The 461,373-nt window shown below is 46.6% G+C and carries 445 protein-coding genes, 22 tRNA genes, 3 rRNA genes, 19 pseudogenes, 4 riboswitches and 2 other annotated features (1 of these 495 only partly in view); of the genes and pseudogenes, 153 read left to right on the plus strand and 336 right to left on the minus strand.

From position 1 onward, the window contains the following. Positions 1-41: 41 nt before the first annotated feature. The 7 genes from pnpS to NYE50_RS15430 all read right to left on the minus strand — a co-directional run bounded on the left by pnpS (position 42) and on the right by NYE50_RS15430 (position 7,952). The gene (gene pnpS, locus NYE50_RS15400) at positions 42-1,781 is read right to left on the minus strand and encodes a two-component system histidine kinase PnpS (RefSeq protein WP_159354458.1); all 1,740 of its coding nucleotides are present in this window, start codon (positions 1,779-1,781) and stop codon (positions 42-44) included. Then, positions 1,774-2,493 carry a response regulator transcription factor gene (locus tag NYE50_RS15405; RefSeq protein WP_003152457.1) on the minus strand — a complete coding sequence of 240 codons (720 nt, stop codon included), beginning with the start codon at positions 2,491-2,493 and terminating at the stop codon, positions 1,774-1,776. The genes pnpS and NYE50_RS15405 overlap by 8 nt, the downstream gene beginning before the upstream one ends. Positions 2,494-2,708: 215 nt before the next feature. Further along, on the minus strand, positions 2,709-3,647 hold the full coding sequence (mdh, locus tag NYE50_RS15410) for a malate dehydrogenase (protein ID WP_003152455.1): 939 nt from the start codon (positions 3,645-3,647) through the stop codon (positions 2,709-2,711). A 45-nt stretch (positions 3,648-3,692) separates the two neighbouring features. Then, complete coding sequence (gene icd, locus NYE50_RS15415) at positions 3,693-4,964, minus strand: NADP-dependent isocitrate dehydrogenase (protein ID WP_007408075.1); 1,272 nt, start codon at positions 4,962-4,964, stop codon at positions 3,693-3,695. Between the two features lie 160 nt (positions 4,965-5,124). Further along, positions 5,125-6,243, minus strand: a complete 1,119-nt coding sequence (citZ, locus tag NYE50_RS15420) for a citrate synthase (protein ID WP_017418343.1) — start codon at positions 6,241-6,243, stop codon at positions 5,125-5,127. A gap of 446 nt (positions 6,244-6,689) precedes the next feature. Next, entirely contained in the window at positions 6,690-6,839 is a 150-nt protein-coding gene (locus tag NYE50_RS15425; RefSeq protein ID WP_162988637.1) for a PhrK family phosphatase-inhibitory pheromone, read from the minus strand. Then, on the minus strand, positions 6,840-7,952 hold the full coding sequence (locus NYE50_RS15430; protein ID WP_159354459.1) for a response regulator aspartate phosphatase: 1,113 nt from the start codon (positions 7,950-7,952) through the stop codon (positions 6,840-6,842). It abuts the gene before it with no gap. 300 nt (positions 7,953-8,252) lie between these two features. Here NYE50_RS15430 and NYE50_RS15435 point away from each other — a divergent pair, with 300 nt between their 5' ends. After that, complete coding sequence (locus tag NYE50_RS15435) at positions 8,253-9,833, plus strand: T7SS effector LXG polymorphic toxin (RefSeq protein WP_129091456.1); 1,581 nt, start codon at positions 8,253-8,255, stop codon at positions 9,831-9,833. A gap of 14 nt (positions 9,834-9,847) precedes the next feature. Continuing rightward, positions 9,848-10,237: an Imm50 family immunity protein gene (locus NYE50_RS15440; protein WP_129091455.1), complete on the plus strand. Its 390-nt coding sequence runs from the start codon at positions 9,848-9,850 to the stop codon at positions 10,235-10,237. Between the two features lie 53 nt (positions 10,238-10,290). On the opposite strand, the pseudogene NYE50_RS15445 reads toward NYE50_RS15440, so the two are convergent. From NYE50_RS15445 to NYE50_RS15460, 4 genes and pseudogenes are all read right to left on the minus strand, one after another. Further along, positions 10,291-10,404, minus strand: a pseudogene (locus NYE50_RS15445) (peptidoglycan-binding domain-containing protein); the annotation flags it as partial. 190 nt (positions 10,405-10,594) lie between these two features. Continuing rightward, complete coding sequence (locus NYE50_RS15450) at positions 10,595-11,005, minus strand: YjdF family protein (protein WP_017418345.1); 411 nt, start codon at positions 11,003-11,005, stop codon at positions 10,595-10,597. A 162-nt stretch (positions 11,006-11,167) separates the two neighbouring features. Then, positions 11,168-11,300: pseudogene (locus tag NYE50_RS15455) on the minus strand (peptidoglycan-binding domain-containing protein); the annotation flags it as partial. A gap of 126 nt (positions 11,301-11,426) precedes the next feature. Then, positions 11,427-11,891 carry a DUF441 domain-containing protein gene (locus NYE50_RS15460; RefSeq protein WP_003152447.1) on the minus strand — a complete coding sequence of 155 codons (465 nt, stop codon included), beginning with the start codon at positions 11,889-11,891 and terminating at the stop codon, positions 11,427-11,429. 97 nt (positions 11,892-11,988) lie between these two features. Between NYE50_RS15460 and ytvI the strand changes: the two genes are divergently transcribed. After that, positions 11,989-13,104 (plus strand): sporulation integral membrane protein YtvI, encoded by a 1,116-nt coding sequence (gene ytvI / locus NYE50_RS15465; RefSeq protein WP_012118167.1) that lies wholly within the window; start codon positions 11,989-11,991, stop codon positions 13,102-13,104. 32 nt (positions 13,105-13,136) lie between these two features. Here the strand turns inward: ytvI and NYE50_RS15470 are convergent, their stop codons facing one another. From NYE50_RS15470 to dnaE, 7 genes are all read right to left on the minus strand, one after another. Further along, entirely contained in the window at positions 13,137-13,520 is a 384-nt protein-coding gene (locus tag NYE50_RS15470) for an FxsA family protein (protein ID WP_100261944.1), read from the minus strand. Positions 13,521-13,630: 110 nt separating this feature from the next. Then, positions 13,631-15,388, minus strand: a complete 1,758-nt coding sequence (gene pyk, locus NYE50_RS15475; protein WP_224988351.1) for a pyruvate kinase — start codon at positions 15,386-15,388, stop codon at positions 13,631-13,633. A gap of 39 nt (positions 15,389-15,427) precedes the next feature. Continuing rightward, positions 15,428-16,387, minus strand: a complete 960-nt coding sequence (gene pfkA, locus NYE50_RS15480) for a 6-phosphofructokinase (RefSeq protein ID WP_007408068.1) — start codon at positions 16,385-16,387, stop codon at positions 15,428-15,430. A 191-nt stretch (positions 16,388-16,578) separates the two neighbouring features. Then, a complete protein-coding gene (gene accA / locus NYE50_RS15485; RefSeq protein ID WP_224988349.1) occupies positions 16,579-17,556 on the minus strand; it encodes an acetyl-CoA carboxylase carboxyl transferase subunit alpha in 978 nt (325 codons plus the stop codon). Further along, the gene (accD, locus tag NYE50_RS15490) at positions 17,541-18,413 is read right to left on the minus strand and encodes an acetyl-CoA carboxylase, carboxyltransferase subunit beta (RefSeq protein WP_224988347.1); all 873 of its coding nucleotides are present in this window, start codon (positions 18,411-18,413) and stop codon (positions 17,541-17,543) included. Before accD ends, accA begins: the two co-directional genes overlap by 16 nt. A 328-nt stretch (positions 18,414-18,741) precedes the next feature. Further along, a complete protein-coding gene (locus NYE50_RS15495) occupies positions 18,742-19,974 on the minus strand; it encodes an NAD(P)-dependent malic enzyme (RefSeq protein WP_044801570.1) in 1,233 nt (410 codons plus the stop codon). 139 nt (positions 19,975-20,113) lie between these two features. Then, complete coding sequence (gene dnaE / locus NYE50_RS15500) at positions 20,114-23,452, minus strand: DNA polymerase III subunit alpha (protein ID WP_224988345.1); 3,339 nt, start codon at positions 23,450-23,452, stop codon at positions 20,114-20,116. A gap of 142 nt (positions 23,453-23,594) precedes the next feature. Here dnaE and NYE50_RS15505 point away from each other — a divergent pair, with 142 nt between their 5' ends. From NYE50_RS15505 to NYE50_RS15515, 3 genes are all read left to right on the plus strand, one after another. Further along, a complete protein-coding gene (locus NYE50_RS15505) occupies positions 23,595-23,936 on the plus strand; it encodes a YtrH family sporulation protein (RefSeq protein WP_017418353.1) in 342 nt (113 codons plus the stop codon). Beyond that, the gene (gene ytrI, locus NYE50_RS15510) at positions 23,933-24,436 is read left to right on the plus strand and encodes a sporulation membrane protein YtrI (RefSeq protein ID WP_007408062.1); all 504 of its coding nucleotides are present in this window, start codon (positions 23,933-23,935) and stop codon (positions 24,434-24,436) included. The genes NYE50_RS15505 and ytrI overlap by 4 nt, the downstream gene beginning before the upstream one ends. 105 nt (positions 24,437-24,541) lie before the next feature. Next, complete coding sequence (locus tag NYE50_RS15515; RefSeq protein ID WP_017418354.1) at positions 24,542-24,733, plus strand: hypothetical protein; 192 nt, start codon at positions 24,542-24,544, stop codon at positions 24,731-24,733. A gap of 17 nt (positions 24,734-24,750) precedes the next feature. On the opposite strand, the gene NYE50_RS15520 is transcribed toward NYE50_RS15515, so the two are convergent. After that, positions 24,751-25,692: a DHH family phosphoesterase gene (locus tag NYE50_RS15520; protein ID WP_014418624.1), complete on the minus strand. Its 942-nt coding sequence runs from the start codon at positions 25,690-25,692 to the stop codon at positions 24,751-24,753. A 116-nt stretch (positions 25,693-25,808) separates the two neighbouring features. Here NYE50_RS15520 and NYE50_RS15525 point away from each other — a divergent pair, with 116 nt between their 5' ends. After that, positions 25,809-26,111, plus strand: coding sequence for a YtpI family protein (locus NYE50_RS15525; RefSeq protein WP_014418625.1), 303 nt, complete (start codon positions 25,809-25,811; stop codon positions 26,109-26,111). A gap of 28 nt (positions 26,112-26,139) precedes the next feature. Here the strand turns inward: NYE50_RS15525 and NYE50_RS15530 are convergent, their stop codons facing one another. The 14 genes from NYE50_RS15530 to sppA all read right to left on the minus strand — a co-directional run bounded on the left by NYE50_RS15530 (position 26,140) and on the right by sppA (position 38,694). Then, the gene (locus NYE50_RS15530) at positions 26,140-27,456 is read right to left on the minus strand and encodes a CBS domain-containing protein (protein WP_007408058.1); all 1,317 of its coding nucleotides are present in this window, start codon (positions 27,454-27,456) and stop codon (positions 26,140-26,142) included. 138 nt (positions 27,457-27,594) lie between these two features. Then, a complete protein-coding gene (locus NYE50_RS15535; protein ID WP_151296228.1) occupies positions 27,595-28,281 on the minus strand; it encodes a metal-dependent hydrolase in 687 nt (228 codons plus the stop codon). Between the two features lie 60 nt (positions 28,282-28,341). Then, complete coding sequence (locus tag NYE50_RS15540) at positions 28,342-29,109, minus strand: SDR family oxidoreductase (RefSeq protein WP_095272590.1); 768 nt, start codon at positions 29,107-29,109, stop codon at positions 28,342-28,344. 136 nt (positions 29,110-29,245) lie between these two features. Beyond that, positions 29,246-29,374, minus strand: a complete 129-nt coding sequence (locus NYE50_RS15545; RefSeq protein WP_007408056.1) for a hypothetical protein — start codon at positions 29,372-29,374, stop codon at positions 29,246-29,248. Between the two features lie 73 nt (positions 29,375-29,447). Further along, positions 29,448-30,824 (minus strand): argininosuccinate lyase, encoded by a 1,377-nt coding sequence (gene argH / locus NYE50_RS15550; protein ID WP_159354465.1) that lies wholly within the window; start codon positions 30,822-30,824, stop codon positions 29,448-29,450. Continuing rightward, positions 30,821-32,032 (minus strand): argininosuccinate synthase, encoded by a 1,212-nt coding sequence (locus tag NYE50_RS15555; protein WP_003152428.1) that lies wholly within the window; start codon positions 32,030-32,032, stop codon positions 30,821-30,823. The genes argH and NYE50_RS15555 overlap by 4 nt, the downstream gene beginning before the upstream one ends. A 151-nt stretch (positions 32,033-32,183) precedes the next feature. Then, a complete protein-coding gene (locus NYE50_RS15560) occupies positions 32,184-32,696 on the minus strand; it encodes a MogA/MoaB family molybdenum cofactor biosynthesis protein (protein WP_007408054.1) in 513 nt (170 codons plus the stop codon). Positions 32,697-32,796: 100 nt separating this feature from the next. Beyond that, on the minus strand, positions 32,797-33,984 hold the full coding sequence (locus NYE50_RS15565; protein WP_224988343.1) for an acetate kinase: 1,188 nt from the start codon (positions 33,982-33,984) through the stop codon (positions 32,797-32,799). Positions 33,985-34,294: 310 nt separating this feature from the next. Then, positions 34,295-35,281, minus strand: a complete 987-nt coding sequence (locus tag NYE50_RS15570; protein WP_159354466.1) for a class I SAM-dependent methyltransferase — start codon at positions 35,279-35,281, stop codon at positions 34,295-34,297. A gap of 61 nt (positions 35,282-35,342) precedes the next feature. Then, positions 35,343-35,846, minus strand: coding sequence for a thiol peroxidase (gene tpx, locus NYE50_RS15575; protein WP_007613091.1), 504 nt, complete (start codon positions 35,844-35,846; stop codon positions 35,343-35,345). A gap of 115 nt (positions 35,847-35,961) precedes the next feature. Next, a complete protein-coding gene (ytfJ, locus tag NYE50_RS15580) occupies positions 35,962-36,402 on the minus strand; it encodes a GerW family sporulation protein (RefSeq protein WP_159354467.1) in 441 nt (146 codons plus the stop codon). 12 nt (positions 36,403-36,414) lie between these two features. Beyond that, positions 36,415-37,104 carry a DUF2953 domain-containing protein gene (locus tag NYE50_RS15585; protein WP_015417997.1) on the minus strand — a complete coding sequence of 230 codons (690 nt, stop codon included), beginning with the start codon at positions 37,102-37,104 and terminating at the stop codon, positions 36,415-36,417. Positions 37,105-37,181: 77 nt separating this feature from the next. Further along, positions 37,182-37,673: an RDD family protein gene (locus NYE50_RS15590; protein ID WP_007408048.1), complete on the minus strand. Its 492-nt coding sequence runs from the start codon at positions 37,671-37,673 to the stop codon at positions 37,182-37,184. Positions 37,674-37,686: 13 nt separating this feature from the next. Beyond that, positions 37,687-38,694, minus strand: coding sequence for a signal peptide peptidase SppA (sppA, locus tag NYE50_RS15595; RefSeq protein ID WP_003152419.1), 1,008 nt, complete (start codon positions 38,692-38,694; stop codon positions 37,687-37,689). A gap of 181 nt (positions 38,695-38,875) precedes the next feature. On the opposite strand from sppA, the gene NYE50_RS15600 reads away from it, so the two are divergent. Beyond that, positions 38,876-39,682, plus strand: coding sequence for an NAD kinase (locus tag NYE50_RS15600; RefSeq protein WP_017418362.1), 807 nt, complete (start codon positions 38,876-38,878; stop codon positions 39,680-39,682). Positions 39,683-39,698: 16 nt separating this feature from the next. Here the strand turns inward: NYE50_RS15600 and NYE50_RS15605 are convergent, their stop codons facing one another. The 5 genes from NYE50_RS15605 to NYE50_RS15625 all read right to left on the minus strand — a co-directional run bounded on the left by NYE50_RS15605 (position 39,699) and on the right by NYE50_RS15625 (position 45,709). Beyond that, positions 39,699-41,294 carry an amidohydrolase gene (locus NYE50_RS15605; RefSeq protein WP_159354468.1) on the minus strand — a complete coding sequence of 532 codons (1,596 nt, stop codon included), beginning with the start codon at positions 41,292-41,294 and terminating at the stop codon, positions 39,699-39,701. 23 nt (positions 41,295-41,317) lie between these two features. Then, positions 41,318-42,904 (minus strand): acyl-CoA synthetase MbcS, encoded by a 1,587-nt coding sequence (gene mbcS, locus NYE50_RS15610; RefSeq protein ID WP_014418632.1) that lies wholly within the window; start codon positions 42,902-42,904, stop codon positions 41,318-41,320. A 148-nt stretch (positions 42,905-43,052) separates the two neighbouring features. After that, complete coding sequence (locus NYE50_RS15615; protein ID WP_007408043.1) at positions 43,053-43,274, minus strand: alpha/beta-type small acid-soluble spore protein; 222 nt, start codon at positions 43,272-43,274, stop codon at positions 43,053-43,055. 80 nt (positions 43,275-43,354) lie between these two features. After that, positions 43,355-44,560 (minus strand): tRNA uracil 4-sulfurtransferase ThiI, encoded by a 1,206-nt coding sequence (gene thiI / locus NYE50_RS15620; protein ID WP_224988341.1) that lies wholly within the window; start codon positions 44,558-44,560, stop codon positions 43,355-43,357. Between the two features lie 3 nt (positions 44,561-44,563). Next, complete coding sequence (locus NYE50_RS15625; protein ID WP_224988339.1) at positions 44,564-45,709, minus strand: cysteine desulfurase family protein; 1,146 nt, start codon at positions 45,707-45,709, stop codon at positions 44,564-44,566. Positions 45,710-45,902: 193 nt separating this feature from the next. Between NYE50_RS15625 and brnQ the strand changes: the two genes are divergently transcribed. Then, positions 45,903-47,243 (plus strand): branched-chain amino acid transport system II carrier protein, encoded by a 1,341-nt coding sequence (gene brnQ, locus NYE50_RS15630; RefSeq protein WP_094296078.1) that lies wholly within the window; start codon positions 45,903-45,905, stop codon positions 47,241-47,243. 113 nt (positions 47,244-47,356) lie between these two features. Here the strand turns inward: brnQ and ezrA are convergent, their stop codons facing one another. Beyond that, complete coding sequence (gene ezrA / locus NYE50_RS15635) at positions 47,357-49,048, minus strand: septation ring formation regulator EzrA (protein ID WP_022552829.1); 1,692 nt, start codon at positions 49,046-49,048, stop codon at positions 47,357-47,359. Between the two features lie 195 nt (positions 49,049-49,243). Between ezrA and hisJ the strand changes: the two genes are divergently transcribed. Next, on the plus strand, positions 49,244-50,056 hold the full coding sequence (gene hisJ / locus NYE50_RS15640) for a histidinol-phosphatase HisJ (protein ID WP_014418635.1): 813 nt from the start codon (positions 49,244-49,246) through the stop codon (positions 50,054-50,056). Here hisJ and refZ read toward each other — a convergent pair. Then, on the minus strand, positions 50,046-50,669 hold the full coding sequence (gene refZ, locus NYE50_RS15645) for a forespore capture DNA-binding protein RefZ (RefSeq protein ID WP_007408038.1): 624 nt from the start codon (positions 50,667-50,669) through the stop codon (positions 50,046-50,048). The two genes, hisJ and refZ, sit on opposite strands and share 11 nt — an antisense overlap. A gap of 125 nt (positions 50,670-50,794) precedes the next feature. On the opposite strand from refZ, the gene NYE50_RS15650 reads away from it, so the two are divergent. After that, entirely contained in the window at positions 50,795-51,277 is a 483-nt protein-coding gene (locus NYE50_RS15650) for a GAF domain-containing protein (protein WP_007408037.1), read from the plus strand. A 34-nt stretch (positions 51,278-51,311) separates the two neighbouring features. Here NYE50_RS15650 and NYE50_RS15655 read toward each other — a convergent pair whose 3' ends face one another. Next, entirely contained in the window at positions 51,312-53,060 is a 1,749-nt protein-coding gene (locus NYE50_RS15655) for a sensor domain-containing diguanylate cyclase (protein ID WP_159354471.1), read from the minus strand. A gap of 290 nt (positions 53,061-53,350) precedes the next feature. Here NYE50_RS15655 and rpsD point away from each other — a divergent pair, with 290 nt between their 5' ends. Both rpsD and NYE50_RS15665 read left to right on the plus strand, forming a co-directional pair. Then, positions 53,351-53,953 carry a 30S ribosomal protein S4 gene (gene rpsD, locus NYE50_RS15660; RefSeq protein WP_003152406.1) on the plus strand — a complete coding sequence of 201 codons (603 nt, stop codon included), beginning with the start codon at positions 53,351-53,353 and terminating at the stop codon, positions 53,951-53,953. 255 nt (positions 53,954-54,208) lie between these two features. Next, a complete protein-coding gene (locus NYE50_RS15665; RefSeq protein WP_159354472.1) occupies positions 54,209-55,579 on the plus strand; it encodes an aldehyde dehydrogenase in 1,371 nt (456 codons plus the stop codon). A 137-nt stretch (positions 55,580-55,716) separates the two neighbouring features. Here the strand turns inward: NYE50_RS15665 and NYE50_RS15670 are convergent, their stop codons facing one another. From NYE50_RS15670 to hmpA (NYE50_RS15700), 7 genes and pseudogenes are all read right to left on the minus strand, one after another. After that, complete coding sequence (locus NYE50_RS15670) at positions 55,717-56,160, minus strand: SMI1/KNR4 family protein (RefSeq protein WP_224988337.1); 444 nt, start codon at positions 56,158-56,160, stop codon at positions 55,717-55,719. A 53-nt stretch (positions 56,161-56,213) separates the two neighbouring features. After that, positions 56,214-56,525 (minus strand): hypothetical protein, encoded by a 312-nt coding sequence (locus NYE50_RS15675; protein WP_109567126.1) that lies wholly within the window; start codon positions 56,523-56,525, stop codon positions 56,214-56,216. A gap of 1 nt (position 56,526) precedes the next feature. Further along, on the minus strand, positions 56,527-58,389 hold the full coding sequence (locus tag NYE50_RS15680; protein WP_109567127.1) for a DEAD/DEAH box helicase: 1,863 nt from the start codon (positions 58,387-58,389) through the stop codon (positions 56,527-56,529). A 217-nt stretch (positions 58,390-58,606) separates the two neighbouring features. Then, positions 58,607-59,047, minus strand: a pseudogene (locus NYE50_RS15685) (ArpU family phage packaging/lysis transcriptional regulator). A 93-nt stretch (positions 59,048-59,140) separates the two neighbouring features. Beyond that, a complete protein-coding gene (locus NYE50_RS15690) occupies positions 59,141-59,344 on the minus strand; it encodes an XtrA/YqaO family protein (protein ID WP_109567128.1) in 204 nt (67 codons plus the stop codon). Positions 59,345-59,364: 20 nt separating this feature from the next. Further along, positions 59,365-59,568 carry a hypothetical protein gene (locus tag NYE50_RS15695; protein WP_223204385.1) on the minus strand — a complete coding sequence of 68 codons (204 nt, stop codon included), beginning with the start codon at positions 59,566-59,568 and terminating at the stop codon, positions 59,365-59,367. A gap of 199 nt (positions 59,569-59,767) precedes the next feature. Next, positions 59,768-60,958: an NO-inducible flavohemoprotein gene (hmpA, locus tag NYE50_RS15700; protein ID WP_094296085.1), complete on the minus strand. Its 1,191-nt coding sequence runs from the start codon at positions 60,956-60,958 to the stop codon at positions 59,768-59,770. A gap of 159 nt (positions 60,959-61,117) precedes the next feature. Here hmpA (NYE50_RS15700) and NYE50_RS22005 point away from each other — a divergent pair, with 159 nt between their 5' ends. The 4 genes from NYE50_RS22005 (at position 61,118) to NYE50_RS15715 (ending at position 62,371) form a co-directional block, all read left to right on the plus strand. Next, on the plus strand, positions 61,118-61,189 hold the full coding sequence (locus tag NYE50_RS22005; protein ID WP_223204447.1) for an SWIM zinc finger family protein: 72 nt from the start codon (positions 61,118-61,120) through the stop codon (positions 61,187-61,189). 5 nt (positions 61,190-61,194) lie between these two features. Then, on the plus strand, positions 61,195-61,422 hold the full coding sequence (locus NYE50_RS15705) for a hypothetical protein (RefSeq protein WP_021494455.1): 228 nt from the start codon (positions 61,195-61,197) through the stop codon (positions 61,420-61,422). A 169-nt stretch (positions 61,423-61,591) separates the two neighbouring features. Next, the gene (locus NYE50_RS15710) at positions 61,592-62,101 is read left to right on the plus strand and encodes a type 1 glutamine amidotransferase domain-containing protein (RefSeq protein WP_109567628.1); all 510 of its coding nucleotides are present in this window, start codon (positions 61,592-61,594) and stop codon (positions 62,099-62,101) included. Positions 62,102-62,242: 141 nt separating this feature from the next. Then, positions 62,243-62,371, plus strand: coding sequence for a hypothetical protein (locus NYE50_RS15715; protein ID WP_007408761.1), 129 nt, complete (start codon positions 62,243-62,245; stop codon positions 62,369-62,371). A 15-nt stretch (positions 62,372-62,386) separates the two neighbouring features. Here NYE50_RS15715 and NYE50_RS15720 read toward each other — a convergent pair whose 3' ends face one another. From NYE50_RS15720 to NYE50_RS15730, 4 genes and pseudogenes are all read right to left on the minus strand, one after another. Continuing rightward, positions 62,387-63,139, minus strand: a complete 753-nt coding sequence (locus tag NYE50_RS15720) for an SGNH/GDSL hydrolase family protein (protein WP_014418647.1) — start codon at positions 63,137-63,139, stop codon at positions 62,387-62,389. Between the two features lie 176 nt (positions 63,140-63,315). Continuing rightward, positions 63,316-63,600, minus strand: coding sequence for a hypothetical protein (locus NYE50_RS15725; protein ID WP_159354473.1), 285 nt, complete (start codon positions 63,598-63,600; stop codon positions 63,316-63,318). A gap of 47 nt (positions 63,601-63,647) precedes the next feature. Further along, positions 63,648-63,698, minus strand: a pseudogene (locus NYE50_RS22010) (hypothetical protein); the annotation flags it as partial. A gap of 160 nt (positions 63,699-63,858) precedes the next feature. After that, on the minus strand, positions 63,859-64,728 hold the full coding sequence (locus NYE50_RS15730; protein WP_065180599.1) for a cation diffusion facilitator family transporter: 870 nt from the start codon (positions 64,726-64,728) through the stop codon (positions 63,859-63,861). A gap of 222 nt (positions 64,729-64,950) precedes the next feature. On the opposite strand from NYE50_RS15730, the gene NYE50_RS15735 reads away from it, so the two are divergent. The 3 genes from NYE50_RS15735 to NYE50_RS15745 all read left to right on the plus strand — a co-directional run bounded on the left by NYE50_RS15735 (position 64,951) and on the right by NYE50_RS15745 (position 66,881). Then, positions 64,951-65,757: a TrmB family transcriptional regulator gene (locus NYE50_RS15735; protein ID WP_007408765.1), complete on the plus strand. Its 807-nt coding sequence runs from the start codon at positions 64,951-64,953 to the stop codon at positions 65,755-65,757. A 72-nt stretch (positions 65,758-65,829) separates the two neighbouring features. Next, positions 65,830-66,561: an AzlC family ABC transporter permease gene (locus tag NYE50_RS15740; RefSeq protein ID WP_014418649.1), complete on the plus strand. Its 732-nt coding sequence runs from the start codon at positions 65,830-65,832 to the stop codon at positions 66,559-66,561. Further along, positions 66,558-66,881: an AzlD domain-containing protein gene (locus tag NYE50_RS15745; RefSeq protein ID WP_007408767.1), complete on the plus strand. Its 324-nt coding sequence runs from the start codon at positions 66,558-66,560 to the stop codon at positions 66,879-66,881. The genes NYE50_RS15740 and NYE50_RS15745 overlap by 4 nt, the downstream gene beginning before the upstream one ends. 40 nt (positions 66,882-66,921) lie before the next feature. Here NYE50_RS15745 and sr7p read toward each other — a convergent pair whose 3' ends face one another. The 3 genes from sr7p to acsA form a co-directional block, all read right to left on the minus strand. Then, positions 66,922-67,047 carry a small protein SR7P gene (sr7p, locus tag NYE50_RS15750; protein ID WP_007408768.1) on the minus strand — a complete coding sequence of 42 codons (126 nt, stop codon included), beginning with the start codon at positions 67,045-67,047 and terminating at the stop codon, positions 66,922-66,924. A gap of 119 nt (positions 67,048-67,166) precedes the next feature. Further along, the gene (gene tyrS / locus NYE50_RS15755; protein WP_007613147.1) at positions 67,167-68,432 is read right to left on the minus strand and encodes a tyrosine--tRNA ligase; all 1,266 of its coding nucleotides are present in this window, start codon (positions 68,430-68,432) and stop codon (positions 67,167-67,169) included. Positions 68,433-68,482: 50 nt separating this feature from the next. Continuing rightward, positions 68,483-68,715 (minus strand) — a binding site (T-box leader). A 53-nt stretch (positions 68,716-68,768) separates the two neighbouring features. After that, positions 68,769-70,487: an acetate--CoA ligase gene (acsA, locus tag NYE50_RS15760; protein WP_159354474.1), complete on the minus strand. Its 1,719-nt coding sequence runs from the start codon at positions 70,485-70,487 to the stop codon at positions 68,769-68,771. Between the two features lie 158 nt (positions 70,488-70,645). On the opposite strand from acsA, the gene NYE50_RS15765 reads away from it, so the two are divergent. The 3 genes from NYE50_RS15765 to NYE50_RS15775 are packed head-to-tail and all read left to right on the plus strand — an operon-like array spanning position 70,646 to position 73,110. Further along, positions 70,646-71,278, plus strand: coding sequence for a GNAT family N-acetyltransferase (locus NYE50_RS15765; protein ID WP_159354475.1), 633 nt, complete (start codon positions 70,646-70,648; stop codon positions 71,276-71,278). Positions 71,279-71,302: 24 nt separating this feature from the next. Beyond that, positions 71,303-71,947 (plus strand): acetoin utilization AcuB family protein, encoded by a 645-nt coding sequence (locus NYE50_RS15770; RefSeq protein WP_014418652.1) that lies wholly within the window; start codon positions 71,303-71,305, stop codon positions 71,945-71,947. Further along, entirely contained in the window at positions 71,944-73,110 is a 1,167-nt protein-coding gene (locus NYE50_RS15775) for an acetoin utilization protein AcuC (RefSeq protein ID WP_014418653.1), read from the plus strand. Before NYE50_RS15770 ends, NYE50_RS15775 begins: the two co-directional genes overlap by 4 nt. Positions 73,111-73,119: 9 nt before the next feature. Here NYE50_RS15775 and motS read toward each other — a convergent pair whose 3' ends face one another. The 12 genes from motS to NYE50_RS15835 all read right to left on the minus strand — a co-directional run bounded on the left by motS (position 73,120) and on the right by NYE50_RS15835 (position 84,735). Continuing rightward, positions 73,120-73,809, minus strand: a complete 690-nt coding sequence (motS, locus tag NYE50_RS15780) for a flagellar motor protein MotS (RefSeq protein WP_003152387.1) — start codon at positions 73,807-73,809, stop codon at positions 73,120-73,122. Beyond that, positions 73,799-74,614: a flagellar motor protein MotP gene (motP, locus tag NYE50_RS15785; protein ID WP_007408775.1), complete on the minus strand. Its 816-nt coding sequence runs from the start codon at positions 74,612-74,614 to the stop codon at positions 73,799-73,801. Before motP ends, motS begins: the two co-directional genes overlap by 11 nt. Before the next feature lie 68 nt (positions 74,615-74,682). Continuing rightward, positions 74,683-75,687, minus strand: a complete 1,005-nt coding sequence (gene ccpA / locus NYE50_RS15790) for a catabolite control protein A (RefSeq protein ID WP_003152385.1) — start codon at positions 75,685-75,687, stop codon at positions 74,683-74,685. Positions 75,688-75,966: 279 nt separating this feature from the next. After that, positions 75,967-77,043: a bifunctional 3-deoxy-7-phosphoheptulonate synthase/chorismate mutase gene (locus NYE50_RS15795; RefSeq protein ID WP_003152383.1), complete on the minus strand. Its 1,077-nt coding sequence runs from the start codon at positions 77,041-77,043 to the stop codon at positions 75,967-75,969. A gap of 234 nt (positions 77,044-77,277) precedes the next feature. Next, positions 77,278-77,604, minus strand: coding sequence for a bacillithiol system redox-active protein YtxJ (ytxJ, locus tag NYE50_RS15800; protein ID WP_014418654.1), 327 nt, complete (start codon positions 77,602-77,604; stop codon positions 77,278-77,280). A 25-nt stretch (positions 77,605-77,629) separates the two neighbouring features. After that, complete coding sequence (locus tag NYE50_RS15805) at positions 77,630-78,043, minus strand: YtxH domain-containing protein (protein WP_003152380.1); 414 nt, start codon at positions 78,041-78,043, stop codon at positions 77,630-77,632. A 32-nt stretch (positions 78,044-78,075) separates the two neighbouring features. Then, entirely contained in the window at positions 78,076-78,498 is a 423-nt protein-coding gene (locus tag NYE50_RS15810; RefSeq protein ID WP_003152378.1) for a DUF948 domain-containing protein, read from the minus strand. Between the two features lie 158 nt (positions 78,499-78,656). Beyond that, positions 78,657-79,955, minus strand: a complete 1,299-nt coding sequence (gene murC / locus NYE50_RS15815) for a UDP-N-acetylmuramate--L-alanine ligase (protein WP_032873626.1) — start codon at positions 79,953-79,955, stop codon at positions 78,657-78,659. Positions 79,956-80,195: 240 nt separating this feature from the next. Beyond that, entirely contained in the window at positions 80,196-82,799 is a 2,604-nt protein-coding gene (locus NYE50_RS15820) for a DNA translocase FtsK (RefSeq protein ID WP_159354476.1), read from the minus strand. A 167-nt stretch (positions 82,800-82,966) separates the two neighbouring features. Beyond that, a complete protein-coding gene (gene ytpR, locus NYE50_RS15825; RefSeq protein WP_022552814.1) occupies positions 82,967-83,572 on the minus strand; it encodes a YtpR family tRNA-binding protein in 606 nt (201 codons plus the stop codon). Positions 83,573-83,586: 14 nt separating this feature from the next. After that, positions 83,587-84,396: a DUF1444 domain-containing protein gene (locus tag NYE50_RS15830; protein WP_012118213.1), complete on the minus strand. Its 810-nt coding sequence runs from the start codon at positions 84,394-84,396 to the stop codon at positions 83,587-83,589. 15 nt (positions 84,397-84,411) lie between these two features. After that, positions 84,412-84,735, minus strand: a complete 324-nt coding sequence (locus NYE50_RS15835) for a thioredoxin family protein (protein WP_003152373.1) — start codon at positions 84,733-84,735, stop codon at positions 84,412-84,414. A 197-nt stretch (positions 84,736-84,932) separates the two neighbouring features. Here NYE50_RS15835 and NYE50_RS15840 point away from each other — a divergent pair, with 197 nt between their 5' ends. Then, positions 84,933-85,379, plus strand: coding sequence for a YtoQ family protein (locus NYE50_RS15840; RefSeq protein ID WP_063094532.1), 447 nt, complete (start codon positions 84,933-84,935; stop codon positions 85,377-85,379). A gap of 253 nt (positions 85,380-85,632) precedes the next feature. Here NYE50_RS15840 and NYE50_RS15845 read toward each other — a convergent pair whose 3' ends face one another. From NYE50_RS15845 to NYE50_RS15860, 4 genes and pseudogenes are all read right to left on the minus strand, one after another. Then, on the minus strand, positions 85,633-86,121 hold the full coding sequence (locus NYE50_RS15845; protein WP_167388683.1) for an HPP family protein: 489 nt from the start codon (positions 86,119-86,121) through the stop codon (positions 85,633-85,635). Between the two features lie 469 nt (positions 86,122-86,590). Further along, a complete protein-coding gene (locus NYE50_RS15850; protein ID WP_060964530.1) occupies positions 86,591-87,172 on the minus strand; it encodes a CGNR zinc finger domain-containing protein in 582 nt (193 codons plus the stop codon). A gap of 907 nt (positions 87,173-88,079) precedes the next feature. Continuing rightward, complete coding sequence (locus NYE50_RS15855; RefSeq protein ID WP_159354477.1) at positions 88,080-88,844, minus strand: iron-containing redox enzyme family protein; 765 nt, start codon at positions 88,842-88,844, stop codon at positions 88,080-88,082. A gap of 386 nt (positions 88,845-89,230) precedes the next feature. Continuing rightward, positions 89,231-92,189, minus strand: a pseudogene (locus NYE50_RS15860) (Tn3 family transposase). Between the two features lie 147 nt (positions 92,190-92,336). On the opposite strand from NYE50_RS15860, the gene NYE50_RS15865 reads away from it, so the two are divergent. Then, the gene (locus NYE50_RS15865) at positions 92,337-92,912 is read left to right on the plus strand and encodes a recombinase family protein (RefSeq protein WP_001169292.1); all 576 of its coding nucleotides are present in this window, start codon (positions 92,337-92,339) and stop codon (positions 92,910-92,912) included. Positions 92,913-93,161: 249 nt separating this feature from the next. On the opposite strand, the gene NYE50_RS15870 is transcribed toward NYE50_RS15865, so the two are convergent. Continuing rightward, the gene (locus NYE50_RS15870) at positions 93,162-93,614 is read right to left on the minus strand and encodes a hypothetical protein (protein WP_159354478.1); all 453 of its coding nucleotides are present in this window, start codon (positions 93,612-93,614) and stop codon (positions 93,162-93,164) included. 425 nt (positions 93,615-94,039) lie between these two features. On the opposite strand from NYE50_RS15870, the gene NYE50_RS15875 reads away from it, so the two are divergent. Next, positions 94,040-94,279 (plus strand): N-acetylmuramoyl-L-alanine amidase, encoded by a 240-nt coding sequence (locus tag NYE50_RS15875; RefSeq protein WP_236563904.1) that lies wholly within the window; start codon positions 94,040-94,042, stop codon positions 94,277-94,279. Further along, on the plus strand, positions 94,212-94,463 hold the full coding sequence (locus tag NYE50_RS15880; RefSeq protein WP_224989054.1) for a spore germination protein: 252 nt from the start codon (positions 94,212-94,214) through the stop codon (positions 94,461-94,463). The genes NYE50_RS15875 and NYE50_RS15880 overlap by 68 nt, the downstream gene beginning before the upstream one ends. 46 nt (positions 94,464-94,509) lie before the next feature. On the opposite strand, the gene NYE50_RS15885 is transcribed toward NYE50_RS15880, so the two are convergent. Beyond that, positions 94,510-94,962, minus strand: coding sequence for a Ger(x)C family spore germination protein (locus NYE50_RS15885; protein ID WP_060965122.1), 453 nt, complete (start codon positions 94,960-94,962; stop codon positions 94,510-94,512). A gap of 14 nt (positions 94,963-94,976) precedes the next feature. Further along, positions 94,977-95,765: a spore germination protein gene (locus NYE50_RS15890; protein WP_256076137.1), complete on the minus strand. Its 789-nt coding sequence runs from the start codon at positions 95,763-95,765 to the stop codon at positions 94,977-94,979. 262 nt (positions 95,766-96,027) lie between these two features. Here NYE50_RS15890 and NYE50_RS15895 point away from each other — a divergent pair, with 262 nt between their 5' ends. The 11 genes and pseudogenes from NYE50_RS15895 to NYE50_RS15945 all read left to right on the plus strand — a co-directional run bounded on the left by NYE50_RS15895 (position 96,028) and on the right by NYE50_RS15945 (position 103,025). Then, positions 96,028-96,234: a DUF1657 domain-containing protein gene (locus NYE50_RS15895; RefSeq protein WP_013352384.1), complete on the plus strand. Its 207-nt coding sequence runs from the start codon at positions 96,028-96,030 to the stop codon at positions 96,232-96,234. Between the two features lie 82 nt (positions 96,235-96,316). Further along, entirely contained in the window at positions 96,317-96,790 is a 474-nt protein-coding gene (locus NYE50_RS15900; protein WP_009336487.1) for a YhcN/YlaJ family sporulation lipoprotein, read from the plus strand. 17 nt (positions 96,791-96,807) lie between these two features. Beyond that, on the plus strand, positions 96,808-97,287 hold the full coding sequence (gene spoVAC, locus NYE50_RS15905) for a stage V sporulation protein AC (protein ID WP_159354479.1): 480 nt from the start codon (positions 96,808-96,810) through the stop codon (positions 97,285-97,287). After that, on the plus strand, positions 97,287-98,306 hold the full coding sequence (spoVAD, locus tag NYE50_RS15910) for a stage V sporulation protein AD (protein ID WP_159354243.1): 1,020 nt from the start codon (positions 97,287-97,289) through the stop codon (positions 98,304-98,306). The genes spoVAC and spoVAD overlap by 1 nt, the downstream gene beginning before the upstream one ends. Then, the gene (gene spoVAE, locus NYE50_RS15915; protein WP_041345364.1) at positions 98,303-98,653 is read left to right on the plus strand and encodes a stage V sporulation protein AE; all 351 of its coding nucleotides are present in this window, start codon (positions 98,303-98,305) and stop codon (positions 98,651-98,653) included. Before spoVAD ends, spoVAE begins: the two co-directional genes overlap by 4 nt. Before the next feature lie 11 nt (positions 98,654-98,664). Further along, the gene (locus NYE50_RS15920; protein ID WP_009336483.1) at positions 98,665-98,871 is read left to right on the plus strand and encodes a DUF1657 domain-containing protein; all 207 of its coding nucleotides are present in this window, start codon (positions 98,665-98,667) and stop codon (positions 98,869-98,871) included. 29 nt (positions 98,872-98,900) lie between these two features. Beyond that, positions 98,901-99,761, plus strand: coding sequence for a DUF421 domain-containing protein (locus tag NYE50_RS15925; RefSeq protein WP_159354242.1), 861 nt, complete (start codon positions 98,901-98,903; stop codon positions 99,759-99,761). A 115-nt stretch (positions 99,762-99,876) separates the two neighbouring features. Further along, positions 99,877-100,384: pseudogene (locus tag NYE50_RS15930) on the plus strand (DUF421 domain-containing protein). Positions 100,385-100,737: 353 nt separating this feature from the next. Beyond that, positions 100,738-102,231 (plus strand): phospholipase D-like domain-containing protein, encoded by a 1,494-nt coding sequence (locus tag NYE50_RS15935; protein WP_017695658.1) that lies wholly within the window; start codon positions 100,738-100,740, stop codon positions 102,229-102,231. A 245-nt stretch (positions 102,232-102,476) separates the two neighbouring features. Further along, a pseudogene (locus tag NYE50_RS15940) lies at positions 102,477-102,530 on the plus strand (hypothetical protein); the annotation flags it as partial. A 60-nt stretch (positions 102,531-102,590) separates the two neighbouring features. Beyond that, positions 102,591-103,025, plus strand: coding sequence for a DUF421 domain-containing protein (locus NYE50_RS15945; protein WP_072557218.1), 435 nt, complete (start codon positions 102,591-102,593; stop codon positions 103,023-103,025). 588 nt (positions 103,026-103,613) lie between these two features. On the opposite strand, the gene NYE50_RS15950 is transcribed toward NYE50_RS15945, so the two are convergent. Further along, positions 103,614-104,687, minus strand: a complete 1,074-nt coding sequence (locus tag NYE50_RS15950) for a M42 family metallopeptidase (protein WP_060964525.1) — start codon at positions 104,685-104,687, stop codon at positions 103,614-103,616. Between the two features lie 158 nt (positions 104,688-104,845). Here NYE50_RS15950 and NYE50_RS15955 point away from each other — a divergent pair, with 158 nt between their 5' ends. Further along, on the plus strand, positions 104,846-105,163 hold the full coding sequence (locus NYE50_RS15955) for a PepSY domain-containing protein (protein ID WP_159354480.1): 318 nt from the start codon (positions 104,846-104,848) through the stop codon (positions 105,161-105,163). Positions 105,164-105,218: 55 nt separating this feature from the next. Here NYE50_RS15955 and NYE50_RS15960 read toward each other — a convergent pair whose 3' ends face one another. Beyond that, positions 105,219-106,916 carry an NAD-dependent malic enzyme gene (locus NYE50_RS15960; protein ID WP_007408782.1) on the minus strand — a complete coding sequence of 566 codons (1,698 nt, stop codon included), beginning with the start codon at positions 106,914-106,916 and terminating at the stop codon, positions 105,219-105,221. A 78-nt stretch (positions 106,917-106,994) separates the two neighbouring features. Beyond that, entirely contained in the window at positions 106,995-107,840 is an 846-nt protein-coding gene (locus NYE50_RS15965; RefSeq protein WP_012118216.1) for a YtnP family quorum-quenching lactonase, read from the minus strand. A gap of 155 nt (positions 107,841-107,995) precedes the next feature. Between NYE50_RS15965 and NYE50_RS15970 the strand changes: the two genes are divergently transcribed. Next, positions 107,996-109,146, plus strand: a protein-coding gene (locus tag NYE50_RS15970; RefSeq protein ID WP_099721935.1) for an IS3 family transposase whose coding sequence is annotated in 2 segments (ribosomal slippage) — positions 107,996-108,269 and positions 108,269-109,146 — 1,152 coding nt in all. Because the reading frame shifts where the segments join, the coding sequence is not laid out codon by codon here. A 42-nt stretch (positions 109,147-109,188) separates the two neighbouring features. On the opposite strand, the gene trmB is transcribed toward NYE50_RS15970, so the two are convergent. Beyond that, on the minus strand, positions 109,189-109,842 hold the full coding sequence (trmB, locus tag NYE50_RS15975; protein WP_003152359.1) for a tRNA (guanosine(46)-N7)-methyltransferase TrmB: 654 nt from the start codon (positions 109,840-109,842) through the stop codon (positions 109,189-109,191). Positions 109,843-110,027: 185 nt separating this feature from the next. Here trmB and NYE50_RS15980 point away from each other — a divergent pair, with 185 nt between their 5' ends. After that, positions 110,028-110,306 (plus strand): YtzH-like family protein, encoded by a 279-nt coding sequence (locus tag NYE50_RS15980; protein ID WP_003152357.1) that lies wholly within the window; start codon positions 110,028-110,030, stop codon positions 110,304-110,306. Here NYE50_RS15980 and NYE50_RS15985 read toward each other — a convergent pair whose 3' ends face one another. From NYE50_RS15985 to thpR, 4 genes are all read right to left on the minus strand, one after another. Continuing rightward, positions 110,307-111,104 carry a phosphotransferase family protein gene (locus NYE50_RS15985; protein ID WP_003152355.1) on the minus strand — a complete coding sequence of 266 codons (798 nt, stop codon included), beginning with the start codon at positions 111,102-111,104 and terminating at the stop codon, positions 110,307-110,309. Positions 111,105-111,374: 270 nt separating this feature from the next. After that, the gene (locus NYE50_RS15990; RefSeq protein ID WP_159354481.1) at positions 111,375-112,304 is read right to left on the minus strand and encodes a YegS/Rv2252/BmrU family lipid kinase; all 930 of its coding nucleotides are present in this window, start codon (positions 112,302-112,304) and stop codon (positions 111,375-111,377) included. 52 nt (positions 112,305-112,356) lie between these two features. After that, positions 112,357-113,289 carry a hypothetical protein gene (locus tag NYE50_RS15995; protein ID WP_014418665.1) on the minus strand — a complete coding sequence of 311 codons (933 nt, stop codon included), beginning with the start codon at positions 113,287-113,289 and terminating at the stop codon, positions 112,357-112,359. A gap of 26 nt (positions 113,290-113,315) precedes the next feature. Further along, a complete protein-coding gene (gene thpR, locus NYE50_RS16000; protein WP_159354482.1) occupies positions 113,316-113,867 on the minus strand; it encodes an RNA 2',3'-cyclic phosphodiesterase in 552 nt (183 codons plus the stop codon). Positions 113,868-113,954: 87 nt separating this feature from the next. Between thpR and cysK the strand changes: the two genes are divergently transcribed. Further along, positions 113,955-114,926: a cysteine synthase A gene (gene cysK / locus NYE50_RS16005; protein WP_020954278.1), complete on the plus strand. Its 972-nt coding sequence runs from the start codon at positions 113,955-113,957 to the stop codon at positions 114,924-114,926. A 37-nt stretch (positions 114,927-114,963) separates the two neighbouring features. Here cysK and pepV read toward each other — a convergent pair whose 3' ends face one another. Then, entirely contained in the window at positions 114,964-116,355 is a 1,392-nt protein-coding gene (pepV, locus tag NYE50_RS16010) for a dipeptidase PepV (RefSeq protein ID WP_022553630.1), read from the minus strand. Positions 116,356-116,450: 95 nt separating this feature from the next. Here pepV and NYE50_RS16015 point away from each other — a divergent pair, with 95 nt between their 5' ends. Further along, entirely contained in the window at positions 116,451-117,755 is a 1,305-nt protein-coding gene (locus NYE50_RS16015; RefSeq protein ID WP_014418668.1) for an NCS2 family permease, read from the plus strand. Between the two features lie 33 nt (positions 117,756-117,788). Here the strand turns inward: NYE50_RS16015 and NYE50_RS16020 are convergent. Next, positions 117,789-118,981 (minus strand): annotated as a pseudogene (locus tag NYE50_RS16020) (ABC transporter permease). Beyond that, positions 118,978-119,682 carry an ABC transporter ATP-binding protein gene (locus NYE50_RS16025; RefSeq protein WP_021494477.1) on the minus strand — a complete coding sequence of 235 codons (705 nt, stop codon included), beginning with the start codon at positions 119,680-119,682 and terminating at the stop codon, positions 118,978-118,980. The pseudogene NYE50_RS16020 and the gene NYE50_RS16025 overlap by 4 nt, the downstream one beginning before the upstream one ends. 280 nt (positions 119,683-119,962) lie before the next feature. Here NYE50_RS16025 and NYE50_RS16030 point away from each other — a divergent pair, with 280 nt between their 5' ends. After that, positions 119,963-120,184, plus strand: coding sequence for a DeoR family transcriptional regulator (locus tag NYE50_RS16030; RefSeq protein WP_003152337.1), 222 nt, complete (start codon positions 119,963-119,965; stop codon positions 120,182-120,184). A 131-nt stretch (positions 120,185-120,315) separates the two neighbouring features. Here the strand turns inward: NYE50_RS16030 and NYE50_RS16035 are convergent, their stop codons facing one another. Next, positions 120,316-121,035, minus strand: a complete 720-nt coding sequence (locus tag NYE50_RS16035) for a pseudouridine synthase (RefSeq protein WP_159354483.1) — start codon at positions 121,033-121,035, stop codon at positions 120,316-120,318. Between the two features lie 56 nt (positions 121,036-121,091). Next, the gene (locus tag NYE50_RS16040) at positions 121,092-122,729 is read right to left on the minus strand and encodes a putative polysaccharide biosynthesis protein (protein ID WP_159354484.1); all 1,638 of its coding nucleotides are present in this window, start codon (positions 122,727-122,729) and stop codon (positions 121,092-121,094) included. Between the two features lie 205 nt (positions 122,730-122,934). Here NYE50_RS16040 and NYE50_RS16045 point away from each other — a divergent pair, with 205 nt between their 5' ends. Beyond that, the gene (locus NYE50_RS16045) at positions 122,935-124,200 is read left to right on the plus strand and encodes a BaiN/RdsA family NAD(P)/FAD-dependent oxidoreductase (protein WP_159354485.1); all 1,266 of its coding nucleotides are present in this window, start codon (positions 122,935-122,937) and stop codon (positions 124,198-124,200) included. 179 nt (positions 124,201-124,379) lie between these two features. Continuing rightward, entirely contained in the window at positions 124,380-125,915 is a 1,536-nt protein-coding gene (gene opuD, locus NYE50_RS16050; protein WP_159354486.1) for a glycine betaine transporter OpuD, read from the plus strand. 35 nt (positions 125,916-125,950) lie between these two features. Here opuD and NYE50_RS16055 read toward each other — a convergent pair whose 3' ends face one another. Then, positions 125,951-126,133, minus strand: coding sequence for a sporulation protein Cse60 (locus NYE50_RS16055; protein WP_003152309.1), 183 nt, complete (start codon positions 126,131-126,133; stop codon positions 125,951-125,953). Positions 126,134-126,334: 201 nt separating this feature from the next. On the opposite strand from NYE50_RS16055, the gene NYE50_RS16060 reads away from it, so the two are divergent. From NYE50_RS16060 to melA, 5 genes are read left to right on the plus strand one after another with little or no spacing between them, the layout of a single operon-like run. Then, positions 126,335-127,360, plus strand: a complete 1,026-nt coding sequence (locus NYE50_RS16060) for a LacI family DNA-binding transcriptional regulator (RefSeq protein WP_159354487.1) — start codon at positions 126,335-126,337, stop codon at positions 127,358-127,360. Between the two features lie 41 nt (positions 127,361-127,401). Then, complete coding sequence (locus tag NYE50_RS16065) at positions 127,402-128,679, plus strand: ABC transporter substrate-binding protein (RefSeq protein ID WP_224988728.1); 1,278 nt, start codon at positions 127,402-127,404, stop codon at positions 128,677-128,679. Beyond that, on the plus strand, positions 128,676-129,587 hold the full coding sequence (locus tag NYE50_RS16070) for a carbohydrate ABC transporter permease (protein WP_159354489.1): 912 nt from the start codon (positions 128,676-128,678) through the stop codon (positions 129,585-129,587). The genes NYE50_RS16065 and NYE50_RS16070 overlap by 4 nt, the downstream gene beginning before the upstream one ends. Beyond that, complete coding sequence (locus NYE50_RS16075; protein WP_007408803.1) at positions 129,584-130,405, plus strand: carbohydrate ABC transporter permease; 822 nt, start codon at positions 129,584-129,586, stop codon at positions 130,403-130,405. The genes NYE50_RS16070 and NYE50_RS16075 overlap by 4 nt, the downstream gene beginning before the upstream one ends. A gap of 22 nt (positions 130,406-130,427) precedes the next feature. After that, the gene (gene melA / locus NYE50_RS16080) at positions 130,428-131,726 is read left to right on the plus strand and encodes an alpha-galactosidase MelA (protein ID WP_159354491.1); all 1,299 of its coding nucleotides are present in this window, start codon (positions 130,428-130,430) and stop codon (positions 131,724-131,726) included. Positions 131,727-131,762: 36 nt separating this feature from the next. Here the strand turns inward: melA and NYE50_RS16085 are convergent, their stop codons facing one another. The 4 genes from NYE50_RS16085 to NYE50_RS16100 all read right to left on the minus strand — a co-directional run bounded on the left by NYE50_RS16085 (position 131,763) and on the right by NYE50_RS16100 (position 135,926). Further along, positions 131,763-132,239, minus strand: a complete 477-nt coding sequence (locus NYE50_RS16085; protein WP_014418678.1) for a GNAT family N-acetyltransferase — start codon at positions 132,237-132,239, stop codon at positions 131,763-131,765. An 83-nt stretch (positions 132,240-132,322) separates the two neighbouring features. Beyond that, complete coding sequence (locus NYE50_RS16090) at positions 132,323-132,634, minus strand: rhodanese-like domain-containing protein (protein WP_021494484.1); 312 nt, start codon at positions 132,632-132,634, stop codon at positions 132,323-132,325. Positions 132,635-132,750: 116 nt separating this feature from the next. Next, on the minus strand, positions 132,751-135,165 hold the full coding sequence (gene leuS, locus NYE50_RS16095; protein ID WP_123117397.1) for a leucine--tRNA ligase: 2,415 nt from the start codon (positions 135,163-135,165) through the stop codon (positions 132,751-132,753). Between the two features lie 109 nt (positions 135,166-135,274). Beyond that, positions 135,275-135,488: a binding site (T-box leader), on the minus strand. Between the two features lie 102 nt (positions 135,489-135,590). Continuing rightward, positions 135,591-135,926 carry a DUF4257 domain-containing protein gene (locus tag NYE50_RS16100; RefSeq protein ID WP_015418038.1) on the minus strand — a complete coding sequence of 112 codons (336 nt, stop codon included), beginning with the start codon at positions 135,924-135,926 and terminating at the stop codon, positions 135,591-135,593. Between the two features lie 388 nt (positions 135,927-136,314). Here NYE50_RS16100 and NYE50_RS16105 point away from each other — a divergent pair, with 388 nt between their 5' ends. Further along, positions 136,315-137,100 (plus strand): PAS domain-containing protein, encoded by a 786-nt coding sequence (locus NYE50_RS16105; RefSeq protein WP_022553638.1) that lies wholly within the window; start codon positions 136,315-136,317, stop codon positions 137,098-137,100. A 40-nt stretch (positions 137,101-137,140) separates the two neighbouring features. Here the strand turns inward: NYE50_RS16105 and NYE50_RS16110 are convergent, their stop codons facing one another. The 15 genes from NYE50_RS16110 to NYE50_RS16185 all read right to left on the minus strand — a co-directional run bounded on the left by NYE50_RS16110 (position 137,141) and on the right by NYE50_RS16185 (position 152,304). Further along, on the minus strand, positions 137,141-138,325 hold the full coding sequence (locus tag NYE50_RS16110; RefSeq protein ID WP_017418406.1) for an MDR family MFS transporter: 1,185 nt from the start codon (positions 138,323-138,325) through the stop codon (positions 137,141-137,143). A 195-nt stretch (positions 138,326-138,520) separates the two neighbouring features. Then, entirely contained in the window at positions 138,521-139,240 is a 720-nt protein-coding gene (locus tag NYE50_RS16115; RefSeq protein WP_159354493.1) for a YwaF family protein, read from the minus strand. Between the two features lie 107 nt (positions 139,241-139,347). Next, complete coding sequence (locus NYE50_RS16120) at positions 139,348-141,288, minus strand: FtsX-like permease family protein (RefSeq protein WP_159354494.1); 1,941 nt, start codon at positions 141,286-141,288, stop codon at positions 139,348-139,350. After that, positions 141,285-142,040, minus strand: a complete 756-nt coding sequence (locus NYE50_RS16125) for an ABC transporter ATP-binding protein (protein ID WP_007408812.1) — start codon at positions 142,038-142,040, stop codon at positions 141,285-141,287. Before NYE50_RS16125 ends, NYE50_RS16120 begins: the two co-directional genes overlap by 4 nt. A gap of 102 nt (positions 142,041-142,142) precedes the next feature. Next, a complete protein-coding gene (locus NYE50_RS16130; protein WP_159354495.1) occupies positions 142,143-143,147 on the minus strand; it encodes a sensor histidine kinase in 1,005 nt (334 codons plus the stop codon). Continuing rightward, positions 143,140-143,835: a response regulator transcription factor gene (locus tag NYE50_RS16135; RefSeq protein ID WP_159354496.1), complete on the minus strand. Its 696-nt coding sequence runs from the start codon at positions 143,833-143,835 to the stop codon at positions 143,140-143,142. Before NYE50_RS16135 ends, NYE50_RS16130 begins: the two co-directional genes overlap by 8 nt. Positions 143,836-143,898: 63 nt before the next feature. After that, positions 143,899-145,209 carry an ABC transporter permease gene (locus tag NYE50_RS16140; protein ID WP_159354497.1) on the minus strand — a complete coding sequence of 437 codons (1,311 nt, stop codon included), beginning with the start codon at positions 145,207-145,209 and terminating at the stop codon, positions 143,899-143,901. Further along, entirely contained in the window at positions 145,199-145,894 is a 696-nt protein-coding gene (locus NYE50_RS16145) for an ABC transporter ATP-binding protein (RefSeq protein WP_007408816.1), read from the minus strand. Before NYE50_RS16145 ends, NYE50_RS16140 begins: the two co-directional genes overlap by 11 nt. Before the next feature lie 15 nt (positions 145,895-145,909). Continuing rightward, the gene (locus tag NYE50_RS16150; RefSeq protein WP_159354498.1) at positions 145,910-146,893 is read right to left on the minus strand and encodes an ABC transporter permease; all 984 of its coding nucleotides are present in this window, start codon (positions 146,891-146,893) and stop codon (positions 145,910-145,912) included. A gap of 36 nt (positions 146,894-146,929) precedes the next feature. Beyond that, positions 146,930-147,916, minus strand: a complete 987-nt coding sequence (locus tag NYE50_RS16155; RefSeq protein WP_159354499.1) for an ABC transporter permease — start codon at positions 147,914-147,916, stop codon at positions 146,930-146,932. Between the two features lie 15 nt (positions 147,917-147,931). Beyond that, on the minus strand, positions 147,932-148,918 hold the full coding sequence (locus NYE50_RS16160) for an ABC transporter permease subunit (RefSeq protein WP_159354500.1): 987 nt from the start codon (positions 148,916-148,918) through the stop codon (positions 147,932-147,934). After that, entirely contained in the window at positions 148,912-149,790 is an 879-nt protein-coding gene (locus NYE50_RS16165) for an ABC transporter ATP-binding protein (RefSeq protein ID WP_015418048.1), read from the minus strand. Before NYE50_RS16165 ends, NYE50_RS16160 begins: the two co-directional genes overlap by 7 nt. Next, on the minus strand, positions 149,783-150,175 hold the full coding sequence (gene ytrA, locus NYE50_RS16170; RefSeq protein ID WP_003152275.1) for a GntR family transcriptional regulator YtrA: 393 nt from the start codon (positions 150,173-150,175) through the stop codon (positions 149,783-149,785). The genes NYE50_RS16165 and ytrA overlap by 8 nt, the downstream gene beginning before the upstream one ends. A 346-nt stretch (positions 150,176-150,521) precedes the next feature. Beyond that, on the minus strand, positions 150,522-150,794 hold the full coding sequence (locus NYE50_RS16180) for a YtzC family protein (RefSeq protein WP_003152272.1): 273 nt from the start codon (positions 150,792-150,794) through the stop codon (positions 150,522-150,524). Positions 150,795-151,191: 397 nt separating this feature from the next. Beyond that, positions 151,192-152,304, minus strand: a complete 1,113-nt coding sequence (locus tag NYE50_RS16185) for an ArsR/SmtB family transcription factor (RefSeq protein ID WP_094296097.1) — start codon at positions 152,302-152,304, stop codon at positions 151,192-151,194. 441 nt (positions 152,305-152,745) lie between these two features. Between NYE50_RS16185 and NYE50_RS16190 the strand changes: the two genes are divergently transcribed. The 4 genes from NYE50_RS16190 to NYE50_RS16205 all read left to right on the plus strand — a co-directional run bounded on the left by NYE50_RS16190 (position 152,746) and on the right by NYE50_RS16205 (position 156,363). Then, on the plus strand, positions 152,746-154,413 hold the full coding sequence (locus NYE50_RS16190; protein WP_159354502.1) for an MFS transporter: 1,668 nt from the start codon (positions 152,746-152,748) through the stop codon (positions 154,411-154,413). A gap of 86 nt (positions 154,414-154,499) precedes the next feature. Then, a complete protein-coding gene (locus NYE50_RS16195; RefSeq protein ID WP_061862501.1) occupies positions 154,500-155,468 on the plus strand; it encodes a TIGR01212 family radical SAM protein in 969 nt (322 codons plus the stop codon). Beyond that, positions 155,465-156,046 (plus strand): tRNA (mnm(5)s(2)U34)-methyltransferase, encoded by a 582-nt coding sequence (locus NYE50_RS16200; protein ID WP_159354503.1) that lies wholly within the window; start codon positions 155,465-155,467, stop codon positions 156,044-156,046. The genes NYE50_RS16195 and NYE50_RS16200 overlap by 4 nt, the downstream gene beginning before the upstream one ends. Positions 156,047-156,168: 122 nt before the next feature. Further along, positions 156,169-156,363, plus strand: coding sequence for a hypothetical protein (locus NYE50_RS16205; protein WP_003152265.1), 195 nt, complete (start codon positions 156,169-156,171; stop codon positions 156,361-156,363). Positions 156,364-156,380: 17 nt separating this feature from the next. Here the strand turns inward: NYE50_RS16205 and NYE50_RS16210 are convergent, their stop codons facing one another. The 3 genes from NYE50_RS16210 to NYE50_RS16220 all read right to left on the minus strand — a co-directional run bounded on the left by NYE50_RS16210 (position 156,381) and on the right by NYE50_RS16220 (position 159,180). Continuing rightward, positions 156,381-157,190, minus strand: coding sequence for a glycerophosphodiester phosphodiesterase family protein (locus NYE50_RS16210; RefSeq protein ID WP_014418692.1), 810 nt, complete (start codon positions 157,188-157,190; stop codon positions 156,381-156,383). A 110-nt stretch (positions 157,191-157,300) separates the two neighbouring features. Then, positions 157,301-158,380 (minus strand): tetraprenyl-beta-curcumene synthase family protein, encoded by a 1,080-nt coding sequence (locus NYE50_RS16215; protein WP_159354715.1) that lies wholly within the window; start codon positions 158,378-158,380, stop codon positions 157,301-157,303. A 20-nt stretch (positions 158,381-158,400) separates the two neighbouring features. Then, positions 158,401-159,180: an alpha/beta hydrolase gene (locus NYE50_RS16220; protein WP_003152261.1), complete on the minus strand. Its 780-nt coding sequence runs from the start codon at positions 159,178-159,180 to the stop codon at positions 158,401-158,403. A gap of 46 nt (positions 159,181-159,226) precedes the next feature. On the opposite strand from NYE50_RS16220, the gene NYE50_RS16225 reads away from it, so the two are divergent. Next, positions 159,227-159,742, plus strand: a complete 516-nt coding sequence (locus NYE50_RS16225) for a gamma carbonic anhydrase (protein WP_026092272.1) — start codon at positions 159,227-159,229, stop codon at positions 159,740-159,742. A gap of 177 nt (positions 159,743-159,919) precedes the next feature. Here the strand turns inward: NYE50_RS16225 and alaP are convergent, their stop codons facing one another. From alaP to metK, 3 genes are all read right to left on the minus strand, one after another. Continuing rightward, complete coding sequence (gene alaP, locus NYE50_RS16230) at positions 159,920-161,323, minus strand: alanine permease AlaP (RefSeq protein WP_017418420.1); 1,404 nt, start codon at positions 161,321-161,323, stop codon at positions 159,920-159,922. Positions 161,324-161,527: 204 nt separating this feature from the next. After that, positions 161,528-163,426 carry an asparagine synthase (glutamine-hydrolyzing) gene (gene asnB / locus NYE50_RS16235; RefSeq protein WP_003152255.1) on the minus strand — a complete coding sequence of 633 codons (1,899 nt, stop codon included), beginning with the start codon at positions 163,424-163,426 and terminating at the stop codon, positions 161,528-161,530. Positions 163,427-163,568: 142 nt separating this feature from the next. Beyond that, positions 163,569-164,771 carry a methionine adenosyltransferase gene (gene metK, locus NYE50_RS16240; RefSeq protein WP_003152253.1) on the minus strand — a complete coding sequence of 401 codons (1,203 nt, stop codon included), beginning with the start codon at positions 164,769-164,771 and terminating at the stop codon, positions 163,569-163,571. A 169-nt stretch (positions 164,772-164,940) separates the two neighbouring features. Next, positions 164,941-165,080, minus strand: a riboswitch (SAM riboswitch). A 197-nt stretch (positions 165,081-165,277) separates the two neighbouring features. Here metK and pckA point away from each other — a divergent pair. Then, a complete protein-coding gene (gene pckA, locus NYE50_RS16245; RefSeq protein WP_015418055.1) occupies positions 165,278-166,861 on the plus strand; it encodes a phosphoenolpyruvate carboxykinase (ATP) in 1,584 nt (527 codons plus the stop codon). Between the two features lie 42 nt (positions 166,862-166,903). Here the strand turns inward: pckA and NYE50_RS16250 are convergent, their stop codons facing one another. Together NYE50_RS16250 and NYE50_RS16255 are read right to left on the minus strand one after the other, a co-directional pair. Beyond that, positions 166,904-167,146 carry a DUF2584 domain-containing protein gene (locus NYE50_RS16250; protein ID WP_003152249.1) on the minus strand — a complete coding sequence of 81 codons (243 nt, stop codon included), beginning with the start codon at positions 167,144-167,146 and terminating at the stop codon, positions 166,904-166,906. A gap of 57 nt (positions 167,147-167,203) precedes the next feature. Next, a complete protein-coding gene (locus NYE50_RS16255) occupies positions 167,204-167,977 on the minus strand; it encodes an alpha/beta hydrolase family protein (RefSeq protein ID WP_159354504.1) in 774 nt (257 codons plus the stop codon). 139 nt (positions 167,978-168,116) lie between these two features. Between NYE50_RS16255 and NYE50_RS16260 the strand changes: the two genes are divergently transcribed. Genes NYE50_RS16260 through NYE50_RS16270 form a run of 3 tightly spaced genes read left to right on the plus strand, consistent with a single transcriptional unit; the run spans position 168,117 to position 170,702 of the window. Beyond that, positions 168,117-169,121: an ABC transporter substrate-binding protein gene (locus NYE50_RS16260; RefSeq protein ID WP_025649756.1), complete on the plus strand. Its 1,005-nt coding sequence runs from the start codon at positions 168,117-168,119 to the stop codon at positions 169,119-169,121. Positions 169,122-169,132: 11 nt separating this feature from the next. Beyond that, positions 169,133-169,915 carry an ABC transporter ATP-binding protein gene (locus tag NYE50_RS16265; RefSeq protein WP_159354506.1) on the plus strand — a complete coding sequence of 261 codons (783 nt, stop codon included), beginning with the start codon at positions 169,133-169,135 and terminating at the stop codon, positions 169,913-169,915. Next, positions 169,890-170,702: an ABC transporter permease gene (locus NYE50_RS16270; RefSeq protein WP_159354507.1), complete on the plus strand. Its 813-nt coding sequence runs from the start codon at positions 169,890-169,892 to the stop codon at positions 170,700-170,702. The genes NYE50_RS16265 and NYE50_RS16270 overlap by 26 nt, the downstream gene beginning before the upstream one ends. A 35-nt stretch (positions 170,703-170,737) precedes the next feature. Here NYE50_RS16270 and ytkD read toward each other — a convergent pair whose 3' ends face one another. From ytkD to NYE50_RS16285, 3 genes are all read right to left on the minus strand, one after another. Then, entirely contained in the window at positions 170,738-171,217 is a 480-nt protein-coding gene (ytkD, locus tag NYE50_RS16275; protein WP_159354508.1) for an RNA deprotection pyrophosphohydrolase, read from the minus strand. A gap of 132 nt (positions 171,218-171,349) precedes the next feature. Beyond that, positions 171,350-171,754, minus strand: a complete 405-nt coding sequence (locus NYE50_RS16280; RefSeq protein ID WP_007408834.1) for a phage holin family protein — start codon at positions 171,752-171,754, stop codon at positions 171,350-171,352. Between the two features lie 152 nt (positions 171,755-171,906). Then, the gene (locus tag NYE50_RS16285; RefSeq protein ID WP_007408835.1) at positions 171,907-172,344 is read right to left on the minus strand and encodes a Dps family protein; all 438 of its coding nucleotides are present in this window, start codon (positions 172,342-172,344) and stop codon (positions 171,907-171,909) included. Between the two features lie 124 nt (positions 172,345-172,468). Between NYE50_RS16285 and ytzI the strand changes: the two genes are divergently transcribed. Further along, on the plus strand, positions 172,469-172,618 hold the full coding sequence (ytzI, locus tag NYE50_RS16290) for a YtzI protein (protein WP_014418700.1): 150 nt from the start codon (positions 172,469-172,471) through the stop codon (positions 172,616-172,618). Here the strand turns inward: ytzI and NYE50_RS16295 are convergent. Both NYE50_RS16295 and NYE50_RS16300 read right to left on the minus strand, forming a co-directional pair. Further along, on the minus strand, positions 172,615-173,058 hold the full coding sequence (locus tag NYE50_RS16295; protein WP_014418701.1) for a FixH family protein: 444 nt from the start codon (positions 173,056-173,058) through the stop codon (positions 172,615-172,617). The two genes, ytzI and NYE50_RS16295, sit on opposite strands and share 4 nt — an antisense overlap. 114 nt (positions 173,059-173,172) lie before the next feature. Continuing rightward, positions 173,173-173,646, minus strand: coding sequence for an S-ribosylhomocysteine lyase (locus NYE50_RS16300; RefSeq protein ID WP_003152237.1), 474 nt, complete (start codon positions 173,644-173,646; stop codon positions 173,173-173,175). Positions 173,647-173,770: 124 nt separating this feature from the next. On the opposite strand from NYE50_RS16300, the gene yidD reads away from it, so the two are divergent. Then, positions 173,771-173,998 carry a membrane protein insertion efficiency factor YidD gene (yidD, locus tag NYE50_RS16305; protein ID WP_007408838.1) on the plus strand — a complete coding sequence of 76 codons (228 nt, stop codon included), beginning with the start codon at positions 173,771-173,773 and terminating at the stop codon, positions 173,996-173,998. Here yidD and NYE50_RS16310 read toward each other — a convergent pair. Further along, complete coding sequence (locus tag NYE50_RS16310; protein WP_003152233.1) at positions 173,995-174,564, minus strand: beta-class carbonic anhydrase; 570 nt, start codon at positions 174,562-174,564, stop codon at positions 173,995-173,997. The two genes, yidD and NYE50_RS16310, sit on opposite strands and share 4 nt — an antisense overlap. A 118-nt stretch (positions 174,565-174,682) precedes the next feature. Beyond that, positions 174,683-174,931 (minus strand): type B 50S ribosomal protein L31, encoded by a 249-nt coding sequence (locus tag NYE50_RS16315; protein ID WP_003152229.1) that lies wholly within the window; start codon positions 174,929-174,931, stop codon positions 174,683-174,685. Positions 174,932-175,128: 197 nt separating this feature from the next. Here NYE50_RS16315 and NYE50_RS16320 point away from each other — a divergent pair, with 197 nt between their 5' ends. Genes NYE50_RS16320 through NYE50_RS16330 form a run of 3 tightly spaced genes read left to right on the plus strand, consistent with a single transcriptional unit; the run spans position 175,129 to position 177,739 of the window. Next, entirely contained in the window at positions 175,129-176,460 is a 1,332-nt protein-coding gene (locus NYE50_RS16320) for a cytochrome ubiquinol oxidase subunit I (protein ID WP_015418060.1), read from the plus strand. Between the two features lie 22 nt (positions 176,461-176,482). After that, positions 176,483-177,523, plus strand: a complete 1,041-nt coding sequence (locus NYE50_RS16325) for a cytochrome d ubiquinol oxidase subunit II (protein ID WP_014418703.1) — start codon at positions 176,483-176,485, stop codon at positions 177,521-177,523. A 57-nt stretch (positions 177,524-177,580) separates the two neighbouring features. Next, positions 177,581-177,739 (plus strand): DUF1540 domain-containing protein, encoded by a 159-nt coding sequence (locus tag NYE50_RS16330; RefSeq protein WP_007408842.1) that lies wholly within the window; start codon positions 177,581-177,583, stop codon positions 177,737-177,739. Between the two features lie 15 nt (positions 177,740-177,754). Here the strand turns inward: NYE50_RS16330 and NYE50_RS16335 are convergent, their stop codons facing one another. The 10 genes from NYE50_RS16335 to NYE50_RS16380 form a co-directional block, all read right to left on the minus strand. After that, positions 177,755-178,636, minus strand: a complete 882-nt coding sequence (locus tag NYE50_RS16335) for a metal ABC transporter permease (protein WP_017418424.1) — start codon at positions 178,634-178,636, stop codon at positions 177,755-177,757. Continuing rightward, complete coding sequence (locus tag NYE50_RS16340; RefSeq protein ID WP_159354510.1) at positions 178,626-179,912, minus strand: metal ABC transporter permease; 1,287 nt, start codon at positions 179,910-179,912, stop codon at positions 178,626-178,628. The genes NYE50_RS16335 and NYE50_RS16340 overlap by 11 nt, the downstream gene beginning before the upstream one ends. Then, positions 179,912-180,664, minus strand: coding sequence for a metal ABC transporter ATP-binding protein (locus NYE50_RS16345; protein ID WP_014418707.1), 753 nt, complete (start codon positions 180,662-180,664; stop codon positions 179,912-179,914). The genes NYE50_RS16340 and NYE50_RS16345 overlap by 1 nt, the downstream gene beginning before the upstream one ends. A gap of 20 nt (positions 180,665-180,684) precedes the next feature. Next, a complete protein-coding gene (locus NYE50_RS16350) occupies positions 180,685-181,602 on the minus strand; it encodes a metal ABC transporter solute-binding protein, Zn/Mn family (RefSeq protein WP_029974111.1) in 918 nt (305 codons plus the stop codon). 269 nt (positions 181,603-181,871) lie between these two features. Then, entirely contained in the window at positions 181,872-182,987 is a 1,116-nt protein-coding gene (gene menC, locus NYE50_RS16355; protein WP_014418709.1) for an o-succinylbenzoate synthase, read from the minus strand. Next, positions 182,984-184,447 carry an o-succinylbenzoate--CoA ligase gene (locus NYE50_RS16360; protein ID WP_191389144.1) on the minus strand — a complete coding sequence of 488 codons (1,464 nt, stop codon included), beginning with the start codon at positions 184,445-184,447 and terminating at the stop codon, positions 182,984-182,986. Before NYE50_RS16360 ends, menC begins: the two co-directional genes overlap by 4 nt. An 87-nt stretch (positions 184,448-184,534) precedes the next feature. Then, entirely contained in the window at positions 184,535-185,353 is an 819-nt protein-coding gene (menB, locus tag NYE50_RS16365) for a 1,4-dihydroxy-2-naphthoyl-CoA synthase (protein WP_003152221.1), read from the minus strand. A 58-nt stretch (positions 185,354-185,411) separates the two neighbouring features. Further along, positions 185,412-186,242 carry a 2-succinyl-6-hydroxy-2,4-cyclohexadiene-1-carboxylate synthase gene (gene menH / locus NYE50_RS16370; RefSeq protein WP_224988727.1) on the minus strand — a complete coding sequence of 277 codons (831 nt, stop codon included), beginning with the start codon at positions 186,240-186,242 and terminating at the stop codon, positions 185,412-185,414. Continuing rightward, positions 186,230-187,966 carry a 2-succinyl-5-enolpyruvyl-6-hydroxy-3-cyclohexene-1-carboxylic-acid synthase gene (gene menD, locus NYE50_RS16375; protein WP_094296107.1) on the minus strand — a complete coding sequence of 579 codons (1,737 nt, stop codon included), beginning with the start codon at positions 187,964-187,966 and terminating at the stop codon, positions 186,230-186,232. Before menD ends, menH begins: the two co-directional genes overlap by 13 nt. Then, a complete protein-coding gene (locus NYE50_RS16380; protein ID WP_021494501.1) occupies positions 187,963-189,378 on the minus strand; it encodes an isochorismate synthase in 1,416 nt (471 codons plus the stop codon). Before NYE50_RS16380 ends, menD begins: the two co-directional genes overlap by 4 nt. 282 nt (positions 189,379-189,660) lie before the next feature. Between NYE50_RS16380 and NYE50_RS16385 the strand changes: the two genes are divergently transcribed. Together NYE50_RS16385 and NYE50_RS16390 are read left to right on the plus strand one after the other, a co-directional pair. Next, on the plus strand, positions 189,661-190,380 hold the full coding sequence (locus NYE50_RS16385; protein ID WP_007613312.1) for a TraR/DksA C4-type zinc finger protein: 720 nt from the start codon (positions 189,661-189,663) through the stop codon (positions 190,378-190,380). Between the two features lie 156 nt (positions 190,381-190,536). After that, positions 190,537-191,007: a TspO/MBR family protein gene (locus NYE50_RS16390; RefSeq protein ID WP_159354514.1), complete on the plus strand. Its 471-nt coding sequence runs from the start codon at positions 190,537-190,539 to the stop codon at positions 191,005-191,007. Positions 191,008-191,041: 34 nt separating this feature from the next. On the opposite strand, the gene NYE50_RS16395 is transcribed toward NYE50_RS16390, so the two are convergent. The 24 genes from NYE50_RS16395 to NYE50_RS16510 form a co-directional block, all read right to left on the minus strand. Beyond that, a tRNA-Glu gene (locus tag NYE50_RS16395) sits at positions 191,042-191,113 on the minus strand. A 3-nt stretch (positions 191,114-191,116) separates the two neighbouring features. Next, positions 191,117-191,207, minus strand: a tRNA-Ser gene (locus tag NYE50_RS16400). Positions 191,208-191,210: 3 nt separating this feature from the next. Further along, positions 191,211-191,285 (minus strand) — tRNA-Asn (locus NYE50_RS16405). A 10-nt stretch (positions 191,286-191,295) separates the two neighbouring features. Then, positions 191,296-191,372, minus strand: a tRNA-Ile gene (locus tag NYE50_RS16410). 15 nt (positions 191,373-191,387) lie between these two features. Next, a tRNA-Gly gene (locus NYE50_RS16415) sits at positions 191,388-191,461 on the minus strand. Between the two features lie 8 nt (positions 191,462-191,469). Further along, positions 191,470-191,545: transfer RNA gene (locus tag NYE50_RS16420), tRNA-His, on the minus strand. 20 nt (positions 191,546-191,565) lie between these two features. Further along, a tRNA-Phe gene (locus NYE50_RS16425) sits at positions 191,566-191,641 on the minus strand. Positions 191,642-191,651: 10 nt separating this feature from the next. Beyond that, positions 191,652-191,728, minus strand: a tRNA-Asp gene (locus NYE50_RS16430). A gap of 6 nt (positions 191,729-191,734) precedes the next feature. After that, a tRNA-Met gene (locus tag NYE50_RS16435) sits at positions 191,735-191,811 on the minus strand. A 19-nt stretch (positions 191,812-191,830) separates the two neighbouring features. After that, positions 191,831-191,923: transfer RNA gene (locus tag NYE50_RS16440), tRNA-Ser, on the minus strand. 7 nt (positions 191,924-191,930) lie between these two features. Further along, a tRNA-Ile gene (locus NYE50_RS16445) sits at positions 191,931-192,007 on the minus strand. Between the two features lie 2 nt (positions 192,008-192,009). Next, positions 192,010-192,086, minus strand: a tRNA-Met gene (locus tag NYE50_RS16450). Positions 192,087-192,106: 20 nt separating this feature from the next. Beyond that, positions 192,107-192,179, minus strand: a tRNA-Ala gene (locus NYE50_RS16455). Between the two features lie 4 nt (positions 192,180-192,183). Then, positions 192,184-192,260 (minus strand) — tRNA-Pro (locus tag NYE50_RS16460). A 16-nt stretch (positions 192,261-192,276) separates the two neighbouring features. Beyond that, positions 192,277-192,353 (minus strand) — tRNA-Arg (locus tag NYE50_RS16465). A gap of 9 nt (positions 192,354-192,362) precedes the next feature. Beyond that, a tRNA-Leu gene (locus NYE50_RS16470) sits at positions 192,363-192,448 on the minus strand. A gap of 19 nt (positions 192,449-192,467) precedes the next feature. Further along, a tRNA-Gly gene (locus NYE50_RS16475) sits at positions 192,468-192,542 on the minus strand. 9 nt (positions 192,543-192,551) lie between these two features. Further along, positions 192,552-192,635: transfer RNA gene (locus NYE50_RS16480), tRNA-Leu, on the minus strand. Between the two features lie 10 nt (positions 192,636-192,645). After that, a tRNA-Lys gene (locus NYE50_RS16485) sits at positions 192,646-192,721 on the minus strand. 37 nt (positions 192,722-192,758) lie between these two features. Continuing rightward, positions 192,759-192,834, minus strand: a tRNA-Thr gene (locus tag NYE50_RS16490). A 29-nt stretch (positions 192,835-192,863) separates the two neighbouring features. Continuing rightward, positions 192,864-192,939, minus strand: a tRNA-Val gene (locus tag NYE50_RS16495). Between the two features lie 23 nt (positions 192,940-192,962). Then, positions 192,963-193,078 (minus strand): 5S ribosomal RNA (gene rrf, locus NYE50_RS16500). A gap of 50 nt (positions 193,079-193,128) precedes the next feature. Continuing rightward, positions 193,129-196,058: ribosomal RNA gene (locus tag NYE50_RS16505) — 23S ribosomal RNA — on the minus strand. Positions 196,059-196,291: 233 nt separating this feature from the next. Beyond that, positions 196,292-197,841 (minus strand): 16S ribosomal RNA (locus NYE50_RS16510). Together the 16S, 23S and 5S rRNA genes with 21 tRNA genes alongside form the textbook arrangement of a ribosomal RNA operon. Before the next feature lie 366 nt (positions 197,842-198,207). Next, positions 198,208-198,308, plus strand: a riboswitch (TPP riboswitch). A gap of 100 nt (positions 198,309-198,408) precedes the next feature. On the opposite strand from NYE50_RS16510, the gene thiT reads away from it, so the two are divergent. Continuing rightward, a complete protein-coding gene (gene thiT / locus NYE50_RS16515; protein ID WP_159354515.1) occupies positions 198,409-198,990 on the plus strand; it encodes an energy-coupled thiamine transporter ThiT in 582 nt (193 codons plus the stop codon). 30 nt (positions 198,991-199,020) lie between these two features. On the opposite strand, the gene NYE50_RS16520 is transcribed toward thiT, so the two are convergent. Together NYE50_RS16520 and NYE50_RS16525 are read right to left on the minus strand one after the other, a co-directional pair. Further along, positions 199,021-200,550, minus strand: coding sequence for a flotillin family protein (locus tag NYE50_RS16520; RefSeq protein WP_224988881.1), 1,530 nt, complete (start codon positions 200,548-200,550; stop codon positions 199,021-199,023). A 19-nt stretch (positions 200,551-200,569) separates the two neighbouring features. Further along, positions 200,570-201,100 (minus strand): NfeD family protein, encoded by a 531-nt coding sequence (locus NYE50_RS16525; RefSeq protein WP_017419514.1) that lies wholly within the window; start codon positions 201,098-201,100, stop codon positions 200,570-200,572. Between the two features lie 146 nt (positions 201,101-201,246). Between NYE50_RS16525 and NYE50_RS16530 the strand changes: the two genes are divergently transcribed. Beyond that, on the plus strand, positions 201,247-201,735 hold the full coding sequence (locus tag NYE50_RS16530; RefSeq protein ID WP_136803766.1) for a DinB family protein: 489 nt from the start codon (positions 201,247-201,249) through the stop codon (positions 201,733-201,735). Position 201,736: 1 nt separating this feature from the next. Here NYE50_RS16530 and NYE50_RS16535 read toward each other — a convergent pair whose 3' ends face one another. The 3 genes from NYE50_RS16535 to betB form a co-directional block, all read right to left on the minus strand. Continuing rightward, positions 201,737-202,318, minus strand: a complete 582-nt coding sequence (locus NYE50_RS16535; protein WP_159354516.1) for an MOSC domain-containing protein — start codon at positions 202,316-202,318, stop codon at positions 201,737-201,739. Positions 202,319-202,389: 71 nt separating this feature from the next. Further along, positions 202,390-203,598: a choline dehydrogenase gene (gene gbsB / locus NYE50_RS16540; protein ID WP_003152181.1), complete on the minus strand. Its 1,209-nt coding sequence runs from the start codon at positions 203,596-203,598 to the stop codon at positions 202,390-202,392. A gap of 17 nt (positions 203,599-203,615) precedes the next feature. Continuing rightward, the gene (gene betB / locus NYE50_RS16545) at positions 203,616-205,088 is read right to left on the minus strand and encodes a betaine-aldehyde dehydrogenase (RefSeq protein ID WP_224988884.1); all 1,473 of its coding nucleotides are present in this window, start codon (positions 205,086-205,088) and stop codon (positions 203,616-203,618) included. A 200-nt stretch (positions 205,089-205,288) separates the two neighbouring features. Here betB and cudC point away from each other — a divergent pair, with 200 nt between their 5' ends. The 3 genes from cudC (at position 205,289) to NYE50_RS16560 (ending at position 207,374) form a co-directional block, all read left to right on the plus strand. Further along, a complete protein-coding gene (cudC, locus tag NYE50_RS16550) occupies positions 205,289-205,843 on the plus strand; it encodes a choline uptake/conversion transcriptional regulator CudC (protein WP_007410170.1) in 555 nt (184 codons plus the stop codon). A gap of 159 nt (positions 205,844-206,002) precedes the next feature. Beyond that, positions 206,003-206,542 carry a biofilm surface layer hydrophobin BslA gene (gene bslA, locus NYE50_RS16555; RefSeq protein WP_015240450.1) on the plus strand — a complete coding sequence of 180 codons (540 nt, stop codon included), beginning with the start codon at positions 206,003-206,005 and terminating at the stop codon, positions 206,540-206,542. A 163-nt stretch (positions 206,543-206,705) separates the two neighbouring features. Beyond that, entirely contained in the window at positions 206,706-207,374 is a 669-nt protein-coding gene (locus tag NYE50_RS16560; RefSeq protein ID WP_014418723.1) for a potassium channel family protein, read from the plus strand. A gap of 33 nt (positions 207,375-207,407) precedes the next feature. On the opposite strand, the gene NYE50_RS16565 is transcribed toward NYE50_RS16560, so the two are convergent. Both NYE50_RS16565 and hmpA (NYE50_RS16570) read right to left on the minus strand, forming a co-directional pair. Next, positions 207,408-208,253 (minus strand): glucosaminidase domain-containing protein, encoded by an 846-nt coding sequence (locus tag NYE50_RS16565; RefSeq protein ID WP_025285168.1) that lies wholly within the window; start codon positions 208,251-208,253, stop codon positions 207,408-207,410. Between the two features lie 141 nt (positions 208,254-208,394). Next, positions 208,395-209,570 carry an NO-inducible flavohemoprotein gene (gene hmpA / locus NYE50_RS16570; protein ID WP_025285169.1) on the minus strand — a complete coding sequence of 392 codons (1,176 nt, stop codon included), beginning with the start codon at positions 209,568-209,570 and terminating at the stop codon, positions 208,395-208,397. Between the two features lie 217 nt (positions 209,571-209,787). On the opposite strand from hmpA (NYE50_RS16570), the gene NYE50_RS16575 reads away from it, so the two are divergent. Then, complete coding sequence (locus NYE50_RS16575; RefSeq protein WP_159354520.1) at positions 209,788-210,429, plus strand: cupin domain-containing protein; 642 nt, start codon at positions 209,788-209,790, stop codon at positions 210,427-210,429. A gap of 60 nt (positions 210,430-210,489) precedes the next feature. Here NYE50_RS16575 and NYE50_RS16580 read toward each other — a convergent pair whose 3' ends face one another. From NYE50_RS16580 to NYE50_RS16595, 4 genes are all read right to left on the minus strand, one after another. Then, the gene (locus tag NYE50_RS16580; protein WP_039254122.1) at positions 210,490-210,810 is read right to left on the minus strand and encodes a hypothetical protein; all 321 of its coding nucleotides are present in this window, start codon (positions 210,808-210,810) and stop codon (positions 210,490-210,492) included. A gap of 113 nt (positions 210,811-210,923) precedes the next feature. Continuing rightward, positions 210,924-210,996 (minus strand) — tRNA-Ala (locus NYE50_RS16585). Between the two features lie 127 nt (positions 210,997-211,123). Beyond that, a complete protein-coding gene (locus tag NYE50_RS16590; protein ID WP_007613337.1) occupies positions 211,124-211,954 on the minus strand; it encodes an undecaprenyl-diphosphate phosphatase in 831 nt (276 codons plus the stop codon). A gap of 91 nt (positions 211,955-212,045) precedes the next feature. Then, entirely contained in the window at positions 212,046-213,206 is a 1,161-nt protein-coding gene (locus NYE50_RS16595; protein ID WP_014418728.1) for an AI-2E family transporter, read from the minus strand. A 179-nt stretch (positions 213,207-213,385) separates the two neighbouring features. On the opposite strand from NYE50_RS16595, the gene NYE50_RS16600 reads away from it, so the two are divergent. Next, positions 213,386-214,372, plus strand: a complete 987-nt coding sequence (locus NYE50_RS16600; protein ID WP_015240454.1) for a Gfo/Idh/MocA family protein — start codon at positions 213,386-213,388, stop codon at positions 214,370-214,372. Positions 214,373-214,403: 31 nt separating this feature from the next. Here NYE50_RS16600 and NYE50_RS16605 read toward each other — a convergent pair whose 3' ends face one another. From NYE50_RS16605 to tlpB (NYE50_RS16625), 5 genes are all read right to left on the minus strand, one after another. Further along, positions 214,404-214,928 (minus strand): type 1 glutamine amidotransferase domain-containing protein, encoded by a 525-nt coding sequence (locus NYE50_RS16605; protein ID WP_025650346.1) that lies wholly within the window; start codon positions 214,926-214,928, stop codon positions 214,404-214,406. Positions 214,929-214,993: 65 nt separating this feature from the next. Next, positions 214,994-217,096, minus strand: a complete 2,103-nt coding sequence (tlpB, locus tag NYE50_RS16610; RefSeq protein WP_438502738.1) for a methyl-accepting chemotaxis protein TlpB — start codon at positions 217,094-217,096, stop codon at positions 214,994-214,996. A 19-nt stretch (positions 217,097-217,115) separates the two neighbouring features. Then, positions 217,116-219,101, minus strand: a complete 1,986-nt coding sequence (gene tlpB, locus NYE50_RS16615) for a methyl-accepting chemotaxis protein TlpB (protein ID WP_109567153.1) — start codon at positions 219,099-219,101, stop codon at positions 217,116-217,118. Between the two features lie 126 nt (positions 219,102-219,227). Next, positions 219,228-221,216 carry a methyl-accepting chemotaxis protein TlpB gene (gene tlpB, locus NYE50_RS16620; RefSeq protein ID WP_224988886.1) on the minus strand — a complete coding sequence of 663 codons (1,989 nt, stop codon included), beginning with the start codon at positions 221,214-221,216 and terminating at the stop codon, positions 219,228-219,230. Between the two features lie 184 nt (positions 221,217-221,400). Continuing rightward, positions 221,401-223,386 (minus strand): methyl-accepting chemotaxis protein TlpB, encoded by a 1,986-nt coding sequence (gene tlpB, locus NYE50_RS16625; RefSeq protein ID WP_022553693.1) that lies wholly within the window; start codon positions 223,384-223,386, stop codon positions 221,401-221,403. A gap of 142 nt (positions 223,387-223,528) precedes the next feature. On the opposite strand from tlpB (NYE50_RS16625), the gene NYE50_RS16630 reads away from it, so the two are divergent. Then, complete coding sequence (locus tag NYE50_RS16630; RefSeq protein ID WP_007408635.1) at positions 223,529-224,266, plus strand: protein-glutamine gamma-glutamyltransferase; 738 nt, start codon at positions 223,529-223,531, stop codon at positions 224,264-224,266. 17 nt (positions 224,267-224,283) lie between these two features. Here the strand turns inward: NYE50_RS16630 and NYE50_RS16635 are convergent. The 7 genes and pseudogenes from NYE50_RS16635 to NYE50_RS16665 form a co-directional block, all read right to left on the minus strand. Then, positions 224,284-224,535 (minus strand): annotated as a pseudogene (locus tag NYE50_RS16635) (hypothetical protein). Positions 224,536-224,560: 25 nt separating this feature from the next. Next, positions 224,561-225,592 carry an NAD(P)H-dependent flavin oxidoreductase gene (locus NYE50_RS16640; RefSeq protein WP_159354524.1) on the minus strand — a complete coding sequence of 344 codons (1,032 nt, stop codon included), beginning with the start codon at positions 225,590-225,592 and terminating at the stop codon, positions 224,561-224,563. Next, the gene (locus NYE50_RS16645) at positions 225,585-226,007 is read right to left on the minus strand and encodes a secondary thiamine-phosphate synthase enzyme YjbQ (protein WP_014418738.1); all 423 of its coding nucleotides are present in this window, start codon (positions 226,005-226,007) and stop codon (positions 225,585-225,587) included. Before NYE50_RS16645 ends, NYE50_RS16640 begins: the two co-directional genes overlap by 8 nt. 121 nt (positions 226,008-226,128) lie before the next feature. Beyond that, positions 226,129-227,787, minus strand: coding sequence for a glycoside hydrolase family 13 protein (locus NYE50_RS16650; RefSeq protein WP_224988888.1), 1,659 nt, complete (start codon positions 227,785-227,787; stop codon positions 226,129-226,131). Between the two features lie 90 nt (positions 227,788-227,877). Continuing rightward, the gene (locus tag NYE50_RS16655; protein ID WP_007408640.1) at positions 227,878-229,167 is read right to left on the minus strand and encodes a hemolysin family protein; all 1,290 of its coding nucleotides are present in this window, start codon (positions 229,165-229,167) and stop codon (positions 227,878-227,880) included. Positions 229,168-229,209: 42 nt separating this feature from the next. Then, positions 229,210-229,887, minus strand: a complete 678-nt coding sequence (locus NYE50_RS16660; RefSeq protein WP_003152125.1) for a zinc metallopeptidase — start codon at positions 229,885-229,887, stop codon at positions 229,210-229,212. Positions 229,888-229,933: 46 nt separating this feature from the next. Then, complete coding sequence (locus tag NYE50_RS16665) at positions 229,934-230,197, minus strand: hypothetical protein (RefSeq protein WP_014418740.1); 264 nt, start codon at positions 230,195-230,197, stop codon at positions 229,934-229,936. Positions 230,198-230,330: 133 nt separating this feature from the next. Here NYE50_RS16665 and NYE50_RS16670 point away from each other — a divergent pair, with 133 nt between their 5' ends. Beyond that, complete coding sequence (locus NYE50_RS16670) at positions 230,331-230,585, plus strand: protein mistic (RefSeq protein WP_138092840.1); 255 nt, start codon at positions 230,331-230,333, stop codon at positions 230,583-230,585. Next, complete coding sequence (locus tag NYE50_RS16675; protein WP_007408644.1) at positions 230,582-231,568, plus strand: potassium channel family protein; 987 nt, start codon at positions 230,582-230,584, stop codon at positions 231,566-231,568. The genes NYE50_RS16670 and NYE50_RS16675 overlap by 4 nt, the downstream gene beginning before the upstream one ends. Here the strand turns inward: NYE50_RS16675 and NYE50_RS16680 are convergent. From NYE50_RS16680 to NYE50_RS16690, 3 genes are all read right to left on the minus strand, one after another. Continuing rightward, positions 231,565-231,969, minus strand: coding sequence for a YugN-like family protein (locus tag NYE50_RS16680; protein ID WP_138092842.1), 405 nt, complete (start codon positions 231,967-231,969; stop codon positions 231,565-231,567). The two genes, NYE50_RS16675 and NYE50_RS16680, sit on opposite strands and share 4 nt — an antisense overlap. 22 nt (positions 231,970-231,991) lie before the next feature. Next, on the minus strand, positions 231,992-232,345 hold the full coding sequence (locus tag NYE50_RS16685) for a hypothetical protein (protein WP_060561870.1): 354 nt from the start codon (positions 232,343-232,345) through the stop codon (positions 231,992-231,994). 65 nt (positions 232,346-232,410) lie between these two features. Continuing rightward, on the minus strand, positions 232,411-233,763 hold the full coding sequence (locus NYE50_RS16690) for a glucose-6-phosphate isomerase (protein ID WP_007408647.1): 1,353 nt from the start codon (positions 233,761-233,763) through the stop codon (positions 232,411-232,413). Positions 233,764-234,160: 397 nt separating this feature from the next. Here NYE50_RS16690 and NYE50_RS16695 point away from each other — a divergent pair, with 397 nt between their 5' ends. Continuing rightward, positions 234,161-234,727 (plus strand): NADPH-dependent FMN reductase, encoded by a 567-nt coding sequence (locus NYE50_RS16695; RefSeq protein WP_159354526.1) that lies wholly within the window; start codon positions 234,161-234,163, stop codon positions 234,725-234,727. 124 nt (positions 234,728-234,851) lie between these two features. Beyond that, positions 234,852-235,496 carry an isochorismate family cysteine hydrolase YcaC gene (ycaC, locus tag NYE50_RS16700; RefSeq protein ID WP_224988890.1) on the plus strand — a complete coding sequence of 215 codons (645 nt, stop codon included), beginning with the start codon at positions 234,852-234,854 and terminating at the stop codon, positions 235,494-235,496. A 215-nt stretch (positions 235,497-235,711) separates the two neighbouring features. Here the strand turns inward: ycaC and NYE50_RS16705 are convergent, their stop codons facing one another. Both NYE50_RS16705 and NYE50_RS16710 read right to left on the minus strand, forming a co-directional pair. Further along, positions 235,712-236,884, minus strand: coding sequence for an iron-containing alcohol dehydrogenase (locus NYE50_RS16705; RefSeq protein ID WP_003152109.1), 1,173 nt, complete (start codon positions 236,882-236,884; stop codon positions 235,712-235,714). Between the two features lie 86 nt (positions 236,885-236,970). Continuing rightward, positions 236,971-238,134 (minus strand): iron-containing alcohol dehydrogenase, encoded by a 1,164-nt coding sequence (locus NYE50_RS16710; RefSeq protein ID WP_088461331.1) that lies wholly within the window; start codon positions 238,132-238,134, stop codon positions 236,971-236,973. A gap of 230 nt (positions 238,135-238,364) precedes the next feature. Between NYE50_RS16710 and NYE50_RS16715 the strand changes: the two genes are divergently transcribed. Beyond that, a complete protein-coding gene (locus tag NYE50_RS16715) occupies positions 238,365-238,601 on the plus strand; it encodes a DUF378 domain-containing protein (protein ID WP_003152104.1) in 237 nt (78 codons plus the stop codon). A 62-nt stretch (positions 238,602-238,663) separates the two neighbouring features. Here the strand turns inward: NYE50_RS16715 and NYE50_RS16720 are convergent. The 4 genes from NYE50_RS16720 to NYE50_RS16735 all read right to left on the minus strand — a co-directional run bounded on the left by NYE50_RS16720 (position 238,664) and on the right by NYE50_RS16735 (position 242,198). Next, positions 238,664-239,814, minus strand: a protein-coding gene (locus tag NYE50_RS16720; RefSeq protein WP_099721935.1) for an IS3 family transposase whose coding sequence is annotated in 2 segments (ribosomal slippage) — positions 238,664-239,541 and positions 239,541-239,814 — 1,152 coding nt in all. Because the reading frame shifts where the segments join, the coding sequence is not laid out codon by codon here. Between the two features lie 123 nt (positions 239,815-239,937). After that, the gene (gene yugI / locus NYE50_RS16725; protein WP_007408653.1) at positions 239,938-240,330 is read right to left on the minus strand and encodes a S1 domain-containing post-transcriptional regulator GSP13; all 393 of its coding nucleotides are present in this window, start codon (positions 240,328-240,330) and stop codon (positions 239,938-239,940) included. Positions 240,331-240,527: 197 nt separating this feature from the next. Next, positions 240,528-241,697: an aminotransferase gene (locus NYE50_RS16730; protein ID WP_025285179.1), complete on the minus strand. Its 1,170-nt coding sequence runs from the start codon at positions 241,695-241,697 to the stop codon at positions 240,528-240,530. Next, positions 241,698-242,198: an Lrp/AsnC family transcriptional regulator gene (locus NYE50_RS16735; protein WP_003152098.1), complete on the minus strand. Its 501-nt coding sequence runs from the start codon at positions 242,196-242,198 to the stop codon at positions 241,698-241,700. It lies immediately after the preceding gene. 152 nt (positions 242,199-242,350) lie between these two features. On the opposite strand from NYE50_RS16735, the gene NYE50_RS16740 reads away from it, so the two are divergent. Next, complete coding sequence (locus tag NYE50_RS16740; RefSeq protein WP_021495356.1) at positions 242,351-243,172, plus strand: alpha/beta fold hydrolase; 822 nt, start codon at positions 242,351-242,353, stop codon at positions 243,170-243,172. A 24-nt stretch (positions 243,173-243,196) separates the two neighbouring features. Here NYE50_RS16740 and NYE50_RS16745 read toward each other — a convergent pair whose 3' ends face one another. After that, positions 243,197-243,457, minus strand: coding sequence for a DUF1871 family protein (locus NYE50_RS16745; protein WP_014418748.1), 261 nt, complete (start codon positions 243,455-243,457; stop codon positions 243,197-243,199). An 86-nt stretch (positions 243,458-243,543) separates the two neighbouring features. Between NYE50_RS16745 and NYE50_RS16750 the strand changes: the two genes are divergently transcribed. The 3 genes from NYE50_RS16750 (at position 243,544) to NYE50_RS16760 (ending at position 246,547) form a co-directional block, all read left to right on the plus strand. Continuing rightward, positions 243,544-244,707, plus strand: coding sequence for a MalY/PatB family protein (locus tag NYE50_RS16750; protein ID WP_121984665.1), 1,164 nt, complete (start codon positions 243,544-243,546; stop codon positions 244,705-244,707). Positions 244,708-244,829: 122 nt separating this feature from the next. Next, a complete protein-coding gene (locus NYE50_RS16755) occupies positions 244,830-246,113 on the plus strand; it encodes a sensor histidine kinase (protein ID WP_022553702.1) in 1,284 nt (427 codons plus the stop codon). A gap of 47 nt (positions 246,114-246,160) precedes the next feature. Next, complete coding sequence (locus NYE50_RS16760; protein WP_021495358.1) at positions 246,161-246,547, plus strand: kinase-associated lipoprotein B; 387 nt, start codon at positions 246,161-246,163, stop codon at positions 246,545-246,547. A gap of 24 nt (positions 246,548-246,571) precedes the next feature. On the opposite strand, the gene kapD is transcribed toward NYE50_RS16760, so the two are convergent. After that, entirely contained in the window at positions 246,572-247,189 is a 618-nt protein-coding gene (kapD, locus tag NYE50_RS16765; RefSeq protein ID WP_003152084.1) for a 3'-5' exonuclease KapD, read from the minus strand. 150 nt (positions 247,190-247,339) lie between these two features. Between kapD and NYE50_RS16770 the strand changes: the two genes are divergently transcribed. The 3 genes from NYE50_RS16770 to NYE50_RS16780 all read left to right on the plus strand — a co-directional run bounded on the left by NYE50_RS16770 (position 247,340) and on the right by NYE50_RS16780 (position 250,983). Beyond that, positions 247,340-248,584, plus strand: coding sequence for a multidrug efflux MFS transporter (locus NYE50_RS16770; RefSeq protein ID WP_224987995.1), 1,245 nt, complete (start codon positions 247,340-247,342; stop codon positions 248,582-248,584). An 89-nt stretch (positions 248,585-248,673) separates the two neighbouring features. Continuing rightward, the gene (locus NYE50_RS16775; protein ID WP_014418753.1) at positions 248,674-250,548 is read left to right on the plus strand and encodes a transglycosylase domain-containing protein; all 1,875 of its coding nucleotides are present in this window, start codon (positions 248,674-248,676) and stop codon (positions 250,546-250,548) included. 21 nt (positions 250,549-250,569) lie between these two features. Further along, positions 250,570-250,983: a thiol-disulfide oxidoreductase DCC family protein gene (locus NYE50_RS16780; protein WP_014305710.1), complete on the plus strand. Its 414-nt coding sequence runs from the start codon at positions 250,570-250,572 to the stop codon at positions 250,981-250,983. A 14-nt stretch (positions 250,984-250,997) separates the two neighbouring features. On the opposite strand, the gene NYE50_RS16785 is transcribed toward NYE50_RS16780, so the two are convergent. Beyond that, on the minus strand, positions 250,998-251,555 hold the full coding sequence (locus NYE50_RS16785; RefSeq protein WP_007408662.1) for a YufK family protein: 558 nt from the start codon (positions 251,553-251,555) through the stop codon (positions 250,998-251,000). Positions 251,556-251,729: 174 nt separating this feature from the next. Here NYE50_RS16785 and malK point away from each other — a divergent pair, with 174 nt between their 5' ends. The 6 genes from malK to nupQ all read left to right on the plus strand — a co-directional run bounded on the left by malK (position 251,730) and on the right by nupQ (position 259,179). After that, positions 251,730-253,331 (plus strand): malate sensor histidine kinase MalK, encoded by a 1,602-nt coding sequence (gene malK / locus NYE50_RS16790; RefSeq protein WP_094296256.1) that lies wholly within the window; start codon positions 251,730-251,732, stop codon positions 253,329-253,331. After that, positions 253,324-254,031, plus strand: a complete 708-nt coding sequence (locus NYE50_RS16795) for a response regulator (protein ID WP_003152077.1) — start codon at positions 253,324-253,326, stop codon at positions 254,029-254,031. The genes malK and NYE50_RS16795 overlap by 8 nt, the downstream gene beginning before the upstream one ends. 401 nt (positions 254,032-254,432) lie before the next feature. Beyond that, positions 254,433-255,506, plus strand: a complete 1,074-nt coding sequence (locus NYE50_RS16800; protein WP_159354528.1) for a BMP family lipoprotein — start codon at positions 254,433-254,435, stop codon at positions 255,504-255,506. A gap of 141 nt (positions 255,507-255,647) precedes the next feature. Next, complete coding sequence (locus tag NYE50_RS16805; protein ID WP_017419415.1) at positions 255,648-257,180, plus strand: ABC transporter ATP-binding protein; 1,533 nt, start codon at positions 255,648-255,650, stop codon at positions 257,178-257,180. Continuing rightward, positions 257,173-258,219 (plus strand): ABC transporter permease, encoded by a 1,047-nt coding sequence (locus NYE50_RS16810; RefSeq protein ID WP_159354529.1) that lies wholly within the window; start codon positions 257,173-257,175, stop codon positions 258,217-258,219. Before NYE50_RS16805 ends, NYE50_RS16810 begins: the two co-directional genes overlap by 8 nt. Beyond that, positions 258,220-259,179, plus strand: a complete 960-nt coding sequence (gene nupQ / locus NYE50_RS16815; RefSeq protein ID WP_003152071.1) for a guanosine ABC transporter permease NupQ — start codon at positions 258,220-258,222, stop codon at positions 259,177-259,179. A 44-nt stretch (positions 259,180-259,223) separates the two neighbouring features. On the opposite strand, the gene NYE50_RS16820 is transcribed toward nupQ, so the two are convergent. Continuing rightward, a complete protein-coding gene (locus tag NYE50_RS16820) occupies positions 259,224-259,442 on the minus strand; it encodes a hypothetical protein (protein WP_014721737.1) in 219 nt (72 codons plus the stop codon). Between the two features lie 242 nt (positions 259,443-259,684). On the opposite strand from NYE50_RS16820, the gene NYE50_RS16825 reads away from it, so the two are divergent. The 7 genes from NYE50_RS16825 to mnhG are packed head-to-tail and all read left to right on the plus strand — an operon-like array spanning position 259,685 to position 265,454. After that, positions 259,685-262,087: a Na+/H+ antiporter subunit A gene (locus NYE50_RS16825; protein ID WP_224987996.1), complete on the plus strand. Its 2,403-nt coding sequence runs from the start codon at positions 259,685-259,687 to the stop codon at positions 262,085-262,087. Further along, positions 262,084-262,515 carry a Na(+)/H(+) antiporter subunit B gene (locus NYE50_RS16830; RefSeq protein WP_007613424.1) on the plus strand — a complete coding sequence of 144 codons (432 nt, stop codon included), beginning with the start codon at positions 262,084-262,086 and terminating at the stop codon, positions 262,513-262,515. The genes NYE50_RS16825 and NYE50_RS16830 overlap by 4 nt, the downstream gene beginning before the upstream one ends. Beyond that, on the plus strand, positions 262,515-262,856 hold the full coding sequence (locus NYE50_RS16835) for a Na(+)/H(+) antiporter subunit C (RefSeq protein WP_003152063.1): 342 nt from the start codon (positions 262,515-262,517) through the stop codon (positions 262,854-262,856). The genes NYE50_RS16830 and NYE50_RS16835 overlap by 1 nt, the downstream gene beginning before the upstream one ends. Next, positions 262,849-264,330, plus strand: a complete 1,482-nt coding sequence (locus NYE50_RS16840) for a Na+/H+ antiporter subunit D (protein WP_095273326.1) — start codon at positions 262,849-262,851, stop codon at positions 264,328-264,330. Before NYE50_RS16835 ends, NYE50_RS16840 begins: the two co-directional genes overlap by 8 nt. A gap of 5 nt (positions 264,331-264,335) precedes the next feature. Continuing rightward, positions 264,336-264,812, plus strand: coding sequence for a Na+/H+ antiporter subunit E (locus tag NYE50_RS16845; protein WP_077722767.1), 477 nt, complete (start codon positions 264,336-264,338; stop codon positions 264,810-264,812). Continuing rightward, positions 264,812-265,096, plus strand: a complete 285-nt coding sequence (locus NYE50_RS16850) for a Na(+)/H(+) antiporter subunit F1 (protein ID WP_017419420.1) — start codon at positions 264,812-264,814, stop codon at positions 265,094-265,096. The genes NYE50_RS16845 and NYE50_RS16850 overlap by 1 nt, the downstream gene beginning before the upstream one ends. Beyond that, positions 265,080-265,454 (plus strand): monovalent cation/H(+) antiporter subunit G, encoded by a 375-nt coding sequence (gene mnhG, locus NYE50_RS16855; protein WP_003152056.1) that lies wholly within the window; start codon positions 265,080-265,082, stop codon positions 265,452-265,454. Before NYE50_RS16850 ends, mnhG begins: the two co-directional genes overlap by 17 nt. 39 nt (positions 265,455-265,493) lie before the next feature. On the opposite strand, the gene NYE50_RS16860 is transcribed toward mnhG, so the two are convergent. From NYE50_RS16860 to degQ, 6 genes are all read right to left on the minus strand, one after another. Further along, positions 265,494-265,877 (minus strand): hotdog fold thioesterase, encoded by a 384-nt coding sequence (locus tag NYE50_RS16860; protein ID WP_014418761.1) that lies wholly within the window; start codon positions 265,875-265,877, stop codon positions 265,494-265,496. Positions 265,878-265,898: 21 nt separating this feature from the next. Next, a complete protein-coding gene (locus NYE50_RS16865; RefSeq protein ID WP_172870114.1) occupies positions 265,899-266,543 on the minus strand; it encodes a response regulator transcription factor in 645 nt (214 codons plus the stop codon). Between the two features lie 80 nt (positions 266,544-266,623). Further along, positions 266,624-268,975: a sensor histidine kinase gene (locus NYE50_RS16870; RefSeq protein ID WP_318248539.1), complete on the minus strand. Its 2,352-nt coding sequence runs from the start codon at positions 268,973-268,975 to the stop codon at positions 266,624-266,626. Further along, the gene (comX, locus tag NYE50_RS16875; protein ID WP_032863917.1) at positions 268,953-269,123 is read right to left on the minus strand and encodes a competence pheromone ComX; all 171 of its coding nucleotides are present in this window, start codon (positions 269,121-269,123) and stop codon (positions 268,953-268,955) included. Before comX ends, NYE50_RS16870 begins: the two co-directional genes overlap by 23 nt. Then, entirely contained in the window at positions 269,123-270,028 is a 906-nt protein-coding gene (locus NYE50_RS16880; RefSeq protein WP_014418764.1) for a polyprenyl synthetase family protein, read from the minus strand. The genes comX and NYE50_RS16880 overlap by 1 nt, the downstream gene beginning before the upstream one ends. 151 nt (positions 270,029-270,179) lie before the next feature. Further along, positions 270,180-270,320 carry a degradation enzyme regulation protein DegQ gene (gene degQ, locus NYE50_RS16885; protein ID WP_003152043.1) on the minus strand — a complete coding sequence of 47 codons (141 nt, stop codon included), beginning with the start codon at positions 270,318-270,320 and terminating at the stop codon, positions 270,180-270,182. A 464-nt stretch (positions 270,321-270,784) separates the two neighbouring features. On the opposite strand from degQ, the gene NYE50_RS16890 reads away from it, so the two are divergent. Then, positions 270,785-271,126 carry a hypothetical protein gene (locus NYE50_RS16890; protein ID WP_021495366.1) on the plus strand — a complete coding sequence of 114 codons (342 nt, stop codon included), beginning with the start codon at positions 270,785-270,787 and terminating at the stop codon, positions 271,124-271,126. Between the two features lie 6 nt (positions 271,127-271,132). Here NYE50_RS16890 and NYE50_RS16895 read toward each other — a convergent pair whose 3' ends face one another. The 16 genes and pseudogenes from NYE50_RS16895 to NYE50_RS16970 all read right to left on the minus strand — a co-directional run bounded on the left by NYE50_RS16895 (position 271,133) and on the right by NYE50_RS16970 (position 288,816). Further along, positions 271,133-272,356: an EAL and HDOD domain-containing protein gene (locus NYE50_RS16895; protein WP_007613436.1), complete on the minus strand. Its 1,224-nt coding sequence runs from the start codon at positions 272,354-272,356 to the stop codon at positions 271,133-271,135. 129 nt (positions 272,357-272,485) lie between these two features. Beyond that, complete coding sequence (locus tag NYE50_RS16900) at positions 272,486-273,952, minus strand: nicotinate phosphoribosyltransferase (protein WP_020954301.1); 1,467 nt, start codon at positions 273,950-273,952, stop codon at positions 272,486-272,488. A 17-nt stretch (positions 273,953-273,969) separates the two neighbouring features. Then, the gene (locus NYE50_RS16905; protein ID WP_003152033.1) at positions 273,970-274,521 is read right to left on the minus strand and encodes a cysteine hydrolase family protein; all 552 of its coding nucleotides are present in this window, start codon (positions 274,519-274,521) and stop codon (positions 273,970-273,972) included. Between the two features lie 96 nt (positions 274,522-274,617). Continuing rightward, positions 274,618-275,016 carry a YueI family protein gene (locus NYE50_RS16910; protein ID WP_003152031.1) on the minus strand — a complete coding sequence of 133 codons (399 nt, stop codon included), beginning with the start codon at positions 275,014-275,016 and terminating at the stop codon, positions 274,618-274,620. 65 nt (positions 275,017-275,081) lie between these two features. Then, positions 275,082-275,330 carry a YueH family protein gene (locus tag NYE50_RS16915; RefSeq protein WP_003152028.1) on the minus strand — a complete coding sequence of 83 codons (249 nt, stop codon included), beginning with the start codon at positions 275,328-275,330 and terminating at the stop codon, positions 275,082-275,084. A 71-nt stretch (positions 275,331-275,401) separates the two neighbouring features. Continuing rightward, on the minus strand, positions 275,402-275,623 hold the full coding sequence (locus NYE50_RS16920; RefSeq protein ID WP_014418768.1) for a spore germination protein: 222 nt from the start codon (positions 275,621-275,623) through the stop codon (positions 275,402-275,404). 61 nt (positions 275,624-275,684) lie between these two features. Further along, positions 275,685-276,791 carry an AI-2E family transporter gene (locus NYE50_RS16925; protein ID WP_014418769.1) on the minus strand — a complete coding sequence of 369 codons (1,107 nt, stop codon included), beginning with the start codon at positions 276,789-276,791 and terminating at the stop codon, positions 275,685-275,687. Between the two features lie 135 nt (positions 276,792-276,926). Then, the gene (locus NYE50_RS16930) at positions 276,927-277,163 is read right to left on the minus strand and encodes a DUF2642 domain-containing protein (protein WP_159354533.1); all 237 of its coding nucleotides are present in this window, start codon (positions 277,161-277,163) and stop codon (positions 276,927-276,929) included. A gap of 137 nt (positions 277,164-277,300) precedes the next feature. After that, a complete protein-coding gene (locus NYE50_RS16935) occupies positions 277,301-277,831 on the minus strand; it encodes an HD domain-containing protein (protein ID WP_007613450.1) in 531 nt (176 codons plus the stop codon). A gap of 164 nt (positions 277,832-277,995) precedes the next feature. Next, a complete protein-coding gene (locus NYE50_RS16940; protein WP_021495370.1) occupies positions 277,996-278,727 on the minus strand; it encodes a (S)-benzoin forming benzil reductase in 732 nt (243 codons plus the stop codon). Between the two features lie 60 nt (positions 278,728-278,787). Continuing rightward, a complete protein-coding gene (gene essA / locus NYE50_RS16945; protein ID WP_021495371.1) occupies positions 278,788-279,261 on the minus strand; it encodes a type VII secretion protein EssA in 474 nt (157 codons plus the stop codon). A gap of 7 nt (positions 279,262-279,268) precedes the next feature. Beyond that, positions 279,269-282,380, minus strand: a pseudogene (gene esaA / locus NYE50_RS16950) (type VII secretion protein EsaA). Next, positions 282,377-286,852: pseudogene (gene essC, locus NYE50_RS16955) on the minus strand (type VII secretion protein EssC). Before essC ends, esaA begins: the two co-directional pseudogenes overlap by 4 nt. 54 nt (positions 286,853-286,906) lie before the next feature. After that, positions 286,907-288,193, minus strand: a complete 1,287-nt coding sequence (gene essB / locus NYE50_RS16960) for a type VII secretion protein EssB (RefSeq protein ID WP_159354534.1) — start codon at positions 288,191-288,193, stop codon at positions 286,907-286,909. A 14-nt stretch (positions 288,194-288,207) separates the two neighbouring features. Then, positions 288,208-288,447: an EsaB/YukD family protein gene (locus NYE50_RS16965; RefSeq protein ID WP_003152015.1), complete on the minus strand. Its 240-nt coding sequence runs from the start codon at positions 288,445-288,447 to the stop codon at positions 288,208-288,210. Positions 288,448-288,522: 75 nt separating this feature from the next. Next, on the minus strand, positions 288,523-288,816 hold the full coding sequence (locus tag NYE50_RS16970) for a WXG100 family type VII secretion target (protein WP_003152013.1): 294 nt from the start codon (positions 288,814-288,816) through the stop codon (positions 288,523-288,525). A 315-nt stretch (positions 288,817-289,131) separates the two neighbouring features. On the opposite strand from NYE50_RS16970, the gene NYE50_RS16975 reads away from it, so the two are divergent. The 3 genes from NYE50_RS16975 to NYE50_RS16985 all read left to right on the plus strand — a co-directional run bounded on the left by NYE50_RS16975 (position 289,132) and on the right by NYE50_RS16985 (position 292,391). Further along, positions 289,132-290,361, plus strand: a complete 1,230-nt coding sequence (locus tag NYE50_RS16975) for a PucR family transcriptional regulator (protein ID WP_014418775.1) — start codon at positions 289,132-289,134, stop codon at positions 290,359-290,361. Between the two features lie 103 nt (positions 290,362-290,464). Beyond that, positions 290,465-291,595 (plus strand): alanine dehydrogenase, encoded by a 1,131-nt coding sequence (gene ald / locus NYE50_RS16980; RefSeq protein WP_003152011.1) that lies wholly within the window; start codon positions 290,465-290,467, stop codon positions 291,593-291,595. A 118-nt stretch (positions 291,596-291,713) separates the two neighbouring features. Next, positions 291,714-292,391: a YukJ family protein gene (locus tag NYE50_RS16985; RefSeq protein ID WP_095060619.1), complete on the plus strand. Its 678-nt coding sequence runs from the start codon at positions 291,714-291,716 to the stop codon at positions 292,389-292,391. A gap of 44 nt (positions 292,392-292,435) precedes the next feature. Here the strand turns inward: NYE50_RS16985 and NYE50_RS16990 are convergent, their stop codons facing one another. From NYE50_RS16990 to NYE50_RS17025, 8 genes are all read right to left on the minus strand, one after another. Continuing rightward, positions 292,436-292,651, minus strand: coding sequence for an MbtH family protein (locus tag NYE50_RS16990; RefSeq protein ID WP_224987998.1), 216 nt, complete (start codon positions 292,649-292,651; stop codon positions 292,436-292,438). Positions 292,652-292,669: 18 nt separating this feature from the next. Then, positions 292,670-299,797: an amino acid adenylation domain-containing protein gene (locus NYE50_RS16995; RefSeq protein WP_224987999.1), complete on the minus strand. Its 7,128-nt coding sequence runs from the start codon at positions 299,795-299,797 to the stop codon at positions 292,670-292,672. Between the two features lie 14 nt (positions 299,798-299,811). Continuing rightward, positions 299,812-300,738, minus strand: a complete 927-nt coding sequence (locus NYE50_RS17000; RefSeq protein WP_033574909.1) for an isochorismatase — start codon at positions 300,736-300,738, stop codon at positions 299,812-299,814. An 18-nt stretch (positions 300,739-300,756) separates the two neighbouring features. Continuing rightward, positions 300,757-302,382 carry a (2,3-dihydroxybenzoyl)adenylate synthase gene (locus NYE50_RS17005; RefSeq protein ID WP_224988000.1) on the minus strand — a complete coding sequence of 542 codons (1,626 nt, stop codon included), beginning with the start codon at positions 302,380-302,382 and terminating at the stop codon, positions 300,757-300,759. 18 nt (positions 302,383-302,400) lie between these two features. Next, positions 302,401-303,597 (minus strand): isochorismate synthase DhbC, encoded by a 1,197-nt coding sequence (gene dhbC, locus NYE50_RS17010; protein ID WP_033574907.1) that lies wholly within the window; start codon positions 303,595-303,597, stop codon positions 302,401-302,403. Positions 303,598-303,620: 23 nt separating this feature from the next. Further along, complete coding sequence (locus NYE50_RS17015; RefSeq protein WP_032867155.1) at positions 303,621-304,406, minus strand: 2,3-dihydro-2,3-dihydroxybenzoate dehydrogenase; 786 nt, start codon at positions 304,404-304,406, stop codon at positions 303,621-303,623. Between the two features lie 135 nt (positions 304,407-304,541). Beyond that, on the minus strand, positions 304,542-305,411 hold the full coding sequence (locus NYE50_RS17020; protein ID WP_159354536.1) for an alpha/beta hydrolase: 870 nt from the start codon (positions 305,409-305,411) through the stop codon (positions 304,542-304,544). A 176-nt stretch (positions 305,412-305,587) separates the two neighbouring features. Further along, the gene (locus NYE50_RS17025) at positions 305,588-306,184 is read right to left on the minus strand and encodes a sulfite oxidase-like oxidoreductase (RefSeq protein WP_029973805.1); all 597 of its coding nucleotides are present in this window, start codon (positions 306,182-306,184) and stop codon (positions 305,588-305,590) included. A gap of 99 nt (positions 306,185-306,283) precedes the next feature. Here NYE50_RS17025 and NYE50_RS17030 point away from each other — a divergent pair, with 99 nt between their 5' ends. Further along, entirely contained in the window at positions 306,284-306,877 is a 594-nt protein-coding gene (locus tag NYE50_RS17030; protein WP_007408702.1) for a biotin transporter BioY, read from the plus strand. A 46-nt stretch (positions 306,878-306,923) separates the two neighbouring features. On the opposite strand, the gene NYE50_RS17035 is transcribed toward NYE50_RS17030, so the two are convergent. Then, positions 306,924-308,252, minus strand: coding sequence for a Na+/H+ antiporter NhaC family protein (locus tag NYE50_RS17035; protein ID WP_007613482.1), 1,329 nt, complete (start codon positions 308,250-308,252; stop codon positions 306,924-306,926). 132 nt (positions 308,253-308,384) lie between these two features. Continuing rightward, complete coding sequence (locus tag NYE50_RS17040) at positions 308,385-309,875, minus strand: leucyl aminopeptidase (protein WP_172869833.1); 1,491 nt, start codon at positions 309,873-309,875, stop codon at positions 308,385-308,387. 147 nt (positions 309,876-310,022) lie between these two features. Between NYE50_RS17040 and NYE50_RS17045 the strand changes: the two genes are divergently transcribed. Further along, a complete protein-coding gene (locus tag NYE50_RS17045) occupies positions 310,023-310,499 on the plus strand; it encodes a divergent PAP2 family protein (protein WP_012118335.1) in 477 nt (158 codons plus the stop codon). A 29-nt stretch (positions 310,500-310,528) separates the two neighbouring features. Here NYE50_RS17045 and NYE50_RS17050 read toward each other — a convergent pair whose 3' ends face one another. The 4 genes from NYE50_RS17050 to NYE50_RS17065 form a co-directional block, all read right to left on the minus strand. Next, the gene (locus NYE50_RS17050; RefSeq protein WP_302051907.1) at positions 310,529-311,170 is read right to left on the minus strand and encodes a 3D domain-containing protein; all 642 of its coding nucleotides are present in this window, start codon (positions 311,168-311,170) and stop codon (positions 310,529-310,531) included. Between the two features lie 100 nt (positions 311,171-311,270). Then, positions 311,271-311,591: a YuiB family protein gene (locus NYE50_RS17055; RefSeq protein WP_003151989.1), complete on the minus strand. Its 321-nt coding sequence runs from the start codon at positions 311,589-311,591 to the stop codon at positions 311,271-311,273. A 68-nt stretch (positions 311,592-311,659) separates the two neighbouring features. Continuing rightward, positions 311,660-311,785 (minus strand): YuiA family protein, encoded by a 126-nt coding sequence (locus NYE50_RS17060; protein WP_007408708.1) that lies wholly within the window; start codon positions 311,783-311,785, stop codon positions 311,660-311,662. Between the two features lie 173 nt (positions 311,786-311,958). Beyond that, positions 311,959-313,179, minus strand: coding sequence for an NAD(P)/FAD-dependent oxidoreductase (locus NYE50_RS17065; RefSeq protein WP_172869831.1), 1,221 nt, complete (start codon positions 313,177-313,179; stop codon positions 311,959-311,961). Positions 313,180-313,490: 311 nt separating this feature from the next. On the opposite strand from NYE50_RS17065, the gene yumC reads away from it, so the two are divergent. After that, positions 313,491-314,486 (plus strand): ferredoxin--NADP reductase 2, encoded by a 996-nt coding sequence (gene yumC, locus NYE50_RS17070; protein ID WP_007613496.1) that lies wholly within the window; start codon positions 313,491-313,493, stop codon positions 314,484-314,486. Positions 314,487-314,526: 40 nt separating this feature from the next. Here the strand turns inward: yumC and NYE50_RS17075 are convergent, their stop codons facing one another. Then, complete coding sequence (locus tag NYE50_RS17075) at positions 314,527-314,670, minus strand: hypothetical protein (protein ID WP_003151982.1); 144 nt, start codon at positions 314,668-314,670, stop codon at positions 314,527-314,529. Positions 314,671-314,886: 216 nt separating this feature from the next. Between NYE50_RS17075 and guaC the strand changes: the two genes are divergently transcribed. Then, complete coding sequence (gene guaC, locus NYE50_RS17080; protein WP_151296125.1) at positions 314,887-315,867, plus strand: GMP reductase; 981 nt, start codon at positions 314,887-314,889, stop codon at positions 315,865-315,867. A gap of 61 nt (positions 315,868-315,928) precedes the next feature. On the opposite strand, the gene NYE50_RS17085 is transcribed toward guaC, so the two are convergent. The 7 genes and pseudogenes from NYE50_RS17085 to NYE50_RS17115 all read right to left on the minus strand — a co-directional run bounded on the left by NYE50_RS17085 (position 315,929) and on the right by NYE50_RS17115 (position 320,900). Further along, positions 315,929-316,150: a DUF5970 family protein gene (locus NYE50_RS17085; protein ID WP_003151978.1), complete on the minus strand. Its 222-nt coding sequence runs from the start codon at positions 316,148-316,150 to the stop codon at positions 315,929-315,931. A 16-nt stretch (positions 316,151-316,166) separates the two neighbouring features. Beyond that, the gene (locus NYE50_RS17090; protein ID WP_159354538.1) at positions 316,167-316,694 is read right to left on the minus strand and encodes a stage II sporulation protein M; all 528 of its coding nucleotides are present in this window, start codon (positions 316,692-316,694) and stop codon (positions 316,167-316,169) included. Continuing rightward, positions 316,691-317,395, minus strand: coding sequence for an ABC transporter ATP-binding protein (locus tag NYE50_RS17095; RefSeq protein ID WP_017419446.1), 705 nt, complete (start codon positions 317,393-317,395; stop codon positions 316,691-316,693). The genes NYE50_RS17090 and NYE50_RS17095 overlap by 4 nt, the downstream gene beginning before the upstream one ends. Further along, positions 317,388-319,043: a hypothetical protein gene (locus NYE50_RS17100; RefSeq protein WP_159354539.1), complete on the minus strand. Its 1,656-nt coding sequence runs from the start codon at positions 319,041-319,043 to the stop codon at positions 317,388-317,390. The genes NYE50_RS17095 and NYE50_RS17100 overlap by 8 nt, the downstream gene beginning before the upstream one ends. A gap of 82 nt (positions 319,044-319,125) precedes the next feature. Then, complete coding sequence (locus NYE50_RS17105; protein ID WP_003151973.1) at positions 319,126-319,461, minus strand: uberolysin/carnocyclin family circular bacteriocin; 336 nt, start codon at positions 319,459-319,461, stop codon at positions 319,126-319,128. A gap of 67 nt (positions 319,462-319,528) precedes the next feature. Then, complete coding sequence (locus NYE50_RS17110) at positions 319,529-320,101, minus strand: hypothetical protein (protein ID WP_115941011.1); 573 nt, start codon at positions 320,099-320,101, stop codon at positions 319,529-319,531. Positions 320,102-320,359: 258 nt separating this feature from the next. Next, positions 320,360-320,900, minus strand: a pseudogene (locus NYE50_RS17115) (GNAT family N-acetyltransferase). A 376-nt stretch (positions 320,901-321,276) separates the two neighbouring features. Here NYE50_RS17115 and NYE50_RS17120 point away from each other — a divergent pair. Then, on the plus strand, positions 321,277-322,038 hold the full coding sequence (locus NYE50_RS17120) for an SDR family oxidoreductase (RefSeq protein ID WP_017419451.1): 762 nt from the start codon (positions 321,277-321,279) through the stop codon (positions 322,036-322,038). 142 nt (positions 322,039-322,180) lie between these two features. On the opposite strand, the gene NYE50_RS17125 is transcribed toward NYE50_RS17120, so the two are convergent. From NYE50_RS17125 to NYE50_RS17140, 4 genes are all read right to left on the minus strand, one after another. Then, the gene (locus tag NYE50_RS17125; protein ID WP_003151967.1) at positions 322,181-322,543 is read right to left on the minus strand and encodes a HesB/IscA family protein; all 363 of its coding nucleotides are present in this window, start codon (positions 322,541-322,543) and stop codon (positions 322,181-322,183) included. Between the two features lie 76 nt (positions 322,544-322,619). Beyond that, on the minus strand, positions 322,620-323,474 hold the full coding sequence (gene dapF / locus NYE50_RS17130) for a diaminopimelate epimerase (protein ID WP_014418790.1): 855 nt from the start codon (positions 323,472-323,474) through the stop codon (positions 322,620-322,622). A 123-nt stretch (positions 323,475-323,597) separates the two neighbouring features. After that, entirely contained in the window at positions 323,598-324,815 is a 1,218-nt protein-coding gene (locus NYE50_RS17135) for a NupC/NupG family nucleoside CNT transporter (protein WP_159354541.1), read from the minus strand. Between the two features lie 134 nt (positions 324,816-324,949). Beyond that, positions 324,950-325,186, minus strand: a complete 237-nt coding sequence (locus tag NYE50_RS17140) for a YuzB family protein (RefSeq protein ID WP_007408721.1) — start codon at positions 325,184-325,186, stop codon at positions 324,950-324,952. 266 nt (positions 325,187-325,452) lie between these two features. Here NYE50_RS17140 and NYE50_RS17145 point away from each other — a divergent pair, with 266 nt between their 5' ends. After that, positions 325,453-326,520, plus strand: coding sequence for an NAD(P)/FAD-dependent oxidoreductase (locus NYE50_RS17145; RefSeq protein WP_101287756.1), 1,068 nt, complete (start codon positions 325,453-325,455; stop codon positions 326,518-326,520). 37 nt (positions 326,521-326,557) lie between these two features. On the opposite strand, the gene NYE50_RS17150 is transcribed toward NYE50_RS17145, so the two are convergent. Next, positions 326,558-326,884: a YuzD family protein gene (locus NYE50_RS17150; protein ID WP_017419453.1), complete on the minus strand. Its 327-nt coding sequence runs from the start codon at positions 326,882-326,884 to the stop codon at positions 326,558-326,560. A gap of 79 nt (positions 326,885-326,963) precedes the next feature. Here NYE50_RS17150 and NYE50_RS17155 point away from each other — a divergent pair, with 79 nt between their 5' ends. Then, complete coding sequence (locus NYE50_RS17155) at positions 326,964-327,299, plus strand: NifU family protein (RefSeq protein WP_169510385.1); 336 nt, start codon at positions 326,964-326,966, stop codon at positions 327,297-327,299. Between the two features lie 41 nt (positions 327,300-327,340). Here the strand turns inward: NYE50_RS17155 and NYE50_RS17160 are convergent, their stop codons facing one another. The 5 genes from NYE50_RS17160 to yutH all read right to left on the minus strand — a co-directional run bounded on the left by NYE50_RS17160 (position 327,341) and on the right by yutH (position 333,924). Then, on the minus strand, positions 327,341-329,317 hold the full coding sequence (locus NYE50_RS17160) for a S9 family peptidase (protein ID WP_172869823.1): 1,977 nt from the start codon (positions 329,315-329,317) through the stop codon (positions 327,341-327,343). Positions 329,318-329,420: 103 nt separating this feature from the next. Next, entirely contained in the window at positions 329,421-330,350 is a 930-nt protein-coding gene (gene thrB / locus NYE50_RS17165) for a homoserine kinase (RefSeq protein WP_014418794.1), read from the minus strand. Then, entirely contained in the window at positions 330,347-331,405 is a 1,059-nt protein-coding gene (gene thrC / locus NYE50_RS17170; protein ID WP_014721762.1) for a threonine synthase, read from the minus strand. The genes thrB and thrC overlap by 4 nt, the downstream gene beginning before the upstream one ends. After that, positions 331,405-332,706 (minus strand): homoserine dehydrogenase, encoded by a 1,302-nt coding sequence (locus NYE50_RS17175; protein WP_021493978.1) that lies wholly within the window; start codon positions 332,704-332,706, stop codon positions 331,405-331,407. Before NYE50_RS17175 ends, thrC begins: the two co-directional genes overlap by 1 nt. Positions 332,707-332,907: 201 nt before the next feature. Continuing rightward, positions 332,908-333,924, minus strand: coding sequence for a spore coat putative kinase YutH (yutH, locus tag NYE50_RS17180; RefSeq protein ID WP_029973819.1), 1,017 nt, complete (start codon positions 333,922-333,924; stop codon positions 332,908-332,910). 154 nt (positions 333,925-334,078) lie between these two features. Between yutH and NYE50_RS17185 the strand changes: the two genes are divergently transcribed. Continuing rightward, positions 334,079-334,579 (plus strand): phosphatidylglycerophosphatase A family protein, encoded by a 501-nt coding sequence (locus tag NYE50_RS17185; RefSeq protein WP_003151934.1) that lies wholly within the window; start codon positions 334,079-334,081, stop codon positions 334,577-334,579. Positions 334,580-334,606: 27 nt separating this feature from the next. Here the strand turns inward: NYE50_RS17185 and NYE50_RS17190 are convergent, their stop codons facing one another. From NYE50_RS17190 to lipA, 4 genes are all read right to left on the minus strand, one after another. Next, on the minus strand, positions 334,607-335,377 hold the full coding sequence (locus tag NYE50_RS17190; protein ID WP_007408728.1) for a TIGR01457 family HAD-type hydrolase: 771 nt from the start codon (positions 335,375-335,377) through the stop codon (positions 334,607-334,609). Positions 335,378-335,410: 33 nt separating this feature from the next. Next, the gene (locus NYE50_RS17195) at positions 335,411-335,845 is read right to left on the minus strand and encodes a DUF86 domain-containing protein (RefSeq protein WP_007408729.1); all 435 of its coding nucleotides are present in this window, start codon (positions 335,843-335,845) and stop codon (positions 335,411-335,413) included. Between the two features lie 25 nt (positions 335,846-335,870). Further along, positions 335,871-336,146, minus strand: coding sequence for a YutD family protein (locus tag NYE50_RS17200; protein WP_003151928.1), 276 nt, complete (start codon positions 336,144-336,146; stop codon positions 335,871-335,873). 217 nt (positions 336,147-336,363) lie between these two features. Next, on the minus strand, positions 336,364-337,260 hold the full coding sequence (gene lipA / locus NYE50_RS17205; protein WP_003151923.1) for a lipoyl synthase: 897 nt from the start codon (positions 337,258-337,260) through the stop codon (positions 336,364-336,366). 202 nt (positions 337,261-337,462) lie between these two features. On the opposite strand from lipA, the gene lytH reads away from it, so the two are divergent. Beyond that, a complete protein-coding gene (gene lytH / locus NYE50_RS17210) occupies positions 337,463-338,440 on the plus strand; it encodes an L-Ala--D-Glu endopeptidase (protein ID WP_032876720.1) in 978 nt (325 codons plus the stop codon). Between the two features lie 37 nt (positions 338,441-338,477). Here the strand turns inward: lytH and yunB are convergent, their stop codons facing one another. The 6 genes and pseudogenes from yunB to NYE50_RS17240 all read right to left on the minus strand — a co-directional run bounded on the left by yunB (position 338,478) and on the right by NYE50_RS17240 (position 344,284). Then, positions 338,478-339,236 (minus strand): sporulation protein YunB, encoded by a 759-nt coding sequence (gene yunB, locus NYE50_RS17215; RefSeq protein WP_017419459.1) that lies wholly within the window; start codon positions 339,234-339,236, stop codon positions 338,478-338,480. A gap of 126 nt (positions 339,237-339,362) precedes the next feature. Beyond that, positions 339,363-340,757: pseudogene (locus NYE50_RS17220) on the minus strand (bifunctional metallophosphatase/5'-nucleotidase). A gap of 17 nt (positions 340,758-340,774) precedes the next feature. After that, positions 340,775-341,596 (minus strand): sulfite exporter TauE/SafE family protein, encoded by an 822-nt coding sequence (locus tag NYE50_RS17225; protein WP_007613562.1) that lies wholly within the window; start codon positions 341,594-341,596, stop codon positions 340,775-340,777. Positions 341,597-341,615: 19 nt separating this feature from the next. Next, positions 341,616-342,467, minus strand: a complete 852-nt coding sequence (locus NYE50_RS17230) for a DUF72 domain-containing protein (RefSeq protein WP_071181958.1) — start codon at positions 342,465-342,467, stop codon at positions 341,616-341,618. 26 nt (positions 342,468-342,493) lie between these two features. Next, entirely contained in the window at positions 342,494-342,847 is a 354-nt protein-coding gene (locus tag NYE50_RS17235) for a YunG family protein (RefSeq protein WP_007408736.1), read from the minus strand. Positions 342,848-342,919: 72 nt separating this feature from the next. Beyond that, positions 342,920-344,284, minus strand: coding sequence for an allantoinase (locus NYE50_RS17240; protein WP_224988001.1), 1,365 nt, complete (start codon positions 344,282-344,284; stop codon positions 342,920-342,922). 179 nt (positions 344,285-344,463) lie between these two features. Here NYE50_RS17240 and NYE50_RS17245 point away from each other — a divergent pair, with 179 nt between their 5' ends. Further along, positions 344,464-346,059, plus strand: coding sequence for a PucR family transcriptional regulator (locus NYE50_RS17245; protein WP_104842786.1), 1,596 nt, complete (start codon positions 344,464-344,466; stop codon positions 346,057-346,059). Positions 346,060-346,366: 307 nt separating this feature from the next. On the opposite strand, the gene NYE50_RS17250 is transcribed toward NYE50_RS17245, so the two are convergent. From NYE50_RS17250 to allC, 5 genes are all read right to left on the minus strand, one after another. After that, positions 346,367-347,494 carry a Rap family tetratricopeptide repeat protein gene (locus NYE50_RS17250; protein ID WP_159354545.1) on the minus strand — a complete coding sequence of 376 codons (1,128 nt, stop codon included), beginning with the start codon at positions 347,492-347,494 and terminating at the stop codon, positions 346,367-346,369. A gap of 439 nt (positions 347,495-347,933) precedes the next feature. Further along, positions 347,934-349,067: a hypothetical protein gene (locus NYE50_RS17260; protein WP_159354546.1), complete on the minus strand. Its 1,134-nt coding sequence runs from the start codon at positions 349,065-349,067 to the stop codon at positions 347,934-347,936. A 56-nt stretch (positions 349,068-349,123) separates the two neighbouring features. After that, on the minus strand, positions 349,124-350,320 hold the full coding sequence (locus NYE50_RS17265) for an MFS transporter (RefSeq protein ID WP_159354547.1): 1,197 nt from the start codon (positions 350,318-350,320) through the stop codon (positions 349,124-349,126). Positions 350,321-350,441: 121 nt separating this feature from the next. Further along, positions 350,442-351,653 carry a pyridoxal-phosphate-dependent aminotransferase family protein gene (locus NYE50_RS17270; protein ID WP_217274304.1) on the minus strand — a complete coding sequence of 404 codons (1,212 nt, stop codon included), beginning with the start codon at positions 351,651-351,653 and terminating at the stop codon, positions 350,442-350,444. Positions 351,654-351,713: 60 nt separating this feature from the next. After that, a complete protein-coding gene (gene allC / locus NYE50_RS17275) occupies positions 351,714-352,955 on the minus strand; it encodes an allantoate deiminase (protein WP_159354549.1) in 1,242 nt (413 codons plus the stop codon). 199 nt (positions 352,956-353,154) lie between these two features. Here allC and NYE50_RS17280 point away from each other — a divergent pair, with 199 nt between their 5' ends. Further along, entirely contained in the window at positions 353,155-354,024 is an 870-nt protein-coding gene (locus NYE50_RS17280) for an endonuclease I family protein (RefSeq protein ID WP_159354550.1), read from the plus strand. Between the two features lie 49 nt (positions 354,025-354,073). On the opposite strand, the gene NYE50_RS17285 is transcribed toward NYE50_RS17280, so the two are convergent. Continuing rightward, complete coding sequence (locus tag NYE50_RS17285) at positions 354,074-355,180, minus strand: ABC transporter ATP-binding protein (RefSeq protein ID WP_094296269.1); 1,107 nt, start codon at positions 355,178-355,180, stop codon at positions 354,074-354,076. Between the two features lie 155 nt (positions 355,181-355,335). Between NYE50_RS17285 and NYE50_RS17290 the strand changes: the two genes are divergently transcribed. Further along, positions 355,336-356,064, plus strand: coding sequence for a GntR family transcriptional regulator (locus tag NYE50_RS17290; RefSeq protein WP_159354551.1), 729 nt, complete (start codon positions 355,336-355,338; stop codon positions 356,062-356,064). Between the two features lie 24 nt (positions 356,065-356,088). Here the strand turns inward: NYE50_RS17290 and NYE50_RS17295 are convergent, their stop codons facing one another. The 5 genes and pseudogenes from NYE50_RS17295 to NYE50_RS17315 all read right to left on the minus strand — a co-directional run bounded on the left by NYE50_RS17295 (position 356,089) and on the right by NYE50_RS17315 (position 361,085). Next, positions 356,089-356,943 carry a PfkB family carbohydrate kinase gene (locus NYE50_RS17295; protein ID WP_007613586.1) on the minus strand — a complete coding sequence of 285 codons (855 nt, stop codon included), beginning with the start codon at positions 356,941-356,943 and terminating at the stop codon, positions 356,089-356,091. A 13-nt stretch (positions 356,944-356,956) separates the two neighbouring features. Beyond that, positions 356,957-357,841, minus strand: a complete 885-nt coding sequence (locus NYE50_RS17300) for a carbohydrate ABC transporter permease (protein ID WP_172869817.1) — start codon at positions 357,839-357,841, stop codon at positions 356,957-356,959. 3 nt (positions 357,842-357,844) lie between these two features. Further along, positions 357,845-358,735 (minus strand): annotated as a pseudogene (locus NYE50_RS17305) (carbohydrate ABC transporter permease). 24 nt (positions 358,736-358,759) lie between these two features. Further along, positions 358,760-360,025, minus strand: coding sequence for an ABC transporter substrate-binding protein (locus NYE50_RS17310; protein ID WP_025650319.1), 1,266 nt, complete (start codon positions 360,023-360,025; stop codon positions 358,760-358,762). A 73-nt stretch (positions 360,026-360,098) separates the two neighbouring features. Continuing rightward, the gene (locus NYE50_RS17315; RefSeq protein ID WP_021493996.1) at positions 360,099-361,085 is read right to left on the minus strand and encodes an SIS domain-containing protein; all 987 of its coding nucleotides are present in this window, start codon (positions 361,083-361,085) and stop codon (positions 360,099-360,101) included. 196 nt (positions 361,086-361,281) lie between these two features. On the opposite strand from NYE50_RS17315, the gene NYE50_RS17320 reads away from it, so the two are divergent. Continuing rightward, positions 361,282-362,208 carry a MerR family transcriptional regulator gene (locus NYE50_RS17320; protein ID WP_159354554.1) on the plus strand — a complete coding sequence of 309 codons (927 nt, stop codon included), beginning with the start codon at positions 361,282-361,284 and terminating at the stop codon, positions 362,206-362,208. Between the two features lie 33 nt (positions 362,209-362,241). Here the strand turns inward: NYE50_RS17320 and NYE50_RS17325 are convergent, their stop codons facing one another. The 3 genes and pseudogenes from NYE50_RS17325 to NYE50_RS17335 all read right to left on the minus strand — a co-directional run bounded on the left by NYE50_RS17325 (position 362,242) and on the right by NYE50_RS17335 (position 364,296). Continuing rightward, on the minus strand, positions 362,242-362,832 hold the full coding sequence (locus tag NYE50_RS17325; protein WP_159354555.1) for a sporulation delaying protein family toxin: 591 nt from the start codon (positions 362,830-362,832) through the stop codon (positions 362,242-362,244). An 84-nt stretch (positions 362,833-362,916) separates the two neighbouring features. After that, positions 362,917-363,733, minus strand: a pseudogene (locus tag NYE50_RS17330) (sporulation-delaying protein SdpB family protein); the annotation flags it as partial. A gap of 32 nt (positions 363,734-363,765) precedes the next feature. Then, positions 363,766-364,296 carry an SdpA family antimicrobial peptide system protein gene (locus NYE50_RS17335; protein WP_017418969.1) on the minus strand — a complete coding sequence of 177 codons (531 nt, stop codon included), beginning with the start codon at positions 364,294-364,296 and terminating at the stop codon, positions 363,766-363,768. A 126-nt stretch (positions 364,297-364,422) separates the two neighbouring features. Here NYE50_RS17335 and NYE50_RS17340 point away from each other — a divergent pair, with 126 nt between their 5' ends. After that, on the plus strand, positions 364,423-364,695 hold the full coding sequence (locus NYE50_RS17340; protein ID WP_007410095.1) for a DUF1648 domain-containing protein: 273 nt from the start codon (positions 364,423-364,425) through the stop codon (positions 364,693-364,695). A 38-nt stretch (positions 364,696-364,733) separates the two neighbouring features. On the opposite strand, the gene NYE50_RS17345 is transcribed toward NYE50_RS17340, so the two are convergent. From NYE50_RS17345 to NYE50_RS17355, 3 genes are all read right to left on the minus strand, one after another. After that, complete coding sequence (locus tag NYE50_RS17345) at positions 364,734-365,108, minus strand: nucleotide excision repair endonuclease (RefSeq protein WP_007410094.1); 375 nt, start codon at positions 365,106-365,108, stop codon at positions 364,734-364,736. Between the two features lie 65 nt (positions 365,109-365,173). Then, entirely contained in the window at positions 365,174-366,289 is a 1,116-nt protein-coding gene (locus tag NYE50_RS17350) for an NAD(P)/FAD-dependent oxidoreductase (protein ID WP_022553741.1), read from the minus strand. A 37-nt stretch (positions 366,290-366,326) separates the two neighbouring features. Next, positions 366,327-367,028, minus strand: a complete 702-nt coding sequence (locus NYE50_RS17355; RefSeq protein ID WP_025650321.1) for a class I SAM-dependent methyltransferase — start codon at positions 367,026-367,028, stop codon at positions 366,327-366,329. A gap of 73 nt (positions 367,029-367,101) precedes the next feature. Here NYE50_RS17355 and NYE50_RS17360 point away from each other — a divergent pair. Both NYE50_RS17360 and csn read left to right on the plus strand, forming a co-directional pair. Beyond that, positions 367,102-367,561, plus strand: a pseudogene (locus NYE50_RS17360) (DUF2691 family protein). A 136-nt stretch (positions 367,562-367,697) separates the two neighbouring features. Then, positions 367,698-368,534, plus strand: a complete 837-nt coding sequence (gene csn / locus NYE50_RS17365) for a chitosanase (RefSeq protein WP_003151879.1) — start codon at positions 367,698-367,700, stop codon at positions 368,532-368,534. Positions 368,535-368,569: 35 nt separating this feature from the next. Here csn and sufB read toward each other — a convergent pair whose 3' ends face one another. The 19 genes from sufB to NYE50_RS17460 all read right to left on the minus strand — a co-directional run bounded on the left by sufB (position 368,570) and on the right by NYE50_RS17460 (position 385,342). Continuing rightward, a complete protein-coding gene (gene sufB, locus NYE50_RS17370) occupies positions 368,570-369,967 on the minus strand; it encodes a Fe-S cluster assembly protein SufB (RefSeq protein ID WP_007410090.1) in 1,398 nt (465 codons plus the stop codon). 19 nt (positions 369,968-369,986) lie between these two features. Further along, the gene (gene sufU / locus NYE50_RS17375; RefSeq protein ID WP_003151877.1) at positions 369,987-370,430 is read right to left on the minus strand and encodes a Fe-S cluster assembly sulfur transfer protein SufU; all 444 of its coding nucleotides are present in this window, start codon (positions 370,428-370,430) and stop codon (positions 369,987-369,989) included. Further along, positions 370,420-371,640, minus strand: a complete 1,221-nt coding sequence (gene sufS, locus NYE50_RS17380) for a cysteine desulfurase SufS (protein WP_014418823.1) — start codon at positions 371,638-371,640, stop codon at positions 370,420-370,422. The genes sufU and sufS overlap by 11 nt, the downstream gene beginning before the upstream one ends. Continuing rightward, positions 371,640-372,953 carry a Fe-S cluster assembly protein SufD gene (gene sufD, locus NYE50_RS17385; protein ID WP_003151874.1) on the minus strand — a complete coding sequence of 438 codons (1,314 nt, stop codon included), beginning with the start codon at positions 372,951-372,953 and terminating at the stop codon, positions 371,640-371,642. The genes sufS and sufD overlap by 1 nt, the downstream gene beginning before the upstream one ends. 17 nt (positions 372,954-372,970) lie before the next feature. Then, complete coding sequence (sufC, locus tag NYE50_RS17390) at positions 372,971-373,744, minus strand: Fe-S cluster assembly ATPase SufC (protein WP_159354557.1); 774 nt, start codon at positions 373,742-373,744, stop codon at positions 372,971-372,973. Between the two features lie 176 nt (positions 373,745-373,920). Next, complete coding sequence (locus NYE50_RS17395; protein WP_003151857.1) at positions 373,921-374,073, minus strand: hypothetical protein; 153 nt, start codon at positions 374,071-374,073, stop codon at positions 373,921-373,923. A gap of 192 nt (positions 374,074-374,265) precedes the next feature. Beyond that, complete coding sequence (locus tag NYE50_RS17400; protein WP_029973602.1) at positions 374,266-374,643, minus strand: carboxymuconolactone decarboxylase family protein; 378 nt, start codon at positions 374,641-374,643, stop codon at positions 374,266-374,268. Between the two features lie 92 nt (positions 374,644-374,735). Beyond that, entirely contained in the window at positions 374,736-375,551 is an 816-nt protein-coding gene (metQ, locus tag NYE50_RS17405; RefSeq protein WP_014418825.1) for a methionine ABC transporter substrate-binding lipoprotein MetQ, read from the minus strand. Positions 375,552-375,564: 13 nt separating this feature from the next. Then, positions 375,565-376,233 carry a methionine ABC transporter permease gene (locus NYE50_RS17410; protein ID WP_012118383.1) on the minus strand — a complete coding sequence of 223 codons (669 nt, stop codon included), beginning with the start codon at positions 376,231-376,233 and terminating at the stop codon, positions 375,565-375,567. Then, a complete protein-coding gene (metN, locus tag NYE50_RS17415) occupies positions 376,226-377,251 on the minus strand; it encodes a methionine ABC transporter ATP-binding protein MetN (protein ID WP_003151850.1) in 1,026 nt (341 codons plus the stop codon). Before metN ends, NYE50_RS17410 begins: the two co-directional genes overlap by 8 nt. A 105-nt stretch (positions 377,252-377,356) precedes the next feature. Continuing rightward, positions 377,357-377,463: riboswitch (SAM riboswitch) on the minus strand. 110 nt (positions 377,464-377,573) lie between these two features. Next, the gene (locus NYE50_RS17420; RefSeq protein WP_007410085.1) at positions 377,574-377,924 is read right to left on the minus strand and encodes an SCP2 sterol-binding domain-containing protein; all 351 of its coding nucleotides are present in this window, start codon (positions 377,922-377,924) and stop codon (positions 377,574-377,576) included. A 96-nt stretch (positions 377,925-378,020) separates the two neighbouring features. Further along, positions 378,021-378,341, minus strand: coding sequence for a thioredoxin family protein (locus tag NYE50_RS17425; RefSeq protein ID WP_003151847.1), 321 nt, complete (start codon positions 378,339-378,341; stop codon positions 378,021-378,023). 2 nt (positions 378,342-378,343) lie between these two features. After that, entirely contained in the window at positions 378,344-378,709 is a 366-nt protein-coding gene (locus NYE50_RS17430; protein WP_115941025.1) for a toprim domain-containing protein, read from the minus strand. Positions 378,710-378,778: 69 nt separating this feature from the next. Then, positions 378,779-379,015 carry a YusG family protein gene (locus tag NYE50_RS17435; protein ID WP_003151845.1) on the minus strand — a complete coding sequence of 79 codons (237 nt, stop codon included), beginning with the start codon at positions 379,013-379,015 and terminating at the stop codon, positions 378,779-378,781. 54 nt (positions 379,016-379,069) lie between these two features. Then, complete coding sequence (gene gcvH, locus NYE50_RS17440) at positions 379,070-379,453, minus strand: glycine cleavage system protein GcvH (RefSeq protein ID WP_003151844.1); 384 nt, start codon at positions 379,451-379,453, stop codon at positions 379,070-379,072. A 59-nt stretch (positions 379,454-379,512) separates the two neighbouring features. Beyond that, positions 379,513-379,869: an arsenate reductase family protein gene (locus tag NYE50_RS17445; protein WP_003151843.1), complete on the minus strand. Its 357-nt coding sequence runs from the start codon at positions 379,867-379,869 to the stop codon at positions 379,513-379,515. Between the two features lie 113 nt (positions 379,870-379,982). Next, complete coding sequence (locus NYE50_RS17450) at positions 379,983-381,767, minus strand: acyl-CoA dehydrogenase family protein (RefSeq protein WP_159354558.1); 1,785 nt, start codon at positions 381,765-381,767, stop codon at positions 379,983-379,985. A 19-nt stretch (positions 381,768-381,786) separates the two neighbouring features. Continuing rightward, a complete protein-coding gene (locus NYE50_RS17455) occupies positions 381,787-382,962 on the minus strand; it encodes an acetyl-CoA C-acetyltransferase (protein ID WP_003151841.1) in 1,176 nt (391 codons plus the stop codon). Between the two features lie 10 nt (positions 382,963-382,972). Continuing rightward, the gene (locus tag NYE50_RS17460; RefSeq protein WP_159354559.1) at positions 382,973-385,342 is read right to left on the minus strand and encodes a 3-hydroxyacyl-CoA dehydrogenase/enoyl-CoA hydratase family protein; all 2,370 of its coding nucleotides are present in this window, start codon (positions 385,340-385,342) and stop codon (positions 382,973-382,975) included. A gap of 190 nt (positions 385,343-385,532) precedes the next feature. On the opposite strand from NYE50_RS17460, the gene NYE50_RS17465 reads away from it, so the two are divergent. Continuing rightward, a complete protein-coding gene (locus tag NYE50_RS17465) occupies positions 385,533-385,673 on the plus strand; it encodes a YuzL family protein (protein WP_003151836.1) in 141 nt (46 codons plus the stop codon). A gap of 29 nt (positions 385,674-385,702) precedes the next feature. On the opposite strand, the gene NYE50_RS17470 is transcribed toward NYE50_RS17465, so the two are convergent. Next, a complete protein-coding gene (locus NYE50_RS17470; RefSeq protein WP_224988024.1) occupies positions 385,703-386,572 on the minus strand; it encodes a proline dehydrogenase family protein in 870 nt (289 codons plus the stop codon). Between the two features lie 129 nt (positions 386,573-386,701). Here NYE50_RS17470 and NYE50_RS17475 point away from each other — a divergent pair, with 129 nt between their 5' ends. The 4 genes from NYE50_RS17475 (at position 386,702) to NYE50_RS17490 (ending at position 389,519) form a co-directional block, all read left to right on the plus strand. Further along, the gene (locus tag NYE50_RS17475) at positions 386,702-386,959 is read left to right on the plus strand and encodes a hypothetical protein (protein WP_061862549.1); all 258 of its coding nucleotides are present in this window, start codon (positions 386,702-386,704) and stop codon (positions 386,957-386,959) included. Positions 386,960-386,970: 11 nt separating this feature from the next. Continuing rightward, the gene (locus tag NYE50_RS17480; RefSeq protein ID WP_003151830.1) at positions 386,971-387,303 is read left to right on the plus strand and encodes a spore coat protein; all 333 of its coding nucleotides are present in this window, start codon (positions 386,971-386,973) and stop codon (positions 387,301-387,303) included. Between the two features lie 138 nt (positions 387,304-387,441). Next, the gene (locus NYE50_RS17485) at positions 387,442-387,903 is read left to right on the plus strand and encodes a MarR family winged helix-turn-helix transcriptional regulator (RefSeq protein WP_003151828.1); all 462 of its coding nucleotides are present in this window, start codon (positions 387,442-387,444) and stop codon (positions 387,901-387,903) included. 20 nt (positions 387,904-387,923) lie between these two features. Then, positions 387,924-389,519, plus strand: coding sequence for an MDR family MFS transporter (locus NYE50_RS17490; RefSeq protein WP_007410079.1), 1,596 nt, complete (start codon positions 387,924-387,926; stop codon positions 389,517-389,519). A gap of 114 nt (positions 389,520-389,633) precedes the next feature. On the opposite strand, the gene NYE50_RS17495 is transcribed toward NYE50_RS17490, so the two are convergent. After that, positions 389,634-390,521, minus strand: coding sequence for a LysR family transcriptional regulator (locus tag NYE50_RS17495; protein ID WP_014418832.1), 888 nt, complete (start codon positions 390,519-390,521; stop codon positions 389,634-389,636). Positions 390,522-390,643: 122 nt separating this feature from the next. On the opposite strand from NYE50_RS17495, the gene NYE50_RS17500 reads away from it, so the two are divergent. Next, positions 390,644-391,390, plus strand: a complete 747-nt coding sequence (locus NYE50_RS17500; RefSeq protein WP_159354560.1) for an acetoacetate decarboxylase — start codon at positions 390,644-390,646, stop codon at positions 391,388-391,390. A 13-nt stretch (positions 391,391-391,403) separates the two neighbouring features. Then, entirely contained in the window at positions 391,404-392,444 is a 1,041-nt protein-coding gene (locus NYE50_RS17505) for a ketopantoate reductase family protein (protein WP_021494008.1), read from the plus strand. A 184-nt stretch (positions 392,445-392,628) separates the two neighbouring features. On the opposite strand, the pseudogene NYE50_RS17510 reads toward NYE50_RS17505, so the two are convergent. The 4 genes and pseudogenes from NYE50_RS17510 to NYE50_RS17525 all read right to left on the minus strand — a co-directional run bounded on the left by NYE50_RS17510 (position 392,629) and on the right by NYE50_RS17525 (position 396,208). Next, a pseudogene (locus tag NYE50_RS17510) lies at positions 392,629-392,896 on the minus strand (YusU family protein). Positions 392,897-392,898: 2 nt separating this feature from the next. After that, positions 392,899-393,723, minus strand: a complete 825-nt coding sequence (locus NYE50_RS17515; RefSeq protein ID WP_014418835.1) for an ABC transporter ATP-binding protein — start codon at positions 393,721-393,723, stop codon at positions 392,899-392,901. 155 nt (positions 393,724-393,878) lie between these two features. Next, positions 393,879-394,316 (minus strand): YusW family protein, encoded by a 438-nt coding sequence (locus NYE50_RS17520; protein ID WP_159354561.1) that lies wholly within the window; start codon positions 394,314-394,316, stop codon positions 393,879-393,881. 118 nt (positions 394,317-394,434) lie between these two features. After that, positions 394,435-396,208 (minus strand): annotated as a pseudogene (locus NYE50_RS17525) (M3 family oligoendopeptidase). 132 nt (positions 396,209-396,340) lie between these two features. On the opposite strand from NYE50_RS17525, the gene NYE50_RS17530 reads away from it, so the two are divergent. Continuing rightward, positions 396,341-397,183: an oxidoreductase gene (locus NYE50_RS17530; protein ID WP_029973594.1), complete on the plus strand. Its 843-nt coding sequence runs from the start codon at positions 396,341-396,343 to the stop codon at positions 397,181-397,183. 89 nt (positions 397,184-397,272) lie between these two features. Next, the gene (locus NYE50_RS17535; protein WP_224988004.1) at positions 397,273-397,737 is read left to right on the plus strand and encodes a Dps family protein; all 465 of its coding nucleotides are present in this window, start codon (positions 397,273-397,275) and stop codon (positions 397,735-397,737) included. Positions 397,738-397,784: 47 nt separating this feature from the next. On the opposite strand, the gene NYE50_RS17540 is transcribed toward NYE50_RS17535, so the two are convergent. Then, on the minus strand, positions 397,785-399,146 hold the full coding sequence (locus NYE50_RS17540) for a S1C family serine protease (protein ID WP_100261999.1): 1,362 nt from the start codon (positions 399,144-399,146) through the stop codon (positions 397,785-397,787). A 277-nt stretch (positions 399,147-399,423) separates the two neighbouring features. Between NYE50_RS17540 and NYE50_RS17545 the strand changes: the two genes are divergently transcribed. After that, positions 399,424-400,101 (plus strand): response regulator transcription factor, encoded by a 678-nt coding sequence (locus tag NYE50_RS17545; RefSeq protein WP_007410069.1) that lies wholly within the window; start codon positions 399,424-399,426, stop codon positions 400,099-400,101. Next, positions 400,098-401,453, plus strand: a complete 1,356-nt coding sequence (locus tag NYE50_RS17550; protein WP_049627338.1) for a sensor histidine kinase — start codon at positions 400,098-400,100, stop codon at positions 401,451-401,453. Before NYE50_RS17545 ends, NYE50_RS17550 begins: the two co-directional genes overlap by 4 nt. Positions 401,454-401,480: 27 nt before the next feature. On the opposite strand, the gene spxO is transcribed toward NYE50_RS17550, so the two are convergent. Further along, positions 401,481-401,645: an anti-adapter protein SpxO gene (spxO, locus tag NYE50_RS17555; protein WP_007410067.1), complete on the minus strand. Its 165-nt coding sequence runs from the start codon at positions 401,643-401,645 to the stop codon at positions 401,481-401,483. A 178-nt stretch (positions 401,646-401,823) separates the two neighbouring features. Here spxO and NYE50_RS17560 point away from each other — a divergent pair, with 178 nt between their 5' ends. Further along, entirely contained in the window at positions 401,824-402,699 is an 876-nt protein-coding gene (locus NYE50_RS17560; protein ID WP_159354562.1) for a TetR/AcrR family transcriptional regulator, read from the plus strand. A gap of 36 nt (positions 402,700-402,735) precedes the next feature. Here the strand turns inward: NYE50_RS17560 and fumC are convergent, their stop codons facing one another. Both fumC and NYE50_RS17570 read right to left on the minus strand, forming a co-directional pair. After that, complete coding sequence (fumC, locus tag NYE50_RS17565) at positions 402,736-404,124, minus strand: class II fumarate hydratase (protein WP_045925990.1); 1,389 nt, start codon at positions 404,122-404,124, stop codon at positions 402,736-402,738. 67 nt (positions 404,125-404,191) lie between these two features. After that, positions 404,192-404,377, minus strand: coding sequence for a YvzF family protein (locus NYE50_RS17570; RefSeq protein WP_003151806.1), 186 nt, complete (start codon positions 404,375-404,377; stop codon positions 404,192-404,194). 116 nt (positions 404,378-404,493) lie between these two features. Between NYE50_RS17570 and NYE50_RS17575 the strand changes: the two genes are divergently transcribed. Genes NYE50_RS17575 through NYE50_RS17585 form a run of 3 tightly spaced genes read left to right on the plus strand, consistent with a single transcriptional unit; the run spans position 404,494 to position 408,120 of the window. Continuing rightward, on the plus strand, positions 404,494-405,936 hold the full coding sequence (locus tag NYE50_RS17575; RefSeq protein ID WP_159354720.1) for a spore germination protein: 1,443 nt from the start codon (positions 404,494-404,496) through the stop codon (positions 405,934-405,936). Then, a complete protein-coding gene (locus NYE50_RS17580) occupies positions 405,911-407,011 on the plus strand; it encodes a spore germination protein (RefSeq protein WP_060964310.1) in 1,101 nt (366 codons plus the stop codon). Before NYE50_RS17575 ends, NYE50_RS17580 begins: the two co-directional genes overlap by 26 nt. Beyond that, complete coding sequence (locus tag NYE50_RS17585; RefSeq protein ID WP_224988006.1) at positions 407,008-408,120, plus strand: Ger(x)C family spore germination protein; 1,113 nt, start codon at positions 407,008-407,010, stop codon at positions 408,118-408,120. The genes NYE50_RS17580 and NYE50_RS17585 overlap by 4 nt, the downstream gene beginning before the upstream one ends. Before the next feature lie 40 nt (positions 408,121-408,160). Here the strand turns inward: NYE50_RS17585 and NYE50_RS17590 are convergent, their stop codons facing one another. The 11 genes from NYE50_RS17590 to NYE50_RS17640 all read right to left on the minus strand — a co-directional run bounded on the left by NYE50_RS17590 (position 408,161) and on the right by NYE50_RS17640 (position 417,999). After that, positions 408,161-408,793 (minus strand): response regulator transcription factor, encoded by a 633-nt coding sequence (locus tag NYE50_RS17590; protein WP_003151798.1) that lies wholly within the window; start codon positions 408,791-408,793, stop codon positions 408,161-408,163. Continuing rightward, on the minus strand, positions 408,771-409,853 hold the full coding sequence (gene liaS / locus NYE50_RS17595) for a two-component system sensor histidine kinase LiaS (RefSeq protein ID WP_022553751.1): 1,083 nt from the start codon (positions 409,851-409,853) through the stop codon (positions 408,771-408,773). Before liaS ends, NYE50_RS17590 begins: the two co-directional genes overlap by 23 nt. After that, complete coding sequence (liaF, locus tag NYE50_RS17600; protein WP_224988008.1) at positions 409,850-410,581, minus strand: cell wall-active antibiotics response protein LiaF; 732 nt, start codon at positions 410,579-410,581, stop codon at positions 409,850-409,852. Before liaF ends, liaS begins: the two co-directional genes overlap by 4 nt. A 28-nt stretch (positions 410,582-410,609) precedes the next feature. Then, positions 410,610-411,479 carry a LiaG family protein gene (gene liaG / locus NYE50_RS17605; protein ID WP_060964305.1) on the minus strand — a complete coding sequence of 290 codons (870 nt, stop codon included), beginning with the start codon at positions 411,477-411,479 and terminating at the stop codon, positions 410,610-410,612. A 105-nt stretch (positions 411,480-411,584) separates the two neighbouring features. Continuing rightward, positions 411,585-412,262, minus strand: coding sequence for a stress responsive protein LiaH (gene liaH, locus NYE50_RS17610; protein ID WP_047477575.1), 678 nt, complete (start codon positions 412,260-412,262; stop codon positions 411,585-411,587). A 13-nt stretch (positions 412,263-412,275) separates the two neighbouring features. After that, positions 412,276-412,656 carry a hypothetical protein gene (locus NYE50_RS17615; protein WP_060964304.1) on the minus strand — a complete coding sequence of 127 codons (381 nt, stop codon included), beginning with the start codon at positions 412,654-412,656 and terminating at the stop codon, positions 412,276-412,278. Positions 412,657-412,823: 167 nt separating this feature from the next. Then, a complete protein-coding gene (locus NYE50_RS17620) occupies positions 412,824-414,092 on the minus strand; it encodes an MFS transporter (protein ID WP_060964303.1) in 1,269 nt (422 codons plus the stop codon). A gap of 164 nt (positions 414,093-414,256) precedes the next feature. After that, a complete protein-coding gene (locus NYE50_RS17625) occupies positions 414,257-414,826 on the minus strand; it encodes a cob(I)yrinic acid a,c-diamide adenosyltransferase (protein ID WP_159354565.1) in 570 nt (189 codons plus the stop codon). Continuing rightward, positions 414,823-416,049: an ABC transporter ATP-binding protein gene (locus tag NYE50_RS17630; protein WP_224988010.1), complete on the minus strand. Its 1,227-nt coding sequence runs from the start codon at positions 416,047-416,049 to the stop codon at positions 414,823-414,825. The genes NYE50_RS17625 and NYE50_RS17630 overlap by 4 nt, the downstream gene beginning before the upstream one ends. Further along, positions 416,046-417,092 (minus strand): FecCD family ABC transporter permease, encoded by a 1,047-nt coding sequence (locus tag NYE50_RS17635; protein WP_014721787.1) that lies wholly within the window; start codon positions 417,090-417,092, stop codon positions 416,046-416,048. Before NYE50_RS17635 ends, NYE50_RS17630 begins: the two co-directional genes overlap by 4 nt. Then, positions 417,055-417,999 carry an ABC transporter substrate-binding protein gene (locus tag NYE50_RS17640; RefSeq protein WP_012118415.1) on the minus strand — a complete coding sequence of 315 codons (945 nt, stop codon included), beginning with the start codon at positions 417,997-417,999 and terminating at the stop codon, positions 417,055-417,057. The genes NYE50_RS17635 and NYE50_RS17640 overlap by 38 nt, the downstream gene beginning before the upstream one ends. Positions 418,000-418,186: 187 nt before the next feature. Here NYE50_RS17640 and NYE50_RS17645 point away from each other — a divergent pair, with 187 nt between their 5' ends. Continuing rightward, positions 418,187-418,978, plus strand: a complete 792-nt coding sequence (locus NYE50_RS17645) for an SDR family NAD(P)-dependent oxidoreductase (RefSeq protein WP_063094428.1) — start codon at positions 418,187-418,189, stop codon at positions 418,976-418,978. Between the two features lie 50 nt (positions 418,979-419,028). Here the strand turns inward: NYE50_RS17645 and NYE50_RS17650 are convergent, their stop codons facing one another. The 5 genes from NYE50_RS17650 to NYE50_RS17670 form a co-directional block, all read right to left on the minus strand. Beyond that, positions 419,029-419,907, minus strand: coding sequence for an SMP-30/gluconolactonase/LRE family protein (locus NYE50_RS17650; RefSeq protein WP_063637066.1), 879 nt, complete (start codon positions 419,905-419,907; stop codon positions 419,029-419,031). Positions 419,908-419,970: 63 nt separating this feature from the next. Beyond that, positions 419,971-421,713, minus strand: a complete 1,743-nt coding sequence (locus NYE50_RS17655) for a HAMP domain-containing sensor histidine kinase (RefSeq protein ID WP_224988012.1) — start codon at positions 421,711-421,713, stop codon at positions 419,971-419,973. Then, entirely contained in the window at positions 421,710-422,429 is a 720-nt protein-coding gene (locus NYE50_RS17660; RefSeq protein ID WP_003151779.1) for a response regulator transcription factor, read from the minus strand. Before NYE50_RS17660 ends, NYE50_RS17655 begins: the two co-directional genes overlap by 4 nt. A gap of 172 nt (positions 422,430-422,601) precedes the next feature. Then, a complete protein-coding gene (gene rsoA, locus NYE50_RS17665; protein ID WP_159354571.1) occupies positions 422,602-422,838 on the minus strand; it encodes a sigma-O factor regulator RsoA in 237 nt (78 codons plus the stop codon). A gap of 3 nt (positions 422,839-422,841) precedes the next feature. Next, positions 422,842-423,372, minus strand: a complete 531-nt coding sequence (locus tag NYE50_RS17670; protein WP_095241447.1) for a sigma-70 family RNA polymerase sigma factor — start codon at positions 423,370-423,372, stop codon at positions 422,842-422,844. Positions 423,373-423,614: 242 nt separating this feature from the next. Here NYE50_RS17670 and NYE50_RS17675 point away from each other — a divergent pair, with 242 nt between their 5' ends. The 3 genes from NYE50_RS17675 (at position 423,615) to NYE50_RS17685 (ending at position 425,539) form a co-directional block, all read left to right on the plus strand. Then, complete coding sequence (locus tag NYE50_RS17675; protein ID WP_016937956.1) at positions 423,615-423,770, plus strand: YvrJ family protein; 156 nt, start codon at positions 423,615-423,617, stop codon at positions 423,768-423,770. A 116-nt stretch (positions 423,771-423,886) separates the two neighbouring features. Further along, entirely contained in the window at positions 423,887-425,047 is a 1,161-nt protein-coding gene (locus NYE50_RS17680; RefSeq protein ID WP_007410043.1) for an oxalate decarboxylase family bicupin, read from the plus strand. Between the two features lie 69 nt (positions 425,048-425,116). Then, positions 425,117-425,539, plus strand: coding sequence for a regulatory YrvL family protein (locus NYE50_RS17685; protein WP_014418861.1), 423 nt, complete (start codon positions 425,117-425,119; stop codon positions 425,537-425,539). A gap of 38 nt (positions 425,540-425,577) precedes the next feature. Here the strand turns inward: NYE50_RS17685 and NYE50_RS17690 are convergent, their stop codons facing one another. The 3 genes from NYE50_RS17690 to NYE50_RS17700 are packed head-to-tail and all read right to left on the minus strand — an operon-like array spanning position 425,578 to position 428,447. Beyond that, positions 425,578-426,381 (minus strand): ABC transporter ATP-binding protein, encoded by an 804-nt coding sequence (locus NYE50_RS17690; RefSeq protein WP_007613715.1) that lies wholly within the window; start codon positions 426,379-426,381, stop codon positions 425,578-425,580. 18 nt (positions 426,382-426,399) lie between these two features. Further along, positions 426,400-427,410 carry a FecCD family ABC transporter permease gene (locus NYE50_RS17695; RefSeq protein WP_159354572.1) on the minus strand — a complete coding sequence of 337 codons (1,011 nt, stop codon included), beginning with the start codon at positions 427,408-427,410 and terminating at the stop codon, positions 426,400-426,402. Beyond that, positions 427,410-428,447, minus strand: coding sequence for a FecCD family ABC transporter permease (locus NYE50_RS17700; protein ID WP_201448516.1), 1,038 nt, complete (start codon positions 428,445-428,447; stop codon positions 427,410-427,412). The genes NYE50_RS17695 and NYE50_RS17700 overlap by 1 nt, the downstream gene beginning before the upstream one ends. Positions 428,448-428,695: 248 nt before the next feature. Here NYE50_RS17700 and NYE50_RS17705 point away from each other — a divergent pair, with 248 nt between their 5' ends. Beyond that, entirely contained in the window at positions 428,696-429,634 is a 939-nt protein-coding gene (locus tag NYE50_RS17705; RefSeq protein ID WP_095241353.1) for an iron-hydroxamate ABC transporter substrate-binding protein, read from the plus strand. Positions 429,635-429,781: 147 nt separating this feature from the next. Further along, the gene (locus NYE50_RS17710) at positions 429,782-430,696 is read left to right on the plus strand and encodes a class I SAM-dependent methyltransferase (protein WP_159354574.1); all 915 of its coding nucleotides are present in this window, start codon (positions 429,782-429,784) and stop codon (positions 430,694-430,696) included. 47 nt (positions 430,697-430,743) lie between these two features. Here the strand turns inward: NYE50_RS17710 and NYE50_RS17715 are convergent, their stop codons facing one another. Both NYE50_RS17715 and sspJ read right to left on the minus strand, forming a co-directional pair. Next, positions 430,744-432,156 (minus strand): amino acid permease, encoded by a 1,413-nt coding sequence (locus NYE50_RS17715; RefSeq protein WP_159354575.1) that lies wholly within the window; start codon positions 432,154-432,156, stop codon positions 430,744-430,746. 108 nt (positions 432,157-432,264) lie between these two features. Beyond that, positions 432,265-432,446, minus strand: a riboswitch (Lysine riboswitch). Positions 432,447-432,568: 122 nt separating this feature from the next. Then, positions 432,569-432,709 carry a small acid-soluble spore protein SspJ gene (sspJ, locus tag NYE50_RS17720; protein ID WP_003151760.1) on the minus strand — a complete coding sequence of 47 codons (141 nt, stop codon included), beginning with the start codon at positions 432,707-432,709 and terminating at the stop codon, positions 432,569-432,571. A 182-nt stretch (positions 432,710-432,891) separates the two neighbouring features. Here sspJ and NYE50_RS17725 point away from each other — a divergent pair, with 182 nt between their 5' ends. Then, positions 432,892-433,374 carry a metal-dependent hydrolase gene (locus tag NYE50_RS17725; RefSeq protein WP_003151759.1) on the plus strand — a complete coding sequence of 161 codons (483 nt, stop codon included), beginning with the start codon at positions 432,892-432,894 and terminating at the stop codon, positions 433,372-433,374. Positions 433,375-433,415: 41 nt separating this feature from the next. Beyond that, complete coding sequence (locus NYE50_RS17730; protein WP_159354576.1) at positions 433,416-435,272, plus strand: LTA synthase family protein; 1,857 nt, start codon at positions 433,416-433,418, stop codon at positions 435,270-435,272. Between the two features lie 30 nt (positions 435,273-435,302). Here NYE50_RS17730 and NYE50_RS17735 read toward each other — a convergent pair whose 3' ends face one another. Further along, positions 435,303-436,229, minus strand: a complete 927-nt coding sequence (locus NYE50_RS17735) for a substrate-binding domain-containing protein (protein ID WP_017418932.1) — start codon at positions 436,227-436,229, stop codon at positions 435,303-435,305. Positions 436,230-436,346: 117 nt separating this feature from the next. Here NYE50_RS17735 and modA point away from each other — a divergent pair, with 117 nt between their 5' ends. The 7 genes and pseudogenes from modA to NYE50_RS17770 all read left to right on the plus strand — a co-directional run bounded on the left by modA (position 436,347) and on the right by NYE50_RS17770 (position 442,978). After that, positions 436,347-437,144 (plus strand): molybdate ABC transporter substrate-binding protein, encoded by a 798-nt coding sequence (gene modA / locus NYE50_RS17740; RefSeq protein ID WP_040238895.1) that lies wholly within the window; start codon positions 436,347-436,349, stop codon positions 437,142-437,144. Continuing rightward, a complete protein-coding gene (gene modB / locus NYE50_RS17745; RefSeq protein ID WP_014305804.1) occupies positions 437,125-437,808 on the plus strand; it encodes a molybdate ABC transporter permease subunit in 684 nt (227 codons plus the stop codon). Before modA ends, modB begins: the two co-directional genes overlap by 20 nt. A gap of 94 nt (positions 437,809-437,902) precedes the next feature. Continuing rightward, positions 437,903-438,550 carry a response regulator transcription factor gene (locus tag NYE50_RS17750; protein WP_007410028.1) on the plus strand — a complete coding sequence of 216 codons (648 nt, stop codon included), beginning with the start codon at positions 437,903-437,905 and terminating at the stop codon, positions 438,548-438,550. A 5-nt stretch (positions 438,551-438,555) separates the two neighbouring features. Next, positions 438,556-439,658: pseudogene (locus tag NYE50_RS17755) on the plus strand (sensor histidine kinase). A 119-nt stretch (positions 439,659-439,777) separates the two neighbouring features. Next, a complete protein-coding gene (locus tag NYE50_RS17760) occupies positions 439,778-440,713 on the plus strand; it encodes an ABC transporter ATP-binding protein (RefSeq protein WP_060964282.1) in 936 nt (311 codons plus the stop codon). A gap of 23 nt (positions 440,714-440,736) precedes the next feature. Beyond that, positions 440,737-441,831, plus strand: coding sequence for an ABC transporter permease (locus NYE50_RS17765; protein WP_159354577.1), 1,095 nt, complete (start codon positions 440,737-440,739; stop codon positions 441,829-441,831). Position 441,832: 1 nt separating this feature from the next. Then, the gene (locus tag NYE50_RS17770) at positions 441,833-442,978 is read left to right on the plus strand and encodes an ABC transporter permease (RefSeq protein WP_016937939.1); all 1,146 of its coding nucleotides are present in this window, start codon (positions 441,833-441,835) and stop codon (positions 442,976-442,978) included. 33 nt (positions 442,979-443,011) lie between these two features. On the opposite strand, the gene NYE50_RS17775 is transcribed toward NYE50_RS17770, so the two are convergent. Beyond that, positions 443,012-443,842, minus strand: coding sequence for an aldo/keto reductase (locus tag NYE50_RS17775; protein ID WP_007410023.1), 831 nt, complete (start codon positions 443,840-443,842; stop codon positions 443,012-443,014). Positions 443,843-444,063: 221 nt separating this feature from the next. On the opposite strand from NYE50_RS17775, the gene NYE50_RS17780 reads away from it, so the two are divergent. After that, on the plus strand, positions 444,064-444,549 hold the full coding sequence (locus NYE50_RS17780) for a hypothetical protein (RefSeq protein ID WP_025649280.1): 486 nt from the start codon (positions 444,064-444,066) through the stop codon (positions 444,547-444,549). A 35-nt stretch (positions 444,550-444,584) separates the two neighbouring features. On the opposite strand, the gene NYE50_RS17785 is transcribed toward NYE50_RS17780, so the two are convergent. The 5 genes from NYE50_RS17785 to NYE50_RS17805 all read right to left on the minus strand — a co-directional run bounded on the left by NYE50_RS17785 (position 444,585) and on the right by NYE50_RS17805 (position 453,760). Continuing rightward, positions 444,585-446,600, minus strand: a complete 2,016-nt coding sequence (locus NYE50_RS17785; protein WP_007613743.1) for a Na+/H+ antiporter — start codon at positions 446,598-446,600, stop codon at positions 444,585-444,587. A 348-nt stretch (positions 446,601-446,948) separates the two neighbouring features. After that, on the minus strand, positions 446,949-448,664 hold the full coding sequence (cysI, locus tag NYE50_RS17790; RefSeq protein WP_025649282.1) for an assimilatory sulfite reductase (NADPH) hemoprotein subunit: 1,716 nt from the start codon (positions 448,662-448,664) through the stop codon (positions 446,949-446,951). A gap of 27 nt (positions 448,665-448,691) precedes the next feature. Continuing rightward, positions 448,692-450,500, minus strand: a complete 1,809-nt coding sequence (locus NYE50_RS17795) for an assimilatory sulfite reductase (NADPH) flavoprotein subunit (protein WP_159354578.1) — start codon at positions 450,498-450,500, stop codon at positions 448,692-448,694. A 174-nt stretch (positions 450,501-450,674) separates the two neighbouring features. Next, positions 450,675-452,990, minus strand: coding sequence for an RNA polymerase recycling motor HelD (gene helD / locus NYE50_RS17800; RefSeq protein WP_159354579.1), 2,316 nt, complete (start codon positions 452,988-452,990; stop codon positions 450,675-450,677). A gap of 161 nt (positions 452,991-453,151) precedes the next feature. Beyond that, complete coding sequence (locus NYE50_RS17805; protein ID WP_007410017.1) at positions 453,152-453,760, minus strand: trimeric intracellular cation channel family protein; 609 nt, start codon at positions 453,758-453,760, stop codon at positions 453,152-453,154. A gap of 222 nt (positions 453,761-453,982) precedes the next feature. On the opposite strand from NYE50_RS17805, the gene NYE50_RS17810 reads away from it, so the two are divergent. Beyond that, entirely contained in the window at positions 453,983-454,783 is an 801-nt protein-coding gene (locus tag NYE50_RS17810; RefSeq protein ID WP_159354580.1) for a zinc-dependent metalloprotease, read from the plus strand. Positions 454,784-454,816: 33 nt separating this feature from the next. On the opposite strand, the gene NYE50_RS17815 is transcribed toward NYE50_RS17810, so the two are convergent. The 6 genes from NYE50_RS17815 to csoR all read right to left on the minus strand — a co-directional run. Further along, the gene (locus NYE50_RS17815) at positions 454,817-455,236 is read right to left on the minus strand and encodes a disulfide oxidoreductase (RefSeq protein ID WP_021494127.1); all 420 of its coding nucleotides are present in this window, start codon (positions 455,234-455,236) and stop codon (positions 454,817-454,819) included. Continuing rightward, on the minus strand, positions 455,226-455,897 hold the full coding sequence (locus tag NYE50_RS17820) for a DsbA family protein (RefSeq protein ID WP_012118444.1): 672 nt from the start codon (positions 455,895-455,897) through the stop codon (positions 455,226-455,228). The genes NYE50_RS17815 and NYE50_RS17820 overlap by 11 nt, the downstream gene beginning before the upstream one ends. A gap of 116 nt (positions 455,898-456,013) precedes the next feature. Continuing rightward, on the minus strand, positions 456,014-458,125 hold the full coding sequence (locus tag NYE50_RS17825; RefSeq protein WP_159354581.1) for a heavy metal translocating P-type ATPase: 2,112 nt from the start codon (positions 458,123-458,125) through the stop codon (positions 456,014-456,016). A gap of 149 nt (positions 458,126-458,274) precedes the next feature. Continuing rightward, entirely contained in the window at positions 458,275-460,704 is a 2,430-nt protein-coding gene (locus NYE50_RS17830; RefSeq protein WP_159354582.1) for a heavy metal translocating P-type ATPase, read from the minus strand. Positions 460,705-460,742: 38 nt separating this feature from the next. Then, positions 460,743-460,994 (minus strand): copper chaperone CopZ, encoded by a 252-nt coding sequence (copZ, locus tag NYE50_RS17835; protein ID WP_159354721.1) that lies wholly within the window; start codon positions 460,992-460,994, stop codon positions 460,743-460,745. A 75-nt stretch (positions 460,995-461,069) separates the two neighbouring features. Beyond that, positions 461,070-461,373, minus strand: partial view of a copper-sensing transcriptional repressor CsoR gene (gene csoR / locus NYE50_RS17840; protein ID WP_003151723.1) — the 3' portion only. 2 nt of this gene lie beyond the right edge of the window; only the last 304 of its 306 coding nucleotides appear in the window; the start codon is cut by the window's right edge — 1 of its three bases falls inside, at position 461,373; the stop codon is at positions 461,070-461,072.

The raw sequence follows: 461,373 nt of genomic DNA on the forward strand, positions 1-461,373 counted from the left end.
TAACAGGTCATGAAGAAATTGTTAATCCTTTGTAAAGCTGATCACGCTTCCGGCTGCCGCTTCAGCGTCACGGTAAATACAGTCCCCTGTCCCGGCTCGCTTGTGACCTCGATTTTACCTTCATGGGCTTCTATTAAGTGCTTCACGATGGCGAGGCCGAGCCCGGTTCCTCCCGAGTTGCGGCTTCTGTCTTTATCCACGCGGTAGAATCTCTCAAATATCCGCGGGATCTCTTCCTTCTGAATGCCGATTCCCGTATCGGACACTTTGATATCGACAACGGTTTCTTTCACATGTACCGAAATCCCCACCGTCCCTTTTTCAGGCGTGTAGGTCAGGGCATTGTTCGCCAGATTCAAAAATACCTGCTTCAGCCTGTGCGCATCACCCGCCACAAAAATCGGCTCTTCCGGGAGATCGAGCTGAAAGCTGATGCCTTTTTCCGCAGCCTTATGCCGCAAAAGCGCCTCAATTTCATGCAGAATTTTTGCGGCGTCAAAGGACTCTACGCGCATCGTAAAGTTTTGCTGCTCCATCTTGGATAAATCCAGTAAATCCTGCACGAGAGATTGGAGCCGCTCACTTTCTTTCAGAATGATAGACAGAAAGTCTGAAAGCGCCTTTTCATCTTTCATCGCTCCGTCTAACAGTGTTTCCGTAAATCCTTTAATCGAGGTGATCGGTGTTTTCAGTTCATGGGAGACATTGGCGACGAAGTCCTTTCTCATCTGCTCCAATTTTTTAATTTCCGTCATATCGTGAAAGACGAGGACGATGCCCTTCCATTCATCGTCAGGGCCCATGATCGGAACGCCGTCAACTTCAAAGTAGCGCCGCTCAATATTGATGGGAAGTCTGAGCAGCTGGCATTTTTTCGTCTCCGTCATAAAAATGTCTTCGACAAGCCGAATGATCTCCTCATGTTCAAACGCATCATGGTAAAGGCGCCGAAGCAGACGTTCAGGCTTTGTATGAAACTGCTTCGTGTATGACCGGTTCACGAGATTGATAAAACCTCGCCCGTCTATTAAAATCAAACCGGATCCGATATTTTCAATGACGGTTAACAGACGATCGCGCTGCATATCCTGCGTTCTCGTCATTTCCATTAAATCGACCGCCAGGCTGTTCATCGCACGCCCGAGACGGTCCGACCGCCTTGCGTAACCGCTGTAGGAGCGGGCGTCATAATTCCCTTTGGACAGCTCCGTCGCCACCTTTGTCGCGGCGTCGATGGATTTTTTGTAACGGGACGTCATGTTTGTATAAAAGAAAACGATAATGATAAAAGCGGTACAAAGACTTGCTGCCAGCATGCCCCACATTTCTCCGGTAACGCTTGAACCGCCGTTGATCTCAGAGGAAACAAGTACATACCCCGCAATTTTCCCGGCGTCATTTTTTACGGCAGTGCCGCGGATGACTTTGCTTTTCGACTGTACGGCTTCCTCACTTTTATTGTGAGAAATGAACTCCTTTACGGCTGAATCATCAGCATGGCTGCCGGAATGATATACGGCGTCACCCTTCTCGTTGAGCACGGCGACGTTTATACCGAGGGTGCGGCCGGCATCACGGATTACCGTTTCATTGCTTTTATTGCCGATTCGGCCGGTGTCAAGAAGGCCCGCTATGTATACCGATTCCTTTTTCAGCTGATCCGCCGTTCTTTCTTCAGCGGATGAAGAAATAAGCTGCTGTAAAAAAAGGCCGAGAACACTGAAAACCAATATAATACATACAACGAGTAAAGCGAACAGACGCACACGGACTTTATTCATTCATTTTTGGCTCCTCCAGTTTATACCCCAAACCTCTGATTGTTTTAATATAGATGGGTTTTTTGGTATTTGATTCGATTTTGTCGCGCAGATGGCTGATATGAACGTCAACAATCCGGGTATCCCCGGCAAAATCATAGTTCCAGACCGCGCTCAGCAGAAGATCTCTCGTCAGCACTCTTCCCTTATGTTTTCCCAAATACAGAAGCAGTTCAAATTCTTTAGGCGTCAGTTCCAGCTGTTCTGACTTGAAGTACGCTTCGTAATGCTCCGGAAGAATTTTCAGCTCGCCGATGAGGATCTGCCCGTCCTTTTCCTCTTCTCTGCCTTGTGACAGCGAAGAAATGTCAGCCCTTCTTAAAATGGCTTTCACCCGCGCAGTGACTTCCCGCGGACTGAACGGCTTTGTCATGTAATCATCCGCTCCGAGCTCCAGTCCCAGCACTTTATCAAACTCTTCATCTTTTGCTGTCAGCATCAAGATCGGAACCATCATTTTCTGCTGTCTGAGCTGTTTACAGACGTCGATTCCGTCCACTTTCGGCAGCATGACATCCAGTACGATTAAATCCGGATTTTCATTCTCTGCCAGCTCCAGAGCCTCTTCACCGTCTGATGCGGTAATGACATCATAGCCGGACCGTTCCAGATTATACTGTAAAAGAGTAACGATAGATTGTTCATCATCTACAACTAAAATTTTTTTGTTCATGCTGCGCCCTCCGCTGTCTATTTTCCCCGACATCCAATTTTCTCTATTTTATGTGCTGCATATCACTTTATGATTTCATTTTATCCAATACTGCCCGTTCAGACAATTCGCCTTTTTGATCATTTTCAGAGAAAGGATCGCTCAGGGAAAAAGAAAACGCTTTCATTAATTGTAAAAAGAGGAAGGCTTCTGATTCGGAAGCCTTCCCTTTTTTCTTATGACAATACTTTCATCACGTTTTTGACAGATTCAACTGATTTACTCAGCTGCGCTTTTTCATAGTCTGTCAGTTCAAGCTCGATGATTTGCTCTAGGCCGTTTCCTCCGATAATCGTCGGTACGCCTAAGTAAATGCCTTCATGACCGTATTCGCCTTCTAAGTAAGCGATAGTCGGAAGCACGCGGCGCTGATCTTTCAAAATGGCTTCTACCATTTCAGTCAGTGATGCAGCAGGCGCGTAGTAGGCGCTTCCGTTGCCGAGAAGGTTGACGATTTCCCCGCCGCCTTTTCTTGTGCGTTCTACAATCGCATCAAGACGGTCTTTCGGGATAAGCGTTTCAAGCGGAATGCCGCCCGCATAGGAATAACGGACGAGTGGAACCATGTCGTCACCGTGTCCGCCAAGAACAAAACCGGTCACATCTTTTACAGACAGGTTTAATTCTTCAGCGACGAATGTTCTGAATCGCGCAGTGTCAAGCACTCCGGATTGTCCGATGACGCGTTCTTTCGGGAAGCCTGATTCTTTGTACACCGCATATGTCATCGCATCAACAGGGTTTGTCAATACAACGATAATGCAGTCAGGAGAATATTTCACGATCTCACGTGTGACGCTTCTCATGATTTTTTCGTTTGTAGATACGAGATCATCACGGCTCATGCCTGGTTTTCTCGCAATTCCGGCTGTGATGACGACGATATCAGAACCGGCTGTGTCCTCGTAGTTGGACGTGCCTGTGATTTTCGCGTCAAATCCTTGAACCGGACTTGCTTCAAGCATGTCTAGCGCTTTTCCTTTTGTCGGGTTTTCTAATTGCGGAATATCAACGAGCACAACGTCTGCAAGCTCTTTTTGAGCTGTAAGAAAGGCTGTTGTCGCTCCCGTAAATCCTGCTCCGATAACAGAAACTTTACTGCGTGTTTTTCCCATGATTCTCTTCTCCTTTTTTGGCTTCATTAGAAGTCTGCTTTAGGTTCAGTCCATGTTTTTGATTAGCTCTTCACCAAACTCTGAACATTTCACTTCAGTTGCACCGTCCATTAATCTAGCAAAATCGTACGTTACTACTTTTGAAGCAATCGTTTTTTCCATAGATTTAATGATCAAGTCAGCAGCCTCATTCCAGTTCAGGTGTTCAAGAAGAAGCACTCCTGAAAGGATGACGGATGACGGGTTGACTTTGTCAAGGCCGGCATATTTAGGAGCCGTTCCGTGAGTCGCTTCGAAAATCGCATGCCCTGTTTCATAGTTGATGTTCGCTCCCGGCGCGATTCCGATTCCGCCTACCTGAGCGGCAAGCGCATCAGAGATATAGTCTCCGTTTAAGTTCATTGTCGCCACGACGTCGAATTCGCTCGGACGGGTTAAGATCTGCTGAAGGAAAATATCAGCGATGCTGTCTTTGACGATGATTTTCCCTGCCGCTTCCGCGTCGCTCTGCGCTTTATCAGCCGCTTCTTTTCCGTCTTTTTCGACAATGCGGTCATATTCAGCCCAAGTGAATACTTTATCTCCGTATTCTCTTTCGGCAAGCTCGTAGCCCCAGTTTTTAAATGCCCCTTCAGTGAACTTCATGATGTTTCCTTTGTGGACAAGCGTGACAGACTTACGGCCGTTTTCGATCGCATACTCAATGGCAGCTCTGACTAAGCGGCTTGTGCCTTCTTCAGAAACAGGTTTGATGCCGATTCCTGACGTTTCAGGGAAACGGATTTTGTTAACACCCATTTCATTTTGCAGGAAGCTGATCAGCTTTTCAACCTCTTCAGAACCTTTCGCATACTCAATTCCGGCATAAATATCTTCCGTATTCTCGCGGAAAATGACCATATCCGTATCTTCAGGACGTTTGACCGGAGAAGGCACTCCCGTGAAATATCTGACAGGGCGCAGGCACGTAAACAAATCAAGCTCCTGTCTCAGCGCCACGTTCAGAGAACGGATACCGCCGCCGACCGGTGTCGTCAGAGGACCTTTGATGGCGATGAAGTACTCTCTGATGTCTTCCAGCGTTTCGGCAGGAAGCCACTCACCTGTTTTATTATAAGCCTTTTCACCGGCATAAACTTCTTTCCACGTGATTTTTTTCTCGCCTTTATATGCTTTTTCAACAGCGGCTTCCAATACTTTAGAAGCGGCGTTCCAAATATCAGGGCCTGTGCCGTCGCCTTCAATAAACGGGATAATCGGATTATTTGGTACGTTTAATACTCCATTAGAGACTGTAATTTTTTCACCTTGTGACACAATATTACCTCCCAGTATGTAATTCATATTTAGAAAACATTTTATTTTTCTTGTATAGAAAATAAAATGACTTTTCTCAAGATTCTATCAAAATTGTAAACCAATCCGGGCTTGATTAACAAGAGGCTAACGACATGAAAATCACCAGCCTCCCGTTTGATCAGGCTCTTTCATCAATCGGAACAAAAGTCTGCTTATCCGGACCCGTGTAATCAGCGCGCGGGCGGATGAGGCGGTTGTTATCGTACTGTTCAAGAATATGGGCGATCCATCCTGACATTCTGCTGATCGCAAAGATCGGCGTGAACAGATCGTGATCAATGCCGAGACTGTGGTATACAGATGCGGAATAGAAATCAACGTTAGGCGGGAGTTTTTTCTCCGACGTTACGATTTCTTCGACACGGATTGACATCTCGTACCATTTGCTTTCACCCGTCAGATTCGTCAGGCGTTTGCTCATTTCTTTTAAGTGTTTGGCGCGCGGGTCTCCATGCTTATACACACGGTGTCCGAAGCCCATTACTTTTTCCTTTTTCTCCATTTTGCTGCGGATATAAGGCTCGGCGTTTTCCACTTCGCCGATTTCTGTCAGCATTTTCATGACGGCTTCATTGGCTCCGCCGTGAAGCGGTCCTTTTAAAGCGCCGATGGCGGCAGTGATGCCTGAGTAAATATCAGATAAGGTGGCGACACATACTCTCGCCGTAAATGTTGATGCATTCAGCTCGTGATCCGCATGAAGAATGAGCGCTTTGTTAAACGCTTCCACTTCGATCGGAGAAGGCTCTTCACCGTTTAAGGTGTAAAGGAAGTTCTCCGCGATTCCATACTCTTCCTTCGGTTCAACAGGATCAAGTCCTTTGCGGATTCTTGAGAAAGCAGCGACAATGCCCGGCACTTTCGCCTGCAGACGGATGGCTTTTCTGTAGTTCGCTTCCGGATTCATGACATCGGCTTCACTGTCAGTCAGACCGAGTAATGAAATCGCCGTCCGGAGCGCAGCCATTGGATGTACGTTATTGAGGGGATAGGATTTGAAGTGCTCAATGATTTCTTGTGGAACGGCAGCTTCTTTCGCAAGCTGTTTTTTCAGTTCAGCAAGTTCCGTTTTATTCGGCAGGCGCAGATGCCACAGCAAATAAATGATTTCTTCAAAACTTGCATTCTCTGTCAAGTCGTCAATATCGTACCCTACATATGTAAGGGTATCGTCGATAATAGAGCTTACAGATGATGTTGTTGCTACAACCCCTTCAAGACCGCGTGTTGCTGTCATATTCAACCTCTCCTTTTCAATCAAAATTCCCCTTTAAAGAGTATATAAAACATACGGCTTACTTAAAATGAGTCATGCAAACAATCCCTTTCCCCTTTAAGAAAATGCTTACATTTCAATGATTGCGATTACATAACCAGTATGCTTATAGAGGAACATAACAAATTCTTATAAGCTTATTTAAGTTTAAGCCTATTCTTATTATAAACAATAATCTGATTAATTTGTAGACTTTTAACTAAAAATGTTTTAAAAGCCTTATATATCAAGGCTTTTCGTTGATAAATTTAATCGTTTGCTTTCAGGCGCTTTGTAAAACCATGTATTCTCATGTTTTCATTTGGGGGAGTTTTGGAGGAGTATAAAAGGACAACGCACCACTACCCGGGTTATTCACAAATGAACGCCAGAAAGAGCGCAAAAAAAAGCCCTGTCCGGGGCTTTTTTTATGTGCCTACTGGCCGCTCTGCTAATTTTAGAGTACCCACCGGGCGCTCTGTTATTTTAACATCTGATGATTCTTGATTAATCTTGACTGCAGCTAAACCACTTAACGCAACGAAGGTGAGAGCTGCACAAAGAATAATTTTTTTCAATTACAATCCCTCCAGGTGCCTCATTTTCTTCTCGGCTAAAATAGCATGTCTAGAAAATTCAAGCGCCTCTTTATAGAGTCCATGCTTCTCACAGTGTTCTGAAATAACCAAAGAAAGATCAAAGACGCTATCAAGGTCATTTACTTCATATAAGTAAGAAATACCACCTCGACAAGTTTCAATGCTTTTCCTCTGATCCTGCTGCAGAAGTCCGTAAATAATATTTATTTTAGCCTCATACACCTTATTCTCTTTTCGTTCAAAATATTCCTTTGTCTTTTTATAATAATATGGCATTTTATTTACATCCCCTATTTTATAAAGCTCTTTCAGAAACATATACAGGGAATTTATATAATAAACCGAGTCCCTCCACTCTTTATTTCTGATGGCTTTTTTCAAGGCATTTATACAGTCTTGGGAACGGTTTGCTGCAGAATATGTAATACTTAAATTATGGTGTATTAAAGCGGTGAAAAGTGAATCGTAAAGAACTCTCGAAATTCTGATTGCTTCTAAATAACTTTCCTCTGCTTTTTCGTAAATCCCTAAATCAGTGTAGTTTTGCCCGACAATCATAAGAGACGTGGCAAGCTTTCGTTTATAGCCTTCGTTCTCTCTATAAATTTGTACAGAGTCATTGATATAATTCAAAGAAATTAGACTCTGCCGCAGCATCATATACATAGACGCCACTTTCGAATAAAATTCAGCCCGCTCTATACAATCGGGTATATCTTTCAATTTTTTCTCTGCTATTTTGAACAAAGTAATTGCTTTCTCAAAATTCCTTTTGTGCGACTCATATAACGCTTCAAATAGAAAGAAATAATATTCAATCATATGATCTGTTTTTTTTATTTCATCAGCGTGGTTTTCATTAAAATATGAATGGGACGGCAGCTCTTTACCTCTCACCTGATACAAAAGCATTCTATGACGCTCTTCCAACAAAGAATAGTACATTAAAACCTCTTGATCTTCTTCCATTTCATCTAAAAGCGGTTTGATCTCTTCAAAATATTTCTCAGCAGACTCAGCGTCTTGTTGTTTTATCGCGATATACCAATCATTTAATATATTTGCAACTCTTTCAGAAGCCAGTTTACTCATACGATAAACCCCTCTTTCTACAAATATTCTAAATTTTCTCAAACAATATTCTAGCATACGTTTAGCATAATATGTAATATATAGGAATCATTTTCGACATACCGCAATTCTTATTTCGTTTTTACGCAATCAGAGGAAAGGGTAATTCAACCTATTTTTTAAAGTTCTAATCGAAGTCTAATAGTAAAAATAAACCAACCCAAAAGAACTGTTTTGCATTTAGACGTTTTGTTATGTATTTACTCTTGTTTTCATCATGGTAAAATTTTGAATAACATTTTATCGCGAAAGGATATGATCATGAAAATCTTTGAAGCAACCACCCTGCTTTCTGCCGCCAAACAACGCGCAACTGAATACAAAGAATTGCGCAGCCAAATGACGAACCTGAAAAATGCGTTCCAAGGCATGGCAGACCTGGGCGACAGCGATTTTTCGGGCAAAGGCGCCGACAACATCAAAGCTTTATTTCAAGATCATGCAGGCGTCACAGATGAATGGCTTGAATTAATTGATATGAAAATTGCGTTTCTCACAAGCATAGAAGCTATGATTGAAGATGCCGGCCTTTCAGACTCTTATGTGGAAGAATCTTTCCTTGAACATGAATTGACAAACGCACTTGATAAATCAAAAGCGATTATGCAAGAGCAGCGCAATGAAATGAAAGGTATCCTTGATGAAATCGCAGATATACTGCCGCTCGATCTCTTTTCAACAGATAACGCGGATCAAAAATTAGATGATTCTGATACAACAAAAAGAGATACAATACATAAAATTGGTGAGCTGGATAACAACCTTTCAAATGAATATGGGCTGTCAGAAGCTAATGAGGCGTTCATTATGGCAGATTTTCAGGCATTACAAGATGCGACAGGGAAAGGCAAAAACGCCACCCCGCTCAACTATAATGCCAAGGCGTACCGGGAAAGTGAAATCCATCAGATGCAAGCAGGATTACATAAACAATCATCGGAATATCTTTCGTTCAAAAAACAGCAGTCAGAAGAAAGAAGAATTGCGAAGGAACAGGAAGAGCTCGCGAACAGGCCTTGGTACGAAAAAACATGGGATGTTGTTTGTAATTTTACAGGAGAAGTTACTGGGTATTATGATTATAAAAGAGCGGCTGATGGAGTTGACCCAGTCACAGGTGAAAAACTCACTGCTGGTCAGCGAGTCGCAGCCGGGGGAATGGCAGCCGCTGGTTACATTCCAATTGTCGGGTGGGCCGGCCGCATCTTTAAAGGCGGAAAAGCAGTCTATTCAACTGGAAAAGCGATATACAAGGCTGATAAAGCGCTCGAAATATATAAAACTCCCAAAACCTTTCATGCATTGGAAAGTTCTCAAAAAGGGCTTTATGGCTTAGTCTCAGCAAATGGTTTAAGTGAAGGGATAACAGGCCGTGATATGTTTGGGAATAAGATTTCCAAAGAACAGCAGCATAACAGTATTAATGCAGCGCTTGCTGTTTTTATGCCTTTCGGGGCAAAGGGTTTTTCCGGTAAAACAGGCCTTAAAACTTCAACTTCAGTTAAAAACACAACTATTATTGTTAGCAGAAAAGGGGCTTTGAAAGAAGCTAAAAGAGACGCCGGTATACCACGTGCTCAGCATCCAGAGTCAATTAATCGAGTAGAAATGCGCACTGCTCCCCACGAAGGTAGCCGTGTAATTAAAGATAAAAATGGTAAGATCATATGGACGAGGGAGTACACTTTCACTAATAATAAAGGGGAAAAGATTATCATACAAGATCATAGTGCTGGCCATGAAAAAGGTGGTCAGGGTCCACACTTTAATGTTAGGCCGATTGATAACACTCGAACAGGAAAAGTTCCTGGCACAAAAGAACATTATCCTTTTAACAAATAATTTGAGGTGATTTTATGTGGTACACAAAGATTGAAGAGAGTCGTTTTTTAAATAGTTTATATAATGAGGTGCCAAATTTAGAAAATGTACGCATCGAAGGAATTTACATAAAGGAGGAAGGCAGAAAAGTAACATTACATTTTGACATGCCATTTTATGCAGAAAACCCTCCTAAGAAATGGGCTAATTTAGGATACAACTCAATTGCTCTTCAAATTGACTTTTTTGATATTCATTCTTTAGAAATGAAAACAACATCAGATACATACAGAGGAAACATCGAGATAAATAATGATGAAGAGGGATTATTAGAGGTTAATGTGACTGGGGAGATTACGGCAAAAATTAAAGCTGATGCAGGATTTATTCAATCAATAAATGGTTATATTAACGGAGCTATATAATTATGCTATATATACAAAAAAAGCCCCCTCTCAATGAGAGATGGGGCTTTTTATTATTCCAAAAGAGTTCTTAGTTTCATCTTTGTCTTTGGCCCATGAATGCCGTCAGCAGTCACGCCGTACATGGACTGGAATCGTTTGACTGCATTTGCTGATTTCGGGCCGTAAATATCTCAAACCGTTCATCAATTGAAACTGACTCATTTACTGATGTAAGTGAATTTAAATAAATTGCAGAAAAACCCTCCTCATCTCGAGAAGGGCTCTGACTTATACTTCTTTTTCTCTAAATCAGTCCGAAGAAACTAACTGATGCCGCTCAACTTTTTAATCGGAGGGCTTTATCGGGTTCTCCGACTATTTGCCCCTATGCTTTTCTTTTGCTTTTTGTTTTCTGATTAAATATTTTTGTTCCTTTATTTTTTCTCTTTGTTTTCTATTCAGTTGTTTTTTCTTTTCTTTTCTTGCTTCAAGCTCCTGTTTTATCGCTTTTTGTGCCTTAGTTGATATCCCGATATTTTTCATCTCTTTAGAAGCTTGTCGTTGCAATCTTTTTGGGTTTAATTTCTTAGATTTTGCTTTAACACAAACCCCTTCTTGTTCAGTGTGGGAGAGAGTCGGTAAAAGTTGATTATTAACAAAATGCATTATTTCTGAATCCTTTGGCTCTTGTCCAAACAAATGACGAATTGCTCTTAATTTCCCATCATTCACAACTTCAATGACTCCTACCCAAAACTGACCATCGTAGTAAACCGTTAATTTCATAACGATTCCCTCCTCCTAAATTTACTGAAGAATGATGGACATCCCGAGGAGGGGAAGGTTACTGACATTTTAAATCATGCATCCGGACTACCAACCGAATTGTGTTTTTTCATTCTCATTATAAATTTAACAAACTTTCAAATTGGAGGAAAGGGTCTCCGCTTATTTTAACAACACTTCAAGTTTTGTTTTGGTATCAGGCCCATAAATTCCATCAGCTTTTAATCCATTCATCAATTGGAATTACTGCAATCGCTGTTTTCACTCCATGTGCGCCGTCAATCCCGAAGTTCTTTGTTACATGGTAAGCCACTCCATTCATCGGAATAATGCAAATGGCATTTGTCTGAACTGCAAAATGCGCAAGTGCAAACTCTAATTTTCTCCACAAAAAAAAGCAGCTTTACGCCGCTTTTTTACTTTACGAAGTGAATATTTTTACGATTTGCATGGCCAAGTAGGCGATTCCGGCGCCGATTAACGGGCCGACGGCGACGCCTCCGAAAAGCGCGACGGCAAGTATCGTGCCGATGACCAGCGCCGTTGTAATATGAGGGTCGTTTTCCAATAAGGTGAGACCATTTTTGGCGATTAAGGCAACCGCGATCCCGGCACCGAGAGCGATCCACGCATAATATGATTTCATCGCTTCTCCAAGCTGTTTAAAACCGATATCACCTGTGGCAATCGGCACTAAAACGGCGATTGTAATGACGGTGACCCCCCAGTTGATGCCTTTTGACTGAATAACCGGAAACAGTTTCTGATCAAGACCGACAGCTTTTATCACAATGAGAAAGCCGACGGCAAAAAGCAATGACTGATTTTTGGCTACCAATGCGATGGCCAGCAATAATAGTAAAAATAAATTCGCCTGTGTAAACATCCTGAAAGCACCCTCTTTCATCATATCTGTATTCATATCCTTTTTTTTGACGAATAAACTAATGTAATAGGACGTGCCGACCGAGAGGAGGATCGATGTGAATCCGCACTATGCAACTGTTTTTTTCCGCGCGCTGTTTGTACTCGCTGCGGCCGGCGGCGCTTTAGCGGCCGGTTACGCCTCATTTCCGTTAACTTATCCGTTTCTGATCGCCCTTATTCTGTCATCAGCGATCATTCCCGTAGTTGACTGGCTGGACAAACTGACGGGGATGCCCAGGTCAGTCAATACAGTCATTGTACTGGTCTTCTTTTTGCTTATTCTTCTTGGCGCGGCGACATTTCTCGTTGCGGAAATCATTTCGGGAACCGCCTATCTGGCCAAAACGCTCCCTCCCCATATCAGCGCCTTTATGACGTATTGCGAAGAGCTGTTCACTTCCCGCATTCAGCCATTGTACCACGAGCTGACCGTCTTATTTAACGGACTGGAAACCAATCAGCAGGCATCCATTGTGACGCATATTCAGACCCTCGGTGATACAGCCGCTAAAAATGCGGGGCTGATGCTTTCACATCTTTTGGAGCTGGTGCCGAAATGGATCGCCTTCCTTCCCAATACAGCTGCTGTCTTCATTTTTGCAATGCTGGCGACTTTTTTTATGACAAAGGACTGGCATAAGCTGAAGGCGCTGCTTTATTCTATTCTTCCGGAACGGGTTTCAGCAAACGCCAAGGCCGTATCGGGAGAGCTGAAAAAAGCGATGGCAGGTTTCATTAAGGCGCAGGCCGTGCTCATCCTTTTCACGATGATCATTGTCTTTATCGGACTTTTTCTTTTAGGGATTGAGCATGCGGCAACCATCGCCTTTTTTATCGGCCTGGTGGACCTGCTCCCGTATCTCGGCGCCGGGTCGGTCTTTGTTCCCTGGATTATGTATTTAGCCATTGCCGGTCAGCTTCCTCAAGCGATCGGTCTCGGTGTTTTATATATTGTGGTTCTCATTCAGCGCCAGCTGACGGAGCCGAAAATTTTAAGCAAGTCAATCGGACTTGATCCGCTTGCGACCTTAATCGCCCTGTTTGCCGGTTTTAAACTGTTCGGAATTTTAGGACTGGCTGCGGGGCCCGCGCTGCTCGTTTTCATTCAGGCCTTTATCACAACGGGCGCTCTAAAAGAAATATGGGCCTATATTACTGTTCAGTCCAAATAAAAAACAGCAGCCCTGTAAGAAGGCTGCCGTTTTTATTTGATAATGATCCGCTTGTTTTTTGACATTCCTCTCAGCCATTTGAACAAAAGCGGCTTCATGCGGTTCCGAGTGAACGGAATCAGAAGACAGGCCCCTGCAATATCGGACAGAAAACCCGGAAGCATCAAAAGCAGGCCTCCGAAAAAGACGCATATTCCGTCAAAAAGCGCTTCCCCCGGCATTTTGCCGTGCTGCAGGTCGCGCATCACCCGATGATACACATCGGTTCCCTGTCTTTTTGCCACCAAGGCGCCTAACACGCCTGTCAAAATGATGAGAAGGAAGGTCGGAAAAATACCGAGCCATTTTCCCGCCAGCAGAAACAAACCGATTTCAATTGCCGGACACACGATAAACAGTAAGAATAACACTCTCATTTTTCTGCCCTCCTGCCCTTCTAAAAGCGCGTCACCGCCCGCATGGGAATAGAAAAATCAGCCTAAAGACAAAAGAGAAGGGAGAACCCCCCTCTCTTTTTTAAAGCTGTTTAAAGAACGCTTGCGCGGCCTTCATACACAGCGCCGCGGGCAGCGTCAACTGTGATAACCTGTCCTTCTGTTAAAACTGAAGTTGCGTTCTCAAGACCGACGATAACCGGAATGCCCAAGCTTAAACCGACAACGGCTGCATGGCTTGTCAGACCGCCTTCTTCAGTGATGAGCGCTGATGCTTTTTCAAGTGAAGCGATCATGTCGCGGTCAGTGCTTGAAGCAACCAATACTGCGCCGTCTGTCATTTTTTGTTCAGCTTCTTTCGCATTTTTTGCAACAACGACCGAACCGAATGCAGATTTGCGTCCGATGCCTTGCCCTTTTGCGATAATGCTGCCGACAGTGTGGACTTTCATCAGATTCGTCGTGCCTGATTCACCGACAGAACCTGCTGTAATGACAATCAGATCACCGCGTTTCACGATGCCGCTGTCAAGTGATTTTTGAACCGCGTCTTCAAGCATTTCATCGGTTGAATTCGCGTTTTGGCCGCTTGACGGGAATACACCGAATACAAGGCCGAGTTTGCGTGACACAGACTCATTAACCGTAACGGCTACAATCGGAGCCTGCGGACGGTATTTCGCGATCATACGCGCCGTATGGCCGCTTTCTGTAGGCGTAACGATAGCTGCCGCACTCAGATTGATCGCCGTGTGCGCAACTGATTGGCCGATCGCATCGGTAATCGTCATGCCGACCTGATCTCTGCGTTTAGACAGAATTTCTTTGTAGTTCAGAGATTCTTCCGTGCGTGTGGCGATGTTAAACATTGTTTGAACCGCCTCGACAGGATATTGTCCCGCAGCCGTCTCACCGGAAAGCATGATAGCGTCTGTGCCGTCGAAAATGGCGTTGGCAACGTCACTTGCTTCAGCGCGTGTCGGACGAGGGTTGCGCTGCATGCTGTCAAGCATTTGTGTCGCAGTAATAACCGGTTTGCCGAGCGCGTTGCATTTTTTGATCATTTCTTTTTGCACGAGCGGCACTTCTTCGGCCGGAATCTCTACGCCGAGGTCTCCGCGCGCTACCATTAAGCCGTCAGATACTTCCAGGATCGCATCCAGGTTGTCCACGCCTTCCTGGTTCTCGATCTTAGGAATGATTTGAATGTCAGACGCGTTATGCTCTTCAAGCAGTTCGCGGATTTCCAGGACATCCGTAGAACGGCGTACAAATGACGCAGCGATGAAATCAACGCCTTGCTCGATACCGAATACGATGTCTTTGGCGTCTTTTTCAGTAATTCCGGGAAGGTTGACGCTGACGCCGGGAACGTTTACGCCTTTTTTATTTTTCAGCGTGCCGCTGTTTAAGATTTTTGTTTTGATTTCGTGTTTTTCCGGATTTGATTCCAGCACTTCCAATCCGATTAAACCGTCATCCAACAGGATGATAGACCCTGCTGACACGTCGTCTGCCAGGCCTTCATAAGAAACTGAGAATTTTTCAAGCGTTCCCAGCACCTGTTTCGTAGAAACGATAATTTCATTTCCCGCCTGAAGCTCAAGCGCGCCGTTTTCCATATCGTGCGTGCGGATTTCCGGACCTTTCGTATCGAGGAGAATCCCCACGTTTTTGCCGAGCTTTTTGCTTGCTTCTCTGATGTTTTTGATTCTTGCGCCGTGCTCTTCGAAATCACCGTGTGAAAAATTCAGACGAGCAACGTTCATACCCGCTTCCATCAATTTTGTCAGCATTTCTACACTTTCACTGGCCGGACCGATTGTACAAACGATTTTTGTTTTTTTCAACTCGTTCACTTCCTTCTGAAATCTTCAGCTTCTTCCGCCTTAAATAGACAGTTCTTTTGAAAGCTGATACATGTTTGGTTCAACAGTATGTTTTGATTCTAAAATTTCTATAATATCATGGTCTACAAGCTTGTTGTTTTGTATACCTACGCAGCGTCCGCCTTTTCCTTTAAGCAGAAGCTCAACCGCGTAAGCGCCGAGGCGGCTTGCAAGAACCCGGTCAGAAGCGCTTGGAGATCCGCCGCGCTGGATGTGCCCTAAAACGGATACCCGTGTTTCAAGGTTCGTTTCTTCTTCGATGCGTTTTCCGAATTCAACCCCGCTGCCTACCCCTTCTGCAACGATGATGATACTGTGTTTTTTGCCGCGGTCGTGCCCTCTCTTCAAACGGCCGATAATTTCCTGCATATCGTAGTCCGCTTCAGGAATTAAAATTGATTCCGCTCCGCCCGCAAGACCTGCCCATAAAGCAATGTCGCCCGCATGGCGCCCCATCACTTCAATAACGTATGTACGCTCATGAGACGTAGCGGTGTCACGGATTTTATCAATCGCATCAATTACGGTATTTAGCGCCGTATCAAATCCGATCGTAAAATCAGTTCCCGGGATGTCATTATCTATCGTACCCGGTACACCCACACACGGAAACCCGTGTTCCGTTAATTTTTTCGCACCCATGTATGAACCGTCTCCGCCGATGACGACAAGACCTTCAATGCCGAGTTTCTTTAAATTTTCGATTCCTTTTTCACGGCCTTCAACTGTTTTGAATTCAGGACATCTGGCCGTGTACAGCTTTGTTCCGCCGCGGTGGATGATGTCACCGACCGAACCCAGCTCCAGTTTCTCTATTTTTCCGCTGATTAATCCTGAATAACCGTTATAAATTCCGTACACTTCGACGTCGTGGTAGATAGCTTTCCGCACAACCGCGCGCACCGCAGCGTTCATACCCGGGGAATCCCCGCCGCTCGTTAAAACTCCTATACGCTTCATTTCCTATTCACCTCAGCAACATATATATGTTAAACATATCATGATCATTGCCCTAAAACAATGAAAAGGGACGCCTGAGCTCCCATGAAACCTTACCTATTATACAATTAAATAAATTGTTTTTAAATAAAATTTAAGGAATATCACAAAAATCACAAAAAATAAACGTGAGCCATAGGCTTCACGTCTATTCAGTTTACCCCGATATATTGATCTTCAACCGAAACTTTCCCGATTGCTTTATATTTTTCATAGCGCTGTGAGATCAATTCTTCGGCGTTCATTTGAAAAAGAGATTTTAACGTTTCTTTAAGAATACCGTCAATGTAGCCCGCCTGCTGCTTGATATCATGGTGAGCTCCGCCCTTCACTTCTTTAATCATATCATCAATAATTCCTAATTCTAATAAATCGGGCGCAGTAATCTTCATGGTTTCGGCCGCTTTTTTCGCAAGGCTGGAGTCTTTCCACAAAATGGACGCGGCTCCTTCAGGAGAAATAACGGAATACGTCGAGTTCTCAAGCATCAGCATGCGGTTGCCCACACCTAAAGCAAGCGCGCCTCCGCTGCCGCCTTCCCCGATGACGATACAAACGACAGGCACTGTCAGGCCGGCCATCTCGAACAGGTTCTTGGCGATGGCTTCACTTTGTCCCCGTTCCTCCGCCGCTTTACCCGGGTACGCTCCCTTCGTGTCGATGAAGCAGATAATCGGGCGGTTGAACTTATCCGCCTGCTTCATGAGACGAAGCGCTTTGCGGTAGCCCTCAGGGTGAGGCATTCCGAAATTGCGGACGAGGTTTTCTTTCGTGTCTTTTCCGCGCTGATGACCGATGACGGTGACCGGCATGCCGTGATATTTGGCGACTCCGCCGACAATCGCAGCATCATCTCCGTATGTTCTGTCTCCGTGGCACTCAAAAAAGTCGGTAAACAGGTATTGAATGTAATCAAGCGTCGTCGGCCGGTCGGGAAGGCGTGCGATCTGCACTCTGTCCCACGGCTTCAGGTTTTTATAAATCTCATCCTGGAGCTTGCTGAGCCGGTCTTCAAGCCTTGCGATTTCAGCGCTTAAATCCATCTCCGAATCTTGGGTGAATTTTTTCAGTTCGGCGATTTTCGTCTGCAGTTCAATCACTGGTTTTTCAAATTCTAATCTTGCAGCCACTCATGCTCACCTCCTGTTTGGTGCATGTCCAGCAGAAATGCGAGTTTGTCTTTCATGTCGTTTCGGTGAATCACCGCATCAAGCTGGCCGTGCTTTAATAAAAATTCCGCCGTCTGGAAATCTTCCGGCAGTTTTTCCCCGATCGTCTGTTCAATAATACGTCTTCCGGCAAATCCGATCAAGGCGCCCGGTTCAGCGAAATTATAATCACCGAGAGACGCGAAACTGGCCGATACGCCGCCTGTCGTCGGATGGGTCATGACAGAAAGAATCAGTCCCTGTTCCTCACTGAACAGTTTTAATGCAGAACTTGTCTTGGCCATTTGCATAAGGCTTAAGACCCCCTCCTGCATACGTGCGCCGCCGGAAGCGGTAAAGATGATAAACGGGACTTTTTCCTCTTTTGCTTTTTCAATTGCAAGCGTGATTTTTTCGCCGACAACCGAACCCATGCTGCCCATTCGGAATGTTGAATCCATGATCGCGATCACGGCCGGGAATCCGCTGATGGTTCCTTTTCCGGTAACCACCGCTTCATTCAGCGATGTTTTCTCACGGTCTTTTTCGATTTTTTCTAAGTATCCCGGGAAACCGAGCGGGTTTTCAGATATCATTCCCTGGTTGAATTCTTCGAATGAATCTTCATCCAGGAGGCTTTCAATGCGCTGCTTTGCATTCATCGGGAAATGGTGCCCGCAGTTCATGCAGACGCGCAGGTTTTTATCTAACTCTTTTGTGAGCATGATTTTTTTACATTTGGGGCACTTTGTCATAATGCCTTCCGGAACATCATGTTTTGCCTGCTCAGACGGCACGGAAGCATATTTTTTCTTTTTTGTGAATATATCCTTTAACAAATGATTACCTCCCTTTTGTGAAGGGTTCTCTTCACTGCATGTCTTCCGATTAGATAGACTTAATAATAACTTTACCGAAACTATTGTACTTTTTTTGTCAAACGGTGTCATCCTCCATTCGACATTTTTTGCTGCAAAACAGACGGAAACGGACGGATTTCATACCGTAAAAAGCGTTGTTCAGCCTTATCTGTCAGCGTTTTCAAAAGAAATAAGGATTCTGCTGAAATTTTTTTAAGACCTGCCCTTAAAAAAATGCCAGCAGTCCGTATATTGAACAGCAGCGCGTTGTTTTTTTCCAACGCGCTGCCATTTCATTTTTGTGTTATTATTCGCCGATGACTGTGAGCTGTCTTGTTTTTTCAGCCACTTCCTCAGGATCGACCGTAATTCTGGCGACGCCCGTTTCCATCGCTGCTTTCGCAACAGCTTTCGCAACGGCAGGAGCCACACGTTTGTCAAATGGAGCCGGGATGACATAATCAGCGCTTAATTCTTCCTCTGAAACGAGGGAAGCAATCGCTTCAACCGCAGCAATTTTCATTTCTTCGTTGATGTGAGTCGCGCGAACGTCAAGCGCCCCGCGGAAAATTCCAGGGAATGCCAGAACGTTGTTGACCTGGTTCGGGAAATCAGAACGGCCTGTTCCGATTACGCTTGCGCCGGCTGCGCGCGCGTCTTCAGGCATGATTTCCGGATTCGGGTTGGCCATTGCGAAGATAATCGGATCTTTCGCCATGCTTTCCACCATTTCTTTCGTCAACGCGCCTTCGACTGATACGCCGATAAAGACGTCTGCATCTTTAATGACATCCTGCAGCGAACCGTCGTTGCGGTCTTGGTTTGTAAACTTCGCCACTTCGTTTTTCACTGCGTTCATGCCGGCCGGACGCCCTTCGTAAATCGCCCCTTTAGAGTCGCACATTACGATGTCGCGTACGCCGAAATGGTAAAGAAGCTTGATGATCGCGATGCCTGCCGCTCCCGCTCCGTTTGCCACAACTTTAATGGATGACATGGATTTTCCTGATAATTTCAGCGCGTTTACAAGTCCGGCAACGGTTACGATGGCAGTGCCGTGCTGATCATCGTGGAAAACCGGAATGTTTGTTTCTTTTTTCAGGCGCTCTTCGATAATGAAGCAGTTCGGCGCCGCAATATCTTCAAGGTTGACACCGCCGAATGTCGGTGCAAGCAGCTTCACAGTGTCAACGATTTTGTCCACATCGTTTGTGTCAAGCGCGATCGGGAATGCATCCACGCCCGCGAAACTTTTGAACAGCACCGCTTTCCCTTCCATGACCGGAAGTGAAGCTTCAGGCCCGATATTACCGAGACCGAGAACGGCTGATCCGTCTGTTACGACTGCTACCATGTTCCCCTTCATTGTATAATCATATACTTTATTTTTATCGTCATAAATCTCTTTACAAGGCTCAGCTACTCCGGGAGAGTAGGCAAGGCTTAAGTCGTCCGCGTTTCTGACTTCTACCTTTGCTTTTGATTCCAGCTTTCCTTGATTTACTTTGTGTAAATGTAACGCTTCTTCTCTTAATGACATTCTAAACACTCCTTTTAAGTACTTTGTTACATATTCTGCCGCATAGACTGGTACAATCGCTGGAGATGAAAAATTTCAGAATCTTTAAATAAGATAGCACAATTGTTTCGATTGTATAACAAAACGATTATTGTTACCACTATTTTAACACGACGTTTTCGCGGCCCAGCAGCTCTTTTAAACGGTATAACGCCTGATGGTCCGCCTGAATATGAAAAGTATCCGGCAGCCTGATCGTCTGCTTGTCTTTTTCATAATAAAGATAAACGCCGGTTTCCCCTTTATGCTCCAGTAAAATACGCTTCATCTTTTCCAAAAACTCCTGATTGTGCCGGCTGCCTTCGATTTTGATGTAAACAGACGGCGCTCTGTCTGCCTCCGTCTGCTCAAGAAGAGAGGCGGATGACATGATGAATTGTGTCTTCTCCTGACGCTCTTCCATTTTCCCGGCGGCGAATAAAAGCGCGCCTTCTTCTAACAGCGGAGACAGCCTTCTATATTGGTCAGGAAACACGACGGCTTCCATTTCTCCCGTTTCATCGCTTAATGTGAGAAACGCCATATGCTGACCTGTCTTTGTCCGAATCGTTTTGATGCCCGCGAGCAAAGCGCCGATTGACAGCTGCCCCTTCGGCATCTGCCGCGCTGCTGTGATCGCTTGGGCCCCCCGTTTTTTCAGGAGATCCCTGAAAGCAGACAAAGGATGGCTTGAGAAATAAACACCGAGAGCTTCTTTTTCGAACCGAAGCTTGTCCACGAGCGGAAATTCCTCAGCCTCTACATATTTTGGCTTAATGGAGAACGATTCTTCCAAAAACAATCCCATTTGGTCATCACCTGCACGAAAAAGTTCAGCGTGCTCTAAAGCCACATCAACGGAAGCCAGCAAGGCGGCGCGATTTTGATTGAATTCGTCCATGGCGCCAGAAAATATAAGGGCTTCGATGGTTTTCCGATTCACGCTTTTTGCAGGTACGCGAAAGCAGAAATCGAAAAGATCCTCGAACGGTTTATGTGTTCTTGCTTTATAAATATCTTTCACTGCCGAGACGCCTACGTTTTTAACGGCCCGCAAACTGTATCTGACGGCTCCGTTTTCCGGCGCAAACGGAAAACCGCTTTTGTTTATTGACGGCGGAAGGACTTGAATCCCGCTCCCCTTCGCTTCATGCAGATATTGCGATATTTTGTCCTCATTGCCGATGACGCTCGTCAACAGCCCGCACATAAAATATAACGGATAATGCGCCTTTAAATAGGCGAGCTGATAGCCGATCATGCTGTATGCGACAGCATGGCTTCTGTTGAATCCGTAGTTAGCGAATTTTACAATCAGATCGTAGACCTCGTTTGCAGTGACTACAGAATACTCCTTTTTTAAGCACCCTTCAACAAAATGGCTTCGCTCTCTGTCCAGAATGTCCTTTTGCTTTTTGCTGACAGCCCGTCTGAGCAGATCCGCTTCACCTAATGAAAACCCTGCCATGCGCGAGGCGATCATCATTATCTGTTCTTGATAGACGATGACGCCGTAAGTGTCACTGAGAATATTTCTTATGTCCTCGTGCGGCACTTCCACACGCGCCCGTCCGTGCTTCCGATCGATAAATAACGGAATATTTTCCATCGGTCCCGGCCTGTAAAGCGCGTTAACCGCGACAATGTCTTCCAGTCTTGACGGCTTCAGGCGCTTCAGCACGTTTCTCATTCCTGATGATTCCAGCTGGAAAATACCCGTCGTATCACCGTTTGACAATAGCGAGAATGTTTTTTCATCCTGATAAGAAATCTCGGAAAAATCAATTTTCGTATTCGTCTCTTTTTCAATCATCGTTTTAATGGATTCAATAAGCGTCAGGTTGCGCAAACCTAAAAAGTCCATTTTTAAAAGACCGAGATCTTCCAGATGATCCATCGCATACTGCGTTAAATATACGCCGTCATGCCCTTCTTGAAGAGGGACAACTTCAGAAAGCGGCTCTTTACTGAGAACGACCCCCGCCGCGTGTGTTGACGTGTGCCGCGGAAGACCTTCAATTTTCCTTGCGATCTGAAACACTTTATGAAGAACGGCGGATTCGGACAGCCGCCTGTTCAGCTGAGCGGACTGCCGCCTCGCCTCCTCAAGCGTCATTCCCGGTTTTGACGGAATCAGGCGGGCAAGCTGGTCGGCTTCTTTCGGGCTGATTCCGAACACTCTCCCGGTATCCCTTAACGCCGCCTTGGCGGCCAATGTCCCGAAGGTGATAATCTGGGCGACGTGCATGGCCCCGTACTTATTTTGTACATACTGAATGACCTCATCCCTTCTCGTATCAGGGAAATCGATATCAATATCCGGCATGCTGATCCGCTCGGGATTAAGAAACCTCTCAAACAGCAGAGAATGTTTAAGCGGATCCACGTCGGTAATGAAAAGGGAGTAAGCGACAAGCGAGCCTGCCGCGGACCCTCTTCCCGGACCTGTCACAATGCCCTTTTCATGCGCATACTTCATAAAGTCCCATACGATGAGAAAATAATCACTGAATTTCATGCGCCTGATGACGTCCAGCTCATATTCAAGCCGGCGGACAGCGCGCTCATCAGGAGTGCCGAAACGGAGGCGCAGCCCCTCATGACAGATCTCCGCCAAATAGTCATCGGCTGATTTGCCGTCCGGCGCCGGAAAAGACGGAAGCTGTGTCTGTCCGAGGCTGACATCGACCCGGCATTGCCGGGCGATACGCGCGGCTGCTTCAATCGCTTCCGGATGCCTCGTGTAAAGCTCTGCCATTTCTTCAGGCGTCCTCAAGTATAAGTCCGGCAGATTCCCGCTCTGATCCTCCCATTTCTCTCCGGCTTTAATAGCGCACAGACAGCGGTACGCATCTTGATCTTCTTTCTTGATATAACGGACATCCCCCGCAGCGCAGACAGCGATTTCCGTCTCGGCTGACAGGCGGAGAATCTCTTCTGATAACGTCTTATGTCCTTTAAACGGCTGGTACCCTAAATAAAAACGGCCGTCTCCGAACAGCTCCCGGAATCCTTCGGCAGCCCGGACCGCTTCTTCAAACTTCCCGGCTTGAAGCAGGCTTTCAATGTACCCGTTTTCACCGGGCGTAATGGCGATCAGCCCCTCATGATAGCTCTTCATCCATTTTCGCTTCATGCCGCCCTTTGCCATGGATTGCAGCGCACTTGAGATTTTCACCAGGTTCTGATAACCGGTGTTTGTCTCCGCTAAAAGAATGAGCGGGTGTGCTTCAAGCTCCGTATCGTCCGTGTATATAGAAGCCGTCAGACCGATAATCGGCTTAATTCCGTTTGATTTGCATGCTTTATAAAACTCAATGGCGCCGTACATCACATTTTCGTCCGTCAGCGCCAATGATGAATATCCGAGTTCCTTCGCTTGTGCAACAAGCTCTTTTACAGAAGCGGCGCTGTTTAACAGACTGTAGCCGCTATGTACTTGCAGGTGAACAAAAGACAATGCCGCCACTCCTTTCCCATACGTTCATTTTGCCTTTCTACATTATAAGACGGGTTTTCTTAAGAAACAAATGTTCTTTTTTGACTCATCATCATACTTGTCCGTTTCGCTCAATATGATAGAAAAGTGAGGTGGTGTATATATGGATCAAGAAGCCGGATTTATGGCGAATTTCATCAGCAGTTATTTTATCGCCCTCGGTGTGTTGCTCGGCGGCGCGCTGATCGGCGGCCTCGGAGCTTATTTATCAGGCGAGCCTCCGCTGACGGCGATCACAAAATTGGCGAACAGGCTGAAGATCTGGGCGCTTGTCGCGGCCATCGGGGGAACATTTGACGCGGTATACAGTTTCGAGCGGGGGCTGTGGGAAGGCAACACGCGCGACATCTTCAAACAGCTTCTTTTAATTATTTCAGCAATGGGCGGCGCGCAGACCGGCTGGCTGATTATTTCATGGCTGACCCAGGAGAATATGTCATCATGAGAATTCCCGAGTATTATAAAAAACCGGGATGGCAGCGTTTTTTTGCGGGAATGATGTGCGGAGCCATCGTCAGCTGGCTGTTCTTTCTGTTTACATACGGAACGTTTCAGGAAGAACAGGTGACGTTAATTGAAAAGCAGCGGGAGCACGCGCGGGATTTAAAAAACCAAATCTCCATCTATCAGAAAGATCTTCATAAATTAAATGAGGATAATAAGCAAAGGCTGCTCATCCAAAGTGTTGATGTGAAGCTGATCAATGGGGAAAAATACAGAATCGCCCAGCCTGACAAGATGAAATTTGAGGAACAAGTGAAAGATAATATTTCTGAAGTCATCACAAAGGATATTGAAAGCGTGTATAAAACAAAGGAGCTTTTAAAACGGACGATCGAAAACAAAATATACACCATAAATGAGAAGGAATTTAAAGCTGAAGTAAAGGAACTGACGATTTATACGAGATTGTCTGTCGAAATTCATATTTCTTTTGCGACGTAATTATGTCATTTTTAAAAATTTTCCATAGATCTGTCGCTTTTTTCTCCGCTTTTTTATAAACTGTAGATGAGACATTTTCAATGATTCTGAAGGGAGGAAGGGAAAATGGAGGTTTTTAGTGAACGACGCTTGGCAAAAGATCATGCAGCCCGAATCAGACAAGGCTATTCCGCATATGCAGAAACAAACACACTCGCTTCCCTCATAAAAAAAGAACTCCAAATCTGTAATCTCCGCGTCTACGAAGACCTGACTGAATTCGGCTGCTGGTTCATCCCCGTGACAGATGAACACTAAGAAAGAGGGTCTCCCCTCTACTTGTGTTCGTTACATATCTCTTCCAGATCAGCAAGAATCTGATCGGTTTCATCCCAGCTGAAGATGGATGCGCCGGCCGCAAGCGGATGTCCGCCGCCATTGTATTTCCGGGCAATTCCGTTGATGACCGGACCTTTTGAACGGAACCGGACTCTGATTTGATCGTCTTCTTCTACGAAAAACACCCAAGCGCGGATACCCGAAATATTTCCGAGTGTTCCGACAAGCTGCGACGCTTCAGAAGCGGTGGTTCCATATGTCTCCAAAATGTCTTTTTTAATGAAAACGGAAGCGACGCCGTTTTCAGACAGTGACACATTTTGATAAATAAAGCCGTTAAGCTTCACCACATTTAATTTTGTTTCATACAATTGATTGAACAGCTCTGACGATGAAAATGGGAACTCAATGAGCTCTCCCGCGTATTTTAATGTCTTTTTTGTGGTGTTCGGGAATAAGAAGCGCCCCGTATCACCGACGATACCCGCGTAGATCAGCTCAGCTGCTTTCGTATTCAGTTTCCAGCCGTGCTGCTTTCCTTCCAGGTACAGCTCATAGATCATTTCGCTTACGGAGCTTGCATTCGTATCGACCCATAACAGATCGCCATACGGATCTTCATTTGGATGGTGGTCTATTTTCATGAGCTTTGCGCCGGAATGGTAGCGCTGATCGTCGACCCTGCCTTGGTTTGCGGTGTCGCACACGATGACAAGAGCATCTTTATAGGTTTCGTCATCCACCTCATCGAGGGAATATAAAAAAGACAAGGACGGCTCAGGCTGTCCGACGGCAAAAATATTTTTTTCGGGATACGTTTCCCGCAGGATTTCCGTAAGGCCGCACTGTGAACCGTAGGCGTCCGGGTCAGGCCTCACATGTCTATGTAAGATAATGGTGTCATATAATGATATGGTTCTGATCAGTTCGGATTTCATCGTTTTCTCCTTTTCGTTTTTATTCATTTAATCATACTCTTTATCCATGGAAAAGGAAAATCTTTCAGCAACGGTATAAACGGTTTTGCAAACTCATATAATGGAGGATTTCATTTATGCTGGTTTTTGTTTTTCTCATCGGGCTTTCTGCCTGCTTTTACGTGTATTACAAAGTAAAAGGAATCCAGACGAAACGGGCGCTGGAGAAGGAATGTTTTTCGGCTAAATCAAGTATGGCATTAGGCGCGCTGGTGCTTTTGTATGGAGTAAACCAAATGATTCTGTTTCACTCCGTCCTGACCCTGGTCATCGGCGGCGTCTTCATTTTAATCGGAGCAGGCAGCGCATGGGCCGGGTATAGAGCCTATAAGCATTATGAGCCCATCCATGCAAAGGAAGCGGAGAGGGACCACGCATAATTAATGCAAAGGGACCCGGGTGCGTCCCTTAACTTCTCTCCATCAGCTGCACCATGAGCATCGCTTTTGAAACGATGCCGCTTTGGCTTGACACTTCCACTTCCATTTTCCCGAATTTCCGGCCCGCCTCTAAAATGCGCGGTTTCACTTCAATGACCGACTCCATCTGTACGGGCTTCAGGAAGAAAATCGTAATGCTTTCAATGACCAGCTCGCCGCGTTTGCGGGAGCGTAAAAATCGGCTGGCGGCCTGGGTTAAAATCGTCGTAAACACCCCGTAAGAAATCGTGCCGAGCTGATTGGTCATTTGCGGCGTGACTTCATATTGATAAACGGCCGGCGTTTTGTCATCTTCCTCTTCTTTAAATCCCCTTGAAACAATATCATCCAGCTTTTCACCGACCTGAGGCTGCTTTTGAACCATTTGAAGCGCTTTTAAGACATCCTGGCGGCTGATCATTCCGATCAGTTTGTGATGCCCGTCTGTCACCGGAAGCACTTCAATTCCTTCCCAAACCATCATTTGAGCCGCTGAGGCGACAGATGTTTTCCCGATCACCGTGACAGGGTTTTTGGTCATTACTTTTTCAATCGGAACTGACCGGTCATGCCCCGCGATATCTTTCGATGTGAGGATTCCGTGGATTTTCATCTGCTGATCGATAACCGGGAAGCGGCCGTGTCCGGTTTCATAGTTCTTTTCGTACCATTTCTCCAGCTTATCCTTAGGGGACAGCGTCACTGTCCGATCTGCGGGCGTCAAAATGTCTTCCACGAGCACAATCTCTTTTTTTATGAGCTGATCATAGATCGCCCGGTTGATCATCGCGGCTACCGTAAAGGTATCGTAGCTCGTGGAGAGAATCGGAAGCTCAAGCATATCAGCCAGCTCGATAATGCTGTCGTCGGTGTTAAACCCTCCTGTTACCAAAACAGCCGCGCCCGCTTCAAGCGCCTGGCGGTGGGCGTTGATTCGGTTCCCGACGATTAACAGGTTCCCCGCCGCCGTGTAACGCATCATCGCGTCAAGCTCCATCGCGCCGATCACAAACTTATTCAACGTTTTATGCAGACCGGCTTTTCCGCCGAGCACCTGGCCGTCTATCACATTGACGACCTCGGCGTATGTCAGCTTTTCAATATTTTCTTTTTTCTTCTGTTCAATCCGGATGGTCCCCACACGTTCAATAGTGGAAACGAATCCTTTGTTTTCGGCTTCCTTAATGGCTCTGTAAGCCGTTCCTTCACTGACTTTCATTTCTTTCGCAATTCTTCTGACCGAAATTTTTTCACCGACAGGAAGCGAATCTATGTATGATAGGATTTGTTCATGCTTTGTTGCCAAGCGTTTCACCTCTAAGGACAGTCTTCTGCTTTTATTATAAGGGTACGGGGGATTCATTCGCAATGAGACGCCCGAAAAAAGGCGGCATCACAAAAAGACCTTCTGAATGCTTGATTCAGAAGGTCTTTGACACATATGTCAGGCAAGCTCAATGGTCTCGCCGGCCGCCATGACTTTGCCGACGCCTCCGGGCAGACTTTCGGCGAAAGCGTCAGGGTCCTGTTCAATGACAGGAAATGTATTGTAATGAACGGGAACGACCTGTTTCGCTCTCAGCCATTCAGCCGCGAGTTTTGCATCTTCAGGGCCCATGGTGAAGTTATCACCGATCGGCAGAAACGCCAGGTCAATGTGATTCAGTTCCCCGATCAGTTTCATATCTGAGAACAGCGCCGTGTCTCCGGCGTGGAAAATCGTTTTGCCGTCAATCGTCAATAAAATCCCGGCAGGCATCCCCGTGTACGTAATGGTTTTGTTTTCTTCATCAGTGACCGCCGATCCGTGGAATGCCTGTGTCAGTTTCACTTTGCCGAAATCAAATTGGCGCGCCCCGCCGATATGCATCGGGTGGACGTTTAAACCTTTAAAGCCGAGATAAACGGCAAGCTCGTTCGGCGCAATGACGAGCGCATCGTTTTGTTTGGCGATCTGCTCTGTATCTCCGACATGGTCATTGTGTCCGTGAGTAAGCAGGATGACATCCGCTTTCACTTCTTCCGGTTTCAAATTTGTCAGACTGTTTCCGGTCAGAAACGGATCAAAAATAATGTTATGGGTTTTCGTTTCCACTTGAATGACAGAATGTCCGTGATAAGTCACTTTCATCGTTTTCACCTCATAAAAAATTAATATTTATCAAGTTCCCTTTTTGACAAACGAAAAAACTTACAGGGATTGATGCCTGTTAATCACATTCAGCCCGCCTGTTGCTTCAATGACCGTTCCGGTTACAAGATCGGAATCTTCCTCACATAAAAAGGCGATGATTCTCGCAATATCCTCTCCGGTTCCGGACCTGCCGATCGGCGTCTTTTCTTTGCCGATTTTCCGTCTTGCTTCCTCTATAGACGCTTCTTTCATATCTCCTACAATATCACCCGGGCAGACCATATTGGCCGTAATGCCTGATTCGGCTTCTTCAATCGCAATGGTTTTCGTTAACGAAGCCAATCCGACTTTAGCCGCTCCGAAAGCGGAACGGTGAAGCCAGCCGGGGGCATGGTCCGCTCCTTGAAAACCGTATGTAATAATCCGGCCGAACCGCTGCTGTCTCATGACCGGGATAACCGCTTTAAACAGATGGAAAACGGCGCTTAAATTCCCTTCAAGCATGTCATACCATTCGTCATCGGAGTAATCGGCTAGCTTTTTGCGCTCAAATATGTACGGCCCGGCATTGTTAATCAGTATGTCAATCCTTCCAAACCGCTGAAGGGCTGCATCGGCGATCCGAATGAGATCTTCTTTCCGGGTTACATCGCCCTTAACGAATTGCAATCTGTCATGGCACCCGGGATAATCCGCCTTCAGACAGGCGACCGCTTCTTCGTCTTGTCTGTAATTCACTGTGACAGAAAAGCCTTTTTCCAGAAGCATTTCAGTCACTTTTCGGCCCAATCCCTTTGTACCGGCAGTGATTAGAGCATGTCGCACATTGAATACCCTCCCCAGGCAACGTTGCCGCTTCAATAAAATCAAGACGTTTCTCCCTCTACTTTACTATAAACAAACGGCAATATCACTTTTTTGCACTTCGTCGCACGAAAAAAAAGCCGTCTTTACAGACAGCTTAATTTTCTGAAGGAGCAGAGGCTTCCTCCATGCCGACATAACCGCTTTCGTATGCCTCTGAGATGAGCCTGGCCGTTTCTTCACTTTCTTTTTCATCATAGATGTAACGGTCTTGTTCTTTGCGCATTCCTTCTGCCTCCCATCTTTATAGATGTAGGGTGTCTGATATAACGGGAAAATATGAAGGAAATTTCAGCAAATTAAATGCCGGCGCAGGCTTTTGCTTTTACGAGCGCCTGTTCTACCTGCTGAAAACCCGTTCCGCCGGCGCTCATTCTTTTTTCAACCGCATGATGCGGATCGAGCACGGTATAGATATCTTCTTCAAAGAGACTGCTGGCTTGAAGGAATTCTTCAAATGCCATATCACTTAAATAGATTCCTTTTTCAATGCAGCTGTACACAAGCTTGCCGACCACTTCATGCGCTTCTCTGAACGGCATGCCTTTTTTAGCTAAATAATCGGCAAGTTCCGTCGCATTTGAAAAATCTTGTTTTGTCGCTTGTTTCATGATGTCTTTGTTTACTTTCATCGTTTCAATCATGCCCGTGAAAATCTGAAGGCTTCCTTCAACGGTTTTCACCGTGTCAAACATGCCTTCTTTATCTTCCTGCAGGTCTTTGTTGTAAGCGAGCGGGAGCCCTTTCATAATCGTGAAAAGCCCCATCATATCACCGTATACGCGTCCGGTTTTACCGCGGATCAGCTCCGCCATGTCGGGGTTTTTCTTCTGCGGCATCATGCTGCTTCCCGTCGCATACGTATCATCCAGTTCAATGAATCTGAATTCCTGCGAGCACCATAGAATGATTTCTTCTGATAAACGTGAAAGGTGCATCATCAGCATGCTGCTGCCGCTTAAAAACTCGAGAATAAAATCTCTGTCACTGACTCCGTCAAGACTGTTCTCATAAATGGAGTCAAAACCGAGCAGATCCGCCGAATAGTTACGGTCTATCGGAAACGTAGTTCCGGCAAGCGCCCCGCATCCGAGCGGCGATATGTTAATCCGCTTCATAGCATCGCGAAAACGCTCTTTATCCCGTTCAAGCATCCAAAAATAAGCAAGCAGATGGTGGGCGAAAGAAATCGGCTGAGCCCGCTGTAAATGGGTGTACCCCGGCAGAATGGTCTCGACATTGGCCTCCGCTTTTTCGATCAGCGCTTTTTGGAACTGTTCAATCAGTACGATGATATGTGAGACATGATCTTTCAAATACAAATGCATGTCGGTCGCCACCTGGTCATTCCGGCTTCTGCCGGTATGGAGCTTGCCGCCTAGCGGTCCGATTTCTTCGATCAGCATTTTTTCAATATTCAAATGGATATCTTCATAATCAACAGAGAATTCAAGCGTCCCTTCCTCTGCTTTTTGCAGGAGGATCTGCAGCCCCTGTCGGATGGCGCCTTCTTCTTCTTCCGTCAGAATGCCGCATTTTTTCAGCATTGCCACATGAGCGAGAGACCCTGTAATATCCTCTTTGACTAAGTTTTGGTCGAATGTGATGGATGCGCCGAACTCATCGACCCACTTTTCCGGTGTTTTTTGAAAACGGCCTCCCCAAAGCTTCTTCATGCTTCAATCTGCTCCTTCTTTTTCACAATGCTGTTTACTTTTGTCGGCAGCCCCCAAAGCTCAATGAAACCGATTGCCGCGTGATGGTCAAACGCATCGTCTTTTGTATATGTCGCAAGTTTTTCATCGTAGAGTGAATATTCCGACTTACGTCCTTCTACAATGGCATGGCCTTTAAACAGCTTGACGCGCACGACGCCGGTGACGTGTTTTTGAGTTTCTTTCAAGAATGCAAGCAGCGCGTCTTTTAACGGCGAGAACCATAAACCGTTATAGATGATTTCAGACAGTTTTTGTTCAATTGCCGGTTTGAAATGGGCCACTTCTTTCACTAAAGTCAGATCCTCAAGCTCTTTGTGAGCCGTAATCAAAGTCATCGCGCCCGGGCACTCATAAACTTCACGGGACTTAATGCCGACCAGGCGGTTTTCCACATGGTCAATCCGGCCGATGCCGTGTTTTCCGGCAGTCTCGTTCAGCTTGAGAATTAAATCAGCGAGCGGGTAGGTTACGCCGTCGATTGAAACCGGAACACCGGCTTCAAATGCGATTTCGATGATTTCCGGAACGTCCGGCGTGTTTTCAAGAGATGCTGTCAGGTCATATGCCCCTTCAGGCGGCGCCGCCCACGGGTCTTCTAATATACCGCATTCATTGGCGCGTCCCCATAGGTTCTGATCGATGGAATAAGGGCTGTCAAGATTGATCGGAATCGGAATGCCCCGGCTTGCGGCATATTCAATTTCTTCTTCACGCGACCATTGCCACTCACGGACCGGAGCAATGACCTCCAGATCAGGATTTAATGATTTGATGGATACTTCGAAACGAACCTGATCGTTGCCTTTTCCCGTGCAGCCGTGCGCTACGGCCACCGCGTTTTCCTTTTCCGCGACTTCAACGAGTTTTTTCGCGATTAACGGACGGGATAATGCAGATACGAGCGGATACTTGCCTTCATACATTGTATGGGCCTGCATAGAAATAAGCGCGTACTCCCGTGCGAATTCTTCTTTCGCATCAATCACATAGGAATTTACGGCGCCTACTTCCAGCGCTTTTTGCTGAACGAATGCCAAATCCTTTCCTTCCCCTACATCTAAGCAGCAGGCAACAACATCGTATCCCTGTTCTTGCAGCCATTTTATCGCTACAGAAGTATCAAGACCTCCTGAGTATGCCAATACAACCTTTTTTTGTTCTGCCATGTTAAAAGCTCCCTTTGTATAAAAATTAGTTTTAATTAATAAAAATGCACTTTGTATGTATACACTGTAACAAGTAAATTCTGTTTTTTCAAGCCTTTTATAAAAAAAACCCCACCCAATTTTTTGAGCGGAGCAGAGCCTTTTTATACATTTATAAATCTTTTCGGATTTCCCGGAGCACATGGGGCAGTTCAGGAATAATCAGTTTACTCATCGCAAGCTTTACGGCGCCTGAGGAGCCGGGCGTGCAGAAGACTGCGGTATTTTGGATCACACCCGCTGCCGCTCTGGACAAAATGGCGGCGGAACCGATGTCCTCCGTATAGCTCAGCATGCGGAACAGCTCGCCGAATCCCGGGAGTTCTTTTGAAAACAGCGGCGTGACCGCTTCAATTGTGACATCCCTTTCGGCAATGCCCGTCCCTCCGTTTAACAGCACCGCATCTGTATATTCATCCATACAGCCGGATAAAACGGCTTTCTGCAATTCATCTTTTTCATCTTTAACAATGTCATAAGCGACCGTTTCAAATCCCGCTTCCCTGAGGAAGTCCATCATGACGCGCCCGCTTTTGTCGGTTTCTTTCGTTCTCGTGTCGCTGACTGTAATCACCTTGCAGCGCACCGCTGACGGTGCTTCTTGTTTATGTTCATGAACACTCATTGTTTCACCTCCTCGTTTATGTATTAAACATATCGTAACGTTTGATTCTAAGGCATTCAATAAAAAAGCACACCCTAAAAGGATGTGCTTTTTTCGATCATTACTGTGCAAGGCGGACAACGTCGCGTGCGATCATGACCTCTTCGTCAGTCGGAATGATCATGACTTTGACAGGAGAGTGAGGGTAGCTGATAAACGCTTCCTCGCCGCGCACGTTGTTCAGCGCAGGATCCCAATATACACCCATGAATTCTAAGCCGCGAAGCACGCGTTCTCTGACTTCAACGCTGTTTTCACCGATACCCGCAGTGAAAATAATCGCGTCAACGCCGCTCATTCTCGCAGCGTAAGAACCGATGTATTTATGGATTCTGCTTGCAAACACTTCAAGAGCCGTTTCCGCTCTTTCGTTTCCTTCTTTTGAAGCTTCCACGATATCGCGAAGGTCGCTGGAGAAACCGGATACGCCAAGCAGTCCGCTCTTTTTATTTAACGTATTTAATACTTCATCTGCCGTCTGATCCGTTTTTTCCATGATGTACGGAATCAATGCAGGGTCGATGTTTCCTGAACGTGTTCCCATCGCAACACCCGCAAGCGGTGTGAAGCCCATTGACGTATCAATGGATTTTCCGCCTTCTACGGCCGCGATACTTGCGCCGTTACCGAGGTGGCAGGAAATCAGACGCAAATCTTCAAGCGGGCGGCCGAGAAGCTCAGCTGCGCGCTGTGTCACGTATTTATGAGAAGTGCCGTGGAAACCGTATTTGCGGATGTCGTATTTCTCGTAGTATTCGTACGGTAGGCTGTACAGGTAAGATTGTTCAGGCATCGTTTGGTGGAACGCCGTATCAAACACTGCAACCGCAGGCACATTCGGAAGCACTTCTTTAAAGGCTTTAATGCCGACGATGTTAGCCGGGTTGTGAAGCGGCGCAAGTTCTGAAATCTCTTCAATCTCACGGATTGTTTCATCCGTAAGCAAAACAGAATCGCTGAATTTTTCTCCGCCGTGAACCACACGGTGGCCGATTCCGTCAATTTCATTTAAATCCTTTATAATACCGAATTCAGTCAGCTTGTGAAGCAGCATCTTCACCGCAACCGCATGATCCGGAATATCTGTCACTTCTGTATTTTTTTCGCCGTTAACAGAGATTGTGAAAACGCTGTCGGCGATACCGATCCGTTCTACTAAACCTTTTGTTAGCACCTTTTCTGAAGGCATTTCGAATAACTGAAATTTTAAAGATGAGCTTCCTGCGTTAATTGCAATAATTTTAGACATAAATGACGCTCCTATCAAAATTCTTCTTCGTTTGTTCGTTCTTTTTTCCCAGACCATAATTGCAGTCCAAAAAATATCTGACTTTTCCATTTAAACATTGTCAACTCAGCATTTCAAGTCAACATCCACATTGGCACCGCTTACAATATGAAGTCGATATTTTCTGATAAATTTTATTTGTGCCAAATGGACGGTACCGCCTTACGGAATGTTATTTTCTTTCCTTAATTTGTGTTATCGTCCTGATTTCCATTCATTTTAAAAAGCAAAAGCAGCGCGGGATTTTGCATCTCACACTGCTTTTTCGCCATTATTTTTCTTTTTGAATCCATTGATCCAATTTTGCCATCATCTCCCGCATCGCCTGCTGGTTCGCAAAGGAAGGAAGAGTCGCCAAAAGCGCTTGTTTCGGCGGCTTTGCATCTTCGCCTTTTTTCTGCAAGATTAAAATGCTCTTTGCCTGCGCTTCGTCTTTAAACATAGTAGCCGGCAGCTGAAGAAGGGCGTTGATATACACTTTTTCCGCAAAAAACCGCTTCAGTTTATCGCTTTGCGCGCTGTCAAACAGATGGTTCGGAATCATAAAAAATAAGTATCCGCCCGGTTTTGTATGTTTGACGCTCTGCTCAATAAATAAGTGGTGGGCAAATGAGTGGCCTTCATCCGCTTTCAGCTCAAACGCTTCAGCGCCTTCGTCATTCGGATAGTAGCCGACCGGCAAATCGCAGATGACTGCATCGGCCGGTTCGATAAATAACGGCTGAAGACTGTCCTGGCAGAACAGCTCCATTTCTTTTTCCTGCAGATTCGCCTGCGCATATGCGATCTTCAGAAGGACATCGTCGATTTCAATGCCGAAACTTTTTCCCGCTTTGTCAGAAAGCTGGTTTGCCGCGGTCAGCAGAAGATTTCCGGTGCCGCAGGCGGGGTCCAGCAATGTCAGGCCTTTTCGGCCGCCCGTAAATTTATTCACGAGGTAACTGATGAAAAGGCCGATCGTATCAGGCGTCATCTGTCTGTTCGGATGGGACTTATCTTTGAGCCCTTTTAAAATGGCGAGCTGGAACGCCTTGCGGATCCATTCATGCTCCCATTTTCTGAAGTCTGCTTTCGCGAGCAGGCTGTTAAGCTCGCCGGTTTGCTTTTCCTGAAGCGGAAGCTGGTCGGCCTTTTCAAGAAAATACATTTCTCCCGCTTCCGCAAGCCCCTCAATATAAGAAATCTGAAGGCCTTCTGCTATCACTTGGGCGGCTTCATCTAAAAGTTCATAAATCTGACCGACATGGTCGTGTTGCATGCTGTTTCCTCCTTGCCATGAAAAGAGCTCCGCGGCAGCACCCGGAGCTCTTTTTCTCTCTTTACTTGATTAACGCTTTTGCAGCTTCGATAGGCTTTTCATAATTCGGGTGGTTTGTCGCTTCGCTTACGTATTCCGCGTAAACGACTTTTCCGTCCTGATCAAGGACAAATACGGAACGCGCTAAAAGACGAAGTTCTTTGATGTGAACACCGAATGCTTCACCAAATGACATCTCTTTATGATCCGATAATGTTTCAACTTTATCAATTCCGTTCGCTCCGCACCAGCGCGCTTGTGCAAACGGAAGGTCGGCGCTGATTGTATAAACGTTCACATCACCGAGTTTTGCGGCTTCTTCGTTGAAGCGGCGTGTCTGCGCGTCACATACGCCTGTGTCAATGGAAGGAATAACGGATATGATCGTTACTTTCCCTTTCATATCTGCTAATGTCTTCTCTTCTAATCCGTTTGTCAGAACCGTGAAGTCAGGAGCTTGGTCACCCGGTTTCACTTCTTGTCCGATCAGCGTCACGGCTCCGCCTTTAAATGTAATTTCAGCCATTCTGATTCCTCCCTTTATCTATGTATAGCTCTATCATAGTCGAGTTTTATGCAAACTGCAAAGGTTATGCCGCATCGTAAAAAAAGCTAACTGCGGGCGGCAGTTAACTTTTCTGTTATAAATCGATATCCGTTCTTTTTTGGTTCCGGCCTTTTTCATTCTTTTTAAAAATATGCTGGATGCGTTCAATCGTTTGAGGCGCGGAGTCTAACAGTTTATCAATCAGGTGGGTGTTTTCGTCTAAATGAAGCATGCGCACGCCGTTTGTTCCGACAATCAGAAACGCAATCGGCGTAATGGATACTCCGCCGCCGCTTCCGCCGCCGAACGGGAGCTTCTGCTCTTTTCTTTCATCATCATCGGTTCTTTTTTCAGCCGGCTTTCCTCCAAACTCGCTTCCGCCCGCCGCAAATCCGAAGCCGACCTTTGAAACCGTTAAGATTACGCTGCCGTCAGGCGTTTCAACAGGATCGCCGATGATTGTATTCACGTCAATCATTTCTTTTAAATTTTCCATAGCGGTTTTCATTAAACCTTGAATGGGATGGTCTGCCATATGCGCTCCTCCTTAAACTGATGAATCATTCTTTGAAGCAACCGGAACCGGCTGTTTCTTTCGTATGATAGAAAGTCCGTTCCGCCCGTATTTGAGCAATTTGAAAGCTGCACCTATAAGATGTCCAAAACGAAAAAAGAATATACACTGCAAATGCGTCTTGGATGCAGGCACTTGAAAAGACGGAATGACTTCGCACACCGGTTTATGTATGAAACGCAGATGATCATACAGCATCGCCGTCAGGCCTCCCTTTACGGCCCACAATCCGCCGGCGGCGATTCCCGTAACGGCGGCGTCCTTTATTCCGATAACCGTCACCCATTCGAACTTCGTAACACGGACTCCCGCAAGAAATGAAGCGGCGATTTGGCGCATCTGAAAGACTTGGTGCAGAATCATTTCTATTCTGTGAATGCTCTGTTTGACATCTTCATATGTGATTTTTTTCTTCTCTTTTTTCTGACCTTTCATTTCTGATTTTGTGTCCTGTTTGACATCAATTGACGCGTCTTCGCTGTTTACTTTAATGACGGGCAGCGTTTTTTTAATACGGATCAGCCCGTATAAGGCCGAGAGTTTAAACGTCAGTTTGTCGTTATCTTTATCGTGAAGATATTCGAAAGTCAGATGGATTTTCATCCTCATGAGCAGCCAGGCCAAAATGAGAATGAGAATAACAGCTGCTGCGGCATATCCCATAAGCTTCACTTCCTTAGCAGCATTATCCCCAAAACCAAAAAAAATAAACCCGGACGTTTATTCCGGGTTTACTGCTTTTATTTGCGGTACAGCGCTTCGTGAATTACCGTTGTGTCGGCGATCAGATCATGAATGCCCTGCTTTTTGGGCGTAAACGCAATGACGATATAGAGAATCCAGATTTTATCGATATAACGCCCCACCGCTTCTCTGAAAATGACGGTGCTCCAAGTCAGCGGCTTTCCGGGCGTCAAAGAAGTGACCTTTAACCCGAAGACCATCTTGCCGAGTGTCTGATGAAACCATTTCGTCATGAACACAAAATAGGCGAGGTAGACGATCAGGGTTGTGACGGAATAAGCTGAGATTGTAAACATTCCGCTTGTTGCCGGGAGCTTCATCAGCGTGAAAATCGGTGAAACGATGAGATGGTTAAGTCCCCAGACCACCAGCCAATCAAGAAGAAACGCCCAAAACCTGATCCAAAAGCCCGCATATGCCTGCTCGGGCGCCCTCTGTTGTTCGGCTTCCTCTTCTTTGCCGTGAAAGCCTTCGTAAGTCGCGTCCATTCTTTCTTCCCCCCTACTTTGCATAGAGATACATCATCCGCGGCGAACCGGATTGCGAAATGAGTTCTTTCATATTCAGAAAATCAATTTCGCTTTTAAACATTTTCGCTGCGCTCATGGAAAAGAGCGAGCCTAATCCGAATCCTTCCTCGTATGTGATGACTGAAGCGTTTTTCATATTTTTATGGTCCTTTTTCATCGCGCTGATCGTATCATCGTAAAAACCGAGCTCATCAACGAGGCCGATTTTTTTCGCTTGTCTGCCGTCGTAAACACGGCCGTCGGCAATTTTTTTCACATCCGCTTTTGACATGTGCCGGCCTTTTGAAATGACATTGACAAATCCTTCATAAGAATCGTTTACCATTGTCTGCATGATCTTTCTTTCTTCCTTCGTCATGTCGCGGGTCGGGGACATGATGTCTTTATGCGCGCCGCTTTTAATGGTTTCAAACTTGATGCCGAGTTCATCGGCGAGCTTGGAATAATTGACACTTTCCATGATGACGCCCAGTGAACCCGTGAGCGTTTCCGGTGAAGCATAGATTTTATCGGCGGCCGTTGAAATATAGTAGCCTCCCGATGCCGCCATGGAGCCCATGGATACATAAATCGGTTTCTTCGTTTCTTTCTTTAGTTCTTCCAGTTTTTTATGTATTTCCGCGCTTTCGTACACGCCTCCGCCAGGGGAATTGATTTTCAGCACAATTCCTTTGACGCTTTTGTCTTCTTTCGCACGCTCAACCTGTTTTAAAAATGATCTGTGATCATACCCGCCTGAGCTGAGCAGGCCAGCGGACCCGCCGTTATCCTCAATCGTGCCGTCCACTTCAAGCACGGCGATTTTACTGCCGGGGCTGCCCTTATCCAGCGTCACTTCCTCTGTGTCATCTGTCAGTGATGCAAAGTCAGACCCTGTATCTCCGATATTCTTCAGCACCCCGACGGTCACACTTGCAATGACTGATACGCCGAAAATGCCGAGCGCGATGACGAGCGCAATCCATCTTTTTGCATTCATTTGTTCTCCTCCTTTTCTGTCAATATTCGTACGTTCCCCCGTAAAAAAAGATTCATTTTTTTCATGAAGCGCTTTCCCTTACCGGATAAACAGGAAACATGTTACACTATTGCCACAGGTATTTTAACACAATACCTGCTGGGAGAAAAACGTAAATATGACAGCAAAGGGGAATGGGGATATGACCGATCTTCGCCGCAATGTTTATTTTTTTCACAAACAAAACAACGAAACAAAAGAACAAGTCAGCTCTTTGAAGCAGCTTGCTGAATCGCACGGTTTTACAGTTGCGGCTCAACCGGAGGATGCCGGAATTATCGCCAGCATCGGCAGCGACGGCTCATTTCTGCAAGCCGTCAGAAAAACCGGATTCCGTGATGACTGCCTGTATGTCGGCATCGCTAAAAAAGGGAAAGCCCATTTGTACTGTGATTTTCACAGCGATGAGCCTGAAAAAATGGCGGCCAGCATGACCGCGGAACAGCTTGAGGTCAGAAAATACCCGCTCATTCACGTAACGGTGGACGGCAGCAATCATTTTCACTGTTTAAACGAGGTTTCCATCCGTTCAAGCATTATTAAAACGTTTGTGATGGATGTGTTAATTGATGATCTTCATTTTGAGACGTTCAGAGGGGACGGGATGATCATTTCCACCCCGACGGGCAGCACCGCCTACAATAAATCTGTTTCAGGCGCCGTTGTTGATCCTTTGATTTCCTGCATGCAGGTATCCGAACTGGCGTCGTTGAACAACAACACATACCGTACACTCGGATCTCCGTTTATTTTAAGCTCAGACCGGAAGCTGACACTGCAGGTGGTGCAAGACGGCAATGAGCATCCGATTATCGGGCTTGACAATGAAGCGCTCAGCACGCGGAATGTCAAAAAGGTTGAGATTAGACTATCCGATAAAAAAATCAAAACGGTGAAACTGAAAGACAACTCTTTCTGGGAAAAAGTAAAACGATCATTTTTATCATAAAAAAAGAGGACAGGCATCACTGCCTGTCCTCTTTTTCATATACGATACGGCCGCCGACGACGGTTTTGACCGCTTCCAATTCATGAAGCTTTTTCGGGTCCGTCATGAACGGATCACCGCTGAGTACGGTAAAGTCGGCATCATAGCCGGGGGCGATCCGTCCGCGGCTATGTTCTTTATGGATGATGGCCGCGCTTCCCTCCGTGTAAAGCTGAATGGCTTCGTACACGGTCAGGCACTCTTTTTCATAATAGGCCGGACCTTCCGGGTGCTGCTTGCTTGTACGGAGCACAGCCGATTGAATGCCCAGAAGCGGATCGGCCGGCTCAATCGGGGCATCTGAACCTCCGGCGCACAGCAGCCCTTTTGACAGCAGTGTTTTCCAGGCGAAAGCCGTTTTCATCCGCTCTTCTCCGAGCCGGTCAATCACCCACGGAAAATCACTGGCCACAAAATGCGGCTGAAGATCAAGTCCGATCGGCAGCCGGGCGGCTCTTTCAATCAATCCGTCATCTAATACTTGCGCATGAATGAGCCTGTCTAGCTGTCCGGGCTTTGCCGGGTATCTTTCGATAACATCCAGCACCTTTTCAAATGCAAGGTCGCCAATCGCGTGCACGGCAATCTCCATCCCTTTCTCTCTCGCTTTATAAACAAGAGCGGCAAGGGTTTCGTCATCATGCACCTGAACGCCGGAGACTGACGGATCATCGTGATAAGGCTTTTTCAATAGAGCGGTTCTGCCGCCGAGCGCGCCGTCAGCAAAAATTTTCATCGCTCCGTATTCCAGATAAGGTCCGATCGATTTATCCAGAGCGCTCCAGCTGTCGACGGCTTCGTGATGTACGAGCAGATGGGCGCGAAAAGGATAAAGGCCGCTGCCGGTTAACGACTCGTACGCGGCAACGGGAATGGACGCGTCTCCGTAGTATGCCAGATCTTCTGAATGCCCGCCGGTCAGGCCTTTTGACCAGCAGTCCGTAATCGCCGTTTGAAGCGCGCGTTTGACATAGTGAAGTGAGACGGGCGGCAGGGCCTGTGTCACAAGCTCTTGGGCTTTATCCAGCAGGAGGCCTGTCGGACCGGTTCCGTCCCGGACGATAATCCCGCCGTTTGGATCAGGTGTTTCGTTTGTAATTCCCGCCGCGCGCAATGCGGCCGAATTAATCGCCGCGGCGTGACGGCATACCCGCTTCAGCAGGACGGGGCGGTCGGGAAAGAGCGGGTCAAGGTCATGCTTCGTGACGTAAACCGGCCGTTCAAACAGATTTTCATCCCAGCCTTCGCCGATCAGCCATTCGCCATCTTCCAATTCACGCTCTGCTTCTTTTGCAGCCCGCAGTATCGCTTCTTTTGACGTCAGCTGCGACAAATCGAGGCGAAGCTGTTTTTCCCCGTGCCCGATTAAATGCATATGACTGTCCGTAAAACCCGGGAACATGACAGCCCCATATAAATCGATTTCCTCCGTATCAGGCGAACCGTATGTTCCTTGGAGCTCCCGGAAGCTGCCCGTCTGCCTGACGACGCCTTCTTCGGTATAAACAGCTTCAGTGACATGATTCTTGTCCAGCATTGTATAGATGGTGCCGCCGTGCCAAATCGCTTTCATCCCCGCTCACCCTTTATCCTGTATTATGCTTTTTTATCAGCCTTCAGCCGTTCTTCACGCTGTCTCAGCTCCACACGTCTGATTTTTGCGGACGCCGTTTTCGGCAGGCTTTCGACAAACTCAATTTCTCTCGGATATTTGTAAGGCGCCGTAATCGTTTTTACGTGGTTTTGCAGTTCTTTGACAAGTTCGTCACTGCGCTTTTCATCGTCTTGTAAAACGACATAAGCTTTTACGATTGAACCTCTGATTTCATCCGGGCTCGCCACGACGGCACATTCTTTCACTTCCGGATGCTTCACGAGCGCATCCTCTACTTCAAAAGGCCCGATTGTATATCCGGAGCTGACGATGATGTCATCATTGCGGCTTTCAAACCAAAAGTAGCCGTCCTCGTCTTTTTTCGCGCGGTCTCCTGTAAGAAAGTAATCTCCGCGAATCTGCTTTTTCGTTCTTTCGGGATCTTTATAATATTCCTTGAATAAGGCCGGTGTGCTCAAATGCACGGCGATATCGCCCGTTTCGCCAGTTTCGCATATTTCGCCTTTATCGTTTATAATCTCCACTTGATTTCCAGGGGTCGGTTTGCCCATGCTTCCCGGCTTAATATCCATGTCCTTCAGGACGCCGACTAACAGGGTGCTCTCCGTTTGGCCGTATCCGTCTCTCACTTTAATGCCGAAATGCTTCCGGAATACGTCAATGACTTCCCGGTTTAATGGCTCACCAGCAGAAACTGCGCTGTGAAGGGCAGAAAGATCATATTTGTCCAACTCCTCCACTTTTGCCATCAGGCGGTATTCCGTCGGGGTACAGCAGAAGACATTTACTTGATGGCGCTCCAGCAGCTCTAAATACGTCTTGGCGTTGAATCTGCCGTGATAAATGACTCCTGTCGCGCCGCTTCCCAGAATTGCGAGCAGCGGGCTCCACACCCATTTCTGCCAGCCGGGCGCCGCGGTGGCCCACACTGTATCGTCTTCAGAAATATCCAGCCATGCACCGGCTGATGTTTTTAAATGGGCAAAGGCCCAGCCGTGTGTATGTACAACGCCTTTAGGCTGGCCGGTCGTGCCTGAAGTATAGGACAAAAACGCCATATCTTCTCTTGTTGTATCAGCTGTTTGAAAACTGTCTCCGTCCGCTTCAATCGTTAGGAGGTTTTTCCAGCCGGCATCATTTTCACCGATTGACAATGTCACCAGCTGCCCGGTATTCACCTCGTCAAACGCGTTTATAAATGAAGGATAAACGATAGCGCCTTTCACTTCGGCGTGTTTGATCCGGTATTCAAGGTCTTTGGCGCGCAGCATTTCCGAGCAAGGAATGACGACCATCCCAGCTTTTAAGATCGCTAAATAAACGGCATACGCTTCAAGCACTCTCGGAACCATGACAATCAGCTTATCGCCTTTTTCAAATCCGAGACCTTTCAGGCGGGCTCCGATTTTATTCGTTTCTTCCATCAATTTTTCATACGTCCAGACTTTCTTGCCGCCTGTTTGATCTTCCCAAATAAGCGCGTTCTTCTCTTTGGAACGGCTGAACTTTTCGATTTCATTTACAAGGTTATAGTTCTTTGGGGCGATTAAATCTTCTCGTTTTAACACGAACAACTCCTCACTTTCTTTCCCCATTATACATAAACATAGGCCATTACAATAAAAATATGCATAAATTGCTTCCCGCCTTCTATCTATACTCATGAAAAAAGAGCGGGGAATTCCCCGCTCTCTTAGCCATTATGTGAAGTTGTGATTAAAACTGCTGCTGGCTGCTTCCGCCCATGCTTTGCTGAGCAAAAGAGACAAGACGTTTTGTGATTTCTCCACCGACAGAACCGTTGGCGCGAGAAGTTGTTTCCGGTCCAAGGTTTACACCGAATTCAGAAGCGATTTCATACTTCATTTGGTCGATAGCTTGAGCAGCGCCTGGCACTAAAAGCTGGTTGCTGTTTCCGCTGTTTGATTGTTGTGACATGTGTATCACCTCCTTGTGAGTATAGAATGTGATAAAACACATGTCTTCATTCAAAAAAACTTTGGTAATTGTATACAGTTTTAAAACAGGCCGGCAAACTTATCGTGAGCTTCCTGCTCTGAGTAAACAGTGATGGTTTCGATGCCCGCAGCGGCCTCTGCAATCAGCGGTTCAAAATCAACGAAGCTTTCGAAGTGCTCGATTTTTTCTTTTTTCGGGCGTGTTTTCGGACTTGGCGGCGTAAAGATGGTGCAGCAGTCCTCAAACGGCTGAATGCTTGTTTCATACGTGCCGATTTCTTTTGATTTCTCGATGATTTCTGTTTTGTCCATTCCGATTAAAGGGCGCAAAACCGGCGTTGCCGTCACGGCATTGATCGCATACATGCTTTCAAGCGTCTGGCTCGCTACCTGCCCGAGGCTTTCTCCCGTAATGATCGCGAGCGCTTTCCGTTCTTCTCTGATTCTGTCCGCGATTTGCAGCATAAGACGCCGCGTCGCCGTCATCGTATAGTTCTCCGGGATTTGTTTTTGGATGAGTTCCTGCGTCTTTGTAAACGGCACGATATGAAGCGTCATACTGCCGCCGAACTTCGCGAGGCATCCCGCGAGATCCATGACTTTCTGCTTTGCCCGTTCACTCGTATACGGCGGACTGAAGAAATGTACGGCTTCAACTGATAATCCCCGTTTCATCGCGTAAAAACCGGCGACCGGACTGTCAAAACCGCCGGAAAGCATCAGGATCGCTTTACCCGCGGAACCGACAGGAAGGCCTCCGGCGCCTTTTTCGTTACGAATGGTCAGGAATGTCGCTTCCTCCCTGATTTCAATCCGAAGCGGAATATCGGGATGTTTCACATCGACGGTTAATCCATCCGTGTTTTTCAAAATATGGCCGCCGATTTCAGCGTTCATCGCATTCGTATCTAATTCAAACTGTTTGTAAGCCCGTTTGGTCTCGACCTTAAACGTATTCCCCGGTTTATATTCGCCTTCTATCGCGGCTAAAGCCGTTTTTTTAATGTCTTCCAGCTTGCTTTCGCATTTAATTGCGAGACTAAAGCTTTGAATGCCGAATATATTCTTTAATAAGGAACAAATTTCCTCCGGGTTTTCTCCATTAAGTGTAATTGACATCCGGTCCCGGTTTGAAAAGTATTTTACTTTTTTATAATCCTTTAATACCAGGCGGATATTCTGTTTTAATCTTTCAATAAAACTGCGTCTGTTTTTTCCTTTTGTGGATATTTCACCAAAACGGATTAAAATATGATCGTAATTCATATGCTACCTCATCATTTTTTTTAGTTTTTGAACAGCCGGCGCCAGCGCGGCCATAAACGGCTCCGTGATGTCAGCCGTATGGCTGAAGTTCAGGCTGACTCTGATGCTGCTTGATGCAATCTGTTCGCCTTTATTCATTTGCAGAAGCACACGGCTCGGTTTGTGCTCTCTTGCCGAACATGCCGCGGTTGTGGAGACATATATTCCTTTTTCATCAAGCATGTGCAGCAGCACTTCCGCCTTCACGCCCGGCACGGAAAAATTAATGATATGCGGCGCGCTGTTTTCGGCGGGGGTGTTGATGACGACCCCGTCCGTCCCGCTCAGCCTTTCCATGAGCGCATTCTTGGCAGCCTCCACGGAAGAAAGCCGCTCGTTCATGTCACGCGCGGAAAGATTGATCGCTTTCGCAAGGGAAACGGCGCCTGCCGTGTGTTCCGTTCCGGCACGGACGCCTTTTTGCTGCGAGCCTCCCGTTATAAGCGGAATGAGCCGCGTTCCTTTTTTGACGATAAGCGCTCCGGTCCCTTTTAGGCCGTGAAACTTATGCCCTGAAACGGTGCAAAGGTCAATGCCCGCTTCTTCTATAGACAGAGGAACTTTATGAATGCCCTGCACATGATCAACATGAAACAGAATATTCCGGTGCTGCTTCAAAAACCCGCCGATTTCCTTTACGGGCTGAATGGAGCCGACTTCGTTATTGACATGCATGACGCTGACGATTATCGTATCCGGCCTGATAGCCGATTTGACGTCTTTCAAAGAAACGAAGCCGTTTTGATCGGCCGGAAGATATGTGACTTCAAAGCCGAACAGCTCTGTCAGCTGATCAAGCGTCTCCGTCACAGAAGGATGCTCAATCGCCGAAGCAATAATATGTCTTCCTTTACTCATGTTTGCCCAGGCTGCTCCCTTTAACGCATCGTTATTCGCTTCAGTCGCGCCTGATGTAAATACAATATCATAATTTTTTAAACGCAAGGTTTTTTTTATTTGCTGAGCGGCCGCTTCAAGGAGCTGTTCCGTCTCAGTTCCTAACTGGTGCAGAGACGAAGGATTGCCGAAATACCGGCTGCTCGTCTGTTTGTACACATCCAATACCTCTTCATACGGCTCGGTCGTTGAGCTGTTGTCTAAATATATCATTTTTTTTACTCCTTTAATGAAAACGGTACATCGTATGATATTTATGCTACCATAACAAAAGTAAATATAAATTCGCAATAAATCGAGTATTGACTTATCTGTACATTGCCATATAATAAGTAATGTTCGTTTTGTTATATTATCTGACAATTAATTGACAGAATATTTCAACATAGTATTTAGGAGGATTTTTATGAAACACTCACTACCTGTCAAAGATACCGTTATTATCGGTTTCATGCTTTTCGCACTTTTTTTCGGGGCAGGAAATATGATATATCCGCCGGAGCTCGGGCAAGCGGCGGGGCATAATGTCTGGAAAGCGATGGGCGGTTTCTTACTGACCGGCGTAGGTCTGCCGCTTTTGGGTATTATCGCCATCGCATTAACGGGCAAAGACGCGAAAGGGCTTGCCGATAAAGCTCATCCGGTATTCGGGACTATTTTCACCGTTGTGCTTTATTTATCAATCGGGCCGCTTTTCGCGATTCCGAGAACCGGAACCGTTTCATATGAAATCGGTGCAGTTCCGTTTTTAAGCGGCATTCCGGAAAGATTATCTTTATTTGTTTTCACGTTGATCTTTTTTTCTATTACGTATTATTTAGCTCTTAATCCTTCCAAAATCGTGGACAGAGTCGGAAAGATTTTGACTCCTATTAAATTCGGTATTATTCTAATCATCGTCGTAAAAGCCATTGTCACTCCGATGGGCGGGCTGGGCGCCGTACATCAGGCATATTCCGGAACGCCGGTGTTCAAAGGATTTTTGGAAGGCTATAAAACAATGGACGCGCTCGCCTCAATCGTCTTCGGCGTCGTTGTCGTCAACGCTGTTAAAAGCAGGGGCGTCACCCAGCGTAAAGCGCTCGCCGCCGCTTGTATTAAAGCGGGTCTGATTGCAGCGGCAGGTTTGACATTCATTTATTTATCTTTGGCCTATTTGGGAGCGACAAGCACGGACGCTGTGGGGCCGCTCGGCGAAGGCGCAAAGATTTTATCAGCTTCATCTGATTACCTGTTCGGTTCACTGGGAAACATCATTCTCGGCGCCGCCATCACCGTTGCGTGTTTAACGACAAGCATCGGGCTTGTCACATCTTGCGGTGAATATTTTTCAAAATTGATTCCCGCTTTATCATACAAAATGGTGGTTACGATTGTCACGCTGTTCAGTCTGGCGATTTCAAATTTCGGACTTGCTGAGATTATTGCATTTTCAGTTCCTATTTTATCAGCCATTTACCCGCTGGCGATTGTCATTATCGTCCTTTCCTTTATTGATAAAATCTTTAAGGAAAGACGGGAAGTCTATATCGCCTGCCTGATCGGAACGGGGCTGTTCAGTATCCTGGACGGCTTGAAGGCAGCCGGCATTCCGCTCGGATCATTAGATTCATTCTTAAACGCAAATCTTCCGCTTTACAGCATGGGAATCGGCTGGGTGCTTCCGGGCATTGCCGGAGCGATCATCGGCTGCATTATCACGTTTTTTACCAGCCCGCCCATCGAATTAAATAAAGCAAAATCGTAACATTCAGCGCTTGCGGCTTGACGTATATCAGCCGCAGGCGCTTTTTATATTCCGTGAGAAACTAAAAAACTGCACCTCTGATTTCCATCAGGGTGCAGTTTTTGCTTATGCGTCTATGAAGCAGATTGATCAGCTTTAATTTTTTTCACGGCGCCGGGAGCTGCTTTTTCAACAGCATCTGCCGCCATCTCATAAGCTTCATTATAGCTGTAAGCGTAAAACAGCCGTTCCGCTTCTTTCAGCTGTTCGGATAAAATATGATTCTGGCTTCGGAAGCGGTTGCCGTACTGGATGATCCGCTCAATCAGCTTCACCTGAATCACAAGATCTTCCGCCTCTTCGCTGACTTCCTCAACCACCTTTTCGGCTTCGGCCAGATGTTTGGCGGCTTCCTCCATGTTCAGCGGCAGCACTTCCAATTGGCTGACGGTTTCTTCTATATGATGATTTGCCGTCTCGAGCTTGTCCTTGACTTGTTCAGGAATTCCCGGCACGTTGCTTTTTTGCAGCATTCGGGCCGTGTCAGAAATGGTTTTCCGAAGATGCATCAGCGTTTCCCGCGCCTGCAGTTCTTCTTTTCTGAGCGCCTGCAGATTTTCACGGTATTCGGCATGTTCTTTCTGAGCCTCTTCCATCTGCTTTTCGATGGCCTCGACTTCTTCAATCAGCAGCGAGTAAGCGACATGCTCACCGTCAAGCTTTTCTCTCGCCTGCTCAAGGAGCCGGCCGATCGTTTCCAGCTGTTTTTCGAAGGCATGCTGTCTGCCGATTTCACCCGCCGTCAGCTGATAGCTTTCCTTGACGAGCTCCGTTTCGGTTTTTGTGCGGTCTTTTTCTTCCTCAAGCTTCTCATACGCGATGATCAGCTCAGGCATTTTGCTTAATACGGACTGTCCGGCTTCCACTTCGCCTTCCAGCTGGTCATACATCGATTGAATGGTTTCATCAATCAGCTGAAGAATGGCGGACGCTTCGTCGACATCCAATTCTTCCAAAAGCGCGTTTTCGGCCCGTTTCAATTGATTTGTGAGTGTATCCAGCTCTTTTTCGATTTGAATATGCTCCAATTTGTAGCCTTTTTCCGTCATTTCCCGGTAGCCGTCTTTCAGCTTGGCAATTTGGTTCGGCACAGTCTGTTTACAGTCCGCAAGCAGTTTCGGAACGTCATCTATGTATGTCTGAAGCTGATCCAGTCTGCGGTCCTGTTCAAGCAGCACTTTTCTCGCTTTGATGTAATTGCCGCTTTCCGTCTCTTCTTCGAACTCTTTTATGCCGCTCCAGATTTCGTCGAGATCCGTCTCCAGGCTGTTATAAAGCTCTCCGTAGAGATGGCTGTACGCCAGAAGGTTTTTTCGCGCTTTTGAATACCGCTCACGCACCTGTTCAATCTCTCCGCGGCTTTTTTCCTCGCTCGTCACAAGGTCGCTGATCTCACGCAGTATGCCTTCTATATTTGATTCGGCTGCAGTGAGGAGGTCGTCGATGTGGACAAGCACCTGATTCGCTTTTTTAAAGCGGTATTTGTCGGCGTTCTCTTCGGCATCATAAAGGAGCTCTTCTACTTTCGGCAGATGGGCTGTGACAATTTCATCCCACTCCTCGCGCCATCTTTCAAAGAACTCTTCCGTCTCTCCGGTCATTTTCAGATGTTTGATCTTGGACATTTCTTCCACTATCGAACGGTTTAAAATTTCAATCTTCCATGACTCCAGCCGGTCAATTTCCGTATAAATTTTTTTCCTGAAAAAGTAGCCCGCCGCAAAGAGCGCGAGCAGTATAACCAATAATCCGATGACTAACTCCATAATGAGCCCCCTTGTTGTTCTCTTAATCTGTCAGGGTGTTTTATGTATTCAGAAAGATTTCAATATATGTATTGAGAAAATCTGTCGTTTTCATTGTTATTATGATACCATGTAACCAACATTTTTTGACCAGAAATCAAAAACTTTTTGCATAATTTCGGCAGGATTCTGCAATTTTTTAATGGAGTGACACAAATGGAAAAACGAGACGCTCATATCCACACGCCTTTTTGCCCTCACGGCTCGAAGGATGCGCTGAAACAATATGTCGAAAAGGCCCTGGAAAGAGGCTTTGACTCGATCACATTTACAGAGCACGCCCCCCTTCCTCCGTCATTTCAAGATCCCGTACCGTTTCAGGACAGCGCGATGGATCTCAGACAGATGGAGGTTTATTTGGAGCGGCTGTCACAGCTGAAAAAGGAATACGATGGACAAATCAGCATTCTGACTGGGCTAGAAACCGATTTTATCACAGGGTATGAAGAGGAAACCGCGGCGTTTCTGAACACGTACGGCCCCTCACTGGATGACGGCATTTTATCCGTTCATTTTTTGAAGACCGGCCCGTCTTATATATGCCTCGATTTTGACGAGCACGCCTTTCAGCAGCTTGCCGACCGCTTCGGAAGCGTTGAAGCCGTATATGAACAATACTATGAAACTGTGTATTCTTCCATTGTAACACCGCTCGGCCCCTTTAAGCCAAAACGGGTCGGCCATATCACGCTCGTCAAAAAATTCGCGCGCCTTTTCCCTTACAGCATGTCACCTCAAATAAGAGAGCTTGCGGCCCGCTGTCTTGACGCCGTGAAAGAACACGGAATGGAGCTGGATGTGAATACATCCGGGCTCAGAAAGAAGTTTGCCGGGGAAGTATACATGGAGGATTGGATGGCTGAGACGGCGAAGCAAAAAAAAATCCCGCTCATATTCGGGTCGGACGCCCATCAAGCGGAAGATGTCGGCAGTTCCTATGAAACGTACAAAAGCATCATTACTTCATAAGCGCCGCATCAGGCCGTCGGAACACGCTTTCGATCCAGATCTTCACCTCTTCAAAATACCTTTTATAAAAGTACGGTTCATGAGGCTGCATATAGAGCACCTCGGTAATATATTGAGGCTGGAGATACGGCATCATCAAGAGGGATTTCAATTGCAGAATAAAATGCGGCACGGGCAGCGTCAGCCGTCTGTGGCGTGACTGCCCTTCTTCAATCACCAGCTGGAAAATATATTTTTCTTTCATTAAGTAAGTAGACATAATTTCCCTGATAAGCACGGAATCAATCGTTACTTCCCGATATACAAACCGCGTTAATTGACGGTTATCGTGCTGATAGGATAAAATATCGAAAATCACCCGCAGGATGCGTTCCTGCGCGTCTTCACCGTTCATACTGACGGCGGCTTTTTCCAGCGCTTCAGTATAGCCTTCGTAAAACTCGGAAACTAAATGTTCCATTAATCCGCCTTTCCCTTTAAAATAGTAGGAGATGTGCGCAACATTTACATCAGCTGACTTTGCGATTTCACGGACGGACGTGCCGGAATAACCTTTTTGGTTAAACAGCTGGACAGCGGCGTTAATAATTTTGTCTTTGGTGCTTACTTTCATACGGCTCACCCCTTTATGTGTAACAATTCAAGCAGAAAGGCGCCGTTCCTGTAAGAACTTCTCGACAAATGCCGGCAGAACGGCCGGAACTTTGTTTGATATTATAGAAAAAGTGAGGGTTTTCCATGTTTCATGTCGAAAAACAATCCGGAGATAAAGAAAAAAGTTATCAGCTTCTGCTTAAACAGCTCGAAGCCATGACAGAAGATGAAACGGATGCGATCGCAAATTACGCGAATGCGTCAGCGCTTTTATACCATTCATTACATGAAGTCAACTGGGCGGGGTTTTACTTCGCTAAAGAGGGCGAGCTCGTGCTCGGACCATTTCAAGGACTTCCTGCCTGTGTGCGCATTCCGTTCGGCAGAGGCGTATGCGGCACTGCCTACTCTAATGGCGACGTGCAGCGGATTGCCGATGTGAATGCGTTCCCGGGACATATCGCTTGTGACGCGGCTTCCCAGTCAGAAATCGTTCTCCCGATCCGCGTAAACGGTGAAGTGATCGGTGTGCTGGACATTGACAGCCCCGTGAAAAACCGTTTTGATGAAACGGACGAAACCTATTTAGCAAAGTTTGTTGAAACGCTTGAAAAACGATTAGGATAAAAAAAGGAGCCCGGCCGGCAGGCCGGCTCCTTTTTTATGTCGTCGTGCTGTTTTGATGGATGATCAGCCGATTTTTGCCGTTCCGTTTGGCGATATAAAGCGCCTCATCCGCTTGCTGAACGAGCAATTTCAACGGCATCGGGCCGGTCTTTGACCAGCAGGAAACGCCGCAGGAAATCGTCACGCGCGGCTCGGTATTTTCCCGGATGGCGCGAACCAGCCTTTTAGCGATGCGTTCTCCGGATGACACGTTGATATTCGGCAGATAGACAGCCAGCTCCTCGCCCCCCCACCTCGCAGCGACATCATGCTCACGAATATGGTTCTTCATAACGGAGGCCACCTGAATCAGGATCGAATCTCCCGTTTGATGACCGTATGTATCATTAATATTTTTGAAATTATCGATATCAACGAGGATGAATACACCTCGTTTATGAATTTTCATGCTGTATTGAATTTTCTCATCCAGATAGGTTCTTGAATACAGCTCCGTCAGCTGGTCTGTCTGAACAAGATGCTCAAGCCTGTCGCGCAGCATGGAGTTCGTGACCGCCAATGTCGCATGGTGAATGAGCGCTTGAAAAAGCTTATACATTTCAAACGTAAAAGCATACAAATCCTTTTTCAATAAAATCGCAAACCCGAAGACGGTGTCATTTTCGATCATCGGCACCGCCATCAGCGAGCCGAAACCGTTTTCGCCGAATACAGTCTTTCCGCTGCCGATAAACACGCCCTTTTCTCCCTCGAACAGCTTTTCTTTCACAATGCTGATATAGGGGTTCGCACGTTCTGTCTTAAAAAAAGCGGTATGTCCCGGAAGCAGATTTTGCGTCTCAAAATGATCAATATGAAAAAAAGCCACTTCTTCCGCATGAAACGATTGGGTCATAATGGCGGCGAGCTCCCGCATCGTATCAGTGAGTCTGAGGCGCTGATTCAGCTGGCGCGATGTTTCATTAATGAGCTCCAGATTCGCAATGCTTTTTTTCGATTGCTCATAGAGCTGCGCATTTTCAAATGCTTTTCCCGCTGCGCCCGCAAGCAGCAGCATTTCACTGAGAGTACTGCACGAAAGAACGGCATCCTGCAGCCCCTCCGTCTTCAGAACCCCGTAAGTCCCCTGCTGGCCTTTGATCGGCAGATAAGCAGATGACCTGCCTTTTCTGAGCAGTCTCCCCGATAAATAAACCTTCAGGGCAGACGGATCGGCATCTTTTCCGTCCATATGTAATTCTTTTGCGGGAAGCTGTCTGTCCGTATCCTGATCCTGCGTGATAAACAGTGAAAAGCGGAAAGACCGGAAAGCCGTACTCAAACTTGCCTGCAGTTTTTCCAAAACCTCATTTTGGTCCAAAAGCGAATGGAACATTTCTGTCATTCTGTGAATTTTCCGCTGATGCTTCGTTTTGTCAAACAGCCCGCTTTGTCTCACAGATTGATTAATAAACTGAGTAACGATCTCAGGCAATGATTCCGGGATCGGCAGCCCGCCTTCCGAGTACAGATAAAAGGATCTGCCGGAGGTCTGATTCCTGATCATAAAACGGCCGTCACTCTCTTTCAGCGGAGCATAATGCGGTTCATCTTCTGTTTTTATGGTGAAACGTGTTGATTCTGCCGGTGAAAGGGTCAATGAAAGAGATGTAAAGCAGGATTCTAGAGCTGAGGCCAGCCATAACAGCGAGTCGGATAATGAGACGGATTCAGATTTCGTTAAGAAAAAAGAAAGCATTTTCTGATGAAAGGCCGTCACTTCATCAATTGTTTGTTTTTTCATTTTTATCACCTAAACATGTACTACTCATTTTTGTACATTATATCATAAACCGGCACTCTTCATGGAGAAATGGTTGACGGCGGCGGAGAAAAATCATATAATGTTCTTTGTGTGAAATATTGCAGCCTTTTTGTTCAGCTTCTGTATTTGCATTTTGTTCCTTAGCTGTAAGGTGTATCGTGTAACTCTCTGCTGCTGGAGCGAGGATACATGAAAACAAAATGTGCACGGTCGGATCGAACAGACGGTTTTTATTTTCCACAAAATAAAACCAAAGGAGGAGTCACATTATGGCTCGCTATACAGGTCCATCTTGGAAACTGTCTCGCCGTTTAGGAATCTCTCTTAGCGGTACAGGTAAAGAATTAGAAAAACGCCCTTACGCACCAGGTCCCCACGGTCCGGGACAGCGTAAAAAACTATCAGAATACGGTTTGCAATTGCAAGAAAAGCAAAAACTTCGTCACATGTACGGTGTAAACGAACGTCAATTCCGCACATTGTTTGACAAAGCTGCAAAAATGACTGGTAAACACGGCGAAAACTTCATGATTCTTTTAGATGCACGTCTTGATAACGTTGTGTACAAGCTCGGTCTTGCGCGCACTCGCCGTCAAGCTCGCCAATTAGTTAACCACGGTCACATCCTTGTTGACGGAAGCCGCGTTGACATTCCGTCTTACCAAGTAAAACCTGGTCAAACAATCGGTGTTCGCGAAAAATCAAGAAACCTTTCTATCATCAAAGAATCTGTAGAAGTAAACAACTTCGTTCCTGAGTACCTTACTTTCGACGCTGAAAAGCTTGAAGGTACATTCACTCGTCTTCCAGAGCGCTCTGAGCTTGCTCCGGAAATTAACGAAGCGCTTATCGTTGAGTTCTACTCCCGTTAAGTAAAACGCTCTTTAAAGAGCATTGGATTAAACCCCGGACATGTTGTAATGACAATGTTTCCGGGGTTTTTCTTTTGGGCTGTCAGAATAATGGGCAGATGCTCCCTCTCTTTATTAAAAAAGCCCCTGTCCGGGGCTTTTTTTATGTGCCTACTGGCTTTTCAGCTACATGTACATTAGAAAAATCCCAATTTGACAAGCAGAAGCGATTTTTTACATAATGAATCATCATACCTTACAAAAAGGAGAGACGGAATGAACAGCATCCCCTCTATCGTCAGCAAGCACAAAGCCTATTTTGCGGCGGGGCATACGAGACAGCTAGAATCGAGACTGAACATGCTGCAAAAGCTGAAACAAGCCATCAAAACACAAGAAGCCGATATAACAGCCGCTCTCTATCAGGATCTCCACAAATCCGAACAGGAGTCGTACACAACAGAAATCGGAATTGTACTGGAGGAAATCAGTTTTGTGATGAAGCGGCTTGGGAAATGGATCAAACCGAAACGAGCCAAAACGCCTCTGACTCACCTAGGCTCCAAGAGCATCATCATCCCTGAGCCGTATGGAACCGTTTTGGTGATTGCGCCTTGGAACTATCCCTTGCAGCTGGCGCTTTCACCCTTGATTGGAGCCATTGCAGCCGGAAACACAGTCGTTCTTAAACCGTCAGAATATACGCCGGCGGTTTCCGCTGTTCTTTCCAAACTCATCAGCAGCGTTTTTCCGAGTGACTATGTCGCTATGGCGGAGGGCGGACCCGACGTCAGCACTGTGTTATTACAGCAGCCCTTTGACTATATTTTCTTCACCGGAAGCGTTGCCGTGGGAAAAATCGTCATGGAGGCCGCCGCCAAACAATTAATTCCCGTTACCTTGGAGCTCGGCGGCAAAAGTCCCTGCATTGTCCATAAGGATGCTGATATACAGCTTGCCGCCAAACGCATCGTCTTCGGGAAATTTACAAATGCAGGGCAAACCTGCATCGCACCGGATTATTTATTTGTCCACCAAGATATCAAAACGAAGCTCACAGAAGAAATGAAGCGTGCGATCAGCGAATTTTACGGCCCTCAGCCTGAACAAAATCCGCAGTACGGCAAAATCGTCAGTGAACGCCACTATCAGCGGCTGCTCAGCTTTCTGAATGATGGCATCCCGCTCACAGGCGGACAATCTGATCCCGCTCATCATAAAATTGCGCCGACCATTCTCGAACAAGTGAGGGATGACTCTCCAGTGATGCAGGAGGAGATTTTCGGGCCGATTCTTCCGCTGTTTACATACGGCGATATCGATGAAGTCATCGAGAAAGTCCAATCGCGCCCAAAGCCGCTCGCCCTGTATCTCTTCACCACAAACAAAGAAACTGAGCGAACTGTTTTAGAGAATCTGTCGTTTGGCGGAGGCTGTATCAATGATACGTTAATGCATGTTGCGACGCCGTATTTGCCATTCGGCGGCGTCGGGGAAAGCGGCATCGGCAGCTATCACGGATTTGACAGCTTTAACACGTTTACGCACAAAAAAAGCGTCGTCAAACAAACGAACCGCTTCGACTTCGCTTTCCGTTATCCTTCTTCCAAAAACGGGCTGCGAATGATTAGGAAAATACTTAAATAAAAAAGCGCAGAGTATCTGCGCTTTTTATAAATCGTCTATACACCAATTAATCGGTTTGTCTTCCAAATTAAACCTATTTTTAAAAGTTCAAATCGAAGTCTAATAGTAAAAATGAACCAACCCAACTGTAGGAAAGGTTAATCCTCATCACCCTGGTGAGTCCTATAATAATTCTCAGCAGTGTAGATATTCCATTCCCAAAAACTTGATCCCTGAGATAAAATATACCTATCTAAAAATATCTCAAAATTAAGTTGCATTGGTTCATACTCGACAAATCCGTGGAACCATAAATAGTTTGGATCTGTGGATATTTTGGTTTTGTCAATTAACAAATAACATCCGTCTAACAGATGTGCGACGGGAATAAACTGAGGCTTTAAAAAACCATTTTGCATATACTTTTCAATCTCTTCTACATTAAGAATATGCAAACCCCCACCCACATTCTCACCGTAAATCAACGATTCAAATATTCTGGCTCCATTATGCAATTTTAAAAAGGTTTTATAATATTCATTGCAAATAAAAAACGCCCTCCAGTTTAGGAGAACGCCTGGTGATTTATTGCCTATTACCATAATTACTTATGTAACAATAAATAGTATGCCATTATAATGCCAAATTTCATGTGTCAAGCAATTATTTGGTTATATTCTAACGAACTTAATAAACATTGTGCCTCTTCATATTTATCAAAAACTGTTCTTAATTTTCCCTTTACTGAAACTTGTTGCTTTATTAATTCATTATCACAATTGTATATGAAAATATCATTAATGATTATATCATATGCAGTTTTAAAACTAACATTTATCCTTGTACCATTTTTTTGATGTTCAATTTTATATTCCTTACCTTGTATAATTGCCTCTTCTATAATATTCTCTATAGGTTCACCTTTATAAATAAGTATTTTAGCAATATCATCGAATATACCCGACATTTTAATCAATCCCTTCAATTTTTGATTTAATTTTTTCAAGGAGAGTAGGTAATAATTTTTCTGCTTGTTCAAAATCGTATGTCTCCCACTCATCAATTCCACGTTTTAAACGTTGCTTTAAATTAAAATTAATTGACATTACACAGTATGCTATATTATCTTTTGCATTCATTAAAAATCGATTACTTGTATTGTTAGGTAATTCTTTTCCCTGAGGATCCGTTTTTGTTTCCTCTAATAAAGACTCTACAGAATCAATAATTCGTTGTTTATGAACAGCATGTAATTCTTCTCTAATAAGATCCGCTCTTCGCCTCTCTTTTTTATCGTTTACAAATTGATCTAACTCTTGTTTTCGTTTCTCTATGAACTCTTTTATATGTCTTTCAGCAACATTTGCTTTCCTCATTTTCTCAGCTTGATCTTCAATTTCTTCATTGAAAGATGTAATACTTTTTTCTATTTCTATAGAGTATTTTCGTCCAACTCCATCACCTAAAAATTCTTTAGTGGTTTGAATTACTTCTCCCCCTACACTTACTTCACCAATATCGATGTTCTTATCAAAAGATTCCTCATAGGCAACTCCGATACGTTGTTTTCTCTCAGCTTTCTTTTTTTCCCCTGTATAGTAATCCCATAAATCTTCAATATCTAAATCTTTATGATAAATAACATGGGCCACATTATCAATAGTATCAATTGGATTATCTTCTTGTATTTTTCTTAAAGCTCTTCCTATAAATTGAGCATACGGACCTGGGGTTCTAAAAGGTCTAAAAATAGCAGCTATACTAATATTCGGATGATCAAACCCTTCTCCTAGCATGTTAACATTGACTAGGACATCTAATTCACCTTTTTTGAACTTTATGATTGCCTTTTCAGATTCTTCTAATCGAGTACTTGCTACATAATCAGATGATAGCCCAGCTTCATCATATAACACTTTTATCTCTTGAGCATGTTCAATACTACAAGCTACTGCAATTATTTGGTGATAGGAATTACCATGTTTTCGTTTTTCAATTAGTTTCTTCTTACTCATTTCAACGATTGTTTTGCTACAATCCTTTGAGTAAGCTACAGCCCTACTAACCCAATTGGAATCCATTACATCCAATGCTTCTTCTTTGCTCGCTTTTTTTCCATCAATTATAAACTCTAATTTTTGAGTTGTATAATCATGTGCAACTATATTTTTAATATATCCATCCCTAATGGCATCTGATAATTCTAATTCATAAATTATTTGTCCATCCAGCTCTTTGTGATCGGCTCTTGTTGGAGTTGCAGTTAATTTAACGACTTTTTTAGCGTCAAAATATTCTAATGCTTTAAGCCAAGAGTCCGCAGCTGAATGGTGTGCTTCGTCAATGATAATCATATCAAAAAAATCTTTCGACAATATATTTACTAGTGTTTTTCTAGAATTTGTGTTATATACTTTGTGTATATTTGCAATTACTATATTAGCTTCCTCTAAATATTTAAGAGCTCTTCTCCTATCGTTACTACTATCATATCCAGCATATCTATATACATTTGGGAGTTTATTATCGTCAAAAATGACTTGTTTGCTTGTCCAAAAATTGAATACAGTTCTAGTATCAAAATCATCTGAGATGCCCTCTTGAATTATCAAACTTGGAGTTATTATTAGAACTCTTCCTTCACTTATTTCAAAGGGTGATAATCCAATAACCCCAGTTTTCCCAGTTCCAGTTGGGAGAACTATGATCTTATGTGATTCAGGATTTTGATTAAAAGCTTTCTTTAATAACATATGTGATGCTCTTTGTGGTTGCCTTAAATTTGTATTACCTTCGATAAAAACATTGGTATGTTTAAAATAATCTTTCATCGTATCCCTCGCTGTAGTATTTTTAACCTACTTTACCAAATTTTTTTAAATCCAACAATATGCAATTATCCATATCTTATTTACTGTGTAACTCATCGAACCATAATAAAACTTTGCCCTCTCTGTTTATCAGCAAAATAAATTACACTCCTGTTATTTTGAGGAACTTATAGGAAATTCCAAAAAGGACTTATCTTGAATAGATAAGCCTTTAAATTCAATCTTTAACTAGCAGCACTTTTTTGTAAACCTCTTCCCGAGAGCAAACGCCATTCTGTAAAGCGCTTTCACTTTCACACGGTAATAGCTCCGGCTTAATCCCATTTCTGAATAAATTTCGTAATCATACATTGCTTCCTCTTTCATATAGAGCATGACAATGATCTGTCGTTCTCTTTGGGTAAGTCGGTTAACTGCCCTTTGAATCCGTTCCAAGAATTTGTTGCGCTGAACCTCCCAATCAAGACGCTTTAATGCTGCTTCTTCGGTCGATGAATGAAATTCATTCGTAATACTCGACTGAACAATGCTATAAGTCGGTGTGACCTTGTAAAAAATCATCTGGACACCTGCAAGAGATATAACCGATATTGATTCTCTACTTTTGATTTAGTGGCTTCTTCGTCATTTGAGGAACGTTTAATGTAATTTGTTTCATATGTACCTCCTGATTTTTCAAATATAAAAACGGACACCAAACAAACAGCGCTCAGGCTGTAAGCTCAGTGTCCTCAGGCTTTCTGTCTTGGACTTATTTAGTTGAATAATTCGCTTTCACCCACGTAACGCGGGTTACTCTCCCTTTACTCGTGAAAATTTTTGTTTCTCCATGCTCAGGGAGCGGCGTCATTTTTGCTTCTCCATTTGAAACAATGACAGCAAAATTTTCATACTTTGCCATGTCAATTATAAGTTTATCCTTCTCTATTATAGAATCTAATTTTATTAGTCTCAAATAGTTGCCCTCCTTTTGAATCATTTATCTATCCGGTTGCCTTCCTGCTCGAAAGCAAGCAAATAAGCGTTCATCCCGTCTTTAAATTTCTCTTGTAAATAAAAATTCAGCACCTCTTCCGAATCCTGCAGCCGCACCGTTTTTTTCTCGCACACCAAAAATTCGATCAGCAGGATAAGTGAGTAATAACTGTGAGTAATAATTGTATCGAAGTGCTGCCTCATACCAATCTCTAATCGTCAATCGCCGCTCCAAGTTGACAAAAAGCCCGTACTCTTTGATGCGCGGGCCATGTGTCTTTTATTTCATTAATTAAGCAAGCTTAACATAAAATGTTGAGCAGCAAACTTTCCTCGCAAGAGAATAAAAAAGCACCCAATCCGGGTGCTTCATACATTAAAATCATCGTCCTTCCTTCTTCCGTCACACCATACTCAGCTGGGGTTCAAATAATTCATAGTGAATGGATTCCGGCGGTGTATTGAATTCAGAAATCAGCTTTTTCATTTCTTTAATGAACGACGGTGATCCGCACAGGTAAAAATCAGCATCTTTATCTGTCATCACTTCTTCTAACAGCTGTTTGTCAATCCGGCCTTCCCGAAAACGAATGTTTTCTGAACGGTCTTGTTCGGACGGCTCGCTGTAAATAAAGAGGGTGTCAACGGATGAGTGTTCCGCGGCTTCTTCAGCTTCATGCCGCAACGCATGATACTCTCCGCTCCTTGCCGCATGGATAAAGAGAACGTTTCGCTGCGGCTGGGTTTTGGCAACCGTCTTTAACATGCTGATCATCGGGGTAATTCCGACACCGGCACTGATGAGAACGAGATTCTTTTTGGAATCAGGGTCTAATACGAAATCCCCGGCCGGAGCGCTGATCTCAATTGAATCCTTTTCGTGTAATTGGTCATGCAGATATGAGGAAACAACCCCTTCTTTTTTAACGGAAATCCGGTAATAATCCTTACCGGACACGTCGGATAAACTGTACTGGCGGATATGCGTATAGCCCGTGTCCGGAATATATACTTTTACACTGATATACTGTCCCGCTTTGAATTCGGGGATAACTTGTCCGTCTTCCGGTTTTAAATAAAACGACGTTATCTCTTTGCTTTCTTTTACCTTTTTATCAATTTTAAACGCCTTATAGTCTTTCCAGCCGCCTTTTTGCGTTTCCGCTTGTTCATACATGTCCTTCTCAATTCCGATAAAAGCGTCTGCAATGACGCCGTATGCTTTTTCCCATGCCTGAATGACCTCAGGAGCGGCCCCGTCTTTTAGCACGTCCTTTATCGCGATTAACAAGTACTTTCCAACGATTGGGTAATGCTCGGGCTTAACACCGATACTCCGGTGCTTATGGCTGATTTGTTTGACGACGGGGACTATGTTTTCCAGCCGGTCAATATTGGCTGCGGCCGCGATCACAGCATTCGACAAGGCCGTACGCTGTGTTTTTTTCTTTTGATTTGTCTGATTAAAGATATTCAGCAGCTCAGGGTGATGCTGAAACAGGAGGTCATAAAATCGGCCTGTGATTTCTTCACCATGCTCTTCTAAGACCGGCACTGTGCTTTTAATGATTTCAATCGTTTTTTCATCGAGCATTCTGAAATCCCCCTAAAGATGTATGCATCTCGATTGACCTGAGAAAAGAATCGTTTTTGAATTCTTTTTTATAGATTTCCCCGCTCAAAAAGGGTTAGCCATTCCAATTTGAGGCGGATTCAGGAAAAATCAGAAAAACGAAATTGCATATGAAAAATTGTGGACTTGCCACGGTGTACTTGTCCGATGCAAAACCCTCCTTGCCAGCATTTAATAAAGTACGGGAGGTGAGATGAATGGGTAAAAAATCGAAAGTGTATTACTGTGACCCTAAGTATATTGTGACTGACAAGTATACTGACAAAGAAGTGGTTTACGTCCATCCCATCAAACACATTAACAGAGAGCATATCCGTTATGTTCCCCGCCACGTTTATAAGGAAGAAACAATTCACGAAGTCATTGATCCGGGAGATCCGGGGAAATGCGGGTGTAAAAAGCATAAAAAAAGACGCAAAAAGTAATTGGTTCGATTTCTTGCCTTATCTCAAGTTAAACACGTAAGTTTCAGCAGACCTCCGTACCTTTTGGCTCCTCTTTTTCAGAGGGGTCTTTTTTCATAAGCAAATACGTTGTGAGGCGGAAATCTGCCTGATATTCTTGTCATATACAAATTCACAGGAGGCATGATGTATGAGCAAAAAAATCGCAGTTCTGATGACAGATCAATTTGAGGATATTGAATATACAAGCCCGGCGGAAGCATTTAAAGAAGCGGGCCACAGTGTGGTGACAATAGATTTGGAAGCAGGGAAAGAAGTGACGGGCAAACACGGTGAGAAAGTAAAGATCGATCAAGCGATCTCAGACACAGACGCCAAGGAATTCGATGCGTTATTGATTCCCGGAGGCTTTTCACCGGATCTTCTGCGCGGAGATGACCGCCCGGGTGAATTCACTAAAGCATTCGTGGAAGATCAGAAACCTGTTTTCGCAATCTGCCACGGCCCGCAGCTGCTGATTGATACCGACCTTCTTAAAGGAAAAGATATCACGGGATTCCGCAGCATCCGCAAAGACTTAATCAATGCCGGCGCAAATTATAAGGATGAAGAAGTCGTCGTGAGCCATAACATCGTAACGAGCAGAACACCTGACGATTTGGAAGCCTTTAATCGTGAATCATTGAACCTGCTGAAATAAGAGAAAAAAGCACAGACCCGTTCAGTCTGTGCTTTTTTTATGGATTTATAAAGAAACACCAATAGTTAGACCTATTCTCTTCCCCATCCATAATAAGTAAAATTAAGAGTGGGTTTTTCGACACTCGACAGGAGGTTCGCTATGTGGATGATCATTTTGCTGCTTATCATTTTAATCGGTTTTACCGGTAATATCGTCTCGCTTTTGAGAGCGCAAAAACACGCATCTCAAAGAATAATTGAGCTTTTAGAAAAGCAAAGCCGAAAATAATCTGTTAGCGCTGTGTTACCCATAATAGTAATAATAATTCCGGCAGATTTCCTGAAATATGATTTGATGCCCTTTCTCGTTCGGATGAAGACCTTCTGACATGCACATGCTGCGGAAAGCGGGATTATACGGGTCGATGAGATCTGTATCAAACAGGTCGGCATACGGTACAGAGAGGAGTGTGCAGGCTTCTTTTTGGGCTTTCACATAGTCAGCCAGCTTCAGGCCCAGTTTATTTTTATCAGTATCACGGCGGACGATTTTTCCTTTTGATATTTTTGCTTGTCTCGTTGGGGTCACCACAATGATGCTCGCGCCTTTATTTCCGCTCCGCAGCTGCTGGATCACTTGGCAGAAGCCTCCGTAAAATGTGGTGATATCCTTTTCATCTGTGCCGATGGGAATGTGGTTGCACCAATCATCATCTGTTCCCTGGACAATGATGACATCATGTCCCTTTGTTTTAAGCGCCTGCTGATAAATGTTACCGCTTCCGTTGTTGCTCATGTTAACGCCGCTGACAGACAGATTGGTTATTTCAGCGTTTGTCCGGTCTTTCAGAATGTCACCAAAGCCGTATTCCGCACGCAGCCCCCGGGCGACGCTGTCACCTAAGATCGCGATTTTTGAAGCCTTCCGCAGCCTGCTTATGCTGATGAAGTCAATGCTGATATGCCCGCTGTCCGTGATATGCAAAAGCTTGCTGCTTATGTTTGGCAAAGAGACTGTCTTTCCTTCAGAGTTATAAAAATCCTCATTCAGCTTCATTCGGCTTCATCCCTTCCTTTTTATCCTCCGGCATCTTTTTTGACATGAAAAACGGACACGAACAAACAGCGCCATGTTGTCAGTTCAGTGTCCGCAGATGATACTGGATCTTTTATGCAGTTCTCTTGCCATTATAGCAGATCCCCGTTACTTGTAATAGAGTCTGCAGTCAGCATTTAAAACAGCGTTTGCGGGTGCGTTTTTGATGAGACCGTCTGCTGCGGGAACGGTGTGTCCGGCGATGCGTCCGTCTTCTGCTGCGGGAACGGTGTGTCCGGTGATGCGTCCGTCTTCTGCTGCGGGAGCGGTGTGTCCGGCGATGCGTCCGTCTTCTGCTGCGGGAACGGTGTGTCCGGTGATGCGTCCGTCTTCTGCTGCGGGAACGGTGTGTCCGGTGATGCGTCCGTCTTCTGCTGCGGGAACGGTGTGTCCGTTTTCTGCTGCGGGAACGGCGCGAACATTTTTTAGAAACCGGTTCTTGGTATAAATACTCCCCTAAACCTTCTCTTTCCGCAACGGCAACTCCATGTTCAATTTCTTTAACAGAAATAGCGTTCAATTCTGTTCACCTCCCTTTTTCTTTACAACATAACGTATGAAATGAACCCCTCACGTGTATAAGCTTCTCTCTCATATGAGCGAGAAATAGTCATTTATACAACAAAAAGACCCGTGGGAACGGGCCTTTTGCCGGGAACAAACGCAAACATAAGATCGATTTATTTCTTCCTCTCGCTCTCCGGCTCGGGGTGAATCATTACCTGTGCTTGTTTGAATTCATTCGTAATATCTCTTTCAATGCGGTCACACAGGTCGTGCACGTCTTTAATCGTCACGTGAGAGGCTACGACCAGGTGAAAATCAATATACTCCTGCGGGCCGGAGCGTCTTGTACGAAAATCGTGAATTTCAATAAATTCCTGTTGAAATGTTTCAATAATCTTTAAAATTGTTTTTTCTTCCTCTTCCGACAAACGGGTATCAATCAGCGGCGGGAATGCTTCTTTCATTAACTTAAACGCTTCATATATGATATACATCGCCAGCACCATACCTATAATGGGATCAAGTATGTACCACTCCGTTATGGTAACGACCAAAAGGCTTGCCGCTACGCCTAATGATGTGTACACGTCAGTCAGTAAATGCAGGGCATTTGATTTCATTGCCACGGAATTAACCTTTTCGGCTTCTCTTTTTACGAACTTCGAAACGATCAAATTAATGAGAGCCCCCGCAAGCATCACAACAATGCCCAATACGGGCAGATGAACCGGCGCCGGGTTGACCAGTTTTTGAACGCATTCATATATCATCCAAATCCCTGCCGCAAAAATCAGAATCGTCTCGATAGTCCCCGACAGATTCTCGACTTTTCCATGACCGTACGGATGCCCTGTATCAGCCGGCTTTTTTGAAATCCTGACGGAGATAAAGGCGATGAAGGCGGCGATCAAATCTAAAAAAGAATGAATGGCTTCAGAAAGTATCGCGACAGATCCGGTTATTATCCCCACCACTATTTTGAGCATGACGACCAGGGAATTGCTTATAACCGATAAAAAAGCGATTTTAGAGGTGTTTTCCACCGTGATCCTCCTCTTTTTAACTTCTTGAATTTATCGTATCAAACGGCATTCGTGTGGGTCTACGGCAACGTTTTTCACAAAAGCCATACATGTAACTCACCATAAACTAAGTTGGAAAGCGACAAAACAGGCGCACCTTTCTTTCAGCACTCAAGTCCCATTGACAAGATATAATCGCTTACATTATAGTAGTTTCATGAATAACCACTACGGAGGATGTTTATGGAGGATGTTCTGAAAGAATTACAGAAATTTGGATTTTCTCAATATGAATGTAAAGCATATATCGGCTTGTTGAAACACTCGCCTGTTACCGGATATGAAATCAGCAAAAGGTCAGGCGTCCCCCGCTCAATGATCTATGAGGTATTGGGGAAATTAGTTGATAAAGGCGCTGTCCATATTGTGCCGTCTGATCCGGTTACATATGCCCCGCTGGCCGGAAAGGAATTAATCGACCGGCTCCGGCACGATTTCGAGAGCTCATTCGGCTACCTTGAGGAAAAGTTATTGGCGCTGGAAAGCGAGCAGGAGATGAATGTCATCCGCCGCATCAGCACGAATGATCATGTCATCAATGAGATGAAGGATATGATTGAAAAAGCCGAGGAAGAGTTGTGGCTGTCTGTCTGGGAACAGCAGATTCCCTTTATTCAAGAAGCCGCTAACAAACGCGCCGCCGAACAATTGCCCGTCTTTTCGATTGTGTTCGGCCCTCCGGAAGTGAAACTTGGAAATACGACAAATCATAATATGTCTCCTGAAGTGGCGGAGAAACGGATGGGCGGGAGATTAACGATAGCTGCCCGCGATAATAAAGAAGTCTTAATCGCCAATTTTTCTCCGCAGACGAATGCCTGGGCCATTAAATCAGAAGATCCCGCTCTCGTTCTCGTGGCTATGGAATATATGAGGCACGATCTGATGTTCGCGGAGCTTGTGAAAGAAGTCGGGGCTGAGAAAGTTGAAGGCCTGATGAAACAAAATCATTCGTTATTTCATGTCGTCACCGGAAATCGGTTCATATAAATGTGAACCGTATTTTCTTTGATTTTTTCATTAGTCGTTATCATTATAATCTCTATGAAAGGAGTATAAAAAATGATTAACACAGAAGTGCAAAAAACCGCCGTTTCCCGGGAAATGAACGATACGTTTTTACAGGGGGTGCGGGATTGTGTGCCTACGCTGCTGGGCTATATGAGCATCGGTTTTGCTTTCGGCATCGTTGGCGTTGCCTCACATCTAAGCATTCTTGAAATTTGTTTGTTATCTTTATGTGTCTATGCCGGCGCCGCCCAATTTATTATTTGCTCGCTCCTTGTTTCCGGGAGTCCTATTTCCGCTATTATTTTAACGACGTTTATCGTCAATCTGCGGCACCTTCTGCTGAGCCTGACCATCGCGCCGTATTTCACGAAATACTCTTTGGCGAAAAATATCGGCTTCGGGGCTTTGCTTACTGACGAATCTTTCGGGGTAGCGGTGAACAAAGCGGCTCAGAACGGCAGGTTATACGATAAGTGGATGAACGGTCTCAATATAACCGCTTACGTGTGCTGGGTTATTTCCTGCGTGATGGGCGGGCTTCTCGGACAATGGATATCTGATCCTTACGCGCTCGGCCTGGACTTTGCTTTGCCCGCTATGTTTGCGGCGCTGCTTGTGCTGCAATTGCAGTCGTCCGCTTCGGAAAAGCTGAAGCACAGCCTCTCCTTAATTCTCTATATGATCATTTTTATGGTCTTGTTATCGTATTTCGTCCCGTCACACATCGCGGTTATCGCCTCAACCGTGATTGTGGCAACGATCGGGGTGGTGACGGACAAATGAGCATCAGCACACAAATGATCTGGATTATACTCGGCTGCATGATTGTTACACTTGTGCCGCGCATTGTTCCGTTTATATTTGTCCGGAACATTCAGATGCCTGAGTTGGCTTTAAAATGGCTCTCCTTTATTCCGCTTTGTATTTTGACGGCTCTGGTAACGGAAAGCATGATTGTGAAAACAAACAGCGCTTTGACCTTTGATTGGAAAGCAATGATCGTTCTCATCCCGACATTGCTTTGCGCGATGCGGACAAAAAGCTTATCCATCACGGTCATCACAGGAGTCGTGCTGATGGCCGCCGTCAGGCTGATATGGTGACAATCAAAAGCCTCCATTCCACAGAATGGAGGCTTTCCCTTTATGATGTCGGATTTTCTTCTTCCGTCTCTGATTCCTCGGCTTTGGCTTCGGCATTTATGCTTTGCTGCTGTTCCCAATGATCCCGCTGCAATCTTTCTTTTGCGATGGTAAACATGAAATTCACGGCGCAGCACCCCTTCCCTGTTTTGCTTATACTATGTACTGTACTCATTTCCCCGTGCAGTATTCACAAAACATAAAAAAGCAGCCTGCCGCATTGAGCGGCCGGACTGCTTTTTATTTTCAGTACGTGATCAGGAAGTATTTTTTCTTTCCGCGGCGCAGTACGGTAAATTGATCTTCAATGCGGTCTTCCGCAGTCAGAAGATGCCCGATGTCCGTCTGGCGCTCGCCGTTAATATAAACAGCTCCGTTTTGAATGTCTTCGCGGGCCTGCCGTTTTGAAGGCGACAATTTAGATTCCACAAGCACGTCTACTAAAGACAGTTCTTCAGAGCGGTCTTTTTCAAACGAAGGTACATCTTTAAATCCTACCTTGACGTCTTGAGCGGAAAGCTCTTTAATATTGCCGCTGAACAGCGCCTGGGAGATATGAACGGCCTGCTCAAGCGCTTCGCGGCCGTGTACAAGAACCGTCACCTCTTCAGCGAGACGTTTTTGCGCTTCTCTTTTCTCAGGAGCTGTCTCCGTTTTTTCAGCATAAGCTTCGATTTCCTCTTTTGACAAAAAAGTAAAGTATTTTAAGTATTTGACGACGTCGCGGTCATCAGTATTGATCCAGAACTGGTAGAATTCGTACGGCGATGTTTTTTCTTTATCAAGCCAAATGGCGCCGCCTTCCGTTTTGCCGAATTTCGTGCCGTCAGCTTTTGTGACGAGCGGAATGGTAAGACCGAAAGCTTTCGCCCCTTCTTCTTCTGATTTTCTGATCAGTTCAAGACCGGCCGTGATGTTGCCCCACTGGTCACTGCCTCCGATTTGGAGTTTGCAGTTCTTTTCTCTGTACAGATTCAGAAAATCGTAGGATTGCAGGATCATGTAGCTGAATTCCGTGTAAGAAATTCCGGTTTCAATTCTTGAGCTTACAGTATCTTTCGCAAGCATGTAGTTAATTCCGAAGTTCTTTCCGACGTCACGGAGAAATTCAATGATGCTCAGCTTTCCGATCCAATCAAAGTTGTTCGCTATGACAGCGGGGTTTTCTCCGGCTTCGAAATCTAAAAATCGGGAAAGCTGATTTTTAATTTTTTGCGACCATTCGACAACGATATCCTGAGTATTTAACGTACGCTCCGCTTTTTTGCCGCTCGGATCGCCGATCAGTCCCGTCGCGCCGCCTACAAGCGCAATCGGATGGTGGCCTGCAAGCTGGAAACGGCGCAGTGTCAATATCGGCAGAAGGTGTCCGATGTGCAGGCTGTCAGCCGTCGGGTCAAACCCTGAGTATAAACGGATTTTTTCTTCGTTCAGCTGTTTATTCAGTCCTTCTTCATCCGTCATTTGCTGGATTAAGCCGCGGAATGATAAATCCTCTAATAAGTTAGTCATTTTGTCTGCTCCTTTGTTTATGAAAATAAAAAACGCCCCTTCGTTTAAAACGAAGGGACGATATAATCGCGGTACCACCCTACTAATAAAAGCATAAAAAAGCTTTTATCACTCTTTTTGATAACGGACCGTGTCCGTTCTTTCACTACTGAAAGCCTTGGAATGACTTTGTTCGCAAAAGCGGTTCATGAGTGTATTCGGCATATCTTATGTGCTGATTTTCACCGGCCATCAGCTCTCTGGAACAATCAGATATCCTACTTGTCTCAATCAAAACCTTTTCGTATGAAGCTTACTCATTTTTAACATAAATAAAATACGATGTCAACGCCGTCTTTAATCTTCCATTGTGGACAGGTCGCCTGCCGGCAGGTTCAGCTCCCACGCCTTCAGCACACGTCTCATGATTTTTCCGCTCCGTGTTTTCGGAAGTTTATCTTTGAATTCAATTTCCCGCGGTGCGGCATGCGCGGCAAGCCCCTGTTTTACAAAGAGGCGAATGTCCTCCTTCAGCTGATCGGATGGCTCATGCCCTTCTCTGAGCGCGATAAACGCTTTAATAATTTCTCCCCGGACAGGGTCCGGCTTTCCGATGACCCCGGCTTCGGCAATCGCCGGATGTTCAACAAGTTTGCTTTCGACTTCAAACGGGCCGACGCGCTCGCCGGATGTCATAATGACATCATCGACTCTGCCTTGGAACCAGAAATAACCGTCTTCATCCATATAAGCAGAATCTCCGGAAACATACCAGCCGCCCGGCATGAAATAAGAATCATATTTCTCTTTGTTGTTCCAAATGGAATCCATCATCGACGGCCAGCCCTTTTTAATGGCGAGATTTCCCATCCGGTACGGCGGAAGCTCATTTCCCTGATTGTCAACGATCGCCGCTTCCACTCCCGGAATCGGTTTCCCCATTGAACCCGGCTTGATCTCCATGCAAGGATAATTGCAGATGAGCTGTCCGCCCGTTTCTGTCATCCACCACGTGTCGTGGATGCGCTTGCCGAATACTTTATGTCCCCACTTGATGACCTCGGGGTTCAGAGGTTCTCCGACACTCAGGACGTGACGAAGTGAAGTAAGGTCAAATTTGGATGCCATTTCATCTCCGGCGCCCATAAGCATTCTGAAAGCCGTCGGAGCGCTGTACCAGACGCTGACACCGAGCTTCTCAATCGTGCCGTACCAGTTTTCCGGACTGAATCTGCCGCCGACGATCACGTTCGCCGCTCCGTTCAGCCACGGCGCAAATATCCCGTACACCGTCCCGGTCACCCAGCCCGGGTCCGCAGTGCACCAGTAAATATCGTCTTCTTTAAGATCAAGCACCCACTTGCCGGTCTGGCATTGCTGAATCATGGCTTCATGAACGTGGAGCACACCTTTGGGCGTTCCGGTAGATCCTGATGTGTAGTGAAGCAGGTAGCCGTCTCTTCTGTCCATCCATTCAATATCAAGTCTCGTGCTTTCTCCCTCAGCCGCTTTATCATAATGGATGATTTTATCTCCCGCTTCTTTGCTGCCGCCGACAATGAAAATATGCTCGAGGTCGGGCAGGCTGTCCGCCGGAATCCGTTCGGCCAGTTCAGGTGTCGTCACGACAACCTTTGCCTGGCTGTTCAACAGGCGGTCTTTGACGGCGCCTTCCATAAACGCTTCAAATAAAGGACCGGCGATCGCACCGATTTTAATTGCGCCGAGCATGATAAAGTAAAGCTCCGGCGAACGCGGCATGAAAATAAAAACGCGGTCCCCTTTTTCCACGTTTCCATACCGTCTCAGTACATTTCCCGCCCGGTTCGATTCCTCCATCATTTCTTTAAATGTGTATTTTTCATCCCGGTTTGCGTCCTTGTAATACAGCGCTACTTTGTTTTTTCGAAATGATTCGGCATGACGGTCAATTGCTTCATACGCCGCATTCAGCTTCCCCGTCTGATGCCAGGAAAACTCCGCTTCGACCTCTTTCCAATCGAAGCTGCGGTACGTTTCCTCATAATTTCGCAGATGATAATTCCCCTTTTCCGCCGGCAACGCTTTCAAATTCATGCAACATCCCCCTTTGCTTATCTATAGACTAATTATAGTAGATGTTCACAGTTTTCTCAATTTTTAAAATATAAATTACAACACTATTGAAAACGCTTTATATTTTGTTATGCTTAAGGGAGATGTGTTTTTATTAAGAACCGACAGGCGGTGAATCAGTGAAACATCATAAAACGTACCATTCTTCATCAATTCAGACAGCAGCCGGCCCTCTTTTAGTAGAAGGGCCCGTTCCTCCAGAGGACCTAGCACAGTATGAGTTTCATGAAGGCCTGACAGCCTTTCGCCTTCCTCATGAACAGCACAAAGCGTTAATCGAGATCGCCGGGCTTCCTGAAGGTCGGATCATTATCGCCAGGGACGGACAGACGATTATCGGCTATGTGACGTATTTATATCCTGATCCGCTTGAACGGTGGTCTGACGGAAATATGGAAGACCTCCTTGAACTCGGGGCGATCGAGGTCGCTCCCGGCTACAGGGGCTGTTCTGTCGGAAAAACGCTGCTGACAGTCAGCATGATGGATGAACAGATGGAACGGTACATCATCATGACGACGGAATATTACTGGCATTGGGATTTAAAAGGAATGAAAAAAGATGTGTGGGAATACAGAAAGATCATGGAAAAGATGATGAATGCCGGGGGTCTTGTCTGGTTCGCAACGGATGAACCGGAAATCAGCTCTCACCCGGCCAATTGTCTGATGGCCCGCATCGGCAGGCACGTCAGTCATGAGTCAATTGAACAGTTCGACAGGCTTCGTTTTTATCAGCGATTTATGTATTGACTGACATACAAAGGGGATAAAAAGATGATTGCAGAACAAATCATGAAACGGGACGTCATCACCGTCTCAAAACACGACTCCATTGAAACAGCCGTCCGTAAAATGAAGGCATATCATATCCGCCATCTCCCTGTCATCGACGACGAGCTGCACGTCACCGGTATTGTCACAGATAGAGACATTAAACAGGCCGGCCCCGGCAGCTTTGAACAAAAGGAACGCGGCGCGTTTCTGACAAACAAAGTGGAGACCATTATGAAGCGGAATGTCATCTGCGCCCATCCGCTTGACTTTGTAGAAGAAATATCCGCTTCCTTTTATGAGCACGGCATCGGCTGTCTGCCGATTACGGTAAACCATAAGCTGACGGGCATTTTAACGAAAACCGACGTGCTCCGGACTTTCGTCAGCCTGACAGGCGCGGCCCAGCCGGGATCACAGGTGGAAATCCTGGTGACGGATATGACAAAAAGCCTTGCTGATCTCAGCTGCATGTGCCGTGATCTTCAGCTGCAAATCCTGAGTGTGCTCGTCTATCCCCATGATTCCGCCGGGTCGAACATTCTCGTCTTCCGGGTGAAGACGATGAATCCGCTCCCTTTTATCCGTGCCGTTCAAGAAGCCGGATACAATGTCTTATGGCCGAAACATTTGAGGGATCAGCCATGAGAGACAGCGTTTTTGTTTACTCGCCTTCTTATCAGACGTATCAATTTCATCAGGAACATCCGTTCAATCAGCGCCGCGTGCTTTTAACATACGATCTGCTTCAGGCGGCGGATGCGTTTGACGAAGGAGATATCGTCACACCGCGCACGGCCGCTAAAGAAGAGTTGGCTCTCGTTCATACGGAGGATTATATACAGGCGGTGGAACTAGCGGGTGCGGGCCGGCTCCCTGCCGCGGAAGGAGAAAGCTACGGTCTCGGAACGGAAGACACTCCCGTTTTTGCCGGCATGCATGATGCCGCGTCACTTCTGGTGGGCGGCACCTTAACGGCGGCTGATTATGTCATGACGGGACAAGCTAGGCACGCCTGCAATTTAGGAGGCGGCCTTCACCACGGCTTCCGCGGCAGGGCCTCAGGCTTTTGTATCTATAATGACAGCGCCGTGGCCATCCAATACATCCAGAAGAACTACGGGGCAAAAGTGCTATACATTGATACAGACGCTCATCACGGCGACGGCGTTCAATTTACGTTTTACGACAGGTCTGATGTCTGCACTGTATCTTTTCACGAGACCGGGCGTTATTTATTTCCCGGGACGGGACAGGTACTGGAAAAAGGAAGCGGGCAAGGCTACGGCTATTCTTTTAACATTCCGCTGGACGCTTTCACAGAGGACGATTCCTTTCTTCACGCTTACAAAACGGCCGCCTCAGAAATCGCGGCTTTTTTTAAACCGGATGTGATTCTTACCCAAAACGGTGCGGACGCCCATTATTACGACCCGTTGACACACCTGTCCAATACAATCTCCATTTATCAGGAGATCCCGCGGCTCGCTCATTCATTAGCCCATCAATATTGCAGCGGCAGATGGATCGCGGTCGGCGGCGGCGGATACGATATTTGGAGAGTCGTCCCGAGAGCATGGAGCCGCATTTGGCTTGAGATGAAAGGGATTGATCCCGGGGAACGCATACCGCAGAAATGGATTGATAAATGGCAGAAGCACTCCCCCTGCACGTTGCCCGCTTTTTGGAGTGATCCTGAACAATTATATCCTCCGATTCCCCGCAAAGAAGAAATTTCAGAAAAAAATGCCCAAACCGTGGAAAAAGCACTTTTTGCCATCCGGTCTGAGCAGCGGTATAAAACAAAATAAAAAACGACCTTATGACGAGGTCGTTTTTTTGATTACAATTTCTACACGGCGGTTTTCTTTCATATGTCCGGGACTTTTGTTGTCCTTCACAGGTTTCGTATCCGCATACCCGGCAGAGATAAACCGTTTGGCGGAAAAGTCTTCATTCGCGGTAAAATACCGGATCACACTCGCCGCTCTTGCAGACGACAGCTCCCAGTTCGACGGAAATTGATAGGTGGAAATCCGGCGGCTGTCCGTATGGCCTTCTACCTGTATGTCATTCGGAATTGTTTTTAAAAGCACCGCGATCTGATGCAGAACCGGCTCGGCGTTTTTCAGCACATCCGCTTTTCCTGTCTGAAACAGAACGGCCTCCTGCAGCACCAGAACCACTCCGCGCTCATCGCGCTTCGCCGTCAATTTCGAACTCAAATGATGCGCTTTTATGTATGTCTTCACGTTTTGTAACAGCAAATCCTGTTCTTTATTTTCGTTTGCTTTGTCTGATGACGCCGGTTCACCCCCGCTGCCGTTTGTATGAATCGATGAAACGGCAGATTGAAATTTTTCCGCGTCTATTTGCGACATCGAAAAAAGCAATATAAAGAACACGAGAATGAGCGTGATCAAGTCAGCGAACGTCACCATCCATCTTGGTGAACCGCCGGAATGTTCCGGTTTGTTTCTTCTTTCAAAACGCTCTTTTCTAAGCTTCATGGACAGCGCCCTTTTTCTTGTTCGCAGGCTGTCCTTTACGCCAGTCTTCTCTTGAGCTGAAGACGACAAGCTGACTTTCGAGGTTGCGGGGATTTTTGCCCGATTGGATGCCGACAACCCCTTCGATCATGACCTGTTTGATGAAAATTTCACTTTCCGTTTTTTCTTCAAGCTTTGCCGCGATTGGGATAAATACCAAGTTGGCAAGCAGCGCTCCGTACAGCGTCGTCAATAGCGCAACGGCCATGTTCGGTCCGAGGGTATGCGGGTCATTTAAGTTTTTAAGCATGAGAACGAGTCCGACGAGCGTCCCGATCATTCCCCAGGCAGGTGCGAAATCACCGGCTTTTTCAAAAACGCGTCTTCCTTTTCTGTGTCTTTCTTCCATCGCGGCGATCTCAGAATCCATCACCAGCCGGATCGTTTCCTCGTCCCAGCCGTCAATCGCAAGCAAAAGCCCTTTTTTTAAAAACGGATCCTTGATCTCACGCGCCTGGTCATCCAGAGACAGCAGCCCCTGCCTGCGCGCCTGCTCCGAAAGGCTGACAAATACTCTGACAAGCTCTTTCACATTGTCATCCTGACGGGAGAATACCTGTTTCAGAACAGAAGGGGTTTTCTTTAAATCCCTCGGCGGAAAACTGATAAAGATCGCCGCAGCAAGGCCGCCTGTGACGATTAAAAAAGAAGTCAGATCTAAAAATGAACTGATTCCCGCCAGTCCCGTCCCTGACAGAATACCGATTGCGACAATAATACAGCCTAACATAAAGCCAACGGGCGTCAGATAATCAAAACGTTTCATATCTTCTCCTTACTCAAGTAAAAAAGCAAGATTCCACCCCTCAGAGTGAAGCTTGCTTTTCCGTTTTTTTATGACTTGGTTGATTGTCTTAATTCGATGCGGTGAGGCAATTCGACGATATGCTCTTCAACCGGCTCTTTGTTCATCAGTTTTGTCAAAAGTCTCATCGCCACGGCGCCGATATCGTACGTAGGCTGCACGACTGTTGAAAGCTGAGGGCGGACCATCAGGCTCAATCTCGTATTGTCAAAACCGATAATATCAAGATCATCAGGTATCGAAAGACCTTGATCTTGGGCCGCATGGATAATGCCGAGGGCCATTTCATCCGTCGCAGAAAGAATCGCCGTCGGTTTCCGGTCAAGGCCCATCAAGCTTTGAAGCGCCTCCATACCGGAATCATAGGTGTAATCGCCTTCCGCTACGAATTGCTCGTTAAACGGAATCGCCGCTTCTTCAAGCGCCCGTTTGTACCCTTGCAGTTTTTTCGAACGGTTGATCGGCTCTTGCATCGGTCCGGAGACGAATGCGATATCGCGATGCCCTTTATCAATGAAAAGCTTAACGGCATCATAAATCGCCTGTTCATAATCAATGGCGACAGAAGGCGTCTCGCCCTGTTCTTCCACTGATGCCGCCAAGACGATCGGCACAGGAGAGCGCTTAAATTCTTCGACATGCTCGTCCGTAATGTTGCCGCCCATAAATACGATACCGTCCACTTGTTTGCCGAGCATCGTATTTAACAGATGCAGTTCTTTCTCAAGATTTTGGTCCGAGTTGCTTAAAATAATATTATATTTGTACATCGTCGCGATATCTTCAATTCCACGCGCAAGTTCCGAGTAGAAAATGCTTGAGATATCAGGGATGATGACGCCGACCGTTGTCGTTTTTTTGCTTGCAAGCCCTCTTGCCACCGCGTTCGGGCGGTAGCCGAGCCGGTCAATGGCTTCCAATACTTTTTTTCTGGTCGTCGGTTTTACATTCGGGTTGCCGTTCACGACGCGGGAAACAGTTGCCATACTGACATTTGCTTCTCTGGCCACATCGTATATCGTAATGTTGCTCACTGAAACCACTCCTTTTACTGGATACACTTATCCTTATCTATAGCATAAACACTTTATGTAAAGAAATGTCGTACGATTTCGCATTCTGTCGTTTATGATTGTAAGCGTAAGTCAGTAGTGTACATTATTTTTCATTATTCATCAAATTTAAATATCTCTCATGAAATTATACACGTTTTTCCCAGTGATGAAAACGTTCACTTTCATTTTATAATTAAATAAAATGAAGATACGAAAAAAAAGCCGCGCGAGGCGGCCTTTAAAGAGCGGAACGTTGTATTATGCTTTTACTTTCAGCATTGGCTTTAATTCGTTCAGCCATTTCTCGAATTCAGGTATATCCATCTGCTGCGCAGAGTCTGAAAGGGCAACGGAAGGATCAGGGTGAACTTCGGCCATCACGCCGTCAGCGCCGATCGCAAGCGCCGCTTTTGCTGTCGGAAGCAGGAGATCGCGGCGGCCTGTTGAGTGTGTGACGTCAACAAACACCGGCAAGTGAGTTTCCTGTTTCAAAATCGGCACGGCAGAAATGTCGAGTGTGTTTCTCGTTGCCGTTTCGTACGTTCTGATTCCGCGCTCACAAAGAATGATTTGGTCGTTTCCTTGTGACATGATGTATTCAGCTGCATTGATGAACTCTGAAATTGTTGCGGCAAGACCGCGTTTTAACAATACCGGCTTTTTAACGGAACCGGCCGCTTTCAGCAATTCAAAGTTTTGCATGTTCCGCGCGCCGATCTGAATGACGTCAATGTAATCAATCGCTTGCTCAATGTGGGCGGGCGTTACGATTTCACTGATCACCGCGAGGTCATATTCATCAGCGACGCGTTTAAGAATTTGCAGGCCTTCTACACCGAGACCTTGGAAATCATACGGACTTGTGCGGGGTTTAAACGCGCCCCCGCGCAGGATTTTAATGCCTTGTTTTTTCGCTGCGGCCGCTACTTCGGCAACCTGCTCATAGCTTTCTACGGCACAAGGTCCGACGATGAATCTCTGATCGCCGTCACCGATTTTTTCACCTTTAATATCAACGATCGTATCTTCTGCTTTTTTCTTCCGGGAGACGAGCAACGCTTTGCTGTGATCCTCTTCTTGAAGTTCAAGTCCGGCTTTGAAAATTTCTTTGAAAATATGCTGGATCGTTGAGTTTTCAAATGGGCCGTCATTGCTTTCAATAATGCGGTTAAGCATTGTACGCTCTCTGACAGGGTCAAATCGGTTGACACCCTGTGCTTCCTTTGCTTTACCGATTTCTTTTACAACGGCTCCGCGTTCATTGATTAATTTAAGGATTTCTAAGTTTAGTGCGTCTGCCTGCTGTCTTAGGCTCTCTAATTCCTTGTTGCTCATCTTTTTCATCCCTTCTATGCTATGTTTTATTTTAATGGTTAACATGCATCTTACTACAGTTATGCGAAAATAGGAATATAAAATAATAAATTTTTTCGCATTTTACTTTATCACCAAAACGCTTTTAAGCTTTTATGCGTTGAAGTAACGTATATTGATATCCTACATGATCCGGCTGAAATGATCAATAGTTTTTTTCAAAAAAAACCGCCGGTATCAACCGGCGGCCAGCAATCATGAGAGGTGCTGCTCTATTGCGTTTTTTGTGATTTGTGAATGAGACGCGTGCCATTTCACTTCGCCGTTTGTAATGACGAATACTTGCGGGCTTTCATGTTTCACGCCGTATGTCTCGGCGATATAGTTTGAAAGCGGCCGGCTGTCCTGCACCTGCAGGTAATAAGAAGGCACTTCCGAATGCTCCGATGCAAAGGCGTCAAACTCCTGAAACGCGGCTTGGCTGATCGGGCAGGTTGTGCTGTGTTTCAAAAACACGAGCGTGTTTTCTTTCTCAGCGGCATTTTTGAACTCTTCTTCAGACGATATCAGCTGTTTTGTCATGTCGGTTATCTCTCCTTATTGAGGATCAGCGATTTGCCTGACCGGCTTTTTCCCCGGCGTCTTCCGCTTCGGCCTTGATGCTTTGGGCCGTGTCCTGCATTTCGCTTCTCGTCTCTTCGGCTTTCTCGGTTAGTGTGCTCTTAGAACGGTCTTTTAAATCCTTCACTTTATTCATAATCTGGCCTGACTGATCAGCTACCAGCTGGGTGATATTAGATGTTTTGTCTTTGGCGATGCTGACATATTGAGAGCCTTTTTCTTTCGCGTCGGCCGTCATTCTGTCCGTCTTATCCTTTAACGCAGAAGCCTGACTGCCGAGATCGTCGCGCAGCTCCTTACCTGATTTAGGCGCCAGAAACAACGCCGTTGTCGCGCCGATAATTCCCCCGATCAGCGTTCCGATTAAAAAATCCTTACTATTGATTCCATCTTTGCTCATTATGATTCCTCCTTAGTGGATTTTTCTTATGATTAAAGCGATGTTTTTTTCTTTTGCTTCCACTTGTCCCATATTTCCATAGCGGCCTGGCTCCAGGTGACAACCTGACTGATCTTATCCTGATTCTCTCTTACAGAGGCCGTAACGGAACCTGCTGCCTGCTTTATGGATGTATTAAACTGCTGGACGGAAGTTCCCACTTCCTGAACAGCATGGACAACCGTATTTAATTTCTCTGATTTTTCCTGAATGTCTTCCGCGAGACGGTTTGTCTTATGTAACAGCTCGGCTGTCTCTGCGGTAATGCCTTTCATCTGCCCTTCAAGGCCGTCTAAAGTCGAGGCTACGTTTGTTAAAGTCATCTGCACGGACTTTAATGTTTTGGACAGATAGATGACGAGGATGAGAAATGCAACGGCAATGAGTGCGACGCTTAAGTAAAGAATGATGATCATCTAATACCTCCTTATAATGCAGGATATAGTGGTATATACCCAATTCTCAAAATGATAAACATATATGAAAGGTCTGTATGTATACTATTTCTCCGTTTATCGGTAAATCCCTTTTGCAGCACGCGCAAAAAAGCAGTGAGAGCCCCACTGCTTTTTTGTTACGCTATGACGTTTTCATAGGCTCTCATATATTTTTGAATGTCTCCGGCGCCCATGAAGATCAGCACTGCGCCTTCATGCGCTTTTAACACGGATGTGTCATTTTCTTCAATGAGTTCTGCGTTATCGATTTTTTCCTGAAGATCCGTGATCGTGAGCTTGCCGACGTTCTCGCGGGCAGAGCCGAAAATGTCACACAGATACACGCGGTCAGCCGCGCTTAAGCTTTCTGCGAATTCATCCAGGAATGATTGCGTCCGTGTAAACGTATGCGGCTGAAATACCGCGATGATTTCACGTTCGGGATATTTTTGGCGCGCCGCCTCAATCGTGACTTTGATTTCAGTCGGATGGTGGGCGTAGTCGTCGATCAGTACCTGGCTGCCGATCACTTTTTCATTGAATCTGCGTTTGACGCCGCCGAATGATTCAAGTCCGAGCTTAATCATGTTCACGTCTATCTCTTCATAGTGGCAGAGCGCAATGACCGCTAAGGAATTGAGGACATTGTGATGGCCGTATGCCGGGATGTAGAACGTATCGTAAAACGTATTGCGGACAAAGACGTCAAATGTCGTGCCTTCCGTATTTTTTACGATGTTTCTCGCTTGAAAATCATTTTCTTCTCCCGTGCCGTAATACACGACAGGCACATTGGCGTGAATTTTCGGCAGGTACTCGTCATCACCGCAGGCAATGATGCCTTTGTTGACTTGAAGCGCCATGTTTTGGAAAGCATCAAACACATCGTCAATGTTGGCGAAATAATCAGGGTGGTCAAAATCAATATTCGTCATAATCGCATAATCAGGCTGATAGCTTAAGAAATGACGGCGGTACTCGCAGGCTTCAAATACAAAGTATTCGCTGCTTTCATTTCCTCTGCCCGTTCCGTCCCCGATAAGAAACGAAGTCGGCTTCGCCTGCTGCATCACGTGTGCCAAGAGGCCCGTTGTGGACGTCTTGCCGTGTGCGCCCGTTACCGCGACACTTGTATATTTTTTCATATATTCAGCTAAAAATTTATGATATCTGATGACAGGAATCCCTTCAGCGAGCGCCTTTGCGATTTCCGGATGAGAATCAGGGAATGCGTTTCCGGCGATTACCGTTAAGCCGGGTTTGATGTTATCGGCGCTGAACGGATAGATCGGGATATTTCTTTTTTCAAGGGCAGCCTGAGTGAAAATCTGCTTCTCGATATCCGATCCCTGCACCTGATACCCTGTATCATGCAGGATTTGAGCAAGCGGGCTCATACCTGTCCCCTTTATTCCAACAAAATGATAAACAGTCATAATCGTACCTCCAACAAACGTCTATCTGTTCCCCAGTATATGACGCTCATTTCATTTTGCGACCGCCGCGGGCGAAAAGCCCGCACAGCGGCGCTTCCATTTATTTTTACGTTATCGTCAGTATCTGTAACTTTCTTTTTGATTAAACCTGCCGCATGATATTTCAGCGCGTGACAGTGATGCAGTTTTGATGGTCCATCCACTATCATACCATGTTTGTGAGAAAAATGAACGATATTCTTATTCTTGAGCAAGGTCAGCGGCCGTAATCAGCACTTCACGGGGTTTGCTGCCCTTCGCTTCTGAGATCATGCCTTCGGCTTCCATCATGTCAATCAGCCTCGCGGCGCGGTTATAACCGATTCTGAACCTTCTTTGAAGGCTTGAGGTGCTGGCGCTGTTTTGCTCCACGACGAATTGGCACGCCTCAGGAAACAGTTCGTCTTCTTCCTTGAGGGCGGTTCCCTGCCTGATCAGTTCTTCCTGTTCAAACAAATAAGAAGGCGGCAGCTGCTTTCTGACATGAGAGACGACGCGGTCAATTTCTCTGTCGGATACAAAGTTGCCCTGCAGGCGCACCGGTTTTCCGGTACCGTTTTCCCAGTACAGCATGTCGCCTTTTCCGAGCAGCTTTTCCGCTCCCGCCATGTCGATGATCGTTCTGGAATCTACCTGGCTTGAGACGGAGAATGCAATCCTCGTCGGTATGTTTGCCTTGATCATTCCGGTAATGACATCGACAGACGGACGCTGTGTCGCGACAAGCAGATGAATGCCGCAGGCTCTCGCTTTCTGCGCGATTCTGGCAATGCTTTCTTCCACATCGTTCGGCGCGACCATCATTAAATCGGCAAGCTCATCAATGACCACTACGAGGTACGGAAGCTTTTCGCCTGTCTTATGATCGGCGGTTAATTCATTAAAGCGGCCGATATCTCTCACACCCGAATGGGCAAACAGTTCATATCGCCGTTCCATCTCTTCCACAACCCATTTTAACGCGGCGGTCGCGGCTTTGGCGTCCGTGATGACGGGGCTGACCAAATGCGGAATTTGGTTATAAGGCGCAAGCTCGACCATTTTCGGATCAATCAGAAGCATTTTGACATCACTCGGATCCGCCTTATAAAGCAGACTGACCAAAATGGTATTGATGCAAACGCTTTTTCCCGATCCTGTCGCACCCGCTATCAACCCGTGCGGCATCTTTTTCAAATCAATGACGACCGGGTTTCCGGAAATATCGACACCGAGCGCGGCTGTAAGCGGAGACGGATTCGTCCTGAAAGCGGCGCTTCTGATCATCTGCCTTAAATCAACGACTTTGCTTACGCGGTTCGGAACTTCAATGCCGATCGTGTTTTTACCGGGGATCGGCGCCTCAATCCGAATATCCTTGGCAGACAGGCTCAGTTTAATATCATCTGCTAAGTTTGTAATTTTGTTCACTTTCACTCCGGGCTCAGGATGCACTTCAAAACGTGTGACGGACGGGCCTTGTGTGACATGAACGACTTGGGCGCGCACATTAAAGTTTTTCAGTGTAACGTTTAAAAGCTCGCGCTGTTCTTCAATCCACGATTGGTCGTCATGTCTTTGCGCCGGCGGTACGTCCAGAAGCGACAGATTCGGAAAGACATAGCTCGCTCCGCCCTCCGGCGTCTTCGCCTGCTTGTGTTTATCGCTTTTAAGCATCATGACGTTAAACGGTACATTGCGCTCTTTCGGCCGCTCCGCTTTTCTCACAGTCTGAGGCTGTCCGTGATGCTCCGTTTTTTCTTCGGCAGGCCGGGACGGGGCATCGGCCGTCTCGATGCTTGCAGGTTCAGGCTCGGGGTCTGAATGCCGCGTGACTGCATTGTACTCAGGCTGAGAGTCTGCTTCCTGTTCCGCGTCGGTTTCAGCTGATTCGGGCTTGTCTTCAGACTGCGGCTGAACTTCCTCATCGTAACCGGTTTCTGTGTATGTATACACCGTTTCTTCTGCGGTTTCAAAAGGCGGTGCTTTTTCCGGCTCAGGCTCCTGATATTCCTCCTGCGGCGCCGCTTGTTCCTCTGTGTTTTCAGCCGTTCGGGATGCTTCATACTCAGGCTCTTTAATAGGCTGCGGGCGGGTTTGTTCATGCTCTTGTTCTTCTGTAAAGCCGGCAGACTCCGCGCTTTCCGTGTGCTCCCGCTCTTCAGTCTGCTGCGGTTCTGCTGCTGCAAACACTTGCTCTTTTGCATTCTCAGCCTCGGTGTGAAGCTCCTCTTTTTTAAAGGCCGGGATTTCTTCCGTTTCTTGTTTCGTAAACTGTTCTGGCCGGTCATTCGTCTGTTTTGTTATGCCGGATGTTGTGAAGACGGGCTCTTTTTCCGTTTCCTGACCGGCTTTTGGCGGAACAAATTCCTCCTCTGACAGCAATGTTACGTTCTCTTCACGCCGCTTTTCGGATATAGGCGCTTTTTTTATGCTGTGCTGAGATTGAAAGCCGTAAACCGGTGAAGGAATGGATGACGGTTTAAACGGCTTTTTCACCGTATCAGGCTCTTTATGTGTATGCTGTTTCCGCTCGGTTTGCTCCTTCCCGGCGGCATAATCCCGGGACGGCTGGCGGCGTTCGTGCCTTTCCCGCTGTCTTTGGTTTTGCTCCGTTCGCTTATAGCCGTCCGGAACGACGGGGAAGCGGAAATTCCCTTTCGGATATTCGTAATATATTTTAGGATCTTCCATGCGCGTGAATTTGCCTTCTGGCTGATCCGGTATCTGCTGTTTCGGGATTTGGGCATGCGTGTTTGGTTCACGTTCATGCTCTTCTTCTTTTTCACCTAAAAATAAGTCAAAAAATTTATTCAGCCAACTCATGTTTAATCACTCTCTAACTCCCTTTTTAGTAGTCTGGGACGATATTTAGTATACCATTGCCGGGCGGCTCAGAAAAGATTAAGCTCCCAACTGAAGAAAGCCGTTAAGCAGGCCTGCTTAACGGCTTTCTCTCACATCATTCGATTCTGTGCGCTTATTTATGGGAGTTAGAATTGAAATGCTTCGCCGGCCTCGCGGCTGTCTTCAAGAACAAGAATCCCTTTTTCCGCCGGCGCATCCGGCAAAGCGAGTTCTTTCGCGGAGCAGATCATGCCGCTTGACGGAACGCCTCTTAATTCAGCGTCTTTAATCACAAGTCCGCTCGGCATCACCGCGCCGACTTTAGCGACGACGACTTTTTGCCCTTTGTCCACGTTCGGCGCGCCGCAAACGATTTGGAGGGTTTCCTCTCCCACATTCACTTGGCAGATATTCAGTTTATCCGCATTCGGATGTTTTTCTTTCGATTCAACGTGACCGACAACAAATTTCGGAGAAAGGTCAACCGTCAGCGTTTCTGAAACGCCGTTTCTGTTCAGTATTTCATTCACATCCTGAACGAATGTCTCAGACAAAGCGACGGGGCCGTTGTCCTCAATCTGTAAGTAAGAAGACACGTTAAAAATGTTAAAGCCCGTCGTTTCTTTTGTTTCTTTGTTAAAGATTCTGATGACATCGCCTTCTCTTTCATAGGCGATTTCTTCGCGTGCCGCATCTTTAAGAGAGATCAGAAGCGTATCTCCCACACCTTCTTTATTGTAAAAAGCGTTCATAAGAAAAATCCTTTCTAATCCTTTTTCGGCCGGCTTTTCGCCATGATAAACACAGGTTCCAGTCTGCCTTCATTATACAGAAATGAAAGGGCCGTAATCGGCACCGTGCCGCTTGCAAAGAAGCTCATGGACATTTGCCCTAAAATATCATAACCCGATTCATTTCGAATGTCAGCAAGTATTAATACATCCTGATGCGGGACGGAAATCGCCAATTCGCCTTCAGCGGCCTGCTTGTATTCATGAAGAATCGAATCATTGAGAATCCGGCTGGCGTCATAGCCGTCATTCGCCCTGAAAAAATAAAAATAATTGTCCGCAACCGTATCCTGTTTCACAACTGAAGGAAGAGAGCGGAGATTGAATGACGCCGTCTCCCTGATCCGTTCTTTTGTCCAGTTTTCTTTCTCGAGCATACGGCTGTCAATTAAGCGGTACGTCTTGCCGAGGTCAAGCGCGTAGTAGATTCTCGTTTCGGCCGTATGGTCATCATACACGAGCGGGATGCCGTCGCTCGTTTGATCGGGGAATGATGTGGAGCGGATGACCGGATAGATTCCGGCTTCCTTTCCGGACATCTCCTGTCCGCTGCCTTCCATCGCCTCCATTGCTTCTGACACATAGTAGACGATTTCGTCGATCGCTTCTTCTTTTTTCGTCTCCCACTTCGCAATGATCGGCGGGAGCTCCAATGTGATGCCTTTTTTGGTCGTTTGATCCTCAACACGGAGGGTGTCTTTTTCTCTGTCAAAAAAGAAGGATCGGTTCTCGTGCTGCAGGCGCTGTTTTAATAAATCCGCCAGCTTCCTTGACGTCATTTTCAAAGCCCGTGGCCTCCTTTATGCTTTAGCAAGGGAATCGGTTAAAAATTGCTCAATTTCTTCTTTTGTTTTACGGTCTTTGCTGACGAAGCGGTTCACTTCTTTTCCTCCGTTAAACACAACAAAGCTCGGAATGCCGTAAATTTCCCATTCCGCGCATGTATCAATAAATTGATCGCGGTCTACGTAGTAATAAGTGAATTCAGGAAAGTCCGCTTCCAGCTCAGGGAGAAACGGCTCCACAAAGCGGCAGTCCGGGCACCAATCCGCTGAAAACATAAATACCGCCCAATCGTCTTGTACCGCTTTTTGCAATTCTTCCGTGCTTTCAATCTTTTTCATTGTCATTCCTCCATCTGGATTATGAGTTTTTTATATGCTGATGTTTGTCCAATTGGATCATACCAGACTGTTTACAGCAAGACCAACTATATGCAATATCATTATCATATTTCATTTGCATTATCAAGCAAGTTTCGTTTACCATTTTGCTTGTAGCCGTACGAAAATCTGAATATGTACATAAGGAGGGGCAAAAGATGCAGTTTGTCGTGTATTTAGCGGGTGAAATCCACAGTAATTGGCGGGAAGAGATCAAACAAAAAGCAACAGCGCTGGACCTGCCGATTACGTTTGTCGGCCCGATGGAAAACCATGAACGCTCAGACAATATCGGAGAAGAGATTATGGGCGTGCAGCCCGATTCTGTTTTAAAAGACGCCAGAGCTTCTGATATCAACAATTTCCGTACAGAGGTGCTGATGGAAAAAGCCGATTTTGTGATCGCCCTGTTTGGCGAGAAATATAAGCAGTGGAATACCGCGATGGATGCTTCTTATGCCATCGCAAAAGGAAAGCCGCTCATTCTCATCCGTCCGAAAGAACTTCATCATCCGCTGAAAGAGCTTTCCGGAAAAGCGAATATCACGGTCGAAACCGTCAATCAAGCGATGAAAGCACTCTCTTATTTATTTGAAACAGAATAAGCAGGCCGCCTTTATGCGGTCCTGCTTACCTATTTACAATAGAATGGTATCAAATCTTACTTTTCAGACTTTTTTCTCGAATCCAAAAGAATTTGTCCGCAATAAATTATTCCCACAGCCCTCTTTTTCTTCACTTCATTCATAAATTATTTTACTCAACCTCAAACGAACTATATATTTGTTTTCTTTATATGTAAGGAAGGAGAGCGAAATCTGCGCAATAACGGATACATATGCTGCTCGTTGAAATTGATTAAAACCAAAAAGTGGGATACTGCCGATTATTTCGCAAGTTATTAATAATAACTGCTACCGCAACAATAATTACAGATCCCACAAAAACCGGAAAAGCTAAATAGCTCCAAGCATACGCCCCTTGAATAACTACAATAGGGTCCGCTCCAGCAGGTGGATGAGTAGTCTTTGTAACCGCCATAAAAAATATAGCTAGCCCCACTCCTAAAGCCAATGTCCAGGGATGAGAACCAAGAAGATTATATATAACAAGTCCAGTCAATGTCGAGATGAAGTGTCCGCCAATAATATTTCTAGGTTGTGATAAAGGGGCATTCCACGCTCCGAAAGCCAGTACACAACTTGCCCCAAAAGGCGCCATCAGCCACAGAGATCCAGTTTTATAGGTTATCAATGACAAGATTAAAATTGTTATAAAACCACCTAATAAGCCTGTTGAAGCATCTTTAACATTTACTTTTAAAGGACTTTTTCCTCCTCCTTTCATTTTTTTGAAATAATATCCTTTTTTACTTTGTGGATTTTCTGCTGTTTGCTCAATCTTCAATATAACCCCTCCTTTTCACTAAGTTTAAAACAATTAAAATAACCTGTCAATTTAATTTTAAAGGGTTATAAATCTGAAATTATAATCCTTCTCTCTTTCAAAGATCGTTCTTCTATTCAAAAATGATCTTTTAAGAACGCTTGAAATATCATTTTCCTGTTTGTTACTTTAACCTTTTTTATAATTCAACTGGGTTTTAGCTGCAAATTGGTTGTTTTATGAGCGACATTTTAATTTTCCGTAAAAGCCGTTAAGTTACTTATTGATTGTTTTTTCTAAAAAAGACAAACAACCTTACTCAAAAGAATATTGAAATAAGGCTGTTCATTAACTTTTTATTTATATGTGATTATTCAAAATTAAAGTAAAGTGCAAGATGATTTCGACAATACAATAAAGAAAATTTGTTCTATGTTTTTTTAAGATGACGGGAAACCTTTTCTCTGTTACCACATATCTTCATTGAACACCATTTTCTCCTTCCAGTGTTATCAATGAATAATAAAACACATTCCTCATTAGCACATCGCTTAATTAAATTAATCTTTTTTGTATATATTAGCGATAAGCCATCATAAGCAATGAGCGAAATAATTGCATCATCAATATTTCCAATTGGAATACGAGCAAGTTTAGTATCGAGAATCTTATATGTAAATGGAGCCAATTCAATCTTTTTTTCTAAAAAAGTAATAAAAAATTCTCCAGGTTCTTCACCATCTGCAATTTTCTCGAAGTTTTCTCTTAGTGTTGATCGTAACTCAAGTATTTTTTCAACCATCACAGTAGTCAGTTCATCTTGGGCTTTTTTTAATGTTAATTGATTGAAAAAAGGGGTTCCTTTCCCCATTAACCTTAACCATTCTAAAAGATCCTCTTTTGACTTTAACAAATTATGACGTTTACCATAACTCACCACCTCAGTATTAACCAGATCAAGAGGAAGATTGTTAGAGATGAGAGGAAATTTTATGTTTGTCTTTTTTGTCATAATCATACCTCCTTGCAGAACAAATAAAAAATGCAAATGTCACTCGACTTTGTGAAATAGCTACTCTTCAAACCGATAATAACATATATGATTAACTATAAGTAAAGTTAATCATTTAGATATTGAAGCTATCTGCAGATCCTACGTAATGAAGTTACACAGTATCTGCATTGTAGTAACCGTTTACCAGTGATTATGTTTAAATTCAGCATATTAATTTTTAGACTAAGTTTCTCGATAAACATAGACTATAATCTAAAAAGATAAATAAAGTAAGGAATCGTGATAATTAACTATAAGAAACAAGGAAATATATACTCGTATTTATGATGTGTTATTCTAAGAAAGATTCCGAAAACCACCAAGAATATCACTTTTATACGGAATCAAAGAGCATTCTCCTTAATTTATATTTAACAGGAGAAGGTTTCCTTGAGGCCAATAGAAAAAACATTCAAGGAATATTTTCACCATTTCATTTCACTATATTATTGACTCTTTTCTCCATAGAAAAAACACCTTCAAGTTGTCTTATAGATATCATATACCTATATTCAACAGAAAGGTGTTTTTGATTTGTCTAAATTGTTTTGGAAAAGTATTATATCGACGGTTTAAAAGTCTAGTTTAAGGTTTATAGTAGCTTCTGATCCTCATTTAAGTAATCTGTTTTAAATAATTAACTGATTCTTCGTTTTTACCTTAAGTGCCAAAACGTACTCCTGTAATGGATTTCTATAAAAGAAATGATACTCTGCTTCTTTATTACAAATTGAGCATTGATCTTTGGAATTTTTAACTCTTTGTACATGAGGAGTATCTAATATGCATACTATGTCTTTCACATGAGATTTACATACTTTAACCATATAAATCCTCCGAAATAAAATCAACTATCAATTTCAAGTTAATGCTTGCAACATGTTTTTTGATTTAAAACGTTACCTTCCAGATCAAATTCCGGCATTCTATTAACACCAATCCATGAATTTAACATAAAACCCCACAATGAAATTCCCTCTAATGCCTTACGAATAACCACTTCACGTCTAAATTCATTTTGGTCCTCTTCTAAGTGCTCCAATCCTAAAATTGAATGATGTTCGTCCGCTTCAACATGGACAGTGAAGTAAGGATCATTCGCCCCCAATTCCTCTAACTTTTCTGACATTTTAATAAAAAAGTGATTTGAGCATCTTTCTATTCCAGAATTCAAACATGCCAACCATTTCGAACGATCTTGTTCAATAGCCAACTGATAAACTAGATTAACACAAGCATTTGTAGCATTACTAGGTATATGTCTATCTATTTCTTCTCGATTTTCTAAAATATTTTGTTTCAACATCCATTGCATTAGCATTTCATGATGGTCTGCTTCTCCATAAATATGTAATGCATAGAAAGGCATCATGTGATTTTCTTTAAGTGATGTAAGTCCCAGCATAACGCCCATAACTTTCGGAAAAGTGGCTGAATGATACCAGAGTTGAGTAACAACTGATTTTAAGTCCTTTACATGCTGTACATTTTCTAACCATTTGAAAAACGGTTCATTTAGAATTTCTTCTGATGCTTTAATAATAGGATCTGCAACCCATGAATGCTGTTTTCTTACTCTTTCTAGTTCTTCCTCTGATACTACATGATACTTTTCACTAGTTAATTCCATTACTTAATCACTCCTGTATTTTTAATAGGATTATATCCATAATAAGTAATATTATGTATATATTCCCTTAAAAAGATAATAATTCATATAACCATAACCTGTCAATTATTTTTTGAAAGGTTAATTTAAAATAAATTCAGATTACAGACTTATTATTCATTCAATCATTTAAAAATCGCAGTCTTCAGGAGGACTAGTAGTATTGAAGTAGCTTAGATTAAGGAAGTCAGATGAACTTATAGTCATTAAGACTTCAGCAGGATTACCTGTAATATTAGAGTTACACTAGGTACAATTCTAAAATTTCAAATAGGGGTACAGTCAGGAAAATGCGGATTTACAACGCTAAGCCCATTTCCCCGACTATTCCCCCAGTTTTAACAACGTTAAGAAAGTTTCAAGGGTCTTAAAGAATCTAACGAGACCATTTTCTCCGAATTAAAATGGTATTCTCCAAGTAAATTAATATGTTCCCAACCTAGAGGTGACATATGGTGCAATAATTCTTCATTAAAACTACCTGACCGTTTTTGATATTCAACTGCCTTTGTTAGATGTAAAGTATTCCAGATACTGATGGCATTGATAATGATGTTTAAGGCACTGGCTCTTTGCAATTGATGCTGTATGGTTCGTTCCCTAAGCTCTCCTTGTTTTCCGAAGAAAATAGCTCTTGCCAGTCCATTCATGGCTTCTCCTTTATTCAATCCTTTTTGTATTTTTCTTCTTAATGATTCATCCGAAATATAATTCAAAATAAAGATCGTTTTTTCTATTCGGCCCATCTCACGTAAGGCTGTAGCCAAGCTGTTTTGTCTTGAATAAGAACCTAATTTCCCCATAATAAGGGATGCTGAAACTGTTCCTTCCCTTATAGAATGAGCTAATCGCAAAACATCCTCATAATTCTCTTTAATGACCTTTGTATTTATTTGTCCACGTAAAATGACTTCTAATTTTGGATACTCACTTGCCTTATCTATTGTAAATAATTTCGAGTCTGATAAATCTCGTATTCTTGGAGCAAATTTAAATCCTAATAAATGGGTCAGTCCGAATATTTGGTCTGTGTAACCAGCCGTGTCTGTATAATACTCTACTATATTTAGATCCGTCTCATGGTGTAACAAACCATCCAAAACATGAATCGCATCCCTTGAATTAGTATGAATAATCTTTGTGTAATAAGAAGAAAATTGATCACTTGTAAAACGATAGATGGTGGCTCCTTTTCCAGTTCCATAATGTGGGTTTGCATCTGCATGTAGCGATGAAACGCCTATCTGCATTCTCATACCATCGGACGAGGATGTTGTACCGTCTCCCCAATAGGAGGACAATTGCAATTTGTGATGAAAATTTACTAATACGGCTTGGGCTTTATTCATTGCATCTTCATACATGCGCCATTGTGATACATTGGCCAATTGCTTATATGTAAGTCCGGGTGTTGCTTCAGCCATTTTGCTTAAACCAATATTCATTCCCATTCCTAAAAGAGCAGCCATAATAATAATTGTTTCTTCTTTATCCGGTTTTCGATTATTGGAAGCATGAATAAATTGCTCATGAAATCCTGTTATATAAGCAATATCCATCAGTAAATCGGTTAATTTTATTCTTGGTAGCATCTGATACAGGCTTGCGCTAAATTTTTTTGCTTCTTCTGGAACATCTTTTTCTAAGCGTTCAATTGACAGCTTTCCTTTTTCAAGAGAAACCCCGTCTAACTTGTTGGAATTGGTAGCTAACCACTTTAACCTTTTGTTAAGGCTGCTGGTTCTCTCCGTCATATAATCCTCGAATGATAAACTAACTGATAATCTTGTATTCTCCTTCGTTTGATTCCATGTATCTTCTGAAAACAAATATTCTTCAAAGTCTCTATATTGTCTGCTGCCAACAATGGAAACATCTCCTGCCCTAACATGCTCCCGAAGTTCTGTTAAAACAGCCATTTCATAGTAATGACGATTGATTGTTGTACCATCATCCTCGTATAAATGCTTTTTCCAACGTTTTGAAATAAAATCCACAGGTGAGTTATCAGGCACTTTTCGCTTTCCGGATTCGTTCATTCCACGGATAATCTCAACAGCTTGTAAAAGTGGCTCATTTGCTTTTGTAGAATGAAATTCCAATACCCTTAATAGCGTTGGCGTATATTTTCTAAGTGAATAAAATCGTTTTTGCAGTAAGTCTAAATAATCATAGTCGTCAGGGCGTGCAAGCTCCTGAGCTTCTTCGACCGAAGAGACAAAAGAATTCCATTCGATAACGGATTCTAAAACCTCAAAAACGTCTAATTTTTCCTTTTTTGCTTTGATTAAAGCTTGTCCGATGTTCGTAAAGTGTATAACTTTCTCATTCAGCTTTTTACCGTTTTGTTTCTGAATTTCCTCTTGAGCCTTACGGCCTTTTGATAACAGACTAAGTATTTGTCTATCATGAATTTCAAAAGCTTTATCCGTTAACTCTTGAGTAAGATGTAATAAATAGACGGTTAATATCGAATATCGCTTATTTTCTTGAAAGTCACGGAATGCATATGGCTCATATCTTGAGCCTAAGCGAGATAGTTGAAACAGGCGATTGCGATGCAAATGACTAATTTGTACCGTTTCTAATTCCATTCCTCGTATGTATTCGAGTCGTTCTATTACTTTTAGAAATGTTTCGGGTGAAGGATGACCCGGCGGTTCCTTTAACCAACCCAATATCGTTTTATTGGATTCGGATGGATGCTGCGAAGTAATGATCTCTTCAAGCTTTCCTTTTTGTTCATTTGTAAGAGATTGACTAACAGTATTAAACAGTTTCTTTTCAGCCATTGCCCTTGCCTCCCACACCAAGTGTAGTAATAGCAGGCAGTATGATTTTGTTTTTTCTTAGAAAATCTATACATTCATGTAGTAGATGTATGGCATCGCCATTTTCAAAAGCTAATTGATGAAGATGCTTAAATGCTATTCGATATTCTCTTAGAGTAAAAGTTACAAAGTCGTATTCACTTCGAAGTTCTTTCAAATGATCCCAAAGTGTATTTTCTCTTTGAGGATAAAGACTAATCGAAGATGGAGTGGCGCCGATTTGTTTCGATATATAATGTATGACTGATTCCGGGATGCTTTTGATATGAGTGTATGGCCAACCGGGATACCGAAGAACAGCTAATTGAACAGCAAACCCTAAACGGTTTTCTTCTCTCCTTCGCTTATTAACTATTTCTAAATCCCGTTTGGAAAAAGTGAAGTAGGTCCCCAATATCCATTCATCTTCAGGGATTTGCATAAAATCCTGCCTCTGTTCCAGTGTAAGCAATTCTCTACCTCTCGCAATTTTCATTCAGTATCATCCCATTTCCATAATTATTCAGTTAATTAGTTCAATTATATATCAATAGAGTGTACTCTATTGATACAAGTATAGTAGACTGATAAAATCATAGTTAAGAGTGTCTCATAAGACTTGTCTCAAAAACGAGGTGAAATTTTGCAGAAAATCGGTTATGTACGCGTCAGTTCGACTAGCCAAAATCCTTCAAGGCAATTTCGGCAATTGAACGAAATTGGAATGGATATTATTTATGAAGAAAAAATTTCAGGAGCCACAAAAGATCGTGAACAACTTCAAAAAATGTTAGAGGATTTACAGGAAGGTGACATTATTTATGTTACAGATTTAACTCGGATCACTCGAAGTACGCAAGATTTATTTGAATTGATTGATTTAATACGAAATAAAAAGGCAAGCTTAAAATCACTTAAGGATACATGGCTAGATTTATCAGAAGATAATCCATATAGCCAATTCTTAATTACGGTAATGGCTGGTGTTAACCAATTAGAGCGAGACCTTATTCGTATGCGTCAGCGTGAAGGAATTGAGCTCGCAAAGAAAGAAGGGAAGTTTAAAGGACGGTTAAAGAAATATCATAAAAATCACGCAGGAATGAATTATGCAGTAAAGCTATATAAAGAAGGAAATATGACTGTAAATCAAATTTGTGAAATTACAAATGTATCTAGAGCTTCTTTATATAGAAAGCTATCGGAAGGAAAAAAATAAGCATTCATTACTTATATTAAAAATTTCCGGGGATTGTGAAACAACGTACCTAGCCAAGCAGGCTATTTCTATAAGGAAGTATCAATATTTGTTTATCTAACTAGGCACGATCATCAAAGGGTTCCGAGTACATTTTAACGGAGATATACGCTAAACTCAGATTTAAAGCAAGGCTGTATTTTTCGAGAACACTTTTAAAAAACAACCTTAGTCACAAAGGAAGGTTGTTTTTATAAAGTCATGGTCTAATTAAAACAATTGCTGTCCCAAGAGCATACTTGAGACTGAAAAGGCACCAGCAGGTGGTAAAACATTAGTATATATGGGAGGTCCCAAACGGGTTGTAAAGGTTGTAGCAATCCAATTTCCGTATTCACCAGCCAGCAAAGAGGGAGGTTTCATTATAAACCGTCCACTTAAAATGAAATGCCGAATGCTTATAGCGGTCTCATCAATTATTGTCAAGTTGCCAAAAAAGGAGGCATATGGTGAATCGAAACTTATTTGTTTAGCGCTTTCGTCCCAATACCCATTAATCGGAATACGTATACCACGAAAATTAACTGTACCTACTACTTTGTTGTCTACAATGGAATCAATGGTAAGTATACCTCTAATAATGGATCTCCCCGCAATAGAAGCATCAATCCCCCATACGGATGGAAAGGGGATACTAACTTTGGCTGTCTTTGGAATTTTCAAAATTAACCTCTCCTTGATTATTTTATGTATGGATTGAGTTGTATTTAATCATAATCCTGTAGTAATGATACAGTATATGCACAGAGAATCACTTAGGTGTTTTGTTAAGAAAGAAGCATCAATAATCAATCAGCCTACTGTCTAGATGAACAATAGTTTGCCTGACCCACGAAAAATATGGAACATTAATTGCTGCTCATACATATGGTCTCGTATTTGGAAAATTTCTTAGCTTTAAAATAAATCATCTGATTCAATGAAATGTAATGCCTATCATCACCTATTTTTATATGTATCTCAGACGAATTCCTATACCTCCGTTACTCTTCAATCATATTTTATTTGTACGAGGTGGTGTAAAATGTTTAAATTATATTTAGATCCTGGTCACGGGAGAATGGACCCAAGGAGCTATTGGCAATGGGATGCAGGAAAAAGAAATTACCTTAAATATTTCCCATAGCATCCGAAATCTCTTGGAAAACCATTATGAAGGCCTGCAAATTAAAATGAGTAGAACAGCAGATATTACGCGCAGCTTGAAAGAACGTACAGATGATGCGAATGCTTTCGGTACGGGGGCCAAAGGATGGATTTGTGGAAGAAGTGGGAGTCAATGTGGCGTTAATTCGGAAACGAATCAAATCAACCAGCATGGTTTATGAAACGAAAAAAGTAGGCGTTCGCACGAAAACAACCGTTGCAATTCTTTACATGCGTGACATTGTTGATCCTAAGATTGTTCAAGATGTAAAGAATAAATTAGATGATCTTCACATTGACGGAGCGTTTAGCGCCACTCAGCTAGAAGAATTAATGGAACCGACAAATCGTTTGCTTTTACCATAAGGTTGATAAATCAACTGTTTGAACGCATAAAAGTAAACAACTATTTTTATGCATTTGGCGAAAATCTAAAAAATGGGGTTGCCAGCAAGATTTCTTCAGGAGGCTCTCTTGTGCTAAACAGCCAGGCCAAGTACCTTATTTCACGATAACGGTTGATCAATTCCAGCACTTCTCCGACTTTGTTTTCCTTCATCAATCTCTCGCTGAACAAAATGGCAGAGATTTGTCCCAAGTTTAAGCGTTGTTGTGATGTACTGTACAAATCATTTGCCGCCTCCGTAAACGAGGAACCTTCGCCTTTGCCCACCCAAACCGGGGGCTGCTCCGCTTTTTGCTGTCCCTCCAGCTTGGCCACTGTCGAGAAATCAAGCAATTGCAAATACATGGTGTATTGGCCATCGACATAGTCTATTCCAACAGCCGTAGCATAGTTCATGTTTTGCACTTCATATCTGCTCCAGCAACCGGTAAGGGTGAGAAGAAGGAAAAGTGCAACCATACTTTTATATCTCCTCATTTATGCCTGTCCCCTTGCCTTGTAGAATCTCGTGTCTTCAACATGTCCGGTCGAGTGTTTCGCCATGGCCAAGGTAATCGAAACAAAGCGTTGGCCAAGTCTTTAAATGGAGGTGATATTGGGGCCAAGTAAGGCAAGCCGCATGAACGCAATGAGGCTAAATGGCTGAGCACAATAAATAATCCAAGAAAGAAGCCATAAATGCCAAGCGTGGCAGACAGAATGAAAAGAAAAAAGCGTAAGGTACTAATCGTTCCAGCCAATGATAGGCTCGATAAAGTTGAACCAAAGATTTGTGTAATTGCTCCGATGACAACGATACCTGGGGATAAGAATCCAGCACGAATGGCCGCATCCCCCAGGATAAGTCCTCCTACAACCGTTACCGTGGAGCCGACCGCAGAAGGCAATCGGATACCAGCTTCCCGCAGGATTTCTAAGAAGAGAAGTGCAATAAACATTTCAACTGCCACATCAAAAGGAATTCCCAACCGGTTAATCCCCAAAGTGGCAAGTAGATAATAGGGCAGCTGATCTTGATGATAGGAAAGAATGGCAACAAAAAATGCAGGAAGCAGTAGCGATACGGACAAGCCAAGTAAACGAAGCGTTTGACCAAATGTAGCTGCCAAAGCAGTAAAGTGGATATCTTCGGGTGCTTTCACAAGCAAAAATAAATTGGCAGGCGCAATCAACGCAGCCGGTGTACCATCCACAATCAACGCTACACGCCCATTGAGCATACAGTTCACGGTAAAGTCTGCTCTGCCTGTATACCCCATCAAAGGAAACAACCTGCCCAAGGAATCCCTTTAATCAAATGCTTACCATTATTTAAAGTCTCCTTTAATGAAAAGTTATAAGAGCTATTGCTGTCAACGAGAAATAGAAGAAATGATGGGGATATGGAAAAGGGGTTATTATCGAAAAAATGGAGCTATACGTCAAAAATAATTTAGATTTAAATTTCCCAAAAATCATTGAATAAAAAATTCTCCATAAAGCAAAATAAAAGAGTAAAAAAAATTCAAGAAGGAGGAAATTATCATGACAGTAATAAATGACGTTAAAACAGCTCTAGCAGGATTGAAAAGTGCTCAAGCAAGTTTTGAAACATTTGCTCTTAGTACAGATAATCAACAAGCTAAGCAACTTTACCAAGATGCAGCTAAGCAAACCCAATCCGTTGTAGACAGCATTGAACCACGTGTTCAACAAATCGAACAAGAAGAACCTCAATACAAACAACAGTAATTAGTAAGGCGAAAAAAGGTTGGCCTCTTAACCAACCTTTTTTCAGCTGTTCAAATAATGGAAAAACATGGAGGTGATTTTTTTGAAAGATAAAATAACCACATTGAAAAACCTACTTTTTATTATAATGGTCATTGGTTTCGCATCAGGATGTAATGGTAATCAAAATGAATTTATTCAAGGTAATAGTACTTTTGGTATTTCACAAGTACATACAAGTAAGCCAATTGATCAATCCGTTGCCAATCATGCGAAAGAAAAGATAATTGCCAAGGAAGATATTACAGACGTAAAAGCTGTGAATACTGATAAAGAGCTTATGGCAGCGATTAAAGTTGAGAATTTTGATCGATTTCGATTAAAGAGTATCGAGAAGTCAGTAAAATCCGACTTAGAAAAAAAATATCCCGACTATAAAGTTTTTGTTTCGACTGATAAAAAAATATTCTGGGAACTTGAAAAGGTCGAGCAAAGACTGAAAAAAAACGATATGAATAAGAAGAACTTAAAAAATGATTTGAACAAACTGAAAAGTCTTATGAAGGAACAAACCTAAAGAGGAAGGATCGAGTTATGTCTAACAATCAAAAGAAACAACTTACTCCTGTGCAACAGGAATATCAAAAATTGCAAAAACAACGAGAGATCAAAAGACCGGTTGTTAAAAATTGTATTAAGGCCTTTTTAACCGGTGGACTTATTTGTTTGATTGGTCAGCTTATTTCAGACTTTTACATTTATTATTTCGATTTTACTGAGCAAACGGCCGGAAATCCGACGGTGGGTACGTTAATTTTTATTACAATGCTTCTTACTGGTTTTGGCGTATATGATCGAATGGCCCAATTTGGTGGGGCTGGAACAGCTGTACCTGTAACAGGTTTTGGCAATGCGGTTATATCGCCTGCCATTGAGCATCGAACCGAAGGATTTGTGCTGGGCGTAGGCGGCAATATATTTAAATTGGCGGGATCGGTTATTTTATTCGGTGTATTTTCTGCTTTTGTCATTGCCTTAATTAAAACAATTTTAATCAGATGGGGTGGTTTATAATGCTTGCAGGTCATCGTACATGGATCTTCGAACAAAAGCCTGTCATTATCTCCACTGGAACCGTTGGTGGACCATTTGAAGCCAATGGTGCTATCCCAGATGATTTCGATACTCTTCATGCTGATTTATGGCTTGGGCAGGATTCCTATGAGAAAGCACATAAAATCCTTTTTGAAGAGGCTTGCCAAAAAGCCATGGAAAAAGGGGGAATCCAAAAGGAACAGGTTCAGTTCATCCTCGCAGGAGACCTAATCAACCAGATTACCCCGACTAGTTTCGCTAGCAGAACGATTGGAGCGCCTTATTTTGGCTTATTCGGTGCTTGCTCTACCTCGATGGAAGGACTGGCTCTAGGTGCTTATATTGTAAATACAAAAGGAGCGAAATATTTGTTAACAGGAGCTTCCAGTCATGATACAGCTGTTGAAAAACAATTTCGGTATCCAACTGAGTATGGTGGACAAAAGCCACCTACGGCACAATGGACGGTTACTGGTGCAGGTGCAGCCCTATTAAGTGATTCTGGGGAAGGACCTCATGTCACATCTGCCACAATTGGTCGTGTAATCGATATGGGATTGACAGATCCATTTAACATGGGAGGAGCTATGGCGCCAGCTGCGGTTGATACCATTGAAGCCCATTTAAAGGAACGAAATGTTGAGCCATCTTATTACGATTTAATTGTAACCGGTGACCTTGGCCAAATCGGACAGGAAGTGTCCATGGATCTATTTAAAAAGCATGGAACTCCTATTAGTGAAGAACAATACCAAGATTGTGGCCTTATGATTTATCGGGAAGGACAACCCGTTCTTGCAGGGGCAAGCGGTGCAGGCTGTTCAGCAACGGTAGTTTATGGGCATTTATTAAACCGCATGAAAAATGGTGAATTTAAACGCATGTTAGTTGTGGCTACAGGTGCTTTGCTTTCACCGTTGTCCTTTCAGCAAAATGAAACAATTCCTTGTATCGCCCATGCAGTGTCAATTGAATACGGAGGTGAACAATTAACATGATCTATTTTTGGGCTTTTGTCGTAGGCGGTTTAATTTGTATCATTGGGCAAATTATGTTTGATGTATTTAAATTGACACCAGGTCATACCTTAAGTGCTCTTGTAGTGATTGGGGCGCTTTTAGATGGATTTGGACTATACGAGCCTTTGATTGATTTTGCTGGGGCAGGGGCTACCGTTCCGATTACAAATTTTGGGAATTCTCTTGTTCATGGTGCGATGCAGGAAGCAGAAAAACATGGGTTAGTTGGTGTACTGACAGGAATGTTTGAAGTAACTAGTTCTGGTATTACAGCTTCCATTGTTTTCGGCATGATAGGAGCTTTAATTTTTAAGCCAAAAGGATAAGGAGAATTAGGATGACAGTAGGATCAGATGTTAAACAGTGTTTTGCCAGTCTAAAAGGGGTAGAAGCAAGTCTCTCAAGTTTAGCATTACGGACTCTTGATGATGAATCGAAGCGAACTTTGCATGAGGCTATGATGGTAGTACACGAAGTAACAAAAGATTTAAAAAAAAGAGTAGGAGAACTAGAAGGAGAGGAACTTCAGTACAAAGGTTTCTAGAAAAACTATATTTACAGGAGGTGTAAGCAGTGCCTGAATGGTTAGATATAGCTGTACGCTCAGTATTATTTATTGCTGTTTTATTTTTCATTACAAAAGGGTTAGGGAAAAAGCAAATTTCCGAACTAACTTTCTTTGAATATGTCACCGGTATTTCTATTGGGAATATTGGTGCAGAAGTGGCTATAGGACTTGAACGGAACATTTTTCACGGAATTATTGGAATTGTCATTTTTGCGGCTATTCCCTTTTTCGCTGGTTTAATTTCATTAAAAAGTAAACGTTTTCGAAATTTTGTAGAAGGAAAAGCAACTGTATTTATCAAAGATGGGAAGATTATGGAAGATAATTTAAAAAAGGAAAGATATACGACAGATGAACTGTTAGATCTCCTTCGCAGGAAGGATGTCTTTCAAGTCTCTGATGTAGAATTTGCTGTTTTAGAGGCAACAGGTGATTTATCTGTGATGCTAAAGAAAGAAAATCAACCTTTAACAGCAAAGGATATAAACTTGAAGGTTGCTTCAATCAAGGAGCCTCAGACCATTATTATGGATGGTACAATAATGGATGAACCACTAGCCACGATTGGACGAAGTCGGGCTTGGCTACAAACTGAATTAGAAAAACTAGGGGTAACGATTGAAAATGTATTTCTGGGACAGGTTAATTCTTACGGAGAGTTAACGATTGATCTGTTTGACGATAAATTACAAGTCGCACCCCCACAAGAAAGACCCTTAATTCTTTCAACCTTGAAAAAATGTCAAGCAGACTTAGAACTATTTGCTCTTGGAACGGAATCAAAAGACGCCAAACAAATGTATAGGTTAAACAGTGAAAAATTACAAGAAGCCATTGATAAAGTGACCCCTATTTTAAAAGGATAAGGATTTAGCTTAGATTCATACATGACGAAAAAAAGATACCATTTTTAATTGAAATAAGTTTAAAAACCTTAGTCCAATTTCGGACTAAGGTGAATTTTTTTACGAGGTGTTAGAAGTGTCTATTTTTTTAGTTAAAGTTATTTTTATCTATATTGTGTTTATTGTAGCAGTAAATATTTTAGGGAAATCAGCTCTAGCCCAACTTACCCCTCATGATTTTGGAGCGATTCTTTTTTTATCTTAATCGAAAGTTAAAGGAAAGTAGATATCCTTTACCTGAGCTGTTGTCTAATTTAAGAACAACAGGATATCCGGATATTCACGATAATGAATATGCGATTTTGGAAGCAACAGGTGAAATTAGCATTTTTCCAAGAAAAGAATTAGTTCCTATTACTCCAAAAGATTTACATATGAAAGTGGAATACCGCGGATTACCCATAGCCGTTGTCATTGAAGGGAAAGTGCAAAAGCGTAAATTAAAATTTATCAACAAAAATGAAAAGTGGTTAAAGGAAGAACTAAAGGCAAAGGGATATCTTCAAATCAAAGATTTTTTTTATGCTGCTGTTAGAGATACCGATCATTCATTAACCATTAACAAAAAAGATGTTAACGACTAATTTTAAGACGATTTCCCTCCCAATATAAATTAATGTTTTCTCTTATTTACTTCTTATTGCATTTACCACTTTCATTTTCCAAATTTATAAAAAATTATACCTATATTTAGGAATTTGCCAGATGGTAATTTTCAAAATCACTAAGTCTCTAGTTAGGACAGTGCCCAGATCATTACGCCTTTCTTGATGTCAGAACTTTCCCAACCTTAATTCTCTTTTTTTCGTTCTTAATATCTTATACAAGTTCTTATAAAGGTAGTCCATAATATATAACAGACAATCCCTTCATATTCCATACGTATACTGGTTACATAGTTTGGACATGTTAAGAGTAACAGAAGGAGGGATTCCAGTTGGAGTGGATTTTTTATCTATACCTGTTAAATACGTTCTTTATCTTATTCATAGCAATTTGGGAAGTTCGTCGGCCTGCCAAGGCTTTGAATTGGATAATAATCGTCCTTTTTTTACCTGTCATTGGTTTCTGGCTATATCTTAGCATATCAAACCCTAAGTTTATTCATCGAAAAAGATTGACCTGTTCTAAAAATGAATCTAACAAATTACCTGAGACATTCGGTGCTTCAGCATCGGTAATTGCCAATGCTTTACGGCATTTCACTGTGAATGGGCTTCGAATGGGCCAAGTCCAAGTGTTTAACAATGGGATAGCAAAATATGATCAACTCCTTGTATCCCTGCAAAAAGCCCAAGAAACCATTGATCTGGAATATTTCATCTATCGGAACGACCAAATTGGTAATCGAATCACAGAACTGCTAATCGAAAAAGCATTAAATGGAGTGCAGGTTCGTTTTATGAGAGATAGCTTGGGGAGTTATAAATTCCCGCGTGAAAAAATCCGGCAGATGGTTGAAGCAGGGATAGAATGCAGGACAATATTTCCTCTGCGATTTCCCTGGATTTTGTCCAATTGGAATTATCGGGATCATTGTAAGATTGTGACGATTGACAGAAAGGAATCCTTTACTGGCGGTATGAACGTTGGGTATGAATATACAGGATTAAAGCCAGACGTAGGATTTTGGAGGGACACTCATTTGCAAATTATAGGGGAAGCAACAGGCGACTTGCAGACTGTTTTTGATGTTCATTGGGAAATCGCTGTGCCGGAAAGGATAAAATCAAAAACAAATTTGAAAACAAAATCAGAGGTAACGAAAATCAATTCAATCGGCAGAGCAGATCATTCCAAATGGTCAGCCGAATTGGGATCAGAGTTGAGCACCCTTGATGATAAAGAAATGGACATATCCGGAAAAACTAGGACATTGCATAAAGCGTATATCCATACGTTGGAAGGAAACCCTGGAATTCCTACCCCAGTCATTCGGCAAGCTTACTTTATATGTATAACACAGGCGACCAAGACTATTGATTTAACAACACCCTATTTTGTACCAGAAACGGATATTATCATGGCATTAAAGACAGCAGTAACTCGTGGTGTCCGTGTAAGATTGCTGGTTCCTCGCCACAATAATCAAAAAATCGTGGGTCTTGCAAGCCGTACTTATTACGGAGAACTTATAGAAGCTGGAGTTCAAATCTACCAGTACGACAAAGGAATGATACATGCGAAGGTGTTGACCATCGATGAGGAGATTGCTGCCGTAGGCTCAGCAAACTATGATATGAGAAGTTTTCGCCTGAATTATGAGGTGTGTCAAGTCGTGTACAGTGCTGATGTGGCAAGGGAACTCACAGAGCAGTTCGAGAGGGATCTTACTGATTCTGTACCATTAAGAATTGAAGACTTGGTGCAACGATCCCTGACCGAGCGCATTGTTGAACAGGGTGCTCGCGTGCTTTCTCCATTATTATAAGTTGAAAAAACCGGTATTATTTATCTTTCTGATTTTAATTAGCTTACATGTTGTAATATAAATATTTTAAAACATGAGGATTTTTGAAATCGAGTGAAATATAAAATGGAGGAATAAATTTTGGGTGAAGTTTTTTTGGGTTTACTGACAATCAAAGTCATAGTAGGTTTTGCAACTTTATTTTTTATCATTATCATAACAGGCAGAATCCATCTATCAGTTAAACCCCGTTTCACTTAGTTTTTGTGTTAGTACTTGGAGATTTTTTAGGAAATAACATTTATGAAGATAAGGTAGGGATTTTTCATTTTTTATATGCCATCGGATTGTGGACGTTTCTTATGTTGGGAATAGAGTTTATGACTCTAAAAAATAAATCGACACGTTCTCTCTTATTAGGCAATCCTAACATCATCATTCGAGATGGTGTTATGGACAGAAAGTTACTTACAAAGAACAAATTGGATGTAAATCAAGTATTGAGTATACTCCGTCAAAATAATGTCTTTTCAGTTCGCGAAGTCAAATACGGTATATTGGAAGCTAATGGGCAAATAAGTTTATTATTAAAATCCAAGTATCAAAAACCAGATCTCAATCTTCCAGAAAGTCCAGTAGACCTCCCAACATCGTTAATTATAGATGGGGAAATTTTATGGGATAATTTACATGAACTCGGATTTGATCAACAGTGGTTAGATAACCAATTAACTACCAATGGATATGATAATGTAAAGCGTATACTTTACGCAGATTGGCGAGAGAGTGAAGGCATACATGTAAGTCCTAAATAAAATTTGTTAGGATAAGAGCACATCAATTTTCTTGGTGAATATAAACTTTAGTCTTCAACAATCAGGCGCTTTAATGAAGTAACTAAAGCCTAATTTTTCACTTATAACACCGAGAAATTAGACTTTTTATATTTTGGTTTCCTTAACGTTGTAAATCCGCATTTTCCTGACGCTACCCCAAATAGCGGGAATTTTATATGTTTTAACTTTTTTATATAAAAAAGCTGGTGAATCGAACCTCTTTACGTTCAATTCACCAGCCATTCATGTAAGTAAGGTATTTCATTTATTCTCTCTGAAAAGTTTTAGGTAGTCCATCTCAAAAATAATTGATTTAGATGTTCATCATGATACCCAATACACAACCTGTTCAGCACTTCTTGTGACACTATGTTTATCAGTGCAATAAAGGTTCGAGATTGTTTATTTTTGATAATAATCTGAGAAGCAATATGTGTTACATATTTCTATTTTAAATATGCTTTACTTTTATATTCAAAACAAATAATTGTCTACATAATTCCACTTAAAACAGAATTTAGACAAAGCAGTCAATAAGTATTCAAGAGTCCTTATTAACTGCTTTTTTTACACATTTTCTCTGATCGTTTCGACCGTCTGTTTGTCACTCGCCATGACCAGCTTAATGAGCATTTCTTTCGCCGCGGCATAATCATCGACATGGATGATAGCGGCATTTGTATGAATGTATCTTGAACAAATGCCGATGACGGCAGACGGAACCCCGCTGTTTGATATGTGGACCCGTCCGGCATCCGTTCCCCCGCCTGAAGCGAAATATTGATAAGGGATATTGTGCGTTTCCGCCATATCAAGGACGAACTCTCTCATCCCGCGGTGCATGACCGTCGTTCTGTCGAGAATGCGGAGCAGCACCCCCTCGCCGAGACGGCCGAACAGCTCCTTATCGCCGCTCATATCATTTGCCGGGCTGGCATCAAGCGCGAAGAAGAGATCAGGCTGAATCATATTGGCCGCTGTCTGCGCCCCTCTCAAGCCGACTTCCTCCTGTACGGTGGCCCCGGCGTACAGATTGTTCGGCAGGTCTTTTCCGTGCAGCTCTTTTAATAATTCAATGCTTAACCCGCAGCCGTAGCGGTTATCCCACGCTTTGGACAATATTTTCTTCTCGTTGGCCATCGGGGTGAACGGGCAGACCGGCACGACCTGCTGTCCCGGTCTGATCCCCATTTTGACCGCGTCCTCTCTGTCATCGGCACCGATATCAATCATCATATTTTTGATCTCCATCGGCTTTGCGCGCTGGGCATCCGTTAAAATGTGGGGCGGGATGCTTGAGATGACGCCGATGACCGGTCCGTTATCCGTCTGCACCTCGACGCGCTGGGCAAGCAGCACCTGACTCCACCAGCCGCCGAGCGTCTGAAATCTCAGCATGCCGTTATCCGTAATCTGCGTTACCATAAATCCGACTTCATCCATATGGCCGGCTACCATAACGGTCGGCGCATCTTCAGCGCCGCGCCTTACTCCGAAAACACTTCCGAGTCTGTCCTGCACGATGTCATCCGCATATTTCGCAAGCTCCCGTTTCATAAAGGAGCGGACCTGATGTTCATTTCCCGGTGCGCCGGGAAGCTGCGTCAGCGTCCGGAAAAGCGTTTTCGTTTCCTCATTCATATTTTCCCCTCATTTCTATGTAATGCTTTTATTTTATTAGAAAAACAACCGTTTTCCAAGCGCTCAGATTGAATGGGCTGTAAAACCGCCGCTTTACTTAACACCGTCTGGCATCTTCTGTATAATAAAAACTACGACATAATTGGAGGTGCTTCATATTGAAATTACGTCATTTTCTCTTAGGTGCAGGAGTCGGATTATGCGCTGCCATCGCAGTGAAAAAGTATGCGATGAAACCTTATATCTCTTCAGAAAAAGCGCTCCGTATCGTGAAAGCGGCTTTTAAACAGCGCGGGCCGATAGACGGATCATGGATTTACACAGAGCCCGAGCCCTACCAGGTAAACGGAGAAACCATCCAGATATACAAGACCGGCGTGACACGTTCGGCATTCGGCGAACTGGAGCAATATGAAGTTATGGTCAATGCAAAAACAGGCCAGATTGTCGATGTCATTGATTCTGTCGCCTCATAATTCGGACAAGCAAAAAATAAAGCCCAAAACCATCAGCGTTTTGGGCTTTATTCGGTTACATCGGCCGAATTCGTTTATATACGGGGTGCCACATCGCGTCCTGCACCGCTTGGATCAGATCCTCGGGTTCCGTTTCCGCTACACCGTCCTGAATCGCAGCTTTAGCTACAGCTACCGCCACAGTTGCCGATACCGTCCTGAGATCCTCCACTTTCGGAAGCATCGGCGCCCCCGGCTTGCCGACGTCCACCATACCGGCGATGGCATTCGCGCAGGCAACGAACATATTGTCCGTAATGAGCCTTGCTTTTGTCACAATCGTGCCGAGTCCGAGTCCCGGGAATACGAGCGCGTTGTTCGCCTGTCCGATATGGTAGGTAACGCCGTTATACGCAACAGGCGGAAACGGACTACCCGTAGTGACAAGCGCGCGGCCTTCCGTCCATTTAATCAAATCTTCAGGTTTTGCTTCTGATAATGTCGTCGGGTTTGACATCGGCAAAATAGCGGGCCGTTTGACATGCGAGGCCATTTCTTTGACGATTTCTTCCGTAAATGCGCCTGATACGGTGGATGTGCCGATCAGAATCGTCGGCTTGGCCTGACGCACCGTCTCCGCCAGATCAATTGATCCGCCTTCACCGCTGCGGCCGTACTCTTTCACTTCATCAGCAGGGCGCGCGTACGGAACCTGAAAATCACGCAAGTCCTTCATATCATCCGTTAACAATCCGTTTCTGTCGATACACCAAAAATGGCTGTAGGATTCTTCTTCGCTTAATCCGTCATGCACCATGGCTTCGCGCAGCTGCTCAGCAATTCCAATACCGGCCGTTCCCGCGCCGAAGACGACGACTTTATGCTCTTTTAAAGGCACTTTTGATGCTTTTGCACACGCTAAAACAGCTGCAAGCGATACCGCGCCCGTTCCTTGAATGTCATCGTTAAACGTACAGACTTTATCTTTATACCGTTTTAATATGCCGCGGGCGTTAGCCGTACCGAAATCCTCCCAATGAAGCAGCGCATTCGGGAATGTTTCCCGGGCAAGCGAGACATACTCATCAATAAAGCGGTCATATTTCTCGCCGCGCACTCTTGAATGCTGGTTTCCGACATACAGCGGGTCATTTAAGAGGCTTTCCTGATTTGTCCCCGCGTCCAATACGACCGCAAGCACTCGTGACGGATCAATTCCGGCCGCCGCCGTATATACCGCGAGTTTTCCGACAGAAATGGCGATGCCGCCGACGCCCCAGTCACCGATTCCCAGAATGCCCTCGGCATCTGTGGCAACGATTAAGTCTATGTTTTCATTTTTTCCGAACTGCTGAAATGCGGCGCGCATTCCTTCAGGATCATCTATTGACAAATACAGACCGCGGGGTTTTCTGTACTCATGGCTGTAACGCTGGATCGCGGTGCCGACGGTCGGCGTATATACGATCGGCAGCATTTCGCCTAAATGATCATTTAACAGCCTGTAAAATAACGTTTCATTCCGGTCATGGAGAGCGGTCAAGTAGACATTTTTGCTCAGCTCATCAGGCTGCGAACTGAATTGTTCATAGGCCCGCCTCGCCTGCTCTTCGATTGTCAATACTTTCGGCGGCAGAAAGCCCTCGAGCCCGAGTTCCTTTCTTTCCTCCTGTGTAAAGGCCACCCCTTTATTTAAAAAAGGCGTAGAAAGCACTTCTAATCCGCGCAGAGTTGTTTTGATTTCTCCATCTTTCGTCACTTGAAATTGATTCACCTGTCTCTTCCTTTCAAAGCAATTTGTCTTAGGTTTGCTTTTATTCCCGAAATTCATACAGGCAAATCATCGATCCGCTTATTTTTTCTCCCGTTTGACAGATGCAGCCACTTCGCCGTCTTCTCCCCATTTTACCGCTCTGTAAATCGCGTCGTGATAGAAAATCAGCCAGGCGTCTTTTTCTGCCGCGAACGTCTGCCATTTCTGCTTTTCTGGAATAGAGGTCATCGGATAATCATCATAGGCCAGCACCCATAACGGATTTTTGTGCGCATTCGTCGGCATCAGGTCGGCAAAATGCACAGCCGCCTCCCCACCGTCTTCTAAGACGATGACGCTGTGGCCGTCGCTGTGGCCGCCGGTGTGGTGCATCGTAATGCCTTCTGTCAGCTGATACTCGTTTTCAAAGGTTTCGACCTGATCTTGTACCGCCTCCCAATTTTCTCTCCAATATGTATTTTTCGATCTGATATTAGGGTTTCTCATTTCGCGCCACTCTGTTGCAGAAGTGATAATGCGGGCATTCGGGAAAACAGAGACAAGCTCCTCTCCGCTGTACTCCGTCAGGCCGCATGCATGGTCAAAATGAAGATGGGTCATCGCGGCAATATGAATGTCCTCACAAGAAAGCCCGAGGTCACGAAGAGATTGTTTCAGATTGGATTCCTGTGTTACGCCGTAATTCCTTTTTTGTTTATCAGAGAACTTCCCTCGGCCGATACCCGCGTCAACCAATATATTCAGGCCGTTTTTTCTGATCAGAATCGGGTCTGTTCTTAATTCAATCTGGTTTTTGTCATTTACGGGGTATTTTCTCGACCATAAAGGTTTCGGAACAACGCCGAACATCGCTCCGCCGTCCATATGCGTTACACCGCCGTCCAGCCATGTTAATGAAATATTCCCAATATTCAATGTCTCCATCTTGATCCCTCCTGATGTAATGGTAGCAAATGGCGGCATAAAAAAACAGACTCCCGCATCGGGACTGACCCCATAAGATGAGACAAACAAAAAACACCTTCAAGTTTGAAAACGGATGATTGTTAGCCGAAATTAGACTTGGAGGTGTTTTTTCTATGGGGACAAGAGTGAGTTATCCGGTTGAAGTGAAACAGAAGGCTGTAGAAATGAGATTGGCAGGCGTGCCTATGAAAGAGATCATGCAGGAATTGAATATTAAGAATAAGACACAGGTTCAGACATGGGTTAGATGGCATAAGACTGGGGATACACATCGATTCGAACAGCCTGTCGGAAAGCAATACACTTACGGAAAAGGCCCGGAGTATTCTTCCGAATTAGAGAAACTGCAGGCAGAAAATCGTTATCTGAGACAACAGAATGAAGTTTTAAAAAAGTGCAACGAATTGGAAAGGAAGCTGATAGCGAAACGCCAGTCGAGCTTGTAGAAGCATTGCGCGGCACAATGACCATACAGGATATCTGTATTCATTTAGGTATCTCACGAGCATCTTATTATCGTTGGAAGAAGAATCTGATGAAAGATAACCCTAAATACCATTTAGAAAAACAAATCGGCACGTTGTGCCGAGAACACAAGTTTCGATATGGCTATCGGAAAATCACAGCCATATTAAAAAAGGGAATGCGTGTGAATCATAAAACGGTTCAGCGCATTATGCAGAAGAATCAGTGGCAATGCCGGGTTAAGGTGAAAAAGCGCAAGAAAGATGGGCAGCCATATGCCGTGGCCGAGAATATATTGGATCGAAACTTTCAGTCTGAACGCCCTCTGGAAAAGCTAGTAACGGATATCACATATTTGCCTTATGGGCAGAAACAATTGTATCTTTCCAGTATATTGGATTTATACAATGGAGAAGTGATTGCTTTTACAATTGGCGATAGACAGGACACAGACTTTGTCTTACACACACTTGATCAGCTGCCCGCACTGCCAGAGAACTGCGTGTTACATAGTGACCAAGGTTCTGTTTATACATCTTATGAGTATCAGAAAGCTGTTAAAACAAAAGGCATTACCATGAGCATGTCCCGCAAAGGGACGCCCGCTGATAATGCCTCCATCGAATCGTTTCATTCCTCACTAAAGTCTGAAACGTTCTATCTTAACAGCATTGATCGAACTACGACGACCATCGTAGAACGCACTGCCATAGAATACATTCATTATTATAACAATATTCGTATTCAAACGAAACTAAACAGCCAATCGCCGATACAATATCGGCAATTGGCTGTATGAAGGTGTTTTGATCCCTGTCTCAAAAACAGGGGTCAGTCCCCATCAGAGTCTGTCTTTTGTTCTCCATTCAACTTCGGCCCGGTAAATCGGCTGACCGAGCGCGGAGAATTTTTCTTCGTATTCTGTCATAATATTGCCCTTCGGATCGCTGTTGTGCAGATCAAGGCTGACTTCCGTCAGAAGCAGGCCGTATTCGGAAAAGCTTTTCAGAGAGTATTCGAATAACCCGCGGTTATCGGTTTTAAAATGAATCTCACCTGTTTCGCCCATCACTTCTTCGTATTTTTTCAAGAACGTTTTAAATGTTAAACGGCGCTTTTCGTGGCGGTTTTTCGGCCACGGGTCAGAAAAGTTTAGATATACGCGCTTGATTTCTCCCCGTTCAAATACGTCATTCAGTGTTTCCGCGTCTATATTTAACAAACGGACATTGTGAGCCCCGCTGTCCTTTACTTTTTGGACGGCAGTGACGATGACGCTTTTAAACAGCTCAATCCCGATATAGTTGATATCCGGATTCTGCTTGGCCATTCCTGAAATGAACTGCCCTTTTCCCGTACCGACTTCAATATGGATCGGGTTGTCATTGCCAAAGACCGTGTTCCACCGCCCTTTATACTGGGCCGGATCACTGATGGCGATGTCAGCGTTTTCTGCCAGAAAATCATTCGCCCAAGGTTTATGGCGCATTCTCATATGATTGACACCTCTATCTATAATTTCGAGTAACAACATACCATGAAACATAAAGAGCCGCAAGCGCCTTTTAAAGGCGCCGGCTGCATAAAAAAAGAGGCTCCCCGGTCCGGAACACTCATGTGATGCATAAAACCGCACCTCTTTGCACAATGTATGACACAGAAAGGATGTGTATATGAATCATGGGCTTAACAAGCGAACATCAGGTCCGGTTATTAAAGGACATACTGGCCGACCATCAATTGGATTGCTGCGGCACGGTTGCCGAGTATGAACAGCTGGAGCGCGTCATCAAATCACTGATGGCCAACACCGGGCTTGATTCAAATATAAAAAACGTGCTCGAGGATGTCTACCGCTACAGCCAGTCCGGCATCACGGCCGATTCCATCGACACGCATATTCAGGAGCACCAAAACCATTTGTCCCAATGGGTGGAGCAGATGGATTCGTACTCCTGACTACTTGACAATCCGCTTCATCAGGGCATGAAGCTCTTCCATGGCATCATGATACGCTTTGTCGTTTCCTTTTGATTTGTGCCAGGCGATGAAGGTGATGGTCTCCGATAACATGTACCACGCCATCCGCAGCCGAAGCCCTTCCGTGAGCTTCATGCCGTACATCCCAAGCCAGCTGTCCCACGCTGGCTCTTCGACGTAATGATACAATAAAGGGCCGAGATCCATGGCCGGATCGGCTATCATGGCGCCGTCCCAATCTATTAAATACAGCTGGTTGTCTTCAGACAGAAGCCAGTTATTATGATTCACATCACAATGGCAAACGACTTTTTCACCGAATTGCACCTGATCCACATGAGCTTCCAAATAAGCAAGGCCTTCCTGAATAAGCGGCGAAAATTGCCGCACGGCAAAGACGGCCTGCTTCAGCTGCGACAAAAGGGCGCCCGGATCAAGCGGTTCTTTTCCCAATCTTTTCAGCATGTCGAGCAAAGCTTTTGATGTGTGGATTTTGCGGAGCAGCTCAGCCACCGGGCGTCCGCTCATATCCTTTGCCTTCAGCTCCCTGCCCGCCATCCAATGCTGAGCCGTAATAACGTCTCCGTTTTCCATCCGTTTCGTCCAAACCAGCTTCGGAACAATGCCTTCGGCGGATAACACGGCTAAAAAGGGCGAGCTATTACGTTTTAAAAAAAGCTGTTGGCCGTTATGTTTCGCATAATATGCATCTCCTGTAGCTCCTCCGGCGGGGAAGATCTCCCAATCGCTACCTAGTAATTGTCCCAACCAGTTCATATCAATGTTCAACCCATCATTTCTTAAAATATTTTAGAATAGGCCTCCAGCCTTTCTCTATTGGCGGAGCGGCCTGTCATAAACAATTTCATGAGAATAAAAAAGACAGCTATTGAGAGTCTCATATGCTAATCAATAGCCGTCCTATAAATTTTAGCGCTACAGCACAAACTTCGTCAAGCAAAACTAGCAAGAACACCTGTGAATTCTGAAGATTTATGCCGCGAACCTCTCTTTGCCGTGAAACATTTGACGGGTTTCATTTGTTTATTATGTTCTTATTTTCAACGGCGCACCGCCCGGCATAAGCCGAAACGGCGTCGTTCCGATCAGCTCGCCGTCAGCGTGAAACGGAATTTTCCCATCTGTTTCAAAAACGAATTCCTTCCCCTTTATCATCGTCACTCCGTCCATTTTGATATGCCGGCCGAAGCTCATCGCCCATAAAAAACGATACAGCGAGAAAAAGGACAGGTTTTCTGCGATGACAATATCAAAATGGTTTTGACGGGGATTTGCTGAAGGCGCCGCTTTCATGCCGCCTCCGTAATAAGGGTGATTAGCCGCAATGACAAACCAGACATTGCGGAATTCATGCCTCTGGCCGTCTGCCTTACAAACAAATCTGAACGGCTGAAACCCCGAGGCCGTATGTAAATGCGCGAGCGGGTAAATCACAAAGCCGAGACGCAAAAACCGAAGAACGCGCGAAAACGGAAAATTCGCGGCTGCCTTCAAAACTGAGGCATCGAAGCCGACAGACAGGTGGTTAATAAAATAAAGTGATTGCGCTTTGTCATGAAAAAAGTTGATGTTTCCCGCAAAAAATTTCCGTGTGAGCGGGCGGTGCAGACTTTTGATTTCTTGGAGGAGCGCCGACTTCTTAATACCGAGCCCTTTGGAAAAGTCATTGTACGAACCGGCAGGCACAAAGGTCAGCTCAATCTGATCCGTTCCTTTCAGTCCGTTAATGACTTCATGCATCGTCCCGTCACCGCCGATGACGAACAGCCGCTTAAGCTTATGATCCTGCATCATTGAAATCTGTCTCGCCAGCACTTCCGCATGTCCGGGATGCCCGGTCAAAAAAGAGCGGTGGCTGACCCCGCGCCTGGTCAGCTCTTTTTGAACTGATTTCCAGACACGCCGGCCCCGCCCGCCTCCTGAGACCGGATTAATAATAAAAAACCATTGACTCATCGTTTGTTTTCACCTGCTTCATAGATGAAGAGACAGCCGGCAAACGTCCGTTTTAATCTAGCCATTCCTGTCTCCGGCTTGAATCGCTCAAGCCGTAAGACAAAAGAGCCTTCGCCGCCTTCAGCTGGTGGTGCTTGATCGGCGCCGTATTTTTCTGCTGCTTTTCCACCCACTCTGCGGCAGTCCGTTTATCAGCTATTTCCAGCCCGTACGGCGGCTCCGGATAATCAATATAAGACGTTCTGCTGAGCAAAAGCTTCCGCACGGGAATGTCGGCCTGCTTTTCTTTTACGATTTGCGAAACGACCGAGCCCGTCCGGTGCAGGCTGAGAGACGGATTCAATACTTGGCGCGTGCTGCCGGAGCCCCTTTCTTCCCAAAAACGGTGTTTTGATCCGATATATACGCTGTCCTCTTCCGCTTCCATAAAAGCGGCGCAGAAAATCTCCAGCGGCGAGATGATGATCATGCTCAGTTCGACGGACGCCTGCTGAATTTGGAGAACCGGATGATACATCACAAAATAGGAATCGGGCAGCTTTTGAGCCAGCATTTTTAACATCCTGTCCCTTTTGACCGCCTGCGAAAGCTCAGACTTTTGAGAAAGCGTAGAGCTCGCCCATTTTAATTGAAAGTCATACAGCTGATCTTTGAAAAAAGGCGCGAGCTCAGATTTTTGAGACGGAAGATTCCCGAACAGCGCCTCTTCTCCCTCCGGCTCATCAAACCATTGGTGCCTCTTTTCATTTATATCGGCCGTATTTTCTTCTTTTCTCTTTTTTAAAGAAAATTTTTTCCTGGCCGGCGCTTGATCGGTTTCCCCGCCTGCAGCCGTTTCCGTTTCTTTTTCTTCCGTCATCCGGTCAAACGCTTCAAGAAGCGCCTCCCAGCGTTCTTTCTTCAGCCGGATAAACTGGTTCATATAATGATATGGATCAAGTTCATATCTGGATATACAGTCGTGAATTTTGATGATCTGTGCCATGTGATTTCTCCACTCCGAATATTTGTTTATGTCAATAGAAACTGTGCGATTTCTTCGTATTTAGGCGACCGGTCAAGATGGGTCTGAAACAGGGAAAACCGGCTGACGGCACTTTGCACCCTGCCGCTTTCAAACGGCACATCGTCAGGAAACGGCCGGTCTCCCGCCCACTTCCGCGCCATCGTCATATGAGGGTGATAAGGCCGTTTTTCCACTTGAAAACCGGCTTTCAAAACAGCCTGTTTTGTTTTTTCCCGCAAATCAAAGAGCAGTTCATTCCGTTCGGGCTCAAGGTGAAGCACTCTCGGCTGTCTGCGGTCGCCGAAAATATCCAGATGCTGAAACTGTACGGTAAACGGCTGTGCTGCCGACGCAGCATCTGCGAGAAGAGACGATAATTTCGCAAGCCGTTCTTCATCCGCGGCTCCGAGAAAAATGAGTGTAATATGATAGTCATGCGGGTGCACCCATTTTTTGAATGATAACGCCGGCTCCTTTTTGGCTGCTTCCCAAATCGGTTCAGCAATGTCAGCCGGAATCGGAATGCCGATAAAATAATGCGGCAATGAAGCTCTCATACGAGGATCTCCCCCTCTTTGGTTATGGTGTTATTATAAAACGGATAAGCGGAGAGGAGAACCCTCCGCTCATTATGATAGGATATTATGTACCGAACGTTTTATACAGAAAGGAATGAGCCGGCCTTGAAAATCGTAAACAGCACGGCGGAGCTGATCGGCGGCACACCGATCGTAAAGCTCAATCGCCTTCAGCCAGAACATGCAGCACAGGTCTATTTAAAATTAGAATCGTTTAACCCGAGCGGCAGTGTCAAAGACAGAGCGGCTTACAATATGATCATTGAAGCGGAAAACAGCGGGCATTTAAAACCCGGCTCTGTCATCATCGAACCGACAAGCGGCAACACAGGCATCGGCCTGGCGATGAACGCGGCGGCGCGCGGCTACAAGGCAATCCTCGTCATGCCTGACACGATGACGAAAGAACGCATCAACCTCCTGAAAGCGTACGGCGCGGAGGTTGTGTTAACACCGGGGGCGGAAAGAATGCCCGGCAGCATCAAAAAAGCGAAAGAACTCGCCGAACAGATTCCGGGAAGTTTTATCCCGATGCAATTCGATAACGGCGCAAATCCAGATGCCCACCGAAAAACGACCGCCATTGAAATCTATCAGGCCGTTCAGCAGCTCAACAGACCGCTCGGTGCTTTTGTGGCAACGGCGGGAACGGGCGGAACCATTACCGGAACCGGAGAAACGCTGAAGGAGCTTTTCCCGGATATGATTGTTCATGTCGCCGAGCCGGCGGGTTCCCCCGTCCTGTCTGGCGGAAAACCCGGCGCTCATAAGCTTGTCGGGACAAGCCCCGGATTTATTCCCGGCATACTGAATCAGGACGTTTACGATGAAATCATGAAAATATCTGATGAAGATGCGTATACGACAACACGTCGTCTGGCCCGGGAAGAAGGTATACTCGTCGGCCCGTCTTCAGGCGCCGCCTGCTTCGCCGCCATTGAAACCGCAAAACGCCTCCCTTCCGAACAGATCGTCATCTGTATGACGGCTGATACGGGGGAACGTTATTTATCAACGGATTTATGGTCATTTGAATGATAAAAAGGGATGCCGCTTTCGGCGTCCCTTTTTATTATCACTTGGCAAGCTCATAAATGGCTTCGGCGTATAAAGCGGTTGACCTAAGAAGGTCATCGATTTCAATGTACTCATCCTTTTGATGCGCGCTGTCAGGCCGGCCGGGGAACAGCGGACCGAACGCGACGCCCGCCGAAAGGGATCTCGCATACGTTCCTCCGCCGATTGAAATCAGATCCGCTTTCTTTCCCGTCTGTCCTTCGTAAACCTTTTGAAGCGTCTTTACGAGCGGATGATCGGCAGAAACATGGTGCGGTTTGCTGTCTTTAAATTCTTCAAGCCGGAATTCTTCAGCAGACGTAAAAGCATCACGGATGACTTTGCTGTCTGAAGTGACGGGATAACGGATGTTGATGCCGAGTTCTCCTTCCTCACCCTTTCTGTATGTAAAGGTGCCGACATTCAATGTAAGCTCTCCGCTGATGTCATCCCTGCAATCAATTTTCAGTTTTTTGCCTCGTGTATCATTTAAAAAATAGTCACTGACGGTTTTGACAAAGTGCTTTCCGGCTCCATCCAGCTCCGTTCCGTTAAGGCATTCAGCAAGCTTTAAGCCCGCATTGACACCATTATCCGGTTCCATCGCATGGCATGATTTTCCGTATACCCGAAGCGTCAGTTTTCCATTTTCCGAAACTGCTTCACCTTGTGTTTTTGACCGCTCAAGCCATTTGCTGAAATATGCGTGCACGGCATCAAGACCGTTCCCTTCAATAACCGCTTCAGCCGCATCCGGCACCATGTTCAAGCGCAGTCCTGAACGGAAGGACAGAAGCCCGTTTTTTGCGTCTTTATCAGAAGCGCTTTTTGCAATGCGCAGTGACGCATCTATAATTCCTTTTTCCGCGTTAATGATCGGAAAATCCGCGTCAGGAGCAAAGCCGATGTCAGGCATTTTTTCGTGTTTGAAGTAGTGATCCACGCATCTCCAATCACTTTCTTCATCCGTTCCGATGATGATTCTCACGCGTTTGGATAAAGGAAGCTGCATGTCTTTGACGATTTTCAGCGCATAAAACGCCGCCATTGTCGGCCCTTTATCATCAATGGCGCCTCTGGCATATATCCGGCCGTCCCTGATATCGGCTGAAAACGGATCGCTCGTCCAGCCGTCTCCGGGCGGAACGACATCGACGTGGCACAAAACGCCGACGATTTCGTCACCCGTTCCCCATTCAATATGGCCCGCATAGCCGTCAAGATTCTTTACGGTGAAGCCTTCTTTTTCACCGAATTCCAGCAGTGACGTCAGGCTGGCATTGACGCCTTCTCCAAACGGCCGGCCGGGACCGGCTGTTGTTTCGTCCATTACGCTGTTGATCTGCAAAAACTTCTGCGTGTCACGGATCAGATCTTCTTTGTTTCTGATGACTTCAACTTCCCAGTTCATCACAAATCCCCTTTCTTGATAAAGACTTGCAAAATGTCGATAAAACGAATAATATAGATGATGTTTTGAAAAAATGTTCGTCATTGGAGGTACTTATGTTTCATCTCGACAAGCATCAAACGACAATAAAAAGAGAAATTACCGCGGGATTGACCACCTTTTTCACAATGGTGTATATCATTGTCGTCAATCCGGTGATCCTTTCCAATGCGGGAATTCCGTTTGACCAGGTGTTCACCGCGACGATTATCGCTTCCATTGTCGGAACTTTATGGATGGCTCTCGCTGCTAATTTTCCGATCGCCATTGCCCCCGGCATGGGCTTAAACGCGTATCTTGCCTTTCACGTTGTCGGCACAGGCAGCGGCATTACGTATCAGACGGCTTTCAGCGCCGTTTTTATCGCGGGAGTCATCTTTATTATTTTATCGTTAACGCCTTTAAGAAAACAACTTATAGAAGCGATTCCGGACAATTTAAAATACGGAATTACGACCGGCATCGGCTTATTTATCGCTTTTATCGGCTTACGCCAATCCGGAATCATCACGGCTGATAAATCTAATCTGGTCGCACTCGGCGATCTTCATTCGCCCGCCGTCATTTTAACGCTAATCGGACTTATCATCAGTATTGTACTGATGGTGCTGAATGTAAACGGGGCTCTGTTCATCGGAATGGCGCTGACCGCTATCATTGCCTTTTTGACCGGACAGATTCATTTCGCGAAAGGATTCATGTCCTTCCCGCACCTGCCGGAGGGGCTTTTGATCACAAATCCGTTCGGTGCCCTCGGGGATGTCGTACACCACGGTCTGTACGCCGTTGTGTTTTCTTTTCTTCTCGTTACGATTTTTGACACGACCGGCACCATGATCGGTGTCGCCGAACAAGCGGGATTGATCAAAAACAATCAGCTGCCGAATGCCAGAAGAGCGCTGTTGGCTGATTCGACCGCTACGACGGTGGGAAGCATCTTCGGCACCAGCCCGACGACCGCGTTCGTTGAATCTTCAGCAGGTGTGGCGGCCGGCGGAAGAACGGGTCTGACGGCGCTGACGATAGCCGTTATGTTTGCCGTTTCCATGTTTTTCAGCCCGCTTGTCAGCGTCTTATCGGAAGTGTCCGCGATTACGTCACCGGCTCTGATTATTGTCGGCAGCCTGATGATGGGCGCAGTCTCGAATATCCGCTGGAATGAGCTTGATGAAGCGTTCCCGGCCTTTCTCGTCATTTTGGCGATGCCTTTAACGTCCAGTATTTCAACCGGAATCGCACTCGGCTTCATTTCATATCCGCTTGTTAAAGCAGCTAAGAAAAAATGGCGCGAAATCCATCCTCTAGTCATCATCTTCGCCGTGCTGTTTTTTATTCAGCTTTTTATTTTGAACGGACATTAAGAAAAATCCCTTTCCTTTTTCGGAAAGGGATTTTCACATATAAAGAACGGAAAGAATCGCGGCAATGAGACACCAGGCAGAACAGATGATTTGAATGACGGTTAATGCGCTGTTTCGCGCCCTGAAATAGTCATCACTGTCTCTCTTGATACCGCTTAAAACCGGTTTATCCGTGATCCGGTCAAATAAAAGCGACGCGGCATAGCGGCTGACGATCGCAAATAAAATAAGGACTGCCGGCTTCACTAAGAGCGGAAGAACGAGAATAAGAGCCGTAAAAGCCGCGGTTAAAAGGTAAAGCTGCCGGAGATACCCGCCGTTTCGGATCAGCACTTTAAAGAACAATTCTTTCCACGCCGTATACGCCGACCGTTTTGTAAAGATGTGCTTTGAGCCGGGGTATAAAAACGGCTTGCTCCGCCCTTTATTTTTACCATTCGGGAGCTGCACATCATGGCTGAGCATCAAAACAGAGGCCGCGAATGAAAGCTTGCGCCTGTTCTCTTCAAGCACTTCTTCCTCAAAGGCTGATAATGTCTCCGTCCCTTTCCAAGTCAAAAGAGCGGAACAGATGAACAATATACAGCCCGCCGGCCAAAGCCAATACCATTCGGCGGCAAAGACGATCATAAAAAACGCCCCCGCCATCAGAACCATCACTTTCAGCCAGCCCGCCGCCTGATTCCCGAATGTCCGCCTGCTGTTTTTTCTGTGCCGGTGCACCGCTAATATTGCAGTATGGAAGCCGAACAGACAGCAAAACATACCTGAATATGCCGGTAAGGTACAGTCACCGTATTGGCGCCATAAGGGAAATAACAATACGGCAAGCGCACCCCATTTGATAAGGGAAAGGAACATCGAATACAAAAGCGCATACCGTTTCGGAACATCGAATACAAAAGCGCATACCGTTTCAGCTTTTGCATCAGATGTTTTGCATGCACCAAAAATACGTGATCCGCTTCCAGCAAAAAGGTATGAATAAAACCCGTGCACAACAGCAGGGCACTGAATACATACAGCCAGCCCCATCCTAATACTCCTGCCGCTCCATTAAGAAGCCCCCTGCCGTTCAGCCAATCAGCATATTGATAAACGGCAAATGCGGCAGCCGGAAGAACGATATACAGCGCGACCGTCCAATCAATGACCGTCTGGAACACCTTCCATTGATACCGCCAATAATGAAACAGCCTTTGAAAAAACAAAGCCCGCCCGGTCATCGCTGACTGCTCCGAACCGCTGAATAAAAGCAATCCAGCAGTGAACGGCTCCCCGTTTTTTCCTGAAGCTCCTCTAACGTGCCTTGAAGAAGCAGAGCGCCCTGATCCAGCAAATAAAACCGGTCGCAGATTTTTTCCGCCGTATCCAGAACATGAGTGCACATTAAAATCCCCGCGCCCCTTTCTTTCTCAGCAATCAGCATGTCGGTAAACAGCTTTGTTGAGATCGGATCAAGTCCGATAAAAGGCTCATCAATGATGTAAATATCCGGCTTCGCCAAAAATGCCTGTATGAGCATCAATTTTTGCTGCATCCCTTTTGAAAAGCCGGAAGGCAAATCATGTTTTACAGACGTCAGCGAAAACTCTTCAAGCAGCCGCCCTGCCCGCTCACGGCATTCTTCCCCTTCTATACCCCGCAATGACCCGGTCAGCTCGAGGTGCTCCCAAAGCGTCAGTTCATCGTAAAAACTCGGACGCTCCGGTATGTAAGCATAAGATGAATCATTCCACTCAATATCGCCTTCTATATCCCGGGACAGCCCGAGAACCGCCTTTATCACTGTACTTTTCCCCGCGCCGTTCGCTCCGATTAAACCGGCAATTTCACCAGCGTTGACTGACAGAGATACATCAGAAATCACCTTCGGCCTGTCAGCATAACCGGCGCAGACAATGTTTGCATTCAATAATTCTCCCAAACTTCTCACTCCCCCGTTTTCATACGGACATGTATAAAAAAAGTTTCAGTTTCCATAATAATAAAAGCGGACCGGACATAGTAATGCACCAAGGCGGCACCCATTTGGAAAAAATTATCTGCGCTTATTCCTAGATTCATGTCGTCCATATCGTGTATAATGGAGGCAGTTAAAAGAGAAAAAACAGAATGTCATCCTTTGTTGCTTATTCGTACGAAGTTTTAGAGTCGAAAGTTGTGGTATATCAAGTCCATCCGATCTTATGATAGGGAGTGGTTTTTTGAAACCTTCAACAAATCGTATGCTGACTCGGATTAAATCAGTTTACATGTTCATCCAGGAAAAAGGTCTTGTGACGACACAGGAACTGGTTGATGAATTCGGCATTACACCTAGAACCATTCAGCGAGACTTAAATGTGTTAGCATACAATGATCTTGTTCATAGTCCTAGCCGAGGCAAGTGGGAGACAACACGAAAAAAAGTAAAAATTACATCTTAAGCGAACAATTACATAAGGCCCTTTTCAGCCTGACATGCTGCAAGGCAAAGCAGCGTCTTTGCCTTGTTGTTTTTTTGTTCCTCTATATAAAAAGCCCAAAACAAATCTGTTTTGGGCTTTTCTGATATCGATTACACTTCAGTATCTTTCAGCGCTGCGAGCTCTTCTTCAGTCAGCTCGCGAAACTCTCCTGGCTTAAGCTCCGGATCAAGAGAAACAGCCCCCATCGAAAGCCGTTTTAAATAAGACACTTCATTTCCGACAGCCTTTGCCATCAGCTTCACCTGATGATATTTGCCTTCTGTAATGGTCAAATGAATGACCGTTCCATCCGGGCTTTCAGTAATGGCTTCAACGGCTGCCGGCTTCGTCTTATAGCCCCCTTCAATGACGACGCCTTTTTCCAGATTGATGATGTCTTCCGGTGACAGAGGTGAGGTTAACCGGACCTCGTATGTTTTAGGCACGTGCTTTTTCGGAGAAAGCAGACGATGAGCGAGCTGCCCGTCATTGGTCAGAAGCAGAAATCCTTCGGTATCCTTATCAAGACGTCCCGCCGGAAACGGTTCGAATCTCTGTTCTTCAGGCGTCAGCAGATCAACCACCGTTTGCTGGCGGCTGTCTTCTGTAGCGGACAGCACTCCTTGCGGCTTATTCATCATGACATAAATAAATTCCCGATAGTCTGCCGGCTCTCCGTATACCGTGATGTCCTGTTTATCCGGATCGACATGGGTTTTCACATCTTTCGCCGGCTCTCCGTCAATCATGACAGCCCCTGCCTTGACGATTTTTTTCACATCTTTTCTTGAGCCGAATCCGCTGTTTGAAAGCAGCTTATCAAGTCTCATCCTGATCCTCTCCTTTAAAAAGAAAAGCCCGCAATAAGCGGACTGTTCATTATTCCTCAATGGGCGGAATGCCTGCCTCTTCTTAAAATCCGCGGCAGACGGTTTCCAAACATTTTCCGCAAAAATCCGATTCGGTACGCGGCAAACATGTACACCGCACCGCCGACAGCGGCACAGACAAAGACGACAATCGCCGCATGCAGCTGGCCGCTTTGGTACGTTACGAAGAAACTGAGCAGCCATTGAGTCAGCTTGACCGCGACTCCCATTACAACGGATAAGACCGCAATTAAAATGACCCGCCTCATAAGCACCGTATACGAATAGCCCGCATGACGCTTAATCATAATAAAACCGTACAGAAGAGAAGCGATATAACCGAGCGCCGTTGCCAATATGGCGCCGTCTCCCTGAAACAGTTTGATCAGCGGCACGTTCAGCACCACTTTTATAATGACGCCGATGAAAAGGCTCACAACCGCAAATTTCTGCTTATTAATCCCTTGCAGGATCGCGGCGTTTACTGTAAACAGAGAAAACAAAATCGCAACAGGCGCGTACCAGAACAAAATATCCTGTCCGATATCCGGACGAAGGCTTTCAGAACCGTAGAAGAACGTATAGGCCGGCCCTGATAACACCGACATCCCGACAACGGCGGGGATAACCAAAAACAGAATGATCTGCATCGTCTGGTTAATCTGCTGGTTCAAAAGCTTATAATTCCTGCTCGTAAATGATTCGGTTATCGTCGGGATCAGCGTCAGACCGAAAGCGGTCGCCAGAGAAACCGGAATCATGACAAGCTTCGGTACATAGAGGGTGACAATCGCCAGCATGTCCTGGCTGATGTCCTTATGGCCCGCCGCAATCATCGCTTTATTAAACGTATTCGTATCGATATAAGAATACAAAGGAATCGCCAGTCCGACAAAAACGTAAGGAGCGGCATAGCTGAAAAGCTCAATGAACATTTTTTTATAGCTTAAGTTCGCTGACGGGACGAGGTTCGGCTTCATCGCCAGAAGATCGCCTTTCCGCTTATTCCAGTAAATATAAAGGACGACAAGCCCTCCGAATGATCCGATCAGCGCTGCGAAAGTCGCATATCCGACTGCGATGACAAGGCCGCCGTTAATCACTCTTAAAATCAAATATGTCGCGCCCAATAAGAAGATGATCCGGGCAAGCTGTTCCACAACCTGAGAAACGGCTGTCGGCCCCATCATCTGGTGGCCTTGGAAAAAACCGCGTACAAGACTCATAATCGGCACAACCAAAAGTGCCAGACTGACCATCCGGATGACATAAACGACGTGGTCAATCGTAAGCCCGTTGTTACTTGCGCCGCCGAGAGATGTTTCCGCAAAAAACGGCGCCGAAATATAAAGAATCGAAAAAGCGATCATCCCGGTAACGAGCATAACCGACATTCCCGCTCTCAGCATCCGCCTGCTCGTCTCATAGTCTCCTTTGGAATTATATTTCGAGACAAACTTTGAAACCGCGGCGGGAAATCCCATCGTGGCAATGTTTAAAAACAGTGTATATTGATTATATCCGTATTGAAACAAAGCTCCGCCCGTCGCTCCGACCATCGCTCCGAACGGGATCAGATAAATCATCCCTAAAATCCGCGATATATAGGTGCCGAGCGTCAGCACGAACGTGCCCCTTAACAATTTGCTTGACATGTTTCCTCATCACCATTTTCTACGAAGATTCAACTTTTCTATTTTAACACAATTGGGCAAATAGACGGTAATAATTACAGCGGGAAACTTTTTGGGAAACTTTAAAAACACAAAACACGTTTATGGAATCCCTTTCTTTCGCTATAATAGCAGGAAGCGGACATTTCCGCCTATTATACGCGAAAAAGAAAGTTGTTGATGAAATATGAAACATTATGACGTGATTGTGATCGGCGGCGGCCCGTCCGGTTTAATGGCTGCCATTGCCGCAGGTGAAGAAGGGGCAGATGTTCTATTAATTGATAAAGGAAACAAGCTGGGACGCAAGCTGGCGATTTCCGGCGGCGGGCGCTGCAACGTGACCAACCGCCTCCCTGTTGAAGAGATTATCAAACACATTCCCGGCAACGGCCGCTTTTTATACAGCGCATTTTCCGAATTTAATAATGAAGATATCATCACCTTTTTTGAAAACCTCGGCATTCAGCTGAAAGAAGAAGACCACGGGCGCATGTTCCCGGTGACGGACAAAGCGCAAAGCGTTGTCGATGCGCTTTTGAACCGTTTAAAAGAACTGAATGTCACCATCCGCACAAATGAAAAAATCAAAGAAGTGCGGTACGAGAACGGCAGGACAGCGGGCATTACGACAAACAATGACGAACACATTAACGCACGCGCCGTCATTGTCGCGGTCGGCGGAAAATCAGTCCCGCATACCGGCAGCACCGGAGACGGCTATGCATGGGCGGAAGCGGCCGGCCACACCGTAACTGAACTCTTTCCGACAGAAGTGCCGGTTACGTCGTCAGAGCCGTTTATTAAGCAAAAAACCCTTCAGGGGCTGTCTCTTAGAAACACGGCCGTCAGCGTCCTGAATAAAAAAGGCAAACCTGTCGTCACACATGTGATGGACATGCTGTTTACCCATTTCGGCTTGTCAGGCCCCGCCATTCTCCGCTGCAGCCAGTTTGTCGTCAAAGAACTGAAAAAGCAGCCAGAGGTCAAGCTCCGCATCGATCTGTTTCCCGGCATCACCGAGGAAGAGTTATTTCAGCGGATGCACAAGGAGCTGAAAGACGCGCCGAAAAAAGCGCTCAAAAACGCGCTCAGACCATGGATGCAGGAACGGTACCTGCTTTTCCTTCTGGAGCGGAACGGCCTTGATCCTCAGATCAGCTTTACGGAGCTGCCGAAGGATCAATTCAGAGCGTTTGTTAAAGACTGCAAACAATTTACGGTTTCAGCAGACGGAACGCTTTCTTTGGACAAAGCGTTTGTCACGGGCGGCGGTGTTTCTGTAAAAGAGATTGAACCGAAACAAATGGCGTCTAAAAAAATGGAAGGCTTATATTTTTGCGGAGAAATACTCGATATTCACGGCTACACCGGAGGCTACAATATCACGTCAGCCCTTGTTACGGGACGTCTCGCCGGTTTGAATGCAGGACGTTTCTCACGCTCGCTCTAAATGGTTTAAAGCGCACTTACCTGAGCGTCCCCGTTGATAATTGACCAAAAACATGATAGAGTTTTCTGCGTTTTGTTTCACCTGATTGAGGGAATAGGAAGAAAGGAATGATCTGCAATCGTACGACCATACTAAAACAAAATGGCGTATTGAAAAAAATAGTCAGAGGGTGAGAACGTTTGAAGAAGAACATCTCCAGTGTTTTTTGGATTGTGATTGTCATCACAGCCGCTGCGGTTTTATGGGGGGCCATTTCTCCTGACAGCCTGCAGCAAGTCACTGATACGGCACAAAAATTTATTACGGATTCTTTCGGCTGGTATTATCTGCTGGCCGTTTCTATATTTGTCGGTTTCTGTCTCTTTCTCATTGTGAGTCCGATCGGCACAATAAAACTCGGAAAACCCGGGGAAAAACCGGAATTCGGCTTATTATCATGGTTTGCCATGCTTTTCAGCGCAGGCATGGGAATCGGTTTGGTATTTTACGGGGCTGCGGAACCGATCAGCCATTACGCCATCAGCTCTCCCTCAGGTGAAACAGAAACGCCCCAAGCATTTCGTGATGCGCTTCGGTATACGTTTTTCCATTGGGGGCTGCACGCTTGGGCCATATACGCCGTCGTCGCTTTATGTATCGCATATTTTCAATTCAGAAAAGATGCCCCAGGTTTGATCAGCAGCACACTGACACCGATTTTAAGCGATAAAGTGAACGGTCCGATCGGCAAGACGATTGACTGTATCGCCGTATTTGCAACGGTTGTCGGTGTGGCGACAAGCTTGGGGCTCGGAGCGACTCAGATCAACGGCGGTCTGCATTATTTATTCGGCATTCCGAAAACATTTTCCATTCAGCTGATTCTGATCGCTGTCGTGACCGTGTTATTTTTGATTTCTGCGTGGAGCGGAATCGGCAAAGGGATTAAATACTTAAGCAATACCAACATGGCGCTCGCGGCTATTTTAATGATCTTTATCCTCATTGCAGGCCCGACGGTGCTGATTATGAACTCATTTACCGATTCTATCGGCCAATACATCCAAAATATCGTGCAGATGAGCTTTCGCTTGTCTCCGAATGATCCCCAAAAACGCGAATGGATTAACAGCTGGACCATTTTCTATTGGGCCTGGTGGATATCCTGGTCGCCGTTTGTCGGCATTTTTATCGCCCGTGTATCAAGGGGCCGGACGATCCGGGAATTTTTAATCGGTGTGTTAGTGACACCTTGTATATTGGCCTTTTTATGGTTTGCGATTTTCGGCGTATCTGCAATGGATCTTCAGCAGAAAGGCGTCTTCAATGTCGCGGGAATGTCGACGGATACGATGCTGTTCGGCACACTCAGCCACTATCCGCTGACAATGGTGACATCCGTAATAACGCTTCTTCTGATCGCTGTATTCTTTATTACATCAGCCGATTCAGCGACATTTGTGCTTGGAATGCAGACGACTTACGGCTCGCTGAACCCTTCAAACCGGGTGAAAGTCACCTGGGGCATTATCCAGTCTGCCGTGGCAGCGGTTTTATTATATTCCGGCGGCCTTGCCGCACTGCAAAACACGGCCATTCTCGCTGCGATTCCGTTTTCAGTCGTAATCCTTCTGATGATCGTGTCTCTGTACAAGTCATTAGCGAGCGAAAGAAAAGGAATCAAACAAGCGGAGAAATACCAAAAACCGAGAAGTCCCCGCGTCAAAAAAGCATAATGCACAGTGAAGCCCGGCCATTCGTCCGGGCTTCTTTATTTTCGGTATAAAATGAGAGCGGAAAAACAATAAAGCTGCTCACCTTCAGGATCACAGGCCGCCGCTACCGTATATTTAATATCAACGAGCTGTTCATCAGAAATCCCCTTTAAAAATGTATTGACTTCAGTCTGCAGATCCTTTTCATGCTCCTCATCAAAAACAGCTATCTTCAGCACATCACCCTCTCCTTTCTCTATCAATTTATTCCGGTTCAATTGAAATATGATAGAGAAAAACAGATTTTCTTTTTTACTTATTTTTTACTAAAAGTATCCAAAAATAGTTGTTGAAAACGCTTACTCTCGTATGATAATATCATTTTAACAATAACCAGGTCATTTCTGTTTAGTAAATATTTAGTAAAAAGGAGATGCGAAATGGTCCGTCTCAAAGATATTGCCTTACAGGCATCTGTATCCAGCGCGACAGTATCGAGAATTTTGAATGAGGATGACTCTTTAGCCGTGACTGATGAAACAAGAGAAAAAGTTCTGAGAATCGCCGATGAGCTGGGCTATCAGCCGTCGGCAAAAAAACGGAAGAACCGCAGCCGCAGCGATACAGCGCCCCTGATCGGCGTTGTCAGCTGCCTGTCACCCGAAGAAGAACGGCAGGATCCTTATTTTTCAGCGATCCGAAAAGGCATTGAGGAAGAATGCTTTCGGCAAAAAGTTTTTATCACATCTTCTATCCATCTCGGTTCTTTTCAAGAGCATATGTTTCACGAACTGGACGGCGTGATCGTGATCGGCAGCCTGCAAGACGAGGCGCTTACGAATATCAGCGCCGCTTTCAGGCACGCGGTATTTGTTAACGGCACCCCCGATCCCGCCCGCTACGATTCCGTCAGCGTGGATTTTTATGCCGCAGCGCAAAAGGCGATAGAACATCTTCTGTCGCTCGGTTACCAGCGGCTCGGTTATATCGGCGGCCGGGAGCGGGAGCATACCGTCATAGACGGTGTAAACAGTAATAAAACGATTGAGGATAAGCGTTTGACCGCTTTCTTACAAATGGCCGGCGCCGAGCCGGAGCATGTACTGATCGGCGAATACAGCATGCACGAAGGGTTCCGGCTGATGAATGAAGCCCTCAAAGGCGGAAGTCTCCCCGATGCCTTTTTTATCGCAAGTGATTCGATGGCTGTCGGCGCTTTAAAAGCCTTGCAGGAAGCCGGCCTTCAAGTCCCGCGCGATACGGCGATTGTCAGCTTCAACGGAATTGATGAGGCAGAATACGCCAGCACGCCTTTATCAACGGTAAAAGTATACACGGAAGAGATGGGCCGGACGGGTGTCAAATTGCTTCTCGACCGTTTAAACGGCAGAACCGTCCCGCTGGCCGTGACGCTCCCCACTTCATTGATTGTCAGACAAAGCTGCGGCTCACAAGAAAGGAGGTGACGTGTCCCGCAGCGTTTATATCATATTTAAAGGAGGAAAAGATGAAACGCTTACTGGCTTTGTTTCTTTCTTTTACTTGCCTGATACTTCCCGGCTGCTCGGCAGAACAGAGCGGCGCCGGAGAAAAGCAGAAAACATTGACAGTCTATTCCACCATATCCTCAGACAGCGAACGCGCCGTATTCAGAAAGTTGGCTGATTCATTCCAAAAAGAACATCCGGACATTCAAGTAAACGTTCATTTCCCAGGCAATGACTACGAAAATATGATGAGGGTCAGAATGGCAGCCGGTGACATGCCCGACCTTTTCGACACACACGGCTGGGCCAAAATCCGCTACGGAGAATATACCGCCGACCTCAGCGGCATGTCTTGGACGAAGCGGCTCGATCCGAATTTAAACAGCATGCTCAAAGACGCCAAAGGCAGAATATACGCCTTCCCTCTGAATCAGGCAAAGGACGGACTGGCATACAACCGCACGATGTTGGAAAAATACGGAATCAAACCGCCGGAAACAATGGATGATTTTATGAAGGCATTGAGACATATTAAAGAAAAAAGCGGCGGAACAGTCACCCCCTTCTGGTTTGCCGGCTATGAGAAAAGCTCATTTGCCCAATATTACGATCAATTCGCCGCACCGCTTCTCATCACAGATCCCGCACACCGTTACAAAAAACAACTGTTAAACGGAACCTTCCGCTGGACACACTTCACCTATTTATCTGACAAACTGAAAGAGATGCAAAAGGAAAACCTGCTCAATATAGATGCCGTGACGGCAAAACGGTCCCAGTTCATTGAACTGATGGCGCAAAACAAAATCGCCTTTACGCTGCAGGGCGGCACCCTCGGCCAAGACGTCGCTCAAATCAATCCGAAGGTAAAAGTCGGCATCATACCGACCCCGGCCGTCCACAAGGGAGACGCGCCGGTTTGGATCGGAGGCGAACGTTACACGCTGGCGGCATTCAAGGATTCCCCGCGGCTTAAAGAAGCGAAACAGTTTATCGCATTTATGGCCCGCCCCGAGCATGCAAAATCAATTGCCGAAGCGACCTCGCTTCCGGCCGGATTAGTGAATGTGCAAACGGACATTTTCTACGCAAATGACTATAAGCGCTATCAGCATATTAAGGTGCAGCCTTATTTTGACCGTCTTTATTTGCCGAACGGAATGTGGGATGTGATGGGAACAGCCGGGCAGGAGCTGATGGCCGATATCTTAACCCCCGCTGAAATTTCCGCGAAACTCGGCAGGGAATATAAGCGGCTCCGGCTTCAATCTGATTCACAAGGAGCTGAAAAAGAATGAGTGATCTTGCAAAAGAAACCCAAGGATTTCAACATCAAAAGCCGGTAAAATCCGCGTCACTATGGTGGATGTACGTTCCCGCTCTTGCCACGGTTTTTATTTTCATGATTTTTCCGTTTGTCAAAGGCGCTTTTATCACATTTACAAACTGGAACGGCTTCTCACAGACGTATCAATGGGTGGGAGTCACTCAATATAAAAGGCTTTTTACAGATCCGGACACGTGGCTTGTTGTGAAAAACACTTTGCTTTACGGCATCGGAAGCACTTTTTTTCAGAATATGCTCGGACTTTTATATGCGCTGCTTTTGAATCAAAGCTTAAAAATGAAGGCGCTCACAAGAACGATCGTCTACCTGCCCGTCATTATCAGTCCGCTGATAATGGGATACATTTTTTTTATTTTCTCATATGACGGGGGTGCGCTGAATGATGTGCTTGGCGCACTGGGAATCGGTCCTGTCAACGCCTTGGCAAGCCCTGCGGCAAACCCGTGGATTATCGTCATGATTAACACGTATCAATACGCAGGCATTGCGATGATTGTATATTTGGCGGGGCTGCAAAGCATTCCGAAAGATTATTACGAAGCCGCAAAAATGGATGGCGCGGGAGGTCTTCAGCCGTTTTTCACCATCACCCTGCCTTTATTGATGCCGGCTGTCACCATCAACATGGTCATCAATATCATCGGCGGGCTGAAGCTGTTTGATGTCATTTTCGCGCTGACCGCAGGCGGGCCGGGCAATTCCTCTCAATCGATGTCAACGTTTATGTATGATTTATATTTTAAACGGCAGGATGCGGGATATGCCGCCGCCCAAGGCGTGTTTATGTCCGTCATTATTCTTGTCATCAGCTTTTCGGCTCTCGTGTATTTCAAGCGAAAGGAGACGGAAATGTCATGAAAACAGCCCGAATGCGGATTTTTACGCTGTTGGCAGCCGTTATCTCGTGCGTTCATATTGTCCCCTTTTATATTTTGCTGACCACGTCATTAAAAGCAAAAGGTGACTACAGTTCAAAATGGTCGCTGCCATCCGCCTTTTCATTTCAGAATTTTCGTGAAGCATGGGAACGTGCCTCTCTCGGGCAATCCTTTCTGAACACGATCATCATTACAGCCGTTTCCGCCGCTTTATTAATTTTCATGGGTTCGCTTGCCGCATACCCTCTCGCAAGAAGAAATACAAAGCTGAACAAAATCGTCTTCGGCCTTTTGATTTCAATCATGATCATCCCGCCTTTGACTTCCATGGTTCCTTTATACAAGATGGTCGCTGATGCGGGGCTGATCAATACGCATGCCGCAGCCATTCTCATAAATACGGCTGCATATATGCCGCTGACCGTTTTCTTATATTCAGGGTTTATCCGCTCTTCCATTCCGAAAGAGCTTGAGGAAGCCGCCAGGATGGACGGCGCGGGATTGATCAGGACTTTTTATACAATCGTGTTTCCTTTGTTGAAACCGATTACCGCAACGGTCTGTATTATTTCCTGCGTGTTTATCTGGAACGATTACCAATTTGCGATTTTCTTTTTACAAGATCAAAAGGTGCAGACATTGACCGTGGCCATGGCGGGATTTTTCGGCGAAAATGCGAACAATCTTCACTTAGTCGCCGCAGCCGCAATTATGGCGATGCTGCCGATGGTCGTTTTGTTTTTGGCGCTTCAAAAATATTTTATCTCAGGGCTGTCCTCCGGGGCGGTCAAAGGCTGAGAAGAAAAGGGAGGAATTTCTGTTGAAGAAAATTACGTTTATCGGAGCGGGGAGCACGATTTTCGCAAAAAATGTACTGGGGGACTGCTTACTGACTGAAGCATTAAACGGGTTTGAATTCGCGCTTTATGATATTGACGCTGTACGGCTGAAAGAATCCCAGCTCATGCTGGAAAACATGAGAGACCGCTACAATACGAGTATATCCATCATCTCCTACGATGACCGAAAACAGGCGCTTACACACGCCGGCTATGTGATCAATGCCATTCAGGTCGGAGGCTATAAACCCGCGACGGTCATTGACTTTGACATCCCGAAGCGGTACGGTCTCCGCCAGACGATTGCCGATACCGTCGGAATAGGCGGCATTTTCCGTTCCCTTCGCACCATCCCCGTTTTATTTGACATCGCAAAAGACATGGAAGAGGTCTGCCCGGATGCGTGGCTGTTAAACTATACAAATCCGATGGCCTCTCTGACCGGAGCGATGCTCAGACATACAAATGTCAAAACGGTCGGCCTGTGCCACAGCGTCCAGGTATGTACCAAAGATCTGTTTGACTCACTCGGCATGGATCACGAAGGGACGGAAGAACGCATTGCCGGCATCAACCATATGGCTTGGCTTTTGGAGATTAAAAAAGACGGAATTGATTTATACCCGGAAATTAAAAGACGGGCACGCGAAAAACAAAAGACGAAACATAAGGACATGGTGCGGTTTGAGCTGATGGATAAATTCGGCTGCTACGTAACGGAATCATCTGAGCATAATGCCGAATATCACCCGTATTTTATAAAAAGCCGGTATCCGGAGCTGATAGATGAACTCCAAATCCCGCTTGATGAATATCCGAGGAGATGCGCGGAACAAATCAACAATTGGGAAACGATGAGAGACGGCATCATCAACAACCAAAACCTGACGCATGAACGCTCAAAAGAATACGGTTCGAGAATTATTGAAGCGATGGAGACGGGCAGACCGTTCACATTCGGCGGCAATGTGCTGAATACCGGGCTGATACCGAATCTGCCGGCGAAAGCGGTCGTAGAAGTGCCTTGCACAGCCGTCAAAAACCACATTATGCCGTGCTATTCCGGCGAACTTCCCGAGCAGCTCGCGGCGCTCAACAGAACAAACATTAACACACAGCTTTTAACCATCGAAGCGGCCGTTACATTAAAAAAGGAAGCCGTATATCAGGCGGCCATGCTTGATCCGCATACGAGCGCCGAGCTTTCCATGAATGACATCATATCTTTGTGCGATGACTTATTTGAAGCGCACAAAGACCGGCTTCCGGCTTATCACTGATCATTCGCGATCCGGCCCCGGAAAGGCTGGATCGCTTTATATGTTCAGCACCAGTTTGACCGTCTGTAAGGTGTGTCCCCTAAAGTCTTCTTCAAATTCACATACCCATTGAAACCCTTTCGCTTGATAAAAGGACAAGGCGATGCGGTTCTCTTTTTCTGCATGGACATAAAGCTTTTTTACCCCGCCGGACTGCCTGATGCATTCTTTAAGGAGTGCCGTTCCTATCCCGCTTCCCTGGCAATCCGGGTCAATATAGATGGCGGTCAGCTCCGCATTTCCGTCTTTTTGAACCGGGGTGACATTTGCAAAACCGAGCACTCGCCCCTCTTCTTCTGCCACAAAGAACAGAGAATGCAAGAGCCGGCGTTCCATCATCTCATCCTGATAGGCGGATTCGAGAAACTGATCTTGAATGTGTCTGGGAATAATCCCTTCATACGTATGATGCCAGCTTCGTTCTGCGACTTGCCGGACCTGTTTGATATCGTTTGTTTTCATAGCGCGGATCATCGGTTTCACCTGATTCGCCTCCCGTTTTTTATAAAAAAAGAAGAAAAAGACGCACGTCCCTTTTCTTCTTCCACTTCAAAGCGTTATTTCTTCGGCTTTGTTTCGCCTTCCCACTCCAGCATGCCGCCTTCAACATTAACCGTACGGAAGCCCTGCTCATGTAAATACATACAAACGTTCATGCTTCTTTTTCCGGAACGGCAGATAAATACATACTCCTTGTCCTTGTCTAACGCATCCATCTTCTCAGGGATGTCCCCCATGCGGATGTGAACGGCCTGCGGAATCATTCCTTCGGCAACTTCTTCGTCTTCTCTGACATCAATCAGATACAGCTCTTCTCCCGCTTTTAATTTTTCTTCCAGTACGGCTGTGCTGATTTCATTTATTTTCAATGTGTGACACTCCCATTCATCTTTATGATGTTAAGTATACCAAAGCCCGCGGTGCAATTTCTATGATAGAGGCCTGATAAAAAAGCCCCTCTCTGTAGGAGAGGGGCTTCGCCCGGTCAGTTTGCCACGATATTGACAAGCTTGCCCGGTACGGCAATGATTTTTCGGATCGTTTTTCCTTCAAGCTGCTCTTTTACTTTTTCGTCAGCTTGTGCGAGCTGTTCTAATGCTGCTTTATCAGCATCAGCCGGAACCATTAATTTCGCTTTTACTTTTCCGTTCAGCTGGACGACGATTTCCACTTCATCATCCACCAGTTTTGATTCGTCATAAGCAGGCCAAGCCTCGTATGCAATCGAACCTTCGTGGCCGAGTTTTTCCCACAGTTCTTCCGCCAAATGCGGCGCAATAGGAGAAAGCAGCTTCACAAAACCTTCGATATATTCTCTCGGCAGTTCATTCGCTTTGTAAGCTTCATTGATGAAGACCATCAGCTGAGAAATGCCCGTGTTAAAACGAAGGGCTTCGAAGTTTTCTGTCACTTTCATGACCGTTTCATGATAGACGCGCTCAAGAGTTTCGCCCGCGCCTTCTGTCACTTTGCCCGTCAGCTCGCCGTTTTCCTCGATAAACAAACGCCATACGCGGTCAAGGAAGCGGCGCGCTCCGTCAAGACCTGATTCAGACCAGGCGATAGATGCGTCAAGCGGCCCCATAAACATTTCGTACAGGCGGAGCGTATCTGCTCCGTGAGACGCCACAATTTCATCCGGATTGACGACGTTTCCGCGGGATTTACTCATTTTTTCATTGTTTTCCCCGAGAATCATTCCTTGGTTATACAGCTTTTGGAACGGTTCTTTCGTCGGCACAACACCGATATCGTAGAGGAATTTATGCCAGAAACGCGCGTACAGAAGGTGAAGCACGGCATGCTCCGCTCCTCCGATGTAAATATCAACGGGCAGCCATTTATCCAGTTTCTCAGGTGAAGCGAGCTGATCCGGATTTTTCGGGTCGATAAAGCGGAGGAAATACCAGCAGCTTCCCGCCCATTGCGGCATCGTGTTCGTTTCTCTTCTGCCTTTTTTGCCCGTTTCAGGATCAGTGACTTCCACCCACTCTTTAATGTTGGCAAGCGGTGATTCACCTGTTCCGCTCGGTTTGATCTCATCGGTTTTCGGCAGAATCAGCGGCAGCTCTTCCGCCGGAACGGCTGTTGACGTGCCGTCTTCCCAATGAATAACCGGAATCGGCTCGCCCCAATAGCGCTGGCGGCTGAACAGCCAATCACGCAGGCGGTATGTCACTTTTTTCTCACCGTTTTTCGTTTCTTCAAGCCAGGCGATCACTTTTTCAATCGCTTCCGCTTTATTCAGTCCGTTCAGAAAGCCGGAATTGACATGCTCTCCGTCTCCCGTGTACGCTTCTTCTTCCGTGTTTCCGCCTTTTACGACTTCTTTGACAGGCAGGCTGAACACTTTGGCGAATTCAAAATCACGTTCATCATGCGCCGGCACGGCCATTACAGCGCCCGTTCCGTAAGAGGCGAGGACATAATCCGCTATCCAGATCGGCAGCTTTTCTCCGTTTGCAGGGTTTACGGCATATGCGCCCGTGAAGACGCCTGTTTTTGTTTTCGCAAGATCCGTCCGTTCCAGGTCACTTTTCGCCTGTACTTCTTTAACATAAGCGTCTACCGCTTCTTTTTGTTCAGGCGTCGTGATGGCCTCCACAAGCTCATGCTCAGGAGCCAGTACGGCATAAGCCGCGCCGAACAGCGTGTCCGGTCTTGTCGTAAACACCGTAAACGTGTCATCAGTGCCGTCGATCGCGAAATGCACGTTTGCGCCTTCTGAGCGTCCGATCCAGTTGCGCTGCATGTCTTTAATGCTTTCCGGCCAGTCAAGGTCTTCTAAATCTTCAAGAAGCCTGTCCGCATAAGCGGTGATTTTCAGCATCCATTGTCTCATCGGGCGGCGTTCAACCGGATGGCCGCCCCGCTCGCTTTTGCCGTCAATGACTTCTTCGTTCGCAAGCACCGTTCCAAGCGCCGGGCACCAGTTGACCGGCACTTCGTCTACGTAAGCGAGCCCTTTTTCGTACAGCTTAGTGAAGATCCACTGCGTCCATTTGTAATAGTCCGGATCAGTCGTATTGATTTCACGATCCCAATCATATGAAAATCCGAGTGATTGGATCTGGCGGCGGAAATTATCTATATTTTGTTTTGTGAACTCAGCCGGATCATTCCCCGTGTCAAGCGCGTATTGCTCGGCAGGAAGCCCGAACGCGTCCCATCCCATCGGATGAAGCACATTGTATCCTTGCATGCGTCTCATGCGCGAAAGGATATCGGTTGCCGTATAGCCTTCCGGATGTCCGACATGAAGGCCGGCTCCTGAAGGATACGGGAACATGTCAAGCGCGTAAAACTTCGGCTTGTCATTCTCTTCACTGACGGCGAACGTTTTATGATCCAACCAGTAATTCTGCCATTTCTTTTCTATTTTTTCGTGCTGAAAACTCAACGTAAAAACCTCCTTCTGATTGAATACGGCGTATGTAGTCCAAGTATTGACGGGATGAGGAAGATTATATTCAGATTATTCTAAAACTAAAAAAAACTCCCTCATCCCAAAAAGGGACGAGAGATTTTTGTTTCCCGCGGTACCACCCTCGTTAGCGCGCTTTTAAGCCGCACTCACTTGATACTTTTAACGCAGTTATGCGTCAGCGGTTTTGCCGCTGCAACTCTGAGGCGAGTTCGGAAACAGACTTGATTGACTTGCACCGGCCGTCAACTCTCTGATTGCAAAATCTGCTTCTTACTGCTCCTCTTCACTGTTCTTATCGCTACCGTAATCTTACCTGTATTTTATAGAATTCTGTTCATAAGTGCAAGCAGGTTTGTATACAATGGGAATGTACCCGGAACGGGTCGTGAGCGGGGATATTATTTTGATGGAGGATTTTTTTGCTGGTGTGGTTTTGCTTCGGCCGAATCACTGTTTTGTTCTCTGACAAAATCAAAGCTCCTGAGAACAGCTTCTCCGCCGTAGCCTGCGATTATGGATAAGATGACGAGTTGAATTCCTGAATCGGGGTCAGCGGATAAGACAAGTAAGATGGAAGCAGCCATTCCGATAAAACCATCTTCCAAAAAACCGAGATAGATAAACCGCTTTGTCATTCTGGGTTTCTCCAGCCTGCCTCTCTTTTTCACATGACCGAGAACCCCCATGATGCCTCCAATTACACAAGCAATTATTACCTGATGCAGCATCTTCATCACCTTCCTAAAGCCCTTATTTAGTAAAGCGACTTCAGGCCATCCAGCCCCCTTACGAATACGATGATTTTCGATATCTACATACCGGCGATTGAGCAGGAAAGTAAAAAGCTTGTTTCTTCCATTATATGTGAACACATGATCGGTAAGCTTGATGCATTAGATTCATTTTTCACCCAGTGACAATGACCTAGTCACTTACTTAGCGATGATGTGCCTTCCCCTTATATATTCAGTGTATATGAGGACAAGCCCGAATGACAAATTGCAAACTTCGGCTGCTTGAATCAGAACATATGTTATGCTACGGTTACTGTAGATTCATTTAAAAAGGGGAGAAACAATGGCTGAAAAAGCGCGCAGCTTTACGGCCAAAAGGGGGTTTTACATGGCTGACTCAAATGTATTCGGAAAACTGGAGCAGCTGGAGCTTATCAAAAAGGCGCTTGATCACGCACGCATCGGCGTGGTGATTACAGACCCCTCTCTTGAGGACAATCCCATCATATATACAAATCAGGGATTTATGGATATGACAGGCTACTCTTCCGAAGAGATATTAGGTAAGAACTGCAGATTTCTGCAAAGCAAAGAAACCGACCGTCAACAAGTCGCGAAAATAAGAAAGAGCTTAAACCAGAAAGAAAAGATCACGGTGCGGCTGAAAAATGTCAAAAAAGACGGCACCCCATTTTGGAATGAACTCAACATTGATCCTCTGTATGTTGAAGACAAGCTCTATTTTGTCGGTTTTCAAAAAGACATCACAGAGCAGAAAGAATACGAAAAGCTCCTTGAGGATTCCCTCGCAGAAATCACGACGCTGTCAACGCCGATTGTTCCGATCCGAAACGGCATCTCCGCTTTGCCGTTAGTGGGAAACTTAACGGAAGAACGATTTGATTCAATCGTGACAACTTTGACGGACATATTAACCGCATCTAAAGATGATTACTTAATTATAGACTTATCAGGTCTGGCCGAGGTAAACGAACAGACCGCAGACCGGATTTTCAAATTGCACCACCTGCTTAAATTAATCGGCACGGAATTGATTATCACCGGGATCAAGCCTTCCCTCGCCATGAGAATGAATCAGCTTGATGCCAGCTTTTCTTCATTAAAGACATATTTAAACGTTAAGGACGCGGTCAACGTGCTTCCGGTCGTATAAACAAAAAAATCCCGCCGAAACAGCGGGATTTTTTATGTCGTCATCGCACTTGGACGTTTTGTTTACTAACGGTTTTCAGGCGTTTGTCGTACAGCACCGTCGCTGCGATGCTGACAACAAGAAGCACCATCAGGATCAACAGCAGCACGCTCATTCCGTACTGATCAACCAGCACGCCGCCAAGAAGCGGCCCGATCATTCTGCCGCCCGTCGCCGCACTGTTGACGAATCCTTGGTAAAACCCTTCTTTCCCCTTAGGCGCAAGCTGATTGGCAATGGTAGGCACGGCAGGCCAGACAAGCATTTCTCCGACGGTTAAAATCACCATTGCGGTGAGGTACATCGGAAATTGCTTGGCGCTGAGAAGCACGCCGAACGAGACGATAAAAATACAAAAGCCGATGACCATCTGCGTTTTTAACGCACCGGACCATTTTTTCAAAACAACTCCTATGAGAGGCTGTCCGGCGACAATTAATATTCCGTTTACGGTCCAGAGCACACTGTATAATGAAAGCGGCATACCGATGCTTTGAGTATGTGACGCAACGGTTGTGGACCACTGCGAATAGGCAATCCACCCGAGAACATACCCGCCGCTCAATATGAGAAGCGCCGTAAATTTCGTTCTGCTGCTGACAGGCTCGTAGTCCAGGACAGAAACCTGGCTCGCATTTCCGGTTTTGATATTTCGAAACCCGAAAAATACGATAAGGAAAAACAGCACATACAGCATAGCATTGGCTAAAAACACGTACGTAAACGAGTACGCCGCAACCATCCCGCCGAGTGCCGAGCCGACGGCGACACCTGCGTTCTGAGCTACATAAATCGCATTAAAAGCTCTCCGCCCGCCTTCTTTCCATACCGCTCCCGCCATGGCGTAACTGGCCGGAAACACGATACCGGAACCGAAGCCGACAATGATGAGCAGCCAAATATAAACAGGCCATTGGTGAAACAGAACGAGTCCGAGAAGACTTGCCAATGTGATCATAATGCCGAGCATAATGGATTTGAATCCGCCGATTTTATCAAACAAAAATCCGCCGCATAAATTCCCCGCCACACTGGCACCGGAATTCAGCATCAGAACAATCCCCGCAACAGTCAGCGATTTCCCTAAATGATTATGAATATAGATCGTATTCAGCGGCCACAAAAAAGATGCGCCCGTCACATTGATAAACATTCCGATGATTAATATCTTCAAAGCGCGCGGCATACCGATCCCCCTCTCTCTATAAAAAATCCCATGAAAAAACGGAAACCGCAAGCCGCGGCTCCGTATCGAACACGTTATCATAGCACATTCATTCTATCGCCGCGGACGTCTTTTTTCAACACCAGAATCTGAAAAAAATAATGCCGGAATGTTGAAAAAATTACAAATGATTGAATTCATAAAAACAGGCCGGCCTCATGCTCTTTTCCTCAGCAGCCAAAACGGAATATACAGAATGAAAAAGCTCAATATCACCGCCGCTTCCATTGATAGAAGATACCACGGCCAAGGTCCGAAAACGTTCAGAAGCGAAGCGGTCTTCGGTTTTTTCATTAAATATAGGTAATTTGCATTCAGCACACGATCAATAAAAAAGACACACGCCCCGTACAGATTTACGATCAGCACCGATACCCACAGCCCGCGCGCCGACGGCCTGTACCTTTCTGAAGCAGCCATGAATAGACAGGTAAGAAAAACACAGCCGTGAGAGACGAAAAACACGATGTACCGAAAATGCGGGAAAGAATACGCCCCTAAATCAGGTGTTGCCATCGCCTGTACGGCGCTGCCCAAACCGGCAAAATAGAGGAAGGCGAACAGTTTTTTGCTTTTTGTCACGACCATCAGCATCGCCAAATAGACGGAAAGGTCGCTCAGCTGCAGCGGCAGAGCTGTTTTCAGCGACCAGGCATGATGACATAGCAGCCATATATGATAGCCGATCTGCGACACGGCTAGAAGAATGAACAGCACATATCGGAAAACGCGATTCGGCCGCCTCTGGTTGAGCTTTTTCCGGAATACGATCACGCCCGCCCCCAGCAATCCGATGATCAACAGCGTGAAAATGTGTTCCTTGGAAAAAAGATGAAAGGCTCCTGTTTCAGATTTCAATTGAAAATACTTCTGCATAAGGCTCCCCCGCGCGAAAAAATGACGTATGTCTATTCTTTTAAAAATCGCTTTCTTCTATTCATACAAAAAAAGCCTCCGCTTATGCGGAGGCTCCTCAACTTGTTTTACAAGGCGGATTGAATGACCTTTTTATAATAAAGCACCGACAGCATGCCGAAGATGGAGTACAGCAGCGTATACAGCGCCATGACGATGATCATCGGCGTCCACACTTCCGTTCCAAATAAAAACCATCCTGACTGAACGGCAAAATAGCTGTGGAACAGCCCGAGAACGAGCGGAATCCCGAAATGATACGCCTGCTTCCGGCGGATGCCTTTCAGCAGATCCCCCGTTGTGAAGCCGAGCTTCCGCAATATCGTGTAATCAGCCTTCTCATCCTCACACTCGCCCATTTGTTTAAAATAAAGGATACAGCCTGAGGTGATCAGAAAGGTTAATCCCAAAAAGCCGACAATAAACATGATCAGCCCCATGTTTTTCTTTTGGGTGTCAGCCGTTTCAAATTGTGAAAGCGCGCCGTCAGAATAGTGCTGCGCCTGAAACAGACCATCAGCTTTTTGGATGTCCTCTTCATGTTTGAGTGTAATGCCGAAAAACCGATTTGATTTTCCCTGGATGGACGGGTCGATATCTTTCTCGATCCGATCAAATACCTGCTGCGTGACGATAACGGTCGGCAGCCCTCCGCTTGTAAATGTATATGACAGGAGGAAGTCGTTCTTCAAGCCCTTATACGCCAGCGGTATTTTATCCGTTTTGCCGTTTATATCAATGGAACCTGACGTTTTCAGGTCAAGAAATCTTTTCATCATATCATTATATCCGGTAAACACGGCTTCTCCGTCAGAAAGCTCCGTCCCTTCTGCGTCTTTCTCGCTTATAATCGGCAGCGCCAAGCTGGACGGGTCTTGTTGAAAGCTTTTCATATCGCCGTTTATGATGTTCTTCATATTGACACCGGCTTGAATGGTCTTGATTGTTTTCACTTTGTGTTCAATTCCGTTTTTCTTCAATAAAGCGGTAAATGAGTCAGTCTCCTTTTGGTTATCAAAGGCAAAGTCCGCGGCTGTATTTTGCTCAGCCGATTTTTCCGCGGAATAGTACGAGATATAGCTTAAAGACAGCAAACCGATTGCCAGCGCCGAAAGAGTCGTAATAATCGTCAGCAGGACGGCGTTTGACTTCATCCGGAACATGATGGATGACAAAGACAGCACTTCACTGACATTCAGATACCCGCCTTTTGATTTCCGGATGAGATTTGCCAGAAAGCTGACCGAACCTTTATAAAACAGATAGGTTCCGATAATGACCGAGCCGAGAATAAACACCATTGCCGAAAACAGTTCATTCATGCTCGTAAAACTGCCTCCGAATAAATCCGCGGACACGGCATAGCCGGCGATAACGGCCGCAATACCGACAACACCGATCGACATCTGCACCCAAGAGAGCCGCCTTATGCCGCTTTCTGACGATGACGCGGTTTTAAATAAAGACAAAATGCTTTGCCGTTTAATAAATAAGTAATTCATCATCATAATCAGCACGTAAATTGCCCCGAACACAATTAACGTCTGAACGAGCGCCTTGCTTGAAAAAAACAGTGAGACAGAGGCTTTCACACCGACTGTATGAAACAGCATCATCATACATAATTTCGAAAGAGAAAAGCCGGCAAAAATACCGATCCAAATCGATCCGAAATACAAAATGAAATTTTCTGTGCTGAGTATGCGGAAAATGTGCATTTTCGTCATGCCGATTAATCGGAATAAGCCGATTTCCCGGCCGCGCCGTTTAATAAAAATGGTGTTGGCGTATAAAAGAAATACGGACACGATCGCCACAAGCAGTACAGAGGCGGCCCGGATTGCCGCCGCTCCTTTTATGGAGCTTTTCATTTCATCAAGCGCCGGATCGTATTGCATCGTGACAAACGCGAAATAAAGGGCGGCGCTGAACACCAGCGCAAAAACGTAAAGGTAATAGTTTTTCATATTCTTTTTCAAGTTCTGGAAGATCAAATGATGAATACTCATGCCTGAACTCCGCCCAATACACTTTGCGTTTTCATAATATCCTGAAAAAAGTCCGGTCTGTCCTGGCCGCCTTTATTCAGCTGTGTATACACACGGCCGTCTTTAATGAAAACCACACGTCCGGAATAGCTGGCGGCAACCGGATCATGCGTCACCATCACAATGGTGGCGCGGCGTTTTTGATTCAGACGGCTGAGTTTATTCAGTAAATCCATGGCAGCCTTTGAATCGAGCGCTCCGGTCGGCTCATCAGCAAAAATAATGCCCGGCTCGTGAATAACAGCTCTTGCGGCAGACGTCCGCTGTTTTTGCCCGCCGGAAATTTCACTCGGATACTTATGTCGCAAATCATAGATCCCAAGCTCCTCTGCCGTCTCGGCAAATCGCAGGTCTGCCTCTTTCTTAGACATTTTCGTAATGGATAACGGCAGGAGTATGTTTTCTTTCACGGTCAGCGTGTCCAATAAATTATAATCCTGAAAAATAAAGCCGAGATGCCGTTTTCTGAATTCGGCAAGCTGTTTTTCTTTCATGGATGTAATCTCCGTCTCATTCAGTTTAATGGTGCCCGCGCTCACTTTATCAATGGAGGAAAGCACATTCAAAAGGGTCGTTTTCCCTGATCCCGACGGGCCCATAATGCTGACGAATTCCCCTTTGTGAATCTGAAGATCAATTCCTTTCAGCACCTCTTGTTTATTCAGCTTGTTTCCGTAGCTTTTTTGTATATTGCCTGCTTCTAAAATCATCACGTTATGATTCTCCTTTTACATTGGTTATCTTTATTTTAAAAACAGAAACCGTTTTTTTCGTTTGATTAAGCGAACAAAAGAGAAAAGCATGTGACACTTTTGTCACACGCTGAACATGCTGACGGCATCGTTCTGTTTCGGAAACACCAAGGTAAAAACCGTGCCGCTTTCCGGCTCAGAGCGCACGCTGATCCGGATAAGAAGCGGAGCCGCGGCTTTTCGAGCCAAATACAGGCCCATCCCCGTTGACGCGTGATCACGCCTCATTCGCGTCGAGGTAAATCCCTTTTCAAAAATGCGCGGAAGATCTTTGGGCTCGATGCCGATGCCGCGGTCTTCGATATCCACATGCACCCGGCCGTTTTGTTCATAGCTTTTTACGGTAATGTCATCCGCTTCACTGTATTTGACGGCATTGCTTAACAGCTGCCTGATGATGAAGGAAAGCCATTTTCCGTCACTGTGAACGTCTGGTGAACCAAGCTGAATGTCAAACCCGATCCCTTTTTGTATACACCATGATTGCAGATTTTTAATTTCTTTGAAAACGAGCGGTCTGAGCTGAATTCGCTGGAATGATAAATCATTTTCAATAAAGGACAATCGTTTCTGATGAAGCTGCTGGTCCAGGAGATGGTGAATCCGCAGCCATTCATACAGCAAAGGGGCTTTCAGCGGCTGTTCATCAAGGCGCTCGATCATGAGATGCATCGCTGTCAGAGGTGTTTTGACCTCGTGAATCCATGACATCAGGTCATCCTTTTCATGCTCTGACGCCGCCTGAAGATCAAGTGAGCTTTTTCGTAATTGCTCTGTCTGCCCTTCAATGCTTTCTTCAACGATAGACTCAAACGGACTGTCAGGCGCTTTAAGATAAGACATGTCTAAATTGGCGTCCCACTCTCTTAAGCTTTTATAATAGGCGGTCTCTTTCCGATAGCGGAACAAGAGAAATACCAGAAACACAAGAAGCGACAGATAAACAAAATACAGCACTGAAAGAAACGGAATAGACGGATCAATATATGCCGCAAAAAGGAGCACAGCCTGCTGCAAAAGAAACATCGCGATCCAGCTTTTTCTTTCGAGCAGAAATGATTTAATCATAAAGACCGTCTTCTTCCTTTGCGATGTATCCCTGCCCCACCTTGGTTTCAATCATTTTCCCGATGCCTAATTGATCGAGTTTTTTCCGCAGCCGGTTGACATTCACCGTCAGCGTATTATCACTGACGAAACGCTCATCATTCCATAGGCTTCTGATGAGTTCTTCCCGGCTGACGATTTTATTTTTCTGATCAGCCAGCAGTTTTAAGATCAGCATTTCGTTTTTGGTCAGTTCGACCGAACCGTTTTTACGGCTGACCGTGTTGGTTTCTGTGTCAATAACCGCCCCGCACCATCTTTTCATCAGCGCCGGTTCTGTGCCGTATTGGTGCACACGGCGGAACACGGCCTGTATTTTCGCGATTAACACATCAAAGTGAAAAGGCTTCTGAATAAAATCATCTGCCCCGAGCTGCATCGACATGACCATATCCGCGGGATGATCGCGCGAGGACAAAAAGAGAATAGGCACGTTTGATTGGGAGCGTATCATCCTGCACCAATGAAAGCCGTCAAATTTCGGCAGCTGTACATCAATGATCACCAAATCAGGCTTGATTTCGGTAAACTCCCGGATGACCCGGCTGAAATCCTTTATTCCGTGCACCGCAAATGACCAGCCCGTTAATCTTTCTTTCATCTCGTGAAACAAAGTGTTATCATCTTCTATTAACAAAATGTGAAACATGGTATCCGCCCTTTTCTGATAGATAGAGGAAAAACCGGCTGATGTCCAGCCGGCTTTTTCCCTTTACAGTTCTCTTCTTAATGCGGTCAGAACGTTGGTTTTTGTCGCTTTGCGGGCCGGATTCATACCGGAAATCACCGCGACCCCCGCACAAATGACAACTGCGATCACAACGAGGCTGAGCGGGATATAGGAGAAGGTATAATGAAGATCTTCAGCTCCGGTGTTTCCCCCTACCGCTTTCAAGATAACCGGCACAGCCAGATTGACGGCAAAACTCACTCCGTAAGAAATGATAATCCCGATGACAGAACCTAATATCCCGATATAGGCGCTTTCCATCAGGAACATTCTGCGGATGATGGACGGGCTTGCGCCGATCGCTTTCATGATCCCGATTTCCTGCGTTCGTTCCGTCACCGCCATCGTCATCGTATTGAAAATACCGATGGCAGAAATCACGACGGCGATAAAGCCGACAAAGATCAGGCCGATTTTAAAGACGAGGAAAAAGGTGTTGACGCCCTTCAGCTCGGTTGTGACAGATCTGACATAAAAGCCGTCATCCGTGAGATCATGGGTAAGCTGATCGACATGATCGAATTTGTCTGCATACACATTGATGCTTTTTTCCGCATTTCCATTCTTCAGATCCAAGAATGTCGAGAAGTCTTTCTTGAATTGATCACTCACAAAAATATTTGTATCCTCCATCCAATCTTGGGACGGTTTTTTTGTAATTCCGACTACTTTGAAATCGTACGTTTTCGTTTTTTCAACGTCTCCGTCTTTGTTTGTTTTGGAGATGCTCAGCTGTATCGTTTTATTAATCAGGTCTTTCGTATAGCCTTTTGGTTTTTTCACCTCCGACATGTCGCCTTGGTGATCCTTTAACTCTTTGTCGTAAGCGTCAGCCTCTTTTTTCGTCAATAGGTTCTTCGCAAAATCATAGCCGACCACGATTTCATTCTCTGTACGGGCGACCCTTCCCTGATCAAGCTCCATATTGGCTTTGACTTCATCGTTCATGTTTGTCAGCACAATGGCTGAATCTTCATTTGTTCGGTTTCCTAACGACGCTTTATTCGGTTCATACACTTGTGTTCTTTCAACGACAGACTTGACATTTTTATACTTTTCCAAGTCTGATTTCTTCACGGCTTTTCCGTTCTCTTGGCCGAGCACATTGATTTCCGTAACAATCTGCTGGCTCATCGTAATGTCTGTAATCGTTTTTTGGATGCCGAATCCGACGGACGCCAGCACGACCAAAAACGCGCACGCCATTGTCGTTGCCAGCACCGTCATGAAAACACGCAGCCGGTTTTTCTTCATATTTCTTCTGATAAAGTGAATCTGATCCTTAAATCTCAACAGTAACGCCCCCTTTTAATACACCGTCATGCAGCTGGAATTTTGAATGCGCGATCGAAGCGACTTCATCGTCATGCGTAATGATGACAAATGTAATCCCGCGCTCCCGGTTCAGCTGCTGAATTAACGCAAGCACCTCAAGCTCCGTTTCTGAATCGAGGCTTCCCGTCGGCTCATCAGCTAAAATAATCGACGGATTTAAAATCAGGGCTCTTGCGATACTGACACGCTGCTGCTGGCCGCCTGACAGCTCATTCGGATAATGATTCGCATGATTCTCAAGTCCGACCCGTTTCAGCATGTCCGCGACTTTTTGCTTGCGTTCAGACGGTTTGACGCCTTTTAAGGCAAGCGGCATTTCAACATTTTCATAGGTTGTCAGACTCGGAATGAGCTGAAAACTTTGAAAAATAAAACCGAAATGCCCGAGGCGGAACTGCGCCCACTCTTTTTCACTGAAGCCCGTCACATCAGTGCCATTAATGACGATACGACCCTTCGTCGGCGCTATGTATCCGGAAATTAAATTCAGAAGCGTTGATTTTCCGGAACCGCTCCGCCCGACGATACAGGCGATTTCCCCTTTTTCAACGGTCAAAGAGACATCCTTCAATACCGGAACCTCACTCTCTCTGCCTTTCCTGCCGATTTTAAATGAATGATCAATATGCTGTACTTCTATCATGTACACCACTCCCCCTTATATCTGTTTCGTTTTTTTATAGATGAAGTAATAACTGATGAAAAACCCGATCACCGCGCCGATAAGCATGCCGAATATGTAACCGGTATACGAACCGTTATAAGCATATCCGCATACCCCCGCACTTCCCAGCATACTGAGCACCATGACGAGCACTTGAATGGTGCGTTCAATGTGTTTGCTTAGGATAAAATGTCCGCTTCGTTCACTCGGCATTTTCAGGAAATTCGCATAGCCGAATAGATAGAAACAAAATCCCATAATTGCGGAAATTAACAATGCGTGTTTCATGTAATACATCCATGAGGTATGGATGTAAGCGGCAGGCATGAAATAGATCAGAAATCCGCTCCAAGGGAAATCAATATCCGGCACAGCCTGCCTGCCAAAAAGGAACTCAGCGTTTAACAGGTAAATCGTCATAACCACGATCGGAAAGACGGAAACCGTGAACGCCGTGATCAGCTGCGCCGCTAAATTGCCCGTTATCGTGCCGGCAGCTGTCACTAATGCATAAATCATCAAGCTGATGACCAGCATCCCTGAGCTGAATGATTGAAAATGATGGACAGCGTCAGGTTTAAGCGCTAGAAACAATAGGTCAGATACTCCGTAAGAAACAAACTGCGAGCCGGCTAACACGGCTGCTCCCAAGAAAAACTTCGTATGAAATATCCGGCTTCTCGAATACGGAAGACTCAGTGTAAACATCCTTTCAGCCCGGCCTGCTCTTATCAGAAAAAGCCCCATAACAACCGGCGGAATGAAATGAAGCCCAATCAAATTCCGATAATTGCTGTAATCGATGCTGAATGTACAAACTGACCCCGGGTACAGCTGAAGTGCACGTAAACAATCCTTATAGTGAAAATACTCATTTATAATTGCCAAAGGGCCTAAGATAGATAAGAACCCCGCTGTAAGCAGCAGCAGCGTCTGCCGCTGCTTACATTCTTTATAAAGCAAACCGCTAATCGGCACCTTGCCTTCCTCCAAACTGCTCATTTTCAAACGGATCTACATATGCTTTGACTGCCTGTAAACCGTAAAATAACTGATGAAAAACCCGATAACCGCGCCGAAGATAATGCCGGCTAAATAGCCGAACATCGTGTCTGTGACCCCATATCCGAAAACGCCGAAACCCATAACGGCAAACGCAATCACCAAAATCTGCACCGGACGGTCCAATTTTCCCCATAGAAAGAATCTGCCGTTCCGTTCATTCGGATGTTTCAGAAAGCTGACGTAACCGATCAGATAAAAGACAAGACTCATCACCATCGGAATGATTAAAACCAAATCCCTTTCTCTGATCCATTCGTTAAACACATATCCAATAGGGGTTACAAATATAAAAAGACGGGATTCGATATAACTGCTGATAAAAGAAAATTGATCTCCCACACTAAAACCGAAAACGACCTCCAAATTCGCGGCCGGCAGACCGATGAGTAAAAAAGGCAGAATCGTTACGGTAAACGCCGTTAACAGCTGGGCGAATATATGTCCCGTTATTGCTCCGGATGCCATTAACAAGGCGTAAGCCATAAAACTGATGACAATCATTCCGATTGAAAAATGATCAAAATCGTACGTATGGCTCGGTTTCAGCAAAGATATCAGCAATGACGCCGCTCCATAGCCTATCGCCTGAGGAACAACAATGACTGCCCCGCCGAGCCAGAATTTAGTCTGAAAGATTTGGCCTCTGCTGTAAGGCATGCTTAACAAAGCATCCATCGTTCCCTTTGTCCGTTCCAAGCCTAATAAGAAGACGGCAATGATGACACTCACAATCCAGCTGAAGGAAAGAAGCGACCCATTCGTATAATTGACAACGAATTCACAATCTTGAAGAGCTTGGTTATTCAAACATTCTTGATATGTTGAGTAGTTGTTATAAATCAAAAAAGGGTTTGCCGCCATTAAAAGAATGCCGCTGCATATAAACAACCACTGATTTTTCTTCCATTCTGTGTACAACAATCCCTGCGGTATCATTCCGGTCCTCCTTTCTTACACATGCTTCGTTTTTTTATATATGGCAAAATAACTGACCAAAAATCCGACCGCTCCTCCGACCAGCATCCCGGCCACATACCCTGTCACCGTATGTCCCGTCGAGTACCCCGCCAGGCCAAAACCGAGAACGGCGATGATGATCACCACAATCTGAATGGGCCGGTCAAGCTGTCTCCAGAGAAAAAAACGGCCGTTCCGTTCCACCGGCTGCCTGACATAGCAAAAGTACCCGATGGCATAAAATACAATGCTCATCACTGCCGGAATGAGTAATATATACTTGCTGGCAGATACCCAATCTGTATCCATGTACATGATCGGATTCAAATATCGAAAAAGATTGTATACTTTGATATAAGCATCCACTGACGGCATCAGCTCATACATGCCGGCTCCGAAGATGACTTCCGCATTGGACAGCGGCAACGTAATGATCAGGTATGGTGATATCGACACGGCAAACGCCGTTAACAGCTGGGCGAACGTATTCCCCGTTAAGCAGCCTGCGCTCGCGACCAATGTAAAAGCCAAAACACTCACAATAATCTCTCCGACGCTGTAATGGTGGAAGAAATATACACGCTCAGGCTTTAACAGAAGAATGAGCAGCTCAGCCAGCCCGTAGCCGATCACCTGAGCGCCGGTAATGACCGCCGCTCCGAGCCAAAATTTAGTGTGGAACACCTGAGCGCGGGAATAAGGCAGACTGAAAAGCGCATCAATCGTACCTTTCGTACGCTCCAGTCCGAATAAGCAAACCGCCAAAATCACAGCGGGCGCCCAGTTTAAGTTCAGCATTCCGCTATCCAAAGAATTCACATAAAACTTACAATATGCTCCGCGGGTGTCCAGACAGCCTTGGTAGACCAGATAGGTATTTAGCACTTCAAATGGATTGACCGCCGCTAAAAAAATGCCGACCATCACAAGAACAGTTCGATTCTGCACCCATTCCCTGTACAGCAATCCCCTGTCTACCATCTCCGGTTCCCTCCAAACTTCGCGATGAAAACTTCTTCTAAGTTCACAGGAAGCTCGTTCCATACTTTAGGCTGCAGCTCTTGCAGAAAGTTCTTTTTCTTCTCATCGTTCTTTTGAATCAGCACTGTATAAAACACGCCTGCATGGTCGAGGATCGGTATGTTTTGTTCTCTGATCATCAAGTTGACATCCTCTTCAAATGCCATTTGGATTTTCATGTATTCTTCCTTCATATCATCCAAGTCCATCACATTCGTCAGCTGATTTCCTTCCAAAAACCCGATCCGGTTGCACATTCGCTCAATATCTTCTAAACGGTGTGAGGTAATCAGAATGCTCGTTTCCCGTTCAGCCACTTCATCCACCATAAGCTGAAGCACGTCATGACGCGTTACGGCGTCAATTCCGTCCGTCGGTTCATCCAAAAGGATAAGAGCCGGCCGTGAAGCAAAGGCAAGGACGAGCGCAAGCTGTTTTTTCAGGCCTGTGGATAATTCACGGTATTTCTTCGTTTCCGGAATGCCGTACCTGTTCATCAGCTCATTGGCGTAAGTCACATCAAAATTCGGATAGATTCTGCTTACAATCGCAACAAGCTGTTTATATGTATACTTGTCATAAAAAGGATTTTCAACAGGCATATAAATGATATTCTGTTTGACTTTCGGATGACGCTTTATTTCCACCTGATTAAATAAAACCGTCCCTTGATCCGGAAGCAGAATCTGCTGAATGAGCCGGAGCAGTGTTGTTTTCCCTGATCCGTTCCGCCCGAGCAGCCCGAAAATTTCCCCTTTTCCGATGGTGAGCGAAATATCTTTGAGCACTTCTTTACCGTCTATCGTTTTTGAGAGATTCCGCAATTCAATCATGATCCTTGCCTCCTTTCACATCAGCGCTGATTTCCTTTATCCATTCCTGCAGCTTCTCCAGCTCAACTCCCGCGTAATGGGCATCGATGATGAGCTGTTTCAATTGCTCTTTTATCATCGTCATCTTCCCTTCAACCAATGTCGTTTTTGCATTCTCCGATATATACGTTCCTCTTCCCCTCAGCGTTTCAATGACACCGTCGCGTTCGAGCTCCTTGTACGCTTTGCTGACTGTGTTCGGATTGGCGATAATAATCGTTGCCAATTCCCTGACAGAAGGAAGTTTATCCCCCGGCTTCATGATCCCTTTTAAACAAAGCTCTTTCAATTGCTGTATGATCTGCTCATAAATCGGAGTTGAGCTTCTCGGATCGATTTGAATCATTTACTTCCCTTCTTTCTTTTACGAGCTGCTCTCTTTCTTTAAATGTTCTGCCATTGAAAACCGATGACGACAAGAACGGCAAACAGACTGCTGGCCAAAACCGAGGCGGCGATAATAAGAGGCACATCTTGTTTTACGGATCTTTTGTTTTTCATGAAAGTTCCCCTTCCCTATGCTTAACATTTATATGTCGATTTCATTTTTTGAGTGTTTTATGTGTATTACATCAAGTAGTACACGTAATACAATAAACACACTCAGGCCTATTGTCAATTCTTTTTTAAAAGAAATACAAAAAACCCGCCGGGATTCCGGCAGGTTTGCTGAACCATTTGAAACGGCGCGGTCAGTAATCAAAATTACGCTGCAAAATCATATTGTTTTGCAAGGTCTGCAGCTGCAATCTCATTCTGTAAAGCTGCTCTCTTTGCTGATCATTCGCAGATAATGACAGCTTGTTTAATTCATTCACCGCGTTTTCAAGCATCATTTGCGCTTCACTGTATTCATTATCATTATAATGCTCTTGTTTTGAAGCGGTCATAAATTGCTCATTCGCAAATTCATACGCCTGTTCGCTTCTTTGGAGATGTTCATCTACTGATTGTCTTGTTGCCATTAAACAGTCCTCCTATTGATAATGTCATATCAATAGTATTTCTTATTCCAAATAAATTCTCACAAGAAATATCAGGTAATTCATTCACAAGACAGAGATGGCATAAAATACGATTAAATGTAAAACTTAATCAAGACAGAATGAAGTCTTTATAAAAAGCCTTCATTTCAGAACGCTAACTTAATTCTTCTTTTATTAAAAACATTATAATTTTTCCACATCACCCACAAGATCTTCGGTTCGCTTTAAATTGTTCACCATCAAATTATCTTTTTTGTGTAAAACACCCAGGATTCATCAGATTTTTTTGGGTATCCAATTCATTAGACGTTCTGTTTTTATTAGCTTTAATTATCATCCCGAAACTAACACCAAGGTTATAAAACCACAACCTTTTTTAATCATCCCCATCTAAGCCTGGAACAGCTTTAAATTTTTTCAACAAACCGTTCAAAAGAGAATCGAATTTTGAAGAATTAAGATAATAGTATGTTTTATTTTGATTTCTCGTACTCTCAACTAAACCTTGCAATGTCAAAATTCTCATATGGTGTGAAATCGTTGCGTTGGTTAAATTTAGCTGTTCAGCAATCTCATTAGCATACATTTTTTTATGACTAAGTAAGATTAATATCTTGAACTTACTTTTATCCGATAAAAGCTTCAAAAAATCAATGATGTGATTAATCTCTGCTTTCTCTAATGTATTTTCAAAAATTTTATCAACTTTATAACCCAGTCCAACATAAATGTTATCTTCACTTTTCGTAATAGTTGCAGTGTAAGGTAAAAGTGTTGGATATATATTAATATAATTACAAGATAAGTATTCCTTACCTTTTAACGTACTGATTATCTTTTTTGGAAAATCCATATTTATGTTTTTTAATTGATTCATCCACTCATCTCTAAATTTAATTAAATTATAAATCGCATCGTTAAGATAACCATTCACCAATATTAATTTATTGCAAAATTGATCTACATAAGTTTTAGGAGATTTCATTACCTGAAATATGATCCACTTGAATTCGGGCTTTATATTTAGATTATTAAGCAGCTCAAATAAACTTTCCCTATCATTTAAATACTGTTGGGTAGATGTTTCGGTTTTAAGATCTCCTTGTAAATAAATTAGAGACTCTAAAATATTTTTTCTTATCTCTTCTTCTGTAACTGCAGACAAATAATTAATAATTTCAAAAAAATCTTTCGTATAAATTTGTGGTATTTTAAAAAAGGTTGTGGCTAAACAAAAAATATTTGCATTCCTAACATCTTTGTAGTCGCAAAAGCTGCCAAAATAAAAATGTAAAAACTCACTATCTAACTCTTTTATTCTTTTAAGATCATCTAGTAATACAAAATATTCATTATCTAAATTCAGCCCCAATTTGGTTGTATAATCGTTGAAGAATTCCTCGTGTTTTAAGAATAGAATAGAGGATATCTTGTCAAAGAATTCTGAAACACTGTCATTAATTATTAACCGCACTTTTTCACACCCCATAAAGTCTTTTTCCACAAGGAAAACGTTGTACTATCTTCATGCCAGACATTTTACATTTTTAATATTATCAATCAAAAGGGAACTTTCAAAGAATATTCATTTCTAATTTTAAAGAATTTTCCTTTAAGCACATACCTGACTTAGCATTATCATGAGCAGTCCTAGATTTATTAGACTTGCCTCACCTCATGCTAAGTGTTCTCCTCATGTCACACTCTTCAGAAATCCTTAATTATCTCAGCTAGTTTACAGGTCAATTTTAGCTCTTATTGAGTTATTTCAAGTTACAAAATTGTTGAATTATAAAAATATGATTTCGAGATAAGTGGATGAAAAAAACAATTTATGAATAATATTGACACCTCTTAAGATTACACTTATCATGTTTTTAGATAAATATCAAATTCAAATTTAGATTAATATCTAATGGAGGTTGTAGTTTTGAATTTCAAAAAATTAATTATGTTATCTGCATTATTATTAGGTACATTCATTTCGGTAATGGACACCACTATAGTAAATATTGCCTTACCTAAGATGCTGGATTATTTTTCGAGTAACCTTTCTCAAGTAGCTTGGGTGGCTACAGGTTATACTTTAGCTTTTGCGGTTTTATTAGTAGGTGCATCAAAGCTGGCAGACCATTTTGGAAGAAAAAAAGCTTTTATGTTTGGATTAGCACTTTTTATTTTGACATCAGTTATTGCATGTTTGAGCACTTCAATTGAAATGCTTGTCACAATTAGAGTGATTCAGGGATTATCTGCTGCTTTCATTGTACCTGTTACAATGCCTATAGCTTTAGCTATCGTACCTCAAAATAAAAAAGGAATGATCATTGGAATCTGGGGTGCTTTCTCAGGATTAGCAGCTACATTAGGACCTGTACTTGGAGGATTATTAACTGAAAATTTTAATTGGCAAGCTATCTTCTTCATAAATATTCCTTTAGGTCTGATTTCTCTGTTTTTAGCAGCATTTTTTATTACTGAGAGTTATGATGAAACAGTGAGCAAAAAAATTGATTACATGGGGATTCTTATTTTATCCGGAGCTCTCTTCTGTTTAACCTTTGGCTTTGCAAAAGTATCTGACTTAGGCTGGTCATCACCAGTAATTATCTCTCTTTTTGTAATCTCTGTATTATTATTCTGTTTGTTTTTCTTTATTGAATCTAAAATTAAAAACCCGATGATTCCCTTATCCATGCTGAAGATACGTACGTTTAGTTTCAGTTCTTTCACCCTCTTTATGCAGGGCCTTGGATTAACAAGCGGTACCCTTATTATTACTTTACTCCTCACGAATTTAATGGGAAAAACTGAATTAGAAGCGGGGTTAATTGTTTCTACATTAGCTCTATCATCTATGTTTACCTCTGTACTTTCTGGAAAGCTATCTGATAAACTCGGGGGCATTTGGCTTTCGGGTCTAGGTATGCTCGGTTTAACAATCACAACATATTTATATGGATACATACGATACGACAGTTCTATAACGTCAGTAATTATTCTGTTATGTTTGACCGGCTTAGCTTTAGGGCTTGTGATAGGACCAGCAATGAGTTCAGGGATACGGCTTATTCCTCCTGAGAAAGTAGGAATTGCCTCAGGTATTCTTAATATGATGCGGACAGTTGGACAAGCGCTAGGCATTGCCATACTTACATCTGTGCTTACAATGAATATAAATGATCACACAGCTACTGCGAAAAAAGAAGCCATTAAAATTGTGGAAAGCAATCAGGTTTTTGATAAAAATGCAAAGAACGAGATAATAACTCACTTAAAGCATTCAGACAGTAGAGGTTTCGATCGAAGCAAAAGTATTGCTGAATTAAACAAAAAAGAGGAAGAAATTCTCTCTATAACCCCGGATCCGTATAAAGAAAAAGTACAAAAAAGCTTCAATATTCAAAAGAAGGAAGTTATGGCTATTCAGAGAAAAATTTCAAATTTATATAATGAAAAAATAAGTGACAGTTTTAATAATACATTCAAAGTAGGCAGTGTAATTCTTATTTTAGGAATTATTTTTGCATTGTTCAGTGATATTTCTCCAAAACGTTTAAAACAACAACAGAAAAACCAGGTAGATATTACGTCCTGACCGTTCCATAATTGTTTCATTGTTCCGCTCCATCATTCATGCTACAATTTTAGGATGCATCTGATGTGAGGGAGGCTTTTTGAACATTGAACGAGAATAACCCTTTTCCTTATTCAAATACGGAAAAACGGTACCATACATTAAATTATCATCTGCGGGAGCATTTCGGGCATAAAGTGTTTAAAGTCGCGCTTGACGGCGGTTTTGACTGCCCGAATCGGGACGGCACGGTTGCACACGGAGGCTGCACATTCTGCAGCGCGGCGGGCTCCGGCGATTTTGCCGGCAATCGGGCCGATGACTTACTCACGCAATTTCACGATATCAAAAACCGCATGCACGAAAAGTGGAAAGACGGCAAATATATCGCATATTTCCAAGCGTTCACGAATACGCATGCTCCGGTAGAGGAGCTGCGTGAAAAATTCGAATCCGTCCTCAAGCTTGACGGCGTTGTCGGCATGTCGATCGCGACCCGTCCGGACTGCCTTCCGGACGATGTCGTGGAATATTTGGCCGAACTGAATGAGCGGACCTATTTGTGGGTTGAACTCGGGCTGCAGACCGTGCATGAGCGGACCGCCCTTCTGATCAACCGCGCCCATGATTTTGACTGCTATGTTGAGGGCGTCAATAAACTGAGGAAACACGGCATCCGCGTTTGTTCCCATATCATTAACGGGCTTCCGCTTGAAAACAGGGACATGATGATGGAGACGGCCAAAGCCGTCGCTGATTTGGATGTGCAAGGCATTAAAATTCACCTGCTTCACTTATTAAAAGGCACACCGATGGTGAAGCAATATGAAAAAGGAAAGCTGGAGTTCCTTTCTCAAGAAGAATATGTAAGTCTTGTATGTGATCAGCTCGAAATCATTCCCCCGGAAATGATTGTTCACCGCATTACGGGAGACGGGCCGATCGAACTAATGGTCGGACCGATGTGGAGCGTCAATAAGTGGGAAGTACTGGGCGCCATTCAAAAAGAGCTGGAAACACGGGGAAGCTATCAAGGGAAGCTCTTCAGAAAGATCGGGGAGGAGACCTCCCTATGACCTTGATGCACATCCTCCCTTTCAGTAAAGAATTGCTGAAGTCCGCCGCACAGGAAGGTGATATCACGGTTGACGCGACGATGGGCAACGGACATGATACATATTTTCTGGCCGGCCTTGTCGGTGAGACAGGACATGTTCATGCTTTTGATATTCAAGCGGACGCACTCGCTAAAACGAAGGAGCGGCTCGGTGCCGACTTCGGCCCGCGCGTCACGCTTCACCATAAGAGCCATGATCAAATAAAGGCATCGCTGCCTGAAGATGCGCACGGTCGTGTGGCTTGCGCCGTCTTTAATCTCGGCTATCTGCCCGGCGGCGATAAAAGCATTACGACAAACGGTCACTCAACCATTTCCGCGATCGAACAGCTCCTTGAACTGCTGAAGGAGAACGGGCTGATCGTTCTCGTTGTGTACCACGGGCATCCTGAAGGCAAGACGGAAAAAAGTGCATTACTGGAGTACTGCAGCAATCTTGATCAGGAAAAAGCGCGCGTGCTGAGCTACGGCTTTCTCAACCAGCGAAACGACCCGCCGTTTATTATAGCGATTGAAAAGAAATCTGCCGGCAATTAAAGAATCGGCCTGTCATAAGCGGGCCGACTCTTTTTGTGTTTACTTTTCAAGAAAAATCAATTACTATGAAATAATGGAAAAAAGCACATCTTTTAAGTGTAACATCTGGGAGGAGCGGCAGTTTGAATATTCTTCGCATCATATTTTCAAGTGTTCCCTATGTGATGTTCGTCATCATTTTATCAAGACATTTAGGATTTGAGTTCGCAAAAACCTATTACTGGTGGTTTGCTGCATTTTTTGTCATCGGGCTGATCGGCAAATTCGCAATGCACCTTGCGGCAAAAAAGAAACCGTTAAAAAAAGAGACAGCGTAAAATGCGCATGTCTCTTTTTATTTACTGTTTTGCAGCACGCTGCGTGTATAAGCGGGATTGTTTGTAAAGACACCATCTGCTTTTTGTTTCAGCATAATAGGCGTCAGCGTATGCTCGTCTTCCTTATCAAAAAACACGTGCACTTTCATCTTATTGTGATGAATGCGCTTCACGACTGCTTCATTTGCCAATTTGGCGTTGAGCCCGACTGTATCAGCATACGTTCTGATGGTTTGCAGCTGCTTATCATTTATCTCCTCAGCCTCGTTATCTTTTAATAATCGGACAAGAGGAACTTTTTTATTCATAGATCGAACTTTCTTTAAGCTCTTCCCGCTAAAAGACTCAATGACTGCTTTATGGCTGGAAATCAGCTTATGTTTTTGTAATATGTCAATCAGTTTCTTTTCCATCACCAGACTGCCGTTGCTTTCTCTTGTCTCAATATAGTAATTGGCAGTTTGTCCGAATTTCTGTATGATTTCTTCTAATGTTAAAATTTTTTCTCCTTTTCCCGCATTCAGTTTCTTAATCTGAGCCAAAGACAGATCATCTGTCATCCCTTTACCATCTGTTGTCCGATCTACCGTTTTATCGTGAATTGCAATCAGATGGCCGTCCTTTGTCTCCCGTAAGTCTATCTCAATATAATCTGCTTTGTCTTTAATGGCACGCGCATAAGACAAAGCTGTATGTTCCGGCTCAATCGAAGAAGAGCCCCTGTGCGCTATCAAGACAGGATGATAGCCGGCGGAAGCATGGATGACGGAGCAGCCTCCGGAAATGGAAAGTAATGCTATGACCGCTAAATACTTTAATTTTTTCATAAAATTAAAGTATCATATTCTGCAGGCGCAAACAATGTTTCATTTCATACTTCACGTCATAAATAAAAAACTGCGCCGTCATGATTTACACGAGAGGCGCAGTTCACCCATTACGAACTTTTCGTCCAAGCCATCTTCTGAAATTTGCGGTAGGCTCTTCCGTTGATATAAAAGAAAAATGACGTTTTTCCGCTTGCCCTGATCAGCTTTCGCGCGAGGCGGCCCATTTCTTTTTGGCCGGCGACTTTGTCATCGGATAAATAGACGCCGAGCAGCCCCCTGTTGATCAGCCGGTGAAAATTTTCATGCGGAATGCCTTTCAAATGTTCATCCGCTTTTTCAATAAAATGCTGCAGTCTCTGCATCATTTCTTCATGAGACTGATAATAGGTACAGAAATTCAGATCGCCTTCAAGCAGATCCTCTTCCTGGTCAATTAAATAATCGAGCAGTATATGCAGCCCTTGTATGTACGGAAAATAACTGCTGCGGATTTTCTCAGCGGTAAGTTCGTTAAAATCAGGCTGGAACGAGTAAGCAACGAGACAGAAAATGCCTAACGTCGATCCGGCGCAGGCCGAGAATTCAAACCACTCCATTTCCGGAAGCTGTGACCGGTACTGCTCAAACCAGCCTTTAAGCCTCGGAACGCGTTCATGCTCAACGACATGCTTATGAACCTGAAGATCGCAATAATAATCACATAGCTCAAGCAAATAAGGTTTAATGATACCGTAATGTTCTATTGACCCGAGCACCCGCTGGCATGTTCTGACCAGCTCATGAAGATAACCGCCGTCATCCCGCTCCTCTCTGTACTGATAGTACGGCCGCACCTCGGCACCGACCGTCAGCGCGTCACGCATGGAGAGATGAAGCATGCGGAAGTCCTCGGGATCAAGCGAGGTGCTGCGGTCGCACAGATTGTCCAGATAATCACTGATTGTCTGATACGCGATGATAAATTGCACGCATTTCTGTTTTTGTTCTCCCGAAAGCAGGGCTAAAATGCCGCCTCCTTCACAATGAAACGATTTATCGCGGATACTTGCGGCCGCCTGCTGCCGCAGTTCGGTATTTTTAATGGAATCTGATTTTTCCCGCCACATGTTCAATTCCTGATGAACGAGCGGAAAAATTTCCCGATACACTTTTGCCATAAGGTTAAAAGGATGTTCCGGTACTGTCAACATATGCACCCCCAGCGAATTCAAATATACTGATCTGTAAAGGCTTTTGCCGCCTTAAACACAGTTTCTCTTTCCGGTTCATTAAAAATTTCATGATAAAGCCCTTCCCATTCCCGGTACGATTTATTATGGGAAGCCACACCGGAAAACCATTTGCGGACCTTCATTTTATCGACGATTTTGTCATCACCGCCCTGCATAAGCAAAAGCGGCACCTTTAAAAACGCATCAGTCGGCACCATAGCGGCATCAATGGTTTTTAAAAGCTCTCTGTACCATCTTACGGATACCTTCGTGACATATAAAGAGTCGTTTTGATCCGCTTCAATCATATCCGCATTCCTCGTTGCCATATCAGGTGATAAGCCGGAATCCACTCTGAGGGACGGAGCGAGGACGTTCAGTCCTTTAGACGCAAAATCAAGGACTTTATTGACTTTTATTTGCAGACCCAGACAAGGTGATGATAAAATGAGTGCCGTAATGCGGGGATTTCTCTGCTGCTTAAACCATTCTATCGCAATCAGTCCGCCCATGCTGTGGCCCAAAAGGAAAACGGGCGCTTCAAGCGTTCTCGCTTTATCAATCCATATATCTACTTCATCAATGTATTCTTGGAAAGAGCGAATATGCCCTCTGGCGCGGGTCGACGTTCCCTGACCGGGCAAATCGCCCATCACCACGTTATATCCGGAAGATCTCCACATTTCAACGAGCCATTTATAACGCCCGTGGTATTCGCTCGCCCCGTGGATAATGACAATGGTACCGACGGGCCTGTCTGCTTTCCAAGTCCACATGCAGTTCACCTCTTACATAAATTTAGAGAAAGAAGGATGAGACATGATAATCTACCCTTATAAACAATTTACGCCTGACATACATCCTGAAGCGTTCATTGCGGATAACGCCGTCATTACGGGCGACGTCGTGATCGGAGAACAATCAAGCATCTGGTTCTCGGCCGTCATCCGGGGGGATGTTGCGCCGACAAGGATCGGAAAAAGAGTCAGCATACAGGACTTGAGCTGTCTGCATCAAAGTCCGAACCGCCCGCTTCTTATTGAAGATGACGTCACGATCGGCCATCAGGTTACACTGCACAGCGCAATCATCAAAAAGAATGCTTTAATCGGTATGGGCTCCGTCATTCTTGACGGGGCGGAAATCGGAGAAGGCGCGTTTATCGGCGCCGGAAGTCTCGTTCCTCCGGGCAAAACCATTCCTCCCGGCTGTCTTGCGTTCGGCCGGCCCGCAAAGGTTATCCGCCGGCTGACAGAAGAAGACATACAGGACATGGAAAGAATCAGAACGGAATATGTTGAAAAAGGCCGATATTATAAAACACTGCAAAAGAAATAAAAATAGATCAGCTTTGTTTTTACTACTGTACCATTTTTCAAAATATTATTTAAGTAAAAACCATTTGCATTCTCCCGATTGTCAGGAAACAGAAGCAAAATGTTCAGGAATTTGTTTTATTCTTCCCCCGCCGGCCCGATCCTATGAAAAAAAGAGCCCATGTCCCGGGCTCTTTTTTTACGCTTTTTCGGCGAATGTCTGTCCGTTTTCCAGACCTATGTCTTTTCTTTTATGGAAACCTTTCCCGTAATAGGCGGCTAATAATATGCCGAACCAGACAGGACCGATGATGACGGCCACCCTGGTCTCTGCATCAAAAGCCATCAGCACAACGACAAAAGCGAGAAATGCCAGCGAGATATATGAGGAAAAGGGGTATAAAGGCATTTTATATTTCAGTTTTTTCCGTTGTTCCGGCTGTAAGCTTTTACGGTATTTCATTTGGGAAAGCAAAATAATCGACCATGTCCAAATCGCCCCGAACGTCGCAATGCTCGTCACCCACGTAAACACTTTCGCCGGCACCACGTAGTTCAGCAAAACGCCGATGCACAACGCGCCCGCTGAAACCAATACCGCTTTTCCCGGCACACCGCCTTTTGTGACCGTACCGTATGCTTTAGGCGCTTCATTTTGCTCCGCCAGATTGAACAGCATGCGCCCCGTGCTGAAGATCCCGCTGTTGCAGGAAGAAAGAGCCGCCGTCAATACGACAAAATTAATGATTCCGGCTGCAGCGGGGATTCCGATTTTTTCAAATGTCAAAACAAACGGGCTTCCGCCTGAACCGATTTCCTGCCACGGATAAATTGACATAATGACAAACAAAGCTCCGACGTAAAAAATGAGAATGCGCCAAAAAACAGTATCTATGGCCCGCGCCAGTGATTTTTCCGGATTTTTGACCTCACCGGCTGTGACACCGATCAGCTCAATCCCGAGATAGGCAAACATGACCATTTGAAGCGACAGCAGCACCCCTTTAATCCCATTCGGGAAAAAGCCGCCGTGGCTCCATAAATTGCTGATTCCGAGCGCAACGCCTCCGTTACCGAGACCGAATACGATCATCACCAGACCGATCGCGATCATTGACAGAATCGCCAAGACTTTAATGAGCGCAAACCAGAATTCAAGCTCACCGTACGCTTTAACCGCCAGAAAGTTGACAGCCGTCATAATGACGAGTGCACAAAGCGCCCAGATCCATGACGGCACGTCAGGGAACCAGTAGCCCATATAAATGCCGACCGCGGTGATTTCCGCCATGCAGGTAACAACCCATAAAAACCAATAATTCCAGCCTGTTAAAAACCCGGCAAGCGGACCGAGATAATCTCTGGCATACCGGCTGAATGAGCCGGCTACAGGCTTTTGAATCGCCATTTCCCCTAATGCCCGCATAATAAAAAACATAATCAGTCCGCTGCAGGCGTAAGCGGCTAAAATCCCCGGCCCGGCAAGCTTTATGGCAGAAGCCGACCCGAGAAACAGCCCGACTCCAATCGCGGCGCCCAACGACATAAGCGAGATATGCCGCTCTTCCAAGCCGCGGTGAAGCGTTTTTTCTTTGTTTTGCATAACTCTCCCTCCCCCTGATTTTGACAAAGAAACAACAAACCGAGACGAAATAGCCAGAAAACACTTTCCGGAATCTACCCGATTAGTCCTATTATAACCTTTTTCTGAATATTGCGTAATACTTTGTCGAAAACAGAGCGGAATAGACGGTTTACAAAAAAACAATAGAAAAAAGGCTTTCGATAACATCGAAAGCCTTTTGGATTAAACGAAAATGACTTCTTTCGGCTGATGATTCAGCTCTTCCGGCACCAGTCTTTTTTCAACATTGATGCTGTGCCAGATCATGAAGATCAGCACGGTCCAGATTTTGCGGCTGTTGTCCGCTCTGTCGGCACAATGATCTTCTAGAAGCTGAAGGACATAATCCTTTTCAATATAAGCATCTGTTTCACTTTCACGAATGATGTTGCGAACCCATTCGTTCATTTCATTTTTCAGCCAGTGGCGGATCGGCACAGGGAAGCCGAGTTTTTTGCGGTTAAGCACATGATCAGGCACTACCCCTTCAGCAGCTTTGCGCAGAAGGTATTTCGTCGTGCCGTTTTTCGTTTTCAGTTCATCCGGAATTTTAGAAGCCACGTCAAACACGACTTTATCAAGGAACGGCACGCGCAGTTCCAATGAGTTGGCCATCGTCATTTTGTCAGCCTTTAACAGGATGTCGCCGCGCATCCACGTATGGATGTCAACATACTGCATTTTATTAATGTCGCTGTATGAACGGCTTTCCGTAAAGTACGGCTTCGTGACATCACGGTATGAAAGCTCTGGATTGTAATGTTTGAGCAGCTGTTTTTTCACGGGCTCTTCAAAAATCTTCGCATTACCGATATAACGCTCCTCAAGCGGTGTGCAGCCGCGGACTAAGAGGCTTTTCCCTCTCATTCCTTCAGGCATGACGGACGCCACATGAAGAAGCATTTTTTTCAGACCGGACGGAATGCGTTCAAACGGTTTAAGCGAAAGCGGTTCGCGGTAAATATTGTACCCGCCGAACAGCTCGTCCGCGCCTTCCCCGGATAACGCGACCGTTACATGTTTTTTCGCTTCTTTTGCGACAAAGTACAAAGGAATCGCCGCCGGATCTGCAAGCGGGTCATCAAAGTGCCAGACGATTTTCGGAAGCTCGTTCATATACTCCTCAGGAGAAATGACTTTGCTGATATTTTCAATCCCGAGCGCGGCAGCCGTTTCCTTCGCTACGTCAACCTCACTGAAGCCCTGCTGCTCAAAACCGACGGAAAATGTTTTAAGGCTCGGGTGAAATTCTTTCGCAACTGAGACGATAAAAGAAGAGTCGATACCGCCGGATAGAAACGAACCGACAGGAACGTCACTTCTCATGTGAACTTTGACAGAGTCAAAGATTGCGTCTCTGACTTCTTTCACCAATTTATCTTCATCAGACTGAACAGGCTTGAAGTTCGCTTTGAAATATGTTTTAAACGCGATGTCGCCTTCCGGGCGGATCGTAAACTGGCTGCCCGGCTCGACTTTTTTCACTTCAGCGTCAAGCGTGCTCGGTTCAGGAACGAATTGGAAAGACATATATTGCTGTAAAGAAGCTGTATCAAGATCAATGCCGTTTTGAGCGGCCATTAAACTTTTTCTTTCAGATGCAAAATATACTTTGTCCCCGATGGTTGTGTAATACAGCGGCTTAATGCCGAACGGGTCTCTCGCGCCGTACATAACGCGGTCAGCTTTGTTCCAGATTAAAAACGCAAACATTCCGCGAAGCTTTGAAGCGGCTTCTTCTTTATAATGACGGTATGTCGCAAGGAGCACTTCAGTATCGGAATCTGTATTGAAAGTGTAGCCTTTCGCTTCAAGCTCTTCTCTCAATTCAATGTAGTTATAGATTTCGCCGTTAAAAATGATCCAATATTTTTCGTCTTCATATGATAAAGGCTGTCCGCCGTTTTCTACGTCAATAATACTGAGCCGTCTGAAGCCGAATCCGACGTGCTCGTCATGATAATACCCATCGCTGTCAGGACCGCGGTGAACGATCATTTGGTTCATTTGTTTGATTAGCTCTTCTTGATCTGCGGTTTGAGTTAATGGATGCTTATTAAAAACACCGACAAATCCACACATAGTATAGCCTCCATAAGTGTAATTTTCTAATTGGACCCCCTTTTTATAGACGCTGTGTTACGCCATTGGTTTCACGCTATGTAAAAATAAGCATGGCAGCATCTACAAAAAGGGAAAGCCGCTTAAGTAAGCGGCTATAAAATTATTCTCCTAGTGCTTCTTTACGAAGCGCATCCGCCTTGTCAGTACGCTCCCAAGGAAGATCCACATCATGACGTCCGAAGTGGCCGTAAGCAGCAGTCTGCTTATAGATCGGGCGGCGCAGATCAAGCATTTTAATAATGCCGGCAGGTCTCAGGTCGAAGTTATTCCGTACGACTTCGATCAGTTTTTCTTCAGAAGCTTTTCCTGTATCAAATGTATTGATGGAAATAGAAACAGGCTGTGCCACGCCGATTGCGTATGCAAGCTGCACTTCACAAGAATCAGCAAGGCCTGCTGCCACGATGTTTTTCGCTACGTATCTCGCAGCGTATGCCGCAGAACGGTCTACCTTCGTCGCATCCTTACCGGAGAATGCGCCGCCGCCGTGGCGTGCATATCCGCCGTATGTGTCAACGATGATTTTACGGCCGGTAAGACCCGCGTCACCTTGAGGTCCGCCGATTACGAAACGTCCCGTAGGGTTGATGAAGTATTTTGTTTCTTCATCGATCAGTTCCTCAGGCACGACAGGATTAATGACATGCTCTTTCAGATTGCGCTGAATCTGCTCAAGCGTAATTTCCGGGTGGTGCTGAGTTGAAATAACGATCGCGTCGATGCGGACCGGCTTGTTGTTTTCATCATATTCAACGGTAACTTGCGTTTTGCCGTCAGGGCGAAGATACGGAAGAATGTCTTCTTTGCGGACTTCGCTCAAACGGCGGGCTAATTTATGCGCCAAAGAGATCGGAAGCGGCATAAGCTCTTTCGTTTCGTTACACGCATAACCGAACATCAGGCCTTGGTCTCCCGCTCCGATTGCTTCGATTTCAGCATCGCTCATTGTGCCTTCACGCGCTTCAAGAGCCTGATCGACACCCATTGCGATATCCGCAGACTGTTCATCAATTGATGTTAAAACAGCGCAAGTCTCCGCATCAAATCCGTATTTGGCGCGTGTGTAGCCGATTTCTTTAATCGTTTCACGGACTGTTTTCGGAATGTCAACGTATGTTGATGTAGTAATCTCTCCGCTTACCAGCACAAGTCCTGTCGTTACAGATGTTTCGCAGGCCACGCGCGCGTTCGGGTCATTTTTTAAAATCTCATCTAAGATACTGTCAGAAATTTGGTCACAGATTTTGTCCGGATGACCCTCAGTAACAGATTCAGATGTAAATAGTCGACGGTTTTTACTCATTCACTTTTCCTCCTGAAAAAAGATCTTTTGCAAGACCTTCTCATATGATACGGAACTCGCTCCCTCTTAATACAATGTCATACTATATCAGAGAATGTTAATTGGCATATTTTATGAAATAAAAAAACCTTTTCCACTCGAGGAAAGGGTTTGGTCTGTGTGCCTTTCACTCTTATCGCTCAAGGAAAATATTAAACCTTGCATCAGGTTAGCACCTTGGTTTCCCACAGTGTTTTCACCTGCTTTTTTACAGAGAAACCGGTTGCTGGGCTTCATCGGGCCTGTCCCTCCGCCAGCTCGGGATAAGAGTATCCGCTCAATGAAATATCTTATCGTAAAAGGGCGGAAAGTGTCAATATGAATTAAAGCGATTACGCGCCTTTATTTCGGGAAGCAATGGAAAAACACAAACAAAAAACCGCAAATAGTATAGACTATTTTCAGATATATGTTATACTAATTCCACATTCAGCGAAATACAAATAAACCGGCAAAGGAAGGTTTTTATGAAATTAGTTGATTTAACCGCAGATCTTCAAGCATTACTTGCAAGTCCGAATGTGCATCATAATTTATCGGCTCCAAAACTTACCGAAAAAGTGATCAGCCGAAATGAAGGAACGCTGACATCAACGGGCGCCGTACGCGCCACCACCGGCGCATATACAGGCCGGTCACCTAAAGATAAATTTATCGTCCGTGAACAAAGCACAGAAAATCAAATTGATTGGGGCGCGGTGAATCAGCCCATTTCTGAAGAGGCATTTGAAAAGCTGTACGCCAAAGTCGTCAGCTACTTAAAACAGCGGGATGAACTGTTTGTGTTTGAAGGATTCGCGGGAGCGGATGAAAAATACAGACTCCCGATTACAGTCGTAAATGAATTTGCGTGGCACAATTTATTCGCGCGCCAGCTGTTTATCAGACCGGAGACGGATGAAAGAGACAGGCAAGCGCAGCCTTTCACCATTCTCTCAGCTCCGCATTTTAAAGCAGATCCCGAGACAGACGGCACGCATTCGGAAACATTTATCATTGTCTCTTTCGAAAAGCGCGTCATTTTAATCGGCGGCACCGAATACGCCGGAGAAATGAAAAAATCAATATTCTCCATTATGAACTTCCTGCTTCCGCAGCAGGATATACTGCCGATGCACTGCTCAGCCAATGTCGGTGAAAAAGGCGATGTCGCCCTGTTTTTCGGCCTTTCCGGCACAGGGAAAACGACGCTTTCAGCCGATGCGGACCGCAAACTGATCGGCGATGACGAGCACGGCTGGTCAGATTCCGGCGTTTTCAACATTGAAGGCGGATGTTACGCTAAATGTATCAATCTGAGCGAGGAAAAAGAACCGCAGATTTTTCGTGCGATCCGCTTCGGGTCTGTTCTTGAGAATGTCGTGCTTGATGAAAAAACGGGTGAAGCGGATTACGACAATTCCTTCTACACGGAAAACACAAGAGCCGCATATCCGATTGAGATGATCGGCAATATCGTGCAGCCGAGCATTGCCGGCCATCCGCAGGCGATCGTCTTTTTAACGGCGGACGCATTCGGCGTGCTCCCTCCGATCAGCAAACTGACGAAGGAACAGGCGATGTATCACTTCTTAAGCGGGTACACCAGTAAACTCGCGGGAACCGAGCGCGGCGTGACATCTCCGCAAACGACTTTCTCGACGTGCTTCGGTTCACCGTTCCTTCCGCTTCCGGCGCATGTATATGCCGAAATGCTCGGGCATAAAATCGACGAACACGGCGTTCAAGTCTTCCTGGTCAACACAGGCTGGACCGGCGGAGGGTACGGAGTCGGAGAACGGATGAAACTTTCGTATACAAGAGCGATGGTCAAGGCCGCTATTGAAGGCAGACTGAACCAGACTGACATGACGGCAGACAGCATTTTCGGCCTGCGCAGTCCCGTTCATGTTCCGGGCGTTCCGGATGAAGTTCTTCAGCCTGAAAACACATGGAGCGATAAACAGGCATACAACGAAAAAGCGCTGTTTTTAGCCAATGAGTTTAAAGAAAACTTTAAAAAGTTTTCCCATGCGGACTCGATTGCCAAAGCCGGCGGACCTCTCGTGTAATCAAAAAAGCCAAGGGCGTTTATGCCCTCGGCTTTTGTTTTTTCAGTTTGTCGAATGAAGCGACGTGAGTCTGTATGTAATGCTTGTCCGGCCGTTCGCCCATTCGAGCTTTTGGACCTCGCCGGTGCCGGATTTCTCGCCGGTTTTCGTTTTGCGCACGTCCATCGGAATATCAAGAGGATAGACGCGGTAGCCCTCTTTCTCCAATAAAAAGATATTTTCCTCTATCCGTTTTTCATTGCCTTTTGTCACAATCATGGTATTAAATTCAACAGGCATTCCCAAAATGAAAATCCCCTTTCATTCTCTTATTCTTTATTATCATATCATAAATCAGGCATCTTACCGTGTCTTCATCCATTCCGCCAGCCGCCGGACAATGCGTCTGTTTTCCTGCGGCGGAAAATAATGCGTAAAACCGCTGTAATACCAGGTTTCCACCGGTTTCCCCGCCTCTTTCAGCTTGTCCTCGATCATCCGGGCGTGTTCGATCGAAACATTCTCATCATTCTCTCCATGGATGAGCAGCACAGGGGCCTGAATGCGGTCTGCGTTTTCAAACGGCGAACGCCATCTGTATTCATCCGGCACCTTTTTCGGCGTGCCGCCGATCACCCGCTTCATCATCCGCCGCATATCCTTCCGCTCTTCATAAGTAAGCACCATATCGCTCACACCGCCCCATGATACGAGCGAAGCCGCTTGATGCCCCATTTCAATCGCGGTCAAAAGCCCCATGATTCCGCCCCGGGAAAAACCGAAAATATGCACCCGCCCTTCCCTGACGTTCGGATGCTCCCGAAGCAGGCGAAAAGCGGAAAACGCGTCCTCTCTGTCCTCTCCCGCAAAATCTTCATTTCCCTCGCCGCCCTGGTTGCCTCTGTAATAAGGCGCAAACACGACAAAGCCTTGGGAAGCGAATTGAACGATTCTTCCGGGGCGTACCATGCCGACATTTTTTATGCCGCCGCGCAAATATAAAAAACCGTCATATGTTCCCGGCTCAGCAGGCTCGGCAAGGAGCCCCTTTACCTTCAGCCCTTCTGACTCATAGCATACCTCAAAGAGGCGGACATGCGGACTCGGAGACGGGAACCTTTTCTTTTCTGCCAGCAAAACAATGAGCCTCCTTATATCATCAGTTTTTTTATTCTTTCCCAACGTGAATATTGGCACTCACACATTTTTTATACCCATCATACGATATGTAAAGCAGAAAAGGTTATTTTAACGCTTAAAACAAGGAGGTTACACCGTGAACAAATGGCTCAAAACGGGCTGCGTTTTTGTCATATGCGCCTTTTTCCTGCTCATTCTTCCGGCCTGCAGACAGGAAGAAAGTCTGACGAAGGTAAAGGTGGCGGAAGTCACACACTCCATCTTCTATACGCCTCTGTATGTCGCTGAAGCAAAAGGTTTCTTTAAAAAAGAAGGGCTCCAAGTGTCACTTCAAACAACATGGGGCGGAGACAAAACGATGACATCGCTTTTGTCAAACGGGTCTGATATCGCGCTGGTCGGTTCTGAAACATCCATTTACGTGGAAGCGCAGGGAGCAAAAGATCCGGTCATCAACTTCGCGCAGCTGACACAGACGGACGGCACATTTCTCGTGTCACGGAAGGATGAGAAATCATTCAAATGGAGCGATTTAAAAGGAAAAACATTTCTCGGCCAGCGAAAAGGCGGCATGCCCCAAATGGCCGGTGAGTACGCCCTGAAAAAGAATCACATAGAACCGAAAAAAGACATTAACCTCGTTCAAAACATTGATTTCGCCAATATTTCCAACGCATTCGCATCCGGAACGGGTGATTATGTGCAGCTGTTTGAACCGACAGCATCCCAATTTGAAAAAGAAGGCATCGGCCATATCGTCGCATCCTTCGGAGAAGCTTCCGGCCAAGTGCCATACACAACCTTTATGGCAAAAGAAAGTTATTTGAAAAGCAATGAAAAGACGGCGGAAAAATTCACCCGCGCCATCTATCGCGCCCAGCAATGGGTGGAAAGCCATCCGGCCAAAGACATCGCAAAAACGATTCAGAAGGAATTTGCCGATACAGATCCGGCCATTATCGAAACATCAATAGAGCGCTATAAAAAACAAAAGTCATTCTCTGCAGACCCAGTTCTGCAAAAGGATGAATGGGAACAGCTTCAATCTATTATGGATGAAGCCGGAGAGCTCCCGAAACACATTCCGTACAGCAAACTCGTCAACACAAAAATCGCCAAAAAAGTCACCTCAGAACAATAGGAGGAACATGAATGTCTTTTTTACATGTCGATCATGTAACACATACTTATTTCTCGCTGAAAGAAAAGACAACCGCCGTGAAAGATATACATTTTCAGATTGAAAAAGGGGATTTCATCTCCTTTCTCGGGCCGAGCGGATGCGGAAAAACAACACTCCTGTCCATTCTGGCCGGCCTTATCACCCCTGCGCAAGGCCGGGTGCTGATTGAAGGAAGCGTGCCGAACCATAAAGAACACCAAATCGGTTATATGCTTCAGCAGGATTATTTATTTCCTTGGAAATCAATTGAGGAAAACGTGCTGCTCGGTTTACACATTTCAAAAACATTAACAGAAGAAAAAAGAGCTGAAGTTCTCAGCCTTCTGCCTAAGCTCGGATTAATCGGCGTTGAAAAGAAATATCCGAAAGAGCTCTCAGGCGGGATGCGGCAGCGGGCGGCACTTGCCAGAACTCTTGCGCCGGACCCGGGCCTGCTGCTCCTTGATGAACCGTTTTCCGCGCTGGACTTTCAAACGAAGCTTTCTTTGGAAAACCTTGTCTTCAGAACATTAAAGGATTTTCAAAAAACCGCCGTGCTCGTCACCCACGATATCGGTGAAGCCATCGCCATGAGCGATACGATCTATTTATTTTCGAATCAGCCGGGCACCATCCACCAAATATTCACCGTGCCTAAGGAGCTCGCGGCTTTAGATCCGTTTGACGCGCGTCAGGATCCGGCCTTTCAGCCGCTGTTTCAAACCATATGGAAGGAGCTGAATTCCCTTGAAAAACAGCAGCGGCACGAATGAACAGCTTCATCAGCAGTTTAAGAAAAGACACCAAAAAGAAAAGCTCCGGATCCGTGCGTATCAGGCCGCCATTTTCATCGTATTTTTTGCCGGATGGGAAATATCGAGCAGGGCGGGCTGGATCGATCCGTTAATCTTCAGCTCACCCTCCGCCGTTTGCAGGCTTTTAGTTGAAAAGATTGCGGACGGATCCCTTGCGGCGCACATCGGCGTAACCTTAGGAGAAACCGTTCTCGGCTTTTTGCTCGGCACGCTTCTCGGCACATGCCTCGCCGCTCTGTTATGGTGGTCAAACAGGCTCGCCCGGGTTTTAGACCCGTACCTCGTCATTTTAAACGCGATGCCGAAGGTCGCACTCGGACCGATTCTCATCGTGGCACTCGGACCGAATTTCACAAGCATTGTCGCCATGGGAGCAGTCATCAGTGTCATTATCACGACAATCGTCGTCTTTACGGCTTTTCAGGAAGTGGATGAAAACTATATTAAGGTGATGAAAACCTTCGGAGCGAAAAAAAGCATCATGTTTAAAGAAGTCATTCTGCCGGCGTGCGCCCCCGCGATTATTTCCGCGCTTAAAGTGAACGTCGGTTTATCCTGGGTCGGTGTCATCGTCGGCGAGTTTCTCGTTTCCGAAAAAGGTCTGGGCTACATGATCATTTACGGATTCCAGGTCTTCAATTTCACTCTTGTGTTCTTAAGCCTTCTGATCATCGCGATTTTTGCAACATTGATGTATCAGGGAGTCGAACTGTTAGAAAGAAAATGGACGAAAGGAAAAATATAAAAAAGACCCGTGCGTAAGCGCCGGGTCTTCGTTTTTTATGATTGAAATACGCCGTCCTCTTTCAGCTTTTTCAGACTGATCGGAAGCACCGAATCTTTCATAATGAAACTGAATCTTTTATTTCGGGGGAGATTCTCCGGCAGTTCGCTGAACAGCACCGGCCCCTTTGTTTCAAAATAGTCAGCCTGTTTTTCAAGCTTTTCAATATCGGCAAAATAAATATTCTTCACGATTACCTTTTCCCTGCCGAGAACTTTATACTGTCCGACGTACTTCAGATGTCTTACCGCGGCACCGGTTTCTTCTTTCACCTCGCGCAGGGCCGCTTCCTCCGCACATTCCATCGGCTCCACTTTTCCGCCCGGAAATTCAAACCCCCGGTCTTCATGCTCGGTCAAAAGCCACTTATCTCCATATCGGCATATGACCCATACGTGCTTCGGGCTGTCTGAAAAAGGCTGGTGTTCAAAGGAGAGCTGAACAGTGTTCTGATAATAGTCTTTAAACTCGTACATGTTTATCCCTCTAATCCGTTCCTTCATATCTTCCATACATCATACCACAGTTGCGTTTGTTCGGAAGCCCTTTATCAAAAATTCAGAGGAAAACCATCATACCCGCTAGTATAGCCTCCTTTGAAGCAAATGTTACGGTTTGCGCTTGAATTTATTTTTCAGGGTATCCAATAGGTCGACGAGCACCTGCGGAACCGGTATGCCCAGCGAGCTTGCCGTAATCACGATCTGAACCGATTCGTATAAGATATAAAACATGATAGCCAAATTACGGATGGCGCCTTCGGTATGAAGCAGCTGGTCAAAAAAATGGCAAACTGAGACTAATGCCAGGGTCACGATTTTTTTGACCAGCCGCGCAAAAAGCTTTCTTGCGCTCAGCTGCTGCAAAAGAGATTCTTTTAAGCTTGTACTGATAAACTCAATCGCCATGACCGATAGCAAAATCAGAAACGAATACTGAAAACCTCCGAAGAAAAACCCCGCTGCCGACACGATCACTGCAAAAAACGAAAAGATGCCAAAGTCTTTGCCCACTTGATCCAACATCCTTTCACAGAAACGGCCTTACATTATTCTATGAAAAGTGAATGGAACGGACTGGATTTTTCAGAAAAATGGACAACACCTCTCTTCGGCAGCCAAATAAAAGACCGAGTGCTTTATAGCCCCGGTCTTCCCTTGTTGATTTATCCTAAATACGCTTTCAGCATCCAGTTATGTTTCTCGATATTCTGGTGAATGGCAAGCAGCATATCACCGGTCGTTTCGTCTCCTACCTCATCTGCGAGGTCCATGCCGCTTTTCAGCTCTTCCGCAATGACAGTGAAATCATCATAAATGTTCTGTACCATTTGTTCTGCGCTCTCATTGCCTTCCGCTTCTTTTACAGACGCTGTCTTCAATGATTCCGTCATTGTGCCGATCGGCTTGCCGTTTAATGCCAGCAGACGTTCTGCCAGATCATCAATATATGTAGCCGTTTCGTTATACAGCTCCTCGAACTTTTCATGCAATGTGAAAAAGTCCTTCCCTTTGACGTACCAATGATAGTTATGTAATTTCACATACATGACCGTCCAGTTTGCAACTTGCTTATTGACTGCATCCAATAGTTTTTCTGACATGCCTATCTTCCTCCTTTGGTTTACTATTGATATACCCTATATATCGTGTGTTAAAACATAAATTTTTAGCCCTTGATTTTACGGATGGAAAATATGTTATGATTTGTTAAAAAGGAGGGATTTCATGCTGCTTCTTCTGAGCTTCGGCTTTCTTATCGTGCTCGCCGTGCTGCTTTTATCCATCTGGTCGACTGTAAGAGCTTATAATGTAAAACATACGATTGACCCGCCGGAGGACGCATCAAAAGGCTTAACGGATAAAAAAGATCCTTAATGATGATGCGTCTGTTCCTCATGGCCGGAGGAATCATCGGCAGCTTCAGCATCCCCGACACGCACTTTTACAGTCGGCATATTATGCTGCTGTTTTGCCGTTACGTGGGATTGAACGGTATAGACACCCTCTTCATCAAATTCAGTCCGCAGGTGATACGCCCCTTTTTCCTCCTTGGCCTTGCTTGTTTTGCTGCTGCCTTTTTTTCCTTCTTTCCATACTTCAAACATGACTTCATCCGCATCCGTGACACGCTTGCCGCCGTAAAAAACCTCCGCCTTGTATTCCGCTTTTTCATGCGGTGCTGCCGTTTCCGGTCCTGTAAGCTTGACCTCAAGCGCTTTAGGCTCCTCATCCGCGGAGGTTTTGTCCGAATTGCCCCCGCAGGAAGATAATAAAAATACCATACCGCACATACCTGCCAATACAGCCCGTTTCATCCCATCACTCCTTTATGTTTGCTTCTATTTTAGCAAACGCTTACACACAAGGTGTGACATTTTTTAGAAATATGTAAAAAAGCCTTTTTGCATGTCAGCAAAAAGGCCTGTTTTTTATCCGAACACTTTCAGCAAATCTTCTTTATCCTGTGACAGCCAGAAACGCATCAGGCGTTTCGCGCCTTCTAAATCATGAAGTTTCGCCTGGCCGCACTGTTTTTCGTTGGCCGCCGGAATCTCCGTAATATCGATGGCTTCTTTCAGCGTAGCGTCAAGCAGGTCTACAATTTCTTCCGCTGTCGGCTCGCCGCTGACAACAAGATAATAGCCTGTCTGGCAGCCCATCGGTGAGATATCTATGATGTCGAAGTGATCGTATTTCTCAGAATGTGTGCGAATCGTAAACGCAAGCAAGTGCTCAAGCGTATGAATCGTATCCGGCTTCATCGCCTGTTTGTTCGGCTGGCAGAAGCGAATGTCAAACTTATTCACGACGCCGTCTGTTCCGACTTTATGCACTCCGCAATGTCTTACATACGGAGCCACAACCGCATTATGGTCAAGCTCAAAACTTTCTACTGAAGGCATAATGGCACTCCCTTTTTTTCAGAATATGCATCCATTATAACACAGTTTTCCGATAAGAATTGTGGCGGAAGCTTTTCAATCTGAAATTTTTTTTCTATACTAGCATCAGAAAGGTGTTTTTTTGATGAAAACCATAATGATTGCGTTCATCCGCGGATACCAGAAGTTCATCTCTCCGCTGACACCCCCGTCATGCCGCTTTTATCCGACGTGTTCACAGTACGGAATCGAAGCCGTCAAGACTCACGGCGCATTAAAAGGCGGATGGCTGACACTGAAGCGGATTTTAAAGTGCCACCCTTTTCATCCGGGCGGTGTTGATCCCGTACCGGACAAAAAACAAAAACATTAGTCCATATGCTGGTAGCCGTCGATCACCAGATCAAGTTTACCAGTTTCAGGATCAATCACCAGACCGTGCACCGGCACATTGTCAGGGAATAGCGGATGGTGTTTAATGACGTTTACGCTGTCTGTAACACTCGCTTCTACTGAATCAAAGCTTTTCAGCCATTGATCAAGATCAACTCCTGAGTGCTTCAGCATGTCAATCCGCTCTTTCGGAATACCGCGGTCGATAATTTTATCAAGCATATCCTCGCTGTTGATTTTGCTCATGCCGCAATCATGGTGGCCGATAACGCAGACTTCATCGGCGTTTAATTCGTATACGGCCACTAAAAGGCTGCGCATGATACTTCCGAACGGGTGGGCGACAAGCGCGCCGGCACTTTTAATAATTTTCACATCGCCGTTTCGCATGTTCATCGCATGCGGAAGCAATTCTACAAGACGCGTGTCCATACAGGACAAAATCGCCATCTTTTTATCCGGGAATTTAGATGTTTGGTATTTTTCATAATCTTTGTTTTTAGTGAACTGCTCATTAAATTGCATGATATCGTTTAGAAGACTCATCTTGGTGTTTCCTTTCTGCTTTTTTATTCACAATATAACATAAGACGGGTCAATTCGTCACTCCCCGCACGAGATGACAAAGTGCTCAATAAATAAGACAAACCCCATTGGGCTTGTCTTATTTCCCCATATTGTATTTTTTGTTGAACTGTTCGACTCTCCCGCCTTTTTCGTTGAATTTTTGGCGGCCTGTATAAAACGGATGCGTATCTGAGCTGACTTCTACTTTAATCAGCGGGTATGTTTTTCCGTCTTCCCACTCTGCCGTTTCCTCTGACGTTTTCGTTGAATGGCTTAAAAAGCGGTAGCCGCTGTTCACATCTTGAAAAATCACTTGATGGTTATCCGGATGAATATCTTTTTTCATGCTGATCTCCCTTTCACAAATCATAATAATTACGTTTTATTTTAAACCTTAAATAACCGCTTGTCAATCATATATGCCCTGATCCCTTGGTTTCTAAACCCTGCACATATATGGAATCAGAAGAATAATCTAATCGCTTCAGCAAATAATATAACCACATTACATAAAACGGTAATTTAGAAAGGCGGTTTATGATCGTGGATGATTTAGTGTTAGCCAGAAGCCTGTTCGGGACAACCATGGGCTTTCATATTATTTTTGCGACGCTTGGTGTCGGCTTGCCTCTGATGATTTTAATGGCTGAATTGATTTATCAGAAAACAAAAGATCCGCATTATGCCATTATGGCGAAAAGGTGGACGAAGGCGCAGGCTGTTCTGCTCGGCGTGGCGATACCGACCGGAACGATCGCGGGTACACAGCTTGCCCTTTTGTGGCCCGGATTCATGGAAGTCATCGGCAGGGTGATGTCACTCCCGTTTCAGATTGAAATTTATGCTTTCTTTATCGAAGCGCTGTTTATGTCCATTTATGTCTACGCCGCTGACCGGCTGACTCCGGCGATGCGCATCATTGCCGTTATTTTCGTTTTGATCGGCGCCGCGGCATCCGCCGTCTTAATCACAAATGTTCACGCATTTGAAGGAACGCCGGCCGGCTTTAAAATTTTAAACGGCAAAATCACTGACGTCGAACCGTGGGCAGCGTTTTTTAATCCAAGCTTTTTCACCACCGCGGGCCATGTCGTACTGACGGCTTTCATGACCGGTGCATTTATCGTTGCGTCAGTTGCGGCTTATAAAATGCTGAGAACGAGAAAACAGGAGCAGGTATACCGCTTTCACCGAAAAGCGCTGCTGCTCGCCTTAACGATCGGCGGAATCTTTTCCATTCTTGCCTCTTTAAACGGTCACGAGTCAGCCCAGCTTCTTTACGAATACCAGCCTGAGAAGCTTGCGGGCGCAGAAGGGCTGTTTGAAACTAGATCACACGCTCCGCTTGCGATCGGGGGTTTTACTGACGCAAAAGAAGAAAAAGTAAAATGGGCGATAGAAGTACCGTGGGCTTTAAGCTTTTTGGCTGCAAACAGCTTTGATACCGTCGTCAAAGGATTGAACGCGTTTCCGAAAGACGAGTGGCCGCCTTTATTCATCCATACACTTTTTAACGGAATGGTCGGCATCGGGATGCTGCTCATTTTGTACTCAATCATCGGCATCGTCTGGAGAAAAATTTTAAAGAAAGACAGCTTTCCGACTTGGCTTTTGATTTTATTTTTAACCGCAGGACCGCTCAGTCTGATCGGAATTGAATTCGGGTGGATATTCGCTTGTACGGGGCGGCAGCCATGGGTGATTTACCATCTCCTGAAAACGTCTGATGTCGTCACGACAACCGGTTCAATCGGTTTGCTGTTCATCCTGTTTACGGTCGTTTACGCCATTTTGGCAGCCGCAGTCATTTATGTGCTGCTTTATTATTTCCGCAAACATCCCGTTGAGGAGGATGTAAAAGCGGCGGAATCCTAACAATAGAAAGGGCTGAATTGAAATGGACATTACCATGGATGCTCTCATTGCGATATCAATCGTATGGGGCTTCGTGTTTATCTACGCGGTCATGGCAACGATGGACTTCGGAGCAGGCTTTTGGTCGATGATTTATTTAAATAGAGAACAAACAAAGGCGACAAACATCGCCAACCGTTATTTGTCCCCGACATGGGAAGTGACCAACGTCTTTATCGTCGCGATCGTTGTCGCCCTATTCAGCTTCTTTCCAGGGGCAACCTTCGTGCTGGGAACCGTTTTATTGATCCCGGGGAGTATTATTTTGCTGCTTTTGGCCATCCGCAGCGGCTTTCTCGTCTTCTCCAATACTGCGAAGGAAAGAAAAATCATGAGATATATCTCCGGAATTTCGGGCTTCATTATTCCCGCTGTGCTGATTTTGGTCCTTCCGGTCACACACGGAGGATTTATTGAGAAGACGGGCGGCGTGTATCACCTGAATTTGGCAAATGTCTTTACAAGCCTTAATGCGTATGCGTTTATCGGCTTTGCCATTTTAAGCACTTTATTTTTATCTTCACTGCTTCTGGCCGATTTTTCAAATGTTGCGGAAGAGGAGCATGCGTACCGCATCTACAGACGGAGCTCTTTACTAACAGGGCCGCTGTCGCTTCTTTTCGCCTTCTTCATTATGCTGACATTACGCTCTGAAGCCGGCTGGCTGTATACGGGGATGATGAAAGACAAGACATGGCTCATTCTGTCTGTCATTACATTTATCATTGCCGGCGTGGCTCTGTTTTTGCCGAATAAGCGCTTCGGCCGCAACCTCGGCAAACCGAGAATCGCCATGATCGCCATTGCGCTTCAATACTTTCTGGCAAGCTATGCATACGGACGGGCGCATCTTCCTTATATGATTTATCCGGATATTACGGTCATGTCAGGATTTACGGAGCCGGCCACCTTCAGGGCGCTGTTTATGACGTATATCGTCGCTTTCATTATTTTGTTTCCCGGGTTTTATTTCTTCTGGAAGCTCTTTATGAAAGACAGACGTTATATCCGCCAGGAGGAATAACAAAAATCAGGGCGGCTCATACTAATGGCGTACCTTTTATCTTGGAGGGGAGCCAGCATGGACCAAAAAATTCTGTGTGAAGTCAATAACTGTTCATATTGGGGCAGAGGAAACAAATGCACGGCCGACGCGATTTATGTGGTCAGCCATACAGGCGAAACCGCTGAAAAAAGTGAAGAAACGGATTGCAAAACCTTTAAACCGCATGATTTATAAAAGAAAAGAGCTGTTTTATACAGCTCTTTTTAATTTCCGCGCCGCAAGCCTTTTTGAAATCAGCCCTTGAGCCGGAGAAAACAGAAAGGCCAGCAGAAAAAACACGCCGGTCATCGCAGCCATCGCACCTGAAATTGACACGTTGAGCCATGTGGCGGCGCCATATCCCAATACGGCTGACAGCCCGCCGATACCCGCGCTGATGAAAAGCATGGAAGAAAGGCGGTTTGTCAGTAAATAGGCGGCTGCAGGCGGTACAATCAGCATCGCAACGACTAAAACCGCTCCCACTGAATCAAAAGAAGCAACCGTCGTAAGCGACAGCATACCCATCTGCACATAATGAATGACCAGGACAGGAATGCCGATGGCTATCGCCATTTCCGGGTCAAATGCGGCGATTTTAAATTCTTTATAGCAGCAGACAATCAGCAGCACATTGATGATAAGCACAGATAAAATCATCCAAAACGCTTTAGGGCCGATATCGAAGCCGAACAGCTGAGCTGTATTCCACGGAACGAAAGCAATTTCTCCCATAAGCGAATGTTCTATATCAAGATGTACATGTTTGCCGTATACAGACAGCAGAATGACGCCGATCGCAAACAAGGACGTAAAAACGACACCGATAGCCGCGTCAGACTGCACGCCTTTACTGTGCAGAAACTGTACGAAAAAAGCCGTCAGCAGCCCGGATGCCGCAGCTCCGATAAACATTGGAATTCCGTTAAGGGCTCCCGTCACAAGGAAAGCGCCGACAATTCCGAGCAGCACCGTGTGGCTGATCGCGTCAGCAAGCATCGCCATGTTTCTCAGCACAAGAAAAGTGCCGATTAACGCGCAGCTCACGCCGACTAAGATTCCCGTTGCGATAATCCACGCTTCATAACTCATTGTAAGCGCCTCCTTTCTCCTTTTGAAGTGATTCATTCGGCATTCGCCCGTGCAATCGTAAAAGCTGCAAAAGCTTTTCTTTCAGTTCTTTCGGCAGAAGATCCGGATGAAATTCGTCCCTGGCGGCCGTTTCTATACCGGCCAGTTCCGTTTCATGCATGAGGTAAACTTCATACATGCGCTGTGATAAGACAATTTCGTATCCCTTCGTCAGCCCTGCCTCCGTCATCCGCCATTGTTCGGCTCCGCTGCGCTTGAGGTATCCCTTTTTCTCCAGTTTCCTGATAGGGCGCTCCCATTCTTTTTTCAACATCTGCCCGGTGACTGAGGTTTCATTCGTTTGTTCACTCATCTCGTAAATAGCTGAGAGCGTTTGCTCAAAAGCGGTCTTTTTTCTCAGCCGGAAAAGTTTAACCGTCTTTGACACCAGTCCGCGATCCGGAGCGAATAATAGAGAAAACAGAAAAACGGAAGCCGCGCTTAAAATAATTAACGGCCCGGTCGCCATACCGTCCGTCGTCGTACTTAAAAGCGTTCCCGCCACACCGGATAACCCGCCGATTAATCCGGACAGCACGATCATGACCGTTAAACGCTCCGTCCAATACCTTGCGGCGATCGCCGGCGTAATAAGCATGGCCGCCATTAAGATGACACCGACCGTCTGCAGCCCGATCACAACCGCACAAACAATTAAAAAAACCAGCAGTCCGTTCAGAAACCTGACAGGCAGTCCCGCCCCTTTCGCAAATGCCATATCAAATGTGATCAATTTGAATTCCTTAAAAAAGACGGCGCACAATAAAAGCAGAACGGCAGAAATGACTCCGATGATGACAATGTCCTGTTTAACGAGTGACGCCGCCTGACCGAATAAAAAAGAATCAAGCCCGCTCTGGCTTCCGGAACCGAGTCTTTGAATATAGGTCAGAAGAATAATGCCGATCCCGAAAAACACGGACAATACGATGCCGATCGCAGAATCCTCCTTCGTTTTTGAATGCTCCGTGATGTTCTGGATGCACCAAGTTCCAGCAAGCCCCGCGGCAGCCGCTCCGATCAAGAAGAACAGCATCGTCTTTTCTCCGGCAATGAGAAACGCAAGACATACTCCGGGCAAAGCCGAATGAGCCATGGCGTCGCCGATCAGACTCTGCCTCCTGAGAAGCACAAAGCTTCCCAGCACGCCGCTTGCCATGCCGAGAAGCAAAGTTCCCGCCAACACCCATTGGGTATTCGGTTCCTGAAGCTGAAGCCATATATGATGCAGCGTCATCAGCCCGTTCCCCCTTCGGCCAGGAGGTGATCTTTCAAAAATGCAAGCCTTCCTCCGTACGTTTTTTGTAAATTTTCGATTGTAAACACGTGTTCAGTCGGTCCGAAAGCAATCTTTCTCATGTTCAGCAGCAGCATCCAATCGAAATACTCCTTTGCCGTCTGCAGGTCATGATGGACGACGAGCACGGTTTTTCCTTTTTGTTTTAATTCCGTCAACAGCGTGATAATCGCCCGCTCCGTAGCGGCGTCAACTCCCACAAACGGTTCATCCATAAAGTATATATCCGCATCCTGACATAAAGCCCGGGCCAGAAAAACCCGCTGCTGCTGGCCTCCCGAAAGCTGGCTGATCTGCCTTTTGGCATAATCAAGCATACCGACCTTATCCAAACAGGCTTCAGCAAAATCAATATCACGTTTTTTCGGACGCCTGCACCAGCCGATATGCCCATATCTTCCCATTAAAACGACATCCAGAGCGCTTGTCGGAAAATCCCAATCCACAGAACCGCGCTGCGGAACATAGCCGATCCTCTTCCGCTCCTTTTCTGATGATTTCCCATAAATAGAGACCGTTCCGGAGGCGCTTGGCGTTAATCCTAAAACAGCTTTTATCAACGTTGATTTTCCGGCTCCGTTCGGCCCGATAATCCCGATCAGTTTTCCTTCCGGCACCTGCATGGTGACGTTCTGCAGGACCGGTTTTTTGTGATAGGCTACCGTCACATTTTCAATGCTGACAGGATACACGTCATTCTCTCCCTTCCTGTTTATTTTAATGAGCTGACAATCGTATCTATGTTATGGGCGAACATACCGGCGTACGTGCCCTCTTTTGTCCCCTTTTCGCCCATGGCATCTGAATACAGCCAGCCGCCGACCGAAACATCATGACCTTTTTCTTTGGCGCCCTCAACAACCGCGTTTATTGACTTTTTCGATACGCTGCTTTCCGTAAACACAGCTTTAATTTCCTTATCCGCAAGCAGACTGACAAGCTTTTGAACATCTTTCAGTCCGTAATCAGAGTCCGTGCTCAGCCCTTGAAGTCCTCTGACCTCAAATCCGTATTCCTTGCCAAAATACGCAAAGGCATCATGTGCTGTAACTAGTACACGGCTTTTTTCGGGAATTGTCCCGATCTTTTCTCTCGATTTTTTATCTAAAGATTTCAAATTCTCTTTATACTCTTGGGCGTTTTTTGTAAAGTCGTCTGCATATTCCGGTTTTGCTTTTTTTAATTGCGCTTCAATTTCGTCAACGGCATACAGCCATAACGGAATGCTGAACCATACATGCGGATCATACATATTCTCACCCGCTGGAATCAATTTCTCCTTCGGTATTGATTCAGCCACTGCTGCAGACGGTTTTTGCCGGCTGATTTTCGTTAACATATGCTCCATTTTCCCTTCTAAGTGAAGTCCGCTGTATAAAACAACATCCGCCTCCGTTAATTTTTTCGTATCTCCTTGTGATGCTTTATAAAGATGCGGGTCGACTCCAGGCCCCATCAGTGACGTCACTTCAACATGGTCTCCGCCGATATGTTCAGCGGCGTCAGCCACCTGAGAAGTGGTAGCCGTAATCGTAAGCTTTCCTTTTTGTCCGCCTGAAGATTCAGAGCTGCATGAAGACAATGCAAAACAAATCATCAGCACAGACGCCATTACACTGCTTCTTTTCATATCCGTCCCCTTTCCTTTGTCCCGTTCTCTTTTAAATGTGATGTTGATGTCAGTCTTATGACAATTCTTTATATTTAAGAACAAATGATTGATACAGGACAAAAAGTTTCCTTTGTGCAAAAATATCGCACGCACTCACATTTGTCAAGTGTCCGCTCATTAAAAAAACCGGCTGATACAGCCGGTTCAAACGGGGGAAGGGGTGATGATGAACAGTTTCAATATAACAGCAGCTTACAGGCAGCTCAACACGCTGAAATGTCTTTTTATCAGTTGTTTGTCGTAAAAACGTCCATTTGGGTGACGTATTTTCTCATTATTTCCTGATTGACTTCGACACCCAGTCCGGGACCGTCCGGAACAGAGATGAATCCCTCTTCGATATGGATGTCGGGAGTGACAATATCCTCCTCCCAGTATCGGTCTGATGAGGAAATATCACCCGGTATCGTAAATTGCGGCAGCGAAGCAAGCGCGACTGTCTGCGCTCTCGAAATGCCGGTTTCAAACATTCCGCCGCACCAAACCGGCATGTGATGCTCTCTGCATAAGTCATGTATTTTTAAAGCCTCTGTCAGGCCTCCTACACGGGCCGGTTTTATGTTAATGATTTTACAGCTCCCAAGCTCAATCGCCCGCCTTGCGTCATCATATGAGCATATGCTTTCATCAAGGCATACCGCGGTTCTCAAGTGTTTCTGCAGGTGGCGGTGATCGACAATATCATCTGCCTGAAGCGGCTGTTCTATCATCATGAGCTGGAATTCATCCAACTCTTTCAGCCTGCTGATGTCTTTCAGTTCATATGCCGAGTTGGCATCCGCCATCAGCGGTACGTTCGGAAAACGGCTGCGGATGGCTCTGACCAGATCAACGTCATGGCCGGGCTGAATTTTTATTTTTATACGTTGATAACCTTCTTTTACGTATTGCTCAATTTCCCGAAGCATCTCATCAGCCGAAGCCAGACCCACCGCCACGCCGGCGGGCACTTTATCTCTTTTGCCCCCTAAGGCTTCTGCGAGTGATATCTCTTTTTTCTTGGCATATAGATCCCACACGGCTGATTCAAGCCCCGCTTTTGCCATGCGGTTTCCTTTGAAACGCGCGAGACTGTCAGGCACCTCTGACGGATGGAAAAACTCGCGGCCTACGACATTCGGGATGAAAAAATCTCTCAGCATATGTGCGCATGTCTGAATCGTTTCTTCTGTATACCACGGAGAAGAAAACGCCGATACCTCCCCCCAGCCGGTTCTCCCGGTTTCATCGATCGCTTCCACGATCAAAAATTTACGGTCCTGCAGCGTTTCAATACTTGTTTTAAACGGTTTTTTCAGCCTCATACTTACATGATAAAGGGTGATTTTTTCAATCTTAATCATGACAATTCTCCTTTACGAAGCTCATTCAGCCGATGTCTCATCAGTTTATTGGACGCGTTCCGCGGGAGCTCGTCAACCTCGAAAAAAGCAGCCGGTATTTTATATTTTGCAAGCCGCTCACGGCAAAAGACGGTCAGCTCCTCAGAACTGACAGAAGAAGTCAGCACGAGAAAAGCATGCGGCACTTTCCCCCACTTCGGATCTTCGGCTCCCGAAACACCGGCCTCCGCTACAGCCGGATGGGCAAGCAGCGCCGCTTCCACTTCTGCCGGGTAGATGTTCTCTCCGCCTGAAATAATGAGGTCCGACCGCCTGTCCAGCACGTATAAAAACCCTTCATCATCCAAATAGCCAAGATCGCCCGTTTTAAACCATCCATTATGAAAAGCGGCCTGGTTTGCGTCGTCACGATGGTAATACCCTTTCATTACATTCGGGCCTTTCACCGTAATTTCACCGTGTTCAAACGGCGCACAAGGGTTTCCGTCTTTTTCAATTCTAATTTCGCATGAAAACAGCGGTTTACCGGCCGAGCCGAGCTTGTCCATGCTGAATTCCGGAGAAAGCGTGACAATCTGCGAGCAGGTTTCAGTCAAGCCGTAAGATTGGAATACCGGAAATTGTTTCCTGCGGCATTCTTCAAGGAGCGGCAGCGGTGCCGGCCCCCCGCCAAGCAGAATGCAGCGCAGTGATTCAGGACATTGTTCAGTTTCCGCAAGCAGGCCCGAAAGCATGGTCTGCACCGCTGAAATGATCGTGACCTGATGGGAACTGATGCTGTCCAGCACATCAGTGACAGAAAATTTTTGATGAAGCACGACAGGCATGCCGTAAATGACCGACTTAAACAGCGCAGACAGACCGCTGATATGAAACAGCGGCAGCGCAATAAGCCAGCGGTCCCGCTCCGTGACCCCCAGATTCAGCGCAGACGATACAGCGCTGGAATAATGATTACCGAAAGTCTGCTGCACCCCCTTCGGCCTTCCCGTTGTTCCTGACGTATACATAAGAGTCGCCGTATCATCAAGCGTTACATAAGCTTCAGGTTCAATGTCACCCGCCTCTTCAGCCTGCAGCTCGTCCACATCTAAGGCGGCAACCGTAGATTCATATTCTTTGCGGCAAAAGCCGTCCTCCGTCAATAAAAGCTTTGCCTGTGAATCTTCGAGCTGAAACAACCGTTCCTGTTTTGAGAGTTTCGTATTCAACAGCACAGCTTCCGCCCCTAATAAGAAGCATGCATGAACGGCATAAACCATTTCCGGTCTGTTAGAAAGCAAAATCGCGGCCCGGTCTCCTTTTTTAAGCGAGCAGTATTTGGACAGCCGCGCGGCCATTTGTTTAGAAGCATGATATAATTCTCTGAATGTCATCTGTTTGTTTTCAAATATGAGAGCGATTCTCTCTGGTGTCAGCTGAGCCCTTTGAATGAGCCAATTCGGCTGTTCTGTCAGCATGTTATCATCTCCGAGGTAAAAGTACTGTTTTTGAAAAGAAAACAGCTTGGACCAGAGCGGCTCAAGCTGTTTCGTAGTGTCATCTGATCACGGAAAACGAGGGAATTGACCGAAATCGGGACTGCGTTTCTCTTTAAAGGAATCACGGCCTTCTTTCGCTTCGTCAGTCGTGTAATAAAGAAGCGTTGCATCTCCTGCAAATTGCTGAATTCCGGCGAGGCCGTCTGTATCAGCGTTAAATGCCGCTTTAAGGAAACGAAGGGCTGTAGGGCTTTTCTCAAGCATTTCTTCACACCATTTAATTGTTTCCTCTTCAAGTTTCTCTAATGGGACAACCGTATTGACAAGCCCCATGTCGAGCGCTTCCTGCGCGTTGTATTGACGGCACAGGTACCAGATTTCACGGGCTTTCTTATGTCCGACGATACGCGCCAGGTAACCTGAGCCGTAACCGGCATCAAAGCTTCCCACTTTCGGGCCGGTTTGGCCGAAAATCGCGTTATCGGCCGCAATCGTTAAATCACAGACGATATGAAGCACATGGCCTCCGCCGATGGCATAGCCTGATACCATCGCCACGACCGGTTTAGGAATCACGCGGATCAAACGCTGAAGATCAAGCACATTCAGACGCGGGATCTGATCGTCTCCGACATATCCGCCGTGACCGCGGACTTTTTGGTCTCCGCCTGAACAGAATGCTTTATCTCCCGCTCCCGCAAGAACGATGACACCAATATTGGAGTCATCACGCGCACAAGCAAACGCGTCAATCATTTCTGATACCGTCTTAGGAGTAAATGCGTTATGTACCTCCGGGCGGTTAATTGTTATTTTTGCAATACCGTTATACGTCTCGTACAGGATTTCATCGTACTGACGTTCACTTTTCCATTCTGCAGCCATTGATATGACCTCCTTCATTTTTGCCTGAGTCCGGCCGAAAAGCTATTTTCTTTATGCTTTACAAGCCGTATAAAAACTCACTTACTATCTTACCAAAAATTCGCGGCTGTTCCACATGTACCGTGTGCCCCGCCTGTTTGACAACCTCTATTTTACTTGATGGGAGCAGGTTATGCACCTTTTGATTAATAGCGCAAAACTTTTCATCCCATTCACCGCATATGAGCAGGACGGGCGCCTTGATGCGGTGTAATGCCTCCCACCAGGAAGGCTGTGAGCCTGTCCCCATTCCGAGCAGGCTTCCTGCAAGTCCGGACGGATTATTCTTCAGCCTGCCGGCACGGATGGACGCCTTTACGCTGTCTGGCAGAGAAAGCTGCGTGGCAAACAACGGAATGCTCTCCCAATAATCAACAAACGATGTTATACCTTCCCGCAATATAAAGTCAGCAAGCTTCCGATCTGACTGAATCCGTTTTTTGCGTTCCTGAAGCGTGCTGAGGCCCGGGGTTGTACTTTCCAAAACAAGCGCTGACACCCGATGCGGAAATGCCTGTGCAAAGGAATACGCAAGTCTTCCCCCCATAGAATAACCAATAAGTTTCACTTTGTGAAGTTTTAATTGATCAAAAACGGCGGCAAGGTCCGCAACCTGCCTGCTCGCACTATACCTTGCCGCTTGCACAGGCGCGTCTGTCTCCCCGTGACCCAGGCAGTCAATCATCACCATTCGCTCGCCGGGAAACATGCCGCGTAAAAACATCCATGATTCTTTGCTGCCCGTAAATCCATGCAGACAAACAATAGCTTCAGACGATTCGTGTCCGTGTCCGCTATCAGCAGCACGATAGCATACGCCGTCTGCCGTTTTAACTGTTACAGTTTCCATTCTTTTTTCACTTCCCGCACTGCGGCCTGCAGCAGATCGCGATGGAATTGAACTCTTGATGTCCGATCTGTTTTCAGCTCGATTATATGAAGTCCGGGCTTGTCCGCCTGCGGCTGATACGCATCCTTAAATGCTTCCCATGTCTCAGGGCAAGTATACGTCCCGCCATACAGTGCGGCGGCATGCCGGAAATCAAGACCCGTCGGCGTACCGAACAGTTCTTCAAAATGAGTCTTATCAGATGCCTGCGGCAAAAACGAGAAAATCCCGCCGCCATCATTGTTTATTAAAATAACCGTAAGCGGAATTCCAAGTTTTTTAGCCGCTAACAGCCCGTTTAAATCATGGTAAAACGATAAATCTCCAATGACAAGCGTGACAGGAGCTTTTGTACCTTCACACAGCCCCATAGCCGAGGAGACAACTCCGTCAATGCCGTTAGCGCCGCGGTTGGCATAGACACGGAAGGAACGATCTTGTTTTTCAAAGAAAGTATCCACGTCGCGGATCGGCATGCTGTTGCCGACAAAAATCGAACTGCCTTCAGGGACAAGGTGCTGAAGCTGACGATATACATTTCCTTCAAATGATAAATCATCCATGTTCGCGGCCTGTAAATGACTCCGGAACCGGTCATTGACAAATTGCCATTTCTCAAGCCATTCGGACGGCCGTTTTCCGGTTTCAGCTGAACGGACCGCTTCCAAAAACACCGACGGATGGCAATGAATCATATGCGCGCCGGCCTGGGTGGGATCTCTCCATCCTCCGTCTTCATCGACGATAAACTGCTCAATGGCAGGATCATCTCTGAGCCATAAAAAGAGCGGTTTGGAAACCGGCATCGGACCGAAGCGGATCACAGCGTCAGGGCGCAGCGCCTCTTTTATTTCTTCATCTTTTAAAAACGAGTCATAAGCATCAATAATCAGCGTCTTATCATGCTCCCCGTTTCGGAGGTTTGAAAGCGGATCAGCCAAAATCGGGAACTGAAGCATCTCGGCAAGCGCGATGATTTGCTGCTTTTCTGCTTCACCGTGAATTTCGCCGCAGACGATCATACCTCTTTCGGTACCCGCGAGACGCTCTGTAATATGACAGAGAGAGTCTTGAGCAGCTGACTGAATCCCTGTTGTGACTGAGACGTGCCGCCCCTTTCTCATTCTTTCAAAAGGTCCGGCTGATAAATCCGGCATCAAAGGCTCTCTGAGCGGCACATTGATATGGACCGGCCCCATCGGGCGCTTCCCGGCTTCACTTACGGCTCTGCCGGCCAATGTTCTGATATAGCTCAGCATTTGAGGATTTTCTTCAGGCAGAGCCGAGTCTGTGAAAAACTTAACAAAGTTACCGAACAGAAAATGCTGGTTAATCGCCTGAGGCGCCCCCACTTCCCTCAATTCATGAGGCCGGTCAGCAGTCAGGACAATAAGCGGCACTCTTGAATAATGAGCTTCAATCACGGCCGGATAGAAGTTAGCCGCTGCCGTTCCTGACGTACAAATCAGCATGACCGGACGCTGGCGGGCTTTTGCAAGACCGAGTGCGAAAAAACCTGCGGACCGTTCATCAATCTGTATATGGACTTGAATATCCGGGTGGGCCGCCGCCAAAACCGCCAAGGGAGTTGACCTCGACCCCGGGCAAACAACTGCATCGGTCACACCCGATAGAGCGAATTCATCAATAAAGCTTCCGATATAATGTGTAATCGGGTTTGTCAAAGCCTTTCACCTCCTAAAGCAGAGATCATCGGCTTTAGTTTAATTTGTGTTTCTTCATATTCTGATTGCGGATCTGAATCTTCAACAATACCGCAGCCTGCGAAAAGCCGCGCACTTTTGCCTTCAATCAGCCCTGATCGGATAGCCACGACAAATTCTCCGTTTTCCCTGCCGTCCATCCAGCCGATCGGAGCCGCGTACCATCCGCGTGTCATCGGTTCAATATCAGCGATAACTTCAACAGCTTTCTGCTGGGGAGCTCCGCCCAATGCCGGTGTGGGATGCAGCTTTTCAATTAAATCAAACAGCGAAGCGGACGTTTTAAGATGGCCTGTGATCGGCGTATATAGATGCTGAACACTTTTTGTTTTATATAATTGCGGACCTGCAGGCTTTTTCACATCGCTGCAGCTCGACAAGAAAGAATCGTGTATCATCTGAACCACAAAATCATGTTCCGCGAGATTTTTTTCGTCATGCAGCAATTCCTTGCCGAGACGGTCATCTTCTTGTTGATTTTCTCCGCGCTTAATTGAACCTGCCAGACAGGTGGACATGACGTCTTTGCCGGATTTTTTGATCAGCCGTTCCGGTGAAGCGCCGACAAAGCATTTATCTCCCTGCTCAATCGCAAAAACATAGCTTGTCGTTTGGTCCGTCAAAAGCTTACGGACAACGCTCTCTGCCGGAATAGGCCCATCATATGACAAAACGACTTCCCTTGCCAGCACGACTTTATCATATTGATTTGCTTTCATATCATTTGTTGCTGTTTTAATGGCTTCAAGCCAGTTTTCCACATCAAGTTCTTCCGCTTTTGTTAAAACAGGATATTCTTCATACTCGATTGAAGAAACTGAAAAAGCTTCCGAAAAAGATTTCAGACGTTTCAGCGTATCTTCTGCCTGATTACCGTCTGCTGCCCATTGATTGACGGTTAAATAATCACCATCTGCCGTCTTTGTCAGCATGAGTGAGGGGATAAAGAACAGCCCTTCTTCGAACCCGTTCCATTCGTCTCCTCTCTCTTCAGCGGGATTAAATGAAAAACCGCCGAATAAGACAGGGCCGACCGCGGTATGCGCCGCCTCTTCTTCTTCATGAATATGAAAAGCCATCTTTTTAAAGCGCTCCCATTGTTCAAAAACGTCGTGATAACGCTTTCCATTTTTTTCATTCGATTGGAACAGCGCTTCTGTGCCAAGACCGACTATTGTTAATTCACTACCGGGTTCTGACCAAAAAAATCGTTTGCCTTTATATTTTTTTGCTCCGTCTTTGAAAAATGATAGAGGGTCTAAAGACGCAATACGTCTTGAATAGCTCAATAAGACAGCATGGTTGACTTGTTTGGCTTTATGTAATGCATGATCTGCTTCCTCTCGGAACGTATGCTGCACCGTTGTCACCATGAGACATTCCTCCATAATCCGTTAAATGCTTTTAATACAATACACCTGTGATGACTTTGTGTCAAACACACAGATTTGAGCACGACAAAATGCCTGCATTTCTTATTATAAACCTTTTTGCGCAAATGAATAAAGAAACAAACTTGAATTTTCTTTCCCCACTCTCGGCAATCACTGTATCCTTTTACTTCCTCATGGGAAAACGACTATTTTTATCCACCATTTTTCTGCGCAAAAGCGTTCATACTAACAGTAAGCATCACATAGAAACGAGGGATTGATGTGCTTACAAACGAACAGATCACACACTTAAAAAAAGAATTGGAAGAAGCCAGACATGATATTTTAAGCCGCTTTAAAGAAAATGATCAATTTCAGTTAACTGATGAATTCCCGTATCAGTCATCCGGCGAATTGTCTTCCTATGACAATCATCCCGGCGATCAGGCGACCGAATTATACGAGCGGGAAAAAGACCTGGCTCTGCTCGACCATGAACGGGAGCACCTTCGCGACATTGATTACTCTCTGAAACAAATTGAAAACGGCACATACGGCACATGTGAAGTCAGCGGCAAGGACATTCCTTATGACAGACTTGAAGCTCTGCCGACGGCTACGACATTGGCGGAATATTCCTCGCAGGATGCCGTTTCCAAAGACAGGCCGATTGAAGAGGAAACACCGTTCGGACAGTTTGAATTTGATGATGATGAATCAATCCGGGCGGCTTACGATAGTGAAGATGCTTATCAGGATGTTGAGGAATACGGAAACTCAGAAACGCCTCAGGATTTAGAGGATCCGCCGCTCAGCTATGGGGATATGACAATGAACTCAGAAGAAAACATCGGCTATGCTGAGGATTATGAAAACTTTATCGCGACAGATATTACCGGCAAAAACATTTCCGTGTATCCAAGCAAAGCACACGAAAAATATGAACAGGAACTTGACGAAGAAGGAATTATGACGACATTCGGCGATCTTCATGCTGATTAAAACCCCGGCCTGCCGGGGTTTTTGAATACAAATAAATGGTTTGCTGCATTTTCACACTGAAAACCCATACACTTAATGGTGCATGAACCTTTTAAAAGGTTTAATATTTCCAAAAAAGGGAACTAATGTATTGACATTGAATGGCGGAGGGAACAAATGAAAAAGAAGTATATCGGTGCGATTATTGTATTTATCATTACATATGTCTTGTTTTCTTTAGCGGGGGTTCTCTTTCCCATCGACCGGGAATGGTATGACGCGCTGCAAAAACCTGACTGGACGCCGAGCGGATCAGTGATCGGCATCATATGGGCGGTTTTGTTTGCGCTTATTTCGCTCTCAGCAGCCTTGATATACGCAAAGTTTTCATGTAAAGAATCCAAAGCTTTTTGGGTGATGCTTCTCATCAATTATATCGTGAATCAAGGATTCAGCTATTTTCAATTCACACAGAAAAATTTGCTTGCTGCATCTATCGATTGCCTGCTTGTGGCGGTGACAACACTCATTCTGTTGCTCATTGCCGGTAAATACAGTAAAGCTTCAGCCTGGCTTCTGGTTCCTTATTTACTATGGAGCGCTTTTGCCACATACCTGTCTTTTACCAGTTATGCTATGAACGCATAATAAAAAACCTTGCATAGTATGCAAGGTTTTTTAATGACCCGTACGGGATTCGAACCCGTGTTACCGCCGTGAAAGGGCGGTGTCTTAACCGCTTGACCAACGGGCCTTATGGCGGAGAAGGAGGGATTTGAACCCTCGCGCCGCTTACACGACCTACACCCTTAGCAGGGGCGCCTCTTCAGCCACTTGAGTACTTCTCCGCATGGCTCCACAGGCAGGATTCGAACCTGCGACCGATCGGTTAACAGCCGATAGCTCTACCACTGAGCTACTGTGGAAAAATCATCATGGTGGGCCTGAGTGGACTCGAACCACCGACCTCACGCTTATCAGGCGTGCGCTCTAACCAGCTGAGCTACAGGCCCATGACAATATAAAAATGGAGCGGGTGATGGGAATCGAACCCACGACATCAGCTTGGAAGGCTGAGGTTTTACCACTAAACTACACCCGCATGTTGTTTGGGGCGATTGATGGGAATCGAACCCACGAGTGCCAGAGCCACAATCTGGTGCGTTAACCACTTCGCCACAACCGCCAAAACAATATTAAATTAAATGGTGGCTCGGGACGGAATCGAACCGCCGACACACGGATTTTCAGTCCGTTGCTCTACCAACTGAGCTACCGAGCCTTTTTATAAATGGCGGTCCGGACGGGACTCGAACCCGCGACCTCCTGCGTGACAGGCAGGCATTCTAACCAACTGAACTACCGGACCATTTTTTGGTTGCGGGGGCAGGATTTGAACCTGCGACCTTCGGGTTATGAGCCCGACGAGCTACCGAACTGCTCCACCCCGCGATGATAATTAAATTAGATATGGCGGAGGAAGAGGGATTCGAACCCCCGCGGGCTTTGACACCCCTGTCGGTTTTCAAGACCGATCCCTTCAGCCAGACTTGGGTATTCCTCCGTATAAGTGGTGGACCTTGTAGGACTCGAACCTACGACCGGACGGTTATGAGCCGTCTGCTCTAACCAACTGAGCTAAAGGTCCAATGGTAGCGGCGGAGGGGATCGAACCCCCGACCTCACGGGTATGAACCGTACGCTCTAGCCAGCTGAGCTACACCGCCAAAAAACAATTAAAATCAAGTGGAGCCTAGCGGGATCGAACCGCTGACCTCCTGCGTGCAAAGCAGGCGCTCTCCCAGCTGAGCTAAGGCCCCAAAATGGTCGGGAAGACAGGATTCGAACCTGCGACCCCATGGTCCCAAACCATGTGCTCTACCAAGCTGAGCTACTTCCCGTTTTCAAAAGTATGTATGGCGCGCCCGAGAGGAGTCGAACCCCTAACCTTTTGATCCGTAGTCAAACGCTCTATCCAATTGAGCTACGGGCGCAACAATAAGTGCCGAGGGCCGGACTTGAACCGGCACGGTAGTCACCTACCGCAGGATTTTAAGTCCTGTGTGTCTGCCAATTCCACCACCCCGGCATGGATGGTATAGTATAGTTGGAGCGGAAGACGGGATTCGAACCCGCGACCCCCACCTTGGCAAGGTGGTGTTCTACCACTGAACTACTTCCGCGTTTGGCAATGCGGATGAAGGGACTTGAACCCCCACGTCTGTAAAGACACTAGAGCCTGATTCTAGCGCGTCTGCCAATTCCGCCACATCCGCAAGAAAAACATGGTGAGCCATGAAGGACTCGAACCTTCGACCCTCTGATTAAAAGTCAGATGCTCTACCAACTGAGCTAATGGCTCTTATTACAAGAGACTTATATAGTATAACATATAAAGGTGGTGCCGGCAAGAGGACTTGAACCCCCAACCTACTGATTACAAGTCAGTTGCTCTACCAATTGAGCTACACCGGCTTAATACGCCAACTTATGTATGATAGGAATGGTGGAGGATGACGGGCTCGAACCGCCGACCCTCTGCTTGTAAGGCAGATGCTCTCCCAGCTGAGCTAATCCTCCATATATTACACTTACGTGTAATAGCTTGGCGGCGTCCTACTCTCACAGGGGGAAACCCCCGACTACCATCGGCGCTGAAGAGCTTAACTTCCGTGTTCGGCATGGGAACGGGTGTGACCTCTTCGCTATCGCCACCAAACCATTGAGAGTGCTCTCTCAAAACTAGATAACAATAAGCATACATTCAAATTGGTTAAGTCCTCGATCGATTAGTATCTGTCAGCTCCATGTGTCGCCACACTTCCACCTCAGACCTATCAACCTGATCATCTTTCAGGGATCTTACTTCCTTGCGGAATGGGAAATCTCATCTTGAGGGGGGCTTCATGCTTAGATGCTTTCAGCACTTATCCCGTCCGCACATAGCTACCCAGCGATGCCCTTGGCAGAACAACTGGTACACCAGCGGTGCGTCCATCCCGGTCCTCTCGTACTAAGGACAGCTCCTCTCAAATTTCCTGCGCCCGCGACGGATAGGGACCGAACTGTCTCACGACGTTCTGAACCCAGCTCGCGTACCGCTTTAATGGGCGAACAGCCCAACCCTTGGGACCGACTACAGCCCCAGGATGCGATGAGCCGACATCGAGGTGCCAAACCTCCCCGTCGATGTGGACTCTTGGGGGAGATAAGCCTGTTATCCCCGGGGTAGCTTTTATCCGTTGAGCGATGGCCCTTCCATGCGGAACCACCGGATCACTAAGCCCGACTTTCGTCCCTGCTCGACTTGTAGGTCTCGCAGTCAAGCTCCCTTGTGCCTTTACACTCTGCGAATGATTTCCAACCATTCTGAGGGAACCTTTGGGCGCCTCCGTTACCTTTTAGGAGGCGACCGCCCCAGTCAAACTGCCCACCTGACACTGTCTCCCCGCCCGATAAGGGCGGCGGGTTAGAAGGTCAATACAGCCAGGGTAGTATCCCACCGATGCCTCCACCGAAGCTGGCGCTCCGGTTTCCAAGGCTCCTACCTATCCTGTACAAGCTGTACCAACATTCAATATCAGGCTGCAGTAAAGCTCCACGGGGTCTTTCCGTCCTGTCGCGGGTAACCTGCATCTTCACAGGTACTATAATTTCACCGAGTCTCTCGTTGAGACAGTGCCCAGATCGTTGCGCCTTTCGTGCGGGTCGGAACTTACCCGACAAGGAATTTCGCTACCTTAGGACCGTTATAGTTACGGCCGCCGTTTACTGGGGCTTCAATTCGCACCTTCGCTTACGCTAAGCGCTCCTCTTAACCTTCCAGCACCGGGCAGGCGTCAGCCCCTATACTTCGCCTTACGGCTTCGCAGAGACCTGTGTTTTTGCTAAACAGTCGCCTGGGCCTATTCACTGCGGCTCTCTCGGGCTTGCACCCTAACAGAGCACCCCTTCTCCCGAAGTTACGGGGTCATTTTGCCGAGTTCCTTAACGAGAGTTCTCTCGATCACCTTAGGATTCTCTCCTCGCCTACCTGTGTCGGTTTGCGGTACGGGCACCTCTCACCTCGCTAGAGGCTTTTCTTGGCAGTGTGGAATCAGGAACTTCGCTACTATAATTCGCTCGCCATCACAGCTCAGCCTTCACGGGAAACGGATTTGCCTATTTCCCAGCCTAACTGCTTGGACGCGGATATCCAATACCGCGCTTACCCTATCCTCCTGCGTCCCCCCATTGCTCAAATGGTGAGGAGGTGGTACAGGAATATCAACCTGTTATCCATCGCCTACGCCTTTCGGCCTCGGCTTAGGTCCCGACTAACCCTGAGCGGACGAGCCTTCCTCAGGAAACCTTAGGCATTCGGTGGAGGGGATTCTCACCCCTCTTTCGCTACTCATACCGGCATTCTCACTTCTAAGCGCTCCACAAGTCCTTCCGGTCTTGCTTCACAGCCCTTAGAACGCTCTCCTACCACTGTTCGAAGAACAGTCCGCAGCTTCGGTGATACGTTTAGCCCCGGTACATTTTCGGCGCAGAGTCACTCGACCAGTGAGCTATTACGCACTCTTTAAATGGTGGCTGCTTCTAAGCCAACATCCTGGTTGTCTAAGCAACTCCACATCCTTTTCCACTTAACGTATACTTTGGGACCTTAGCTGGCGGTCTGGGCTGTTTCCCTTTCGACTACGGATCTTATCACTCGCAGTCTGACTCCCAAGGATAAGTCATCGGCATTCGGAGTTTGACTGAATTCGGTAACCCGGTAGGGGCCCCTAGTCCAATCAGTGCTCTACCTCCGAGACTCTTACCTTGAGGCTAGCCCTAAAGCTATTTCGGAGAGAACCAGCTATCTCCAGGTTCGATTGGCATTTCACCCCTACCCACACCTCATCCCCGCACTTTTCAACGTGCGTGGGTTCGGGCCTCCATTCAGTGTTACCTGAACTTCACCCTGGACATGGGTAGATCACCTGGTTTCGGGTCTACGACCACGTACTCAATTCGCCCTATTCAGACTCGCTTTCGCTGCGGCTCCGCATCTTCTGCTTAACCTTGCACGGGATCGTAACTCGCCGGTTCATTCTACAAAAGGCACGCCATCACCCGTTAACGGGCTCTGACTACTTGTAGGCACACGGTTTCAGGATCTCTTTCACTCCCCTTCCGGGGTGCTTTTCACCTTTCCCTCACGGTACTGGTTCACTATCGGTCACTAGGGAGTATTTAGCCTTGGGAGATGGTCCTCCCGGATTCCGACGGAATTTCACGTGTTCCGCCGTACTCAGGATCCACTCAGGAGAGAACGAAGTTTTGACTACAGGGCTGTTACCTCCTATGGCGGGCCTTTCCAGACCTCTTCATCTACCTCGTTCCTTTGTAACTCCGTACAGAGTGTCCTACAACCCCAAGAGGCAAGCCTCTTGGTTTGGGCTGGTCCCGTTTCGCTCGCCGCTACTCAGGGAATCGCATTTGCTTTCTCTTCCTCCGGGTACTTAGATGTTTCAGTTCCCCGGGTCTGCCTTCTCATATCCTATGTATTCAGATATGGATACCACTCCATTACGAGTGGTGGGTTTCCCCATTCGGAAATCTCCGGATCAAAGCTTGCTTACAGCTCCCCGAAGCATATCGGTGTTCGTCCCGTCCTTCATCGGCTCCTAGTGCCAAGGCATCCACCGTGCGCCCTTTCTAACTTAACCGTTAAAAAGAATCACTACGTGATATCTTGCATTACTAATTGAATGTGAATTACTTCTGTTATCTAGTTTTCAAAGAACAACGCATAGGACATGCTAACACATGCGTTGCCACAGGAAGTGGCGCATTTAGCAGGTGTTCCTATGTTTTGAAGGAATGATCCTTCAAAACTAAACAAGACAGGGAACGTTCTGTTTATAAGACCCAAGGTCTTATATTCCGTTAAAATCCTTAGAAAGGAGGTGATCCAGCCGCACCTTCCGATACGGCTACCTTGTTACGACTTCACCCCAATCATCTGTCCCACCTTCGGCGGCTGGCTCCATAAAGGTTACCTCACCGACTTCGGGTGTTACAAACTCTCGTGGTGTGACGGGCGGTGTGTACAAGGCCCGGGAACGTATTCACCGCGGCATGCTGATCCGCGATTACTAGCGATTCCAGCTTCACGCAGTCGAGTTGCAGACTGCGATCCGAACTGAGAACAGATTTGTGGGATTGGCTTAACCTCGCGGTTTCGCTGCCCTTTGTTCTGTCCATTGTAGCACGTGTGTAGCCCAGGTCATAAGGGGCATGATGATTTGACGTCATCCCCACCTTCCTCCGGTTTGTCACCGGCAGTCACCTTAGAGTGCCCAACTGAATGCTGGCAACTAAGATCAAGGGTTGCGCTCGTTGCGGGACTTAACCCAACATCTCACGACACGAGCTGACGACAACCATGCACCACCTGTCACTCTGCCCCCGAAGGGGACGTCCTATCTCTAGGATTGTCAGAGGATGTCAAGACCTGGTAAGGTTCTTCGCGTTGCTTCGAATTAAACCACATGCTCCACCGCTTGTGCGGGCCCCCGTCAATTCCTTTGAGTTTCAGTCTTGCGACCGTACTCCCCAGGCGGAGTGCTTAATGCGTTAGCTGCAGCACTAAGGGGCGGAAACCCCCTAACACTTAGCACTCATCGTTTACGGCGTGGACTACCAGGGTATCTAATCCTGTTCGCTCCCCACGCTTTCGCTCCTCAGCGTCAGTTACAGACCAGAGAGTCGCCTTCGCCACTGGTGTTCCTCCACATCTCTACGCATTTCACCGCTACACGTGGAATTCCACTCTCCTCTTCTGCACTCAAGTTCCCCAGTTTCCAATGACCCTCCCCGGTTGAGCCGGGGGCTTTCACATCAGACTTAAGAAACCGCCTGCGAGCCCTTTACGCCCAATAATTCCGGACAACGCTTGCCACCTACGTATTACCGCGGCTGCTGGCACGTAGTTAGCCGTGGCTTTCTGGTTAGGTACCGTCAAGGTGCCGCCCTATTTGAACGGCACTTGTTCTTCCCTAACAACAGAGCTTTACGATCCGAAAACCTTCATCACTCACGCGGCGTTGCTCCGTCAGACTTTCGTCCATTGCGGAAGATTCCCTACTGCTGCCTCCCGTAGGAGTCTGGGCCGTGTCTCAGTCCCAGTGTGGCCGATCACCCTCTCAGGTCGGCTACGCATCGTCGCCTTGGTGAGCCGTTACCTCACCAACTAGCTAATGCGCCGCGGGTCCATCTGTAAGTGGTAGCCGAAGCCACCTTTTATGTCTGAACCATGCGGTTCAAACAACCATCCGGTATTAGCCCCGGTTTCCCGGAGTTATCCCAGTCTTACAGGCAGGTTACCCACGTGTTACTCACCCGTCCGCCGCTAACATCAGGGAGCAAGCTCCCATCTGTCCGCTCGACTTGCATGTATTAGGCACGCCGCCAGCGTTCGTCCTGAGCCAGGATCAAACTCTCCGATAAAGTAGTTTGACTGACTACGCACATCGCTGTGCGATTTATTTAAAACTTTGAATTAACAGGTACGTTTTGTCTTGTTTAGTTTTCAAAGATCATTACCGCTTGTTGAAGCAGCTTTATTATCTTACCACTCAACTTCTTTTATGTCAACAACTTTTTTTACGTTGTTTCCGAAGCTTTTTGTTGTTGTCTGCTGTTCATCAGCGACGTTTAATAATATAACACCCTTTTGAAAATATGACAATAGTTTTTTTAAAAAAATCATTAATTATTTTCTTTCATACTTATTTCAGTTTCTCTTCTATAGAAAGATAAGCTGTCTTGTGGTTTGGCATATTTTCTTGTATAGTAAGATTGAACTAAATACTTGATGACCACAAGGGGAGCATTAAAGCTGAGAGTGAACGTTTTGTTCTGACCCTTTGAACCTGTTAGTTAACGCTGGCGTAGGGATGTGGCAAAGCCAAATGATTTGCAGTTTATGTAAGCAGCGCGCGGACCTTTTCCCATCCTTCCCCGCGCTGCTTTTTTGTTTATCCTTGTTACGGTTGTCTGACCAGGGGGAAAACTATGAATCATTCAACACAGCTTGTGCGCTTAATTGAAATAGCGATTATGACCGGGGCGGCTGTCATTCTGGACATTGTCTCAGGTATGTTTCTCCGGATGCCCCAAGGCGGTTCGGTCTCTATTATGATGATTCCGATTTTTTTGATTTCATTCCGCTGGGGAGTGAAAGCCGGGCTTACGACAGGCTTTTTAACAGGGATTGTCCAGATCGCCATCGGCAATTTGTTTTTGCAGCACCCGGTGCAGTTATTACTTGATTACATCGCGGCATTTGCAGTTCTCGGTTTCAGCGGCTTGTTTGCTTCCGGTGTACGGGGATCGGCATTGAATAAAAAAAGAGGCGCTTTAACGATGTATGTTATAGGCGGTGTTTTCATCGGCAGTGTGCTGCGCTATGCGGCACATGTGGTCTCCGGAGCTGTCTTTTTCGGAAGCTATGCTCCGAAGGGCACGCCGGTCTGGATTTATTCGTCCGTCTATAACGCGACTTATATGATTCCTTCTTTTATCCTTTCGGCCATTGTCCTTATCTTATTATTCATGACTGCGCCGCGGCTTCTTGAAGCTAAGCGGACAAACTGAAACAGCAGGCGGTTTACGCCTGCTGTTTTTTTATTCCTGGCTGTGCCGTTCGTTTGAATCACTCAGTTCTTTTGTAAGTTCATTTATACTTTGTTTTATGTTTCCTTTGCCTGAAAAATTCTCAATAAGCTCTTTTACATTGATTCCGGAAGATGCTTTTAAGCTTTCCTGAAGGCCGGCCATTAAATTGGTTGCGTAGCCTGTGACTTTATTGGCCCCGCTGTTTTCACCGCTTCCTCCCGTATCAACGACGGTTATTTTATCAATGTTGGAAAGAGGCGCTGAGACTTGCTTCGCATATTCAGGCAGCATTTTCACAATCATATCAAGGATTGCAGCCTGCCCGTATTTTTCGAATGCTTCGGCGATTTTTTCTTTAGCTTCCGCTTCTGCGAGTCCTTTCAGGCGGATAACTTCCGCTTCGGTTTCTCCTCTCGCCTTTTCAGCCTCCGCTTTAGCAAGACCGTCAATTCTCACGCGTTCCGCTTCCGCCTTGGCCATCGCTTCGATGCTGTACTGCTCGGCATCTGCTTCTGCGAGCTGCTTCGCTTTTGCGGCCGCGGCCGCTTGTTCCACCGAGTAACGGTCAGCATCGGCTTTTTTCTTCACTTCAGAGTCATATTGGCGCTCACGGCGCAGAATTTCTTTTTCCTCCAATTCAATCTGCTTTTGCCGCTCAATAATTTTAATTTGCATTTCCTGCTCTGTCACCTGCTGGCGGGCTTTTGCTGTTTCAAGATCATATGCCTGGTCGGCATTGGCTTTTGCTGTATCCTGCTCTCTTCTGTATTCCGCCATTTTCAGCTGATTGATTTTTTCCGCTTCAGCTATTTCCGTCGCCCGCTCCAGCTCTGATTTTTTTGCGTCTTTATCAGCGGCCGCGCGTTTAATCCTCGTCTCTTTATCCGCTTCTGCCGTGGCAATGTCCGCATCCCGCTTGACTTGGGCGATTCTCGGCTTACCTAATGATTCAAGATAGCCGTTTTTATCGCGGACGTCTTTAATCGTAAAAGAAACGATCATCAGCCCCATTTTAGCAAGATCCTGAGACGCGACCCGCTGGACTTCCTGAGAAAACTTTTCCCTGTTTTTATAAATCTCTTCAACGGTCATGGAGCCGAGGATGGAGCGCAGATGGCCCTCCAGCACCTCCCGCGCCTCCTGCTCACGGTCTTCCTTAGATTTCCCCAAAAATTGTTCAGCTGCTGTTGCGATTTCACCGATGGAGCCTCCGATTTTAATAATGGCGGTTCCGTCGGCCATTACCGGCACGCCTTGTTCTGTATAGACTTCAGGTGTAGAGACATCAAGTTTGCTTGACAGTAAACTGAGAGGTTCTGCCTGCTGGAATACCGGGAGCACAAAAGTTCCCCCGCCCCGGACGATTTTCAGACGATTTCCGCCTTCATCAATGTGGACGTTCTTATTTCCCAAATAACTTCCGGTCACAATAAGGGCTTCGTCCGGCCCCGCCGTCCGGTACTTCGTAATAAATACAGCAATAAGTGCGATGAGTAAAAAGAATACGATTCCGATAACGATGATAATCGGCATAGTCATAACAGTTCCCCCTTAGATATCAGATTGGTTCATGCGGCGTCACAAAAAGCACTCCGTCTTTCACGTCAATCACTAATACGGCCGTTCCGTACTTGATCTGTTCTTGATCAAAGCTGACGGCTGATTTAGAAATGGCGCCCCCTATTCCCTCTATGATCACTTCTCCATAGCCGTCTTTCGGGACGGAAGTAATGACCCTGCCGACTCTGCCCTTTAAATCCGTCTCCCGATATGCGAGCGATTCTTCCGCTGATGAAAGCGGGACAAGGACGAAGAAGTGAAGCAGGCTGACCAAAAGAACCGAAAGAACAAATGAAAGCAACGCAATGACAGGACTTGATAGCGGAGCGGCGATTTCGCCGATATAACCTGAGGCTGAAAAGATTGTTAAAAAAGACAGAATCAATGCAGGGTTTAAAAATGAAACAGGAATGGCTTCCGAGAGGCCGTGAAACACATCTTGAAAAAACAGAATCAAAAGCGTGAGACTTCCCGAAATAATCAATGTGTAAAGATAGACCGTTTCAAGCGGCAGATGAAATATGTTCATCTTCTATCCTCCTTTTGGCCGAGGTGTCGGAATGTTACTTTATATACGGATGTAACGGAAAATGGTTTCAATTTTCTGATAAGGGAGGCTGATTACATGATTATCCAATCCGGATATGATATGTTTACTCTAAAGGAGGAGATAGGATGAGCATTTTTAATGAAGCCAGACAGCAGACCTGGGAAGAACTGAAAGGACTCTCTGATGAAGAATTCAACCGAAAGCCCGCGGCTGATGAGTGGAGCGTGCGGGAAGTCCTTGACCATTTAAAGAAAATTGACGAAACAGCGCAGACCCTTTTATCAAAGCAGGCAAAAGACGCACCGTTAAAAGAAATAGAAGAAAAACCGATGGAGTTTATAGAGGACAGAACAGATAAACGGCCGGCGCCGTCACACCTCGAACCTGAGCAAAACCGAATATCAGTCATTGAAGCAAAACAAGAATTAGATACGGCAAGACAGCAGCTGACCGCAGTTATTTCATCATTAAACGAGGAAGACTTTGAACGTGTGCTTCCGCATCCTGTTTTTCAAGAACTGACGATCCGCCAGTGGATTGATTTTATCGGCCATCATGAAAAGCGTCACATTAATCAAATAAAAGAAATCAAACAAAAAATCGAAAAGGTCTGAGTCAGACCTTCTCGATTTTTTTCTTGGCGCGTTTCGGTTCATAAGAATGGATGGTGACCGCATCGCCCGTGCATATGTCACCCGGGCGTTCAACAATACAGACAATTCCTCTTCTGCCCATCGCGTGCCTCACAAACGCCGCGGCGAGTTTTGGCTGATCCGGATAAAAGGATTGAATGACTTCTCCCGGCTGAATGCACGGATCATTTTCTCCCTCGCACAACAGAGACGCACCGCTTGGAAATATCATTCTGCTTCCTTCCTTAAGCGGCGTCAGTGCAGAAAAACCGCTGATTGCGATGTTAGCGCCGAGCCATTCGGGAAAGATATGAGAAATCCCCATCTTCTCCGCAATGTCATCACATTCCTCCATGGACACGATTGAAATCTGTCTCCGGTTAAAAATTTCTGTTCCTCTTTCATACATCGGCTCACGCGCGCCGGCCTTTTTTGTCAGTCCGAAATGCAGGTCACCGGGAAACCCGCCGTATTCCGCACGAAGCTTGTCCATCTTTCTGGTAACAAATTGTTCGGTATCCGCTATATATACGCCTTCCGTCTTTGCTGTTATGCGTTTCCACATCAGCCGCCACCGCCTTTTTCTTGACATTATCCTTAAAAAACCCCGCTCTGTAAAGGAGCGGGGTTCATTTATTATACCGTTTTCGGCGTTAAGTCAAAGCAGCGTTTGTAAATCCAGTTGTATGCTTTCTCATTCAAATCTCTTGGATTTCCGAAAGTTTGCGGATCTTTCATAGCTTCTTTTGATAAACGTTCAATCATGTCCGGAGACACACCTTGTTCTTCTAAACTCGGTACCTCTAAATCTTTTACAAGATCATACATCCAGTTGACGGACGCTTTTGCCGCTTCTTCGGTTGTCATATTGCTTGTATCGATTCCGAATGCTTTGGCGATGCGGGCGAATTTTTCCGGATAGCCTTTCCAGTTGTATTCCATTACCGGCCCCATCATAGCTGCGACGCATTGTCCGTGAGCGACAGGGATGATGCCGCCGAGCGTCTGGCTCATCGCATGCGCCGCGCCTGCTGATTCACTGCCGTATGAAAGGCCGGCAAGCATCGCCGCCTGCGCCATGCCGTATCTTGCTTCCAAATCCTCTCCGTCCGCAAACGCACGCTTAATATAATGCGCCGCATATTCAATGGCCATTAAAGCGACTGCATCAGTGATCGGCTGCGCGAATTTCATCGTATAGCACTCGATGGCGTGCGCAAGTGCATCAATACCTGTCATGGCCGTCACATGCGGAGGCATGGACGTGTGCAGCTCAGGGTCAATGACCGTTAAATGCGCGGCGATAAGCGGTCCGCCCGTATTGAATTTAAATTCTCTTTCTTCATCTGTAATGACCGCCCATTGTGTGACCTCTGAACCTGTTCCCGCAGTCGTCGGGATCGTTGTCAGCGGAGGAATACGGTTTTCCAGCGGCTTTTTGCCTTCCGCGGCTTCATAATCAAGCACGCTTCCTTCGTGTGTCGCTTCTACCCCGATGGCTTTCGCTGTATCCATGGAGCTTCCGCCGCCGACAGCCACAAGACCGTTGCAGTTTTCTTTTTTATACAGTTCTGATCCTTCGTTTACAAGACGTACAGGCGGGTTCGGCTCCACTTTGTTAAACAGGACGACTTCGATGCCCGCTTCCTGTAAAGATTCAATGACCGGGTTTGCCACTCCTGCGTTATAAATTCCCGGGTCTGTTACGAGCAGCGCTTTTGTGACGCCAAGCGCTCTGACTTCACTTCCCGCGTGCTGAATCGCACCGATTCCGTGTTTAATGACTGTCGGGATTTCGAATGTATGGAACTTGTGCATGCTTTCTACTTTCATATTTAATGTCATATTGTATCTCCTCCTCGTTATGCTTGAAACCAGTTCACAGCCGCAGGTTTCGTGTTGCGGTAAATATGTTTGATTTCCGTGTATTCTTCCAGACCGATTTTGCCGAGTTCACGGCCGAAGCCCGATTGTTTGTACCCGCCCCATGGCGCTTGCGCGAAATACGGGTGGAAATCATTGATCCATACCGTTCCCATCCGCAGTTTGGCGGCTACGCGTTCGCATTTTTCAATATCCTTTGACCATACCGCTCCGGCCAGCCCGTAAATGGTATCGTTGGCAAGTCTGATCACTTCTTCTTCAGAAGAAAATGACTCAACTGTTAAAACGGGGCCGAAGATCTCCTCTTGGACTATCCGCATATCAGACTTGCAGTTTGAGAAAATAGTAGGTTCATAGAAGAAACCGTTTTGAAGGGCGGGATCATCAGGACGTTTGCCGCCTGTTTCCAGTTTTGCCCCTTCTTCGATGCCGATTTCTACGTATTTTTCGACTTTAGCCCGATGCTCGGCGGAAATCAGCGGACCGCTTTCCGTGTCTTCATGAAAACCGTTTCCTAATTTTATGCGTTTCGTGCGCTTGATCAGCTCGGCTAAAAATTCATCATGAATGGCTTCGTCCACCAAAAGACGGGACCCTGCCGAACATACTTGGCCGGCATGGAAAAACACGGCGTTCAGCGCTTGATCTGCAGCTGTTTCGAGATCTGCATCTCGGAATACGATATTCGGATTTTTGCCGCCAAGCTCCAGAGCAATCTTTTTCACATTGCCGCTTGCCGCCTGCATGATTTTTTTGCCTGTTTCAATTCCGCCCGTAAAAGAGACCAAATCGACGTCGAGGTTTCTCGCCAGCTCGTCGCCGACAGAGGCGCCCGGCCCCAGCACGAGATTGGCGACCCCTTTCGGAATACCGGCTTCTTCTATTAATTGAAAGACTTTAATGGTTGTCAGCGGAGTAATCTCGCTCGGCTTTAAAACGATCGTGTTTCCGGCCGCAAGAGCGGGAGCGATTTTCCAGCTCGCCTGAAGGAGCGGATAGTTCCACGGCGTAATTTGTCCGCATACGCCAATGGGCTCTCTGACGATTTTACTTACGGAATCGGGAATCGGAGATGAAATGACCTCGCCTCCGTCTTTATCCGCCAAACCGGCATAATATTGAATTACATTTGCGATATCATCCATATCGGCTTTACTTTCTTCAATCGTTTTTCCTGTATCGAGCGATTCCAGCTCAGCTAATTCGTTCAGATCGCGTCTGATTAATTCCGCAATTTTCAGAACAAATTGTCCGCGCTCGAGCCCGGAAAGCACCGGCCACTCCCCTTCATCAAATGCTTTTCTGGCTGCAGCGATGGCTTTCACCGCATCATCCCGGTCTCCTTCGCATACCGTTGCAATTTCTTCTTGATTAAATGGATTAATGATACGGCGCGTCTGTTTTTTTTCTGCACTGATCCATTCGCCGCCGATATAAAGCGTTTTGCTCATAAGAGTCCTCCTTACCGAAAAGTAAGTTTGTTAAATAAAAATTTAATGTTTTTAACAATATTAATTTAACACATGTTTTTTTGCCTGTCAAAACCCGGTCAGTCTGTTTAGATTTTGACATTTTGTCATGATTCGTTAAGATTAAGAACATAAAGAAATGACTTAACAAATTTAAACTTCAAGAGGAAAAGAGGGACAGTATGGATGAGAATCCAGAATTCGCAGCTATAGAACAAGCCAGGGATCTTGTCATTGATTCCATTGCAGAGACGATGGATCTTTACGGAATCACACGGAGTGTCGGGATTTTATACGGAACAATGTATATGAGGGATGAAATGACGCTTGACGAAATGCGTGAGGAACTGCAGATGAGCAAACCGAGTATGAGCACAGGCGTCAAAAAGCTGCAGGATTTAAATGTGGTCAAAAAAACCTTTCACCGCGGCACACGGAAGCATACGTTTGTAGCGGAAAAAGATTTCTTTACGTTTTTCACGAATTTTTTCCCGCCGAAATGGGATCGTGAAGTTCAGGTGAATTTGTCCGCCATCGAACAGGCCCAGGCGGATTTGCAGTCCGTTTTGCTGGCCGAGGAAGGCAACGCGGAATTACAGGAAGAAGCGCGGCAGTTATATGATCAGCTTGAAAGTTCGAAAGCTTATTATCATTGGCTGAAGCGTCTCGCTGACTCGGTTCAGAGCGGGGAGATTTTTAAATTTATTCCGATAGAAACGGACGAAAAAAACGCCTGAATCAAAATCAGGCGTTTTTTGTCGTGATTTGATTATTTTTGAGAAAATATAGGAACATAACCCCATTTACTTCCATTAAAATTGATGGTAAATTTTTATAGGTATGGTCGTTCTTTTTTAAGAACAATCAGCAAATTTTTTTTAGGGGGATTTATGAAAATGAAACAGAAATTTTTCTCAACTGTCATGGCAAGTTTATTCGGCCTGGTTTTGCTTCTTTCTCTGCCGACAGCGTCATTCGCCGCTGAGTCAGGCTCAACCGTTCACGAGCCGGAAATGTCCACGAAAGCGACTGCTACCTTATTTGCAAAATATACAGGTGCCAGCCAGCAGGAATGGTCATTTTCTGATATCGAATTGACGTACCGTCCGAACACGATCCTGAGCTTAGGCGTTATGGAATTTACCCTTCCTAGCGGATTTGCGGCTACAACAAAAGATACAGTCAACGGACACGCTTTGCGTGAAAGACAGATTCTGAATAACGGAAAAACAGTCAGACTTCCGTTAAACATTGATTTGCTCGGCGCAGCGGAATTTAAACTTTCTCTTAATAATAAAACATTGCCTGCTGCAGGTACATATAAGTTCCGTGCAGAAAATAAATCATTAAGCATCGGCTCTAAATTCTATGCTGAGGACACAATTGTTGTTCAAAAACGCAGCACACCGCCGACACAGCCTTGCAACTGCAAATAATTGCGAAAAAAAGACCGGCACAAGCCCATCGCTTGTCAGCCGGTCTTTTTTTGTGCTGTTTTCTTTCTTCGGGCCCTCGCATTGACAAACCCTTGAAACAGGAGTACATTCTTGTTTGTTGTATTTGGAGTGACGAAAACAGTTTCTTAAGGAGTTATGAGGATTGGGAAAAATCAAAAATAAACAATTTGCCGTCATCGGACTCGGCCGTTTCGGCGGAAGCATCTGTAAAGAGCTTTTTAAAATGGGGCATGAGGTGCTTGCGGTCGATATCAGCGAAGAGCGGGTCAACGCATACTCCTCTTATGCCACGCATGCTGTGCGGGCAAATTCAACGGAAGAAAGCGAGCTTCAGTCGCTCGGCATCAGAAATTTTGAATATGTCATCGTAGCAATCGGCGCCAACATTCAGGCAAGCACGCTGACGACGCTGTTATTGAAGGAGCTGAACATCCCTAATATTTGGGTGAAAGCGCAAAACTATTATCATCACAAAGTGCTTGAAAAGATCGGTGCTGATCGTATTATCCATCCCGAAAAGGATATGGGCGTGCGGATTGCGCAAAGCCTTTCGGATGAAAATGTCTTAAATTACATTGATTTGTCAGATGAATACAGCATTGTGGAGCTTTCAGCCACGAAAAAGCTGCATTTAAAATCCATTCTTGATCTCGGCGTCCGGGCCAGATTCGGCTGCACCATTCTCGCCGTGAAACATAATGGAGACATTCAGCTGTCCCCTTCTCCGGAGACTGTCATTCATGAATGTGACTGCCTTGTGCTGATGGGGCATAAACGTGATATTAAAAGGTTTGAAACTGAAGGAATGTAAAAAAGCCGGCGGGCTGCCGGCTTTTTTTGATGCTTATGTTTCTTCACTTAACTGGACGGCGGTTTGGTCAACCCAGCCGATCAGCTCATCTTTCACTTGAATTTGGTACCAGACGGATTCTCCGTTTTGTTTTTCAGATACAACTTTAATATGCTGGCCGGTAAACTTTTGCGCCGATGCCAGTTTAATAGAATGCTGCTCTTTTGACGGCTTGGACCACACGTCTTCAATGGCGTGGTCTTTGATGGCGCCTTTCATATCAACTGCTTTAAGAGAGGCATTGATTTTGTCATATTCATTCAGATTATAGGTTTCTATGACATCTTTAATTTTTTCAGCATAGCCGGGGTCTGTGGCGTAGCCGGATTTTTGAAGGGCAGCCGCCGCTGTTTTATAATTGTCCGCTTCAATGACGGGCTTATACTTCTTTTTATTCCAAGACGTTCCGTTGACAAATAATTTGGCATGGTCATCCATTGATTCAAAAAACGTGCTGTATTTACGGAATTTTGCCCGAATCGTTTTTCGTTTTCCTTTTTCAAATTCATCCGTTTTCATCGTGACGTGTTTTCCTTTATAATCACCTTTTACACCGAACAGGTTGCGCGCTTTCCCCGCAAGCTCACTGTTCCCCCAGTCCGATTCGAGAATGGCCTGTGCGAGGGTGATGCTCGGAAGGACATGATATTTCTCATATAAAATTTGAGCATGCCCGGAAAGGCTGTCAATAAAGACCTGCTGCTCGTCCACCTCTTCAGGCGGTTTTTCTTCCGTCACTATGAATTTCGAAAACACCATTGATACCAGAAATAATCCGAATATAAGAGATACAGCAAAAAGGCACCCAAGCCCCCTTTTGGTCTTTGCTTTCTTTTTCATATCAACCTTCCTTTAATTCCGGAATCACTAGATTTATAATTTTACTGGTCATTGATGAAAATTTCAATAAAATAGGGAAAAAGACGGAGAAAGAACACATTGTGCAAATAAAAAAGACTCCTCTTTGAGGAGTCTTTTTTGTTATGCCATGCTCAGCTGAGGGCCGAACAATTCATATTGAACAGAATCAGAGTCAAACCCGAGAGCAAGAATCATATCTTTCATTTGCGTCATAAACTGCGCTGATCCGCACAAGTAAAATTCAGCATCTTGATTCAAATGAAGCTGCTCCAAGAAGGTTTGATCAATCCTGCCGCTGTAAAAAGGCTTGTCTCCTGAGCGGTCTTGTTCTGCCGGTTCACTGTATACATAAATGACGTTAATATTCGGATGATTCTCCGCAGCTTGTTCAGCCTCTTTGCGGAACGCGGCGTACTCTCCGTTTTTTGCGGCATGAATAAAAGTAACGGAACGCTCCGGCTGTTTTTCGGCGGCTGTTTTCAGCATGCTCATCATCGGCGTGATTCCGGAACCGGCACTGATAAGAACAACCGGTTTTTCGGCAGAAGACAGCTTGAAATCCCCTGCGGGTGCGCTGACTTCAAGTTTATCTCCCTCTTGAACTTCATTGTGGAGATGAGAAGAAACCGCTCCGTCCTTTTTCACAGAAATCCGATATGCCCCTTTTTGAGAAGCATCAGACAGGCTGTACTGGCGAATGTGCGTATAAGGAGAATCCGCAATCCGCACTTTAATGCTGATATATTGTCCCGCTTCAAATCCAGGAAGCGAAGAACCGTCACTCGGTTTGATATAAAATGATGTGATATCTTTGCTTTCTTTCGTTTTCTGTATAACCGTAAATTCTTTATACCCCTGCCATCCGGCTTCATTGTACATGTCTTTTTCAATGCCGATGAAAGCCTCCGCAATAACACCGTAAGCTTTTTCCCATGCCTGCATAATCTCAGGAGTTGCGGCATCCTGCAGCACATCCTTAATTGCCAGAAGCAGATACTTTCCGACAATCGGATAATGTTCCGGTTTTACACCGATGCTTGTGTGTTTATGGCCGATCTGTCTGACCGCCGGAATGATTTGTTCTAGTTGATCAATATTCGCCGCAGCCGCAATGACTGCATTTGCCAATGCTGCGCGCTGAGTCTGTTTCTTTTGGTTCGTTTGGTTAAACATATTTAACAGTTCAGGATGATCTTGAAACATCAGGTTATAAAAGCGTCCGGTGATGTTTTCTCCATGGGTTTGCAATACGGGTACTGTGCTTTTGATGATGTCTATTGTTCTCTCATCCAGCATGTTAATCCTCAACCCTTCTAAAGATGTATTTTCAATATATCTTTATAGTAAGAGATATTTTGAATAAAAGATATATTTAAAATGAATCTTTAAAAAAGTCGTCACAATATTGTGTTGGATTTGGAATTTATGGATTTTACCTCCTTTTTTATCACCCGGTGAAACAGGGACACATATATTTGGGAATATACGTTTAAAGATGAAAGCGGGGGAGTGCATGGTTTCCGATATCGATTACACGTCTCCGAATACACAGTTCACTTATAATGTGAATGAGAGCCGTTTTTTTACGAAAGATGCTCGGAACTTTATCAATGTATTGGGGATTAAACAGTTAAACACGCTTGAAAATATTTCATTATTAGATATCTTTCTGAGCAAAACAAATGTGATTGAACCGCATACCCATCAAAACGCCGCTGAATTGGTGTACTGTATTTCGGGTTCCGCGGTGGTGTCGATGCTGAATCCGTTCACCCAGAAAATACGGAATTATCCGATCTCTTCAGGACAAGTGGCGAATGTTCCGCAGGGGTGGTGGCATTATGAAGTCGCCACTTCAGACAAAACCCACCTTTTGGCCATATTTGACGCCCCTTCGCCTGAAGTGATATACGGCTCGGATATTCTCCGTCTGACGCCGCCTGAGATCATGGCGCATACGTACTGTCTGAATGAGCATGAGTGGGAAAAAGCCGTTTCACCGATCCGGCAATCAACTGTGATAGGCCCCGATAAATACTGCGGACAGACTGAAAACACGGGGATTCATGATATGAATAAGCCTTATCAGCCAAATACGCATTATCTGAATGATCCGTATCGGCATTATGATACGCCGTTATATTGGGAATATTAAACGGAGAGCCAGAGCGGCATCGACAGAAAGAGCCCCTCATTGGAGAGGGGCTCTTGATCATTACGGTCCGGTTCCGCAGCTTACTTTGTACTCGCCTTCGGACGATTTTTTTGAATAACATACGTGCGGTGTCTGTCCGGTTTCATCTTTCCAATTGAACCAATTTACATAATAAAGGTTCCCGGCCTCTCCGCCGCCTTCTTCTTTTCGAAGAATCGCAAAGTAGCTTTGATACGGATATCCTTTTTTATAAATGTCATGCCTGATGGCTCCTTTTTCTGAAGCAGACGTGAAGACGACGGGAGAAAGAGCCGGGAGCGCTGTTAAAAGAAGTGCCAGTGCCGCTGACAGAGATAATATAAGATAGATTTTCTTTTTCATTTTCTCTCTTTCCTTTATTTTGAGTTGTTAGAAATGAAGCAGAACAACACAGAGGCTGCGCAGAAGATGAATAAACAAAAAACCCTTATTTATAGAATAAGGGTTTAAAGGTATGGAGCCAAGGGGGCTCGAACCCCTGACCTCTACGCTGCCAGCGTAGCGCTCTCCCAGCTGAGCTATGGCCCCGTGCTGTAACGTCATGTTTTATTATAGACGAGTCTTCTTTGAATTTCAAGCAGAAAATTCAGTTTGCTCATATTTTCCTGAGACGTTTTTCGAACATAAAAAGAAGACCCTCCGGGGGCCTCTTCGTTTATCGCACGAGCATGATTAAAATGATGCCGAGGATGACACGGTAAATGGCGAACGGGACAAGCTTAATCCGATTGATGAGCCGAAGAAAAAACTTGACGACTAAGAGGGCGACGACAAAGGCGCAGATAAAGCCGACAAGAAAAAACGGAATCATGTCATAAGAAAGACTGCTCCAGTATTTCACCAGCTTCAGAAGGCTTGCGCCCGCCATAATCGGAATAGCCATAATAAATGTGAAGTCTGCGGCTGCCCGGTGATTCAAGCCGACAATGACACCTCCGGCAATCGTTGAGCCTGAGCGGGAAAATCCGGGCCATAAGGCGAGACACTGGAATAATCCGACACAGAAAGCCTGTTTGTAGGTGATTCTGTCCACCGTATCGATCGTTTCTTTCCTTTTATTGATCCAGTCCGCTATAAGCATAAGCACGGCTCCGGCAATTAATCCGTAAGCGACCGTTCTGACAGAGAATAAATAGCGGTCAATGAAATCCTCAAATAAAAAGCCGAGCACCGCCGCCGGAACAAGACCGACGGCGATTTGCGCGATGGTCAGCCTGTATCCCTTCTGCTGATCGCGCGTGACGTTTTTTTTGAGGCCGAGTAAATGTAATATCCGATCCTTAAACACAATGGCCACCGCCAGAATCGAACCGAGCTGAATCACCACTTTGAAGGAATTGGCGGCTTCCGGATTCATCAGGCTTCCGGATTTCAGCCAGATGTCATCCGCTATGATCATATGTCCCGTGGAAGAAACCGGCGCGTACTCCGTCAGCCCTTCCACGATTCCCAAAACGGCTGCTGTGAACATCTCCCATAGTGTCATCCCATTCTTCCCTTCATTCATCATTTACAAAAGAGAAGCTCTCCTCTGAAGGAAAGCCTGTCTTATAATAAATATCATGTCCGTTCCGATTTTATGACTTCGATACAGCATCATTTTTTTCTTCTTCATATAAATGCGAACGCATTTTGAACCAATCAAACAGATGGGTCGTGACCACTTTGATGACCGCATACCCCGGGATGGCTAAAATAATGCCGACAACCCCGAACAGCTTTCCGGCGGTTAAAAGAACAAATATGATGGTAATCGGGTGAATGTGAAGATTTTTCCCCATGATCTGCGGCGAAATTAATTTTCCTTCCACGAGCTGGACAACGGTCCATACAATCGCAAGCTTCAGCAACATCAGAGGCGAAGTGACCAACGCGATAATAATCGCCGGCGTGATGGCAATGGTCGGCCCTAAATACGGAACAACGCTCGTACAAGCGGCAATGACCGCAAGCAGTGACGCATAATCAAGTCCGATAATCAGATAGCCGATAAATAATAAAAATCCGATGCAGAAGCTGACGATGACCTGTCCTCTGATATAGGAGCTTAATCTGTGGTTCATTTCACTAAGCATCGTATACGTTTGTTCTTTCAGACGGGTGGGCACAAACTTTAAGATATAGATTGGCAGTTTTTTGCCGTCTTTCAGCAAATAGAACAGAATAAACGGCACGGTCACAATTGAAATAATCACTTCCGTCAGCGCGCCGATAAAATTCCCGACTCCGGTAAATGTGCTGTTTGCAATTGTTGCAGCCTGCGCCGATACTTTATTAGCAAGATCGGAAATGTTGATATTCATCGTCTTTTGCGCCTGATTTACAAAATCGCTTCCGATCATGCTTTTCGTCTGATCTTCAACAATATCCACATATTTCGGCAGATTGTCGATCAGACTCATGATCTGTTCCTTTAAAAACGGAATAATCGAAACGATCGTAATCGAAATCAGCCCTATAATAATGAGGTAAAGGAGCAGGATGGAATAGACTCTTTTCACTCTTATTTTTTCCAATATATCTACGATCGGATTAAGCAGATAATAAACAATTCCTGTCAAAATGACGGGGAGCGCAATCGTTTTGAGCAGGACGATAATAGGTGTGAAAATAAATGATGTCTTCATAAAGACAAGGATATTGAGACCGATGAGCAGCAATACAAGCAAAAACAAGACAAATTTATTGTCTAAGAAAAACTGTTTAAATCTGCCGCCCCATGTTTGCAATGTTTCCACTATTGTTCCTCCATCATATGTATTTTACTTAAATTGTACACTATCGTTCCTGTAATGAAAAATAATAACCGGTCTCTATGGGAATTTTTCCTATCCCTTTAGCTGCCAGCCTTTTTCCCATTTATGTTTCTTAGAAAAAAAGCTATAATGTAAGCCAATACATAGAAGGAGCGATAGCAATGATTCGATTTGCAACAGTCGGAACGAATTGGATTACAGAACGATTTCTGGAGGCGGCTTCTGCTATTGATGATTTTCAATTAACGGCGGTTTATTCCAGAACTGAGGAACGTGCGGCGGAATTCGCCGGCAAACACGGCGCTGCTCATTATTTCACCAGCCTGAAAGAAATGGCGGAAAGCAAAGCCTATGACGCGGTGTATCTCGCCAGCCCGAATGCATTTCACAAAGAGCAGGCGGTCCTTTTTATGGAACACGGCAAGCACGTACTGTGCGAAAAACCGTTTGCGTCTAACGCAAGGGAAACGGATGAAATGATTCACGCAGCCAAAACGAACGGCGTTCTCTTGATGGAAGCCATGAAAACAACGTTCCTGCCGAACTTCAGCATGCTTCAAAACCACTTACATAAAATCGGACCCGTCAGGAGATTCACGGCAAGCTACTGCCAATATTCATCACGATATGATGCATATAAAAACGGTACGGTGCTAAACGCGTTTAAGCCTGAATTATCGAACGGTTCGTTAATGGACATCGGCGTGTACTGCATTTATCCGGCCGTCGTCCTGTTCGGCAAACCGAAAAACGTCATTGCGACCGGTCATAAACTAGCATCCGGCGTTGACGGCGAAGGCACGGTCATTCTGTCATACGACGGATTTGAAGCGGTGCTGATGCATTCGAAAATCTCAAATTCGTTTGCCCCGGCGGAAATTCAGGGTGAAGACGGCACGATCGTTCTGGACAGCATTCACGGACCGGAACGGGCGGAAATCCGCTATCGTGACGGCCGGACGGAAGACATTTCAGTCCCTGATCTGAAACCATCGATGTACTACGAAACGGCTGAATTCATCAATCTTCTTCGAAACGGACAGCGGGAGTCTTCCGAAAATACATTTGAACGTTCTTTCATTACGGCAAGCATTATGGAAGAAGCGAGAAAACAAATCGGAATTGTCTTTCCCGCCGATCAAAACTAAAAACATCCGCCCGGATTCGGGCGGATGTTTTTTATTTGGACGCTAACAGATCAGCAAACGCTTTTGCATACTGCGGAAGGTCGGGCGGGCGGCGGCTTGATACAATGTGGCCGTCAGTTACGACAGCTTCATCCAGCCACTGTGCCCCTGCATTTGTCATGTCGTCTTTGATGCCGGGCGTGCTCGTTACTTTTTTTCCTGCGAGAATTCCGGCAGATATGAGCACCCAGCCCGCATGGCAGATCTGGCCGATCGGCTTTTTCTGCTCGTTCATCGTACGGATGATCTCCAAAACTTCGGGATATCTTCGCAGTTTGTCAGGAGCCCAGCCGCCAGGCACGAGCACGGCATCATACTCCTGAATAATCAGGCTCTTAAAATCGTAATCCGCCGTCGCGGGCACGCCGTATTTTCCTTTGTATGGACGGCCCGCTTCTTCTCCTATTAAATGAACGATCGCGCCTTCCTCTCTCAGCCGGTAGACGGGATACCAAAGCTCTAGGTCTTCAAAATCGTCACTGACAAGCGCTATGACTTTTTTGCCTTCTAATCTCATCACTGCCACTCCCTTCTTTTATATTAGTGTATCGCTTTTTTCAGATGAGGAAAAGAAACAGCTCGCTACAGCTGTTCTTCGTCTTCAGACTGAATCGTAAATTTCCGTGTGACCTGTTGCAGTTCTTCAGCCATATGCGCAAGCGTTTCGGCGGATGAACTGATTTCTTCCATGGAGGCCAGCTGCTCTTCAGCTGAGGCGGCGATGTCTTGAATGCCGGCGGACCCTTCTTTGGCGACTGAGGTAATGTCCTCCACCGCGTTTGTCACATTTTGCGACCCGGCTGCAAGCTTCTCAAGCGTTCCGTTCATATGCTGCAAGGCGCCTGAAATCTGAGTCGTCATTTCTGAGATTTTTTTGAAGCTTTCGGCCGTTTGATCCGTAATATCGAGGCCTTCCTTCACATCTTGATTCACCGCTTGGAATACGGAAAGCGATGTGGCGATTTCTTTGACGATTTCCTGAATCAGCGTTTCGATTTCCTTCGCGGAGCCGGCTGATTGTACGGCAAGCTTTCTCACTTCTTCCGCAACGACGGAGAAGCCCCGCCCGTATTCGCCGGCTCTGGCCGCTTCAATGGCAGCGTTTAAGGCAAGCAGATTTGTTTGATCGGCAATGCCGTTAATGACGTTGAGAATGCTCTTAATGTCGTGCGACTTCGTTTCCAGCCCTTTTACAACCGCTTCCGCCTGCTGTACGGAACGATCAATTGTTTTCATCTGGCCGACCGTTTTCGCCACTAATTCTTCTCCGCTCCCGGCCGTTTCAGAGGTTTGGATGGCGGATTCAGTGATTTCCGCCGATACATTCGCCGTCTCGGCAATGCCCGCATTCATTTGGGAAAGGTGATCAGCACTTTCTTCCAATTTCTCGCTTTGTGATTCGTTTCCGTTTGAGAATTGTTCAATCGCCAGTGTAATATGCTCTGTCGCCTTGCTTGTCTGTCCGGCGGATGCCGTCAGCTCTTCGGATGAAGAAGCGACATGTTCGACGGATGATTGGATGACGCCGATGACAGACCGGAGTGATGCTGACATCTCATTGAAGCTTTGGCTGAGCTGTCCGAATTCATTTTTCGACTTGATGTCAATGACTTCCGTTAAATCGCCGTCACTGATTTTAGCTGATGTCGAAACAAGTTTTTTGAGCGGTTTTGCAATCGAGCGAATGATAAAAAAGATTAAAACCCCGCCGACGATAAGAGAAACCGCCAGGATGATCAGCGCCATTTTCATGACAGGCGAGGCTGCGTCATGGATCTCACTGACAAAAAATGTACCGGCGATTTTCCAGCCCGTCAGTTTGTTTGTCGTGAAGGCCATTTTCTTCTGCTGTCCTTCAAACATGTATTCAAACGATCCGCTTGATTTGGAAAACACTTCTTTCGTCCACTCTCCGGAGCCTTCCGTTCCCGCTTTTATAGTCGGATGGGCGATGTATTTTTTATCTCCCGTTGTAATGAAGGCAAATCCTTTATGACCGATCTGGACGCGTTCGGAAGCGTTCAGCAGGTCGCCCAGATTAATATCAAGCGCCACAACGCCTGATCCGTCTTTTGTCTGCTGGGCAATCGTAACGACCGTCTGTCCGGTTGCAGCGTCTTTATAAGGCTCGGTAAACACCGGCTGTCCGCTTTTTTCAACCGCTTTTGTATACCACTCGCGCGTGAGCGGATTATAATCGGACGGCATATCAGCGGACGGATATTTCACGAACGCTTTGTCGCGAGACGCGGCGTAAATTGACGCGACATCGTCATTTACGGTGACATACTGCTTCATATTGTCGAGCAGTACCGATTTATTTTTTGTGTTCAGTTTTTCCTTAGTGATTGATTCGCTGTAGTAGTCAATCGCTTTGAGCTTGCCTTCGAGCATGTTTTCCAGCACGCTGTTCAGTTCGCTGACATTTCCCTGGGCGCTGTGGGTCAGTTCGCTTTCTAGTGAATTCCCCGCCGTTTGGTAGCTGAAGTAGGCGAGTATGCCGACCGGGAGCACCAATACGGCTAAAAATGCCGCGATCAGCGGCTTGCTGATGGATGGCTGTTTGATCCAATGTATCAGTTGTTTCATTTTTTCAGTCTCCTTCTTTGAAAAGCTAAATCTAATATCGTCAGATAGGACAAAAGATTTATTAAAAAAACTAAAAAAAACACCCAAACAGCACATTTGGGTGTTCTATGACCTATTAATCTATTTTAAATCGTTTCGTCATATCACGTAATTCTTCCGCCATTTGGGATAACGTTTCCGAAGACGAACTGATTTCTTCCATTGAAGCCAGCTGTTCTTCGGCGGAGGCCGCAATATCCTGAATGCTGGCGGAGCTTTCTTTTGCGATGGACGCGATTTGCTCAGAAGCTCCTGAAATCTGCTGAGATCCTGCTGTCAGCTGTTCTACCGTCGCATTCATATTTTGAATTTCTCCGGCGATCTGGTTCGTCATTTCAGAAATCCGTTTGAAGCTCGTTTCGGTCTGATTCGTAATATCCAGTCCGCTCTCCACCTCTTTGTTGACGGATTGGAACATGCCGAGAGATGTATTGATTTCGTTGACGATTTCTATAATTAAGCTTTCGATTTCTTTCGCTGAATCGGCAGACTGGACCGCAAGTTTTCTGACCTCTTCGGCGACGACTGAGAAGCCCCGGCCGTATTCACCCGCACGCGCGGCTTCAATTGCCGCGTTCAGCGCAAGAAGGTTTGTCTGATCAGCGATTCCGTTAATGACACGGAGAATGTTTGTAATGTCTTTTGATTTTGTTTCAAGTCCGCGCACCACTTGTTCAGCTTCTTTCACTGACCGGTCAATGACGTTCATTTGGCCGACCGTCTGGTGGACGAGCTTTCCGCCTGAATTGGCGACTTCCGCTGATGTGGCAGAGGATTCGGTAATGACGGCAGATGCTTTCGCCATATCTTCAAGCCCGCTGTTCATTTGGTAAATATGTTCCGCCGCGCTTTCAATATTTTCACTTTGGCTTTCATTTCCGTTAGAAAATTGTTCGATCGCCAATGTGATATGTTCGGTTGCCTTGCTTGTCTGCTCCGCTGAAGCCGTCAGCTCCTCTGAGGAAGATGCGACGTTATTCACGGAATCCTGGATGGCATGGATGAGAGACCTGAGCGAAGCGGCCATATTGTTAAAGCTTTTGCCAAGCTCGCCTAATTCATCTTTTGACTGGATCTCGATCGTTTCTGTTAAATCGCCTTCACTGATCTGTTTCGATGATGTCACAAGCTGCTTGAGCGGTTTTGTGATTGAACGGATAATCAGCACCATGACGATGGTTCCGATCACAATCGCTAATACGAGAACGAGCAGGGACAGATGAAGGATCGGCAGGGCCGCTTCATGAATTTCGTCCAGATACATCGTTCCGGTAATCTTCCAGCCTGTCAGCTTGTTCGTATCATAAACCATTTTCTTTTCCTGGCCGTCGTATTTGTATTGAAAATCACCTTTTTTGCTGGTGAACAGCCGTTCGGCCCACTCCCCGTTTAATACTGTGCCTGATGTGCGGTTCGGGTGGGCGACCACTTTTTTGTCTTTCGTCAGGATAAAAGCGTAGCCGGATTTTCCGATGTTCACTTTCTTTGTCGTTTTCAGAAGCTCATCGATTTTCATATTGATGGCGACGACTCCTGAGCCGTCTTTCGTCTGCTGAACGACCGTCACGACCATCGTATTGGTGGAAGCCGTGCGGTAAGGATCTGTTACAACAACTTTCCCCTTATTTTCCACGGCCTTTTTATACCAGTCTCTTTCAATCGGATTATATCCTTTAGGCATCTGCAGATCCGGATACCGTGTGAAATGTCCTTCCGTGTCACTCGTAAAAATGGATTCCACGTCTTTATTGATCTTCATGTACTCTGTGAATTTATCGGTAATTTGCGATTGGTTTTTCGGCTTGTACCGATCCTTTGTGAGCCAATCGCTGAAATATGCCGTTCCGTCTTCCTTTTGGCTGATGCTTGTGTTGATCATATCGTTAATCTGCTGCACATTATCTAATGCGCTTCCCATCATCTGCCTGTCAAGCGTGCTTACCGCCGATTGATAGGCGATAAAAGCCAGCGTTGAAATAGGAAGAATGAGAATGGCCAAAAAAGAAATGAGCAGTTTTCTTGTAAGCGATCTCTGCTTGATGATTTGCACAATTTTTTTCATCTGCTATATCTCCTCTTGCGTGTTTACCCTTCATATCGGCAATTATGGGTAATTATACACATCCAAAAAGAAGAAATATAACGAAACATACTTTTTACCTATTGTTAATTAGCCTTTTAGACTCAATTAAGAGTTTATCTTAAAACGCTTTGTCAGTTCGCGTAATTCTTCCGCCATTTTTTCCAGCGTGACGGCGGAGGAACTGATTTCCTCCATGGACGCAAGCTGCTCTTCAGCTGAAGCCGCGATGTCCTGAATGCCGGCCGCGCTTTGTCTGGAGACGGCCGCGATATCCTCTGAAGCGTTTGATACTTCCTGAGATCCGGCAGAAAGCTGTTCCACGGTTGCATTCATATTTTGCAGTTCACCGGCAATCTGATTTGTTTTAACGGAAATGTCCCGGAAGCTTTTTTCCGTTTCGTCCGTTAACTGAAGTCCGCTTTTCACCTCGTGATTGACGGATTCCAGCATTCCGAGCGAAGTATGAATTTCTTTGACGATTTCATGAATTAAGGATTCGATTTCTTTCGCTGAATCGGCGGATTGGACGGCAAGCTTTCTCACTTCTTCGGCAACGACTGAAAAACCGCGTCCGTATTCTCCCGCTCTTGCCGCTTCAATGGCTGCATTTAAAGCAAGGAGATTCGTTTGATCGGCAATGCCGTTAATGACGCGCAAAATGCTGTTGATGTCCTGCGATTTGAGTTCAAGCCCTTGTACGACTTGCTCCGCTTTGCTTACGGATTGGTCAATGGCGCCCATCTGGCCGGCTGTTTTCTTGACAAGCCGCTCACCGGCGCCGGATATCTCCGCCGATTCAATTGAAGTTTCCGTCACCACGGCTGCCGCTTCCGCCAGATCGCTGAGCCCGTCTTTCATCTCATTCACTTGGGCGGTCGCTTTATCAATACTCTCACTTTGGTCTTCCGTTCCATTAGAAAACTGTTCAATCGCAAGGGTGATATGTTCCGTTGCTTTGCTCGTCTGCTCAGCCGAAGCCGTCAGCTCCTCTGAGGAAGAAGCGACATGTTCAACAGAGTCCTGAATTCCTTGAATAAGCGAACGGAGTGAATCTGTCATATGATTAAAACTTTTACCGAGCACGCCGAGCTCATCTTGAGAGCTGACATCAATGGTTTCCGTCAGATCTCCGCTGCTGATTTTTTCCGCTGAAGCTACGAGATGTTTTAACGGTTTGGTAATTGAGCGGATGACAAAATAAATGAAAATCATCCCTGCGGCAATGGCTATCGCCAATATGATAACGGCCAGAGTCAGAACCGGTCTTGCCGCATCTTTGATTTCATCCACGGACATGGTTCCGCTGATCTTCCAGCCCGTCGCTTCATTGGTCACGTACGCCATTTTTTTCGCTTTCCCGTTCAGCGTATATTCATAGACGCCTTTTTGCCCGCTGTATAATGTATCAACCCATTTTCCCGATACCGCCGAGCCGGCTTTTTCATCACTGTAGGCAACGGCTTTTTTATTTTTGCTGAGGATAAAGGCGTATCCTTCTTTTCCGATGTTCACTTCTTTTGTCATCGTGATGAGATCGTCGATTTTTATATCAATGGCGACGACGCCTGATCCGTCTTGCGCCGCGCGGGCCATAGTGACGACCATCTTTTTGTTTGAGATGGACTCATAAGGGTCTGTGATGATGGTTTGGCCTTTATTCTCCATGGCTTCCTGATACCAGCTTCTTTCAAGCGGATTGAAATCGGCCGGCATATCGGCATGCGGATAACGGGTAAACGTTCCTTCCTTGCTGCTTGAAAATACGGCGGACGCTTTATCATTGCTTTCAATAAACTGCTTGAACCTTTCTTGCATTTCCGTTTGGTTTTTTTCTTTAAATTTAGCGCTTGTCGCCCATTCGCTGAAATATGCTGAGCTTTTTGTAAACATTCCGATCCGGTCATCAATCATATTGTTTAAGATTTGCACATTTCCTTCGGCGCTTTCCATCATTTGCTTTTCAACGGATGAAGCCGCCGAACGGTAGGCGCCGGCAGCCAATACTGCTACCGGAATGAGTAAGATCAGTAAAAATGAAATGATCAGTTTTTTGGCTATTGATTTTCTGGCGATTTTTTTTGCTGTTTTTTTCAATTTTGTAAACCTCTTTCAATCATTTACTGTTTATATCGGCCGACTCCCTTTTTATTACATTGAAAATGAAGTCATAAATGAAAAATAGTTCTATGTACTCCCTTTGTATGCAAGACTTTTTATTTAATTATCCGGCTGTCACTATAAAAAAGGACGCCTTCCATCCGGAAAGCGTCCTTTTTTACTAGTTGATTTTAAATTGTTTCGTTAATTCCCGCAGTTCTTCGGCCATTTGCGCCAAAGTATCGGCTGATGTGCTGATTTCTTCCATTGATGCAAGCTGTTCTTCTGCGGATGCGGCAATATCCTGAATGCTTGCTGCGCTTTCCCTAGATACGTCCGCAATATCCGTCACCGCGGCTGAAACGTGCTGGGAGCTGTCTGACAGCTGTTCAACCGTACCGTTCATCGATTGAAGCTTCTCGGCGATATCGTTTGTCATGCCGAAGATATTCTGGAAGCTTTCTTTCGTGCGGTCCGTTACGGCAAGTCCTGATTGAACTTCTTCATTAACGGAGGTGAACATGTGAAGCGATGTATTAATCTCAGCCGTGATTTCCTGAATGAGTTTTTCAATCTCTTTGGCAGAACCGGCGGATTGGACGGCAAGCTTGCGCACTTCTTCGGCTACCACTGAGAAGCCCCGCCCGTATTCACCGGCTCTTGCCGCTTCAATGGCTGCATTTAACGCAAGCAGGTTTGTCTGATCGGCAATGCCGTTGATGACTCTTAAAATATGAGTGATGTCTTTTGATTTGGCCTCAAGGCCTTTTACAACCGCTTCCGCCTGCTGGACCGATTGATTGATGAGATTCATCTGCCCGACTGTTTGCTGCACATATTCTTCCCCGGTGCCGGCAGCTTCCTTCGATTGTTTAGATGCTTCCGTAATGGATGATGATGTGCGGGAAACGGCGGCGAGTCCGTCATTTATATGATTCAGCTTGGCTGAGCTTGAATCGACTTTTTCGCTTTGCTCTTCGTTTCCGTTTGAAAACTGCTCAATCGCCATTGTAATATGTTCCGTCGCTTTGCTTGTCTGCGAAGCTGAAGCGGTCAGCTCTTCCGATGACGCGGCCACGTTGTCGACAGAGTTTTGGATCGCGCTGATCAGTCCGCGCAGAGATTCTCCCATTTCATTAAAGCTCGCGCCGAGTTCGCCCAATTCATCTTTCGAGCGGATATCAATGGTTTCGGTCAAGTCTCCGCCGCTGATTTGTTTAGAAGAGCGGACAAGCCGTTTCAGCGGTGACGTAATGGATCTGACAATCAACAGAATTAAAATTCCCCCGATGATAATGGATGCTGCAAGGACGATCATTCCCATCGTCAGCACCGGTTGTGAGGCGTCTTTAATTTCGTTGAGCTCCATGCTCCCCTCTATTTTCCATCCGGTCAGTTTATTTGTCGTAAACGCCATTTTTTTATTTTGATCATCGAGCTTGTATGAAATAATGCCGCTGTCTTTGCTGTATACCTCATTCAGCCACGGGGTTGAAACTTTATCGCCCGGTTTGTGGTCTTTATGCGCGACATAGGTTTTATTTTTGGACGTGATAAACACGAAGCCTTTTTGCCCGATTTTGATTCCCTGCATCTGCTTCAGCAGCTGGTCAATCGTAATATCCATGGCCACTACGCCTGTTCCGTCCTGCATCTGCTTTGCCACGGTGACGACCATCCTGCCGTCGCTTGCCGCAGTGTAAGGGTCGGTGACAACGAGCGTGCCGCCGGCCTTCACAGCGTCTTTATACCAAGTGCGTGTTCTCGGATCGTAATCGGCCGGAGTATTCTCCTTCGGCGCCTGTGCGTAGCTGCCGTCTTCCGTTCCTCCGTAAATACGGGCTACGTCTTTATGAATAGACGTGTATTGCCCGAACTTTTCTTCAAGAGCAGACATGTTTTTCTTTGAGAAGGATGATCCTTTTAACGTTTCACTGAAAAATTCAATCGCCTTTGCTTTTGCGCCGATATCATTTGTAATCGTTGTGTTAAAAGATTCAATGTTATTTTTCGCGTTGCCTGAAATCTGATCATCCAGCGAATTGCTCGCCGTATGGTATGAACTGAATTCTAACACGAGAATCGGTATGATTAAAATCACGATAAATGAAATGATTAATTTACGTGAAATCGATGCCTTTGTGCACCAATTAATGAATTTTTTCATATTAAGCTGCTCCCTCAAGTGTGATACCTTATATATCGGCTCAGTCTTCACATTTTGTTAACATTTCCTCCTTTTTTATGACTTGATTTTCATTGCCCAAGCTTCCTGCATATCTTATAAAAAAAGAGAAGGGGGCGCGCAGATGATTATCATATCCGGCCAAGTGCTTCGGCCTCAGGACATCGCGAACTGGCAGACGGAAGAAAGCCTTGTTCCGTATATAAATGAACTGCTCAATTCTCCCGTACAATTCGATTACGGGTCGATTGCTGAACTGATGTTCGAGGTGCGGCTGCGCCGCCATATTGTGGAAGCCGCAAGAGAACTGCACGGATCAGGTGTGAAATTTGCAACTTTCGCCAAAACATACGGAAATACGGCTTATTGGAGAGTGACGCCGGAAGGAGCCTTGGAGCTGAAGTACAGAATCCCCGCTTCAAAAGCGATTCGGGACATTATTGAAAACGGGGCGTTTTACGCATTTGAATGCGCTACCGCCATTGTTGTGATTTATTATCTGGCCGTCTTAAAGACAATCGGTGAAGAACGGTTTAACCGGCGTTTCCGGGATATCACTTTGTATGACTGGCACTATGAGCATCTGCCGATCTACACGGAAACCGGCAGCCACTTTTTACGGGGAGATTGTTTATATTTTAAAAATCCTGATTTTAATCCTGCAAAGGCTCAGTGGCGGGGAGAGAATGTCATTGTGATGGGGAATGATCAATATTTCGCCCACGGTCTCGGGATTCTGACCGCTGAACAAATCATCCAGAGATTGAATTCTTTAAGAAAAAAAAATGCCGTGCAGCCGGCTTATCTGCTTAACCAGGCAACAAGGCTTGATGCACCCGCGCTTTACCAGATCATGCATTAAAACAATCCCATCGTCTGTCATTGTGACGATGGGATGCGGAATGCTTTTCTTTTCCGGTAAAAAGCCGTCGTGCCGAGCGCTTGGTTTGCAGCCCATTCAAACTTCTCTAAATCATGTCGGGTGACGGCTCTGTCCAGTCAGCTCCATTTAATGGCGCGGACAAAGTAATACCCTTTAATCGGCGCCATGGTGACTTTGGAATGCGGAAAATCTTCAAAGACAAACTCAATAGTCCCTCTTTTTTTGTAGGACATTTGAAGAATCTTCATCATCCATCACCTCACGATTTCTGAATTATGATTCGCACAATCTGTCCAAAACGGTTTTCACGTCTGTCGGCCCTTCAAGTTTCGCGGCGGACTGGCCGGCCCATAAAGACATATACTCCGCGTCTCCTGATTGAGCCGCGTGCCCGCGCATCGGCTTTGTCAGCGTATTATGCAGCGGATAAGGCAGCGTATTTCCCTCGTCAGCCTCATATGTTTTCATGAACTGATTCACGATTCCCCGCGCCTGTTTTCCCGAAAACAGGGTGGTCAGCCGCGTGTCGGCTCCTTTTGATTCGGCAATGGCTTTTTGATATGCCGGTGAGGCGCTGCTTTCTTCACAAAGGAGAAACGGTGTTCCTACTTGAACGCCGTCCGCACCCAAACATCGGGCCGCCTGCACGCCGCGGCGGTCAAAAATGCCGCCTGCCGCAATGACCGGGATATTCAGCGCGTCTTTAGTCTGCGGAATCAGTGCCATAAGACCGAGAGCCGGTTCTCCTTTAACCGGCAGAAACGACCCGCGATGTCCGCCGGCTTCTATTCCCTGAAGGATAACGGCGTCCATCCCCCGTTCTTCAAAGGCCTTCGCTTCCTCCGGCGTTGTCGCCGTGCCGAAAAGGAAACATCCGCTTTTCTTCAGCTTTTCCGCCGTTTCTTCCGGCGGCAGGCCGAAGGTGAATGAACACGCTTTGACTCCGTAACGGATCAGAAGCTCCGCTTTTTCCTCGAAATCATTCCATTCTTCTTTCAGATCAGAGAACGGCTTGGCGTCTTTTGCCCTCGGGATGCGGGCTTTCCATTTTTCAACCAGTTCCGCCTCAGGCATCTGCCTTTCTTCCGGGACGAAAAGATTTACTTGAAAGGAGCGGTCCGTCAGGTCTTTCATCTCGATAAGCTGTTTTTCAAGCGCTTGCGGGCTGACGTATCCTGAAGCGAGGCTTCCGAGCGCCCCTTCATTTGATACCGCCGAAGCCAGACGCGGCGTGACCAGCCCGCCGGCCATCGGCGCCTGAATGACGGGCTTTGTTAATGATAATGCACTCATCCACTCACTCATTTGTGTTTTCCTCCGTTTCAGCCTGTATTTTGATATAACAGGTTCTGTTTCGCGGACCGTCAAATTCGCAAAAATAAACGCCCTGCCATGTTCCGAGTATCAGGCGCCCGTCTTCTATGATGACATGCTGGGAGGCGCCGGTTGTACTCGCTTTCATATGTGCCGCCGTATTTCCCTCCATATGCCGGTCCAGTTCGTGTTCCCACGGATACATTTCATCAAACCTTCTGAGCATATCCCTCTTCACATCCGGATCGGCATTTTCATTTATGGTAATGCCGGCGGTTGTATGGGGACAGTATATGAGCGCCAAACCGTTTTTTACGCCTGTTTTGCGGAGAAACGCTACAGCTTCATGTGTGATGTCGATCATTTCATCCCGTCTGTTTGTTTGAATCTGCAATTTTTTCAGCATATGAATGCCTCCTTTCTTTTTCTCTTCCTTTCCCATATTCGTTTCTGTATTTGTCTTTTCCTGTCGGATCGCGATGATAAACGCAGATCACAAAAAACTTCAGCCTCGGGACTGAAGTTTTTCACCATATATATACGCGGGCCTCATAAGGCTTTAAAAGAAAGGACGTCACATGGCGGTGCGCTTCTGTTTCCGCGTTTGCAAGCACGAGAGAATCGGAGTCAAGCGGATAACCGGGATGCCTGTATAAAGCGGGGGTTCGGGACAGATTTGTGATGATCAGGGCGGTTTTTGTTCCGTTTTTTCTTAGATAGGCATAAATCTGCCGGTCATTCGGAAGCAGCAATTCATATGTGCCGCTGATCAATACACCGTGTTCTTTTCTGAGGGCGAGCAGCCGTTTGTAGAAATGGTATACGGATGTTTCATCCTGCATTTGTGATGCAGCATTCAGCCATGTGTGGTTCGGATTCACTCCGAGCCACGGAGAAGCATCAGAAAACCCGCCGTTCGCCTCACCGCTCCATTGCATCGGTGTCCGTGAATTATCCCGGCCCTTCTTCCAGATGATCTTCATCACTTTTTCATGCGGAACGCCGCGGGACGTCTCTTTTTCATACAGATATTTCATTGCGGCGTCATCATAATCTTCAATGGATGGAAACGAAACATTGGTCATTCCGAGCTCCTGCCCCTGGTAAATAAACGGCGTGCCTTTCATCAGCATATACATCGCGGCGAGTGCCTTGGCGCTTTCTGTCAAAAACCGTTCGTCACCCCATACCGAGACGGAACGGGGCTGATCGTGGTTCTCCATAAACAACGCGTTCCAACCCTTTCCTTCAAGACTGTTCTGCCAGCCGGACAAGACGCGCTTAAGCGCCGGAATGGAAATGCTTTGATCATCTTCCGTATCCCAGAGGCCGAGATGTTCAAATTGAAAAATCATTTGAAAGACGCCGTTTTCTTCACCGGCCCAATCAGCCGCCTCCCAAGCCGCCACTCCGTTCGCCTCGCCGACCGTCATGATCGGATAGCGCGAAAATGTTTCCCGTTTCAGCTCTTTCAAGAGATCCATTATGCCTTCCCCATTCATATGATACGGGAAAGACGGGACGTATGGGAGACCGTCCGGATTCGGCATGTCAGGGAGCCCTTCTTTTTTCTTAATGTGAGAAATGGCATCCACCCGGAAGCCGTCTATGCCTTTATCAAGCCACCAGCGGACCATCTCATAAACGGACTGCCTCATCGCTTCGTTTTCCCAATTTAAATCAGGCTGTTTTTTGTCAAACAGGTGCAGGTAATACTGGCCGGTCTCTTGATCATATTCCCACGCCGATCCGCCGAAAATGCTTTCCCAATTGTTCGGCTCTTTGCCGTTTTTTCCGTCTCTCCAGATGTACCAGTCCCGTTTTTCGGAATCTTTCGCTGAGCGTGATTCGATAAACCAAGGGTGCTCATCGCTTGTATGGTTGATGACGAGGTCTATAATCAGCTTCATGCCGAGTGCATGGACATCCGCAAGGAGCCGGTCAAAATCCTCCATCGTCCCGAATTCGCCGGCAATTTGTTTATAATTCCGAATATCGTAGCCGTTGTCCGCGCCCGGCGAGTCAAAAACGGGACAAAGCCAGATCACATCCGCCCCCAACTCTTTTATGTAATGAAGCTTTGCTCTGATGCCGTTAATGTCGCCGATTCCGTCCCCGTTCGAATCCATAAAACTTCGGAGATAAATTTGATAGACGGCCGCCGTTTTCCACCAATCCGTTTTCATACCGACACTCCTTTCTTTACATCATATGAAGGAGCGGGACGAAGAAGCATTTTTCCCATAAAAAAAAGCCTCATTGCAAAAGCAGGAGGCTCAGAAATCAGTTTTTTTAATTTCAACGAAGCGGATATGATGGTCTTCCGCTTCCAGCACCTTAAATTCACACCCTTCGGCATGAAACACATCACCATTTTTCAGCTCCATTTTTTGTGTTAAGAGCCAGCCGGCAATCGTGTCAATGTCTTCATTTTCGATGGCGATATCAAGAAGATCATTCACCTCTTCTATGAGCGCCTTGCCGTCCATCACATAGTGGTGTTCGCCTTTTTTGACGATGTGGGGCATTTCATCCTGGTCATATTCATCACGGATTTCCCCGACGATTTCCTCCAATATGTCTTCGACGGTCACAAGCCCCGCCGTGCCGCCGTATTCGTCAACGAGAATCGCCATATGAATCCGCTCCTTCTGCATACGGATCAAAAGCTCCTGAACGGGGATGCTTTCAATGACTCTGATGACCGGACGCATAATTTCTTTTAATTCAATGGAGCGGCCGAGAAAATACGCTTTAAATAAATCCTTATTGTTAATAATGCCGAGAATGTGATCTTTGTCTTCCTTAATAACCGGATATCGCGTATACCGTTCGTTGATGATCAAATGTATGGCTTCATCAACTGACTGTTCAAGCGAGATGGCGGCGATTTCGGTGCGCGGCACCATGATTTCTCTGGCGACCCGGTTATCGAATTCAAATATCTTATTGACGTAACGGAATTCAGATTGATTGATTTGACCTTTTTTATAGCTTTCGGACAAAATCAGCCGCAATTCCTCTTCACTGACCACGACCTCATGTTCTTTCACCGAATGAAAACCGAACAGCTTGACCAAAAATCCGGCTGAGCCGTTTAACAGCTTAATAAACGGATACATCACTTTATAAAACAGAATGAGCGGTTTTGCCGTCCACAGACTGACGGCTTCGGCTTTTTGAATGGATATCGTTTTCGGCGCAAGCTCTCCGATGACGACGTGCAGATACGTAACGGCGATAAACGCCGCAATAAACGTGACGACGTGCGTAATAGATGACGGCATTCCGATCAGGCTGAAAACAGGATGAAGAAGCCGCTGAATCGTCGGTTCACCGAGCCAGCCGAGTCCGAGCGCCGTAATCGTAATGCCGAGCTGGCACGCTGATAAATATTCATCGAGATTTGAAATCACCCTGTGCGCCGCGAGCGCCCGGCTGTCTCCGGTTTCAACCAGCTCCGCAATTTTTGAACCGCGGATTTTGACAATCGCAAATTCCGCAGCGACAAAGATGGCCGTTAATCCGATTAACAGCATAATGAGAATCAGTTTTAATATAAGCAAAAAAACCCCTACCGCAAACGGTAAGGGGCCACCTCCTTCGTGTTAATTCTCATCACGACCATTTAAGAAAATCATCACAAAACGAAGCAGCTCGAATAATGAAACGAGCGCCGCAGCCACATACGTCAGCGCGGCGGCGTTCAGCACTTTATTCACGCCGTGTTCTTCACTGTTGCGAATGAATCCTTCCGACACGATAATCCGCTTCGCCCTCGCGCTGGCATTAAACTCGACAGGCAGTGTGACAAGCTGGAAAAAAACAGCGGCCGAAAACAAAATAATGCCGAGTCCGATTAAGTTCAAGCTGCCCAGGAGCATCCCGCCCAAGAAAAGCAGAGGGGCAACCCCGGAGGCAAAATTGACGACCGGAAAAATTTTGTGCCTCAGCACAAGCGCGCCGTATGATTCCTGATGCTGCAAAGCATGTCCGACTTCATGGGAAGCGACGGAAATGGCGGAAATGGAGCGGCCGTAATATACCGGCTCAGATAAACGCACCACCCGCTCCGTCGGGTCGTAATGGTCTGTTAAAGTGCCTCTTACCGGTTCTACCGGCACATCATATAAACCGTTAATATCAAGAATCCGTCTTGCCGTTTCCGCCCCCGTCCGCTGACTGGAAGCTTCTACGTCTGAGTATTTCTGAAAATTGCTTTTCACTTTAAATTGTGCCCAAAACGACAATCCCAATGCAGCAATTGTTAAAAAGATAAACAGCATATTATCCTCTTCCTTTTTCTCTTATATCGTACGATCTGCTTATATATTATTTTAATGATTGTCCGCTTTCCTGTACAGAAATCCGCTTCTTTTTTCTGACAGGAATCAATCCTCCGAGCATGATGAGGATACACCCGGCCATTCCGATGTAAAACGGAAACGTGCCTGCGGTCTCTTTTGCAAAAACAAGCCATGAAAATCCGCCGGACATATGATTGTGTCCATTCAAATCAAAAATAAGCAATACGGCCGCCGAAGCGAGCAGCTGCGCTCCGGCCAGCGCCGCCAGCAGTTTTTGAATGACTGTCATTTTGACTCACCCTTTTTCGGTCCGCTTTCTTTATCATATGAAAAAATAAGGGTGAATATGTTTTCGGCGATTTTTGAAAGACATCAAACGAACTGGGACATACTGTATAAAAAAAGATACAGGTGTGATCGACATGAAAGTGACAAATGGCGAGAAAGAACAGCTGAGCAATGCGATAGACAGAATGAACGAAGGGCTTGACGCCTTCATCCAGCTCTATAATGAATCGGAAAACGACGAACCTCTCATTCAGTTTGAAGATGAGACGGCCGATTTAATCAGACATGCGCGTGACTCATACGGCCAGCAACAGCTGAACGAAAAACTAAACACCATTATTAAGCAGATTTTATCCATCTCTCTGTCGAAAGAAGAGCCGGACGAATGAAATCAAACCGTTTATTTATTTCCTGGCTGAGATGGCCGTTATATGTTCGGATCGGACTGATCATTATCGCCTTGATTTTATTGTTCGGCCAACTCATTTACATGCTTGAGCCGAAGCAATTCACGTCTGTGTTTGAAGGGGTTTGGTGGGCGGTTATTACGGTGGCCACAGTCGGCTACGGCGATTACGTGCCCCAGACGCCGCTCGGGCAGATTGCCGGCATGGTGCTTGTATTAAGCGGAGCGAGTTTTGTGACCGCCTATTTCGCCACGCTTTCTTCAGCCGTGTTCAGCAAACAGCACCGCTATGTCGAAGGGAAGGTCGCCTTTAAAGGCAAGGGGCACGTCATTCTTATCGGATGGAATGAGAAGTCGCATATGCTGCTGAAAGAACTGCAGCACATCGCGCCGTCAAAAACTGTCGTCCTGATTGATGATTCATTAAGGGAAGGGCCGCTTATTGAAAACGTCCATTTCATCCGCGGACATGCCGCTGATGACAGTACGCTCAATAAGGCGAATATTACGGAAGCCGATACCGTCATTTTGACAGCAGATCAGCAGAAAAATGAATCCGAAGCTGATATGCTGTCGGTATTAACGCTTCTCGCCATCAAAGGGCTGCATCCGTCCGTTTATTGTATCGTGGAAATTTTAACGGAACGGTATGTCAAAAACGCCGAGCGCGCAGGAGCCAATAAGATTCTGTGCACATCACGCCTGTCGAGCCGGGTGATGTTTGAGCATTACCGGGTCAAGCTGCAGCTTGCCAAACCGCAAACGCTGTCAGATCTGACGCTGGAGAAAAAGGTGCGCATCATTCCCGTCCCCGAGGAATTAAAGGGCTCATCTTATCATGACTGTGCGCTCTATTATCTCAAACGGAATACCACGATCATCGGCATACAAAAAGAAGAGGGGCCGATGCTGACCCCTCCCCTGTCATACCAGGTGCTCGATACTGATCTGTTTTTGGCTCTTTAATGCAGCAGGACGTCTTCCAGCTCTTTCACAAGCGAGATGCCGATATCTGTATATGAGCGGTCAATTGCCGCATCCCGCCGTTTCGGCTCGGAGAATTGGTTGAATAATGACTCAAAAACACCGCCGCCTGCGTGATCATCCGTTTCCTCCTGATAGACGTGCCTCAGCAAAAAGGGTGTGCCGATTGTAACGGCGGCCCCCCGTTCATCCAGGTGTCCCTTATTTGCTTCAACAGGGATGCGGAGAAATAAATAGCCGTCCTGATCGGAAATTTTGTAATCAAAGAACCCGCGGTCATACTCCCAGCCGCCTCCGATGGTATAACCGATCGGTTTCAGCACCTGTTCCAGTTCGCGGATTAAAAACGATTGCCCCTCAAGTGAAGATGGTATGCTGATCATGTGCATATGCTCCTTTTTGTCTTTAGCGTCCCCGCTCTGCGGCATCTTCATACGGCGCCCGGGAAGAATCGGGAGCGGCAGACAGACGCTGGAAAGGGGTAACGGCGCATTCAATCAGAACATACGTCACAATTGCGGAGAGAACGGCTTCCGTTGAAATATAGAAAACGGCGGCATAGAGACAGCACTTCGTGATCAGCGACTGCATCCGGCCAATCTTCAGTTTCAGCCGGACCATGTCCGTAAACAAGCCGAGAGGGAAAGCGAAAAACAGGATGGTTTGTAAGAGGGATTCAGGAGACAGTTTTAGTGCCGAATAGACAATAGCGGCGGAACAGACGGAAATGACGGCATGCTTACATAAGAGTCGTATCATTCATCATCACACCTTTCACGGTTTAAAAAAGGCTGACCCGTCATGCTGAGGGCCAGCCCTTCTTTTTATTTTTCAAGGCGTTTTTCAAGCTCTGCTTTTTTCTCTTCAAAGCCCGGTTTGCCGAGAAGCGCGAACATATTCACCTTATAGGCTTCAACACCCGGCTGATCAAACGGGTTGACTCCGAGCAGATAACCGCTCATCGCCACCGCTTTTTCAAAGAAATAGACGAGATATCCAAATGTATATGCATTAAGCTCCGGAATATTGACAATTAAGTTCGGCACTTTTCCGTCTGTATGGGCAAGCATCGTGCCTTCGAACGCTTTTTTGTTGACGAAATCGACCGTTTTTCCGGCTAAGTAATTTAAGCCGTCGAGATCATTTTCCGCTTCTTCAATTGTCAGCTCATGCTTCGGTTTTTCAACGTTTAATACAGTTTCAAACAGATCGCGTCTGCCTTCCTGCACGTATTGACCGAGAGAGTGAAGGTCTGTTGAGAAGTTAGCGGAAGAAGGATAGATGCCTTTTTCATCTTTTCCTTCACTTTCGCCGAAGAGCTGCTTCCACCATTCCGCAAAGTATTGCAGCGCAGGCTCATAGTTGATGAGCATTTCAATGGTTCTTCCTTTATTATACAGAACGTTGCGGACGACGGCGTATTGGTAAGCCGCGTTCTCTTCTAATTCCGAGCTGGAAAAGTCTTTGCTTGCATCAAGAGCGCCTTTCATCATTTCATCGATATCAGCCCCGCTTACCGCAATCGGCAGAAGGCCTACCGCAGTCAGAACGGAGAAACGTCCGCCGACATCATCAGGAATAACGAATGATTCGAAGCCTTCTTCATTAGAAAGCGTTTTTAAAGCACCGCGCTCTTTATCTGTCGTCGCGTAAATCCGCGCTTTCGCTTCTTCTTTTCCGTATTTTTCTTCAAGAAGTTTGCGGAAAATCCGGAAAGCGATTGCAGGTTCCGTCGTCGTGCCTGATTTAGAAATGACATTGATAGAGAAATCAGCGTCTTCTAAAAGATCCATAACATCTTTCATATAAGTTGAGCTGATATTGTTGCCGATAAAGATAACTTGAGGGTTTTTGCGCTTGTCTTTCGGCAGGACGTTATAGAAAGAATGATTGAGCGCTTCAATCGCCGCGCGGGCGCCTAAGTATGAACCGCCGATACCCACGACGAGAAGCACGTCTGAATCTGATTTGATTTTTTCAGCGCTTTTTTTAATGCGCGCGAATTCTTCTTTATCGTAGTTTTCAGGGAGGTCCACCCATCCTAAAAAGTCGCTTCCGGCGCCTGTTTTTTCATGGATATTATGGTGTGCCGTTTTTACGAAATCACGTGCGTATGTAAGTTCATGTTCATTGAAAAAAGGTAACGCTCTTGAGTAATCAAAGCGTACATGCGTCATTTGCTTGTCCCTCCATCACGGTGAATTGTTTTCTCTTTCACTTTATATGAACTCACCCGCTAAATCAAGTCATGAAGAAGGCCGGATGAATACGGGATTTGCGCTAAAGATGCGTTCATTTTTTATACAATATCCCGGATTCGATATGGTTATATTTGTAATAATCGTGAGAGGGGGAACGAATCGAATGTTGATGATCCAGGAACGTATCACCTTTACTTTGGAGCAGGATGACATCCATCGCCAATCCCGATGGGCCGGTTCTTTTTATATAGTACTCCTCTTGAGAGGCTGCCGCGAAGGCATATTAAGGCATAAATGTCCATTTTTAAAAATAGTGTCTATATTTGGAGTATCATGTTAAGATGAAAGTGATTTTAAACCGGGAGGTGATTTTATGACTAAAACCATTGGTCTTATTTGCGGAAGTTTACGAAAAAACTCGTATAATCGAGCAATTGCTCAATCATTGATTGACTTAGATAATGCGGCTCAATTTCGCTGGGTTGAAATAGACAGTCTTCCTTTTTTTAACGAAGATTTAGAAATTGCCGGAGCACCAGACTCCGTAACATCCTTTAGAGCTGATATACAAGACGTTGACGGCATCATCATTGTAAGTCCAGAGTACAATTCCGGAATCCCCGGGGTGTTAAAAAACGCATTGGACTGGGCATCGAGACCGCGGACCTCTTCTGTTTTAAACAGAAAACCGGTTGGCTTAATCGGAGCAACCCCCGGAGGGTTCGGCACTGCCTTTGGTCAAACGCAAATGAGGGAAGTACTCGAAGCTATGCAAGTCAATGTTTTGCCATTTCAAAAAATGCTGATTTCGCAAGTCCATGAGAAAATTGATTCCGCTCAAAACATACTTACGGATGAACAAACAAAACGTTATCTTCAACGCTATTTACAACAGTTCATCCATTGGATTGATCATGCTCCGGTTCCCGTTCCAGATTAATTGAAGGATCATCCCCCTCACGAAAAGTCACCTCAGAAATAACTTTCTATCTATACAGCATATGAATAGATTTACCGTTTTCAATTCACAAACTTACTTGCCTTAATTCAAGGAGGATTATAAAATGTCTGATCTTTATTCCCGTCTTTCAAAAGATGATGCTGCCGTGCTTTTAGTTGACCATCAAACCGGCCTTATTTCCGGTCTCGTGCGTGACTATGGCGTTGATGAATTTAAAAACAATGTATTGGCTCTCGGTGATACGGCTAAATTCTTTGATTTACCGGTTATTTTAACAACCAGCTTTGAAAACGGACCCAACGGACCGCTCATGCAAGAACTCGTTGATCTCTTTCCTGATGCGCCAAAAATAGCCCGTCCCGGACAAATTAATGCATGGGACAATGAAGACTTTGTTAAAGCCATTGAAGCGACTGGCAAAAAACAGCTGATTATCGCAGGTGTAGTTACAGATGTCTGCGTTGCTTTTCCTGCGCTTTCTGCCATTAAAGCAGGCTACGAAGTGTTTGTTGTGACAGATGCTTCGGGGACGTTTAATAAGCAAGTAGCAGATGCATCACTAACCCGTATGGCTCATGACGGCGCGCAGCTTATGAACTGGTTCAGCGTAGCATGCGAGCTTCAGCGTGATTGGCGCAACGATGTTGAAGGTTTTGGCGCATTAATCTCCAGTCATCTTCCCGGTTATCAAAACTTAATGGGAAGCTATATGGGGGCTCAGCGGGACCTTAGTACACAAAATGCATAAAAGGAGCGCTGATTGAATCAGCGCCCCTTTTTTAAATTCGAAGTATAGCAAGGCTCTTCATGATTTAGATTTTGTGTAAATAGATGATCGGCAATCGCAAAGTTAATTAATCCTTTTCTGCTAAATGTACAGAAACAGGGAGTCAAATCCGCAGCATGTGATTACATCTGCAGCTTGAAAATCTATTTCATCTTCACCCCGGCCGGGAATGTATCTTACAGTGACGCCTTTAAGATGGCAAGTACGTCATCTTTGTTCAGTTTTTGGAAATTGCCGAATCCGCCGTATTCCATTTCTTTTGCGGCGATGTCTGCGATCAGCTCAAGCTTGTCTTCACCGATGTCATAATCCGCAAGGCGGGACGGTGCACCGAGGCTTGTCCAGAACGCGGACAATTTATCGATCCCTTCAAGCGCAATTTCTTTATCCGTTTTGCCTTCAGTATCAATGTCAAACATGTTGAGCATCAGGTTTTTAAAACGGTCTACATTTGTATCCAGCGTGTATCTCATCCAGTTCGGGAACAGAATCGCAAGTCCTCCCGCGTGAGGGATGTCATACACCGCTGAGACGGCGTGCTCCATCGTATGGGAAGCCCAATCGCCGAAATAGCCCATTTGCAGCGTGCCGTTTAATGCGATCGTACCCGCGTATAAAATCGTTTCACGGTGCTTATAGTTCTCAAGGTCTTCCAAAAGTTTCGGCGCTGTTTCAATTACCGTCTGAAGGACCGCAAAACACATTCTGTCCTGAAGCGGCGTGTTTTCAACATTGTGGAAGTATTGTTCAAATACGTGGCTCATCATATCCACCATGCCGTATACGGTTTGGTTTTCCGGAACGCTGAAAGTATTCTCAGGATCTAAAATGGAGAAACGCGGATGAGTGACATTGCTGCCCCATACGAATTTTTCGTTTGTTTCCCAATTTGTGATAACGGAATCAGGGTTCATTTCAGAGCCTGTCGCCGCAAGCGTCAGCACCGTGCCGAACGGGAGTGCGTCCTGCGCCGTTACTTTTTTGCTGTAAATGTCCCATGCGTCGCCGTCATATTTCGCACCGGCCGCAATCGCTTTTGTACAGTCGATGACACTTCCGCCGCCGACTGCGAGAAGGAAATCAATCTCATGCTGTCTGCACAGCTCAATTCCTTTATTTACCGTTTCCAGACGCGGGTTCGGTTCAACGCCCGCAAGCTCATGAACGGTTGCGCCTTCTTCTTTTAAGATGCCTGTTACTTGGTCATACAGGCCGTTTCGCTTAATGCTGCCGCCTCCGTAAACAAGCAGCACGTTTTTCCCGTATTGCTTCAGCTCTTTTTTCAATTGGTCGATTTGACCTTTTCCGAAAATCAATTTCGTCGGATTGTAGTACGTAAAGTTCTCCATTTATCATGACCTCCAAAAAAATCGTAAGGGAATTACTATAACACAGAAAAAAAGGAGCTGCCAATCCGGCCGCCCCCTTTATGTTATTACAATGATGCTTTCAGTATCGCAAGCACGTCTTCTTTCTGCAGTGACTTGAACTGTCCGAATGCTCCGTTTGCCATCGCTTTATCTGCAATCGTATCCAGCTTCTCATCAGAAATATCATAATCAGCGAGTCTGTTCGGAGCGCCGAGGCTCGTCCAGAAATCAGACAGCTTGCTGATTCCTTCAAGTGCGATCTCTTCATCTGATTTGCCTGTCTCGTCAATATCGAAGACACGGACGGCAAGCTGTTTAAAGCGGGCCGGATTTTCTTTGAGCACATGTCTCATCCAGTTCGGGAACAGAATCGCTAAACCTCCGGCGTGCGGTATATCGTAAACCGCTGATACCGCATGCTCGATGTTGTGTGTGGCCCAATCCCCTCTTGCGCCCATTGACAGCATTCCGTTTAATGCGATCGTGCCTGTATATAAAATCGTCTCACGAAGCTCGTAGTTCTCCAGATCATTGATCAGCTTCGGCGCTGTTTCAATCACCGTGCGCAGAAGCGATTCACACATCCGGTCCTGATACGGCGTGTTTGACGTGTGGTGGAAATATTGTTCAAACACATGGCTCATCATATCGACCATGCCGTAAATGGTGTGGTCTTTCGGAACGGTAAATGTGTTTACCGGATCGAGAATAGAGAATTTAGGGTAAACGAGCGGGCTCCCCCATCCGTATTTCTCTTGTGTCTCCCAGTTTGTGATGACTGATCCGGAGTTCATCTCCGAACCGGTTGCCGCAAGGGTCAGCACTGTTCCGAACGGCAGCGCTTCTTTCGGCTGGTGTTTTTTCGTGACGATATCCCACGCGTCGCCGTCATATTTAGCGCCCGCCGCGATGGCTTTCGTGCAGTCAATGACACTTCCGCCGCCGACGGCCAATAAGAAATCGATGCTGTTTTCTTTACAGAGCGCAACACCTTTGTTCACCGTTGAGACACGCGGATTCGGCTCTACGCCTGCCAATTCATGTACGGTAACTCCTGCTTTTTTCAGCAGTTCGGTTACTTGATCATAAAGACCGCTGCGCTTAATGCTGCCGCCCCCGTATACGAGCAGTACATTCTTTCCGTACGGCTTGATTTCTTCAGGAAGTTTTTCGACCTCTCCCTTTCCGAAAATCAATTTGGTCGGATTCCAATATGTAAAGTTTTGCATGACATCTCCTCCTTTGGATTTATATTATGCAGAAAGATGACATTCAATGTAAAGCAATCCGCTTTTTTGACGGCACATCACGCGGTTTACAGACAGCGGCTTCCCGGGAAAGGCACTTGTACAGCTTGAGACAGTGTGTGATTTACACGGCGGAGAATGTAGTATGCATAGATTCTTTGCTTTGTCACAATCTATAACTGTTTCACGAATTCATAGAGGAGGTTGTTTACATGAGTGTTATTCAGCGTATCTGTCTCGTATTAACGATTATCGGCGCTATTAACTGGGGACTGATCGGATTTTTCCAATTTGATTTAGTAGCAGCCATCTTCGGCGGCCAAGGATCAGCTCTGTCGCGGATTATTTACGGTCTTGTCGGCATCGCCGGTCTGATCAATCTCGGCCTGCTGTTTAAGCCGAACGAAGAAACATCCCGCGAGGAAGCGGCAAATCCGGAAGTCAGATAAACATAAAAAAAGCACCGAACATGGGACTGACCCCTGTTTTTGAGACAGGGATCAAAACACCTTCATACAGCCAATTGCCGATATTGTATCGGCGATTGGCTGTTTAGTTTCGTTTGAATACGAATATTGTTATAATAATGAATGTATTCTATGGCAGTGCGTTCTACGATGGTCGTCGTAGTTCGATCAATGCTGTTAAGATAGAACGTTTCAGACTTTAGTGAGGAATGAAACGATTCGATGGAGGCATTATCAGCGGGCGTCCCTTTGCGGGACATGCTCATGGTAATGCCTTTTGTTTTAACAGCTTTCTGATACTCATAAGATGTATAAACAGAACCTTGGTCACTATGTAACACGCAGTTCTCTGGCAGTGCGGGCAGCTGATCAAGTGTGTGTAAGACAAAGTCTGTGTCCTGTCTATCGCCAATTGTAAAAGCAATCACTTCTCCATTGTATAAATCCAATATACTGGAAAGATACAATTGTTTCTGCCCATAAGGCAAATATGTGATATCCGTTACTAGCTTTTCCAGAGGGCGTTCAGACTGAAAGTTTCGATCCAATATATTCTCGGCCACGGCATATGGCTGCCCATCTTTCTTGCGCTTTTTCACCTTAACCCGGCATTGCCACTGATTCTTCTGCATAATGCGCTGAACCGTTTTATGATTCACACGCATTCCCTTTTTTAATATGGCTGTGATTTTCCGATAGCCATATCGAAACTTGTGTTCTCGGCACAACGTGCCGATTTGTTTTTCTAAATGGTATTTAGGGTTATCTTTCATCAGATTCTTCTTCCAACGATAATAAGATGCTCGTGAGATACCTAAATGAATACAGATATCCTGTATGGTCATTGTGCCGCGCAATGCTTCTACAAGCTCGACTGGCGTTTCGCTATCAGCTTCCTTTCCAATTCGTTGCACTTTTTTAAAACTTCATTCTGTTGTCTCAGATAACGATTTTCTGCCTGCAGTTTCTCTAATTCGGAAGAATACTCCGGGCCTTTTCCGTAAGTGTATTGCTTTCCGACAGGCTGTTCGAATCGATGTGTATCCCCAGTCTTATGCCATCTAACCCATGTCTGAACCTGTGTCTTATTCTTAATATTCAATTCCTGCATGATCTCTTTCATAGGCACGCCTGCCAATCTCATTTCTACAGCCTTCTGTTTCACTTCAACCGGATAACTCACTCTTGTCCCCATAGAAAAAACACCTCCAAGTCTAATTTCGGCTAACAATCATCCGTTTTCAAACTTGAAGGTGTTTTTTGTTTGTCTCATCTTATGGGGTCAGTCCCCATACATATCCGGTGCTTTTTTTGATGATTATTTTTTGATAAGGTCTTTGCGGTTGGACTGTTCAATCCACTCTTCAAGCTTATCTTTCAATGTGTTGAAACCTTGCGGAGCAGATGTTTCTTCAGAAGCTTGAGCCGCTTTCGGTTTTCTTGGTTTGCTTTCTTTTCTTTCAGGCGCCGCTTGAGTCGCACGGATAGAAAGGCTGATTTTGCCTTTTTCTTCGTCAACCGCAAGTACTTTTACTTGTACTTCGTCACCGATAGAAAGGTGTTCGTTAATGTCTTTTACGAAACCGTGAGTGACTTCAGAAATGTGAACAAGTCCTTGAGTTTCTTCATCTAATGCAACAAACGCACCATACGCTTGTAATCCTGTTACTTTACCAGTGTAAACACTGCCCACTTCAAATTTTGCTGCCATTCATAACAACTCCTAAGTTAAATTAAATACAGATTATACGCAATTTAAAATTATATCATACAAGTTTGTTTTTCGCAAAGAGAACTTTTTTACATGATCATGTTTAAGGACAGAAAAATGGGGGTATACTATGATTACGAAGGCTTTCTAGTATTCCCCCCCTTTTATTTGGATGCGAACCGGGTTCGTATCTTTTTTTATGCCCTTTTTTCAACAAACCGTTTGATTCTGACGAGCGCTTCCTGAATCTGCTCAATGGATGTCGCATAGGAACATCTGATGTAGCCTTCGCCGCTCGGGCCGAATACATTCCCCGGAACGACGGCTACTTTTTCCTCAATGAGCAGCTGTTCCGCGAATTCTTCTGAACTCATGCCGGTCGACTGAATGGAAGGAAAGGCGTAAAATGCTCCGCCGGGGTGGTGGCAGCCGAGTCCGATTTCGTTCAATGTCTCCACAATCAGGTTTCGGCGTCTCCGATAGCTTTTCTTCATTCTTTCGACGTCTTCCTGGCCGTTTTTCAGCCCTTCAAGCGCCGCGTACTGAGCCATGGAAGGCGCGCACATCATCGCGTGCTGATGAATTTTGAGCATGGCATCCCTGATCACGGGAGGCGCCGCCGTAAATCCGAGTCTCCACCCCGTCATGGCAAATGCTTTGGAGAAGCCGGAAATGAGAACCGTGCGTTCCTTCATGCCGCGGATGGCCCCCATGCTCGTAAATGGCTCATCATACGTCAGCTCGGCATAAATTTCATCGGCAAGCACGATCAAGTCGTGTTTTTCAGCGAAAGCAGCGATGGATTCAAGCTCTTCTTTCGAATAGACAGAACCTGTCGGATTTGACGGCGAACATAGAAGCAGCGCTTTTGTTTTGTCCGTCAGGGCTGCTTCAAAATCGGCTGCTGATGCTTTAAAACCTTTTGCAGCGACAGTCTGAATCGGCACCGGCTTCGCCCCCGTCAGGGTCACGAGTGATTCATATGCGACAAAACACGGTTCGGGAATTAACATTTCCTCCCCGGGATTCATAATGGCGCGGACAGCGAGATCAAGCGCCTGGCTTGCCCCTACCGTAACGATCAGTTCACTGTCAGGCGAATAACTCAGGCCGAACCGCTGATCTAAATAGCGGCTGATTTCTTCTCTCAGTTCATAAAGACCCGCATTTGCCGTATAAGCCGTATAACCCTGTTCTAAAGAAAGAATACTCGCTTCCCTCACGTTCCAGGCCGTCACAAAGTCAGGCTCTCCCACTCCCAATGAAATGACGCCTTCCATCGTAGCAGCCAGATCAAAGAATTTGCGGATGCCTGACGGTTTAATCTGCTGCACGTAGTCAGATAAATAAGAAGTCTTCGTTTCCATTTACGGAGACACCACGATTCTTTTGTCATCGTCTCCGCTTTCAAAGACTTTGCCGTCATGCTTATATTTTTTCAGGATAAAGTGCGTCGTCGTGGAAACGACGGACTCAAGGGTGGACAATTTTTCAGACACGAAGCTTGCCACGTCTGACATCGTGTTACCGCGAATAACGACAGATAAGTCATACACCCCTGACATCAGGTACACTGATTCAACTTCCTGGAATCTGTATATCCGCTCAGCGACTTCATCAAAGCCGACATTTCGTTTCGGAGTGACTTTTACGTCAATCATCGCCGTGACGCCTTCCAAACCGTCGACTTTGCGCCAGTCGATCATCGCCGCATAATCAATGATGACTTTTTCCTTTTCAAGCTTTTCAATGATGCTTTTGACTTCTTCAGCGGGAATGTTTGCCATTTTCGCAATCGTTTCCGCATCAACGCGGCTGTTTTCGTCTAAAATTTCTAATATTTCTGTTTCTTTTTCGGTCAGCTTCATACGTTTCACACCTTTGCATTATCAAAAATCTTCATGACATTATATCACGATTTTCGACAAATGCTAAGAAAAACCCGAAAGAAACCAGAGCTAAAATCTGACAATCAAAAAAGACTTTACATTACAACAAAGAAAGGACGGCGAAGGCTCTCATGGAAGCTGTTTCACCGATTAAACGGGCCGCGATAGACGGAGTTGAGCTGTATTACGAGCATTATGAAAATCCCGGCAGACAGACACTCGTCTGCGTACACGGTTTTTTATCTTCGGCATTCAGCTTCAGAAAACTGATCCCGCTGCTCAGAAACCATTATGATATTATCGCCGTTGACCTGCCTCCTTTCGGGCAATCGGAAAAGTCACGGACTTTCGTATATACTTACGCAAACCTCGCCAAGCTTCTGATCGGACTTCTGGAAAAGCTCGGTATCAGCCGGGCCGCACTCATCGGCCATTCAATGGGCGGCCAGATTTCCTTATCCGCGTCTCTTCTCAGACCCGAGCTTTTTTCTAAAATCGTCCTGCTGTGCAGCTCGGGGTATTTAAAGCGCTCGCACCCGTCGATTATATTCGGGACGCATCTCCCTTGTTTTGACCTGTATCTTAAGTATTGGCTTTCAAAAGACGGCGTGCTGAACAACCTGTTAAATGTCGTTCACGACCGGACGCTTATCGATCAGGAAATGATTGACGGTTACGAAAAACCATTTACAGACCGCCAGATTTTCAAAGCGATGACAAGGTTTATCAGACACAGGGAGGGCGATTTAGAGCCCGAGGATTTGAAGAAAGTGCAAAACCCCGCTCTTTTAATCTGGGGAGAAGAAGACCGGGTCGTTCCGGTCTCAATCGGAAAACGGCTTCATGACGACCTGCCGGATTCCATTCTGTATTCACTCAAGGATACGGGGCACCTCGTACCCGAAGAGCGCCCGGAGTTTGTTTCGGAGCGGATTTTTGAATTTATTCAATAAAAAAACCGGCGGAACCGCCGGTTTTTAAGGGGTGCAGGAGCTGCTTTCTTTTATGGACAGAAGCTGCTCGGCGGCCTTTTGGCAGCCTTCGATCGGAAGCTTTTGCTCAAATGAAGCTTCAAAGATATCCTGAATGGCTGCTGCCAGCTTGTCGGCACGGTCTTCACTGTAGACGGCCTGAACGATGTCGACGGCTTCTGTCTCATAAAAATCTTCTCCATATTTAAACGGGTCCCACTTGGCAATGATTTTCATCATTTCCATGACCGCTTGGCTTTCTTCCATTTTCATCACCGCTTATAATAAAGTTTGCAATTCTATTTTATCATAGATACGCTGTGCAAAATAATGATACTACAGGAGTGACATACATGAACTTTGATCTTCGAGAAAACCGTCTTGGCACACAATCGGTGAAATGGGACAAGGCGGAAGCGTTATTCGGCGTATCGAATGCGCTTCCGATGTGGGTTGCCGATATGGATTTCCGCGCTCCCGAAGCGGTCACTGACGCCTTAAAAGCCCGCCTTGACCACGGCATATTCGGTTATACGTCTCCTGACGAAAACACAAGAGAAGCCGTCGCTTCATGGCTTGAGACGCGGCACGGCTACCGGCCCGATCCCGCAAGCATCGCGTTCAGTCCCGGTGTTGTCACGGCAATCAGCATGGCCGTACAAGCCTTTACCGAACCGGGCGATCCGGTGTTGATTCAATCACCGGTGTATACGCCTTTTTATCAGATGATCAAGGAAAACAAACGGCAGGTTTTACATAACCCATTACGGGAAGAAAACGGCGTCTACTGTATGGATTTTGAGGATCTTGAGAAAAAGCTGAACGATTCTGAGGTCAAGCTGATGATTCTTTGTAACCCCCACAATCCGTCCGGCAGAGCGTGGAGCCGGGATGAGCTTATGAAGCTCGGATCGCTGTGCGCCGCCCATAACGTCACCGTCGTTTCTGACGAGATACATTCCGACTTGATGCTGTACGGAAAGCCGCATACGCCTTTCGCTTCTCTGTCTGAGGAGTTTGCGCGGATTTCCGTTACTTGTGTCGCGCCGAGCAAGACGTTTAATATTGCCGGCATTCAGGCATCCGCCATTATCATTCCCGATCGTTATAAGCGGGCGAAATTCTCCGCCGCATTGCATCAGAACGGGATTTCCAGCCTCAACACATTTGCGGTTGCAGCAATTGAAGCGGCTTATACAAAGGGAGGCCCTTGGCTTGACGCGCTGATTCCTTACATTGAAGGGAATATGAAATTGGCTGAGGACTTTTTAAGACAAGAATTGCCGAAAGTCCGTATGATGAAGCCTGACGCTTCCTATTTGATCTGGATGGATTTCAGCGAGTACGGATTTTCGGATGCCGAGCTCAAAGAAAGAATGCTCAAAAAAGGAAAAATCATATTAGAGCCGGGAACAAAATACGGACCGGGCGGCGAAGGATTTATGAGACTTAATGTCGGCTGTTCAGCCGCCGCCGTAAAAGAAGGGCTTGAGAGAATGAAAGCAGCGCTCGCTTAGCAGCGGAAAGAACGCCTTTATCAGATGAGATAAGGGCGTTCGCTTTAGAGAAATATATACTTTTTTTTCCGGTAAAGATGTTATAATAGATTCATATTTACATAGGAAAGGATTTCGCATAAATGGAGATTGTAAAGGATTACCTGCTTCACTTCTCTTTTATTTTATTCCCTATTTTTCTTTATCAAGTCTTCTGGCTCAGCAAGCCCGATTTGCTTGTGCCGAGAGCGAACCGCCTGCTGGTCGCCGTATTTGCAGCGTCATCTTCCTTATTATGTACGGCTTTTCCCATCCAGGAGCTTCATTCCGTCCGTTACGGTTTGCAGCTGATTCCCATTATCGTCTGCCTGCTTTATTCCGGTACCGGTGCAGGACTTGCCGCAGGGGCGGCATCCGTTTTTTTTCAGCTCATATGGTTTGAACCTTCCGCTCTTTTTTTCTTATCCTTAATTCCTTTTTTAATCATCATCCCTATCCAGCTCCAAACGAAATGGCCTTTTTTTTCAAAGCGGAAGAAACTGCTTTTCGCTCTTCTCATCGGCTGCACTGAAACCGCCTTATTAACCGCATCTGTCTTCATCTATTCCGCGACCAATATTTTCAATTTTCAAAATCTACCTTCCGTTTATTATGAGGCGGCAGTATCTGTTTTTTTTCAAGTCAGCGCCCTTTTGCTGTGCATTTATTTGATTGAGATCATTGATGAGAATGCGTCCATGCGGGCAAGGCTGATTCACTCAGAAAAAATGGCCGTCGTCAGCGAGCTTGCGGCAAGCGTCGCCCATGAAGTCCGCAATCCGCTTACGGTCGTCAGAGGTTTTGTGCAGCTGCTGTTCAGCGGCGAGCAGCTTCAGGACAAATCCCACTCCGGATATCAGAAACTTGTGCTGTCCGAACTCGACCGGGCTCAGACGATCATTACGAATTATCTCGATATGGCGAAGCAGGATGACTATGAAAAAGAAAAGTTTGATATTTCTCTGCTCGTAAAGGAAACAGGTTCCTTAATGGAGTCTTATGCCCATTTTAAATCGGTGACCGTTACGGTTCGAAGCGAGCCTGATTTATATGTGTTCGGCGATGTAAAAAAACTGAAACAGGCCTTCATTAATCTGATTAAAAACAGTATTGAAGCCGTGCCCTCTGAAAACGGCCGAATCGAGGTCTCCGTCCAAAAACAGGAAGAGATGATTCTCATTCAGATTACGGATAACGGAATCGGCATGTCCGATGAAGAACTGCAGAAACTCGGCAAGCCGTATTATACGCTGAAAACGAACGGCACCGGGCTCGGGCTTACCGTGACATTCTCGATTATTCAGCATCATGAAGGCTCCGTCTGTTTCACCAGCGGCGAGCACTCGGGCACAACGGCCTCAGTCAGGCTTCCGGCAGCTGTTCACTAGCCAACCGCGTTGATCTTTTATAGAATAACTAGAGAGAGGTGAACGCTATGAATACGTTTGAAATCGGCACAATCGTAAAAGGGTTTTATAAAACAGGAGCATACATAGGGGAAGTGACAGACGTCAGGCCCAATCACTATTTAGTGAAAATTAAAGCCGTTCTGACGCATCCCGCTCAAGGAGATCTTCATCATCCGAAGCAGGCGGATGTTCCGTTTTTTCATGAAAGAAGAGCGCTTGCATTCGGGGAACAGACAAACATACCGCATCAGATGGTCAAACCGTTTGATGGCGAGGTGCCTGATTATACGGCTTCCTTACAAGCGGCGTCTGCCCGGCTGAAAGATCAGCTTACAGCGGACGGCTCAGAATGGGCGGAACGTTCGCTCGCCAACTTGGCCGCGTTAGAGCGTGACTATTTTAAAAGAACTTGACCCAGTCGGCATGATTGGGTTTTTTTATGTGGCCCGGCGAAACAGTTCAGTCAGATCGACGCGATCACCGATCGTCGGAGGTTTCGGTTTTTCAAGATATTGTTTATCCCGCTCGACAAGCTTGAATAATTTGTATGTCGTCCGCGCATCATCCAGCGCTTTATGATGCGTGCCCGTCCCTTTATCGCCATACTCTTCTGCCGCTTTCCAAAGGCCGGTCAATGTTCTGTCGCCGAAGAAGTTTTTGTATTCAAGGGACAGATCCCGAAGTTCTCCTTTGAACGGAAAAGGGATGTGGTTAAACATGCAATTTTGCTTTAACACTTTCATATCCATATTGCCCCAGGTGACGATCGTGCAGTTTTTATCAGGATCAAGCTCATTTAATTTGCGGATGAATTCATTAAACGTGATTCCGCCGTCCACGTCTTTTTGGGTGATGTTCAGAAAGGTTTTGCATCGTTTCGTCAGCTTCGGAAATTTTTTCGGTTTGATATAACTCGAAAACGTTTCAGTCACTTCATCATTCACCGTCTTGACAATCCCCGCTTCAATAATCTCGGGAAAGAAATTTTGCGGGCTGTATTTTCCGTCAGGCATCGTAAATTCAAAATCAATAATGAGCAGACTGCGCTGATCCACTTTTTTACACCTGCCTTTCCTCCGATCAAAAATGATATTTTATGATAGTATATCAGTTTCCCCTCTGAAACTTTCTTCATTTTCTAAAAATAATGAATTTTCCTATATCCGCATCGAAAATACAAATACCGGATTCATTCCTATATACTAATGATTAGATACACGAAAAGTAAAGAAGGTGATGTTATTTCTGTCCGTAAGAAGAACTTCGTCGTCATTTGGATTACAAATTTCTTTATTTCCGCCAGCATGACCATGATTGTTCCGTTTCTTTCGTTATATATCGAAACGATCAGCCCCCATTCGGGCGGGTATGTGCAGAGATGGAGCGGGTATGTGTTCGGCGTCACGTTTTTAATGGCATTTGTGATTTCCCCGTTTTGGGGAAGATTCGGCGATAAGCGCGGCTACAAAAAAATTCTCTTGATTACAGGAACCGGCATTGCCATCAGCATTTTATTGATGGGGTTTGTGACATCCGTTTATCAGCTGTTTGTCCTGCGGCTGCTTATGGGTCTAGTAACAGGCTTTGTTCCGACATCGCTTGCCATGATTTCGGCGCAGACGCCGAAAGAGACTGCCGGGAAGACGCTCGGCACGCTGCAGATGGGTCAGGTGTCAGGCACTTTATTCGGACCGATGCTGGGCGGGCTGCTCGCTGACAGCTTCGGGTTTACGTACACATTTTTTATTACGTCTTTTGTCATTTTCGCATCTGTGCTTCTCGTTTTATTTCAGGTGCATGAGCTGCCGCTCGGCGAGAAACAAAACAAGCGGAAAACCTACTCCAGAAAACAGGTGCTCTCTTATATTTTTCACCAGCCCGCGCTTTGGGCGATGATGGTGCTTACTATGATCGTGCAGACCGGCAATTTCAGCATCCAGCCGCTGCTCGCTTTATATGTCAATGAGCTGCACGGACCTGTTAATTTAGCTTTTTTCTCCGGAATGGCGTTTTCAGCGACCGGACTCGGAAGCTTATTGCTTGCCCGGAAATGGGGGGACTTCGGCGACCGCTTCGGCCACAGCCGGATCTTAATCGTGCTTTTGATTGCCTCAGCGGTGTTTTTCATTCCGCAGGCGCTCGCCTCCTCCCTCTCCATTCTGTTAGTCTTCAGATTTCTGTTCGGCATGGTCATGGGCGGCACGCTCCCCTGCATTACGGCCGCGATCCGCGTCAGGGCGCCGGGCAGCATCCAGGGAGAGGTGCTCGGCTATAACGTCAGCTTTCGTTTTCTCGGAAATGTGCTCGGCCCTCTGCTCGGAGGTGCGGTCTCGAGCGGTTTTTCCATTTCGGCTGCTTTCTACGTCACCGCCTTTCTCTTTTTAATAGGCGCGGGGCTTTTATGGATGGCGGGACATTTGCAAAAGGATACAGCGTCAAATGCGGGCTGACCGGCAGCGATCACGATTTCTTCTAAATTTAACCTTCTCGTATTCTTAAAAGAATGATACGATATGGCTAGAAATCAGGAGAAAAGAGAGTGACCATGGTACGTAAAATAATCGGATGGATTTTGCTGCTCGGCATTATCCCGTTGTTTGCATTTACAGTTATTGCTTCCGGCAAAGAGGTAAAACAAATCAAGCCTTTTGATCAGGTGCTCGATAAACATATTGATTTAAAAGCGATCAACCTGGTTCAAAACAGTTACATGTATGACAGGGACGGAAGCCTTGTTTCTGAGATTGTCAGCGATCATGAGAACCGCGTGATCGTGCCCTTTAATAAAATACCGAATGAGGTAAAACAGCTGTTTTTAACCTCTGAAGACCGTCATTTTTATGAGCATAAAGGGTTTGACTTTATGGGGATGGTCAGGGCGGCCGCCTCCAATTTCAAAGATCATAAAATTGATCAGGGCGCCAGCACCATCACCCAGCAGCTGGCAAGGAATGTGTATTTAAGCCATGAACGCACCTTCAGCCGAAAACTGACGGAGCTGGCCTATTCCTATCAGCTTGAGAAAAAATACAGCAAAGATGAGATTTTAGAAGGCTACTTAAATACGATTTATTTTAATAACGGCGTATACGGCGTCGGTTCGGCGGCACAATTTTATTTCAGCAAGCCGCTGAAATCTCTCACTTTGGGAGAGATGGCCTTTATCTGCGCTATCCCTAATAACCCTACATTATATGATCCTCTCAAGCATTTTGATTATACGAAAAAACGACAAGTCAGATTGCTTAACGGATTGAAAAAAGCAGGCGTTATATCCGGGAAACAGCTGAAAAAAGCCGAAAAGGAAAAGATCAAGCTTGATATAAACGAAAAAACAAATAAATATCCTGACTATGTTTCCTATGTAAATGATGAATTCACACAGCTTGTTTCATCATCCGAAGGCTATGACAAACGTCTTGAAAAAGCTTCCGGAAAGGCGAAACAAAAAATACAGAGTGAGCTTTCCGACAGGGTCAGCACATTGTTAAAAGACGGCGTGAAGATTTATACGGCGCTGAATCCGTATATGCAAAACCAGGTCGTCGCCCAAGTGAATCAAAATCTGCCGTATGCAGGCGTTCAGGGCGGAGCGGCCGTGATTAATCATCAGACGCATCAGATTATCGCGCTTTCAGGCGGGAAAGATTATCATAAATATGATTTCAACCGCGCCTATCAAGCATACAGACAGCCCGGTTCATCCATTAAGCCGCTGCTTGATTACGGACCTTACATTGAAAAGACCGGCGCAACGCCACACAGCAAGATTGACGCAAGCAAATTCTGCAGTGCGGATTACTGCCCGCAGAACTATAATAACCGCACGTACGGCACGGTCACGCTGGAAACGGCGTTTAAATACTCGTACAACACACCGGCCATCAGAATCATGGACCGCGTCGGCGTCAATAAGGCGTTCAGCTACCTTGAACCGTTTCATTTCGCGAAGCTGGTCAGCGCGGATTACCGTCTGCCTGCGGCGCTTGGCGGTTTTACAAACGGCATGACGCCGCTTGAAATGACCAATGCGTATACCACGTTCGGCAACAACGGCGTTTATACGCCGAGTCACGCGATTACAAAAGTGACTGATTTAAAAGGAAAAACGATATTAAAATGGAAAGATGAGCCGACGCAGGTATTCAGCGTGCGGACCAACATGCAGATCAAAGAAATGATGAAAGCCGTCGTCAAAAGCGGTACAGGAAAGAAAGCGAACTTTAAAGCTCCGTACGTCGGCGGAAAATCAGGAACGTCAAATGACTATCACGATATGTGGTTTGTCGGCCTGACGGACGCTTATACGATGGGGGTATGGGTCGGCAAGGATACACCGTCAAGCGTCGAATATCTTCATGACGCAAGCCCTCAGCTTTCGATCTGGAAAAACACGCTGCAGGCAGCTTACTAAAGATAACGGAGGGGATCCGCTTTGAAACCAGCTCAGCTTCCGGACCGCGTGCTTTTGTTTGACGGCGTCTGCAACTTATGCAGCGGCGCCGTTCAATTCATCATTAAACGCGATCCGGCCGGCAAAATCTCATTTGCTTCATTGCAATCAGATACCGCCCGGGAGCTTTTGGCATCAGAAGGACTTCCGACAGAACAATTTGACAGCATGATTTTTATCGAAAACGGGCGGATATACAAAAAATCCGCAGCCGTGTTAAAGGTTTCACGTCATCTCCGCGGAGCCTGGCGGCTGTCAGCGGTTTTTTTCGCAGTGCCCCGCCCCCTCAGGGACAGAGCCTATTCTTTCATCGCCCGGCGCCGTTACAAATGGTTCGGAAAAAGGGAAGCATGCATGCTCCCCTCCCCTGAGATCAAAAACAGATTTCTGTCTTAACAAAAATGGCTAGCTTACACAGGTAAGCTAGCCATTATGCTATTATAAAGCTTGATAAAGATGTACAAAATACCGATAACAAAAGTAAACCAAAACAGAATCTCAAGCAATATAAAACCGATCAGCGAAACGATAGAGAGTGTCGAATAGATTCTGTACACCATGAAAATCAAATAAACGAGCGTAACAACGGCAAATAACGCCGCAATCCAAAAACCATTCTGCACGAGCGCAAAGGAAAGAATTCCTCCGCCTACATAAATTAAAGACCCTAATCTGATTTTTTTCAGATTGTCCCCCTCAGGGTCATTTGTGAAAAACAAAAGAGACAGCTCTGTCACTGTGTTTGCAATCAGCTTCAAAGCCGAAAAGAGCATAAAATACACAAGGGCGAACGCTGCAAAAAGCGCCAGTCTGATCCCTTTCTCAGAGAAATAATCCAGCATCCCCTGATACATGCCGAGCGTCTGAAGTATCTTCATGACATAAAGCGAGGTAGAAATGGATAATGACGAACTAAAAAGCAGAATCGCAACGAGCGGAAAATAACCCGTCCAATAAGTATTTTTCATATAAAAAGTCCCTTTCTGTAATCTACCTCACTTATTATGGAGGACTTAAAACACATTGACAAGATAAAAAATACCATTTTTCCTCACTTTTACGAAATAAGGGCCTGATCTTCACAAACCGGCTTTTTCGGAGTAAAGTAGAACGCGGGAATGATAAACGTAAGGAAGGCTGTTATGAAAAAAACATTAAAATTGCAAACCCGATTAACGATATTCGTCTGTATTGTCGTCCTTATCGCACTTTGTATCACCTTTTTCACGATCAGCGTCCAAACAGCAGACCGCGTGAAAGAAGAAGAACGGACAACCGCGCTGCGCACCGCAAAGCTGGTCGCGGAAACACCGAGTGTCACGCAGGCATTGCAAACAAGAAAAGGGCTGAAAGAGCTCCGGGATTATACATTAGACGTCCAGCATACGACAGGTACCGAATTTGTCGTAGTGATGGATATGAACAGCATCCGCCTCACCCACCCCGACGCAAATAAAATCGGGAAGAAATTCACCGGCGGAGACGAACAGCCGGCGATGCACGGCCATATCAAAACGAGCACATCAGCGGGAACCCTCGGGAAATCCATGAGAGCCTTCGTACCGATCTATGGAAAAGATAAAAAACAAGTGGGCGTCGTTTCGGTCGGAATTTCGCTTAACAAAATACAGGATGTCGTCAGCCACAGTTTGAGACCGCTTTATTTCATCATCTGCGTAAGTATTTTTGTCGGCGTCATCGGAGCCGTCATTGTCGCCCGCACCGTCAAAAACATTATGTACGGTCTTGAGCCTTATGAAATCGCCACCCTGCTGGAAGAGCGGAGCGCCATGCTCGAATCAACGAAAGAAGGCATTCTGGCGGTTGACGCGCGGGGAAAAATTAAGCTTGCCAATGCGGAAGCGAAACGGCTTTTTATTAAAATGGGTATTTCGACTAATCCGGTCGATCAAGATGTGAACGATATTCTCCCGAAAAGCCGGCTGAAACAGGTGATTGAAACGAAAAAACCGCTTCAGGACAGGGATATCCGCATTAACGGACTTGAGCTGGTCTTTAATGAGGTTCCGATTCATCTGAAAGGACAAACCGTCGGAGCGATCGCCACGTTCAGGGACAAAACGGAGGTCAAACATTTAGCAGAACAGCTGTCCGGTGTTAAAATGTATGCAAACGCATTAAGAGCCCAGTCTCATGAATTCATGAATAAGCTTCATGTCATTTTAGGGCTTGTCCAGTTAAAAGAATACGATGATCTCGGCACTTACATTAAAGACATTGCCATTCAGCAGAAGACGGAAACAAGCGAAATTATAAGTGATGTCAAAAGTCCGGTTCTCGCAGGGTTTCTTCTAGGAAAACAAAGCTACATACGCGAACAGGGTGCTGATCTGGACATTCAGCTAGGCAGCCTGATCCCGAATGCGGCAGATCCGGCCGTCATCCATGAGCTCATTACGATTATCGGAAACCTGTTAAACAACGCGCTCGACGCGGTGGCGCAGATGCCGAAAAAAAACATTACGTGCTCAATGCGGTTTCAGGATCGTCAGCTTGATATAGAGATTACGGACACGGGAGCCGGAATGTCTGCGGCAGACCAAGCCCGTATTTTTGAACAAGGTTATTCCACGAAAGGGACAAACCGGGGGTTCGGCCTCTATTTCACCCAGCAGGCAACAGAAAATTTAAAAGGCCATATGATTGTGACAAGTGAAAAGAATGAAGGAACGACTTTCAGTCTTCGCATTCCGTATGAACCGAAGGAGGAAAATGATGATTAATGTACTCATAGTTGAAGACGACCCCATGGTGGGTGAATTAAATAAACGCTATCTCAGCCAGATTGAAGGATTTCAGCTGAAAGGGATCGCATCATCCTTTCAAAGCGCGCTGCACGTGCTGAGCGAGCATCATATCGATCTCATCCTTCTTGACATTTACATGCCGGGAAAAAACGGGCTTGAGCTTTTAACGGAAATCCGCAAGCAAAATGAATCGGTTGATGTCATCGTCATTTCGGCCGCAAGCGAGCTGGACGTTATCAAAAAAACGCTTCGGTACGGCGCCGTCGATTATTTAATCAAACCATTTGAATTTGACCGCTTTCAAACCGCTCTTTCCGACTACAGACGCAAGCAGAAAGTTTATCAATCACACAGAAGCATGACACAGAAAGAATTGGATGCCGAGCTTTTTCAAAAGAAAGAAGCGGCGGAAAAGGTTCACCTTCCGAAGGGATTGACAAAAAGTACGCTTAAACTCATCTGGGCGAGCATTGAGTCTTTCGGTGACGGCTCTTTTACCACGGAAGATCTCGCCAAGCATACTGAAATCTCGCAAGTCTCCATCCGGAAATACCTTAAATTTCTGGAAGACATACAAGTGCTGAATGTAGAGATGGCGTACGGCACGATCGGCAGACCCGTCTTTCAATATCATATCAACACCGGCAATGTCAGCAGCATCAAACAATATTTATAATGTCAAAAAGCGCCGTTCCGCTGTGAACGGTGCTTTTTTACTGTCATATCCCGTGACAAAAGGATTGAGATTCCTTTTTTGTATGCTATATAAGGATAATGACCCGGCTGATCCTCCTCTGTTTTATCCAGATGAGGAAGCCGATTCATAAAATTGATATTTTTTAAAAAATAAGCAAATTTCTATTTATTTATGGCGGGTAAAATGATAAATTATGATTGGTTAGCAGATCTTTTCAGATAAGTCATAAGTCCCAAACCCGGAAGAGACAGCCGCTCAAGGCGGGAAAAAGAGAGACGTCTCATCATTATTATCAGAAAGTTTTTTCGATTCTGCATCCGGTACGGGGACTCAAGTCTGAATTGAACGGCACAGCCATATTTTACAGGGGGGTTATATCTTTGAAAAAACGCAAAATCGGAATGGCGATGGCGCTCATCGCGGCGGCCGGAACCATATTAAGCGCATGCGGTTCAAGTGACAAAGCAAACGGCTCCGGCAGCAAAAACTTTACCGTCGGCATGGTAACGGATATCGGCGGTGTCGATGACAAATCATTTAACCAGTCCGCCTGGGAAGGTATTCAGGCATTCGGAAAAGACAACGGGCTTACAAAAGGCAAAAGCGGTTTTGACTATCTTCAATCAAAATCAGATGCGGATTATACAACGAACTTAAATAAATTAGCGCGGGAACACTTTGACCTGATTTACGGCGTCGGGTATCTGATGCAGGATTCCATCAGCGAAATCGCCGATCAGCGCAAAGACACAAATTTTGCGATCATTGACGCCGTTGTCAAAAAAGACAACGTGGCGAGCCTTACATTTAAAGAGCAGGAAGGTTCATTCCTCGTGGGAGCGGCCGCTGCGCTATCGAGCAAAACGGGAAAAGTCGGATTCGTGGGCGGAATGGAGTCTGAATTGATCAAAAAATTCGAAATCGGCTTCCGCGCGGGTGTACAAGCCGCAAATCCGAAAGCGACCGTCGAAGTGAAATATGCGGGCGGATTTGACAAAGCCGATGTCGGTAAGGCTACGGCTGAAAGCATGTACAAATCAGGCGTTGACGTCATTTATCACGCGGCCGGCGCAACGGGAACGGGCGTCTTCACAGAAGCGAAAAATCTGAAAAAAGAAGATCCGAAGCGGAACGTATGGGTTATCGGTGTTGATAAAGACCAGTACACGGAAGGTCAAGTCAAAGGCACAAAAGACAATGTCACTCTCACATCAATGGTCAAAAAAGTGGATACAGCCGTAGAGGACTTAACGAAAAAAGCGAGTGACGGGAAATTCCCGGGCGGCAAAACATTAACATACGGTTTGGCGCAAGATGCAGTCGGCATCTCGGATCACAAGGAGAACCTTTCTGACGATGTCATCAAAGCAACAGACGATTGGAAGAAGAAAATCGCGGACGGGCTCGAGATCCCTTCAACTGAAAAAGAATTGAAATCCTTCAAGGCTGAGTAAGAACCAGGGGATAAGGAGACTTCCGTGCTTATCCCCTCTCTTTTATGAAAAGAGCGGTGAAGGAAAAGCTGCATCTCTTGCAGCTTTTCTTTTGCCAAGCTCTTTCTCATCAAAGTATCTCTGAAAAGGAGCGTCAAATCGGTGGATTATATCATTGAAATGCTTAATATACGCAAGGAGTTTCCCGGAATCGTCGCCAATGATGACGTCACGCTTCAAGTGAAAAAAGGCGAAATACACGCCCTTCTCGGTGAAAACGGCGCCGGAAAATCGACACTCATGAACGTTTTATTCGGCCTGTATCAGCCGGAAAAAGGCGAGATCCGGGTGCGGGGCGAGCGCGTTCACATCAACAGCCCGAACAAAGCCAACGATCTCGGCATCGGGATGGTGCACCAGCATTTTATGCTTGTGGATACCTTTACCGTCTCAGAAAATATCATTCTCGGAAAAGAGCCGAAAACATTCGGCCGGATTGACAGACAGCGCGCCGCCCGGGACGTGCGCGATATTTCCGACCGTTACGGCCTGCACATTGATCCTGAAGCCAAAGTTGCCGATATTTCCGTCGGTATGCAGCAGCGGGCGGAAATATTAAAGACCCTCTACCGGGGGGCCGACATTCTCATTTTTGACGAGCCGACCGCGGTGCTGACTCCGCACGAAATTCAAGAACTGATTCAGATTATGAAAAATCTTGTCAATGAAGGAAAATCAATTATCCTCATCACCCACAAATTAAAAGAGATTATGGAAGTCTGCGACCGTGTCACCATCATACGGAAAGGAAAAGGCATTACAACACTCGATGTCGCACATACGGATCAAGATGAACTGGCAAGCCTTATGGTCGGACGCGAAGTGTCATTCAAGACGGATAAACAAGCGGCCGATCCGAAACAAGAAGTGCTTTCGCTTTCTGATGTAACGGTTAAAGACGCGCGCGGCGTTGAGGCGGTCAAGCAGCTCTCCCTCTCAGTCAGATCCGGTGAAATCGTCGGCATTGCGGGCGTTGACGGAAACGGCCAGTCTGAATTAATTGAAGCCATTACAGGTCTCAGAAAAACAAATGCCGGCACGATCACGTTAAACGGCAAACAGCTGCAAAACATGCCGCCCAGGAAAGTCACTGAAGCCGGAATCGGGCATATACCGCAGGACAGGCATAAACACGGGCTCGTCCTTGATTTTCCGATCGGAGAAAATATCGTGCTGCAAAGTTATTACCAAAAGCCCTACTCTTCTTTCGGCATATTAAATAAACACACGATTTATGACAAAGCGCGAAGCCTGATTGAAGAATACGATGTCAGAACACCTGATGAATATACGCCTGCGCGCGCTCTCTCCGGGGGGAATCAGCAAAAGGCCATTATCGGCCGGGAAGTGGACAGAAATCCGGATCTTTTAATTGCGGCCCAGCCGACGCGGGGACTCGATGTCGGCGCGATTGAATTCGTCCATAAAAAGCTCATTGAGCAGCGTGATGCCGGTAAAGCGGTGCTTCTGTTATCTTTTGAACTTGATGAAATAATGAATCTCAGCGATCGCATCGCCGTCATCTTTGAAGGCAGCATCATCGCAAACGTCAATCCGCTTGAAACAAACGAGCAGGAGCTCGGACTTTTAATGGCGGGAAGTAAGCAAATGGAGGCGGGGAAAACACATGATTAATCGACTTTCTCATCTGGCTGTGCCGCTGATTGCGATCATCCTTGGGTTAGCTGCGGGTGCGGTCATCATGCTCGCCAGCGGCTACAATGTCGTAAGCGGGTATTCGGCTCTTTGGAGCGGCATTTTCGGTGAAGTGTATTACATCGGGGAATCGATCCGGCAGATTACGCCATATATTTTGTCCGGATTGGCCGTGGCATTCGCATTTCGGACCGGCCTGTTTAATATCGGGGTTGAAGGACAGCTCCTTGTCGGCTGGACCGCCGCGGTGTGGGTCGGCGCTTCCTTTGACGCCCCCGCTTATATCCACCTTCCGCTTTCGTTATTGGCGGCCGCGGCTGCGGGCGGCATTTGGGGCCTGATTCCCGGATTTTTAAAAGCCCGTTTTTTTGTCCACGAAGTGATTGTCACGATCATGATGAATTATATCGCTCTTCATTTAACCAATTATCTCATTTCCGATGTCATGACGGACCACCGGGACAAAACAGACAAAATTCATGAAAGCGCGTCGCTCCGCTCGCCGTTTTTAGAGCAGCTGACAGATTACTCCCGCCTTCACTGGGGCATTCTGCTCGCTCTGTTTGCGGCAGTTCTCATGTGGTTTATCATTCATAAAACAAAAAGCGGATTTGAATTCCGGGCTGTCGGCTTTAACCAGCACGCCGCACAATACGCCGGAATGAGCGTCAGAAAAAATATGATGTACGCCATGATGATTTCCGGCGCCTTCGCGGGGCTTGCCGGCGCGATGGAAGGACTCGGAACCTTTCAATACGCGGCGGTTAAGGGCGCCTTTACCGGCGTCGGCTTCGACGGCATTGCGGTTGCGCTTCTCGGCGGCAGCACGGCAATCGGCGTTGTTCTGGCGGCATGTCTTCTCGGCGGCCTTAAAGTCGGGGCATTAAATATGCCGATTGAATCCGGGGTGCCTTCTGAAGTCGTTGACATCGTCATCGCCATTATTATTTTGTTTGTGGCATCAAGCTACGCCATCCGTCTCATCCTTGATAAATTGAAGAAAAAGGGGGCGAAGTAAGTGGACTTCCTGCAGATTTTATCCATTATTGTCCCGGCAACACTCGTATATGCGGCTCCGCTTATTTTAACCGCTCTCGGCGGCGTGTTTTCTGAAAGATCGGGAGTTGTCAACATCGGTCTTGAAGGACTGATGATTATCGGCGCCTTTACAAGCGTCATGTTCAACTTATTTTTCGGACGCGAGCTTGGCGCCGCCGCTCCGTGGCTCGCTCTGGCTGCGGCTATGATTGCCGGCGGACTGTTCTCACTGATCCACGCGGCTGCCGCGGTTTCTTTCCGCGCCGATCAGACGGTAACCGGTGTGGCGATCAATATGCTCGCGTTAGGAGCGACACTGTTTATCGTCAAGCTGATTTACGGAAAGGCCCAGACTGATAAAATCCCGGAGCCCTTTTACAAAACGAACATTCCCGGGTTAAGCGATATTCCGGTTTTAGGAAAGATTTTCTTTTCCGACGTCTATTATACGTCGATTTTAGCCATCGTACTGGCCTTTGTTTCCTGGTTTATTTTATTCAAAACGCCGTTCGGCCTCCGCATCCGTTCTGTCGGAGAACATCCGATGGCGGCCGATACGATGGGAATCAACGTGTTCGGCATGCGCTATATCGGCGTTATGATCAGCGGGCTGTTCGGCGGGCTCGGCGGCGGTGTATATGCTTCCACGATCGCGCTTGATTTCACCCACTCCACCATTTCCGGGCAAGGCTTTATCGCTCTTGCCGCGCTGGTTTTCGGCAAATGGCATCCGATCGGCGCGCTCGGGGCGGCGCTGTTCTTCGGATTTGCGCAGAGTTTGAGCATTATCGGCTCGCTTTTGCCCCTGTTCAAAGACATTCCGAATGTATACATGCTGATGGCTCCTTACATTCTGACCATACTCGCGCTTGCCGGCTTCATCGGCCGCGCGGACGCTCCTAAAGCCAACGGCATCCCTTACATTAAAGGAAAACGCTGATTGCCACACAAAAAGAGTTCCGCACCCTGGTGCCGGAACTCTTTTTATCTATATACGATTCTGATATACTCACGCGGCTGAAACGGCGTTTGCATTGATTCAGCCGCACTCAGCTTGTCTTCTGCGTATTCCGCACCGAGAAAAAAACGCTCCCAATTATCCGCCTCCGTCTGCTGCCTCCCTTTGCAGAAATCGTCCGCTATGAATGTTCCTGCAATAATAGAACAAAATATTCCAATACAGGCCGCCGCCTTTCTCTTCATCTGACCAGCTCCTTTTTTAAAAGCTTGATCTGAAAGATAAATGTATATACAAAGATCAGGATATTTGATAAATTTATTTTGGGTTCAAAAGACCACAAAAACACAGAGAGGAATACATTATGCCGTAGCAGGGTAAAAAAAAGTGCGATATAATTTGTACTGGGTCCTATGACCGTGAATTGATTGATTCATTCTTACATAAAGCAGTTGCTTGATGAAAAACAAGCAAAGGAGGTCTTCTGTTGCAGCTGTTACATTTCGCGATTTTGGCGCCTTTTTTATTTGCATTTATCGTTCCCTTTCTTTATAAACGGGTAAAACAAGTCCATACAGGCTGGTTTGTGCTGATAGTGCCCGTTGTGCTGTTTGTTTACTTTATCAGCAAACTCCCTGTCACAATGGCTGGGGAAACCGTCCGGTATGCGGCCGAATGGATTCCGTCCCTCGGTATTAACTATACCGTTTATATTGACGGACTCGGGCTGTTATTCGCTTTATTGATTACGGGCATCGGCTCTTTGGTGACGCTTTACAGTATTTTTTACTTATCGAAGGACAAAGAAAAGCTCGGCCCCTTTTATGTGTACCTGCTGATGTTTATGGGCGCGATGCTCGGCGTTGTGCTCGTCGATAACGTCATCGTGCTTTATATGTTCTGGGAGCTGACAAGCCTGTCATCCTTCTTATTAATCGGGTATTGGCATAAGCGGAAGAAATCACGCTACGGGGCGGAAAAGTCACTGCTGATTACCGTCGGCGGCGGACTGTGCATGCTTGGCGGCTTTATCCTGCTGTATCTGATGACGGATTCTTTCAGTATCAGGGAAATGGTCAACCAGGTGCATATTATCGCAGGCCATCCGTTCTTTATTCCGGCGATGGTTCTCCTGTTATTGGGGGCCTTTACGAAATCAGCGCAGTTTCCGTTTTATATCTGGCTGCCTGATGCCATGGAGGCGCCGACTCCTGTCAGCGCCTATCTGCACTCGGCTACAATGGTGAAAGCGGGCATTTATGTGATTGCCAGATTCAGTCCGGTTTTTGCATTTTCACCCGTCTGGTTTTGGACGGTTGCCTCAGTCGGTCTGATCACGATGGTATGGGCTTCCTTCAATGCGATTAAACAAACCGATTTAAAAGCGATTCTGGCATTTTCCACAGTCAGTCAGCTCGGTATGATTGTATCGATGCTCGGCGCAGGAGCCGCCGCGCTTCATTACCAGCATTCAGAGTATTTTACGGCGGCTGTCACCGCGGCTGTGTTTCACTTAATTAACCATGCTACTTTTAAAGGAAGTTTATTTATGGCGGTCGGCATTATCGACCATGAAACGGGAACACGGGACATCCGCAGGCTCGGCGGCCTGATGGCGCTTATGCCGGTAACGTTCACCGTTTCACTGATCGGAACGTTTTCCATGGCGGGCCTCCCTCCGTTTAACGGCTTTTTAAGTAAAGAAATGTTCTTTACAAGTATGCTGCGGATTGCTCATGCAGATATTTTCAGCCTGGATACGTGGGGCGTGCTGTTCCCCGTTCTCGCATGGATCGGGAGCGTCTTCACTTTCATCTACAGCATGAAGCTGTTTTTCAGAACGTTCAGCGGCGCGCGCAAACCTGATCAGCTTGAAAAGACGCCGCATGAAGCACCGCTCGGCATGCTGATTTCGCCGGTCATTCTTGCCGCTTGCGCCGTCAGTCTGTTTTTTGCACCGAACGTTTTGTCTTACAGCCTGATTGAACCGGCGATGAACTCCATTTATCCGGCTCTGTTAACCGGCGGAGATACATTCCATGTCCATATTTCCCAGTGGCACGGGGTGACGGCTGAGGTAATGATGACCCTCGGCATCATCATTGTCGGCACGATCGGTTACGTAACGCTGTCTAAATGGGAGCGTTTGTACGGACTGTTTCCGAAAAAACTGACGCTGAACAAGCTTTACGATGCGGTGACGGGCAGTATGGAAAAAAGATCTTACCAGCTGACGTCATCTTATATGACCGGATTTTTGCGGGATTATCTGCTGTATATTTTTGCGGCGTTTATCATTCTCATCGGAACGGCATTCGTCATGAAAGGCGGCTTTTCCATGACAGCGAAAGGCATGGCTGAAATCGGCCTGTATGAAATCGTGCTGTCCCTCGTTATGGTGAGCGCAACGATTGCGACTGTGTTCGCCAAATCGCGGCTGACGGCCATTATCTCACTCGGTGTTGTCGGGTACACACTCGCGCTGTTTTTCGTGATTTTCAGAGCGCCCGATCTGGCGCTCACGCAGCTCGTCATTGAGACGATATCCGTCGCCTTGTTTCTTCTTTGTTTTTACCATCTGCCGAAAATGCGGCGGAAAAAGAAGACAAGAACATTCCGGATGACGAATTTTATCATTTCTCTCGGTGTCGGCGTCATCGTGACAATGCTCGGAATCGCGTCTTCCAGCGAAAAAACAAAAGACAGCATCTCCTCCTTTTTCACCGCTTACAGCCATAAGCTCGGGGGAGGAAACAATATCGTCAACGTCATCCTCGTTGATTTCAGGGGATTTGATACGATGTTTGAAATCACGGTGCTGTCGATTGCCGCACTCGGGATTTACGGCATGATCAGAACAAATGTAAAAGAGGAGGGAGAAGAGCGTTGAGACAGCAAAAAACAAACGACATCATCCTTCAGACGGCAACGAAGCTTGTATCTTTTATCATTCTGCTTTTCTCTTTCTATTTATTTTTATCGGGGCATAACGCTCCCGGCGGAGGATTTGTCGGCGGACTGATTACGTCTTCGGCCATCGTGCTGTTGCTTTTGGCCTTTGATTTAAAAACCGTCAAATCGATTTTGCCCGTCAATTTTATTTATGTGGCGGGCGCGGGTCTGCTTATCGCGATTGCAACGGGTGCAGGTTCGTTCTTATTCGGAGCACCCTTTCTCACCCATACATTCGGCCATTTTCATCTCCCGGTGCTTGGGAATACGGAGCTTGCGACGGCCACTTTGTTTGATTTAGGTGTGTATCTCGTTGTTGTCGGCGTGACGATGACCATTATTCAAACGATTGGAGAGGAAGAATAGTGGAAATCTTAATGTCTGTCATTGCCGGTATTTTGTTTATGGCGGCAACCTACCTGCTGCTTTCTAAAAGTCTGCTGCGCGTGATTATCGGCACCGCGCTTTTAAGCCACGGCGTCCATTTGCTGCTCCTGACCATGGGCGGACTGAAAAAAGGCGCTCCTCCCATACTGGGCGGAAAAAGCACGTCGTTTGTCGATCCGCTGCCGCAGGCACTCATACTGACGGCGATCGTTATTTCGTTCGGCGTCACGTCCTTCCTGCTTGTGATGGCGTTTCGCGCCTATCAGGAACTGAAAACGGACGATATGGATCGAATGAGGGGAAATGATCAACATGAATAACTTTGTGATATTGCCTATTCTGGTGCCGCTGCTTGCCGCAGTGCTGCTGATTTTTATGAACAGGCACGTGATGCTGATGCGGATATTCAGCACTGCCGCTTCCTGTGTCTCCATCGCCATCAGCGCCGCTCTCGTTCAGACTGTTTTCACACACGGGATTCAGACGCTGACACTCGGCGGATGGAAAGCGCCGTACGGCATTGTGCTCGCCGCGGATCAGCTCGCCGCACTGCTTGTTTTGACAACCGCCATAATCGGGCTGCTCGTCACCCTGTACTCCTTCCGCTCCATCGGAGAAAAAAGGGAGCGCGCTTTCTATTATTCAGGAGTGCAGTTTCTTCTGGCCGGCGTAAGCGGAGCGTTTTTGACGGGTGACCTGTTCAACATGTACGTCTTTTTTGAGCTTCTGCTTATCGCGTCCTACATGCTGATCGTGCTTGGCGGAACGAAAATTCAATTAAGAGAATCATTGAAGTACATCGTGTTTAACATTGTGTCATCCGCGTTTTTTGTCATCGGCGTCGGTTACTTATATGCGGTGACGGGCACGCTGAATATGGCTGATCTAAGCGTAAAAATAAGCGAATCGGGCCAGACCGGGCTGATAACCGTGATCGGCGTCCTTCTTCTCGTCGTTTTCGGTTTAAAGGGCGGGATATTCCCGCTGTATTTCTGGATGCCGGGCTCTTATTACGCCCCGCCGGCTGCAATTTCGGCTTTATTCGGGTCTCTTTTGACGAAAGTCGGTCTGTATGCCATTTTAAGAGTATTCACCCTGATCTTTATTCACGATACGGGCTTTACCCACCAATTGATGATGTGGCTTGCGATGCTGACAGTGCTATTCGGCGTAATCGGATCTATCGCCTTTTCGGATGTCATGAAAATCGTCATCTACAATATTATTACAGCCGTCGGCGTGATTTTGTTCGGCATTGCCATGAACACGCCGGCCTCCATTCAAGGAGCGGTTTATTACTTGATTCACGATATGCTGATTAAAGGAGCGCTGTTTATGCTTGCCGGCACGCTTATCGCATTGACAGGCACTGCCAGCCTGCATAAAATGGGCGGACTGATCACCCGTTATCCCGTTTTAGGATGGATGTTCTTTATTTCAGCCATATCTTTGGCCGGCATCCCGCCGTTCAGCGGATTTGTGGGCAAGCTGAAGATCGCGGAAGGCGGGTTTGATAAGGGGGAAACATTGTTTTCCGTATTGATTCTCTTATCAAGCCTGCTTGTGCTCTATTCTGTGCTGAAGGTTTTTACGACGGCTTTTTGGGGGGAAGAAAAAGAAATCCCCGGCGCAGGCGGACGGTCCGCAAAAGGACTTCTTTATCCGGCAGCCGCTTTTCTCCTTTTGTCGCTTCTGTTCGGGCTCGGAACCGAATGGGTTTCGCCGTATGTCAATCAGACGGCTGAGAATCTGCTGAATCCGGAAAAATACATTGAAGCTGTTTTGAAGGAGTAGATGGCATGGCTTTTCAACTATTATTAAATGTTCTTCTCGCTGTTTGCTGGATGTTTCTCACAAACAGCCTCAGCACGGCGGGTTTTATAACCGGATTTATCGCGGGCTTGGCGGCGCTGTTTTTTTTCCGGCGCTTCTTCTCGCGGCCGTTTTACATTTGGAAAATATGGTCGGTCATCAGACTGGCGCTGATCTTTATAAAGGAATTATATTTGGCCAATGTCAGCGTGCTGAAAACCGTTATATCGCCGAAACTGAACATCCGCCCGGGCATTTTCGCGTTTAAGACGGAATTGACGGAGGATTGGGAGATCACGCTGCTCTCGCTGTTAATCACTTTAACACCGGGTACGCTCGTGATGGATATCTCCGATGACCGGTCGATTCTCTATATACACGCCATGGACATTGAAGATGCGGAGAAAGCGATCCATGACATCCGCGTCTCTTTTGAGAAAGCCATTCAGGAGGTGAGCCGCTGATGTTTACGTTTATTCTGCAATTATCACTCGGCATTATGGCGGTTTCGACTCTTCTGTACGTCATTCGCGTCATAAAAGGGCCTACGGTACCGGACCGGGTCGTCGCGCTTGATGGGATCGGCATTAATCTGATTGCCATGACCGCGCTTGTATCCATTCTCTTAAACACATCGGCCTTTTTGGACATCATACTGCTGCTCGGCATTTTATCGTTTATCGGCACGATTGCCTTTGCTAAGTTTTTGGAGAAAGGAGAGATTATCGAAAATGATCGAAATCGTTAAATGGGCCGTCGCCGTTTGTATTCTGATGGGATCGCTGATCTGCCTGGTCGCGTCTTTCGGCACACTCAGGCTTCCTGATGTGTATACGCGCGCCCACGCCTCTTCAAAAGGCTCGACACTCGGCGTTAATTTGGTATTGCTCGGGGTGTTAGGCTACTTGTGGATGCTGACCGGAGAAATTTCTGTAAAAATACTGCTCGGCATCATTTTTATCCTGCTGACGGCGCCGGTCGGAGCGCACCTCATATGCAGGGCCGCGTACAATTCGGGAGCGGCGCTTGATAAAAGAAGCGTTCAGGATGATTACAAAGGGATCAGAAACTTTGTGATCAAACGAAAAGAAGATTCATATTTGTAAAAACAAACAGCCGGACGATTCAGGGTTCCGGCTGTTTGTTTATTTTGTTATAACAGCCAGCGTGCAGCGGGAAACACAGATCAGCCTTTCCCGTTCATCGAAAATGTTAATCTCGTACACAATGGTTGCCCTGCCTGTGTGAACGGGTTTCGCAATCGCCGTGACCGTCCCGCCCTCTTTCACGGATTTTAAATGATTGGCATTAATCTCAAGCCCGACACACGCCTGTTTCGACCTGTCGATAAAATGCTGGGCCCCGACACTTGCAACAGTCTCCGCCAGCGCTGCTGACGCGCCACCATGCAGATATCCGAAAGGCTGCACCGTCCTCTTATCCACCGGCATCACCGCTACGCATCTCTCCGGCGTGTTTTCAGTGATTTCAATACCGAGTGCACCGAGCAATGTATTGTTCAGATTCATAGGTCATTCTCCCTTCAAGATTTATAGTACGTTATCTGACTTGGCGATCAGCACCGCTTCAGTGCGGGAGCCGACATTCAGCTTGTTAAAAATGGATGTCAGGCTGTATTCAATCGACCGCTTGCTTAAGTGAAGCGCATCTGCGATTTCCTGATTGGTCAAACCTTTTTCGACCTCTTGGAGAATATGGCGCTCTCTCTGTGTTAACCGATCCTGCTCACTTTGAGAGGAAGAAGACGTTTTTGTTTTTTGCTGGGTCATCAGCTGTTTGAAATAGGAGAAATCAACTAAAATCTGTCCGTTGAGCACGTGATATATGTATTGCATGATTTTCTCTTTAGATTCGGTTTTACTGATGGCGCCATGCAGGCCCGCGCGGATGGATTCTTCAAAATAATCTTCAACCTCATAGCCTGTGTAGACAATGATTTTACAGAGAGGATTCTCTTTTAAGATTTTCTTGGAAAGCTCTATGCCGCTGATGTCATCACCCAGATTTAAATCCATTAATATGAGATCGTAAGCTGAAAAATCATGCCGGAGAACGAATTGTTCACTGGCATCAGGACTGAGGCAATCGACAGAAAGATTCGTGTCCGTTTCCAGAATCGTCTTGGTGCCCTCCATGACAGCCGGATGATCATCAATCACTAGTATCTTTTTCATGGTTTCCTCCCTTTTACTCACTCATTTCCATTTTATTAAAAAGACTTGGCTTCTGCCAAGTCGATTTGGTGATAAATTGGTTACAATTCCATTTCAATATCCGCTTTAAAACCGTTTCCTTCACTTGTGTCGATTTTCATCCGTCCGTCAAGCGCCCGGACACGCTCCTTAATACCCGAAAGACCCATGCTCATCGACTGCCCGCCGCCTTCTTCCTGATTACATCCGACACCGTCGTCTTCATAATGCAGAATCACTTTATTTTGAATGCTGATCAGCATAATCAGCACCTCATTCGCCTTTGAATGCTTCATGGCGTTCGAAAGAAATTCCTGAATGATGCGGTACAAATTCAGCTGCGTATCCAAATCCAGCGCCGCCGTAAACCGGCCCGTATTCAGACGGATATGAAACGGCGCACGCTCCTGCTGCTGCGCGGCAAGCTTGGATACCGCCTTGACCAGACCCAAATCATACAGCAGCTGAGGACGAAGCTCATGGCACGTCTCCCGGGTCATCAAAATGACATCCGACATCTGCTCATTCATCTGATGAAGCTTGTCCTGCACCTCTAACTGGCAAGGCTCCTCTTTCTTAAAATCGGCCAGAAACAGCTCACACTGGCGCTTCAAAGAAATCAAGTCCTGCAGCACTGAATCATGCAGATCACGGGCCAAATCCGAACGCTGCTTTTCCTCGATCGTAAACATCAGCTTTTTGAGCCAGACCGGGTTTGAGCCTTGTTGTTTCAGGTCTTGTAAATGGTTCATGAGTTCTTCGATCTGCAATATGTTTTCCATCGAAACACTTGTATAAAAAGACAATGTCTTTAACCAAGATATCTCATCTCTTGTCAGTCTCGGAGTATTAATGCTCGACAAACAAAGCAGAACGTATGAGTTTGCCCCTCTTTCTCCAATCTTCATCAGAAAACCTTGATTTACTTCAATAATCTTGCCAATCTCTGATGTGACTTTATCAAATTCTTTTTTATACGGCTGCCAGTTCGGTTCACTGTTCTGTTTATCAAAATACAGAATGTCTCCGTCAGAATTGATTTCAAATATATAAGCTTTACTAACAGGCAAGACGTCCAAAATAGTCTTTTTCAAATTCATAAACACTTGATTTAAAGCTGATACGCTTTTAAGAAGCTGTGTATATTTAAATATGCTGTCTTGGTAATTGTATTTTTCAGAGAAACGCTTTAAGCGAAACTTAAAGTCTAGAACTTCTTTGAAATAAAAAACGGCTAGCATGATTAGAAATACAAACAATGTAATTTGGAAAGTGTCAAAATTTTTATTTTTGTTGATGAATACTACAAATACCCAAACGATTCCTATCGTCGGAATAACTGCTAACAAGCAATAATACCTCAAACGGCCTAACAAGAAATCAATGTTGTAAATCTTATTTACGACAAATTGATATACCAATGCTAAAGGTATGAGCAGAAGAAAAGGTGCAGTAACCACAGCGCTATATACATATTGTCCAAAAATAATCAATGGAGCAATATATAATAAAGAAAAGGGTAAAAAAGCAATTGTATTAGAAACCAGAAGTACTTTTAACAGGTAAGAGAAATCCTTTTTTCTATGTTTTATTTGATATAATATGAGACTAACATAAACTACAATCATTTCTAATAAAAATGTTAAAAGGTTAAGGCTTACAATTAAATGATGACCTATTCTATCTCTAAATAATTCAAGCAGGATATTAATTAGAGGAAGAAGGTACAATAAACCAACGTAAATTCCTCTCGAAAATTTCACTTTAAGTTCTTTGAAATATTGATGCAAGAAATTTAGATATAAAACAGGCACAGCTAAAAAGGTGTAAAGATTAATGTACCTATTAATACGATAACCTCTTGTAACCCCTCCTGCGCTTAAGTATGCAATAGAAATACACAGTAAAAAGCAAATAAGAATATACGCTGAGACGCTATCTTTTCTTAGGTTGACTTTAAATATATAAAATATGCATATTAAACTAAGAAGAAAAAAGATACACGGAATAATATACGAAAAGAAACTATATGGACTATCTAAATAAATGAATTCAATATTTTTAAGTTCTATTAAACGCCCGTCTCTCTCAACTTTTAAATACTTAATTTTCGCAAGGTATGAACCATAAATATTTTCTTTTTTAGGTTTTCCGCCATTTATTTCAGTAATTCTGTCCCCAATTTTTAGACCCATTATTCTTCCATAAGAAGATTTTGAAATATCCACAACTTTTAATTCTTGGTTAGAAGACTGAACTACTTTTGTTCCTATTAATATTCCATTCTGAGTATAATAAATTATAAAAGTAAAATAAAAAATTCCGAACAATAATAAAGCAACCGTAAAACATTTCAGCAATTGTCTCAAGGAACCACAACTCTCTTGTTTTTTAAGTAAACCAAGCTGGGTCATTTCTTCTTATTTTTACATTATTATCAAAAATCTCAAGAATAGTTGGGATAAGTGAATTTGGGATACTAAGTAAACTAACTTCTTCTTTTTTTAATTTCTCTAGTACTTCTGGGTTTTTCATTAAATAATTTACGATGTCTTGATTCATTATACTGTGCCCTCATTCAATGATTTGTAATGCAATAACTCAATTTCAATATTTATTTTGTTTAATTCATTCATTATTTTATCTTCATATAATTTAATCATGATAGAAATATATTGAATCACCCCAGCATCCCAAAGCTTTTGTTTGAACGCGTCTTTATCTGAAAGCAATAATTGATATTCCTGGTTTGAATTCATTATTTTAAGAATTAATACTGACATCGGATTAAATTTTCGTTTTAAGTATAATAAAACTAAGTTATTTCTTTTTTTGTTAATATCACTGCGTTCTTTATTAAATAACCCATAATAATCATTCTCTATTTGTTTCACAATTCCTAACAAGTAAGAATAATTCTCAACAGTCTCGTTATATTCCCCGGATGCAAGCATTGTTCCCAGTACACATGGCATCGCAGTAAGTGAACCTGATTTATGTTTTATCATTTCGAGGCACTCTTCTTCAGTCTCGGCCACATTCCTTAAGTCATCATGCTGCCCCTGCATTGCTTCTAATGCATATTTTAAGGCTAACTGAGAAAATTCGGAAACTGTACAAAGCGAATTAATGAGATGGAGACTAATTGTATAGAGAGATGTTGATGCATTTAGCGAAACTGAGCGGTCAATTTTCATCCAAAGAGCACTGTCATTATCCTCATCTTCATGGTCATCCAAGATATCAAATGATAAAATCAACAATTCAATTCCAACAGCCAGTAGCTCTATTTCTTTGAAATTTGCTCCGTTAAATGCTATGTAATGCTGATATGCCAGGTTTCCAAAAAAGAAGGATTCTTTTGTTTCAATGAAAGAGCACAGCAGACTGATCAAATCTGAATTGTAAAGATTATCATTTACAATTTCCTTCATCTTCTCTTTAATCGTTTCGGCATCTAAACACATTTGCTCAATAATTGTCTTCACCCTCCCATTCTATTTTACTAAATGCAGGTGATGAAAGACAGCAGGTTTTTCGTTTTTTAACAATCGTATAATACTTTATCCACGAAATGGATAAAAAATGCACAAAAAAAAGACTTGTTTCCAAGTCTTTTTAAGAAATTTTCATTGCATATGAGAATTTATCGAGCTGATCAATGCTTTTGTTAATGTTTCGTAATGAGTCGGTTGTTTCTCTGATATCATTTTCAAGTCGGAATAATAATTGCTTTACTTCTTCTAATTTGTTTTCCACCGTTTCCACACTCCTTTTTTTGAAAGATCAATGAATTGTGTATGGTGAACGAGTCCTAGGTATTTGATCTGTTACTAATAGTGTAAACGTTTTTGCGGGATTTTTCACCGAAAAGTATGTGTAAAAGTATCTGCGTGACACCGCAAACCGGGGTAATCCCATAGTCCCGAACGGAGCATTTAGCGAACAGGACTATATAACTACCAGAAAGGCAGACGTTTAGGATGAAGCAGACCAATCTGGCGGTTCTGCTGTTTTTTTAACGGTTTTCCGACAAACCGGCAAGGACTATAGTCCCTGCCGTCGCAATTCCAAAACAGAATGGGCGAACAACGTCGCATAACCACCGACAAACACCGAAAAGACCGCAACCCCCGCATTGTGGCCTTTTGCATGTCATAACTCGTTATCACGCCGCCTATACTCATGTATAACGAATGTTTTCTCAGGAAGGAGGCCGCCGTATGCATTATGTGTATCCATGCTTCCCTGTTTTCGCCGCGCCATACCGGAATCCTGCACCCAGTCCTCCGGTTCACGCAGATATTTTGACAGCGTCCGCAAAAGAAGCTGCGGGCATGCTGGAGGATGCGCGCCTGCTCCTTGCGCGGCTGTCGGCGTCAAAAGAGCTTGCGCGCCGCATCCTCACCGCAGCGCAATCATCTGACACCGCAGCGGTCAAGCGGCTCATTAAGCAGACCGGCATCAAAAATGACTTTGACGTGACGTATAATCCCGACGGCATCCGTGTCAGTCTGGTCAGAGAGCAAAGCCGATTTATCATCGCCCTCAGGTGGTCGGCTTAAAGCGGCTCAATCCACGATCAGCTGCCGGCACCATTCGATCGCCTGTAGGTAACATTCATACGCTTCTTCTTTGTTCAGTTCTTTTCCCCACTCGTCACAGTCCCAGTTGTTGCATTCAATGGCTTTGACGAGCGCGAGCATCTTATAATAATCGTTTTCATAACCGAGCAGCGCCTGTCCGACTTCATCGATTAAAGGCAGTTCTTTGATGATATCCTCCAGCTCCCTGTGGAGAAGCGTATCGATGAGCGAAAACATGCCGATCAGCATGTAAGAAGAGGGCTGGGGCCTTCCGGTTCTTTTCGCCAGCAGTTCGCACAGTTTGGCCCTGATTAAGGAAATCTTAATGATTTCTTTTTGGCTTGAGTGGCTTTTCGCCGTTAAATCTCTGAATGAAAGAATGTAAATCAAGCGCTTAATCTCATTCAGCCCGAGCATCATGATGGCCTGCTGGATGCTGTCTATCTTTTTTTTCAGCCTTGTTTGCGATCCGTTTAAAAAACGCAGAATCTGATACGATAAGCTGACGTCCCGCTCTATGTATTCCGTCACGCGCTGTATATTGGGCTGGTCATTGTTTAATTCGCTTAAAAGCTGGTAGTAAGAATGAAAATGAAACGTCAGATCATTTCCGCTGATGACACGCGGTTCACTGAAAAAATATCCTTGAAACAGGTGAAAGCCGTCTATGGCCGCCTGTTTATAATCTTTTCTCGTCTCCACTTTCTCCGCTAAATAAATCAGACTTTTACAGCTGTACGTCTGAATGATTTTTTTGCGCTCCAGACGCGAGGATTGCAAAAAGTCGATTTTTAAAATATCAATATATTTCATCAGCTGTTCCACTAACTCTTCATTTTCCGGATTGATGGCGTAAAAATCATCAAGTGCTAATGTATATCCTAATTTCTTCAGCTGTCTGCATCTTGAGATGAGTGCCGGAGTGATCGGTATGTCCTCAAGAATTTCGATAATAAGCTGGTCAGGATCAAAGGAGGTAGGGAGATCTGAAAACATCAGGCTTTCTGTAAAATTCACAAAGCAGCGTTTCCCCTCAGTCAGCTTTTCGATTCCGATGTTGATAAAGCTGTTAATAATGAGATCCGTCGTAGCTTTATCTCCGTCAGCGGCCGAATAACGGTTCTCTTCGCTCTCCCGGTAAAGAAGTTCATAAGCAACAACCTGTTCGTTTCTGTTGAAGATAGGCTGTCTCGCAACAAACACCTTCATTCATTTACCCCCTTAGATGCGGCCTTCGAACATAAGTATATCAAATAATTTGACGAAATTTGTCTAAATGTGAAAAATATTTTCACAACAAAAAGGCCTTTCCAGAGAAAGGAAAGGCCGCTTTGTCTTCTATTCAAGTTCCCGTTTCAGCTCGCTTTTGATTTCATGAATCCGCTGCATCTTGTTGCTCCAGCAGTCTTCGCTTAAATCGACCGGATATTCTTCCGGCTTGCTGATCCGTTTGTATTCCTCCCACAGAAGTTTGAGGTTATCCTGCACGTATTGCTGGATGTCGGTAATTTCGGGATTATCATAGCATAAAACGCCGTTTTCAAAGATCGGCTCATGCAAGTCTTTCGCATAGAAGTCAGTGACGAATTTGCTGACGAACGTGTGGACGGGATGGAACATTTTTAAGCGTTTCTGATCATTTACCCGCTCGTCATAAAGCGCGATATAATCACCTTCCGAGTGGTGATTCAGCTTGTTGATAATCCGGTATACTCTCTTTCTTCCCGGCGTTGTCACTTTTTCAGGGTTTGACGAAATTTTAATGGTGTCAGTCAGTTTGCCGTCCTCTTCAATGGCGACAAGCTTGTAAACCGCGCCGAGGGCCGGCTGATCGTATGCGGTAATCAGCTTCGTGCCGATGCCCCACGTATCGATTTTCGCTCCTTGGGATTTCAGATTTAATATCGTGTGCTCGTCAAGATCGCTTGAAGCAATGACCTTTGCGTCTGTGAAACCCGCTTCATCAAGCATTTCACGCGCTTTTTTTGACAGGTACGCCAAGTCCCCGCTGTCCAGGCGGATGCCGATGAAGTTGATCCGGTCGCCGAATTCCTTTGCGACTTTAATCGCATTCGGCATGCCTGAACGGATCGTATCGTACGTATCTACGAGAAACACGCAGTCTTTGTGGGTCTCCGCATATTTCTTAAATGCCGTATATTCATCGCGGTACGCTTGTACGAGCGCATGAGCGTGCGTGCCGGATACCGGTATATTAAAACGCTTTCCGGCTCTTACATTACTCGTTGCGCTGAAGCCGCCGATCAGAGCCGCTCTCGCTCCCCACATAGCCGCATCCATTTCATGGGCGCGCCGCGTTCCGAATTCGAGGGCGTCTTCGTCACCGACAACGCCTTTAATGCGGGCCGCTTTCGTGGCGATTAATGTTTGGTAATTCACAATGTTAAGCAGAGCCGTCTCAATCAGCTGGGCTTCGATCAGGGGCGCTTCGACCCGCATAATCGGTTCGTTGTTAAAAACGAGCTCGCCTTCTTTCATGCTGTAAAGAGATCCGGTAAAAGAAAGATCCCGTAAATACTCAATGAAATCATCAGCATAGTGCAATTCCGTTTTTAAATAATTCAGATCGCTGTCGGTAAATTTGAAGTTCTCCAAGTATTCGATTGCTTTTTCTAAGCCCGCAAATACCGCATAGCCGTTTTCAAAGGGAAGCTTTCTGAAAAAAAGCTCAAAAATCGCTTTTTTCTCATGAATGCCGTCTCTCCAGTACGTTTCGGCCATATTAATTTGATAAAGATCTGTATGTAAAGACAAACTGTCGTCTTTAAAACCATGCTCCACCAAAATTGTTTTCCCCTTCCTTACTCTGCCACTTGCGCTCCGATGCTGTTCTTAAAATGGGACAGGGCCCATTCATGCCCTTCCGGATTAAAGCTGGCCACAGCGTTTTGATGAATGACGATCTGAAAGCCCTTGTTGTAGGCGTCAACCGCCGTGTGAAGAACGCAGATGTCCGTGCACAGGCCCGCAAGATGCAGCTCAGTGATCTGCCGTTCCCGCAGTTTCAGCTCTAAATCCGTTCCCGCAAAAGCAGAATATCTCGTTTTTTCCATATAATTTACGTTTTTTGCGTGTTTATGTTTCTCATAAAGAGGCGATAGCCTTCCGTACAGCTCTTTGCCCTCCGTGCCGTTGATATTATGCGGAGGAAACAGGCGTGTCTCGGGATGAAAATCATCGTCTGCATCATGCGAATCTACCGCAAAGACAACGTAATCACCGTTTTCTATAAATGCTTGCGTCAAACTGACAATCGTATCTTCAATCTGTCTCGCGGGTTCTCCGCAGGTTAATGCCCCGTTCTCTGCTGCAAAATCATTCGTATAATCAATGCATATAAATGCTTTTTTCATAGCCGGCCTCCCCGCCATTCATATGAAAACCATTATATCCTATCTCCACTTGTAAGTGAATTGGCATTGTAAAATGACAAACGGTGTTTTGCCCTTTTAAGATTTCAGGAGTGAGCGCTGAAAAATGTCATCCTGTACGTAAATGCCGTCAAGGTTCACGGCATAATCGGCGGCAAAAACCAGGCCGAGCGGCGTTTCGAATTGAAGATCCGATATGACGGAGCTTCGGACACCGGCAAGTGCGGCAAGCTTCATATATGGTGAATAAGCATGATACGGGAGCCTTCCGTTTATATAGAGCACCGCGTCTTTTCGGCTTTTCAGCGCCTGTTTCACTTCTTCATACGGCTGCTTTTGCAGCACCTGCCCCTTCGTCAGGGCAATGATGACTCTTTCACGCAGCGAGCCTAAAAATAAATGGCGTTCATCCGGTTTCGTCTGCAGAGGGCCGTACATCCCCTGCTGTAAATAAAGGTCAACCGTTTTGTCGCTCATCGGCCTGTCCCTCCTCAGCTTGTTTTACAATTATCGCCCCGGACGGGACGCGGTAAACCGCTTCGTTACATTTCAGCCACCCAATGGGAGATCTTGCCGGCGAGCTCTCCGGCGGGCTCTTCTTCAATCAGCTTGCTGAATGATTGTAAAAGCCGCTGCGCCAGCGCCTTTTTCTCTTCCTCATAGGAAATGATCGTGCTCCACTCAAGTTCCGGAACGGCTACAAGGGTATGCTGTTCTTTTTTATTTTCATGCAGATATACATCACCGATCATTCCGGACTGCACGGTAATATTCGCTTTTCTGATTTTCATAAAAATTCCCCTTTTATAAAGACTGATTCTATTATACTACAAAAAAGCGACAGCCTCCTAAAAGGAGGCTGTCACGCGTTGAACCAATCAGGTTCGTCAAACACATCGATGTCTTCAAAGCGCGTTTTGCTGAATTTATTAGTGACTTTGATAAAATCTCCGGAATGAAACGCCCCTGCCCCCGCGCCTGAGTGGTCAACGGCTTTGGGAGAAATGGCAAACACGTCACCGAAGCTCGCCGCAGCGTCTCCGGCTAAACTCATAATATAAATCGGTCCCACAATTGCAGGCATACCCACACCTCCGCTTTTCTTTACAGCATTTTATGCGCTGCATCGGGAGTTGTGCCCGTTTTTATTTCGGCTTGCGGCTGTCTTCGAGCTTTGACCGCTGACGAAGTTTGATAAGCCGGACGATATTTAAGACGAAAGCTTTTAAAACCGCGTAAACCGGCACGGCCAGAATCATTGCGAGAATGCCGCCGAAACTGCCCGCTCCGATAAGCAGAAGAATAATGGTGAGCGGGTGGGTATTCAGCCGTTTCCCGATGACAAGCGGAGAAAGCAGGTTCCCGTCAAGCTGCTGGACGACAACGACAACAATAACGGCAAACAGCGCCTTAGCCGGCGAATCCATAAACGCGATAATCACCGCGGGCGCCGCCCCGAGAAACGGCCCCAGGTACGGAATGATATTGGTGACGGCGATCACCATCCCGAGAATTAACGCATACTGCAGGCCGATGATCCAATATCCGATAAAGCATGCCGTTCCGACAAAGAGACAAATCAGCAGCTGGCCTTGGAAATAGGCGGCCAATGTGACATATAAGTCGTTAAATATTTTCCTGCCTTCCGCCCGGTAGGAAGAAGGCAGGATTTTGACTGCCAAGAGCGGAAACCGCCGGCCGTCCTTCAGCATATAAAACAAAATGAACGGAACGGTGATCACGACAAGCGTGATATTCGTAACGACGCCGAACACGGCCGACAGGCTTGCCGTAATATTTTGCGGAAGGCTTTGTAAAAATCCCGTCAGAGACTGCTGGATTTTTTCTATCGACACATAATCCTGCGTCATCATCCACGTAAACCATTTGGAATGGGATAATTGCGCCGTCAAGACTTGAATCTGATGAATGTAATCAGGGAAATTGTTAATCAGCCCCGTGACCTGGGAAGCCACAATCGGTCCGATGGCGGTGAACATAAAGGCAATCAGGCCGATGAAAACGAGATAAATGAGCAGGATCGCCAATGTCCGGGGGATTTTTTTCTCAAGCAGGCGCACGATCGGATTAAAAATGAAAAACAAAATGCCCGAGATCAAAATCGGGAAAAACAGAGTGGTGATAAAACCGAAAAACGGCTGAAAAATAAACGAGACTTTCGTTGATACGTAAATAATGAGCAAAACGAGCAAAATTTGCAGCGTCCAAAAATGGACCTTTGATTTCAACAAGCGGTTTCCTCCTATTGTTATGTGAACTTGTACTGTGATTGTACCAAAAAAAGCCGCCGTGCATCTATGTATCTCAAAAAGAAAACGCACCGGGGTTCTATAGGGCCGCCTCCGGTTTGCGCCTTATTCGGGCTGTTACACGCGTTCGGTATAATCAGGCATGACGGAAACCACATGGCGGTTTCTGATATAAAATACACGGTCATGCGTTTCTTCAATGGCGATGTGATCCGGAGCGGCATCAATCAGCCGTCCTCTGATAATGCGTCTGACGGTTTGAATAATAAACCTTGAGCCGATAAGCTTATGGATGGTCTGATAAACGTAAGGGTCCACTAACGAGACGATTTGCGGGCCTCCTTGTTGGGCCATTTTCGCTGATCCCCTTTACTATGTTTTCCTTCAGCATATGCAGCGGACAAAGGCTTTGACACAGTACGTCTATCGGAGCGGAAAAGGTGTTAGTGAGCATGCGGAGTTATGTAAGCGGAAAAGGCCGCATGAGTGGCCTAGACTGAGCTTCTTATGGGATATTGGGCTTGGTCAATTAACTGATCAAGCTTTTGGATTTGTTTGAGCGCGGCCGTGTGATCCATTTGGCGGTAATGGTGATGTCCGCCGGGTTCTTCATCGAGTTCATCCGCTTGTTTCACGATTTGCTGGAGCGTATTCTTGTCCAGTTCGCCTTCAGGCAGATAGGAATCGGTGTGAAGCAGAATCGCCAGCGCAATGTCCTTCGCCGCTTTCGGTTCTTCACCGAGCCGGATGAGCAGCTTATGCGCCCGTTCCGCGCCTTTAATGGCATGGATATCGTTTCTTCTGTACTTTTCATAATCCCATTTGCCGTCTGTGTACCATTCATAATGGCCGACGTCATGCAGTAAAGCCGCTTTCGCCGCCAGATCCGGGCTGACACCTGCTTTTACGGCAAGACGGTATGCATGAAACGCGCAGGCGATCGCATGGGCGACACCGGAACGCTGTAAATACTTTTGTGCGATTGGATGGGTGAAGACATCCATTAACGTTACATTTCTCATGGAAACCCCTCCTTATTTATATTTTTAGAATCCTAACATAAATCGAGAAGAAACTCAATTCATCTGATACATTTCTTATACCCCTTATACGTTGTTTCATTCATCATATGCCGCCGGACTCCGAAGTGATTGTACAAACAAAAAAGAGCAGCGTGAACGCTGCTCTACAAAAATTCTTTGATATCGTATATCCGTCCGTTTTCCGGCTCGCCCGCGATCAGTGAGTGAATGACGCCGGCGATGTATTCAGGACTTCTGAGGTTTTTCGTTTCTTTCAGATTGCGGAACCGTTCGATGTCATGAAAATCTTCTTTTGACGAAGAACGGATGACAGCCTGCATGTCTGTATCCATCACTCCCGGCGAGAATGATATCATGCGGACCGGCAGCTCTTCATCTTCCTGTTCAAACCCGAATGTTCTCGTAAACATCTCAAGCCCCGCTTTTGAGCTGCAATACGCGCTCCAGCCTTTATAAGGATTTTTCGCCGCGCCCGATGTGATGTTGACAATTGTTTTGCTGCCGCTGAACGCTTCGAAACGCTTTGTGAACATTTGGCTGAGCAAAACGGGCGCCGTCAGATTAAGGGTGTAATGACGGTTCAATTCTTCGGCGGAAGCCTCTTTCGCCCGCTTGATCGGTTCCACCATTCCGGCATTGTTGATCAGTGTGACGGCGGAGTACCCCTTCTCCTCTGCTTGATCAAGAATCGCCTTCATCTGCCGCCCGGTATCTGCCAGGTCGGTTAGATCAACACTGTATTCTGTCAGTCCCTCGCGCTTTTCCCCGCTTATCGTTCTTGAAAGCGCGGCGACTTCGGCTCCTTCTTGAAGCGCCTGTTCCGTAAGTGCCCGGCCCAAGCCTTTTGACGCGCCTGTTATAAGAAAAAACTGCATGAAACTCCTCCTTTTTTTCTTATTTTACGGGCTGTCTTCCCGCAAACACAAGCGATTCGTTTACCGCTTTGCCTTTTCCTGCGCCGTGACTTTCGGGATCAGATAGATCATGGCCGCAATCCCAAGGAGGATCAAGACGGCATAAATGACAGGCAGCAGAAAAGAAGTCTTTTTCTCTTCCGTTTCCATATCTGCCGAGGTACGCCTCACCGCCGGCTCGGCAAATGTGATACCCAGTTTTTTCGATTGCGCTTTGATCGTATTCGGCTCCGTGTCTGACGATGTAAACAAATTTGATATCAGTTTGTCATCCGGGTTTTCGGCCGGCTGATCAAACGTGATATCCTTCTGTTCTTTCGGAAGCGCCGTTTTTTCCTCAGAGTAGGCATCGTCGTGCAGGTAATCCGTACGAATTTCAATGTCTTTCTTTTCATATTCATTCGGCTTGACATCAGTATTTTCCTCATTCGCGGCTGCGGCTTGGGGAAGGAAAAGGAAAAAGGAGAGAGCAAACAGCAGCAATCCTTTTTCCATGAACGTGTTACGCCTCATAAGACTGATCACTTTCCTCCGTTTTTTCCGCAAACAGCCGAATGACGAGCGGAAGCGCCGCCGCAATCAGCGTAATGATCGCAAGAACCGTTACCCCCATCGCAAACAGATGGCCCGTTCCGTATTGAATATCGATATAGACTTTCGAAACCGGACTGTCAAAGGTGAAGTTCGGCATAATCAGGTCGATCAAAGGCGCCACATAAAAGAGAATGAGCGCTGATGATGCGATCCATCCGGTAATCGAGCTGAAGACAAAGGCTGCCCGGATAAAAGCTGAACTCGCCGCAAGCAAGAGAATCGTAAAGACTGACCATTTAATCGTCTGATCGTCCGGAAGCGAGTAGATATTCAGACCGAACAGACTGATCATCAATCCGACCATAATGTTTAAAATCCCAAAGAGCGCGCCTTTGACAAGAAGCGGCGCCTGCTGATAATACGAGCTGAAATAGCCGATCAGAAGACTGCTGATCAGGACGATCACCAAAATGACGACCGGCGGAACATTCTGAACCCGGTCTTCCGGCACCTCTCCGCTGATTTTAAGCGGGTTGGCGAGATAATCATAAACGTAGCCGTTTTCCTGTCCGTCAACGAGCGCGTTCCCTAAAATGCCGTACACGTCATTTCTGATCAATTTCGTCGAATCGACGTTTTTGCCCCAGTTACTGTTCAGGGTGTCAGCTTTTTGCTGGACGTCATTTACGCTTTGCTGCATATTGTCGGTATAGCTGATGATGCCGGACTGGCGTTCTGACAGATGGCCCATCGTGTCAGACATTTGCAGGACTTCGCGGCCGACGGTATCCTGAGCGCCGAGCGCCATCGTTCCGGTTAATCCGTCTCCGCTGAACGCGGCCGCTTCCTGCACAGCGCCTTCAGCCAGCTGATCGGATGCTTTCGCCGCGCTGTCTGAAATGCTGGCGAGCTCATCGAGCACTCCGGCTTGTTCATCTCTGATATACGAGCTGTAGTTATCCGAGAATTCGGTCATGCCTTTAATGAAATTGCTGATGTCTTCATCTGTCTGCATCTTGTTGTTTTTCAGGTTTTCCCAGCTTGCCGTTTCCACCGGTTTGATGGCGAGAACGGTTTGAACTTCGCCTTGCTGGGCTTTCAGCACCCTGTTTTTCACATCAGGCAGCGAGCCCGCGTCAAGAGAGTGATAGAGTGTCGCCTCATACAGGGATAAATCATTATAGTAACTCATTAAATCGGATATTTCTTTTGTATTGATGACAGCGGTAAATATCTGTTCAAGAGCAGATTTGCGGCCGCCATCCAATGACGGGTAGTTCAAAATGTTCTGTTCTTACAATCATTCTGTAAATGGTATTGAAGTCTTGTTTTCTCTTTTCTTCCAATTCTTCCAGCTTTTTCTTTGCGCGTTTTTTGACGTCATCAATCTGGTCTTTAAGGCCTTGGATTTCTTCATCAAGAGCATCGAGACGTTTTTTCAGTTCTTCATTATGAGTCTGCTGTTTTTCTTCCAGCTCTTTTTCAATTTGCTGAATGCGCTCTGCGGCTTGGTTCAGCCTTTCTTTCGCCTCAGATATGTCTGTGCCTCCGTCCCCTTCAGAATCGTTCGGATCGTCCGCCGGCTCATCAGCAGGCGGAGTGACGTTTTTAGCGGCTGTCGCGGTCTGGACGGTTTTTGGCTCCTGATCGCCTGTGTTATCAGAAGCAGGCTGCTCTTCTTTTGTGCCGTCTTCCGTTTTTCCGTCTTCTCCGGGATTCGTTCCGTTATTCGGATCGGTATCGCCGGAGTTTTCACCGTCATCGCCTTGGCCCGGGTTTTCGGGTTCCGGTTTTTCTTTTTCCGGTTCTTTTAATCCGTCAGAAATGTGATTGATTTCAGCGGAGATGCGTTTTAACTCGTCACGCTGATCGTCAAGGTCAATTTTCAGATCGCCGGGTTTTTCTTCTTCCGGTTTTTCTTCTTCTTTCGGTTCATCCGAGCCGTCATCCCCCGGGTCCTTTTCCGGAACGGTTAATGCCTGCCGATCCCTTTTCATAAGGGTTTGGATGCTGTTCAGTGTTTCAAATCTTGCTTGAGCTTTATATTGAGTCAAATAATTGTCCAGTAAATTGGATTGAATATTCGCCATCCCGCGTTCCTGATCAGGAACCTGCGCTTCTCTCACCTGTTGGGCGGCAAAAAGAGCCGATCCCGTCTGGGCAAGCTGTGTCTGCGCCTGGTTTATGCCTGAAGACAGCCCGCTCATCATCGTGCTGAACTGGTTGGCGGCCTGCTGTGCTTTAATGGCATTCAATCCGGTTGTGATTTGCTTTTGATTTTGTTCCTGCGCGGCCATCAGCAGTTTTTTCTGATTTTCTTGATATTGTTTATAGCGCTCGACCGTATCGGCAAAGTCTTTGAGCGTGGTTTTGGCTTCATCTGCCGAGGTCAATTTTTCTTTTGCCGCGCCCTGCGCTTCATTCATTGATTTTTTCAGTTCGTCAATCAGGTCTTTTTGCCGTTTGATTTCACCTGCCAAGTCATTGGAGCTCGGCTTGTAAAAATTGTACATAACGTTTTGAAATTCTGATTCTTTATTGACGATCTTGTCAAAATCGCCTCGGACATTGTTCACTTTTTGTGAGACGAAATTCCAATATAATGCCGACATTTTTTTATTCATTGATTTTTGGGCGTCTTCTAGCTCACGCTGCACTTTTTCTTTGTTGACGGCGTTCAGGTTGCTTTGAATATTGAATGTCAGCGTGGCTTTTTGCGGACGCTCCTTGTCATAGCTTAAGATATCTTTTGAAAAATCGGATGGAATGTAAACGACGGCGTCATACTTCTTAGCCGCCAGGCCGTTTTCAGCCGCGCTCCTGTTGACAACCGTCCATGAATAATCCGGACGGCCGCCGAGAGCGGCCGCTACTTCTTTGCCGAAATGGACGGATTCCTCTTCCTCATTTTCATCTGTTTGTAAGCCCATGTCTTCATTCACGACTGCGATTTGGCGGGTGGCGTTGATTTTTTGTTTTCCCGGGTCATCGCCGATAAACCGGAAAAACAGCACCGGCAGCAGCAGAATGATGACGACCGCGGCTATTAATTTGATCAGGCTTTTTCGTTGTTCAGTCATCTGACGGCCTCCCTTTCCGCTGAACATAAAGGTATTTGGATTTTTTGCTCCTTCCCGTTTTCAACCAAATAGCCGAAGCCCGGCTGAATGTCCGGTTCCTGCCTTTGGTAAGGCAGCGGAATGACATTTTGTTCGGATTTTTTCACAAGCAGCATCGCGTGGCGGATCTGTTTCATTTCCGTCGTTAAGGAATCATAGCCTTTTGAGAATTCGCTGTGATTGCCCGCCGGAATAAAACTGAAGCCCACATGCGCGTAAGATTTCATAAACATCGCCAGTTTGTCCTGAATGGCGGTGTCGATCGTCTGCTGGAATCTTGTAATGCCGTCGGCCATTAACACGACCGGAGAGAAACTGAGTTTGTGCACATCGCCATTTTTGACGGCCTGCGCATACTGAGCTTCGCGCTCCGTGAAAATGGCTTCTGCCGTTTCGATCCACTGCCGGACGTCTTCTTTTGTGTCCAGATAGCTGACCTTTGTTTCCTGCGCATACTGCGACAGTCCGCGGTCAATCGAGTCAAACAGCCCGACCCGTTCCGTACCTTCACGCAGCAGGTGATTCAGCATCACTTTCAGGATGTTTGTTTTTCCACGCTGTGTCTGGCCCAAAATAAGACAATGTTTATTTTTGCCCAGATCAAAGTACACAGGGCTGACCTTTTCCTCATGAAGCCCGACAGGAATGCGGAACGGTTCTTGTTCCGGGCCGAGACGGAGTGAAAATTCGCCGGCCGTCAGCCTATCCGGAAGCATCGGAATCGGGTCTGGGCCGGCTGTTCCGGCGTGGCGTTCAGCTAATGCTTTGACATCGGCTTTCAGCGCCTGGAACATCTCGAGGTCATTTTCCGCTTCAGCCGGAAGAAACATTTGCGCGAAATACAGTTCTTCTTTTTGGATCATGACGCGGCCCGGGATCGGTTCGAGACTGAACGGCGGACGCCCGTAAATGGAGTATCCTTCTGACTGATCCATTAAATAATGGACGACTTTCGTTTTTATGTTGTTTAACAGCGACTGGCGGACGGCGTTTACCCTCGTTGCGGTCAGCAGGAAGTAAATGCCTAAGCTTTGCCCGTCGCGTGAAATCTGGATAAATTCGCTTTCCAATTCATGCATTTCATCTTTTACGATGTCGAAATTGTCAATTGTGATAAATATAAACGGCAGCTCTTCTTCACTGAGCGAATTGTACATTTTGATATGGCTGACTTCTTTTTCTCTGAACAGCCGTTTCCGCCGCTCGATTTCTTCCTTGATGCGGATCATGAATTTTTCGATCTTTCTCATTTGATCCATTAAGAAATAGTCTGCGGTGTGCGGAAGCTTTGCCAATGGCAGAAGCGTGCCGTTTCCGAAGTCAAAGATGTACATATGAAGCTCTTCCGGCGTGTATCCTTCCGCGAAGTTCATCAGGAAGGTGATGGCAGCCACTGACTTGCCGTAGCCGGATGAGCCGAAAATGCCGATGTTGCCGTCATCCATCATCGTATAAGCGAGAGGCGCCTGTCTTTGCTGATCAGGCTCATCCACGCAGGCGATGAAGAAGCGGTCTTTTTCCTGCGCAGGGTAAAGCGTGCGCGGGATACGTTCGGCAAGCGGCGGAAGCCACGGGCTCGGCAGCTTTTCAATGCCCATTTCATTTTGAATCCGCTCGATTTCTTCGACTACGGCTTCTATTTCTGCCGGGGCGTCTTTTTTCGCCGCATCATCCGCGTCCACCTCAGACAGCGGAATTAAGCCGGTATCGGTAACGATGGCAATGTCATCCTCGGTGCCGTATACATCTTCCATGTAAGGCGCGCCGCTCCAGGCAGATTGGAACTGCTCATACACTTCGTTATTTCCGACTTGCAAGTAGCCGCGTCCGGTGACCGTAATATTTGCCGCATCACTGTTTTTCAGGATTTCTTTACTGTCACTTGCATCCTGCACTTTCAGCGCGACCTTAAAGCGTGAGTTGCTCCATATTTGGTCGTCAATGATGCCGCCCGGCTTTTGCGTGGCGAGAATTAAATGCACACCAAGGCTCCGTCCGATGCGGGCCGCGCTGACAAGCTCCCTGATAAAGTCAGGCTCTTCGCTTTTCAACTCGGCGAATTCATCTGAAATCAAAAACAGGTGCGGCATCGGAATATCCGTTTCTCCCTGTTTATACAGCTTTGTATAGTCATTGATGTGATTGACGCGATATTGATCAAACAGCCGCTGCCGTTTTTTCAGCTCGCTTTTAATGGATGCAAGCGCCCTGATACTGAAGTTTCTGCTTCCTTCAATATTCGTGATGGTTCCGAGAAGGTGCGGCATCTTGCGGAACGGCTGGGCCATTCCTCCGCCCTTATAGTCAATCAGCAAAAACGCCGCTTCATGCGGGTGGAAATGAACGGCCAATGACAGGATGTACGTTTGCAGAAATTCACTTTTCCCGGAGCCGGTTGTTCCCGCCAGCAATCCGTGCGGCCCGTGCGCTTTTTCATGCAGGTTTAAATAGACGATGTCGTCTTTTCCTTTATAGCCGATCGGAACAGCCAGCGATTTTGCAGACTCACTTGTCTCCCACTTCTGCCTGATGCCGATTTCTTTTACTTCCTTCGCATGAAACAGCTCCAGAAATGAGACCGTTTCAGGAATGGAATTCGTCATTCCGACCTGATGGTGCAATGTCCGAAGCGTCCGGGAAAACCGCTCGTTGTTTGTCCGTTCGTGCCTGTCCAGCTTAAACGGGATCTGTACCGCTTTTTTCTGCTGAATGAGAATGTCTCCCTCATCTTCATTAATGTAGCGGACGAGGGTGTGAATGTTTTCCGCCAGGCTTTCCTTCGTTTCCGCGGCGATGATTGCCGAGATGCCGAGATGCTCATGCCGGCCTTCGATATATTCTAAAATGACGTGCTCTGCGATCAGCTGCTGATTTGTGATGACAAAGACAAAATGCGGCTGGAAGATCTTCTTTTCTTTATCTTCTTCCAAATCCCGCTCATGCAGCAGCTCGTAAATGGACGATAACAATTGATCGCGGGTCTGTTCATTGTAAATAAATCCTTTCGCATACATATGAGGCAGCTGAAATTGCGGCAGCCACTTCATCCATTCCCATTCCTTATATTCGTCCTCATGAAAGATAAAGACAAATCGCAGGTCATGGTAGCTGTTGAAGAACGCGAGCTGGCCGATCAGCTGGTGAATTTCATTTTTGACGATCTGGGGTTTCCCGACAAGCCCCATCGGCCCTTCTTATAAATCAACGGTCACGGGCGCATGGCGGATATCTTTATACACACGCTGCATGTGCTGCGACTGCTCCATCAAGTCATCCACATCACGGTTCGCCAGGTCTCCGCCGCTCATTGAAATCTCGTAGCTTGCCGGGACCGTGCCCGTTCCAAGCCGAAGCATCAGAAAATCCCTGCTTTCCAGCGATTTCTCCCAAATGCGGCCGCTGATTTCAGAAGTTAAATATTTCATTTTTTCAAACGGGGGAAAATGGTGCGTCAGCACTTGCAGCTGTTTTTCCGACAGCGTCTGAAGCTCTTCCCGTTTGCTTTCCAAATACTGCTTGTACACACGCTCCCGTTTTTCCTCCCGTTTTTTCCGCTGGTTTTTTTCACGGAAATACTGCACGGTGGACGTAATGAGAGTCATCATAAACATCGCCAAAGAGACAAGGATGAATATGCCCCTCGGCTGTATAATGGCGACAACCCCCATTACAATCAGCATGACCAAAGGAGGCAGAATGACGAGCCACAGCCCCCGGTTATTCTGTTCGCTTTCCTGCGAGGGAAAGCTGAATGAAACGCGGTCTTCTGGAAGATCGTAGACCATGCGCGGCGTTCTTCGATATTGCGGGTATTTCTTTTTCATTTCGGTGCTTGGTTTTACCGTTTTGGTTAAACCGGTTTGAAGCTTTTCGTGATGAACGACTTCTAAAAGGTCGTCCTCCGTCAGCCTCACACGCAGAAAATTCCACAGCAGCTCATCTCCCGTGCGGAGCCTTTCGGGAGCTTCTGCAAGCTTTCCGTTCACATAAACGTCCTGGCCATCAGGGACGACAGACCAGCATCCTGCCGACTTTCGCAGATAAAAAGCCCCTGTTTGAGCGGAGGACGGCTCTTTGTATATATCCGCTTCCTCTGTTTCTGATGAGAAAACGATCTCATCCTTCCCGCCGATAAAATAGACGGAGGATTCTTCCCGGTCAGGGGTGAGCAGAAGCCGCATCGTCTCTTCTTCAATCCGGCAGGGCATTTCATTTCCTATTGTCAATTCGCCGGCACAGTTATTTCCCAGGAAAACATCATAACGATCTGTTTCTTTTCGATAAAGGGTTGCGGCGTTTTGCCGTAACGGAAGTGTGCCGAACGTGATTGTATCTTTCATATCCGGACCGATCGTAATCGGCTGAGACGGCGGGAGTTCAGACAGCTGAATCTTTTGTACGTGCTCTCGGTAAAAGACCCATAACAGACTCATATGGCGAACCTCCTGACAGCCTGATCGTTACCTGCGGCCATTTGATGTGTGCTGTTATTTTTTTTCATCTTTTTTCTCATCTTTCTTGTCGTTCTCTTTGTTATCTTTCGCTTTGTCTTGTTTGCTTTCATCCTGTCCGGCGGAAGCTTCGGCGGTGTCACCGTTTTCCTTCGCTTCTTTATGCTGTTCCTCCGCCTCTTTTTTCGCCTTCGCAAGCTCGCTTTCCACGGCGTCCAGTTCTTTCTGCTTTTCGTCGTCTTTCATACTGTCATCCGCTAATAATTGCTGTTTATATTTTGTAAGTCCGAGCCAGATGTACGGGTTGTACTCAAGATTGCGGCCGATTTTGATGGCTTCTTCATTTTCCCCTCTGCCGATATCAATCCAATAAAGGAAATGCTTCGGGTCTGATTGCAGCGTGACCAGATTCCCGATGTTTTTCCGTTGCTCTTCCCTCAGATTTTCAACTGCCACATAAGAGGAAGCAAGCTCATACTGCACAGATTCCGGGAGGCTTTCCGCATCGTATTTAGCGAGTGTGTCAATGACTTTGCTGTACTGCTGATTTAAAAAATAGCGGTTGCTTTCTGTAATTGCCTCTTGCTTCGGCTGGGCGAAAAACAGAACGTATAAGGAGTAAAGAAGTGTCGGCACAAGGAGGACGGCAATCGCCAGACCGGCGTATCTTTGGATTTTCCATTTCTTTTTCGGCAGTTTTATGTATGTCTTGTCCCTTTCTTCGAGGGAATCAATTGCGATTTGAATGGTTTCTTCCAGTTCTTCAATCGTCTCCGCCTCTAGCACGCTTTTCACCTCAGGAGAGAAGTGAAGCGTCTCCTTGTACTTCAAATATTCATCGAAGGTGTACGCCCCGTCAGCTGCAAGCGCCGCACAGGCTTTGAGCTCTTTTAACACCCTTTCTCTATCTTCCTCATAAGGCGGAAGGCTCTCCTTTACGCCGTAATGAAGAAAGTAAGGCGTCAGCGCTTTATCAAACACGATATTTTCAGGGGCGGCAATCAGATTGAGACGTTTCAGCTTATGCTGTTTCACGGCTTGGACGAGACGGTAGGCAAATTGCCACCTGCTTTTTTTATCTTTTCCTTTTATATAGCGGAAAGCCTGATAAGAAGAAGGAGGTTTGATTGTGATGGTTACTTCGTCTTCTGAAACTGAGACCTCTTTTTGAAAAAAAGGATCAGCATCTTTAATCACGTTTGCTTCCAGCCCGTCAAGAAGCTTGATTTTTTCCCGCTGGAAGGTGAACGTGAAGCCTGATTCGGTTTCTTCCCGGACGGCGTCTAATTCTGTTTCTAAATAAGATCTGTTATGACCTGTCATTCCACCATGTCCTTTCATAAAATTTCAAGGCGGTCTCCGTTCGTAATGCCGCAGTCAGATAGTTTTTGTTCTCCGGAAAAAACCGTTTCTTTATTGACCACTCTGATCCAATAGCCTTCACGCGGCGGAACGGATACATGCTGAGCCTGCCGGGCAATATCAATGACTTTTTTCACAGAATGGTAATCTGACAATCTGAGATCGAAGACGCTGCCGTTATAATGTGTTAAATCTATTGTAATATCGATATACATATTCATATCACCCTTACATAGAAAGAGCGCCGTCTTCTTGATTGAATCAGGCGCTCCGTTTCTTCATTCATCTTATTATCCGCGAATTTGGTTAGCGATATCTTGGTCAGTAGACTCAAGCGTATTTGCCGTTTGATCGAGCTGATGATTCACATCTTGCAGCAATTCAGACATTTTAATAAATGAAGGTTTCAGCTGCTCATATTGATCCGCAAATGCTTCACTTGAAGCACCTTCCCACATGCCTTTCAAATCAGAAATCATGCGGTTCAGGCGGTCAACCTGATTCATGACTTCCTGACTTTCAACGCCATATTGCTTAGCCATCGCTCTTAGCTCTTCGGGTGTGACACGAATTAATCCAGACATATTCCTTATACCCTCCTGTGTCATCAGCCTAAATATGGGCTAATTCACTTATTTTTTGAACGTCATTATTATAAAAACAACCATTCGGCACAGTCAAACAAATCTGTTTTAATTTTACAAAATGAGTCTTATGATATATTCGATTTTTCGGCACATTTACACATTTTGTAAATATAATAGTATGATTTTCTTATTGTTTTCGATTTCATCGAATGATCTTATTGTCCTAGTCCATTTCCCTGCAAAGATGCCTTTCAGTCTGAAAAGCAAGATGGTAAGATCAAGATATGAAGCTATGAAAAAGTAGGGATACAGATGACCAATCCAAAGGATCCATTTAAGTACAGTTTCGACAGGCTTGAAGATGTTGCCGACCATATCAGTGAAGTTCTTCAATGCCCCATTACAATAGAAGACGTTAATCATAAACTGCTTGCATACAGCACGCACAGCGATTGTACAGATCCGGCCCGGACGTCGACGATTATCGGGCGGAGGGTGCCGGAAAAAGTCATCAACAAACTGTGGAAAGACGGAACCATTCCGGCCCTTTTAAAAACGGACCAGCCGATCAAAGTGAAAGAAATTGACGAGGTGGGCCTGAGCAACCGCGTGGCGATTTCCATCTGGAAAAACAGTCAGGTTCTCGGATTTATTTGGGCGCTTGAGATCAAAAAAAAGCTCAATGACGAGGATCTGAAGACACTTCAGCTGGCAGCCAAAGCGGTGCGGAACAAACTTTTGCACCTGCAGATCCGCAAAACGAAAATCGAAGAGCGGGGCCAGGAGTTTTTTTGGAAAATGCTGACCGGCCATATTTATCAGGAAGCCGAAATGGCCGAAGGGTTTCATAAGCTCGGGATGGCGCTGCCGTCCGTGTTCAGCGTCATGATCATCCGTTTACATGATGAGCTGACTGAAAAGACGGAACAGCAGCTGCAATATTTGCAGGAAACGACACAGCAGATTCATGTCATGCTGGCGACTGTTGATTCAAATGAATTAATCTTATTAGCCGCGCCGAAAACCGATCAGCCTTTTAAAGATTTAAAGCACTTCGCCCTTCATATTCAAAAACAGCTGAAGGAACGATATAAAATTGAGGATGCGTCGATTGCGGTCGGCGGTATTTACGAATCGATTTCTTATGTTTACCGCTCCTATCAGGAAGCGCTTTCCGTATTAAAAGCGAAAGAGCGGTTTGTGAGAGAAACCAAACACCTTTTCAGCTTTTCGGAACTCGGCATTTATCAGTACCTGGATGTGTTGGATGAAAAACGCAAGCACAGCGGCTATATGAACTATTCCCTCTCAAAGCTTGAGCAGTATGACAGGGAGCACCAAGCCGATATGGTAAAAACGCTCGAACATTTTATTGATGCCGACAGCAACGTCAACACTGCCGCTAAAGCGCTTAACATCCATGTCAATACATTGAATTACAGGCTGAAAAGAATCAGCCAGATCGCAGAAATCGACTTAAAAAATGTGAATGAAAAGTTTACGATTTACCTTGATATCAAACTTCGCAGCATGGGTTCGTGAAATTTCACAAATCCGTGTTTTTTTATTTTCTGTTTCAAACAAAGAATTTTCGCAAAAATCGCGCTACACTTGAAGCATCACACAAACATTGGGGGAAACAGACATGATTATCGGGGTTCCAAAGGAAATCAAAAACAATGAAAATCGAGTGGCATTAACACCTGGAGGCGTTTCACAGCTTATCGGAAACGGCCATCGGGTTCTTGTGGAATCCGGAGCGGGACTCGGAAGCGGCTTTACAAATGAAGATTACGTATCAGCAGGAGCGGAAATTCTGGAGGACAGAAAGCAAGTATGGGATGCGGAAATGGTCATGAAGGTAAAAGAACCGCTGGCTGAAGAATATGCGTATTTCCGTCAAGGTCTGGTCTTATTCACTTACCTTCATTTAGCTGCAGAGCCGGAATTAGCTAAAGCGCTTACAGAAAAAGGCGTGACAGCTATCGCGTACGAAACGGTAACGGACGGACGTTCCCTTCCGCTGCTTACGCCGATGTCCGAAGTGGCCGGCAGAATGGCCGCTCAAATCGGGGCTCAGTTTCTTGAAAAACCAAAGGGCGGAAAAGGAATTTTATTAGCCGGCGTACCGGGTGTATCCCGCGGAAAAGTCACAATCATCGGAGGAGGCGGCGTCGGAACAAATGCCGCGAAAATGGCTGTCGGACTCGGTGCCGATGTGACAATGATCGATTTGAACGCAGACCGACTGCGTCAGCTTGATGATATTTTCGGGCATCAGATTAAAACATTGATGTCAAACCCTGTAAATATTGCAGATTCCGTCGCGGAAGCGGATCTTCTGATCTGCGCCGTGCTCATCCCGGGAGCCAAAGCGCCGACTCTCGTTACGGAAGAAATGGTTAAACAAATGAAACCGGGTTCCGTCATTGTTGATGTTGCCATCGATCAGGGCGGCATTGTGGAAACCGTTGATCATATTACAACCCACGATAATCCAACTTACGAAAAACACGGCGTCGTTCACTACGCTGTCGCCAATATGCCGGGCGCCGTACCGCGTACGTCTACGCTCGCATTAACGAATGTAACCGTTCCTTACGCGCTTCAAATCGCCAATAAAGGCGCGGCACAAGCCATTGCAGACAGCCCTGCGCTTAAAGCGGGCTTAAATACGGCTAATGGACATGTCACGTATGAAGCGGTAGCCAAAGACTTAGGCTATGACTACGTGCCTGCTGAAAAAGCAATGCAAGGTTCGGCTGCAAAAGCTTAATAGATATTGAAGAGGACAGCCTGATCAGCGGGCTGTCCTTTTTTCTTTCTCATAAAAGGAAAAACGGCCCCCTGTCTCGAATATCAATTCATATCCCGGAAGAAAAAGGAGGATTCATATGGCTGTTCAGCACTATGGTGTATTAAAAGGCACTGTGTCAGATATGAAAAGGGAAACAGATGATGATTCTCCGCATTTTCAAGTCGAGGTGCTAGGCGAGCCTGATACGCGCTATCGCTGTGCGATCAATGTCATGTCAAGTTCAAAAGAATCAGAGGTTCTGTATGCGGCACGCGATCATTTTGACGAAAGCGCGATCACCCTGCTGCCCAACATTCCGTATGGATATACCCCAATTGATGAAACCAGCCGTGAGCTGGCGCTGGATTATGTCCGCGGCGGATTGTTTGATCCCCGGAACATGGTGCCCCTCCCGCATGAAGTCACCGGTCCGGATAATGACTTAAATGACTTTATTGAGACGTACATGCAAAAAGCCAAATCAGAAAAAGCCACCGTCTATATTTACGGCTCTAAATTCGGGCCGGAGCCGGGCGCTGATAAGATTTTCGGGTTCAAGCCGACAAACGGCATGCATAATATTCATATGAATCAGGGAAACCCAATTGATACACGCTGGAAGAAGGATAACGGAACGTGGCACGACGGCGGTATTTTAATCCAGTTTGCAGACCAGTGGGCCGCGGTCTTTTTGGCTTTTCTGTCTCAGTCATGGTGCACGAATGAAGAAGGCCACCCTTATACATTTTGTGATCATACACAGCTTAACGGCTGATGTCCGCATAAAAAGCCTGCCGAAATAACGGCAGGCTTTTCTTATTACATTTTAGCGGCTTCGGCCTGTTTCAGGCTTTCCGGCCTCATATCACGCCAGTTTGTTTCAATATATTCGAGACAAACGGGGCGGGTTTCATTCGTGAGGCGGGTTTCCCAGCCGTCCGGCACATCCAGATAGGCCGGCCACAGTGAGTACTGGCCTTCAGCATTGACGAGCACATGGTATGAGCCGTCTTCCTGTTCAAATGGATTTGTCATATCATCTCTTTCCTTTCTCTACCGGACTGTACGCCGTCCGTTTAATTTCTCTGCCAGAATCGCGCCGATGTCGGCAAGCGGGCCCGGCTGGCACATATCTTTATGGCGGCAGTCTAAGTCATACCGCTCGATTTTCCCCGTAATATACGGTTTCCAAGTATCCGGCTCAATCGGGTCAAACCACTCCGGAATAATCGTGGATCTGAAGAACAGCACATCTCCGTGGAACGGCTTCGGCTTGTATGTTCCTAACAGCTCGACAGAATTAACGTACGTGTCTTTCAGATTCATCATCACTGACTCGTCCAGACTGGCTAATGCGCTTCCCTCACGGCGGAGAATGGTCAGCGCGGTGTCAAAATCAAGCGGCTGATCCCCGAGGCTGTCCGGGTCGTACCCTCCCAGGGCAAGCAGCGCAATAACGGCTTCCTCGTCATCAGGCGCATTTTTTATCGGCAGAAAATGATTCGGATACGCGTCAAGCATCACCAAAAGCGAAACCTCTTCCCCCCGGCTCTGTAATTGTGTCGCCATGGCCTGAATGACATTCCCTCCGAGAGACCAGCCGAGCAGACGGTACGGCCCTTTCGGCTGCACGGTGCGGATTTTTTCAATATAATCCGCCGCCATGTCATCTAAGCTTTGCGGAAGCGGTTCTTTTTTTCCGATGCCTCTCGCCTGTAAGCCGTATATCGGATAATCAGCCTCTAAAGAAGACATCAGCCCGGCATAACACCAGCTGAGACCGCCGGCCGGATGGACACAGAACAACGGTGTTTCTTCTCCTGCCGTTCTGAGCGGAAGAAGAACATCAAGCGCGCTTGTGCCCGTTCCTGACTCAAGTCTTTCAGCAAGGCTTGCCACCGTAGGAGCTTCAAATAATGTTCCGATACTCAGCTCGGCTCCCATCGCTTCCCGAATACGGCTCATTAAATGAACCGCAAGCAAAGAATGGCCGCCTAAATCAAAGAATCTGTCATCAATACCGACACGCGGCAGGTGAAGCACCTCTGCGAACAGCTCACACAGCATTTCTTCCTGCGGCGTTCTCGGTCCCCGGCCGGTGACCTCCGTTTGGAAGTCAGGCGCAGGGAGCGCTTTTCGGTCAAGCTTTCCATTCAGTGTCAGCGGCAGTTCATTCATTTTGACAAAAGCTGACGGAACCATGTAATCCGGCAGGCTTTCTTCGGTAAACCGGCGCATGTCCCCCGTATCCAAGGTGCTGCCGGCAGATCGGACAAGGTAGGCGGCCAGCCGTTTATCTCCCGGCCGGTCTTCACGGACGACTACGGCAGCATCCTCGACATCCGGATGTTTGACGAGAACCGCTTCGATTTCTCCCAATTCAATCCGGAAGCCGCGGATTTTAATCTGGTGGTCCGCCCTGCCCATGTAATCAAGAGAACCGTCCGTCCGCAGACGGGCTAAATCCCCCGTCCGGTACATTCTCGTTCCCGGCGGGCCGTACGGATCAGCCACAAAGCGTTCGGCGGTCAGGCTTTGCCGCCCTAAGTAGCCGCGTGCCACGCCTCCTCCGGCCACATACATTTCGCCCGTGATGCCCGGGGGCACAGGCTCCAGCCGATCATCAAGCACATATACGTTCAGATCAGGAATGCCGCAGCCGATGAGGCTGTTTGCTCTCAGTTCGGCAATGTTTTTGTCTAATTCAAGGTAACTGACGTGCACCGTCGTTTCCGTAATGCCGTACATATTCACGAGCACCGGCTGATTGTCCGCGTGGCGGCTGTACCAATCCTCAAGCCGGCTCAGCTCAAGCGCCTCGCCGCCGAAGATGATATATCTGAGTGCGAGCTGACGCCCCAGCTCTTTGTGTTCTTTTTCCGCATGCATCAGCTGGTAAAACGCTGACGGCGTTTGGTTAAGCACGGTCACCCGCTCTTTCACGAGGAGATGTAAAAACGCTTTCGGCGATCTGCTGATGTCATGCGGCACGACGACGAGACGTCCGCCGTGAAGCAACGGCCCCCACATTTCCCAGACAGAGAAATCGAAAGCGTAGGAGTGAAACATCGTCCATACATCATCAGAATGAAAGTGATACCAATGCCGCGTCGACTCAAACAGCCTGATAACATTGCTGTGCGGAATGATGACACCTTTCGGCACACCTGTTGATCCCGACGTGTAAATGACATAGGCCGGGTGAAGCGGTGACAGCGGACGAATACGGTCGGCATTCTCAGGGTTCGTGACGGCATATTGCCGAAGTGTTTCCTTGTTCTGCGGATCATCCAAGATGAAGGCCGGCATGCCGCTTTCGATAGAGAGCTTACTTGCGCCTTCACGGTTGGTGAGCATAAATACAGGCTTGGCATCATGTAACATAAAAGCAATGCGGTCCGCGGGATAATCAGGATCAAGCGGCAAATACGCTGCCCCCGTCTTCAGGACGGCTAACAGCCCGACAATCATATCTAAAGAACGCGGCAGCGCCAGTGCGACAAACTGCTCCGGGCCGACGCCGCGGGCAATCATCATGTGCGCGAGCTGATTGGCTCTTTCATTCAGCTCTTTATAACTGAGTCCGCTCTTTTCAAATACTGCCGCCGTTTCATCCGCTTTTGCGGCGGCCTGTATTTCAAACAATTCAGGCAGTGTCTGCCGAGGCTGAATATGCTGTTTTGCCCGTTTAACCGGCAAAAGCTTCCGGCGCTCTTCATCAGAAAGAATGGTTAAGCTTCCGATCGGTTTATCCGGATGTGATGCGGCATCTTCGAGCAGAAGAAGCAGGCGTCCGGCAAGTGCTTCAGCCGTTTCTTTTCTGAATAAGTCCGTACTGAATTCCAGCAGACCTTCAATACCGGCAGGCGTGCCGTCGTCATGGCGCTGTTCAGCCAATTCCAGCGTCAAATCAAATTTGGACGATCCGACACTGCTGATTTGCAGGCTTGTTTCCATATCAGGAAGACTGAGTACAGGATCAGGCGTATTTTGGAATGCGAGCATCACTTGGAACAGCGGATGTCTTGATCGGGAACGAACCGGATTCAATTCTTCCACGAGACGTTCAAACGGCACGTCCTGATGTTCATATGCTGCGAGATTCATTCCCCTGACCCTTTCAAGGAGCTCACAAAAGCTCGGATCGCCAGAGGTATCGGTTCTCAGTACGAGTGTATTAATGAACATACCCACAAGGTCTCCCAATGCGTCATCACTGCGGCCGGCTATCGGACTGCCGATCGGAATATCGGTCCCTGCACCGAGCCGGGTCAGTAACGCGGAAAGCCCTGATTGGAGCACCATAAACAGGCTTACGCGCTGATTTCTGGCAAGTGAGAGAAGACGGGCATGAAGCTCTTGGCCGATGTTGACCGGAATGACGCCGCCCCTGTAGCTTGATTCAGCAGGACGCGGAAAATCAGACGGCAGCTCCAGCTGATCCGGTACATTTTCAAGCGTTTTCTTCCAGAAATCCAGCTGGCGCGCAATTAAGCTCTCAGAATCAGACGCGCTGCCTAAAAGCTGCTGCTGCCAAAGCGCATAATCCGCATATTGAATCGCCAGCGGCGCCCATTCTGCTTTTTCACCTGTTTGCCGGGCGATATAGGCTATGGATAAGTCACGCATGAGTGGATTCAAGGACCAGCCGTCACCTGCGATGTGATGCAGGAGAACCATCAGCGTATACTCGCCGTCACCATGATCAAACAGCTCGGCCCGGACGGCCGGCTCTTTAGCGAGATCAAACCGATATCGTGCCGCAGCGGCAAGCATGTCTTGGAGCTCGTTTTTGTCTGCACGTGTCACTGTAAACACAGGGCGGGCTCCTTCAGCAGATAAAATGAGCTGATGAGATGATCCCTTATTTTCCGGAAAAACGGTGCGCAGGCTTTCATGACGGCTGACAACATCGTAAAAGGCGTGTTTCAGCGCTGATTGGTCAAGCTTGCCTGACATGCGGACAATCACCGGAATGTTGTAAGTCGGGCTTGGCCCTTCAAGACAGTAGAGAAACCATAGACGCAGCTGCGCAAATGACAGCGGGATGTGCTCCGGCCGGTCAAACGGCTTGAGCTTAGGCCGCGCACTCTTGGCGGTGTCAAGCTGTGCGGCGAGCCCGGCAACGGTCGGCGTATCAAACAGACGGCCGATGCCAAGCTCTGCGCCCATCGTCTCCCGGACCCGGCTCATCAAGCGTCCGGCTAAGAGCGAATGTCCGCCCAATTCAAAGAACCCGTCATCAATTCCGACCCGCGCGAGACCGAGAACCTCGGCAAACAGATCGCATAATATTTCTTCCTGCGGCGTCCGCGGCCCTCTGTCAGACAGGACAGCGGAAAAATCAGGTGCAGGCAGAGCGCTGCGATCGAGCTTCTTATTCGGTGTCAGCGGCAATTCTTCCAGCTGTACAAACGCGCCCGGCACCATATAATCCGGCAGGCTTTCGCCCATATATTCACGAAGTCTGCCGATATCAAGGGGCTGATCCGCGACAGCGTAAGCCGCCAGCCGCTTATCTCCGGGCTGGTCTTCACGGACAATGACGGCGGCCTGCGAAATACCCGGATATTTCGACAGCACTGACTCAATTTCTCCTAATTCTATCCGGAACCCGCGGATTTTAATTTGGTGATCGGCTCTGCTGATATAATCAAGCGAGCCGTCCTCACGCCAGCGCACGAGATCTCCCGTCCGGTACATCCTCGCGCCCGCGGGCCCGTACGGATCGGCAATGAATCTTTCCGCTGTTAAATCAGGACGGTTATAATAACCTCTGGCAAGCCCCTCCCCCGCGATATAAAGCTCGCCCGCGATTCCCGGCGGGACGGGCTGCAATGCGGCGTCCAGCACATATACCCGCGTGTTCCAAATCGGCTTTCCGATCGGAGGCGCCCCTGTATGGCCTTTTGCAAGCGGCTGTGCGGCCGACCAGATTGTTGTTTCAGTCGGCCCGTACAGATTCGTCACCGTACAGCCTGATTCAAGCAGAGCATGCATAAGCGCGTTCGGAAGCGCCTCACCTCCGACAAGCACCTGCAGCGCCCGGAGAGAATCCGGTTCATTGGTGACTAATGAATGCCACAATGTCGGCGTTGCCTGCATGATTGAAATACCGTATGAGTGAATCATGTGCGCAAGCGCCCGCGGTTCCTGAATCGTCTCTTTACGTGCGATGACGCACCCCGCCCCGCTGATGAGCGGAAGGAAGAGCTCAAGTCCGGAAATATCAAACGCCGCAGTCGTAACGGCAAGCAGGCGGTCTTGTTCGCCGATCGTAAACATTTCCCGCATGGATAAGAGGAAATTGCTTACGCTTTTTAATGTGACGACTACGCCTTTCGGTTTGCCCGTTGAGCCCGATGTATAAATGATATAAGCGGGGTGCAAAGGCGAACATTCCGCCTGAGCGGGACAGTCAGCATTTTGAGCGGCAACGGTTTTTACCGTATCCGGGTCATCGAGAATGATCCTTTTTGCATCACTGTCTTCCGGCATGCGGCCGGATAATTCCATCGTTGTAATCAGGCATGCAGGCTGTGCATCTTTGAGCATGTATGTGATCCGCTCAGAAGGAAAATCAGGATCAAGCGGCAGGTATGCGGCTCCCGTTTTCAAAACGGCCAGCATGCTCACGGCCAACTCCTGTGACCGCGGAAGCAGCAAAGCGGCAAATTGTTCCGGTCCGAGCCCCTTTTCCTTTAGCATGCCGGCAAGCTGGTTCGCGCGCTTGTTCAATTCGGCATAGCTGAGCTCTTCGTTTTCGGTGATGATTGCCGGCCGGTCCGGTGTTTTTACGGCCTGTTCGGAAAACAGCTCCGGCAGACTTTTCTGCTTCTCGGCCTTGCGCGTGTCATTCCAGCTTTCCAGTACGCGGAGACGTTCACTTTCAAGCAGAAGGTTGAGTGTGCCGATTTTTTGTGTCTGGTCTTTCACAGCGGATTCCAACAGAAGCAGGAATCGTTTTTGATGGTTTTCAATATCTTCGGCGCTGTACACTTCCGGATTCGCATCAAAGTCCACACGCATTCCGCTTCCGTCCGCTCTGTCGTAAACGTTAATTGACAAATCATCAACGGGCCCGGCTGATAAATTATGAACGGTGCCCGGCGCTCCGGCGAAATCAAGCGCGTAATCAAACGGCATCACATTGACTTGCGGGCCGAACAGCCTGCGATTTTCTCCGAGCAATTTAAGGTCGCGGCGCATATCTTCATGGCGGTATTTCTGATGGCGCCGAATGTTTCGGATTTCTTTTGCCACTTGGCTGACGGCCTCATGAAAATTCATATCCGGGCGAAGAGAAAGCCGTAAAGGCAGAAGATTCATGACCATACTCGGAATATTCAGTGAAATCGAGCCGATCCGCCCCATCATCGGTAAGCCGATCACGATATCCCCTGCGTTTGTCATCCGATGGACATATACCGCCGCTGCGGCCGTGACGGCTTCATGCCAGTTCGGAATCGCTTTTACATGCTGTAAAGCCGTTTCAGAAAGATAAGCCGTGCTTCTCCGAAAACGTGTTGACGTTCTCGGCGCTCTTTCCGCCAAACTGACGACATCAGGTTCATCCGCAAATTTCTCCATCCAAAATTCCCGATCTTTCAGGAATTGATCAGACGCGCGGTACTCTTGATCTTCTTTTACCAGCTCCTCCAAAGAACCGAAGGAGCGCCCATTATCCGGACGTCCCTCCCGTATTGCGGTGTACACTTGCGCCGTACGCCGTGCCAGCAGTGAAAAACCGTAGCCGTCTATCGCAATGTGGTGAATGCGCTGATACCAGAAAAAGCGTTCCGGTCCCGCCTGAAATAAAATGTCGCGGAACAAAGGCCCGGCCGCCATATCGACGGGCTCAGCCAAATCTGTCTGCATGAGTCTGAGTGCGGCCTGCTTCGGATCAGCTTCTGAACTCACATCTATGACATCGATCGCAGCCTCAAATGGAGGATTGATGATCTGCTTCGGCCCGTCTGCTCCCTCTTCGAAGCGGGCGTGTAATGACGCGGCTTCCGTCAGCACGCGTTCGAGAGCGGTTTTAAATATGTTCACATCGATCGCGCCGTTTATCTCAACGTACTCGCCTGTATTGTAAATCGGATTATCAGGATCAAGCTGCTGCGCAAACCAGATACCGGCCTGTGCGCCTGTCAGAGGCAGCTGTTGTGTATCATGCATTCTATTCTCTCCCTTTATAAATAATCTGCGTTCGGCAAGACTTTTTGAGATCGGGAAGAAAGAAGTCTCCACCACTCTTCCAGCGTCGGGTTCTCCGCCAGTTCCACAAACGTCACTTCAGCTCCGTCACGGCGCCATTGTTCGACAAGGCTCATGATTCTGACGGAGTCAAGACCTCTGTCCAGCAGGTCTTCATGATCCGGAATATCAGACGGTGATTCTTGAAGAATCGCCGCAATTTGTTCCCGCACCCGGTCTTTTGTCAATACGGCGGAAGTCTTCTCTTCTCCTTCAGAAACCGGCGCGCCGCCCAGCAGCTCCAGCACTTCGTTTGTCAAAGCCGTGTAAGCGCAGCGCTGAGACGCATATTCGATGGCCATCTTATGTTTTTCTGAAGAAAAATCAGCAACGGCGTCTCCGATAAAGAAGCTTTGGATATCATCCATAAATGCTTCACATGCTGTGACGAGGCAGCCGATGTGTGCATAAATTCCCGTAATCATGAGCTGGTCTCTGCCGCTTTCACGCATGATCTCAAGGAGATTCGTCCGTTTAAACGCGCTGTATCTCCACTTTGTGAGGACAATGTCCTGATCATCCGGGGCAAGCTCCGGAATGACCTTTTCTTCATAAGGCCCGCTTTTTAGCCCCGGCCCCCAAAAATCCGTCAGCAGCGCGCGGTCCGCCGGGTCTTGGCTGCCCGGCTGCGCGGTATACACCACCGGAATGCCGAGTGCTTTGCATTGCTCTTTTATTTTTTTGATATTCTCAGCCGCCTCCGTGATCGGAGCTTCACCTTTCGCAAAAGCATCGACGAAATAATTCTGCATGTCATGGATCAGAAGCACCGCGCGTTTCGGATTCAGCGTCCACGATACTTTATTTTCAGGCATATCTGACGCTGTCGGCAGCGCATATGCGGGAATAGACGGTATAGCCAATGTAAACACTTCCTTTTTTTAAGATTGTTTGATTTCAGCCGGCTTTACTTTTTGGGCGATCGTTTCGCGAAGATCCTTTTTACTGACCTTGCCGACGCCGGTTTTCGGGAAAGAAGCGATAAATTCAATCCGGTCGGGGATTTTATATGCCGCCAATCCGCGCTCACGTAAAAATGCTTTCAGCTCTCCCGGTTTCGGCGCTTCTCCTTTCGGGATGACGAACACACAGGATCGCTCCCCGAGAAAATCATCCGGCATTGAAACCATGGCCGCATCATGAACGGCAGGATGCGCAAGAAGGTGATTTTCCACCTCCTCAGCCGCTATTTTTTCACCGCCCCGATTGATTTGATCTTTCGCACGTCCTTCGACGATGATATAGCCGTCCGCCGTCAGTTTGACGATATCGCCGGTCTGATAAAATCCGTCGGCTGTGAATGATCTTTCATTATGTTCAGGCGCTTTATAATATCCGCGAATCGTGTAAGGGCCGCGTGTAAACAAATGTCCCGCTTCACCGGGGGCGACATCCCGCCCGTCATCGTCTAAAACCCTTACCTCATCAAAAGGTGACATCGGTCTGCCTTGCGTATTGACAATGATCTCTTCAGGATCATCCAGTCTCGTATAATTCACCAATCCTTCCGCCATTCCGAAAACCTGCTGAAGGGTGCATCCGAAAGCGCTCTTCACGCGGCGGGCCGCCTCAGCGCTGAATTTGGCGCCTCCCACCTGCAGCACTTGAAGGCTTGATAAATCATCACTTCGCGAACCGGATGCGTCCATCCACACCATCGCAAGCGGCGGGACGAGCGCTGTAATCGTGACACGTTCTTTTTCAATTAACGGGAAGCAGTCATCCGGGCTCGGCGTCGGTGACAGAACAACCCGGCCTCCGGCATATAAAGTTCCCAGCACACCCGGCGAGCTGAGCGGATAATTATGCGCTGTCGGCAGAGCGGCCAAATAAACGCTGTGTTGATCCAAGCCGCATATTTCCGCGCTGATGCGCAAACTGTATATGTAATCGTCGTGTGTTCGCGGAATCAGCTTGGACAGCCCCGTACTGCCTCCTGAAAGCTGTAAAAAGGCGACTTCCGCCGGGCTTATATCTTCCAGCTGAACCGGCTCTCTATGCAGGCTGCTCAGTTCTTGAAACTCTTCAGCTGCGCCGGCCACAATGACATGCGCCAAATCCGGAAGTTTGTCTTTCACCTGTCTGGCAAGCGCTCTGTAATCAAAACCTGAATGCATATCAGGAATGATGTATGCTTTCGCCTCTGCAAACTCGCAGAAATACGTAATCTCACTGCTTCTATGAGAAGGCAGTGCGAAAACGGGCAGTGCTCCGAGCCGGAACAGCGCGAAAATCACTTCAAAAAACTCAGCGATATTCGGCAGCTGAACGACAACGCGGTCTTCCTTTTGAATTCCGAGCTTATGCAGTCCCGCCGCTAAACGATCGGCCCTTTCATCTAATTCTTTGTAGCTCCAATGTACATCTTTACACGTCACGGCAGTTTGATTTCCGTATAAAGCCGCGCGCTCTTTCAGCATTCCTCCGAACGTCTCACCCTTCCAGCAGCCGTCTTTTCGGTATTTGTCAGCCCATTCTTCCGGCCATGGCGTAAATCCAGTCAGCACGATCCGTTCCCTCCTTTTTTACAACTCATCTTGGTAAAGCCCCATCGCCCGGAGCATGGTGCGGAATTTGGCCGAGGTCTCGTCCAGTTCATCCTGCGGCTTTGATCCGGCGACAATCCCGGCACCCGCAAAGAGCCGGAGAGACCTTGTTTCCGCTTCGGCGCAGCGGAGTGCGATAATCCATTCTCCGTCACCCTCAGCGTCACACCAGCCCGCCATTCCCGTGTAGAAATTGCGGTCAAACGGCTCAATATCCTGAATCGCTTCTCTCGCCGCATCTGTCGGTGTTCCGCATACCGCGGGCGTCGGATGCAGGGCGATGGCCAGCTCAAGTGATGTCGTTGACGGATCACGCAGCTCTCCCTTCACCTCGGTGGACAGGTGCCACATCGCCTCAGTTTTAATGAGTGACGGTTTTTCCGGCACATCAAGCACACGGCAGAACGGTTTAAGGGCGGCGGCCACGGCGGCCACGACTACGGCATGTTCATGCAGATCTTTTGCTGATTGCAGCAGTTCTTCCGCTCTTCTCTGGTCCTCGGCGGGATCTGTGCTGCGAGGTCTGGAACCTGCCAGCGGATTAGACAGAATCGATGTTCCGTTTTTGGACAGCAGCAGTTCAGGACTTGCGCCGAAAAGCGTTTTTCTTGTTTCTGACGTTCCCGTCACATCCGCAGCGAATGTATAGCCGCGAGGGTTGTGCTGCGCCAAATGCTTGACGGCCTGTGGAATGTCGATATTCTTTTCAGCGGTCAGATGAAGCGTCCTTGACAGCACGATTTTGCTGAGCGGACCGTCCGTAATGTTGAATACGCCTTGTTCCACACCGCTCATAAAGCCCTCAGGCTCCGGAACGGGACGGATGTCATATGTATTGGATTGCGGCTTTTCTGCGGAAGATTCCGCAAACGAAAGCGGGCCTGCCGTATGGACATTCTTCGGTACAAAAAGCCGGGAAGCTTTTCTGCCGTCAAAAGGAATGGCGCCGGCCGCAATCGGATGTTTGATGCCGGCTTGCTTTGCCTCAAGAAGCGTCTGTCTCACGCGTTCAGGCAGTGAATCCAGCTGATTTTCCGCGTCTGTATCAGGCACTTCCGCAAACATTCCTTCCGCAAGCATCGTACTTTTCGGGGAAGCTAAAAAGAACGCCCCGGGCTTGTAAGCATCCAGCACCTCTTTTGCAGACACTTCCGCCAATAAATGTTGATTTGTCATGTTTGTCCCTCCTTCTCGTTACATCAAACGCCTAAAGTAGCGCCGCCATCAACGCATAAATCATGCATCGTAATATGGTTTGCCTGTTCAGAAGCCAGAAACAAAACGGCATTTGCAATATCAGAAGGCTTCGCCAGCTTTTGAAGCGGAATTCCCGTTTTATATGTATCAAGCGAACCTCTGATGACGTCCCGGGCTCCGTTCTCGTCCTGCCACAGCGCCCGCTGCATGTCGGTTTCCGTTGAACCCGGAGATACGATGTTGCAGCGGATATGATGGGCCGCAAGCTCCAGTCCGAGGCATTTCGTAAACATGACGGCAGCCGCTTTTGACGCCGCATAAGCCGCCATGGAAGCACGCGGAACGCCGGCTGCATTCGAACCGACCGTAACGATGGCACCCTTTTTCCGCTCAATCATGTACCGGCTTACAGCCCGCGACACATGAAATACGCCGGTCGAATTAACTGAAAATGTTTGATCCCAATCTTCATCACTGAGGGATTGCACCGGACCCGGCCGCAGCACGCCCGCAACGTTCGCCAATATTTCAATAGGCCCCATGTCGCGTTCAACGGCGGCGATGATATCATTGACAGCCGCACTGTCAGATACATCTGCGGCAAACCCCTGCGCCTGCACGCCTTTTTGCCGGAGTCTGTCAGTAAGCCCGAGAAGCAGGTCTTCATTTGTATCTATAGCTGCCACATTTACGCCTTGTTCAGCAAGGGCAAGCGCTGTTGCTTCTCCGATGCCTTGAGCGGCACCGGTGACAACGGCCGTTTTCCCTTTCATTCCCAATGCGTCCATATTATCATTCCCTTTCTATATTGATAATGATTATCATTATCAACTATGATTCAAGACAATCATATCCAAATCAAAACACGCAGTCAATTAGAAAATTAGAATCAGCCGCATTTAGTTCGAAGGGCCTGTTTTTTCTCATGCGGGAGAATACGGGGTATGCGGTCCTCCCGGATTCAGGCAGAAACGCAGTGCCCTGCTGATTAAAACGGGCAGGACAGAAATATGGCCCTCTCCTTCAAACTCGCTGTATTCAGCACGGACTCCATCATCTTCAAACCCGGATAATAAAGAGTACAGCGCCTCTGCGTGCTGCGGGATTCTGCTTTTATGTGTTTTTTCAATTTCTCCCGCAGCCAGCAATACGCTGACTTGAAGATTTTCCGCAGAGAGCCGGTCTGACAAACGTTCCGCTTTTTCCTGAATAAAACGCTTGTTCCAGTGAATTGACGGACTCCCGGCAACATAGGTCTGAAACATGTCCGGCCTCGTCAAAAGCACTTGCAGCACAAAAAGACCGCCCAGCGAATGGCCGAAAATCGTCTGCCTGCCTCTGTCGATCGGATAATCCCGCTCCATCACGGGCTTTACTTCTTCTTCTATAAACTCCAGAAATGCTTCCGCCCCTCCCTGTTCGGGCCATGCCGCGCCGCGCGGATGCACCGGCAGTTCTGATTCAGAAAGCGGCATCGTAAAATCACTGTGACGTTCGGCGGAAAACGGCTGATCTGTCGGGTAGCCGATTCCGACAATCACCGCCGGAACAACGCCTGTTTTTTCAGGCCGTCGGCTTTGCACCCGCAAAGCTTCGGCCATTGTGCCGAATACGGAATTCGCATCGAGCAGGTATATGACGGGGAAGCCGGATGCAGGCGGTTCTTCCTGAGGAAAAGAGACAAAGATACGATACGCACGGCCTCCTTTTGAGCGCATTTCTCTTACTTCTGTGCCCGGAACCGCGTATCGGCCGGCCGGTGCGAAACCCCGCTTTATTTGTTTTCCGTCCATTATGTGTTCATCCCCTTTGCGGCAATTGCTTTATTTATGCTTATTGATAATGATTTTCAATATCAAAAGACACCTCAAATAATAGGTTTTTTGCCAAACAAAGTCAATGGATTTTTGATATAAAAAAAGCACCTTATTTCAATAAGGTACCTAAGAACTATATCGTGATAGGAGGCTTAATCCCATGTAAAGCGCTCATTCTTCCATGGATCTCCCCTCATATGGTAGCCGTTTTTCTCCCAAAAGCCGGGGTGGTTTTCCTTTGTAAACTGAATGCCGCGCAGCCATTTTGCGCTTTTCCAAAAATAAAGATGGGGGAAAACGCCTCTGAGCGGATAGCCGTGCTCTGGCGTTAACGGCTCGCCGTTATGCGCATATGCCAGCAGGGATGTTTCCCGCGTAAAATCAGAAAGCGGCAGGTTGGCCGTCCAGCCCTCTTCAGCGTGCAGAATGACGAACCCCGCTTCTTTGTGCACGCCCGCTTTCTCAGCGATGTCTTTAGCGCGTATTCCCTTCCAGATATTATCAAGACGGGACCAGCCCGTGACGCAATGAATATCATTTTTCACTTCGGCTTCAGGAAAGGCTTTGATATCTTCAAAGCTTAACAGCATAGGACGGTCAACAAGCCCGTACACTTGCAGATTCCATTTTGACATATCTTCATAATAAGGAACATTTCCGGCGTGAAGCACGGGAAACTTTGTTGTGACATTTTGATTTGGCGGAATCCGTTCCGACTGTTTTGTTTGTTTCGTTTTCCCGAAAAACATATGGCTCCCTCCATTTAGTAAACCTGCATTAAATCTTTGTTGACAATCAATCACCCTTCGATTACGCTAATCTGGTACAAGTGTAAGGGGGAAAAACAAATGAAACAACGCAACCTTCGTGCGGGCGATATGGCGCTTATCGGCATGTTTGCCGCACTGATGGCCGTCGGCGCCAACATTACATCAATGGCTCCTTTTTTGCAAGTTGCGGGAATTCCGTTATCGCTGCAGCCTTTCTTTTGTCTGTTAGCCGCGATGCTTCTCGGCGCCAGACGGGCAGCCATTGCAATGACGGTATACGCATTGGCCGGACTCGCGGGGGCGCCTGTTTTCGCCCAATTCTCAGCAGGCTTTGCGCCGTTTATCGGAAAGAGCGGCGGATTTATTCTCGCTTACATCCCGGCGGCATTTGCAGCCGGATGGCTGCTGGAAAAAACAAAAAAACCCGGCCGCCTGCATTATGCATGGGCCTCTTTGATCGGTACCGCCGTCATTTATATCATTGGCACGACCTATACGTATATTGCGCTGAAATTATGGCTTCATGCTCCGATCAGCTACGGAATGGCCTGGTTTTACATGATATGGTTTTTCATAAAAGATATCGTTTTAGCACTGTTATTGGCATCAATCGCGCCTGCCGTATACAGGTCTATTCATAAAGCGACGGGGTTCAGCAGAAATCCGGCGTAAGATGTTCTCAGCATACAAAAAGGCTCCCCTTTCCGGGAGCCTTTTTTTACAGGACAAGCGCGGCAATCCAGCCGAATATCACAAGCGGAATGTTATAGAAAATAAATGTCGGTACGCACGTATCCCAAATGTGGTGGTGCTGTCCGTCGGCGCTGAGGCCTGACGTCGGCCCGAGCGTACTGTCACTTGCAGGAGAACCCGCATCACCAACCGCGGCGGCCGCTCCGATTACGGCGATCGTCGCCATCGGGCTGAATCCGAGCTGAGCGCACAGCGGGACAAATATGGTCGTAATGACGGGTACGGTTGCAAATGATGATCCGATTCCCATCGTGATTAATAAACCGACCACCAGCATCAGGAGCGCGCCTAATGATTGGCTGTGGCCGATAAAGCCTGTTGATGCTTTGACCAAGGAAGCCACATCGCCCGTTTTATTCAATACATTTGAAAAACCGGCTGCAACAAGCATGACAAACCCGATAAAAGCCATCAGAATCATGCCGTCCGTGATCAGCTTATCCGCTTCATTGCGCTTCATGACTCCGCTGATAAACAGCGTAAACAAGCCGGCAAGCGCGCCCATGATCATACCTTCCACTCCGAGCACTTGTGACAGATAGAGCTGAACGGCAAGCGACACGGCAATGGAGATCAAGGCGATGGCAATGCTTTTTTTCGTATAAGGAGAAGACGATAGTCCGGCAATCTCCTTCGTCTCATATTTCTTCGGTTTCCGGAAGACGATGACGGCTAAAATTAAACCGACCGCCATCCCGGCCGTCGGGATGATTAAAGCATACGGGATATCACTGAGCGGCACCTTTAAACCGGCTGACGCCATATTATCTCTCAGCATCCCCTGGAAAATCTGTCCGAATCCGACAGGCAGAACGATATACGGCGCAGTCAGTCCGAATGTCATCACACACGCGATCAGCCTGCGGTCTATTTCAAGTTCATTAAATATTTTTAAAAGCGGCGGAATCAATACAGGAATAAACGCAATATGAACGGGCACCACGTTTTGCGAGAAACAGGATATGATTAAAATAATCAGTACGATTAATACTTTTGACAGTGCTTTTTTCCGCGAATCTTCCTTTTTTCCGATTAGTTTGACAGACGCTTCCACCATTGCATCGGGAAGCCCCGTTTTTGTCAGCGCCGCGGCAAATGCTCCGAGCAGCGCGTAGCTGACCGCGACGGTGGCATTTCCGCCGAGACCGTCCGTAAAAGCCTTCACCGTCTCTCCGAGGCCTAAGCCGCCGGTCAGCCCGCCGGCAAGCGCGCCGATCATTAAAGCTATAATAATATTGACACGCAGCAGGCTTAAGACGAGCATGAGCAATACTGCGACAACAACAGCATTCATTGATGAGTCCCTCCAAAAATCCTTTAGTTTGCTAATGTAGTAGATAATTAAAGTTACCATAGATTCTGCGCTTTAGTCAACTAAAGATTTTGGAAATCAAAAAACCCGCTGCATCAAGGCAGCGGGATGCTGTTATCTTTCGGGCGTAAACCGCTCAGTCAAAACAGCCAACGTCCTTGCCATGACGCCTGTTGCGCCGGCAGGACCGAAGCATGCCGCTTTATTCGCCGTCGCGGTTCCCGCAATATCGAGATGAACCCACGGCGTGTTTTCCGCGAATTCACCAATGAATGCCCCCGCCATAATCGCGTGGCCTTCTCTTCCCGGAGAATTGTTCAAATCAGCCATCTGACTGTTTCTCACCCGTTTTTTATCCTTTTCTGTAATCGGAAGCTGCCAGATCGGCTCGCCGGATTCTTTCGCCGATTCCGCCACCTGTTCATAAAACGCGGCGTGATTGGTCATAGCGCCCGTCATTTCGTTCCCTAAGGCGACAATGACACCGCCCGTTAACGTTGCGACGTCTACGAGGACAGAGGCTCCGTGCTGCTTGGCGTATGTGATGCCGTCGGCAAGCACGAGACGCCCTTCCGCATCGGTGTTCAGGATCTCAATGGTTTTTCCGCTGAGCGAAACGATGACATCATCCGGCTTCATCGCATCGGACGAAATCATGTTGTCCGTAGACGGTATGACAGCGAGCACGTTTTGTTCAGGCCGCAGTTCGCCGATAATCTCCATTGCCCCTAATACCGAGGCGGCCCCTCCCATATCGCTTTTCATGCCGACAATGCCGGTTTTCGGCTTAATTGAATATCCGCCCGTATCAAAGGTAATTCCTTTACCGACCAGGCCGATGACTTCTTCCCACTGATCTTTGCCCTGGTACTTCAGAACGATCATTTTCGGCGGTTCGGATGAGCCCTTGTTAACAGCAAGCAGCCCTCCCATGCCGAGCTCTTCCATTTCATCTTTTTCTAAAATTTCACACTCGAAATCGTATTTTGCCGCAAGCTCAGCGGCATATGACGCCAAATCAGTGGCCGTCAGCATATTACCCGGCATATTCACAAGCGTGCGGGCTGAATTCGTCCCTTGGCCGTATGCCGCTCCGACGTTCAGGCCGGCCTGCACTTCCCTCAGGTCTTCTTCGGTCACGGCGCAGACTGATTTCAGTTCCTGATCCGGCTCATTCGATTTATGTTTATAATCCTGCACTTCGTAAACCGCAAGCAGACAGCTTTCTGAAAGCGCATGAGCGGCATCGGCGGCAGGCACTTCACCGGAGACGAATGTATCGAGCAACACGGATACTTCCTGTTTTTTATCTTGATGAATCTGCTGAAATACTCGTGCAAAGCATTCTTTCGTATCTTCAAACGAATAATCCGCTTCTCTTCCCAGGCCGATAAAATAAATACGTTTCATACCGGTCGCAGCCGGAGGGTATACTTTTGATACACGATTGCGTTTGGCGGACACATCACCATCCTTTAACAGCTGGGTCAGATGACCGTCCAATTTATCATCCAATTCCTTCGTAAATCCGTTCAGCGTGCTTTTTTGAAAAAGACCGATGACCAGTGTTTCGGGATGCCGCAGTTGATCAGATGCATAAAACATGAGTACACACTCCTTATGTGGGTATTTGTTATGTAAAGTGGTATAATGAAAAAACATTTTTCATTGATTTTATTTTACCAAACTAAGGGCGTTTTCTGCAGTTTTTCGATGCGATCGGAATCAGCAGATACAGAAAGGATGTTGCATATGGATGTACTTATGAATTTTCCTTTACTGGCGAGTTTTGCCGCCATTATTTTTGCCCAAGTTGTAAAAGTGCCTATTCAATTTATCGTATCCAAAAAACTTGACTGGTCTCTTGTGACGAGCACCGGCGGCATGCCGAGCTCCCATTCCGCCGCCGTCACCGCGCTGTCAACCGGAGTCGCTTTGGAACAGGGACTGGACTCGCCCCTGTTTGCAATCGCCGCGATTTTCGCCGTCATTACGATGTTCGACGCTACAGGTGTCAGGCGGCATGCGGGTGAACAGGCGACGGTCATTAATAAACTGGTCATCGACTTTAATCGGTTTGTCAGCGAAGCGAAGGACTTTCAGAAAGCGGAAGAGAAAGAAAAACAGAAGAAACTGAAAGAACTGCTCGGCCATCAGCCGATTGAAGTGTTCTTCGGCGGCGTCACCGGTATTGTGCTGACATTGATTTTAGATTATTTCTTTATGTAAAAAACGCTTCAGCGGATGCTGAAGCGTTTTTATTCTTTTACCATTTTGTATTGATTTCTGAACACTTGCATCGACTTTGTTTCGTTCAGCTTTACAAGTTCGTCCTCGGTCACTGTGCCGTTCCCTTTTTTAATCATGTAGACCTCAAGTGTTTTTTTGCCCCAATTGTTATAGACGTCCTTGACGGTGTCAAAGTAGAGGTCAAGGCGGCTGCCTTTAATTTTCGAGCCGGTATCGGCGACAACCCCGTAACCGTAATTCGGTATAAACAGAATCGTCCCGATCGGGAAAACAGACGGATCGGCCGCAACAGTTGAATATAAATCTCGTTTGACCTTCACGCCTGAATATGTAATTCCGTACTGCGGATGCCCGGGAGATTTTCCGGTAGATTCCGCTCCGGCGGTATAACCGGTGGCCGTCACCTTTTGTGACGGATAGCGTTCCCAGTCAAAAGCTTCTTCCAGCGGTTTTACCCTGCCTGATGCCTTCTTTTCCGGCTGATTCTGTAAGGATTGAAACGGAGTGCCGATGTTTTTCAAAACGGCGCCGCGATGTTCCGTCATCCAATTTGTCAGATCCTTTGCTTCAACACCGGTTATGGAAAAGTATGTCGCATGGCATGCGCCCAAAAAGAGCACGATCATGAATACGCGTCTGATTATCGTCAATCTGAAATCACTCTCCTCCGAGTCATTGTTCCCAACTCGGTGAGGTGCTATACAAAAAGCGCCGCGACACAAAAAAAGCTTTCTCGAATAAGAAAGCGGCTTAAAACATTTGATATCCTCTTTTTCTGAGCGCCTTTATGGCAATGCCTGACATGATGGCTCCCGCCAGTCCGCCCGCCAAAATCACGACATCCGCAACCGCTAATGACATGATGCGCTGAAACAGGCTTTGAAAGGATTCCCCCGGCGCCTGCACGTAACTGATCATCTTTTTATTGCTGATAATGAAAAGGCATACAATCGGATAGACAACAGCCATAATCCACGACATTCTAAGCAGCATGTTCAACAGAAAGCCTATGCCGAAAAACAGTACAAAAAATAGTACGATTGAGATCAGGACAACCGGCAAACTAATCACAAACATCCACCCCCTACAGCACTTTCAGTGTACCTCGGGGGCGGTAAAAAAGTCAACGACTGGAAAAATCAGCGTCTCTCTTTGCCGCTTCCCTGGCAGGAGGGACATGTTTCGGAGCCGCCAAGAAGCAATTGAAAATACCCTTTACCTGAGCAGAACGGACACGCCGCCGTGCTTTTTGCTGTCGTTTTCATGCGGATCACCCTTTTTCTTAATTTTCTGATAATATACCATATTTACTTGTCAAGCACCAAGTCAGAATATGTGACAAATCAACTCATGTAAGCGGAAACATTTATTTTTTTCTTTTACATTCTTTTGATAGCGCTCTTTTTTAAAAGAAGAGAAAACCCGCGGCTGCGGGTTTTCAGAAGAATTTAAACTTCCCTTTTTTCAGCGTCAGGCCCAGCCCGCCAATCATAAAGAGCGAGCGGTTGTCAATGACCTTTTTCATAAAGGACGCCGGCGTGCCTTTGAGCTTCCTGCCGTATACGACTCCGACGGCGTTATGCTCACCGAGGGAGGCGACGGTTCCTTTAATGTCAGGCTTGAACTCTTCAAGCTGGCCTCCTTTAATCAAACCGCCCAGATTTTTGGCGACCGTTTCTCCTTGCTGCATCGCGATCTGAGCAGTCGGCGGGTACGGCCGTTCCGTCTCTTCATTGATAAAGAGCGAGCTGTCGCCGAGAATAAAAACGTCATCATGTCCCGGCGCCCGAAGATCAGGGTTGACCTTGACACGGCCGCGTATATTTTCAAAACCCGCTTCCTCCACGATCGGATGTCCGCGCACGCCCGCGGCCCAGACAACGGTCTGCGATTTGATTTCTTCCGGTTCTTCATCTTTCTTGCCGACTGTGACACCGTCTGCGCGGCATTCTTGAACCGCGGTGCCGATTTTAAATTCAACGCCTTTGCTCTCAAGGTATTGAACGGCGTAATCGACAAGCTCCGGATCAAATCCCGGCAAAACCGTCGGGGCGGCCTCGACACAGACGATCCGGACGAGACTTTCATCTATATCATAATATCTGCATAACTCCGGCTTGCGGTTCGCAAGTTCACCGAGAAATTCAATTCCCGTAAAGCCCGCTCCGCCGACAACGATGGTTAAGCGGTCAGGGCGTTTTTCAGCCTCCGTATTGTATGTCGCAAATTGGAGCTCAATATGGTCTTTCAGCTGGCGCGACGCATTAATATTCGCGATCGGAAAAGCGAATTCTTTTAAGCCTTTAATCCCGAATGTTTCAGGGACTGCGCCAAGCCCGATGACAAGATAATCATAAGGGATGTCCCCTTGTGAAAGCGTCACCTTTTTATTTTGCACATCTATCGCTTTTACGGTATCCTGCACAAATTTGACCCGTGATTCATTGATTACATCTTTTATTTGATATCTGCAGCGGTCATGATGCAGCGTTCCTGCGCTCGCTTCATGCATCCATGTCGTTTCATAATGATAATTGTGTTTATTGACCAAAGTAATGTCAGCGTCATTTGCCCCGATATGCTTCGGAAGCCTTGTTACTGTCATTAATCCACCATAACCTGCACCTAAAACCACGATTTTGGGTTTATTCAATGCCATCACATCCACCTTCTTTTTTTTGCTGTTAGACGCATACTCAAATCAACATTTGTATTAGCTTCAGCTTATTGGCGGGATTTTATGAAATGAAATATAAAATTTTTTAGAAAACCGCACATGTCTGCATATCACCATACTATCCGGAAGAATCAGAAAACATTCAGGAAAAAACAGATTGGAATTTTTCCCCATATTAGCGGCGGCCGCAATTTTTTTCAAGAATGAAGCGGCCGGGCGGTTTTCGGCACTCGTCATCCTTTTAAATTGTATGTTATAATTAATAACAATTTTCAATTAGGAGGCAATTTGGTATGCAAGAGGATTCAAAGGTTTATGATATTACGGTCATCGGCGGCGGCCCGGTCGGCCTGTTTACCGCTTTTTACGGGGGAATGAGACAGGCGAGCGTCAAAATCATCGAGAGCCTGCCTCAGCTTGGCGGCCAGCTCAGCGCGCTGTACCCTGAAAAATATATTTATGATGTAGCCGGATTCCCGAAAATCCGCGCCCAAGAACTTGTGAACAACTTAAAAGAGCAAATGGCAAAGTTCGATCAGACTATCTGCTTAGAGCAGGCCGTTGAATCTGTTGAAAAACAGGCGGACGGTGTGTTTAAGCTTGTCACGAATTCAGAAACGCATTATTCAAAAACGGTTATTATTACAGCGGGAAACGGCGCATTTAAGCCGAGAAAGCTTGAGCTGGAATCAGCGGAACAATATGAAGGCAAAAACCTGCACTACTTCATTGACGACCTCAATCAATTCGCAGGCAGACGCGTTGCCGTTCTGGGCGGCGGCGATTCCGCGGTTGACTGGGCGCTCATGCTTGAGCCGATCGCCAAAGAAGTCAGCATCATCCACCGCCGTGATAAATTCCGCGCGCATGAGCACAGTGTCGAAAACCTGCATAATTCTAAAGTCAACGTGCTGACACCGTTTGTTCCCGCTGAACTTGTCGGTGAAGACCGGATCGAACAGCTCGTTCTCGAAGAAGTGAAAGGCGACCGTAAAGAAATCATTGAAATTGATGACCTGATCGTAAACTACGGCTTTGTTTCTTCTCTCGGCCCGATTAAAAACTGGGGCCTTGAAATCGAGAAAAATTCCATCGTCGTCAAAAGCACAATGGAAACGAATATCGAAGGCTTCTTTGCCGCCGGAGATATCTGCACATATGAAGGCAAGGTCAAGCTGATCGCCAGCGGTTTCGGCGAAGCTCCGACAGCCGTGAACAACGCGAAGGCTTACATGGACCCGAAAGCGCGCGTCCAGCCTCTGCATTCTACAAGCATGTTTGAAAAATAATATAAAAAAGAGTCTGTGTCATACCGGCACAGACTCTTTTTTATTTAAACATCCAAATATAATTCATGACGGTTCCGACAACGAGCGCAATGACAAGCGCCGACACGACCCAAATCGTGCCTAAAATAATCCGGTCCTGAATTTTCTGGGCTTTCGGGCTGTGCCCGGGCTGTTTTTGTTCCACACCGGCCCTCCCTTCTTCTGCAAATCTATCTATCGTAACAAATGTCTTACAACACCCAATACTACTATGATAACCAAACTGCAAATGGATGACAAGCTGACCGCATATGAGGCAGCATGAAATCATTTGACATTCCTGACAAAACAAAGTACATTATAAAAAGACGAACATTTTAATTTTATTTAATTCTATTATTCGCTTTTAGGGGTGTTATATATGGAAAATGTATTTGATTACGAAGATATTCAGCTGATTCCTGCAAAATGCATTGTGGACAGCCGATCTGAATGTGATACATCAGTTACATTGGGCGGACACACGTTTAAACTTCCGGTCGTGCCGGCCAACATGCAGACGATAATAGATGAAAACATCGCGGCCTGGCTCGCGGAAAACGGGTATTTTTATATCATGCACCGCTTCGAACCGGAAAAACGCCTGGCTTTTGTCCAGGATATGAAAGTGCGCGGACTGATTTCTTCCATCAGTGTCGGCGTGAAGGAAAATGATTATGAATTCATCCGGGAGCTGAAAGCACAGGAGCTTGTGCCGGATTATATTACCATTGATATCGCGCACGGCCATTCCAATGCCGTGATCAGCATGATTCAATTTATTAAAGAACATGTCCCGGAAAGCTTTGTCATCGCAGGGAATGTCGGGACGCCTGAAGCCGTAAGGGAGCTGGAACGCGCGGGCGCCGACGCGACAAAAGTGGGAATCGGCCCCGGGAAAGTCTGCATCACCAAAATTAAAACCGGCTTCGGAACCGGCGGGTGGCAATTAGCCGCGCTTCGCTGGTGCGCAAAAGCGGCGAGCAAACCGATCATTGCTGACGGCGGCATCCGCACACACGGCGATATCGCGAAATCCATCCGATTCGGCGCATCCATGGTCATGATCGGATCATTATTCGCCGGCCACGAAGAATCACCGGGACAAACGATCGAAATCGATGGAAAGCTGTACAAAGAATATTTCGGCTCCGCTTCTGAATTTCAAAAAGGCGAAAAGAAAAACGTCGAAGGCAAAAAAATGCATGTCGAACATAAAGGGTCTTTACAGGACACGCTGATTGAAATGGAGCAGGATCTGCAATCTTCCATCTCTTACGCCGGCGGCAATACACTCGAAGCCATCCGCAATGTCGACTACGTGATCGTAAAAAACTCTATTTTCAACGGCGACAGATTTTAACACACAGCATAGCCGCTCGAAGATAAAAAAAATGACATTCAATATGAATGTCATTTTTTTATTAAATACCGAAATAAAGAGCCGCACTGGCTAACAGATTAATCACAAAAATAAACAAAAAGATGTAACGAATGAATTTATTTTGCACCGGAGCAAATATAAAGAGATATAGTCCTGCCACCCCAAAAGTAAGAACAGGAAACAGCCACTCAAAAGATAAAGAAATGATATAACCGATAATCATAACAATCGGCACACCGATTAATGATAATTTACTTCTCATATGATTTCTGCCCCTTTTACTTAAAAATTGGTGTGATGTAAGCTTCAATAATGGCAGCGGCGATCAGCAGACAAATAATTATGAGCACCAATATTCCAATATGCCTGAATATTGAAGCCATTATCTTTTTTTCCTTAGAAAAACACAGCCTGATGACCAATTCAACGCCCTTAAAACCAATGGCGCCACTTAATAATAACGCGGGAACTTCAAATATACCATGAGGAATTAGCAGTAAAAAAATCTGATAAAAAGGAACCCCGCTATGTAGATTTTCTATAATAGAGCCGCTTAAAATAAACCCGTTGGTGAATAAATAAAAGATTGAGGTCAACCCAAAGGTAAAAAAACCCGCGGCTAAAAACAGACAAGCGATTGCATTATTTTTCAGCAGTTCAACCGCGCCTGACGAGCCGTTGTAAGACGCTGATGAAACAAAGTGATCGGAAAAAAACGCAGCGATCACACCGCCTGAAAAAAACAGCAATGACGCGGTTAACGGAATGACAGACGTCCTGATTGCCGACAACAGGCGGTTCATCATGTATAGATACTCTCAGCCAATTCTTCAATCTCTTCTAATGAATGCTCGGATGACTGATACTCCGCCGCAAAAACGCCCTCATGTATAATACCGATCGTATCGCACAGCGAATGTGCCAGCTCCAGCAGGTGAGTCGATAACAGGACCGTATTTCCCTGCTTGACGTACTCCTTTAATAACGTCCGTATCGTTTTACCGCTGATTAAATCAATGCCCGTCAGCGGCTCGTCAAGAATTAATATCTTTGGCTGATGAATGAGCGCGGCCGCAATTGATAATTTTTGTTTCATTCCGTGTGAATATGTTTTAATCAGCTGATTTCCGTCTTGAGCAAGCTTCAGCGTCTCTAACATATTCTTTATATAATCATTTGTCCGCTGAGACGGCACTTGAAACATCTCCGCTGTAAAACGCAAGTATTCTACTCCCGTTAAATAATCATATAAAAAAGCATGGTCGGGCACAAAACCGATATCAGCCGATAGTTGCCCCCCCTCTTCTGAATCCAGTTCCTTGCCGTCAATCATGACGCGGCCTGAAGTCGGTTTAAGCAGGCCCGAAATGATTTTCAAAGTCGTTGTTTTCCCGACTCCATTAGTCCCCAGCAAAGCATAGATTGAGCCTTTTTTCACCTCAAACGAAATATCTTTCAACACCTGTTTTTCACTATAGTTTTTTTGTATATTCACTAATTTAATCATTGTTCGCAAACCTTTCCGCCATATTGATTCTGCGAAGAAACAGAAACATGACTCCATAGTTTAATAGTGTGAACAGGACAAAAATACCTGATGCAGAATGAATAAGCATCGTTTCAAGTTCCGGCTTTTTATAGATAAAATACGATGTGATCGCAGCGATTTGAAGCGACACAATGAAAATGAAAGATCCGTAAAAGTTGTTATACGTCTTTGCTTTCCCCGCTTCTCCAATTTCGTACATATGCTCCCAGTTTTTCTTAGGATACAGGGCGGTGCTTGAAATCTGGACAAGACTGTATAAAAAACCCGAACATAAAAACACAATAAACAAGTAGATCGTCAGCGCCGCGGAAGACGGAAAAAACACCGTAATCAAAATGGTGATGATGAACGAATAGATAAGAGCGGCGAGATTATAAATACATACTTTCGGAAACACCAGCTGCCACGCATGTTTGATATTCCGGTGAAACAAATGCTGATTTTTTATTTCCCCGTCAACTGATAATACTGTTTTGAGCGCATCTCCGACGAGCTGATACGAAAAGTTCGCAATGATAACCGCCGCAGACACGATGGCGGCTGCCGAATACCCGATAAAGTGATGCGATAAAAGCGGAATACAAAAACCTAAAAACAGCATGAACAAATACAGCATACTGCCGAAATTCCTGATAAAAAACCCGTCAATTCTCGATAAGAACAGGAGGTCCTTTTGAAAAACGGCATGAAATATTTTGTTATTTCTATATAATTTCAGCTTTGGCGCAAAATCTGCGTTTGTCAAAAACATATAAGGAATAAGGTCCATTTTCTTCAGGGTGGCCGACCACAGTTTAAACATTCCCGCCGTTAAAAGGACGGCGGCCGCAAACACCGCAGCGAAAACGAGCACGGAATGTGAGCGGAATGCTAACCATACATACGGCGTATTCATGAGGATGTTCCGGAAAGCCGGTGACTCCGTAAAGCTAGAAATATCCTTTGCGGTATACTCCCCAAACACGAGAAGATAAACGGCATATCCGACTGCAAGCGGAACCAGCAGGCTGACGCTGAATAAAATGCCTTTCATGATTTTCAAGTAAAACAATTTGCTCCACATATTTGTAAGAAGATAAACAACATAAGAAAACAGCATAGATAAAAATAAATTGAGAAGAAAATAAACGAAGCCCAAGAAAAATACGATGATCGCCGCAGACCCGGTCATGCCTGCGCTTGATAAAAACAAAAAGACCGGAAAAACAAAAAGATACCATACGAAAATGGTTTTTTTGATCGCCTGGCCGGCAAAAACAGAAAACAGCTGTAAAAAACGCACCTTTTTTAATTGATGAATAACCTTGCGCGTATCCAGCAGAAAGGCATTGTGATGTTCTTTAAAGAAGCCGGCAGCCCAAAAAAGCTGCTCAAGTGAAACGGCGATTAAAACAAATTGCCCCCATGCGCTGAGGGGCAGCTGAATCAGTTTTGTCCCGAATACAACACCGCATCCCAGGAAAACGAGATATAAACATAACAGAGAAATAATAATGGCAGACAGCAGTTTGCTGTTGAGTTGAGGAATGCCCCAATCTTCCTTTCTTTTTCGAAACGATGACAGGGTATTATATTTGATAAGAGCCGCAATTTGTTTGACTATCATACTTTCAATCCTTACATATGTATTTGGGAGAGAGGCTCTTTTTGCAGCTTGTACAAAAAGAGCAATTATTTATTGATCGATTTTACCAAGCAGCTGCGTATTTTTTGCCGTATTTCTTAATCATTGTTTTTGCTGTTGCAACGATTGCATAAGAAATCGCGCCTGCGCCTGTAACGATACCGATAAGAGAAATGATAGAAGCAATTGTTGATGCCGCATCAATAATATCAATTGCTTTTTTAGCTGCTGCTGTAGAGATGCCGAGAGTAGAAGCTAATTCAGCATTGGCTGAGAATGCATGAGCCGCCGCCACGTTTAATTCAGTTCCCGTTAATAATAGTGCATAAACCAATGTTGCTGCAGCAAGAGCCGCGCCAAACAAAATGAAAGACTTTTTATTAGATTTTACTAAGTTCATCATAACATCTCCCTACTCTGTTTTTTTAATTTATAATAAAATTCAGCTTAATTGACTCTCTCCCGAGCTAAATTTTATCCGCCATAAAATAGTTTAAGAAAATAGTAAAGAGTTTTAGTAAAACAAAACATCCAGTCAAAATGATTCTCTTGCCTTTACTGAGATCGGTCAGTTTTCCTGCGGCAGCATAAAGAGCCGCGATTGATATGAGCAGAAATGGGTCCAGCAGCTGCAGACTCAAGCTGGTGCCGCCGGCAGAATATATAAGCGAGGAATCAGCCGTTAAGTAGTTAACAACTGAAAGAATCAACATTTTAAATGCCGAGATTAAAGAAGTCAGCGTATATAGAAGCAAATAATTTTTTTTCGGTTTCTTTGTGCCGAGAATAAAAGCGGTAACAAATAACAGAAATCCGCCTATCAGAATTTCCACAAAAGTTGTGAAGATCATAAATCCTTGCAGAAACATGACAATCGTACGAACACTTTTCTCCCCGATATCGTAGGTACTTTCTCCGACGGAAGAATAATACGACTGCAGAACTTTATCTGAAATACTGAATTGGAAGAGTAATGAACAGATCAAAATGATGAAAAAAGAACTTAAAAATATTTTTTTATTACTCAATTGACCTATCATATTATCATCCTTTTCTTACAAAATAAATTAACTATTCTATACTTTTACAATTTAGTTTAATCCTATCAAAAAATCAATATCCTTTCGAAAAATATGACTTTAGGACGTGTTGACAACGAGCACATCTTTCAGAGTTTTCAGTTCTATATACCCTTTATTTTTTTTTGAATTTGCAAATAGTATGATTTAGACAATTGATTTGAAGTTTTAGGAAGAACCTGTCGAAAGAGACGCAGGATATAAAAAAGGAGGATATCGTCATGTATCCTCCGGATGTATGATCGCCAGCACCTGATGATCTTCCCATTTTCCATTTATTTTTACATTTTTTCTCGCAATGCCTTCTTTATGAAAGCCAGCTTTTTCGAGCACCCGGATTGACGCCTTATTGTGCGGCATGACTCCGGCTTCTATCCGATGCAGTTTCAGCTCATTGAATGCATAATCGACTGCCAGCTTAACAGCCTTCGTCGCATAGCCTTTCCCGTTATGTTTGCCATCTAAAAAATAACCGATAAAAGCGCTTTGGAGGGAACCCCGAACCACCTGAAAAAGGCTGATCGTGCCAATCAGGGTCTGATCCTGAAGAAAAATGCCGAAGCTGTATTCTGTGTCATTTTCCGCATTCTTCAGTGATTGTTCAATTCGTTTTTTCCGGCCTTCCAGCGTATAAAAAATCCTCTTGTCTCGACATGGCAAACCGTTCAAAGAACATGCGGTTTTCCGTCTGCAAAACCAGTTCCTGCTCTGCATCATTCAGGCTGAGCGGCCTGATATCAACGCTGTTTCCTTCCTGCATATGCATCGCCGTCCTTTTGTTTTGATCAGAAACGTTTTTTAATTGCCTCTCACCCATGTGATACGGTACGCTTTATCGCATCAAGAAAATTCCAAGACTTTACAGGTCACCTTTCCTTTCGTGACCTATGTCTGATGTGAGTAACCGAAACGGAATCACAAGATTCTTTTGTTGACTTAAACCGTGCTTTAAGCCGTATCATCATATTGTGACAAGGAAAGAATAGTTTTGGCGGGTTTCCCGATGATCTAAAAATCAATTTTACAGAATCACTGCTGTCTTATTTCATGCCTATTTGCGGGATGAATATATTGATTGGATCAAAGCTGAAATGTTGACAAAGAAATGTAAAAACAATCGGAAAAGAGGAGTTAATATGAAACTGACGGGAAATACAATACTGATTACAGGCGGAAATGCCGGAATAGGATTGGCTTTCGCAGAACGGTTTTTAAAAGCGGGAAATAAAGTCATTGTGACCGGACGGCGTGAGCACGCTCTTCAAAAAGCAAAGGAAACATTCCCGGATCTTATTACATATGTCAGTGATTTGAGCATTCCATCTGAACGTATATCACTGTTTGATTGGGTGAAAGAAAATTATCCGGAAGTGAATGTGTTAGTAAACAACGCGGGGATTCAACAACGTTTTCACGTGCTGAAAGCGGATGCGAAGGACAATTGGGACTATTTCAATAAAGAAATCACAACGAACATTGAAGCTCCCTTCCACCTGTCTATGCTGTTCGCTCCGTTTTTTGCCGAAAAAAAAGATGCGGCTGTCATTAACGTCTCTTCGGGATTGGCTTTTACACCGCTTGCTATTGCACCGATCTATTCAGCAACGAAAGCAGCGCTTCATTCATTTACAATGAGTCTGAGACATCAGCTTTCTGATTCATCTGTAGAAGTGATTGAAGTTGCGCCTCCGGCGGTGAATACAGATTTAGGCGGAGCAGGGCTGCATACTCAAGGAGAACCGCTGGATGAATTCGCTGATGGGATTTTTAAAGGACTGAAAGAGGGCAAACTAGAAATCGGATATGGTTCTTCAGCGGAACGGCTGCGCATGTCACGGGATAAAGCCGATGAACATACGGCAAATATGTACAATGCAATGAAACATACAATTGAATAACATCTTTAAAAAAGCAAAACCCGCTTCTGTTGAGCGGGTTTTATTTTTATTAAACAGATAAACGCCTTTCTTAACAATGGTGCAAGCGCCATCGAAAAGAAAGACGTCTTATTTTTTCATCCTAAGAATGGCGGGTTGACCCTTAGCACTCTTCCGGCGTACCGGCGTTTTTGGCCGTGCGGAAAGATGAACCGCAGCCGCAGGAAGCGATGGCGTTCGGGTTGTCAATGGTGAAACCGCCGCCCATCATGGACTGTTTGAAGTCAATGATCGTGCCGGTCATGATATCGAGGCTTTCGCTGTCGACCAAGACGGTGATTCCGTGCTGTTCAAACATGCTGTCTTTTTCGCCTTTTTCATGCTCAAATCCCATCCCGTAAGACAGGCCGCTGCAGCCGCCGCCTTTTACGCCCACACGAAGGAACGCGTTTTCTTCTTCATGCTCTTTCATCATATCTTTTATATGCAAAGCCGCTGCTTCAGTGATGGTTACTGGAACACTCATAGGTAGACCTCCTTTTTTAAAAACAATGCTGATATCTATTATAAACCTTGAGGAGAGTATTTCTCAAACGAGCTGTTTACAAATAAAAGACGCCGCTGCATACGGTTTCGGCGGGTCCCGTCATCAGCACGTGCCCGTTGTCCTGCCAATTAATCACAAGGTCGCCTCCCGCTAAATGAACGGTGATATCCCGGTTTCGTTCGGAAACACCGTTCAATACGGATGCGACAGCCGCCGCACAGGCGCCTGTTCCGCAAGCCTGTGTAATGCCGGAGCCGCGTTCCCATACGCGGAAATGAAGTTCATCGGCGCTGACGGTTTCCACAAATTCGACATTGACGCCTTCCGGAAATCTCGGGTCTTTTTCAATGACGGGACCGAGCGTTGTAAGAGGCGCTTGATTGATATCCGCAACCGGAAAAACAATATGGGGGTTTCCCATTGATACGGCTGTTCCGGAAAGCTCCGTTTCTCCAAAAACAAAGGTTTCATCGATCGTCCGTTCATCTTCATTGCCGAGCATCGGCAGCTCTTTTTTGGTGAGGCGCGGTTCGCCCATATCGACGGCGACTTCACGCACAATCCCGTTGTCTTCCGTAATGTCTGCTTTCACAAGACCTGAAAGCGTCTCAATGAAAAAGGACGTTTCTTCTGTCAGCTTATGTTCGTATGCGTACTTTGCCACACAGCGAAGGCCGTTGCCGCAATTTTTCCCTTCTGAGCCGTCATTATTAAAAATCCGCATTTTGACGGGCGCTTTTTCAGACGGACAGATGAGGATCATTCCGTCAGAGCCGATGCCCGTGTGAATGCTGGACACTTTAACGGCAATCTCAGCCAGCCGTTCTTCCGGCAGCTGTTCTTCAAATTGATTTACATATATATAACTGTTTCCAAGACCATGCATCTTGGTAAAACGGAATGAATTCATATCGGCCTCCAACTTTTTTTCTTTTACTTAGTATAAAAGCTCTTCTGCTCGGACACAATACAAATATCCCCCGTTTTTCATACATAAAAGCTCCCTGCATAAGCAGGGAGCTTTTATCGTTTACTACATAAACATGCCGGCAATCGCCGCGCTGAGAAGGTTTGCGAGTGTTCCCGCAATAACCGCTCTTAATCCGAGGCGCGCAATGTCCGAACGGCGGCTTGGGGCCAATCCGCCCAGTGTGCCGAGCATAATCGCAATCGAAGAGAAATTGGCAAATCCGCACAGCGCAAAGCTGATAATCGTAGACGTTTTTTTAGAAAAGTCCGCAATGTGCGGACCGAAGTTTGAATAAGCGACAAACTCATTCAGCACAAGTTTCTGTCCGATATAGCTTCCCGCTCCGAGCGCTTCATGCCAAGGAACGCCGATTACAAATGCGATCGGTGAAAACACGTAACCGAGAATGGATTCTAATGTAATATGTTTGAAACCGAACCAGCCGCCGATTCCGCCGAGAATTCCGTTCACTACGGCGATGAGCGCGACAAACGCAAGCAGCATGGCACCGACATTTAGAGCAATCTGAAGGCCAGTGGACGCGCCTTTTGCCGCTGCATCAATCACGTTAGCGGCGCCTTCGCCTTCTTCGTCCATATTAAAATCGCCTTTTATCGTCTGCGTTTTTTCCGTTTCAGGTATTAACATTTTTCCGAACACGAGACCGGCGGGAGCCGCCATAAAGCTGGCCGCCAGCAGGTATTCAATCGGAATGCCTAACAGGGCGTAACCGAAAAGCGTCGAACCCGCTACAGCCGAAAGGCCGCTCGTCATAATCGTAAACAGCTCGGAACGGGTCAATCCCGCAATCAGCGGTTTAATGGCAAGCGGTGATTCAGACTGTCCGACAAAAATATTCGCAGCCGCCGCAAGCGATTCCGTTCTGCTTGTCCCAAGAAGCTTTGACAGTCCGCCTCCGATGACGCGAAAGATGAGCTGCATGATTTTCAAGTGATACAAAACGGCAATCAGCGCTGAGAAAAAGATAATGACCGGCAGAACGCTCAGCGCAAAAGCCGGGCTGCTGCCCACTTTTAACAGCGGGCCAAAAATAAAGCTGATGCCTTCGTTCGCATAATCAATGAGAAGCTGCACACGGCTTGAGAACCATAAAAATACGGCCCGTCCGGCGTCCCACTTTAATACGATGAATCCGAAGGCCATTTGTAAACATAAACCGACAATGACGGTTCGCAGGTTAATTTTGCTTTTCTTCTCTGATAACAAAAAAGCAATGGCTAATATAGCAACTGCCCCGAGCAGCCCCCAAACGATATTCAATGAATCCACCTCTAAAATTTTATTTAAAAAAAGTCTTTATTAAGATAACAATATTTATTTTTGCTGTCTACAAATTTTTTATTTTGCCAAAACCCGGGGCGCAATAAAAAAGAGACCCCGTTCGGAGCCTCTGATTAAAACATCGGATTTTCTTCTATGAATGTATATATGTTGTCAACCAATTCAGCAGGCGTGCCCCCCGTGACCACTTCGCCGTTAACCAGGGCGAACAGGGACTCCATGCATTTCCCGCAATAGCTTAAACAGCCATATTCAAGCACGTCCAAGTTCGGATCCTTCTCTAAGATCTCAAGTGCTTCCTGGGAACCGCGCGCTAAATTGCTGACACAGAATTCAATCATCGGATTCATGCGGTTTCACCTCACATATGTACCTTATCCTAACGGAATTTCCTCTATTCGTCAAAGATCCGGTTTCACGCTCAATGTTATCGTAACATATTAATTCAGGTTAAAGGTTTTACTATTACGTGTTTTCTGGTCAATTTGTAGGTTATTTTAAAACTATTATTGTGGTTTTAGATCAAATTCGTTATAATTCTAGATGTTATTTTACATAGTTCGTTATTTTGTAACAACATTGACTACCATATTTTTCGGGCAAAAGGGGAATCATTATGAAAAAATTGGTCTTGATCGGCGGGGGTTACGGAAACATGCGGGTGCTGCACCGCTTACTGCCGAACCAGCTTCCGTCAGATATATCCATCACGCTGATTGACAGAAACCCGTATCACTGCTTAAAAACAGAATATTATGCGCTCGCCGCCGGCACGATTTCTGATCATCATATCAGGGTGTCTTTTCCTGAGCATCCGAATCTGGATGTTCAATACGGTGAGGTGGCTTCCGTCGACACGAAAAACAAACAGGTTCTGTTTCATGACCGCGAACCGATTTCTTACGATGACGCGGTGATCGGACTGGGCTGCGAGGATAAGTATCATAACGTGCCCGGCGCGCCGGAACATACTTACAGCATTCAGACCATTGATCAGTCACGCGAAGCCTATCAAAAGCTGAACAACCTCGGCGCCAATGCATCTGTCGCTATCGTCGGAGCGGGATTAAGCGGCGTGGAGCTTGCCAGTGAATTAAGAGAGAGCCGTGACGATCTGAAGATTATGTTATTTGACCGGGGCGACTTGATTTTATCAAGCTTTCCGAAAAGACTCAGCAAGTACGTTCAGAAATGGTTTGAAGAACACGGCGTCGCCATTATCAATAATGCGAATATTACAAAAGTGGAAGACGGGATCGTTTATAATCATGATGAAGGAATACCGGCCGATGCCATCGTGTGGACGGCGGGAATTCAGCCGAATAAAGCCGTCAGAGAAATGGACGCTGAAAAAGATCCGCAGGGCCGCATCGTTTTAACACCGCACCACAATCTTCCGGGCGATGAGCATGTTTACGTCGTGGGTGATTGCGCGAGCCTGCCGCATGCGCCGAGCGCCCAGCTGGCTGAAGCACAAGCGGAACAAATTGTGCAGATCCTCCTGAAACGCTGGAACAATGAAGAGCTGCCGGAAACAATGCCGCAATTTAAGCTGAAAGGCGTTCTCGGTTCACTCGGAAAAAAAGCGGGCTTCGGTCTTGTCAACGACCGTCCGCTCATTGGGCGTGTGCCCCGTTTATTAAAATCAGGCCTTTTATGGATGTACAAGCATCATAACGGCTGATAAGAAAAAAGCCGCTGATTGCGATCAGCGGCCATTTTTAAGAGCCCGCCACATAGCCGCGCTTTTCCATTTCTTCATATATATCTTTTAAATGCGGATTCCCTTCCCCCACAATGACATCCTCCACCAGCACGAGCGGATAGAAAAATTCATCGTTTCTGATGCGCTCCGCAAGCTCTTCTGTCTCCTTTTGCTGAGGCGGTGCGTCAATATCAATATACCGCATGTTAAAAGGCTGCTCCGGGTATTTCCGTTTCAGCGCCGCCTCCAGCCACTCAAACGTATCTTTGGCGCTCGGCATATTCACGCAGCTTGCGCAAAGCGTTTCAGCGCCGTAAACACTGAGCGTAACCGGCTTTGTCATGTATATCATCCCCTTTACACCAGTATACAAAGGACGGGGCAGCTTTTGTATAAAAAACGGTTTTTATGTTCAAGTTTAAATATGCTATAATGGAGAAAGCAGCTTTGCAAACCAAACATTAGATTTTTACCGTTACTGTGAATATAATGGTTTTATGTATATGAAAGGAGCGAATCTCATGACTGAGGTTGAAATGAAAGAGCAAGTACAGGAAGTATTGGATAAATTACGTCCGTTTCTGCTTCGTGACGGCGGTGACTGTGAGCTTGTTGATGTAGACGAAGGCATTGTAAAGCTTCGCCTCCTTGGCGCATGCGGCAGCTGCCCAAGTTCAACGATTACGCTGAAAGCCGGAATCGAACGCGCCCTTCTTGAAGAAGTACCGGGTGTCGTTGAAGTAGAACAAGTATTTTAATCATAAAACCAGGCTGTATGACAGCCTGGTTTTTTTATTTTTTACAAATAGTCATCAAACCATGAACAAATATAACGGATGCGTTTCATCCGCTGTTCCGGATGGCCGCTTCTCGACAGCTCATGCGTGGCTTTCGGAAATCGGATGAACGACGTCGTTTTGTTCAGTTTCTTCAACGCGGTAAAAAGCTGCTCGGCCTGCTCTATCGGACAGCGGTCATCTCGCTCACCGTGCAGAATCAAAAGCGGCGTCGAAACGCGGGACGCATATTTTACAGGAGAACGATCCCAAAGCTTATCCGCTTCCTCAAACAAATCATGTCCGAGCTGCCAGTCGGTAAAAAAGAAACCGATATCGCTGACACCGTGGAAGCTGAACCAATTTGAAATGGAGCGCTGCGTGACGGCTGCTTTAAAACGGCCTGTCTGCCCGACAATCCAATTCGTCATAAACCCTCCGTAGCTTCCGCCCGTCACACCGAGACGGCCGCTGTCAATAAACGGATACGCCTGAACGGCTTCATCCACCGCCTGCATGACATCACGGTAATCTCCGCCTCCGTAATCACCCCTGACACGATTGACAAAATCCTGTCCGTAGCCATGGCTTCCTCTCGGGTTGACATACACGACAGCATATCCTTGTGCGGCCAGCACTTGGAATTCGTGAAAATACGTATGGCCGTACATCATGTGAGGCCCGCCGTGTATGTATAGAATGAGCGGATAAGTTTGATCCTCTTCAAAAACGGCGGGCTTTAAAAACCAGCCGTTTACCGTCAGCCCGTCCTTTGTTTCATATTGCAGCTTTTCCGGCACGGATATGATGCGCTCCTCAATAAACCGATCATTGTCGGATGTCAATTGCTTCTCTTCCCCATCTTCGAGCGAAATGCTGTAAAGCTCGGAAGGCTGTGCGGGTTTGGTGATTGCGGCGATACAGCTTTTCTGATCAGGATGAAAAGCAAAACCGTTCACGTACTCTTCTTCTAATCGGATCGGATATACGAGGCCGTCAATCGAGATATAATAAATACCGGTGCTTCCCTGCTCGCTCCCGAGAACGTAAAATCCCTGCCCGTCGTTTGTCCATACCGGCCGGGGCGTCACTCCTCCTATGATTGAATCCGCAATCAGCGCATCGCTCAAATGAACATCCAGCATGTCGGTCAGGCAGGTGAGCCGCTCAGTTTTCACGTCGTACAGCCACGCTTTCTCTAAAGTCGCATTGCGAAATTCATTTTCATGGCCCAGCATCGCGATATAAGAACCGTCCGGTGAAAACACGCAGGAACCGAAAGAACCGCGGTGCGGCGTAATCTGCTTCAGGCTTCCATCCGCCAGATTCATCAGATAGACATCGCTCGGCTTTCCGGCGTCACCCGGCTCGCATAAATTGGCGGTAAACGCAAGCTGCCTGCCATCCGGTGAAAAGGCCGCGTCATAATGATCCGCTTCATGATCCGTCAGCTGCTGAATCTCCCCCGTTTCAAGATGAATCAGCACAAGCTGGGCCCAGCTTCCGTTCAGCAGGCCTTTCCCGTCACGTTTATATGTTAATGACTGAATGTCAACCGGCTCATACTCGTCATGCTTCTTTTTTTCTTTCTCATCGGCGCGCTCCGCTGATGTCAGACTGACGGACACAAGCACGGATCTGCCGTCGGGCGCCCATATTGGATCTGATACGCCCCAAGGAATATCGGCCGCCTGTTCCGCCTCTCCGCCGGCAGCGTCGATGATGTACAGCTGAGGGACGCCGTTCTCCCTGTCAGAAACAAAGGCGAGGCGCCGTCCGTCAGGCGACCACCGCGGACTTGTATTTTTATCGTCCCCGAAAGTCCACGGGTTTGAGATGCCGGATTCTGTGTCATATACCATAATGGCTGAGGAATAGGAATCACGCTTATGATTGACTGTTGTCCGGACGTAAGCGGCTCTTCTGCCGTCAGGGGCATATTGCGGGTCTGTCACGGATACGAGTGACGCAATGTCCTCCTCGGTTATGAGTTTTTTCAAATCGTTTCTCCTCCTTTTCTTTTTTATTTCGCTTCCCTAAATAAAAATCCTTCTCCAGAAAAAGAAAGCGTCCTTCTCTGATGGGAAGAACGCTTTTTTATCATTATACACTTTTCACCTGCTCTAAAGGATTCCGTTCAATTACGCTTCCTTCTGACGGGACGGTAAGCGCCGCAATCTCACAGTGCGGGAAATGCTCAGAAAGCTGTTTTCTCAGCTCTTCTCCCTTTCCTTTTTCAATCAGAACAAGAATCGTCGGTCCCGCTCCGCTCAGCGCCGTTCCGTAAGCGCCTTTCATTTCGGCCGCATGTTCCACCTTTGAAAGCTCAGGAACAAGCATGGCGCGGTACGGCTGATGGAGCATGTCTTTTCTCATCATTTTCCCGGCGAGCGCCCAGTCATTTGACATGATCGCAGCAACGAGAAGGTTGCTGACGGCGCTTGCTTTAACGGCGTGCCGGTACGGCAGCTCTTTCGGGAGCACGTCTCTTGCGTCCCTGGTCAGAACTTCGTAAAACGGAATCACTGCCACAACGTCGATATCCGCTTCGGCAACACGCACGATATGTGTTTCATCTTCTTCGTGAAGGCCGATCACAAGCCCTCCTGCAAGGGAAGCAGCGGCATTATCAGGGTGTCCCTCTTCAAGACTGGCTAAGTGCAGCTTGTCGCTTTCCGAAAGCTGCAGGCCGCATAACTCATCCGCAAGCTCAATGGCAGCGACGATAGCGGCCGCGCTGCTTCCGAGACCCCGCGCAAGGGGGATGTCACTCCATACTTTGACATGGGCGGGCGGCAGCTCTTTCTGATAGCGGTCAGCCGTCCGTTTGGCGACTTGGTAGATGAGGTTGTCCGTTCCTTGAGGGATGCCCGCGACAGTTTCAGTTTCCGCCGAGAACTGCCATTCATCGTTTCGGAAAACCGAAAGCTTCAAATATCTGCTGAGCGCCATCCCGACGGAATCAAACCCAGGCCCTAAGTTGGCGGTGCTTCCCGGAACCGTAATGGAAAACAGCATCTCCGCCTCATTCATACACGCGCCGCTCCATTTAAGTATTCCAGAATACTGTCCTCATCTGTCGGCAGCGTAATCGGTTTTATGTCAGAAACGTCCACAGCCGTGTTCGGATCTTTCAGGCCGTTTCCGGTCAAAACGGCGACAACCTTGCTGCCTTTTGGAATTTCACCGGATTTCACCTGTTTCAGAACGCCGGCGATGGATGCACAGGAGCCCGGTTCGGCAAACACGCCTTCTTCACGGGCAATCAGCTGATAAGCGTGAAGAATTTCTTCATCTGTGACTTCATCAATTTTTCCGGCTGATTCTTCCGCAGCGAGCACCGCTTTGTCCCAGCTGGCAGGATTCCCGATTCGGATTGCCGTCGCAACGGTCTCTGGATTTTTAATAACTTCGCCGCGGACGATAGCCGCAGAGCCTTCCGCCTCAAAACCGCGCATCTTCGGAAGTCCGGTGCCGTTTTTCTCATGGTATTCTTTGAACCCTTTCCAGTAGGCCGTGATATTCCCCGCGTTTCCTACCGGGATCGCCAGAATGTCCGGCGCTCCGCCGAGCTGTTCGCATACTTCAAAGGCCGCTGTTTTTTGCCCTTCAATCCGGTAAGGGTTTACTGAATTCACTAATGCAATCGGTGATTTTTCGCAAATTGACCGGACGATGGCCAGCGCGTCGTCAAAGTTTCCGTCAATCGCAATGATTTCCGCACCGTACATGACGGCCTGCGCAAGTTTTCCGAAGGCGATTTTTCCGTCCGGGATGATGACGATGCATTTCATGCCGGCTCTCGCCGCGTATGCCGCAGCCGCGGCGGATGTGTTGCCTGTAGAGGCGCACATGATGGTATCATTGCCTTCTTCTTTCGCTTTGGCGACCGCCATGACCATGCCGCGGTCCTTAAAGGACCCCGTCGGATTAACGCCCTCTGTTTTCACATGCAGTTCAATTCCGAGCTTTTCAGAAAGCTTCGGCAGGTGAATCAGCGGCGTGTTGCCTTCATGCAATGTCAGGGCCGGCGTCCGATCCGTCACCGGCAGAAATTCTTTATATTGATGGATAAGTCCTTTCCACATTAGCTCCAACCGTTCCCTTCTACGCGATATGTGCTTTTTACTTCTTGTACGACTTCGAGGTCATTTAAGTTTTGCAGAATGTCGCTGAAATCTTCTTCCGATGTGTGATGCGTGACGATGACGATTTCCGCGAGGTCGTCATGGCCTTTGATCGGCAGCTGCAGAATTTTTTCAAAGCTGACGCCGCGCTCTGAGAAGGCGGATGTGATTTTTGAAAAAGAGCCGACCTGGTCTTTGACGTGAATTCTTAAAAACTGCTGGGCATAGATATCAGACGGCTGCTTCAGATTTCTTTCAAACTGCGGGGCGACAAAGCTGTTTCCGTTTACGCCGAGACGCATGTTTTTCATGACCGCGACCAGATCGGAAACGACCGATGTCGCAGTCGGCATGCTTCCGGCTCCGGGGCCGTAAAACATCGTTTCGCCGACGGCTTCTCCGTACACGTAAACGGCATTAAACTCGTTATGCACCGCAGAGAGCGGATGATGATCCGGAAGCAGTGTCGGCTGAACGCTGACTTCGATTTTATTGTCATCACGCTGGGCGATGCCGATCAGCTTCATCGTATAGCCGAGCCGTTTGCTGAAGCTTATATCTTCATCCGTGATCCGGGAAATTCCTTTTACTTTGACATCGTCCAGATCAACGTCCATAGAGAAGCCGAGACGGGCTAAAATCGCCATCTTGCGCGCGGCATCGAGCCCTTCTACATCGGCGGTCGGGTCAGCTTCCGCGAATCCGAGATCCTGCGCTTCTTTCAGCACTTCCTCATACGGGCTTTTTTCTTTAATCATTTTCGTTAAGATGAAGTTCGTCGTTCCGTTGACGATTCCCATCATTTTTGTGATCCGGTCAGAGGAAAGGCCTTCTTCGAGCGTGCGTAAAATCGGGATTCCGCCGGCGACACTCGCTTCATAATACAAGTCACAGCCATTTTCCTTTGCGGCGGCTAAAAGCTCTGAGCCATATACGGCGATCAGATCTTTATTTGCGGTCACAACATGTTTTTTCGCTTTCAAGGCATCAAGAAGATATTGCTTCGTCTGTTCGACACCGCCGATGACTTCAATAATCACGTCGACCTCAGGGTCATCGATTACATCATAGACTTCTGTCGTCAGCACATCCTTCGGCAGGTCTGCGTCTCGTTTTTTATCAATATCTTTAACTAGCACTTTTTTGATCGTCACCGGACAGCCGACCTGGTGCATAAGCTTATCCTGATGATCTTGTATAATTTTGACGACACCGCTTCCCACGGTTCCCAGTCCTAACAGTCCAATACGAATCGCTTCCAAAGAGAAACTCCACCTTTCTTCCTTTTGTCCACTAGAAAAGGACAATTGTTAACCCTTCACAGACATTTAAGTTACAAATATTATATAAGCCCGCATTTGTTTTGACAAGCGGCTGAATATTGTTTCTTCGGATATGAAAACGCTTAACACACTGATATGACAAGATTCCCTATTTTCTAAATATTTTTACGTCATATTTTCTTACGAACTGATTCCTTTTCCGAGCCACGCCACAGGCGGGACAAAAACCTGCGCCGACCTGACATTCATCATGTCGTGACATGTCTGTAAAAACTGTTCATAGCGGGTGCAGTCGGCAAGAATGTAGTCAAGCTGCTCTTCGTAAAACTGTTTTTCAGAATCATGAGAAATGTAATAGCTCTCCACCGTCTCGAAGAAATGGAGCGGAAACAGCAGGCGGCTGTAAAACAGGCGCTTGGAAAAGGAGGATAACGGCGTAACTTGCTCATATTCCTGCAGAAACAAAAACCCATCTTTGAGCAGGTCGTCACGATGATACAAATATGTGCTGCGCATATATTCCGCAATATCACGGGCGGCATGGTCGAATACCCAATCGCCCGGAATGCGGATCAATGATTCCTCCGACCAGGTATCCCGTTCCATCCGCTGATGGCAGATTGTCCCCGAGTCCTCTGCGCCGGGATTGTCATCCAGCTCCGTATCCACTAAATATTGAATGGCGTTTTCCGCTAAGCCTGAATAATAAGGAAATGCTTCGATCATTTTCTTTTCGAACGGTTCAAGCGGAGACATATGAATTTTCTGCATCCAGAATGATTCCAGCTGATCCACCCGTTTTCCCCATAAGTCCTTCCATTGGCCGATCCTGCCCGCTTCTTTCACTTCGTACGGAAAACCCCGCCCTTTTCTGTGAAATTCGGCAAGCTCCCCTCCGACGGAAAACGACCGGTTTGAGACGGGAATCGGCGCTTTTAAGAGCGCATACGTTTTGCCTTCGTCCTCAAAGGTCAGTTCTCCTTCCTTCGTAAAGATAAACACTGAAACGTATGGGTCACTTTGTTCTTGTAAATACTGACTCATGTAGTAAAGCTCCGTCAGCTCTGATTGCGAAAACCCGGAAACGGGAATTATAAGAAAGAAGGAATTAGGCGTCTGGAAGCATTGGTATTTCTGATAAACGGAAAGCTGTCTGACGTGGATGCCGTACTTTTCTTTAATGATGCTTTTCATCATAATCACCTGCCTGAAAAATTAGAGCTATTCACATCGTAGTCATATGCCGGCGGAATTATGAATACATATTGTAATCCTTTGAAACAAGTGGAGAAACATCGTACACATCGGAAGAGTGTTGTATAAACTAGTAAAAAAAGATTGGGTGAAGCAAATGTCAGAAAAGGAACAACTGAATCAGGTGGAAGCTGTCGCCAGGGCGCGTTTAAAAGAACGGGGGGTTGAGACGGACGATATTGCCGAGCTGGTGTATTTCCTTCAAAAAAAATATCATCCTGATTTGACAATGGAAGTATGCAGGCTCAATGTGGATCGTGTCATCGCAAAACGCGAGGTGCAAAACGCCATTTTAACGGGAATAGAATTAGATGTGCTCGCCGAACAAAAAAAGCTGTCTGAACCGCTTCAGACCATTCTGGCGATTGATGAAAGCCTGTATGGGGTTGACGAGGTGCTCGCCTTCTCTATCGTGAATATATACGGCTCGATCGGCTTTACGAATTACGGCTACATTGACAAAGAAAAACCCGGTATTCTCGGGCGGTTAAATGATAAATCTACGGGCGAATGCCATACGTTTCTTGATGATATCGTCGGCGCAATCGCAGCAGCGGCTTCAAGCCGGCTTGCTCACAGCGCAAGAAATACAGAATAAGGACGGCCGTCATGGCCGTCCCTTTTTTTATAGATGTTCAATCCATTCGGTTAAAGAGTCAATCGCATATGTCGGCTTCTGGCCGTAATCTGCCATATGCTCACGCTTTGTCACTCCGGTATGAACCAGCAGCGTATCCATGCCCGCATTGATGCCGGCCATAATATCCGTTGCATAGTTATCGCCGACCATGAGTGTTTCGGAAATATCCGTTCCGAGCACACGCATCGCCTGTTCCATAATAATGGATTCAGGCTTGCCGATAAAGACAGGCTCAACGCCCGTTGACACCGTCAAAACGGATGTGAGCGAACCGTTCCCTGGTAAAAGCCCTCTTTCAGTCGGAATGGCAACGTCGCCGTTTGTTGAAATGAACCGGGCGCCGTTTCTGATCGCAAGGCATCCCGTTGCCAACTTTTCATATGTAATGCCGCGGTCGATTCCCACAACGACAAAGTCCGCGTTTTCTTCTCCGAAGCTCAGCCCGTTTTCTTCAATGGCCTGACGGATGCCTTCTTCGCCGATCACATACACCGACGCGTCTTTTTTCTCCTGGGCGATATGCTGCGCAGTCGCCATGCTCGTCGTGAAGACCTGCTCTTCAGATGCCGGAATGTCAAAGCTCATCAGCTTGTCCGCCACCTGCTTCGGCGTCCGGGAAGAATTGTTCGTCACGAATAAATACGGAATGCCGCGCGCTTTAAGCGTTCTCACGAATTCACACGCTTCTTCGATTTTTTCCGTCCCGTTGTACATTGTGCCGTCCAAATCTATCAAATATCCTTTATAATCCTTCATACTCAACACTCCTGTGGATTTTCTCACTCGTTGTTATTTAAATGCGGAAACAGGCCCTAATTCTGTTTCCAGATAGGTTCTTACACGGGCCGGAAAGGCTTTCAGCACATCTCTGTTTGACGTGATCAGCGTAAACAGCTCTTGATAATCGGCGTGCTGATATTCCTGGACAAGCTGCTTTCTGGAAGAGATCAGTTGCTTCAGCTTATTTCCTTCATCCTCAGCTACCACCTTTTCATCCGTCAGAATATCCATGATGTCGTCATAACTGCCCGGATCGCGCATGATAAAGCCGTCAATCATATCATTTCCGACATCGAGAATGCATTCGATCATAAGATGGCTGATCCGCTCAAGCGCCCTTTTTTCGATTTCGCTCTCCCATGCAGGCGTGCTGTCAAACAGCGCCAGCTGGGTCTCAAAAAAACGGAGTGTTTGTTCGATATTATTTCTGTCAACAAAATACACGTGACAGCATCCCCTTCTGCTTCAATTATTTTCTGATTCGTTTTAAAACAAAATACGCGCAGCCGAAATTGCAGTATTCGTAAATGTATTCGTCCAATGTGCTGATTTTCGTTTCAAAGGTTGCTTTTTGATTCTGGTCATCAAAGAAGCCTTTGAGCCGCAGCTGACTGTATCCCCAGTCTCCCACAATGTAATCATATTTATTTAATATGTCCGAATAGCGGGCTTTGAACGCTTCTTCATTAAAGCCGTTTTTAAAATCGTGTACGAGTTCAAACTCGGCATTTTGAATAAGAATCATGTCTTCACCTCTTTTATCACTCTTTACTATCATAATTCATTGACTTCTGTCCATCAATTGCAAAATGAGACGGTTCGGACGGACGGAGAATTTTTCCTCTTTATATCCAGTGTAGCGGTTCAGACGATCCTTATTCAAGAATGACTTTTTCCCTGCAAAAACGGCTCCATCACAAAAAACCCAAAACCTGCGGCGTTTTGGGTTTTTTCGGCTTATCTTATGCTTGGGCCTGGCGTTTTTTAGACGCTTCGTTCACTTGTTCATCCGCATGGTAGGAAGAACGGACAAGCGGGCCTGCTTCACAGTGGCTGAAGCCTTTTTGCATTGCGATTTCTTTCAGTTCGGCAAATTCGTCGGGATGATAATATTTTTGGACTTTTAAATGTTTTTTCGACGGCTGCAGGTATTGGCCGATCGCCATGATGTCGACATTGTTCGCAAGCAGGTCGTCCATCACTTCAATAATTTCTTCCTTCGTTTCGCCGAGACCGATCATAATGCTTGATTTCGTCGGGATGTCAGGCTGCATTTCTTTCGCACGGCGCAAGAATTCCAAAGAACGGTCATATGTTGCGCGGGCCCGGACTCTCGGTGTCAGGCGGCGGACGGTTTCAATGTTGTGGTTCAGAATATCAGGACGGGTATCCATTAATGTTTTCAGGTTGTCGTAATTTCCGCCCATATCGGATGGCAGCACTTCAATTGTCGTGAACGGGCTTTTTCTGCGGATCGCCCGGACCGTTTCCGCAAAGACGCCTGCTCCGCCGTCTTTCTGATCATCACGCGCTACGGCCGTGATGACGGCGTGTTTTAAATTCATCAGCGCGACGGAATCAGCTACGCGTTCCGGTTCCTGCAGATCCAGCTCAGTCGGCAGACCCGTTTTTACAGCGCAGAAGCGGCATGCTCTCGTACAGACGGAACCGAGAATCATGAACGTCGCCGTACGTCTGACAGCCCAGCATTCATGGATGTTCGGGCATTTTGCTTCTTCACATACGGTATGCAGATTATTTTCACGCATTAATTTTTTCAGACCCGTATAGTTTTCATTCGTGTTCAGCTTTATTTTGAGCCATTCCGGCTTTCTCAGATGCTCGTCTTTCTTTGCCATTTCCCCATCATCTCCATTATCCCTTTATTCATGTTCGTGTGCGAAAAATTTCTATTTCACGATGGATATAAAACTTGCGGATTTCTATTCAATAGTCACTTTAACATAGGAAAAATTTCTCGACAAGGGAAGAGAATTACTTACATTTTCTCGGATTGTTGCCGCAAACTATGTGTATTCAATCCTGAAAGGAGATCATGTTGTGAAAGTTCTGTTATCTGCTCTTCTCCTTTTATCAGTTTTCTGTCCGGCTGCAAGCGGGAAAGAACAATCGGCTCCTGTTTACGGCGAACGGATGCAGTTGTACCGCAAAGCCGAAGCAGTCACGCAAATTCCTTGGTATGTGCTTGCGGCGGTTGACCAATATGAAGAAAATGTCCGCTCGAACCGAAAGGATCTGCCGGAAAAAGCGGGAATCATCAGCATTTATATTCCGGATCATTTGTGGAGCGGCCCTGAAAATCCAAATCCTAAGGACGATGCGCCTCTCAGCATTAAAGTATTTGACGGGATCGGCCTGGACGGCGACGGCGACGGAAAAGCCGAGGTAAGCAATGATGAGGATATCCTTTATACATTTGCTCAGTATTTAGCGGGATTCGGAACCGATCTTGACCATATCCGCATCGGTCTCTGGAATTATTACCGCCGTGATCAGACGGTCGGCATTATCACCGAATTCATGACACTGTTTAAAACGTTCGGCCGCCTAGATCTCGGAGAGCACGCTTTTCCGCTTCCCGTGAAGACGGATTACAGCTACCGCAGCACATGGGGCGCCGCACGGGGTTTCGGCGGGCGCCGGATTCACGAAGGAACGGATCTGTTCGCTCATTACGGGCTCCCCGTCAGATCGACCTGCTACGGTATTGTTGAAATGAAGGGCTGGAACCGTTTCGGCGGCTGGAGAATCGGCATCAGGGATATCAATAACACGTATCACTACTTCGCTCACCTGAACGGCTTTGCAAAAGGTGTGCATAAAGGCCAGATCGTCAAACCCGGAGAGGTGATCGGCTCTGTCGGCAGTTCCGGATACGGACCGCCGGGCACCGCGGGAAAATTTCCGCCGCATCTTCACTACGGGATGTATAAAGATAACGGCAGATCGGAATGGTCTTTTGATCCGTATCCCCATTTAAGGGCATGGGAACGAAAAGAAATCCGCAGGAAAAAGTAAACACACAGCCGCCAGGAAAGATTGCGGCTGTGTGTTTTTATTTATCTTTCTTCTGTTTTTCATTCGGCAGCTGGACGGAAGGCGTCACACCTGATCCGCCGCTTCCGTTATAAAACTGCGGCACCTCTCCTTGAATCGCTTTAATGGAGACCGGAATATTATTTGTCACGACTGATGTCTTACTGGCAAACGGAATAATGACCTTTACTTTTATTTCCACAAAGATGCTGATATCGATCAGGGCATTGTTAATGCCGTACGGCTTTATTTTTGTTTTCACATCAGTTAACGCATCGCCGATCAGGTTAAAGCGCACGGGGATTTTCGGCCCCAGATTTCCGAGAATGCTGTTTCCCGTGACCTGCCCTAAAGGGATGTTAATCATAATTTCATCGGCCGTTTTCGCGTCTTTTTCCGTTTCATGCTGCTTATTGTTCGACTCCGCTTCCTTCAGATGAGCCTGAAGCTGCTTTGTCACTTTCGCCTTCATACTGTTGACCATTTGTGTATTAAAATCCATCGTTGTGACTTTTCCGTTTTCATCCGTTTTCATATCGACCATATCTTTCACATTGTCGCTGTGAGACATGTATTCTTCAATGGATTCCGTAATGACCTCTGTCGCCACCCGTTTGGTTTCCATTTCTCCTATGTTCATCAGCACCGGTTTGATTGAGGAGTTGATCATCCAAAGGCTGATGACCGTCGATATGATAAAAAAAGCAAACGACAGAAGAAGCACATATCGAAAAGGCAAAGGCCCTCTCTTGCGAAGAGCGCTCCGGTATCTAGGCAAGAAAAATCCCCCCTTACATATCACAATGTATGCTTGTAAGGGGGGACATAGTATTTTATTTTTACTCTTAAAAAGTCCCGCTTACCTTTACTCGAATGAGATGGAACGGCGGGCAGCTATACGACATTACGGCTGCCGCGCGAGCTTCCAGGCGAGCAGATCCCTTAAAAACTCAGGCATAAAGTATTGTTTTTCTTTTGAATCGCGGATGTAAGGGAACAGCTTTCCGAGTGTAAACATGTCGAGAACGGCAACCGAGTATATCCGCTCCGGATCAATCTCTTCTCCGTTCACTTTCACATTGAGGAGATGCGTCACACCGTCTTCAAGAATGCCGGCCTCTGCCTCCGCTCCGGCATATACCATCCTGCCCATCACTTCCCCGCGGAAGCCGAGACCTTTTATCCGCAGCTGCTCCATTTGTTCCGAGGCGGCCTGGCTGATTGTTTCCTGGAGTTCCCTGCCTGAAAGACGAACGGCCACCGGATTGATCGGATGAGGGCAGATGCGGTGCAGGTCAAGCTTTGTGACAGGCCCCTTCTGTAAAGGCCCCAAAATGACGCCTGAATTCACCATGCTGACTTCACAGCCGCACCAGCTTTTCAGCGCTTCGGCTAATAGAAGCGGGAGCGGCGATTCCTCAAACCACTTCACGCCGGCTTCTTCATTCAGATTAGCGACTTGTTCGGAGAGCAGGTTTTCCGCTTCCCGTTCTTTCTCTTTCAGAAAAGCCGCCGTATCTTCAGATTCCCCGTGCCAATCAGCCATTTTCTGTACAGATGCCTGTTTGCTGACAATGGTTCGTGATTCACTTTCTATCGTCAGCTCGACACAGCCGACATAGTTCCCGTATTTCTCCGCACATGCAAGCAATACGCCGCTTATGTCCTGTCCGTCCTCAAGAAGGTGGTGCGTATGTGATTCAAGAATGACATCGATGTCGGGAAATTTTTCCGCTGCGGCCCGGTCATCGATCAAGCCTAAATGAGAAAGCAGAATGATGATATCCGCTTTGCCCTTGATATCGTCAAGTGATTCTTGAATGCTTTTTTCCGCATCCGTCACCGTCCAGCCTAGTTTTTGATAGACGGGATAATACGGCACCGTGACGCCCAGTATGCCGGCGGTCATCCCGTTTTTCAGCGTTTTGATCACGTAGGGCTCGGCCTATTCCGGCCGCTGTCCGTCCGCGTCAAACAGGTTGGACACAATGACGGGAAACGCGGCATGGGTATATAAATCCGCCAGCTCATCGTGAGGCAGCGTAATTCCTTCATTATTCCCGACGGCAGCCGCATCAATCTCAAGCCGATTTAACAAGTCGACATTCGCTTTGCCGAAGGTCGCTTCCGTTATCATTTGGAATCGGTCCATATGATCGCCGATGTCGAATACGAGTGTTTCCTCCCCGTCTTTTTCATGTTCATTTCTCTTCTGCTCAATATAATGTACGATTTTCGGCCAATTTTCGAAATGGCTGTGCAAATCATTCGTATGATATAAACGGAGCTTCTCTAACATACCATCTCTCCTACCTTTTAGCTGAATATCCCTTGATAAATCAATTCACAGCCGATCAAAATCAAGACGACCCGCATGAAAAGCACGATCGTTTTCGTCTGCACCCGCTTATTGACCCACGCGCCCATTTTGCCGCCGAACCACGCGCCCGGAACGAGACACAGCGCATACAGCCAATTGACATGGCCCTCTGCGATATGTGACACGGAACCCGTCACGGAGGATAAGAAAATAATGAGCATTGACGTCGCCACAGCCACTTTCGGCGGGAACAAAAATAACAGCATCATGGCCGGAACCATAAGAGAGCCGCCGCCAATGCCGAAAAGACCGCCCAATAAACCGACGAAAAAGGCAATCACGATACCGGTGAAAATACGGTACGAATATGTATAAAGCTCACCTGATTCATCCTCATATGTCCGGATCATGCCTTTATGCGCTTTATTGACCGGTTTTGCTTTCGCCTTCAACATTAATGTAATGGAAATCAAAATCATAAAAAGTCCGAACCAGACGGAAAACGTATGCGCATTAAAAAGTTTAGACAAATACGCGCCGATGATGCTTCCCGGGCCGGAACCGATAAAAAAGATCAGTCCGCTTTTGTAGTCAACGGTTTTATATTTCATATAGGCCAGAGTTGATGACAGGCCCGTAAAAATAATCACCAAAAGGGACGTGCCGATGGCAGTCTGCGGTGTTACGTCATGGAAAAACGGAGTCATCGTGCTTAAATAGAGCATCGCCGGCACGATGATAATTCCTCCCCCAAGCCCGATCAGGCTGCCGACCGTTCCCGCGATAAATCCTAATATGATCAATATAAGATAAGACATGTGTCTTGAAACCTCTTTTCTAGCTGAATAGGTCGAGCTGCTTCGGAGCAAGCCCGGTATATGAGATATCTAACATTTCAAGCATCTCAAGTCCGTTATCGGCGGCGTCTCCGCCTGAGTTATTGTTGAAGAGCACATACAGATTTCGCGACTGCTTTTTCAGCTCCTGAAGATTGTTTTTCCAATCTTTGAGCTCCTGTTTGTTATAGCGGTATAAATATCTGACCTCACGCCAGTTTTGTCCGCCGTCTGGTTTGATCCAGCCCTGCTTGTTCCGCCCGTGAAAACGGACAAGCGTTTTTTCTTCATCCGTTGCTTTCAGGACGGTCGGAATACTGCCCTCGCCGATTTGCGGCTCGTCACATATGCTGTGAATCCAGCCTTCCTCCTTCATAAAGGAAAGCGTCTGCTCGTAAAATGGCGGGGAAAACCAAGACCGGTTGCGGAATTCAAGCGCGCACGGAATATCGCCCATCTGCTGCCTGCACCATCTTAAATATGCGACGTTTTCTTTCTTGCAGTCAAACCACGGCGGGAATTGGAACAGCACCATGGCAAGCTTTCCATGCTCTATATACGGCGATAATGACAGCTTAAACGCCTCAAACATGTCTTCCTTCGATTCAAAGGGAATATCGCCGCGCTGATGGCCCGTCATTCCTTGATATGCCTTAATGACAAATTGAAAAGATTCCGGCGTCTCTTTGACCCATCTTTCATTATTGCGGGCGGGCTGTATCGCGTAAAAGCTCGCGTCCAGCTCAACGATGGGAAAATGGGAGGAATACGCCTGCAGTTTTTGCGGGCCCGCCGTTTTAGGCGGATAGATGCTGTCATGATCCCCCCACCCCGTCAGTCCGATATAAATCACAATCCTTCACCTCTCACTCTAGTTTATCACAGGTGTTTTTCTCTTTCCGTTTCCATGTTTTTTCTGAATGCACTTTTCAGGAACCGGTATTGATGTTCATTGGTGTCTGAAAATGCCTCATCTCTGGAAGAAAGAATGTGCTGATAGACGATCGGCTCTGAAAACTGACCGCTAGTGAAATCATATATCTCCCCGTCTATTCGGTTATAAAAATGCCAGCTTGTGCCGGTTTTTGTTTTGAGAATGTCACCGCCGTAAACATCTTGGATGACTAAAGCCGTCACGCCGCACTGGCCTTTGGCCGGGCAATCTTCCGTCCATTTTGTACTGGTCTTGCGCGACCAGGATGCCGTTAATATGTTCAAGATTTGATCATACAATGTGTTTTACTCCTTTTTATAAAAAGATACCACGAGACCCGCTTTCCAAACGACAAAAAAAGCCGATTCTCATCAGAGAATCGGCTCTTTTATTAGAGAAGGCTTCAGGAATGTTCCGAATGCCCCGCTCTGCTTACGACCGCCATCCTGATACACACAGCGCCCCTTGCTGTAGGTCGCAGCAATTCGGTATGGAAAGGTGCGGCCTTCATACAGGCTTTGCTTATGTTTGGAAAACATCGTTTCTTTTGTGACGGTAAAAGGTTCCGGCCGGACAATGGCAAAATCAGCGTCAAATCCTTCTTCAAGCCGGCCTTTATTCGTTAAACCGAAGCGCTCGGCCGGTGCTTCGGCCGTCCATCGGGCCACATGTTCAAACGGAATCCCATGATCGATCGCTAATTGAATCATGCCGAGAAGCGTAAATTGGCCTCCGCTGATCCCGCCCCACGACAGAAACATATTATCCTCGCGTTTCAAAGACGGATGACAGGGAGAATGATCCGAAGACACTATATCAATCAGGCCCTCAGCCAAAACCCCGATCAATTCCTCTTTATCAGCCTCTGAGCGGAGCGGCGGAGCGCATTTGGCGGCCGCCCCTTTTTTGAGGAAGTCTTCAAAGCTGAATAATAAGTAGTGCGGACACGTTTCAACGGTGACATCCAATCCGTCTTTTTTCGCCTGCTGAATGGAGAGCACGGCCCGTTTCGTGCTGATATGTACAAAATGAAGCGCGCATCCCGTCGCTCTTGCATACTCAATCGCCCGCTGCACAGCCTCGCATTCGGCCTCTTCCGGACGTGAGGAAGCGTAAGCGCGGGCATCAATTTTCCCTTGGAGCGCGTACTCGGCTTCAAGGAATCGGGTGAGGGCGTCGCTTTCTGCGTGCAGAGCCAAAACCTTGCCGCACGCCGCGATTTCCTTCATTCCCTTTAAAAGAGTCCGTTCATCGGCTGATTGAAATTCATCCGTTCCCGATTTAGACAGAAACGCTTTAAACCCGATTGCCCCCGCTTCTGCCATCAGCCGGATATGTTCGGTATATCCGGGCATCAAACCGCCCCAAAGCGCAAAATCAACCGCTGACTTCCGTTCGGCGATTTCCGCCTTTGCCAGCAGGTTTTCAGCAGTTACCGTCGAAGGGATGCAGTTAAGCGGCATATCAAAATAAGACGTACAGCCGCCGGCAGCCAGCATGTTTGAGCCGGTTTCAATGCCTTCCCATTCTTCGCGGCCGGGTTCATTGAAATGCACGTGACAATCGACCGCTCCCGGAAACACATACATGCCGTCCGCCTGCACCACTTGTTCCGCGTTTTCGTCAATGCCGGGCCCGATCAAGGCAATTTTCCCGTCCTTGACGGCGATATCAGCCCGCTCTGTTCCGCCTTTTCGCACAGCTTTCGCACCCTTTACAATTACGTCATAGGCCATTTTATCTTCCTCCCTGTAAGGATGACGATTTTCTGTCAGTTTTTATCACAACATGCGTCTATGATTGCCAGTTTACTGCTACTATGATCGTAATACATCAGCAAAACCGCTATAATTTTTGATGATTTTTATTCATATTAACCAATGGTTGTCTTTAGAACCTGAAAGGAGATTGACTGATGAATATTTATGACGTGATGAAGATTCCCGCTTATGAGCGGGCCGCATTAATCGCAGGCAAATCCGGCGGCTGGAGGGAGGTGCAGCACGTCAACATGATGGATGCGCCGGACATCGCTGATTTTTTACATAAAAATGAACTGCTCGTCACGACGGCTTACCACTTGAAGGACCGCCCGCAGCTGTTGAAAGATTTGATCCGCCTCATGGCAAAACGGGGCTGCGCGGGACTGGGGATCAAAACGAAACGTTATCTTAATGTCATTCCGAAAGATGTTGCGGAGCTTGCCGACCGGTATGAATTTCCGATTATTGAGCTGCCGGAAGACATCAGGCTCGGAGATATCGTCAACGCCACACTGAGCCATATTCTTGATATGCGTTCAAATGAGCTGCAGCAGGCCATTTACGCCCATAAAAAATTCACAAACCACATCATGAGCGGCAAGGGGATTCAATCCCTGCTTAAGAAGCTCTCAGACATTCTCCGGCTTCCCGTGCTGCTTTTGGATCAGCATACAAAACTCTTATCATCGTCCCACCGCATACCCATTGACACGTCTTTATTGAAAAACATCTGTTATTCCCTTTCCGGGCCTTATTTCACCTGCTTTTCCATGCTGTCCGACAGAAAGGCGTATTCTGTCCTGCCGATTCTGAATGTTGAAAAAAACTGCGGTTATCTGGTGATTCCGGAGCTGGTGCAGACCGCTGATAAAGGCATGATTTTGACAATTGAACAGGCGGCCAACGTCATTTCCTTTGAACTGCTGAAAGAAAATGCCATCAAACAATTCGGCAGACGGGCGCGCAATGAATTTTTCAGCAATTTCATCGACCGCTCGTTTACCGGCCATGAAGAAATCAAAAGCCGCGCCAAAGAATTCCGGCTCCGCTGGGATCAGCAATACATGTGCATTTGCGGAAAACTCGACCGAAATGAGAAAACGATCAGCTTTACCGAAAATCAGCTCGTTTCCGATCATGTATTTGAACTGCTTGAAGGGGAGCTGTCATCCTTTCCGTTTCCCCCTCATCTCTTTATTAAAGGAAATGTCGGTATTCTTTTAATTGAAGCGACAGACAGCTGGAATGAAATGCACGCGTCTGTCATCAGCTTTTTGGAGCAGTTTCAAAAGCAGGTCCGGACGCAGTTTAAACGGACTGTCTCCTTCGGCATCTCAAACATATGCCAAAAGCTGATCGACGTCCCTGACGCTTTTACCGAAGCTTCAGACGCCATTTCATCCGGGCATTTGTCCAGAAGCGCGGAGTTTATTCAAATCTATCATGCCAAAGACGTGCCGGAGCTGCTCCGCCTGCTTCCCGCGGAAGATGTGAAAAAGTTTTACGAAGCCACCCTCCAAAGCCTGGCCGACCGGCAAAAGGAGGACCAGAGCCTGCTTCATACGCTGTCTGTTTACCTGGAGACCCACTGCCAGATTTCAGAAACGGCTAAGCGCCTGTACGTCCATCGAAATACGGTGATCTATCGTTTAGAAAAATGCGAGGAACTGCTCGGCAAAAGCTTAAAAGATCCGGAAACGACGATGCGCCTGCGGCTCGCGCTGAGAATGCAGCGGCTGATCGGTTAAGAAATCGTTAGAGACAGGGATGCGGGTGTTCTCCCGCATCCTATTTAAGTGGGATTGATTCAGCTTAATTCTCAAAAAATGCTGCCGTCAAAATCTGCTTCCATTGACATCATCAGCCGTTAGTTATGATTTTCAGCAGACTCTAATCTAAACTAAAAAAGCCTTTCCCGAAGAAAAGGCTTTTGCTGTTCAAGTCTGAAAACGATCCGAAGCAGTTTGAAAGGTATCATGTGTTTTTTCCACTGTGTTCACACCCAATCCGCATACTAAAGATAACGACAGACCCAAAATAATGAAGATGCTTTTTTTAAAATTCATACAGGCATTCTCCCCTTTGAATTTGTGTTTGCGTATCTACCATTTTTTTATGATAAAAATAAGACGTTTCAAATTCCTTTGAATCTGCATAAATCGAAGCAGTTTCACAGGCGATGTCTTCAACATATGAATAATTCTTATTTTTCTCCAGGTATTCGATCGTATCGTTTATCCCTTGCTGATTCACAGCGTCTACATAAAGAGCTTTGAGATAGCCTTGTAGTGACTCAAAAAGCTTATCCCCTTGGGATACTGCTGCCGATAATCCTTTCTTACTCGCTTGCATTCCTTCAGCCATTTTCCCTTGTTTAAAAAGAACCTTCGCATAAGAAAACAAGGAATGAGGTAAGTTACTCAGCTTTGCTTTTTCTGTAATTTCAACAGCTTGTTTCAAGAAGTTTTCAGCCTGTGAATGTTCTCCCCTATCAGCGTAATTTGCACCCAAATTATAAAGAGCAGAACTAATCAACCTACTATTATCTAACTCTTTCGATAACTTAAGAGCCTTTTCAAGGTGCGGCTGACTCTTCTCATAACGTTTTAAATCACAATAATTCCCTGATATGACAAATAGACATTGAATTTTCCGGACCTTATACAACTCATACTGATCGTAAATATCGAGCGCTTGCTTTACGTGATGCATGGAGACGTGGCTTTGTTTCATACCGTAATATGCTTCAGCCAGTTTAAAATGAAACTCCGCTCTCTCAATTTCATCATGCACATGAACGAGTTGTTTTTCAGCCTCTTTATAAAAGCCGATCGCCTTTACATACTGCTTTTGATCAAATTCATTCATGCCGCGGAAAAATAAAGAATAATAGCACAGCAGGCCGGAAATTCCTTTATTTGATGCTTCAATTTTTTCCAGCAGCTCGTCAATTGTCGGTCTCACGCGGGTAGTCACCGGTTCTAAATAATCCAGCATAAGCTGATGGCGGAATTTCATGAGGGTGTAGTAAATCAGTAGATACTCGTCTTCTTCCATCTCATTTATTTCTTGTTCCACTTCCGCTTTCAAAATCTCCGCATCCGGAACACTGAACTGACGTATCATTTTGTACCATTCATTAATCTTAACGCCAACCTCCGATGATGGTAAAACAGAACTCACAAGGCCACTCCTCCTTTTATATCATATTCTAACATTTCCAAAATTATGTATGTCCGCAATAAAACCGCAAAATTTCATTCGTCTTGATCATAAATCTTAGTTTTGAGTTTTAAGTCTACAACAAAAAAGAAGGCCTTATGCAGCCTGCTTTTTTTTGAGAAATTTATCTAAGATGAAAATAAATAATGTGAATAATAGAGACATCATCAACATGTCCAGTATAGTTGCATTAGAATTTTCTTTTACTAAGAAGAACCAGAGAAGCTGTAAAACGAAAGAAATCACAAAATACAATATGTACCTAATACTATTCATGTCAATCCATCCCTTCAATGATCCTTATTGTCCTATACAGCGTACACTGAACCATGCTGGAATCTCCCGGTAATGATGAGTAAATATATGCTGAATGAACTGGAGCTGATCTAATCACCTAAACTTATTTTAAAATTTCAAAACGTGCAATTTCCCACTCTTTTTTTGCTTTTAGCGGGATTGTTTTTAGCTTTTTGCCTGATTTCAAATCATAAGACGTGATGTCTCCAAGCTTCTTATCGCGCTGGATATCAAAGTTTTTGAATAAAACATACATCTCTCTGTCAGTGAATTGAACATCATTCATTAATTTGTTATCATCCCCAGCATAAAAATTGAAAGAGTTTTTCTTAACCATTTTTTTATCAAATATCTGCAGCTTCCCATCAAAAGAAACGGCTAAGACTTTATCTTTTACTATTTTCAATTTTGCAGGATGAAACCCTTTCTCCATCTCGACTTCTTTTTTTACCTTTAGCGTCTCTCTGTCTATTAATATGAGCTTAGAATTCTCTTTCTCATTCACGTTATCATTAACTGCCAGTACAAATGTATTTTCATCTAAAGCTTGGAATGCATCCTTTTCATCCATGAAGTATATCCCTTTATTCGGTATGGATGCCTTGTTCTCTTGCTTATTTGTCTCTGGGTTAATTGAAAGGATGGACATACTTTCTTCATCACTTGAAATGACATAAATTTTATTTTTAGCGACGATTGCTGATCCAAGTTCTCCGTCAAGCTTTATTTGTTTCTTGTTTTTTCGGCTGTTTTCCTTCCAATATACCAATTGACTCTTCAGCCCTTTGTCTGTATATCCAACGTTAATGTCATGGATGATATAACCGTCAGAACTTCTTATAAAGAAAGCACCTTCATCCTCAGTTGTTTTTGACAAACTCTTTTCATTTATTTTGTTTATTGTTCCGGTTTTATTGTCTATCATCAAGTGATTATTGCTTCTATTTGATGAGAAGTACGTATCGTTTTTGTTATGTGAAGACATCGTAAAATTTATACCACCTTTCAATTCCAAGCTATCCATTTTAGTACCATCTTCACTGTAAACCCCAATCTCACTTCCCCTATCTAAAGTGTTGGAAAAACCAACAATAAAACTCGCATTGTCAATATCCTTTAATACAGTCTTTTGATTGCTGCTTTTTTCCTCTTTTTCATTCCCAGTTGGGATGAGAGCGCAAGAGGTTGTGACGATCAGTATGCAAATGAAAATAAACAAGGTTTTAAGTCTATTCATTTTTTTCCTCCCTATGAGATAGCAAAAAGCCTCCGGATACACGGAGGCTTTGATTCTTATCCTTGCTGCGTGAACGGCCGGGTCTGTGTCTTTTTGCCCCAGCCAAGCGCGGCCAGAAAACTGATGGCGAGAATGGCCGCTCCCAGCATATACGGAAATTCCATATTTACGTCAAAGAGAAAACCGGCGGCTGACGGTCCGGCGATATTCGCTAAGCTGATGAATGAGGTATTCATCCCGCCGGCAAACCCCTGCTGGTCACCGGCAAGCTTCGACAGCATCGTATTAACCGCCGGCCGGAGCAGCGATGTCAGCGTCAGAAAAAAGATTGCCGCGGCAAAAACAGTCCAATATGAACCCGCAAACCGGCACCACACAAGTCCTGCAGCCGCCCCGATCAACGTCACGTTAATGACGCGCTTTTCCCCGAACCTGCGGACGAGATAACTGACGCCGACCGCCTGCACAAACACGCCGATAAGACCCGCGGCCGTAATAATAAAGGCAATATCAGAGGCTTTAAATCCGTGTTTATGGTCAACGTAAAGGCCGAAAACGGATTCAAAGTTCATAATTCCGAAGTTCAGCACAAAAACCAGAATCAGCATAAACGCGAACGGCGATTTAAGCGCGCGTGACATTTGCTTAAACAGATGCTCACGTTTTTCCGTTTTTGCCCGGGCTTCCAGCTGCTTTTCACGTCCCAGCGTTTCAGGCAGAAAGAAAAATGAAAGCACCGTTGAAAAGCAGGCGAGACTTGCAGACACGATGAACGGCACAGACATGCCGTAATGAACCAAATAGCCTCCGACACCGGGCCCGATGACGACACCGAGCGTCATCGCCGCGCTGAACAGCCCCATTCCTTTCCCGCGTTCTTCTTCGGTCGTAATATCCGCAATGTAAGCGAACATTGACGGCATTAAAAACGCCGCGCCCATTCCGCCCAAAAGGCGGGATGCGAACAATTGCCACAGGCTTCCGGCAAAGGCGAAGATCAATTGTGACACGGCAAAGGCGGCGATGCCGAAAATAATCAGTTTCCGCCGTCCGTATTTGTCGGTTATTTCCCCGGCAATAGGCGCAAATAAAAGCTGTGTAAGCCCCGCCGCCGCAACAAGCAGACCCATCGTGCTCCCCGTCGCTCCGAATTCGGTAATATATGCGGGCATAATCGGAATAATCAATCCGATTCCAAGCATCGCAATAAACATATTCAGCATTAAAATTGACAATCGGCCCATGTACGCCATGATTTCTTACCTTCTCCCCAGACAAACAGATGATCGTTCCATATTTGTCATTTTTTATACCATTCAGTATAACGGGGAAAAGGGAAAAAAGTCCAGATGATTTCAATCTCGTTTTCATGTCTCATGACAGCACACCGGTTTCAGCCGGCAGATCATATATGTTAAGGGCCGCCTGCAGCGCTTCCCCGGCTTTAACGGCAACACCGTGTCTGATCAGAACCGCTTCAAGTCCGGCCAGCACAAACAGCACATTTTCCTTTCTGCAGCTGTAGCCCATCGTTCCGATTCGCCAAATTTTCCCCTGCAGCGGACCGAACGAGCTGGCGATTTCAATTCCGAATTGAGACAAAAGCATACTTCTGATCGATTCGCCGTCTGCTTCCGGCGGAATCTTCACACATGTGACGACAGGCAGCTTCGCCTCCGGATCGCCGAATAAATCAAGGCCCATCGCTGCAAGTCCCGCCGTAAGCGCTTTTTCATGACGCTGATGCCTGCGGAACCGTTCTTCAAGTCCTTCTTCCAGGACAAGGCGCACACCCTCCCGCAGCGCATAAAGCATTGCTGTCGCTTCTGTATGGTGATTCAGCCTTCTTTCACTCCAATAATCTTCGAGCTGGCTCAGATCAAAATAGTTGCTCGTAATCGGCCGATGACCGGACAGCATGTTACCGTCAGCCGCCGTCGCAATGCCCCGTTCTACCTTTTTACGCGCGGCAATGACAGCTGCTGTCCGGTCATTATAAGTAATCGGCGCCATTCCGGAAGGGACCGATAGGCATTTTTGCGTTCCCCCGATGACTGCGTCAATCTTCCATTCATCCGTTTTTACGGCGCAGCCTCCGATCGTGGCCACGGCATCCACGATAAAGAGTGCGTCTTGGGCGCGGCACGCTTCCCCGATTTCTTTCAGCGGGTGAATCCGCCCCGTTGATGTTTCTCCGTGCACCATAGCGACGATTTTCGGGGAAATCTTTTTCATCTCGCTGATAATCTCGTCAGGCCGGAAGACCGTTCCCCATTCACACTCGATCATATGAACGTCCGCTCCGTATCGCTCGGCGATTTCAGTCAGCAGGTATCCGAAGCGTCCGTATATCGGAACGAGCACGCTGTCGCCCGGTTCTATCACACTTGCGAGAACAGCCTCAATCCCCGCTCTTGATGTACCGTCAATCGGATAGGCCCAGCGGTTTTCCGTTTGAAACAATTCACGGAGCATTTGCATCGTTTCGTTCATGATGCCGGTAAATGCCGGATCAAACTGGCCGATGATCGGAGCGCCCATCGCCCTCAGCACTCTCGGTTCAGCTTCTGTCGGTCCCGGTGTCATAATCGTTCTTTGCGGAATGCACAATTCTTTTCTGGTCGGCACGCCGATTCCCCCTTTACGTTAATAGGCAAGTTTATGTAATACATTCGCCAGCGTAAGGACGCCGGTTTCAAGCTGATGTGCGGGTGTGAATTCAAGCGGCGAGTGGCTGATCCCGCCACGGCTCGGCACAAACAGCATGCAGGCCGGAAAGGTTTTGCCGAGCATCTGGGCGTCATGTCCCGCTCCGCTTACGATCTTCTCCGGGTCCGCCCCCTGCTCTTTTGCAGCCTCTGCTGCGGTTCGCGTCAGTTTCTGATCCATTTGAACCGGCTCTATCCTCATATATTCATCAATAACAGGTCTGACTCCTTTGCTGCGGCTGATGTTTTCAACAATCGATACCAGTTTCTGATGGAAGGCTGCCAGCACGTCTTCCTGCCGGTGGCGAATATCAACGGAAAACTGGATACGGCCCGGAATGACATTCGCCATATTCGGCTCAACCGTCATTTTCCCGCACGTCAGGCGGAGCTCTTCCGGCTGTCTTTCCGCTGAGAGCATGAGTTCATGGATGATGCTGCTTCCCGCCGCGAGCGGATCTTTCCGCCATTTCATTGAAGTGGTCCCCGCATGGTTGCATTCACCGTCAAGCGTAACGGTATAGCGTCTCTGTCCGGCAATCCCGGTGACAATCCCGATATCCTTTCCCGATCGTTCAAGCGTTTGCCCTTGTTCTATATGAATTTCCAGAAAGGCACTAATATCAGTGCGCAGCGGCGCCGGATAACGGCCTGCACCGAAGCCGTTATGCCGCATGGCTTCTTTCAGAGAAATGCCGGACGCGTCTTTCGGCGTTTCCGCATCTGAAAGCGAGAAAGCACCGGTGATATTGCCTGAGCCCCAATAGGTGATGGGAAAACGGCTCCCTTCCTCTTCACAGAGCGACACAGCTTCCAGCGTTTTTTTCGGACGCCCGCACGTCTCATGCAAATGCCGGATCGCCAGAATGCCCGCCAGCACGCCGAACGCTCCGTCATATTTGCCGCCGTCAATAACGGTGTCAATATGCGACCCGGTCAGAATCACCTCATCAGGCGATTCTGTGCCGCTCAGACGGCCGAACACGTTACCGACATCGTCAAATGCCGTTTCCAGCCCGAACGCCTCCATTTTCTTTTTGACGGCAAGCTGGGCGTCCATCCATTCTTTCGTATATAAAAGCCTCGTCACTCCGCCGGAAGCGGAAGCGCCGAATTGAGACAGCCATTGTATGTCATCGGAAATCCCGATATTCGCCGCCGAAAGCTGCTGATGTTCCATACACGCCCTCCTTTTAAACTGAAAAACTGACAAGATGATCTTCATTATAGAAGGAGCGCATAACGAGTTCATTATCATATCTTCCAAAAAATCAATGATTTTCCGGATACTTTGACCAATAAGCCGAAGGAACCATTTTTCGAAAAAGATAGAATATTAGATTTATTTTTTGGATAATAGAGGTAAAGGAGGGCAAGTCATGACAAAAAAACTTTGGTTTCTGCCGATTGTCTGCCTGTTTTTCATTTTTGGATGGGCCGTGCCGTCAGCCTCTGCGGGCGCGCCGGCTGACACGAATCTGTACAGCCGGATGGCGGTTTCAACTGCCGGCGGCACAACTCTTTTTCCGCAAACTGCCTCAGCTGTCATCACTCCGTCTGCGGATACGGACACATATTACAAAGAAGCTTCCGGAAAAAGCGGAACAGCTTTAAAGAGCGCCCTGCACCGCATCATCAGCGGACATACAAAGCTGTCTTACAGCCAAGTCTGGAATGCATTGAAGGAAACTGACGAAGATCCGGCAAATCCGAACAATGTCATCTTGCTCTACACCCAGGAATCACGGGCCAAAAGTAAAAACGGCGGCAGCGTCGGGGACTGGAACCGTGAACACGTATGGGCAAAGTCACACGGAAACTTCGAAACAGCTGCCGGCCCCGGGACGGACATTCATCATCTGCGCCCTGCAGACGTCCAGGTGAACAGTGCCAGAGGAAACATGGATTTTGATAACGGCGGCTCAGAATACCCGAAAGCGCCGGGCAATTATTACGACGGTGATTCCTGGGAACCGCGCGATGAGGTCAAAGGAGATGTCGCCCGCATGCTGTTTTACATGGCGGTGCGTTATGAAGGAGACGACGGGTATCCTGACCTTGAGCTGAATGATAAAACCGGAAACGGCTCAGCTCCTTACATGGGAAAACTGTCCGTTTTGCTCAAATGGAATCAACAAGACCCCGTCGACAGTAAGGAAAAACGGCGGAACGAAATCATTTACAAAGACTATCAGCATAACCGCAATCCGTTTATCGACCATCCGGAATGGGCGGACGAAATCTGGTAATCGTATCATAAGAAGTGATAAGGGAGCCCCGATCATCAGGCTCCCTTTTTCAATATACGGCGTTTTTAGTGTCGGCATCAAAAAAGACGGCCCGGTTCATATTGACCGCAAGCAGAATGGCATCGCCGGGTTTCACCTGTGAAGCGCCGTCAAGACGGATCGTCATGCGGTCACCTCCGCTCACCGCATGAACGTACATCTCCGCGCCTAAGTTTTCACATACTTCCGCCACAGCGCGGCACACCGCTTCAGGCGGGTGCTCTGATTGTCCGGCAAGCGTCAAATGCTCCGGACGCAGCCCCGCAATCATCTCCTTACCGCTGTATCCTTTCTGCACAAGAACGGCCGCTTTTTCTTTCGGAATGGGCAGACGAACGGACGAACCGGCAAAATACCATTGCCCGTGACTTTCTTCAATGAGGCCTTTTATAAAATTCATACTCGGAGAACCGATAAAACCCGCCACAAACATATTCGCCGGATAATGATAAATCTCATGGGGGCTTGCGGCCTGCTGAATATCTCCTTCATTCATCACGACAATCCGGTCGCCCATTGTCATCGCTTCCGTCTGATCATGCGTCACATAAACGATGGTCGCTTTCAAACGCTGATGGAGCTTGCTGATTTCGGCGCGCATCGTCACTCGCAATTTCGCATCTAAGTTGGAAAGCGGCTCGTCCATCAGAAACACTTTCGGCTCCCGCACGATCGACCGGCCGAGCGCAACCCGCTGCCGCTGCCCGCCTGAGAGAGCCTTCGGTTTCCGCTTGAGCAGATGCCCGATTTCCAAAATATCAGCGGCCGTCCGGACTCGCTCTGCGATTTCTTTTTTCGGCAGCTTTCTGAGCTTCAAACCGAACGCCATATTGTCAAACACCGTCATGTGGGGATACAGCGCGTAATTCTGAAAAACCATCGCGATATCACGATCCTTCGGGGGCAGATCGTTTACCGCGTCTCCGTCGATATAAAGCTTCCCCTCAGAAATGCTCTCCAGTCCGGCAATCATTCTGAGTGTCGTAGATTTGCCGCAGCCGGAGGGACCGACAAGCACCAGCAGCTCCTCATCTTTTACATCTAAGTGAAAATCCTTCACTGCCGCCGATTGGGCGCCGTATGTTTTTTTGATATGGTCAAATGTTAATGATGCCATTCGAAACCTCCTCCAATACTGGAAACCTCCACATCTTTCTGTTATGTTAAAAATGTTCGGGGTTTCTGACAGATTCATAAATGAAAAGCAAATTTGTATTATAACGTCATAATACATATAATAGTACTACTACTTGACAAAGGAGGTCCGTCCCATTGTTAAATAACGGGAGCTCGAAACCTTTATATATTCAGCTGAAACAAATTATCGCGGACGATATCAAGAAGGGCGTTTATTCGCCGTCCGTAAAACTGCCGACTGAAAATGAGCTGTGCGAAACGTACAACGTGAGCCGCATAACGGTCAGGAAGGCCATCCTTGATCTTGTGGAAGAAGGCTGGCTCGTCCGGCAGCAGGGAAAGGGAACGTTCGTTAAAAGCCCTAAACTGAAGCGGGAGCTCATCGCGGTCAACGGCTACTCTGAATTTATGGAATCAACGGGGAAAAAACCGAAACACCAGATCCTTTCTCATGAAATCATTGAAGCGCCTAAATCCATCGCCCAAAAACTTCGCGTCGCTTCCAAAAGTCCCGTTCTTGAATTAAAACGCATTTTATTTCACGACGACCAGCCGCTCTCATTCGAAATCGCCTACTATCCGCTCAGTTTATTTCCCGACATCGGCAAGCATATTAAAGGCGGCGTGTCGATGCATGACATTTTGAAACAGCACTATCAGGTGGTGCCCACCCATAATACGAAGCTGTTAAATGTCGTATACGCCAAGCAGGAAGAAAGCCGCTATCTGGCTTGTGATATCGGGGATGCGCTTTTTGAAATTGACAAAACCGCTTTTATGTCAAAAGACCAGCCGATATACAGCTCGCTGTTTTTAATGCATACCGACCGCGTCACGTTTACCATTAACAGTCCCTATGCGTAACAAGTATAAAAAACGAGACAATGCTTATCGTATTCTCGTTTTTTCACTGCTTTTCCCGCCGCCCGGCCTGTAGGGATGCCCGTAACCGAACGCTCCGAACCCTCCGCATGTTTTGGCAGCCGTCCCGGCGGCCGCAGTAAGCGCTCGCCGAATATCCTGATGCTCGAAGAAATCGGTAAGAAACCCGGCGATAAATGAATCACCCGCGCCCAATGTATCTATTATATCAGCTCTTACCACCGGCTGATGATAGACGCGTTCCCCATCCGATAACACCGCGCCATATTCCCCCCTTGTCAGACAGACGATTTTCGCTCCGAAACCGCGGGCTTTTTCGGCAAGCCGCACACATTCACTTTCACTCAAATCACTCCCGGAAAAAAACGCATACGTCACGTACGGACAGACCGCTTCTAAATAGGCTTCGTCACGTTTTACAGAGAAGTCAAAGGAAATCGGCACATGGCCGCTCAGCATCGGAAGGTCACGTTCTATCCTGCTGTATACGCTCGTATGCAGCAGATCATGTCCGGCGATAAATGAGATGTCATTCTCCTGAAAAGCGAGCGTCAGACGCGATTGCACGCCGCCTTTATTTGATCCGGCAAATATCCTGTCCCCTCTTTCATCAAGCGTGACGACCGCCATCCCGTTTTCTCCGTATGCCCGGCGGATCAGATCGGCATTCACCTTTTCCAGTTTCAGCACATTCAATACGTGATCCGCCGCTTCATCACTGCCGAGAATCCCGATATAAGAAGTTTCGTGGCCTAAGCGCCGGGCAAGCACGGCTACGTTTAACGCATTTCCGCCCGGGTAAAACGTCTCCTGATCCTGATAATAATCTACTACATTATCTCCGGCCGCTATCAGTTTCATCTTTTCATCCTCCTTATCCTTTCACGCTTCCCGCTGCAATGCCGCGGATAAAATATCTCTGCATCAATAAAAACAACGCGATGATCGGAGCAGCAGAAATCGTCAGCCCGGCCAGCAGCACGCCCCAATCCGTCTGCAGGGCATCTCTGAACTGCATCAGCCCGGCCGGAATCGTCCGTAAATTTTCATCATCGATAAAAATAATCGCAAACATAAACTCATTCCATGTATGGTAAGCCGTCAAAATGCCTGATGTCACAAGAATCGGCACGCTCATAGGTAAGAATATTCTGAAAAATATTCCGAAACTTGTACATCCATCCAGATAGGCAGCTTCCTCAAGCTCTTTGGAAATCGACAAAAAATAGGAACGGATCAGAATCACGGTAAACAGAATACGATAGGCGGCGTACGGAAGAATCAATGCCCAATACGTATTGTACAGTCCCAATGACTGGATAATGGAGTACAGCGGCACAAGACTGACCTGCGGCGTCAGCATCAAGCCGCCAAGACAAATGATCAGCACAAACCCTTTTCCTTTAAATTGAAAACGGGCCAGCCCGTATGCCGCCCAGGCGCTCACAAATACGGTGATGAGACAAGTCAGCACGGTCACAATGACGCTGTTCATAAAATAAGCGGAAATCCCTTGGTTCCATGCGGATACGAAGTTTTCGGGATGCCAGACAGAGGGCAGCGACCAGCTGTGCTCAAAAATCTCATCCGAGCTTTTAAAGGCGCTGACCGCCATCCATAACAGCAGATAAGCAACGGCAATGAGGTAGATAAAGAGAAACAGCCACACAGACGTTTCCCCGATATACCATTTTCTCGGTTTTCCGCCTGTTCTGACGGCCTGACGGGCATGACGCAAGTCTGTCTTTTCAGGAAGCATCGGCTACTCCTCCTTTCCGGTCTTAAAGAATTTCATCTGAATAAGCGACAGAGCAAGCGTCAGCAAAAGCACCACCGTCGCGATCGCAGAAGCGTAGCCCATCATATCCTTTGTAAAAGCGCTCTTATACAAAAATGTGCTCAGCACTTCTGAAGCATTGCCCGGCCCTCCGCCGGTCAGAATATACGGTTCATTAAATACGGTAAATGCGCCGGTCAGCGTCATCACCACGGCAACAAACGACATTTCTTTCGTCTGCGGCACCGTAATGTGAAAAAACTGCTGGATTTTTCAGGCTCCGTCCAGCTGCGCCGATTCATATAATTCAGCGGGAATGCTCTGAATCGAGACAATGTACAGCATGGCGATGTAACCGACAGACTGCCATTGAGACACAAAAATGACAGACAGCATAGCGGTGTTTTCATCGCCCAGCCACGCCCGGGTCAGTTCATCAAGTCCGACGGCTTCCAGCAGCTGATTCAAAAGACCGATTTCCGGGTTATAAATAAAATCAAACAACAGCGCAATGACGGTCATGGAAATAACGACCGGAAGAAAAAAGACCGTGCGGAAAAACGGCGACCATTTTCTTACCAATCTGTCTTCCAGCACGGCCGCCAGAATTAAGCCGCCGCCAACCTGGCAAATCAGCGATATGACCGCATACAGCACATTGTTGCGGAGTGCTGTAAAAAACACGGGATCGTGAAACAGGTCAATATAATTTTTCAAACCGATAAACGTCTTTTCGGGTTGAAATGAGCTCCATTCAAACAGACTGAAAAACACATTCTCAATAATCGGAATGTAAACGAACAGCAGAAAAATCAGCGCGGGCGCGAGAAACAGATACGGAATGAAACGTTTTCGGCTGACCAAGGAAATCCTCATCTCCTTTCTCCAAAGAAATCTGTTCTATTCAGATGACGCTCTGACCTGACGCGCCGCTTTCTGCACGGAATTCATCACCTCGCGCGGTGTCATTGTGCCGCCGAGCATCTGCTGAACGCCTGCCGCATACACATCGGCGATTTCAACGTCAACATCCATATCAAACCAGGGCACCATTGATTCGGCGCGGACGATATCCTGCACGGCTTCGCGCTGGATCGGGGCGGAATTGTTTTCTGTCGCCGTTCCTTGAACCGCGCTGTATTTACCGACGTCTTTTATCAGCTTCTCTCCCATTTTTTTCGAGGTTAAAAACTGAAGAAATTCCATGGCTTCTTTCGGGTGCTTCGTTTTTGAGGAAATCATAAATCCTTCCGGAGATCCGGTCAGTGCACGGGGAGATCCCTTTTCGCCGCTGATTTTCGGGAAAGGAAACAAGCCCAGATTGACCGGTTCGACGAGCTTAATTTCTGCCGTTTCCGCATAAATCATCGCCGCTTTGCCGCTTGTAAACTGCTGGCGCACGTATTCGTGATCAACGGAGTTCACGTGCTTTGTAAAGTACGGCAGCAGTTCCTGAAGCTTTTCAAGCGCTTTGACATAGCCTTCGTCCGTAAACTCCCCGGTTTCCGGGCTGTAATCCTTCGCCCGCGTTTTTTCATCCACCATACGCTGGTTCAGCGTCCCGATATAATGAGAAATCGTCCAAGGCGCTTTTGTGCCGAAACTGATCGGAATATATCCGTTCTCTTTCAATTTCTCAGAGACTGTGATCAGTTCATCCCATGTCGCCGGGGGCTTCAAATGTAATGTATGAAAAATGTCCTTATTATAAAAGAATGATTTAGCGTCCATTTGCCACGGAACACCGTACTGTTTTCCGTCATGAGTAAAGGGTTTGATTTGTGACTGCACAAGCTGTGAGGACCAATCTTTATCCTGCTGATAGTAAGACGACAGATCGAGGGCTTTATCTCCTTTGATGAATTTATAAGCAAACCGGTCGCTCCATGAAAAGAAAATATCAGGGGGGCTCGTTGTTCCGAGCATGACTTTCACCTTGTCTTTATAAGAATCGTTTAAGACCGCTTCCGTTTGGATATGAATATCCGGATGAGCGGCTTCAAATTCTTTGACCGCTTCTTCAAAATAGCTTTTTTCCGGCTCCTTCGGCCACCTGTGAAAAAACTTCAAGGTCACTTTTCCGTCAGAGGAACTGCTTTGGCTTGAACAGGCGGCGGCTGACAGACATACGGCTAACAGAACGAACAGGCAGATGAGCTTTTTCAGATGCTTTTCCTCCTTTGTCACCGGACTATAACGTTATATGTCATTATAGTCCGGTGAAATATAATGCGCGTTCTTAATATTCGACTTTCCACATGTAACGCCGCTGGCTTAACGGATGGTTCCTTGCTTCCGCCAGCGCATCCGCATAGCTTCTGAGCACCCGGTTTAATACGAGAGGAGCCAGATAGCCTTTTACAGAATCGTCAATTCCGGAAAAATCATATGCTGCCGCATCAAGCACAGTCAGTTTTTTGCCGTATCTTTTTGAGAAGGAAAGCGCCCGCTCTTCAAGGGGTCTTGTTTCGTCTAAGCCGAGCAGGATAATAAATGGAACGGATTCATCAATGATTTCGAACGGTCCGTGAAAATATTCTCCGGCATGAATGGCGTGGGAATGAATCCATTGCATTTCCATGAGAATGCAGATGCTGTAGGAGTAAGCGACGCCGTAGTTCGCACCGCTTGCCATCGTGTAAATGATATCTTCTTTTTCGTGGGCTTTCGCGAATGCCTTTGCGTGATCCGCTTCTTGTTTAAGCGCTTTGTTATATACGGTCTGGAGTTTATTGAGTCCGTCGATCGCCTGCTCAAACGCGGGATGGTTTTCCAGCACGTGTAAAGCGCCGAACACGATTTGATACAGAACCCCGTAATTCGTATTTATCGCCTGTGCGTTCTCACCCCAGTCATAAACCGCGACATATTCGGCTTCTTTCGCTAACGGCGAATCAGGCTCATAGGTCATCGCAATCGTAAGCGCACCTTTTTTTCTGGCGAAACCGGCGGCTTTCACCGTTTCCGGCGTATTGCCTGAATGAGAACATAAAATCACGAGCGAGTTCTCTCCGAGCTGAACGGGATTGCGCTGAATAAATTCATTTGAACTGTAGAGATCAGAGCTGATGGCTTTCGCCTCTCTGTCAAACACGTACTTGCTCGGATACATAATGGCTGAAGAACCCCCGCAAGCGACGAAAAAGACGTGGTCAATCGTTTTTCCTTTCAGATCATCCAAGAAAGCCTGAACCTTGTGATTCACTTGTGCGGCAGTTTGACTCAAATCCTTCACTCCTCAGTGTTTTATTATATAACGTTATATAACATTATATAACGTTATATTAATCGCAACAAAGGTGCGTTGTCAATCATATTTTCTGAAATTTCTAAAATATAAAATAAACCCGCCTTATTTCCCGCCCTCTCTTGACCTGACCCTTAGAGACACGTTTAGAATGAAAAGCAGGGAGTGATTCAGAATGAATATAAAAGAAGCCGCCAGACAGACGGGTCTCACGAAAAAAGCCATCAAATATTATGAGCAGGAAGGTTTAATCACCGTCAGCAAAAACCCTGATAACGGATACCGTGAGTATTCCGCTCAGAACGTGAATACGCTGAAAATGATTGCCGCCCTCCGAATGCTGGCACTGTCTGTAAGCGATATTAAAGCGTTCCTCTTAGAGGGCAGCAGTCTGCATGATATACTGCGCCAGCAGCATCAAAAGCTCAGCCGGCAGATTGAAGAGCTTGAGCAGGAACGGAAACTGACTGAAATGCTGATCAAGCGCGTGGAAGATGCGGAAAATGTCGATTCAATTTTGCATGATATCGGCGAGGTCAAAATAGATGAACCGAAGTATATGGGACTTCAGCTGAAAAAACTGTTCCCGGGAGATTTCGGAGAATTTATCGCCGCGCTGTTTGAACCGTTCCTCGACTTTTCTATTGATACAGATGAGAAAAAAACGATATGGGCGGAGCTTATTAAAGTATTGGATGATATGGAAGAAGTTCCGGTTGCACACCCGATGATGCAGCTGGTCGGCAAGGAAGATCCGGCTCAGCTCCAGCAGCACAAAGTCCAGCATGATCAATTTATCGAGCGGATTTTGGAGAGAGACCCCGCCACTTGGGACACTCATAAAAACATCATCATTCAGCTTGTGAAAAGAGTGCAGACAGATGAAGAATACAGAGAAAGCCTGGTCAAGATCGGAGAATCCGCTTCTGATCTGCCCGCGCTGAAGGCGGGATCGCCTTTCAGCAATCTTCTTCAAAAGCTCAGCCCGAAATATGACACGTACGTGCGACTTCAGCTTGAACTGAAAAAAGAAGCCGACGAGGAACTCGGCTTTGATTCAGAAGCATATTTAAAAGAGATGCTTCAATCAAAAAAACGCTAAGGTTCGTTTCCTTAGCGTTTTCTTTCTTCAGCCTCAGTGCTGCGCGTTAATGCGGTCAACGACATTAGCGATGAGCTGCTCTTTTCCTAAGTCGGAATCTTCGTCAACGCTTGCTACTGTCAAAATGATGGCCGCTACCGCAAGAGCGATCGTCTCAATGGCGGCCGCCGCGTTTAAAAATACCCATACAGCCGTTGCGCATTGGCCGATGGCCGTTGATTTTCCTTTGTCCATGCTCTTTTTGTCAAACTCTTCTTTCAGCACTTTCGCCATAATCTGCGAACCTTGATCAATGACGCTGTTCACTTTCTCATAATCGCCGCTGTAGACCGCCGCTTTCAACTCTTTAAAATAATCCGGCGATGACTTTTTAATATCAGCGATCACCTGATCGGAAACTTGCTTTAATTCATCCTGATCAATCTTTTTGACAGCCTTGGTATCCCATACTTCAGGAAGGAGCTTTGCGACCTCACCTTGTCCGAAAAAGATGCCGGAAAAAATGTCTTCACCCGAATAAGAGACGGATGGCTCAGTTTTCGCCGCGGCATGCGGGCCGACTAATGCAACCATTAAAACAAACACCAGCATCATGGCAGCTGCGGACTCCTTGCTTTTAACCATATAATTTCCTCCTTTTCCTTTTATTGAAAAAATTGTATCTGATAAAAAGGGGATTGTAATGGTTCAAAGCTACTGTTTTCTCTGCCGGCACCAAAAACAGGACCAAAATACCAGCCACCGTAATGGAAAACGAGGTAAGCCCCAGCATAACGGCAAAGATTTCGTGCATAAAAATGGATATAAACAATATCAGACGCCAATATGTTTTCGGAGCGAACAAAGCGCAGAACATAATGGTTTGCACAATAAGCGTGCCCCAAGTCGGGATGATGACAAGCTTGGATTGCAGGATAAAGTCAAACAGACCGTGAAGCGCATCCGGCAGACCCAGCATCGGATCGTTCAAATAGTAATAAACGGCAGTTCCGTTCTGCCACTCTTCTTCCATCAGTTTGGCAATGACGGAGTTAAAATACAGCATTGCGACCTGTATTCTGATGATTGTCAGTGTCGCCCAGCACAAGGAGCGGTAATAAGGCTCAAGCGGCCTTTTCTCAAAAGACGCCTCGTACGGAGACCAGTGCCATTTCCGCGGATCGGTTAATGTCAGCGGGAGCAGCAGCAGTGTAAAAACGGCAGCCACCTGATCTCCTCCGTCAAGGGTAACGGCGGAGTTTTGGAAGCTGTACGAAATCCACCAGTGAAAAAAACCGGTGATTCGCGGCCGCCAGCCAATGACGACAAGGATTAACATACAGATACAAACGGCTTTGACGATCTCAATGTAACGGAAATCGGGAAACAGCAGAAACAGGCTGAACGTGTCGGAAAAGCTGAGCATTTGATTTTGCGTTTTGAAGAAGACAGATGCCGGATTGAACAGCAATGTCAGCAGCGTGCCGAGCGCGATTAAGCTTCTGGCAAGCCCGTACACATTTGTCCAAGGCGGATTCTTCATCATCCATAAGGTGAGCTGCTTTTTTGCATCCTGAATCAATTGACATCCACTCCGATGTATTTTTTGATGGTTCTTTTCGTTTCGGTATGCTGGCTCCATGCCCACGGGGTAATGCGTTCATATGTAATGATCATTTTCCCTTTCAGCCTTGGGGAGGGGGACTCATTTTTCATTTTCAAAAATGTGGTATCCTTAAAGTCTTGGCCAGCCGAAAAGTCATTCCACTTCTCTTTGGAAGGCAGCTTTTCCAGCATAAGGCCGAGCTCTATCCCTTGCGTCCGCCCGTAGCGGTTTAAGCCGATCACATTTTTCAGAGAATTATTCGGCCATCTGAGCTCCTCATCGGCATCAAGAAGATAGATGTTCAAGCTGTCTTCTCTCGGATCTTTACTGAAAAATCCCCAGCTTTGCGGATAAATCATGGAAACGGTTTTGGATTGATGCTTGGTTAATTGGATGGCAGAGCTTGGCAGTGCCGCGATGACGGTAAAAAACAAAACGATGATCCAGGCGGCCATGATAAAAAGAAAGAATGAAAACATGCTGGTTTGCTTCTTGTCAGTCAATTGAAACCCTCCTAGCGTATGGAAATTTCATTGACATGATTATACACCAATCAACAGGTAAAATATTGATAAATTAGTTTTTTTCGAACTAATATACTATTATATGTAAAAAAAGGGAGTGTTCATATGTTTTTGATGAATGATAAAGTGCTGTGGGGAGCTGTGGTTCTCGCCTTTATTCTGTCGATTGTGTTTTATCCGTTTCTTCCTGCTGATATGGCCATTCACTATGACGTGTCAAACCGTCCGAATACATCAATCAATAAAACGGCCGGCGTCCTGATTTTTCCTGTGCTCATGATGATCTGCATGTTATTCAGAAAAAAGGTCGTCCAGCTATTCCTCGTCGTTTACTGTCTGCTGATCGTGCATATTGCCGTGATGTGGCTGGCACTGTAAACATAAAGAAAACCGGAGCCCTTAAGCTCCGGTTTTTCTTATTTATAAAATACTTTCTCAATGTTGTATTTCGACTGAAGGGTATTGATCGCGTACGTTTCGTAAATCTCTCTTTCCATCGGATCATTTACGACACATACTTCAATTTTATACACTTCGTCCCTGTGATGTTTAACAGGCGACACATTGTCTTCAAAATGCTTTTTGATCCTTTGTCTTAATTTACGGGCTTTCCCGACAAACAGCAGCTCATCATGAATGTTATAAAACATAAATATGCCGCCTTTGTCTCTCGGAATTTGGTGAAAATCAATGAAACCGTAAATCGCTTTAATCGCCGGTTCATTCTCCGACGGTGACTGCTGCCGTTCCGTAATGGTTACATCAGGAGCAGGAAGGTTTATTTTTATCAAATGGGTCACGTCCTCTTATTCATTAAAGCTCCATCCTATCATAAGAATGCGCCAAAAGCTATTTTTTATTCAAGCGCCCCGGCCGGATCATAAAGACTTAAATCAATTTCCGTCTGCTGACCGAGCGCGAGTTTCGCCAGTTCAGCGCCCAGATACGGCCCGCTCGTCAGCCCTGAGGCGCCCAGCCCGTTGGCAACGAGGAGCCCGCTGATATTCGGCACTTTGCCGATGACGGGAAGAAAACCGGGAGTAAACGGCCTGAAACCGACTCTTGTCTCTATTACAGTACTGTCTGAAAGGCCCGGCGCCACAGTTAATGCTTTGTCAAAAATCTCACGGAGGCCGCCGGCCGTCACCCGCAAATCCATGCCGGTATCGTTTTCATGAGTCGCGCCCGCTATGATTCTGCCGCTGTCAAAGGCGAGAATGTATTGATCGTTTGGGGGCATGACGACGGGCCAGCCGCCCGTCTCCTCTCCCTGAAGCTCTAAATGAACGATCTGCGCCTTTTGGTATGATACTGAAAAACGGATGCCGAGCGGCTCAAGCAGCTCTCTCGCCCAAGCGCCGGCCGTTACGAGAACCTGGCCGGCAGTAAGCGTGCGTTCTGCGGTTTTCACACCGATGACGGCACCGTCCTCTGTCAATATTGACGCTTCTTCATTGTAAACAGCCGCTCCGTGCTTAACGGCCGCATTTAACAGCGCCTTACGAAGCGCCCTCCCGTTCACCCGGGCCGCGCCGCTGACATGAACTGCCCCGTATTCTTCCGACAGCGCGGGGAACAGCGCCTTCGTTTCTTCCGGAGTCAGTCTTGTAATGTCACCGATTTCAGGGGCATCCTCTCTTCTTTTATAAGCTCTTTCCTCCATTTGGCTGAGCTTTTTTTCATCCGTATGGAGGCTGACGGCTCCGACCTTTTGATAACCGGTTTCTGTTTCTCCGTCAGCTTCAAGCTGCTGTATCAATCGTTCATAATAACGGGCGCCGCCTTTTGCGATCGCATACCATGCCTGATTGCGCCGCTGCGACAGCCACGGGCAAACGATCCCCGCCGCGGCGTCAGTCGCCTGCCCCGGGTGTTTCCGGTCAATGACCGTTACATCCCCCCCGGCCTTTGCGAGATGATAAGCCGCGGACGCACCGAGAATGCCGGCCCCGATAATCATATAAGACTTCATGTGTAACACCTTTTCTATCTGTTTTGTCTTATTTATTTTAACAAATAGAGCGCCCGGTTCCTACCGGAGTCCTGACAGCAATGATGAGTTTCGAAAACGGAAACGTATAATAAAAGGAATACGTTCTTGTCTGAAAGCCGTTTTCCTCAAGAATCTCTCTGTATTGTGATGTATTTTTTATATCTGACACGGCCAATGTGCCGCCAGGCTTCAGCACCCTCACCATTTCTGCAATCGCCCGTTCCCTCTCTTTTCTGCCTGAAATGTTGTGTACGACAAAATGCGAAATGACAAGGTCAAACGTTTTATCAGGAAACGGCATGTCTTGCGCGAGTCCGTCATACAAATCAATTTCCGGCGCTCCTTCTGCCCGTCTGTTCTTTTCGAATGCGTCTCTCCCGTTTCCGCCCAGATCCCAGCCTGACCATTTGTCAATCGCTGAGACGTCAGCGCCTTTTTGAGCCGCGGCGATGGCTAGCAGCCCCCGTCCCGTCCCAATATCAAGCACCTTCATGTCCGGCTTTAAACCGGAAAGCGCAAGAATGCGGTGGCGGTGTGAAAGTTTAATGGCCGTTGAATACAAGAGCATCCAAAGTCCGAGCACTAAAAACAAGGCGCCCGTCAGCCAGCCCCAGAAAAGAGGAATCATGCCGCATAACGTGCCTGCGGCATAAAGGATCGCAAGCAGGATAAACCCAAAAGCCCCATAAGGCGCATCAATTCCGTAACGTGTTGTCATACCGTCAAGTCCTTTCAATATTTATCCAACTATTATACCATAATATTCAAAAGCCGAAAGGAGATACAACCATATGAAACGCGGCATTACATTTAACATCCCAAATCAATTCGGACGGTTTGCGGCAGATATATTACAACCGTTCCCGATCTCTCCCTATACGTGGTTTATCGGTGATGGAGAGGCGTATATTGAGTTCAAAGAAGACACCGATACAGACCTGTTTCCACAAAATCAGCGCATCATTCAGGGTCAAGAACTCCGTCAGCGTCTGGAAGGAAACCCTTATTATATGATTTTTGCTGAATTGAAAGCTTTCCCGGGCGGGATGGTAACGGAAATCAATACGTATGAGGAATATTTGGAGAGTTCCTGTGAGCTTGTGCTTCTCATTGCAGATTGCTCGTATGTAACGTTATATTGCAAAGATCCGGTTATGCTCGAAGCCCTTTATCAGCAGGCTGTACAATGCGGGTTTCACCGCGTTGACTATGTTACAGATGAGAGACGCGAGAACGGGATTGTCTGTCTGATGAAGGTGCGTTCTTTTTATGAAGCGCCGGATAGGGCTTAGGATTCAAAATATTTACAAATTCGTGTGTTTTCAACAAAAAAACAACCCCCTCATGTATACTGAGTGCGTAACTTACATATGAAAGGGGTATGGCAATGAAAATCAGTTTGAAGAAAAAAGCAGGTTTTTGGAAGAAGACGGCGGTTTCATCTCTTATTTTCACCATGTTTTTTACCCTGATGATGAGCGGTACGGTTTTTGCGGCCGGGCTGAATAAGGATCAGAAGCGCCGGGCGGAACAGCTGACCAGCATCTTTGAAAACGGAAAGACGGAAATCCAATACGGATATGTTGAAGCGTTGGATGACGGAAGAGGTTACACTTGCGGGCGGGCCGGCTTTACGACGGCTACCGGAGATGCGCTGGAAGTAGTTGAAGTATACACGAAAGCGGTGCCGAATAACAAATTGAAAAAGTATTTGCCTGAATTGCGGCGTCTTGCGAAGGACGAAAGCGATGACATCAGCAATCTGAAAGGATTCGCTTCTGCCTGGCGCTCACTTGGCAATGATAAAGCCTTCCGCGCTGCCCAAGATAAGGTAAATGACAGCTTGTATTATCAGCCGGCGATGAAACGTTCAGAAAATGCCGGACTGAAAACGGCCTTGGCAAAAGCAGTGATGTACGATACGGTGATTCAGCATGGCGACGGCGATGATCCGGACTCCTTTTATGCCCTGATTAAACGCACGAACAAAAAAATGGGCGGGTCACCGAAAGACGGAACTGATGAAAAGAAATGGCTCAATAAATTCTTGGATGTGCGCTATGACGATCTGATGAATCCGTCAGATGAGGACACTCAGGATGAATGGAGAGAATCGGTTGCCCGTGTCGACGTTTTCCGCGATATTGTCAAAGAGAAGAACTACAATTTAAACGGGCCGATTCATGTCCGGTCAAGCGAATACGGTAATTTCACTATTCAATAAACAAAAAAACCCCGCCAAATGGCGGGGTTTTACTATTAACCGATGGAACCTTCCATTTCGAATTTAATCAAACGGTTCATTTCAACTGCGTATTCCATCGGAAGTTCTTTTGTGAACGGCTCGATGAAGCCCATAACGATCATTTCTGTTGCTTCTTCTTCAGAAATACCGCGGCTCATCAAGTAGAAAAGCTGTTCTTCAGAAACTTTTGATACTTTCGCTTCGTGCTCCAATGAAATGTTGTCGTTCAGGATTTCATTGTAAGGGATTGTATCAGAAGTTGATTTGTTATCCATAATGAGCGTATCACACTCGATGTTTGAACGGGCGCCGTCCGCTTTTCGTCCGAAGTGGACGATACCGCGGTATGTTACTTTTCCGCCCTGTTTGGAAATCGATTTTGATACGATTGTGGATGACGTATTCGGTGCAAGGTGAATCATTTTCGCACCCGCGTCCTGATGCTGTCCTTTGCCCGCAAGAGCGATAGAAAGCGTCATGCCGCGCGCGCCTTCACCTTTCAGAATGACAGCCGGATATTTCATCGTCAATTTAGAACCGATGTTTCCGTCAACCCATTCCATCGTCGCGTTTTCTTCACAAACCGTACGTTTCGTTACTAGGTTGTAAACGTTGTTCGCCCAGTTTTGAATTGTTGTATAACGGCAGTAGCCGCCTTTTTTGACGATGATTTCAACAACCGCGCTGTGAAGCGAGTTTGTTGTGTACACAGGAGCCGTACAGCCCTCTACGTAATGAACGCTTGCTTCTTCGTCAACGATGATCAGCGTACGTTCGAACTGACCCATGTTTTCGGAGTTGATGCGGAAGTAAGCTTGAAGCGGTGTTTCAACCTTCACGCCTTTAGGCACGTAGATGAAAGATCCGCCGGACCAAACAGCTGAGTTCAGCGCCGCAAACTTGTTATCAGTCGGCGGGATAACTTTCGCCCAGTGCTCGCGGAAAATGTCTTCATTTTCTTTCAGCGCGCTGTCTGTGTCTTTGAAGACGATGCCTTGCTCTTCAAGATCTTCTTTCATATTGTGGTACACAACTTCGGATTCGTACTGTGCAGAAACACCGGCAAGGTATTTTTGCTCAGCTTCAGGAATACCGAGTTTGTCGAATGTCTGTTTAATTTCCTCAGGCACTTCATCCCAAGAACGCTCTGAACGCTCAGACGGCTTTACGTAATACGTAATTTCGTCAAAGTTTAAAGAGTTTAAATCCCCGCCCCACTGCGGCATCGGCATGTTGTAGAAATGCTCAAGAGATTTCAGGCGGAAATCAAGCATCCATTGAGGCTCTTCTTTCATGCGTGAAATTTCTTCTACGATTTCTTTTGTCAATCCGCGCTCTGAACGGAAAATGGAAACGTCCTTATCGTGAAAACCGTACTTGTATTCACCAATTTCAGGCATTTTTTTAGCCATCCATTTTCACTCCAATCTTTTAATTGCCGCCTTTTTCGCCAGCGACTCCTTTTTCAAGTGCTTTCCATGAAAGGGTGGCACATTTAATCCGGGCCGGGAATTTCGAAACGCCTTGAAGGGCTTCAATATCCCCGAGATCTATTGAGTCGTCATACTCTTTCCCTTGCATCATGTCTGAGAAAATCTTAGACATGGAAAGGGCGGTATCAATATCTTTTCCTTTAATCGCCTGCGTCATCATGGAAGCTGAAGCCATGGAGATGGAGCAGCCTTCTCCTTCAAACTTCGCTTCCTGAACGGTATCGCCGTCAAGCTTCATTGTCAGTCTGATCCGGTCGCCGCAAGTCGGGTTGTTCATATCGACGACGATGCTGTCATCCAAAACCCCTTTGTTGCGCGGATTTTTGTAATGATCCATGATCACTTGTCTGTATAATGTATCTAAATTTGCATTAAAAGACATTTGTAAAGTACTCCTTTGTCTTTTGGAGGGCTTCCGCGAGCTTATCGATCTCTTCCTCTGTATTATACAGATAAAAACTCGCTCTCGCAGTAGCAGATACATCCAGCCATTTCATGAGCGGCTGGGCGCAATGATGGCCGGCTCTGACCGCAATGCCCTCAGCATCGAGGACAGTCGCGACATCATGAGGGTGAACCTCATCAAGATTAAATGTCACAAGTCCCGCCCGCTCTTTCGGACCGTATACCGTCACGCCGTCTAGCTGCTCGAAACGGTCAAGCGCATAGGCTGCAAGCTTATGCTCATGCCGGGAAATCTCGTCGAGTCCGATCTCTTCAAGAAAATCAATCGCGGCTCCCAATCCGATCGCGCCTGCAATGATCGGCGTGCCTGCTTCAAATTTCCACGGAAGCTCTTTCCAAGTTGATTCATAAAGCCCTACAAAGTCGATCATCTCGCCGCCAAATTCGGCCGGCTCCATATTCTCAAGCAGTTCTTTCTTGCCGTACAGCACGCCGATTCCCGTCGGGCCGCACATTTTATGGGAAGAAAGCGCGAAGAAGTCGCAATCCAAGTCCTGAACGTCGATTTTCATGTGCGGTGTGCTTTGCGCCCCGTCCACCACGATGACCGCGCCATTGTCATGAGCGATTTTGGCGATCTCTTTAATCGGGTTGATCGTGCCGAGCACGTTTGACACATGAGCGACTGCCACGATCTTCGTATGGCTTGTGACAGTCTGCCGGACGTCGTCCAACGAAAGCGTGCCGTCTTCCTGCATCGGGATATATTTTAAAGTCGCGCCGGTTGCTTTGACAGCCTGCTGCCATGGAATGATATTCGCATGATGCTCCATTTGGGTGATGACCACTTCATCACCGGGTTTTAAGCTGGCGCGGGCATAGCTCAGCGCCACCATATTCAGTGAAGTTGTCGTGCCTTTTGTGAAAATGACCTCAGCCATTGACTTCGCATTGATAAACTTACGGACTTTTTCACGCGCACCTTCATAGCCGTCTGTCGCTCTCGTGCCAAGAGTATGAACGCCTCTGTGGACATTGGAGTTGTATTTGTTGTAATACTGATCCACTGCTTCAATGACAGCACGCGGCTTCTGGGAAGTCGCCGCGCTGTCAAGGTACACGAGGTCATGTCCGTTCACTTGCTGATGAAGGATCGGGAACTGTTCACGAATATCGGTGATATTCATTATTTTACTTTCCTTTCGATGACGGAGACGAGCTGTTTCTTAACTCCTTCAATCGGAAGCTCTTTTACCACCGGAGCAAGGAATCCGTAAATGACTAAGCGCTCCGCTTCTTCTTTCGGAATTCCGCGGCTCATTAAGTAGTAAAGCTGGATCGGGTCCACACGGCCGACAGATGCCGCATGTCCTGCAGTTACATCGTCTTCATCAATTAAAAGAATCGGGTTTGCATCTCCGCGTGCTTTTTCACTCAGCATCAGAACGCGGGATTCCTGTTCAGCGTTTGCTTTAGACGCGCCGTGCTCGATTTTGCCGATTCCGTTAAAGATGGAAGATGCGGCATCTTTCATGACTCCGTGCTTCAGGATATAGCCTTCAGAAGCCTTACCGAAGTGGATGATCTGCGTCGTAAAGTTTTCCGTCTGTTCTCCTCTTCCGACAACTACGGTTTTCGTATCGCCGTATGTGCCGTCACCGTAGAGGTTTGTCGTGTTTTCAGAAATCGTGTCGCCGTCGTTCATCAGTCCGAGCGCCCACTCGATTTTGCTGTCGCGTCCGCGCGCGGCTCCGCGGCGGTTGACGTATGTTGTGACGCCTGCTGACAGGTTGTCAACGGCGCCGTACGTCACGCTGGCATTATCGCCTGTGACCACTTCACTGATAATGTTGAATACAGCTTCTTTCGGATTCACCGTGCTGATGTAGTTCTCAACGTAAGTGACGGAGCTGTGATCTTCAGCGACAATCAGCACGTGGTTGAACAATGCCGTGTCATTGCTTTCATGAACGTAAACGGCCTGAACAGGCGTCTCCACCTGAACGTTTTTAGGAACATAAAGGAATGCCCCGCCGTTCATTAATGCTGCATGAAGCGCAGTCAGTTTATGTTCGTCGACCTTAACGCCGTCTTTCATGAAATACTTCTCAACAAGGTCGCTGTGCTCACGGGCAGCCGTTAAGATGTCCGTAAAGATGACGCCTTTGTCTTTCAGTTCTTTAGAAAGAGAAAGGAAAGCGGGCGTTTGGTCACGCTGCACGTATAACGTTTTGTCTTCGTTTTCGATATCGATCAGCGCTTTTGCTTCATCAGCTAAATCTTCTAAAGAAGCAAGCGGCGCATTTTCTACTGTATGCTTGTTGAACTTTGTAAAGTTCCAATTTGTGATTTTTGTTTTATCAGGCTTAGGCAGCGGCAGATCTTCAGCTTTTTCAAGAGCCTGTAAGCGCAGGTTTTTCAGCCAGGCAGGTTCTTGATGCTTTTCGGAAAAGCCTTTGACATATTCCTGATCTACGGATAGTTTCGTTTCCAATGTCATGATTATCCCCCTAACGCTTACGCTTCTTGGTCTTCAATGCCTAGTTCTTGTTTAATCCAGTCATAACCTTCCGCTTCAAGGCGCTGTGCAAGCTCCGCGCCGCCGGATTTCACTACGCGTCCCTGCATCATAACGTGAACGACATCAGGCGTGATGTAGTTCAGAAGGCGCTGGTAGTGAGTGATCATTAAGCAGCCGAAGTTTTCGCTGCGCATTCTGTTAATTCCTTTAGAAACGACTTTAAGCGCATCGATATCAAGACCTGAATCGATCTCGTCAAGAATGGCGATTTTCGGCTCGATCATCATAAGCTGAAGGATTTCGTTGCGTTTTTTCTCCCCGCCTGAGAAACCTTCGTTCAGGTAACGCTGCGCCATTTCAGGGTCCATTTCAAGGAACTCCATGTTTTCGTCCATTTTGCGGATGAATTTCATAAGAGAAATTTCATCGCCTTCTTCACGGCGGGCGTTAATCGCAGAGCGAAGGAAATCGGCATTTGTCACACCGCTGATTTCGCTTGGGTACTGCATCGCAAGGAAAAGACCCGCCTGAGCGCGCTCGTCCACTTCCATTTCCAGTACATCCTTGCCGTCAAGCGTGATGCTGCCTTTTGTAACTTCGTATTTCGGGTGTCCCATAATCGCTGCTGAGAGCGTGGATTTACCGGTACCGTTCGGCCCCATGACAGCGTGGAATTCGCCGCCTTTTATTTCAAGGTTTACACCTTTTAAGATCTCTTTTCCTTCGATTTCAACGTGAAGATCCTTGATCGTTAATGTTGAAGCAGCCATATCTATACCTCCAAAATATATAATCATTATTCTCAATTTATTCTCATTCTAATTTTATAACAAATGAAAAGTAAATACAACTTTTTATATTACCCGGAACATTCCTAAAGTTTATCAAAGATCAAGGCGTAATTAAAGCTGTTTGAAACAGAAAAAGGGCGGAAATCCACCCTTTTTTACTGACCGATTTTCTCATTAAGCTGCGCTGCGAGGAACTTGCTTTTTTGATATTCAAGCTCCCTCTGCCGTTCGACTTCCATCCTTTTTGAAAGACGCCGTCCGTATTCCTCGTAGCCGATGCCGTGTGACTTCTGCATCGCTTTTTCCATTTCAGGCGTATAGTCAAGGTCCAGTCTCTCGTGGCTGGTGCAGATAATGAATCAATCCCTTCATATATTTGTTTCTATTGTAACAATGATCCTCTGCTCCGGCCAAAGAGAGTGTGCCCCTTAATCCTTTCGAATGTGCCGAAAACCGGCGCTCGCTTTATCTGAAAAACGGTATTCACACGATTGCTCTTTCTAATGCGTCGTATGTCCGAATTCCTGAATGCACTGCTGCACGAGGGTCACTCCCTGACTGAGAGCCGCGCCGCCCCCGAATGCCGCCGCGACGCCGATGACCTCAAGGATGTTTTCTTCTGTCGCCCCTTGGTCAAGGCAGCCCTTCGTATGATAAATCATGCAAAATTCATCTTGAGCGCTGATGCTGATGCCCAGAGCGATTAATTGTTTCTCTTTTTCAGTTAATGAATCCGCAGAGAAACACTGTTCAGTAAATTCATTAAACTTCCGCCCCATCATCGGCATTTTTTGCTCGAATATGCCTAAACCTTCTTTATATTGTTTCAATGCGTCATGCACGCTTTTCCCGTTATCCTGGTATTGAGCCACTGCCATTCCCTCCAATCGTTAACCTTCCTTTTTATTATGGACAGTTCTCCGATTAATACCCGAAAAAAGCCCCGGATGATTCATCCGGGGTTTTCGCTTTATTCAGATACGGGAAGCACGGCTCCGTCGTATTTTTTCTCAATAAAGTCTTTGATTTTCTTAGAGTGAAGCACTTCCATAAGCGCTTTGATTTTCTCTGATTTTTCGTCACCTTTGCGTACGGCGATGATGTTTGCGTACGGGTTGTTTTTCGTTGATTCCACTTCAATCGCATCTTTTAACGGATTCAGTTTGTTTTGAATCGCATAGTTGACGTTAATGAAGACTGCATCGCCTTCTTCTTCATTATATGCTTTCGCCGTTAATTCAGGGGCGATTTTTTTGAATGTCAGGTTTTTCGGGTTTTTCGTAATGTTTTTCGTAGTGGCTTCAATCGTTTTTACCTTCGGATCAAGTGTGATCAGCCCGGCTTTTTCAAGCATCGCCAGCATACGGCCTTGTTCAGCGACATTGTTCGTCATGATGATAGTCGCGCCTTTAGGCAGGTCTTTCAGTGATTTGTATTTTTTCGTGTAAATTCCGAATGGCTCAAGGTGAACGGCTCCGGCATTCACGAGTTTGTAATCTTTATTTTCTTTCATTTCCTGTTCAAGGTAAGGAACGTGCTGGAAGAAGTTCGCATCCACTTCATTATCAGCTAACGCTTTGTTGTACATTTTGTAATCGTTCAGCACTTTTACTTTTAATGTGTAGCCTTTTTCCTTCAAGAGCGGTTCCGCTTCTTTTAAGATTTCAGCATGCGGTGTTTTTGTCGCGGCGACGACGATTTCCTTTTTATTTGAGCCGTTTGACCCGCAGGCGGCCAAAACTCCCGCGAACACAAGCAGCAGCGCACTTAATACAATCTTTTTCAATGTAAATCCTCCCTTATCTTTTGTCTATTATATTTGTAATTACATCACCGATAATCTGAATGATAAAGACGATGATGAGTATAAATACTGTCGCTACAAACGTTACATCCGTATTATTGGACTGGTAGCCTTCTACATATGCAAGGTTTCCGAGTCCGCCTGAACCGATGGCGCCGGCAATGGCGGTAGATCCGATCAGGGCGATGGCCGTAACGGTGATGCCTGAAATTAACGCAGGCATTGATTCAGGAATCAGCACTTTGAAGATAATCGTCGATGTCTTTGCTCCCATTGATCTGGCAGCTTCAATGACTCCTTTATCGACTTCCCGCAGCGCAATTTCCGCAAGACGGGCGTAAAACGGCGCGGAGCCGATAATCAGCGCCGGCAATGCGGCGTTCGGTCCTAAAATCGATCCGACCAAAATCTTAGTAAAGCCTAGAAGCAGAATAATTAAAATAAGAAACGGAATAGACCTGAAAATATTAACGACCGCCGCAATCACGGTGTTAATGATTTTATTTTCCCATAAGCTTCCCTTGCCCGTTAAAAAGAGCAGAAGACCGAGAATCGCTCCGATGACAAATGAAAAAACTAATGCGATGACCGTCATATAAAGGGTCTCGTATGTGGCCGTCCACAGCTCGGTTATATCAACGTTCGGGAACCATTTTTCAAACATTTGTGATCACCTCTGCTTCTACCTGTTTGTCTTTGATGAACCGGATCACGTTTTCTACTTCTTTTTCCTGACCGTCAATATGAATGAATAAAGAACCGTAGGCTCCGTCCTTCGTCTGTGAAATTTTCCCCTGCAGAATATTGACGTCCACATCAAAGTTTCGGATCATTTCCGTAATGAGGGGCTGCTCGGCGGCCTGCCCGACAAATGAAAGCTGAATCGTTTTTCCTGTCGCTGTTTCCTGCAGAAAATGCTGGATGGTTTCTTTCGTCTCCTCCGGTTCTGTCACCTGCTGAACGAAACGCTTAGTCATCGGTTCGCGCGGGTTTCTGAAAACTTGGAGTACTTCGCCTTCTTCAACGACTTTCCCGTTTTCCATGACGGCGACTCTGTTGCAGATTTTTCGGATGACGTGCATTTCATGGGTAATGAGCACGATCGTCAGACCGAGTCTGTCATTTATATCGGATAAAAGATCCAAAATTGAATCGGTCGTCTGCGGATCGAGCGCTGATGTCGCTTCATCGCACAGAAGGACTTTCGGATTATTGGCGAGCGCCCGGGCGATGCCGACACGCTGCTTTTGACCGCCGCTCAGCTGCGACGGATAAGATTTTTCTTTCCCCTCTAATCCGACCAGTTTAATCAATTCATCAGCGCGGCGGACCCGTTCGCTTTTTTTCACGCCGGCGATTTCCAGCGGGAACATAATGTTCTCCCGGACGGTGCGTGACCACAGAAGGTTAAAATGCTGGAAGATCATGCTGATTTCCTGGCGCGCTTTTCTCAGCCCGCGGCTGCTTACTTTATTTAATTCCGTCCCCGCGACTTCCACGGTTCCCGACGTCGGCTTTTCAAGGCCGTTCAGGAGACGGATTAAGGAACTTTTACCAGCTCCGCTATATCCTATAATTCCAAATATTTCGCCCTTTTTGATATCAAGAGTGACATCTTGGACAGCATTGACATCCCCATGCTTCGCTTTGTAAATTTTTGAAACATTTTGAAGATGGATCAAAGCAATCACCCGCCTTACACTATTCTAAGAAATCTTCCGGGTTTCTCCGCAAAAGAAAAGCCTTTCTGCAAAAATGAGCAGAAAGGCTTATTGAAAAAGGCCTTTCTCTCATCTTTCAAAGCAGACCGCTTCGAGTGAATTGGCACCATTTCAACATTGTTGATGGTTGCCGGGCTTCATAGGGCACTTCCCTCCACCTCTCTTGATAAGAGAAAACATATCGTATTTTCGTCCGGAAATTCTTACTGTAGAATAGCACGGCGAATGATAAAAAGTCAATAAAATAAATATTGGAAGCTATTGTCACATAGTAGATTGGCAGTTACGGCCGTTTACTGATCGCCTGAAAAAATCCGTTTGTCAGCCAGAGGATGGCCTCCAGCTTCAGCAGAGCTCTGAATGATCCTTTCACTTTGAGTTTTCCGCTTTGGATAAGCTTTTGCAAAGAGACATCACCATGCAGGAGATGGATGATTTCCGTCTGGTTTCCGTAGAAGGTCAAATTAGATTTTTCCTTTGAAACCGACGTTTTTCTCATTTCTCCCTGTCCGTTAATTGAGACCGTTAAGGCTTCTGTTTCTCCTTGGAATGTAATCAGCAGCGTTGAGGCGTTTAATAGCGGTTTCAAAAACAGATGCTGTCCGTCATTCTCTGAAACTTCTATTTTCTCCACTCGTATAACCTCCCGTTTTAATGGCCATACATACACTTTCTCTTTTTAACGGACAGAACCCTTTATAAACCGCACGACATTTTCCTGTAAATATTGTCACATCGGGAACGTTTGCGATGTTTTTTGTTTAATCAGCTCATATAAATAGGAAACGGAGCGGAAGGCGTATCCTTTCTCAACAAGCTCTCCGCCTTTAAACAGCAAAAAGCACGGAACACTTTCAATCTGATAGGCTTTGGCGAATGCGGGGGAATAATTCACGTTGTTTTTATAGAAGGCGGCGCCGGGCAGCATTTCTTCGACGACAGTAAGCATTTTGGACGCCAGCTGGCATGTGCCGCAAAACGGGGTGTACAAATACAGGAGATAAACGTCATCCTGAATCGATTCGAGTTCATTTTCTTGGAGTTCTTTCATGATTACCACCTCAGGTCGTTCTTTTTCAAAAATACAGTGTCAGCATCAAAGCCGGCTCTGATCAGCACAGATGCGAGATGATGGCCCGGGCACGACTCGACTTGCCTGTATGTTCTGTCTATATAAATATGGCGCGCTTCGGGAAGCTCCCGTTTCAGCTGTTTTCTTAATTTTTCTCCGGAGTCATCTGCGTCCGTTAAAATATAGACGTCTCTGTCAAACAGGCGGTCCGCCAGATCTTCCAGTTCGGTTTGGCCGATCGTCCCGTTTGTACAGACGATTTCCGCGGGTTCGATGAGCACTTCCCCGACTTTGATTTTATCAGATTTTCCTTCTACGATAATGACCTTTTCATCTCCGTTGTACATAAGCGCGTCACCTGCCGATTGTTTTAGCGTCAGATTGAAAAAGAAGGCAGTGAAATTCACCGCCAACTGTTAACACCAGCCATTCTCATAATCGCAATCAACATATTTCGGATCGCTGCCGTTTATGACATCGGCTGTTTTATAAAATTTTTGATTTTCAAATGAAAAGCCCTGTTTGAGCTCGTACTGGTCCATGCCTGTCATCTCGCCGATGGCTTCATTTTCATGAAACAAGGAAAACCGGCCGTTTTGAAAGCGGCCCGTAACGTTCTCCGTCACATCGACCTTTTGTTTATCAAAAGCCATTTTAGACACCTCCCGTTACAGATAGAATGTCCAAATGGCCCCTTTGCTATCCGATCAGTCTTCCTGTGTCATTTCGTCATATTGCTCGGAAGTCATGAGGTTTTCGATTTCTTCAGCATCAGCCGGTTCCACGACGATCATCCACGCTTTTTCATACGGAGACTCGTTTACGAATTCAGGACTGTCATCAAGGTCTTCGTTCACTTCCGTCACCGTTCCGTTAATCGGTGCGTACAGTTCGGAAACGGTTTTGACGGATTCCACGCTGCCGAATGGCTCGTCCGCTTTAATTTCGGCGCCGACTTCCGGAAGCTCGACAAAGACGATGTCGCCAAGTTCGGCTTGCGCGAAATGTGTAATCCCGATGCGGGCTTTTCCGTCCTCAACTTTGACCCATTCGTGCTCTTTGGAATAACGCATATCTTTCGGTGTGCTCATCTAAATCCCTCCATTTTTTTCTTATAATAAGAAGATACCATAATTCTTTGAACCTGGCATTACATCCAATATTTTTCGAATTGGTCTTCTTTAAAGCCGACAGTGACTTTTTCGCCGTCTGTCGTAATCGGGCGTTTCAGGAGCATACCGTCTGATGCCAGGAGTTCAAGCTGTTCGTCCTCTGACATATGGTACAGTTTTTCCTTTAAGTTCAGCTCGCGGTATTTCATTCCGCTCGTGTTGAAAAACTTTTTGAGCTCAAGACCGCTCTTCTCATAGAGGTCTTTAATTTCTTCTTTCGACGGAGTTTCCTCCGCGATATGTATTTCGTTTATTTCCTTACCGCGGTCTTCCAGCCATTTTTTCGCATTACGGCACGTTCCGCATTTAGGGTACCAGTAAAAATTTAACGACATCTTCTTCACCCCTTGTAAATGATCGTCGTTATTTTAACACAATCACTTGTAAAAACCTATAACGTTGCTTCATGAAAAAGCGCCCCTGATGAAGGAGCGCTTTCAGCATGTGATCAGACCGTATATTTTTCTTCACGGAAGACGGCGGCTGCCGCTTCACGTTTTTTCTGAATGAGGTTTTTCGGCGTCAGGCGCGTCAGTTTGCGCAGCACGGAAAGCATCATGCGGAGGGAATCTCCTTCCTCCATGGCGATCAGTGATTCTTTGGCGTGCGCTTCAATGTTCTGAAGGGCTTCCTGGGCAAAGATTTCCGTATATAACAGCTTCTGCACGGCTTTTTCGGCACCGTCCGCCGCAATTGCTTTTTCCGTTCTGAGGACGGCTGATTCCAAAGCGTACAGCGCGATGACAATATCGGCAATGTTCACCATGATTTCCTGCTCGCCTTCGATCTCTTTGCCGTATTTCTGCGCCGCGAGACCCGCTGTCAAGAGGGCGATCTTTTTCGCCTGTCTGACAATGTATTTTTCCTGTTCAAGAGGTTCTGAGCCCGGCTCTTCAGGCATCAGCATCATGAGTTCTTCTTGGAGCGCTTTTGCTTTTTCAAAGAGCGGCAGCTGACCTTTTACGGCTTTTTTCAGGAACGTGCTCGTTACGATCAGGCGGTTGATTTCATTTGTGCCTTCAAAAATTCTGTTGATTCTTGAGTCGCGATAAGCGCGCTCCACTTCATATTCCTGCATAAATCCGTAACCGCCGTGAATTTGAACACCTTCATCGGCAATGTAATCAAGCGTTTCAGAACCGCACATTTTGTTGAGCGAGCATTCAATCGCGTACTCGGCGATTGACTTCGCGACTTCGCGTCCGTCTTTTTGCTCCTCTTCCGTCAGTCTGCTCATATTATCTTCGAATAAGCCCACTGTTCTGTATACAGAGCTCTCCATGGCGTAAAGCCGCGCTGACATCGTCGCAAGCTTTTCCTGAGTGAGCGTGAAGCTTGAGATCGGCGTTTTAAATTGCCGGCGCTGGTTTGCATAAGCGGCGGACAGCTCAATCACCCGTTTTGAAGCGCCGATTGTGCCGACGGCAAGCTTGTAGCGCCCGATATTCAGAATATTAAAGGCGATGACATGGCCTTTTCCGATTTCGCCGAGAAGGTTTTCTTTCGGGACTTCCGCCTGATCTAAAATCAGTGTTCTTGTCGATGAACCCTTAATCCCCATTTTTTTCTCTTCCGGTCCCGTTGACACGCCCGGATAGTTCTTTTCTACGATAAATGCGGAAAACTTATCTCCGTCCACTTTAGCGTAGACGACAAAGACATCTGCAAAGGCGGAGTTTGTAATCCATTGCTTTTCTCCGTTAAGAATATAGTGTGTGCCCGCTTCATTCAAAACAGCCGTGGTTTTCGCGCCGAGGGCATCTGAACCTGAACCGGGCTCAGTTAAGGCGTATGCCGCGATTCTTTGCCCTGAAGCCAAGTCCGGCAAATAGGTTTTTTTCTGTTCTTCCGTTCCGAAGAACACGATCGGCAAGGAGCCGATACCGACATGAGCGCCGTAAGACAGCGAAAAGCTGCCGGCACGTGAAAACTTTTCCGTAATGAAGGCTGAACTGATTTTATCCAATCCGATGCCGCCGTACTCTTCAGGTACGTCTGCTCCGAGGAGGCCGAGATCTCCGGCTTTTTTCAGCAGTCTGACCGAATGCTCGAACTGATGGTTTTCAATTTCATCGATATATGGAAGCACATCGTTTACGACGTAGTCTTCTGTCGTTTTGCCGATCATTTTATGTTCGTCTGTAAAGTCCTCCGGAGTGAATATTTGATCATATCCCGTCTCTTCAATCAGAAAGCTGCCGCCTTTTTTGACGTTGACCGTTTCCTGTTTCATGCTTCGTTTCCCCCTTGTTTTAAATGAGCTCAAATACGCCGGCAGCGCCCATGCCGCCTCCGATGCACATCGTCACCACGCCGAATTGCTCGTTTCTCCGTTTCATTTCATGAATGAGTGACAGGGTCAGCTTCGTTCCCGTGCATCCGAGCGGATGTCCGAGCGCGATGGCGCCTCCGTTGACGTTCACCTTTTCTTCATCTATCCCAAGCGATCTGATGACTTGAATGGCCTGTGAAGCAAAGGCCTCATTCAATTCAAAAAGCCCGATATCCTGCAATTCGAGTCCGGCAAGCTTGAGCGCCCGCGGGATGGCTTCAATCGGACCGATCCCCATTACCTCAGGCGGAACGCCCCCTACGGCAAAGGAACGGAATTTGACAAGCGGCGCCAATCCGAGCGACGATGCTTTTTCGCGATCCATCAGCATGACAGCCGCCGCGCCGTCACTTGTTTGTGAAGAGTTCCCGGCCGTCACGGTTCCCGTTTTAGAAAAAGCCGGACGGAGCTTCGCCAAGACGTCAGCCGATGTGCCGGGACGAACGCCTTCATCTTGTGAAAAGGTAAATTGTTTTTTCCGCGGCTTATGGTCATCACCGACTTCTGTCAGCGATACTTCAACCGGCACGATTTCGTCATTGAATTTGCCTTCTTTAAGGGCTTTTGCGGCATTCTGATGGCTGCGGACGGCAAATGCATCCTGGTCTTCTCTGGATACGCCGTACGTTTCGGCGACCTGCTCCGCTGTGTGCCCCATGCTCATGTAATACTCAGGCGCATGCTCCGCCAAAGCGATATTCGGCCGTGTCACATGCCCCATCATCGGAACTTGCGACATGGATTCCGCACCGCCCGCAATGACGGTGTCACCCGCGCCGATCATGATTTTTTCAGCACCGTAAGCGATGGATTGGAGCCCGGAAGAGCAGTAGCGGTTCACCGTAATGGCCGGCACCGTATGAGGAAGCCCCGCCAGCGCACCGATATTCCGCGCCATATTTAATCCTTGTTCGGCTTCAGGTGTTGCACAACCGATAATTAAGTCATCGATGTTTCCTTCATAGCCGCCTGCCCGTTTCAGCGTTTCTTTTACACAAAGCGCGCCTAAATCATCAGGACGAACGGCTGCAAGCGATCCTTTTTTCGCTTTACCGACCGGGGTTCTCGCACCGGCCACAATGACTGCTTCTCTCATAAACACCCTCCTAGTTCCGTAAAGGTTTGCCTTTGACGAGCATATGCTGCATTCTCGCTTGAGATTTCGCCTCGCCAGCGAGGCTTAAAAAGGCTTCTCTTTCAATCTCGAGTAAATATTCTTCTGAAACCTCCGTGCCGAACGGGACTCTTCCGCCGGCAATGACATGGGCCAGCTTCTTCGCAATCTTCATATCGTGATCGGATAAATAACCCGACCGTCTCATTTGGTCTGCTCCGAGCAGTAATGCCGCACAGCCGGTTTCTCCGGTGACTTTCACTTTTTTGCGGGCAGGCGGGCGGTATCCGCTGTCATATAAGGAAGCAGCCAGCTGTTTCGCATCGTGCAGCAGGTGATCCTGATTCATGCTGACACGGTCTGCCGCGGACAAAATCTGCATATCACGGGCTTCGTGTGCCGAACCGGACACTTTGGCAAGCGCGATTGTTTCGAAGGTTTTAATGGCCGCGTCCATCAGTTCACTTCCGCCGTTCAAATAATTCATGTACAGCTCTTTGTTTCCTCCGCCGCCCGGAATAAGGCCGACGCCGGTTTCAACAAGACCCATATACGATTCGCTCGCCGCCTGAACGCGTGCCGCCGGGAGACAGACTTCCGTGCCGCCGCCGAGTGTCATCCCGAATGGCGCCGCGACAACGGGTTTAGCGCTGTATTTGATGTTCAGCATCGTCTGCTGAAAACGGCGGATGACAAAATCGACTTCCATGAAGTTATCATCCTGAGCTTCCATTAAAATCATCGCAAGGTTTGCCCCCGCGCAGAAATGTCTGCCTTGGTTTCCGATGACAAGTCCTTTATAATTCCGCTCGGTTTCCTCAAGCGCATTGTCAATCATCTGAATAATGTCTAAGCCGATCGCGTTGCTTTTCGTATGAAATTCCAGCAGCGCGACATCATCGCCGAGATCAATCAGACTTGCGCCGCTGTTTTTAGTGATAACGCCTTTTGTTTCTTTTAACGTTTGCAGGCTGATCCGTTTCGGATTTTCTTTCACAGCCCTGTATTGGCCGTCTGAATAGTAAAATGGTGTTCCGTTTTCCTTCATATAAAATGTTTCATGGCCCTGGTCAAGCATTTCTTTCACCCAGCCGGGGATTTCTGCGCCTTCTTCTTCGAGCCGCTCCGATGATTTTCTGACGCCGATGGCATCCCACATCTCAAACGGTCCGAGCTCCCATCCGAAGCCCCATTTCATGGCGTCGTCAATCGCTTTGATATCATCAGCGATCTCACCTAAAAGCCGGGCTGAGTATAAGAGTGTTTGCGATGTAATATTCCAAAGCAGGCGTCCGGCGCGGTCATCAGAGTATATAAGCGCTTTCATTTTGCCTTTGGCACCCTTTGCCTGTTTGGCGGCTTCTAACGCGGGCGTCTTCATTTTCGAGCGCTCACCGTATGTCATGGTCAGCGGATCAAGTTCATATATTGTTTTACCTTCTTTTTTGTAAAAACCTTGGCCTGATTTGCTGCCCAGCCAATTGTTTTTCAGCATGTCATTCATAAATTCAGGAAGCTTAAACATGTCTTTTTCAGCGCCGTCGGCTTTATCATACACATTTTTTGCCACATGAGCGAAAGTTTCTAGCCCCACAACGTCAAGGGTTCTGAAGGTCGCGCTTTTCGGTCTGCCGATCAAAGGCCCGGTCACCGTGTCCACCTCGCCGATGCGGCAGCCGGAAGAAAGCATTTCTCTTACCGTGACCAGGAGGCCGTACGTACCGATGCGGTTGGCGATAAAGTTAGGCGTGTCTTTTGCGATGACGACACCTTTCCCAAGCGTGTTTTCTGCAAATGAAGTCATAAACTCCAGAACGTCAGGATCTGTTTCCTGAATCGGAATGATTTCCAAAAGCTTTAAGTAGCGGGCCGGATTAAAGAAATGGGTTCCTAAGAAATGGGCTTTAAAATCGGCAGATCGGCCTTCCGCCATTTTTGTGACGGAGATACCGGACGTATTGCTCGACACGATGCTTCCCGGTTTCCGGTATTCATCAACGAGTGAGAAAATCTGTTTTTTTACGTCAAGATTTTCGACGACGACTTCAATAATCCAATCAGCATCCTTTAATTGAGCTGCGTCATCTTCCAAATTCCCCGCAGTTATATAGTCGAGATTGGCAGCCGAAGTCAGCGGCGCCGGTTTTTGCTTCAGCAGCTTTTGCATGGCCGATCGGCTCAGCCTGCTGCGGACCTCCGGGCTTTCTAATGTCAGCCCTTTTTTCATCTCATCCTTTGTCAGCTCGTTTGGCACAATATCAAGCAGCAGGACGGGAATTCCGATGTTAGCCAAGTGCGCGGCAATTCCGGACCCCATGACGCCTGATCCGAGAACGGCTGCTTTCTTTATAAACTTGTGCATGAGTCATCCCCCTTGAACTTTGAATGAATAGTCATTCATTTTTTCGGCAAAAAAAATGAAACCCTTTTCTTCTTTCATCTTAAAAGATTTTCAGGATGACTTCAATAGCAAATATGGAATTTTTTTAAATTTTTCGGCTTCCGCATGTTCCATGGCGCGGGCGGGAAACTTAAACCCGGAGGTGAAGGGAATGGTGCGAGGGAGAAAAGATCCGTCTTCTGCCGCAGTGAGCGCGGCCAGCATGAAAGGAAATGCGGGACCGAAGCAAAAATACGGCGGCGGCAAACGGACGAGCCAAAATCAGCAATATAAAAAAGACAACATGGAATAACATGCTGCGGCTGCTTTTTGGAGCAGCCGTTATTTTTTGAAGATCCCTTTCAGCACAAACGCCGCGTTTGCCGGGCGCTCGGCGATTCTTCTCATCAGGTACCCGTACCAATCGGTTCCGTACGGGACATACACCCTCATCCTGTATCCTTCTTCGGCAAGCTCCTTCTGGCGCTCCGTTCTGATGCCGTACAGCATTTGGAATTCAAACTGCTCCCGGGGAATTTGATGTTCACTGATGAGTGTTTTCGTATAAGAAATGATGTCATCATCATGAGTCGCCACCGCCGTTTCATGGCCGCTCAAAAGCTGCAGCTTAATCAGCTGCTGAAAATGAAGGTCGGTTGCTTTTTTATCAGGGAATGCAACGGCCGCCGATTCTTTATAAGCGCCTTTTACAAGCCTGAGCCGCGGCTTGTATGGCATCAGACCGCTGATGTCTTCAGCTGCGCGGTACAAATAAGCCTGAATGACGGTGCCGAGCATCGGAAAATCCGGCTTGCACCGCTTATACAGCTCGAGTGTACGGCCGCATCTTGAATAGTCCTCCATATCAATCGTTACAGGCACGCCACGTTCTTTTGCCTCCGTCAATATGTCTCTGACATGCTGTTCCGCGAGTTTCTCGGAAATATCCAGACCGATGGAAGTTAATTTCAGCGACAGCTCACAATCCAGTTGATTCTCGGCAATCGCCCTGATTGCTTTTTTACATTCTTCCGCCGTCCTTTTCGCATCCTTCTCTGAACCCGCATATTCACCTAGATAATCAATCGAAGCCGACAGCCCTTTTTGGTTCAGCCGCTTTACCGTTTTCACAGCTTCCGTGAGTGTTTCCCCTGCAACGAACCTTCCCGCGCCGAAGCGGATTCCGTAAGCCTGGGCGAATTTTGTAAGCATTTTATTTTTCGACAAAAATAAAACATATGCTCCGCAGCAAGGATGAACTCCCTCCTTTTTCTTTTATTTGTGTATGAAATCCTGATCGCAGAGAAAGCTAAAAAGAACAGAATTGAAGGAGGCGTTTATATGAACAACCAAGAGCAGCACGGAAACTTGCCGCCTGCCGTCATCTCAACGAAAGACCATTTGTATCTTGAGGACATGCTGAACTGGAATCTGCTTGCCATGAAAAAAGCGCATTTTATGGCGGAACACTGTCAGAATCAGACGTTAAAACAAGAGCTTGATCAGATCGGCCGGATGCATCAGAAGCATTATCAGCACATATTGGACCGCTTGAACCCCGATCAAGGCGGACAGACAACAACAGGCTATATGCAATAGGAGGACAATACATGGAACAGCAAAATCAAAAAATCACGAATCCGCAAACGCCCGTGCCCAATACGGCGCAAATGAATGACAGAGACTTGGTGAATGAGCTGCTGACGACGGAAAAATACATCACGGCTTCATATTGCACAGCCCTGCACGAGTTCAGCCACGAGTCTCTTTATCAAGATATTCAGGCGATTTTCGATGAGTCACAAAAAGCGCAAAGAAGATTATACGATGTGATGTTTCAAAATGGCTGGTATTCCATTGAAGCAGCCGATACCCAAAAGCTTCAGCAATCGTATCAGAAGTTCCGGCAGACCATTCAGCAGCAGTCTCCCTACCAGCAGTAAAACGAAGAAGGATTTGATGTTTTCGACAAGCATCAATCCTTTTTTTATTTTTGCACAAAAAGATTGACTTATCATTAATCCTTATTTATATTTAACTAATGTTAATTATTTTCTCAAGGAACAAGATGAGGAGGAGTTATGAAAAACGCGGATCAATATGTGTCTGACATCCAGAAATCTCTTCAGACGCTGCTGCAAAACATACAGCCTGAAATGGTGGAAAGCATGGCAAAACACGAGGTGACGCCTGCCCAATTATTTGTTTTAGCCAGCCTGAAAAAACACGGGAGCTGCAAAGTTTCCGAAATTGCGGAACGCATGGAGGTAAAACCGAGCGCAGTGACGCTAATGGCCGACCGCCTCGAGCAAAAAGGACTTATCGTCCGCAAACATAACCAGCAGGACAGACGCGTCATCGACATCAGCCTCACCAAAAAAGGCGAAACAAAATTCGAAGATGTTGTGGAAGGACGGAAAGCGATACTGGCGCGAAACCTGTCCGTTCTGACTGACGATGAACTGATTCAGTCCGTGAACATCATCCGCAAAGTAGCGGAAGCCGCCGAGAAATACGCGGCTGATCAAAAAGAAAACGAATAGAATAGAGGAGCTGCCGAAACATGAGCATTGAAAAGAAAGATCCAAAACGCACATTATTAATAACCGGCTTAATCATCGCCATGTTTTTCTCAGCCCTTGACGGCACCATCGTAGGAACGGCGATTCCTAAAATCGTGGGTGACCTCGGGGGATTAAGCATGATGACGTGGCTGACCACGGCATATCTTTTAACTTCGACGACGATCGTTCCGATTGCGGGGAAACTTGCAGATTTATTGGGACGCCGCGTCGTCTATGTGTCAGGTTTATTGATTTTTATGGGAGCTTCCGCACTGTGCGGAATGGCCAGCAACATGACGGAACTGATTATTTTCCGCGGACTTCAGGGAATCGGCGGCGGTGTCATGATGCCGATGGCTATGATCGTCATCGGGGATTTGTTCACAGGGAAACAGCGTGCCAAGTTCCAAGGGCTTTTCGGGGCGATTTACGGGCTTGCTTCCGTGATCGGCCCGCAAATCGGGGGCTGGATTGTTGACTCATTAAATTGGAAATGGGTTTTCTATATCAACCTGCCTGTCGGAATTTTAGCCGTCATCTTTATCGCAAGAGGACTTCAAGGCAGAAAACAGACCGGGCCGATTAACTTTGACATCGCCGGCATTTTCACAATGATCGTCGGAATCGTCAGCCTTCTCCTCGCACTCAGCTTCGGAGGAAAGGATTACGCATGGGGCTCTTGGCAGATTCTCGGTCTCTTTGCGCTTGCGCTTGCCGGGATTGTCGGATTCATTTTCGCTGAAATCAAAGCAAAGGAGCCGATTCTGCCGATGTACCTGTTTAAAAACAGAACGTTTACCGTACTGAATCTGATCGGCTTTTTCATGAGTATCGGCATGTTCGGCGCCGTTACGTTCGTTCCTTTCTTTATGCAGGGAATTATCGGAGTCAGCGCCACCGCGTCCGGCACGATTATGACTCCGATGATGGTATCTATGATTATCACAAGTATTATCGGAGGCCAGCTGGTTTATAAGATCGGTATTAAACCGCAAATCATGATCGGCATGCTGATCATGGCCGTCGGCTTCTTCTTATTAACGACATTGCAGCTGGATACAAGCAAGCTCGCGGCGACGTGCTATATGGCCGTGATCGGTCTGGGAATGGGGCTCGTCATGCCGCTTCTCACACTCGCTCTGCAAGAAACGTTTTCAAAAGAAGAGCTGGGTGTTGTGACCTCTTCAAGCCAATTTTTCCGGATGATCGGGGGAACGTTCGGCATTACGGTGCTCGGCGCTGTCATGAATGCCAGATCAGGAAGCCTTTTAACCGACAGACTGGTGCCTTACTTAGACTCACTGCCGAAACAGGCAAGTGCCTTTGCCGCCCAGTTTAAAGGTATGATTGACAAGAATCCTGAAGGGCTGCTTCAATCCCTGTTCAGCCAGGAATCGATTAAGCAGATCCCGGCCGCATTTTCTTCCCATATCGTGCCGGTTTTGAAAACGTCACTGATGGATTCGCTCCACAGCGTGTTTTTCACAGGCCTGGCCTTTATCGCTGCCGGATTGATCCTCACGCTGTTTGTTAAATCAATTAAACTGACAAACAAAAAGACAGGCAAACAAGAAGAAAAGGCGAAAGCCGTTTAACAAAGAAAAATCCCGCGGATGCCGCGGGATTTTTTTATATCATCTGGGAATGGCCAGTCTTCCGCCTCATTGGAAATGGGGGGGGGAAATTCAAAAAAGTAATGATGAAATCCTTTAATAAACTTTAAACATTTCATAGTTATCTTTATAGTACGACATAATAAAGTCACGAAAATTTCTTATCGAAGAAGATAACAGCTTATGTCTTAACCAAGATAAGCCGACTGGATATGAAGCAGAGTGATCAGTCACTTTTATAAAATTCAGCCCCAATGTTCTGCAAACTGAAATAGGAAGCAACGCAACACCTTGATCCAGCTTTATAATCTCGACCAGTAAATGAGAATCTGCCTCAAATGCAATATTTGGGGTGAAACCGGCTTTCTCACAAAGCGAGGCTGTAAAACCGCTGTACTCTTCATTATTAGCAAGGGTAATAAATGGTTCATCGGCGGCAAGACGTAAAGAAATTTCTGTTTTACCCGTAAATCGGTGGTTTGAGGGCAAAGCCAGAACAATATCTTCATTTACCAGCACACAACTCTCTATCTCTTCATCTTGAATCGGATGACCTGTTATTCCTAAATCAATGTCCCCTTTTTTTAAACTTGTTATGATCTCGCTTTTAACTCCGATTGCTTGCAGAATTTTTGATTGAGGGGAGCGGTTGATATATTCACTCATCAGTCCTGCAAGGAATCTTGGATTGGAAATAGATATTCTGATGGTGTCAGACATTTGATGTTCCTCCAATTGAATTTCCGTTTGTGCATTTTCAATCTCAGTAAAAATCCTGTTTACATGTTTTAAAAGAATTTTCCCTGCTGAACTCAGCTTAATATTTCTGCCTTTTCTCTCAAACAAGGTTGTTCCCAGTTCATTCTCAAGTCTTTTTATAGTGAGACTTAAAGAAGGCTGGGCAATCTTTAATTGTTCTGCTGCTTTAGAAATATGTTCAGTATAGGCAACTGTCTGAAAGTATTTTAGCTGCAGCAATTCCATCTGTCTGCACCCCCCTCATTTATTTCAATGAATATATATATACCTTATTATGTATTGGATTAAATGTAAATGCGGATGTAAGATAATAACGCAGTTAAATAAAAGGAAAGGGGTTTCCTACTATGAAAATTGATGTGAATAACATTGTGAAAAATTTAAACACACCGCTAACGGCTCCTGCTTATCCTATCCCAAATTATAAATTTGTTAACCGTGAATATTTAAATATTATTTACCGAACGGATGAAAAAGCTTTACGTGCGGCAGTGCCGGAACCTCTTGAAATTACTGAACCTTTAGTGAAATTCGAAGTGATGCGGATGCCCGATGTTTCCGGACTTGGTGCCTATACAGAGGCGGGACAAGTCATCCCTGTCAGCTTTAATGGTGAAGAAGGAGATTATGTACATTCTATGTATGTAGACAATTTCCCGGCTATTGCAAGCGGACGGGAACTTACTGCATATCCAAAGAAATTGGGTGCCCCTAAGCTGTATATAGACTCTGATACTCTCGTTGGCACATTAGATTATGGCAGTCTTCGTGTGGCAGCTGCGACTATGGGATATAAACATTTCGAAATGGACAAGGAAAAAGCGAAAAGGGAAATTTGCCGACCTAATTTTATGGTTAAGATTGCTACTGATTACAATGGTGATTTAAGGGTTTGCGATTTGGTGCGGACGCAAATAACGAATATAGAAGTTAAAGGTGCCTGGGCTGGACCGGCGCGGCTTCAATTATTTGAACATGCTCTGGCACCGCTTGCAGATTTGCCTGTATTAGAAGTCGTTTCAGCATCTCATATCCTTACAGATTTAACCTTAAATGCAGCACAGCCGGTTTATAACTACTTAGAGGAAAAATAAGGAGACGTTTACAATGAGAATTGCAGTTTTAGGAGCAGGTTCTTTAGGAACCATTGTTGGAGCATATCTGTCTGCTGGCGGAATGGATGTCGAATTGATTGATTCGTACAAAGAACATGTAGATACTCTAAATCAAATAGGTGCTAAAGTAGTTGGTACAACGGAATTTCAAGCAAAGGTGAAAGCCATCACCCCTGAAAACAAGTCAGGCAAGTATGATTTCATATTACTTCTGACGAAACAATTATATAATGACTCCATTCTTAAAGAGTTGCTGCCTTTTTTAAAGGATGACAGTGTAGTATGTTCCTTGCAAAACGGTATACCTGAACAGAAAGTCGCTTCGATCGTTGGTGATGAACGTGTTATTGCAGGTTCTGTTGAATTTGGTGCTACGTTTATTGAACCGGGCGTATCCAGACTTACAACTGAGTATACTCAATTTAAAGAGTACGCTTTTCAAATTGGAGAATTACATGGTGAAACAACAGAAAGAATCCAGCGTATTAAATCGGTTTTAGACCTTATCGGCGGAACACATATTTCCGATAATTTAGTTGGAACGAAGTGGTCAAAATTACTTATCAATAATGCATTCAGTGGTTTATCAGCAGCATTAAACGGAGAATACGGAGACATTCTTGACCATGAAATCGGCATTGTTAGTGCAGTTCATATCGCAGATGAGACGATTAAGGTTGGACACGCCAATGGTGTCAAATTTGCGAAAATGGGCGGCCTTGATATAGAATCTTTGGAATTAAGAAGCGAAAATGATATTCCTGAACGTATCCAAACATTTAGGGCAGCCATGGAACCATCTAGGCTGCTAAGAGCAAGTATGCTTCAGGATCTTGAGAAAAAACGCAAAACTGAAATTGATTATATTAATGGAGTTATTCCCAAAATGGCAGAAGGTACTGGCATTTCAACACCTTTTCATGATTTGGTTGTAGCACAAGTCAAATGTGCCGAGGAATCTCAAACAGTGCCCAATTTTGATACAAATATAAAAGCATTTGAAGAGTTATTACGTATCCGAAAGGAAATGTGATATATAGGAAAGAGAGAAAGGGATTGCTGCGGCGGTCCTTTTTTCTTGGTTCAGCAAGCGGAAGAAATATACGTTAACAAACGGGTGCGTTAGTTACATTAAAGTTCTTCGCTATGAATTGAACGGCGCCTTTCCTTTTCAGAAAAAAAGCTTCCGGCACCTCTCTTTGATGCCGAAAGCTTTTTTATTGTTTTTTTCTGTGTGCTTCATTGAGCTGTTTAATGTGCTGTATCGCAGCTTTGATGCCCTCTTTGGCGTCCGGGTAGGATTGATTCTAATGTTTGACGAGCGGAGGCATGCTTTTTGCGATATGTGTATACAAAATCCACTGCCTGACTTCTTCCTTTACATCCGGGTTTGTTTCACCAAGCAATAGTTCCGTGTATTTTTCAAGCAGGCCGTCCAGCTGCTGCTGAAGTTTCTCTTCCATACCGTTCCCTTCCCTTTTTCATGATTATGACAATCGGGCGGTGAGGGCCGCTTCCTGCACGATACATCTGCCGCGTCCGTGCGGAATGCAAAGCGGCGTGCCGAACAGCGGGTCTTGCGTTACCTGGCAGTTCATCGCAAAGACCTGCTGTACAAGTTCGCAAGTGATGACTTCTTCGGGACGGCCCTCTGCGTAAATCTGTTTATCCTTAATGGCGACCAGATAATGGGCATAACGGCATGCCAGATTGAGGTCGTGCAGCACCATGACGATTGTGCGTTTTTCTTTTTCATTTAATTCAAACAGCAAATCAAGAATTTCAATTTGATGCGTCATGTCGAGATAGGTTGTCGGCTCGTCAAGCAGAATGATATCCGTATCCTGAGCGAGTGTCATCGCAATCCATGCGCGCTGGCGCTGTCCGCCTGACAAGGAATCCACCGGACGGTCGGCCATTTCCTCAAGCTTCGTCGCTTTAAGCGCGTTTGCCACTGCGTCTTCGTCCTCTTTGGACCATTGCTTCAGCCAGCTTTGATAAGGGTATCTTCCCTGCTTCACAAGCTGATGCACCGTCAGGCCTTCGGGAGCTGACGGACTCTGCGGCAAAATAGCGAGCTCTCTTGCCACTTCCTTCGTCGGAAGCTTAGCGATGGCTTTTCCTTCTAAAAGCACAGAACCGCCCCTCGGTTTCATCAGCCGGGCCAATGAACGTAAAAGTGTCGATTTTCCGCAACCGTTGCTTCCGATCAATACAGTTATTTCGCCTTTTGGAATCGCGACATCCAATTCGTCAATGATAACAGTTTCTCCGTACCCTAAGCTCAGCGTCTCTGTAGAAATTGCACTCATACCGCTAACCGCTCCTTTTTTGAGTTTCCCAACACTATGTATATAAACAAATTGCCTAAACATTCAACGTGAGATCATGATTATATTGTAACAGAAATTAATGAAGCTGAATATCATTATCAATTAGTTTTGGGCAAAAAAGCAGCGGACGGCGGTTATTTTTTTATTTCCGTCATTTCTTCGTCGTTCTTTTTCAGTTTCAGATAAAAATGGTCATAGCGGCTGTCCAAATTAAAAGCCGAGAGCACCTGCCGGACGACCTCGCTTTCCTGCATCCGGCTGTTTACGGCAAGTTCTCCGAGGATCATCTTCATTTCATCAAGCGCTTCCTCGCCCTCTCTGTGAACCCCTGAGAGCTTGTCCCGGATGTCCGCCTTTTCATGACCGCTTTTTCTTTCATACAAACCTTCATAGCGGTTATGCTCTCCGGCTCCGTAGCTGACGCGCAGGGCAAAGCTGCTGTAAGGAACCGGCTTCGCGGATGACACGGGCGTGCTGTCTTGTTCCGCTTCCCGTTTTTCTTCATTCAATCGGCAGCCGGCAATCAGCATCAGCGTAAGACATAAAACACCCGCCGTCCTGAACCATTTCATGCGATTCACTCCCATTCCATTCCGATCGTTTTTAGGTATTTCCAAGGGAGGCGGCTGTCATTCATGGAACAAAAAAGAACCGGAGCGGTAACACTCCGGCCGGTTCATCTCCAGATTATCATTCAGTCAGCTCTAAAAATTCCTGTACATCCTGTACGGCAAGGCGGACCGCGTCTTCCCAAAACGACCGTTCCGTCAGATCCGCTCCAAGGTGCTTCATCGCCAAATCCTCAACGGTCATCGAAGCCGTGTCACACAAAAGCGCGATATATTTTTCTTCAAAATCCGCTTTTTCCCGAAGAGCTCTTGCATATATTCCAAGCGAAAATAAGTAACCGAACGTATACGGAAAGTTGTAAAACGGCACTCCCGTAATATGAAAATGCAGTTTCGACGCCCAGAAATGAGGGTAGTATTCCCCTAATGAATCGCAAAATGCTTCTTTCTGCGCCGCTTCCATCAGTTCATTCAGTTTCTCAGCCGGAACGACGCCCTGCTTGCGCTCTTCATAAAAACGCGTTTCAAATAAAAATCTCGCATGAATATTCATAAACATGGCTACGCTTCTTTGCCTCAAGCAAGAACAGCTTTTCATCCTTTGTCTCCGCTTGTTTCAAAGCGGCGTCGGCGACGATCATTTCCGCAAAGGTCGAGGCTGTTTCAGCGACATTCATAGCGTAGGCTCTGTTCAGCTGCCGCACTTGAAGCATGGCCTCCTGATGGAACGCGTGACCGAGCTCATGCGCCAGCGTCGATACATTCGAAGCGCTTCCGGAAAACGTCATAAAAATCCGGGATTCCCCGCTGTCGGGAAAGCTGGTGCAGAAACCGCCGACCCGTTTGCCGCTGCGGTCTTCCGCTTCTATCCACCGATCGCGGAACGCTTTTTCCGTAAATGCGGACAGCTTTTTGCCAAACGTCGAAAATTGGCTGACGATCAGATTGGCCGCTTCATCAAATGTGTATTCTTTCGGAGCCTCGCCGATCGGCGCGTCCACATCATACCAGTTCAGCCGCTCAAGCCCTAAAAGAGATGCCTTTCGATTCAGGTATTCGGCAAAAGGTTTTTTATGATCGGTAATGACCTGCCACATGACATCCAGCGTTTCTTTTTTCATCCGGTTGATCGCAAGCGGCTCTTCCAAAGCGCTTTTCCAGCCCCGCGCTTTATAGATTTCCGTGCGGAAGCCGGCCAGATGGTTCAGCGTGCTGCCGAAAAGCTCCTCTTCTCCTTTCCAGACTTCATTAAGCTCTTTGAACACTTGGCGTCTGATGCGGCGGTCCGGGTGCGCCATCATATTTTCCGCTTGGCCGACCGACAGCTCTTTATCCTCAAACGGAATCTTCATTCTGCCGACAGCCGCATTATACAGGTCGCCCCATGCGTGATAGCCGTCAACGGCCAGGCCTTCAATCAGCCTTTCTTCCGAAGCGCTGAGCTTCTCTTTGACACGGTCTCTTCTCTCATTTAAAACATATGTGAGATCCTGAAGTTCCGGTTTTTGCAGCAGCTCCTCCCAAACCCGCTCGTCAATCCGGGCAAGTGTATCGTCAAGGGTGACCAGAGCGGATTTAAAATCACTGCTCAGCTGATTGATCCTCGCCCTCCATTCATTCGCTTTCTGATCATGAGTGTTCTGAGCCTGAAGACAGCCGACGAACGCTCCCGCCTGCCTGATCATGATCGCTGAACGTTCAAACCTATCGATCAGATTGATCAGGTCCCGGCTTTCATCCGCATGCGCCGGAACTGTAAACGCTTCAACCGCATGTTGAAAAGCGCTTAGATGCTTTTTGAGCTCTTGTATGTATTGCTGAAACTCTTCCGACCGGCTCCCGCCCTCAAAAATGGAGTTTAAATCCCATGTTTCCTTCAATCCCTTTAATGCCATCTTTTCTTTACCCCTTTCTATCCGAAGCTGACTCCATTATAAAACAATTCTGACATATTTCCGAACGATTTCTCCTTCTTTCCGCGAGATGTTATACACTATGAGATAAGAACAAACGGGGAGGATTATAAGATGAACAGAAAAATTGCCATTGTAACCGGCGCGACGAGCGGATTCGGGCTGCTGACAGCGCTGAAGCTCGCCCGGTCCTATCACGTCATCGCAACAGCCAGACAGCCGGAGAAAGCTGAAATACTGAAAGAGGCCGCCGCTCAAGCGGGTGCATCCGAACATGTTACGGTCGTTTCTTTAGATGTGACAAATGAGCAGTCGGTGTCTGACTTCGGGAACACCATCAGCGGTTTCGGACCGATTGACCTGCTCGTCAATAACGCCGGCTCTGCGTACGGGGGGTTTATTGACGATGTGCTGATGGAACATTACAGACAGCAGTATGAAACGAATGTATTCGGTCTGATTCACGTCACAAAAACCGTGCTGCCTTATATGCGAAAACATGGCGGGGCGAAAATCTTCAATATCAGCAGTATCAGCGGACTGACCGGTTTCCCGGCTCTATCTCCGTATGTCTCTTCCAAATTCGCGGTTGAAGGATTTACAGAGTGTCTGCGCCTCGAACTGCTGCCTTTAGGAATTGATGCCGCTTTAATAGAACCGGGCTCCTATAAAACGTCTATTTGGGAGACGTCTCTCTCCAATCATCTTACGGCACCCGCCAAAGATTCGCCCTATTACCGCTATTATCAGCAAATCGAAGCTTACTTCAAAGCCAACGCATCCAAAAGCGGCGATCCTGATGACGTAGCGGAGCTGATTTATCAATTGGCACAAAGGAAACGGCTGAAGAAACTGCGGTATCCGATCGGCAGGGGCGTTAAGCTGGCATTGGCTTTCCGCTCACTCTTCTCGTGGTCCGCCTGGGAATCTGTTGTGAAGAAAAAGCTGTTCACTTAAACCTAAATTATAATTATTATAATTTAGTATTGATTTTTATTTGATATGTAGTATAATTAAATTAACAGATCACAGGGAGGACGATGAATATGAATACACAAAACGCGAAAAAAACTGAAACTCTTGTTGAGAAATCAATGAACACACAATTATCAAACTGGTTTATCCTTTACTCTAAACTGCACCGCTTCCATTGGTATGTAAAAGGCCCTCACTTCTTTACGCTTCATGAAAAATTTGAAGAACTGTATAACGAAGCGGCGGAAACGGCGGATGCTATCGCAGAGCGTCTTCTGGCCATCGGCGGACAGCCTGCGGCGACTTTACACACTTACCTTGAACAAGCTTCCATTACGGATGAAGGCCAGGAAAAAACGGCTTCTGAAATGGTGGAATCACTGGTTCAAGACTATAAACAAATCAGCCGCGAATCAAAATTTGTCATCGGCATCGCCGAGGAACAAAATGACTCGTCAACTGCCGACCTGTTTGTCGGATTAGTTGACGAAGCGGACAAGCATGTGTGGATGCTGTCAGCCTACTTGGGAGAATGACGAAAAAAGCTGAACCTCAGTTGAAGGTTCAGCTTTTTTTTATGCGTTCAGCTTGCGCTTTCGGTTTGTTTCGTTAATGTGACGTTCAGCGTCTTTTTGCTTCCGCTTCTGAGAACTTGAACAGTCGTCTTATCGCCGATTTTCAGCTGGTTATATAAGATTTGTCTGATATCGGCGCTGCTGCCGACATCTTTGCCGTTCAATTGTACAATGACGTCATTTGATTTGATGCCCGCTTTCGCAGCCGGTGAGCCGGATTGCACTTCTTTTACGTAAACACCCTTAGACAGCTGGTCGCCGAACAGTCCGAGCGTGTTTTCCTGATAGGTTTCCGGCACTTGCGACATATCAATCATCTGCACACCTAAAAATGGGCGCTCGACTTTTCCTTTTGCAAGCAGCTGGTCGACTATCGGTTCTACATCATTGCTCGGAATGGCAAAGCCGAGTGACTCCACGCCGCTTTCACTGACTTTCATGCTGTTGATCCCGATAACCTGGCCGCTTGAGTTGATTAACGGGCCGCCGCTGTTTCCGGGGTTAATCGCCGCATCCGTCTGAATCACGTTCATTTCCACCGTGCCTTGGGATGTATCGGCGTCTACCGTTCTGTTCAGCCCGCTGATGACACCTTGTGTGACGGTGCCGGAAAACTGCTGGCCGAGCGGGTTGCCGATGGCAATCACTTTATCGGCAATGCGGAGCTTGGAGGAATCCCCGAAGCTGGCCGCTTTTTTAACATTGGACGAGCTGATTTCCAATACAGCCAAGTCACTGATGGCATCCTTTCCGACAAGCTTTGCCGTTTCGGTTTTCCCATTGTAAAGAGTGACCGACAGTTTGTTCGCCCCTTCTATGACATGATTGTTTGTGATGATGTACGCTTTTTCGCCGTCTTTTTTGAAGATGACGCCTGACCCCGTGCCGCTTTCCGTTTCAGAGCTTGAACCGCCGTCAAGTCCGAACTGGCTGCTTTGCGAAGCTTGGTAGTTGGACACTCCCACAATCGCAGGCTCCAAATCTTCTACCATATCCGCTACGCTTGAGGTATTTTTCAAAGGCGTTGACGTAAAATTCGAAGACTGAACTTGTTTCGTATCAGAAACGGCTTCTGTCTTATGCTGCTCACTCGGCAGGTTCGGCACAATGCCAAGCACGAGGCCTCCGCCGATAATACCGCCTAAAATCGGGCTCAGCCAAGCGGCTCTCCGTTTTTTTTCTTTTTTCACGGCAGCCGTTTTTTCAAATTCCGCGCCGGCGGCCGTCTCTTTTTCCGCTTCTTTCGAGACGGGCCCTTCGAGCAGCTCCGGCTCCTGATGGCTGATCCGCTGCTGTTCATTTCTGTTTTGTTCCGTATGTGAAAGATCTGACTGATCGCGGCTTCTGCCGTCATCTCGATGATCATTCATATTCACGCACACTCCTTTTAGCATGTTTTCATTCTATCGATTACATATTCATCGCATGTACAAGTTCTATTGTCCCAATAATAAGGAGAAAAGCAAAGCTCCAAAACAAAATGTGTTTGAACATGTTATCTTCCCCGCTTTTTTTCTTCCTTTCTTCCCTTATACACATCATAAACAAACATTGTGGGATAAAAATGAAAAGAATATGTGAAATTATGAAAATGCGGCTTGAGTGTGTTAAAACTAGTATAATGACGTTGAAAGGATGTGAAATGCCTTGTCATACACCATTTATCTAGTTGAAGATGAGGATAACCTGAATGAACTGCTCACAAAATATTTAGAGAATGAAGGCTGGAACATTACATCTTTCACAAAAGGCGAAGATGCCAGAAAGCAGATGCAGCCGTCTCCCCACTTGTGGATTCTCGACATCATGCTTCCGGATACGGACGGCTATACATTGATAAAAGAAATAAAAGAAAAAGATCCCGATGTGCCCGTCATTTTCATTTCCGCGCGGGATGCCGATATTGACAGAGTCCTCGGGTTAGAGCTTGGAAGCAATGATTATATCGCCAAGCCTTTTTTGCCGAGAGAGCTCATTATACGGGTTCAGAAGCTGCTGGAGCTCGTGTATAAAGAACAGCCCGCCGCAAAGAAAACCGGCATCACCGTTTCTTCCTACAATGTGATCGAAGATGCCCGAGAGGTTTATGATGAAACCGGCAGCCTGGTCAATTTGACGTCTAAGGAATTTGATCTGCTGCTTTTATTTCTTCACCATAAAGGACACCCCTTTTCCAGGGAAGATATCCTGCTGAAAATATGGGGCCATGACTATTTCGGCACTGACCGGGTGGTCGATGATCTTGTGCGGAGGCTGCGGAAAAAAATGCCCGGCTTAAAGGTTGAAACCATTTACGGATTCGGCTACAGGATGATGACGTCATGAAAAATAAGCCGCTTGCTTTTCAAATATGGGTGGTCATCTCGGGCATCCTTTTAGCCATCTCGATTCTGCTGCTCGTGCTGTTCTCAAATACGCTGCGGGATTTTTTCACGGATGAAACGTACACGACCATTGAAAATGAACAGCATGTGCTGACGGAGTACCGGCTGCCCGGGTCGATCGAGCGGGGATATTACAGTGAGGACGCGACCGCTCCGACGACTTTCCGATCCGTTCAGCACGTTCTTTTGCCGGAGCGCGAAGAATCGGCGAGCGACAAAGATTTAAACTACTTTTCTTCTTCCTTTATCCATAAGGTGTACAAGCTCGCGGGCCGCCAGCACAGCGTCACGAAACGATACAGCGCGGACATCGGCGGAGAAAAAGTGTTTTTCGTCATTAAAAAAGGCCTCACCATTAACGGTCAGGATGCGATGATGCTGTCATATGCGCTTGATTCTTACCGTGATGATCTGTCATACACCCTGTTCAAGCAGCTGCTCTTTATCCTTGCCGGCGTCATTTTGTTAAGCTGGATTCCGGCGATTTGGCTTGCCAAATATCTCTCGCGTCCGCTCGTCTCCTTAGAGAAGCATGTCAAACGGATCTCTGAACAGGACTGGGATGATCCGGTCATCGTCGACAGAAAAGATGAAATCGGAAAATTAGGCCACACCATTGAAGACATGCGGAGCAAGCTGGTACAAAAGGATGAAACGGAAAGAACGCTCCTGCAAAATATCTCTCATGATTTAAAAACGCCTGTCATGGTGATAAGGGGCTATACTCAATCAATAAAGGACGGGATTTTTCCTAAGGGGGACCTGAAAAACACAATTGATGTCATTGAAGGCGAAGCAGAAAAGCTTGAGAAGAAAATTAAGGATTTATTATATTTAACGAAGCTTGATTATTTAATGAAGCAGCGGGTGCACCATGAGACATTTGACCTTGTGAAAGTCACGGAAGAAGTCATTGAGCGGCTCAAATGGGCCCGGAAGGAATTATCGTGGACCGTTGAAACAGAAGATGTATTGATGATGCCCGGTGATCCGGAACAATGGGGCAAGCTCCTCGAAAACATTCTTGAAAATCAAATCCGCTATGCAGAAACCGCGATTCACATTCGGATCAGCCAAAATCAGCAGCAGATTGTCATGACGGTTAAAAATGACGGGCCTCCGATTGAGGATGAGATGCTATCCAGCTTGTACGAGCCTTTTAATAAAGGGAAGAAAGGCGAGTTCGGCATAGGACTCAGCATCGTAAAACGGATTTTAACCCTGCATAAAGCATCAATTTCAATTGAAAATGACCAATCGGGTGTAATCTATCGGATTATCATACCAAAGTAGACTGTAGTGTTTCATTGCAGTCTTTTTTTATGTGAAGGAGTAGCCGTTAAAATCTCTGTAGTTTGTTTTCAGCGGTTTTTGGCATTGATGAACCCATTTCTTTTCACAAATAGTCTTTTTCGGATATTTCACCTTTTCGACTTTAATTCCTCTGTTTCGCAAGCGGCTGATCATTTCATCTAATTCTTTCATTTTCAGATTCACCCTTTCGCCAGAACTTTGACCATTCGGTCAGCTCACTTTATAATATAAATAAAACAAGACAAAAAAACAAGTTACAATCAGGTTAAATTTACAGAATATCAATATGACCATATAGTCACACACGTGAAGCACAAGCCAGCCTCCTGGCTCCGAAAGGGTGGAACCATTGAAGGAAAAAGAAAAGCTGATTATTGAAGCAGCAATTAAACTGTTTGCCCGAAAAGGGTACAAATCAACATCGGTTCAGGAAATCGCCGATGAATGCAAAATCTCAAAAGGCGCTTTTTATCTTCACTTTCCTTCCAAAGAAGCACTGCTTCTGTCCATGCTGAATTACTACTATGATAAAACGTTTACCCGAATCACGACGATCCAAACGGAGGGTGACAGCCCGAGAGCCGCTTATCAAAAACAGCTTGCGGTGTTTTATGAATCGATTCTCGCCCATAAAGATTTTATTACCGTGCAGATGAAAGACGGTTCACTTCCTTATACCGAAGAAGTGGCGCAGTGCGGAAAGAGAATCCTCCGGTCGATCCTGCAGTTTCATATCGACAGTCTTCTTGCTATTTACGGAGAAAAAGCCGAACCATACACCGCCGAGCTTTGTTTTTTAATAGAAGGAATCAGTCAGATGTATCTTGAATATCTCATTCTGACCGGCCGGTCTGTACAGCCTGCGCTTCTCGCAAATACCGTGATTCACAGAATTGATGACATCGTAAACGGAATGGCGGACAGACATGATGAAGCGTTTATTTCTCTTGATGAGGCAAGCTCACTGTTTGGGCCTCTTCATAACGGGAAGCCCGATCCTTTAAGCCAATCAATCTTGCAGACCCTCCGTGCGCACATCAGCACGATGGACAAGCCGCAAGCATCTGAATACACCGAGAGCTTGGATATTCTTGAAGCGGAAATGAAGAAAAAGTCGCCGAAACCGGCAATCATCAAAGGAATGATTCTGAATTTGAAGGAATCCGACCTGCTGGCTGAAGATGCAGAACAGCTCAGATTTTTACTGAAACAGCAGTTTATTTAGAAGAACGGCCGCAATGACTGCAGCCGTTCTTTCTGTTTATGCTTTCGGGTGCACCATATCTTCCGGACGCACCATTTCATTAAATTGTTCTTCCGTCAGAAGGTTCAGCTGTAATGCCGCTTCTTTCAGCGTCAGGCCTTCTTTATGGGCAAGCTTGGCGATTTTTGCGGCGTTTTCATAACCGATATGCGGGTTAAGCGCCGTAACAAGCATTAATGAGTTAGAAAGGTTTTCCTGAATGGTTTCCTGGTTCGGCTCAATACCGACAGCGCATTTGTCATGGAAGGAATTCATTCCGTCACTGAGAAGCTGCACTGTCTGCAGGAAGTTATAAATGATAACCGGCTTGAAGACGTTCAGCTCGAAGTTTCCTTGGCTGGCCGCAAATCCGATTGTCGCGTCATTTCCCATCACTTGCGCGGCGATCATTGTCAGCGCCTCACTTTGCGTCGGATTGACTTTGCCCGGCATGATAGAGCTTCCCGGCTCATTTTCAGGAATGACGATTTCGCCGATTCCGCAGCGCGGGCCGCTTGCCAGCCATCTGACATCGTTGGCAATCTTCATCAGGTCGGCAGCCAATGCTTTTAAGGCACCGTGAACGTGAGTGATTTCATCATGGCTTGTCAGCGCATGGAATTTGTTAGGCGAGCTTTTGAACGTCTGCCCCGTTACTTTTGTGATTTCTTCCGCGACGAATTCACCGAACTGCGGGTGGGCGTTGATTCCCGTACCGACTGCCGTGCCGCCGATGGCAAGCGCGCGGATTTTTTCCGTTGACTCAAGAATCATTTCTTTAGAACGGTCAAGCATGTATACCCAGCCGCTGATTTCCTGTCCGAGTGTCAGCGGAGTCGCGTCCTGCAAATGCGTGCGTCCGATTTTCACAATGTCTTGATACGCTTTCGCTTTTTCGTCAAGTGTCGCGCGCAGCTGATCAAGAGCCGGAACGAGCTGCTCATATACGGCAAGGACCGCCGCAACGTGCATCGCCGTCGGGAATGTATCGTTTGAGCTTTGGCTGCGGTTGACATCATCATTCGGATGAATCTTCAGATCAGAATTTTTTTCTTTCAATAAAGCAGTCGCGCGGTTTGCCACCACTTCGTTCATATTCATGTTGCTTTGTGTGCCGCTTCCCGTCTGCCAGACAACGAGCGGAAAGTTATCGTCGTATTTGCCGTTTAATACGTCATCACATACAGCGGCAATCGCCTGTGCTTTTTCAGACTCTAAATTGCCAAGGCGTTCGTTAGCGATCGCCGTGCTTCTTTTTAAAATTGCAAACGCCTTCACAACACGCTGAGGCATTTTTTCTGAACCGATTTTGAAGTTCTCTTTGCTGCGCTGTGTCTGAGCGCCCCAAAATTTATCTGCCGGAACTTTAACTTCTCCCATGGTGTCTTTTTCAATTCTGTAGTCCATTTATGTATCCCTCCATAACAGTTGCTTCACCCTGAGTATTATTCGCCAGTAACCGATGAAACCCTTTTTATTTTTCAGCCTTGGCCGTTTTTAATTTCAGCTCAAGATAGACGCGTGAATCCTTAGAGTATTTGTACTTCGGATTTGTTTTTCGGTATTCCTTCGACGTGTAAGCCACTTCGTAATGCGCTTCAAATGATTTAATGAGCTGTTCTATTTCTTCAGCATTTCCTGCCAGCCTGACTTGTGCCACATCTCTCCTCCGCTTTCATAAAAAAACTTGTGCAATTAATTACTTTATCATAGTATATCATTTTTTTAACAGGAAAAGATAACCTCAATTAAGGAATGGAAGGCGGGTGACAGTTGATGGCGCAATCGGAATTCAAGGAATACATACACATAAACCTGGCTATGGTGCTGCCCCACCTAGAGCCGAACGATGACCTGGTTCAAAATAAAAAGATGCTTCCGAACGGGCTTGTTTTTTATTATATGTATCTGAGTGAAATGAACGATGAAGACAAAATAAAAGAAGCGATTGAAACGCTGCTGCAGGGAGAAGACACCCTGACGCTGGAGGCAGTGACGAAGCGTCTTGATCAGATTGACGCCCGTCCCGTCACTGCGGCGAAAGAAGCCGTCACTTCCATTCTGCGGGGGAAATGCGCCGTGTTTATTAACGGCCTTGACAACGTATACATTCTTTCCACGGGAAAAAGAGAAAAAAGAAGCGTGACAGAACCTACCTCCGAAAAGGTTGTAAGAGGGCCTAAGGTCGCTTTCATAGAGGATTCTGATACAAACGTCGCCATGATCAGGCAGCGGACGAACCATCCGAAGCTGAAAACGAAAAAGGTTCCGCTCGGAGAAAGCAAGTTAAAATACGCCACTGTCATGTACATAGATGATGAGGCTGACCCGTCTGTCGTCAGCGATGTTTTAAAACGCCTCAGCGAAGTGAAGCTGGACGACATTCAGGATTCGGGGACGCTTGAAGAGCTTATTGAGGATAATAAGTATTCGCCGTTTCCGCAAATACAAAATACGGAACGGCCTGATAAAGTCTCCTCCGCCTTGTTTAACGGCCGCGTCGCCATCCTTGTCGACAACTCACCGTTTGCGCTGGTGGTTCCGGCTACTTTAGGCATTTTAATGCAGTCTCCCGACGATTATTATGAACGGTGGATTTCCGCCTCGCTCATTCGGGCGCTGCGGTTTACGTCTATTTTTATCACGCTGTTTTTTTCAGCCATTTATATCGCCCTCGTCTCGTTTCACCAAGGGCTTCTGCCGACGCCGCTTGCAGTCACTATCTCGGCGAACAGAGAAAACGTTCCCTTCCAGCCCATCATTGAAGCGATGGTGATGGAAATTACGATAGAACTGCTGAGAGAGGCGGGTTTGAGGCTCCCTAACCCGCTCGGCCAGACGATCGGACTGGTGGGCGGAGTCGTCATCGGCCAGGCGGCCGTTGAAGCAAATATTGTCAGTTCCATCATGGTCATCGTGGTCAGCATTGTCGCGCTCGCTTCATTTACGGTGCCGCAGTACGGAATGGGGCTTTCATTCCGTGTGCTTCGTTTCATTTCAATGTTTGCTGCGGCAGCATTCGGGCTGTACGGCATGATTTTATTTATGCTGGCGATATACACTCATTTATCGAGACAGCGAAGCTTCGGTTCTCCGTATTTCTCGCCGAATGGGTTTTTCAGCTTAAAAAACGCAAGACACTCCATTCTCCGTCTCCCTATTAAAAATCAACCAAAAGAGGCGAAAAACGTAAATGAGCCAGAAAACAACTCACAATAAACTTACAAACTATCAAGGGACGGCATTGATTGCCAACACGATGCTCGGCGCGGGGCTCCTCACCATGCCCCGGTCGCTGTCAGCAAGGGCAAATTCGCCGGACGGCTGGATCACATTATGTCTGGAAGGCGTCATCTTTATTTTATTGATTTATCTCAATACGCTCATTATGAAAAAACATCAGTATGGATCGTTTTTTGATTATATGAATGAAGGTCTCGGCAAATGGGCGGGAAATATCGTCAACCTGGCGATCTGTCTCTATTTTATAGGAGTCGCCAGCTTTGAAGCCCGGGCGATGGCGGAAATGGTCAAGTTCTTTTTATTGGAAAGAACGCCCGTGCCGGTCACGCTGTTTATCTTTATCGCCTGTTCCGTTTATTTGATTATCGGCGGCATGAATGATATCGGCAGGCTCTTTCCTTTTTATTTGACGTTTACGATTATTATTTTGCTGGTGCTGTTTTCCTTCAGTTTTAAAATATTTGATATAGACAACCTGCAGCCGGTGCTCGGTCAGGGATTTTCTCCCGTTATGGCCTCTTTGACCGTCATTTCTGTTTCCTTCTTGGGCATTGAAATTATGCTGTTTCTCCCCAAGCACCTTAAAAATAAACAGCATATGTTCCGCATGTCGGCCATGGGCTTTGGCATCCCGATTATTTTATACATCATTACCTACGTGCTCGTCGTCGGCGCCTTAACCACCCAGGATGTCAAAACAATGATCTGGCCTACGATCGCGCTCTTTCAATCATTTGAAATCAAAGGGCTTTTTATCGAACGGTTCGAGTCCTTTTTACTTGCTGTCTGGATTATCCAATTTTTCGCCACCTATGTATCGTACGGATATTTCGCGACATCAGGCCTTCATAAAATTTTCGGGCTGAAGCAGAAAAAAGGCATCATCTTCGTAGGGATTGCGACATTCTTAGGGTCATTGATGCCAAAGGACGCCAACAAGCTGATGATGTTCAGTGATATTCTCGGCTATATCTTCTTAGGTTTCTTTTTGCTGCCTTTACTGATGTTTGCAGTCGTCGCTGTGAAAAGGAAGGTGAAAAAAGCGCAATGAAGAAATACATCGTAATCTTTCTTTGCTCATTGCTTTTGACGGGATGCTGGGACAGCCGTAATATAGAAGACTTGAGCCTCGTTATCGGAGTCGGGCTCGATAAACCTGAGGAAGAAAACGTGGAAGTGACGCAGCAGATTCTGATCCCGCAAAAAGCAAGTTCCCAGCAGTCGACATCAAGCAATCCGACAAAGGTGACTTCCACTTCCGGGGAAACCGTTCACCAAGCCTTAAGGACGGCATCGTTAAAAAATCATCCCTCTTTCTCCCAGCACTTGCGCATCATGCTGTTTTCCGAAGCGCTGTTAAAGGGCAACATCCCGTTTGACGCATTAATGAACCAGTTTGTCAGAGACAGCGGAACGAGAAGAAGCTGCAATGTGATGACGGTGCCGGATAAAACGAAAGATATTTTCAATGTCACCGACCAGGGGGAGCCTGCGTCAAATACCATCTATGACTTAACGGAAAATAATTCCGTCACCATACGGATGATGGAACCTGTGACATTAGGGGATATATCCGAGAAAATCGCCCAGAACGAGACCTTTGTCCTGCCTCAAGTGCGCAAAGTGGGCAGCAGGCTGGAAATCTGGGGCGCAACCATTATAAAAAATAAATTCTGGTATGCAAATTTAACGCCTTTACAAGTCCAGAATATGAACCTGTTCACAGGCACGGTAAAGGGAGGCGTCACGTTTGCAAAGCATGACAATCATTATTTATCCTTCGAAGTATTTTCCAGCAAATATAATGTGAAAACACAATATAAACACGGAAAATTCAAGTTTATCGTCACCCGGTTTGTTGAAGGCCGTCTGTCTGAGGATTGGAACCCGAAAGAAGATTCCTTCAAGGAGTCCTATATAAATGAAATCAAAAACGCGGTAAAACGCAGCATTCATTCAGATGTCATGGCATTCATTGATTACATGCAGCATGAGTTGAAAGTGGATATTACCGGGTTAGGCGATCAAGTCCGGATTCATTATCCCGATAAATGGAAAAAGATATCCTCTGACTGGGACCACCACTTCAGTGAATCGGATATTGAATACAAAGTCAAAGTCGCCATCAGGGATTTCGGAACAAAGGGAATGTCCCAATGACCTGTCTTCGGGAGAGTGTGCTGGCGCCGCTCTCCTTTTCTTATGTCACGAGATGATTGCGGTGGGCATATACGGCTGCCTGCGTGCGGTCACTGACATCAAGCTTTGACAATATATTCGTAATGTGGGTTTTTACCGTTTTAATCGTAATGAACAATTCTTCACCAATCTCTTTATTCGTCTTGCCTTCCGCGACGAGACAGAGGATTTCCAGTTCTCTTTTTGTCAGCGTTTCATGTGGAAGCTGATTCTCTGAATGGCGCAGCCTTGACAGCACTTTTCCAGCCACCTTGGATTCAAGCTTCGGTTCGCCCTTGGCAGCCGCTCTGATGGCTTCGGCTATTTCTGCCGCCTTCGACGTTTTCAGCAAATAGCTGAGCGCTCCCGCTTCGATCACCGGATACACTTTGTCGTCATCAATAAAGCTCGTCAGCACGATGATTTTCGGGTCATTGAGTTTCGCGCAGATCTGTTTTGTCGCTTCAATGCCGTCCATGCCGTCCATGACAAGGTCCATTAAAATCACATCCGGCAAAAGCTCTGCGGCCAGATCGACGCCCTGCTGCCCGTCTGATGCTTCACCGGCGACTTCAATGTCCGGCTGTGCTTCTAAAAATGCGGCCAGACCCATCCTGACCATTTCATGATCATCAATCAGTAACACTCGAATCACTGTCGTTCTCTCCTTTTGTTTTCTGATAAATCGGGACTTTCACGTCGATCTGCGTGCCTTTTCCCTTTACGGAGATAATTTCCGCTATGCCGCCGATTTCACTCGCTCTTTCCTTGATGGAATGCAGGCCGTATGAGGATGCTTTCACTTGATCCATCGTAAAACCCGCCCCGTTATCAATGACTTTAAGCTGCAGCTTTTGATGTTTCGCGCCGAGCCTGACGGTGACCTTGGTCGCCTTTGAATGTCTGAAAACGTTGGAAAGCGCCTCCTGCACGATGCGGAACAGATGGTCTTCAACGCCTTTTGACACACCCGTATCGCTGATGTCCCACTCAATATCCAGCGGCTGCTTCGCTTTGAACTCTTTTAACAGCTCAATCAGCCCTTCTTTTAAGCCTTTTCCTTCTAAAGTGACGGGCCGCAAATGCAATAGCAGCGCTCTCATCTCGTTTTGCGCTTCCCCCGCCATATGTTCAACCATGCGAATCCGTTTGACGATTTTGTCATCCGCATCTTTCACCTGCTCTAAAACGGCGGATGTCATCATAGAAATGGCAAAGAGCTGCTGGCTGACGGCATCGTGCAGATCGCGCGCCAGCCGCTGGCGTTCTTCAGTGATGACCGATTTTTTCATTTGATCCTGCCATTCCGCACGTTCGTTGGAGAGCTTTTGCAGCGATGTGACCTGGAGCTCGACCCGCTTGGCCATTTCGTTGAGCTGGTCTGCCGCCAGACCGATTTCATCATCACCGAGCGGCGGCACCCGATAAGCAAAATTGCCGTTTTCAAATTTCAAAACCGCTTCAATCAGTGTATCCATTCTTGTTTTCAGGCGGCCGCCGTATACATAACCGGAAATCAATCCCGCCGAAAGAGACGCCAAAAGCAGGATGACCACAAACGGAATACCGAACCAGCCGGAAGATAACAGCAGCATTGGGTCAAGCCCGTAATACAGCAGCATCAGCGTAATAAACACCGTGCAAAGGAGCAGACTGAGTCCCGCGGTCATCCGCATGGCGCGCCACTGAATATTGGCGAGTAATTTTTTCCTCATAAATACTTCACATCCACATCGCCGATGAATAACGAAATTGAAATTTTAATCCGCCGCGGCGAGTCGCCGTACTCAGACGATACTTTATACAGATTCGGGCTCATGCCGCTTTTCTTAGAGCCGAGCAGGTTCATATCGCCGATAAAAGCCGATGAACTGACGGACACTTCGATATCCGGCGGGACGTACACATCGACATTGCCGATGACACCGCTGATGGTCATCGTGCTTTCTCCTTCGGGAATCATCGCTTTTGACAAATCAATTTTCACATCGCCGATGAATCCGGAAACATTTAAATCATTCAGCTCAAACGGGTCCTTCATCATCCGCAGCTCGCCGATAAAAAAGCTGCGGAGGTCCGGCTGTCTGCTTTCCGTCTGGGCGGAAGGCTTTGGCTGCTCTTCTTTTTCAAGGCTGATTTTCTTTTCTTTATGCTCAAATACGCGCTTTCCTTTCAGGAGCCTGTAGCCCGCGTAAATGAGAAAGGCGGCGAAGGCATAGCCGAACAGGCTGAAGGTGGCGCTGAACAGGTTTCTCAAAAATAAAAAAGCGGCAAAGATATACAGGACGGAGCCGAGCCAGCCGCGGGAGTATTTATTAAAAATATAGCCTGTGATCAGAAAAAAGAGCGGCCAAAACAGGAAGTCGCCGATGCCGATAATACGTAAAAACATGCTGACGCCTAATAAGGCGATGATAAGTCCGAGAATCTGTTTTTTTGCCATGTCAGCTGCTTGCCCCTCCTTTCCTTGTCTATTGCAGTGCAATATTGCCGCTCGTCACTTTTATATCTATCGGCCTGGCGCCGCTGCCTTTCATGCCGGTGAAGGTCCCGCCTTCCTTACTCGTTTTCTCAAAGGAATAGGACGGCTGAATCCTTCCGCTTGCCGTTTCGGCGTTTACTGTAAAATTCCCGTCTTTCGGCAGGCTGATGGCTGCGCTGCCGCTCGCAAGCCTGACGGATACGGGAGCGTTCGCTGTCTCAAGCGAGGCGTCGACACTGCCGGAAGCGACCCTCACGTCAAGGGCTCCCGTCACATGATGAAGCCCGGTATGTCCTGAGGATGAGCGGACTTCCGCCGTTTTAGCCGCAAGATCGGCTGCTTCGAGATCGCCCGACAGCCCTTTCGCTTTAAACACATCCGTCTTCACATGCTTCAGCGATATGTTCCCGCTTACAGAACGGACGCCGAAATGCGCAAGAGACAGCCCCTTGTTTCCGTCAACGGAAATGCTTCCGCCTGATGTTTGGACGGTGATGTCCTGATGATACTCATACGGGATGCGGACAATCAGCAGAGGACGCTGAAAGAGATTCAAAAATTGGAATCCTTTCTCCTTCGCTTTGAGATTGAGGGTTTTCCCCCTGCTTTGGACAAACATTTTCCCCGCCGGTCCGGTCATGTTTGCCGCGATGTCATTCCGCTCTTCCGCAATGATTTTCACATCCGTCTGTTCCGACGAAACGGACAGGCTTTTGACGGCATGAGGCGGCACGCTTGCCGATACCGATTCTGTTTCGTACAGCAGAAACAAACGCCCGGCAAACACTTCTTTCACCAAAAACAGACAGCAGATCAGAACGGGCGCCGCCATCAGCCCTTTGGCAATCTTACGCTTCATTACGTTCCATCCTTTTTCATTCATTTTATTATAAAGGAAAAGCCGGATAATTGATACGTGCGTATAGGGAAGAGGCGTAAAAGCGCCGACCTTCCCTTGTGCACATTATTCATGAGCCGCTTTTTGATGCTCTGCTTTTTCCAGAGAAAGCGAGCGCATTTTTTCAAGCTCAGCTTCGACCTCGTCCGAATATTGCGAGCGGCTGTGTTCTGTATTCGCCTCAGCCGAAGTGCCGTATTTGACGCGGACTTCCATTTCTTCAATGCGGTTTTCCATTCGGAGAAACTCTCTGTAGGCGCTTTCGCTGTCAATCTTGTCAAAAGAAGCGTTCATATGTTCCTTCGCTTTTGCCGCGTTGGCGCGGGCGATGAGCGCCTGTTTTTTATCCTTTACGTCGCGAAGACGCGTTTCCAGAGTTTCCAGCTGTTCTTTCAGCTCGGCCAGCTGTGTTTTCGCCTGCTCGTACGCTTTTTCATGTTCGGCCGCTTTTCCCTCAAGGTATTTCATTTCAGTCAGAGCCTTTTTCGCAAGCTCCTCTTCCCCGGCGTCAAAGGCAAGCTGAGCCTGATTTTTCCGCTTTGCCGCCGTTTCGGAAGCGTCCTCCTGTTTTTTCTTAAACTGATGGACGATCGTGTGCTGTTTGACAATCGTTTGTTTCGCCTTGGCGATGTCACTTTCCATATCACGCACATATTGATTCAGCATAACTTTCGGATTTTCTAGTTTATCAAGCCCTTCGTTAACAGATGCGACGAACATATCTCTTATTCTTTTTAAGACCATTTTGTCTTCCTCCTTATTTTTTCTTCAAAAATTCTTCCCATTCAGAGTCAAAGCCTGATTGATAGCCCGGTGATGACGCTTCCGGTTCATACTGGCGGGAAGCGGTGTCTGAGCCGCCCTGCTTCATCATCTTCCAGCCGAAATACACCATAGCGCCAGCCAGCCCGATAGCAACGATAAATGGCAGAGAGCCGACAAGAATCATAGCTCCGATGACGCCCGCGATGATACCGGATACCGCCCGGCCTTTTGAAAAACGTTTGATTCCCCAGTAAAGCATCAGGCCTCCGATCGCCAGCGGGATGATAAACGCGAAGTGGCCTCCTCCGAAAAAGACAGAAAGTCCGAACACAATCAGCAGAAAGCCGCCTGCCGTTTTTATATTTATATTCATGCAGATCCTTCTTTCGATTTCCTTGTCTTTACTATAAACAAATCCCGCGGCCGGCAAAACGAGTCAGAGATTGATTTTCATATCAGACCGGAGTCGTATAAGCCCCCCGACCCTAACATCAAAAAAACGCCGCTGCACCGGACGGCGCAGGGCGTTTTACAAGAATGCTATATTCTGATGCTCGCTTCTTTTTCCTTGATGAGATCAGTGCGTTCCGCTTTGGCAAGCTTCGTAAAGAACAATATCCCGAGACCTGACAGGACTTCAACGAGACCGCCGGCGGCAATGACTTTTCCGGGCCCGAAGGCGTTAGCCGCATATCCGCAAAGAACCGCACCGAGCGGAATGGATATGTTGGAGATCATATGGATGACGGCATAGACCTGCGGCTGATCATCATGATCCACAGACGTTTGAATGATGGTATACTCCGGCACATTTATGGCGCTGACGGCGGAACCGAACGCAAACGCCGCAAGGAAGACGAGCGGCAGAAACGTGTTGATGCCGGTGATGAAAAATGCCGCCCCTTCTATGATTCCCGCTGACACAAACAGGAGACCGTATTTGTTCACCTTCACCTTAGCCAAAATAAAACCCATTAAAAAGGCTCCGCCCGTGCCTGTCGCTTTCAGAAGCGAGTAAATGATCGGCGGCATATGTAAATCTTCAGCGACGTAAACGGCGGAAAGCGCCTCCCACGGAGCGGCCGCAAAGTTCATGAAAATACAATAGATGGCGAGCGGGTATAAAATCTGGTGTTTTCGGACGAGCACAAAACCCCGTTTAAGCCTTCCGAAATACGTCCCGCGCTGTCTGACGGCGGCGGTATCCGGTTTGTCACGCTGAACTTGGTATGACATAAAGAGTACGAGAAAACCTGATAGAAGATAGAATATAAGTGCGATAAACAAAGAATAGGCGGGACTGATAAATGTTAAAAACACTCCGCTCAGCGTAACGGCGGCAAGCCTGACGATCTGGCCTGATGACTGGATGACCGCATTCGCTTTCTGCAGGCTGTTTTCTCCGACAATATTGGGGATTAAAGAGATAGATGCAGGATTATAAGCGGCTCCGGTGGCTGAATGCACAATCATAAGAAGCATCACAAACCATAAAGGAGAAAAACCGTTAAAATAACAGACCGGAATGATTAACACGACCGCCGCGCGCGTGAGGTCTGAAAAATACATCCAGAATTTCAGCGTATGCTGCTTCATAAAAGGCCCGGTAATCGGCGCCAGCATCGCCTCCGGAAGGAACGTAACCGCAATTAACAGCGCCGTGCCGATCGCCCCTTCACCGTCAAAAATCAAAAACCAGAGAATGGAATTAAAGGCAAAACCGTCTCCCGACAATTTAACAAGCCTTGAGATAAACAGAAAGGTGAAATTTTTATTCCAGATGCTCTCGCTCTTATGATTTGTATCCATCTATCAAATCCCCCATTTTTTTACAATGTTTCTTATAATATCTCATTTTTTAATTTTTCAGTCAATAATGCATAAGATACATTTTCCTTCTGGCAATAAGGGTTCAATTGATGGATATCGCCGTTAAAAACAGCCGGCTTCCTCTCGCCGGCTGAATCAAAACGTTATTCATCTTCACGGAATACTGCGGCGCTTCTTTCAAACTCTATATCTTTAACGCCATGTCTTGCGTTGACTGCTCTTGCCGCCGCGAAAAAATAATCAGACAGGCGGTTCAAGTAACGCATCACCGTGTCATTTATCTCTTCTGTTTTGCCAAGTTTCACGATGAGACGCTCCGCCCGTCTTGTGACAGTCCGCGCGATGTGAAGCTGAGCAGCCGCCTTATGCCCGCCCGGAAGAATAAATTTTTCAAGCGGAGGCGCTTCAGCGGTATAACGATCTATGCAGTCTTCCAGCACGGTAATAGATTTCTCTCTTAATGTATAGCTCTTATTCTCAGTGACAGTCGCCAAGTCGCCGCCGCAGTCAAACAGCTCGTGCTGAATGTTTCGGAGTTGGGCTTTCAGATCACCGCAATTCTCACAATCAGCAAGCTCCGCAAGCGCAAGCCCGATAAAGCTGTTCAGCTCATCGATCGTCCCGTAGCTTTCAACCCGCAGACTGTCTTTATCCGTTCTGCCGCCGATCAGGCTTGTCTGTCCTTTATCGCCGGTTTTCGTATACAGCTTCATCGTTCTGTTCCTCCTTCTTCCGCCGCTTTTACACATGCCGCGGTTCCTCTTCTCACAGCTTTTTCCGCATGGCGGACGTCCATTACCTTTCCTGTCTGCAAGGCACAAATGACAATGTCGCCGTTTGCCTGTCTGCCGGAAAGAGCCTGCATTCTCGCTTCCGCCGCTGCCGTTAACAGACGTACAAAGCCTTGTTCAGATAAGCGGCCGCTGATGAGTGCCCAAACGGTGTGCCTGGCGGTCACGGCAATCGTTATCGAATCAAACGTCCGGCAGACAAAACCAGCCGCCGCTGAGCCGGTAAGCCGGCGGCTCCACGAAAAGCCTGAGCCGTCAGATGCGGTTGACAACATTCTGAACGGACGGTCTGTCTGAAGCTTTACGGTATTTCCGCTTTTGTTTATCAAAGAGGCGAACGAAGCGCTGACAGACTCTCTTTCCTCCCGCACTTCCGGCATGAAGGCGATCAGCGGTTTCGGTGACGCTTTTTGGCCGACAGCACTGACGGTGATGCCGTAAATGTCTTCAATCGTTTCTTTTTTCAAAGCCTGATCCGGCGTCTGCTTCGAAAAAGCGCGTCCGTCTTTCATCATCAGGAGCTGATCACAGTATTGTCCTGCGGCGTTGAGGTCGTGAAAAATACTGATGACCGTCAGGCCGCTTTCTCTCGTCAGCCGCTTCACCGTATCAAGCAGGTCTTTTTGATATTTGAGATCAAGAAATGTCGTCGGCTCATCCAGACACAGCACCTCAGGCTGCTGAGCCAGCGCCTGCGCCAGAAAGACGCGCTGCCGCTCCCCGCCGCTCAGATTGCGGACGGATTGCTGCGCATATCGGTCGATGCCCGTCATTTCCATCGCTTCCCGGACAATGTCTTCATCATGTTGATCCATCTGTCTGAAGAGTCCTTTTTGATACGGGTATCTGCCGAAGGACACTGTTTCCTTAACGGTAAATGTAAAAGCTTGCTCCGTATGCTGCGGCAAAACGGCCATGATTTTCGCAAGCTCCCGCGGCTTGTATCCGCCGACGGGCCTGCCTGCTACGAGCGCCTCGCCTTTTGACGGAGAGAGCATTCCCGTCAGCAATTTCATCAGCGTTGTTTTTCCCGAGCCGTTCGGACCGAGTATGCCGACAAATTCACCTTTTCCGGCGGTAAAGCTGACATCTTCCACAATCATCCGGCCTCCGTACCCGCCGGACAGGCTGCTCACCCTGATCATAAGCGTTTCCCTCCATGATGCTGGCGAAGCAGAATCAAGGCAAATACAGGCGCTCCCGCCAAAGCCGTCATAATGCCGATCGGCAATTCGACAGGCTCAATGACGGTGCGGGAAAACAAATCCGCCAAAATGAGAAACCCGGCCCCCGTCAATGCTGACAGCGGCAGTAAATGGCGATGATCCGTTCCCCATAAGAGCCGTGTCACGTGGGGAATGACAAGGCCGACAAATCCGATCGTCCCCGAGACGGCAACCGCTCCTCCCGTCAGCAGAGATCCGGCGGCGATCATCAGCAGTTTTCTTTTTCCCGTACTGACGCCTAACAGCCTTGCCTTTTCTTCTCCATAAGTCATAATGTTTAATTCTTTGCCATTGATAAGCAGAAGCGCCGTCCCGGCCAGAAAAAAAGGCAGAAACAGCGCGACATAGCCCCAGCCCCTCATTGACACGCTTCCTAACAGCCAGCGGACAATCGGGAGCAGATCATTGCCCGTTAAAGCGATCACAAGCGATATGAGAGCTCCGAGAAAAGAATTCATGATGATGCCTGTCAAAATGAGCGTCGAAACCGACATCGACGCATGAACGAGGCGGCTGAAAAACAGAACCGCCGCCATGACCGCAATCGCTGCGGCAATGCTGACAACCGGTAGTGTGAACCGGCCGATGACGGGAATCTGAATGCCGAAAAACAAGGTGATCACGGCTCCCGCCGAGGCTCCCGAAGATACCCCGAGTGTATAAGGGTCGGCGAGCGGATTTTTCAGAAGTCCCTGAAACGCCGCTCCCGCAATGGATAACGCGGCTCCGACAAGGGCAGCCAGAACGACTCTCGGCAGGCGGATATTCATCATAATATTTACATTCATAGGATCAGCCGAGGATGTCCGGCCGATCCCGATCCAAAAAACGTCGGATAAAGGAATATGCAGACTGCCGATTGAAATGCCGAGTGCCGTACAAACGGCTAAAAACAGCAGGCTGACCGTGTAGGCCAGCGGGCGGTTACTTTTTAAACGTTTCAGGATAAACGCTTTCTGCAAGCTTCTCGACCCCTTTGACAAGGCGCGGGCCTGAGCGTGTGACAAGGTCGGGATCAACAGAATAGACATTGTGGTGTTTGACCGCATTGACGGCACCCCAGCCGGCGCGTTTTTCCACTTCAGCGGCCTTTACGCCGTCTGTCGTAATGATGACGTCCGGATTCATTTTGACAATCGCTTCATCCGTAAGCTGAACCCAACCGGTCTGGCTGCCGGCGGCGTTTTTCGCGTGTATATCTTCAAGCATTTCGTTCATAAACGTGCCTTTCCCCGTCGTGTAGCCGTCAGGAGACACTTCGACGAATACTTTCTTTTCGTCTTTTTCAGAAATGGCCGCCGCTTTCTTTTCTATGCCGGAAAGGTCGGATTTCATCGATTTGATCAGCTTATCCGCCTGCTTTTCTTTGCCGGCCGCTTTTCCGATCATGCTGATTGATTTGTACACATCTTGGAACGATTGCGCATCATTGACCGTTAAGACGGTGATGCCCGCATCTTTCAGTTGCTTCATCGCATCGGCGGAAGCGGACATAGAGGACGCGTGGGCAAGCACGAGATCCGGCTTCAGCGCGATGACTTTTTCAGCGTTCACATTCATATCTCCGACTTTCGGTTTTTTTACCGCTTCTTTCGGATATGTATCATTTGTCGTGACGCCTGCGACCTTATCTCCCAGTCCGAGCGCGTATGTAATTTCCGTATTGCTCGGCATGAGGGAAACGATTTTTTCCGGTGCCTGCTTTATGGTTACTTTTTCGTTCGCGGCATCCTTAATGGTTACCGGGAATGCTTCGGTTGAGACGGCTTTTTGTTTGGCCGCGCTTCCTTCTTCCTGTGCGCCGGAACAGCCGGCGATCACAAAGGCGGTGACCAAGAGCGCCGCCCAGACGGCAGTGATCTTCTTCATTCTTTTAACTCCCCCTGATTATGGTAAACGATTGTCTCTTTGACATTCGTATCCTTTTTTCGCAGTAATTATACTATAAGTCTTTAAGGCTTGTATATCCGGCCTTTTTGCATGAAAGCAAATTGTTCGTACACACTAAAATTCATCATGTATACTGTTACACAATGGTGTAAAAAGGAGGATTATCGTGGAATTACAGCTTGAACGAAAGCTCGCGTTGATTACAGGATCAACTTCAGGCATCGGAAAAGCCGCGGCAAAAAGCTTTTTAGCCGAAGGCGCCGAGGTGATTATAAACGGAAGAAAAAAAGAAACTGTGGAACGGACGGTTGAGGAGCTTTCCGCTTACGGAACGGTCCACGGCATCGCTGCGGATTTATCGCGTCAGGATGAGGCGGATGACTTGATAAAGCGCGCCGGCGGAATCGGGGAAGTCGATATTCTCGTCAATAATCTCGGTTTTTTTGAAGTAAAAGACTTCGCTGAGGTGTCTGATGACGAATGGACTCGGTATTTTGAAGTGAATGTTATGAGCGCCGTGCGCCTGTGCCGGCGTTTTCTGCCGCAAATGCTCGAGAGAAACAGCGGACGGATTCTGAACATCTCCAGTGAAGCCGGTGTCAAACCGCTTGCGCAAATGATTCCGTATTCAATGACGAAAACGGCATTAATCAGCTTGTCCCGGGGAATGGCGGAAATGACGAAAGGCACAAATGTCACGGTCAACTCCGTGCTGCCGGGACCGACATGGACCGAAGGCGTCGCTTCTTACATGGAAGGAGCCGCAAAGGCTGCCGGAGAAGACACGGACAGCTTCGTCCGGGATTATTTTAAAGTGAATGAACCGACATCATTGATTCAGCGCTATGCAACCCCGGAAGAAGTCGCCAATACGATTGTATTTCTCGCTTCATCAGCGGCTTCTGCCATTAACGGCACCGCACAGCGGGTTGAAGGCGGCATCATCCGCTCCATTTAACACAAAAAAGCCCGGCACAATGGGAACTTCCCCATATGCCAGGGCTTTTTTTACATCATGCCTGCAAACGGAACCGGCTCCCAGCCGCCCGTCTCAAGCTCTGCTGAAAACAGGCCGCCCGCATGCGGCTGCTCAAGTCTTTCGGCTTCCGTCAATTTTTCCGTCGCGGTCGTAATGTATAACGTGTTCAAGTCTCTGCCTCCGAACGCGCAGCAGGTGACGTATTTCGCCGGAACTTCGATAGATGCAATTTCCTTATGCAAAAACGGGTCAATCCGGACGGCACGGCCGCCTCCGAACAGAGCCACCCACAGCATTCCGTCACGGTCAATGGTCATTCCGTCGGGAGATCCTTGCGACTCCGGAAAGCGGTAGACCGTTTTCGGATCTGATACGGCTCCGGTTTCAGGATCATATGAATAACAGACGATTTCCTGCGTCGGAGTATCGATATAGTACATCAGGTTTCGGTCCCGATCCCAATCCAAACCGTTCGAGGTGGAGACCTGGTCTTTTATTTTGGCAAGGCTGCCGTCCGTATTCAGACGGTACAGCGAAGCCTCCTCTTCTTTGCCTTCCATGCTCGTCGTTCCTGCCCATAATCTGCCGGACGGGTCGCATTTTGCGTCATTGAAACGGATATCTTCCCGCATGTCTCTAGGCTGCTTCATCTTCGTCAATGTATCTTCCCGAAGATTGTACAGGTAAAAACCGTCTTTCATCGTCATCACCAGCTCTTCCTTTGAATACAAGGCCAGGGCCGTGACAAATGATTTGAATTTAACGGAACGGTTGATTCCGTCAGCCGGAGTGAAGATATGGAGCTGGCTGCCCAGTATATCCACCCAGTACAGGCATTGCTTGTCCTTGTCCCATAAAGGGCCTTCTCCGATTACTGCTCTCGTATCTGCTCGTAATGCTGCTTCCATGTGTGAACACCTCTTTTGCTTGTCAGTCTTCTATTGTTATTCCCGACAAAGCGGCGTCCAAACTCAATCTTTTTTAAAAAGAATCGTAATCACCGTTCCGGCGCTGATTCTGCTGTTGACATGGATGGTTCCGTTATGAAGGTGTACCAGCTCCTTGGCAATGGCGAGCCCGAGTCCCGTTCCTTCTGACGGGCCTTTCGTATTCGTTCCCCGGTAATAACGGTTAAACAGCTGGTGAATCGTTTCGTCGTCCATCCCTCTTCCGTTATCTTTCACCTTCAGAATGAGCTGTTCGGCTGATTCCTCAAGCATGACCCGAATGGCGGTCCCTTTCTTATTATGCTTAACCGCGTTTGCCAGCAGATTCTCCAGAATACGGCGGAACCACGCTTCATCAATGGCGAAAAGAATGTCTTCCTTTTTGGTTTCAAAGGCGATGTCATAGCCTTCCGAGAACGTGTTTTTCGTGAAATCGTTCGTGACGTTTCTGATAAACGGCACGACGTTGATCAGCCGCCGTTCGATCGGGAGGGCCGCGTTTTTGAGGCGGTATGTTAAGTTTAAGTCCTCAATCAGCTTGGACATATATTCTGATTTTTCCCGGACGATCTGCCCCATTTCTTTGACTTCTTCCGGGGTCCAGTCGTATTGCTTCGATTCAAGCATCATGCTGTAGCCGTAAATCGTGCTCAGCGGGGTTTTTAAGTCATGGCTCAGCCCGGCGATCCATTCTTCCCTTGTCGCCTGGATTTTTTCTCTGTTTTTCTTATCCCGCTTCAGCGTGTCGGTCAGCTGATCCATCGATTCGAAAATCTCGGCGAAAAAGCGGAACGGCTGCTTTGTTTTGCCTTTTTTGTTTTTGCTGACCGGCTGTCCTTTGCGGTTCTTTGGCTCTTCAAGCCGGCCCTTTGATAAATTGACGAGCCATTTGATGGTATGAAACAGCGGCCAGCCGAAACGGAAAGAGTACCAGATGGTCAGGATGCAGATCATAAATACCAGGATTCCGATCAAGAGGAAGAGGGTTTTCAACACATTTCTCAAAAATGATTTGTTAAACTCGTGATCGGGGATGTACACGGGGTTCGGCACCGACGCGACCATCCATTTCGTTTTATCGAGTCTTTTAAAAGAAATTTCCCGTTTGTAATTCCACGGCTTGGAACTGTATTTCAGCAATTCAAGCTCATTGACGGTGTTCCGTTCTTTTTTCGTGCTGTTGATATCCCCGAGCAGTCTGCCGCTGTCTTCGAGAAGGTAGACCGCCCCTTTTTCCCGTTTAATATAATCAATCGTGCTTTTTTTATATTGAGAAAGGGAAGCGAGGGATGGCTCCTGTGATTCGATGTATGTGAGAAGCTGCTCACTGGCGGATTTCCAGCCGAACAGAATCAAATAGGTCTCATCATTTATCGTGACCGTCCAGTAATTCAGCTTGTAGTTGTCAAAATTCCGGTACTGGTAAATGGATAAGAGATCTTTTCTGCTGTAATGGCTCGGGACGTCTTTCGGCACTCTGTACGCGTAGTCTGTTTTTTCTTTGTCATTAATAATCTGCAGCCAGCCCTTCTGCTTTCTGACCGACATCTTTAAAAATTCATCGACATCCCATGTGCCGTCTTCATTTTTATCAAGCCACGCTTCAAACGAGTCTGCCGTCGCTTTAGTAAGTCCCGCATTGGCTTCCGCTTCGCTGAAACGCCAATCCAAATAGAAGAAAGAAGCGACGGCCAAAACGGACATCAGCAGGATGACCAGCAGCAGCTGACCGAAAAAGTGAAGCAGAAATTTTCCGCGCATTCTCATGAGCGGGTTCCTTTTTCTCCTTGATCGGGAATAAACCGATAACCGAGGCCGCGCACCGTTACAATATAGGACGGATTGCTGGGGTCTTTTTCAATCTTTTCTCTGAGCTTGCGGATGTGAACCATGACGGTGTTGTTGTCGCCGTAAGACGGATAGCCCCACACTTTTTCATAGATCTGATCTTTCGAGAGCACCACATCAGGATGTTCACAGAAATATTGAAGCAGCTGCAGAAGCTGTGCGGAGCAGCTGACGGGCTCGCCCCCGACGATCAGCTCGGCGTTTTGCGGTGAATAGGAAAAATGGCTGTATGAATACGTCTTTACCGCCGTTTTCTCTTCGCGCTTATAGGTTCTCTTTAACGTCGCCCTGATCCGCGCCGCCAATTCGAGCGGATTAAACGGCTTTGTTATATAATCGTCAGCTCCCAATGCAAATCCTGACAGCTTATCCGCATCAGAAGAACGGGCAGTCAGAAAAAAGATCGGAGCGTCGGTATAATTCCGGATTTCGGTGCATGCTTCAAAACCGGACATGCCTTCCATCATCACATCCAGCACGAGCAGATCCGCGGTTTCATGTTTAACAAACTCGATCGCTTCCTCAGCGCTTCCGGCTGTCTTAATGTTGTGATAGCCTTCTTTGACGAGAACGCGTTTGACCATATCAACGATCGCCTTCTCATCGTCTACAATTAAAATTGACGCATTTTCCACTTGGACGTTCCTTTCTCTTTGTTTTTTTCATCATATCATTATATGGATAAGATTTGGTACTTTTTTAGTGCGGAGGTCTTGCGGGGAAACAGAAAAGAAAAACGAGACCGGACATCTCTTCTCGTTTTTCTCACGTTGTCAGAGCGGAATATCCATCATTCCGCCGCTTTTGTCAGGAGCTTTCATTTATAAGATGAAGAATAAATTCCCAAAAACCCGGCACGTCCTGGCATAACAGCATGTCCGCTTTTTCAACTATTTTAATCTTCAATTCCTGTTCCAGATCTTCTCTTTCCTGGTAAGACGTATTGCTCAGTTTTTTTTTTATCATTGGCGAAAAACGCGAAATCAAGAGTTCCATTTCGTCGATATCTGTTTTCCCCTTGTTGAAGTCAAATGGCCCGTTCACTGCTTATTTTCCCCCTTTTTTCTGCTTGTCCAGCTGCTTTCTGAGATTGTCGAGACCCTTTTTATGAATATTGGAAATGTTCTGCCGTGATTCCCCCAGAGACTCGGCAATCTCCTTCATTGTCGCTCCGTGAAGGTATATATTCGTCAGCACGCTTTTTTGTTTATCGGTTAACGTCTGGAGCGCTTCGTATAAATCCCGGTTTTGGACATGCTGGCTCAAATCCCCCTGCTGCCGCAGAAACTCTTCATACGCGTCTTTTCCCATTTCATAGGGAAGCGCTTCACCTCCTTCCGGCTGATCCACCGTAAGCGGATAGCGCTTCTGATTTTTGCGGATGCGCTTGTCAAAGTCGATGGAGAAAATCCGGATCATAGAATTCATATATTTGATGATCCGGATTTCCTTATAAAACTGCTTAAAATGTTCGTCCAGTGATTTTGCATCCTTCTCGTCTGAATGTTCGAGCACATTTTTAAATTTCTCGTAATGCTTAGGGTCACTCAAGAAATGTTTGACGATCGGATGTTTCATGATTTCCTTGCATTTTGACCGTAAAAGAACTTGATAGTCCATAAAACCGCCTCCTATTTAAATTAAATGAAAGAAAGCAAAAAAAAGTAAACTACTCCTTTCCGACTAAGGTTCCACACTCCTTATGTCCCGGTTTTTCCGGAACAAAAAAAAGACCCTCCGCCCGGATATCAGGTTTACAAGAGCAGCACGTTCTTTCACTTATATACATGACTGCAGGTCAAGTCAGGAGGTGGCTGGTGATGGATCAGGTTTTTATAGAAGAAGTTGTCAGACAGATCGGCAATCTCGGCTTTCCGGCTCTGATTGCCATGTACCTTCTCACCCGGTTTGAGAAGAAGTTTGACGCCCTGATCGAATTGATGGCAGAACTGAAAGATCAGAAAATGAAAAATTAATTTTCACACGAAGTTGACTTTTCATCAGGACGCATCACTTAACAAAGCAGAAGGGAAAACGAAAGGCCTTTCACATTCTCTTTCTGAAAACCAAAGCTTGAGAGGAGACGATTTACATGTCAAAAGAAAACAACTGCAATATCCCGCAGCCGATCAGAGGAGACAAAGGAGCGACCGTCACGATACCGCGCAACCTTGAAAGAGACCGCCAAAATCCGGATATGCTGACGCCGCCGGAAACGGATCACGGCACAGTGGATAATATGAAATTCTCTTTCTCAGATGTGCACAACCGGCTGGAAAAGGGCGGATACGCGCGTGAGGTGACCGTTCGCGAGCTGCCGATTTCTGAAAATCTGGCATCTGTCAACATGCGTTTAAAACCGGGCGCCATCCGTGAGCTGCACTGGCATAAAGAAGCGGAATGGGCATATATGCTGACGGGCAAAGCGCGGGTCACGATTGTTGATGAACAGGGACGCAGTTTTATCGATGACGTGAAGGAAGGAGATCTGTGGTACTTCCCGTCAGGCCTGCCGCACTCCATTCAGGCGCTGAAAGAAGGCTGTGAATTCCTCTTGGTTTTTGATGACGGTTCCTTCTCAGAAAACAGCACATTCCAAGTGACTGACTGGCTTGCCCACACACCGCTTGATGTCATCGCCAACAACTTCGGGGTTTCAGAAAAAGACCTCGCCGGCCTGCCCGGGAAAGAAAAATATATCTTTGAAGAGCCGGTTCCCGGGAAGCTGAAAGATGACATTGTGGAAGGCCCGAACGGTGAAGTGCCATATCCGTTCACTTACCGCCTGCTGGATGAAGGCCCGACTGCTGAGACGGATGGCGGCAAAGTATATATCGCGGATTCCACAAACTTCAAAGTGTCCAAAACGATCGCTTCAGCGCTTGTCGTGGTCGAACCGGGCGCAATGAGAGAGCTGCACTGGCATCCGAACACGCATGAATGGCAGTATTATATTTCCGGTAAAGGGCGGATGACGGTTTTTGCATCGGACGGCCATGCAAGAACATTTAACTATCAGGCCGGGGATGTCGGTTACGTTCCGTTCGCAATGGGCCACTATGTGGAGAATTTGGGAGATGAGCCGCTCGTCTTCCTGGAAATCTTCAAGGATGACCACTATGCCGATGTGTCCCTGAACCAATGGCTTGCCATGCTTCCCGAGAAATTCGTCCAGCAGCATCTGGATCTGGGCAAAGACTTTACGGATATTCTTTCAAAAGAGAAACACCCTGTCGTCAAAAAGAAATGCTGAAGAAGATACACACCGACTTGCAGAGTTCCGTCTCTGCAAGTCTCCTCTGTGTGAAAAGGAGCTGAACAGATGATCAATCAAAACGGGACGAAAATGTTATTTCTTCAGGTGCTCCGGTATGCCCTGGCAGCCGCTGCCGTATTATTCGGGTATTTTATCGTGATGATGGCTGTATTTTCATTAGCCGGGACGAGCTACGGATCGATGGCGTACGTCCTGCTTTTTTCCGTGCTTTTTATTCTTCTCGGTTTATGTTTTGAACCGCTTGAGCGGCTGATGATACATAGCTTTACCTTTTTTGGGACGGGCAGGCTGCCTTTTCTCCTTTTAGCCAGCACCGTTCAGCTGCTGTTCCTCTGGATGACCGCGTATACGACGGATAAACTGATTGAAAAGATTTGGCTGTCAACGACGGAGGAGCTGATTGTGGCGGGAGTTTTTTTCGTTTTGGATAAATGCGTCTCCGGACAAAAGCAGCCCCGGGCGCAATAAAAAAAACGCAGGCCGGAATGGCTCTGCGTTTTTTTTCATCATACCGTTGCGTTTTCATGCCGGATTAAATCGTAGGTTAAGCAGACCGGTTTGTTCGTGCGCGGATCTTTTACAATCTGTGCGTCAATCTGAAAAACGTCTTCCAATATGCCGGGAGTCATGACTTCCTCCGCCGTTCCTTCCTTGATGACGCGCCCTTTTTTCAGGGCGATCATGTAATGGGAAAAACGGGCGGCATGGTTCAGATCATGAATGACCATTAAAATGGTGCGGCCCTGCTCCTTGTTTAATTTGTCCAGCAGCTGCAAAATTTCAAGCTGATGGGCGAGATCTAAATAAGTGGTCGGTTCATCAAGAAGCAGCAGCTCCGTTTCTTGAGCGAGCGCCATGGCGATCCACACACGCTGCCGCTGCCCCCCGGAAAGCGCTTCGATCGGCCGGTCGTAAAATTCGGCCATCCCCGTCTCTTCAAGCGCCCATTTGATCATGTCACGGTCTTTATCACTCAAACGGCCCATTCCGGACTGATGCGGAAACCTGCCGTAAGAAACAAGTTCGTACACCGTCAGCCCGCTCGGCGCTTCAGGCGTCTGCGGAAGAATTGCCATTTCCTTGGCGATGTCCTTCGTGGATTTTTGCATGATCGCCTGTCCGTTTAAATAGACGGCGCCGGATTTCGGTTTCATGATTCTTGACATCGTTTTGAGAACCGTCGATTTTCCGCAGCCGTTCGGACCGATCAGCGTTGTAATTTTTCCTTTCGGGATGGCGATATCCAATTCTTTCGCTATCAAACGGTCGCCATAACCGACAGTAAGCTGTTCCGCCGATAATGAGTTCATCGCGGCAGTCTCCTTCCTCTATTTCGTTTTCATCAGTAAATATACAAAATACGGCGCTCCGAGCACGGAAATCACCAGGCCGACGGGAACTTCGGACGGTGCAAGCACATTTCTCGCCAGCGTATCGGCAAGCAGAAATAAAAATGCGCCGATTAAAGCCGAAACCGGGATAAGCGTCTGGTGGCGCGGGCCGGTAAGCCTTCTGGCCAAATGCGGCGCAATGAGTCCGAGAAAAGCGATTCCGCCGGCTGCCGCAACACATGACGCGGTCAGGGCAACGGCGCACATCAGCAGAACGCGCCGCTCCTTTTCAAGCCGGGTGCCAAGCCCCGCCGCCAGCTGATCACCGAGCTGAAGCACATTTAAATACCTGGCTTTATAGAGGCTGAACGGTAAAAGAACCAGCAGCCACGGCAAAATAGACAGCACCATTTTCCAATTGGCGTTCCAAATCGAACCGGAAATCCATACAAGCGCCTGCATGAAATCCCGCGGGTCCATCTTCAGCTGAAAAATCAAGAGAAGCGCATTAAACCCCGCATTGACGCCGATCCCGACCAAAACGAGCCGGACAGGTGAAACGCCTTTTTTCCAAGCCAGAACATAGATGAGCAGCGCAGCCAGAAAAGCCCCCGCCAAAGCGCTCACCGGAAGCAGCCATGTACCGGCCATGCTTAAATCAACAGCTGATCCTTGGAAAAAGAAGATAAACAGAACGACCGCCAAAGACGCCCCGGCGTTAATACCGAGAATGCCCGGCTCCGCCAAGTCATTTTGAGACACGCTTTGAAAAATCGCGCCTGAAACCGCGATTCCGGCGCCGACCAGTAATGACAGCACCATGCGCGGCAGTCTGAATTCAAATAAAACGAGCTGATCCCGGGCATCCCCCTGTCCGAAAAAGACACGCAGCGTATCAAGAGGCGCAATCCGGATCACCCCCATGTTTAAACTGATAAAAAAGACGATGCATATGAGCAAAAACGTAACGGCCATGACCGCCAGCGGTTTTTTCGATTTTACATTCATTACAGCCCTCTCCTTTCCCTGCGCGCCAAATAAAAGAAAAAGGGAACGCCGATAAGGGCGGTTAAAGCGCCGACCGGTGTTTCAAACGGCGCATTGACGAGTCTTGCGGCAATATCACTGAAGACTAACAGAACGGCGCCGAATACCGCCGAACAGGGAATGATCCACCTGTAATCTACCCCGACTAAAAATCGGGTGATATGCGGAATTACCAAGCCGATAAAAGAAATGGCTCCGGCGACTGAGACTGAAGCCCCCGTCAAAAGGACAACGACAACCATTCCGATGACTTTCACAAGCGCCGTGTACTGCCCGAGCCCTTTGGCAAGCTCCTCACCCAAGCTCAGCACCGTCACTGAGCGCGCAATCAGAAATGCGAGCAAAAGTCCGATGACGCCGACTGCCAAAAGCAGCTGGACGCCCTCCCATTTCACGGACGCGACTCCTCCGGCATACCAGAACTTCACATCCTGAGCGACATCAAAACGGATCGCAATCGCGCTTGAAAGCCCCGTTAAGAAATAGCCGACCGCCGTACCGGCCAGCGCGAGCTTCACCGGTGTCAGCCCGCCTTTTGAAAACAGGCCGATGCCAAACACAATGAGCGCCCCGATTCCCGCTCCCATAAAGGACCACAAAACAAGCCCCGCGGCAGAGAGCCCCGGAAAAAAAGCAAATGCCAAAGCGATCGCAAATCCCGACCCCGACGTCACGCCCATAATGGAAGGCTCAGCAAGCGGGTTCCGCGTCAGCCCCTGCATGATCGCCCCGGACACAGCTAAAAAAGCCCCGACGAGCGCGGCGGCGGCAGTTCTCGGCAGCCTCAGATCGCGTATGATTTGATGAGATGTATTTTGCGGCTGAAAGTGAAAGAGAGCATCCCACACCGTCCGCAGATGAATATCGGCAGCTCCTATGGAAACAGACAAGGCCGCGCCGATCAATAAAACCGAAATACCGGCACACAGCAGCACAGCCGCCCGGAATGAACGCGCCGTCCACTGAATTTCGCTCCCTGATGCCCCTTGAGCCGTCATTGTCTGCTTCTTTTTTAATAGACCCAACACTCGTTCTTCCTTTCTCAAAACAAGAATGATAATGATAATGATTATCAATGACTTGTTTCAGTATAGCACTATTATCTTCTCTTTTAATAGACCTAATTTCATATCATAAAAGAAAGCTTTTCTTCAAAAAGAGCGTGCTTCTCTATAAAAGCAGTGATATAATCACACTGATAATGATTCTCTTTATCACTATTTTTTTATGAAAGAAGGAATGTCAGATGTTCCATACATACAAGAAAATCGGCGCTGCGCTGATTGCCGTGCTGCTCATCGCCGCTTTGGCCGCATGCGGAAATTCTTCAGACACGAAAGGCTCTTCTGAAAAAGGAGAAACCGTCACTTATAAAGCCGAAAACGGCAATATTAAAATTCCGAAGCACCCGAAACGTGTCGTCGTCATGGCTGACGGCTACTACGGCGACTTCAAACAGCTCGGCATCAATGTTGTCGGCGCGCCGCAAAACGTATTTAAAAACCCTTATTACAAAGGGAAAACAAACGGTGTGACAAACATCGGCGACGGCACGTCCGTTGAGAAAATCATTGACTTAAAGCCTGATTTAATCGTTGTCTGGACGACACAAGGCGCCGATATTGAAAAACTGGAAAAAATCGCGCCGACCATCGCCATTAAATATGACAAGCTCAGCAACATTGATCAATTCAAAGAGTTTGCGAAAATGACAGGCACTGAAGATAAAGCAGATAAATGGCTGGCTGAATGGGATAAGAAAACCGCTGCCGCTAAAACAAAAGTTCAAAAAGCGGTCGGCTCAAAAACCATCTCCATCATGCAGACAAACGGAAAAGACATCTATGTATTCGGTAAAGACTTCGGCCGCGGCGGAAGCATCATTTATGACAAACTCGGGCTGAAAGCCACAAAACTGACGAAGGAAAAAGCCATTAATCAAGGGCCGGGCTACGCCAGCATTTCACTTGAAAAACTGCCTGACTTCGCGGGCGACTATATCTTTATGGGGCCATGGCAGGCCGGCGGTGACGACAAAGGCGTGCTTGACAGTTCAATCTGGAAGAATCTCGATGCCGTCAAGCAAAATCATGTCTATCACATTGATCCGATCGGCTTCTATTTCTCAGACCCGATCTCACTCGAAGGCCAGCTCGACTACATCACAAAAAGCTTAACAAAGTAACCCGGGAGCCGCTGTCACAGCGGCTTTTTATGACGCCAAAAACTTGACAAAAAAATTTATTTGTGCTATAATTTACATTTTTGAATTAACATGTATAATGAGATTCTCCCGGCCGGAGATTGATGTAAATAACGGAGGATCTTTAATATGAGAGAAAATAAGGCGAGTATGACTTCCCTGCTGTCGGCTTTCGTAAGGGCGTACCACAGTAAATACGACACACCGGTGATATTTGATGATTTCTTGGCACAAGATCTTTTATCTGAAAAAGAGCTGTCGGACATCAGCGATCATTTGATTCAAGGTATATCATTTTTCAGCAAAGACATGGCGCAGAAGCTTCAAGGCAAACCGGATGACATCTTAAAATGGGTGACTCAAGTCCAGCTGTCTCCTACACCGTTAGCCCGTGCGGCGTATTGTGAAGAAGTGCTCCTGAATGAAGTGGAGCTCGGGGTTAAACAATATGTCATCCTCGGCGCAGGGCTGGATACTTTCTGTTTCAGGCATCCCGAGGTGACAAACGGCACAGACATCTTTGAAGTGGATCTCCGCGCTTCACAGGAAGACAAATTAAACAGATTAACACGTCTTGAGCGCAATATCCCGAGCCGTCTTCATTTTACGCCGATGGACTTTACGGCTCCGCTGTCTTTCAGCCGTCTGAATCAGGAAGGTTTTGCCCGCCGAAAAACCTTTTTCAGCCTGCTCGGTGTTTCATATTATCTTACGAAAAAGCATCTCGCCCGCCTGCTTACACAATTATTTGCCGAAGTCCCGCCCGGCAGCTCTGTCGTGTTTGATTATGCGGATGAGTCGCTTTTTGAAGAAAAAGGACTGTCAAACAGAGTGGAGAACATGGTGAAAATGGCTGCGGCAGGCGGGGAACCGATGCTGTCGTGTTTCAGCTATAAAGAAATTGAAAAAATGTTAGACTCATCAGGCCTGCTTATTTATGAACATTTATCTCCAGCGGTTATCAATGACCTTTTTTTCAGCGGGCGCACTGACCATTTAACCGCATTCGAGACCATTCATTATATACACGCCGTCAAAAAGTAATCCGCTGACGCAAAAAAAGACATCCCACAGACGTGAGATGTCTTTTTTTATACGGATTGTCTGTTGTTTGCAAATTTCTTTGAAACGAAAGGATATAACAGCAAACCGACGAAAAACAGTCCGATCCCGAGAATAAAGGTCGTTAAATCGGCCGTTCCGGTAATAATGACGTAAAAAGAATAGATGCAGGCAAGGATAGCAATGAAACCGTCCTTCACTCTTGAACCCTTGATTTCGTCATACGTTTCACCCGTCAGCACGAGCTTCAGGCTGTAAAACGCAGATACGAGATACGGAATCAGATAAGCGAGTGTCGCCGCCGTTGTTAAAAACGTAAACGCGTCACTGATTGTCCGAGAAATAACCGAAAAGATAAAGATCTGTGACATCACATTCGTGACGATTAACGACACAACCGGGCTTCCCTGTTTATTCGTTTTTGCAAAAGCGGCGGGAAAGTCTCCTGATTTCGCGGCTTGATATGGAACTTCAGAGCCGAGAAGAATCCAGCCGAGCATTGTCCCGAACAGACAGAGGATCGCCAAAATCGCCATGATGATGCTTCCCGCATTGCCGACGATCGCGTATAATACGTCAACAAACGGTTTTTCCGAGCCGACAAGCTTACCATGCGGAAGCACGCCCATCGTAATCAATGTCACGATAATATAGATGCAGAGCGCAATCAATAAGCCGGTAATGGTGGCGCGTTTCACGTCGCGCTGCGAACGGGCGCGCCCGGATAAGATGACTGCCGATTCAATTCCGACGAACGCCCATAATGTTGAAATCGCCGCATTGTGGACCTGACCGCCGATTCCCTCAACCGTGTGAGGACCTGTTTGAACCGGAAAATAAAAATGATCGAAAAACGACGTTTGAAACACAAACAAACCTGCAATGATAAAAAAGATAAATCCTAATACTTTTGAAAACGTCGTAACGAAATTTAATTTACTCGCACCGTTCATGCTGGAAACGAGAATCGTGTGAGTGCCCCACAATAAAACCGTACATACGGCAAACGTCAGCAGCTGGCCAAGTGTAACCGCCTGACCGCCGATTGAAAACATTTCACGCTTATCCGTTAAAATCGGGAAAAAAGAAGTTAAATATCCGGCAAGGCTGGTGATGATCGCCACGTTGCTGATCCAGCTCGCAACCCAGTAGCCCCACACCATCGTGAATCCGGCTGCGTTCCCTTTTTTCCGATCGCTGAACAGCGCTCTCGCATAGCTTTGCGGCCCCGCCGTCAGCTCAGGCTTGCGGATGGATAAGTGACCAAAGACAAGCGCGATCATTAACACACCGGCTCCCGTTAAAAGCCATGCCGATGTAGCGCCGAACGGGCTCGCGATTTTTGCGAGCGTGCTCGGAAGGGAAAAGATGCCCGAGCCTACCATATTTCCTACGACAAATGCCGTTAATAACCAAAAACCCCATTTTTTCGTCTGTTCCATTCCTGTACCTCCTGGTTGTTCATTCGTACGGACCAGACCCCGAGACCATATTTACACACAAAAAAAGCCTGAACAAAAGTCCATGCTTAAAGAAACACACACCCTTGATCTCCGGATAGCCCTCCGCGAAAAAGCACGCGGCAGTCCTGCACTTATTCAGATACAGTCCCAGCATAAAGAAGGATCGGCTTTCTTTACACTTCGGCGCTGATGCCTTTAACACATGTTTTGCGGCCCCTTATCAGCCTGGCATGTGCGACTCATCATCAAGCGCAACCTCTACCTCACCGAGAAAGAGTGAGGATTTTTATCATTCAATTCTACTCAGAGGTTATCAGAGATAAAAAGATCTGTCAAAGGGAAAAATTAGACGGAAAACGGATAGAGCATTCGCCCTACCCGTTTTATATGGTCAGCGGTTGTTTTTTTTCTTTTGAACAGCTTCTTGAAGCGGATCGTCTTTCAAAGCTGCACTGGCGTCATCAAGCGCGCCTTGAATGACGTTTTTGTTTTTATCGCTGTTTTTGCCTTTTTCTTTGTTAAAGAAAGCCATCTGTATCACCTCTTTATCAAATATAGGTACACCTATAATGTGTCTTTTTCCGCGGCAGAATATGCGGTATCCGATCCTCCTTCCTTTTGGCGGAACAGGTAAAGTTTGTTGATCAAACATGCATTCTCTTGATATATTTGTAATTCAGGGGATCTGGCAAAAATAAAAAGGAGAAGCGAAAAATGACAGGAAAAACACACATCATGGGAGGCATCGCTTCTTGTTCCGCAATTGCGTATTATTACGGGTATGATCCGGTCCTTATGACCTCTGCGGGTGCCCTCGGGGCGCTGATTCCCGACATATGCCATACGAAAAGCAAAATCGGCAGGACGCTGCCCGTTCTGTCCAAAATCGTAAGCACGGTGTTCGGCCACAGAACGTTTACACACAGTCTGCTGTTTATGCTTATTATGTTTTTCATTACGGCAACCTATATTCCGAATCCGAGCATTTCCGCCGGACTGATGATCGGAATGGCGAGTCATCTTGTGCTTGACGCATGGACCGTCAACGGCATTAAACTGCTGTTTCCGTCCGCCATCCGCTTCCGTCTTCCCCTTTATATGAGAACGGGGAGCTTTTCGGAGCAGCTTGTGCTGGCCGGCTTAACAATTGTATCCTGCTATTATTTATACGAACTGGTTCACGGCCGCATCTCATAAACAAAAAGCATCTTTCGCTTTTAGGGTGAGGAGTCATACATATGAAGAAAACCTTTTTCAGCAATCATCGGTTTTTATGCCTGTCCATCCTGTTCATGTGGATGAAAACCTATGCCGTTTATAAGCTCGGTTTTGATCTGCAGAACAATTCGGTTCTTGAGGAATGTCTGCTTCTCATTAATCCGCTGAGCTTCATTGTGCCGCTGTTCGGCATCGCCCTGCTGCTGACGGAAAAAAAACAGCGGATCTTTCTGCTTTCGGCGAATGTGATGCTGACGGGGATTTTAATCGCAAATACGGTGTTTTACGGGTTTTATATTGATTTTATCACCATACCGGTTTTGTTCCAGGCGAGCAATATGGGCGATATGGGGAGCAGCGTCCAAGAGCTGTTTCACCCGCTTTATATCGCTTTATTTTTGGATATTGCGGTTTTGTTTTACCTTGGTAAAAGACATAAAGCCGGTAAAGGAAAAGCCAGCACCCGTACCGTTAAAGCGTATGCGTGGGCATCAGCCGGCCTCATGCTGTGCAACCTTGCGCTGTCTGAGGCCGAGCAGCCGAAGCTGTTCAAGCACCCTTTTGATCGTGAAGCGCTCGTAAAAGGAATCGGCCTGTTCCACTTTCATTTGTATGACACCATTTCGCAGACGCTGTCTTCGTCGGCAAAAGCGTTTGCCGACGAAGACAGCCTTGCCGCGGTCGCGAATTACACTCAAGCCGACTACAGCAGGCCGTCCGAATCAAAGTTCGGGCTCGCAAAAGGGCGCAATGTGATTTTTGTTACGCTCGAATCAACACAGCGTTTTGTAATGGATGAGCGGGTCAACGGGCGGGAGATTACCCCGTTTTTAAATAAACTGCGGAAAAAAAGTTATGACTTCACTCATTTTTATCAGCAGACTGAACAGGGAAAAACCTCAGATTCAGAATTCATTACTGCAAATTCGCTGTATCCGTCTTCAAGCGGCGCCGTTTTTTTTACAAAAAGCGGCCACCGGTTCAATACGATGTACCATATGTTAAAAGACCGTCAATACTATTCAGCCGTTCTGCATGCCAATCATAAGGCCTTTTGGAACCGGGATGAGATGTACGGGACATTCGGAATCGACCGTTTTTTCGACGCGGATGAATTTAAGGTGACACAGGAAAATTCAACAGGCTGGGGCCTGAAGGATAAGGAATTTCTCGAACAGTCAGCGGAAAAATTAAAGAAGCTTCCGCAGCCGTTTTACGCGAGCCTGCTGACTTTGACCAACCATTTTCCTTTTGAAATTGATAAACAGGATCAGCTCATTGAAGAATCGGACACAAGCAGCGATTTATTAAACCGCTATGTGACGACGGTCCGCTATGAAGATGAGGCCCTGAAACACTTTTTCAAGAAGCTGAAAAAAGAAGGACTGTATGACAACGCGATGATCGTCCTGATGGGAGATCATTACGGTATATCCGAAGCCCATAATCAAGGACTTGCCGAATTCTTAGGGAAAGAGGAAATCACTCCGTTTGATACGGTTCAGCTTCAGCGCGTGCCGTTTATCATTCATATTCCCGGGGTGACCGACCGTGCGCCGGAAACGATTGCTTCCGCCGCGGGACAGGTTGATGTAAGACCGACGCTGCTTCACCTGCTCGGCATTGAAACGAAAGGCAGCATTCAGTTCGGCAATGATCTGTTTTCCGGAGAGCGGACCCCGTTTGCGGTGCTGAGAAACGGCAGCTTTATCACGGATGATCATATTTATACGAAAAATACGTGTTACAGCCGTAAAACGGGTGAACCGCTTTCTGACATGAGCGCGTGCAGCGATGAGAAAGAAAAAGCGGAACAAGAGCTGATGCTTTCCGATAAAATATTAAACGGCGACCTGCTGCGGTTTTACAAGCAATAAAAAAATCCCTCCGTTATATGGAGGGATTTTTCATGTTTCATATATGAGCCGTCCGGTCATTTTCGTATCATATCCGGATAATTGAGAAAGCTGAGACTTGAATTCCTCAGAATTGAGGATGTCCTGCACGCTTTGAACAAGCTCCCGGTTTTGTTTTAAGACGACCACATCGTACTGTTCACTGATCACCGGGATAAAGTCCGTGCCTGCCATATGCGCCGCATGCTGCGACCCGACTCCGATATCCGCCTTTCCGCTTGATACTTGTGAAGCCGCTGACAGATGATCCGTGACAATGTCATGGTAGCCGGCGACATCAGACGGCGTAATACCGAAAGATCTGAGCTGTTCATCCAGCAGCACCCTCGCGCCTGATCCTTTTTCGCGATTGACGATACGGACATCCTTTCGGCTCAAGTCCTGAAAGCCCTGAATGTTCAGCGGATTGCCCTTTTTCACATATAATCCGGCCTGCCGCAGCACGACATGAAAAAGCGCAAACGGCTCCCCTGAAAGAATGCGCTTCACGTACGGGATGTTATACTGCCCCGTCTCCCCATCGTATAAATGCAGACTGACGATGTTACAAGCCCCGCGGTACATCTCGATCAGGCTGTTCAAACTGCCGCTGTACTTGCGGAGCGGGGCCGCCTGTATTGTTTGTTCCAGCTGTTTGCTGAGGAGGTCCATCGACACATCCTGCCCGCTGATGATAACGGACTGCCTTTTTTCCGGCTCCCGCCCGCGGGACGGGTCAGCAGCTTCTGATACGGATGGCTTTTTTGACATTCTCATGTTTGTTTTATATTGTTTTAAGTCCTCTTCATCGACCCTCATCTGTCTTCCGACCCTGTACGCCGGAATGAGTCCTTTTTTTATCAAATCATATACTGTCAGTTTTGAGACCTTCAAAAGGCCCGCAACTTCTTCTATTGTATAGGAAGTGGCTTCTGTCATATTATCACGCTCCATTTTTATTATAACTGTTCAGATATTGAAAAAAAACCGCACCATTACGTACAATTGCGTTATAATTAGTTTGATCTAATGATATTTAGCTATAAGGGGTGCACAATGTTGAAAAAGAAAGCGACACTACTCACAACTGCGGCTATGGCCGTTTTCCTCGCAACTGCGGGCTGCTCATCCGGACAATCGTCCAAAGGCGGGCAAAACGAAAAAGTCACGCTGACCGTTTCTGCGGCAGCCAGCGCTCAGGATGCACTTGAAGAAATCCAGACCAACTACGAAAAATCACATTCAAACGTAACCATTCAAGACAACTTCGGATCATCAGGCACATTGCAGAAACAAATTTCACAAGGTGCGGGAGCTGATTTATTCTTCTCGGCAGCCGAAGATAAATTCGAAAAGCTCGTTCATGACGGAGATATCGATAAAAAGGACAGCACGGATCTTTTGAAAAATGATCTCGTCATGATCGTGCCTGAGAAAAACAGCGCACACCTGACACATCTGAATGACCTGAAAAAAGACAGCGCGGAAAAAATCGCGCTCGGCACGCCTGAATCCGTTCCGGCCGGACAATACGCCAAACAGTCATTGACGGCATTATCCCTGTGGGACAAGGTAAAAGATAAAGTCGTCTATGCAAAAGACGTTCGCCAGGTGCTTTCTTATGTTGAAACCGGAAATGTCGATGCCGGGCTTGTCTATAAAACAGACGCGCTGATTTCGAAAAAGGTGAAAATCACCGATGAAGCGCCGGCGAAAACGCACGATCCGATCGTGTATCCGCTCGGCATCGTCAAGGATACAAAGCACCGTAAAGAAGCAGAAGCGTTTTATCAGTATCTGCAGTCTGATGAAGCGATGAAAGTGTTTAAGAAATATGGATTTACTGCCAAGTAACATTACGGCTTCGGAATTTTTCACTCCCGTCGTACTGTCGTTTGAGGTGGCTTTGGCATCGGGCATCGCCGTCATCATTCTCGGGACGCTTGCCGGCGCCTGGATGGCGAAAGCGCGATTTCCCGGAAAAACGGCTGTGGAGACCCTGTTTATGCTCCCGCTCGTTCTTCCGCCTACCGTTGTCGGCTTCATTCTCATTATCATTTTCGGAAAACACAGCTTTATCGGCCGGGCGATTGAGCGGATTTTTCACCAGCCCGTCATTTTCACGTGGTCGGCCGCGGTGATCGCTTCGGCCATTGTCGCCTTCCCGCTTATGTATCAGTCCGCTAAAACGGGCTTCGCCGCGGTTGATGCCGACATCGAGGGAGCGGCGAAAGTAGACGGAGCCGGCAGATGGCAGGTGTTCACCCGTATTTCCGTCCCGCTTGCCTTTCCCTCCCTCTTGACCGGAAGCATTCTCAGTATTGCAAGGGCGCTAGGTGAATTCGGGGCGACTTTAATGTTTGCGGGAAATATTCCCGGCGTCACCCAAACGCTGCCGACAGCGATTTACGTCGCGATGGATTCCGGCAATGAAACACTCGCCTGGGTGTGGGTGATCTGTATTGTGATCATTTCTTTCCTGATGCTGTTTTTCATCCAATTGAAAAAACCCGCTTGACCGATCCGCCTTCCGCGCACCTTTCGCCGGGAGGCTTTTTGATTTAAAATCGGATGGTATATAATGAAACAAAAAACACACAAAGGGTGCGGCCATGAAGATTAATGTCATTATCGCGGATGATAATTCTTTCATCAGAGAAGGAATGAAAATCATTTTGCATACATATGAGGAATTTACTGTATCGGCAACGTTGGAAAATGGCCTGGAGGCGGCAGAGTATTGTAAACACAATCCCGTCGATATCGCCTTGTTGGACGTCCGCATGCCGGTGATGAACGGCGTCGAAGCCGCAAAACGGATCGCGGAGGAAACGGATACGAAGCCGATGATCCTGACGACATTTGACGACGATGAGTATATTTTAGAAGCGATTAAAAACGGCGCGAAAGGATATTTATTAAAAAATACCGAACCGGAACGGATACGCGATGCGATCAAAAGCGTCTTCAACGGGCACAGCATTCTTCAGGACACCGTGCTGGATAAAATAAAAGACAGCCTTTTCCGGCCGGCCGAAGCCGCGCATCAGATTGATGAAAGCCAGTTTACTGAAAGAGAGCTCAGCATCATGTCGCTTATTGCGAAAGGACTGTCGAACAGGGAAATTTCAAAACAGCTTTTCATTTCTGAAGGAACGACGGCCAATTATATTTCATCTATTTTAGGGAAAACAGGGCTTGAGCACAGAACGCAGATCGCGATTTATTATATCACCGGGAAGGTGGATAACGGACGTTGAACGGTATGGATTTTTGGATGCTGATGAGCAGACTGATCGCCATTTGTTATACGGCTTTTTTGTTCGTATCGGCAGACCGCCCTTACACGCCGTACGCCGTCTTGTTTCTGCTGCTTTATCTGTCTTTGGGCATTGCGGTCTGCATGATCAGGCCGCCCGCTTGGAGGCGCGGGATCACCCTGCTTTCGCTTGCATTGACTGCTTGGCTTTCCGCCTTAGGCCATCCGGCGTTCTATTTCTTTTGCCGCCCGCCATTTTTGCCGTTCTTGCCGAATATCCGGTTCACCGCTATGTGTTCTGCCTGCTCGTGTTTTTGCCGTTTTTATTTATCCCGTACGGCGACCTTCCGACTTATATCGTCACGACCTTGTTCTGCTTGGCGATATTCGTTTTGGCCGCCCGGTCCAGCAATCGGCTGAAAAAATATGAAGAGCAGTCAGACAGCATGCGCTCAAGCATTGAAAAACTGACGAAACAGCTGCACAGCAGCACAGAATATATCAAACAATCGGAGTATACCGGCAAACTCGAAGAAAGAAACAGATTGTCCCAAGCCATCCATGACAAAATCGGCCATTCCATGACCGGCGCGCTCATTCAGATGGAAGCGGCGAAACGGATGCTCGGCTCCCATCCGGACAAAGCGGCTGAACTGCTCCAAAACGCCATTACCATTTCCAAAGAAGGCATAGAGGATATCCGCATAACACTGAAAAATATGAAACCGCCCGCTGAACAAATGGGCATTCACAGATTAAGAACGTTTATTGATGAATTTTCGGCCAAAAACGGGATGCCGGTTCCGTTTACGCATCAAGGCGATTTGGACAGGCTGACGCAAATGCATTGGAGAGTCATTCAGGAAAACGTAACCGAAGCCTTGACCAATGCAATGAAATACGCCGATGCCACGCAGATTTTCATTGATATCCATGTGCTGAACAAAGCCGTGAAAGCGGAAGTCAAAGATAACGGAAACGGCGCTGTCCGCTTTAAAAAAGGCCTCGGCATGCTCGGTATGGAAGAACGGGCCGCCGCCCTGCACGGAACCGTTATTTTTGACGGCACGGCGGGTTTTTCCGTCACGACATTACTGCCTATTGAATAAGTGAATGTTTTCATGTGAAAAATATGAGGATTCTCATGTCAAAGGAATGAACAGCTGCACTAACGGCCGTTCATTCTTTTTTTTATAATTAGAACATCATAAGACATAGAGGTGGAAACATGAACATTTTGGAGCTCAAACAGCTGAGTAAGAAATTCGGCGATTATGCCGCCGTTGACCAAATGTCGCTTGCTGTAAAAGAAGGTGAGATTTTCGGGTTTCTCGGCGCAAACGGAGCCGGAAAAAGCACGGCCATCAACATGATCTCAGGCCTTTTAAAACCTTCTGACGGAGACATTCTGTTTCTCGGAAAAGATATTTTCAAACACAGCAAAGCCGTGAAAATGAATATCGGCATCGTCCCGCAGGATCTCGCCATTTACGAAGAATTAAACGCCTATGAAAATGTGAAGTTCTTCGCCGGGCTGTACGGGCTGAGAGGAGCAGTTTTGAAAGAACGGGTCGAGGAAGCCCTGACATTCGTCGGCTTGAGCGATAAACATAAATATCTGCCGAAGCATTTTTCCGGCGGAATGAAACGCAGGCTCAATATTGCCTGCGCCCTTGCCCACCGGCCGAAATTGATCATCATGGATGAACCGACGGTCGGCATTGACCCGCAATCAAGAAATTATATTCTGCAATCAGTGAAAAAGCTGAATGAAATGGGCTGTACGATCATCTACACGAGCCACTACATGGAGGAAGTTGAAGAAATATGCACACGCATCGCCATCATTGACCACGGGAAAGTCATCGCAGAAGGCACAAAGGAACAGCTGACTTCCATCATTACCGACACAAAGGACGTCGTGATTGAGCTGTCATCCGGAAACGGTATCAGCCTCGGCGATATTCAGGATCTTCCCGGCGTCAGAGCCGCCGCACTCGAAGAAAACAGCGTGAAAATCAGCTCTGACACAGGGGTCAACAATTTAAACCGCCTGATCCGGTACTTCATGGACAAAGGAATTGAAATCCGCTCTTTACAGGAACAGGCCCCTGACTTAGAAACGGTATTTCTCACTCTGACAGGCAGAAGCCTGCGCGACTGACTCAACTGAAAGGAGGATTGCAAATGAATATTCTGCACATCGCCGGGAAAGAAATCAAAATCAGTTTCCGTGACAGACGGACCTTTATTTTCATGCTTGCTTTTCCGATCGTCTTTATGATGATTCTCTCTGCGGCATTATCAAACGCCTTTGATTCAGAGGTGACGGTCGGACACATCAAGGTCGAATATACGGACCAGTCAAACGGACCGCTTTCTCATCATTTTACTGAGTTTATGAAAGCATCAAAAAAAGAGCATGTCTATTTTCACAAAGCGGACACGGAGGCAAAAGGCAAAAACGACGTTCGTGAAAATCAGGCGGATGCTTTCGTCACTGTCAAAAACAGCGGTTTTCAAGTTTATACAAATGACCGGAGCGGCCTGAACGGCACGATCGTCGAAGGCATGCTGACCGCTTTCACCAACCAATACAAAGCAGGCGCCGCCGCATACAAGGCGCATAAGGCACCTTCCGCCGGACAAATAAAAAGCGATTATATGAAGCAGACGTCTTTAAACAAAGCGAAGGAACCGAAAGCGAAAGATTTTTACGCGGTGTCCATGACGACAATGATCGGGCTGTACGCCTCGATTTTTGCAAGCACCTTGTTCCGCGGGGAAAGAATACGTCACACAGCCGATCGACTGATTGCCGCTCCGCTCCGGAGAAGCGATATCTTTCTCGGAAAGATGCTCGGCATTATGGCTGTGAACGTTTTGACAATCCTTGCCGTTGTCGCCTTCAGCAAATTTATTTTAAAAGCCGATTGGGGCAGCCACATGGGACTTGTGCTTTTGATTCTCGCCTCTGAAATTCTTTTGGCCGTCAGCTTCGGGCTCAGCCTGAGCTATTTGACCAAAAAACCAGAAAGCGCCAGATTAATCACCGTCATCATCGTTCAAGTGATGGCCATTATCGGCGGCGCCTATTATAAATATGAAGGCGGAGGAATTTCCGCCCTGTCGCCCTTATCCTGGATCAATAAGGCGATTAACAACATCATATACGCAAATGACGTATCGGCCGCCTGGCCCGCAATTGGTTTAAACACAGCATTAGCAGCGCTCTTTTTGCTGATTGCCGCGGTTACGTTTCAAAGACGGGAGGGACTGTAAAATGAAAAACTTCTGGTGGCTGTTTATACACACGCTCAAAGGAATCACAAAAAGCAAAAAACAGCTCATTCTTTATATCGGGGCTCCGCTGATCGGCGTCTTTCTCTCCTTCATGTCCAATGCCAACGGCGGAGCCGAAACGCTCAATATCGGCATTCTCAATCAAGACGGCGGAGAAGTGGCACAGGATACGGTCACGTTTTTAAAAGGACTGGATCATGTGAAAGTTTCGGAGGAAACGGCTGCGTCCGCCTCATCCAAGATCGCATCGGGAAAAATGGAAGCGCTGGTTACGTTTGAAAAAGGCTTTTCCCAAAGCGTAAAAGACGGAAAACCGGCTCACATCGGCATGACCTCGCTGAAAGGCGCCCAGGTCACCGGATATGTCAGCTCTTATCTGTACAATTATATAAACAGCGCCGCCTCAATCGGCAAATCTTCCGGCGGAGATGAGAAAGCCTTTCAGGCGATGTACGCCGATTTCAAGCATTCTCCGATTCAAACGGAGTCTGCTGTTTTACAAGATACTTCGAATCATAAAGAGATGACTTACTCAGTCATCGGGTATCTCATTATCATTATGCTCTATTCCGCCGGCAACCTGACGGAACTGATGATTAAAGAAAGAGAAAACAGAACGTATTACAGACTTCTGTCAACGCCGATCACGTCAAAGCAGTATGTATTGGCAAACGCGGCAGTGAATATCATTATCATGGCCGTCCAAATTCTATTCGCAGTTCTCTTTATGGGCGCCGCTTTTCATATTCATCCGTCATTCCCGCTGTGGCAGCTGTTCGTTCTGATGATGCTGTTTGCATTAAGCGCAATCGGGATCGCCTTTATTGCCGTCGGTTTTTCCAACAGCAGCGCTTCGGCATCGGCGCTTTTGAATTTGATCGTCGTGCCGACATGCTTGCTCGCCGGCTGCTTTTTTCCGGGCAATATTATGCCGAAAACAGTGCAGACAATCGCCGAATTTCTGCCCCAGCGCTGGGTGCTTGATACGGTGGATCAATTGCAGCACGGCCGCACGCTCCAAAGCCTGACGCTGAACATCATCATTTTGGGAGCCTTCGCCGCCGCCCTCTTATTAATAGCCGCATACAGATTCAGCGTAAAACGGCAGACACAGACATTTATGTAAAGAAAAACAGCCCCGCAAAGGGCTGTTTTTTTCTTAGAACAGAAGCTCGTCCGGGTTCGGGCCGACACGCTCATCTTTGTTCAAGGCGCTGATCTTTTCCATTTCTTCCTGTGACAGTTCGAAATCAAAAATATCGGCATTTTCTATGATGCGGTGCTCTTTAATGGATTTCGGAATGGTAACGACTTCGTTTTGAAGATCCCAGCGCAAAATCACTTGAGCGACCGATTTGTTATGTTTTTCCGCAATCTGTGACAGCACTTCGTTATCCAAGAGCTGTCCCTGCATCAATGGAGACCATGCTTCCACTTGAATGCCCTGCGCTTTGCAGAAATCTCTTACTTCTTTTTGAGTCAGGCGCGGGTGGAATTCTATCTGGTTGACCATCGGCTTGATCTCAGCATCTTTCAGCAGTTCTTCTAAGTGATGCACTTGGAAGTTGCTGACGCCGATCGCGCGGATTTTGCCGTCTTTGTACAGCTTTTCAAGAGCACGCCATGTGTCTTTATATTTATCCTTGCCCGGCCAATGAATCAGGTATAGGTCAAGGTAATCGAGGCCGAGGCGCTCAAGGCTTTTCTCAAACGCGTCAAGTGTCGTTTCGTATCCTTGATCTTCATTCCACACTTTTGACGTGATGAACAGCTCTTCTCTGGCAACGCCCGCAGCTCTGATGCCTTCGCCGACGCCCTCTTCATTTTTATAAATTGCCGCCGTATCAATGCTGCGGTAGCCATTTCTGATTGCCGCTTCGACAGAGTCCGCCGCTACGCTTCCGTTTTCCACCTTAAATACGCCAAGGCCGAACCACGGCATTTCAACGCCATTATGAAGCTTTACAGTATCTTTTAAGCTTTTTGCCACGTTGAACCATCCTTTCTAGTCATTATGTAAACGGTTATTATTATCTCACATTTCCGCCGTAAGAAACCAATTATACGCTCATCGTTATCACAAAAACCATCTTTAGTGCCCAAGCACCACTGCCGTTATTATTTTCCTATTTTTCAAAAATTCCGGTTAACCGGGTAACTGTCCGGGTAAATCGCTACTGTAGCCACCACACAATTGAAGGAGGAAATCATATGAAACGTATGCGTATCCCGATGACCGTTGCCCTTGGCGCCGCTTTGTCTCTGACTCCTCTGTCCTTTGTATCCGCAAAAGAAACCCCGGTCCCTCAAAACATGGCACAGCAATCATCAGATGTCTCAGCAAAAGATGTCGGATTAAACATTGACGTTGACCTGCTCGGCATCGGCAATTCGATTGCTGACGCGATTAAGTCGGCGCAAAACCGTGACGGCTTCGTCAAAAACTTAATGGAATCTTCATTCTACGCTTCCGGACAAAAATATAACGTCATGGTGTTTAATTTAAGCCAGGAATATGAAGATCATTTTAACGGCGTTCAGTTTTACGGTTCCGCCGTTTATGACGGCATCACGTACGGCATTTGGGTGTTTGAAGACGGAAGCTTCACCAATAAAGGTGATGGCGGCTGGATCAACTGGGCCTTCAGAGGCTGGTTTGACCGCGACGGCGATCACGTCGAATTCCATCGTCCGTAATCAAAAAAAGTCCGGCGACAGATGCCGGACTTTTTTTATTCACCTCCGTCAAGCATGGCCGCTTCCACATCATTGATGTATTGGCGAAGCTCATGTGACATATCGCGGGAAATTTCCCGCTCTTCGAATAATGTTTGGATTTCGTTGCGGATGGCCTGCACGGCCCGCAGTTTGATTTCAAGTTTTTGATTTTCAAAACGGCGGCTCGGACTCTGTTCGTGATACGAGTGCCCCAGCCTGAAAATCAAGTGATTGTAAAAGGAAATGACGGCAAGCGTCACATCTTTATTTTCTTCAGTCATGTGTTTTTTCAGGCTTTCAATGGCCGCTTTTGCCGTTTTAACCCTTGTGGTGCGGATGAGGCCTTCTTCATTTAAAATCGACATTTCCGGCTTTTTTTGTTCACCGAAAAAGATCCAGTACATCAGGCGTTTCAGCTTTTTCTTAGATAAGCCGACTTTAAACGGATTCGTATACAGCACTTCCAGTTCATCAAACCGTTCCTGAAGGCTGTCAGCCGTTTCTTCCGGTATGTCGCCCCGCTCAATCAGCCGCAGCAATTCTTCCTGTTCAGCCTGTATCCCTTGGGCGCGGACTTTCCGCTCATCTTTTTTCGTGCGGTTTTTGACGGTGAACTGCTGAAACCTGAGATTTTTCATTTTCTCATTGTATTCGGCAATGACCGCAAAAGAAGCCGTTTTGTTTGTCTCATTCATATTTTCTTTAATGGCGGTTAAGGCAGCTTTTATCAGCTTCCGTCTCGCTGTCAGCAATTTGACTTTCTTCTCTTTCACATTGTCTTCCGGCTTATCTGTCAAAATCGGCAGTACGATTGTCGCCAGCACCAATGTGCACATAATAACGCCCGCGGCTAAAAAGAGAATCAAATTCCGTTCAGGAAACGGCGAGCCGTCAGAGAGCACGTACGGAATGGAAAAGGAACCCGCAAGCGTGACCGCTCCCCTGACGCCTGAAACCGAAATCAGCAGGGTCGAGCGCAGGCCGGGTTTATAAATGCTCTGATCCTTGTTAAAAAACCACTTGCCGTTCCAAAAAAACAGCACCCACAAAAACCTGAGAATCATTAACGTCAGCGTAATGACGATAATGTACCCGATGACCATCATATTGTTAAACGCGGTATCATTAAAGATGACAGAAACCACATCCGGTATTTGCGCACCTAAAATAACGAAAACAAGACCGTTCAGAATGAACAAAATAATATTCCACGTACTTGAAGAGACGATTTGCAGTTTGACCATCGTTGATTCAAGACGGTCCTGCTCCACCGCATGCGTGATGCCGCCGGCCACAACCGCTAAAATGCCGGAAACGCCGATTTCTTCAGCAGCGAGATAGATGACGAACGGTGTCAGAATTTGAATCAGCATATGCATCGTGACATCCTGCATGCCGAGGCGGCGCAAAAACAGCCGGAAACGGATAATCAAAAAAGAAATGACGACACCGCTGAGTAAACCTCCGGCTGAAATCAGAACGAAACTGAAGGCGGCCTGCGCCAGCGAAAATGCGCCCGTCACGGCAGCCGCAATCGCAAATTTAAAAGCGACCAGGCCGGATGCGTCATTCATCAGTCCTTCTCCTTCAAGGAGACGCAGAATGCCTTTTGGCATCTTCACTCGCCCTGACAGCGCGCTGACCGCGACAACGTCAGTCGGTGACAGTATCGCCGCCAGCCCGAACGCGGCAGCCAGCGGAATGCTCGGAATCATCCAATGAATCGTGTAACCGCCGACAATCACCGTGGCAAACACAAGCCCGAGCGCAAGCAGCAGAATCGGCGCCCTTAAATTCCAAAGTTCCGCACGCGGCGTCCGTTTTCCATCGTTAAAAAGCAGCGGAGCGATAAACAAAACAAAAAACAATTCGGTATTCAGTTCAAAATGAAGCCCCTGCGGAAATGACGCCGCAATGATACCGAGCGCCACCTGAATCAGAGGCACCGGGATAAAGGGGACAAACCGATTTACGATATTTGAGATCGCGATGATGGTTAAAAGTACGAGTACGACTAAAAATATGTCCAAAGCATGACCTCCTTCATCTGCTGCATCATATCATTATTGCCTGTTCTCTGCCTTTGCCAAAGGCCGGAGCCGATGATCGGGCAGATTCAATATATTTTCCGTACGCAACCATTCTTCTTTTATTTTACCCGTTTTTATTTAAAATTTCTCATAACGTGCTCACGGCGAACTTTTTTTGCCTTCAGCTACATTTTTTCCGGAAAAAGAAAAAGCCTGTTTTCTCTGAAAACAGGCTTTTTCGCAAGCTGCGTCATCTGTTTCATGACGCGGTGCAGCGTTTATGCTGCTTAGTAAAGGATAGAGAACGCACCGTCAGTGTGTCTCTATCCTTGGTTTTAAGTGCTCATCTTATTCGTGAAAATTCGTGCCGTCTGTCGTCGCTTTAATGATGCCGGCGCGGATGACGAAATCCCCGAAGTGTTCGCCTTCCTCACGCTCTTTCGCGTAGCGCGGGAGAATGGTGCGAAGCTCACTCAGAATTTCCTCTTCACCGATATTTTCCCGGTACATTTTGCTCAAACGGCTGCCGTCAAACGCCGCTCCTAAATACATATTATATTTTCCGGGCGCCTTTCCGATAAATCCGATTTCGCCAAGCGCATGGCGGGCGCAGCCATTCGGGCATCCGGTCATACGGATGGTGATTTCTTCATCCCGCAGCCCGTTTTCGTCAACAATGTCTTCAATCTTATCAATCAATTTCGGCAGATAGCGCTCGGCTTCGGCCATGGCGAGCCCGCATGTCGGAAGCGCGACGCAAGCCATTGAACTGCGGCGGAGGGCGGAATGCTGCCGGCCGTCTGTCAGACCGTATTGTTCGATTAATGCGCTGATTTGTTTCTTTTTCTGGCTCGAGACATTGCCGATAATCAGGTTTTGATTAGAAGTGAGACGGAAATCTCCCGTATGGACTTTGGCGATTTCACGCAATCCCGTCATCAGCTTGTAATTCTCATAGTCCGTGACGCGGCCGCCTTCGATAAACATTGTAAAGTGCCATTTCCCTTTTACACCCTTCACCCATCCGTAACGGTCGCCGTTATGGTCAAAATGATAAGGTTTCGCTTCATCCAACTGCCAGCCGAGGCGGTTTTCCAGCTCGGCTTTTACGTTTTCCAGCCCGAGACGGTCAACGGTGTACTTGAATCTGGCATTCTTTCTGACGGAACGGTTTCCGTAATCGCGCTGAATCGTAATGGTTTTTTCCGCTACATCATACAGCTGCTCCGGTTTGCAGAAGCCGATGACTTTTGAAAGCTGCGGATAAGTGGCCGTATCGCCGTGCGTCATTCCCATACCGCCGCCGATTGCCACGTTGAATCCGATAAGACGGCCTTCCTCCACGATGGCAATGAAGCCGAGATCTTGAGAAAAGACATCGATATCATTGGACGGAGGCACGGCGATTCCGATTTTGAATTTCCGCGGCAGGTACAGCGGCCCGTACATCGGTTCCGTTTCCGTGTCAGGAGTGCCCGCCACACGTTCCTCATCAAGCCAGATTTCATGATAGGCTCTCGTGCGCGGAAGAAGGTCATCGCTCAATTTCTTCGACCATTCGTATACTTCCGCATGAATTTCAGACTGGTACGGATTTGAAGCGCACATGACGTTTCGGTTGACATCTCCGCAGGCCGCAATGGTATCAAGCAGCGCCGCATTGATTTTCTGAATCGTTTTTTTCATGTTCCATTTTAAAATTCCGTGCATTTGGAACGTTTCACGCGTTGTCAGCTTCAATGTATTGTTTCCGTATTTTTGCGCCAGTTCATCCATGACAAGCCATTGTTCCGGAGTTGACACGCCGCCTGGCATCCGAACGCGCAGCATGAACTGATAAGCCGGTTCAAGCTTTTGTTTTTGACGCTCATTACGGAGATCGCGGTCATCCTGCAAGTAGCTTCCGTGATGCTTCATCAGCCGGTTGTCTTCGTCCGGGATGCCGGCTGAAATCCGGTCGAGCATGACTTCTTTCAATGTGCCGCGCAAATAATCGCTTTTTTCTTTAATTTCCTCAACATCACTTGGAGGGCCTTCCGGCGCTTTTAAAATGTTGTTCACCATGCTAAATAAGCTCCTTTCAAACCAAAATCAATATACGTCACGCTGATAGCGTTTTTTCTGCTGCATGTCTGCCAGGAAGCTTTCCGCTTTTTCACGGCTCATGCCGCCTTCTTCCTGAATGATATCGAGAAGCGCCTGGTGCACGTCATGCGCCATATGCTGTTCATCACCGCAGATGTATACGGCGGCTCCCTGCTGCAGCCATTCATACAGCTCTTTGCTTTGTTCTTTCATGCGGTGCTGCACATATACCTTTTCCTCCGAATCCCGAGAAAAAGCGACGTCCATTTTTGTGAGAACACCGTTTTGCAGCCATTTTTGCCATTCCGTCTGGTACAGAAAATCAGTGACAAAGTGCTGATCCCCGAAGAACAGCCATGTTTTCCCTTCAGCTCCGGTTTCTTCACGCTCCTGCATAAAGGAACGGAACGGCGCGATGCCTGTCCCCGGCCCGACCATAATGACCGGTGTATCCGGATTTTCCGGCAGCTTGAAGTTTTGGTTGTGCTGAATGTAAATCGGAAGCGTATCTCCCGGCTGGAGTCTTTCCGCACACAGAATGCTGCAGACGCCTTTTCGTTCTCTGCCGTGCGCGTCATATCTGACCGCTCCGATTGTCAGATGCACCTCTTCCGGATTCGCTTCTAAACTGCTTGCGATCGAATAGAGCCGGGCCGGCATTTTACGCAGGATGGAAAGAAAGTCTTCCGCGGAAGCTTCCCACGGACCGAAATCCCGGACGAGATCAAGCAGATCACGGCCGTTGATGTATGCTTTCAACTGCTCTTCGTTTCCTTCGGCCAGAAGTTCACTAAGCTTTTGGTCAGCCGTAAACTGTGCGGCCTTTTGCAGGAACGGTTTTGTTAAGACGGTTATTTCAAAGTGAGAAGTAAGCGCATCTTTCAGCGGGAGGCGCTCTCCTTGTTTATTCACCGCCACTTCCTGTTTCGGGTCCCATTTCAGCTCATTGATCAGCTCATCCACGAGCGCCGGATCATTTTCCGGATAGATGCCGAGGCTGTCTCCGGGCTGATACGCGAGGCCCGATCCTTCAAGCGAAAGCTCGAGATGGCGTGTTTCTTTATTCGAACCGCGTCCGTTCAGATTGATGTTCTCAAGAACCTCCGCCCGAAACGGGTTCGTTCTGGAATAAATGGATTCACCGAGAGCCGGCGTCCCGGCAGGCGCTTCGGCTGTTTGATTTCCCGCTCCTTCGTTCAAACCGCCGATGACGGCGTCAAGCCATTCCGAAAACGGCTCATCATAATCAAGATCGCAATCAACCCGCGGCGCAAGCTGGGTGCCGCCGAGCTCTTGAAGACGCTCGTCAAACTCTTTGCCGGTCTGGCAGAAAAATTCATACGAGCTGTCCCCGAGCGCCAAAACGGAGTAACGGAGCGCTTCAAGCTTCGGCGCGCGTCTGCCGTGAAGAAATTCATGAAAGGCCAGCGCGTTATCCGGCGGATCGCCTTCTCCGTGCGTGCTCACCACGATCAGTAAATTGTTTACTTTTTTCAGATTATTCGGCTTAAAATCGTTCATCGACGCGACGGTGACCTGGAATCCCCGTTCCTCAAGCGTCTTTACCGTCTGTTTCGCAAGACCTTCCGCATTTCCCGTTTGCGATCCGTATAATACGGTCACTTCTCTTGAGACTGCCGGGCTTTCTGCTGGAGCCTGAGCAGCGGGTGCGGCTGTTTCACCGGATTCGGACCGGGCAGCAGCCAAATAACCGCTCAGCCAGATTTTCTGTGATTCTGTCAAGGTCGGCAGAAGGCGGTTAAGGAGCTCTGCCTGCTCCTGATTAAACGGACTGTTCATGACCTGAAGTTGCAACGATATCCACCTCACAAGGAATTAAACGTAACGTACGTTATTTCTATAGGAATTGTCAAAATAATATTCTAATTGAAACTTTACCGAAAGTTTGTATGTAAGTAAAATATATAATCATGATGACAATGATTAAGATTACTAATGATAAAAAGCCCTTTGCACTTGGCAAAGGGCTTACACGAATAAGCCGGCAGGCACTTCTTTTATAAAAGGAGAGGGTTCTCCCGGAGACAATACGGTCAGATGATGCATCGCCCGCGTACAGGCCGTATATAACAGCTTACGGTCATGTTCGCTTTTGTACTGGGCAGCAGAGGCGTCAGCGGCAATGACGGCGTCAAACTCAATGCCTTTTGCCAAATAAACGGGAATGACGCATACCCCTTTTTGAAAAGGCTGGTTTTCTTTATTGATCAAGCGGACACCGCTCCCGGGACCGACCGCCTGAAACACTTTTTTGGCTTCCGCGGCCGTTTTGCAGATGACGGCGACCGTTTCCCAGCCTTTTTGTCTGAGCTCCCGGATTGTATCCGCCAATTGTTCCCGCCGCGCATTTTCTGTATCCGTCCGCAAAACATGCGGTTTTTCCCCGTTCCGGTTAAAAGGCTCAATGTCATCGCCGTCAGCCAGCAGCGCTTTCGTAAATTCAACAATCTGCCGCGTCGATCTGTAAGTCCGCTTCAGGCTGACATACTTTTCTGCACCATTGCGAAAGCAGCCGGCGAGGGAAGAAGGGCCCGTAATGGTGTGGGCATAAATCGACTGGCTGACATCACCGAGCACCGTCATCTTTGCAGCTGGGAAGATGCTTTGAATATACGTGAGCTGAAATGGGGAATAATCCTGCGCTTCATCAATAAAGACGTGCTTCATTTGTGTGTTTTTTCTTTTTCCTTCTAACAGATCCTGCAAATACAGATACGGAGCGGCATCTTCATACGGAAGTGACCGTTCTGCAAATGCGTTTCTGGTCAAAGCGCCGATGCTCTCCCAATGATCGGGCTTTTCATCAGCTCCCCAGTCTGAAAACAGCCCGAGATACATCCGTTTTATATCGAGAAAGCCGAGCTGTCTGACGGCCTGCTTAATCGGTTTAAAGGCTTTGCCGACAATAATGGCGCCAAGCAGCCGCTGTTCGCGCTGATGGTCGTCAAATGCAGGTTCATCATCTGCCGCCTGCTTCTTGAGTGTTTGATAAACCTCAGCATAGTCTTCCTTATCAAGCAGCTCGCTCTCCTGCAAGACCCATTCCTTCTTACGCTCCTTTTTTTCGAGAGCTCTGATTTCCGCGAGAAGCCATTCCGCTGTCAGCTCCGCTCTGTTCGGAATCGGCAGCTGCTGATCAAGCGAATAAAAATAGTCTTCAATCCGCTCTTTTGAAATCAGGATGTCTCCCCGGAAGCTGATCTGTTTACACATCAGGCCCGAGCCGGAAAGCGAGCCGGCATAGCGGTCAATCATGGCCTGGAAAGCTGATGACGCTTTGTAAGCAATGGCTGCAAGCCTTACGGAAAGTGCGTCCTGGTTTTGTTCAGTCAGGCAAAATTCAAGCTGCTCGTACGGGCTTTCACAATCAAACTTTCGTCCGAGCCGGCGGATGATATATTCCTGAAAGGTGGCCTGCTCCATATTCTCTTCTCCCAATTCCGGCAATACGGCGGACACATAACTGTTGAACAAAATGTTCGGGGAAAACAATACAATCTGACGGGCATCAAGCACCCCGCGACCGCGGTACAGCAAGTAAGCGGCCCGCTGAAGCGCCGCGGATGTTTTCCCGCTTCCGGCGGCTCCCTGAACAATGAGATATTTGCTTTTTTCATCCCGGATGATTTCGTTCTGTTCTTTTTGGATGGTTGACACGATGTTTTTCATATGCTGTCCGGAATGGCCGCTCAGCACCTCTTGCAGCATTTCGTCACCAATCGTCATATCCGTGTTAAACATCGCTTTAAGCGTCCCGTTTTTAATGATAAACTGCCGCTTCAGTGTGATGTCTCCCTCTATCGTTTCTTCGGGAACTTCATAGCGGGCTTTTCCCGGAGAATATTGATAGTAAAGAGATGAGATGGGCGCGCGCCAATCATAAATAAGAAATTGCTCGTTGTTTTCATCCATCAAAGAAGTCAGCCCGATATAAATCCGCTCGGAAGCGGACTCCCCTTTTTCCGTAAAATCGACACGGCCGAAGTAAGGAGAGGTTTTCAGCTTTTGGATTTTTTGAAGCTGCCGGTATTGAAGCCGATGCGTCCGTTCACGTTCTGAAAGCATTTCCGCCTGCTGTTTAATGCTTGAAAATGTCTCAGCCGCTTCATGGGCGTCATCCATATTCACGGTGACATCATCCCAAAACGTTTTTCTCAAGCCCACAATATCCTGCTTCAATCCGCCCGATGAGGCTTCAAGATGAGTTTGTTTCTGTTCCAGTTCCTTCATGACAAAATTGATTCTTTCCTGCTCTTCTTTCCACTCTTTATCACGTTTTGCCATCAGCGGCACCTCCGACATCAAGCTGACAAATCCGGCTTTCTTTACACAAACATATTATTCAGCATTATGGTCAAATACCCTTTTTCTTATCATATCGGGCGTCTTTTTTTATCAGAAGCCGTTATGAAAAAAAACCGATTTCTTTTGTGAAATCGGTTTTTTTACTGATCTATATGATAGGAACGATTCGGCAGGCGCCACCTGAACACATAACTGCAGATGCGGCATGCCACAAGCACAAGAAACAGCACATACAAACCGGCGGCATCCCCGGCCCAGCCGAGGCCCACGATTAACCCTCCGAGCGCGGCCCAGACCGCGTAAATTTCCGCTTTCAGCACAAGCGGCTTTCGTCCGGCAAGAAGATCCCGTATGATGCCGCCCCCGCTGCCGGTCAGGACCGCTGCCGCAATCACCGCACTGAGCGGATGGCCCATTTTCACGGCATATAAAGCGCCTTGGATGGCAAACGCCGAAAGCCCGATGGCATCGGATAGGTTGCCCCATTTACTCCAATGCCTTAACAGCAGCTTCGGAAACAAAAAGACAATCGTAACTGATGCGAGAGCGATTTGAAAAAACGCGCCTTGCTCCCACAAGGCGGAGACCGGAACACCGATCAGCAGATTTCGGATGGCTCCTCCGCCGAACGCCGTTACAATCCCCAAAATATACACGCCTAAAATATCATACTCCTCTTCCATCGCAACAATCGCTCCGCTGACCGCAAACGCAATGATGCCGATTACACTAAGCAGCTCCCAGGCCATTCCATATGCTCCTTTTTATTTGTTAAATTTTCTGACGACCATTAGATTTTATAATCGCTTTCTCTTAAAATCAACCTTATTTTTGAAAGATTCTGATTCCTAATCCGGGACAACCTCACCCGCAACGGCTGAGAGCGAGAGTATTTTCCTATTTTATACTTTAATGGAAGGTTTATTAGAAGTTTCATTGAATACTTTCTCTAACAAAAAGGGGGTTATGAGATGAAAATCAGTTCACTTGTTTTTCCTGTTTTATTGGCCGCCGGATTAATTCCCGGCCTGCCGTCAGCCGAAAGCCATACACATTCGCACACTCATGCGGAGCCGGCGAAAACGGTGTATACGGACCCGCTTCCGAAAGCCGATCATTTTAAAGATCTGAAGGGCCCGGTCCAAGTTGAACAGACGGTTGACACAAAAATTCTGGATGAAAACGGCAAGCAGGTCGGCACGAAACGATTTAATGCCAATGTCAGTCAGGATAAAGCCTCAACTAAAGCCAGTACGGGCAGCCAGAAGGTCAGAGTGCTGGCGGTGGCGGACGCTGAATACCGCGCCAAATACAGCGACTGGCAAACGCGAATCGTCCAGATCGTGGAGCAGGCGGATGTCGCTTTTAACCGTGATCACAACATTGATTTCGTCGTACAGGCCGTGCAGGCTTGGAATTCCTCCGGCTCAAACAGTTCTCAGATTTTATCGAATCTCCAAGGCAGCTTCAGAAATCAAAATTATCATTTTGTCGTCGGTTTTACCGCAAAATCAAGTTTTGACGCCGGCGGTATCGCGTATGTATATAACGGCAAACCGAGCGGCCCTGCTTTCAGCGTGAACCTTGATCAAGGAACGGCCAACACGGCGAAAGCGGCACAGCACGAGTTTTCCCATAACTTCGGACTTCACCATGACGCCCAAGGCAGCGGCATCCGCTGCGTCATGAATTATGATTATGCCTATTCCGTGGATATTTGGGACAGCTCCCATAACAGACAGATTGAGACAAACAAAGCTTGGTACAAATAATAGAAAAAGAGCCGCTCCTATGGAGCAGGCTCTTTATTTTGCCGTGCGTTCCGTTTTGACAAAACACATGCAGATAATAATGAGAATAAATGCCGTCAATGCCAGGAAAGGAATGGTAATGAAACCGAACCAGTTAATATATTCAGATGAGCAAGGCACGCCGTAGACACACGGCTTGATGCCGCTGAAACCGGGCACCTTCTGCTCAAGGTAATGCATGATCGATATAAACGCGCCGATGACGGCCATCGGCAGCACATATTTTTTTACGCGCGTGTCACCCTGGAAGGTGGCGATTCCTAAAATCAGGACAAGCGGGTACATGAGAATTCTTTGATACCAGCACAGCTCGCACGGTATGAATTTTCTGATCTCGCTGAAATAAAGGCTGACGAGCATGGCAGCAAGAGCTATCACCCAAGAAGCATATAAAAACACGATTCTATTTTTCATTTTTCAGCTCTTTCTTAATCGTTTTTGAAATCTCATCATATTTAGAGAAGTCATTAATCACCTTGTCATTTACATAAATCGTCGGTGTCGCCGTAATGTTTAATTTATCATTCAGGTCAGTGTCAGCTTTCAGCTCTTTTGCAAAGGTTTCTTTATCAAGGTTTTCCTTCAGCTTGTCAGGATCAACCTTTTTCGCGGTGCTTTTGACCGTTTTTTCAAGCAATGCAGGCGTGACCCATTCCTGTTCGCTTGACGGCTGCTGTTCAAACAGCTTTTCATGGAAAGCCCAGAATGATGCCGGGTCTTCTTTCCACACCTCTTCTGAAGCAAGAGCCGCCAGACGCGAGCCGCTTCCGTGGTACATGACGTTCACAAATGAAAATTTCACGTCGCCTTTATCGATAAAATCTTTTTTGATTTTCGGAAAGATATCGCTGTTAAATACTTTGCATGACGGACATTTGTAATCTCCGAATTCAACTACCGTAACAGGCGCGCTGTCTTTGCCGAGCACGGGCTGTCCTTTAATGGAAGGCTGTTCGGCGACTGTTTCGCCCGCTTTTTCCGTTTGGTTGTTAATAATTACGATGGCCGCAAATAAAACGACAACGATTAACGTCAGTATCACCGCAAATTTCGCAGACGATTGTTTCTTTTTCACTCAGACACCTCATTGTTTTAAAATAAAAAAGAAGCGGATGCCGGATGGCCCGCTTCTCTATTTTACCAAGACAACCTTGTTTAAGAAAACCCTGAAAAACGAATTATCTTTGACAATTATTCCGTTTTCACTCTCATGACGCGCATCGCGTTGGCAACAGCGATCAGCGTGACGCCTACATCTGAAAAGACCGCTTCCCACATGGTGGCAAATCCGAATGCGCCAAGCAGGAGAAAAATGATTTTTACGCCTAAAGCAAATCCGATGTTCTGCCAGACGATCCGGCGTGTGCGGCGTGCAATCCGGATCGCTTCGGATGCTTTTGACGGCTGGTCTGTCATCAGGACGACATCGGCCGCTTCGACGGCGGCATCAGAGCCGAGAGCCCCCATGGCAGCTCCGATGTCAGCTCTGGCAAGCACAGGCGTATCATTAATCCCGTCGCCGACAAACATCAGTTTTTCATTCGGTGCAAGCGCCGCTTCAAGTTCTTCGACGCGGTCTACCTTGTCACCCGGCAAAAGCTCTGTGTACACGTCATCAATACCGAGCTCTCGGCCGACAGCTTCTCCGGTCTGCTTTGAATCACCCGTCAGCATCACTGTCCGCTTCACGCCGAGCGCTTTTAAATTGGCAATGGCCTGTTTGGCGTCCTCTTTGATTTCGTCGGCGATCACGATCGCCCCCGCATACCGCTGATCAACGGCGACATAGACGACGGTTCCGTTGTTTTCAGCTGTGCCCGAAGCGATTTGTTCTTTTGCCATCAGTTTTTGATTTCCGGCCAAAATCGTTGATCTGCCGATTTTCACCCGAATGCCGTGTCCGGGTATTTCTTCATATTCTTCAATCTCGTCTGCCGCGAGCGGTTGATTGTAAGCTTCACGGATGGAAGAAGCAATCGGATGATTGGAATGGACTTCCGCAAGCGCGGCCGCATGAAGCAGGCTGTCTTTTGTAAACCCCGCCGCCGGTTTGATATCAGTAACGGCGAAATTGCCTTTCGTTAAGGTTCCCGTTTTATCAAACACGGCGTATGCCACCTGATTGAGCGCTTCTAAATAGTTGCTGCCTTTCACGAGCACCCCTGCTTTAGACGCAGCTCCGATACCGCCGAAAAACCCGAGCGGAATGGAGACGACGAGTGCGCACGGACAAGAAATCACAAGGAAAATCAGCGCGCGGTACACCCAGTCGGATAGCGCGGCTGAAGGCACGAGAAGCGGTGGTAAAAAGGCGAGAAGCACCGCAACAATGACAACGGCCGGTGTATAATACTTTGCAAACTTCGTAATAAAGTTTTCCGTTTTCGCTTTACGTCCGGCCGCATTTTCGACCAGATCCAATATTTTTGACACGGCAGAGTCTTCATATCCTTTAGAGGTTTCAATATGAAGCACGCCGTTCTGATTCATAAATCCGGCCATCACATCTTGCCCCGGCTCCGCTTTTCTCGGCACGGATTCGCCCGTTAAAGCGGATGTATCAACCATCGAAGAACCGCTCAGCACCTTTCCGTCCAGCGGAATCCGTTCTCCGGGATTCACGACGATGACCTGTCCGACTTTGACGTCCTGCGGCGGAACGGCAGTCATGCCGTTTTCCGTTTTCACATTGGCGTACTCAGGACGGATGTCCAATAACGCGCTGATCGATTTTCTGGATCGGCTGACGGCCGCTCCCTGAAACAATTCACCGATTTGGTAGAACAGCATGACCGCGACGCCTTCCGGATACTGATGAATCACAAATGCGCCGATCGTGGCAAGCGCCATCAGAAAATGCTCATCAAATACCTGGCCGCGGACAATGTTTTTTCCCGCTCTGGCTACGATATCGCCGCCGATGATCAAATATGAAGCAAAAAAGAGCAGAAACTCAAGGACGGCGCCCGTGTGCGCGAAGTAAGCGATGACGGCCAAAACGGCTCCCGCTGCCAGCCTCACTAACATCAGCTGCAGCTTTTTGCGGTATTCATTCTCGCCGGGTTTATCTTCATGTTTCGCACGGACGGTCACATGAGGATCAATGGACTTTACTTTTTTCGCGACTTCGTCTTTCATCCATTGCTCGTTTTTGCCGCCGGCTGAGACCGTGATGGTGCTTGCCGCAAAATTGACAGCACAGCCGTCTATGCCGTCAATGGCTTTTACGCCGTTTTCTATTTTTTTTGCACAGTTGCTGCAATCAAGTCCGTCTAAAACAAATTCACCTTTGGCTGCTTTCATTTTCGACTCACCCTACTTTCCGTAATAGGATTCCCATAACATCAATACAGCTAAACGAATTTATATATATGAACATATACTCATATATGTGTTTTCTCTATTATATGCAGGCTTTGAATAAAGTGTCAATAAAAAAGACAAAACAGGCATCAGCCCATTTTGTCTTTTTTCACCTTCTGTAAACGCAAAGCATTAAGCACGACCGATACTGAGCTGAACGCCATGGCAGCGCCTGCCACCCACGGGGCCAGAAAGCCGGACGCCGCAATCGGAATGCCGATGCTGTTGTATCCCAATGCCCAGCCTAAATTCTGCTTGATGTTTCTCATGGTCAGCCTGCTCATGCCGATGGCGTCGGCAATGCCGTTCAGGTCACCGCGGATCAGCGTAATATCCGCCGCTTCCATTGCGATATCTGTGCCGGTGCCGATGGCCATTCCGATATCGGCCACAGCCAGCGCCGGAGCATCATTGATGCCGTCACCGACCATCGCCACGCGCCGGCCTTCTTTTTGCAGCCGGGAAATTTCCGCCGCCTTGTGTTCGGGAAGCACTTCGGCGATCACGCTGCCGATGCCCGCGGCTTTTGCAATGGCTTCCGCGGTCTTTTTGTTGTCACCGGTCATCATGATGACGTCAAGCCCCATATCATTCAGGCGTTTCACCGCGGCCGGAGATGTTTCTTTGATTGTATCGGCGACTGCGATAAGCCCCGCCGCTTTGCCGTCTGCCGCAATAAGCATCACCGTTTTTCCTTCCGCCTCCAAGCGGGCCATTTGCGGAAGCAGCGCCTCATGTTCAATGTGTTCTGATTCCATCAGCCGTCTTGATCCGGCTAGAATCGTTCTGCCGTCAGCCTCGGCGTATATTCCGGAACCGATCCGGGCTTGGAACCGGGTGATTTTCGGGATGGCAATCCCCCGTTTTTCGGCTCCTGACACGATGGCTTCTCCAAGCGGGTGCTCTGATCCCGTTTCGGCGGCCGCCGCCAGCCGCAGGAGTTCCTCTTCGTTCATTCCCTCTGCCGGCACGGCGTCTGTCAGAACAGGTCTGCCGTTTGTCACCGTTCCTGTTTTATCCAGTACGATTGTCGTCAGACGCTGTGTTTTTTCTAAATGCTCTCCGCCTTTAAAAAGAATGCCGAATTCAGCTGCGCGGCCGGAGCCCGCCATAATGCTCGTCGGAGTGGCGAGCCCGAGTGCGCACGGACAGGCAATGACAAGCACGGCGATGAATTTGCCGATCGCTTCAGAAAACTGTCCCGGCGCCGCCCATACATACCAAATGAGAAAAGTCAGCACGGCCAGCCCCAGCACAATCGGGACGAAAATGCCTGAAATGTGATCCGCGAGCCGCTGAATGGGGGCTTTTGATCCTTGGGCTTCTTCCACGATTTTTATAATGTGTGCAAGCGCGGTATCTTTCCCGACATTCACCGCTCTGATTTTGAGAAAGCCGTTTGCATTGATCGTCGCCCCGGTGACGGTGCTTCCGGGAGACTTATCGACAGGCATGCTCTCTCCCGTAATCATCGATTCATCAATTGCGGAATGGCCTTCAATCACTTCGCCATCGACAGGGACGCGTTCTCCCGGTTTCACGTATACGATGTCCCCCGTCCGGACCTCGTCAATCGGAATCACCTGTACCTTCCCTTCCCGCTCAACCGCCGCCGTCTTCGCCTGAAGCTTCATTAACTTTTTAATCGCTTCTGATGAGCGGCCTTTCGCTTTCATCTCTAAAAGCTTTCCAAGCAAAATCAAAGTCAGCAAAATGGCGCTCGTTTCATAATAAAGCCCCTCAACATGTCCGTCTCGTCCGAGAGACGCAATCGTCATGTACAGGCTGTATGCGTAAGCGGCCGTCGTTCCGAGCGCAACGAGAACATCCATATTGGCGCTTTTGTTTCTCAGCGCCTTGTACGCCCCCATATAAAAAGGCCAGCCGATGACGAGCTGCACCGGGGTGGCAAGCGCGAATTGCAGCCACGGATTCATCAGGATATCCGGCATCCAGATAAAAGAAGTAAAAGAAAAATGGCTGACCATCGACCATAGAAGCGGAAAGGAGAGAACGGCAGAAAATATCAGCCTGATCAGCTGTTTTCGCTGCTCTTTCTCCTTTTGGGATAATCCGCCGTCTCCATCAACCGCTTTCTTCTCGTCTAATCTGTAGCCGAGTTTTGCCACGGTCTCTTTCAGCTCTTTCGGTGTCACCTCTTTCGGATTGTATTCAACGGTGACTGTTTCCAGTGCGAAATTCACCGGTGCGCTGTCAACTCCCCCTATTTTGTTCAGGCGCTTTTCAATCCGGTTGGCGCAAGCGGCGCACGTCATGCCTTCAATCTGAAACTCGGCTTTTTCCGTCACGACGTGATAGCCGAGTTTTTCAATTTTTTCTTTTATGGCGCTTGCTTCGATTTTGTCAGGGTGATAGGAAATGTTTGAAGTCTCAAGCGCAAGATTGACGGAAGCGTCATTGACGCCGTCCATCCGTTTCAGCCCTTTTTCAATTCTTGAAGCGCAGGCGGCGCATGTCATGCCCCCCACTTGAATGGTCATTTCTTTCGGTTCACTCAATGTCCTCATCTCTCTTCATAAACCCCAGGGGGGTATAATTATGATAAAAGAAAACCGCGCCCGTTTCCGCAGCGCGATAAATCCTGTACGACGTCATAACCTTGATCTTCAATCGCGTCTTTTATATCTGATACGGAGACTTTGTTCTCATCAAACGTCACATCCACCTGTCCGGCTTCCAATTTCACCTGAACCGCCGTCACTCCGTTCAGTTCTCCTACTCCGGTCTCTACTGCTTTGACGCAGTGCTGACAGGACATGCCTTCGACTTGCAGTGTTTTTTGTTCCATGATGATTCCCTCCACGTCTTGTTTTTTCTTCTTCATGTTACCATACCCCTGTAGGGTATTTCAAAACATTTTATTTTACGATTTTGCGATTTTTTTCACAACGTCAAGCAGCTCGGCAATCGCCTGCTCCCCGTTTCCGCTCTCAATGGCGCCGGCTACGCAGTGATGGGCGTGATCTTCCAGCAGATGAAACGCGACTTTCTGCATGGCTGCCTGTACGGCTGAAATCTGCACGAGAATATCCACGCAGTATCGTTCGTTATCCACCATATTCTGAATGCCCCTGACCTGGCCTTCAATCCGTTTCAGCCGGTTCAGGATCTGGTCTTTTTCTTTGGCGCTTTTATGATTTAACGACTGATGCTCGGTATGTTTGTCC

The sequence above is a fragment of the Bacillus sp. EU55 genome, from assembly GCF_038005925.1.
Lineage (GTDB): Bacteria > Bacillota > Bacilli > Bacillales > Bacillaceae > Bacillus > Bacillus velezensis.

What these genes read in the sequence shown, in the direction of transcription:
- NYE50_RS17260 (WP_159354546.1), bottom strand. Translation starts at nt 349,067, where the DNA reads ATGAATAGACTTAAAACCTTGTTTATTTTCATTTGCATACTGATCGTC.
- NYE50_RS15855 (WP_159354477.1), bottom strand. Translation starts at nt 88,844, where the DNA reads ATGGAATTAACTAGTGAAAAGTATCATGTAGTATCAGAGGAAGAACTA.
- NYE50_RS15470 (WP_100261944.1), bottom strand. Translation starts at nt 13,520, where the DNA reads ATGAGAGTGTTATTCTTACTGTTTATCGTGTGTCCGGCAATTGAAATC.
- NYE50_RS17700 (WP_201448516.1), bottom strand. Translation starts at nt 428,447, where the DNA reads ATGACGGCTCAAGGGGCATCAGGGAGCGAAATTCAGTGGACGGCGCGT.
- NYE50_RS16085 (WP_014418678.1), bottom strand. Translation starts at nt 132,239, where the DNA reads ATGATCCGCGCTATGAAAACAAACGATATCAAACAGGTCCGGCAAGTC.
- NYE50_RS16810 (WP_159354529.1), top strand. Translation starts at nt 257,173, where the DNA reads ATGATTAATCGACTTTCTCATCTGGCTGTGCCGCTGATTGCGATCATC.
- essB (WP_159354534.1), bottom strand. Translation starts at nt 288,193, where the DNA reads ATGACAGGTCATAACAGATCTTATTTAGAAACAGAATTAGACGCCGTC.
- NYE50_RS17190 (WP_007408728.1), bottom strand. Translation starts at nt 335,377, where the DNA reads ATGAAGGATTATAAAGGATATTTGATAGATTTGGACGGCACAATGTAC.
- NYE50_RS16745 (WP_014418748.1), bottom strand. Translation starts at nt 243,457, where the DNA reads ATGGAAGAAAGCCAAGCGGTCATGGAAATGATGAAAATCATTGCCAAG.
- NYE50_RS15655 (WP_159354471.1), bottom strand. Translation starts at nt 53,060, where the DNA reads ATGAAAAAACAAACAATTGATGAAGTGACGGCCTTTCATCAGAAAATG.
- NYE50_RS16285 (WP_007408835.1), bottom strand. Translation starts at nt 172,344, where the DNA reads ATGTCAGAAAAACTATTGGATGCAGTCAATAAGCAAGTTGCAAACTGG.
- helD (WP_159354579.1), bottom strand. Translation starts at nt 452,990, where the DNA reads ATGGCAAAACGTGATAAAGAGTGGAAAGAAGAGCAGGAAAGAATCAAT.
- NYE50_RS15920 (WP_009336483.1), top strand. Translation starts at nt 98,665, where the DNA reads ATGACAGTAGGATCAGATGTTAAACAGTGTTTTGCCAGTCTAAAAGGG.
- NYE50_RS17750 (WP_007410028.1), top strand. Translation starts at nt 437,903, where the DNA reads ATGAAGATTAATGTCATTATCGCGGATGATAATTCTTTCATCAGAGAA.
- NYE50_RS17765 (WP_159354577.1), top strand. Translation starts at nt 440,737, where the DNA reads ATGAATATTCTGCACATCGCCGGGAAAGAAATCAAAATCAGTTTCCGT.
- refZ (WP_007408038.1), bottom strand. Translation starts at nt 50,669, where the DNA reads ATGAAAGTAAGCACCAAAGACAAAATTATTAACGCCGCTGTCCAGCTG.
- NYE50_RS17615 (WP_060964304.1), bottom strand. Translation starts at nt 412,656, where the DNA reads ATGAATATAAATATAAAAACGGCAGGCGGCTTTCTGCTGATTGTGTTC.
- NYE50_RS15650 (WP_007408037.1), top strand. Translation starts at nt 50,795, where the DNA reads ATGTTTCATGTCGAAAAACAATCCGGAGATAAAGAAAAAAGTTATCAG.
- NYE50_RS17650 (WP_063637066.1), bottom strand. Translation starts at nt 419,907, where the DNA reads ATGGAAGCAGCATTACGAGCAGATACGAGAGCAGTAATCGGAGAAGGC.
- NYE50_RS16350 (WP_029974111.1), bottom strand. Translation starts at nt 181,602, where the DNA reads ATGAAAAGAAGCAGTGTAATGGCGTCTGTGCTGATGATTTGTTTTGCA.
- NYE50_RS16690 (WP_007408647.1), bottom strand. Translation starts at nt 233,763, where the DNA reads ATGACGCATGTACGCTTTGATTACTCAAGAGCGTTACCTTTTTTCAAT.
- NYE50_RS16920 (WP_014418768.1), bottom strand. Translation starts at nt 275,623, where the DNA reads ATGCCTGCAATTGTGGGACCGATTTATATTATGAGTTTAGCCGGAGAC.
- NYE50_RS16785 (WP_007408662.1), bottom strand. Translation starts at nt 251,555, where the DNA reads ATGAAAAATACTTATTGGACGGGTTATTTTCCGCTCGTTGCGATTCTG.
- NYE50_RS17725 (WP_003151759.1), top strand. Translation starts at nt 432,892, where the DNA reads ATGACAGGAAAAACACACATCATGGGAGGCATCGCTTCTTGTTCCGCA.
- NYE50_RS17585 (WP_224988006.1), top strand. Translation starts at nt 407,008, where the DNA reads ATGAAGAAATACATCGTAATCTTTCTTTGCTCATTGCTTTTGACGGGA.
- NYE50_RS17460 (WP_159354559.1), bottom strand. Translation starts at nt 385,342, where the DNA reads ATGCACAAGTTTATAAAGAAAGCAGCCGTTCTCGGATCAGGCGTCATG.
- NYE50_RS16985 (WP_095060619.1), top strand. Translation starts at nt 291,714, where the DNA reads ATGGCTGTTCAGCACTATGGTGTATTAAAAGGCACTGTGTCAGATATG.
- motP (WP_007408775.1), bottom strand. Translation starts at nt 74,614, where the DNA reads ATGAAACGTTTTGATTATCTGACGCCCGTTGGCTTTATGTTAGGCTGT.
- ytpR (WP_022552814.1), bottom strand. Translation starts at nt 83,572, where the DNA reads ATGAACGCTTTTTACAATAAAGAAGGTGTGGGAGATACGCTTCTGATC.
- NYE50_RS16535 (WP_159354516.1), bottom strand. Translation starts at nt 202,318, where the DNA reads ATGTGGAAACGCATAACAGCAAAGACGGAAGGCGTATATATAGCGGAT.
- yutH (WP_029973819.1), bottom strand. Translation starts at nt 333,924, where the DNA reads ATGATGAAAAGCATCATTAAAGAAAAGTACGGCATCCACGTCAGACAG.
- NYE50_RS16820 (WP_014721737.1), bottom strand. Translation starts at nt 259,442, where the DNA reads ATGAAGAGAAAGGCGGCGGCCTGTATTGGAATATTTTGTTCTATTATT.
- NYE50_RS15495 (WP_044801570.1), bottom strand. Translation starts at nt 19,974, where the DNA reads ATGTCATTAAGAGAAGAAGCGTTACATTTACACAAAGTAAATCAAGGA.
- NYE50_RS17435 (WP_003151845.1), bottom strand. Translation starts at nt 379,015, where the DNA reads ATGGCTTTTGATAAACAAAAGGTCGATGTGACGGAGAACGTTACGGGC.
- NYE50_RS16065 (WP_224988728.1), top strand. Translation starts at nt 127,402, where the DNA reads ATGAAACGCTTACTGGCTTTGTTTCTTTCTTTTACTTGCCTGATACTT.
- NYE50_RS17015 (WP_032867155.1), bottom strand. Translation starts at nt 304,406, where the DNA reads ATGGACGCATTGGGAATGAAAGGGAAAACGGCCGTTGTCACCGGTGCC.
- tpx (WP_007613091.1), bottom strand. Translation starts at nt 35,846, where the DNA reads ATGGCTGAAATTACATTTAAAGGCGGAGCCGTGACGCTGATCGGACAA.
- sufD (WP_003151874.1), bottom strand. Translation starts at nt 372,953, where the DNA reads ATGACATTGGAAACGAAACTATCCGTAGATCAGGAATATGTCAAAGGC.
- NYE50_RS17685 (WP_014418861.1), top strand. Translation starts at nt 425,117, where the DNA reads ATGATCAATCAAAACGGGACGAAAATGTTATTTCTTCAGGTGCTCCGG.
- comX (WP_032863917.1), bottom strand. Translation starts at nt 269,123, where the DNA reads ATGAATCAAGACATCGTAAATTATTTAATGAAAAACCCAGAAGTACTA.
- ytfJ (WP_159354467.1), bottom strand. Translation starts at nt 36,402, where the DNA reads ATGGCAGACCATCCCATTCAAGGTTTAATGAAAACCGCTATGGAAAAT.
- NYE50_RS16935 (WP_007613450.1), bottom strand. Translation starts at nt 277,831, where the DNA reads ATGAGAAATGTAACGTTAATGGATGTCTTCACCCATCCAATCGCACAA.
- NYE50_RS17535 (WP_224988004.1), top strand. Translation starts at nt 397,273, where the DNA reads ATGAATACACAAAACGCGAAAAAAACTGAAACTCTTGTTGAGAAATCA.
- tlpB (WP_109567153.1), bottom strand. Translation starts at nt 219,101, where the DNA reads ATGAAAAAAATTGTGCAAATCATCAAGCAGAGATCGCTTACAAGAAAA.
- NYE50_RS16390 (WP_159354514.1), top strand. Translation starts at nt 190,537, where the DNA reads ATGAAAAAGAAGTATATCGGTGCGATTATTGTATTTATCATTACATAT.
- pnpS (WP_159354458.1), bottom strand. Translation starts at nt 1,781, where the DNA reads ATGAATAAAGTCCGTGTGCGTCTGTTCGCTTTACTCGTTGTATGTATT.
- ytkD (WP_159354508.1), bottom strand. Translation starts at nt 171,217, where the DNA reads ATGTACGAGTTTAAAGACTATTATCAGAACACTGTTCAGCTCTCCTTT.
- NYE50_RS15875 (WP_236563904.1), top strand. Translation starts at nt 94,040, where the DNA reads ATGCAGGAAAAAGAAATTACCTTAAATATTTCCCATAGCATCCGAAAT.
- NYE50_RS15545 (WP_007408056.1), bottom strand. Translation starts at nt 29,374, where the DNA reads ATGCGCAAAGAACAAGACCGTTACATCTATGATGAAAAAGAAAGTGAA.
- NYE50_RS17065 (WP_172869831.1), bottom strand. Translation starts at nt 313,179, where the DNA reads ATGGCATTGAATAAACCCAAAATCGTGGTTTTAGGTGCAGGTTATGGT.
- NYE50_RS17450 (WP_159354558.1), bottom strand. Translation starts at nt 381,767, where the DNA reads ATGAAACAGGAAACGGTCAACGTCAAAAAAGGCGGCAGCTTTCTGATT.
- NYE50_RS16930 (WP_159354533.1), bottom strand. Translation starts at nt 277,163, where the DNA reads ATGGCCCAACAAGGAGGCCCGCAAATCGTCTCGTTAGTGGACCCTTAC.
- NYE50_RS15770 (WP_014418652.1), top strand. Translation starts at nt 71,303, where the DNA reads ATGATTGCAGAACAAATCATGAAACGGGACGTCATCACCGTCTCAAAA.
- NYE50_RS17325 (WP_159354555.1), bottom strand. Translation starts at nt 362,832, where the DNA reads ATGGTTAAAAGCAAGGAGTCCGCAGCTGCCATGATGCTGGTGTTTGTT.
- NYE50_RS15440 (WP_129091455.1), top strand. Translation starts at nt 9,848, where the DNA reads ATGTGGTACACAAAGATTGAAGAGAGTCGTTTTTTAAATAGTTTATAT.
- NYE50_RS17680 (WP_007410043.1), top strand. Translation starts at nt 423,887, where the DNA reads ATGTCAAAAGAAAACAACTGCAATATCCCGCAGCCGATCAGAGGAGAC.
- NYE50_RS16755 (WP_022553702.1), top strand. Translation starts at nt 244,830, where the DNA reads ATGGAGATTGTAAAGGATTACCTGCTTCACTTCTCTTTTATTTTATTC.
- NYE50_RS17550 (WP_049627338.1), top strand. Translation starts at nt 400,098, where the DNA reads ATGAAAAATAAGCCGCTTGCTTTTCAAATATGGGTGGTCATCTCGGGC.
- NYE50_RS17705 (WP_095241353.1), top strand. Translation starts at nt 428,696, where the DNA reads ATGTTCCATACATACAAGAAAATCGGCGCTGCGCTGATTGCCGTGCTG.
- essA (WP_021495371.1), bottom strand. Translation starts at nt 279,261, where the DNA reads ATGGAAAAAGGATTGCTGCTGTTTGCTCTCTCCTTTTTCCTTTTCCTT.
- NYE50_RS17710 (WP_159354574.1), top strand. Translation starts at nt 429,782, where the DNA reads ATGAGAGAAAATAAGGCGAGTATGACTTCCCTGCTGTCGGCTTTCGTA.
- bslA (WP_015240450.1), top strand. Translation starts at nt 206,003, where the DNA reads ATGAAACAGAAATTTTTCTCAACTGTCATGGCAAGTTTATTCGGCCTG.
- mdh (WP_003152455.1), bottom strand. Translation starts at nt 3,647, where the DNA reads ATGGGAAAAACACGCAGTAAAGTTTCTGTTATCGGAGCAGGATTTACG.
- NYE50_RS15985 (WP_003152355.1), bottom strand. Translation starts at nt 111,104, where the DNA reads ATGAACTGGTTGGGACAATTACTAGGTAGCGATTGGGAGATCTTCCCC.
- NYE50_RS17735 (WP_017418932.1), bottom strand. Translation starts at nt 436,229, where the DNA reads ATGACAGAAGCCACTTCCTATACAATAGAAGAAGTTGCGGGCCTTTTG.
- NYE50_RS15990 (WP_159354481.1), bottom strand. Translation starts at nt 112,304, where the DNA reads ATGAGTCAATGGTTTTTTATTATTAATCCGGTCTCAGGAGGCGGGCGG.
- NYE50_RS17805 (WP_007410017.1), bottom strand. Translation starts at nt 453,760, where the DNA reads ATGGCCTGGGAGCTGCTTAGTGTAATCGGCATCATTGCGTTTGCGGTC.
- asnB (WP_003152255.1), bottom strand. Translation starts at nt 163,426, where the DNA reads ATGTGTGGATTTGTCGGTGTTTTTAATAAGCATCCATTAACTCAAACC.
- tyrS (WP_007613147.1), bottom strand. Translation starts at nt 68,432, where the DNA reads ATGACTAACTTATTAGAGGATTTATCATTCCGCGGCTTAATCCAGCAA.
- guaC (WP_151296125.1), top strand. Translation starts at nt 314,887, where the DNA reads ATGGAAAATGTATTTGATTACGAAGATATTCAGCTGATTCCTGCAAAA.
- NYE50_RS16315 (WP_003152229.1), bottom strand. Translation starts at nt 174,931, where the DNA reads ATGAAAAAAGATATTCATCCGGATAACCATCAAGTGATTTTTCAAGAT.
- NYE50_RS16155 (WP_159354499.1), bottom strand. Translation starts at nt 147,916, where the DNA reads ATGATACCGCAGGGATTGTTGTACACAGAATGGAAGAAAAATCAGTGG.
- ytxJ (WP_014418654.1), bottom strand. Translation starts at nt 77,604, where the DNA reads ATGACAAAACAGCTGATATCGTCTGAAGAAGAGTTCAAAAATGCCGCT.
- NYE50_RS16770 (WP_224987995.1), top strand. Translation starts at nt 247,340, where the DNA reads ATGATTAGATACACGAAAAGTAAAGAAGGTGATGTTATTTCTGTCCGT.
- tlpB (WP_438502738.1), bottom strand. Translation starts at nt 217,096, where the DNA reads ATGTGCTGTTTGGGTGTTTTTTTTAGTTTTTTTAATAAATCTTTTGTC.
- menH (WP_224988727.1), bottom strand. Translation starts at nt 186,242, where the DNA reads ATGGAAACTGTAACAGTTAAAACGGCAGACGGCGTATGCTATCGTGCT.
- NYE50_RS16915 (WP_003152028.1), bottom strand. Translation starts at nt 275,330, where the DNA reads ATGAAAATCAGAAAAGCGAATATTACCGTGCAGTCCGGAATGATCGGT.
- NYE50_RS15885 (WP_060965122.1), bottom strand. Translation starts at nt 94,962, where the DNA reads ATGGTTGCACTTTTCCTTCTTCTCACCCTTACCGGTTGCTGGAGCAGA.
- NYE50_RS16600 (WP_015240454.1), top strand. Translation starts at nt 213,386, where the DNA reads ATGATTCGATTTGCAACAGTCGGAACGAATTGGATTACAGAACGATTT.
- NYE50_RS17060 (WP_007408708.1), bottom strand. Translation starts at nt 311,785, where the DNA reads ATGAAAACGACAGCAAAAAGCACGGCGGCGTGTCCGTTCTGCTCAGGT.
- NYE50_RS15585 (WP_015417997.1), bottom strand. Translation starts at nt 37,104, where the DNA reads ATGGGATATGCCGCAGCAGCTGTTATTCTCATTCTCATTTTGGCCTGG.
- NYE50_RS16650 (WP_224988888.1), bottom strand. Translation starts at nt 227,787, where the DNA reads ATGAAAACGGATTGGTGGAAAACGGCGGCCGTCTATCAAATTTATCTC.
- NYE50_RS16565 (WP_025285168.1), bottom strand. Translation starts at nt 208,253, where the DNA reads ATGAAAAAGAAAGCAAAGACCAAAAGGGGGCTTGGGTGCCTTTTTGCT.
- NYE50_RS16380 (WP_021494501.1), bottom strand. Translation starts at nt 189,378, where the DNA reads ATGGTGACAACGGTGCAGCATACGTTCCGAGAGGAAGCAGATCATGCA.
- yidD (WP_007408838.1), top strand. Translation starts at nt 173,771, where the DNA reads ATGAAAACCATAATGATTGCGTTCATCCGCGGATACCAGAAGTTCATC.
- NYE50_RS16360 (WP_191389144.1), bottom strand. Translation starts at nt 184,447, where the DNA reads ATGCTGACAGAACAGCCGAATTGGCTCATTCAAAGGGCTCAGCTGACA.
- NYE50_RS15850 (WP_060964530.1), bottom strand. Translation starts at nt 87,172, where the DNA reads ATGACAAAAAAGACAAACATAAAATTTCCTCTCATCTCTAACAATCTT.
- NYE50_RS16730 (WP_025285179.1), bottom strand. Translation starts at nt 241,697, where the DNA reads ATGGAAACGAAGACTTCTTATTTATCTGACTACGTGCAGCAGATTAAA.
- ycaC (WP_224988890.1), top strand. Translation starts at nt 234,852, where the DNA reads ATGTCTGATCTTTATTCCCGTCTTTCAAAAGATGATGCTGCCGTGCTT.
- sspJ (WP_003151760.1), bottom strand. Translation starts at nt 432,709, where the DNA reads ATGGCTTTCTTTAACAAAGAAAAAGGCAAAAACAGCGATAAAAACAAA.
- NYE50_RS17355 (WP_025650321.1), bottom strand. Translation starts at nt 367,028, where the DNA reads ATGACAACACGTTACGGAATTGATGCGCCTTATGGGGCTTTTGGGTTT.
- NYE50_RS15795 (WP_003152383.1), bottom strand. Translation starts at nt 77,043, where the DNA reads ATGAGCAACAAGGAATTAGAGAGCCTAAGACAGCAGGCAGACGCACTA.
- NYE50_RS16070 (WP_159354489.1), top strand. Translation starts at nt 128,676, where the DNA reads ATGAGTGATCTTGCAAAAGAAACCCAAGGATTTCAACATCAAAAGCCG.
- sppA (WP_003152419.1), bottom strand. Translation starts at nt 38,694, where the DNA reads ATGAATGCAAAAAGATGGATTGCGCTCGTCATCGCGCTCGGCATTTTC.
- NYE50_RS17090 (WP_159354538.1), bottom strand. Translation starts at nt 316,694, where the DNA reads ATGATGAACCGCCTGTTGTCGGCAATCAGGACGTCTGTCATTCCGTTA.
- NYE50_RS15435 (WP_129091456.1), top strand. Translation starts at nt 8,253, where the DNA reads ATGAAAATCTTTGAAGCAACCACCCTGCTTTCTGCCGCCAAACAACGC.
- NYE50_RS15670 (WP_224988337.1), bottom strand. Translation starts at nt 56,160, where the DNA reads ATGGTAATAGGCAATAAATCACCAGGCGTTCTCCTAAACTGGAGGGCG.
- NYE50_RS17300 (WP_172869817.1), bottom strand. Translation starts at nt 357,841, where the DNA reads ATGCTTCCTGAAAAGACAGACTTGCGTCATGCCCGTCAGGCCGTCAGA.
- NYE50_RS15805 (WP_003152380.1), bottom strand. Translation starts at nt 78,043, where the DNA reads ATGAGCAAAGATGGAATCAATAGTAAGGATTTTTTAATCGGAACGCTG.
- NYE50_RS17690 (WP_007613715.1), bottom strand. Translation starts at nt 426,381, where the DNA reads ATGAACTCATTATCGGCGGAACAGCTTACTGTCGGTTATGGCGACCGT.
- NYE50_RS16265 (WP_159354506.1), top strand. Translation starts at nt 169,133, where the DNA reads ATGTCTTTTTTACATGTCGATCATGTAACACATACTTATTTCTCGCTG.
- dapF (WP_014418790.1), bottom strand. Translation starts at nt 323,474, where the DNA reads ATGAATTCATTCCGTTTTACCAAGATGCATGGTCTTGGAAACAGTTAT.
- sufB (WP_007410090.1), bottom strand. Translation starts at nt 369,967, where the DNA reads ATGGCTAAAAAAATGCCTGAAATTGGTGAATACAAGTACGGTTTTCAC.
- cysK (WP_020954278.1), top strand. Translation starts at nt 113,955, where the DNA reads ATGTACCGAACGTTTTATACAGAAAGGAATGAGCCGGCCTTGAAAATC.
- NYE50_RS15820 (WP_159354476.1), bottom strand. Translation starts at nt 82,799, where the DNA reads ATGAGTTGGCTGAATAAATTTTTTGACTTATTTTTAGGTGAAAAAGAA.
- NYE50_RS16200 (WP_159354503.1), top strand. Translation starts at nt 155,465, where the DNA reads ATGACCTTGATGCACATCCTCCCTTTCAGTAAAGAATTGCTGAAGTCC.
- murC (WP_032873626.1), bottom strand. Translation starts at nt 79,955, where the DNA reads ATGACTGTTTATCATTTTGTTGGAATAAAGGGGACAGGTATGAGCCCG.
- NYE50_RS15720 (WP_014418647.1), bottom strand. Translation starts at nt 63,139, where the DNA reads ATGAAGCTGAATGAGGATTTTTATAACTCTGAAGGAAAGACAGTCTCT.
- NYE50_RS16340 (WP_159354510.1), bottom strand. Translation starts at nt 179,912, where the DNA reads ATGACGCTGCATCATATATGGCTTCAGCTTCAGGAACCGAATACCCAA.
- NYE50_RS17350 (WP_022553741.1), bottom strand. Translation starts at nt 366,289, where the DNA reads ATGAAGTCTTATATGATTATCGGGGCCGGCATTCTCGGTGCGTCCGCG.
- ald (WP_003152011.1), top strand. Translation starts at nt 290,465, where the DNA reads ATGATTATCGGGGTTCCAAAGGAAATCAAAAACAATGAAAATCGAGTG.
- NYE50_RS16335 (WP_017418424.1), bottom strand. Translation starts at nt 178,636, where the DNA reads ATGAGTTATGAAGCGTGGATTATCGCAACGGGAATCTTAGTCGGCGTG.
- NYE50_RS15810 (WP_003152378.1), bottom strand. Translation starts at nt 78,498, where the DNA reads ATGATCATCATTCTTTACTTAAGCGTCGCACTCATTGCCGTTGCATTT.
- NYE50_RS17400 (WP_029973602.1), bottom strand. Translation starts at nt 374,643, where the DNA reads ATGGCAGTGGCTCAATACCAGGATAACGGGAAAAGCGTGCATGACGCA.
- NYE50_RS17520 (WP_159354561.1), bottom strand. Translation starts at nt 394,316, where the DNA reads ATGAAATGGTTCAGGACGGCGGGTGTTTTATGTCTTACGCTGATGCTG.
- NYE50_RS15460 (WP_003152447.1), bottom strand. Translation starts at nt 11,891, where the DNA reads ATGTTTACACAGGCGAATTTATTTTTACTATTATTGCTGGCCATCGCA.
- hmpA (WP_094296085.1), bottom strand. Translation starts at nt 60,958, where the DNA reads ATGCTCGATGAAAAAACGATTGAAATCATTAAAAGCACAGTGCCGGTC.
- NYE50_RS17200 (WP_003151928.1), bottom strand. Translation starts at nt 336,146, where the DNA reads ATGATTCTTATTCAAAATGCCGAGTTTGAACTCGTACACGATTTTAAA.
- NYE50_RS17120 (WP_017419451.1), top strand. Translation starts at nt 321,277, where the DNA reads ATGAAACTGACGGGAAATACAATACTGATTACAGGCGGAAATGCCGGA.
- menC (WP_014418709.1), bottom strand. Translation starts at nt 182,987, where the DNA reads ATGATTAAGATTGAAAAAATCACCCTTTATCATGTAAGTATGAGGCTG.
- NYE50_RS16710 (WP_088461331.1), bottom strand. Translation starts at nt 238,134, where the DNA reads ATGCAAAACTTTACATATTGGAATCCGACCAAATTGATTTTCGGAAAG.
- NYE50_RS16130 (WP_159354495.1), bottom strand. Translation starts at nt 143,147, where the DNA reads ATGATTAAATCATTTCTGCTCGAAAGAAAAAGCTGGATCGCGATGTTT.
- NYE50_RS15515 (WP_017418354.1), top strand. Translation starts at nt 24,542, where the DNA reads ATGGAGGTTTTTAGTGAACGACGCTTGGCAAAAGATCATGCAGCCCGA.
- NYE50_RS16120 (WP_159354494.1), bottom strand. Translation starts at nt 141,288, where the DNA reads ATGAGTATTCATCATTTGATCTTCCAGAACTTGAAAAAGAATATGAAA.
- NYE50_RS16330 (WP_007408842.1), top strand. Translation starts at nt 177,581, where the DNA reads ATGGACCAAAAAATTCTGTGTGAAGTCAATAACTGTTCATATTGGGGC.
- spoVAD (WP_159354243.1), top strand. Translation starts at nt 97,287, where the DNA reads ATGCTTGCAGGTCATCGTACATGGATCTTCGAACAAAAGCCTGTCATT.
- NYE50_RS17675 (WP_016937956.1), top strand. Translation starts at nt 423,615, where the DNA reads ATGGATCAGGTTTTTATAGAAGAAGTTGTCAGACAGATCGGCAATCTC.
- NYE50_RS15995 (WP_014418665.1), bottom strand. Translation starts at nt 113,289, where the DNA reads ATGGCACAGATCATCAAAATTCACGACTGTATATCCAGATATGAACTT.
- NYE50_RS16165 (WP_015418048.1), bottom strand. Translation starts at nt 149,790, where the DNA reads ATGATTGAATTGCGGAATCTCTCAAAAACGATAGACGGTAAAGAAGTG.
- NYE50_RS15555 (WP_003152428.1), bottom strand. Translation starts at nt 32,032, where the DNA reads ATGGCAGAACAAAAAAAGGTTGTATTGGCATACTCAGGAGGTCTTGAT.
- NYE50_RS16870 (WP_318248539.1), bottom strand. Translation starts at nt 268,975, where the DNA reads ATGACCCAGCTTGGTTTACTTAAAAAACAAGAGAGTTGTGGTTCCTTG.
- thrB (WP_014418794.1), bottom strand. Translation starts at nt 330,350, where the DNA reads ATGAATGAGGCGGAGATGCTGTTTTCCATTACGGTTCCGGGAAGCACC.
- spxO (WP_007410067.1), bottom strand. Translation starts at nt 401,645, where the DNA reads ATGAAAGAATTAGATGAAATGATCAGCCGCTTGCGAAACAGAGGAATT.
- NYE50_RS15625 (WP_224988339.1), bottom strand. Translation starts at nt 45,709, where the DNA reads ATGATATATTTAGACAACAGCTCAACGACCGAGCCGTATGAAGAGGTA.
- modB (WP_014305804.1), top strand. Translation starts at nt 437,125, where the DNA reads ATGGATTTACTGCCAAGTAACATTACGGCTTCGGAATTTTTCACTCCC.
- NYE50_RS15895 (WP_013352384.1), top strand. Translation starts at nt 96,028, where the DNA reads ATGACAGTAATAAATGACGTTAAAACAGCTCTAGCAGGATTGAAAAGT.
- NYE50_RS16850 (WP_017419420.1), top strand. Translation starts at nt 264,812, where the DNA reads ATGTTTACGTTTATTCTGCAATTATCACTCGGCATTATGGCGGTTTCG.
- NYE50_RS15965 (WP_012118216.1), bottom strand. Translation starts at nt 107,840, where the DNA reads ATGGAGACATTGAATATTGGGAATATTTCATTAACATGGCTGGACGGC.
- NYE50_RS17480 (WP_003151830.1), top strand. Translation starts at nt 386,971, where the DNA reads ATGGAACAGCAAAATCAAAAAATCACGAATCCGCAAACGCCCGTGCCC.
- NYE50_RS15840 (WP_063094532.1), top strand. Translation starts at nt 84,933, where the DNA reads ATGCAGTTTGTCGTGTATTTAGCGGGTGAAATCCACAGTAATTGGCGG.
- NYE50_RS16890 (WP_021495366.1), top strand. Translation starts at nt 270,785, where the DNA reads ATGCATTATGTGTATCCATGCTTCCCTGTTTTCGCCGCGCCATACCGG.
- liaG (WP_060964305.1), bottom strand. Translation starts at nt 411,479, where the DNA reads ATGAAGCGTAAGATTGCCAAAGGGCTGATGGCGGCGCCCGTTCTGATC.
- NYE50_RS16035 (WP_159354483.1), bottom strand. Translation starts at nt 121,035, where the DNA reads ATGAGACTTGATAAGCTGCTTTCAAACAGCGGATTCGGCTCAAGAAAA.
- NYE50_RS17280 (WP_159354550.1), top strand. Translation starts at nt 353,155, where the DNA reads ATGACAAAAAAACTTTGGTTTCTGCCGATTGTCTGCCTGTTTTTCATT.
- NYE50_RS16605 (WP_025650346.1), bottom strand. Translation starts at nt 214,928, where the DNA reads ATGAGATTAGAAGGCAAAAAAGTCATAGCGCTTGTCAGTGACGATTTT.
- NYE50_RS16640 (WP_159354524.1), bottom strand. Translation starts at nt 225,592, where the DNA reads ATGAGTGAGTGGATGAGTGCATTATCATTAACAAAGCCCGTCATTCAG.
- NYE50_RS16520 (WP_224988881.1), bottom strand. Translation starts at nt 200,550, where the DNA reads ATGACTATGCCGATTATCATCGTTATCGGAATCGTATTCTTTTTACTC.
- NYE50_RS15405 (WP_003152457.1), bottom strand. Translation starts at nt 2,493, where the DNA reads ATGAACAAAAAAATTTTAGTTGTAGATGATGAACAATCTATCGTTACT.
- NYE50_RS15845 (WP_167388683.1), bottom strand. Translation starts at nt 86,121, where the DNA reads ATGAAAGGAGGAGGAAAAAGTCCTTTAAAAGTAAATGTTAAAGATGCT.
- NYE50_RS17670 (WP_095241447.1), bottom strand. Translation starts at nt 423,372, where the DNA reads ATGAAACATCCGATCGTCAAACATTTCTTGAGTGACCCTAAGCATTAC.
- NYE50_RS16760 (WP_021495358.1), top strand. Translation starts at nt 246,161, where the DNA reads ATGAATACGTTTGAAATCGGCACAATCGTAAAAGGGTTTTATAAAACA.
- NYE50_RS15950 (WP_060964525.1), bottom strand. Translation starts at nt 104,687, where the DNA reads ATGAATGAGGAAACGAAAACGCTTTTCCGGACGCTGACGCAGCTTCCC.
- csn (WP_003151879.1), top strand. Translation starts at nt 367,698, where the DNA reads ATGAAAATCAGTTTGAAGAAAAAAGCAGGTTTTTGGAAGAAGACGGCG.
- hisJ (WP_014418635.1), top strand. Translation starts at nt 49,244, where the DNA reads ATGGAAAAACGAGACGCTCATATCCACACGCCTTTTTGCCCTCACGGC.
- NYE50_RS17575 (WP_159354720.1), top strand. Translation starts at nt 404,494, where the DNA reads ATGGCGCAATCGGAATTCAAGGAATACATACACATAAACCTGGCTATG.
- NYE50_RS17465 (WP_003151836.1), top strand. Translation starts at nt 385,533, where the DNA reads ATGGTGCGAGGGAGAAAAGATCCGTCTTCTGCCGCAGTGAGCGCGGCC.
- NYE50_RS16300 (WP_003152237.1), bottom strand. Translation starts at nt 173,646, where the DNA reads ATGCCTTCAGTAGAAAGTTTTGAGCTTGACCATAATGCGGTTGTGGCT.
- NYE50_RS15605 (WP_159354468.1), bottom strand. Translation starts at nt 41,294, where the DNA reads ATGAAAGCGATTTGGCACGGCGGCACCATCTATACAATGCTGGACAAG.
- NYE50_RS15725 (WP_159354473.1), bottom strand. Translation starts at nt 63,600, where the DNA reads ATGTTCGCGCCGTTCCCGCAGCAGAAAACGGACACACCGTTCCCGCAG.
- NYE50_RS16580 (WP_039254122.1), bottom strand. Translation starts at nt 210,810, where the DNA reads ATGAAAAAGAAAATCTATCTTATATTATCTCTGTCAGCGGCACTGGCA.
- NYE50_RS16695 (WP_159354526.1), top strand. Translation starts at nt 234,161, where the DNA reads ATGACTAAAACCATTGGTCTTATTTGCGGAAGTTTACGAAAAAACTCG.
- NYE50_RS16895 (WP_007613436.1), bottom strand. Translation starts at nt 272,356, where the DNA reads ATGAAGGTGTTTGTTGCGAGACAGCCTATCTTCAACAGAAACGAACAG.
- NYE50_RS16100 (WP_015418038.1), bottom strand. Translation starts at nt 135,926, where the DNA reads ATGAAGATGCTGCATCAGGTAATAATTGCTTGTGTAATTGGAGGCATC.
- acsA (WP_159354474.1), bottom strand. Translation starts at nt 70,487, where the DNA reads ATGAATTTGAAAGCGTTGCCGGCGGAAAAGGGGAATTATCATCTGCGA.
- cysI (WP_025649282.1), bottom strand. Translation starts at nt 448,664, where the DNA reads ATGGTGAACAACATTTTAAAAGCGCCGGAAGGCCCTCCAAGTGATGTT.
- spoVAC (WP_159354479.1), top strand. Translation starts at nt 96,808, where the DNA reads ATGTCTAACAATCAAAAGAAACAACTTACTCCTGTGCAACAGGAATAT.
- NYE50_RS16975 (WP_014418775.1), top strand. Translation starts at nt 289,132, where the DNA reads ATGACCAATCCAAAGGATCCATTTAAGTACAGTTTCGACAGGCTTGAA.
- NYE50_RS17105 (WP_003151973.1), bottom strand. Translation starts at nt 319,461, where the DNA reads ATGAACTTAGTAAAATCTAATAAAAAGTCTTTCATTTTGTTTGGCGCG.
- NYE50_RS15775 (WP_014418653.1), top strand. Translation starts at nt 71,944, where the DNA reads ATGAGAGACAGCGTTTTTGTTTACTCGCCTTCTTATCAGACGTATCAA.
- sufC (WP_159354557.1), bottom strand. Translation starts at nt 373,744, where the DNA reads ATGGCTGCTTCAACATTAACGATCAAGGATCTTCACGTTGAAATCGAA.
- thrC (WP_014721762.1), bottom strand. Translation starts at nt 331,405, where the DNA reads ATGTGGAAAGGACTTATCCATCAATATAAAGAATTTCTGCCGGTGACG.
- NYE50_RS17095 (WP_017419446.1), bottom strand. Translation starts at nt 317,395, where the DNA reads ATGATTAAATTAGTGAATATACAAAAAAACTATAGTGAAAAACAGGTG.
- NYE50_RS17470 (WP_224988024.1), bottom strand. Translation starts at nt 386,572, where the DNA reads ATGCTTACAAAATTCGCCCAGGCTTACGGAATCCGCTTCGGCGCGGGA.
- NYE50_RS17295 (WP_007613586.1), bottom strand. Translation starts at nt 356,943, where the DNA reads ATGAAACTGATAGCGGCCGGAGATAATGTAGTAGATTATTATCAGGAT.
- NYE50_RS16995 (WP_224987999.1), bottom strand. Translation starts at nt 299,797, where the DNA reads ATGCATGATACACAACAGCTGCCTCTGACAGGCGCACAGGCCGGTATC.
- liaF (WP_224988008.1), bottom strand. Translation starts at nt 410,581, where the DNA reads ATGGCAAAAAAACAGATTCTCGGACTTATCATCGCCTTATTAGGCGTC.
- NYE50_RS16715 (WP_003152104.1), top strand. Translation starts at nt 238,365, where the DNA reads ATGAGTGTTATTCAGCGTATCTGTCTCGTATTAACGATTATCGGCGCT.
- brnQ (WP_094296078.1), top strand. Translation starts at nt 45,903, where the DNA reads ATGAAACACTCACTACCTGTCAAAGATACCGTTATTATCGGTTTCATG.
- spoVAE (WP_041345364.1), top strand. Translation starts at nt 98,303, where the DNA reads ATGATCTATTTTTGGGCTTTTGTCGTAGGCGGTTTAATTTGTATCATT.
- NYE50_RS17620 (WP_060964303.1), bottom strand. Translation starts at nt 414,092, where the DNA reads ATGGATACAAATCATAAGAGCGAGAGCATCTGGAATAAAAATTTCACC.
- NYE50_RS15665 (WP_159354472.1), top strand. Translation starts at nt 54,209, where the DNA reads ATGAACAGCATCCCCTCTATCGTCAGCAAGCACAAAGCCTATTTTGCG.
- NYE50_RS17715 (WP_159354575.1), bottom strand. Translation starts at nt 432,156, where the DNA reads ATGGAACAGACGAAAAAATGGGGTTTTTGGTTATTAACGGCATTTGTC.
- NYE50_RS16740 (WP_021495356.1), top strand. Translation starts at nt 242,351, where the DNA reads ATGGAAGCTGTTTCACCGATTAAACGGGCCGCGATAGACGGAGTTGAG.
- NYE50_RS16705 (WP_003152109.1), bottom strand. Translation starts at nt 236,884, where the DNA reads ATGGAGAACTTTACGTACTACAATCCGACGAAATTGATTTTCGGAAAA.
- NYE50_RS16040 (WP_159354484.1), bottom strand. Translation starts at nt 122,729, where the DNA reads ATGTCAAGCAAATTGTTAAGGGGCACGTTCGTGCTGACGCTCGGCACC.
- NYE50_RS16590 (WP_007613337.1), bottom strand. Translation starts at nt 211,954, where the DNA reads ATGACACTATGGGAGATGTTCACAGCAGCCGTTTTGGGAATCGTGGAA.
- NYE50_RS17625 (WP_159354565.1), bottom strand. Translation starts at nt 414,826, where the DNA reads ATGAAGCTGTATACGAAAACCGGCGATAAAGGACAGACAAGCCTGATC.
- NYE50_RS17040 (WP_172869833.1), bottom strand. Translation starts at nt 309,875, where the DNA reads ATGTTTTATGCATCTGATCAACTGCGGCATCCCGAAACACTGGTCATC.
- NYE50_RS16045 (WP_159354485.1), top strand. Translation starts at nt 122,935, where the DNA reads ATGAAACATTATGACGTGATTGTGATCGGCGGCGGCCCGTCCGGTTTA.
- hmpA (WP_025285169.1), bottom strand. Translation starts at nt 209,570, where the DNA reads ATGCTGGATGAGAGAACAATAGACATCATCAAAAGCACAGTACCCGTA.
- pfkA (WP_007408068.1), bottom strand. Translation starts at nt 16,387, where the DNA reads ATGAAGCGTATAGGAGTTTTAACGAGCGGCGGGGATTCCCCGGGTATG.
- thiI (WP_224988341.1), bottom strand. Translation starts at nt 44,560, where the DNA reads ATGAATTACGATCATATTTTAATCCGTTTTGGTGAAATATCCACAAAA.
- NYE50_RS17815 (WP_021494127.1), bottom strand. Translation starts at nt 455,236, where the DNA reads ATGAAAAATAGAATCGTGTTTTTATATGCTTCTTGGGTGATAGCTCTT.
- NYE50_RS17020 (WP_159354536.1), bottom strand. Translation starts at nt 305,411, where the DNA reads ATGGACGGAAAACAAATAAAGCGGGGTTTCGCACCGGCCGGCCGATAC.
- NYE50_RS16160 (WP_159354500.1), bottom strand. Translation starts at nt 148,918, where the DNA reads ATGGTAGACAGGGGATTGCTGTACAGGGAATGGGTGCAGAATCGAACT.
- trmB (WP_003152359.1), bottom strand. Translation starts at nt 109,842, where the DNA reads ATGAGAATGCGCCATAAACCTTGGGCGAATGATTTTCTGGCAGAAAAC.
- NYE50_RS15570 (WP_159354466.1), bottom strand. Translation starts at nt 35,281, where the DNA reads ATGCAACACGACCATGTCGGTCAGATTTATGAACTTTTAGATGAAGCC.
- NYE50_RS15680 (WP_109567127.1), bottom strand. Translation starts at nt 58,389, where the DNA reads ATGAAAGATTATTTTAAACATACCAATGTTTTTATCGAAGGTAATACA.
- NYE50_RS17540 (WP_100261999.1), bottom strand. Translation starts at nt 399,146, where the DNA reads ATGAATGATCATCGAGATGACGGCAGAAGCCGCGATCAGTCAGATCTT.
- NYE50_RS16860 (WP_014418761.1), bottom strand. Translation starts at nt 265,877, where the DNA reads ATGAATCTGAACAATACATTGCTCGGTGCACTCGGTATTGAAATCACT.
- NYE50_RS17270 (WP_217274304.1), bottom strand. Translation starts at nt 351,653, where the DNA reads ATGACACCGGGACCGACAGAAGCTGAACCGAGAGTGCTGAGGGCGATG.
- NYE50_RS16325 (WP_014418703.1), top strand. Translation starts at nt 176,483, where the DNA reads ATGGACATTACCATGGATGCTCTCATTGCGATATCAATCGTATGGGGC.
- NYE50_RS15705 (WP_021494455.1), top strand. Translation starts at nt 61,195, where the DNA reads ATGGGTAAAAAATCGAAAGTGTATTACTGTGACCCTAAGTATATTGTG.
- NYE50_RS16990 (WP_224987998.1), bottom strand. Translation starts at nt 292,651, where the DNA reads ATGACAAATCCATTTGAACAGGAAGACGGCTCATACCATGTGCTCGTC.
- NYE50_RS17145 (WP_101287756.1), top strand. Translation starts at nt 325,453, where the DNA reads ATGAAAAAATTGGTCTTGATCGGCGGGGGTTACGGAAACATGCGGGTG.
- pepV (WP_022553630.1), bottom strand. Translation starts at nt 116,355, where the DNA reads ATGAACTGGGAAGTTGAAGTCATCAGAAACAAAGAAGATCTGATCCGT.
- NYE50_RS16115 (WP_159354493.1), bottom strand. Translation starts at nt 139,240, where the DNA reads ATGCAGAAGTATTTTCAATTGAAATCTGAAACAGGAGCCTTTCATCTT.
- betB (WP_224988884.1), bottom strand. Translation starts at nt 205,088, where the DNA reads ATGAGCAAAACGCTTTATATCGGCGGCGAATGGATCAGTGCAGAAAAA.
- liaS (WP_022553751.1), bottom strand. Translation starts at nt 409,853, where the DNA reads ATGAGGAAAAAATTACTCGCCAATATTCAGTGGCGCGCCATGCGGATG.
- NYE50_RS17500 (WP_159354560.1), top strand. Translation starts at nt 390,644, where the DNA reads ATGAAAATTGATGTGAATAACATTGTGAAAAATTTAAACACACCGCTA.
- NYE50_RS15695 (WP_223204385.1), bottom strand. Translation starts at nt 59,568, where the DNA reads ATGAGGCAGCACTTCGATACAATTATTACTCACAGTTATTACTCACTT.
- NYE50_RS16630 (WP_007408635.1), top strand. Translation starts at nt 223,529, where the DNA reads ATGATTATCATATCCGGCCAAGTGCTTCGGCCTCAGGACATCGCGAAC.
- NYE50_RS16075 (WP_007408803.1), top strand. Translation starts at nt 129,584, where the DNA reads ATGAAAACAGCCCGAATGCGGATTTTTACGCTGTTGGCAGCCGTTATC.
- NYE50_RS17730 (WP_159354576.1), top strand. Translation starts at nt 433,416, where the DNA reads ATGAAGAAAACCTTTTTCAGCAATCATCGGTTTTTATGCCTGTCCATC.
- NYE50_RS15430 (WP_159354459.1), bottom strand. Translation starts at nt 7,952, where the DNA reads ATGAGTAAACTGGCTTCTGAAAGAGTTGCAAATATATTAAATGATTGG.
- NYE50_RS17475 (WP_061862549.1), top strand. Translation starts at nt 386,702, where the DNA reads ATGAACAACCAAGAGCAGCACGGAAACTTGCCGCCTGCCGTCATCTCA.
- lipA (WP_003151923.1), bottom strand. Translation starts at nt 337,260, where the DNA reads ATGGCAAAGAAAGACGAGCATCTGAGAAAGCCGGAATGGCTCAAAATA.
- NYE50_RS16685 (WP_060561870.1), bottom strand. Translation starts at nt 232,345, where the DNA reads ATGATACGACTCTTATGTAAGCATGCCGTCATTTCCGTCTGTTCCGCC.
- mnhG (WP_003152056.1), top strand. Translation starts at nt 265,080, where the DNA reads ATGATCGAAATCGTTAAATGGGCCGTCGCCGTTTGTATTCTGATGGGA.
- NYE50_RS15745 (WP_007408767.1), top strand. Translation starts at nt 66,558, where the DNA reads ATGAGCATCAGCACACAAATGATCTGGATTATACTCGGCTGCATGATT.
- NYE50_RS17655 (WP_224988012.1), bottom strand. Translation starts at nt 421,713, where the DNA reads ATGAGAATGCGCGGAAAATTTCTGCTTCACTTTTTCGGTCAGCTGCTG.
- NYE50_RS17320 (WP_159354554.1), top strand. Translation starts at nt 361,282, where the DNA reads ATGAATATAAAAGAAGCCGCCAGACAGACGGGTCTCACGAAAAAAGCC.
- NYE50_RS17140 (WP_007408721.1), bottom strand. Translation starts at nt 325,186, where the DNA reads ATGAATCCGATGATTGAATTCTGTGTCAGCAATTTAGCGCGCGGTTCC.
- NYE50_RS15600 (WP_017418362.1), top strand. Translation starts at nt 38,876, where the DNA reads ATGACCGATCTTCGCCGCAATGTTTATTTTTTTCACAAACAAAACAAC.
- NYE50_RS16145 (WP_007408816.1), bottom strand. Translation starts at nt 145,894, where the DNA reads ATGATAGAAGTACAGCATATTGATCATTCATTTAAAATCGGCAGGAAA.
- NYE50_RS16530 (WP_136803766.1), top strand. Translation starts at nt 201,247, where the DNA reads ATGAGCATTTTTAATGAAGCCAGACAGCAGACCTGGGAAGAACTGAAA.
- NYE50_RS17485 (WP_003151828.1), top strand. Translation starts at nt 387,442, where the DNA reads ATGAAAAACGCGGATCAATATGTGTCTGACATCCAGAAATCTCTTCAG.
- NYE50_RS16865 (WP_172870114.1), bottom strand. Translation starts at nt 266,543, where the DNA reads ATGAAAAAGATACTAGTGATTGATGATCATCCGGCTGTCATGGAGGGC.
- NYE50_RS17045 (WP_012118335.1), top strand. Translation starts at nt 310,023, where the DNA reads ATGGATGTACTTATGAATTTTCCTTTACTGGCGAGTTTTGCCGCCATT.
- NYE50_RS16015 (WP_014418668.1), top strand. Translation starts at nt 116,451, where the DNA reads ATGTTTCATCTCGACAAGCATCAAACGACAATAAAAAGAGAAATTACC.
- NYE50_RS15945 (WP_072557218.1), top strand. Translation starts at nt 102,591, where the DNA reads ATGACTCTAAAAAATAAATCGACACGTTCTCTCTTATTAGGCAATCCT.
- NYE50_RS17085 (WP_003151978.1), bottom strand. Translation starts at nt 316,150, where the DNA reads ATGAGAAGTAAATTATCATTAATCGGTGTGCCGATTGTTATGATTATC.
- NYE50_RS17035 (WP_007613482.1), bottom strand. Translation starts at nt 308,252, where the DNA reads ATGAATGCTGTTGTTGTCGCAGTATTGCTCATGCTCGTCTTAAGCCTG.
- NYE50_RS15980 (WP_003152357.1), top strand. Translation starts at nt 110,028, where the DNA reads ATGGGCTTAACAAGCGAACATCAGGTCCGGTTATTAAAGGACATACTG.
- NYE50_RS16910 (WP_003152031.1), bottom strand. Translation starts at nt 275,016, where the DNA reads ATGAGCGACAAAACGGTTGACCTTTATTTACAGCAGGGGATGTACGGC.
- modA (WP_040238895.1), top strand. Translation starts at nt 436,347, where the DNA reads ATGTTGAAAAAGAAAGCGACACTACTCACAACTGCGGCTATGGCCGTT.
- NYE50_RS16180 (WP_003152272.1), bottom strand. Translation starts at nt 150,794, where the DNA reads ATGGCAACAAGACAATCAGTAGATGAACATCTCCAAAGAAGCGAACAG.
- NYE50_RS17240 (WP_224988001.1), bottom strand. Translation starts at nt 344,284, where the DNA reads ATGGCCTATGACGTAATTGTAAAGGGTGCGAAAGCTGTGCGAAAAGGC.
- NYE50_RS15590 (WP_007408048.1), bottom strand. Translation starts at nt 37,673, where the DNA reads ATGGACGCGACTTACGAAGGCTTTCACGGCAAAGAAGAGGAAGCCGAA.
- NYE50_RS16970 (WP_003152013.1), bottom strand. Translation starts at nt 288,816, where the DNA reads ATGTCTGGATTAATTCGTGTCACACCCGAAGAGCTAAGAGCGATGGCT.
- citZ (WP_017418343.1), bottom strand. Translation starts at nt 6,243, where the DNA reads ATGACAGCAACACGCGGTCTTGAAGGGGTTGTAGCAACAACATCATCT.
- NYE50_RS15740 (WP_014418649.1), top strand. Translation starts at nt 65,830, where the DNA reads ATGATTAACACAGAAGTGCAAAAAACCGCCGTTTCCCGGGAAATGAAC.
- NYE50_RS16135 (WP_159354496.1), bottom strand. Translation starts at nt 143,835, where the DNA reads ATGTTTCACATTTTGTTAATAGAAGATGATAACACTTTGTTTCACGAG.
- NYE50_RS16750 (WP_121984665.1), top strand. Translation starts at nt 243,544, where the DNA reads ATGAACTTTGATCTTCGAGAAAACCGTCTTGGCACACAATCGGTGAAA.
- NYE50_RS16680 (WP_138092842.1), bottom strand. Translation starts at nt 231,969, where the DNA reads ATGATCAGCATACCATCTTCACTTGAGGGGCAATCGTTTTTAATCCGC.
- NYE50_RS16880 (WP_014418764.1), bottom strand. Translation starts at nt 270,028, where the DNA reads ATGTGTTTAGATGCCGAAACGATTAAAGAGAAGATGAAGGAAATTGTA.
- ezrA (WP_022552829.1), bottom strand. Translation starts at nt 49,048, where the DNA reads ATGGAGTTAGTCATCGGATTATTGGTTATACTGCTCGCGCTCTTTGCG.
- NYE50_RS15560 (WP_007408054.1), bottom strand. Translation starts at nt 32,696, where the DNA reads ATGAGTGTTCATGAACATAAACAAGAAGCACCGTCAGCGGTGCGCTGC.
- yugI (WP_007408653.1), bottom strand. Translation starts at nt 240,330, where the DNA reads ATGGCAGCAAAATTTGAAGTGGGCAGTGTTTACACTGGTAAAGTAACA.
- gcvH (WP_003151844.1), bottom strand. Translation starts at nt 379,453, where the DNA reads ATGAGCACACCGAAAGATATGCGTTATTCCAAAGAGCACGAATGGGTC.
- NYE50_RS15450 (WP_017418345.1), bottom strand. Translation starts at nt 11,005, where the DNA reads ATGAAATTAACGGTTTACTACGATGGTCAGTTTTGGGTAGGAGTCATT.
- fumC (WP_045925990.1), bottom strand. Translation starts at nt 404,124, where the DNA reads ATGGACTACAGAATTGAAAAAGACACCATGGGAGAAGTTAAAGTTCCG.
- malK (WP_094296256.1), top strand. Translation starts at nt 251,730, where the DNA reads ATGAAAAAAACATTAAAATTGCAAACCCGATTAACGATATTCGTCTGT.
- NYE50_RS16210 (WP_014418692.1), bottom strand. Translation starts at nt 157,190, where the DNA reads ATGAAAAAATTAAAGTATTTAGCGGTCATAGCATTACTTTCCATTTCC.
- NYE50_RS17265 (WP_159354547.1), bottom strand. Translation starts at nt 350,320, where the DNA reads ATGGCGTACATGGGCCGATTGTCAATTTTAATGCTGAATATGTTTATT.
- NYE50_RS16660 (WP_003152125.1), bottom strand. Translation starts at nt 229,887, where the DNA reads ATGCTGTTTATCTTTTTAACAATTGCTGCATTGGGATTGTCGTTTTGG.
- NYE50_RS17780 (WP_025649280.1), top strand. Translation starts at nt 444,064, where the DNA reads ATGAAACGTATGCGTATCCCGATGACCGTTGCCCTTGGCGCCGCTTTG.
- NYE50_RS16795 (WP_003152077.1), top strand. Translation starts at nt 253,324, where the DNA reads ATGATTAATGTACTCATAGTTGAAGACGACCCCATGGTGGGTGAATTA.
- NYE50_RS17100 (WP_159354539.1), bottom strand. Translation starts at nt 319,043, where the DNA reads ATGATAGTCAAACAAATTGCGGCTCTTATCAAATATAATACCCTGTCA.
- NYE50_RS16645 (WP_014418738.1), bottom strand. Translation starts at nt 226,007, where the DNA reads ATGCTGAAAAAATTGCAGATTCAAACAAACAGACGGGATGAAATGATC.
- tlpB (WP_022553693.1), bottom strand. Translation starts at nt 223,386, where the DNA reads ATGAAAAAATTCATTAATTGGTGCACAAAGGCATCGATTTCACGTAAA.
- yumC (WP_007613496.1), top strand. Translation starts at nt 313,491, where the DNA reads ATGCAAGAGGATTCAAAGGTTTATGATATTACGGTCATCGGCGGCGGC.
- NYE50_RS17425 (WP_003151847.1), bottom strand. Translation starts at nt 378,341, where the DNA reads ATGAAAGAACTCCAAGAAAATGAACTCGAATCGATTCAGGATGACGTT.
- NYE50_RS17640 (WP_012118415.1), bottom strand. Translation starts at nt 417,999, where the DNA reads ATGAAGAAGATCACTGCCGTCTGGGCGGCGCTCTTGGTCACCGCCTTT.
- ytrA (WP_003152275.1), bottom strand. Translation starts at nt 150,175, where the DNA reads ATGATTCAAATCGATCCGAGAAGCTCAACTCCGATTTATGAGCAGATC.
- NYE50_RS17630 (WP_224988010.1), bottom strand. Translation starts at nt 416,049, where the DNA reads ATGATCAGGGTGAGCAGCCTGTCCGGCGGGTACGGAGGCCGGATGATT.
- NYE50_RS17025 (WP_029973805.1), bottom strand. Translation starts at nt 306,184, where the DNA reads ATGTTTTTCGGGAAAACGAAACAAACAAAACAGTCGGAACGGATTCCG.
- NYE50_RS15520 (WP_014418624.1), bottom strand. Translation starts at nt 25,692, where the DNA reads ATGAAATCCGAACTGATCAGAACCATATCATTATATGACACCATTATC.
- NYE50_RS16310 (WP_003152233.1), bottom strand. Translation starts at nt 174,564, where the DNA reads ATGAGTCTTCTAAACGATATCATGCAATTTAATGAGCAGTTCACTAAA.
- NYE50_RS16845 (WP_077722767.1), top strand. Translation starts at nt 264,336, where the DNA reads ATGGCTTTTCAACTATTATTAAATGTTCTTCTCGCTGTTTGCTGGATG.
- NYE50_RS17150 (WP_017419453.1), bottom strand. Translation starts at nt 326,884, where the DNA reads ATGACAAAGCCGGTTACGCTCAGTGTTTACGGCGCTGAAACGCTTTGC.
- NYE50_RS17760 (WP_060964282.1), top strand. Translation starts at nt 439,778, where the DNA reads ATGAACATTTTGGAGCTCAAACAGCTGAGTAAGAAATTCGGCGATTAT.
- NYE50_RS17825 (WP_159354581.1), bottom strand. Translation starts at nt 458,125, where the DNA reads ATGAAAGCAGCCAAAGGTGAATTTGTTTTAGACGGACTTGATTGCAGC.
- NYE50_RS15675 (WP_109567126.1), bottom strand. Translation starts at nt 56,525, where the DNA reads ATGTCGGGTATATTCGATGATATTGCTAAAATACTTATTTATAAAGGT.
- NYE50_RS16905 (WP_003152033.1), bottom strand. Translation starts at nt 274,521, where the DNA reads ATGAAAAAAGCATTTATATGCATTGATTATACGAATGATTTTGCAGCA.
- NYE50_RS16840 (WP_095273326.1), top strand. Translation starts at nt 262,849, where the DNA reads ATGAATAACTTTGTGATATTGCCTATTCTGGTGCCGCTGCTTGCCGCA.
- NYE50_RS17455 (WP_003151841.1), bottom strand. Translation starts at nt 382,962, where the DNA reads ATGAGAGAAGCAGTCATTGTGGCCGGTGCGAGAACCCCGGTCGGTAAA.
- NYE50_RS15525 (WP_014418625.1), top strand. Translation starts at nt 25,809, where the DNA reads ATGCTGGTTTTTGTTTTTCTCATCGGGCTTTCTGCCTGCTTTTACGTG.
- NYE50_RS17185 (WP_003151934.1), top strand. Translation starts at nt 334,079, where the DNA reads ATGTCAGAAAAGGAACAACTGAATCAGGTGGAAGCTGTCGCCAGGGCG.
- NYE50_RS17430 (WP_115941025.1), bottom strand. Translation starts at nt 378,709, where the DNA reads ATGTACAACGGAGATGAAAAGGTCATTATCGTAGAAGGAAAATCTGAT.
- rpsD (WP_003152406.1), top strand. Translation starts at nt 53,351, where the DNA reads ATGGCTCGCTATACAGGTCCATCTTGGAAACTGTCTCGCCGTTTAGGA.
- ytzI (WP_014418700.1), top strand. Translation starts at nt 172,469, where the DNA reads ATGCTGCTTCTTCTGAGCTTCGGCTTTCTTATCGTGCTCGCCGTGCTG.
- NYE50_RS17225 (WP_007613562.1), bottom strand. Translation starts at nt 341,596, where the DNA reads ATGTCTTATCTTATATTGATCATATTAGGATTTATCGCGGGAACGGTC.
- sufU (WP_003151877.1), bottom strand. Translation starts at nt 370,430, where the DNA reads ATGTCTTTTAATGCAAATTTAGATACATTATACAGACAAGTGATCATG.
- thpR (WP_159354482.1), bottom strand. Translation starts at nt 113,867, where the DNA reads ATGAGAGCTTCATTGCCGCATTATTTTATCGGCATTCCGATTCCGGCT.
- NYE50_RS16675 (WP_007408644.1), top strand. Translation starts at nt 230,582, where the DNA reads ATGAAATCAAACCGTTTATTTATTTCCTGGCTGAGATGGCCGTTATAT.
- NYE50_RS17245 (WP_104842786.1), top strand. Translation starts at nt 344,464, where the DNA reads ATGAATATTTATGACGTGATGAAGATTCCCGCTTATGAGCGGGCCGCA.
- copZ (WP_159354721.1), bottom strand. Translation starts at nt 460,994, where the DNA reads ATGGAACAAAAAACACTGCAAGTCGAAGGCATGTCCTGTCAGCACTGC.
- NYE50_RS17410 (WP_012118383.1), bottom strand. Translation starts at nt 376,233, where the DNA reads ATGTTTGAAAAATGGTTCCCGAACGTTGATATAACCGAGCTGTGGACG.
- NYE50_RS17810 (WP_159354580.1), top strand. Translation starts at nt 453,983, where the DNA reads ATGAAAATCAGTTCACTTGTTTTTCCTGTTTTATTGGCCGCCGGATTA.
- NYE50_RS15735 (WP_007408765.1), top strand. Translation starts at nt 64,951, where the DNA reads ATGGAGGATGTTCTGAAAGAATTACAGAAATTTGGATTTTCTCAATAT.
- NYE50_RS17285 (WP_094296269.1), bottom strand. Translation starts at nt 355,180, where the DNA reads ATGGCATCATTAACATTTGACCATATCAAAAAAACATACGGCGCCCAA.
- NYE50_RS17030 (WP_007408702.1), top strand. Translation starts at nt 306,284, where the DNA reads ATGAAACAACGCAACCTTCGTGCGGGCGATATGGCGCTTATCGGCATG.
- thiT (WP_159354515.1), top strand. Translation starts at nt 198,409, where the DNA reads ATGAATCATTCAACACAGCTTGTGCGCTTAATTGAAATAGCGATTATG.
- NYE50_RS17445 (WP_003151843.1), bottom strand. Translation starts at nt 379,869, where the DNA reads ATGTCGTTAAATTTTTACTGGTACCCTAAATGCGGAACGTGCCGTAAT.
- NYE50_RS17770 (WP_016937939.1), top strand. Translation starts at nt 441,833, where the DNA reads ATGAAAAACTTCTGGTGGCTGTTTATACACACGCTCAAAGGAATCACA.
- NYE50_RS17490 (WP_007410079.1), top strand. Translation starts at nt 387,924, where the DNA reads ATGAGCATTGAAAAGAAAGATCCAAAACGCACATTATTAATAACCGGC.
- ytrI (WP_007408062.1), top strand. Translation starts at nt 23,933, where the DNA reads ATGAGAATTCCCGAGTATTATAAAAAACCGGGATGGCAGCGTTTTTTT.
- NYE50_RS17110 (WP_115941011.1), bottom strand. Translation starts at nt 320,101, where the DNA reads ATGATAGGTCAATTGAGTAATAAAAAAATATTTTTAAGTTCTTTTTTC.
- NYE50_RS16575 (WP_159354520.1), top strand. Translation starts at nt 209,788, where the DNA reads ATGGTTTCCGATATCGATTACACGTCTCCGAATACACAGTTCACTTAT.
- NYE50_RS17395 (WP_003151857.1), bottom strand. Translation starts at nt 374,073, where the DNA reads ATGGAAAAAGCGATGCAGAAGTCACACGGCATCGGCTACGAGGAATAC.
- NYE50_RS16105 (WP_022553638.1), top strand. Translation starts at nt 136,315, where the DNA reads ATGGCTGACTCAAATGTATTCGGAAAACTGGAGCAGCTGGAGCTTATC.
- alaP (WP_017418420.1), bottom strand. Translation starts at nt 161,323, where the DNA reads ATGCAAAACAAAGAAAAAACGCTTCACCGCGGCTTGGAAGAGCGGCAT.
- NYE50_RS15565 (WP_224988343.1), bottom strand. Translation starts at nt 33,984, where the DNA reads ATGTCTAAAATTATTGCAATTAACGCAGGAAGCTCATCTTTAAAATTT.
- gbsB (WP_003152181.1), bottom strand. Translation starts at nt 203,598, where the DNA reads ATGACATTAAATATGAAAGTAGAAAGCATGCACAAGTTCCATACATTC.
- dhbC (WP_033574907.1), bottom strand. Translation starts at nt 303,597, where the DNA reads ATGACAAATCAACATTTATTGGCGGAAGTGTCTGCAAAAGAGGTGCTG.
- cudC (WP_007410170.1), top strand. Translation starts at nt 205,289, where the DNA reads ATGGATGAGAATCCAGAATTCGCAGCTATAGAACAAGCCAGGGATCTT.
- NYE50_RS16110 (WP_017418406.1), bottom strand. Translation starts at nt 138,325, where the DNA reads ATGCCGCGCGCTTTGAAGATATTAATCATCGGAATGTTTATCAATGTG.
- NYE50_RS17340 (WP_007410095.1), top strand. Translation starts at nt 364,423, where the DNA reads ATGTTTTTGATGAATGATAAAGTGCTGTGGGGAGCTGTGGTTCTCGCC.
- NYE50_RS16220 (WP_003152261.1), bottom strand. Translation starts at nt 159,180, where the DNA reads ATGTGGACTTGGAAAGCAGACAGGCCCGTCGGTACCATTGTCATTATC.
- NYE50_RS16965 (WP_003152015.1), bottom strand. Translation starts at nt 288,447, where the DNA reads ATGTATATCGATATTACAATAGATTTAACACATTATAACGGCAGCGTC.
- NYE50_RS17515 (WP_014418835.1), bottom strand. Translation starts at nt 393,723, where the DNA reads ATGAGTGCAATTTCTACAGAGACGCTGAGCTTAGGGTACGGAGAAACT.
- NYE50_RS15535 (WP_151296228.1), bottom strand. Translation starts at nt 28,281, where the DNA reads ATGAAAGTGACTTATCACGGACATTCTGTCATTCAAGTGGAAACGAAA.
- liaH (WP_047477575.1), bottom strand. Translation starts at nt 412,262, where the DNA reads ATGGTCTTAAAAAGAATAAGAGATATGTTCGTCGCATCTGTTAACGAA.
- NYE50_RS15715 (WP_007408761.1), top strand. Translation starts at nt 62,243, where the DNA reads ATGTGGATGATCATTTTGCTGCTTATCATTTTAATCGGTTTTACCGGT.
- NYE50_RS16295 (WP_014418701.1), bottom strand. Translation starts at nt 173,058, where the DNA reads ATGAAACGGGCTGTATTGGCAGGTATGTGCGGTATGGTATTTTTATTA.
- NYE50_RS16060 (WP_159354487.1), top strand. Translation starts at nt 126,335, where the DNA reads ATGGTCCGTCTCAAAGATATTGCCTTACAGGCATCTGTATCCAGCGCG.
- motS (WP_003152387.1), bottom strand. Translation starts at nt 73,809, where the DNA reads ATGAAGCTTAGAAAAGAGCGTTTTGAAAGAAGAAACAAACCGGAACAT.
- NYE50_RS17125 (WP_003151967.1), bottom strand. Translation starts at nt 322,543, where the DNA reads ATGAGTGTTCCAGTAACCATCACTGAAGCAGCGGCTTTGCATATAAAA.
- pckA (WP_015418055.1), top strand. Translation starts at nt 165,278, where the DNA reads ATGAAATTAGTTGATTTAACCGCAGATCTTCAAGCATTACTTGCAAGT.
- NYE50_RS17530 (WP_029973594.1), top strand. Translation starts at nt 396,341, where the DNA reads ATGAACAGAAAAATTGCCATTGTAACCGGCGCGACGAGCGGATTCGGG.
- NYE50_RS16735 (WP_003152098.1), bottom strand. Translation starts at nt 242,198, where the DNA reads ATGAAGCTGACCGAAAAAGAAACAGAAATATTAGAAATTTTAGACGAA.
- metK (WP_003152253.1), bottom strand. Translation starts at nt 164,771, where the DNA reads ATGAGTAAAAACCGTCGACTATTTACATCTGAATCTGTTACTGAGGGT.
- NYE50_RS17505 (WP_021494008.1), top strand. Translation starts at nt 391,404, where the DNA reads ATGAGAATTGCAGTTTTAGGAGCAGGTTCTTTAGGAACCATTGTTGGA.
- NYE50_RS15835 (WP_003152373.1), bottom strand. Translation starts at nt 84,735, where the DNA reads ATGAAAAAGATTGAAAGCACGGAAGAATTGCAAAAAGCGGTACAAGAC.
- NYE50_RS17695 (WP_159354572.1), bottom strand. Translation starts at nt 427,410, where the DNA reads ATGAATGTAAAATCGAAAAAACCGCTGGCGGTCATGGCCGTTACGTTT.
- sufS (WP_014418823.1), bottom strand. Translation starts at nt 371,640, where the DNA reads ATGAATATCACCGATATTCGTGAACAGTTCCCGATCCTTCATCAGCAA.
- menB (WP_003152221.1), bottom strand. Translation starts at nt 185,353, where the DNA reads ATGGCTGCAGAATGGAAAAGTGAACGTCAGTACGATGAAATCCTGTAC.
- NYE50_RS15615 (WP_007408043.1), bottom strand. Translation starts at nt 43,274, where the DNA reads ATGTCACAACAATCAAACAGCGGAAACAGCAACCAGCTTTTAGTGCCA.
- allC (WP_159354549.1), bottom strand. Translation starts at nt 352,955, where the DNA reads ATGGAACATCAGCAGCTTTCGGCGGCGAATATCGGGATTTCCGATGAC.
- NYE50_RS17495 (WP_014418832.1), bottom strand. Translation starts at nt 390,521, where the DNA reads ATGGAATTGCTGCAGCTAAAATACTTTCAGACAGTTGCCTATACTGAA.
- NYE50_RS16940 (WP_021495370.1), bottom strand. Translation starts at nt 278,727, where the DNA reads ATGCAGTTTTTTCTTATAACAGGCGCGTCAAAAGGCTTGGGCCGGGCA.
- NYE50_RS16525 (WP_017419514.1), bottom strand. Translation starts at nt 201,100, where the DNA reads ATGAACATATTTCATCTGCCGCTTGAAACGGTCTATCTTTACACATTG.
- NYE50_RS16665 (WP_014418740.1), bottom strand. Translation starts at nt 230,197, where the DNA reads ATGACAGTCATTCAAAAACTGCTGGCGGCGCTGGCCGGAGCGCAGCTG.
- NYE50_RS15505 (WP_017418353.1), top strand. Translation starts at nt 23,595, where the DNA reads ATGGATCAAGAAGCCGGATTTATGGCGAATTTCATCAGCAGTTATTTT.
- NYE50_RS17580 (WP_060964310.1), top strand. Translation starts at nt 405,911, where the DNA reads ATGAGCCAGAAAACAACTCACAATAAACTTACAAACTATCAAGGGACG.
- argH (WP_159354465.1), bottom strand. Translation starts at nt 30,824, where the DNA reads ATGAAGAAGCTTTGGGGAGGCCGTTTTCAAAAAACACCGGAAAAGTGG.
- NYE50_RS15710 (WP_109567628.1), top strand. Translation starts at nt 61,592, where the DNA reads ATGAGCAAAAAAATCGCAGTTCTGATGACAGATCAATTTGAGGATATT.
- NYE50_RS16670 (WP_138092840.1), top strand. Translation starts at nt 230,331, where the DNA reads ATGAAAGTGACAAATGGCGAGAAAGAACAGCTGAGCAATGCGATAGAC.
- NYE50_RS16185 (WP_094296097.1), bottom strand. Translation starts at nt 152,304, where the DNA reads ATGGGGTGTGAAAAAGTGCGGTTAATAATTAATGACAGTGTTTCAGAA.